Source organism: Pseudobutyrivibrio xylanivorans (assembly GCF_008935055.1).
Taxonomy (GTDB): domain Bacteria; phylum Bacillota; class Clostridia; order Lachnospirales; family Lachnospiraceae; genus Pseudobutyrivibrio; species Pseudobutyrivibrio xylanivorans_A.
This window is the reverse complement of the sequence record NZ_CP043028.1, coordinates 1,930,729-2,392,101: the sequence shown is the minus strand read 5'-3', so window position 1 is coordinate 2,392,101 and position 461,373 is coordinate 1,930,729. Positions and strand designations below refer to the sequence as shown.

Genomic DNA, 461,373 nt, shown 5'->3' with positions numbered 1-461,373 from the left:
CCATACCATCACATCTAAAGTGATGTTTCCACTCCAAATGATCCAATACATCTGCAAATAAAGCCATGAAGATATATGCTGAAGGCAATGCTCCAATGTTCTTAATAAACTGACCTCCAAGGACTACAGGAAGACTCTTTGGTGCAATAAAACAAATCAAACTTCCAAAGGCCATAAGAATAAAGCCTGCCACAGTGGTATTCTTCTTACCAAACTTCTTTGCTATAGGCCACACAGCAAATAGTCCGATTCCCATAGGTAATCCCCCTAAAATCGATACCAGTGATTGAGTATATCCATCGTTATAGGTACCAAGCACATAATTGCAGTAATAAACGAGAGATGTGTTTTTCAACTGAGCTGCAACTAGATTTATCGCAAAATAGGCAAAAATAATAAGGCAGTATTTATCTGAAAAGATTGCTTTTAACTGCTGTCTTCCTGTAGGCTGTTGCTTTTCTAAATCCTCTGCCTTTCCTGCATCCTCTAAAGTAATTCTCTCTCTTGTGAAGTAGTACTCTAAAACTATTAGCGGAAATGCGATAATCGAAAGTGTCGATATAGTAATTAACCACAACTTTTGATTAGCACCAATGACAGGAAGTATCACTGCTGGGAAAAATAATGCACCTAAGATTCCTGTCATCATAGTGTTGGCGATATTGTTTAATACTGAAAGGTTCCCTCGTTGTTCAATTTTTCTAGTAGATAATGGAACCATAAGATTGTGGCTCATATTAAACAGATTAAATGCCAACCCATAAAACAGATTAAAGGAAACTACTACCCATACAGATTGAACAGTCACGTTGCTACTTGGTACTATACAAAGCAATATTCCGCTAAACATTATCAGCGGTGCCGAAAGTAATAACCAAGGTCTGGCTTTCCCTTCTTTAGTCTTTGTCTTATCAATCCATCTTCCAATTACAATATTTATGAATGCGCCTAACATTCTTGATACAATTGGAAAAATCGCCAAAAACAAACCCGCCCCGACCACAGTCAGATTTAGGACATCCGTATAAAATACATTTAAATATGAGGCTAAGACCCCATTCAGAAGCAGAGCTCCTGTGGGGCCTAGTAGATAGCCTAAATATTTTTCTTTTTTAGTTGTGTCTTCCGAGCTAATTCTTGAAGCCAAAAAATGGCTGTCAAAAATCTTATTTACTTTAGTAACCAAAGATTATTCTCCTCGCATTGAAATAGAATTTACTTTCTTATCCATGATGTCTTTGCAAAGTTTCATAGAATCAGCAATAGCGCCTTCAATATCATCTGGCTGAACGCCAAGCTTTTCAGCGCCTTCTTCTTTATCTATAAAAAGGTTACTACATTGAAGTGCTGCAAACTTCACCATATGAAGTCCCCCCTGAATATTATTTTTCTTTTGCTCCTTCATAAGCTGTGCTCCACCAAGTTTGTAAAGAAAATCTGGAATAGTGGTCACCTTCTTGTATGGATAACCAAGTGCTTTGCTTGCAATTCCAAGAAGCTCAATCCAAGTTTTGTTGTAATAGCCAATTGGATAACAGTTACCGCCCTTATTAAGCTCGATTGCTCCAGCAATTGCCTGACCAACCTGCTTTACAGTAACCATGGTTGAACCACCCTTTGGGTAAAGGATGCTATTCTTTGAGCCTTCAATCTGCTCAGCTAAAAACATCCATACTGGCTTTCTACCTGGCTGAGTTCCAAAAATATATGGAAGCTCAAGTACAGCAACATCAAAGCTATCATCAGCAAAAGACATAGCCGCATTTTCCTGATCGATTCTCGAACGAATATAAGGATGATGCTTAGTAAGATCTAACTCTTTTCTAGTCTTTGCAAAATAAGCAAAGTAAGAACCGCAAATAGCTACATGCTTTACTCCAACTCGTTTTGCAATAGCGAGCAATCTGTTGATTGGATCGATGTTGTACTTCTTGTACAAATCATAGATTGGCGCTGGACCTTCTACTCTTTCATCTACACCTGCTGCAAATACAAAACCTTCGCAACCTGTCATGTACTTTTCGATTTCCTCATCAGTCATCTCAAGATAATTACCATATTCAATTTTCATTTCTGGCGGAAGAACTGCTCCCTCTGGAAGTGGAGGAAGTGCCACTGACAATACCTCATGTCCTCTTGAAATCAATTCTCTTGCTGCCTCAGAACCAAGTAATCCTGTACCGCCAATCATAAATATTTTCATTCCATTACACCTCTAATTCATTAACAATTTTGGGATATTCCCTAAGTTCATCCTCGTCATGAAGTGGATTCCATACCTGTGCAAAGAACTTATCCTTTTTAGCACGTTTTCCATAATTCCATGACTTGCGCTCACATTCATCACACCAGTGACCGCCCTCGAGAATAAGCCTTGGGCTACCTGTAAAGTAATGTCCAAACTGGCAAGTAAATTGCAGTGGAGTTTTCCAATCTCCTGTTGTCATGCTAGCGGAATCACAAGTACCTCCTCTAAATTCTGCTGCATACTTCATATCTTCTAGTGTAAGTTCCGCCTCTGGCTTTGTCTCATCATATCCATGATCTATATGTACTACTGATGACCAGTCTTTAAATCCACTTACATCACTAATCTTTTCAGGAATCATTTCCCAGGCTTTCTTGCCACCCCAGTATGCATCGATGTGAGCTTCATCATTTTCATTTATCCAGCGACGAGTTCCATGCTCACCTAGCTGATATTTCATGAATGTTTTTCTGATAATCCAGCCCATAAATTTCTGTCCACCAGGAAGCTTGTTTATTGCTTTTGCAAATGGCTTTGCAGCGCCAAGCTCCTTTAAGTATGCATCATAGAAATACTGCATTGAATCGCTTCTAAAATGTAAGTAACTTTCCAGCTTATCTGAATCCAAATAATACTGCCCATGGAAATTTCTTGTGGCATTGTACTTTGGCTCGATAACCGTATCTAATGAAGTAAATCCCATTTCACCATACATTTTTCTGTACATATCAATTGTGGCAACTCTACATTCTTCACCGCCGCCAATATTGTAAATATGGCACCAGAAATCCTCTGGTAAGCTTCCCTTACTATCAAAGGCTGCAAGATTTTTCATTGCTCTTCCACTGTCTCTATCAGAAACATACTCAAGTACATTATCAAGACAATTATGAAACTGGATGTCATCTCTAATTTTTGCCATTGCCGGTCCAATAATTCCAGTCTGTCTAAGGCTCACCCAATACTTAAGGCCTGATTCTACGACAAGTCTCTCTGCTGCGACCTTTGAAACTGCATAATAGTCATACATACTAGGTTTGATTGGATCACCTACGCGGCCCCAGTGAATTGGTGGCATTCTGTCACCAGTTTCTGCAACAGTTCCAATTGAAACATACTTTGTAGTGTCCTGTTGACCTAACTCATAGATTGCATTTATAAAATTCTTTGTGCTGCCATAATTGACTTCCATGGCCTTCTTTGGAAAATAATCTGCAGCTGGTGAAACGAAAGCTGCTATATGAATAATGAGGTCACATCCCTTAACCGCATTTTTTACAACCGCGTAATCAGTCAAGTCTCCCATCATAACTGTCACTCTCTCATTTGCTTTAAAAGGTAACAATTTCTCTTTTGTCTTATTGTTTGGTAAATCAAGTGCAACAATCTCATAATTGCCATTATCCTCTACCATCTGTTTAAGTGACTCTAAGCCCATACCTCCAGCGGCACCTGTTAATAAAACTTTCTTTCTATTACTCATGTTGTAAACTCCTTATAATTTGATTCTTGCACAAGAGTTTTGTTTTCATTTATCTGTCTATGTCGTATAATATAGACACAGTGTACGGTTTACAACTTGCAATATTTTTTAGAACGTATTGTTTAATACACTTTCGAATAATGTGTAGTGTTAAGAACATAAGTATCCAAATGCGAATTGTTTAAAATCTTAAAAATTTGTTAAATGTCTTAAGGAGAAATAAAATGGCAGTAAAAAACAATCGAAGAACTTTGGTAACCAAAAGAATTCTCAAGGAATCTCTTCTCCAATTGATGGAAGAAAAGCCTATTTCAAAGATATCTATAAAGGAAATCTGTGAGATTTCAGAAATGAGTCGCTCAACCTTCTACCTGCATTATCAAGATCAGTTTGAGTTATTAAAGGATATTGAAAATGAAGTTTTAGAAAAATCATTTGAAGCTCTTAAAGATGTAGGAAGCGACTTCAATACAATTGAATCTATTGAAGCCTTCCTTAACTATGTTAAATCAAATAAAGAAACTTTCGGCGTATTATTCTGCCAGGCAGACACCGAAGATTTCCAAAATGCTATTATTAAAAAGGTCGAAGCCCATGTAATGGAATCTATTCCTGATATTGAACAGACACCACACGATCGCTATATTTTTACATTTATCATGCAAGGCTCCATGAGTGTGCTTCGTTCATGGATAAAAACTGACTTTGATATGCCACTACCTGAATTGGCAAATCTTATCTTCAATTGCTGCCATAATATCAATACCACTGCAATGTAGAGTGAGCGATTTCATGAATCAGCGTCTTTAATGTCTATTATAATAATCTTTCAATGCAGGTTGCAGTTCGACATCAGTTGGCACAATTCGCCCTGATGAAACATATTCCTCAGTAAGCTGTGTAATTCTCATATCAATAAATACATCTAATTCTGAAGCAGTAAGCTTCTTATATATGATTTTCATTCGCCCCCCTCACAATCCTAAAGATTATCTATTTCTTTTATAATTATAGCGAATCTATTTCATGCATAAAAGACCACATCTCAGCAGATAGTACCAACACTCTCTCAGGCAGTTCTAGATGCATTTTTCTTCCTAGTACTGCCCAAAACTCTTCACCAAGGCAGTACCACATGCAAAATCTCTTCTAGTACTGCCCAAAACTCTCCACCCAGGCAGTACCACATGCAAAAATTCTTCTAGTACTGCCCAAAACTCTTCACCCAGGCAGTACCACATGCAAAAATTCTTCTAGTACTGCCCAAAACTCTCCACCCAGGCAGTACCATATGCAAAATCTCTTCTAGTACTGCCCAAAACTCTCCACCCAGGCAGTACCACATGCAAAAATTCTTCTAGCACTGCCCATACACACAATATACTCCCTACAAAAAAATCCAGGTCTTCCAAAAACGGAAAACCTGGATTAAAAATCTAATTATGTTAGTTCTACAAATTATCGCCAATTACTTATTAGCGATAGCTGCCTGTGCTGTTATGCAAAACTACGACACTTTTTGCAATCCCTAAAAAGTCTCTATCACCTAATGGGATTTCGCATTCAGCTGTACAAATCATCTAATGTTAGCAATGATACCTTCTCAGCATCAGCGTTCTCAACAACCCACTTAGAAAAACCTGACAAAGAAAAATACATATACTGAACTTCCTCGAATTTTCTATCAATGAGCCCCTTTCTGTTCATCAGGTCTTCATAAACTGGCTTATCTATCTGTTCATTTTTGAACTTGCACTCTCCAAGAATTGCCTTCTTTCCAATTTCATCAATTACAACAACATCAATATCCGTTGGAATACGATCATGTCCCATCCCCCACCATTTTCCTACATTTGTAGTTATAGATTTTATAACTAAGTCTCATAAAGTCTCATTTATGCATGAGACTCAGTGAGACTATGGTGAGACTGCAATGAGACTTTCCTATATAAATCCCACCATTCAGCATTTTTCAATTAATACATAGTCTCATTTTGATGAGACTGATATGAGACTCAGTATTATAATTTCCACACAGATTCATTTTTATCATAAACAGCACCTGTGATTTTCTTTATCTTAGCATAGTCTCTAAATACTGTTGCCCCTGAAATATCAAACTCAGCCATAACCTGCTCTACAGTCAAATGTTTATTCTCACAGATTAAATTATAAATAGCCTGCTCTCTATCTGATAACTTCTTTTGATCGCTAGCCTCTTTAGCCGCTTCCTTATTTGAAGAAATAGATATGAAAGCATTGCTGATTATATGCTTCCCCCAATATACTCATTTCATGTTCTCTTCCTATGAAAATACTTCTCTCTACTACAAAAAATCACTCTACTAAAATGTCTTTTACTAAAATATATTTTAGCATAATTTTTCAGCGCATAATCTTTAAATGTCAATGTAGAATTCTACCCCTTATATCAATAATAGAGGGAAACACTCCCTCAAATACAAAAATCCCCAGTCCCCAGAAAAACGCCCAATCGTAATGATTAGACGTTACTAAATAATTCTAGGGCAAAAACATTAGAATCACTGTAGTTATCGGTTGAAAAATTTGCACGAAAAAAGCAGCAGACATAAGTCCACTGCTTTACTGTGCTTTGTAGCTATAATTAAGTTTTTACTTCTGGAGCTGCTTTGCTATGATTGCACGCTCTTTACCTTGTATACCACTAGCTGTAAGAGCCTGATCCAACGTCCATTTCATATTTTTCATCAAGGACTTAACAATATCAACTTTAGTCTGCTCAGCTCGTTCATCTGCAACTTTATCAGCTAACTTTGTAAATGATTCACACATAGCATCACGTCCTTTCTCAGTTTCTTTAAAATGTCTGACTCCATCTGCAAGCGGTTTAAAATAAATGTTATCAGCCTTCTTGCAATTAAAGTCATGTGCTAACTTACCGAAATCATCTTCGCCCCTATACTTACCATTAACGTAAATAATGTGAGCTCCATCATCAAAAGCTTTACCTGTTTCTCTGATAATCTTATCTACATGATATATCGGCCTGTTTTCTTTGAATTTGTCATGTTGACAAATGAAAATAACATAAGTGTCTTTCAGTTCCTTAAAATCTTGATTCTTCTTTAAAAGCCTTGAATCCATCATACTTTGATGAAATCTTGGTCTTCTAATATGGGAACCCTTTGTATTACGCTGAACCTCTACATCAAACTCTACACCATTTTCATCTACAGCATCAATATCAAGCTTGATATTTCTTCCACCTGGATATGGGCTCTTAAGTTCAACCTGACCTTTAACTCTGACAACCTTGACATCCTTACGTTCAAGAATAATCTGCAATAAAAGTTCTGTGGCTTCAATGTTTCCATCAAAAACCTTGCTCATAAGGTCATCATCGAATAAAGTTAAATCATCAATCGCTTTATCAAGCTCAGCGTTAATTTGGGCACTGAGCTCATTTCTAGAGGATTCATCCTCTGTAACCTTTTTCTTAGCCATACCTACTCCTCACATTAATAATAGCATCATACCACACCCAAAACAATTAGCAAAGGGCCGATTTAATGCAAACTTAATATGTGTAAAATGCACATCTACACTATAAAAAAGCGCAATTACCTGTCAAGATAACTATGCGTTCTTGTCTGCTGTATTTTAAGATGTCGTTCAAGTGCACTATGTTCATTTGCTCGCTCACGTTCTTCATTGCTTCTTCATCATCGTACCTTCATTCGTAAGTAGCTTCTCCCGAATTTTCCTTTCTTGAAAATGAATTGATAGTTACGCTCATGTCCATTCCTTGCGCTAAAAATGGACATAATAATAGACCAGTACGAATTTGATATGTACCCAGAGGTACTGGTCTATGTAAGGTTCGTTATTATTTCTTAATCTTCGTCACTTTTTTTCATTATAAATTGTGTTTCGAAAATCCTTCTATCATCTTTTGGATATAAAACACCTATAATCGTGGCATTTCCTAAACCATTTTCAAAACGAACTTCCTTTGAATGAACCATATAATAAAAATACTCGTTATCGTGATAAATCTTATACAACCAACCATCGCTTACTGTAGCCTTTATATTATTATGAGCTATCGTAGTTTCTTGTAGAAACTTGCCTTCTATATCACTTAACTCTGTTGATATTTCCTCTTTATTTATTTCATTAATTTTACCTCTGAATCCATAATATATTCCCTTATTAATTGCCTCTCGAATTAAGTACATTTTCTCATATAGTTCCTTTTCCTCTTCGGGCAATTCTTTATTATCATGAATCATCGAAATTGCTTCTTTAGTAAACGGTAAAAAACGACACTTTTCTCGCATATCTAAATATTTCTTTGCAGCATCAGTACTAATGAATCCCCTTTTCTTAGCATTATATAAATCAAAGTATTTTCCCATAAGAGTTCTTTTAACTGCAAGTTGAATATCTGAAATTGAATTTCTCATTCTAAATTTCCATTCTTTAGGAAGCATTTGATCCATATCTTGTCCAGATAGAGCTCCTGAAGAAACAACTTGAAAAACGTTTTCTAGTTCTATTGATGCCTCTGCTAACTTCTTGAAATCCTCATCATTATTTACAAGCTCAGCTGTTCGAATAAACATCTCCCTATCTTCAAATGTTTCATCCTCTAATATTCCACGATATGTATCATAAGCCATCGCCCATGCGGCAAAATAAAACTTCGTTTCTTGGTTGTTAACTAGCTGAGTAAACAAACTATATATAACTTCCTCGCCATATCTTTCCTCTATTCTATTTTGTATTTCTATAAAGTTTCGCCCCTCATTTGTTTTTCTCAGTAAACGACCAACCTTTATCGAATAATCTAATACGTTCATTTATCATTCCTTAGTTTTCTCTATAATTTTATATATCAACACTCTTGAAGTAATTCCACACAATCTTTTTACGTCTAATGTGGAAATGTAACACATTTCACGACCATGTATTAATTTATTTCTTGCATCCCTCGCATTTATCAATAGTTGCTTTTCTTCTTCTGAAATTGGAATATCCAATCGTCTTATCAACATATCTAACTTTGAATTAAAGCTATACTCCGATAGTTTTGCTTTTACCATTTTAGAAATACTATCATTCAAATCTTTAATGCCCTCCGGAGAAATGCCCTCGATAATCTCAAAACCAATTTTATTTACTAAATCATCAATAAGACTATTTTTCTCTTTCTTAGTAAACTCCTTCCTTTTCTCTTTCAACGCATACTCATTAAAAATATTGTATCCTTTTTCTCCATTAATAATAAACTCCAACGCTGTTGAGCAATATATTAATCTGTCGTACTTATCCTTTGCCCGCCAAGCTCGAACTATCCACTTAATTGCATGTTGCAACCTAAGTATTTTCTCATCTGAATCGTGTATTTTTCGAAAGAAAAGTTCTATCCAATCCTCATCAAATAAATATCCCGTATGATCATCTAACTGCACTGCATTTGGCGTTAACATATTATTATCTCTAAAGGTTATTGCATCACCTGAACTGCAGTTTTCAACATAGAATAGTGTGTCAACAAATATATTGGGCGTATGACTTTTTATATCCCAAACAGTTTTCTCTTTTTCACTTGTACCATACCAGTCAATAAATACATCATTTTTCAAGGCCAATGTAATAAAGTCACATGCAGAGTTTAGCAGTTGTTTTCCCTTTTCAAAGGCTTTAAACAATGATTCTTCTTTTACATTCACCCAAACCAAAGTTTTATCCCCTATAACCTTGGAATAATCTTTCATAAAATTATCAGATGTATTTATCTCTTCACCAAATCGCACCGCACCAATCACTAGATTTTTAGTGTTAGCATCTAAATAGTACAAAACAAAATGAGATATTCCCTTCAAGTATTGTATAATCAACAAATGGAGGAACTCATTATGTCACGTCAAAGAAAACAACACAGCAAGCAATTCAAGTTGGATGCCATCAACTATCGTAAGGAGCATCCTGATCTCACTCAATCAGAGTGTGCCAAGAACCTAGGAATAGGTGTCAGCACCTTGGCCCGTTGGGAATCTCAGTACAGAGACCACGATGGCGATATTCCTGTTCGTGGTTCGGGTAATTACGAATCAGATGAAGCGAAGGAAATCGCTAGATTGAAACGTGAGTTACGCGATGCTCAGGATGCACTTGATGTGTTAAAAAAAGCCATCAGCATTCTGGGGAAAAATTAACGGAAGCTATCTATACTGAAGTTTCCGCAAAGGTAGAGGCATCTAAAGTTACTGGACACCGTGTTTCTACTTCTGGAATGCTGAAATTTTTAGGTGTTTCTCGCTCTGGATATCGCTCTTTTCTTAATCGCAAGGTTTCTGCTACTAAGCAACGTAAAGAAGCGGTTAAAAAGAAAATCCAGACCATCTATGATGATTCTAAACAGAACTACGGAGCCCCTAAAATAGCACAGACTCTTCGCAATTCTGGAGAAACTATATCCGACCGCACTGTAGGTTTATACATGCGTGAAATGGGCATTAAAGCCCAGTGGGTGAAGCCTTGGACTACCACAACCAGAGACTCTGATTTTAGCAAAGAGCTTCACAACATCCTTGATGAACAATTCAATCCAGATAGACCAAATGCTGTTTGGTGTACTGATATCACATATATTTGGACTCAGAACGGATTTGTTTATCTGAACTGCGTCATGGACTTATTTGCCAGGAAAATCATTGCCTGGACCCTCGCAGAAACCATGGAGGTTTCTACTGTTATTGAAACTATTGAAAAAGCTAAGGCTAATCGAGACACTGATTTACCTTTGATTATCCACTCTGACCGTGGTAGTCAGTATGTTTCAAAGGCCTGGCAAGAAGCTACTGCAAAGATGCAGCGTAGCTACTCTCATAGTGGCTATCCTTATGATAACGCCTGCATCGAATCCTTCCATTCACTAATAAAAAGAGAATGGCTTAACAGATTTACCATTACCGATTACAGGCATGCATACATGCTTGTTTTTGAATACATTGAAGCATTCTATAACACCGTCAGGATTCATAGTCATTGTAACTATATGTCTCCTGATGAATATGAAAGGTTGTATGAAAGGGTGAAGTCTCCGTCAGTTGCTTAACTGGCAGAACCTCTCATTTTAATTTGTACTAAATCTTGACACAGGACCATTTCTATATTGACTTGCAAATTCCTAATTATGCCAACTATTAAATAATCTTCTATTTTCTTATTATCTATTCCCGGATATCTCAGTCCGTTGACATCACTATCCGCATTATTAACTAAAAAATCTACTAATTTAAATGGATGCACCCCCTTCTCACAAGTAAGAGCTCCCATATATGTTGATTGCATTATTTCCATTGGGTATGGCTGAATAAACAAAAGTGCCCCCTCTTCTAACGCAATAAATCGAACTATATTTCCGTTGTATTTAGCAATTTCATTTCTTAATTCAACTTCAAGTGAGCACTGTGTATACAAACTCATTTTCGTAATTAATTCCATATTCTCATCTTCGCCTATATACACAATCATTCCATCGCCGTTACGGCCAACACAAACACAATAATTCAATAATTTACACTTAATATCGCTCACATAAAATGCAGCTTTCACAGTAGATATCTCACATTCTGTAAGGACATTAATTGCATTTAAATAATCTTTCTCATTAAAACTCTCTTTATATATTATCTTATTTGAAGAATCAGTATTCTTTAGTCTTTGCCACAGTATTCTTTCAAGACTTCTAAACGCCGAATGTTGGTTTTGTGTGATTCCAATAGTATTTTTTGATAAATAATCTACAGTATAATAGCTAATATTCTTTCTTTTTTTGCATTGGAGCTCAACAATGCTATGTTCTGCATTTCCTACGAGCATCGCCGCATCGATAGTACAGTTCTCGTTACCAATAGTTATAGTGTCGCAGACAAACAACATTTCATGAATTGATTTAATATGTTTTTCCAAAATAAGCCCTCGCAAAACATTCTTTTATATATGAAAGCCCCTGAAATTTTAATTTCAGAGGCTTTGACATACCTTGTAATTCTTAATTGTACAAATACAATATTCCTACCCCAACCGTAGATTTATTATACATCATTTAGCTCTATAATAAGCTATTAAATTCACTTAAACCCTCACCACATCAAACATTTCTCCACTTTTCACCTTAATCCCTTGATGCAAAAACCGTTGTATATCCAACTTATTCCTCTCATCATACTCGCCAGTCTCCTTATAAAGTGGATGCTGGGTGACATCATATTTGTCCGACAAAAATGGACGTACACCTCGAAGCTGCAGGATGCACTTGTCACCATCCATTACTGCGATTTCATCCACGGTCATGAGGTCCTTTCCACTCTTCTGATAGTTCATGGAGTAGGAAGGATTGTTACCCCTACTTGCGCCGGTGTTATACATGTCGATGGTTTCCTTTCCAAGGAACTGAGATAAATCCTTCAGCGTTGTTGGCTCTGTACTTCCCAGGAACAACTGGGAATCCATATTCGGGCTGCATAGCGTTAAATACAGAATCCTGAATCATCACAGAATAAAAATCCCGATATTTTCGTGGCACTGATACAGTATTTTTATCAATCATACAGTTATATTTTCATTTCTAAAAAAATAACTGTACGTTTACAATCTCGCGTTTCGGTAATGCCACATATCAGCTTTTCAATCAGTGCCAGATACATTTTTTCTCTCTAGCGCCGTCCAGCTTATCACTTTTAAAGAAACATTATTATTTATTTCGTATTTTAAGAGAATATTAATACATAAAAAGCCCAGTCTCCAAAAGGGACTGGGCAAATTTTCATATTATGCAACGCATTCAAATAATCTCAGATTACTTGTTAGCGATTGCAGCCTGTGCTGGGACAGGCCTGTAACGTACATTTATCACTTAAAGATTGCAGATGCTGTTTTTTTTTCCAATCGGAAGCGTCTTGCTTATATACCTCATTACCGAATACTGGATTCAAATACCAGATAAATGCTCCGTGATCAAAAACAATCTGATCAACGAAATTATCAATCACAGTATCAGGTATCTTAGCCCTGGCATCAAAGGCAGTCATCTTGATAAACTCAGAAAGGCTATCAATGCGTCTGTCCTTTGCGCCATTATCTTCCAATTCTAAAACCCGTTGTCTGCATTCATCATTTAATTTCTCTAAGTTTGAAATCTGATCTTCTAATTTCTTTTTCTTACTGCGGAAGACCTCTCTGGAAATATCTCCATCTGCACACATATCAACCAGATTCGCCAGCTGTCTATTCAACTTCTCGATCTGACGATTGTTTGCTTCAAGCCTTTCTTTATCGTTTCTCTCAGGAGCCTTTACTTCAGCAACATCCTGTGCCATAGCCATAGCTTCCTTATAGATTGCTTCTTTATTACCAAGAAGCTTCTTGAAAACGAAATCCGCCTGAACCTCTAATTTCCATTCCATAAATGATGAGTTATCACAAATACCTTCGATATCAAGACCTTTTTTCAGTCTTCCTGCAGGAGTTCCTGTTCGTAACTGACCGTAGCACTGATAGATATAGCTAAGTGTTCCATCATTAGCCTTATGAGCAATCCTTCGATTCATTGCATGACCACAAGTACAAACAAGTTTATTGCCCCACAGATGCTTGCAAGGCGACTGCCCAATTGCTTTGCCATTCTTGTCTGTTTTCACGGACTTGTGTTTTTCTCTTAACTCCTGTGCTCTGTCAAAATCTTCCGGCGAAACCAGCTTCTCATGCGAACCTTCTACATATACCTTATCAACTGCCCCATGATTATTGATTTTCTTTTGAACCAGATAATCCGGAACGTATTGCTTACGGTATACGATTCTGCCGCAATAAAAAGGATTTCTAAGAACTCTGTTGATATTGCCAGACTGCCATCTGGTAAGGCCTGTGGCTGTCTTACGCCCTTCCTGCTCCATGATGTCCTGAATCTTACGAACACCATTACCTGCCAGGTAAAGTTCAAAGATTCTTTTTACAGTGTCAGCTTGTTCCTTATTTACAACAAGCTTATCACCAACTCTGTCATACCCAAGAATATTGCCATTGCCATATAGGACTCCATTCTTAAACGAAATCATCTGACCGGCTTTTACTCTCTGAGAAATCTTCTTGCTTTCATTCTGGGCCAAGGTAGCCATGATAGAAAGTCTAAGCTCTCCATCCTCATCATTCATTGTCCAGATATTATCTTCTGTGAACCACACCTCCACACCATATGTTTTGAGGGTTCTGGTCTGCTGCAGTGTATCCACTGTGTTTCTTGCAAACCTAGATACCTCTCTGGTAACAATTAGATCAAACTTCTTTTCTTTTGCATCCTTGAGCATTCGCATAAAAGACTCACGCTTATGAATAGATGTACCGGTAATACCTTCATCAATATATCTATCTACTAACGTCCAGTCTGCATGCCTGCTCAAAATATCATCATAGTACTGCACCTGATTTTCCAATGCAGATATCTGCGCCTCATGCTCTGTAGAAACACGGGCGTAGATGGCAACTTTTCTCGCCATATCGCACCTCGCATTCCTCAATCAAGCTGTACTAGATGAGATCTAGACACAGCTTAATTATATAATTATTATCTTGTTTACTCAACGGGTATATTGCGTTTTTTCGCGATATACCGCAGTTCTTCGTCAGTTATCTTTCCTTCTTTGTTAAGCTGCTTCATAATGTCAAAAGCAGCATATTTAATAGCCATTTCCTCAGCTTCCGGAGGAAATGTAAGCTCTTTTAACTCTTTCATGGTCACTCCTCCTATAGCTTTTCAACGAAATAGTTTTCCATATAAGAAATCAGCTCACAATGAATACGGCTTGCCTTTCTTCTGACAACCGGAACAGATACACCAGCTTCCTCTGCCAGTGTGTAGTAGTCCTTCTCCTGCTTAAGAAGCGGAATGATAAGTTCCTGTTCCTTCACACTAAGTGCATGCAGGTGTCTTCTGAAAGAAGCGTATTCATCAGCCATCATCACAATGACATACTCTCTTCTTTTGAATTCCTGTACCAGAGCCGGATCTGATAAAGCATCCTCTGCTGAATTCAGTCCTTTGATAGCTCCCTCAAGCATTACATCAAGAACCGCTTCATCCGCTGTAGGATTACTATAGTTACCCAAATTCTGAATACGGACTCCAAGTTCATCTTTGTGATTGCTACGCTTCCTTTCCTTCTCTGCCTTGATTTCGTAGATCAGTCTCATCTTGCAATCCTCGATGATTCCCTGGAAGGAAGAGTAATTGGAATATATCAGCTCGGCCCTCTCCCTCGCTGACTTGTCACCGTAGCTTTCATAGATATTAACCATAGTGGCCATATACACCTCCTATATTCAGTTGTGCTTATGTCACTAGGCTGCGCGCCGCTTCGTAACTCTTTACAATAAACATGATAAAAGATGAACTATTATCTTTCGTCTGCATAATGAACACTTAAAGTGTGCAATTTGACAAAACAAAAAACGTCTGAGTTCTTCAGACGTTTCAGATTTTAATTAAATATCTCGGATTATAATTCGATTCTTTGGTGAATAAAGCTTTGTATATTTATCTCACAAACAAAAACAACAAATTAAGTTTTCTTCAACAAGGAGGGTACAAATCATGTTTGGAGACAAGAAGAAGCACAGTTGGAACTCATACGACGATGGTTATGAAGATGCATTTGAGGATGGTGACTTTGACGATGTTAGGTACAGTAAGGATTCACTGTATGCTGATGGCGTAGAAGATGGGTTTGATGATGCATACGAAGATGGTGGTGGCGATTGGGATTAATCGCCACCCAACCCACACACATTAGACAGGAGGTGATCCTATGGCAGGAACATTATTATCAGTAATTGGACATGCAGTTGTAGATGTTATCGTTGTAATCATTACAAAGAAGTGATTACCCAATATGTAAAGGAGGCTTTTTATGGCTGGAAAGAAGGATAATGTAGTTGTAGCAGTCATCGGAGATCTTACACCGAATCAGGCTGCCGAATTACAGAAGCAGATTGTAGTCGCAAAGAGTAAGTACGCACCACATGGTCGTGGAACTATCGCAACAGGAACTCGTGAAAATGTGGGTGTTCTTATTCAGTCAAATTCAACAGCAAATAAGCGCATCGCAAGACATGCGTAGGAAGTGAGGAAATATGAATTACGAATTATTAAACTTAGGTGACCGTGTTATAAATATCAATTCTGATTTTATCGCAATTGAACGTGATGATGGTTCAGTTGACCTTTTCAAGGTTACGGTTGAACCTGACGGAATCCATTTGGATATTAACAATCCTACTACTATTGGATATACCCCCGAAACAGAAACTCCTGTCATTGAAAGTTATGACACCGAGTCTGGCGTTCACATCGTAAATTTCTAGGAGGTATAGCCATGGCAAAGCGTGATAGTTCACACACACAGATTCAGCGGCTTGGCAAGATCCGCGACATGAATATTTGCCAGGCCTGCGGAAGTACTGTCTCTCCCGAGGGGCATCACATCATCAATTTTCAGTATGGAGGTAATGCCCATATCGACAACATTGTTACCCTTTGTCATAACTGTCATAAGCAGGTGCACAGAGGTAATATCGACATTATTAAGTTTTAAGGAGGTGTTCACATGAGTGGAATCGTAGCACAGTTTAAGAGGTGTCCAAAATGTAAGCAGATTTACGATGCAAATAGCGGAATGGGTTTATTTACATGCCCTTATTGCTTAATGTTACCAAAACATATTCCTACACCTGGAAAGAAAAGACCACCCCATTGGCCATTCTAAATCCATCTAATCAAATTGACAGAATATAGAATTAAACCGATAATTAGTACATGATACTAGAAAGGAGGCATATCATGGAAAGCCTTCCAAGTGAAGCTCTTACCCATAATGGGCGGTTTCATACAGATGATGTTTTTTCAGCAGCATTGTTGAAAATTTTGAATCCAGAGATTTCAATAAAAAGAATGCCCGCTGTTCCACCTCATTATAAGGGTCTCGTATTTGATTTATCAGATGGCGAATATGACCATCATTCTACAAATTTGAAATATCGTGAAAACGGAGTTCCGTATGCATCTTTTGGCTTATTATGGAAAAAGTTTGGTCCATCTTTAGTCGGAGAAAATGCAGCTCGCACCTTTGATGAATCTTTCATTCAGCCGCTCGACACACAAGATAACTACGGTGGAAATAATATGCTCTGTCGTGCTATAACACAGGCTAATCCCAAGTGGGACAGTTCTGATGATCCAGATAAGTGCTTTTTTAAGGCTGTAGACATGGCTAAATTCATCCTTCAGAACGAAATTGAAAGTATGAAAAGCACTGACCATGCAGCCAAAATCGTCAAAGACGCCCTATCAAAACAGCATAACGGAATTGTAACTCTTTCCATTGGTGTTCCATGGAAGTCAATTTTGATTCCCGAACCAGTATACTTTGTCATTTACCCTTCAACCAGAGGCGGTTTTAATGCTCAGGCTGTCCCTATAAGCATTGAGTCAAATGAATGCAAAATCTACTTTCCGGAAACCTGGCGAGGACAAACAGAATCATTATCAAGTATTACCGGTATTCCCGATTTAACCTTCTGCCATTCAAGTGGTTATTTAGTAGCAACAAAATCTATCGACGCAGCTATCAAAGCTTGTGAAACTGCAATAAAGAACGCCCCATAACACATTGGCTAGGAGCGTTCTTTTTATTTAATCTTCATCGTCATTAAAATCTGTGTTGATTCCTGAAATCTTAATTTCACTATCAGTGTTATACCCTGAAATATATACCAGTAACGCATACATAAAGTCTGGAATAAAATCATACCCACCTTTGTTGGTTATTTCCAATTTTAAGAACGAATATAATTTTGTATGATTACTAATCATAATTTCTAAGTATCTATACAACTTTAATAAATTCGTATTATTTAACGACAAATATTTTTTGTTAAGTGTTTCATTCTCTAAGGCTCTCAACCGTAGAATTCCAAGAATATATTCTAAGCAATATCTAATATCACTCAAGTCATCCTTATTTAACCTATCATATTCCACATCCTCTAGGCATGTACCTATAAACTCTACTGCATAATCAAAGAAATCCAACAATAGTTCAGAGTCATATTCGTAAAAGTTGAATACAAACTGTTCGTCATGCCATAGCGCCTTAGCAAGTATACCTATGACGATTTTTTTATCAGTAATTCTTTCTACCATTACCTTAAGAAAGGACTTCTGCATATCTGTCGTCATATTTCCAAGAGCACATCCAATTTCATACTCCAAGCGTATTTCACCATTAAAGTACATTCTTAGATATTCAGCTGCAATAGGGAAATACTCTTTTCCTACATTTGTTGCTGCTAATGAATAATCAATAAAGGCCTTGTTCTTATCCTTTGGATCATCATATTCATGGAATAAAGACAACCACGCTTCTTGATTACTCAAGAACGCCCTTCTAAACTCATCTGGGCAACCGTCCTCCGCAAGTGATCTATTATTAGCAAATAACACTCGCATCCAACGATTATAGAAGGAATTCACAAAATGCTTTGGTGGAGTGCCTGCTATATGAATTCTCTTAGCCACCTTATACTTTTTAGGCCTATACGGACCATAGTCCTCATTATGAATGTTTATCGCAGACAATTTTCCCGTTTTCTTATTTCTGATGACCTCAAAAGATATAGAATCAAGATTCTCATCAAATTCATCTGGATTATCAAACTTATCTGCTAATACGGCAATTGTTGTTTCTTCACCCTCATACTCAAACTCCAAAACTGCCATTACCGATCCTTGATTATTTGTAAACCATACACTGTCGCGTGTTCTTGCTGCCCAAACATCATCTATTTTGTATCGTGTAACTTGTTGATCTGTAGAATCCTCTAACAGAAAAGAAATTCCATCCCAATAACGAGGTTTTTGAGATCCTTTTTCCCAATCCCATTCACTCCATCTAACTAAAACCTTCTCCCCTTCATTGGTTACATGATAAAACTCACCGCACTTCTGCCCTTTCCAATTACTTTCTACCTTCTCATTGGTCAAATCATGAGTTTCATATCCTTTGCCAATCAGTTCGAATTTTTCAGTTAATATATTTATCACGTCAATATTTTCGTTGTTTCTTCCAATGTATGTTCTAAGTTCTTCCCATGACAATTTACGTGGAAACGCCGGAACTGGATTATTCATCCACTCATATTCCTCAAAATTCTTCCATTCTACTTTTGCCTCCGCAAACTTAGCCATTATAGGATCGATCGGCCTAAATATAAGTGTAAATGGTTCCTCTGCACCATAATGATATACCATATCCAACACGCATTCTGCATCCTGTTCTAGAGGAAACTTTGAATTCTTAACAACCGCTTCATATTGCATCTTTCTTGCACTATCTTCCTGTACAAGTCTGAAGTGGTATTCTGCTTCTCCCTTAGGCAAAACGAATGTATTGGATATTTCAATTTTTTGTGGTTCAAATATAGGTAGAACAGTAGCATCCTTGATTAAGTCGAATTTATCATACAAAAGTTTAATCGAAAGATTTGGCAAGTGATCGTGCCATAACGATACATCCGTATCCAACTTTAGACTTTCGTAAATACTCACGCCATACAAAGCACTACACTTATCAATATACTGGATAAAATTATCCTTTCCAGTTAAATTATCAACTAAAGAAAGAATATGTATCTGCGCATCTCCAATAATTCCTTGCTGCTTACTTAAAAACAAACTAATCTCATCATCTATATTAAAGATCATGTTTTGAAGTATTTCCGATAATTCTTCACTAACAGTGAACCATGAGGAATCATCAATCAATACAGATAACATTCTAGTTTCTGAGATTAAACCTTCAAGTCCAAAAAGCTGATATAATTTTCGTGCTTTATCACAACCAGCCTTTTCAAGGCAATCGATTATTTTGTCACTGATCTTACTTTTAACGGAAATGGTTGCGGTTGGATGTCTTTCCCATACGACACCTTTATATTCAGGAATATCATATGATAATTTCTCATCATATTCACCCTTAATCAAAGTCATAGTAAGTTCATCATCTAACAAATTCACTATTAACAAGAAATCATCGGGTTCGAAATATTCAGCAAAATCATCGGTTACCATGTAGTCAAAAGCTACACCTATGCTCATTGGCATACTACTAACATTTCTATATGCCATTCTAGCAGCCTTATATATTTTACTAAGCTGAAATTCATTATATACATCCGGAAAAACATATGAAAACTGTTTTGCAGAGATATAGCCCTCCATCATATGCATCAATCGTTGCAATTGATCAAATGATTCACTGTCCACCGCATAAGGAATAGTATATGTTTGTGTCACACCATGCATCATACTAATAGCCCTTGTGGTATCGCATGGCAAGTAAAATTTTCTCTTATCCCCGTAGATATCCTCAGTATAGTATGTTTGCTGTAATACTCGTTCCTCTAAATATCTTAGTTCTTCTCCATCCACTAAATAATTAGGATGTAAAGCAAACAGATCAATTACAACATTATCACATTTCTCATTGGTCACAGTTTGTTCTAGCGAAGCACCTTCTTTTGGCAATCCAATTTTCGACGCATACAATAATGTGTATTTATATATATTACCTACATTTACTGAAAAACTATTTCCTTTGTCCTCACCAGCTACAAAAATCGCAATTCTACCATCTTTTATTTCAGCCAAAACTTCTTTAGTATCGACAGTCATCGTTATGGTTTGTCCAGATATAGCTATACTATATGCCTTACCCTTGGAATCTAAAAATTTTACCTTTTCACTTCCATAGTGAATTAGATAATTATCGTAATCAATTTCCAAAGGCATTTGCACAATTTTTACACGCCCCTGTATTTGAGTCAAAAACTCAAAATAAAAGATTGTCGCAAGGCGCGCATCAGCATTTTGACTATCTGCAAGAATCAACTCATCTAGTGATTTTAAAGAATTCCAGGCAGTCCATATCTTTTTGTAATTCTGATCCGACAAAAGAGTGTTATTTGGTGGCAAATTTTCCCATCTACGAATCTCTTTTAAGTCGGTTCTATACAAAAATGAAGCCAATTCATTACATATATCCTTCTCTCCTACTGGTCTGTTAGCCTCCGGAATATATTTCAACTTTACTGTCAGAATTTCCAATAATTCCCTAACAAACTCTACAAAAAGTCGATTTTCACCCGTATCATAGCTCATTCTACGTTGAACAGCTAACACATTATTTCCAGCTGATGAAACCTTCTGTTTTATATTTCTTCCAGATTGTCTACTTAACCAATTTAATCCTTGACTATTAATTTCCTTTACTTTATATGAGGGCATCATAACATTCTCACGTATTATTCTTTCCCTCATATTTTTTGAAATTATCCTAAAAGCATCTATTGCACTATCGACTATATTTGATAGCGCATCTTCTCGTGACTCTTCTCTTCTCTGCTTATATAAGTTATCCTCAATAAATTGACTAAGACTATAATCTGTGAATTCCTTTTCAGTATTACTTTGCAACTTTATTATCCAATTTTGAATATAAAGCATAAGCAAAGCCTCTGCCTTGGCTCCACTGTTTGTATCATCAGTAAAGGACTTACAATATTTTTCGTAGCTATCTATTTCCTTCACTATAGGATCCCCCTTTGATACATATTATTACAAACTACTCTTCAGAGTTATTTTCAGTGTCTTTCTCAGCGTTATCATCTGAAGATAAAATGTCCTCATCGTCACCGAGATATTTTGCACTGCTCCATACGAACTGACCATAACCCTGTTCACATGCAATTTCAAAGTCATCTTTAAGATTCTCGAAGCCTTCCTCGGCCAAAAGATCTTCTATGTTCTGTAAGCTTTGACGACCTTTGCCACGAGTTTCAATACCTCTAAGTTTTGGCATTACTTTTTGAACAAGCTGATCCTCAAAGGCTGTCCTCATTTCAGCTTTTAACTCCTCGGTTACTTCTCCTTGAGAATTTTTCAAGGCATTTATTACTGTAGGGTAATTAGCAATATAGTATTCTATTGACTGCCATACTCTATGACCAAGAGCTCTTCCTACTTCCTCTAAACAATCATTGATCTTTTCGATAATTCTTTTATATTCCTTAAAGATCTCTCTTTGTTCACTTGTAAAATCACTTTCCAAATCAACAGTAATCCAAGATCTCCATGTATCATATAATAATTTCTTCTCTGTTTTCTTGAGCTTCTCCATCTTAGTTCTTTCAGCAAGATGCTTAGGTCTAGGGAAATTTATTACCATACTTCTATCAATTACTTTATCGGAAAGAGACTTCGTAGTTTCATCCTGATTCATAGTACCAGTCCATAATACGTTTCTTACAAGAGGTAACTCGTAAGGTGCGACACCTGCGCCAAGGTTAACCTTAACCTCCGGCAGGTCTTTCTTTGTCTTTCCTCTTCGCTCTTCAAGCTTACTCAAAAATTCAGCGAAATAATGTTCAACATATGCAAGGTTCATTTCATCCAAAAGGACAACACTTGGATACAGCTTAAAACCACTGTCTTTATCAGAGCACTGTACTAGAAAGCTCAGCAAATCCTCTGGCTGGAATTGATTATCAATTGAGTTGAAAAATCCAAGCATAGATTCCTGACTATCCCAGTTTGGCTGCACTGCAACCGAAATAAAATTCAATCCACCAAAAAAAGAATACAATTTTGGGAGTTCAGATTTACCAGTACCACTAACACCAGCAAGCACAGTAATAATCGACCAGTCATTAATCTTTAATGCTGTATGGAAAGCATATAAAATCCTTCTCTGGAACTTAATGCCGTAGTTATCACATTGCTTTTTTATATCCTCGAGCCAATCAATTTCATTCATATCAACAGGATGTGTTTCCCACTCAAGTTCTTCAGGGGACATAATCTCTCGTTTTATAGATGCAATTCTTGCTTCTCTATCAAGTTCTCTTTCTGCCGGAGTAGATAATCTTAATAGCTCATTCTGCAGTGACTTCTGAATATTTCTAGCTTCTTCCGCCTCAACTTTAAGATTTTCATTTGTTGACTCAAGTCTTCGTATTTCTGACCTTAAAGTCTGCACTTCACCATCAGTTACTGAAATACGTCTTATTTCCTCCTGGGCCTGTGCAAACTTTGTTTCCAGTGCTCTCTTCTCACTACTAACACGGTCATACTCAATCCTTGTCGTACTATTAGCAGCTTCATCTAAAAGAGCTTTATTTCTAGCTTCCAGGTCAGCAATTCTCGCTTTTATTTTCTCAGGGTCCATTCCGTAAGCGGCTCTTAAGCTTTGTATTGACTCACTAGTTGCCATCAAAGAAGCTAGTTCCGATCTCAATCTCTCTAGCTCATCATCTTTACTGTCAAGTTTTCGCTCATACGAATCAATTCTATCAGAGAAACGTTCTTGAATCTCTTGTTCCAAATTATCGCTTGCCCCGTTAATTCTTTGCTTTTCTCGATCCAATCGTCTTCTTTCTCGAATATTATCGCTTTTATCATCATTTACCTGAGCCTCTCGCGCTTCTAATTCGATTTCAAGCTGCTGAAGCTTCTTATCCAATTCAGCAAGTCGACCAGCTTCACGCTCTGTTCTCTTTTCTGCCTCGGTGAGTTCGCGAGTTCTCTGCTCAATTTCAATTTCAGCAGCTTTTATTGATTCTTGTTTTGCTGCGATAATCTCTTTTTTGCTATCAGCCTGAGCCTTATCTATCTCTTTCTGCGCTTCAGATTTCATCACCTGTATTTCTTTTGCAGCCAATGAACGGGCTTCATCCAACTCCTTACTAACTTGAGAGCGAAGAGCATCCATCTCCTTTTGAGTTTGGGTACGCATTCCCTCAAGTTCTTTCTTTAATGCTATAATTTGAGCCTCTTTTTCCTTTTCAAACTTACTCCATTCACCTGCAATCATAGCAATTGTTTCAGCGTCTTTCTTTGCTCTTATCGAAGCTAAATCGGCCTCAAACTTCTGGCGCTCTTCTTGTAAAGCTGCCTGCTGTTCAGAACTAGCAATTCTCTTCTGTTGTTCAAGCTCACCCATTTGCTGAAATGTTGATGTTCTATAAGCCTCTAACTTTGCTTGCTCGTCAGCCAATTTCATCTGCCACTTAAGAAGTTCCTCAACTCTTGCTTTATAGCTCTTTTCTTCTGTAACCCCACCATCATTTAAGCCATTTTCGTCAGTCATAGCACTTGTCTCTGTAGATGCATTCAAATCCACCGGGGTATCTGTTATTTCTTTAGATTCCGTTGATTCTTCAATAATCTTTTTTTCGTCCATTTTATATGCCCCCTATCACCTTGGTTACATTAATCACTTTATCTCTAAGTTCTTCTAAATCTCTTGTATCAAGTTGCAAAGCTACATTATTCCCGTGTTCACGATATTTAGTCACAAGAGATACAACTTCATCAAATTTATATTCTCTAAGTTTCAATAGTTTTTCATCCGGACAAAAGCAAAGATACACCAATGCTTGAGCACCCAGTGTAGTACTCTTGCTTCCCAAAGTGTCCTTAACATAGTCTTTATGAACACCTGTTAATCCACGTTCAAGTTCTTTCCCCCAACGATTTCTAGCCAATTCTACTATCTGTTCCTTAGGAAGTTGCTTCTTCTTCATATAGAATACTTGCTCATAAATTGTTTCTTGTAAAATTCTGTACAATGTATTCACATACTCATATGGTGCCGGATAGTCTGTTTTCCCTGGTGCTACCAATTTCCACTCGTTTTTTAGAGATTCATCCATCACATTATAATAGTACATAGGGCCAAACACTTCTGCTAAATTAACATCAACTAGCAGCCTCTGATTTTGCTTTACATCTGAAGGAATGGTATTAACATCTCCCTTTCCACTGTAAATAAAATCTGGCAAAAGGCATTCTATAAGCAATGTTGTAAAGTAGTATATCTGGTCTACGTAATCTACATTGATATCATCAGCATATGTCTTATGTCTCAAGTCTTTACATTTATTGTGCAACTTATTAATTGTATGTATAACCCCAGGATACTTTTCAATCATCACTCTAAATAAGCTGCTTTTATTGTCAAAAGCTTCTATCAAAACCAGCGGCAAAACAATATACATATTGGGAGTTTTAGAATTATACATTTTAGTGATATTACTTCTACTTACGATTCCAAATAAATAATCATATTGTCTAATATATTCCAGCCCTAATTGCTCAGACAGCGTTAAAATCAATTCCTGATTCAAATACGTATCCTGTCGATAAAGTAACTTCAGACGATTTTGCCCCAGTGGGCTACCCAACAAGTAATTATAAAGAGTATGTTCTATTACCGCATAACAGTTAAGCAGAAACTGCTTTTGATCATACTGCTCTTCAACATATTCATCCTGGGATGAACCAGACTCTTCTGCCATAATCTTTTCATATGCAGAATTTATACTATACATAGGCTGATATAGACTTCTATAACGTCCTTCATTAGCTTTTGCAAAATCAAAATTGGATTCCTCATCTGGTTCTTGAGAATTAACCCGAACAGCCTGAGTCTTAACTTCACTAATAATTTCTGGATGTTCTTTCTTAAGATATCTCGCTAAAAAATCATTATTGGCAACAAATCCATCCGATACAATCAACTCATCTGCACTTCCCTCTTGGATAGCAGCTTTAACATGCAGCAAGCAATCCTCTGACGAAGTGTTTTCAATAGCATAATTACTAAAAATCTCAATCGGGGCAAATCTAGTTGAATTTGAGGATATCTTATTGTATAAATACAAAGTTTCCTTAATATCATTGGACTTCAGCATTTTTCCGCCCAATGCACCTTGTAGAGATTTAGCCCAAATGTTTTCCCCAGTAATAGTTGAAGGTCTTCCAGCAGATCCATATTCTATAGTGGTGAAATTTTTGGAAGTCTTTTTTATATTTGCAAATTCTAATTCTCCGTAATGTACATAAGGCAAAATCTCTCCTGTATCTTTAATGACAAAAAGCTTTGCCTGCCTATAAACAACACTTTTATTGCTACTAGTTAATCCACTTAAATAGTTCTTTCCCAATTCACTTACAGTAAATTCATCTTTTTCTAGTAGTCCAAGTTCTTTCAACCTAATCTTAATAAAGCTAATAATATCCTTAGGTAAGCAAAGTGTATCTGCCAACTCCTCCTTGGTATAAGGTTTATATTCTAATAGCTTTAATACTGCATCTTCAAACATATCCAAACGTTGTTCCGTTGCAGCCTGTGAAGGAACCAATACTTCATAAGTATTACATTGAATGAAATAATCCACCGGATTGCCAAGGAGTCGAACATTAGGAAACAATTCTTCATATCTTGAATCCTCAAATAAACTAAAGGCATTTTCAAGTGCCATCTACAACAACCCCCTCTCTTTCACAGAGTCTTAGCAATTTCCACATCCCCGGAACACATACTTCTGCAAGCTTGTCCCATTTGCCTTCGCAAAAGATATTACGGTCTCCAACTACAATTAATAATTTTTTCTGTCTACTCAAAGATACACATAATCTATTCTCTGAAATCAAAAAACCATAGTTTTGTAGTCCAACCTGTTCTTTGTAGTCTCTGTATATTTTTAAAGCTTTCTTATCTTTTTCTAATTCAATCTCGTCTTGACTTAATATAGAAAAATCTACCGGTTCCTGTTTTCTTGTTTCTAAATCGGTATACATCGGATCTTTTTTATTTGTTCTTACGACAGACAAATAAATGACATCAAACTCCATACCTTGAAATGCGTCAACACTTCCCACTCTAATTTCTTTTACTTTATCTTGATATTCTTTCAGTTCATCATCAGCCTTTAGAAGACGTTTTATGAGTCTAACTTGTTCACTGTAGAATGATATAACTCCATATGATAAAGCTTTTCCCTCGGAGGACTTTATATGTTTTTTTATAAGTTCAACAATGCATCTTGCTTCACAATCTCTAGCTCTACTGGTCCCCTCTTTTCTTTCAGGGCCTTTATCATTAGGCATATTTACCCACATCACAGGCTTTTTATATAGGCCTTGCCTATAAAAAGACTCCTCTAAGGGTGACGTAAAACTTTCGTTATGTGGTGCATAAAATGTTTCATTAATAAAGTTACCAAGCATAGGATGCATTCTATACTGAGCATCTAAAACTATCGTTCTTGGAATATGGTCTTGTTCTTCTAACTTCTTTGCTTTACCTAGAAGGTACTCAAACATACTTTTCTTAATGTTATCCATTTCCAAATTCTCTAATTTGGAAACATCAATACTTTCAAGAACCTCTTCATTATAGATATGTGGTAGTTGTCGATGATCCCCCACCAAAATAATTCTTCGTTTGCCCTGTGCTAAAGGAATCATTAGGTCTATAGGACTTACTCTGGCTGCCTCATCAACAATTACAGTTTCGTATTCAGGATGTTCCCACAATTCAACTCCTTTAGCGTCTTTTATTTCACTTCCTTCACTCTGCTGGGTCGTAGCAGAATACACGTATAGATAATTATTTAATGTACGCTCTACCTCATCACTGTTACCTTCAACTTCTTTTAGAAGTTCTGACAATATCTCAATTTCTTTATTTTCTCGTTTTTTCAAATGTTCCTGCAAAGCCAAATAGATATCAGTAATTTCATGGTTAGCTTTTTTCTCAGAGTATGTGATTCTAGGCATACACTTGCCTAACAAGAATTTCTTAACTTTGACAAGTTCATTAAGCAGTTCGTCATTGGGTTCATTATCAAAGCAATCTGATGCTTCTTCTAAAACAGAAAGAAGCCACTCAATATCTCTCTTTTTTCTGTCCAAACCTAAAGACTCTAATTCTTGCAACAAATCATACGCATTGTCAGCTCCATCATCTGAAAATCCTTCCTTTGTTACTCTAAGTCTTCTCACAAAATCAATGAAATCATTTTTATCATTAGAAACATTTTGAGAATACTCTTCAAGAAGCCTTTCTATTATTTCATTCAATGCTTGTTCATTGTTAAGACGTTTTGCACACTCAAGGAACTCTACCGCTTTAGAATCGCTTGGGTATGCTTGATAAAAGTTATACGCTTTAGCCAAATCTCTCATGTCTTTTGACTGAATTAAATCTGGATTGGAATTTTTTAAGGCTTCAGCGTAATTGGTACACCATTTTTCTATGATAACTTCTTTTGTTCGGTCTTCTTCCCCATCCTTCTCCTGTTTTCCAAACTTCACAGTAGGTAAAGAATTGACACTCAACCTTTCAATTACATTGCGGACCGCATCATGTTGGAAACTAGTTATCAAAACTTGACCATTGTTCACTGTCTTTTTATTGCTTATCTCATTGAGTCTTTCAATTATAGCGGTAATTACAGTTGTTTTTCCGGTTCCAGGAGGTCCTTGAATAATAGCAATATCTGGTGTGTTTAATGCTATATCAATTGCATTTTTCTGGGTTTCAGTTGGGGGGTTTTTGAATATTTTTTCAGCCACAAAAGATGAAAGTGGATCTACTTTCACTCTATTTTTAGTATCCTCAAAAACATCAGGCAACTCGCCCTCAAGAATTAATCCTAAAGATCTATTAGCCGACTCACCGCTGGCAATTCTACGTCTGGCATCTTTCCTTCTCTGAATCTGTTTCTCATCTCCATATATAGACAAATATACATACCTAGAATCAGGAAGTGAAAGTTGAGAAAGATCTAATACAAATCCTCCATTCTTTTTTCTTAATAACTTGACTACTGTTCCATGTTCAGGCTTTATTCTTAATCTGCGCCTTTCTTCCTGGTAATCATCATATTCCTTCCAGGTCATATCAGGGTCTTCTAAATATACTGGCTTCTCATCAGCAAACACCAAATAGGAATTATCGCTAATTAATTTGCACAACCTCTCATAATCGCTGACACCCACATATACTCCACCTGCGGTTTCAAAAGATAAACTCTTTTTGCTAAGTGTGATTAGTCCTACAGCTCTAGCGTTAGCTAATATGAAATTACCTTCTTTTTCTGAATATTCATTCCAAAGATCAAGATATCCTTTATTTTCATCATAAAACTTCTTGGCATTTAAGGATAAAACAGCACCCGTATCAGTAAATTCCAGAGAACCTATTCCAAGCATTAGATTCGCTGGTTTTCTATTACTATTTTTTATAACACGCTCCACATACAGTTTCTCTTCAAAAGCCTTTCCGCGAAGAGTTACATACAACTTAATGGATTTTCCATGAAGAACCAACACCCTACTTTTCTCGCCAGATGTGTCCTCATCATCTTCTTCGTCAGCATCATTTTCCGTTTGTTCGACATTTGAAAAGGCTTTTATATTTTTCTCGCTACTCTCAAAAGCAAAACAAGACTCTAAACCATTTGTCAACTCAAACTGCTCTTGCAGATGCGCATATACCTTATCTACTTTGTTATCAACTTTCCAAAACTTAAAAAGATATTGCAAAGCATTTTCACTCAATATCAAAGGCATCCTTCCCATCCTCTTGCAATTGCAAAAAAATACAAAATGCAGAAAAATAACCCCAGATTCCTTATTACTCGATGTAGAAGTGATTTCTGCCAAGCAATAATAATGCCTATTAATAAAATCTGTTACCATTTTGCAATCACTTAAATCATCAATTGAAAAAGGTATGGCATTATCCTTTGTGACAAGCTCAAATGAATTTTCACCCAAATAAGCAACATGCCCACTTTTAGACACTATATCCCTGGCCCCAAGAACATGGCATGAAACATCTTTTAATTCGCTTTGTCCATCTATTTTGATTTCTGATATTTTCATATAATCAACCTTTCAATACATAATCAACAAGATATTTCTCACCAGTTGATTTATCCGTAACTTTTATCTGAGTATCTCTGTCAATCACGCATTTACCAAATATTCTCTGAAATATGCCATCATAACTGCATTCAAAGTCAAAATGGTTATTAAAGCTACGAATAACCACTTCCTTCTTTGACGATTCAATTTCAAAAAGGACATCATCTAATTCTGAAACACTAAATCCATTAATAAGTCTTAGTGGCACTTTAATTACAGTTCCAATTTCTTGCATATGTGTGACCACAGGATTTTCTCCGTTAACTCCCTTACAAGAAAGAGAGACATAAGTGTTTTTTTCATCACACCACGGACATGTATCACTTATCGTAGGATTATATTCCATTTCGCACTTATGGCATTTAATTGAATTATCTAATTCATAAGCTAGAGCTTCTCCCCATTCAATCATTGTAGGTCTAGTCAATCTCTTATGACGTCCAGCTCTAGAAAAGGTTCTTTTGAAACAATTATTCAACTTTTCGCCAACTAAAAGATCATAAGGTATAGGTGTTTCCGAATAGTTTGAATCATCTTCATCATCTCTTATCCATTCAACATCACATCCACATGCAAATGTTTCTTCTGTCTCTGAAAGAAAATCTTCCTCCTCCAGCTTGTCCTCTAATTGCGGCCCCACATACGGATGCTGCCCTGTCAAATTCCAGAACAATGCTATTGCAAAAGAAAAAATATCAGAATAGAAAGTATTCCCTTTCCCTTTTAATATTTCCGGAGCTACATATCCTGGCGAAAATATACCATCTCTTTTGCTTGTAACAGTTATAAAGTTAATGTTATCCACATCTATCATCCAGACAACATCTCTATCCTGTGCGCTCGATATGTACATATTCTTATCAGACAAATCGCAATATACTAAACCTCTTGCATGTATAGTAGACAAAATTCCTGCAACTTTTAAAAATGCTGCTATTCTTCTTCTTTTTCCACCAGTGCTTATATAATTTCCAAAACCTTTTACAAATTCAGGATTGCTGTCTCCAAAGCTTTCTAGCCAAGCATTTCTATACTCTATATCACCATATCTAAATGCTTCCTCGAATGAAATCATATCATCCAACATTCGCATCGAATATCCAACACAATCCTTTAACACGGATTGAGGAAGCGTAATATTTGTATTGCTAGGAATTGGTAACAGACGAATTGCATCAAACTTTTCATTTGCAACAACATCAAGATTTATCCTTTTTGTTTGCGGATTCCACTCTATTTTCAAAAGTACATTCGGCTCTTTGGTCTTATATACAATTCCTTGGCCTCCACTACTTAACTCTTTATCAAGACTAAAGACATTACCATATATATCTTCATACTGTTGATTCACTAAGCATCAACCTCCTCAATCATGTAGGCGATAGTTTTATCATCCATCCCTGGCCATGACGAAACCCATCCCTCTATATCCTTTTTACCGTCATTTGCAGAAATTTTAGAATACTCGCCTATGAAATCTTTTGTAAATAAGCGAATTTCTTCTTCCTTCATTACACCAATTTCTATTCCGTCAGAACATGCCACTGCCCCCAATAATCTTTCAAAATTTAATTCCAATACTTCAAGGCATGCCTCATCAAACTCAGCCATCAAACAATCAGTTTCATTAGCAAAATAATCCTCTTTCTGGTCCATTAATATGTAGTCTGCATCATCAACTAAAATTGAAAGAAAGCCATCTCCTAATCGAGCAGCTTTCAAATGTTTATCCTGTACCAGAAGAACCAGCATTGTACTATAGCATTGTGTGATATCATATTCCTTAAGACTTTCCAACCATTTTTCATGGCAATTCTTAAGATACACAAGCCAATCTAGTTCTTCTAAAGGCACGCTTATAATTTCAAACTCATGTAATAAAATCTCGCAAATAGCTCTTGAGCCAAACTGTGAAAATTTCTTACTACCCATTCCATCAGAAATCACCAAAATATACCCATTTTTTACAGGTTTGCATACAAAACAGTCTTGATTAATCTCGTGATAGCTACCTCTGCAAGACACTCCATCTGTTATCAATATTTACACCTCATCAGCATGCTGACATCGCAGCAATAATATCCTCTGCCAAATATGCCCTGTTATTTTTTGAGCAATGCTGTAGATTGCTTTGCATTGCATCTTCACCTATTGCCACACATACAACCTTATCTCTGTGTTTAGATATAGCTCTTTCTGTATCAACATCAAAGCAACCATCACTAATCAAAAGAGTTTTTCCTTCTACAACTTCCCGAAAGTACTCATTTACGGCATTTACAGATATTTGACCTGCATAAGCAATTTTCAATCCATCTATAGCGTCTGCTTTTTCACACTTCCCGCCAACTAAATAATAGTTTTTAACATTTACAGCAGTATATGACGCTATCGTGTTTAACAGGTATTTAACAGCAGCATTCTTGCAATCTTCAGCCATACTTCCGGATGTGTCAATTAAAACATTAATGTCTTTGGCCATATATTTTATGCCTCCATTTTACCAATCGTCTCCGTCATCATCATCCTGCTTAACTGGTGTTGGTGCAGGAGCCTTATCATCAGTAACAGTTTTCGGAGCATCTGGTTTGGTTGCTGTTGAGGTAACCGACATACTCACGGTCTTAAAACAATCTGCCAAATCAGATGCATTTGCAGCAAAAAATACATTATCAGGATTTTCAGTAAATGTTTCCAATACTGTACGATCTGCCTGATCGCCAATAGCAACAGCAAAACGCTGACACTTTGCAGATCTTCCATCGTTAATAAACATTGCCATTGGTCCTCTCCATTCATCGTTTGGTTCTCCATCAGAAACCAATACAACTGCCGGACGATAAATTCTGGAAGGCGTAACACTCTTATCATCAATCATATCTTTAGCCATCTGAATAGCAGTGCCCATTGGTGTCATACCCTCTGCTTTAAACTGTTCAAGACCTTTGTCCTGAAGTTCCTTGACAGGCGTGTATGGAGTATGAAGCTTAATTTCATTTCCAAAAGTGATAATAGCGACATCAATACTCTGTTCCTTAAGCTGCGCTCCAACAAAAGTATCAATCATATCACATGTAGCGTTATATAAACTATCAATTTTAGCCCCCTGCATACTACCGCTTACATCTAAGAGCAAAATCACAGGTAACTTCTTAACTTCAGGTGCCTTGTAGTTATTAGGATTAAATGCCATTTCTTTTTTCCTCCATTGTAATAATGCATATAGCAATCCCTTGCTATTATATTGTTATTATGCGACATATATTGTCATTCTTTCGTTAAAGCATTAGTTTTTCCATTATTGCAGCTAAATTCATTCCTGATCTCGCATCACTAGATGTTTTCGCTGCTGTCACAACATATCTATTATCACCAAAATATGACCATTTATAGTGTTTGCCATCGCTTGTGATTTCAAGTCCTAGTGATTCCAGTTCATTCTTCAATGATCCATTCAAGCTTCGATATCCTTTAAGAGCTTTTTTTAGGACCTCTCGTTTCTTTTCGGGCAAATGTTTATATTCATTGCATTGGAGAATATCGTCAATAATATGTTGTCTTCTACTTCCTTCATGGCAGCTCTTTCTATACTCTTCAAGTATTTCAAGAACAATTTCCCTTATTTCTCCTTCGTATAAATCTTGCTCTGCTCCAGCCATGATAATTGGTGTTTGAGAATTACCGGAAAATTTCATTCTTAATCCCTGAACCTCTGCCGTCAATCTTTGAATTTCATTATTTAATTTTGCATTGGTGTCTTCCATTTTCTTTAACTGATCACCAAATTCCTCGTAAAGATAATCATTTTCTTCCTCTACTGATTCTTTACTTTTTAAAAGATCGAGATTCTTCAGGTGCAATTGTTCACCCAGCACACCTTCCCAAGTATCCATGTTCATTCGGATACGCTGAATCATATAACTATAAACGCTATTTATTATTCTGCTTTCAACAAAGTCTTTGCTCTTTTCTTCGAAGCATATGACATCTGCTTTTTTCTGTGTGCTCGGATAAAAAATAATTGCTCGATTATCATGATTACCCTCATCTGGCAAATTTAAAATATTCTTTTCACAACTTCCAGCTTCGTATATTACATGAGCAACGCCTTGTAACCTAAAAGCTAAATCATCTACATTAATTTCAGAATCTGCACCTTTCAGACTTGTTATATACACGATAGGAAGAGAGGTTCTGGCCGTGTTTACACATACCTTTTGAAGCAATTCTTCACACTCAGAAACTTTATGTGCTTTCTGAGATACTTGTAGCCCTAAATCTTCTCCTGAGTAACCACTATAAACAATGAGCTTAACAAAATATGGTGGGTAATATGTCGGTTCGAAATCTGTTGTAAATTCTGTTGTCACCAATCCTACAGAAACTGATAAGCATTTCTTCTCGGTATTAAGTATAAAATCCGTAGTCCAAAGACCATGCTCGTCTTCCTTTTGTAAACGAGACGCTATTATTTCATCTGTTTTAACCTCTTGGAACTCAAGCGAGATTTTATCTTGGCTCCACCTTAAATCAGATGATTCACCATCCCATTCAACACCTTCAATCTTGTCATGTTGACTTCCTTGATTCCATTTAATTACAGTTTTAATGAATTCTTCTTTGGTTAGTGATCCATTAACAGGAAATTTGGTTGTGTATGTAATCATAAATTTTCACCTCGGCATTTTATGTATTTACCACTCTTAATTCTGGCATCTGCAGGTTTTTCACTATTTTCTGGAATAGCCCATGTATTTCCAAATTTTACAGCGCCTTCTATCCTACCATTGAGGCAAAGCTCATTAATTCGTCTCTCGCCAATTTCCCATTTTTTAGCAGCTTCTTTAATTTGAATGTAACCTTCCAATGCAATCCCTCCTTGCGCCAAAATAGATAACCTCTACACCTAAGCATAGTATTCCAATCTATCTTTGATTATAGCCCATCATTCGAACAATATCAAACGCAATTTGTGCATTATGGACAATTTTGTTAATGTTTACCAATATCTTTTGTTAATAATAGTCATCCTAATCATCAGGATCTAACCCTGCTTCTTCGAGAGCCTCTCTCCTCTCGTCTTCGTCCATCATATCGAGTTCGTCTCTATCCAAGCCATACAGTTCAAGGTCATCCTCATCTTCATCTTCCAGAGAATCTGTTCCAAGATAAAAAGTATCATCTCCTGTTAAGTCAATAGCTTCCTGCCTGCTGCTCGCAGTCATCTGCATTCCAATTGACCACTCCATAAAGTCGGTCTGTCCATCTCCATTAAAATCAAATAAAGGTCTGTCAAAAAATCCCATCTTTTTCCCTCACATTCTTTTTAAAATCGTTCTGTTACGCACTCTTTTGAAAATCTAACTTTAAGTTTCCTTTGACAATCAAGTCTTCGCACGGCTTGTAACCGTGCCTTATCATATGACTCATATTTGTAGAAAATAAATCCTTTGCAGAATATAAATCTGGATAACTTACTCCATATTTCTCAAACAATTCCTTCATTAAACGAGTAATCGCTGCTGATTCAAATGCCACCCCACATATTGCACTTACTGGAATGTATCTATAAATCAACACCTCAGCCTGATCATCCGTTGGACAGCGATCAAGCATTAACGGGCTCCTATGTCTATAACCAACAACACTATCAAATGACTTACTTAAGTTCTCTGCCTGGTTCCCAATATAACGTCCCTTGGAAGATGCTGAGTTAATTGGACAAAACAATGTACTTTCTTCTCTACAAATATTTGCATCAATAAAAATTACAGCCCAAGTATTAACCTTAGGATTGACATCCTTTTTAGCGTTGTAGTACCACACATTAGGATATTCAATAGAGGTTGAAATATAATCTGTACATCCATCACGTCTTTCCGGATCATTTTTATACAGACCTGTTCCCTCATAAAAATCAGTAGCCCAGATACCTGTACCGCCGTATAAAATCGAAAAGAGCTTATCGAGCTGTGTCATATGACAAAGTCTTCTAATATTATGTTCAGCTAATACAGTTTCAATGTTCTGCTTCATATAATCACCCCAAAGTAAAATTATGCCGCTGGATACAAGTAACTTCTAGCAGGTGTAGGCAAAACTGTCAGCATAGTCTTGTTATTAAAGATATACAGCTTATCTCCAAACAGAACGTATTCATCTCGCTCATTACTATATTCATACTTTGTAATTACCCAGTTCTTAAGATATCCCTTTATCTGCTCAGGCCTCAGTCCATTAACATATACTTTAGGAATCATACGATCTGATGCTTTCTTGTTCCAGCCATTGCGCTCCTTTAAACGCGAATACGCATGCTTTGTAATTACAACTTCACTTCCATAAGAACTCATATCTTACCTCCACTTTCCTACTTATGTTTTTAAGCCACTTCTTTAAGGATGTAACCACCTTTACTTTTGTCATACACAACCATATCTGTAACTGTACCGTCTAAGACTTTTCTATCAGCCAGATAACACCTTATCTCATTCAGGTCTCTCTGTATCGTTCTTCTATCAACATCAAACATGTTAATAGCGTCAGTAGTCACAACAACCTTACCAGCCTTCATCTGGTCATACATATAAAGAACCCGAAAATACTTCTTTCCCTTCATACGTGTACCTCCTCGCTAGTATCCATGAAGCCTTGCATTATCAGCGCGCTCATTAAATTCCTTTGCCTTTTCATATGCCTTTTTTGCATATCCGTAATGATATCCATCATTCGAATTCTTCGCATATGCATATTCACGATCAGCCTTCTTCTTCCAATATGCTGCTGTCTTTTCCATCTGTGAAATGTATGCTTCCTGTGTTCTCTTTGCCATATCAAAACCTCCAATTAATCTTCCTTAATAACTGCTACAATAATATCTACAATTCCGTGTCCAATAATCGAAATAATAGGTCCTACCATTAATGATCACCTCTTTCCTTTGATGATTCCACAGCATTCACAACAGCTCCTGCTCCTGCACCAGTTACAGTTCCAATTGCTCCGCCAAGTTCTGCTGCGGTTAATGTTGTTCCAACAGCTACAGCACTACCTACAAACAATGCTGGAATTGAAACTGGGGCTGTTAATGCAACAACTGCTGTTGTCGTAACTCCTCCAACGAGAGTTCCAATTGCTGATCCGAGAACTCCACCAATTCCTGCACCTTCTGCCATTCTTGTAAATAACATAATTCTTACCTCCATTGTTCTTTTGTTTTCTTTTGATATATAAATCTTACCATTGCTTATTCACTGCATTTTCGAATTATACTATTATTGATTTAAGCCCACCAAAAGAGACCACCCACGAAATCGGAAATACCTTCTCCAATGCTGGAAACAGCATCGCCAATTCCATATGCGATATTTTCAACAGTATCGCCAATCCCTGAAGCCACATCATCAAAAAAACCATCTGTAACTTCGCCTACCGCACTACCTACAAGCACTGCTGCTCCAATACCTGCAATAACCGGACCAGCCACAGGAATAGCAGAAGTTGCTAATAATCCTCCAACTGCACCTGCTGTTACTTCACCAGCAACTGTTGCAACAGCTGCACTAATTGCACTTTCGGTACCCTTTGCAACTACATGACTAGTACATTCACCAATTGAATCTCCATTTACAATTGACTTTCCAACCTCAATTGCTGTAGTGATTCCGACTGCAGCTACAGTTGATCCCTTTACTGCATCTCCTAAGCTTGCAACCTTGATTGGCTGCTTAGTAAACTTATCTCCAATACGCTGTGTAGTGTCATGAGAGATTCCTGTTGATTTCATTGTCTTTGTCACCCCACTCGTTTTTGCTGCTGCATTATACTTCTCAGCAGCTTCGACAGTCCCACGAAGCTGGGCCTGCTGGTACTTTCCTGCCTTAACCTGATTGAGAGTCTTCTGTACACCAGCAGGACTAACTGTGTCCTTATACTGAATACGTTCTACAACCTTGCCCGCCTTAGTTGTTACTGCATCAACCTGAGTAGCCGTTGATGACTTCGTCAACTTAGTCACAGTATCTGGTTTTAAGATATTAGAAAGATTCGACTTATCATTTGCCATAATTTCAAGTGCATTTCCCGGAGCTCCTTTAGGACTATAGGCGCCCGCTCTACCTGCCATCCTGCCCATCACAGACCCTTCATATCCTTCTCTCGCAACCACCGCTGTAATTCCTAACTGATTTCCGTTATTTTTACTACTTGCCATAACATTTACCTCCGAAATTGTTTGTTGTTTTCTTTTGATAGGTTTATACTATAACTATAAGTTCAGTTAATTTTCGAATTATATAACAGGAGATTTTTTATGAACAAGAAGAATAATGCTAAAGAACTATTGATAAACTACTTACTTTCCAACAAAGGATCCGATATTTTAAGAGAATCAATAATCAAAGATACTGGCATATCAAAATCTCGCCTAAGCGAATTAATCAATGAACTTCGCTCGGACGGTTATGAAATATCCACACCCAATAGGAGTGGTATTGTTCGGCTTGAAAGCAGTGACATTCTTATAGATAGCTTTACTAACAAACACATACGTCAGTGGCTGATTCTTCTTATTTTATCCAAAAATTTACAAGCCACTTTTTCCGAAATTATAGGTAAACTTTTGTCTTTAGCTGATAGTAGCTACATGTATGAGAATATCAATTTTGACGAAAATTATTCCGACATGGATATCATTGAATACTTAAATAGTAATAACAGGACTCTTATTGAAGATATTAATCAATACCTTTCAATACCAACACTAAGAAAGGATCTTTCAGAATTATGTGGATTAGATCTAATAGAAAGAAAAAGAGTTCAATATAAGGACGGAATTCACGTTGTATATAGCCTCACAGAGAAGGCGCCGCGTATTCTTTTTGAAAGCGAAGATGAATTATACGATTTTATGATATTCTATGATAACTGCAAAGATTCTACTCTAGAATCAATTCAAACCAAAGCTTCTAAAATATATGATTGGGATACATACGATACCGCTACTCATATTTATGGTAAATCAACACATATAGATAAGGCTCAGTTATCTGCCCTTAACAGGTTCACATCATATAAGTATAAAGAAAAAGCTCTAATTATTGAATATACAGGGATAAATGGTCCTATTTCCATACAAATCAATTCTGGACTCATTTTTTATAGTATGGAAACCTCTTGTTTCTATTTATTATGTCTCAACATTACAGAGAATATGATTGCGCAGCTTCGATTAGATAGAATAGACCATATTGCAGAACTACCGGAAAAGAATCCTTCATATCGTTCTCTAGAGATAATGAGGATATATACTGAGATGTTCTCAGCATCATACTCACCTACATTGTCTCATGTGAAAGTCATCTTTCAGGAATTTGGTAATATCCCAGAAAGGGTTAAATCCCTTCATAAGAGACGAAAGAATTCCAAGCTATATACGCTTGAATCTCCAATAGAAGGTATACCACATACTCTTGTTTACGAAGACGATGTTAGAGGTCTATCAGCCTTTTCCAGATACGTTAGAAGTTTTGGAAGTAGTGCATTAGTGATCGAGCCAAAGGAGCTACAAGATAACCTAATAAATTCATTCTCACATGTATTAGCAAATTACGAAAGGGGTATCCAATGAAAATAGATAACAGATTAGACATTATTGCATATATGTTTTCACTGATTATTTCTGAAAAGTATGATGCCACTATAAACAGCTTATCCGATTCATGTAATCTACCCATACAGCAGACAAGAAAATGTATTTCTGCACTGTTTCAGAATCCAATTTTACTTAGCCACCTATCTTCAACTTTGGAAATATCTGATGAAGATGATGATCCATTAGAAAGCGCTAGGTTTTTTTTAGATAAACTAGTAAATGGAGAATGTGATGACGCTGTCATTTACTTGACAGATATGGATTCATTTACAGAAGAATATTTACTACTCCCTGTAAATCCAATAGAGATAAGCACATTGAGGACAGCATACCCAAATCTTCTCAAAAACCACATGACAAGCTTATTTGAAACTAAAGACTCCATTGATGCGATTCCCCCTCAAATTCTTGAAAGACAAGACACCATTCAAGATGCCATAATGCGTAATAAACAAATTGAATTCATGTATAAAACGCTTCGTGATGGGACCTTTAAAATAAAGTGTAGTCCTGTTGAAGTGATACAGAATATTACTTCACATACTCTTTATATAAAGGATACGCAGAATAACTACTACCGGCTTGATAGGGTAAAAGATTCTATCAAAATACTAAAGGATTCTTCAGATATTAATACGTACGTTGCTGACAAATATCACAAATATTTCTGGGGAACAGAGTACAAGGATCATGGGGAACCAGTTCATGTAAAGATTAGAATATCCAATGAGACCAGTAATATATTAGAGAAAATAAAGCGAGACACCGCTCTACGCAGCCAAACAAGCGCCCTATATCAGGAAGGTAAATACTATTTTTACGAAGATGATATTCTAGGAATACAAGATTTTAGAAGATGGCTTAGAAGCTATGGCTCATCAATAACAGTAATCGAACCACATGAGCTAATTCAAGATATCGTAGGCAGTGCTCAGAAAGCATTAAGTTACTATAAAATACTAAATTAACAAAGCGACAAAGCATGACAGCCACATAAATGGCTGTCATGCTACAGAGTGCAGACAAAGTCCGCGGCGATTGCCGCGGATTTTTCTCATATCAGGATATATTTTTACAAAAAGGAGTTAGATAAGGCCTATCTCAGGCCATCTCTAGCCTCCATTCATGCTTAATTTTTGCTAACTTCTTGAGATTCATACACGCAAAAGTAAGCGCCGCCTTCATTTTCATCCGCGCCTTACCGTACATCTGCGTGTATCTGAATCCGTGGTTCTCCTTGGCTGTTCCAAAGATTCTTTCTATCGTTTCCTTTCTATGAGAATATAGGTCTTTCATCCCAAGGGTACATCTGATGTCTTCACACTGTTCCATGTAGTCTTCCCATATATGCCGGGTGATTATCTTTACATGATTCTTGCTGAGTGTACACCGCTCAAGATATGGACAGCTCTCACAAGTGGTCCCACAGCTCTTATATTCCCTGTATCCTTCACGATTGGTTGTTGAATACTTCAAGACCTGATTGTTAGGACATATGTAGCAGTCATTGTATTCATCATATGCATACTCGTACTTTCTGAAAAATCCTTTTTTGGTCATTGGCCTTTTGTAAGGAAGAAGCGGTGTTATGCCATCGTCCATGAGCATCTTTGCTATGGCTGGTGTCTTGTATCCTGCGTCGGCAACGATTGTTTTTACACCGATATCTTTAATCTTATCGTAAAGTCCTTTGAATGTACGGCTGTCATGTTCATTGCCTGGATTGACAGTAAAATCTAAAATCCATCCGTTTTTATCACAGACTGTTTCAATACCATATGCGAATACATGCTTATGCTCACCTTTTCTGAACCATCCGCTTTCGGGATCAGTCGTGCTACATCTTATCTTCTTGGTGTCTTTGGGAACGTCATCCGTGAAATCACTGAAATCATCATGACCACCGGCCCCTTTATCATCGTCATCATCCTTGTCTTTTAGCGGCTTCTTTCCGTGCTCAACCCGGTCTTCGTTTAATTCTTTCTTTAGCATATCTTCATAGAAAAGAGTTTCTTGTTTTGCAATCCGGTGCTGCATTTTTCTGTTATTGGCTCTGGCTTTAACATGGGTCGCATCAACAAACACTTCTGAAACGTCTGAGTTCTTCAGACGTTTTAATAAGTACATAAGCTATTTGATTACTATTAATATGTTGGCTTTGGTGGTTGCCATCCTTCTTCGTAATGAATAGAATTTAAAAATGTTTTTCCTGTACCAAGTATCATATATGTAACACCATCTCGTACAACAAAAGCCCCTTTCTTTTCCTCCTCTGTAAGTTCCAATTCTATGGTTCTACGCGTTCTAACATCACAAGCATGCGTTTTATTTACTTCTATAATACCCTGTGTTTCATATTGTCTTAATATATTTTCTGCATCATTTATAACTATCGAATAATCACAATTATAAAGAAGCATAATAGCCGCAAGATGATATTCCTCACCATTTTGAGATCTGCCAATGATATTATCATTACATCCAATTGTAATTTGATAACAGCCTGTCGTAAAATCCTTGAATATTTTAAGAGCAATTCTGTGCTCCATATTCTTTGCATCCACGTCAAAAGCTTGCCCTTTCGCTGTATTGTATGCCTTCTTCAAAAATTCAAGATTTGATATTCTACAATCCTCATGATTATTGTTCATGTGGTCAACAACATATCCCTTTTCTGTCATATCATCGAGTACATCTTGTCCATACCATTTTGCAACAATATATCTATGTAGTAATCCCAAAGAACCATTTTTTAAGTAACCTTTATCTTCGGAATCACTATTCGGATTTGTGAGACTCCACGTCCTTGAAGTTAATTCCTCATAATAATCTTCACGATATGTAGTAAGAGCAACAAAAGGCCACCCCTCTCTCATAATGTGCACATCACCATTTACTATTTCAAATTTATTTTTACTCTCTCTAGGCACTGTTTATCCTCTCCTTCTAAAAACTAAGCATACCTACTGGCTCAAAGCTTCTTATACCTTTCAGTACCAACAGAATCCTTACCATCATGTATAACGTTTTTTACTTCGCCACTGTCAACATTCTGATACAGCCAACGACCAATAAGCGCAGGAGGTGCATCAATCAAATCTCGAATAATAAAGGTTGTTCCTGGTTCTAGTTTTTCAATTCTTTCTATTAGCTGTTTGTATAGTGATGCATACGAGCGATCACCACACGCTCTAGCCTTACATAGCTCTGATATATTAGGATAACCGTCTTTTCTCATATCTTCTTCAAGCTTAATTTTCTGCTCATCAGATATCGTGAACTGTACTCTATAGCTCATATTTCAACCTCCATTTCTATATACAGACGATTGTTCATTCGTCTGTATATAAGATACCATGGGATTGAACAATCGTCAAGACTATTCTTCCATTTCAGCAACGATTTTTATATGTTCAAGAGCTATACTTCTTCTTTTATCCGTTTTCATCCCTTTCATCAATGAAACAACAGCGGATATATACGGGTCCTCGTCAGCTGGAGATTCTCCATTCATGATATATTCTGGGGTAGAATGTAATAACTTAGCAAGGTCAACAAGAATATCACCACTTATTCCTCTTCTATTTGATTCATACCCATAGATAACACTTTTCCCCTCCATGTGAAGAGCAAATCCTAATTCCTCTTGGCTCATTCCCATTTCAGTACGTAACTTCTTAATTCTTCCCCCAACTGTTGTTACATCAATTGCTCTATTATTTCTGTTTACTTTCTTCATAATCTACACCCTTTCCGGTGCCTTCCAAAACAGAAGCAAACCGAAAAAGAGCGCAAAAATAAAAAGAGCACTGCAAAACAACTACTAAATCTCTTAGTATGTAAAAACATACTTCAAGTTAGCTTCTGTTTTGCAGGCCCTTTTTAATCTGAATAGATGTCTTACGCCCTTGCTGCATCTATCCGTAGTAAATACGACTCTCTTCACAAACTCTTGGATGCCAGACGTCACTCATTTGTAAGTCCTTTAATGCCATACTGACGACCAATCCAGCAATCTCCCTGGCATCCTCATAAATATTTAATTGTAAATCTAATTGCTACTTGCCTAACTTGTTAAGCTTCGCAGCATATCCGGTTAATCGAGCATGTCTCTTCTTAGCAAGCTCCTCCTCAGATCTAGTATCATTAAATACGGATACCTTGCCTTTCTTCACGCACACAACAAGGCGGGCACCGCATTCCGGGCAAACCATATACGAAGTTGTACTAGCTGACTCCATAAGAAATGCCCCACATCTGTGGCAACATACCACACATTCCCCAGTTTTTTCCTCCTCAAAACTCACCAACATCACGCCTCCTTTGACTATCAAGGTTGATATCTCTCATTCGGAAAAGGGAAAGAAACCGATATGATGAGTGTACATAATTCTCCCGACAATGACCTTTCCGTAAGTGTAGTCAACACTGCCATTATCAACTGCAATGACTATTCTGATCTTTTAAACTGTTTAGCGCACATTATTCAAGGTTCTTAATGACCTTGACGGCTACACCCTGAATCTTACAGTCCGAAACAATGATGTCCTTCATGGTCTTATTCTCAGGATGAAGTCTGATCTTCTGATTCTCTTTGTCTACAAAATAGCGCTTCAGCGTGTTCTCATTCGCTACCAGGGCAACAACAATATCGCCATCCTTGGCTTCTGACTGCTTTCTGACAAGTACCAGATCTCCCGGAGATATTCCGGCTTCAATCATAGACTCGCCTTTTGCTCTAAGTAAGAAAAAAGTCCCTTTGCCAAACATCGAAGCAGGCAATGACACGTATTCCTCTATATACTCTTCCTCCAGCGTAGGAACGCCGCAGGAAACAGTACCAAGTAGTGCCACACTTGTAAACTCTGTCTGAACCTTCTCGGTCTGTTCAGTAGAAATCTGCTGGCCATCATATCTGATCATGCCATTCTCATTCATGGCTACCAGGTATTTATATGCAGTTCCTCTGGCAATACCGACCGCATTGGCAATCTCTGTTGTAGACGGTGAGTGGCGATAATTCTTGTAGTATTCTTCTACAAATGCCTTAATAGTACCCATAAGCTCTGTAGATTTGTGTCTCATACGCCGCTCCTTTCTAAAGGAAGCAATCTGCTTTTGTTACTTCCTGATTAAAAGTATAATACTTCGAACGTGCGTTTGCAATAACAATCTACAAAAATTTTGAAATGACCGATAAGCCGCGAAAATCGTGCACTCCCCCTTTTATGATACCTATGGTAACAAAAAGCCTGTCCCAATATAGGGACAGGCAAACATAACCATTTCAAATATTGACTATTTGAGCACTATTTGAATATCTATAATCTGTACTTATCTAAATTGAACCCCTGTTCTATGGCCTGTTGTACTATCTCTGCATCAGATAAAGAATCTATGCTCATCATATCCGAGAAACCTAACACACCAGAAAATGTAACCATTTCAGAACCATAATGGATTTCTAAATCTCTACGAAGCTCGTTCATGTCTATATTATAATCCATATTATCAAAGCTCCTTCTACTCATTTATCTTTTTTCAATATAATCAATATATCTTCTAAGTGCATATCGAAGCTGTGAGATATTAGTTACAACATTCTTGGAACCAAGGTTTAATTCTTTAGGTGGTAACAAACCTTTATCCTGATCCTTCTTCCCATACGATACTTTTTTAAGCAACGATACACATTTGTCTTTCTTATATGCCTTCTCAATGTCAACATCGAATGCTTTTTCTATCCTTTTACATCTAGATGCTGTGTCACTTATAGCTCGATGCTGAAGATTAGAATTATTTTCTAACCACTCTTTAAACTCAACTTTCTTCATTACATTCCCCTCCCATAAACCTATGTTCTAACTTTTTTTATATTATATCATATCATTTTTTGATATAATATAGCGTAAATAGCAACAATACGGAGGTGTATCATGGGTAATTTAATCATGCCTAAACAGACAGCTGCTCTTGATCGTTTTTTTTACTCCTTGGAAATATTCTATAAAGCTTATCAGAATAATGACCCAGACGTAACAAACGAAGACTTCAAAAGACAAATCACAAATCATTTTGAAGATTTACGCGAAAGAAACGACGGTGCAAAAATAGTAAAACAGTCAGAGATGACTAGATATTTTGGTTTTGCATATCACAGCTATGCCAACAACACAACAACCATAACTGATCGCGGAATTGATTTTTATCTTGCAAATAAAGATTCCGACACAAACAAATGTATGGATTTAATAATTGAATCATTAGAAAACGATACATTTGGAAGAAATAACACTGCGATAAAAACAAGTGATTCCTACATAGATCCACCTAAGCTTTTAACAAAGGCTGTTGTCGATTTTGATGGAATAAGTAGAAAGGATTTAGCTTTACTCCTCTATTTAACGCATGATATGGAGCTTTCATATGATGATGCAGGTGTAGAATTAAATCGATATAGAGCCAAAAGTGACGACATTTCAATTATTATCACTCCTGAAAAAGTGAACAAATACAGTGACACAAAATTTGCTTCATTTTTACAGAACATAGGCTTTTTAGTTCAAGATGACGAACGTAAATATCGTCTTTCTGCATATGTTGAGCGAATGTACAAGGATAGGATTAAAAATCTAAATATCTATAATGAAGAACCACCAGTTATAAAAAGTTCTAATCCTATTTTGTTTGATGATACATCAACAGATACAAAAGATACAGATTGTAACGCAAACTATAAAGAAAATGTATCGAAAACAGTAGCATACGATATTCATAGTTTAACATTTAAATCACAAAACGAACGTATTCCGGCAGCAAATCCTGAGGGAAAGAGTAATTATCGATACCCAACCGATACAAGATTGGCCAAGACCGCTTTAATGCTTTCAGGCTATTTATGTGAATTTGATGCAAGCCATAAAACCTTCACCGGTAAAAATGAGGAACAGTTTATGGAGGGACATCATCTAATTCCTATGACAGCTCAAAAAGATTTTGACATTAATCTTGATCGTATTGAAAATATAGTATCACTATGCCCAAATTGCCATAGTGCTATTCACTATGGTAATGATACCGATCGTAAAAAAGTTTTATTAAAACTCTATAATGAGCGTCAGGAAGAGTTATCTAGTGTAGGATTAAACATTTCATTTAATGATTTATTTAACAAATACTATCAGTGAAACTAAAACGGCAGCCTCTTATCTGAGGCTGCCATTCTTTTATACATTATCAACTAACGATTTAACGATATTTTTAACTAATACTGGAGGAATTCCCTCTCCGATAACCGATCTTATAAGCTTCTCAGTCGCCCATTCAGGAATGTTCCAATCCTTAGGCAAAGAAGTAACTAACATTAGTTCATAAATCGAAAAACATCTAGCATCTGAATAGATTCTTTTTGTATCATCATCACTTTCAACAATAGGTTTCCCAGGATGAACACAACATAATGAGGAAATAACTCCACTATTCTGAGTAATAGTCCTACAAGGTTTATCCCAAGCATGTCTTCTGTATGTATTGTAATGTCCGTTTACCTTTGTTCCATCCTTTTTCTTTGGATAGTAGAAATCATTATCAAAGGCTGTACATCCACTTGGTGTATGCATCATTGTTACTACAAGTTTTTTTGAATGTCTTGGCGGATAATGCCATTTAGATACTTTCAGGCCCTCTTCTTTTTTCTTTAAGTAATCAGGGAAAAGCTTTAGTGTTTCTTCTTCTCCCTCCATAAGAAAAGGATCAAGAGATGGAACATCCCAAAGAATATCACGCAATGTTATTTCCTTTTCAAAAGGCTTTGGCATTTCCCATCTATATTTTTGATCGTATCTAGTTAATAAAACGATATTTCGCTTGCGCATCTGCGGTACACCGTAATCTCTTGCGCTAACTAAACTCTCTTTTGCAAAAAAATAATCATCTGCAAACTCTCTATGTAAATATTCCGGAATTAATACATCCTCACCATCAATATTTACTATAGTTCTCAGCTGCTGCGGAACATTTTCAAGTAAAACATACTTTGGCTTTAGCTCTTTTATAGCCTTAACCGCATAATAGATTAGTTGATTTCTAACATCTTTCGGATCCATCTTTCCAGCTAAGCTCATTCCTTGACAAGGTGGTGTAGCAATCAAAAAATCAACTCCAGCAGCCTTCGATTTTTCCATTACCGTATTAAAAACTTCTTCATCCGTAATATCACCTATTACCATATCCGTATCTGGATAAAGATGTTTATAAAATTCGGCCCTTTCTTCTATTAATTCGTTCGCAACAACAATATCTATCCCAACATCTTTGAGATAGGTCTCTGCTATTCCAACATTAGAAAACAGAGATAATCCTTTAAATTTCATTTGGTAATGCCTCCATTATTTTTTTTACAAGCAATGGCGGAATACCTTCTCCAATTACAGAACGAATAAAATTATCACTATACCCAATCGGAATATCCCAGTTATCAGGCAATGACATAATTCTCATTAATTCAAAAATAGTAAGAACTCTTGGATCTGAATATAACTCAAAACCATCTTCATCCCTTCCAATCATCCTACCAGGATGAACGTTATTTTGAGAACCAATTGTTCTATTATACATAGTTACTGTAAATGCAGGTTTATCCCATTCTTGTCTTTTATAAGTATTCTTATATCCTCTTACTATATTGCCATCCTGCTTTTTAGGTTTAAATTCATCTATATTTTCAAATGCACTCTTTCCAGTTGGAGTATGCATCATAGCATATACCTGTCTATAAACATGCACTGGTGGAGTATGCCATTTTGAAATTGCGGCAGCTTCAGCTTTTCGTTTTTCATATTCCGGAAAAATTTCCAATTGTTTTTCAAATGGTACGTCTTTTATCAAAGGATCAAGAATTGGCAAATCGCCAATTGCATCCCTCATGGTTAATTGATTCTCCTCTTTATTTGGAAAATGCCATTTGACCTCATGGTCTTTTCTCGTCATCAAAAAAATTGCACGTTCCCTTGTTTGTGGTACACCGTAATCAGCAGCATTTACTACCTCATAATCGATATAATAATCTTGCCCAAGTTCGTTGCAGATATAATCAGGTATTAGAACTTCCTTTTCATCAATTAAAAGCCATGTTTTAAGTTGTTCTGGAACGTTTTCAAGCATGATAAATGAAGGTTTTATATTCTTAATTACTTCTAATGCATCGCATATTAATGCATTACGTGGATCTAATACGTCTTTTTTCCCAGCAGTACTCATTCCTTGGCAAGGAGGTGTCGCGATTATTAAATCTACTTTTTTTTCCTTTGCTTTTGATATTACCAATTCTTTATTCTTTTTATCTGTAATATCTCCTACAATCATCTCTGATTGAGGATACAAGTGCTGGTAAAAACTCGCTCTATCTGGTTCAAGTTCATTAGCTAAGACAACTTTTATACCAATCTCATCCAAATATGTTTCAGCTATACCAACATTTGCAAACAATGATAATGCTTTAATGTCCTTTGGCATTATTTTGTTCCTCTTCTTCAATTATTCTTCTGATGTATTCCACAAGAATCTGATTCATATTAGTTTTTCTCTTAATTGCTATAATCTTCAGTTTCTCATGCATTTCAGGTGTTAGTCTCACACTTACTCTTACATCTTCCATTTTTTAGATCTCCTTTATTATACTTTGTATTATTACCACAGTCAACGCCAAAACGCCAAAACGCTTTTTTACTTATCTTCTTTATCCAAGAAATATTCAAACGCAGTCTTTAATGCCAAAAAATGCTTCGGTGTATATTTTATTGTCTGTTTTAGGCCCTGCATTTCTATTTCTAGTCCAATTAATTCATCATCACCCTCTTCAATTTCAATATCCTCAATTTGCTTTGCAAGAGTTGATAAGTCAATTGAACAAAACTTGTACTCAGCTGCGTGATTTGGGCAAAAACATATGGAATTCCAGCCTGTTGTTAACGTTCTCTTTAATTTATCATCAAGTGTACTAGTATTTAATAGATTAATTCCTTCAAAATACTTTTGCCCATTCCATTTTGTTATTGTAGAATCACATATCTGACATCGACCATGATATTGACTATATAGGAATTCCCTTTCGCTAGGCTCTGCTTTCTGTCTGCTTATGATTGCTAGCTTTTTTAGCCCCTTCGGACGTTTAACTCCTTCTTCAAGTTCTTCAATGATCTTTCCTTTTCTTCTGGTGACATTTTTCACACTTCCGGAAATTAATGCCTCATCATCAACCTCATCCATCTGACTTTTATTCTGAGCAGATAGTGCTTCACTTAAGTCATATTTTTTTTCTTCTTCATTGACCATCTTCAGGATACCTGCAGCAACCTGCGGATTAGTTAATAATGCACGCAATGCCTTAGCCTGTTCCGAATCCTCAGATACTCCCCATTCCGAAATCAGTTTTTCACTTTGAATTTTTATACGATTTTTGTTTGTACCAAAAAGAACAAGTTTTAAAAATAAACTATTATCTTCCCAAATAAAGCCTTCCGGAAGCTGTTCTTTAGAAATATCTGCAGGCTTGTAAAAGGAACCATCTTCATTACTTGGAATCCACTCGTTATCTCTTAGTAATAGAATTAATGTCGAATCACACTTTCTAGAAGGACTTGTTCTATTAGGTGAAAAAGTAGCCTTGCAATACCTTGGCAATGATTTTAAACCTATCATATAATTCCATATGGTTTTTGAAGTGTATTCACTTGGACTCATTACAATTTCTTCCAATCCTGCAATTGTATAATCTTCACTTGTTGAGTGACTCGTCACATTATCACTATAATTATATAATGCAGTTTGATATAATGGATTTTTCTTTACATCTGCTTTAATTATGGATAACTCATAATTAATTCCTAATCTTTTCACGAAATCACAAAACTCTTCAAGTTTATTATTTTTAGAAAAGAAATCATAATAATCATCCGATAATCCATATATACCTTGAAGGGAACAAGCAATTGCTTCATATCCAGTTTGCTCGTACGGCTCATCAAGATATAGTTCATTTATACTAACTTTTTGTCTTTCTGTACTTGTAAACCATATTTTTTCATCCTTAGCCCAAGAAAAGTCCGATTCCTGTAAAGTTCCGACCAATTGGAAAATAGATTTTAAATACTCACTCGAAACTTCTTTATACGCTTTTATTGCTTTAATTAATAATTTTGCACTTGCGGCATCGTTAAAAGGCTGTATTTTTAACAAGTGCCATAACACCTGTAAATTGTCTTGCCTCACGAAATCAGAGTTTAAATAATTTATGTTTTCTAAAATACTATCTCCCGGCAAATACATGTTTTTAGGTTCTATATAATCTCCTTTATTAGACAACAAAATTTTTGTTTCACGTAAATTACTAATTACTTCATCTAAGTGTAATGTCATCCTAGGTTCTTGAAACGAATTGCAATAATCAATTAAAAACATATAGAAATTATTTAGCCAATCAGGAGTGCTCTTTTTAATATATGATTCGATCATGTACCTTTTTTCACTAATGAACAATCCCGTTAATGACTTGTACGATGCTTTAAAAAAAGGTAGCGAATCAAAAAGATTAATACAATTCTTCTTACGCAAAGGAGCCATGCATAACCAATCCTTTTGATCTAACCCCAATGCTTCCTTCAGTAATTTAAAATCAAATAATCCTTGGATGTTAGGTGTTGTTCTAACCAACTCTGAGACAGAGTAATAATCCCCATTGGCACCCAGTAGCCATTTATGTTGATCAAATTCTTCTATTAGCTTGTCTCTAAGAAGCGCATATCTTCCTTCTAATTCATCTATGTTATTAGGAAGCATATTATAAACGGAAATATCTAGAAGACCTTTTTCCTTGATAACATCGATAGATTCTACCATCAATTCAAAAATTTTTTCAAACAGGAGATCATTCTCTTCACAATCTCGAACACTATCTCTAGCAACTGTAGATGCGAAAGGCCCATTAATAATAAATCTCAAATTAGAATGCTCTTTTACTGCTGGAAAGAAAATATTAACAGACCCCTTAACAGAAGAAACCTCATATCTATCACCATAATTGTTCAAAAAATAAGCAACATTAACACGAAGCTTGTTTTTTTCTGCTTTTAATTCGTCTACTCCTTTACCAAAAATCATCCAATAATTATCTGTAGACTTGCTAGACGAAACAATTCTATATATATAGTCTTCCACTTTTTCTTTGGTAATTGTACCGCTTTCACTATCATCGATATCATATGATATTTGATGAATATTATTTAAAAACATAATTGTGCTGTCTGAAAGACTTTTTAATTCTTCTGATATCTGCTCGTAATACTTTTTCTGTTCATTTTGTTCACCTTTAAAAGGAAAGACAAAAACGGTATCGCCTGCTTTTCGCTCATTTAAATTCTCAATCCTTCGAGGCATGAGCATATCAACTATCTCAAAATTATAATCCTGTGAATACACTCGCGGCGCATCAGTAAATGAGAACACAGACTTAAAGCCAACGCCAAACTTCCCCACACTTGTAGAATCATTTTTCTTTGTGCTATTACCAATATTTGTAATTCCCTTTACATCATTTAAAGTAAATATTTTACTTCCATCATGTGACATAATTAAACAATCACTTTTTAAATAAAAGCTGACATTTCTGGCACAAGCATCCTCCGAGTTTTGCAATAGCTCATATATAAAATGTGCATTATCTGGATATAGCTCCGTTAAAAGTCGCTTGGTCCCTTCAAAAGAATTACTCTTTTTGGCAGCAACTACATACATTTGCATTAGATTTGCATATTCCTCAAAATCAGCCTCTTCTACACTAGGTAAATCATCTATAAAATTTCTAAAATCGCTCATTCACTCACCTCTATACTTCCGGCACAAACGAACTTGGATAGAAGATCAACTTTCATTTTTTTATTTTCTTGCTCATCTAACCTTGCTTCGAGATCTCGCATAACATTTTCATATTCTTTCTTTTTCATTCTTGTAATGTTTGCATTGTCTGCCAGAAGTTCTTGTCTTTTTATGGTTTCCAGTCTATGTTGATAACTAATCTTCAAGCTCTCTTCTCGTCTATTAAAAATTTCTTTTTGCTTTTCAATAAACTCTTGTCGTTCTTCACTCCATAATGCTTGCTGACGTTCATAAAACTTGTCAATCTCTACAGGAATTCCTCCCGTTATAACAGAGCTCTCCAAAATTAATTTTTCAATAACATCGGAGTATTCTTCATCAGCAATTATTTTTAATTGACTATTATTGTGCTCACCAATATATCTCCATTCGTAAATCGCAAAATCAATTTTTTTATCTAAATGCATATCTGGTCTAGCTTTTAATCTAATAAATTTTTTATCAGATTCAACCAAATCATAACTGGCCATAATCGTCATCGGATGTGTTAAGCCAACGTAATTAACCTCAATTCTTTTTGCCAGCTCTGCATCAAAAGAAAAAACATACTTATCTTCTGTTCCTTTAAGGTAATTTACCCACTCTTTATCATAGAACGAAAGTTTATATTTCATTTTTTTATATTTTGAAAGCAATTCAGTTCTTTCTATCTTAGACAAAGAAACAAATATACTTTCATTTTTTCTGACTAGTTCTTTTGAATAATTCTTCTTTAACCATTCATTGATAAGGTTTTCTACTTTTTCTACTGTCATCCAATTGCCAGTATTATTTCTGATATTTTCTTTATCATCATCAAAAGGCATTCTAATACTAAGAAAATCATATTGATTCTCTTCCATAATTCTATTTTCATTAAGCAGACGAATCTTATTATCAGAAAGCTGAACTAACTTATCTTTCTTTTCTTCTTCTGTAAGTTTATAATCAACCGCTATATTCTGGATTTCTTTTGTCAATTCACCAAGTATAAGTTCCCCGCAACCTAATGACTCATTAAATACACCAATTCGTGTTAAGCATCTGTCATAAATATCAGCATCGATTGTACCGTCAGTTATCATATTGTAAATAAGTACTGAATCGCTTTTTTGACCGTTACGATCAATTCTTCCTATACGTTGTTCTATACGCATCGGATTCCACGGAAGATCATAATTTATCATACAATCGCAAAACTGATAATCAAGGCCTTCACACCCTACTTCAGAAAACAATAAAATATCCAAAGACATTTCATCTTCTTTTTTCTTCATAAACCGCTCTCTTTGCAGAATTCGGTCCTCATCCTTAGTACTACCAGTTACCAGGCCTACTCTATAACCTTCTTCTTTCAAATGCTCATACAAGTAATTTAATGTATGTCTAAATGCACTAAAAATCATTATTTTGTTGTTTTCAAATGTATTTTTTTCACGAATAATTTTAATCAGTGCATCTAATTTATTATCCTTAACATCAATAGTTCTAGCATCATTAACTACTTGGATTATTTCTTTCTTTATTTCATCAGAAACAGTTATTTTAAACCCATCTTCCGACTCGAAATTATCAAAATTTTCTTCTATCCCCTCCAAAGAAATATGTCTTGTCAAAATGTCTTCTATACTTGGCGCCAATCCAAAAATACAGCTTGCTGCTTGCCTAAATAAAGTAGACATTAAAAACTTAATCATTGAGTCCTTATAATATGTAGATAAAATTTTAGACTGCACTTCAATTAATTCATCATACAGTTTTTGCTGTTGCGGTGTGAAATCACAGCGAACTGTAATTGGTTTTCTAGTTGTAAAATTTCCAATATCTCTTTTACGTGTTCGATTAATAATATTGCTAAATGTGTGTAACTTCTCAAGCCTTGATATAATCTCCACTCTATCTTTGGAATCATCAGAAGCACAACTTATTTTTTCGCAAAGTTCAACTAACTGTTGTCCTAATGCCGTTCTATTACTCCACTCTAGTGCTTGAGCTGAAGTAAGAATAGAAATAGCATTATCTCTCCATTCAGCTTGTCGTCCCCTAACGATATCAATCGCTTTATTAATATACGGATTAGGTTCTGCCATTGATTTATATGTATCTTCATCAATAATATAATCCGGTCTCAAAAGGTTAAGTAAAACGAATAAATCTCTATCACCAAGCTGAATAGGAGTAGCAGTAAGAAAAACTACTGCTTCAGCATGCATGCAAAAATATTGTATTACTTGATAAGCTTGAGTATTCTGATTTCTAATATGATGTGCCTCATCAACAATTACCAAATCAAATTTAGGAGAAGGATTTAAATCTAAAAGACCTAATTCCTTCCTTTTTCCTGGTTCATCCATACCACCAAGAAGTTGCTCATCCAAAATAGAATACGGAATAATACATCTTCCGTATTCATCTGGCCATTCTCCATCATAATCACATTCTTTAATAGCCGCCCTAAGCTTGCTTCTATCAATGTGAGTAAACTTTTCTCCAAATTTATTTTTCATTTCATTTTGCCATTTACCTTCTGCGACCAAAGGTCTTGGGCAAAAAATCATTATATTCTTCATTGATTGTCTTGCGGTCAATTCCTTAACAATTAATCCAGCCTCTATTGTCTTACCCACACCAACATCATCTGCAATAAGGATACGTGGCTGATCTGATTTAATCATTTTTAAAACAGGTCTATATTGATAAGGAATAAAATCTATATTAGCCGACTTGATTGAATACAAATCTTTACCAGGATTGCTAATGGCTAACGAAGATAAATATGCATCAAATTCTTTTCTTGAATCAAAGCTTTTATTATTGCTATCTGCTTTAACTAACTGTGTAACATCTAAAATCAGTTTTTCTCCATTAACCAAAACCTCATATGCATATGAGTTTGTTGTTCTTGAATTTCTCAAGATATTTATAACAGCACCAATGGCATTATTTGAAACAACTTTAACAACATCTCCAACATTTATTTCATTCATATTATGAGCTCCTCTCATAAAAAAATCGTCATTTTATATGCTAACGCCAATGCACAAAAGCGTCAATTTATATATAATAGTTTTTTCCTCTTTCCGCTCTTCGCGCGGCACCATCTTCGATGGTGTTAGGGCGCGTCTTCGCAAAGTGGCGAGCAGTGCTTTTTTGTACAAAAAGCTATTATCCGCTCGTTGGTGGCACATCCCCAATCCCCTTGAACAAGCTAAACGCTTGGCTACGCAATTCTTACGAATCACTATTTTCTTCCGTTGGAATTTTCTTCAGAAATGAAAAAAGAGGGGAATCCATAAGTATTAAACCTACAGATTCCCCAAATAGAATTATCGAGTAATATTGTGTTTTCTGACACGTTCCTTCTTCTGCTCTTCATCGCTTTTAAGGAACTGGTCGATATCGTATTTTGCTCTTTGAATCTCCTGCATATCTTTCTTAACCTGACGATATTCACCGTACAGCTTTTTCTTTTCTGCAAGGATTTCGGCATACTCTGCACTGAGATCTTTTACCTTAGGAAGCTTCTTCAAATGAAGCTCATCAAAAGCACTCTTGGCTGCCTTATGAATCAGGATTTCCTGTCTATGCTCTTCTAAGAACTTCTTGCTGTATCCGCATTTACGATAATCCGCATATACGTCTTTGGTCTTGAAGTAATCAAAGATATATTTCTTCAAAACCTGAATCTCAGCAAGCCGCTTCTCCTTTTCTTTAATGGAAGCTGAAATTTTCGTAAATCGCTCTGTTGCTGTTTTCACATTTTTCTCCAGATCATCGTAGCTTCGGATGTCATGCTGCTTCAGATATAAAACTGCCTTGGCCACCTGCTTTGTATTAAAGTTCTTGGCAAAGCGGACATAATAATTTCCTTTGCCCTGAGCCAGCTTCTTTTGAATATCGATAAGAAGGTCAAACTCATGATCTTCCTTTTTTCGCTGGTAAGTCTTTGGCTGTTTCTCAGCTTTTTCATTATCTTCAAATGCATGCTCCATCTCACCAGCAAGAATCTTCTTAAGGTCATCTTCTGTATAACCATCACCCAGGGAACGTAGCCGTATGAAGCGTTTCTGATCTTTTCCTTTTAGAGAAGTATGCTTTCCACGCTTAATCTCGTATCCGGCATCTTCCAGTTTATAAAGCAGCTCATCAAAATCTTTTGCGCTGCCCTCCTTAAGAACCTGATCAATCGCATCTCTGATATCATCGCGGAAAGATTTCTTCTCAGGATAAGTCGTTCGTTTAACACGCTCACTTGGCTTCTTCTTTTCTATGACAGACAAGCCATGCTCTAAGCAGATGATATCTGATAATCTCTGCAAAGCAAGACCAACAAAAAAGAAATCTCTAAACTTATGGGTGCAGTCAAGACTCGTAGAATTAAAGATAATGTGATTATGAATATGCGCCTTATCCGTATGAGTTGCTACGATAAAAGCATGATTGCCTTTGGTAAATCGCATGGCGGTTTCATAGCCTACCTGATTCGCTTCCTCCGGTGTGATTTCTCCCGGCTTAAAGGATTGCCTGATCTGATAAGCGATAATATTGCCCCGGGGATGTCTTCCTGTCAGGCGCTCATATTCTCTTTTTGATAGCATGAATTCTTCATCAACGCTCTCAGCCTGGCAAGCGTAGGAACTGATATATTGACCATGGTCCGTCTTCTCTCCATTCTTGGCATAATCTGTTCTGTCGCTAAGAGACTTCGCTACGCTTTTACCTTTATTCTGATGCATCGTGATAAGTCTTGTAGCCGCCATACGCATTCACCTCCTTCCCTAAATCGTAGACAGGCGCTTTAGTATTTCTTTCATCACTTTCCAAAGTTCTTCCTGATGAAGTCTGATATCATCGATATCTTCTTTGTAGATACTTCCGGTTTCATTTGCTTTCTTTGCATACTGATTCATATTGGAAGATGTGATGCCAAGAAGCCTTACAGCCTCTTTAACATCACTTAAATCCATCTGGATGAGATAACCATCAATCGCCATTTTGCGAAGATAAGCACTCTCATTTAAGATGCCGATTTCTTTCTCCCTGTCACGAATCAGTTTAGCTTCCTCAGGAGTTGCAAAGAAATGAAACTGCTCCGTTCTGTTATTCATGATTACATCTCCCTGCAGGGACAAATCACAGGAGTCTTCTTCTCAGGTTCCGGTATTGGAGCCAGCTTCACTTTTTCCTGCTGCTCTTTTATCTTTTCCATCACGGAAGCTTTGGTATCAGCAATAATATCCTCCTGATCTGCTTTCTCATTGATTTCAGCAAAATTAGGAACAGGAGCTGCTGGCACATTATTGATGATTCCATCAAAGGAATTATCATTCTGCTCCACCATATCTTCGATACCGCGCATATGATTTCTGCTGATAGATGGGCCAGCTCCCACATCTTCGATTGGATCAATGGACTCAGGAATCTGTTCCTCTACTGCATTACCTGTGACTTCATCCCATTTTCTGATTTTTTTCATCTTTGCCATCTGGACGCTCCTTTCTTCGGATACTTTTTATACTGTTTGTACTGACGAGGTGGAAAGAGTTTATCTGCACCCTTTACAGGCTCATAGGTCTCGATCAGATCAACAATCATATCCTTGATTTCCGCCATAAAGTCTTCCGATGCAATATCCTGTTTTTCCACTTCCAGAAGTTTCTGCTCCCACTCAGCTGTCATAGATGCCGACTGAATCTGTTCCGGCATGACAGTAATAAGAGAAGTTCCCTTATCAGTTGGAACTAGATATTTGGTCTTCTTATTTCCCTGTCGTTCTACAAAACCGATACGAACCAGCTTTTCAATTACACCAGCGCGTGTTGCAGGAGTACCAAGACCTTTACGCTCTACTTCGTCAGGTGTTTTCTTTGCTCCTGCTGATTCCATAGCAGAAAGTAAAGAGTCCTCTGTAAAACGTTTCTTAGGAGTTGTCTTTCCTTCCTTTACCTTAGGATCTCTGGCCGGAAGCTCACGCCCTTCAGATAAAAGAGAAGCATCCGCTTCCAAGATTTCCAAAATGCCATGTGAACCACCATCATCTTTTTTACCAGAGTCTTCTTCCTCATCGTCCTGCTTTTTTCCAAGGATCCAGTCTTCCAATAGATGCCAGCCAGGACTTGTGATGCACTTACTCTTTGCCTTAAAAACTTCACCGGCACATTCCACTTCCAGGGCATACTCTGTAATCTCAGCCGGATCTCCAACAGAAGAAAGAAGCCTTGCAGTTACAAGACCAAGAATCTTTTGTTCACCGGATGGGATTTCTGAGTAATCAGCATCCGAAACATTTTCTGTAGGAATAATCGCGTGGTGATCTGATACTTTTCTGCTGTTTAGAACCTGCTTTGTAGAAATAGGAACCATCTTCGTATAACCGTATTTATCTTTCATCAGGCAGCAAAGACGAGCTGTACTGTCATCCATATCATCTGTCAGATATCTGCTGTCTGTTCTTGGATAAGTAACAAGCTTCTTCTCATATAAACTCTGGGTATAGTCGAGAGTCTGCTGAGCGGTAAAGCCATAATACTTATTGGCATCCCTCTGAAGACTTGTAAGGTCATAAAGAAGTGGTGGCTTCTCAGTTTTCGTAGTGGTCTCCATTTTAGAAATTTTCGCCTTATCAGCTGCATTGATTTTCTCTACAAGTTCCTCAGCCTCCTGCTTTGTTTTAAAGCGCTTTGAGGTAACAACAACACCGGAAACCATCATCTGAACGGTATAGAAGTTTTCAGGCTTAAAGCCTTTAATCTCAGCTTCACGCTCTACAATCATTGCAAGTGTAGGAGTCATAACACGTCCAACATTTAAGGTCTGACCATAAACTGCAGAAAAGAATCTTGTAGCATTTATACCTACAAGCCAGTCCGCACGTTCACGACAAAGAGCAGCTTCATAAAGATCATCATAGTCAGCACTTGGGCTCAAATTCTCAAAGCCTTCCTTGATTGCTTTATCTTCCATGGATGAAATCCAAAGTCTCTCAAAAGGCTTTTTACATCCTGCCTGCTTATAAACAAGACGAAAGATAAGTTCTCCTTCACGCCCTGCATCGGTTGCTTCCACAAGACTGTCTACATCAGAACGCTTCATGAGATCCTTTAAAACCTGATACTGCTTTTTCGTGGAAGCTGTTACCTGATATGAAAAAGGCGCAGGGAAAATCGGTAAATCTTCCTTGCGCCACTTCTTATATTTCTCATCGTAATATTCCGGGTTTGCCAGCTCGATCAGATGCCCTACGCACCAGCTGACAATATAACCATTGCCTTCAAGATAGCCATCTTTCTTTTGATTTGCTCCAATGACCTTCGCCAGAGACTGAGCTACCGAAGGCTTTTCTGCAATCACTAACTTCATATAGCAACTTCCTCCTTCTTCTTTGATGTTTTGGCTTTCTTAGACCTTGCAGTCTTCGCCTTTTCCTTAATCTTTTTGGATACAGATTCTTCTTTTTCAGTTCCATTAAGTTCAGGTAAAAGCTTTGTGATTTCATCAGCTGCTTTCACAACAAGAGGATGTGCTGCCAGATCAGGAAGTATATCTTTCATCTCCTGCATATTCAATCTGTTGCCAACAACCAGATCATATTCATTAGCAAGAAGCTGATCATCTTTGATGACAAAACCAATTGTCTTTACACCATTCATCCTGTCAGACGGAATCGACTTATAAATATCTACTACCTGCTGCAAGGTTAGGTTCTCATGGAACTCGCCCATGGAATGAAACTCACCACATTCTGCAACATAAAAACTGATAGGTTCTTTCTCTGCAGTAAGCTCCTGCACCTTCTCATCAATCTTCGTAATGAGATCAGCTGCTGCCTCACGAATCGTATTAAGTGATTCTTTTAACTCAGGCATCTCTTTTCCCTGAGACCAGGTCGCCACATAGGCGAAACTGTAATCAGAAGTATCAATGCCATAATGCTGACACACGGTATAGGCAACACTCTCCGCTTCAACCTCTTTACTGTTTTTGGACTGCTTGTTATCTTTCTGGGCTTCCAGATTATGAAGCTTGGCGTGAGCCATTTCATGAATTGCAGTCTTTATTGTCTGAATCTCACTCATGCCTTTATTGATAGCAATGCGATTATCTTCAACATGAAAATATCCCTTGGCACCGGAATTGATATCCTCAAATCCGATAGATACAGGACTTGCTGCCTTGATTGCTTCAAAGAATGTCTGATATCCTTCCACACTTCCGGTAAGCTCATCTACACCGATGGATGGAAGTGGTTCACCTTCTGTCTGAGAGATATCAAAAGTACTTACAGGCTTAAATGCAGTAAGATTGATTTCCACCTTTTCCTTTACAGCTTCGCCATCTTTATCAAGAATGACTTTGCCGGTCTCATCTAGTTTTTCCTGTTCTTTTTCCAACTTAAAAGGAGCCGGAGCAAGGATACGGATTCCCTTCTCACCCTTCTTTACAAAGCGTCCCATCTTCTTCCATCCGGTATAGGATTGAACTAGAGTCGCATCCGGCTTTTGCATCATAATCAGGATGTTGTTATTCACCGAGTAATGCGGAAACTTTGCCATGGTATCCAGTAGGTTTTGAAACTGCTCTGAACCAAAGACATCCTGCACACCCTTTTCCAGCTTTTCTGTAATATCCTTCATTTCAGCTTTTCGCTGCTCAGCTGCCTTCTCAGGATCAAAATTTGTGGTTTTACCCATTCTCCCTCACCTCCTTCTTGTACTGATTCAGTTTCCTGGTAAGAGACTTTTCCATTTCGATTTTTCTGCGCTTCTCATGCTTGGCTTTCAGCTGTTCCAAGCCTTCCACGTATCCCATATATCTTGATTTTCTTGCCATAACTTGTCCTCCAAAACAAACCAGGGCAGCCCTTATGGACTGCCCCTTAGAATCAATTATTCAATTACTCATCCTCTTCAGAATCAGGTTCTTCCGATATATCTTCCTCAGCCTCAGGAACTTCTTCATCAGGTTCCTCTTCTGCATCTTCAAGATAATCGTCCTCTTCATCCTCTAAGTAATCTTCATCAGGATCAGGTGATGTCGATACTTTCTTAGGCTTCTTTTCCTTCAAATACTTAAAGCCCATGTATCCACCTGCACCGAGGAAAATAATAAGTGCCACAATAGCTGCAGGACCAACAGAAGGTTTCTTCTTTTCTTCCTTTACCTCAGGCTCCGGTTCAGTCGAAGGCTCCTCTATCGTCTCCTTAGCAGCATCTTCCTTTTCTGCACTCTCCAATGATTCCTGAAGCGCTTTCTGCTCATCCTCATCCATTAGTGACAAGAGATCAGCTTCATCCACCATATTCAAGAAATGAACGGTTTCTGTGCCGTTATCATCACGATCAATGATGATATAGAAGTAATTCCCTTTCTTGGTAACAACAGTGATAAACTGCTTGCCACCGGCTTCTACCGAACCATAATCATCTACCAGAGTAAGATTTCCATCCGGTGTAAGAGGCCCCATCTTCTCATCTTCCTTTTCCTCTGGTTCTGCAGGCTTTTCTTCACCCTGACAGATAGAAATGTCCTCTTTGCATACAGGGCAATCTTCATTTACAGAGTCTTCACTGCATTTCGTTTCGCAGGTACATTCTGCTTCAGGACCTGTATGCGCAAAAGCTGTCATGGGAGTCATCCCAATAAAAAGAGCTGCAGCACATGCCACAGCTCCAGTAAGTCGCTTATTTAATTTAGTAATCTTCATCCTCTGATTCCTCCTTATTATCATCACTGTCATCATCTCCATAGATGGATGACGTTGCTTCAGTAGTTGTAGGTTCCGTCTTATTCTCTGCTGTTGGAACAGAAAGCTGTCCGGATGCTGCAAGCTGTAAAAGCTTTGCCACCTCTTCCGGAGAAAGTTTAAGTGCACCAACATCAGACAAAATCTGACTGGCCTCTGCATCCTTTAATTTTGCCTGAGCTGCTTTTAATCGCTCATTGGCTTCATCTCTACGCTTTTCACAGCGCCTGACTTCTTCACGAAGCTTATCTAATTTCTCAAACATGCCGTTTTCCTCCTAGTTCTTAATTCTTCCAAATGTATAAAAATGATTTTGCCAATAGTTGGTATTGATGGATGTGTACTGAATCGGGTTGCCGCAATGAATCATCATGCCATTACCAACATAGATTCCTACATGACTGGCCCCTGCCGTATCATAGGTTCCCTGGAAGAAAATAAGATCTCCAGGTTTTGCATCCTGTTTTGAAACCCTAGTACAGCAGTTATTGAGAAGTCCATCAGCAGTCTGTCTACCATAGCTCCATCCATTACCACAGTGGTTGATGACGTAGCTTACAAAACCTGAACAGTCGAAGCTGGTACTAGGACTGCTTCCTCCCCACACATACGGATAACCAAGATACTTTTCTGCCTCACGAATCATATTGGCGAATCTGGTATCTGTAAGAGCTTCAGGTGGAATATCATAATCCTGATACTCACCTGGATCAGGATTGGAATAAGGATCACCCTCAAAGAGATAAGCCTTGTTGCCTCTAGTCTCTAACAGAAGCTCATAACGGCTCATCTGATCCTCAGTCAGTCCCATATTTCTTACAACAGAATCCATAGTGTTGTTGGTAAGAGTTGTCACAAGAACATGCCAGTCATACTCAACTTCCACCGTATAGATATAGGAATGCACGTGTCCCTCCTCATCTGTATAATGACCGGTTCTTCTTTCTGTTCTGGTTTTCTTTTCAATGACTTCCCTGGTCGTAAGCTTATACTGTGCATTGAAGATTTCTGTAAGCTTAGCTTCCGCTTCTGCCTGCGTATAATCCTCATATAGTACTGTCAAAAGAGCTGCCAGCTGATAAGGATTATGATTGATTTCAGCCAGGTTATAACGATACTCATCATAGCCGGGATACGTTGTAGGGATATTATTTACCTGCGTCTGTAAGTCAGACTCCTTACTCTTATAATCCTGCTCTACAGCCTTAATATCATTGTCATCCGCTGTATAGGAAGTAGCTACTGTAGTATCACTAAAGGAACCAAGCATTCCTCCTGCAAGACCGGCACTGCCGGAAAGCATCAAAATCAGAATAAGAATCACAAGTGCCATGATAATTACTAATGGATTATCCATAATCTTCTCGCGAATCCATTCTGCGAATCTTCCAACCAAGTCTTCTGCCTGATCGACAAATTTCTTTGATATGCTTCCAACCTGATTGGCTGCTTCCTTCTGTGATTTCTTATAAGCAGCTCTCTGGAATTCCTTTTTCATATAATTCTTTTGAACTGCCTTTGTGGATGTGGTCTCCTCAGCACCCTTTTTGACATCCTTCTGAAGCTTCTTAGAATACCGGCTCTGATGAAGTGTTCTTGCGGTATTTTCAGCAGTCGCTGTAGTCTTATTCAAAGCCTCTGTACCCACATTCCGATCTTCATTTGTTCTGTCAATCTGACGATGAACAGATACGTTTTCAGCTACCTCACGGCGGATTTTATGCCGCCCCTGTACCTGAAGCTTTTTAATTTTTTTCTTTTCTTCTGCAGTAAGCTCAAGGTTCTTTTTGCCATGACGGAACTTCTTTCCATATGCCTTCTTAGCAGCGGTTTCACTTTTCAGCTTCTCACCCTGGCTTTTTTGTCTGTACTTGCCGGAGGTTCTCTTCCGTGACTTTTCCTTCGAAAACTTCTTATCTTCATTCATTTACATCTCCTCCTGAGGCTGTGCCACCTCATCAAGCTTGGTGGTCATGATACGATAAAGTTCCAGATCCTTAGGGAAACGATCCACAAACGGAAGGATGACATTGCCATAAAATAAAAGCCCTTCACCTTCTCCCGAATGTGTTACATACGAGAGCTGATGAGGGCTGATATTCAGCTGCTTGGCAAGGATAGCTCGATCTCCTACTGCCTGATTCAACATATAGATAAAATCTGAGTTTTCAAAGATATTCTCAACTTCCTTAGAAGCAAGTAAGTCCTTTACGTTCTGAGTGATACCGGTAGGAATACCGCCCCACTTTCTAAAACGCTTCCAGATTTCTACGGTATAAGCTGCTGTCTGCTCCTCACGAAGAAGAAGGTGCATCTCATCCATGTAGTATCTAGTGGATTTTCCCTGGCTTCTATTCTCTGTAACTCTGCCCCAGACCTGATCCTGAACAACCAACATTCCGATTTTCTTCAGCTGCTTTCCGAGGTCTTTGATGTCATAGCATACAAGTCTGTTTGTGATATCCACGTTAGTTCTGTGATTAAACACATTCAGAGAACCTGTGACATAGATTTCAAGGGCTGTTGCCACATTCTTTGCTTCCGGCTCATCCTGCTTCAAGAGTGCATTGTAAAGGTCCTCAAGAAGCGGCATATTCTCAGGCACAGGATTCAGGAAGTACTGCTGATAAATCTGATGAATACAACGGTCAATGACAGTCTTCTCAACAGGCTTAAGTCCTTCCTTTCCACCGACAATAAGCTCACACAAAGACAGGATAAAATCTGCCTTTAAGGCAATCGGATTATCATCATCGGAATAGTTCATATTGATATCCATCGGATTGATGTACTGACTGCTGGTAGGGCTAATCTTAATAACCTGACCGCCAAACCTTTTTACCAAAGCGCTGTACTCTGACTCAGGATCTGAGATGATAACATCATCATCCGTAACAAGAAACGCATTTGCGATTTCTCTTTTTGCCGAGAACGATTTACCGGCACCAGGTGTACCAAGGATAAGACCGTTAGGGTTCTTAAGCTTCTTTCTGTCCACCATAATCAGGTTATTGGAAAGAGCATTCAAGCCATAGTACAAAGCCTCATCTCCTGCCTGGAATAATTCCTGCGTTGTAAATGGAACAAAAATAGCTGTGGAGCTTGTAGTCATTCCACGCTGGATTTCGATCTCGTTGTAAGCAAGCGGAAGGGAGCTCATAAGCCCCTGCTCCTGCTGAAAATTAAGTCTTACCAGATTGCAGTTATGCTTCTGAGCAATGGAATTTGCCTGAAAGACATTATTCTCAAGCTCCTGCTCTGTCTTACCGGTATTGAGCACTAGGAAAGTCAGAAGAAACATACGCTCATTCTGGCTCTGTAACTCCTTTAAGAGAGCCTTCGCATCCTTTCCATAGGTAGCGAGGTCTGAAGGAATAATATCCATATCGTAACCGGCTCTAACAGCCTTCTTCTGCTCCTCAATCTTGCTTCGATCAAGTTCTGTAATGGTGTGTTTTACCGTCTTAATTGCCTCTGTCTGATCTACAGACTGAACATGCATTGTAACAATCTGACTGGACTCCATACCAAGGAAGTCTGCCAGCATTCTGTCTGAGATATCAGAAGCTGTGATACTAAGGAAGCTCATAGCTCCATACAGATTACCCATCTGGAATAATCTGCCATTCTTAAAATTGAGTCCTGCAGGTGCTACAAAGTCCTTTACTGAAAGTCCGCTTCCTACAAGCCATTTCCAGTCGAAGAAGAACTTCTCATCATCTCCCATATGAAACTGCTGGTGAATCAGCTCTAAGCGTTCTGCGCCGTTTAGCGTATTTGCCTGAACACCAAGTCTCTTGAAGTTGTTAAGAAGATCCATCTCGATATGAATAAGTCTCGGTTTTGCTGCTTTCATGGACTCTGCATGAATACCAAAGGATAAATACTTGGTCTTGGTTAGACCATTGTTTCCAGCTTCCATCTGACGCTTTAACATACCGGTATACTCATCCCTAACTTCATTGAAACCATCATTCTGATGTGGTATGGCAATGGACTTTTCAAACTTCTCAGCATCCGTAGCCATGTTCATGAAGCTGAGTTCAAAGTGAACCGAGCTGTCAAAGAAATTCAGGAAGCTGCACCATTCCTCGAAAATCTCTGTCTGATCTTCCTGCTGTGCCAGCTGATAATTGATATCCTGAAACTGAATCGTCTTTGTATAATAATCGCTGCCTATTCTGCAAATGCCATCCTTAAACATCCTGTCAAAAGGAATGCTCTGCTGAGCTGTTCTGGGAACACCATCATTTTTCTGAGCTTCTTTGATGACGGCTCTTACTCTTTTCTGGTCTGCTCTCGATAACCCTGCCGGCATTGCGATGTCTCTTTTTTTCGCTTTCAGAAACAATTTTTTCTACCTCCTTCTCTGCTTTCTCCTGCCTCATCAGGGCAGCGTAATAATTATCTGTTTTGTAAGGCCTTATCTTCGGCCTGATAAATGTTGCCTGAATAAAGTGATGCAAGAATACCTCAAGCGGCTGTCCGTTCTTTTCATACATTGCAAAGAAAAACAGCGGCATCATTACAATCATCATGCCCATAGCTGCAAAGGTTGAGTCTCCGATCTTTTTCAAAAGGAAAAAGGTAGGAACACCAATAGCTGCAGCTATACAGAAGCAGATGAGCTGACGCTTGGTGAGGTTGAATGCCACTTTACTCTTTACCTTCGTGAGATCACGAGGCACCGGAATATAAGATGCCATTTCTTTTCCTCCTTAATGTGCGTGGAATACAGATCTTGCAATAGAACCTGTCTTAAACAAGGTAAATGCAAGAAGTAATGTGATACCAAGGACATTCCACAAAGAGCCCATGATATCTGATGAAAATGAAACTGTCTGAACCAGGGCTGCATAGATTGCTACGCATACCATAATTAAGAATCCCTGGAAGCCAAGTGCAAAAAGGGATCTAAGGTAGTTCTGTCCAATCATGCTCTGTTCTCTATTGCCAAAAGTCGCAAAAGGAATCGGAGCAAGGCTGATGGTCAAATAGATCTCTATCATTCGTCCATAGACAATAGCCCAGATCAGAATCGATAAAATCTCGAATAAGAACTTCACGGCAAAGGACTGCAGGAATATACCAAACAGCGGCCCTACATCCATTGCTTCCAAAGTGCTTTGCATAGTTGCCAGAGTTGAACCGTCCACTGCGGTACTTCCGGCAATAAGTGATCCTGATTGACTGACCACATGTTGTGCTACATCAAAGACTGCCATGGTGATATTAAAGGTATTTGTAATCAGCGTTACTGCTACAAAGGTCTTGAATACCCACTTGAAAAAGATCCAGGTTTCAAAGTTTGCCAGGTTATTGTGAGCGATGACCAGCTGTATCAGTTCATAGCAGGCAATAAACGTAAGGATGATTCCTGCTATGGGTAAAATCACATTCTCCGACAGATTCCTGATAAGGTTATAAACCGTAGGCTGGAACTGGTCCGGAGTCTGTGCTACCTGTGCTGTTACTTCTCCAATCTTCTGATTCAAGGTTGAAAATGTAGATGTGAGGTTATCCATAATCCCACCTACCAGCATGTCTTTGAGCCAATCAGTCAGTTTTTCTAACAAACTTTCCAACGATTGCCTCCTTTCTCAGGGAAGGGCAGCTTGTTACACTGCCCCTCCTGATTTTTTGTTGGTGATAGGCCGGATTAGAAAAGTCCGGAAAGAAGTGGAACAAGAGTAGTACCGATGAGGGCAACTCCACCACCGGCCATGAGCTGCTTCATGCCCTGTGACTTAGCTCCAGGGTTGTCATTGCCATATCCCTCCATGAGGTTTACAACACCCCAAATTCCAAGACCTGCACCAAGTGCGATAACGAGTGTCTGAAGTACGCCTACTGCTGAGTTGAAAAATGCCATAATAAAATCCTCCTTGTGATTTAAAAAATTGATTGTTTGTAGTTGCGGGCATTAAAAAAGAGCCATGGCTGATCAGGCCGTGACTCTCGTTAATTACCCTTGAAAAAAGTTCCATATTCAGTTGTAAGCCGGATGTCTTCTGCAGTGACTTTTCCGGCACAGCGCTGCATTAATTAACGCGGAATCTTCCGCTATACTCCTCTACAGGAGTAAATACGGCGGCAGGTTATGACTCCTGCTTTTCAATCGCCCTTTGGCTACGCCGCAATTTTTTATAAAATAGTTACCATTGAATCAATTGGATTTCTTTTTTTATCGCTAGATACACCTTTGAAATCGCTAGCGCGAAATCCCAAATCCAGGAAACAAATAGGATAGATGTTTTCTGGCAAATCAAAAACATTCTGTGTTTTAAGAACATCATTCACTCCAGCCCAACATGTATCCAATCCTATATCTGTTGCTGCCAGCATCATATGTGTTGCTGCAATAACACCATCTGTCAAATAGCTATTTCCACCCTGAAAATTACTTGCAGCATTTTTATCGGAACATACTAGAATTACCATCGGTGCTCCATAACGGCATGGATGAACACTGTCCATCTTCTGAAGAGCTTCTCCACTTTTTAGTATATACACTCGTTGTGGTTGTTTATTAAAAGCTGTTGGTGCTAAGCGCCCTGCTTCCAGAATATATTTCACTTGATCTTCTGTTGGCTTTGTATCGCTATACTTACGAACAGACTCTCTTTTCTGAATAACTTTATTAAATTCCATATCTATAATCTCCTTTGCTACATTGATTCTGTTATTTAAAAGATATGGTAGTTACTCAAAAAATCCAAAACTCCACAGTAACATAGCAAATTTCATGAATCTCATTCCTCCAGCGAATATATTAAATATAAGTTAAATAACTCATCCTCAATTATACGGGATGAATTTTAAAAATGTCAGTGAAAAATTTCTTCTCTTATACTCCATTAGCCTAGGCATCGTTAAATACTTCGTATTCATCATTTGGATGTAGGACAAGCTTTCTGTTAAGATATTTCTCAATGTCAAACCAGTTCTTCTTGTCATAATCTGCAGTCAGCGGATAGTTTGGATGCTTTGTCAGGTCATACTTATCTGAAAGAAAAGGTCTCACACCTCTCACCTGCACGATACATTTACTGCCATCCATAACAGCAAGCTCATCCATGCTCATCAGCTCTTTGCCAAGCTTCTGATAATTCATGTTGTAGGACTCCTGGGAGCCCTTGGTGTTTCCTGTGGTGTACATATCAATGGTTTCCTTGCCAAGAATCTCTGTAAGATCCTTAAGCGTTGTCTTCTCAGTTCCACCAAGGAAGATCTGTGAATCCATGTTACCGATAATGGTATCAGCATTATCTTTGTAGATTGCCTTAAGCTGTGATTTAGCCTGAAGTACCAGGCAGGCACTAATCTCACGGGATCTGATAGTTGCCACAAGTTTTTCTAGGTTAGGAATCTGTCCGATATTGGCGCACTCATCTACAAGGCACCTTACATGGACCGGAAGCCTTCCACCGTAAACATCATCAGCCTTCTCACAAAGTAGATTAAACAGCTGCGTATACACCATAGATATTAGGAAATTAAAAGTGGCGTCTGTATCTGACATAATCAGAAACAACGCCGTTTTCTTATCACCGATAGTATCCAGTTGTAATTCATCATAAGCTGTAATCTCTCGAAGCTCCTTGATATCAAACGGAGCCAATCTGGCACCACAGCTTACAAGGATTGATTTTGCTGTCTTTCCAGCCGCCAATTTGTATTTCTTATATTGGCGAACTGCAAAATGATTTGGATCTTTTTCTTCCAGATCATCAAAGAGCATATCTACTGCGTTTTTGAACTCCTCATCATCTTCTCTAACCTCCATTGCATTGATCATTTCAAGAAGAGTTGTGAAGTTCTGCTCCTCAAGCGGAGCCTCATAATGGATATAGCCTATAAGCGCTGAATACAGCAATTTCTCAGCCTTCTCCCAGAACTCATCCCCGCCTTTTCCTTCACCTTTGGTATTGGCAATCAGTGTAGTTACAAGCTTTAAGATGTCCTTCTCACTATGAATATAAGCGAAAGGATTGTAATGCATGCTCTTGTTGAAGTTGATGGTATTGAAAATCTTGATTCGATACCCCTTCTTCACAAGCGCATTACCACATTCCAGAACCACACTTCCCTTAGGATCTGTTACTACAAAAGAACAGGGATAATCCTTACTGTCACACTGTAGCAAGTTCGGCTTAATAAAAAACCTAGTTTTACCTGAGCCGGAACCACCTACAACCAGCACATTCTTATTTCTTGCGTACTTTGGCTGTGATGGTCTGGAACTTAGTGTAATCTGCTCCGTCTGGGATAGAATCACATTATTCTTCGGATCAGGATCTTTGAATGGTTCTATGTCGGAGGGCTTCCCCCATCTAGCCGAACCATATTCTTCGCCATGCCGATACTTCTTAGCGTTCTTACCCTTGAGATAAACTGCAAGTCTTAGTGCTGCACCGCAGACAAAACCAATAAGTAAATCAAAAGGATGTAAGCTCGGCAATGGATTAGAAAATGCCTCCTGAAATCCTCCTCCAAGGATCAAGCCCTGGAGCTTTTCTGAAGCATTCATCCCTTCTGCTATTCGCCAGGCTTCACCGAAATTCGTAGCAAATAAGCCAATGGCTACATACGGGATGTTTAGAATAATCTTCTTTTTTACTTTGTTGTTCATCGTGTCTGCTCCTTCCTCTTCTCAGCAACCTTTCGAGGTAGAGAAGCCACAATCTCCTTAAACTTCTGAAGCTTACCAAGTACACTTGCCTTTTCACCCTTTTCTTTTCCAAGGGTTCTTCTGGTGTAATCAGCCACCAGATCAGAGATAGCATCTGCATCCTGAGCCTTGAAAAAGATCTTATAAGTGCCAGCCTCCTTATCTTTCACCACGGCATAATCCACACCATACTTCCTGGCAAGGCGATTAAACAGATGAATATCTTCACCATCCAGCTCAATCTTCTGAGCACCTTTGCCTTGCTTAATGAGCTTTTTCACAGGCATCTTACCTGTTTTAACTTTTTCCTTTTGCTTTTGATTCTGTGCTTTAAGTTGAAGACAAATTTTTTCCAATGACTTTACAATCTCTCTAGCTGCAGGCTTGGCAACATAATCAACTACAAAGTGAAGCGACTTGGATGATAGTTCTTCATTTACCATGAATTATCGCCTCCTCTCATAACTTCATAAACCAACAACTCCATCAAGCGTTGTTACAATTACCTTTGCTTTCCTAGCAATTGCAATATCATCCTTAACCTCTTCGTTCTGCTTATTACCACAGATAACAAGGAATCTTGCTCTACGAAGCAGATCCTCAGACATCTCCTTGAATCTCTTATGAGCTTCCGTATCCTCAGCTGAAAAGATTCCATCAAAAGCAAGAATAGGACAAAGGGGAAGGTATCCTTCCTTTACCAGTTCCTGACAGTATTTCTTGGCATCTTCTTTTGCCACAACCGGATTCTTATTCCATGCTGCAGTAACATATGCTCTCGGTATTGTTCTACTCATGATATTTCCTCCTTAATCAACACGCATTGCAGAAAAGCAAGCATCTCCTGCCTTCAAAGTATCCATCTGTGCCATAGCAACCTCTAAGAGATCACCAATCTCATCATCAGGAATAGCCTTGAGCACATTCCCTGCTCTTTGAAAAATGAGAACACTGCCTACCAGGTACTCCTCACCTTCAGCCTTAAAAAGCTTATCTTTGTTGTAAACAGCAATATAATCTGACTTTCCAAGGTGAGTCCCTGCCCCACAAGTAGCCATCTGATCAAGGATTGTCTCTGCTTCCTTCATAGAAATCTGTCTGATTTTGCCGTTGGTCCCAAGAATCACAGCATGAGCATCAGGCCTAGATACATCTGTCTCCGGTACTTTAATTCCATCCTTCATAGGATCAAGCTGAATATCAATTGTAATCTGTTCCATTGTCATTCCTCCTTAGATTTTTCCTGTCGCCATGTCATGCTGGACCAGCGACTGATAATAGTTGTTAATCGTAATTGGCGCATTATAAAGTGCTGCCACTATGTATTTCTTTACATTGCGAACCTTTGTAGTCTTGTCCTTCATACTATCCATTACAAACTGGATATGGCTGCTATCCAGCTTCATGAATCTGCTTTTCACTACATTAATAGGCTTTTTATCCCCGGATATAGTGATAAACTTCTGATTGCTACACAGCACATCCAGGATTATGTCAAAAATCTCATCTATCTCTTCTACTCCATAGGGGTAGCGCTCTTTGAGTATCTCTATATCCAGTGACTGGTATAAATATTGTCTGTATAGCTCCCTCTCATCTTCTCTGCTCTTAGATAAGATAAGATTAGTATTACTACACTCAGTATTATTTAACTCAGTATTATTAGGTGGTGATTCTCGACATTCCGGGCTGGTGATTTTCACTACACCGGTATGGTGATTTTCACCACTCCGGACTGGTGATTCCTGAAGCAGGATAAAGTTCTTCACATAGATCCTGTCAGGTTTACAAAGTCCCTGCTTAACTTTTTCGATAAGTCCATAGCTCTCAAGTTCCTTTAAAAGCTTTAATGCCTTCTGACTTGCACAATGCAAATCCTCCTGAATACTGACAAGTGTGTAATAAACATACACTCTGCCCTCGTCATCAATCCAATGATTCTTTTTGGAAAGGGATACCCGATTCAGAAATAGTCCATACAGAACCTTGGCATCCGTAGAAAGCTTTGCAAACTTTTCATCCTTAAAGAACACCTGGGGAATCCTATAGAAGGCAAACTGCTCAGACTCTTCTTCATAAAAATAGCCAAAGTCCATACCACACCTCTTTAGGCATTACCTGTAGCAACACTGTTACTTCTGCTGTCAGCAACAAGCTTCTGATAGCAGGGAAAGCAAAACGTCCTTCCATTGCCATAAGGGCAAGGATGACTGCAATTGCAAGGTGTAACTGGACCAAGCTTAGGTGCAACACTGTGTGGCACCCTTGAAATGCCATTTTTGTTAAAGTTTTTCTGAACTCTCATATATTTCTTACTCATCTTAGATATCTCCTTTCACCATTGAAAAAGGCCTCCCTAAAATAGGGAAGCCTCTCTCTTACTTATTGATGAAGCTTATAAAGAAGTCTCATGCTTCTTGGTTGCAGCCTTTGTTGCTGCATCCTTAGCCGGATCTTTCTTTGCAATCTCCTGTTTCTTTTCTTTTAGATCTCCAAGGACGGAATCTTTATCAACAGCCTCGTGTTCAGCCTCACGCTGACGTTCCTCATACTTATCAGCCAGCTCAAAAATATGATTCTGACTGTCGTAATGATAAACGTGATCTGTAAGCTGATCTGCAGGTTCAACCTGAGTAGCATTGACTTCCTTAACCATGTTTTCCAGCTCTTTGGCTGTCATCTGGCCATTGTCCTTTACAAGCAACACCTCATGGATACTGCTTGGAAGAACGAAGAAGTCACCGCCCATCTTTTCAGCTGCATCCTCCATGAAATTCGGATATGCGATAACACCAGCTCCATGGATCTTATCCGGAACTGTAGCAACAAACATCTGCTCATCTTCCGGTGCAACCTCAGGAATCATGCCAGGTGCAAGCTCACTCATTACTTCAGACATACCTCTGATCTCAGATGGTCTGATCTCTGGTGCATTCTCCATGGCATCAGCACGAAGCTGCTCTTTGGTAATGCCATACTGATCAAGCAACTGATTGGTAACAAGGATTGTTCCATTGCCGGAATCTGTCTGATCAAGCACAAAGCGATAAACAACAGCCATATCCTCCATTCTTTCATGAGGTACGCTCTCAAGAAGTTCCGCATTCTTCTCTGCAGAAACCACTTCCATAGAAAGCTTGCTCTTCATCTGCTCATAATCAGAGAGCGACTCCAGATCCACCTGAGGCGATTCACGGAATCCTTTCTCCACTGCATCAGCAAAATGTTCTGCAATCTCAGGGATTGGTGTACCATTCTCATAAGCAGCAAACGCCTTTTCAACGCTGATGTTCACTCCAATAGAACTGTCCGTAGGTCTTACTGTGATAGCATCATAGCTTTCATTCATCTTATCTACTCTTCGAGCAGTAAGTTCAACATCAGCTCCTCTAACAGCAAGTTCAGCCTTTAACGCATCCTGGAAACCTTCTTTGAAACGTTCATAATCCATATTCAATTTTCTCCTTTTCTTTGACAGTTTTAATAGAAACACCGGCGCGCGCTTTCCGGTTTCGGATAACAAAAAAAGCGCCGCACACGACCTTGAGGGTTTGGTCATGTGGACGCTTAAATCTGCTTCCTATTCTTCTGCAAAAGAAAAACAAGTGAGTGGCTTTTGTTTACCTCTCACTTGTCTATGATAATAATAGCACCGTTAAATCTATAAGAAAAGTGCTAATGTCGGTCGAGACGAGACAAAACGAGTCAAAACGAGACAAAATCGGTCATGAGACTAAATTCTTGCTAAAAGCTCCTTAAATCTAATTAGTCCTGCTTCACCCCAAATCGTAAGAGCCTGTGGAACAGCTACTATAATGACTGCAACTATGATTCCCTGCCAGCCTAGAGAAGCAGAACCTGTTTTACTGATAAACTGACACAGGCCTCCAAGGAGAAATAATGCACCGATTATTCTGAATGCCAAAATAGCCCATCCACTTAAAAAATCTATTGCCAATACTAAAAGAGTAAGAACTGCCTGTACTGGTAATAAAGCAATTCTAAGGATAAATCTCAACACTGTCATCATAGGGTCCCCCTTTCCTTCTCCCACATTACTTTATAAGCAATTAATCGAAGCACATATTCTGGAGCCTGGGTATTACCAAGTTCCCAGTCCTGTAACGTTCTATATGGAATTCCAAGGTATTCTGCAAACTCCTTCTTATTCATTCCTGTCTGATTTCTAATATAAGCAAAGGCGCTTGCATACATTCTTTTTTTCTTGTCCGCATCAGCTTTTTTCTTATCAGTTTGTTCAACTAATACGCCATTAGCGATACCATCAAGCTTAAAATCTAAATCTGCCATAACGCACCTCCTATGCACGGTCTCCGTATATCTATCTACTTTCATTATATATACGGTCTCCGTATATGTCAATACAAAAAAATACCCGCAAAGCAGGTGTAATCTGCAATGCGGGCATCCTGAGTCTTATTCAGTTTTTAGAGCAATCCTTCAACCTTACGCTTTATTACCCAATAAACATCTTCAATATCACGATCAGATAATTTCTCAAGTAATTTAAAGAAAGAACTGTACTTAGCTGCAAGTCTCTGCTCTTCACCGGCTTCTGTGAATTCCAGGAACAGTAATTCTCTTACATCAACTTCATAGATACGAGAGAACTGTGCAAGTTCATCAGCAGATAAATTTCTCTGTGCCGCTTCAATCTGGCTGATAGCTCTCTTATTCAACTTCATAAGATTAGCTGCTTCATCCTGAGACAATCCTGCTCTCACACGTGCCTCTTTAAGCTTCTTAGCTGTAAATTCCGACATTTTTAAACCTCCTTCAAAGTTTCGATTTTCGAAACAAAATCAAAAATGGGCTATTTTTCGTGTTACGATTTTCGAAACAAATGCTTCGAATTTCTGTCGAATGCAGTCAACAATTTCTTGTGTCTAGCTCTCATTACAGCTTGGTTGAAATTATTCTTAAGTAAAAAAATATAGGGTGTCTAAGCAGACACCCTATACTAGGAATAGCTTTATTTCAAGCTTTTCTGGGTAATGGAAAGTATTTTCCGGATGATAAATCCTCATACTTTGTCTCATGAAATCTTTGGAGATTTCAAAAGTTCCCAAAAAACAGCTTGCATCTTTTACTGACGTGACTCGGCGATAGCTGCCTGTGCTGCAGCAAGTCTAGCGATTGGTACTCTGAATGGAGAGCATGATACATAGTCAAGACCAATCTTGTGGCAGAACTCTACTGAAGATGGATCTCCACCGTGCTCACCGCAGATACCTACGTGAAGGTTTGGATTTACTGGCTTACCAAGCTTAATAGCTGTCTCCATAAGCTTACCAACACCTGTCTGGTCAAGCTTAGCAAATGGATCGTTCTCGAAGATCTTTGTATCATAGTAAGCATTTAAGAACTTACCAGCATCATCACGAGAGAAACCAAATGTCATCTGTGTAAGGTCGTTTGTACCGAAGCAGAAGAAGTCAGCTTCCTTAGCGATCTCATCAGCTGTAAGAGCTGCACGTGGGATCTCGATCATTGTACCAACTTCGTACTCAAGCTTTGCACCTGCTGCAGCGATTTCAGCATCAGCTGTCTCTACAACAACGTCCTTAACATACTTAAGCTCCTTAACCTCACATACAAGTGGGATCATGATTTCAGGCTTAACATTCCAATCTGGATGAGCCTTCTGTACTTCAAGTGCTGCACGGATAACAGCCTTTGTCTGCATCTTAGCAATTGAAGGATATGTAACTGCAAGACGGCATCCTCTGTGACCCATCATTGGGTTGAACTCGTGGAGTGACTCGCAGATGTTTCTGATTTCCTCTACTGACTTGTTCTTAGCCTTTGCAAGCTTCTCGATATCAGCATCCTCTGTAGGAACGAATTCGTGAAGAGGTGGATCAAGGAATCTGATTGTAACTGGGCAACCCTCAAGTGCTTCGTAAAGAGCCTTGAAGTCTCCCTGCTGGTAAGGAAGAATCTTATCAAGAGCAACTTCTCTCTCTTCCTCTGTATCTGAGCAGATCATCTCACGGAAAGCTGCAATTCTGTCAGCCTCGAAGAACATGTGCTCTGTACGGCAAAGACCGATACCTTCTGCACCGAGCTCTCTAGCCTTCTTAGCATCAGCTGGAGTATCTGCATTTGTACGAACCTTAAGTGTTCTGAACTGATCAGCCCAAGCCATAACACGACCGAACTCACCAGCGATTGTAGCATCAACAGTTGGGATGATACCTGCATAGATGTTACCTGTTGTACCATCGATAGAGATCTCTGATCCCTCTGTGAATGTCTGGCCTGCGAGTGTGAACTTCTTGTTCTCCTCGTCCATAGCGATGTCGCCGCAACCAGAAACGCAGCATGTACCCATACCACGAGCAACTACTGCAGCGTGTGATGTCATACCACCACGAACTGTAAGGATACCCTGAGCAGCCTTCATACCTGTGATATCTTCTGGAGATGTCTCAAGACGTACAAGAACTACCTTCTCTCCTCTTGCAGCCCATGCCTCAGCATCGTCTGCTGTAAATACAACCTTACCACATGCAGCACCTGGAGAAGCACCAAGACCCTTTCCAAGTGGAGTTGCAGCCTTAAGAGCAGCAGCTTCGAACTGTGGGTGAAGAAGTGTATCAAGGTTACGTGGGTCGATCATTGCTACAGCCTCTTCTGGAGTCTTGTGTCCCTCATCAACGAGGTCGCAAGCGATCTTAAGTGCAGCTGGAGCTGTTCTCTTACCGTTACGGCACTGGAGCATGTAAAGCTTCTTGTTCTCTACTGTGAACTCCATATCCTGCATATCATGGTAGTGATTCTCAAGAGTCTCACAAACCTTGATGAACTCTGCGTATGCCTCTGGGAACTCCTTCTCCATCTGAGCGATTGGCATTGGTGTACGAACACCAGCAACTACGTCCTCGCCCTGTGCGTTGATAAGGAACTCACCCATAAGCTTGTTCTCGCCTGTAGCTGGATCACGAGTAAATGCAACACCAGTACCAGACTCGTTATTTAAGTTACCGAATACCATAGGCATTACGTTAACTGCTGTACCCCATGAATAAGGGATATCATTATCTCTTCTATATACGTTTGCACGAGGATTATCCCATGAACGGAAAACAGCCTCGATAGCAAGCTTTAACTGCTCTACTGGATCTGAAGGGAAGTCTGAACCAAGCTGATTCTTGTACTCAGCCTTGAACTGCTCAGCAAGCTCCTTAAGATCAGCTGCTGTAAGATCTACGTCGAACTGAACACCCTTCTTTTCCTTCATCTCATCGATGAGCTGCTCAAAGTACTTCTTACCAACTTCCATAACAACGTCTGAGAACATCTGAATGAAACGTCTGTAAGAATCATATACGAAACGCTCAAAAGCTGGATCTGGGTTACCAGCGATCATTGCTGCAACTACTTCGTCGTTAAGACCAAGGTTAAGGATTGTATCCATCATACCTGGCATTGAAGCACGAGCACCTGAACGAACTGAAACGAGAAGTGGATTCTTGAGGTCGCCGAACTTCTTGCCGTTGATCTCCTCCATCTTCTTAACACCTTCCATAGCCTGAGCCATGATTTCATCATTAATCTTGCGACCATCCTCATAGTACTGTGTACAAGCCTCTGTTGTGATTGTGAAGCCCTGTGGTACTGGAAGACCGATGCTTGTCATCTCAGCAAGGTTAGCACCCTTACCACCGAGAAGATTACGCATTGTCATGTCGCCTTCGCTAAACATATACACCCATTTGTTAGCCATTTTGATAATCCTCCTAAATATATAAATAACATTATTCATTGAGTCATCCGGTTTACGGGGTTCGGACGACCCTTAACTATTTAATCACAAATTGTACACATATTCAAACAATACGTGGTTGTAATTATAACAAAAAAACAGCGGCTATTTTTGTGCAATTTTTTCGCACATAATAGCCGCATGTTATAAATAATCAGACCATTCAAGCTCTTTCTAAAAATTATAATCGGTTTCCGTAACAGTCAACCCTGCCGCAAGCTGCTGAGATACTGCATTTTTCAGCGTTTCCTTATCTGCCAACAGTTCTTTCAATCTGTGTATAAGATTTTCATAGCAATTTATACCAAAAACGTTCTCTGAAGCTGTGCATTCTGCACCATGCTTTGTTTCCTCGAAAGCAAGAATTAGCAATTGGTGTATAAATGCCCTTCTGGTAGCCTCACAAATCTCTCCCTCATGATTGATATCCAGATAGAAATCGCACTGCATAAAAAGCCTGTCTAAGGTTGCAGCTTTTACATTCGGATACATGATCACATTCTCGTATTTCTCATGTGCCAGCAGCTTTCCAGACATCTCGGTTATGGCCGTCACATGAATCTTGAGTTCTGGCAGAGCCTCCGCTATTTCCTTCAGCTTCTCCACGTTCTCTGTGTTGGTACAAATAAGGGCTTCCTTTCTGCCTCGATTCTGCTTCTTGAAGGAATAGATAAATCCAAGCTCTGAAAGCCTATTACTATCAACCCCAAGCTCCAATAGCTTTAGATAAGATGGATGATTTTGAACAATTATCCTGCCACACCTTTTTGCCTTTCCCTGCAAAATAACCTGCATATTTCCTGGTATTTCTTCTCCGGTTTTCTCCTGCCAGAAAAGAATGTCCTGCTTGCCATTTTCACCATCAAGAGCAGGCAATCCATTTGAAACAAAGAATGGAACAGACAGCGAATTGAAGAACAATCGATTAGTGTCCCATCCCATCAGCTTTATGAAAAAGCACACAAACTCCGTCCTGCCCTTGAAAATTTGGCGTCTACCCTCGTACTCAAGAATGATATCGTTTGTCACATAGTTCTCAACAACTATCTCCTGCCCCTTGGCATTGAAATAGGATTTGGTAACCTTTTGGGATTTTTTGTTGAAGCTAGTTCTCGCATATAAAGCGCCGAATTTATTGTAGTGCTCCGAACATCGGACATTGCCTTCCTCATCCAGGTAATCCACCACCTTCACCAGACGATTGTGGGCTGGATGTGCAAAGAAAATTCGCCCGCGCTCCTTTGATTTATCATGTATACTTCCGTTTGTATTATTAGCGCTTATTTCCCAATAATCAGGCACCGGAATCTGATTAAAATATCTGGCCTCACCTTGAAATTCTCCGAGAAAATGCTCAAAAACATTAGTCACGCCCTCAGGAAGAAAGCCATCATCATTTATAACTATGGCATGAAACACCTTGCCAGCATTTTTGAATGACTCAAAAAGATCCTGACTGCCCCTGTTCCAATAATCAAATAATAGAATTATCGCGTCCCTATCAGCTTTCTCCATCTAAGTTCAACCTCATTTGTCAAATATTCCTTTGCCTTCTCGTAGGAATGCATGCTAAAGGCCTCTATATCATCCTCCAGGCAAAGCTTTTTGATTGCCTCCACCATTTTTGCCTGCCGCCTGCTACGCTCCATTCCTACAGCATACGGCAGCTTGTAGCCATTCTTTCCCTGATCAATAAAATTCTGATTGCCATATCTTACATCAAAGCCAATGATTGGAAGTCCCGAGCCTATAGCCTCCATAAGCGTTAGTCCAAATCCCTCGCTTGTTGATGCCGAAAGATATACTTCGTATTTACGATAAACATCTGTCAGGTCATGCTGCCCCATAAGTCGTATATAGGAATCAGCTCCCAGCTTTTCTATCTGCTGCTTAAGCTCCTTTTCGGCGCCACCCTTTCCGTAGATATCAAGGGTAATGTCCGATATATCCTTATGAGCCTCCACCACAGCTGCCACCAGCCAATCCACATGCTTTTCCGTTGCAAGGCGCGATGCAGTGATAAAGGCGTGCTTCTTACGAGGTTCAGATGGAACCACAAGTCTTGGCAAGCTCCCCACTGGTATCGTATATACGGTAGGAGTCACTCCCAGGTATTTTTCAAACTGCTCTATGAGAAGCTTCCTCTGGTCCTCAGTGGCTGTAATATAAAAATCAATATGCCGATTCATTGCAAAGCTGTATTCATAATAATTATTCCAAAGAATATGCTTTTCGTCTGTTGCTCCTTCACTAAAATGATCTGCATGTATCACAATTCCCACTTTAGCTTCACCTGCATTTTCCAATATTGCCTGCCCCTGTCCTGTAGAACGGTCAATGATGATAATGTCATCTGCTGTAGGCTCAAGGCATGCTGTCATATAACCTATAAGCTCTTCCTTGGAGCAAATGAGCTTATCAGGAAATTTATACATCACTGCCTCATCATCAATTATTTCCTGATATGCTATCGAGCCATCCTTGTTGAAAAATCGCCTTTCATAAAGATGCGCCTTGCCGTCAAGCGGCGCATAGTACTCAGAGAATATCCTGCGGCTCATGTAATAATCTTTGCGGATTAGACAGCCTCTTGATACCATCTCCACTCTATGTACAAACTCTGTATCCGTATTTACGAAGTATACTCTGTAGAAATTGTTCTCTCCCTCAAAAAGGATTCTGCCTATCTTTCCATCCCTCTCAAAGGTAAATCTCTGCCCTTCCAAAGTAGCCTTCAAATCAGAAAGAGTATAACTTACTGGCTCAGGCTTAAAATCCGTGAAGAAGGTGTAAAGCCATATGATTTCCTCATCCTCAAAGCCTATGTTTCTTGTCATATCAGTGAGGTTATCCCTTGGAAACATATCCGTAAATACGAATTTTGCAGGTGCACCTATGCTGCGCAAGACTTTAGCTCTGTAGCTTTGGGCATACTCCACCCCTGAAGACGCCCACCCTATGCCTAAGTTAAAGTTATAGATCATACCGATACACCTCTTTCCACCTCATCCACCGCAAGCTGACTGATGAGGTGTCCTTTAAGGCAAGATTATATGTAACTTGCTCTTCTTATCCATACTCACTTCCGACAACAACACATTCCTGATAATATTCTGCTTAATTCGCACTTCCATCTTCCTGAAGGATTCTAGTGCCTCCCCCTGGTACTCGTAGATGATATTTCTCTGAGCGGAGCTTCTTCCAGACACAGCTCCCTGAAGCTGTTGAAGGTAATCTACCTGCTCAATCCAGGCTTCATCGATTGCCGACAGCGCGGCCACACGGATGAAATCATTCATGCCGTTTTTCGAGCCAATCATCTCAAGCTTTTCCTCCAATGACTGCTGGACCTTCGCCTTCACATAAGCCTTCACCCTTGCCTTGTTTTGGAGATTGATGGTCTTCACCTCGTTATCCATTCGGTAGGATATATTATCCAAAAGATAACGGTTTAAGTCCGACCATACCAAAGTCTTGCTGCTCTTGAGAAATCTATCCAAATTTTCCATGGATATATCAATAAGCTTCTCCCACGGAATTGTGCCACCATCCAAAAGCTTATCGCGGGTTTCATACATCAGCTTTCTCTCCAGCTGAAGCACAACATCGTAGTCCTTGGAATTCTTTCTATTGGTAACGCCCATCTCCTCGTTGGTTCGCTGGGCTCCATTTACAATTTTTTTTATTCTCCTGCTGCTGATTCGACGCTTGCCATCTATATATTTTTTCAGCTTCTCCGGGTCGGTGCCCTTCTCCACAATATCATCCTCCAGAGAGACGATAAATCTACTGTATCCCGGGTCTCCCTGCCTGCCAGCACGACCTCTTGCCTGTCTCTCATCGCGAATGTTCAGCATTCGGCCAACACCGATAACAGCAAGCCCACCAAGCTCCTTCACACCAGGTCCAAGCTTGATATCAGTTCCACGTCCTGCCATGGATGTAGCCACCGTCATAGCTCCCATCTGGCCAGCCTCCTTGATGATATCGGCTTCCCAAAAAGCATTATTAGCATTCAATACTGAATGTGGAATTCCCTCCCTAACAAGCAGATGTGAAAGAATCTCCGTATCGGAAATCATTGTTGTAACAATAAGCACCGGCTGCCCCGTCTCGTGCTTTTTCACCGCCAGCCTGATTGCAGCCTCAAACTGCTTTTTGGAATCACTGAAAAACCAGTCAGGACAGTCCACACGTTGAATCGGATTGTTGGTTGGGATAACCACAACCTTCTTTCCATACACATCGTAAAGCTCGTCCTTGGCATCGTAAATTGTTCCACTCATGCCCGCCATCTTTGGGAACATGGAGAAGAAATTCTGATAGGTGATAGATGCCATGGAACGATTCTCCTGCGTAATCTCTACCTTTTCCTTGCACTCCAAAGCCTGATGCTGACCGCCACGAAGCTTTACCCCCTTTAACATTCGACCTGAGCTGGCATCGATAAGCGCTACCTCTCCAGACTCAGAAATCATGTACTCTGTGCCCTTCTCAATAATTTTGTTGGCACGAAGCGCAAGCACCAGATGGCGATATATCTCAAAATACTTTGGGTCAAAAATATTATCTATTCCAAAATAGCTTTCCGCATATTCAAGTCCCTTCTCTGTAAACCAGACATTTTTCTCTTCCACCTCATAGTCCAAATTCTCCTGAAGCGTTCTCACGAAGAAATCAGCCATATCATACAAATTCGACTGAACACGTGGTGCACCAGAAATAACCAACGGCGTGCTGGCACTGTCCAAAAGCACCGAATCAGCCTCATCTATGATGATGAAATAGAAATCTCTCATAAATCTGTCATTGGCAGACTTTACAAGATTATTTATCAAATAGTCAAAGCCCAGAGCTGAGTGCGTCGTATATACGATATCGCAGTTGTAAATCTTCTTCTTTTCCTCATTTTCAAATTTGTCATCAGTATCACGCTTTACGCCTGCCGCCACCTTAAGACCCATAAATCTGTAGGCCGGGCCCATTTCCTCAGCATCTCTTAAGGCAAGATACTCGTTATTTGTTACAAGTATTGCCCCTTTACCAGTGAGGCCGTTCAAATACATCGGACAAGTGGCAGTAAGTGTCTTACCCTCACCCGTGTTCATCTCTGCAAGATAACCGTGGTGCATGGCAATCCCAGCCAAAATCTGCACATCAAAAGGGAACATGCCAAGGACTCTCTTATCAGCCTCGCACATTGCAGCAAAAGCCTCCGGCAAAAGATGGTCCAAATCCTCACCATCGTGATAGCGCTTTCTGAATTCGGTAGTCTTAAACTTCAGCTCCTCATCGGAAAGCGCAGCCATCTCCTCTCCATACCTCTTAACCTGCTTCAGCTCTTTATAAAGTTTTTTTACTATCCCCTTAGTCTTTTTGATTTTCATTTTAGATTTCTTCAATTATGACTGAATGGAAAATAAACTCCTTCATACCAGCGTTTATCAGCTGCATTCTATAGCTGTAGGTTTTAAGTGGGCAGGAAAACTCAGCCTCTTTTCCTCGAACTGTGAAATCCCCTGCTTCACGCTCATATCTGTCCAGGAATACCAAACGAATCAGATAACCTCTTTCGTCTGGCGTTTCCACATTGACCTTTATTCTATATTTGCTTTCTCCATCGATAATTGGAAGTGATGGCTCAATTCGCTGTGCCTGATAATTAGTCAGCGAATACCACTGCTTTATGATGGTTCCTGGTGGCATCAGCTCATTCTTGAAATGAACATTATTCTTTGCCTCATAATCGATTTGAGAACCATACAAATAAGTGTCTGAGCTATATTCATTCCAAAAGACGGTCCACGATGCTCTGCTCATTACATTTCCTCTCTACTATTCCATATACTCCTGAACTATTTTCCACTTCTCAAGCAATTTCTTCGTAGTAAAATTCTGGGCTATGTCGTAAGAATAAACCTTCGCCTGATTCCAGTTTGCAAGTGACCCCAAAAAGTAATCCAGAGCTGCCGGAATCTGCTCAAATTCCCTCACTACGAAGCCGTTGTACATATTCTTCATGTAATGAGTCTCTCGGCGTACAATCTGTGGAATTGCGGCACTGATACAGTTTATCTGTAAATACAAATCCGGATTGTGGCTCATATCTACCATGATTCTCTGCTCACGAATGCACCTGCTGACAGAAAGCTCATCCACACACTGCTCCACGAAAAATCTCACTGGGATTTCTTCCTTGTCTTCGCCCTCAATTTCATTTTCAGCTGTGGAATCCTCTACATCCTCCGGAATTACAATTCGACGGTCATATCCTATCTGCTCCACAATATCTGCCACTCGGTTAAGAAGCCTCTCTGGCAGGTCATAGTCTGCATTTCTTGTAAACAAATGCACCATGGCATTTTCATTGGTCTGAATGTAAGTTGCCAACTGTTTAATCAGCGCATTGAATCGCTCATCCGGCAAATGATCAACCGGAACTAAAATCTTTTGAACCATAAGCTCAGAGCTGATACCAAAATCCATTCGTGAATCATAAGGAGAGATATCAATAATATTTTCTATGGCATCCCCAAACTCTCTCATGAGATACCTGCTGGTGGCCTCAGAATCCGTCACAATATAGCTGGCATGCTTTACCAGATGAAAAGCCTCAGGATAATTCTTCAGCCTGTAACGATCCTCGTAGAAGGACAAAATACACTTCTTCCTTCCCACCAGCTCATTGGCTACAAACACATTCTTCTGATGCATGGCAATACAGAAAGTATCGTCAGCTTTGTCATTGGTCAAAATATGAGAGTAAAATACCTCTCGAATCACCTCCAAAATATTGCGGTAATGCAAGGAATTGAAGGTAGCAGTCTCCACTTCATTCCCATCAAAAATCAGGAAATTATTCGCATTGGGATTAATATCCACACGTCCATCGTCGGCGTATTCTCGCATCTTTACTACACCAAGCTCTGTCAGATAATCGGTGTAAATAATATGCCCCTCAGAGTATACCTCCATGGCAGACACAAAGCCCCTATCGTCGTATATGTTCTTGCGGCTGACTAGCCCGTCCTTGTACATGGCAACCTCAATTGGATTGCCTGCCTCGCCGAACTCTATCTGTGCGTATTTTTTATTATCAAGATATGCCACCACCACAAATGGCGTATAAATGAACTCAATCCCCTGAGGCCAGTCAAAATTGTGGAAAGAAAAAACCACTGGCTTCTTCCTGCGCACCTCCTGAATGGCATCAAAACAAGACCAGTAGTTGGCGTGTATTACGCCCTGGCGATGGAGGAAATGTCTAAAGTTTGGTGTGTGGCTCAAAAGAAGAATTTTGAAATCTCGCATTCCGCTTCGATGAAACATCTGCACCTGCTTTACCGTATCATCGAATTCGGTGTGCATTCTTCGTGTGTGCCAGTTCTGCTCCAGCTCTTTCCATTTATTCTGTTGATACCAGGCAGGAATAAAATACAGCATGGCGCCTCCTATATGAACGGCACATAAGCATCATAATCTACCACAGCCTTAAACTCCCTATACAAATTGCAATTTATACTAGCCATTGCAATCATGATGGAAGGAAGGCTCATTACAGATGCAGGCACCTGGCCTCGCATCTGCAGGTAAAGTGGCATTGCAATAAAAATGCTCATTACACTCGCTGAAAAAACCGCTATTACAAAAAGCCTTTTGGCTATAAAAATCTTGGTTTTTCGTCCAGCCCTCAGGCCTGTAATACTATCTCCTGCCTTTTGAAGCGACTCCGTCAAATTCTTCGGGCTGATAAAAATAAAGGAAAAAATCACGGTAATGAAATATAACGTAATTACGTATACTATTATGCCAAGCATGTGTGAAGTATCCATGTTTTCCTTAGCCCATGCGAAATCCGGATTATCAGGAAATAGCATGGTTAAAAGCTGGGTGCCATAAACCGGCAGCATAAAGAATGCTGATGAAAACATGACCGGCATCATTCCAATTGGATTTAGTTTGATTGGAATATAGTTCTTGTCGGAGAAAATACTGTGAATAGAAATCCTCTGCATTGGAATTCTGTATTCCGTATTTTCGAATATGATAGTTCCCAAAAGTGCCAGCACCGAAAGCGCTCCAATGAACTTAAGCTCCTTAAAGGGTACGCTTCTTACAGTGTTGACTACACTATCCAAAATATTTACATAAATTAAAATGGTCTGTCCTCCCACTCCATATTTTCCGTTTCTGGTTGCCATCCAAAGAATTAGGAATGAACCTGTAACCATTTCAACGCCTGAAACCAGCTTTGCAACAAAAAGCTTCATTCCTCCGTCATAAATATAAAGTGTGGATTGTGTTGTGAAATAGGCCTGAACACTGGCCCAAATAAGCATAAGAATAAGAGTCGCCCGATTTATCTTCTTTGGCGAGGTATGAGACTTGCTGTCTGCGCGTTTAACTGAAACTATCATCTGCACAAACAGTGTAGAAAACATAAATGGAGATATACCAAGAGCAAGCAGACTTGTCTTGTATCTATCTCCACCAATTGTTTGCATTATTAAATCTGTCGAATGATTTCTGAAAGCATCGTAAGCCGCTAAATCCACACCGAAAAGAGGCAGCTCTCTTCCGATCAAATAGGCTGCCATGATAAACAGAGTGTAGATCAGCTTTTCAACTAATGTTTTAGGAAAAAAATGTTTTTTCAAACTCCTGCCCCGATTATCATTTGAAACAATTCTTCACTAAAAAACTTCCAATATTCTGTGTAAAAGCATCTCCAGGCTCACTGCCCAAAGAAGAACTGCACCTGCCACATAGGCAATGGTCTTATTCTCAAAGCCAAAGTGAAGGCCAGTGTAAAGTCCAAGGACAACCATGATTATCGAGATAACAATAATCATAATGATTAACTGCCAGATTGTAATTCCAACAAGTCCGCAAACGCAACCAGCAGCTGCTGTATAGATGCTGGACATAACGATTGTCCTTGCATATTCAAAGACCTTAAGAGATTCCTTTAAACGCTCCTGAATAAACTCTCTTTTGATGGCCTTTGCAATAAGTCTGATTCCAAGAAGCGCAAGCACCGCTGCCGCGATGGCCTCGCCGTGATACCAAGGATTGTCGATGTAGCCGTTGCTAGACAAAAGCCAGCATGCAAAATACCCTGCAAAGTAAAAAGCCAGCTCAATTCCTGCAACAACAGCACAGGCAATCACAAGGGTGCGCTTTTTTATGTGTGATATCATTGCGCCCTGGATTTCCATGGCAGCAAAGACATCCAGCAAGATTCCTGCTATAATTAGCAGATTTTCTAACCAAGTCATAAAATTATTATACTCCAATCAACAAAAATAAAATCTAAAATTCTTAAATTTCTCACATTTTTAATAATAAATCAAAGAATCCCCTATACTAATATTCAATCATTAAAAACTGTGTTAACACAAGCTACAATGTAGCTTTTTTGTATGACTTTTAAAAAGACTTATTTCAGGCTGGTGACAACCTCAATGATTGGGCTATGGAAAATCTTGATATAGACGTCAGTCAGCTCCTCAACAGGCACCTTCATGCCCTTCTTAATCCATTCGATGGTAACCCAGCTGATGGAATGAGCTAAAAATTCTGCAACCAAATCCTCTTTGAGCCAAGGATAATTAGCCACCTTTGCAAGACTTTCCAAATCGATATAGTGAGCTACTGCATCCTGAACGCATCTTGTAAAAATCTCGTTGAAGGAATTCTGGCCCTCTAGTGCTACCGCTCTCTTGTAGAAATCCTTTTCCTTTTCCATTGCAGTGAGAATAAATGTAACACCCTCTTTGAGCATTCCATTTTCAAGCAATGGTTCCACAGGATTGAACAATTCGTTGAAAGTTATCCACTCTAAAAGCTCGTACTTATCCTGAAAGTGATTGTAGAAGGTAGGTCTGATAACACCCGCCTTGTCAGTAATTTCTTTGATTGTAATCTTTTCAATTGGTTTAGTGGCAGCAAGAGACTTCAAGCTGTTTGCAAGTACTATATCAATTGGATTTTGTGTCTGATTATTCATTCTAGCTCCTTAAGAATCCTTATATTCCACTGTAACGTAGAATCCTTTAGGGGTCTCCTTTACGTCAACCACCGTACCCTCTTTTGCTGAAATGCGTTGGAGAGTTGTGTAATTGCCAGACATGGCGTAAGAACGGCCAAGCACATAATAATATGAGTTTGGCAGTTCGTATTCTGTGATAGATAAAACATCACCGATCTCAAGGAGACCGGTGCGTTCCATCTTAAATTCCATTTGTCCCATTTTAGACATTTTCCTCTTTTATAATAGTAGAATCAACCACTGTGGTAGTAGCCTTTCTAACCTTGTGGACAATTCCGATATCGGAAATGCCATCATAGATAAGCATTATACCGATAAGTCGTGTAGCAAGCTTTACAACATTGAATGCACCTGCGATACATACTGCACCAAGAACAATGTTCAATATCGCAAATACGAATGGCAGCCAGCCTCTTGGCGCATGTGCCTTTACACCCTCAATGGCAAGTCCCAAATCCTGCAAGCCGTGAACCACTAAAAGTACACCGATTGCGATAGGGATGATTGAAACAATTGAGCCTGGTGCAAGAAAAAGCCAGATACCGATGACTGCAAGCACTCCACCAACAACAATTCCCATGGCATTGAAGCCATATTCATAAATCTGGCTAATAATAATAAACAGACCTGCCAGAATAATGATTGCCGCAATCACACGACTGATTGTAGCAAGGCTCTCCGCTGGGTAAATCAAAAGTAGTGCACCAATGACTATGCTAAATAGTGCTGAGATTGTGATGTTGAGTCGTAAGCTTTTGATTTTTTCTTTCATGTTAGTTTCCCCCTTTTAACACCTCATCAGTCAGCTATCGCTGACAGCTTTTCTCGGCTACCGCCTCGGTCGGTGCTAAACAGATGCCACTGGCATCTAGCACCCCTCAAGGGGAAGCCTATTAAAAAAATCCCCCGCAGGGGAGACTTTTAATGTTCCTTATCTCCACCCCAGAATCCGATGGCTACTGTGCCTGGGCCTGTGTGGGAACCAATTGTAGGTCCAATATCAAAAATACGGATTTTCTCCTTCATGTTTGGGAAAGCTTCTTCAAGCATATCTGCCATCTCTCTGGCATCTTCCATACAAACTGAGTGAGTGATGAAAATCTTTCCATCGTAATCTGTTCCATTTTCAATGCGCTCTTTGATAGCTGCAAGAGCTGCCTTTTTAACCAGCTTCTTACCACGACATTTCTGACGAGGAATAAGCTTTCCTTCATCATTGATATTCAGAAGCGGACAAATATTGAGGGCTGTGCCGAACCATCCAGAAATCTTTGAGATTCGACCACCTCTGATAAAGAATGTAAGATCTGTGGTAAAGAACCAGGTATTCTGCTTCTGCACATTATTGTCTGCCCATGCAACAAGCTTATCAAAATCAAAACCTGAGTCTCTAAGCTCTGCAAGCTTGTCCATGAAAAGTCCATAGCCAGATGAAGCTGTAAGACTGTCGATAACAACTACTCTTCTGTCTGGGAACTCATCCTTCAGTTCGTTTGCAGCAATGCGGGCTGAATTGATAACACCGGAAATACCGCTTGAAAGTGTAATGTGAAGCACATCCTTTCCTTCTTTTAAAAATCCTCTGAAGTACTCAGTGAACTCCTCCGCATTGACCTGAGAAGTTCTGGTCATTGCTCCGTCTAACATTGCCTGATAAAACTCAGCTGGTGACATTGATTTAAAAAGATCATCCACATATGGCTTGTCATCCATGTAATAATGGAAGCAAATATGCTCTATATTTTTTTCCTTAAGAAATTCTTCAGTCACATCTGCTGTCGAACAGCAACTAATAACGTATTTTTCCATTTTTCTACCCTAACTCTTCAAATAACATTATAACCTGTAAAAGTATACCCCAAACAGCTAGAAGAATGCAACCTTTACACGCTTGCTAACCATAGCTGAAATTATACCAATTACCACTCCAGAAATAGTACCAATTACAATCAAAAATGGCAGGTAATATACCAATTGCTTTGTTTCAAGGACAAACATCGCCACGATAATCTGTCCCACATTATGGAAAACTCCTCCAAGAACACTGACACCTGTAATTGAAAGCTTCTTTGTTCGCTTTCCAATATACATCATAGCAAAGGAAAGAACCGCTCCTGCCGCACTGTACATCATCATTGCAAGGTTTCCAAATGTAAGTCCTACAAGAATCACACGTACAATAGAAAGCATAAATGCATTCTTGGAACCGATAGTGTAAAGCGCTACCACAATTGCAATATTTGCAAGTCCAACCTTTGCTCCAGGTATTCCAATATTAAGCGGAAGCAAAACCTCTATATAAGATAGAACAAATGCCAGTGCAATCAAAAGACCTAAATATGCAATTTTCTTAGTGTTCATTTTCATAAGACTATGCTCCTATTATCGTTAATTAGCTATAGAATCAATATCGTTATCGCCATCTGCATCGTCATTTCCTTGTACAGTGATAATCACCTCGTTAGGAAGACAGACAATCGGATCATAGGAAGAATGAATTGCAGGATGATTCACACAGATTTTGTCTGGGCAGGAAGCCTCTATCATAGTTACCTCTCCATCTTTAATAGAAAAGATATTATAGCTTCCATCCTCGAGCTCAATCCTCTCCTCACGGTCAACAGACAGAGGATATACACCATAAACCTCACCACAAACCTGCACAACAGCCACTGGAACCGCCTCGTTATTCTCGTTATTATTTTTGTTCAAAAGTCGCTGTCCCGCAAATATCGTAAATGCGATAATCAAAACAACAGCTATCAGAATAAAATCATTTTTCTTCATAACTATTTATTAATCACCTTTAAATCAAAATCCGCATATTCCTGAGAGAGCTGAAACTTTTCAGCCACCCCCTCAGTAATATATACCTGCTCGTCATCTGTAACAAAAATCGCATCAAAATCCTGATGCTCTCTCCAATAATCAGACGCTGCATCAAGCCCCTTAACAAAAAGTGAGGTAGACAATCCATCACCCTTAAGGCCATCAGTTCCAATAATGGAAACTGAAACCAGTCCATTCTTTGCAGGATGGCCTGTGGCAGGGTCCAAAATGTGCCAGTACATTTGGCCATCCTCTTCGAAATAGCGCTCGTAGCCACCTGATGTAATAATGGAAACATCCTCAGCTTCAAGCACTCCTAGGATGCCAGTTTTTGAATCAGTAAATGGACTCTTAATTGCAATTTTCCAAGGATTTCCATTAGTCTTTCTTCCGATGCACTGGACATTTCCTCCCAGATTTATGAGAGCCGAATCCACTCCATTTTCTGCAAAATAGTCGGCAAGCATCTGGCTGGTATAACCCTTAACCACACTTCCCAAGTCAATTTCCATATTCTCAGGAATCACCACATCTGCCTGACCATCATCTCTGACAGCCACCTGAACCTGTGAATAGTCCACATCAGAGAGCAAATCCTCTATAGTCTCCTCATCCGGCACCTTATATTCACCAGTAGTAAAGCCCCACTCTTTAAGCACAGGATAGATGGAAATATCAAGAGCTCCGTCAGTATCTGTACAAACCTGAAGGGCACCTGTTAGAATCTCCGTAGAATCCTCTGAAAATCTGCAAATCTTTGCGCTGTTAAGCTTGCTAACCTCACTGCCATCCTTAGTAACAGACAATCTGTTCTCTAGATCCATAACCTGCTGCTGCGCTTCTGTCAAAAGAGTCTCATCACCGTCAATCTGAATTTCCATAACAGTATCCATAGCAAAAAAAGTGGTAGAACTGTAGTCCTGAGAAACGTCATTCTTCTGGCAGGCACAAAAAATAGGGGCACAACTAACAAGCGCCCCCATGTAAACTATTCTTTTTATATCATTCATCTTTACAGATTTCATTATTTTCCCCTAACAATGCTTTTGATATTTTGTATTGTAACACAAAAGAGCCCAGCGACCAACAACCGCCGAGCCCTTTCATAATTTTTATCGATAGGAAGTTAATGAAAAGAAAAAGTAACTGTATCTTATTTTTTAATTCTGATGCTTACAACTGAGCAAGCTGGAAGCTTGACAGTAAGACCATCAGCAGTCTTTGCATAATCCTTGAACTCTGCTTCCTTTACAACCTCAGGAGCCTCGAAAGTATTGTGAGCGTTCATTGCGCCAGACACGTAAACTGCCTCGCAAACATTGAATGCACCGCCATCCTTTGTAAGCTGAATCTCTACATCCTCAGCTGACTCAAGAGAGTTATTTGTAAGTGTAATTGTGATTACACCGTTCTCGTCCTCAGAAACAGATTCAAATACCTTTGGAAGCTCGTTCTTGTCCTTGCCAACTGTACCATTATTAAGAAGGCTTGAATCAAGAAGCTTTGCTCCCTGATGATGACGGAACATCTTGAAGACATAATAAGTTGGGGTCTTAATCATCTTCTCGCCGTCTGTAAGCATAACTGACTGAAGAACATTGATAAGCTGTGCAATACAAGCCATCTTAACTCTGTCAGAGTGCTTGTTGAAAATATTAAGGTTCATACCAGCAACAAGTGCATCACGCATTGTGTTCTGCTGATATAAGAAGCCTGGATTTGTACCTGGCTCAACATCTGTCCAGATACCCCACTCATCAATCATGAGGCCAATCTTCTTGTCTGGGTCGTACTGATCCATGATTGCGCCATGCTTGTTGATAAGCTCTTCCATAAAGTAGCTTCTCTTAAGAGTCTGGTAGAATACCTCCTCTGTGAAATCTGTAGCACTTCCCTTGAAATTCCAGTCATCCTCTGTCTCTGGGAGGGTATAATAATGAAGAGAAAGACCGTCCATATGTCCGTGTAAGTGCTCTGGAGTATGGTCAAAGCAAGTATCAAGAACTTCCTTTGTCCAATGATAATCATCTACGTTTGCACCACAGCAAATCTTTGTGATTGGCTTGTTGCCATTGTAGTTTCTAACATAAGTCTGGTAGCGTCTGTACTCATCAGCATAGTGCTGCGGGCGCATGTTTCCGCCACAACCCCAGTTCTCATTTCCAACACCAAGGTAATCAACTACCCATGGCTCCTCATGACCGTTTTCCTTACGAAGGTCAGCCATTGGAGAAACGCCATTGAAGGTCATATACTCAACCCACTCGCTCATCTCACGAACTGTGCCTGAGCCTAAATTCGCATTTACGTATGTCTTGCATCCAAGCTGACGGCAAAGCTCGAAGAACTCATGTGTACCGAAGCTGTTATCCTCAACTACACCACCCCAGTGAGTGTTAATCATCTTCTTACGCTTTTCCTTTGGACCGATTCCGTCCATCCAGTGATACTCGTCTGCGAAGCAACCGCCTGGCCAGCGAAGTACAGGAATCTTCATTTCCTTAAGCGCTTCCACTACGTCAGTACGCATACCATTTACGTTTGGAATGTCACTGTTTTCGCCTACATAAAGTCCCTCATAAATACAACGACCAAGGTGCTCTGAGAAGTGTCCATAAATTTCTGGAGCAATTGTAGATTTCTTATTCTCGTTGTTTATAACTAGTTTAGCCATTATTCTTCTCCTCGTATTTTGATATTATCCTTTTACCGCACCTGCAGTCATTCCGTCAATAATGTATCGATTAAAGATTAAGAAAATGACCAATATAGGTAAAATTCCAAACATTGAACCAGCGATGAGCACATCGTAGTTGTTTCCGTATGGTGTCAACAGTGTGTTAAGACCAATTGGAAGTGTAAACTTCTCTGCTCCCTTAAGTACAAGCAGTGGCCAAAGGATTGCATTCCAGCTACCCATTGCACAAAGGATACCCATTGATGCAAAGGCTGGCTTTGCCAGTGGCAAAATAATTCTTACAGAAATGCTGTACTCATTACATCCATCAATACGGGCTGCATCCAACAAATCCTTAGGAAGACCTGAAAGATACTGTTTGAAGAAGAAAATCGTGGATGCACCGCAAAGACCGATAATAATTACACCTGTATAAGTGTCGATAAGCTTGAATGCAATTATTTCCTTATAAAGTGGAAGCATAAGGATCTCAAATGGCACCATCATTGTTGCAAGAACGATTGTAAATAAGAGATTCTTAAATTTGAAATCGTACATAGTCAGACCATACGCAACAAAGTAACAAATCAAAAGTGTCAGTGTTACAGAAACAATAGTGATAACAAGAGAGTTCTTATACCACATGAAATATTTCTGGCTGTCTGCATTACCACTGAACAGGTAAGTATAATTGTCAAGATTCATAGTAGAAATATCTAAATCAATTGCGAGACCTCTACGTATAAGCTGTGTTCCTGGTCTGAAGGATGCAAGCAAACCTGCAAAAACCGGAAATACGATAATTAATGAAAGAATCAGGAAAAAGCCTGTTCCTAAAATTGTTCCTACTCTTCTTTGAGGAGTACCTGACATTGTTTTTTGCTTTGCCATATTACTGCTCCTCCTTCTTAAATGTTCCGTTAAATATCAACTGAACGAAATTTATAATAAGTGCTACTACAAGTAGTACTACACCAACTGCACATGCATAACCCATGTCGTTCTTTTCAATACCACGCTTGTACAGGTAACCTACAATTGTAAGGCCAATGTTGTTTGGTGATGAGTTTCCTGCCCATAACATGTATGACTCAAGGAACATTGAAAGACCTGCATAAACTGAAATTGTAAGTACGTAAACTGTAGTTGGTTTTAAAAGTGGCAATGTGACATATCTAAACTTCTGCCATCCTGAAGCTCCATCGATATCTGCTGCTTCATATAAAGCAGTATCAATAGATTTTAGACCAGATAAGAAGTAAAGCATGTTTACACCTGTCCATCTCCAGCAGGCTACAATCAAAAGGGCAAGCATACCTGACCAGCCCATCTTCAACCATTTATAGGTTCCAAGTCCAAGGAATGATGAAATGATATTCATCTGACCTGTTGTGTACTCTGTAAACATAAGGCGGAAAAGTGTACCAGAAATAACTACTGAAGTTAATGCTGGCATGTATAGAATTGCCTTCCACACACCTTTAGCCTTAACTAGATGACTATCCATAAGCACTGCAAAAAGCATTGGGAATGGAATAAGAAGAACCAGAGTAAAGAACATGTACTTCACGCTGTTCATAACAGCGATGTGGAATACATTATCCTTTAAAAGCTTTGTGTAATTTGCAAAGCCAATCCATTCTGAGGTGATAGCGCCAATATCCTGGAAGCTCATTGTGAATGCAGTGATAAGTGGGTACACCCAGAAGAAAAAGAAACTAAGAATAAAAGGCACAACAAAAACATATGGTGCAACCTTTTGTGAATAAAAGATTTTTCTAAATTTCATAACGCCTTCTACTCCTTCTGATTTTTTAAAAGAGGATGCCTGCCCCTCGGCAGGCACCCTTGTATTTGAAATATCCATAATTCTACTCCTGTTAACGGGAAAGCTTACTGCTCCATATCAACAGCATCCTGAGCCTCTTTCAAAGCGTCAGCTACTGAGTAATCTGGATCCTCAAGAACTTCATTAAGTGTTGTTGTGCAGATGTACTCGTTAATTGTTGGGCTGATTGAAACAACTGAAATCTTTCCAATGTTGTCCATTCCAATATCATTTAATACATCATATGGATAGTTGATGAAGAACTTGTTGTACTGGTTGTTGTCATCATGTGCGAATGCATCATCACCCCAAAGAGCTGAGTTACATACATCAAATCCAAGTGTATCCCAGATATGCTGCTCGCCCTCTGCTGACATCTTTGCCCAGCATGTAAACTCTGCTGCAAGCTCTTTATTTGCTGACTGCTGTGTTACAACTGTACCTGTACCACCGATACCAACTGAGCACTTCTGACCAGCCTTGAATACAGGACACTTAGCGATGTACCAGTTGCCTGACTCCTCTGGCATGTAGTTTGTGAAACGTGACATGTACCACATTGCCTTAGGGAATGAAACGATGTTGTGATCCATGATGTTCTGGAAACCAGCCTCAAGATCAACATGTCCATCTGGAGAAATCTCTGCAAGACCTGACTTTAACCAGCTCTGCTGCATCTCAAGCATTGTCTTAACTGAGTCAAGCTCTACGTTTGCAGGATTATCAAATCCACCTGTCCAGTCATCACCGTTCTCAGCCATTGCAAGCCAGAGCCAATCTGTTCCGCCTGTATCAACTGATGTCCAGTACTTGCCCTCTTCGTTAACTGCTCCAACATACTCTTCACCAAGCTTTGCGTAATCATCCCAAGTCTTAACTGCATCAATCTTTGCGATTACATCCTCCTGGCTAAGTCCCATAGCCTCGCTCATTGCAGCTACGTTGTAGTACATTACTGTAGCACCTACGTGGTATGGAGCGCCATAGTAGTTTCCATCTTCACCCTGATATGTTTCCATTCTTGATGTAACCATTGTATCAAGGTAATCCTTAGCGTAATCATTGAGAGGTACTAACCACTGGTCAAGACCTTCAACTACGTTAGGGAACTGACCTACCTCTACATCACAGATATCAGGAGCACCTGTACCTGCCTCTAAAGCTGTAAGAAGCTTTGTGTGCATATCACCATATGGATATGTTGTACATGTAATTTCGATTGTGTTGTCTGGATGCTGCTTGTTCCACTCCTCAGCCATAACACCGTAGTGCTGTCCGTGAAGTTCAACGAATGTCCACATCTCAAGATGTGTTCCGTTTGGATCACCAAATGTGTTTGTTACTGCCTCTGCCTCAGCAGTCTCCTCTGCAGCTTCCTCTTCTGTAGCTTCAGCAGCGTCAGGATCAACTCCTCCCTCTGAAGCAGCGCCCCCGCAACCTACGAATAAGCTTGCTGCCATTGATGTGCAAAGTAATGCACTAAGCAATTTCTTCTTCATTCTTCTCCTCCTTTTAATCAAAAAGAAATTTTCTTTCGTTTAGTTTTGCAACTTCATTCATTAATGACTGAGGCTTGATAGTCATTTAATGTTGTTCTGCAAAACTCATTAACGATTATGTAATTATCATACGGCTCGTATTTCACTAAGTCAATAATTATTTTAGATATTTCTAAACTATTTTGGATATTCTTTTATTATACACAAATTCGTCACAGAGTTTTTGGACAATTTTACTATAACGGTTGAAGTTAATGGTCTTCAACTAGATAAAGTGATGGCATTTTTACTTTTAATTAAAATAATCGATATGATTTAGAGGTCTTTTATTGACATAATAATCGTTTATTTTTATAATATGTATAATACTTTATCTTGCTAAAGTATTTTTAGTGGGAATGAAGTATAAAAGCAAAGGAGTATAAATAAAATGATTCACATCACTTCACTAGACGAAGGACTGGAATTGTTTAAAGCCTTAGGCTCAGACGTGCGTATCCAGATATTAAACATACTATTGGAAAATGATCACATGAGCATGAACCAGTTAGCCACAGAGCTGAAGCTTTCCAACGGTGCCCTCACAGGTCACATCAAAAAGCTTGAGGAGTGCGGACTTATCTCCACCTCCAATGAATCTGCTGCTCACGGCAATTCGAAGATATGCTCAGTTATTCAGGATAAAATCGTTGTAGAAATTGAAAAGCCTGTTGATTTGGCTAATGTATTCACCACCGATATCAAGGTGGGCCAGTTCTCAAAATACGAGGTTTGCCCTACCTGTGGTATTGCAAACAGTAGCTCAGTTATCGGCGAGATCGACGACGCCCGCTACTTCAGCCATCCTGATCGTTTCAATGCAGACATCATCTGGTTCACAAAGGGATTTGTGGAATATTCACTTCCAAACCTTATCCCTAGCAACAATAAAATCACTCAGATTTCAATCTCCTTCGAGATTTCCTCTGAGGCACCAGGCATAGACAATAATTGGCCTTCGGACATTTCATTTTCACTTAACGGAACCAAGCTTGGCATGTGGACAAGCCCTGGAGATTTCGGTGGAGACATTCTTGGAATGTTCACGCCTGACTGGTGGCCACCAAACTGGAACCAGTATGGCCTGCTGAAGCTTCTTGTTATCAACCGCCACGGCACCTTCATCGATGGTCTTCAAATTTCGGATGTGACTATCGACTCGCTCAACCTGAAGCAGGGTGCACCAATGGATTTCCGCATCGCAGTCGAAGACGATGCAGAGCATGTAGGCGGCATCACGCTCTTCGGAAAGACCTTCGGAAACTACGGACAAGATATCCGCGTATCGATGAACTATATGCCTAATAATTAAAGTAACGAATAAGCCTCCAGTAGGCATCAAGCTCTGAGGTTTCTGGCGCGAGACATGTAGTCGAGCAAAGAAACTCTCAGGCTTGTAGCCGTAACTGGAGGCTTTTGTATTACCATCTCTTATTTGGACACCTAGATATCTTGGCCGTTGCGCGAAGCTCGACGTAGCATCCGCAGGACATGCACGTGCCTGCGTTGAGCTTTTCGCATTCCTTGCAGATACCAAGGCGTCTCTCATATTCTGCTTCCGAAGCCATATCCTCCGGCTTCAGTGCAGCCTTATATTTTTCAATCATAGCAGTGTCTGCATCGATCATATCTCGAAGCAGACACCGTGTACAAACTCTGTTATCTATCATAGTCAAATACTGGTCTTCCATCCTTAAATTCAAACTTCATAAGCATGGCATGGCGGTTTGGATTGTAGAGAGGGTCACCCACGATTTCCGTCTCTGTCCTTGCATGATAAACCAGAATATCATTGCCTTCCTCATCCACAGTGAATGAATTATGACCTGGGCCGTATACCACATGCTCAGTAGATGAAGCAAGCACTGGATAGCGCTCCTTCTTCCATGAAAGTGGGTCCAGCAAATCACTGTCCTCATCTGCAGTCAGCATTCCCATGCAATAATTGATTCCTGTATCGCTGGCAGAATAGGTCATGAAAATCTTGCCGTCACGCTTAATCACAGCAGGGCCTTCATTTACCCAATAGCCGTGGCGCTCCCAGTCATAGTCTGGTGTTGTAAGAAGCACCTGGTCTGTCTCTAACGTATATCCGTTTTTCATGCGGGCAATGTAGAGATTTGAAATCTGCTTGCCAACTCCCACCTTTTCAGCCCAGATATAGTACCACTGACCCTTATTCTCAAAAACAGTGGCATCAAGAGAAAAGGCTTCAAAAGAAAACTCGTCAGAGTCTGCTCTTGTGATTTTACCCTTTTCAATCCAGGCATCCTTCATAGGGTCGTCGCCCTGACACTCCAAAACATAAGGGCGAAGCGCCCAAATATCATCAACATCACTTCCAGCAAAATAGATGTACCATTTGCCGAAAAGATAATGAATCTCCGGTGCCCAAATATGCTTAGACATAGGGCCCTTGTCGTGCTTATGCCATACCTCAAGCTCTGCAGCATCCTTTAGCCCCTCAAGACTGTCGCTGCATCTGAGTACAATCTTATCATATTCAGGCACAGATGCGGTGAAATAATATTTCCCATCAGTGTGTCTGTAGACATAGGGATCTGCGCGTTGCAGAATCCACGGTTTGTTAAACTTAAAATCCTTGTCCATTTTCATATAATCTCCCTTACTAATTATTCATACTTAACTCCCCAAACTGACTGATTCTCGCCTACTGCCGAGAATGTCATCACGTCAGTGCCTGCCTCATCCCTCATCTGGCAGAACACGCCGCTGTAGTCAATTCCATCGATAGTGACACTCATATAATAAGTGCCATCCTTCATCTCCCAGGTGCCTGTGGAATCCTTGCCCTCGCAGCTGCCATCCTTGTTTAGATAAATGATAACTGGATTTGCAATATCACTTGAAATATCTGTGCCCTGATTAATCACATAATAGCGACCAACCACATCTTCCTTGCTGTAGCCTGTATCAGAAACAGTCTCCCCCTGTGTCTGATAAGGAAGCTCGCATGGCCAGCCCTCCTCATTCATAATAAGCTGATGAACTCTTGGCGAATGTCCCTCACCGCCATCGTTGAATCTGGTGTGGTACACAATATATTTCTTTCCATCACTATCAACAAATGCTGAGTTATGACCTGTTGCCATGTATGCCCTGTCCAGGCTTGGCAGCTTATAGTTTCCAGAAAGCTTCAGCCCAAAGTTTTGATGCATTGCACTCTTTTCTGGGAAGCTGTCATTCATATCCACATAATCTCCGTCCACGGTCTTTGAGCGGAAAACTCGCATCTGGTAGCCACCAGTGCTTGTGAGCCCACCGTAGGATACAAACAGATAATAATAATCTGTATCGCTGTCGTACATTATGTATGGCCCCTCGATTGAGATGTGTCCACCGCCAATCAGCTTCTTGCCAAAGTAGGCATCAACACCATTTGCCTCATCACCCTCTGGATGAATCACAAGACCTGTTTTAGGATCAAGCTCTAAAAGATAAATACCGCCTGACCATGAACCGTAGGTCATCCACATGCGACCATCCTTGTCATAAAAAACTGTTGGATCGATTGCATTAGGATAATCCTCGTAGTTATAGGCGCCTGCCTTTATATAATGCTTCTTTGCATATTCCTCATCAACATATTCGAGAACATCCGTATATGCGATATTTTTATTGGTAAATCCGGAATAGATTAGTGCTCCCTGCCATTCAAATGGTCCCTCCGGAGTATCACTGATACCGAAGCAAAGATTAGATGCATTCCAGGTACTGGTGGTGCAATAATACATCACGTATTTTCCCATGGTCTCGTTGTAAATCACATCCGGTGCCCACACATGGGTCTTCTTGTCATCAGTTTTAATAATGCTGTCCTTACTACCAGAGTATGCAAAGGCCTCATCAGCCACCTCATAAATCTGTCCGTAGACAGGATTTGTCTTGTTGTAGCCGTCTGCCACCTTTTTCCAGTTTAAAAGATCATCACTTTTGGCCGCAGTCATATGCGAGCCGTAAATATAATAGGTTCCATCTACTTCTAATATGGATGGGTCATGGACTGAAACGCCCGAAGAAACGTCGCCTGTGGCAATGCCATCGTAGCTAACTGTATAGTTTTTCACTTCAGATTCAGAGCCTGAACAAGCCACTAGACCACCTGCCATAGAAATAGCCAGAACACATGAAAGCAAACGCTTCATGCATCTTACCTCCTGATAATTATTGGTTTGGTCCAAAGCATCAAGCCCCTTTATATGCTTTGAATTGGCTTCCCCTTGAGGGGAAGCTGTCAGCTTTGCTGACTGATGAGGTGTAACACTTCATCATTAATTTATTTTACTATATCATCATTACTTTAAAATAACAATAATTATTTTAAAATTAATTAAAACAAAAAAAAACAACCGATGCAGGCTAACCTCCCTTTTTGGGGGAGGCGCCTACACCGGTTGGGGGTGTTAGTTTAAATTATTAGCTTTTGGTTCTAGTCCTCTCATCTATCAGATTTCTTGAACAGTATGAAGAACAGGAATATTGCCATAGCTGCTGCAAGTATTCCAAGCCATGCGAAGTAGCTAAGGCCAAATAACAATCCGTTATTTGTATCTTCCACTACAGTATCAACTGTTGCAACTGCTGCTCTCTCCTCATACATAAGTGCATATGTTGAGAACTCACCTGTTGAAATAGTAACTGTATCTGGATCATTGTCCTGATCCTCAAGGAGTGTAGTCTTACCCTGATGTGCTCTCATGATGAAATATCTATCAGACAAGCCCTTATAGCTGTCTGGAATATCAATCACGATATCGATAGGGTCAGTATCAGTAATCTGACTCCATTCACTATCATCAATTCTGAAGTATAAGCTGATATCGATATAATCTGCCATTGCCAGATTTGGAATTGACTCTGCGTATTCTGTCACTCCGTCTTCGATAATCTGCTTATCTGCTGCAGGTATTGTAGCATCATCAAGAGGTGTTACCTCTACTCTGATTTCAAGGACACTACCTGCTGCAACTGCTGCTCTCTGCTCATCTGTAAGAATTGACTTTGCAACTGCTGCTGCATCAACAAGACCTGCATTTGTTCTTGTAGTGTCTGTAGATTCGATTGTAACGATAACCGAACCTTCGCCTATTACAAAGGCAATTGGTCTATCCTTTACAGCGACAGCTTCCATGTTTTCAAGGTCTTCTGCCAGGATAATCTCGCCGCCTGATGCATCAAGCTTATCAAGTAACTTCTGCTTTGTCTCGTTACTCATATCGCCCCAGATGTCGCCACGGTCGATGATGTTACCCTTGCCAAGTCCCACTTCTTCGATTATTTCCGTAATTGCTTCTCTTGTACGTGCAGGTGTAGTCTCATCAGCATCTTCCTGCGTTAATTCTGGCAAAATCTCCTCGAGTACTTCTTCATTAGGAATTACAGGATAGTGTACTTCTTCATCTCCACCGCGTGGTGTTGGAGTTGGCGTTGGCGTAGGTGTAGGAGTTACCTCTGGTGTTGGTGTTACTTCTGGTGTTGGAATTATCTCTGGTGTTGGCTCTGGGCGGGTTGGAACGCTAAGTGACTTAAATTCGTACTTTCCATTAATCTGGATTTCCAAATCCTGACCTTCGAAATTGTACGCATCCCCATTGTAATCTTCACCGCTTAGAGCAAATCCACCATTTGCATCTGTCTTAAGATAGAATATCTTATCTCCAACAAAAACATCGTACTCTGTATTAGGCTTTAAGCCTTCAATTCTGTCAGTATCGTAATTTACTGTTGGCTCATAAGAGACATCTGTCTTAATCTTCAGACCTGTATCTACAGGAAGTGTAGCTAATTCCTTGCTTGTAGCTGGTTTTCTAGCCTTTACCGTATATACGGTATCACTTGGTAAGTCAGTAAATAACAGTAGTCCGTCTGATGCCTTCACCCATTCCATTCCAGGGATTTCATTTCCATCAGCGTCATACAAACGATATTCATAATCTGACTTAGCGCCTGTTAATCCGTTAATAAAGATTACAGACTCTGAAAGAGTAACCTGCTCAGTATCTTCAGTGATTAACTCTGTTGATGTCTCGCTGCCTTCTTCTACAAACTTAATAGGAGCTAGACGAGTTGGAATCTTAAGTTCATCAGATGGATAATCATCTGCTGAACCTGACTTCTTTACAACTACATCCTTTCCAACGAGACTAAAGTCCTTGCCATCCTTGTCCTTACCTTCAAGAATGAGATTTCCATCCGCATCAGACTTTACCTTGTAAACTGTAGATGTATCTCCATCCTTAACAGTAATATCATATACTGTATTTGGCTTGCAGCCGTCGATTACCTCTTTGATAACATCTATCTCTGGGTAAACAACAGGATCTGTCTTTACTTTGACAACGATAACTGCATCAGAAGCAGGAGAGCCTTCTGTAGCTGGTGTATCGCCGTCAGCTGGTTTACTCTCTACCTTTGGCTTTCTAGCCTTGATGATATATTCTGTTTCACCAAGAAGCATCTTATCAAGCTGGAGCTTGCCATCCTTATCAGTCTTGCTGTATAAGTGAAGAGTTCCATCTTCGTCAGGCTTAACCCAGTCAAACTCTTTCAGCTCTTCACCGTCAGGACCGTATACACGATACTCAAGTTCCTTCTCTTCTTCTGAAAGACCTGTAATTCTGATTTCCTTCTGATAAATCTTAATCTTCTCAGTATCAGTTTCTAAGGTTTCATCATGTTTGCCCCACTCCTCTTCACTAAATGTAGGAGCTTCTGGACGAGTATCCGTTACATCGATAATTGTATCTTTGTCCTTAGAGCCTTTCTTTCTAACCTTAATCTTCTTGCCATAGAGTGAGAAGTGCTTATCTTCCTCATCGTCACCATCTACCTTGATTATTCCATCTTTGTCAGATTTCACTACAATCTTCTTATCTGGAGTAGTTGGATCACCATCGTCATCGTAGCTTACTTCATATTCTGTATTAGGCTTGAATCCACCGATTTCATCCTTCTCATTTGGCTCACCTTCAAGTACAGTCTCGTCGCCTTCTGCACCTTCCTTAGGAGTTAAGCCTATACCATCGTTTGTCGTAACAGTCAGGATTGTACCTGTTGGCTTAGAAGCTGGCTTCTTTTCTGTTGCAGGCTTTCTAGCCTTGATTGTATATTTCTTTCCTTTCTCTAATCCCTTGAATTTGACATTTCCATTCTTGTCAGGCTTAACCCAATCCTGACCGTCGATTTCATTGCCATATTCATCGTAAATACGATATTCAAGTTCCTTATTCTTCTTGTTGAGATCAAGTATTTCGATAGACTCCTGGTAGATGTTAATAGTATCAATATCATCTACTATTGGCTTGTCAGATGTACCTGCTCCTGTTGTGCCATAAATGTCTGTACCGTCTGGTGTAGGAGCTGATGGACGTGAGCCTAATGTGATAGGGTCAGACACTGCTCCTTCGCCTTCACCTTCCTTCTTCTTTTCCTTTACCTTGATTGTCTTGCCTTCAAGGTCATAGCCCTTACCATCTTTGTCCTTACCTTCAATATCAAACTTTCCGTCTTTGTCAGTCTTTACAATAATTGGTTCGGTGCTATCGCCTACATAGATTTCGTATGTTGTATCAGGCTTAAATCCACCAATTTCATCATCCACGTAATCTACTACAGGATCATCCATATCCTTGGTAGTTACAGTTACTACATCATCAGATGGTAATGAAGCTGGCTTTTCGCTTGTTGGAGCGATTCGAGTCTTTACAATATATTCTGTACCAAAGTCTAAGTCTGTAAATACAACCTTGCCACCTGTTGGCTTAGTCCAGTCTTGACCTGCAACTTCTACAAGCTTGTCATCAACCTTCTTGTATACGCGGTATTCCTGAGTTGGCTCTGCTGGATTGATGGTTATAGTTGTACCCTTAGGTGTAGTATCACCAGAAGTAGGTGGTGTAAAGTTCTTATGCTCGCCATCTTTTATAATCTCAGGGCGTTCGCCTATGTCTTTACCTATAGGGTCTTTGTCTGAACCAGATTCTGAAATCTCAATATCTTTATCTAACAAATCATACTCTGGTCTTGGTGTACCACCTGTTCCACCTGTTCCGCCTGTTCCAACTTCTGTACCCTTAAATGGGATACGTCCATGCTTATCAGTTTTTACTTTAATCTTCTTACGTGGAGTCGTAGGGTCATTGTCGTCATCTATGCCTATCTCATATTCTGTTTCAGGCTTGAGACCTTCAATCTCCTCATCCTCGTAATCGATAATAACATCATCTGGTTTTACATCATCAGTCTTTACTTCCTTAACATCCTTAGGCTCTGAACCTGGTGTGTCATCTGTAGGCGCAATTCTAGCCCTAATGATGTAATCTGTGTCGTAATCCAAATCATCAAAGATTACTACAAGGTCCTTATCAGGCTTAACCCAATCACGGCCCTCAAGCTCATTTCCATCCTTGTCGTAAATTCTGTACTCTAAAGCTTCATCAGCTGGTCTGATTGTGATTGACTTGCCCTTTGTCTTTAATTCATCGTCAGCAACTTTGTCAATATCATCAGTTGATGGACGGTCTTCTATATGAGTTTTGATAATAGGCTCAGAATCTTCTCCATCTGGTGAATCAGGGTCATCTGACTTATCTTCACTAATGGTAATTGGTTCACCTGCTAAATCGTATGGTTCACCGTCTTCATCTGTACCCTCAAATGGAATACGTCCATGTCTATCTGATTTAACTTTGCGCTTTCTCGTCTTTCTCTCATGAGTTGTAGGATCTTCATATGTCTCTGTTATCTCGTACTCTGTATCTGGCTTGAGACCTTCGATTACCTCATCCTCATAATCGATTTCAACATCTGTTCCATCTGATTCATCCTTGGTTGTTACTTCAATACCCTCTGATGGCTCAGAACCTGGTGTTCCACCTGTTGTATCTGTTCCGCCTGTTGTTCCTTCTGTCTTCTTAGGTACCTTTCTAGCTCTTACGATGTAACGCTTGTTGTAGTCAAGGTCCTTAAATATTACTGTGCCATCGTCATTAGGCTTAGTCCAACCGCGACCTGGAATCTCGTTTCCTTCTTCATCGTATATACGATATTCCTGATCTGGATCTGCATCATAAATGGTTACAGATGTACCCTTAGACTCAATATCTTCCTCTTTTGGTTCCTTTACCTCAGTACTATCTGGACGATCTGGAATGTCCTCTCTGATACCAGTTGTATCTTCTTTGCCTGGCTCAACGATTTCAAGCTTCTTACCTGTGAAATCATATTCCTTACCGTCTTCATCCTTACCTTCAAATGGAAGCTTTCCTCTAGAATCAGTCTTTACTCTGTGTCTTCTTCCTCTTCCGCCAGTTCCACTTGTGCCTTCTTCACCTTCTTCAATCTCGTAAACATCGTATTCGGTGTTAGGCTTAAGGCCTTCGATGTTCTCGTCTTCATAGTCAACATCTACATCTTCATCAGTAACATCATCAGTCTTAACTGGCACACCTGCTGTAGGCTCTGAGCCTGGCTTACCTGATGTAGGTGCCTTCCTTGTCTTAACTGTGTATTCCTTGTCATAATCTAAGTCTTCGAATACTACTTTATATTTTCCATCAGTATCCTTTGTTGGCTTAACCCAGCCGTAACCTGAGATTTCGTTACCTTCCTTATCGTATATACGATATTCCTGATCTTTTTCTGCAGGCTTGATTGTGATAGTTCTACCTGTAGCGTCAACAACACCTGGCTTTGTTGGGTCATCTGTATCACCTGTGCCTATATATATTGGTGTAACAGGGTCATCTGATGTTGGACGACCTTCAATATCCTTTGTTATAGGTTCACTATCAGTCTTCTTTGGATACTTATAGAACTTGACTGGCTTTTTGCCTGTCAGGTCATAAGGCTTTCCTGTTCTGTCTTTGCCTTCAATTGGAAGCTTTCCTTCCTCATCTGTCTTTACTCTGATTTCTTTATCAGGGGTCTCAGGATCATCGTCATCATCGTACTCAACTACATAGTCAGTATTAGGTAAGAGACCTCCAATAGTTTCATCTTCATAATCAACATCTACGTCATCACTTTCAGTACCAGTAGTTTCCTCTATACCCTCATCAGGATCTGATGCAGGCTTATCATCTGTAGCTGCAAGTCTAGTCTTGATGACATATTTTGTTTCTGGCTCAAGGCCGTCAAATACCACGACTGGGACGTCACCTTCTAAAGTAGGCTTAACCCAATCTCTTCCTTCAATTTCATTTCCGTCTTCATCGTATATACGATATTCCTGCTTCATGTTTGCAGGCTTAACTACAATATATGTACCTCTTGTTTCAACCTCGCTGCCGGTTCCAGATGGAGATCCCGTGTCTATAGGATCAATTCCAGTTGGGGCTGGACGGCCTGATATAGGCAAGCGAGGAATAACAGGTTCAGGGTCATCTTCACCACCATCTGTATCTGGTTCGCCTATAGTAATATCATCGCCAGTAAAATCGTATGGGTCGCCATCTTCATCTGTACCCTCAAATGGAATACGTCCATTTCTATCAGATTTAACCCTGCGCTTTCTCTTCTTCCTCTCATGAGTTGTAGGATCTTCATAAGTCTCAGTTATCTCATACTCTGTATCTGGCTTGAGGCCTTCGATTACCTCGTCATCATAATTAACATCAACATCTTCTTCATCTGTCTCATCATCAGTTTTAACTTCCGTGCCGCCTGTTGGCTCAGAAGCTGGCTTGCCATCTGTTGCTGCCTTTCTTGTCTTAACTATATATTCCTTGTCATATTCAAGGTCTGTAAATACAACCTTGTAATTTTTATCTGTATCCTTTTCTGGTGTAACCCAGCCATGACCAGGAAGTTCATTTCCTGCGCTATCGTATATACGATATTCCTGATCTCGCTCTGCAGGCTTAATTGTGATAGTTCTACCTGTAGCTGCAACAACGCCTGGCTTCGTTGGGTCGTCAGGATCACCTGTATCTATTGGCGTAACATCATCAGCCTTTGGACGTCCGTCGATTTTCTTCTTAATAATCTCCTCAGGTGAATCATCATCGCCATCATCATCTGAGCCTGGCTCTCTTATAATGATTTCTTCGCCAGTAAAATCGTATGGGTCGCCATCTTCATCTGTACCCTCAAATGGAATACGTCCATTTCTATCAGATTTAACCCTGCGCTTTCTATTCTTCCTCTCATGAGTTGTAGGATCTTCATAAGTCTCAGTTATCTCATACTCTTTATCTGGCTTAAGGCCTTCGATTACCTCATCATCATAATCAACAGTTACATCGTTTTCTGTAGTAGTCAAAGTTATACCATCAGAAATCTTGGATTCAGGTGTTGAAGCACTTGCTTTCACATGAGCCTTGATAGTATAGCTGGTATTCTTCTTTAATCCAGTAAGTGTTAGCTTATTGCCAGTAGGAGATGTCCAATCCTGTCCTGTAATCTCCTTTCCTCTTGCAGTATAAACACGATATTCCTGATTTTCTTTACTACTATCTAATGTAATCTTTATTGACTCAGCGCCAATATCAATATCATCCTCATCCTCGTTTAAATCCAATGCAACTGGACGTGGATTTACATCAAAATACTGAATACCTGATTCTTCACTTAATTCAAGAACTCTAATAGATTTTCCAAATAAGCTGTAGTCATTACCATTGTTGTCCTTGTCTTCAATCATGATACTTCCCTTAGAATCTGAATCTACTCTGAAGTATTTTCCTTTGGAATCTCTATATACTGTAATTAAATATGTTGTGCTTGGTGTAAAACCATCAATAGTTTCACCATTGTAGTTAATTTTACCGTTAAGCTTATTGAAAGTATTTGCTACATCAGGGTCCAAGCTTGAATAATATTCAAGAGTTGTAGACTCGCCATTTTCAAGCTCACCAAGATTAAATGTTAAAGCTATACCAACATCATCATTATTATATCCATCAGTGCCTGTGTAGTTTTCTTCAAGAACTTCTGTAGGCATGCTGTCATCATCTTTCCACAATCTTGAATCATAAGCCGAACTAGGTGAAAGACTTCCTAAAATAGAAGCTCTTGCTCTGTCATCAAATGCCGCAAAGAAGAACGCCTCCTGATTTGTTCCACCCTTTGCAACTACCATTGCGCATGCATTTTCAGAAGGTTTCGATGAATTAGGATTACTAATAACCTTGTTATAGGTTGAATACGTTCCACCCGTAATTTGAGCGTTTTGGTCTGGATCAAACGAACGAACCCATCGCAAATCTGTTATTTTCTTTCCAGTATTGTTTGTAAGTGTAACTTTTGTTAAGAAGCTATAATCTTCCTCGTTGAAGGAAACGGTTGTAACCATCTTAACACCTTCACGAGTAATACCTGTTGTTGTAGCCTGTAATTCACCTTTTTCTATCACTGACTCATCTACTGTAGTAGGAGCCTGCTTAGGAGTAGGCCAACCAACTCTATTTCTTTCTGCATTAGGATTTTCATAAGTAGTTCCATCAATTTTATAGGCTACATTGTATCGCTCTTCTGGACTACCCGGAAGGAAGAAATCACATGTTGTAGGAGCATTTCCCTCACCAAATCCATCTTTATCTACACTAAGACCTATTAAATTTCCACTGTAAACAGGATGGAATCCAGCATCAGTATTAGGAGAACCTGCTGTACCAAAAGAACCTGTCTTTGCAATACCTACTTCAATAAAACGACCACCTAAGAATACATCACCACTAGTATTTGTATCCTTATGAGCGCCAACTACACCTGCACTATCTGTTACCTCTATCTCATAATGAGAGCCATCCTCCATATCTAAAGTAAGAAGCTCCTGAGTATCAAATGCCTGGCATGATACCAGATACCACTGACCATCTGGACTTTCTTCCATCCATGGCTTAGGATGCCCCTGTGTCGATTCATTAAAGATGTACTTTCTAACATAAAATAGTGACTCATTAGAGCTTGTAGCAGCAACTACTGTTCCTTCAATCTCCAATGCTTCTAAAATCTCAGAAAGCGCAATTGTAGTACCACCAATAAGCACATATTGGAATCCACCATAAGTAAACTCTACTGTATAGAATGAGAATCCTGTGGTCTCAGCCTCTACTGTAGAAGCGTAATTATCAGTATCAAGCTTTTCTGCTGTTGGAGCTGCTGGATTTTCATCAGTAATATGATAAATATCAGCCTCCAAATTGTCGTTCTTAGCCTCTTCAAGAGTAAATGCAACCTTTACTCTTCCCTTAGAAGTATCAGGCTGAAGCTCGTTACCATCTTTGTCCAAAATTGTAATATCAAATGTATAAGATGCAGCTACCTTATCAGAAGCTTCTCTTTCACCTTCAACAGCTTCCTCTGCTACTGCTTCTTCAGCTGCTGTGGCTCTTCTTGCGTTCAAAGTCGCATCCTTAGGGAATACGCCCTTGTCTGCCTTTACAGTAATTACAACACCGTCAACTGTTACAGACTGCTCAAATTCGAACTGAGTCTTAACAATAACTACAGTGATTGTAGGAAGCTCTGACTCTACAATATATTTAGGACTAATGACAGGTGTATAAACATATGTTGCACCCTCAACTGTTCCATCAAAACTAGGCGCAGAACTCTTCTCGGCGTCTAATTTCCATGTAACATCCTTAATTGTAATCTCTTCCTTTGTTATGACAGTCTTCACCTTAAGGTCCGCAGCTTCTGCCTCTGCCGCTTCTGATGTAGCTTCATCTTCAGCTGGCTCAGCATTTTCCTCTGATGCTTCAGCTGTTGATGCTTCTTCAGATTCTTCTGCAGGAGAAATAATATCTGCTGTAGTATGTGAAACCTCAGCAATTACACCTCCATCTGCAGCCTTAGCTGTAATAGCAGGGAAAACTAAATCAATAATAAATGCAACCGGATCAACTAACGCCTCTGGCTCAGCCTCTTCCACTGGAGCTGCTTCAGGAGCTGGCTCAGGAACTGCTTCAAATACAGGCACTTCCACTGGAATTTCCTCTGGAACTGACTCAATTGTTGGTTCCGGCTCTATAGCTGGTTCTGACTCTGCAACTGGCTCTGGTGCCTCTGTTATTTCAGGCTCCACTTTCGGTTCTGATTCTACTGCTGGAGCTTCTTCTTTAACTGACTCTGCAGTCTCCTCTTCCGGAGTCTCCTCTGCAACAGACTCTGCACCTTCCGTCTCAGGATTTGCAATTTCAGTGTTTTCTTCTGAAACTGCATCTTCTATTGCATCCTCTTCCTCAGACTCTTCAACTAAGACTTCCTCGGAATGCTCAATTATTCCCGTCAACGTACTTGGGAATACTATGTCACTTTCGGATGAACCAACCTCCAGGCGCTGCTCTTTTACATCGCCCTCGAGGTCAGCTATGCCAGTGAGGACATAGCTTTCGCCTCCTTCTTCTGCCATAACTAATGTGGGATCAAATCCCATTGTAAAAACCATAGCTATGGACAGAACCATTGATACGAATCGGCTAAAATAACCTCTCTTCATATTCAATTCCTCCAATTTTTAACCCACCAACGTTACTTCTATAAAAAAACAAGCTCAAAGGGAAGGCTTGGAAAAAGTCCAAACTTTACCTTTGAGCTTATTGGATTCAATATTATTTTCTTCTGGCTTTGGGCCGCACTTCACCTGAAGTATAACCATTTCTATTCTGCTTTGGATCAAAATTACTCTATCCATAGCAACAAAACCTTTCAAATACTGCATTCGGCCCGAACATCATTCGTACACCGACATAATATGTATCGTATTAATTGTACCTTCGGGCAATGGTTATACTGCGTATAAATTTTAAAATTTTTGTGATTTCCGTAACTCTTTTTCTAATTTTGTGGTATTTGAAACAAAAATTATTTTATTCAACACACTCTTTAGTTTTGATTCTATTGACTAATCCAGTACTGATGTCACAAGGAAAGTTGCAGAAGCCTTATCCTTGCCATCACTTAAGGAAACTATACCTCCTGTTAGTGTCAAGTATTTTCCTGGCTGAGCTACACTTTCAAAGCTTACGCCTTTTTTATCTGACAATCCTTCAACGGTTTTAAAAGACTGATTTGCTGCAGATTTTTCAGTGGCCTTTGTGTCCTGACATAGGGTAACTGTGCCATCAGAATTTGCTGTGATATAAAGACCTGGTTTGTTTTCAGATTCAATGGAAACGTAGGAAGCATTTTCTGCATCAGCTTTACCTGGTCGAATCACCCACTGCTCGTCCTTGGTGTTTACAGGTGATTCTTCCGATGAAATTAGCTTCACATCCTTGTATGGATAATCACTGTCCATTGAGGAATTAAGGAATGCCTCATGAGCAATGTACTGACTGCCATCCATGGTGGTGATTGCAGACTTCATGCCATCAATTCCTGCTGCACTCTCCTCAAACATATCTATGGTGTAATCCGTATTTACGATAATTTCCTCTATGCAAGCTGTTCGCCTGAATCCACTTCCCGCTGGCAAAGAACCATTGTGATATACAAAGTAGGTCTTGCCCTTGAAATCAAAAACCGCCATGTGATTTGTGTTAGAGGTGGCGGTTGGAGTCATAATCATCTGCGTCTTACTCCACTTTCCAGAAATCAAATCATCTGTGGTAGCGTAGGCCATGCACTCTCTCCACTGATGAGCGAAGAACAAATAATATGGGCCATCGTAATTTCCATGGCCATCACTATGGCGATAAATCCATGGTGCCTCCGTGTAGCTGTCGAGCCCTGCTGTGCGAGTAATAATATCATCCTCTCCCGGCGTCTTTCCATTGGTAATCTTGCCGTCACCGTTAACATCCTTTATAGAAATCATATCTTCATTAAGCTCGCAGACAAAAAACATTCCATTGCCCCAGGCGAGATAGCGATGCTCCTCACCACTCTCATCTGTCTCAATCCATGCTGTTGGATCGATGTCGTTGTAGGTGCTGGTGTTTGGCTTTGTGACAGAGCTTTTCACCAGCGGCTCACCAATATCTTCAAACTTTCCTGTTGGCGAATCTGAAACTGCCACACCGATACACTGCTTTCCCGTCTTGTCCCAACTGCAGTAATAGAGATAATATTTGTCCTTGCCATCTGTAGGATCCTTGTGCTTCATCACCTGTGATGCCCATGCAGAAGTATCACCACTATCCCAGCTCACATCCTCCATGGACATTACCACGCCTTCCGCATTCCAGTTCTTCAAATCCGTAGATGAATAGCAAAGATACTCTGGAATGTTGTAAATAGATTTTGCAACCTCCTCGTCTGTGGACGCATCATGCCCAGTGTAAAGATAAACCATGTCACCATCCACCAACACCGATGGGTCTCCCCCATAGACAATATTCTGATTGTCTGCAACCATCGGATTTCCTGTGGTGCATTTTTCAATCGTAATTTCCTTCGGCGCTCCGCAAGCTGTGAGCACACCCGCGCCCACCATCGCAAGCGCTAACATTCTTCTCCTCAATGTGTAATCCCCCTTCGCGTAATTAGCATTTAGTTTGCATATATATAAACTATTTTAACTATATGTATAACATTATTTTTCGTAAAACGCAAGTGGAGAAAAAGGCCCCTAGTAGCCATCAAGCTCATGGGTAACTCAAGTGAAACATGTGTTGAACGGAGTTAACCATGGCTTGTAGGCGTAACTAGGGGCCTCATACAATGGTCGCTATATAATGTTTTTTATTTATTTGAGCGTCTCCAGATATGCATCTTCTCAGCCTCTGCGATGAGCTCATCGCGGAAGTCAGGATGTGCGATTGAAATAATCTTCTCTGCACGTTCCCATGCTGAAAGTCCCTTGAGACAAACCTTGCCGTACTCAGTAACAAGATAATGTGTGTTAGCACGTGTATCAGTTACGATTGAGCCCTCTGCAAGTGTAGGACGAATACGGCTCTTTACTGTGCCATCCTTTGTTGTGAATGTAGATGAAAGACAAACAAAGCTCTTTCCACCCTTTGAAAGGTAAGCACCGAGCACGAAGTCAAGCTGTCCGCCTGCACCAGAAATGTGCTTTGTTCCAGCAGACTCTGCATTAATCTGTCCGAATAAATCAACATCAACTGCATTGTTGATAGAAATGAAATTATCAAGAGCCGAAATCTGGCGGATATCATTTGTATAATCAACAGGTGCACTCATAAGCTCTGGATTCTCATCCATGTAATCGTACATCTTCTTTGTACCAGCACCGAAAGCATATGTCTGACGGAATCTATCGATATTCTTCTTTGCACCAGTAATCTTTCCCGCGCGAGCAATATCAACAAAAGCGTCAACATACATCTCTGTATGAACACCAAGATCCTTAAGGTCCGACTCGGCAATCATTGCACCAACTGTGTTTGGCATTCCACCAATACCAAGCTGTAAGCAGGCACCGTTTGGAATCTCCTCAACGATAAGCTTAGCAACAGCCTTATCAACCTCTGTTGGAGCTCCGCCGCCACCCATCTCAAGGATAGCTGGGTTCTCACCCTCAACAATAGCATCAACCTTTGAAATGTGGATGCCTTCCTCAAAACCACCAAGGCAACGAGGCATGTTCTCATTAACCTCTACGATGATGTGCTTTGACTTCTCAACTGCAGCCATAAGGTGTGACGCATTTGGTCCGAAGTTGAAATAGCCATGGTTGTCCATTGGAGTTGTCACAATCATAAGAACATCGTTTGGCTCAATGTGATCACGATAGTATCTTGGAAGCTCAGAATATCTGATTGGGGCATAGAAAGAGCATCCTCTGCTGATAAGCTTTCTCTCGATGCCACCCATGTGCCATGAGTTCCATGTGAAATGCTCTGCTGCATCCTCTCTATCAAAAATAGCTGGCTGCTTCATAAGAATACCGCCACGAACCTTTACGTCTGTAAGCTCATCAGTGCGTGCTGCAAGTGCCTTATCCAATGCATCAGGTGTGCCAGTGCACCAACCGTAGTCTACCCAGTCACCGCTCTTTACTACCTTTACAGCCTCTGCTGCGGTAGTGAGCTTTTTCTTGTACTCAGCTTGAAAATCCATAATAACCTCCGCTCGTTAAAAATTTATCAATTAGCTAAATTTTACCACTTCTGGGGAGCGGCTTCAATAAATACATTGTGTTTTTTGGAAAAATCACTCTAGTTCTTTTTAGTTCTACTGCAAGGCCTATCATATTTTCTGTCTTGGTCCATACAACCAGTTGCGTACCCCAACAATCCTGTCTTTTTCAGATTGAGAGGTACAATTAGCCTTCAACGGTACCCCAAGAATCCTGCAAATTAGCTAGCTTGTGGCGCCACAGTACCCCAAGCTTCAATTTTTCCATTATTACGGTGGTATCAAATCCACTTTCCGTACCTCAAGCTATTCAGCTTTTCCCCGTCTTGTGGTACCAGCGTACCTCAAGATTACAAAAGTCCACATTCCTTGTGGTACCAAAAACCTCTCTGGGTACCCCAATTTTCAAAAAATCTGCTTTCTTGTTGCACTGAAGAACAACAATCCCCTCATTTCATCCAAAAACAAAGGGCCCTCGTATTTGATTATTCCGATTTAATATAAGAAATAGCCCCAGCTTAAACCTGCCAGGGCTATTATACGTCAACGATTCTTAATTATTTTTCCTCAGTCTTTTCGAAACCATAGGTACCTATGTAAGCAAACTCATTGTCCTCATTGTATATACCCACAGTTACATTAACATTGCCGTCCTCATTTTCCTTAATTTCCATGCCAACGTTGTATGTTGTATCTTTATTACCATTAGGATCCTGAACTTGAGAATACTTATACTCTTCATCAGGAATATGCACATACCCTGAAGATGTAGTAGCCTCACTAGGATATTCCTTAGCCATCTTGGCCTTATAATTGGTCTCATAATCAGCTAAATACTGTTGCTTTTCTTCCTCGCTAGCAAATGGATGCTTTGTATAATTCTCATCAGAATAATAACCTGCCAATGTACCAGTCGTCTTCCATATATTAGTGCCTTCCTGCTCTACTTCCTTTGCTTCTTTATATCCTTCTCCTGAATATGCATACTGGTACACATCGACTCTGTTACCTTTCTCAGATACTTCTCCTTCATCCTCATACTCGTAATATTCGTCACCCGTTGGATCATATTCCTCACTCGAACCTGATGAACTTGAAGTTCCTTTTTCTCTAGGAGCTACTATTATTTCGCCAAACCAAGATACGTTTTCAGCAGTTGATGCATCATATCCATCAGTGTAATAAACAGGTTTAAATTCGTTTATTGTATCTATTGTAAAGTACTTATTCTCATCTTCATTATTTCTATATGCTGCATATGCAGAGTCAGCTTTAACAATGTAAAGTTTCAACTCCTGATATTTTGACGAAGCTGTTTCTGTACCTGTAGATGAAGAATCAACAAATGCATTAGTACCTACTGTTCCAACAAAAGTTAAACCTGCTGCTTTAGCAATTAATTCATCTACTTTACTTGTTGTTGCTACAATAGTTACTCCGCCACCAGAATTATTTTGCGCTGCAATCTCAGCAGCTCTATTAACAGCATTCTGTACTACTGAAAAATCAGTTGTACCAAGCTTTAATGCAATCTGATAAGCTGCAGGTGTAATCTTAACAGTATCTACAGCAAGAGACTCAACTGTGATACCTTTTTCTGCACAAGCTGCAATTGTAGTAATAGTTCTATCTTCCTTAGCTGCAAAAGCTACATAATGCTCATAGTACTTGATGATATCTGTACCAAACTGTGCCTTTAAATCAGAATATGCTGAAGCATAAGCTGATGGGTCAAAGTTTGCATTACATGTACGTCCTTCAAAGATTCCACATAAACAGAAGTGTTCAAATAATTTATCATAATCACTGCCTAGCTTTTCAACAAGCTCTGGGTTCTGAGCCTTATAAAACTCAACATCAAAAATAGATGCCAAAACCTTCTTCTCGGCAGCGGTTAATTTTCCATACTTAACCTGATCTGGTGCTGTTGCCTGAGTAAGGCCAGCTGCATCAGCTGTAATAGCAGGCGTTGCTACTGAAGCAACCATTGCAAAAGCCATCATAAATGCCAATACCTTTTTTCTTCTCATATAGAATACCTCCACATAAAAATAGTCAGCTCAACACTTCTCCCTTTAGAGTCTGACTATTTGGAATTCTACACTCAAAAAAAGAAAAAGCAAGTATATACTCCAATAATACATACATTATTCACAGACAATTCTCCATTTAGTCACAACTTCTCACATCAAAAATTCCGCTATTTTATCTTCAACATTTTTCAAATCAATAACATCATTCTCTGTCTCCATTGTGATGATCAAGTCTCTTCCAAGGAGAAAACCATGTTTTTCATATGACAATATCTTCTTAAAATTCTTACTGCTATATCCTTCATCATCTACCAACCCCAGATGCTCCCAAATATATGTCTTTCTGTTCCTTACATTTAAGACTAAGAAATCAGGATAATAAATGTTATCTCGCCCCAAAACTAGTTGCGGCTCATACTGGTAAGGTATCCCTTTTGCATAAAGCATATCTGCAATAAACTTCTCAGATTTGGATCTTACTATTTCCCCTCGCTTTGTTTTAATTGGCTTTGAAATTGGATAATTATTCTTTCCACCAGAATGCTTCTCTAACCAATCAGCCACATACTCATCAGTTGGAGTAACTAATGGCTTAACCAATCCTTTTCTTCCTTCACCAAGCTTTTCATATAATTGCTCTATGTCTGAATCCTCATAGTTCCGTATCATTTTTTCTAGACAATTCTTACGCTGCTTTAAAGTTTTGTTGGCCTTCATTTCATAATCCAGCTGCGCGATTTTCTGAATCAGATTTTTTCTTGATGTGCTAATATATTTTTCGCAATCTGTTCCATTTGATTTAAAATAATACTGGTATGATTCCTTCTTTTTTCTGACTCTAAGACTCCCCTCCGGAACCCCCTCCAAGCTTTTCATATTAGCCTCATTAATCACAAGCAAATCTTTCACTGCATTCAGCTCATTTTCAAAGTATTCTTTCATCTCTTCAGCACTCTTTTGTTTCTTCATAAATCCTCCTTGTGCAAAATAAAAATATTGTTGTTGGAAATCCTCATGTTTCCAAACAAAAGTATACGGTCCTTGCATGTTCTTCCTTGCTTGGAAGACGCTAGGCCAGATTTTTTGCCCTACAGCTAGTTTTAGCAATTTGGTACCCCAAGATTTTTAGCTTTTTAATCCTAGTGGTACTATAAGCTTCCAATGGTACCCCAAGGAAACAGCGAATCTCTATTCTTGAGGTAGTGTAGTACCCCAATCTGCAAGATTTCACCAATCCCGGTGGTGCCGAATCAGCTCATGGTACCTCAAGAAATTACACTTTTCCAAGTCTTGTGGTACCAGCACACCCCAAGATTAGTAAAGTCCACATTCCTTGTGGTACCAAAAACCACTACGGGTACCCCAATTCTCAAAAAACCTGCTTATCTTGTTGCACTCAAGAATAGCAATGCCCCGCTTCCTCAAAAACAAAGAATGCGGTGGTACCACCCAACAAACTGTACATGGACCACGATATTTAGTTAAGCCGCCAATGGATTTTTAATACTCGAATGAGTATGATTAATGAATTGTATCACGGAATTCAATAATAATAAAGCATTATTTCAAAAATCCCCAGTAGACAGCGCTAGCCATCCACTGAGGATTCAAATCAAAATCGGCCATTGACCATTTCTTTCTTAACAACAGCCTAATTCATATTCTATTTCTCTAGCCCGCCCATGCTGTAATCACTCTTGGAGTTCCAGAGAATCCACTCCTCGTAGCCGGCTGCGTAAACTGCTTCAATCTGCTGGCGGATTTCTGGGCCACCATAATTGATGTAGCCATCCACCCAGCTGGCGGTGAAGGCCTGAAGCCAAGGTCTAACCACTGCTCCATTAGCACCCTGACCACCAGCAGCATTTCCACTGGAAGCTCCATCACCAGAACGCAATGATTCCAGTGCTTCATTTGAGCCTTCAAGCGCAGCATAAATTGTGTCATAAGGAGCTGCGTCCGGCACGTCCAATCCGAACTCGCCTGCAGCGTAATGTGATGGGTAAATCATTGGGCAAATGACATCCAGATTAGAAACCAGTGTTACGTAGTCCTGGCCTACATGCTTTGCATCCGCAGTGCTTTTGATAATTGTTCCAAAGACATCTGCCGCAACAGGGACATTATACTTATGTGCCTCATCACAAACTCTGCCAAGGAACTGTGTGATGTAGCTCTGACGATTGTCATCATCAGATACTGCGCCATACAAAGCTTCCTCTGCATTCTGTCCAATTGGAAAACGAACATAATCCAGCTGGATTTCATCAAAACCAAGCTCACAGCAGCTGTCCACAAGACTTAAAATGTAATCCCAAACCTCTTCCTTGGTTGGATTAACCCAAGCATTTCCATTTGCATCGGTAACAGGTGAGCCGTCTGAAGCAGTCAACGCCAATTCCGGATGTGTGGCTGCCAAAATTGGATCCTTAAAGCATGGGATTCTTGCAATCACATAGATATCATTTTTCTTAAGTTCAGCCAAAAGCTTTTCTATATCCTTAATGTAAGCAACACCGGCATCCATGCTGATTACATTTTCATTATTCATTTTGAAGGTGACATTTCCCGCATCATCCTTAACATCAATTACCACAGCATTCAGCTCTGTTTCATTCACGAGACTGATGATGTCATCCATCCTCTCAGAGCCGGCTGTTGGGCCTGTCACATATATTCCCTTGACCTTCAGATGATTATCTCTCCAGTCAGCCATTGAAGTAGGCACTTCTTCCTCGGCTATAACCTCAGCCTGAGCCATAGCCTCTATATCATCCTGCGTTTCCTGAATCTCACCAGACTGCAACACAGCCGCAACTCCACAAAAAACAATCAATCCTAGAACTGCTGCAGCACTTATATACTTCTTCATAATTCTCCCTCATTAAAAACATACTAAGCAGTATTGTATCACAAGGATACTATTCATGGTATATCTTAAAATTCACAAAACCTGCTTTTGACTTTTACTTGGTGAATGTAACATGAACACAATTATCCTAAATCTTGTTTGGTAAGGTCATTTGTAGTCTATGACAGTGTCTGTGTATATCAAACAGTTGCTTCAAAGTGCAAAATCAATAAAAATACACCCACTAAAAGCTACATCAGTAGCATTAAGAGAATCTATTATTTTGCTCCAATTCACCTATACAGACCTGCAAGGTGGTGGGGACCATGTCCAATCTATCCCTATATTAAAAGATATACCATGAATAGTATCATCACATGCTGGTAGCAACCGTCATCGACAAATGCTGACTATGGAAAAATAATGTTTAGTGTTATAATTTAATTATCCAATTTCATTAGGAGGTAAGACGATGGCAAAACAAGAAATTGAAGTTGCTGGTGCTAAGAGGCAGATAAAGATTACCCCTTTTGAGCATCACACAAAATATCATGAGACAGATCAGCAGGGAATCATCCATCCTTCCAACTATACCAACTGGATGGAGGATGCCTGGATGAATTTGATGGAACAGATGGGCCTTGGTTTCAAGCAGATGCTTGATATGGAAATCAGCTCGCCTGTAGTTTCCCAGAGCATTGAGCATAGAAGCTCAATCAAATTTGATGAGACGGTAATTGTCGACACAAAGCTACTGTCCTACGATGGTCATGAGATGGAAATTGCATATCGTATATACGATAAAGCAACTGGTGAGGACCGTGCTGTTGCTCGCAGTGTTCACTGCTTTGTAAACAAAGCAGGAATCCCTATTTCCATGAAGCGTGCTTATCCAGAATTAGATACCAAATTCTTTGAATTTAAATAGCGGGAATTTGCACAATAAACTCCAACATAAAATAATCCCTGATGGTTATTATACCACCAGGGATTTTTTATGGATTACTTGGATGGTAACTCTGGGCGCTCGCCCTCACTAAATCCCTCTGGTGGTTCACCATCTGGCTTCTGACCACCATTTCCACCTGGGCCTCCATTACCTCCGAAGCCGCCACCTGGACCACCTCCAGTGGAGGTTTCTCCAGTGATATTGTTTTCACCTCCGTTTTCAATAATTGGACTGTTACAGCCGCCTGAAGCTGTAACCTTTCCACCGTTGATGATTACCGATGCCTCATCTGCATCAAGTGCTCCTTCAGGAACCTGTGCACCTGTAGCATTCACTTCACCACCATTAATAGTGATGCATCCATCATAATTTCCATTGCAATCAATGGCGTCACCATTTGTGCTTGTCACAGTAATTTTTCCATCATTTATCTCAATGTAATAGCCTGCGTTGATTGCATCATCCACAGTTGTGATATCGATTTCACCACCATAGATATAAATTGAGCCCTTTGCCTCCAGACCCTCATCATCACTTGAGCCAGTGATTGTTCCACCATTAATCACAAAGAGGTCTTCACTTTCCATCATGTCGCTGGCCGCTTCAATATTAATGCTTCCTCCGTCGATAGAAATCAAATCATTGGCATGAATTCCATCTGTGCCCTTTGAAACAATATTGATATTTCCCGACTCAATATAAAGCTTGTCGTCAGAGACTATACCGTGCTTGTGATTTGCAGTGATGTTAAGAGTGCCATCACCAAGGATGATAATATCGTCCTCGCAGGAAATAACTCCCTTTCCAATCTCCTCACCTGATGAAGAATCAGTTGCATAATCGGAGCTGTCCTCAAGAGTATTTGTTGTGCCACTAGCAAGCTCAATGTAAAGATTCTTCACCTGTGCGCCATAAATAACAGGTCCATTTGTGCTTGTAAGCTCCACCCCGTTCAGGATAAGCTTCACATTTTCCTCAGTGTTAATCACAATAGATGTGGCGCTTGAACTACCTGTCAGAGTGTATGCGCCCCCCTCAGTGATGCACAAGACACCATCTTCATTTGTCGCACCAGCTCCATCTATTGTCATTCCTGATTCTGTAAATGTAACTGATGCTTTTTCCTCCCAATCCGTATTTACGGTAAGAGCTTTATAGTCATCAATAGTCGATGTAGCATTCTCTGAGTTTGCCACCTTCGTAGAGGTTACCTCCGCCGTGGTGGCACTCCCAGAATCTCCTGTATTTGAAGCTGATGTGATTGCTCCACATCCAGCCAATGTTCCTATTATCATAAGCCCCATAAGAGCCAATACTATTCTTCTTTTCATAATTACAATTCCTCTGCTTCATTTGCATCACAACGTCCACAAACAACTGTAAGATTTCCGTTTCTCATTCGGATTTCATCCAGGAAATTCTTCTCCTGTTTTTCATCGTTGAGTCGGATACGATAATTAATTTCGTACATTGAGCCCATGTTTGTTGTTCTAACTGCCACCTGCTTTGCAGTCTTTGTGTACTTGGCAAAAAGATCGTCGAATATATCGCTATAATCCAGGTTCTCTGGGATTGTCACACGTAAATCCTTTTCATCACCATCATGGTTCGCATAGCCTGTGAAAAATAATCCGAAGTGAATTGCACAAACGAGAGCTGTCACGAGTGCTGCCAGTGGCAACTCGCCGATTGCACAAACGATACCAATCGCCATTGCAAAGAAAATGAATCCGATGTCGCGTGAGCTTCCCTGCAATGATCTGAATCGTACCAGTGAAAACGCTCCAACTACCGCCAAGCTTGTTCCAAAGTTTCCATTAACTGCCAGCATTACTATGCAAACCAGTATCGGTAAAATGATAAGTGTCCTTGCAAAATTCTTTGATGTCTTGCCAGTTTTGATATATGTAAGTGAGATTATAAGTCCTAAAATTCCTGACGCTAATGCGTCGATAATCGCGTCAACTATTGTGAATGTTGTCTCAACGCTTGATGCCTGAAGTGCTGCTAAAATTGATTCCATTTTTTACTCCTTTATACTGCTAACGAATGTTCTGCTGCTTCCTTAAGCTGTTTCTTGTAGAAATTTCCATACTTGGAAAATGATGTTGGATAACCCCTGTATTTAGACAGAAGCCTTGCAAACCAAAGTGGCATTGCATCTGATATTTTAACCTCCATCAGCCGCTGTCCTGGTTCCAAAAGATATTCGTTATCCTCATCACTGTACAGTGTCAGGTTCCAGGTACGACTTCTGATGTTCTGATCAAAGGTAACTCTGAACTCTGAATCCTCCTTACCATACATTGCCAACCGGTCATATGCGATGTAGCGCTTCGGCTCGATTGGATAATGTGAGAAGAAATAATCTATCTCTTTGAAAATCTGATTTGGATGACTTGGCATTTTTCCATCTATCAGATAGGTTTCTGCCTCCTCCATTGGAATTGCCACTCGCCTTTTATTGACCAGTCCCTTGTACTTCTTCTTTATCTCAAGAAAACACATGCTATCGTAGGTCGGCTTGCCGTAGCATCTGACTCGAAACTTCTCTTTGTATTTTGGTCCCTCAATGGAGGTTCGAATCAGCTCATCATCTGGTGTATCGTAGTATATATTTCGAATTGTGTGCAGTCCGTACTCATCTTCTAACATGTACTCATCCAGCTCCTTCTTGAATGCCAGATATGTCTGCTCATCCAGTAAAAATTTCTTTTCGTATCGATTAAAAACTTTTTGAATTTGTCCCATAGGAATTCTCCTTCCTGCGAATTTGTGAATCTCTATGCTGCTACTTTACTGTACGAATGTGACGGACAGGTGAGCGCAGTCGGAAGAATTGCGGAAGACTGACGGAAGATTTCAAAAATCCACCAATACATCAAAAGCCCCAGTTACGGCTACAAGCCTTAGAGTCTCTCTGTTCGACTACATGTCTCACTGAGAGACCTAAGAGCTTGATGCCTACTGGGGCTCTCCTAGTTCTCGCAATATTCCAATACGCAAATACGAATTAGCCTTTCATGCCCATCTCCGTCAATAGACGAATGAGTTCCAGGTCGCTTTCCTGGATTCGAAGGTTGGTCTCGATGCGCTCTCCGGTTGAATCAGTGACTGCGATTTCAATGACTGAACCTGGAGTCATTGCACGTCCCTTCACCGCATTAAAAAATGGAAGCAGCTTTGGGTGATTTGAATTGAATGTCTCTGCTGCACTTCTAACTTTAAATAAATCTGCTGGATTAAATCCCATAAAATTCTCCTAATCCGCTGGTTATCTACTCCGCTGGTTGCATTTTCAATATACTCTTAGCTGTTACACTTACAAGCCTGATGATTTCTCAGTTCGACTAACGGGATACTCGCCCATGCAAATTGCTAAAGCAATGGGCTCGTCATGTTCTCGATTTGCTTTGCAAATCAAGAAATTTCTCACTTAAGAAATATCAGAGCTTGTCAGCTACAGCTATCTATAGGTACTGAGCAACCAGCTCATTATATACTCATATGTTTTTTAACCAGCTCACGTAATACTTCACATCAAATTATATATTTACGGATGATCTTTCGCAACTCTTCTTCCTTAATAGGCTTGGCGATGTAGTCGGTGAAGCCAAGGCGCTCATACTCTTCCTTGGCGCCAACAACTGCATTGGCCGTCTGCATCACAATTGGAGTCTCCTTGTTTGGATTATCAGGAAGATTATCAATGAGAGTCTTAAGCTCCAATCCATCCATGCCAGGCATCAGATGATCAAGGAAGATGATATCGTATTTGTTTCTCTTAATCTTCTCAATGGCCTCCGGACCGCTAAGAGCTGTATCCACAGATATATCAGTATTGTTTAAAAGCACCGAGAATACTCGAAGATTAATTGCCACATCATCAACCACAAGAATCTTGCCAAACACATCAAAGTTTTCGTGACGATCCATGACACGTCGATCTCCGTTAGGTCCCATGGAGAATGTTCCACAAGGCTCAACCGAACGGATTTCCTGAGGAATCATTACTGTAAATGTAGAGCCTTTTCCGAGCTCAGACTCTACCGTAATTGTTCCGTCCATCAAATCAACCAACTGCTTCGTAATGGTAAGACCAAGTCCCGTACCTTCTATTCGTTTACTGTTAAACTCACCAACACGCCTGAAGGATTCAAAGAGGAATGGCATATTTTCCTCAGCCACACCAATTCCCGTATCAGTAACCGTCACAATCAGCATCAGCTTTCCATCATTAATCTTGCCCTGAACCGATAATGTAACGCGGCCCTCAGGAGTATATTTAATGGCATTTGTCAAAAGGTTTGTAATTATCTGAATGATTCGCTCCTTGTCACCGCGAAGTGTTGAAGGAAGCACATCACTCATGTCCACCTCAAATGACAAACGATTTGCCTTTGCCCTTGGACGAACCAGTGCGTAACATTCGCGAATCATGTCCATCAAATCATAGTCCTCAGGGGAAATCTCAAATTTTCCTGCAGTAACCTTCGCTAAATCAAGGACCTCATCAACTATCGAAAGGAGATAATTACCTGCGCCATTAACATCTCTGGCATAATCAAGGATATTTTCTTCCTTACTCTCGCGAAGAATCATCTTGTTCATACCAAGTATGGCATTGATTGGTGTTCGCATCTCGTGGGACATACGTGTCATAAATGCAGTGCTGGCATCATGAGCCTGAACAGCAGCATACATTTCTCTCTCAGTATCTCTAATATCCCTCAATGCTCTGATGTAAGCCATTACCATCAGGAAAACAAGGCCACACATTAGATAAAACGGGTTCATGATAATCGGATGCTTTGTCTGATAGTAATACATCTGAAAAGCGCCCATAAACATAGCGCCAAGGACACCAATAAACTCTGGCCAGTATGCCTTCACACGGCCCGCTAGCAAATCAGGAATAGAAGTAAGAATATATGCAACCACAGTAAGGGCGAATGCAATAAATGAAATTTGAAGCAAATTGCTTAAATCAGTATCATTGTAGAACTGAAGAATAATAGCTACAAATACAGAGAATTCTTCCAGTACCGCCAGGCACATATAAATCATTCGATAGCGTCCCTGCTGCAGTCTGTCGAAGTAAAGACTCATTGCAATCGGAATCATTCCAATTGCTGTGTAGGTTAAATATGACAATAATGAATAGTTTGGCACGAACAGTTGTCGGCAGCTTGACTCAGCAAGCGCCCACATGCTAGCACAGATTACGCTCCAACCTGCAAAGAACAGCGAAATCGCCCTGTTGTACGCAATTTTTACGCTGACACCAATAATGAAAGCAATAACACCCAAAGTCAAAGACACTAATATCATAAGTAGTGTGTATCGCTCCTCTTCGTAAATGTGTTTTACTATGCCAAGCTGTGTTCCAATAATAAATCCGTCTATAACGCCTGAGTAATTATTATTTCCCTTTAATACAATCTTAATAGTTGACCCATTATCTGCTGGTGTGAGGGGAACAAAGACCATAATGCTCGGACTATGATCACCGAAAAGGCGGGTCTTAGCTGTAGAATAGGTATATCGCAATTTCTCGCCAACGTACACCTCCACGTCCTGCTTATTTGAATTGAAGCCCAAATAGCAGTCCTTGTCCTGCCATGCTTTCACCTTATTTCGCATGACAAATTCATGAGACCCCTCCGCCTCATAGTTTCCAGGAACGCTAATCTCCTCAACTATTCCATTCCAATGAATTCTCTTCCATCCCTCATTGAAATCCTCTATCGTCATGTCCGTGTAACTTCTCTCGTCTGAAAGCGAATATTCTCCCACGAAGGTCATAATGATAATAAAGAAAAATAAAAGGAGTCCACCAATTAATGTCAAGTTGTAAACAAAACTATTAGTACTTTTCATATCTCATCCCCATTTTGCAATCGTTGAGTAACACACAATTAGTCATCTTCTAGTATAAATTGTTGACAGTGATTAAACAACAAGTTACGAAAATAGTCACAAAATTATTATAGAATTATCATATTAAATTGTGGTCAATTGTGTTTAGGAGGGCAAAACATGGCAAGTTCTGAGCAAATTGCAAAGGAATATTACGACAAGGGAATTAATCTGATTCATGCCAACAGCGCTGAGCTGGGCATTGATAATCTGAATATGGCAAAAACAATCTATGAGGAGCTTAATGACACCAAAAACTACATCATGACTCTTCGTGGACTGGCCATTGCATACGGAATTCTGGGTTACGATTCGAAAATGCTCTACAAATGCCTTGATGCCTTTAATTACATTGATAAAAACAAGATTCAGGGCGCCAAGCATTACTTTTACACCACAATCTGCAACCGCTACATGCTCTTGGGCGATTATGACAGCGCTGTAAATTATGGAAAAATGGCGATGCAGGATTTGGAGGATTACGGAACAAACTTTGAGAATGAACCTCATTCCTATCTTGTTGCATGCCTGAACCTTGCCTATTCATATCTGCATATTCACAGATTTTCCGAGGCAGAGACCTACATAAAGCGTGCCACAGAAATTGCCAGAAAGAACGATATTCACTATCACGATTTCACCCTGGCTATTTTACATGCAAGCTTCCATCATCAGACTGGGGACGATGAATTTGTATATCAGCATCTTGAGGAATTTGCCGGATTTATGAAGAGCACTGAAATCACAATTCAGGATTATCTTGAGGATATAAAGCTTCTGATTGAAACCTTCTGCAACATGAATGAGTATGCCCGTGCTGAAGCTGTTGCCCAAAATTTGGACTCTACAGCAACCATTTCCAACAACTACCTGTTAAAGCTGGAAACTGCCAGACTGTATATGTACATCTACAAGCAAAGCGGCGAGGATGAGAAATATCATCAGGCCTGCGTTCGCTATGCAGAGGATTCAATCGCATATAAAGATGCCACGGCAGCAGAACATCTGTTGGAGATGGACACATCAATCGCATTGTCTATTGCAGATACTCCTACAGAATTAATATAATTGTCATTATGAAAAAGAAGAAGTTATGGATAATAATAGGTGTGGTTTTGGCTCTCGCCATACTTACAAAAGTAGAGCTGGAATTTAATCCATCATTCAGAGTTTTGGCATCGGTTGTGGACTTCTCCGAATCCACTCTGAACAGTCCCGATTATCTTGCCTACAATATCGACCTGAAGGATTTGTTCCGAAATTACACAAACGCAGATATCCGTTATTCAGGAAGCGCTTATATCAAGAAACTTAAAGGGTTCCCATATTCTATCAGCGGTAGCATCAAAGGTGAACGTTCCTGCGAGCAGCGCAAATTCTCCTGCAAATCCGATTTGAACGTGCTGGTTCTCAATGTGGGAGAAATGGAAGCCTATGCCGACAATGAAACAGTATATCTTGTTGCCCCACTTTTAGGTGACATTTCCTACGGTTTCAATACAGGCGAGAATCTCTTCCTTAAGGCGCCAGATCTTAATAACGATATCAATCAGGAATGGTTCCACAATAACAAACGAAACATTTTCAACTTTGTCCGAAACATTGGAATTGAAAAGACTGAGGAAAAATATATTGATGATGGTACCGAATGCAGCGAATTTAAGCTGACTATTCCACAGGGACAGGGTGATTTCATTTGGGAGCTGCTTGGCACAGATGCACCTGATCACGATATCACATGCTTCATGTATTTAGACAAGCGTAATCACACCCACAAGATTACCTTCGATTTGTCTCATAAGACCAAGGGTGCCTACATTTCAATCTTCGGAAAGAATTTTAGCACTATGGAGATATACGCTCCTCTTCCGGATGAAGAGAAAGTTGTTGCTACTATAAAGCGAAATGGTAACACCAACTATACCAATTCCTTCACCGACAACATTACCTACACTACCAACAAGGGCAAGGTCTTTTCAATCGATACAAATGTCCTTTTGAACTATGTTGATGATGGAATCAAAATCGAAGCAACTGATTTCTCAGTCACAGAAGACAATGTCGTTCTCGCACAGGGATATCTGAAGGGTCGCATTAAAAAGGTTGATGACATGGGCGACGTATTTAAAAATGCAGGTGTCGATTTATCAAATGTCACCGTCATCGATTGGGACACAATAAAAAATGACACCGCCTCTTTCGTAGACGATGTCATTTCACAAGCTCGTAAGAATGTTGATTTGTTCAACTTCTTTGATTAATCAGCCATCTCATCCATTGATGGTGCCAGGCTGAGAAGCTTATATAACAAATCATAAAGGGTTCTTGTTTCATCTGGCGACAGATTAACGCATTTGCCCATCTTAGCAGGTATGTTACATGCCTGCTTTTTTAATTCCTCTCCCTCTTTGGTCAAAGAAATAATAAGGTTTCGCTCATCATCCTTTGAACGCTTTCTAGTCACATATCCCTTCTGCTCAAGCTTCTTAAGAACAGGTGTAAGTGTGCCGGAATCCAAAAACAATTTGTCACCGAGAGCCTTGACAGTAAGCTCCTTCTCCTCCCACACTACCATCATTGTAATGTACTGGGTATAGGTCAAATCCAATGGATCCAGGTATGGCTTATATCTTTTAACAATCTCTTTTGAGCAAGCATATAGTGGAAAGCATAATTGATTAGAAATTTTTAAGCAATCGTATTTATCGCCCATGTCCATTCTCCTTGATATTAAAGATTCTTTGATACGAATTCCTTTAAATTATCCTTTGGAACAAAGCCAATATTCATATCAACCTTCTGTCCATCCTTTAAAATGATGACAGCAGGTATGTTCATTATACCATATTCCTTAGCTAAATCAGGATTTTCATCAGTATCAATGCTATAAAACTTTGCCTGATCTGCAAGCTCCTCAGAAACCTCTTCCAAAACAGGTGCAAGCATCTTGCAAGGGCCACACCATGTAGCATTGAAATCAAGAACTGAAACACCTGACTTATCCATAGAATTAAACTCTGCTGTTGTAATCTTCTTTACCATAATAATCTCCTTTCAAAAAAAACATTGAAACTATTTCACTTGGTTTAAATATGAAACTGCCGACAGTGCTGCCACGTTGCCTTCACCTGCGGCCTTTATGTACTGATATGGGGTGCCTGTGATATCACCACATGCAAACAATCCCTTGATGTTGGTAGCCATTGATCGGTCTACCATTACGTGGTTTCCATCCATCTGAAGTCCAGGAACTAGCTGTGATGGTGCAATCTGCTCACGCAGTATGAAAATACCATCTGCCTTGAAATCCTCTGAATCAGTATGAAGAACTGCCTGACCATCAATCATTTCGATAGCTTGTGGCTTCACATCTTTTGAAACCTTTATGTTATTTTCAAGCTTACCATTATAATCATATTGTGGCAAGTAATAGACCGTCTCAGCCCTCTCTGCAAGGAAACTTGCCTCTGCTTCATCCTCGCTGCTATAGGCAAGAATAATCGCTGTCTTTCCCTTGTACAAAGCTGCATCACAGGTTGCACAATAGCTTACGCCTCTGCCGAGATTTTCCATCTCACCGGCAAATGGCTTCATAGCTGTCATACCTGCCGCTACAATAACTGAAGTTGCTTCATAATCGCCACCGTGACACTGGATAGCAAAATACTGTCCCATTGAATAAACAGCATTTACCTTGTCCTCAGTAATTTCCACGCCCATAGACTTGGCATGGTCTAAAAATGCCTTTGCCATATCCTCGCCAGAAACATTTGGAAGGCCCAAATAGTTCTGGATAGTATGAGCTTTTGAAACCTTGTCTGATGAGCCCTTGCCTCCAAGTAGAAGCACTGACTTATTTCGAACCTTTGCTGTAATGGCTGCTTCAAGGCCTGCAGGGCCTGTGCCAATTACTGCGATGTCATATCTTTCCATATTGTGTACCTCCATATCTTAATTGAATTGTACACAATCTAATTGCATATGTCAACCCCCTACTCAATCAAGGGAACCTTCCCTCCCGGTGTAGGCCCCTCCCTTGACTGGCATGGGGCCTTCCTGCTCGCGCTTTCCATGGTTGTGTGAACACAAAAAGAGCCAGTGTACTAGGCACTGACTCTTTGAAACTGAAATATGCAATTAGTTCTTCTTACGTACAAATACGAAGACGCCTGCTCCTGCGAAAGCTGCAGCAACAGCTACAACTAGCCATACCCAAATTGGTGTGTGTGATTTTTCAATTGCTACTGGAGTTTCCTCGTCCTGGATTGTTGTCTCATCAGCCTCTTCTTCCTCTTCCTGAAGAGATGACTCCTGAACGATTTCTTTCTCTGCTTCCTCGACTACCTCTTCCTCAGCCTCTGTCTCGACGGCAGCAACACGTGTGATTTTTGTCTTAACTGGCTTTGCTGCGGTATCATCAGATGTGTTAAGGTCCTCTGTTCCAGCTGTGCTTGTGAGAACTGTTACAACTCTCTCAAAGTTTGCTGGTGTAGAAGTAGCTGAGCCTGAAGAACTGCTTGAGCTCTTTGAAGTGCTCTGAGACTTTATTTCCTCTGTCTGAGCTGGCTTAGTCTCCTCTGTCTTTGCTTTCTTACCGAAAAGCTTTGAAACATCGAAGCTCTTAACTGCTTCGTTGATTGTATTTACAAGCTTCTTTCCTGTAACATAAGTCATCTGACCAATGTAACCTGGAAGAGCTGCCATTGACTTGATTGAGTTCTTTACAAGCATTGGGAAATCAAATTTACCAATCTGTGTCTCATAGCTTGCATGTACATAGTACTCTGTCTTAACAGCAGCACCATTTTCATCTTTTACTATCTGGCCATTCTCGTCTCTTTCATAGCCATAAGTGTCGTTCCAAGCTGTTGAACCTACTGTTGAACAGTTATGAGTGAAAAGATTAAAATAGCTGTTTGCTGCAAATGAACTAAGCATTACATTAAGATCAGCTGCTGTGGCTTCTCTCTCGATAACCTCGTTTGGTCCCTGATCATAAGCATACTTCTGATTGAAGAGCTCACGGTTAATCCAAACACCGCCATCTGTAGTGCCATTCACAACATAGTCAACAAAGAGCATTCCATCCTTCTGAAGGATTGCTAAAATCTCAGCCTGATGCTCGCGAACATATTCCTCGTCAGCATTCTTGCCTGTTGCAGCATTCCAAAAATCAGCAAGCTTCTGATAATCATTTCCGAATATTTTCATAGCAGCTGGAATGTAGTTCTGCTCGAGACGCTCCTGTATAGAAGCCATTCCGTAGTTACCAATTGAGATATAATCGCCTCTGTTTAAGACAACTGTGCCAGATGTTAACTTTTCATGATTCTGCTCGATGTATAATTCCTGAGCAGCAGCTGCTCTCTCTGGCTCGTTTGCCTCAGTGATTTCATCAGCTGTACTTCTCCAAGAAACCACGCTGCCATCTGGATTATCACATGCTGCATCAAGGATTTCCTTGTAGTCAGGATTGGCAACATAATATCCGTAAAGCTTATCGATAGTAATCTCAAGATTATTAACATAGCTGGTGTAAACGATATACACATGACCGTGAGTTGGGTCACCTGTAGAATCGTCATGACGTGCAACAAGTCTTACTGAACCTAAAACTCCGCCCTCAAGACCGCGCTCCCATGGAGCTGTATCATCTGCATCATAGATGCCATCGCCGTCTGTATCAAGCTTGCATGGGTCAGACTTTAAAACTGCGTACTCTGTGTCGCCATCCTTTTCGATAACTACCTCAGCACCGTTTAATAATCCGTCGCCATCCAAGTCATCCTTGCTCTGAACTTCCTCGTATGAAAGATTTCCAAAAGCCCTCTTGCCATCTCTTGTGAGAATTGTTCCATCGCAAAGAAGCTTTGTCTTTAAATCTGAAAGACCATCCTCGTTGAAGTCCTCATCATCCTTTGCCTCAAGAAGCTCAAGCTCCTCGTCCTCAAGTAATCCTTCCTCAGATGTTTCCTCTGCTGGAAGCTCTACCTCAGGAACTACAAGCTCAGATTCACCTTCCAATTTAATTGCTTCTGCATTCTCTGGAATTACAACAGTTTCAGTAATTCCGCTCTCAACAGGAGCTTCCTCTGCAGGTTCTTCTGAAGATACTGTCTCTTTAGACTCTGAATCTGTAGCCTCTGTAACTGTCTCAGTTGATTCCTCTGCTGTATTTTCTTCTGTCTTATTCTCATCTTCTATCTCTGCGTCAGCAACTTCAATATCAGCCTTCTCAGAGTTGTCCTCTTTGCCAGTTTCTGTTTCAGGCTCTGCCGCTTCCTCTGAACCAGTTTCAATTGTTCTGGTTTGAAGAGTATTATCAGCAGCCGCCTCTGCATCAGCAGTATCCTGTCCAGCCTCTGCCTCTAATAAACTCTCAGCCTGAGTTGCTTCAGCTACAACATCATCCTCAGCATGAACCGAGAAAGACGCAAAAGAAGAAGCTACCAGGGCACCAGCAAGCGCTAAAGATACCACTTTGTAACTCTTTTTCACTATTTATATATCCTCCCTTTTATTGATACTAAGAAGCATTATATCATATAACAAAACTAATAGAAAACTAAAATTTAAAAATCAGTTCCCTTATGTAGAATAAACCACAAAACTCTATCCAAACTGTTCATGCCACAAAAAAACCAAGCCGAAATCGACTTGGTTTTTCTATCTCTGATTAATAATTTAACCCTCAAAAAGCTTGTTTACAAGATTCTCCTGACTCTGCATCTGATTCTTCATTGCCATGTTCTGAGCTGCGCCAACAACTCCACTGCTCTTATATCTTGTCACTGCATCTGCCATGTCAGCATCTTCTTTTCTAGACTGGGCAGCTGTAAGATTTTCCTCTGTATTGTAGTTTGAACGATAGCTGTGCTCAAGGCCATTTGTCTCAGCACCCACCTGGCTTCTCATCTTATTCAAAGATGCGTAGGTCTTATCAAGAGCCTCTGTTGAAATCTGATCTGGATTTCCTGAGATATCGAAATTCTCAAGGTCTGCCAAAACATTGCTAACATTAGTATCGCTCAGGTTTGTGGTGGCCGTTCCGGTATGAATATTCATATCACCGTTGCTGCCATCCAAAAGATTCTTTTCATTGTATTTCGCCTGGTTAATTGTCTGCTTGATTGTTGCAACAGACTCCTCATTTGCCTTCTGCAAAATCTGTCTGTCACTTGAAGAATACAGGCCATTCATCGCTCTGACTGTATTCTGTGTAATGTCCCCTAGAGAATCAGAAATGTTTGCCATCGCACCATCCTTAATATTAAGGGCATCGATTCCATAGGAGATGTTGCTTCTGCCAACCTTCAGTGAAGAAGTCTGCTTCATTAACTGTTTACTAATTGAAAGAGCCACTGCATCGTCAGCTGCTGTATTAACTCTCTTGCCAGATGCAAGCTCTTTTCCAGCCTTATTATGCTTAGCCTCTGTAGCTTTCATGTGATTCTGATTCTTCTGAAATTGCGCTGTGTTTACATTAGATTGAACTCTCATAATACCACCTCAATCCTAATATATTGTTACATAACTACATATTTCCTCATTCTGTAAGTTGATTATAACATCCATTTTCAGGAATGTCTCGTGAACAATTTTTGAACCTCTAACCAATATAAATCATCTGTTGCATACGCCCTATTTACCGGTAATAATCTTGTTGTATCAGACCCTAAATTCCTTTAAAATATTGGATTGTACGGAGGATAATAATAATGAGAAGTTTTTTAAAAAGAAAGAACATCGAGATATCGGTGAAGCGTTATTTGATCGACGCACTGGGTGCCATGGCACAGGGACTTTTTTGTTCCCTCTTAATCGGCACAATCATTAATACAATCGGAACACAGTTTAACATCGCCTATCTAACCACGCCTGTTGCCACAGTATCAGGTATTGAATACACAGTTGGCGGTCTTGCTGTTGCAATGAGCGGTCCAGCAATGGCTGTTGCAATTGGACACGCACTTCAGGCGCCACCACTTGTTTTATTTTCACTAATAAGTGTAGGCTTTGCCTCAAATGCACTTGGCGGAGCTGGCGGCCCACTTGCAGTACTTTTCGTTGCAATCATTTCTGCTGAAGTTGGTAAGCTCATTTCAAAAGAGACCAAAATTGACATTCTTGTTACACCACTTGTAACTATCGGTGTAGGTATTGCTCTTTCAGCATGGTGGGCTCCTGCCCTTGGCCGTGCCGCAAGCTCTGTTGGCACCCTTATCATGTGGGCTACAACCAAACAGCCATTTTTGATGGGTATCCTTGTTTCAGTAATCGTAGGAATAGCTCTTACACTTCCTATTTCATCTGCAGCAATCTGCGCTGCTCTATCGCTTACAGGCCTCGCCGGCGGCGCTGCAGTAGCAGGCTGCTGTGCACAGATGGTAGGCTTTGCAGTTATGAGCTTCAAAGAAAATAAATGGGGCGGCCTCATCTCTCAGGGAATCGGAACCTCAATGCTTCAGATGCCAAACATCATCAAGAATCCACGCATTTGGATTGCGCCAATCCTTTGCTCTGCTGTCACTGGTCCTATTGCCACCTGCATTTTCAAAATGGAAATGAATGGCGCTGCCGTTTCATCAGGCATGGGAACCTGCGGTCTTGTTGGTCAAATTGGCGTTTACACTGGCTGGCTCAACGACATCGCAGCTGGCACAAAAGCATCAATCACTACAATGGATTGGGTTGGACTCGTCCTCATCTGCTTCATTATCCCAGCAGTACTTTGCCCAATCATCAATAATCGTCTCATCGCAATGGGATGGGTTAAGCGCGGCGATATGAAGCTGCAGTAATTTTAAATTTTCATAAGAATACAAAAAGAACTGTATCTTGCAGCGATATCCAATTTTTTAGATTTTTAAATCTAACTTATTGGCATCAAACCAAGATACAGTTCTTTTCTTTTATTCTCTTATGCTACATATTCTGTTTTCCATTTGATAATGATTCCTCAACCCAGGAACTTTTTTATCAATTAGGTATCTAAAAACCCTATATACTCATTGCTAAATTGATAAAAATCCCTTAGCCTAGAGATTTTTTATCAATTGACCATCTAGAAACCCAATATATTCATTTCCTGATTGATAAAAATACTCCAAACAATGGAAAATTTATCAATTCAGTATCTATCATCCCTATATATTCATTCCCTGATTGATAAAAATACTCCAAACAATGGAAAATTTATCAATTCAGTATCTATCATCCCTATATATTCATTCCCTGATTGATAAAAATACTCCAAACAATGGAAAATTTATCAATTCAGTATCTATCATCCCTATATATTCATTCCCTGATTGATAAAAATCCTCCAAACAATGGAAAATTTATCAATTCAGTATCTATCATCCCTATATATTCATTCCCTAATTGATAAAAATACTCCAAACAATGGAAAATTTATCAATTCAGTATCTATCATCCCTATATATTCATTCCCTGATTGATAAAAATACTCCAAACAATGGAAAATTTATCAATTCAGTATCTATCATCCCTATATATTCATTCCCTGATTGATAAAAATCCTTCAACCACAAGTATTTTTATCAATTGAATTTCTAGAACCCCTATATACTCATTGCTAATTTGATAAATTCATTTCAAACCAAGAATCATTTATCAATAGCTATAGATAGTAAAAAAGTGGGTTCCTAAAGGAACCCACATGAATTTATAAGTTTTTGTGGGCTACTTAAGGAAAAAGCTCACAAAAGTCCTGCTTTGCATGATCTATATATCTGAAAAATCCTCCACCAGGACTTCGTCACGTTCTCTACTCTGGTGTGATTTCCTGTTAGCGTCTCGACTGGATTTTCTGCCAGCATCTCGGCCATATTCTCCACGAGAATCTCTGCGTGATTCGTGGCGTCTTCCACACTCTCTGCCAACAGCGCTCTTCACCACTGCGTAAACCACAAAATGAGTCACAAACATAGCAACTATGATAAACAGATGGGTGAAGAAAATGTTTGTAATTACTCCATTGTGCTTGAGTAGGTAGTCATTGGAGTAACCATAGAGGCACATAATTCCAAGATAAGCAAGGGCCATAAGCATCATCGGAATATTCGCTGCTGCCCTTTTTATGCAGTTCAAAAAATCTGTGAAACTGGCATCGAAGTACACGAATCGTCCAATCATTAAAGTCAAGAAATATGCAATAAACATATCGTAATTATTATCATCATAAATAAACTTGATATAAGCAAAGATGATTATCATATAAAGCATTCCAGTCAGACGGATAGATGCCATAGCCTCATCATCCAAATGCTCCGTTCTGAGTACCACATGATCAAGGAATGAATTTATCAGAATGGAAATTATCATAAACACCAGCAATATATAATCCTTGTAACTGTCCCAAAAAACCTTGAAGCTTCCACCTGTAACAAAGCGATTTATCAAATAATAGGCAGCCATGAATCCAATGATGGTTCCGCCTGAAAAAATCAGCTCATAGAACCTCTCAGACAAATAGTAAAACTCATGCTCCAACTTTGAGCCTGTCTTGTTTGTCTTCTTCGCATATACGTAAAAGACCAAAAATACAACAAGCATTAATACTATTGCAAGTAACAAAAAAATCAAAAACTGTGGCATTTGGAAATAATGTCGCACGTAATCCATATAAGTCATAGTCATCATTCTCCTACTATTAGTATTAGTCATAGTCATTCTTTACCTTTTCTATAGGTTCGACTATGCTGTTTAAGATACTGTGGATTGGTTTCATTCTCCTACCGCATAGACGGTTTTCGAAAGGCTCCAACCACAGTCTCTTTGTTTATTTGTTAATCAGTTAGTTACCGCATGACGGTTTATCAAGAAGTAGGTTACGATTGCAAGGAGCCCTGTGGATTTGAAACAGTATCAATACTATTATTAGGGAGGTCCTATATGATCTATGTAGGAATTGATGTCGCTAAAGACAAACACGATTGCATTATCAAAAACACTGTTGGGGAAGTTGTTTTCAAAACATTCACCATCAAAAACAATCTTGATGGGTTCAATGATCTTTATCAGAGAATAGAATCCGTAATGGAAGATGTATCAAAAGTAAAAGTAGGACTAGAAGCCACCGGACACTATAGTTACAATCTTCTTGGATATCTCTTTGATAAAGGTTTGCCCACCTTCGTTATCAATCCGTTACATACCAATCTGTACAGAAAAAGTCTAAGCCTTAGACAGACGAAAACGGATAAAGTAGATGCCAGTACGATTGCTTCTATGCTTATGTCAGATGTGAACTTAAAGTCCTACTCTGACACATCGTACCACAACGAAGAACTCAAGTCACTAACCCGCTATCGCTTTGATAAAGTAAAAGAACGGGCAAAGCTTAAAACTTCCATATCTCGTCTGGTCTGTATTCTTTTTCCTGAATTAGAAAAGCTTGTTCCTACTCTGCATATGAATTCTGTTTATTCATTGCTATACGAATTTCCAGGTGCCAAGCAAGTAGCAAGCGCTCATCTCACAAGACTTTCAAATCTACTGGCAGAAGCTTCTAACGGCCATTACGACAAGGATGTTGCCATAACATTTCGAGAAGCAGCAAGGGCCTCTATCGGTTCAACTATGCCAGCTAAATCCCTTGAATTAAAGCACACCATCAAACTGATACGTGAGCTTGATTCCGAGATTAATGAAATCGAAGAAGAAATTAAAGCTATCATGAATACCATCAATTCTCCAATTCTTAGCATTCCTGGAATAAGCTATCGTATGGGAGCTATGATCATAGCAGAGATTGGTGATTTTGACAGATTTGATTCTGCAGATAAAATTCTGGCATATGCTGGTTTATCACCATCGACATATCAATCCGGGCAATTAGATAACTGCCATCCTCGAATGGAAAAGCGAGGCTCCAGATATCTACGATATGCTCTGTTTAACGCCACTATCTTTGTCTGCCATTGGGATCCGACGTTCAATGCTTACCTTGCCAGAAAGCGTGCTGAAGGAAAGCATTATTATGTTGCCGTATCTCATGCCACGAAGAAGCTCGTGCGACTGATATATCAGCTTGAGAAAACTCGTCAGTCATACAACAAAGCCGTTTAACTAATTCCATACAAATCTTTTTTAATGAGCATCTCAGATGATGCTCTATTTGTCATGCAGTTTTCAAGGTACTGATTACGATGAAAAGCCATCGTCGCTTTATTTAAAACATTTCTGTTTCAAATCATTTTTTATTGACAATCTTTAATAGTTAGTCTTTTTAATTGTTCTAGCAGAACATCACCGATTATTTATCATAGCAGTTTTAACTCTTCAGATGTACATAAAAATAAAAAAATAATCCCAGTCCTGCGAAACCATTTGCGCATCAAAGGCCTTTTACAAAAGTATATTGGAGAAAATTGGGAACATCTCTCATCCTTCAGAAAATTGCAATTTCTGGAGTGCAGTTATCAATAGATCAATGTTTAATTACGGAAAAATTTTAGACAGACCTGTAGTAGGAAATGTTCCTTCTGGCTACGCACTTTGGACTCTTGCCAACGGAATCGAATACAACCAGGCTGTTTATTCTGTGACTGTTCCAACTGATATTACATCCTAATCTTTCTGGCAAACTCCAATCCTTCTTCGCTTCTTGAAGCAATCAAAAGTGGTCGTGAGCCCTGAATTGTCATAATGTGCCCCAGCACCTTCTCACGAAGTGCATCATCCATACCAAGGAATGGCTCGTCCAAAACAATGAAGTCAGCTGGCACGAAAAAAGCTCTTACGATTTCCACCAAACGGCGCTCAACATCTGTAAGCTCTGAAACGGGGATGTCCATTCGTTCCTCTAGCAGGAATCTCTTCAATTCCTCGATTGCTCTTCCCTTGCTTGCCCATCTGTGGGCCTTTTTAACGTTCCATATTGCATTCTTTCTCAAATTCAGCTGTCCAGCCTGAGAAACATAGGCACTGTGCAACGTAGGATATTTGTAATCTCCCATTCGTGCCACATGCCCGGAATCAGGCTGCTCCAGACCCATAAAAATCTTTAGCGCTGTGGTCTTGCCTGCGCCCTCAGGTCCTACAAATGCATAGCATCTGCCATCTTCAATTTCTACATTCAGGTCATCAATCACCTTGCGACCATCATAGGATTTTGTAATATGATCAAGTATTATAGTCATTTTTCAAGTCTCTTATTCTGTAATTCTTTTAAGCTGATTTGTGCCAAGGAATTCGCTGTATGGTAATTCTACCTCAATAAATCCTGCTGCATAGCTGCCTAAGTCATATGGATAAAAATAATAAACCGCATGGTCCTCGTACCAAATAATATTTCCAGAATCAATATGTACTGATTCGTATGCACTTGAGTATGCATCATCTGCATTCTCTGCAAAGTATTTATCTGAGCTCTTCTGGTAATCTTCCTTTACCTTACCTGCAACAAAGGTCTTGAACTCCTCCTCTGTTCCGCTATAGAAGTCGGAAATACCAAGCTCCTCACCAGTGGTTAAATCGAATATTTTTTCTTCACGATCTGGCATTCCGTGAGCACCACCGCCATACCAATAACCAGCCATACGAACCTCGAGGAATCTGTCATTAATTATTGATATATCAGAAACTGTAGTCTCATTTGTTTCGCAGCCCTGCTCTTCGTAGTCCTTATGCCACTCACAATCATCTGCATAAGCATCTGTAACAACCTCACCATTTTTAGCATCTGCATATTCAAGCTGCTTATTGATTTCATCCGCATGTGCAGAATATTTTGCATCTAAGACAAAGTTCTCACCATAGTTTTTTGAAACTGTCACACCGCAAGCTGAGCACTTTTCAGTATATGAGTAATAGTTTATTGTTCCATAATTAAGTGAAGAATATTCCTGCACAGTTAAGCCTAAATCCTCAAAAGTCCCACTGTACTCATTAAATCTAGCCCACTTCTCTTCGTTACCAAAGAATTGCAGCGCATAAATTTGACCATCAAATAGCCTGAATCCATCGACACCAAATCTGTCATTACCTGTGCCTGGGATTTTTGATGTGGCATAAAGCTTATCGTTCTGGTCTTTGCGACAATCGTATCGATACACAGTGTATTCATTTACACCATACTGCTTTTCAGTGGTCATCTGATAATAAACAATGCCATCCTCGTAATCCAAGTACCCATCCGAGTAGTTCTCACCATTGATTATATGAGTACTTCCATCCTCGAGACTGTAGCAAATCATTAGCAATCCATCACTATCATATTCGTTCAGGTAAAGATAATTCTTGCTGTAGCCCAAAAGATAATTATCACCCTTTTGGAAATCTTCAAAAGGAGTTTCACCCTCATGGGTAAGCTTGCTAAAACTATACTTCGTGTATTCCCCCTCTTCGTACCTTTCCTGCACTACAAGATAGCCAGCCTCATCATAGGTACGCTTTAAGCACTGATAGTACTTTGCAGGCTCTATGAGCTTTCCCTTATGTGCCTGCAAAATATCATTTATATCTGAAGCCTCCTCGGTGAAAGTCAATGTTTCAGGCTCAACACTGAAGACATGCTCCTCCTGACTGGCAATATCTTCGTATGTACGGATGTCCACATAGACCTTTCCCTTGTAGTAATCAAAAGCCATAGGAGACCAGATGTCAGCAGCGGAAAAATAGATAACCCATTTCTTTGAAGCTGCATCAATCGCATAGTAATTAAGCGTAGATTTCTCTCCAGAATAATTAGAGTAATGGAAATAGATTATTCCATCATACATTCCATCTATGGAAACGCCATACTCATAGTCCACACCGATTTCCTCGAATACATCCTTAAAATCTTCAAAGGTGTACTTGCTAATTTCCTTGCCATCAGTGTCTACCGTATATCCGATATTATTGTCGTAGGTTAAATAATACTGCTCGTCAGAAGAGCTTATAGCTTCAGTAACTGTCTCTTCCACACTCTCCTTAACATCAGTGATTGCAGTTGTAATATCATCTTTTTTACAGCCGCAGCTTCCAACTGCAAGTGCAGCGCACAAAAGGATTACTATAGATTTCTTCACTTGTATTCTCCTTAAAATTCTGTCCTTATTTCTCGTCACAAACCTGGAAAGTTAAAAACTTCAGATAATAGCTCTCGTCTGCAGCCCAAAGAATTGGGTGATCTGGAGCCTGTGTTCTAAACTCTACCTGACGTAAGCGCTTGTGGGCAGCCTGAGCGGCCTGGCCAATAACCTTTATAAATAAATCCTGAGTCATGAAGTGTGAGCATGAGCATGTGGCAAGATAGCCTCCATCCTTCACAAGCTTCAAGCCCTTCATATTAATCTCGCGGTAGCCCTTTATAGCATTCTTTGTAGCCTCACGTGACTTTGTAAAAGCAGGTGGGTCAAGGATAACTACATCAAACTTCTCTCCTGCCTCAGCAAGCTTTGGAAGCTCATCAAGTACGTTAGCCTGACGGAATTTTACTGTAGAATCAAGACCGTTTAACTTCGCATTTGCGGTAGCCTGCGCCACTGCAAAATCAGAAATATCAAGTCCTGTAACCTCAGCTGCTCCGCCGAGTCCAGCATTAAGAGCAAATGTACCCATATGAGTGAAGCAATCAAGAACTCGTTTATCCTTGCAAAGGCGCTGAATAGAAAGACGATTGTACTTCTGGTCAAGGAAGAAGCCAGTCTTCTGACCGTTAACAACATCCACCATATAGTGAACACCGTTCTCTACTATCTCTACATTTGTATCAAACTCTGCGCCAATAAAGCCCTTATAAGGAGCAAGTCCTTCCTTAACGCGAACCTTAGCATCACTTCTCTCGTAAACACCACGGATGTGATATCCATCAGCCTCCATGATTTCCTTTAACATATCCACAATCTTAAGCTTTAGCTTGTCGATACCCAGTGCAAGTGATTCAACCACAAGCACATCGTCATACTTATCAATAACAAGTCCTGGTATAAAATCAGCCTCTCCAAATATAACTCGACAGCAGTTCATATCTACAGGAAGCAATACGGATTTACGATATTCCCACGCTGCCTTCACTCTCATGCGAAGAAAATCATCATCAATAAGCTGATCCTTCTTACGAGTCATCATACGAATTCTAATCTTTGAATTTGTATTAATGAAGCCTCGGCCCATCATATATCCATCAAAATCATGAACAATTACAATGTCCCCATTTTCAAAAGAGCCCATTACACTATCAATTTCGTTATCAAAAATCCAGGCTCCGCCAGCTTTGATTGTACGACCCTCTCCCTTTTTTAATGTGACAATTGCCTCTGCCATATTTAATCCTCCATAATATCAATCAAACAAAAAGGTGAACCTGCAGCCAAGTAAGCCTCAGTTCACCTTGGTGTCACAGATGATTATACACTACTTTCCCGAAATAGTAATGTCATCTGCCATAATATATGGAATTACCCAGTCACCACTACAAAGAGTTTCCTTTGAAATAGCGATAATATTGTGTAAAACAGTAATAAGATTAAAGCTAATCATTGTTTCGGTAACAGCATGCTTAATCTCACCATTTTCGATGTAAAATGCATTTTTTGCAACGCCGGCCAACTCGCCGTTTACTCCTGGTGCGCCGCAGGAAATGAAGCCAACAATTAGTCCCTTTTCGATACCTTTTATCATATCTTCTAAAGCTGTATCACCAGGCTCAACTACGTATGCACTGCTTGAGTTTGGTGCAACCTTTCCGTTTGTTTTGTTAGCACCATAAAGTGTTGTGCAAAAATTTTTGAGCACACCATTTTCAATAACAGTGAAATCCTCACTTCTGAATCCATCAACGGTGTGAACCTCGTGTTCGATAATTCTAGAATCCCATGGCTTCAAAGAGAATGTAAATAAATCTGATGCAACCTTGCTGCCCATCTTATCAGCCCAAGGACTTGATTTATCAATGAGTACGCCATCACTAAGCGCATTTTCCCTAAATGTTCTCAATGCACTCATAAAGCACTCCGGTGTGAAAATAATCTTTCCTACGAACTTGCCCTCCACTGGAGTTGGCTTTGCTGACATCTCAGCCTCTTCAAGATCTCGTCTGATTCTGCCTAGCTCGATAAATGGAGTATCCAAATTATCAATTTTTATGTAAGAACCAGAGATACCTGATACTGCGTCCCCTTCTTTGCCAGCAAATTCAAGGCTAACGCCATAGCTACCCTTGTGGGTGACATCCTCTGTGCCATTGGAATTTCTGTAAACTGCATCTGTTCTTATATGCTCAAGAATTACCTGTGAAAGAAGAATCTTTGGATATTCATTTTTGATTGCTTCAATAAGCTCCTTTGCGCGTTCCATCAGCTTATCAATATCTGGTTCAAGGACGCCCATAGTGAATTCGCCGCCCTCAATCTCTGGAGCAAGACCAAAGCAATCGTCCGCCATACCTGATTTTGTAGTCTCAAGTAAATTATCCAGTGTCTCCTTAATTGTTTCCTTGTTCAAAGAATTAGTGCTTGTTTTGCCAGGCTTTTTATCAACGATAATTCCTACACCAACATTGCTGTCAAACAAAGTTCTAAAAAGAGAAAACTCGTCATCGATATAAGAAATCTCACGTGTAACTGTTTCTGAAACCGAGTACTGTGCAGTAACATCCCCCTGCTTTTCAAAATAATCCTTTATAAAATCACTGGTCTCAAAGAGCTTTTCCATATTATTCATATCTGCCATGTTAGCGTCCTCCTATGTTGATTTTGCACTTGATTGCCGGACCGCCCATAGAAACAGCCATTGGCTGCTTCTTGCCGCAGGTTCCAAATGGAGACCAGCTAACTTCATCAGAAACCATGTCAACTGTATTAAGCATATCGAAAGCAATGCCTGAAACTGTAGTATCAAGAATCGCTCTTCCAAGCTTACCCTTCTTAATTTCGTAGCCAGCAGTTATTCCAAACATAAACTCACCAGTGAGATCTGCCTGACCGTTTCCAGTATCAATCAGATAATAACCATCCTCAACTGAAGCAATCATATCCTCCAGCTTATCCTGACCTGGAAGGACAGTGGTGTTTCTCATTCTAATAAGAGGTTCATCCGAAAATGCGTAGCCCCTTGCATTTCCCTGTGGCTTTACACCGTACTTAAGGGCAGTCTCTCTATTGTGCATAAAACCAGTCAAAACGCCCTTGTCAACAAGCACTGCATCCTCTGCCGGAACACCCTCATCATCAATATAAACTGGAAGTGGTGTCTGTCCATCCTGATACGTATATGCGTAATCTACAATGCTGATTTTGTCAGATGCAACCTTCTTTCCAAGGTTTGGACCAGCCACAGAACCGCCCATAACAAGATCAGCCTCAACAGTGTGGCCAATGGCCTCGTGAGCAATCATTCCTGCCACTCTTGGGTCAAGAATAACAGTCTTGTAGCCAGCCTCAGCATAAACGCCCTCAGCCTTGTCGCAAAGAGCCTTGTAAATATGATCGACCTTTTCATAAACCTTGTCCAAGGACTTGAAATGGTCCTCAATATTTCCAAAGCCTCCCACAAGTTCAAATAGCTCCACAGTGCTTCCATCCTTTGCTGGCATCTTCAAACATACTGCAATTCTGCATCTTGGATATGCCACATGACCATCACAGGCATCAGAAGTATAGATGTACTTTTCCATTGTGTCCTCGCGGTAGTTCACTGTTCTTGATGTAATCTTTGGACAGTGTGCCACAACATAGTCATCCACCTGCTTTAATAAATCAATTATTCTCTTTTGCTCAAAATCAATAATGAATCTCTTAGAATTGATTAACTGAGAATTAATAGGAGGAAGTGCCACCTTTTCACTGCTGGCATACTTCCTAAGATAGTTAGCATTTTCAGTGGCTGCCTTGATAACCTTCTCTGCAGCCTCTTCACTGAACTCTGCCATTGAAGAAAAACCTTTAACCCCATTTTTGTAAACGATAGCGCACACGCCATTCTCCTCAGAGCGCTGATTTGTTGTCAGTATTCCCTGATGAAGAACTGCGAGGCGAAGTCTGTTTTCCTGCCCCCTGAGGACAGACTGAACCCCTGTTTCGAAACAGGACTTTTTTGATCCTAAAATGTCGCTAATCATAATGCCTCCATAACAATATTCTTCCTTGCGAATCAAGTGCACTTTTCCGCTTTAACACTTTAATTCACAAATATCCCAATAAGTTGATTTTACACAAAGAAATAACGCTTTTCAATAAAAAAGACCACTGGATTCATCAATCAAAAATCCAGTGGCCACTATAAAGAAGAGAATTGTTTTCTATTATGGAGCAGCCTCTATAACTCCATAAAAGCTTTTATGTTAAGCTGCTTTTTTCTTTCTGATAATCATTGTAATTCCAATGATAACGATAACTGCAGCAATAACATCACCAAGTATTATGCACTTCTGCCATGTAGCAAGCTTGTAGCTTACTGTTGAACCAGGAACGATGCCCTGCATAGCATTAGAATTTGCAACCATGTATAAAGTATTATGAGCAGCCTTTCTCATTGCAGCTACACCTGTAGCTGAAGTCTGATCTGTAACACTTCCATCAGCGAATGTGTTAAGCATAAGGTCATTTCCAGCTCTTACACCTGAATCAGGATCCATGTAAGCTGAACCACCAAAGTAATCTGACTCAACTGCTCCGTTAAAGCCCCACTCGTCGCGAAGGATAGTAGTCATGAGACCATATCTTGCGCCTGACCATGTGCAACCAATTCTGTTGTATGAACTCATGATGGCTGTAGCAGCACCAATTGTAGAAGTCTGAAGCTCACCATTTTCGTCATAGTAATTTACATCAGCCTTAGCTTCCTTAACTGTAATCTCGAAAGGTCTAAGGTAAATTTCACGGATTGCCTGCTCATTAGCCCATGTAGCAATACCATTTCGTCCGTCTTCCTTGTCATTAAGTGCGAAATGCTTGAGGTAGCAATATGAACCATACTTCATAACTCCACTAACCTCTGAAGCTGCAATCTTACCTGCAAGAAGTCCATCCTCTGAATAGTATTCGTAGTTACGTCCTGCAAAAGCATTACGATGTGTATTCATAGCTGGTGCATACCAACCGTTGAAACCATTAAATAATCCCTGCTCACCAACAATCTGACCCATCTCATTTGCAAGGTCTACATTCCAAGTAGCTGCAAGCACTTCCTCTGCTGGGAATCCAATGCAGATTGCATCCTTACCAGAAGCTGATACCCAAGTTGACCATCCCATAGGGCCATCATAATCAAGAGTAGCTGGCTTGCCGATATTTAAAAGCTCTGCTGTGTTGTAACCTGCATTAGCAAGCATGTTTGCAACCTCAGACATATCGAGCTCATCAAGTAAAAGCTCCCACTGCTCATCGTCATATGAAAGACCTCTTAAGTTAATAAGCTGAATTCCATTATCTGCCTTTGTTGTAGGCATCTTGTCAGCGTATACTAAACTGCCTTCAACATTACCTGTTAATGCATTTGTATTCTCGTCGTAAACTGTCTCGTGGGCAGTCTTGATGTAATCCTCTGCCTCGGCATCCTTTTCAGTAGGAGCTGTTGGATAAGTACCTGCAAAATCAGCTCTGCTGAAGTTAAGTGGCTTGCCATCTGTAGCAGTATCAACAAACTCAGCTGAAACATCATCAAACTGGTTTGTAGCTGTAATCAAATCACTTTCGCGCTTGTTGTCCCCTGAGAATACCTTTTCCTCAGCGTCGCGTGAATAATACTTTGTAGAATCAGCTGTGTCGATGCTTGCCCAGCTGTGAGCATTTTCGCTTAAGTAGAAACCGTATGTACCTGCATCAAGGACATATGCCTTATTATTCTTGTAATCGTATGATGCTAAATCATCCTCAGCAACTGTGATAGTAACTGTCTGAGACTGACCTGCCTCGATAACACCTGTTTTTGCAAAACCAGCAAGAACAACCTTGCTCTTTTCAATGCCACCCTTGATGTATGGGCTTTCTGCATAGATTTCAACTACATCCTTACCTGCTACATCGCCTGTGTTAGTAACCTTTACTTCGAAAGTATATGTGCCATCATTGTAATTTGCAGCAACATATTTCTTATCGAATGTTGTATAAGACAAGCCATATCCAAATGGATAAACTACAGCCTTGTCATAATCGAAACCTGCATAGTTGCCATCCATAGCCTCCGCTGCAGCTGTTTCGTAATATCTGTAACCAACGTAAATACCTTCTTCATACTCATTAAAGCGACCAGACTCATATCCACCAATTGAACCATCCACGTTTGAGTAGAATGTATCATCAAAATTTACATAAGTAGGGTCTGCTGTTAGGTCGCTGACAAAAGTGTCAACTGTACGACCTGATGGATTAACAGTACCATTTAATACCTTTGCTACTGCATTGGCACCCTGATCACCGATACATCCAACCCAGATAGCAGCATCAATACCATACTGCTCCTCATTTAAGAAACCAAGCTCCATTGCATTTGCTGTATTAAGAACTACAACAATCTTGCCGAATGCTCCTGCATCCTTCTGAGCCTTTACGTATGCAAGCATATCCTGCTCTCTGCTATCAAGCTCAAGATAGCTCTTGTCCTTATCTGCGTCTGTTGTAGCAAACTCAGACATATCTGTAGGAAGATCACAACCCTCACCACCAACACGGCCGATAAATACGATTGCTGCATCGCCGTATGTTGTAAAGCTGTCCTTAAGACTTTCTGGATAATCTGCAAGTGGAACCTCTGCGATGATGTCGCCCATAAACTTTGCTGTACCCATTGATGAAACGAAGCCACGGCCTGTATACTCAACGTCCATCTCGCCCATGCCTGTCATCATCTTTTCCTTTACAACCTCAGTTGAAATAGGATGCTTTGCATAGAAATCAAATAAATCATTATTAACCTTGAAGCCATTTGCCTCAAATGCTGTCTTGTAATCTACTGGTGAGCTTTCTGTAGCAGCACTTCCTGCACCTGTGTAAATAGGATCTACAGATGTTCTACCGAATAGTGAAACCTCGTTTTCATCTGTAGCAAGTGGAAGTGCCTGGTTATCATTCTTGAGAAGAACAATACCCTCCTGCTCAACCTCCTCAGCCTTCTGCTGACTTGCTGTAAGCAGGCTGTCAGCATCAGCATGCTCTGCCTTGTAATAATCTCCGTCCAATGAGCTTGCAAACTCATTCTGTTTAATAACTGCGTCACCCTTACCAAAGTACATATTCATTACTGTGTAAAGTGGACCTGTAAGGACAATGCTAACTATAATTGCAAGAAGTGCAACGATAGCAATAACAACTGTCCAAATTCTTGTGAATTTCTTCACGCTCATCTCTTCATCCTCCTTAACCTTATCAGGTTTATTTGTTGAGTCCAATCTATCACAAAAAATGTGGATTTCTCATTGTCGGTACGAAATGCAAAAATAGAGAACGAAATGTGCTATACTCTGGTTAGATTTTCTTTGAGGAGGTTATGATGTATCAGGCAGTAATCGTGGATGATGAAAAGGAAATATTAGATTCGACAAAGGCTATGCTTGCTGATTCCTTCAACAATCACAATGTTCAGGTAGCCTTTGATTTCTTTACCAACAGTGAGGATTTTCTCGCTATGCTTGAGCAGCATTTCCATTATGATATTCTTTTTTTAGATATTGAGATGCCCGGTTTGGATGGTATTTCACTATGTAAAGAAATCCGAAAGATTTCCCCTGATGCCCTTGTAGTTTTCATTTCAAACAAAGAAGAGCTTGTATTCCAAACCTTCGAAGTTCAACCATTCAGATTTATTCGTAAAAGCGAATTAAGGGAACTGACAGACCATCTTGTTACCTCCGTGATTTCCGAACTACAAAAAAGAAAACCCAAAACAATCAAATTCACAGAGACCAACGGAGATATCATTTCCTTCGATGCCAGAACAATCATCTACGCAGAGGCTCAACGAAAGGAATGCCGAATCGTCACCACCGGCAGAGATGAAATTATCAAGTTCAAATTCATGGATTTGGAAAATGCACTGAAGGATTTACATTTCATAAAAATTCATCGCAGCTATATTGTTAACATGGATTTCATTTCCAAAATAACCAAGAATTCTGTGATTCTTACAAACGGGGAAGAATTGCCAATCAGCAGAGGTTCAAGTGAAGAGCTTAAGCAACAGTTTATTACCTACTCTATGTAGATTTTGCTTATTATTTTCAGGAAAGGATTATTATGATTTATCAGCTATACCGCACTACAGAACTGGAAGGTGTTATTCACTTTGCGCTACTGCTATACATTCTTCATCAGGTTTTTCCAAAATACCGCAAAGGATTTAACAATATTTCTTTCTTCGGACTTAGCATGGGCACATTTCTAATTTTTAAATATGCCCCTTATTTCATTCCACAAATTCACTATAACCGCCCTTATTGGTATTTCTACTTTATCGCACTTCCAATATCACTTTTCTTTGCTCATCTATGTTTGGACGGCATTTTCTTTTTAAAGACAATTTATATATCATTTTTCATCGCATTTATTGAATTAAGTAAAATGATTTGCTCGCCTTTATACTCAATGGAAAATACCATGAACCCAACCACCTATGCCATGATAGACATTATTTCTGGTCTACTACTGTTTATCTTTTTGGTGCTTCTTGGCAAACTATTCAAGTACTCTGCCATTCACGTGGATGCTTCCTTCATAAAGCCCAGATTTTTCTTTGTATTATATCTGCCAATTAGTCTGCTTGTTTTTTACTGGTCAGGGCTTTTTGATATTCCATGGTTCAAGCGCTATCAGGATGCAATTTTGGCACTAATAATTTTGCCAATTATTCCAATGTTTTATGATTTCTTCTCCACCTTTTTGAAAGCATCCGAGGAACAGCGCCGTCTGGACCTGGCATTAACAGACACCAGGGCTCAGGTTTTCAGATACCGTTATTCTCTTGAATTGGAGGAACGCATAAAGAAGGAAAGACATGAATTAAAGAATAATTACCTATATATTCAAACTCTTTTGAATGAGGGGAAAGTAGACAAGCTTCAGGACTATTTAGATAACACAATTGGAGAAAAGCTATCACAGCTATCAGCCATCTCCACTGGAAACACAATGATTGACTACATCCTGAATCGAAAAATAGCCGAGGCTCAACGACATGGGATAAAGGTTTACTCTGAAATTCTCTTGCCTGCTGAACTTCCAATTAATGATGATGAATTCTGCACCATTTTCCTAAACCTATTTAACAACGCTTTTGAAGCGTGTAGCCAGGTGGATAATCCAGATATCCATATCACCATCAAATGCATTAAAAGCTACCTTACACTTGAAGTTTCTAACAAAATTAATTCCGAGCTATTAAGTAATAACCCAGAATTAAAAACAACCAAGACCGACAAAGAAAATCACGGTCTTGGTTTAAAAATAATCAAGGATGTTGTTTCCCGCAATGATGGCATATTCCAAACCACAATTGAGGGTAATTATTTTCATGGAAAGGTTATGCTTGCATTGGAGAAATAGTTCATATGTTTACTTGAAAAGATTTTTTAAATCCATAAGTGTGTCAAGTCTCTTGTAAAGGATTTTGCTCAGTTCTTCGTCAGGCTCAGTAAGGTCTGGAATCATCACCACATTACAGCCTGCTCCGTGTGCACTCCTGCAACCGTTTGGCGAATCCTCCACTGCAATTGTCTGCTCAGGTGGAAGGTTCAGCTCCCTGCAAGCATAGGCGTAAATATCTGGCGCTGGCTTGCCAAATTCTACCATGTCGGCGCAAATGATTGCATCAAAATATTCATACAGTCCAACTCGCTTAGTATAGCGCTCCGCCCTGTCCTTATCGTTTGCTGTGACAAGGGCTGTGAAAATCCTCTGTTCCCTAAGCCACTGGAGAATCTCCTTTGCTCCAGGCTTAAGTGGAATTCCATTTTCTGCAAGCATTTCTTCCACAAGCTGCTTGCGATAATTTCTCACTTTCCAATAATCAAAATCCTCGCCATACCATTCCTTAAATTGCTGTACCGCAAATGGCCTTCCAAGTGATCGAAGAATCAAAGGCTTCTCTTCCGACATCTCATAACCAAAATGCTCCAGTGTCTGTGGCCATGCGGTCTGATATAGCTTTTCTGTATCTGTAAGTGTTCCGTCCATATCAAAAAGGACGGCTTTAATTTCTTTTTCCATATTATTTCCCATAGCTTTCGCTCTCCAAAATTAGGTTTTAATCTTTGAAAATACTATCATTTCACAGTGATTAATACAAACCATATTCCGTAACAAATATGTAACACTATTGAAATATTTGTCCATAAATGGTATAGTGCTAATAATTATTTGTTATTATTTGTGGGCAGATAAATGGAAAAGCCCACAATAGCTTACACACCTGTTGCTTGCTAAAAGGAGAATGCTTATGAAAAAGGGACTTGTTATGGAAGGTGGTGCTATGCGCGGCATGTTCACCTGCGGTGTTATAGATGTTATGCTAGAAAATGGCATTGAATTCGATATTGCCGTTGGCGTTTCAGCGGGGGCAACCTTTGGTTTGAATTTCAAATCAAAGCAAATAGGAAGACCTCTCCGCTACAATAAGGTCTATTGCAACGACAAGCGATATGCCAGCTTCAAATCCCTGATTGAAACAGGCGATTTATACAATGTTCCATTTTGCTACGGCACCTTGCCATATGAGCTGGATGTTTGGGACACTGAAACCTTTTATAACAATCCAATGGATTTCTATTGCGTTGCCACAGACCTTCAATCCGGAAATGCGGTATATCATAAATGTGATAATCCTGACAGTACCCCTGAGGGAGTTGATATCAAATGGATTCGTGCTTCTGCATCCATGCCTGTTGTCTCCCGCCCTGTTAAAATAAATGGTCGAGCTTATCTTGATGGAGGCATGTCTGATTCCATTCCACTAAAATTTATGGAGAGCCAGAATTGTGACAGGATTCTTGTGATTGAGACTCAGCCAATTGATTACGTAAAGCAACCACAGAAGTATATGTGGCTCATCAAGATGGTACTCAGAAATTATCCAAAGATGATTGAAACCATGGCAAAGCGCCATGAAATGTATAACGAGGAAAAGGCATACATTCGCGCCCAGGAAGCAGCCGGAAAGGTATTCGTCATCCGCCCTGCTGCTCCGCTTAAAATTGGAGCCACTGAAAAGAAGCCTGAAGAACTGCAACGTGTATACGAATTAGGGCGCGCAGCCGCGATATCCCAGCTTGCTGCCCTGAAGGCGTATTTAGGCTAGATGCTGGTTTATCAATAATACTCACCCCCAGCCTATATATTTTCTTTTGGCAATGATAAAATAAAGCCTAAACTCAATGCTTTTATCAATAGATAGCTTGCCTGCCCCATACTATCGTTTTGGATTGATAAAAATATTTCAAAATCTGAATTTTTTATCAATCTCGAACGTAGTTATGATGAATTATGGATGACACATTGATAAATATTTCTATTTAAGAGAGCAATTTATAAATACATATCCCTCCATCCCTATTATTTCCATTTTCATTGATAAAAATCTCGTTTTAATAAATATTATTATCAATAAAAAACATAGATATAACGGCTAAAAGGCTACCTATTGATAATTTATCCAAACACTAAAAGCCATAGTTAGCTTGCTTATACAAAAATATAACTAATACTACAAAACGGCGCGCCTTTGCTCGTTATATTTTATCAATCCAGCTCACCATTTCTCCGTTTGATAATTTTGCATTGACAATTCCAGATTCACATGCTAGAGTAAATAAGTCTTTTTTCTAAAAATTATCCGGTTGTTCCCGTTTCTGGGGCAGTATTCCATTTTCATATTCAGAAAATAAATTAATAAAGAGGTACAAAAAAATAAAAGAAAAATATATCTATCAAAATAAAAGTATCACAAAGGAATTATTATCAATTGATTCTGAACTAAAGAAACTCCCTGATGGCGAGCTTAGAGTTTACTCAAATAACGGCTCTTATAAATGGTATAATTACCATAATAATCAACTGGCATATCTATCCCGTAAAAATAATTTAGCTTTGGCGCAAAAACTTGCACAGAAGAAATATCTTCTTCTAAAGAAGCAATATCTTACTGAAAAACTGCACACTCTAGATTATGAGAATGAGCTCCTTGAACCATTAGAAAATGCAATAGATTCTTTTCTTAAAAATCCAGGCTATTGTCAACTGATGACATCCAACTCTTTCGAGTCTAATTCTTCAATTGAGCAATGGATAAATGAAAGCTACAATTGCAACCCACATTATCCTGAACAACTATCTATACCATGCCCATCTGGGAAAAAAGTAAGATCTAAATCTGAATCCTATATAGATATGGCGCTTTTCCAAAAAGGAATCCCTTACAAATATGAATGTGAATTAATAATTCAGGGAAGAACTTTTTATCCTGATTTCACTCTACTCAATCCAATCACAGGAAATCTAATATATTGGGAACACTTTGGAATAATGGACGATTCCTCCTACGCTAAAAAAGCCTTCAATAAGATGCAGCTTTATCATTCGAATGGAATCGTACCAGGCAAGAATCTTATAACAACTTTTGAGACAAAGGAGAATCCTTTTTCTTATTCTGACGCAGTTAGTGCATTGTCTATGATGAGGCTATAGAAATTACTTTCACAACTAGGCATTATTACATTGTGGATTGATAAAATCTTCTTGGAGTGCACTGGTTTTATCAATTGCCACCACTCAATCATGCATTTTTGTATTTGGCGTTGATAAATTTCTCCTTGAAATCATTGATTTTATCAATAGCTACTACTCAATCCAGCTTTATTGCATTATGTATTGATAAAGTCTCCTCAGAAATCATTGATTTTATCAATAGCTACTACTCAATCTGGCTTTATTGCATTATGTATTGATAAAGTCTCCTGCGAAATCATTGATTTTATCAATAGCTACTACTCAATCCAGCTTTATTGCATTATGTATTGATAAAGTCTCCTTAGAAATCATTGATTTTATCAATAGCTACTACTCAATCCAGCTTTATTGCATTATGTATTGATAAAGTCTCCTCAGAAATCATTGATTTTATCAATAGCTACTACTCAATCCAGCTTTATTGCATTATGTATTGATAAAGTCCCCTTAGAAATCATTGATTTTATCAATAGCTACTACTCAATCCAGCTTTATTGCATTATGTATTGATAAAGTCCCCTTAGAAATCATTGATTTTATCAATTACCTGCTCCCTAAGTGGCATAGTATCGTTTTGAATTGATAAGTTTTTGAGAAATATGAAGATTTTTATCAATGTCATACAATAGTATGCTAGTTTGAAACTTGTCTATTGATAAAATCCACCGATATGACAGATATTTTATCAAAGCATGTCCTCAAAACCTTATTTCTCCATTTAAAATTGATAAGAGTGGACATAGCCATAGGACATAGCCATAGGACATAGTACTAAAGAAAGGACTGCATCATATGATGCAGTCCTAATTTGATTATCGCAATAAAACTTCTTGCAAATTGCCTATGCGAATTCCCACATGAATCATTATTTATACTTGCGGAACACAGCTACACTTGTGGCGCCTATTGCTGCGGCGGCAGCGACTAAGATTGCGACCACCACTGCTGGGTTAACGCCTTTTTCTTCGATAGCCTGAGGTGTTTCCTCATCCTCGATTGTAACAGTCTGAGACTGCTCTACTGAATCGTCCTTAGCAGGTTCTTCTGCTGGTTCCTCAGCTACTGGAGCCTCTTCCGGAACTGCTTCCTCAGAAGCAACCTCTTCAGATTCGTCCTCTGCTGTCTCGTCCTGAGCCTCTTCTGCGCTGGCAGAATTGCTTGCCTTTGCAACCTTCTTTGAAGTAGCTTTCTTTGCAACAGTCTTTGTGTCATTGCTTGCTACCTGAACATCAACTACAGCCTCAGGTGCCTTGGTCTCTGCAACAACTGCTGGAGATGTAGCAGGTGCAGCAGATGATGTTGTATTTGAAACAGTCTGCTGTGGTGCTTTTGAAGGAGTCTGAGTTGGAACTGGGGTAGGCTCAACTGTTGTAGTTGGCTCTGGTGTTGGGGTTTTCTCAGATGCCTCCTGGGCTGGTGCAGGAGCAGGTGCTGGGGCTGGAGCAGGAGCTGGTGCAGGTTCTGGATTAGGGGTTGGCTCTACAGCCTCTCCGCCCTGTGCAAGAGCTTCAGCACTTGGTCTTACCACTGTAAACAATGCCTGTACATCATTATCCTGGTCGCCATTGCCATTATTTGTAATAAGGTGAAGTCCATCAATAAATGTATGATGCTCTGCAGCCTTAACCTGTGGCATTGGGTTAAAAGCAGATGTCAAAACATCGATGAATGAAGTTATCGCATCTACTATCTCATCCAAGAGATTTTCCTCGTCGACTTCTTCTGCCTGCTCCTCAGCTGCCTCATCAGCCATAGTAGACTCTTCTGTATCCTCTGTTCTGCCATCATCAGCCACAGCCTCTACTACAGCATCTGCTGACTGCTCGACATCACTATTCTCTTCAACAACAAAATCCTCTGCCTTTTCGTCAGAAGCTACTGAATTCTCATCCCTCTCAGACTCTTCCTGCTTCTCAGAATACATAATCTCATTTGGAACATTTACTGAATACCAGTTGTTTCCAATATGAGTCATTGGCTTTCCTGGCCAGCCACCAAAATACTCGTGGTTCTCGCCATCTGTCCATGCATAGAGGTTTGCTCCATCAAAGTAATATTCCTGATCAAGCTTGATGTAGACTCTTGTCTCATTTTCTCCAAGTGGCTTTTCTTCTTCGATAACACGATACTTAGGTGACTCTGGCTCTGATGGTTCATCAGACTCAGCTTCCCTTGGTGGTTCCTTCTCTACTGCTGCCTCAGGTCTTTCAGAAATCAATTCAACATTATCAATCTGTGTGCCATCGCCATCATTAACAATAAGGTGAAGTCCATCATGGCTAAGAGCTGCTTCAGAAACACTTACTGAATACCAGCCACCACCAATGTGCTGCATAGCCTTTCCTGGCCAGCCGCCGAAGTATTCTTTGTTTGCGCCGTCTGTCCATGCATACATGTTGATTGCATCCCAGTCAGCTGTGTTGTAATAATAAATCTTTACCTCTCCAGTCTTGAGTGCTGTCTCTGTTTCAACTGGTCTATCTGTTAATTCCTTAGGAGGATCAAGCTCTGGATGGAGATTCTTCTCAAGCTTGAGATTATCGTTTTCAAGTGCCTCAAGTGCAGCTGCCTTTGAAGCATACTTGTATTTAGCACCGATGAAGTATACCTTCTTCAAGCTGTCAACCTTCATATCCTCTGTCTGACGCTTGCCATCATCTCCCTGAACATAGTTGTTGAAAATGATGTTGAGGTTTGAGCTTGGAGATGCAGCGATTGTCTTCTTCCACCAGCCATCGCCCTCGTACTCGCATTGCTGTCCTGGCCAGCCACCTAAATCAATATCGCCCCAGGTGTAGACACCTACGTTGTCCCAACCTGCTGCATTGTAATAATAAACTGTAATGGAATCAGCGCTGATGCCTGTAGCCTCTTCTGCTGCCTGACGTGATGTATATCTTGTAACCTCAAAGTTACCGTTTCCATTCTTGTCCTCTGGAACGATGTAGACATCCTCTGCATCCTTCGCGATTGAAATATCTACTGTCTGTCCACCGTCGCCATTAAAGATAATTGAAAAATCATCCTGTCCAAGCATCTTTACTGTAGCACGAACCCAATAACCTTCGTCACTGTCGCAAGCCTTTCCTGGCCAACCACCAAAGAGCTGCTCACTGCTATGCTTCCATGCATACGCATTTACGGATTTCCACTCATCAGTGTTGAGGAAATATACTGTCTTTGTAAATATTCCAAGAGCATCCTCTGCCTCAGTCTTTGAGCTGTAAAGCTTGTCAGACTTCGCTGTCATGTATTTTCCAGAAGTCTCAGAAATTGAAAACTCTGCTGACTCATTGCCATCGCCTGTAAATCTTACTTTGAATTCCTTGGCTGGAATGGTAACCTTCCACCAGTTATAGCCCTGATTATCACAGCTATAAACAGTATCGCCAACAACAGCGCTAACACTGCTCCAACCGTCGGTGTTATGAAAGAACAGCGTGGAATAGTCACCGTCTGCCAGCTTGTCCAATACAACAACTGACTTGGCAGGAACGGTTCCTGTAAGCTGACCATCTGCTACTGTGTAGAGTGATTCGTCTCTGCCTTCAACTGAATCTACATAAGTTCCAGAAGAAAGATTAGTCTCCGAATCAAGTGCAAAATCATTTTCACTAGCATTTACAATTACAACTCCTTTACTTCCTCTTTCAATCATAAGAATTGAAGAGTTATTACCAGGATTGCGAAGATTCTCAGCCTCGCCCTCCATTGCGGTTCTGAATTTGTTAACCGCTACAACCTCAGGTGCCTTGTAGATGTCGCTACCTGCTACACCAATCTGATTTGTTCCCCAAGGATTTTCTTTTGAGCTTCCATCAGGTCTGCTGAAGAAAAGTGGTGTGCCATCAGCGCGGGCTGCGATAATTGCCCAGCCAAGGATAACCTCCTTGTCATCAACCTCATTGTAGCTCTTGTCATTGATGTAGTTATCATGAGACTCTACCCATGTAACGAGCTTGTTTGAATCTGCCGTGTATGTCTTTCCTGTAGAAGTGTCATCGCTAATCTTGTAGTTCTGAAGCTTCTTTACAGAAACGTTACCTGAAGATGCAGCATTTCTGATTGCTCCACCATAGTTGCTGGCAACTGTTCCACCGAGCATATCCTGATATGCAGCCACACGAGAAGCATCTCCATCAAGAACCTCACCGTATACAAAAAGATCTGCATAATTCTTTGAACCATAAGCGTCGATAGCGGCCTTCATATTAGGATAGAAATTGTTCCTGTCCTCCTGGCCTGCGTACTCCTCTGCCACCTCGTCATCTGGAAGTGCGATGTGCTTTGCAGTATCAATTCTGAAGCCGTCTGCACCACATTCGATACAATCCTCAAGGAAATCATAGAAGTACTTCTGGAATCCAGGATTTTCTGTATCAACATCTGGAAGTCCACCCATTGCATCGTAAGTTACAGATACACGCTTGTCGTACTGCATACCACCATCGTCGCCATTTTCAACCTTTGCACCGATGTGATAAAGGGCATCCTCTCCACCTGCAGCTGCCTTTAAATCCTCAGAAACCTGATCATATAAAGGTGTTGTATGGTTTGGAGCGATATCTACGATGATACCAATGCCATACTTGTCAGCCTCTTCGCACATTGCCTTAAACTCATCACGTGAGCCAAGCTGATAGTTACCAATCTTCCAGTCTGTTGGCTGATAGTGATAGTACCAGCGACCTTCGTCTTCTGTCTCTCCGTAGAGAGCCATTCCATTATGAATAGAAAGACAATCGTTGATTGGTGATGTCTGAACTGCTGTGTATCCTGCTGCTGCAATCTCTGGCAGCTTCTCCCTGATAGTATTAAAATTCCAACAAAATGCGTGTAAAATTGTGCCATCGTGAATCGATGACCTTGTGACAGCAGATGCTGCCTGAACATTGTGCAATCCGCTTCCAGAAAGCGCAGCAATATTAGCTGCTGGCATACCTGCAAGCAATGCAAGACTCAATCCAGCCGAAGCAACGCGCTTCGCCCATAGTCCCACTCTTCTCATTAAATAAACCTCCCTAAAAATAAAAATATCGATGCCGGCCTAAGACATCTGCGCAATTAGTTGCGCTATGCATTTTTAGAGATTTCCTTCCCCCGATACATAAAAATATAAGGCTTTGCCGCCAAAAGGTCAATAGCATTATTTTGTCATATAGTGCGCAACCAAGCGCAACAAAATTCCTTGTTACAGCTACAAGCCCTAAAATCTCTCTGCTTGACTAGATGTCCTGCTAGAGAGATTTAGGAGCTTGCAGCTTACAAGGAATTACCCCTTAACTGATCCAGATAATCCTTCTACGTAGAATTTCTGCAACCATATAAATAAAATTACAATAGGTATTGCTACTATCACTGCACCCGCAGCGAACTGTGTATAGTATCTGTCGATACGTCTGAAATCTGTCAGCCAGTATAAACCTACTGCAACTGTATATGAGCTCTGCTTATCTCCGAACAGCATACTTGGGAAAATATAATCTGACCAAGCTGCAAGGAAATTTACAAGTGCCGTATATACGATAATTGACTTTGAAAGAGGCAATGTAATGTGAGTAAAAATCTGCAAGCGTGATGCCCCATCAATTATTGCCGCTTCATCAACAGCTCTTGGGATAGTATCGAAAAAGCCTTTGCTAACGTGATATCCCATTGCTGCTCCAGCTGCACTTACGATGATAAGTGCCACAAGCGACTGATTAAGTCCTATTCCCTTAAGGATGTTATAAACTGCAATCAGTGACATAAATCCTGGGAACAAACCAATAATCATAAGCACATTCATAAATGCTTTTCTTCCTGCGAACCTTGTACGGCTCAAGGTAAATGATGTAGCAAGAATAATCAGTGTGTTTAATACACATCCACAGATAGCTACTATGAATGTGTTTAACCACCATTTTCCAAATGGTATTACACTGTCTTTTGCAAACAGTTTAGTGAAATTAGAAAGTGTAAGTCCCTTAGGGAAGAAATAACCAACATAATATCCCTGCTCTGCACGAAGTGCTGTAAGTAAAATCCAGAGAATTGGAAACATCCAGATTATTCCCATTATGGTAAGGATAATGTAGCCAGTGTTGGTTTCATTCACCTTCATAACAAAGATTAATGTCAAAAAGGCAAAAATCAAACCACCAAAATAGCCTGCTCCAAGGTCTCTGTTTAAAAATCCTGATGCCAGCCCAGCCTTTTCGACTATTGTTTTTGTTGAAAACAATAAGATTGTGATTGCCACTGTGTTAACTGCCTGAATGTACTGCCATATCTGTACTTTCACCTTTGATTTTGAGATTAAATTCAAAATAACAAATGCAAAAGATAATATCGTAAATACGATAGTTCCATAGACCACTACATTGAGTCTGCTTGCCTTCTCTGCGTCAGCTAACAGTCCTGCTATCTTAAAAAAGCTAAACTTATCTCCATTTAGATTCACATAAGGCAAGAATAAACAGATAAACTGCAATACACCAAACAAAACTGCCCTTGTGAAATATTTTATATTTAGTCCAATAACCGCCTTTTTCATCAGCTGAATCCCTCCTCATTCTTAAGTGAATTCGACCTTGAAAATGAAATCAGGGTGAAAATCGCTGAAATAACAAAGATAATAATTCCAATTGTTGCCGCCAGATTAAAGTCGTTACTATCCTTAGTCAGCTTGTACAACCAGGTAACTAAAAGGTCTGTCTTTCCTGCACCCTTGTAGTAATCAAGTGTGTGTGGTTCACCTGCTGTCAGGAAGTAAATAGTGTTGAAATTATTAAAGTTGCTAATCAGGTTTGAAATCAGATATGGAGTAGTTACAAACCACATATATGGGAAGGTAATCTTCCTAAACATGGTCACAGGTCCTGCTCCATCGATTCTAGCTGCCTCATATAATTCCCCTGGAATATTCATTAAAATGCCGCTTACCATCAGCATTGTTACCGGAACACCAATCCAGAAATTAACAATGATTACTGAGAATCTAGCCCAGGTAGCATTTGATAAAAATGGAAGTGATGTACTTGTAAATCCCCACTGCTGAAGAAGCACATTGAATATTCCCTTTTCACCTAGCATAGTAGCTACTACTCTAAGTGAAATAAAACCTGGTATTGCCATTGTGAAAACAAATATCGTTCTCCAAAACTTTTTAAATTTAATACCCTTTGAATTAATAATCATTGCCAAAATCATTCCACCAAAATAGCAGGTGAATGTAGCTGCAAATCCCCAGATAAGGGTCCAGCCAAGAACAGGCCAGAATGTAGATGCCAGTCTGTCTCCTGTTGAAAGCAATGTTATAAAATTCTTTATTCCTACCCAGTCAAAAAGATTTCCTGGTGGCTGATGATTCTGATCGTAATTTGTAAATGCCATCAAAATCATATACAGAAGTGGCATTACCGTAAATACGATAAGACCAACCACTGGAACACTGAGTAATAGAAATCTAATGTTATTATTTGTAAGACTTCTTAAATCCTCTAAAAAATTATTGTTATGCTTGCCAGCCATTGCTCTATCTCTGGCAGCCTTTCCAGATGAAACTGAAAAGAATCCAATTGATAAAGCTACAATTGAAATGACTATTGTTATTACTCCGTACAGGAGAATAAGCATGGAGTTATCTCCAGCTGTCATTTCGTATATTCCAATTTCCTCATTGAAATTCATACCCTGCAGTTTATCACCGAGAGTTATTAGCTGGGCGAGATTTCTCGCCCCACTAATAATCATGAAGAGTATGTATGAAATTTCTAATGAAAGAAAAATCAAACCTTTAACTATCTGTCCGTGAATAATATTTAAAAGTCCCCAGACAACATAAGATAGCTTTGTATATAATTCTTTAATCATAATCGCTTCTTCTATTCTGTAAGAGTTCCTGTAATGCTATCAACTAATGAATCAAGCTGAGCCTGAAGATTAGCTGATGTGATATCGCCATAGTATATTCCTTCTCCAAGAGCCTTCATAGGATCCCAGTAATCACCCATCTTTGGAATGCTTGGCTGATTTGTCGCGTAGGATGCCTGCTGGTTAAGTGCCTTAGCTACGAAATCAGATGAGATTGCTTCGCTTGAAGCTAATGACTCAAGTACTGGAATATCGCCCTGATTCTCATATCTTGTAAGGCTGTTTTCTGGATTTCCCATAAATACTGCAAGCTGCTGTGCTGCAAGTGGATACTGTGTATTTGACTTAACAGTGATTGTCTTGAAATCTACGAAGTTTGAAAGCTGAACCTTGTTGCCTCCGATTGTAGCTGTAGGAAGTGCAACTGCTCCAAGCTTGTCTCCAAGTGCCTCTCTAAATTCTGGTGCTGACCAAGCTCCCGATGTGATAGCGCCAAGGTTTCCTGCCTTGAATTCAGAACCACCTGCTCCATCTAAATCTTCGATGTACTTAGGATTCTCTACAAGGTCAACAATGTACTGTCCGGCTGCAAGACCAGCCTCGTTGTTGAATGTGCAATCTGTTGCATCCTTACCGTCATCACCGAATAATGTACATCCATTTCCAAGGAAGAACATCTCTGAGTACCATGAATCAGTGATGTGTGTACTGAAGTTGTACTTTCCATCTCCTAAATCCTTAGCCATGATAGTATCCAGATCCTTCACCTCTTCTTCTGTAAGAAGATCTTTGTTGTAATACATAAAGAATGTGTTTGGTGAAAATGGAACTGCATAAGTGATGTCATCAACTGTAACTGCATTTAAAGCACTCTCTGGAAGCTCATCCTTGATTGTCTCGTAATCCTTTGTGATAGGAAGAAGAAGTCCTTTTCCTGCAAGATCAGCTACACCGCCTGATGGTGTATAGAAAATATCTGCTGCAGTATCAGCATCTGTATCAAGTGCCTGTGGCGCCTCGTCAATACCAACTACTGCAATCTCATAAGTGATATTGAATTCATCGTGAATCTCATCAAACTTTTTTACCATTGCATCTGTAATCTCTACCTCTTCCTCAGGTACCCAGATCTTAAGTGTGACATCCTGTGTCTCTCCTTCCTGAGCTGTAGAAGTTGCAGCGCTACCCTCGCTACTTCCGCTGTTGGCTCCACAGCCTGTCACTGTGCCTGCTACCATTGCTACTGAAAGCATAGTAGCTACTAATCTTTTCATTTTCATTCTTTGTTCCCTCCATACCTTTTGTGGTTTTGCGTTTAACTCCTTTTGGAGAGTTAAACATTTCTCTTCATTTGTTTCTTTGGGTTTGTTTTAGGTTAATCGCTTAACTAAAATATAGTCATCGAACCCTAAATCGTCAAGGGGGATTTTAGTACCATAAAAGTGTAGTAGTTAGAGAGTAATTAACTCTAACTTCTGCACTTATTTTTTTATAATAAGGGGAGTAATTGGTCTGACGTGGGGCTTTTTGGATTAATCATCCGCAATAAAAACCGTTAACCAACCCCTTATTATAAGCATTCGATTAGGCAGGTAGGGAGCGACACCCGCGTAACCAACTAAACTGAATGGTAATAAGTGCGGTTGGAACAATTACTAAATTTTATGTAGAGGGAGGTTTAGAATGATAAGCGTAGGTGTTGATGTTTCTAAAGGTAAAAGTACTGTATGCGTTATGAAGCCATACGGAGAAATTGTATTAAAACCGTTTGAAGTACAGCATACAGAAAGTGAGCTCAGCGAACTTGAGAAGATGTTAAGGAAGCTGGATGGCGAAGTAAGATTGGTTATGGAAGCCACAGGTGTATACCATTTGCCATTGCTAACTTTTTTTCTTGAGCGTGGGTATTTTGTGTCGGTAATAAATCCATATGCCATGAGAAAATATGCTAAAGATAACAGCATTCGTGGCGCTAAAACAGACAAATTGGACTCAATTGTCATAGCAAACTATGGTATTGAAAAATGGTATAAGCTTCAAAACTATGACAAAGATGAGGCTATATATGCTGAGCTTAAGTTGCTTGGGAGACGTTACAGATTCTATATGGAACTACACATTAAAGCGCTTCAAGAATTAACTCATATGTTAGATTACACAATGCCAGGCTTAAAAACTAAATTTAATAGTTGGGATGAAAAGAATAATAAAGATAAACTTAGTGATTTTGTAGAACGCTTCTGGCATTATGACCTGATTATCGGAATGAGTCGTGATGATTTTGTGGTGGCCTATTGTGAGTGGGCTAAAGAAAAGAAATACCAAAAGAGCCAATCAAAAGCTGAAGAAATATATGAATTGGCATCTAATGGTATTCCTACGTTATCTTCAAGTACTCCATCTACAAAAATGTTAGTACAAGAAGCTATATCTGTGTTGAGAGCAATTGATGATACCCTCAATACAATTCTAACACGAATGAAGGAACTTGCTAAGAGTTTACCTGAATATTCTACTGTTAGAGCAATGGGTGGGGTTGGTGATGTATTGGCACCTAAGTTGATTGCTGAAATTGGAGATATAAGAAAACTTCATAGCGCAAAAGCACTTATTGCTGTTGCGGGAATAGATCCTCCTCCATATGAATCAGGACAATTTGTAGGTTCAAACCGGCGCATAACGAAAAGAGGTTCATCAACGCTACGAAAAGTAGGGTATGAAGTTATGCGAGTGTTGAAGAGTCACCCTGAACCAGAGGATAATGCTGTATACAATTACATCCTGAAAAAGGAAGCTGAAGGTAAAACAAAGAAACATGCAAAAATAGCAGGTTTAAACAAGTTTTTAAGGATATATTATGCAAGAGTAAGTGAAGTGTATAAATAGAAAAATATAGTTAAAGGCTGGTCTACCGCCAGCCTTATTGTGATGCAATTAATTATTTAAAAAGTATATTTGAAATTCATGCTTGATTTTTGTTAGCAGGTTTTTATTTTGTGATTAATTGACAAAAAGAGCCCAATTTAATTTGGCTAAAAAACACAAAAAAGGCTTCCCCAAAAATGGGAAGCCTTAAACCTCATCCGTCAGCTACGCTGACACTTCTATTCACTTATATCCTTGACTGACTGGCGTTCTATCAGCTGCACTGGCAGATGCAGATCCTCGCCACCATCCTTTTCTCCCTCAAGAATCCTAAACATTCCTTCCACAGCTGCCTTAGCCTTGGCAGCGAAATCCTGAGAGATTGTAGTAAGCTTAGGTGTCATAAATTCACACTCCGGTAAATTATCAAAACCTACCACGGAAATATCCTCCGGCACCTTAAGACCACACTGCTTTATTCCTTCCATTACACCAAAGGCAACCACGTCAGACATAGTGGCTACCGCAGTGTATTTCTTCTTTGCCAGCATTACATCCAAGCCTACGCTTACTGCATTTTTGTAAATAGTATCTACCTTGAAAATATCATCCTCAGTAAAATCTATATCAAGCTCCTTCAGGGCTGCAGTAAAGCCCAGATATCGCTCTCTTACTACTCCTGCCTCATGATAGTCAGGGCAGACTAACGCTATATTTCTATGCCCCTTTCCAGCCAGATATCTGGCAGAAAGATATCCACCTCTATAGTCATCCAGACCAACATTAACTGTATCCTTGATGTCTGAATATGTATCAAGAAATACTACAGGCGCACCCAGAGCGTCCTGTATTTCTGCCACATCCTTTTCCATTACACCAAGGAAAAATGCTCCATCCACATTCCATGAAGAAAGCAGAGGTATTACCGTCCTGCAATCTGGAACACATCTTAACATCAGATAATAATCCCTGTTTCTTACAAAACGCTCGATGGCAGCCACCATGCGGGCATAGTATGGGTTCATGAGGAAATCATCCTCAGCCCCGATATATGGAACCACAAGGCCCAGAATCTTACTCTCCTTTTTAGCCAGAGAGCGGGCCATGGCATTTGGCTTATAGTCTACTTCTTTGATGATTTTTTCTATTTTTTCTCTGGTTTCCTGAGAAACCTTGCTATTGTTACCATTTAGAACATTTGACACTGTAGCGGTACTAACCCCGGCAAGTGCCGCAATATCTTTTAAATTCATCTTTATTTCCCATCCTTAGATTAAACGATTAACCACTTATAACTATAAGCCTTTTACTAATTAAATGTCAATTAATTCACCTACATTAACTCAAGCAAAGCATCCTTAACCATCAGGCTAATATTTGCCCCTGAAATCCACTGCTTTAACTCATCCATAGACTTACAGCTTCTGACAGCATCAAAGGTTCTCTCCTTTTCCAAGATATCCATCCAGCCATTCTCAAGGATAGAAAAAGCTGCCTGCTCAATATCATTCTCCACTTTAAGCTTTCCTTCAATTTCCCAGATATAGTCCTGCTGAACTGGAATCTCAGGAGTAACATGGTTCTCCACTTTTCCTTCCAAACCAATAACCTGTATTTCGTATATACGTTTTTCTGGAATAAGTGCAAGATTTCCCTCTGCCCCATGGATTACTACTCTTGTCACACCCTTTTCAGGTATATATTCTGTAGTGAATTTCGTGGTGACAAAATCTCCATTCTCAAAATTCTTACTACAACCATCATCCTCAAACATGATAAACTCACCATTTTCTCCAGCACCGATAAGAAGCTTCATACTAGCTGGATTACTTACATCATTTCCTACGTTCAGTGATAATGGCACAATTCCACCAGCCTTAATAAGAACTGGAATAGAATCAATAGTCCTGTAGAGATTTCTTCTGCCCTCTGTATATCTGTAACCTGTAAAAATGTCGTACCAGACGCCCTCTGGAATAAGCATATTTGCCTTTGACATACGAAGATTCTCATCTGTCTTTTCAGTAATTGCTCCTACCAAGAGATTATCTCCGAAGAAATATTCATTGCCCACTTCATATGCATCCCTCTTATCGTTTATACGATAATACATTGGCTCCAAAAGCATCTGACCATCAGTGTACATCTTGTAATTCATGGAATAGATGTATGGAATCAGCTGATGACGAAGGCGCATAAACTCACCCATAACTCTTCTATAAGGCTCAGAAACATTCCATGGTTCCTTATTGAAGAATGGGCTGCAGCTGCTGTGAAGTCTCATAATTGGTGAGAATACACCAAACTGAATCCATCTGATAAGACGCTCCTCATCCTTTGTGCCCATCATGTGGCCTCCGATATCATGGCTCCACCAGCCGTATCCAATGTTTGAGGACAACGCTGTGAAATAAGGCTGAAAATCCAGACTCTTCCATGTGGCTACAGTATCTCCTGAAAATCCCACTGGATATCTGTGACTTCCCACACCGCCATAGCGTGAAAAAATCATGCCACGTCGATTGTCTCTGTTTGAATCCTCATAGTGATAATGGTTCAGAAGGAATAATGGATCTACAGCATTTTCCTCGCCAGTACCCTGCTGCCAGTCAATCCACCAGAAATCCACACCATCATCCTCATAAGGATTCATTACTATATCAAAATAAGCTTTTCTAAATTCAGCATCTGAAAAATCGAATTCAATTGGTCTTTTGCTGGCCGGATCCACTCCCAGTCTCTTTGCCATCTTTTCATACATAGACTCAAATGCTCTGATTCCATCAGCCGGATGTAAATTAAGTGTTGTTGCAAGTCCCCTATTTTTTAGTCCCTTCAAAAATCCCTTATGATCTGGAAATAAATCCTTATTCCAGGTATAGCCTGTCCATCCCGTTCCGTACTTTGGATCAACATTTGTAACATGCCAGTCCATATCCAAAACTGCCACTGAAACAGGGATATTCTCCTGCTCCATTTTATCTAAAAGCTGATTGTATTCCTCTGCTGAATAGGCATAATAACGGCTCCACCAGTTACCAAGAGCATATCTTGGAAGCATAGGTGTCTTTCCACATAGTGTAAAGAAATCCTTCAATCCTCCTCTGTAATCTTTTCCATATCCAAAGAAATAAAGATCATGCCCTTTATTTTCTCTTGCTACAAATTCTCCATCAATCAGCAATGCACTGTCACTGTCATCAAGGACAGCAAAACCCTTTTCTCCGAAAATACCATATTCAAGACAGACACCACCATCTGCGTTATCAAGTGTACGAGCAGTGCCGTAAAGATTTCTGTCAGAATTACCATATACGATGCTATAATGCCAAACCTCACCACTTTCCTTTAGCTCTATCGTCAATCCATCTGGTGAGAATTCTTTGCCATCGTATCTAAAAATCAAATCATCTGTCTCTAAAATAAGGAGCCCATCCTTGTGAAGGGTTGTGTACTCCACCTTTGGAAATGATCTGTTCACCACCATCTGAGTTGGGGCATCAACAAAATCATAATCAGCCTGGTACTCCATTCGAATAAGTCTGCTGGTAAGCACAGTTATCCTATATTTATTTCCAATTGTCATCGTCGACCTCTCTCTACTACATAAAACTATAATTACAGAGCTCGAACCTTTTGTTGGGATAAAAAAAGATAAAAAAGAATTTTAGACAACAAAAGGTTTTCGCCATAATAAGCGAAAACCTTTTAACCCATGTCCGTATTATACGTTGCACCAAATCTAATTGCAACTATTATTTTACAGAGATGTAAATTTCTGCGTTGTATCGTTAAGCTGTTCAGTAACCTCTGTGTTCCTGTCCATTGCCTTGAAAATGTTCTTTATACCAGTAACAATCTCGGCGGAATTCTCGGCACTCATTGTAATTGCTGTAGAGCTTTCCTGTACTGAATTTGTAATTGTATCAACAGAATCTACCATGTCTTTCATGATTACATTCAAGCTTTCTGCCTTCTCCGTAAATTCTGTAAGCATATCATTCATAACCTCAGCTGTGTGACCATACTTTTCACCAGTATCTACGAATTCATCGTAATCTCCTATTACGGTTCCATTGATGAATTCAAGAACCTCTTCTGCATTGGATGCCAATGTCTTTACAGCTGCTGTTACTTCACATGCAATTTCTTGAATTGTGGCTGCTGTCTGCCTTGAATTTGCTGCCAGCTTACTGATTTCATCAGCGACAACTGCAAAGCCCTTTCCTGCCTCACCAGCGCGAGCCGCCTCAATAGAAGCATTAAGAGCAAGAAGATTTGTCTGACTGGCAATGTCCAAAATGTCATCTGTAAGGTCACTAATCTGACTAACCTTCTCAGAATCCTTAACTGATTTTTCAAGAGTAGCTGAAAGCACCGACATTTTCTCGCCTACATCTGCCTTCTTTGTATTTACCTTAACCTGAAGGTCATCAGCTTCAATCTTAATTTCATTTGCTGTCTGTGCGCCTTCCTCAGCCTGATTTGTAATCTTTTCTGCTGCTACCTTTACGTCCTCAACGCTCTCATTAATCGATGCAAGAATGCCAACAACTGACTCCATATTGGCTGAAAGCTCTTCAAGTGCGGCTGAAGAGCTGGTCACATTATCATCTGCAATCTGGAGCTGAGAATTAACCTCCTCAGAGCTTTCCGTAAGAACAACAGTGCCGTCCTTAACATCCTTCATGATTCCCTGAAGGGTTTCGATAAAATGATTAATACCATTTTTGATATATAAAAGCTCTGACTTTGTTTTTGTATTTACTCTTGCTGTTAAATCACCCTGTCCCTTCTGGATATTATCAATAATATCATTTACTTCTGCGCTCATGGACTTAATGCGTACAACTACTGTCCTATAAGTCATAAAGAAATTGAAGATGATAAGTATAATAAAAATACCAATACCTATGGCAGCAACTACATTGCCCCGCTTAAGAAGATAATTCATATTTGCCTTGGTATCTGTGGAATTTTTCTCGATTGCCTCATCCAAAACCTTTGTGGAATGGATAATAGCAACCTTCTGTATCTCCGCCTTATCAAAAAGTATCGTATATGCGTTTTCCTGATCACCAGCATCACACTTTTCAATAGCCTTATCGATAAAAGCACACATTCTGTCATATTGAGATGATATTTCCTGAAGCTGCGCTGCTGCCTCCTCATTATTATATGCTGCAAAATCTGTATTAAGCTGCGAAATATCTTCAGCTATTGTTGACTTTGCAACCTCAATCTGAGGTAAGAGTGCTTCCTGAGTTTCAGCAGAGCCTGAGGCTATATAACCTGTAACCTGGTCGTATAAGGACATGATATCCGTTTTTAGATTTGCATCATGTCTTGTCAGGTTCATCATGGAATCAAACATCTCAACACTGGTGCTGGTAGAAGTGTTCATAGAACTCATAATAAGACCCATGACAATCAGAAATGCTACCAGCATTCCCACATTTAAGAGAGATATCTGTACGATTATTGAATGAATGCCACCTACTTTTACGTCTCCGTTATTCTTACTCACAACAAACACCCCCTTTCTATAATTTAGCGTACCATTCTTCAATGGTTCGATTGAATTCATCCTTGAAGCCATTAGCATCAAGCTCTCCACTGGCATATCTGTAATAGCTATAGCAGAAGCCTCCTTCTGAGTTTCCAATGCCTTCAGGAAGCTGCATCCAATGCCAATTAGAGGTCTTTCCCGCTGCTATGTAATCTGATATGGTCTGCGCAAAAGGATCCGATGCCACATACTTGCAATCGGTAAATGGACTTACGCAACCTGCAGACTCTACCAAAATCTTCTGTCCAGCATCCTCAGAGCACCACTCCAAAAATGCAACTGCTGCCTCCACATTTCCTTCTTTGAATACTCCCCACCATGAAGGTGCGGCGGTAAGGATTGTATCCATTCCATCCTCGAAAGCGTATGGAACCATTCCCACCTTAAAGCTTCCTGCTGCAGCATAAGCATCTGATGAGGTAAGGGATGCGCCAATCCATGAACCCTGCGTGATAAAAGCATATTTTCCTGCTGCAAAATCTGCAACCTGATCATCATATATACCTGCTGTTAAAAGTTCAGGATCTGAATACTGATTAAACAAACCAATCATCTGTGCAAAATCAGCAAATCTGGTATCATCCACCTTCTTATCATTTGCAATCATATCGATGTAGGTAGTATCATCCCGGGCGAGTCCTGAATCAATATATACTCCAGTAAGATGATTTCCTGCTGACCAGCCAAGATTTACTGGTTCTGCGGAATATCCAACTACTGCTTTTAGACCTAATTCATCTTTTTTTGCAGCTACCGCTTCAAAAGCCGAGCGCATAGCAGACGGTCCTGTTATTGATGCTGGGTCCACACCGCATTTTTCCAAAATATCTGCATTATATGCTAGACCAATCGCTTCCGTTGTATACGGGAATCCAATTGTTCCGTATGTACTATCAACATAAGCAGCCTCTGTTCGCTTTGCCCAGTCCTGGTCGCTCATATCTACAAGAAGCCCTTCCCAGTTAGAGAAGCCAGACGCTTCGCAGGCAATGATATCTGGCATCTGGTCTGAAAGATAATAGCCCTTCAAGGTTGCCTGAGCATCTACACCTGCAGGCACATTCATTATCTTCACCTCAACACCGGTCTCAGCTTGATAAGCCTTCGCCAAGGTCTCCATCTGTTCGTTTATCTCACTTTTGATGTTTAAAAGAGTGATGGTACCACCTGCCGCCTCCTCTTCCTCTGTAACTTCTGCCACCTGGCTACTGCAGCCTGTAAAAAGCATTCCCCCTGTAATTACAAGGCAAAGCATCCATCTGCTTAAATTTTTCATATCCCTCTCCTCCTGCTTAATTGCATGGCATAAATATACATAGTTTAGTATACGAGGCAAAAATTAAAAAACTGTGAATTATGTATCAACAAATTGTTTCGCTATATAAATCAAAACCACCGGCTTAGCCGGTGGTTTGTTCTAGCCCTATAAGGGCTTGTTACCGGCACTGGAGTCTAAAGACTCATCGAAAGGTTCGCCAGCCGCAACATCATTTACCTACCGAGCCCCTTGGGCTCTACTTATCTGTTTTTGACTACTGGCTCACCCGTGAACGGGTCAATATACTCTTTGAGTGTCATTTGATCGTACTCTAAGTCTTCTTTTAATTGATTCCTTATGTACTCTTCAATTTTCTTTGCATTCTTGCCTACCGTATCTACATAATATCCTCGGCACCAAAAATGTCTATTTCCATACTTGTACTTTAAATTTGCATGTTTCTCGAATATCATAAGTGTACTTTTACCTTTAAGATATCCTACAAAACTCGATACACTCATGCTAGGTGGTATTCTAACTAACATATGTACATGATCTGGGCATATTTCTGCTTCAATTATCTCTACACCTTTTCTTTTACATAAAGTACTGAGAATATTTGCTATATCAGCCTTTAGCTGACCATAAGCAACCTTTCTTCTGTACTTTGGTGCAAAAACTATGTGATACTTACACTCCCACTTTGTGTGTGATAAACTATTCATGTCCATTGGGGACTGCCTCCTTTGCTTTTTACTTGGCTGACGAACCATAGTAATTCTAGCATTGGAGGTATTTTTCTGTAAGCTGAAGCAACATCCCACCACCTGCATAGCAGGTGGATTTTATCTTTTTTCAAAATCGTCACTCCAATAAAATGTCCAACTTAATGATTTGAAAAAAGAGGGCCTTGCCCTACATTAAAGCCCCACGACAATGCATTTGCATTGCCGCAGGGCTCTATCAATGAAGGGGTAGTAAACTTATTTTAATAAGCTGCGAAATCAGCCTCTTCGATTATGAATTTTTCTTCCTTCAACATATCTCTTTCAGCTCTTGAGATAGTGTAGAAAATCTTTCCTGTAGCCTTATCTGTAATCTTGAAAACAACTCTTCCAGATACGCTTGGAGAATACCAGGCAATACCTTCATCCTGCCAACCGTTGGCCATGTACTGGTTTCTAAGCTCTATATTTGTGGTGTAGATATGTCCGCCCTTACCAGTGATATCGAAAAGACGATATACTGGCTTGTCGCCTTCTGAGCGAACCTGCCATGCAATACCCTCATCTGTCCATCCCTTAGTTGTCTCATTCTTGAGGATTGCATCTCGTTCTGCCTTCACCATAGTATAGAAATGATCACCAGTTAAAGTATTATAAAGTCGGTAAACTGGTACTGTCTTCAGCTCTTGCTTTTCAGTTGTTCCTGTAGTCTTTGCAGAAACGTCCTCATTAACAATTGCATAAGTTGAGAATCCGCTTGCATATAAGAACAAATACTTTGTAATCTTATCTAAGAAGAAGGTTCCGTCACTGTATGTTGCAGAATCAGTATTCTTCGCCGCTAATTTCTCTAACTTCTCAGCTTCACTTCCATGATAACGAAGGATAGAAAGGCCATTGACAATTACATCCTCAAGTGGAATAGCAATCTGAAGTACCTTATCGTTTGTACCACCGATATCCTCTGACTTTGAACTTGCTGCAACAACATTTCCAAGGTCGTCCCTTACGGTAGTGTTCTTGAACAGATTCAAATTGAGAAGCTTATCAATTCTCTGACCTGGATCGAGAAGCTCTTTAATCTTCTCTACCGCTTCCTTTTCTGCAGCTGTTTTCTCTGTGTTGTTCTCAACCTCAAGCTTAACCTCCACATCAGTATTTCCTGTTGCAGCTGCCTTGTCTTCAGCACTAAGGATATCACCAAGACCTTCTACTGCAACCTTTGGTGCATCACCCTTAACCTCAACCACTGATGATAGATTTCCTGCGAGAACAACAAACTCTGCACTTTCAGAACTTCCATTAATAACTGAAAGCATCTTAGTCTCTGTGAATTTCTCATCTTGTGTGCAGCAAACTACATTGTAGATACCATCTGGCAATCCCTCGAAATTAGCCTCTAATGCTGTAGCTCCGAGAGCCCCTAGATTCTTTGATGCTATAGTATCGTTACCTCTATCAACTCTTACAATAACTATACGCGTATCAGTAGTAGCTTCACGACTTACAGTAACAAAAATCCTACCTTCATCTGGCATTTCGCCCTTGTCACTGTGGAAGGTTGATGTACTCTCGTTTGCCTTAGTTTCTCCATTGGCGAGTATCATGTAAGATGAAAACTCATAGTCTGTGTCTGCATCAAGACCACTAATTAAAGCTGTGAAAATTCCACTAGACAACCATGTAGCTGGTACTGTTGTCCAGGTAGACTCTCCCGCCTTGCGATACTTGAAGCCCACCTCACTGATTAGTGTACTATTTGCATACTTTGCAGGTGTTACTGTTCCTGTAAGGACAACGCTTGATGTGCTAATATCTGAAACCTGAGCTTTTGACAGCTCAAAATTAGCCTCTTCAGCGTCTACAATTATTTCTCGTGCAGGGCTTGGCTTCTCAGATAAATTCTCCTTGTATCTAATCTGGTATTTTCCAGGTGCAAGTTCTGTAAGTGGATTTTCTTCGACTGGTATCCAGGTTTCTCCACCATCGGCTGAATATTCCATAGCTGTTGTTACACCTGAGATTTCACCATTGTTCATACCTGGCTCTGCCGCCTTGGCGGTAAGCACCTCTGAAGGTGGGTCAGTTGGTGTAGTTTTTTCAATGATTGTCAGTTTTCCCTGAGTATACGAATCATATACATAGTTTTCATTTTTAACTGTGCAAAGATCTACCTTGATTGGTACTTCTGTACCTGTTGGTGTAGTTTCATCTGCTTCACAGACAAAAGTTACATCAAAAACAGAAGCTGGTGTGTCATCACCAACAAGACCTTCTACATCGTACTCAAAGGTTGGATTTGGTGTACCCGGTGCTCGTGAAGCATCCTTTATCTTAATCTTGAACGGCTTCTTTGGTACTGTGATTTCTACATCAACTTCACAGCCAATGTAATTATCGCCATCTGGTACAAACTTAGCTTTATATGCGTGGGTTCCTGCAGTTGGTACTGTACTTTCATCAGTCTCCCAGATGTAATGTCCACTAACTACAGTGTCACCACATTTTATGGTTCCTGAAATTGTAGCCTCTGAAAGAGCCTGACCATAGGTAATGCCTGATGCGGTGATTGTTCCTGCTGGAGCCACATTGGCCTGTATTCGGACAGATACTGATTCACTAGGATTTGTATCCGCATCACCTTTATACCTGATATCATACATACCAGATGCAAGGCCTGTAAGTGGATTTGTTGTAACCAATGTCCAAGTTTTACCACCATCTGCTGAATATTCCATAGCTGTGGTAACACCGCTGATTTGACCGTTGTTTTCACCACCAGTTGTATTTGTAACTGTAAATGCACTTGCTGATGGTGAGGCTGGTGCTGGAGCTTTTGTTCCAACTGTAACAGTTGCCGTCTTACTTGCAAAGGTTGTATCTGTTGCCTTTGTTCTAACAGCATATGTTCCAGCTCCAACTGATGTAGAGTCATTTATGCAATCAACCCAGCTTGTGGCACCATCTTTCTTATACTCTAAAGCAACTGTCGTATTTTTAATCTTACCATCAGTTGCTTCGGCACTTGATGTCTTTTCTACCTCAAGATCAGTAGGAGCAGCTGGTCTGCCAGGAAGCTTAACTGCCTGCCATTCACTTGCCTGAGTTTCATCAGTTGCTTTCCTTCTGACATATATTACTCTTTCATTCTCGTCGTCCCTATCAATTATGCAAGAAATATCAAGTTCAGCTACACCTTCAGTAGCTGTACTACTTGTAGCAAATTCAAAATCACCATAAGGTGTCACCTTCTCGGTAGCATAACCAATTCCTGTAGCATCTCTAGCCTGATCACCTGTAATTGTGCCGCCTGATTTCTTAACAACCGCTGATGTTGCTGCGCTTGGTACCTCAACGTCACTTGTTGGATTACCTGTGCCACCTACATTTGCTTTCTGAATTGCTTTTACAGTGATTGCCTTTCCTACATCTGCTGCTGTAACTGTATATGTAGCTTCTGTTGCTCCTTTGATTGCAACATCATCCGCATACCACTGATAAGTCAAATACGATGCTGAACATTCAGCTGTCAGTTCATCTCCTACAACTGGAGCTTCCGAAATAGCACTTGTACCTTTTTTGATAGTTACTGTTGTGCTGTCGGTTAAGGTGACAAAGTTTATGAGCTTCAAATAACCAGTATCGTCATCTTTACTAACAGCATACTTTGCATCATCTGACTTGAAGTAGCTTGCATCACTTATATCACTTGTAAAGACTCCTGGATTTCTCATTTTAATACCAATATTTGAGCCTTCAGTTAAGCCTGATGCTGAAAGAGTAGCACCATCTGTAAGAAAAACATTTCTATTATCTCGATTATTTGTAATAACACATTGACCAGCAAGTGTTAAAGTACACTCCGGTTTAATTACAACCACGCCTCTAGTATAGTCATCGTTTTTATTTGAATAAGTTAAATTTTCATTACTGTAATTATCAATGATTTGTACATTTTTAAGGTTAATGCTACCTTTATTACCGTATATTCCACCATTGCCAGTATATGATGAACCAGAGGTATTATATTTTATAACAACGTTTTCAAGTGTTGCGGTACCATTTTGATCCACATACAATGCTGCACCAGAAGAGGACTTATTTCCGATTATTGCTCCACCTGTCATATTGAGTGTACGTGAGCCAGATGCGCTACTACTGATATAGATGCCATGCCCATCATTTCCAATAATTGTTCCTGCTTCAATATTTACCGTACCAACTTCTATGACGATGGCGTTTCCACCACCAGTAATATATCCTCCATTAAATTCTTGATAAGAATATCTAGCAGCATCATCAACAACTGCTTGGCTGGCATAATTTCTCTGCGTATATTTATGTTCTCTAGTAGTGTCACTATCCTTTATTGTTAGAGCTCCGCCATTTATTCCAATGACCTTTTTTTCTGTTCCCGTTGTTCCTCGTATAAATCCATGACCATTCAAATCAAGCGTCTTCGTTTCTGAAATTGTTACAGGGGCCGATGTAGTAACATCCTTGACAAGCTTTAAAGTAGTACCAGCTGTCCAATTAGTCAACGCTTGCTCTATGGTAGTATAACCATTAGTTCCTACCATAGCCACAAAATTAGCTGGATCTATATAAGGGAAAATCAAGTTCTTATAATCATATGTTGTTCCTGTAGCGTTTGGAGTTAAAGATTTCTTCGAAGAAGACGTAGTCCAACCCTGTCCATCAACAGCATTTACTACTGTTCCTTCTACAGCCTTTGTACGTCCATAAATTTTGATGTCAGAAACATCTGCTCCAATAGAAAGTTTCTTTCCACTTCCTTTTAAATTAACACCATTCTTTGCATCCCAATCATAACCATTATCCGAATGGTCACCAATTTTTGCCTTTACTGTACCACCTATAGTTACATTTCCTGTTGACCATATACCATCGGCATTACGACTTCCGGATGATGAATCTGCTGAAATCACGACATCACTTGTACCATTAATTAATACATCACCATCACTATAGATTCCATAGCCATATGTTCCAGCAACATCAGCAAGTGCTTTAACTTTAGCATTAGTGATAGTCACATTCTTTCCTTTTATAGCTGCCGATTCTTGACCATCCCCCATTGTTGTAGAATCTGATTTAACTTCAATAGTACAATCTGTAATAGTAATATCACCACCGCTATAGATTGAATAACAACTAATGTTACAATCTGGTCCTTCAGCAATCAGTTTGCCCGTACCACTGAAATTTATACCCGCATTGGAATATATAATTGTACCTATATCTGCTGAAGCACCATAGTTTAACTTTATTGTAGTTGTATCAGTAAGTTTAATATTTAAAGGCTTTGAACCACCATAGTATATGTACCCTGAATATGAACCTGATACATGTCCATTGGTTTGATAACCACTACCATAATTAGGATGATTATAAAGAAAGCCATTTAATTCAAGTGTATTTGTGTCAGGTGTATAAACCCAGGCTGATAATGTCTTAGGCCCAGAAAGCTTCTCAGATGTAACCTGTATATCTCCAATCCACAAGTCATATGTCACAGCATCCGTAACCTTAATCACATACTCCACACCATCAAGCTTAACCTTCAAGCTCTCCTCTGATGTGAACGCCTGCTTTGCAGTTACCATCCAAGCGTCCCCCTGCTTCTCTACTGCAAAAAGCTCAGGATTGCTAGACTCTACTGCTTCTACATTACCAGAAAGTCCCACTGTGCTAAGGATATCAGCAAGAGCTACAGTTGTGTCACCATCCATTACATACTGTAAATCATTGTAGGTGAACTCTACTGTGTAATAAGAGAAGCCATCAGTTGTAGCCTCAACTGTTGTAGCGCCAACCTCTGTTGACTCAAGCTCCTCAGCTTCAAGTGTGCCCACTTCACCCTTTACATGATATACATCTGTTTCGAGGTTTGTGTTTGCAACCTCTTCCAATGAGAAGGAAACCTTCACTTCACCATTTGAGGTGTCAGGCTCGATTTCATTACCGTCCTTATCAAGAACTTTTATGTCAAATGTGTAGGATTCTACTACATTCTTGTCATCAGCACGAGCTTCCTCAACAGCAGCCTCAACTGCCTGCTCCTCAGATGCACTTACCTTTGCGACTGAAAGAGTTGCTCCCTCTGGGAATACACCTTCTGCTGCCTTTACAGAAACGCGAACACCATCAACAACCTTTGACTGATCAAAGGCTGGTTTTGAATCCGTATTTACGATATTAACTGTGATAGTAGGAAGGGATGTGTCAATCAGATATTCTGTGGTAAATACAGGAATAAATACATAGCTTCCCTCTGTGTTGAAATCGTACTTGTTGCCATCCTCAGTACGCCATACAACATTTTCAAGAGTAATCTCTTTAAGGGTTGTATGCTTCTCAACAACTATCTCATATTCATCCTCTGATTTTGGCACTGCCACATCAAATACACCTGCCACTGGAGACTCGGCAGCTTCAACCACCGCGTCTGCCTCAGCTGCCTGTGCAACTATAGCTGGGAAAAGCACATCAATTAAACCTGTATCTACAGGTTCTGTCTCAGACTCACTTTCCTCTACAGGAGCTGGTGCTTCCTCTGATACTGGCTCTGCTTCAGGAATATCAGTAGCTTCCTCTGTTGTCTGTACTGCCTCTGGCTCTGACTCTGTAGAAGCCTCTGCATCATCTTCTGAAGCTTCTGTCTTTGACTCAGCCTCAAACTTCTCTTCCTCAGTCTGAGCTTCTTCAGCATCCTGTTTTTCTTCTACAGGAGCTGACATATCCTCAGACTCTTCAGGCTTTTCTATCTTCTGCTTCGACTGTACCTCTTCTACAATCTCCACTGTAGCCTTTAAAGTATCTGGGAACTGTACATCCTCAAGACTTGCTCCAACGGGCAAAGTCTGAGTTGCCACTTCCTCATCCAGAGGGTTGAATCCAATGATTCTTGTCTGATCTGCATCAGTAGCATTCGCTATCAGCGTGAAATTCATGCTACTAACCACCATCAGCAAGGACATCAGAACGGCCCCTACTCTGTGCACGTATTTTCTCTCCATAGTGCCTCCTTTTCATATTCGTCTCCACATCCGCTCCAAAATAAAAACCTGCTAACAAAAATCAAGCATGAATTTCAAATATACTTTTTAAATAATTAATTGCATCACAATAAGGCTGGCGGTAGACCAGCCTTTAACTATATTTTTCTATTTATACACTTCACTTACTCTTGCATAATATATCCTTAAAAACTTGTTTAAACCTGCTATTTTTGCATGTTTCTTTGTTTTACCTTCAGCTTCCTTTTTCAGGATGTAATTGTATACAGCATTATCCTCTGGTTCAGGGTGACTCTTCAACACTCGCATAACTTCATACCCTACTTTTCGTAGCGTTGATGAACCTCTTTTCGTTATGCGCCGGTTTGAACCTACAAATTGTCCTGATTCATATGGAGGAGGATCTATTCCCGCAACAGCAATAAGTGCTTTTGCGCTATGAAGTTTTCTTATATCTCCAATTTCAGCAATCAACTTAGGTGCCAATACATCACCAACCCCACCCATTGCTCTAACAGTAGAATATTCAGGTAAACTCTTAGCAAGTTCCTTCATTCGTGTTAGAATTGTATTGAGGGTATCATCAATTGCTCTCAACACAGATATAGCTTCTTGTACTAACATTTTTGTAGATGGAGTACTTGAAGATAACGTAGGAATACCATTAGATGCCAATTCATATATTTCTTCAGCTTTTGATTGGCTCTTTTGGTATTTCTTTTCTTTAGCCCACTCACAATAGGCCACCACAAAATCATCACGACTCATTCCGATAATCAGGTCATAATGCCAGAAGCGTTCTACAAAATCACTAAGTTTATCTTTATTATTCTTTTCATCCCAACTATTAAATTTAGTTTTTAAGCCTGGCATTGTGTAATCTAACATATGAGTTAATTCTTGAAGCGCTTTAATGTGTAGTTCCATATAGAATCTGTAACGTCTCCCAAGCAACTTAAGCTCAGCATATATAGCCTCATCTTTGTCATAGTTTTGAAGCTTATACCATTTTTCAATACCATAGTTTGCTATGACAATTGAGTCCAATTTGTCTGTTTTAGCGCCACGAATGCTGTTATCTTTAGCATATTTTCTCATGGCATATGGATTTATTACCGACACAAAATACCCACGCTCAAGAAAAAAAGTTAGCAATGGCAAATGGTATACACCTGTGGCTTCCATAACCAATCTTACTTCGCCATCCAGCTTCCTTAACATCTTCTCAAGTTCGCTGAGCTCACTTTCTGTATGCTGTACTTCAAACGGTTTTAATACAATTTCTCCGTATGGCTTCATAACGCATACAGTACTTTTACCTTTAGAAACATCAACACCTACGCTTATCATTCTAAACCTCCCTCTACATAAAATTTAGTAATTGTTCCAACCGCACTTATTACCATTCAGTTTAGTTGGTTACGCGGGTGTCGCTCCCTACCTGCCTAATCGAATGCTTATAATAAGGGGTTGGTTAACGGTTTTTATTGCGGATGATTAATCCAAAAAGCCCCACGTCAGACCAATTACTCCCCTTATTATAAAAAAATAAGTGCAGAAGTTAGAGTTAATTACTCTCTAACTACTACACTTTTATGGTACTAAAAGCTCACAGAAACAAACCTAATAAATTAGGCTTGCTCCTGTGAGCTCATTGCAATCATTACCCGTATTATAAACCAGGACTCTAGCCTCTGGTCTGGTCTGGTCTGGTCTGGTCTGGTCTGGTCTGGTCTGGTCTGGTCTGGTCTGGTCTGGTCTGGTCTGGTCTGGTCTGGTCTGGTCTGGTCTGGTCTGGTCTGACAAGTTTGCTTTATCTGTGCCATACTGTCAACCCTTTTCTAAAACTTTTTTACGAAGTTACTATGCCATAGTACCTTAAATTCTTTTCCATTCTGTGAACATAATGTTATATTTGCCCTATAAACCTCATGTGAATAGTTTTACAAATAACAAAATAGCCCACCTGACAAAAAATCAGGTGAGCTTCTCGTTTATTCCTTTACACCACCAAGTGCAACACCGGCGATAATAAATTTAGAAAGGAAGAGATATGCAATTATGATTGGCACAATAGCCACTGTAATCATCATGTAAATCTTGCCCATATCAAAGTTCATGTAATCAGCACCACGAAGAGTAGCAATCAGAATTGGCACTGTTGACTTTTCCTTTGACTGAAGCACAAGGGCTGGAACGAAGTAGTTATTCCATGAACCTACGAAGGTGAAGATTGCCTGAACAGCAACCGCTGGCTTCATAATTGGGAAGATGATTCTGTTGAAGGTAATAAACTCACCACAACCGTCAATTCTTGCAGCCTCAACAAGTGAAAGCTGAAGGTTTGACTGAAGGTAGCTGTACATGAAATAGAATACAGCCGGACTTGCAATAGCTGGCAAGATAAGTGGAATCAAAGTATCATATAATCCCATATTTGTAACAAGACGAAGGAAACCAAGCGCGGTAACCTGTGTAGGCATTACAAGGATAATCATGATAAATGTGAAAGCCACCTTCTTGAGCTTGAAATCATATACATAAAGTCCATAAGCTGTAAGAGCTGAGAAATATGTACAGATTGCAGCACACAAGCTGGATACGATGATACTGTTTACGATTCCTCTTCTCATTGGGAATGTACCATCATTTGCAACGTTCTTAAAGTTTGTAACAAAATTGCTCTTTGGCAATGCTGAGAAGCCCTTCTGGAGCTCAGCATGTGAGCAGGTCGAATTAATAATCAAAATATAGAAGAAGAATAAACACATAAACGCAAGAACGATTAATACAAAATGTGCAATGAAGCTTCTTGCTATACCACTAAAATCTTTTCTTGCCATTTACTTCACCTTCCTCTTTTCTGCTTTCTGTAATTTCTTAATTCTCTTCTCCTCATCATCATTGTTAATCATCTTATAAACAACGAGGCAAAGAATACCACTGACGATGAACAGATAAACTGACAATGCACCTGCACGTCCATAATCTGGTGCACGAAGCAAGTTGTTCAGCCACATGATAAGTGTGTAGCTTGTACGGTTTGGATTTCCCTGGCCGTTTGTCAAAATCTGTGGTACGTCGAACATCTGTAAACCACCAATAAGTGATGTGATAAGTGAGTATGTTAGGATTGGCTTAATAAGTGGCAAAGTGATGTGGAAGAATGACTGTCTAGGGGTACAGCCATCGATTGAAGCAGCCTCGAAAATGTCAGGGCTGATTCCCATGATTGCCGCCATAAGCATAATTGTTGTGTTACCAAACCACATAAGGAAATTCATCAATGCAATGAGAAGTCGTGTTCCAAGTGGGGTTCCCATGAAATCAATTGGACCACTTACAATACCAATACTCTGAAGGATATTGTTTACTGGACCTGAAGTTGAAAACAGGGTGAAGAACAGCATTGCGAAAGCTGATGCCATAATTAGATTTGGTAAATATATCACCACCTTGAAGAACTGTTCACAACGGATTTTAAGTCGAACATCTACAAACCATGAGGCAAGTAAAAGTGCGATAACAATCTGTGGAATAAATCCAATAATCCAAAGGATGAAGGTGTTTCCCATGTACTGGAAGAAGTCCTTACCCATTACATTGATATAGTTATCAAATCCCACGAAATTAGGTCCTACGATACGAAGACCTGAGCGGTAGTATTCAAAAAAGCTATACCTGATCGTGTCCAAAAGTGGTATCAATGAAAAAATGAAATAAGTCACGAAGAATGGAAGTATAAAGAAATAGCCATACTTTGCGCGGCTTATACTCTTTGATTTTTTCATAATTTTATCTCCTTAATACACTGATTACAGACTAAAGTCCACTGGTTACGGCTACAAGCCTGATGATTTCTCTGCTCGACTACATGTCTCGCTTGAGAAATATCAGAGCTTGCTGCCTACCAGTTCACTTAAGCCTGATATTCTACCAGTTTGTCTATTATCTTAACTACGTTATTACTCAGGCCAGTTCACAGCTGTGATATCTGGATATCTCTCCATGATAGCCTTTTCGAAGTTAGCCTTAGCTGTGTCGTAGTCAACCTGACCCTGGAAGTAGTCACCAAATGAGCTCTGGATAAGCTCTACGCAACCCTGATCATATGGTGAAAGTGTTGTCATAGAAATTGAAGCAGCTGCTGGCTGGAAGTACTTGAATGGGTTCTCACCACCAAGGAACTCCGCTGAGAATGTCTCATCCTCTGCAATCTCCTTCATGCCTGACTGTGTGTTTGTGAAATCAAGATAATCCTTTGTAATCTTCATAAGGTTATCCTTGTTTGCTGTTACAGCAAGGATGATTTCCTTAACGTGCTCTGGGTTATCTGTACCAGCGCAACCGTGAACGAAAGAACCACCCCAGTTGAATGCCTGAGGACCATCTGTTACAGCCCAAGCGCCTGCTTCGCCATCCCAGTTTGGATTAAGGACGAAATCGATACCCCATGCTGGAAGTAAGAAACCAAATACCTTTGACTCTGAACCCATTGACTTGTTCCAGTCATCTGTCCACTGACCCTTGATGTTCTTGTCAAGAAGACCAGCATCGAGCCATTCCTTAGAATCGTTAATCCAGTTGATGATCTGTGGATCTACGTTAATCTCTGTTGAACCTTCCTCAACCCATGGCTTTGAAATGCTGTTGCCATAAGCACGGAATGTATCTGCATAACCTGCAAGTGTGTAGTAACCCTTTGCCTTAAGCTCCTCGCCTGATGCCTTCATTGTTGCCCAATCAGCAACCTTTGCGTGAATCTCATCTGGATCATCTGTTCCAAATGCATCCTGTGCAATATCACGACGATAAACGAAAAGACATGGGCAAGCCTGCCATGTAGAGCCTCTCTGTACGCCATTAGCGTCAGAAGCTACTGTCTTTGTGAAATCATACTGATCAGCTAAATCTGTAGCTGGGTCAATACCAAGGTCTGTAAGTGGAATTGCTACATCAGCTGCTGCATCAGTATACTTAACAACATAATCTGTCTCTGAAAGGAACATATCAACCTTGTCATCATCAGCTGCTGAACCCTGGTTCAAAAGTGCCTCGTCAAGCTTTGACTGATATACACCATCCTGGTTAGGGTTTACTGTCCAATGAATCTCTGTGCCGTCTGTAAGGTATGTGATTGTACCATCATCTGATGTGTGATCAACCTTGTCATAAACAGCCTCAACTCTTGTTCTAAACTCGTCGTTCCAGCAATAGATGTTGATAACCTTTCCTTCCTCGCCTTCTGCTACGTAAGCGCTGCTCTCCGCAGAAGCTGCGCTGTCTGAAGATGAGTTTGCTGCGTCTCCCCCGCAAGCTGTAAGTCCTGCTACCATAGAAAGGGCAAGCATGAGACTAACTACTCTCTTTTTCATTACCTTTTTCCTCCTTAAGAAATCTAACATTTTCGAGATATATTTATATCTCCCTTAAACGTTTACTATATTAATATTTCAGGGTTTTTCTCTATATCAAATTCGTTGCTAAAATAACAAAATCGTGCTATTCTTTTATCAATTTAACTCCGCTGGTTACGGCTACAAGCCTTTATGGCTGTTACGCTTACAAGCCTGAGAGTCTCTTTCTAGATGTAAGCTAAAGCTTACTAGACCACAAAAGTTGATTGCTAAAGCAATCATCCTTTTGGGATCATATTTCGGCTAAATGCCTCATCCAGAGACCTCAGAGCTTGCAGCCTACCAGCTCATTTAGATTTATAGAGGTACCATAATGAACAGATTAAAGAATTACGCGATTGACGAAGACGACGAGATTGTCCACAGACACCAGAATGCTGAGCTGTTGTTTTATCAGCAGGTTGCGAAGGGGGATGTTGATGCAATCAGGGAGAACTGCGAGAAGCATGAGTTTTTGAATCAGGCGGGTGTTGGACAACTGTCCAAGGATCCACTGCAGAACCTGAAATATCATTTTGTTGTTTCGGTGGCAATTATCTCCCGTCTTTGTGTTGATAATGGAATGGAAATGGAAAAGTCTTATCGACTTTCAGATTATTATATCCAGAGTCTGGATGATATTAATACTATAGAAAAGATGGAGCAGCTCCATGACCGCATGGTCACAGACTACACTGGAAAAATGAAAATCATTCGCCAGAACGCAGGTCTTTCAAGACCAATGACTGAATGTATGAATTACATCTATTCTCATTTGAAGGAACGCATCACTGTAAAGGACCTGGCGGAATATACCAGCAACTCAGCCAGCTACATTTCAAGACTTTTCAAGGATGAGCTTGGCGTTTCTACCAGTGACTACATCAGAACAGCAAAACTTGAAGCCTCAAAAAATCTTCTTCGCTACAGTGATTATTCATTAGTAGAGATTGCGAATTATTTTTCGTTTACTTCACAGAGTCATTTCTGTCAGTTGTTCCAGAAAGAAACTGGGCTGACACCAAAAAAGTACCGCGAGAAATTCTACGGTACTCATTGGAAAGGGACTGAAAAAGACATTATGAACTTTGAATCCTAAGCTCCGCTGGTTACGGCTACAAGCCTTTTGCCTGTTACGCTTACAAGCCTGATAATTTCTCCGCTCGACTACATGTCTCGCTTGAGAAATATCAGAGCTTGATAGCTACAGTCAAGGCTTGATGCCTACCAGCTCATCTAAAATTCTACGTTTATTTCGTTACTATCATCTAAAGTTTCAATTATTTCTCTTGCGATTACGACGCGCGCGCCATCGAGTGCGATTTCTTTGCCGTTTAGTGTTGCATTCTTTATAGAATACTCTCCCACCTCGGAATTTGATGAATTCGTAAATACGATAGTAAAGCGCTTGCCTGCGAAGTTGAGGGCGATGCTTGCTTTGCCTTCCTCATCGAACTGCTCTTTCATAAGAGCTGGTTCAATCACAAGATTTCCCGCTTCACCCTTCACACCAAACACCTCAGTAATCATAGTGAGCAAATACCAAGATGCAGCGCCAGTAAGGTATGGATATTTGCCACGGCCCTTTGCATCGAAGTACTCAGGAATTCCTGGATACATGTGGCTGACATTGAAGTTCATTGAAGCATCAGATAATGCCTTAAGTGCCTTATGGCCTTCCTTCGCAAAACCTCTATGATACAATGCGTTGGCATACATTACAGCCATGTGTGAGAATACCGCACCATTTTCCTTTTCGCCGTAGGCAAATCCAAACATTCTTCCAAAGTCCATCTTGACCTCGTTGAAGTTAGTGTTAAGTCTGTATCCACCGATGGCCTCTTTGTAAAGATATCTGTCGGCAGCCTCTGCGATGCTCTTAACCTGTTCATCTGTTGCAACATTTCCCATGATTGCAAATACCTGGCCAGTAAGCATCATGCGTGTCTTTGCATCATCTGCATCGAAGCACTCAACTCTGCGGCAGCTGTCATCGTAATAGCTGTTGAACCAGCCCTGATTCTTCTCGCCTGAAATCCACTCCTGAGAATTCAAATGGTTTGTGAACCAATCTGACATCTCCATAAGCTTTGTAACAAGTGTTGAAACTGGAATTGCTGTCTGCTTTCCTGAAATGTTTCCTTCAACAAGCTTGCAATATTTTTCAAGAAGCTCCTTCTTCTGGCTTACTGAATCGTAAAGCTGTACGTATGAATCCAAAAGTGTGTTAAGTTCTGAAGCAATGGAAATAGTGTCGATTCCAAGGCTCACTGAGAACTGCTTAATGAGCATTGAAAGCTCCTTGAGGCTTCCTGCGTATGCATAAGAAAATGCTACCGACTCACCATTTTTTGAAGCCATATCAAGAGCATCATTCCAATCAGCTCCGCGAAGCCTAAGTGTGTTGTGCTCGCCCACCTCGTAAAAAGCACAAAGGTTTTGAACAAGTAAATGCTCAATGATTGAGCCCTTGTAAACCTCACCATCCTCAGCATACTGATAATTACCCTTTGTCTCAAAGCTCTTGTCCACAAGATTTCCTCTGTGAACGATTGAATCCTTGAAATATGGAACCTTTTCCTTCAGGATTTCATAATCGCCTGACTGATGGATGTAAAGGAGAAGTGTCTTCAGTGGCCAATAAGCGTGATCCATCCAAACTCTCGCAATGCCATTTCTATCAGCGATGAAGTTGCCTAGGCCATCGCCAATGATTGTTGCGTTGGTTCCATCCATGCGGACACCACCGAAGTTTGCAACAAGCATCTTTCTTACATCATCTGGCTCCATGAAAAGAAGTGCCAGACAATCCTGCCAAAGGTCTCTCCAACCTCTGCCGCCTCTTCCGTAATCATGATATGGAAGGAATGAACATCCGTAAACTCTACGAAGGAATGGCTGGAATGCAACCCATTCCATGAATTCGTCGAACTCTTTATTTCCTGTATGGACATCAACATTTACCTTGTTTGTCCAATACTTCTTTGTATTTTCAAGTTCAGCATCAACTGCTGATTTAGTGCTAAGTCTTTCAGCAACAGCCTTAATTTCTGCTTCATCGTCTGTAACACCGATTAAAACTGTGTAGGAAACGCTCTCACCTGGTGCCAAATTCGTCTTTGCGAATTTTAATCCGCCAACTGCCTCAACACCGTCAAACTTCTCTCCAGCAGAAACTCCCTTTTCCTGTCTGTAAACGCTTCTTGGCTTTGAGAAGCTTCCTCCCTCGCCGATGAATGACTCGACTGTTGGGAAGAATGATTCTGGCTTGCCGCCATTTTCATCGAAACCCAAAACAAAATATGTATTATTGTTAAGTCTGTGTCCCTTTTCGTCAAAAGACATAGTTGGCTTAACAAGAACGCCCTCTTCTATAGTAGAAATTCGATGGAGCATCGATGTGACATTACGATGGTCGCGAAGGTTATCCGCAGAACGTCCAAAAACTGGAATTGCTGCGATAGGGGCAACAACCTTTGCTTCAGCTGAAATGTTTTTAATGGTCACCGACATGACTTCAGCGTTCAAGTCTACCGGCACAAAGGAGGTGATTTCAGCCATTACACCATACTGGTTAGAGGTTCTTGTAGCTGTATGCCACATGAATCCTGCGGACACAAGACTCTCATCCTGCTCCATTGTGAATTTCTTACTCTCCTGCTCTGCAGAAGTGCCAACAGCTGACCATACATCACCGTTGTCCATGTACAGCCAGAAGTTACGGCCATTTTTATTGTTGTGGAGATTTTCTACACTGACTGGCTCCAAAAGGAAGGTCTCCTGATTGACCATAGCATCGCCACCCAAATTAGGTGTAACCGAGCACTTCAATCCCTTCTCTGAAGCAACTGGGAAATATAGATAGCTTGTATCCTCAGCCTTGCTGATTCTAAAGCTTCCTTTATCATCTAAAAATTCGTATTTACCTGAAGTTATATTCTTATACATTGAAATTCCCTTTCTGATTTGAATTAGGTTTTCTCTAGGTTGAATATATTATAGACCCAGTGTATGATTTTTGGTTATCATATTCGTTTCAAAAAAGTCATATTCATATACTCATAACAAAAAATACACATTTTTATTATAATGAGTTGTGATATACTACTTCTATGAGGAAGGTACTAGTGAATATTATTTGGTTTTAATAACAAAGGGGGTTATTATGCTAAAAGATTATACAAAGATTCCTGCACCACTTAATTCTGAGGTTGCGCTGAAAATTATTCCTGGTCACTTTGCAACCAACCATTCCCATATCACAAACTATATGGAAATCGGCACAATGAAAACCCGTTGCAACGAGGCTCAGGGCGTGGCACAGCTTCTTGCTATGCACTACTCAGTTCAGACTCCTGTTGACACAATCGTATGTGCCGACGACATGGAGGTTATCGGAACCTTCTTAGCTCAGGAGCTGACAAAAGCTGGTGTAGCAAATTACAATCAGCACAAAACAATCTACGTTACTTCACCAGAGCTTACCTCCACAGGTCAGAGCATCTTCCGCGATAACATGCAGATGGCTGTTCGCGACAAGCACGTGCTTTTGCTCTTCGGTTCTCTCACCACTGGACGAACAGTTGCGAGCTTGGCTGAATGCGTAAAATATTATGGTGCTGAAATTAGTGGCGCCTGCGCTATCTTCTCTGCAGTCCGCAATGTTGCAGGCATCGATATTATCTCCGTATTCAAAGAAGATGATATTCCTAACTACCAGTCGTATCCACTTCACGACTGCCCACTGTGTAAACAGGGCGTAAAGATTGACGCCATCGTAAATTCATTTGGATATTCAGAATTGCGATAATAATAGAAACCAGGAGCCCCAGTTAATAGTAACTGGGGCTCCTATTTTGTAGTTTACTTCTCTATTCAGATTTTTTCTTTGTTGGTAGTAATCATACTACTGTTTTTACTTTCTTAACTGTGAACATAACCACAGAAAGTAAAATTATTCGTGTTTTTACTTTCCCAAATTTCAATAACTACACAGGCAGTAAAATCAATTCTATTTTTACTCTCTCAATTGTGAACATCATAGCAGATAGTAAAATAGTCTCCATTTTTACTTTCCATTAGGCAGCATATAATATAGGTAGTAAAAAGCCAACTTATTTTACTGTCTATACGCAAAGATATAACACAGGCAGTACATCAAAGTTTTCAATATCTCGTGTTTGCTATAAGATGTTTTTAATTCATGAAAAATGAATACACAGCCTCGGATAATTCATCCAAATGTCCCTCGAAGCAATGATCGGCTCCATGAATTGGAACAAGCTTTGCATTTTTATATAGCTTTTCAGCCTTCTCAGCGTACGAGAATGGAACTGTTGCATCCTCATCCCCATGGATAATCAAAACTTCTCCGTCATATCTCTCAATTTCATCCTCAACATGAATAGTCTGAGCCACGCGGATATAATCTCCATTCAGGCCCCAGCCCCAATCCTCAGAAAAAATCCTATCTGGAATATGCTTAGCATCAAAAGTTGTGCCTAAAACCATTCCCTCTCTACATATTTCTGGAATCATCCATGCTGGTGACATAGGAATTATGGCTTTAAAATCATCAGCGCACATTCCGCCCACAAGCATTGTAAGCAAACCGCCCTGAGAGTGACCACATAAATACAAATCCGTAACAAAGTCCAGTGACTTAGCATACTCTACAACAGAAAGAGCATTTGTCACCCACTTATACAATGTGTGCTTTTCAAATTCTCCTTCACTCTGTCCATGACCATACATTTCAACACGAAGTACAGACACATTTGCCTTAAGCATTGCATCCTTAACCAAAATAATATGCTCTTCCTCCATGTGCCCCGTAAACCCATGTATCAAAATGCAAAGCGGCCCCTTACCAGCACCTTCTGGCCTATCCAGCTTTGCGTGTAATTTAATCCCATCACTGTTAATAAAAAATTCTTCCATATTAGCTTCTCCCTTTTTTCACAATTTGGTTTTCTATTCTTCGCCCATTCTTGCAAACAGCATCCTGAACTCTTCCTCTCTTGATTTTGTCAGGGAAATTCTGATGTTCTTAATCTCCATTCCATCCTGTGCAAAATAAAGCTTTAGGAAGAATGTCATGGCACAACCAATAAGTGGTACCTCAATTGTCTGCCAATCCTTATCCTCTCCGGTAAGAGTAACCATCTTCAGAAGATCCTTATCCTTGAAGATGCTAAGCGGAATCTGAGCAAGGTCGCTGAGGTTTTGGCCTGCACGTACTGTCAGCTCCAGCTTGTAATCTCCTCTCTCCTTGAATGAAACCGAAATAATATTGTTGCTGTTTCGAGAAGTCTTGATTTCGGCCAAATCAACTTCCGCAACTCCATCTTCGTCTATACGAAGATCAATAATCTTATCAAACTCAAGCTCATCATCGTCAGCTTCCTCTGCAAGCTGAAGGTCAAGCTCATTTCCTTTTTCAATGAGGCGTGCAAACACTGGCTTTCCCATGATGAACTGGCAGATATTTCTTGCACAAGTCTGAAGCTCTGCTCTTGAAAGTGTTCCTGCGGCAAGCTCCTCCTCAAGATTATCCTTGTTTGTATTATCAATTGCAGAGCTTGTAACCATGTAAATGTCGTTCTGCGCGCGGACAATTGATGCCATATCAGCGTTGTTGCCCTTGTAAGAACGGCCACCCTTAGCCCACCAGTCAGTCATTACGATGCCCTTGAAGCCCCACTCATTTCTGAGAATTCTAGTAACCAAATCGTAGCTTGATGATGTGTAGTAGCCATTTACAGAACCATAAGTTGTCATAACTGCATGAGCGCCTGCTTCCTTAACCGTGATTTCAAAGCCCTTGAGATAAATCTCACGGATAGCACGCTCTGAAGCAACATGCTCAACTGTGTGACGTCCTGTTTCCTGTGTGTTAAGTGCAAAATGCTTGATTGTACCTGTAACTCCGTATTTGTGCATTCCCTTAAGCTGTGCAGCTGCATTCTTTCCAGTCACAAGTGGGTCCTCACTGAAATACTCAAAGTTACGTCCGTTAAGAGGGTTTCTGTGAATATTCATACCAGGTCCAAGAAGCACATCTACCTTATTCTTACGAAGCTCAAGACCTTCCCAGTTATAAAGCTCCTCAGTAAGATCAAGATTCCATGCACAAGCAAGGCAGGTTCCATTTGGCATTGCAAAGGCTCTCTTGCCTGAATCCATACGAATTCCTGAAGGTCCATCTGTACAGCATGACACTGGAATACCCTTCTCTAGAAGTGAATCTGTCACACCGCCATAAGCGCCACCACAACCAGGTGTAACCTTAGGTGAGCTCATGCCCTCACCTCTTACGATGCAGCAAAGATCCTCGTCCGAAAGTTGTGCTATAAAATCATCCATAGATGCTTTGCCAGCATCAACGTCAGCAAGCTTGATTCCCTTGTCGCCAGTCTGTTTGATTTCAGGCTTGAGTGCCTCAACGCGAAGCTCGTTAGAATCAACTGTTGAAACAGGTGCCTTTTCATAAGAAACTTCAAACTCTCCTGCACCATTTACGATTGGCTTCATGCGCTCAAATTCTACAACAGGTGCCATAGCCTCTGAGAGCTGCTCTACAACCTCAAGCTCCTCCTGCTCAAAGCTAGCCACAAGTGTAGCTTCTCTAACATTCTCACCAATATAGAAGCTGTACTCACCCTCAAGGAGCACGTATGCGCTCTTGTGTCCTGTAACACCGCTATCATCATAGCTTGAAATCTGGTAATTCGTAATTACGATACTAAGAGTCTCCTGCTCTCCTGGCTGAAGCTCCTTTGTCTTTGCAAATCCAACAAGCTCACGAGCAGGATTTCCAAGAGCCCCCTGTGGCTTTGAAACATAAACCTGAACAACCTGCTGTCCTTTAACCGAGCCAGTGTTTGTAACTTGAACCTCAAACTCTGTTTCCTCAACACCATAATAGAAGGCAGTAGGAACTATGCTAAATGAAGTATAAGACAATCCGAAGCCAAATGGATAGAGAACCTTATCCTTTGCAAAAGTCTCGAAATATCTGTAGCCAACATAGATATCCTCCTGCTGGATGTTGTACTTATTTCCACCGAAATTGGCTGTAGAAGAATAATCCTCAATGTCACGGGCAACTGTATCTGTAAGACGTCCAGAAGGATTTACATCACCTGAAAGCACATCAACTGCTCCAAGGCCACCTTCCTGACCACCCTGCCAAATATAAAGTACGGCTGATGGATTGTATTTCTCAACCCATTTCATATCGATAATGTTACCAACGTTAAGAAGAACAACCACCTTCTCAAAAGCAGCTGTAACATTCTTAAGCATCTCGTGCTCATCATCTGTAAGAAGGTAGCTTCCTTGAGAGTTGCTATTATCCTGATCCTCTCCTGCTGTACGGCCAATGAGAACAACAGCCACATCAGAAGAGTCTGCTGCCTGCTTTGCAAGCTCAGAGGTCACTGGCATTTCCTTTTGGAACCAAGGCTCTGAAGCCCAGCCTATGCCTGCATCAAATGGATTATCCTTAATCCACTCATCATATATAGCCTTAAGCTCCTCATCAAGAGTGAACCTTTCATCAGCCTCAAGTGCCTCACGCACACCGATGACATACTTGGCATTTACCATTCCACCAGAGCCTGTGCCACTCTTGTAATAATTGAACTGGCTTCGACCAAAAAGCGCGATTTTTGAACCCGCTTCAAGTGGCAATACACCATCATCATTCTTTAGTAATACTATTCCCTCAGCAACTGCGCGTCGGGCAACTGCTGCAAATTTCTCAACATCAAATATCTTTGAACTCATAAAAATATATTCCTCCATAGAGATTTCATTATAATCAATTATAGTGAAAAAAAGTGAGTATTTATATCAAATACCCACTTTTTTTATCATATTCACTTAAACAAATGACTTAATTTATTCAAATGTCACAGCTTACTCTACAGAGTTGATAAGAGCAAAGATTTCCTCTTTAATCTGAGCGTTAACCTCAAGAGCCTTCTCTCTGCTGTTCTGATTTGAGTAGAAGTAGAACTTAATCTTTGGCTCTGTACCTGATGGTCTGATTGCAAACCAAGAACCATTCTGAAGGAAGATTCTGATTGCATTCTGAGCTGGAATATCGTCATAGCCATTGATGTAATCGATGACCTTATCTACCTTTGAACCAGCAACCTCTGTTGGAATATTCTCACGGAACCACTTCATCATACGCTGGATGCGCTGTGCACCTGGAATTCCCTCAAGAATAATGTTTGGCTCATCCTCTGCAAAGAAGCCATACTTAGCATAAATCTCCTGAAGAACATCCCAAAGAGTCTTGCCCTGCTTGCGATAGTATGCAGCTGCCTCGGCAACCATCATACCTGCTGAGATACCGTCCTTATCACGGATATCCTCACAAATTGCATAGCCAACTGACTCTTCATAGCCAAATAAATACGTATATCCGTTATCGTGAAGATAAGGGATTTTTCCACAAATATTCTTGAAACCTGTAAGAGTTTCAAACATTTCCACACCATAAGCCTTAGCCATGATTGTTGAAAGTGTAGATGTAACGATAGACTTAACCATAGCTCCCTTTGCAGGAAGTGTACCAGCATCCTTGTGCCCCTCGAGAACATAGTTTACAAGAAGATATCCTGTCTGGTTTCCGTTAAGAGGTACATAGTTTCCCTCGCTATCGCGAATTTCGATTGCAAAACGATCTGCATCTGGGTCTGTAGCCATAAGAAGCTCTGCGCCAAACTTGCGACCATACTCCTCAGAAAGCTTGAATGCCTTTGGATCCTCTGGGTTTGGATAACCAACTGTTGTGAAATCTGGGTCTGGATTCTCCTGCTCTGGAACGATTGTCCAGTTCGAGAAGCCTCTGTCGTTAAGCATCTGACGGAATGGAATAGAACCGCAGCCGTTAAGTGGTGTATATACAAGTGGAATTGTAAGATCAAGCTCGTCGCCCTCATGAATTGCAAGAGACTCAATCTTGTTAAGATACTGTCTGTCGTACTCCTCTCCAAGAACAATAATCTTGCCAGACTTAACGCCCTCTTCGAAATCAGACTTCTTAACGCCTGTCCACATATCAACTGCATTGATGCACTCTGTCATGCCATCTGCGATTTCAGAAGAAACCTGACATCCATCATCCCAATAAGCCTTGTAACCATTGTACTCCTTTGGGTTGTGGCTGGCCGTAATATTGATACCAGAAACTGTACCAAGACGGCGAATCATAAATGCAAGCTCTGGTGTAGGGCGAAGATCTGGGAAGCAATAAACCTTGATTCCGTTTGCCGCAAAAATACCAGCTGCAAGCTGTGAGAATTCCTTTGAGAAATGACGTGGGTCATGTGCAATAACAACACCCTTCTCGCAGGCCTCCTTGCCCTTTGAAACGATGAAATCAGCAACACCCTGTGTAGCCTTGCCAACTGTAAAGAAGTTCATGCGATTTGTTCCAGCGCCAACCTTACCACGAAGACCTGCTGTACCAAATGCCAAATCCTGATAAAATCTATCCTCAATATCCTTATCGTCATCCTTTATAGAAAGTAGCTCTGCCTTGAGAGGATCATTATCCTCCAGCTTCTCTAGCCATTCGTTATATCTTGCTTTGTAGTCCATATTATTTATTCCTCCTCTGATTTCCTGTAAACATTAATTAATACTTACAATAGAAAATAGCACTAGGTGTAATCACACCTAATGCTATTCTAACATACTATTAAATTGTTTTCATCTAGCCCTTTTGTTGTTATTTTAAAGTTACCATAATCTCCTTCTAACAATAATAACGCCCGCTCCGCTTGCTATAGCAATAGCTGCTATTATTCCAAGAACAATTGGTAATGCACTTCCATTTGATTCACTTTCATTTACGCTTTCGGCAGCTGCTGGAACCTGCTCATTTTCAATAACTGTTTCCAATTTTTCTTCTGTAGTATCATCAATAATTTCTTCCTGATCTGCTGTCAGTTCATCCTCGTCCTTTACCTCAGGAATCTTATTGTTATCTGAAGTTGTTGTTTTCACCTGCTGCTTGTTATTCACATTTGAATTAGTCTGCGCAGATGAATTATTTGCAACCTGCTTTGTCTCAGTTGGCTGAACAACCTCTTTTACTGTTGGTGCCGATTGACTAGCACTAGTGCTTGGCTGAGACTGCTGCGTTCCGGAAGACTTGCTTTCACTAGCGTTAGACTGCTCAGGCTTTTGTTCTACTTTGCCTTCTTGACTCTTGCTTTCCTCGGATTTTGGCTCATCCTGTTTTGGCTCCTGAGCTTTTTGTCCATTTGATGTACCACCATCAGACTTATTATTATCTTCAGACTGAGTTTTCTTAACAACTGCTCTACTTGTTCCTACAAGTACAAATTCTTCTAGTGTTTCTGGCGAAGCAGGAGTTGTTGGCTCATAATCCTCAGACATTTCCTCGCTTTCTTCTTCAACGGTTTCCTTATTTATCTCGATATCATTTCCTAAGTAACCTAAATGAAAATCATCAATGTTAGCCCATTTGCCTGCTGACATATTTCCAGCGATTCCAATAGTAAGCTGTCCATCTGTCACTTTAACCTTTAATGCAATCAACTCATAAGATGATGCACCAGCTGGTATAACAACCTTTGATGTATCATCTGAACTTCTACCGTAAAGATATAAGGAATCATTGGATGTGTAATCTGCTTGAGCGTAGCAAGAAAGAACATAATATCCATCTTCCAAATCACTGATTGTCTGATATGTATCTACCGTAAAATCATCGTTTGCCCAAGGAGCCAAATCATAGGTTCCATGGCTGTTTTTCTTTCCATTACGATATCCAGCTTTATCACCACCGTTCTCCCATCCATCGAGATTCTTTCCATCAAATGTAGGATTAGTGATTTTTGATGTTACGTCATCACCCATCCTTAGAGAAATATAAATGCTCTCTGAACCAGAGACCTTAACTTTTCCAGCACAAGCAGGAACAGAATCGTATTGCATATTTGGGGTTGTAGTTGCCATGATGGTATATTCACCTCCCGGCAAACTATCAAATTGAAATTCTCCGTCTTCATCTGCCCTAGCAATGTAATAATCCGTAGAACCATCTGTTGCTTTTGCTATTATTAATGCATTACTTCCATTTTCAACAGAACCAGCTACTTTTCCCTGCACTTTTCCCATCTTGGTATCAGCTTTTACAGTGGTAAAACCAGCTGCCACTTTTGTTTCAGATTCAACATCATTAGCCACAGCATATTCCTTTAAAGAATATTCAATTGAATAACTTCCCTGCTTGATATCTTTGAATTCATATTCACCACTTTCGTTTGTAGTCTGTGTATGCTCTTCATCGTTACCTTTTAATGTAACTTCAACTCCACTTAATGGTAATCCTGTCTTTGTGACAACACGGCCTTTCACGCTTCCTGTTGTATTTACTGCATGAATATCAGCAATGGAATTATCCTTTGAGCTTTCTTCATCCATCTTTATTGCTACTCCATCACCCTCTACAGTAATACCATAGGTACCTTCTGGCAAATGAGCTATTTCATATTGTGTCTCTCCTGAAGTAATGGCAACTTCTTTTGAATAGTACTTTCCGTCTTCACTCTTTGCCTTGACAACGACTTTTTTACCTATTGTCTCATCCTCACCTGAAATATTTCCTTTTAATGTGCCTGTAGTGTAGCTTTCCTCATCACTTTTTATAAAGGTCAAATCATCAACTATAGCTTTACCGCCATTTCCATCAGCATATATTCCAAGCTCTACCTGATTGTTTTCAACAACTACATTTTTCAATGTTACAACTGAAAACTCTTCATTGACTTCTGTAATATCCAAGCCATACTCAGTACCTCCACTTATTGCATACAGAGCCAATTCGTTGAAACCATCAGTATTCTTTATCTTTGCTGAAAAATCATACAAACCATTATCCAGTGCAAATCCTGCTGATGATATATTCTGGGAAATTTTTTCTTTATACTCACCTGTTCCAGACATGAGCAACGCATATTTTCCAGTGACGCAGTCCTTCGTATTTGTAATTGAACCAGAGCCATTAAGTATCTCCTCATTCCAGCCCACGAAATCAGTAACTGATATTCTGTCTGCGTCAAAGCTACCATTCTTTACAAAATTATTATTGCTATCTGTCTTCCATTCTCCTGTTTTCGGGTTTAATTTCCAATCACTCAAAGAATTAAAATAAGGAATTCCATTCTCATCAAATGAAAGCGGACACCACACATTATATCCATCTCCATTATCTGCAAAATCTGACCATCTATCACCACAGAAAATTACGGTATCCTGCTTTGTTCCATTTACCTTATAGAAAAAACCAGTCTGACTTACGTGGCAATAATCATCTGAACAACCATTCATCAAATACATATCTTTCGTAACTGGACGAGTCTGAAGATATTCATCATCTAAACTATCCAACACAAGATAATAGCAGTGTGAAGCATTCCAACCATATAAATCAGAAGCGCAAACATAATACTTTCCGTTGTATTCAAACATGCAATTGCCTTCACGACCGGCACCAGAATATATCATCCTTGATTCAGTCAGTGTAACAAGTCCATCATCACCCTTTACAATTTGTGAAAGATACATTCTTCCTCTTCCGCTTCCATAGGAATATAAAAGGTATCCTTTGCCTGTTGCAGGATCTATAAACACAGTCTGATCACCTGTATTTGTAGTTCCTATATAGCTTTTCATATTAATACGATTGTTCCATTTAAAATGACCTGTTGGTGAATCAGATGTCATAATCAACACCTGCTTACTCCATCCATCTGTCTCTGGATTTGTATCTCCACGATTCGCATTATCTATACTATTGTCTGCATCATCACATTCATGCTGTACCAGCAGTGCATAGGTTCCATCGTCCAATTTGGTCACACCTAATCTGCCTACCCAAGCAGCTGGCTGTCCCTCCATCACATCTGCATCAAATACATCCTCAGGCGTTGCAATCAACCCCTCATCAGTCCAATTAACCAAATCTTTTGAAGAATAGCAGGTGATTCCAACAAAATTATTTACTGAAGATGGTGTTCTGGTTTCTGCATATGACACTGCCTCAGCATATTTCACACCATACCAATAATAAGTTCCATTAAATTCAAAAATGCCGCCTCCCTGAGAATAAAGATTATTTCCATCCTTATCCTTAAAAAAAGTGTCATTTGAGATTTTCAGAAACTTATCAGGACTTTTCACCGACGTTCTTTCGGCTGCATTAACAACAACTCCTTCATTGTAGCATGGTTGTCCCAAAACCATAGATGCTGCAATGATCATGGCAATAGCCATCTTTTTCTTCATTCTAAAATTCCCCCTTTTTAGTAAAATAATATCCCTTTACTAAAATATTAGCCATTTTAGTAAAATTTTACAATTTATCATTTTAACTAAAAATAAAGAATCAAATGTAGTAAAAATCCCGTTTCATTTACTTTAACTAAATGAAACGGGATAAAAAATTTATAAGGCCTTTGTGCTGTCTCTATGTGTTATCGACGTAGGAACTAATATTTTAAGCGGTATACCACTCTCTTGTCGCATCTTCCTATCCAAAAAGAATACAGCCGCATTCGCCATTTCAGTCATAGGAATATGAATTCCAGTGAGCTGTGGCTGTGTCATAACCGCTAGAACAGTATCATTATAGCTTAGGACACTTATATCATCTGGGACACGTTTTCCCTTACTCTCCAATCCACGCAATACGCCAATAGCAGTTGGCTCATTAAATGCAAAAACTGCAGTTACATTTTTATCAATGAAAATTTCGTCATAATGCTTTAACACCGCCTCAGCTGTTCCGCTTGAACCACTTGGGGTATCAATGTGAGCTGCTATCACATCTGGATATTCCTTTATAATGTTATCAAAAAGCACCCTTCTACTCTCTGTTATTTTCCCTAATTTTGAATCGAGGGTATACTTAACCCCCGCAAAAGCTATATTTCTATGACCATTTTCATAGAGATAATCTAATCCCTGACGAATTCCAGTTTCGTAATTAGGAACAACTGAAAAGTATTTTTCAGGTGAAGGTGAAGAATCAATAAATACAATGTTTTCCGTCCATTGTTCCATAGCCCTAACCTGTATTTCAGAAAATTGGCCAATTGCTACTATTCCATCCACATCACCGGATATATTTTCATATTCGTTTGATTCAGCGTTAAATCTAAAAGGCACTGTTTCAATTTTAAGATTAAAGCAGGCAGACTCCACACTATTTCTCATATAAATATAGTATGAATCCTTAAGGTGAAAAGAATCATATTCCATCTCCACAATACCAACTTTAAAACTTCTAGAAGAATTCTTCCGTTTTATAGTTTTATTGCCTTTACATTTATAATTAAGCTTTTCAGCTGCAGCAAATATCGAGCACCTGGTCGCCTCAGAAACGCTGAATGTTTCATCCTCGCTAAGTACTCTGGATACTGTTGTAACAGAAAAGCCCGTATACTCAGATATCTCCTTTAAAGTGGCCATTTTTCACCTCTGTTGATAATTGTTTTAATTCTTTATTTATACAAGAATCACTAAGAATACTATGGCAAAATTAGAATTTAAAGGCAATAGTTTAAGTACTTTTTAGTAAAAATATTTAAAATAGCATTACTAATTATTCGCTATAAACAATACAGTTTTATCTTTTCCTCCACTAACAGTGTGTTAATTGGCACATTTTCTGTTTCCATAGTAATAATCAAATCCCGTCCTAAGAACAAACCTCCTTCTTCATAATCATTAATCTTATTAAAATTCTTTTTGGCATAGTCGTATTCACTTAATAGACCTAAATGTTCCCAATATAAAGTTTTTCTCTTTCTTACATTTAGAATCATAAAGTCAGGATACACTATATGCCTTCCCCTTAGTTCAAGTCTAGGTTCATATCTGTATGGCACATGATACTTATCTAATAAATCAGCTATAATTCTTTCCGACTTAGATCTTACATAGCCTCCATCAGCAGTAGCTATATTTCCTTCACCATAATATTCATTCTGATGTTCTGGGTTCTCTTCAATCCAACGTTGAATATAGGCTTCACTGGATTCTATGATTGGAAGTAAGAGTTCCTTTCTAGCAGGGGACAATTTCTCATATACTTCAGTAATCTCATCAACATCATACTTTGATAAGAATTTCTCTAATACATTCTTTAATGAAACTATCTTTTTATTCACTGCAGTTTCATAATCCCTTTGAACCAATTTCTTAACTAGTTTTTGACTTTTCTTATTAGCATATTTAAGTGTTCCTGATTCTCTATCTACAAGGTACATTTGGTTGCATCCATTACTCTTGGATACTTTGATTCTATAGTTAGGTAAATTATTTAGCTTAGCCAGGTTTTTGTTTGACTGCACCAATAACTTCTCCAGTTCTAACAATTGTTGCTCCAATAAACTTTTGTAATTTATCAATTACTAATCCTCCCATTAATTATCCTGTTATGACTACGTGACATTTGTTGATTATTCTCATATGGAACGTATCAAGAAAATTGTAATTCTGAACCACCCATTCCTTTTTTTATAAACACACAAAAGTCACGTAGTCATATGAATATATTTATGTCAAATCTAATAAAGCATCCATTCCAAATACCATTTTTTTCTTTTTACCACGTATAATCCATTCTTTAATGCATACAAATAACTTCTCCACTACGTGCTATTCTTTTATTTTCCATAATTGGCACGTAGTCATAAAAAACTCGAAAAAATCTTTACGTGACAAATAGTAAGTTTCACAAATTATCACGTAATCCAACACATAATACCCCTGTAAAACACGATAAATATTTTTAAAATGAGCTATAAATAAGGGAATGAAAAAATGATTTAAGTTTGCTTTGCGAAAAAGTTATATTTAACGAATAAATAGTAGAAGATGATTAATAATATAACTTTCAAATAACTATTTGTCAACAACTATACTCATATAGGCCAAACCAAGATTTAAAGAGAAATAAAAGAGGGCTGGTTACTTACGTAACCAGCCCAACCTATTATCACAACCTATTTAAATTAAAAGAAGAAGTAATGAAAAAAAAGTATTATTCAATCCTACCAAATTCGATAATTTCCACTTAATGCCAGCATTGCGAACAAATACAGGCAGTTGTCGAAGTATCTTCTCTCTCCAGTTCTAAGAGGAGTATTCCAGAACTCCTCTACTGCAGTGAGGGCATGTGCTCCATCCGCTGCAAGTGACGCCTGAGCGATTGTTGCAGTCAAGCCTACCGGATGAAGTGCCTTGCCTTCAAGAACTGTTCCGTCGATTTCGTAGATGCCTCGCTTGTCTTCACTTGGGAGGTTTGCGAAGAACTCCTGCAAATTGTTTGCTGTGGCACGGCACCAAGTGCCGAACTCAGTATCCTTGTCGGCCCATTCATAGCATAGGCCGATGTTTGCGATGGTTCTGTAAGCATCGCTGTAGAACCAATCGTGACGACCACCAAAATGCTCGTGGTCTGGATAAGGTCTGCCATCATAGTAGCTGTACTCTGGGGAAAGTCCAGTCTTTGGATGACAAGCTTTTTTCAAATATTCACGACTTGCAGCTGCACATTTTTTCCAAGCTGTCTCGTCTTCTGGGTCACAATTCTCAGCAAACAAGTCGTAGAAATGTGGAAGGTGATATGATGGGTCCGTAAATTCAAGTCCTGGAACAAACTTAATCAGTCCGTCCTCATTCCACATATTGTGGCCACCATACATTTCTTCATGATGGAGGCACACTTTCAAAAGCTCTTTAGCTTTTTGACTATAGTTGTAGATGCCCTCGCCATCTCCCCAACGGTGACTTGCAAAGATAAGTGCCATTGCAAAGAATTCCTCGCCATCTGGAGCTGGTCCGTATGCATTCTTTGTACCATCAGTGGCTACTGACCAAGCAAAATAGCCTTTGTTATCGCCATCCTCAAGGTACATATTTGTCATGGCCCAATTCCACAGCTGATCAAATTCCTTTTTCTTATTCATTTGAACAGCCATCATCATGCCATAGGAAATACCCTCTGTACGAGTATCAATATTTCCAGTATCTACAAGATATCCCATGGAGCCATCCTCAGTTGTTTCATAAAACTTGTTGACTCCATAAAAAATCTCATCAAATGTCTCGTTAAGTCTAGTCTCAATTTCTTCCTGAGACTTACCAATTTCTAAAAAAATATTTCTATAACTTTTCATCAATAAACTCCAGCTTGTTAGTTACAAGCTTCACTTAAAGCCTTTAAATCTAGTAATTTACAGTGAGTCTAATACCGTATATACGTTATTCCTTTACGCCACCAAGTGTTAATCCAGTTACGAAGTACTTCTGTAAGAATGGATAGATACAAATAATTGGAAGCATTGTAATGATTGTTGCAGCTGCTCTAACGGATGTAGGGGTTACAGTTCCGTTAGAGTTTTTCATTGACTCAGCAGATGAGCTCTGGTTTGTTACTGAGGAAAGGAGTTTCATAAGCTCATACTGCAATGTAGTTAAGTCGCTGCTCATTCTGTTATAAAGCATTGCATCGAACCATGAGTTCCACTGACCAACAGCTACGAAAAGAGCAACTGTTGCGTATACTGGCTTGCATAATGGAGAAATAATCTTTAGGAAAATAGTTGTATAGCCAGCACCATCCAGCTGTGCAGATTCCTCTAAGCTGTCTGGAATACCTCTCATGTATGTTCTGATGACAAGCATGTTAAAGGCAGATAGCATTCCTGGTATTACATATACTGCGAAACTGTTTGTAAGTCCAAGGGATTTAAAAAGGAGGAATGTTGGAATCAATCCGCCGTTAACATACATTGTTACTACCCAGAAAAGTGATACCTGCTTTGCGAACATAAAGTTCTTTCGGCTTACGATGAAGGCAAGTATCGCATTTGATACAAGTGCAAGAAGTGTACCAATGAGCGTTCTTGCAACTGTTACGAAGGCACCTGTAATCAGGTTATCCTTCTGAAGAACTGTTACATAGTTCTTCATTGTGAATACTCTAGGAACAAGGTAAATACCACCTCTAAGAGCATCTGTACCATCGTTTAATGATACAGCAAGTGTATTAAGTACAGGATAAAGTGTAACGACTACGAAGATAATCATGAAAAGTCCGTTACAAATTCTAAATGCTAAATCAGCGCCCGAAATTCTCTTTCTCTTTCTTGCTTTTTCCACTGTGGCAACCTCCCTGGTTTTCTTTGCAGAAAAGGCAACGTTTTCTAAAATATTACTAGTCTGATCCATTTTCGCGCCTCCTTAGAATAATCTCTCTTCACCGTGTCTCTTTGCCATCTGGTTACAGATAACAATAAGAACGATAGAAACAACACTCTTGAAGATACCAGCTGCTGTACCAAGTGAGTAGTCACCCTGGCTGATACCCCATTTCAAAACGTAGATATCAATTGTCTGAGATACGTTCTGAACAAGTCCGTTACCGAGTAAGTACTGAATTTCGAAACCTGCATTAAGTACGTTACCAACGTTCATAAGAAGAAGAATCATGATAGTTGGCTTAATGCCAGGAAGTGTTACGTGCTTAATCTTTGCCCATCTGCCTGCACCATCGATAGCTGCTGCCTCGTAAAGTGATGGGTCAATAGATGTAATTGCTGCTAAATATATAATTGCATTCCAGCCTGTCTCCTTCCAAACGTTTGCGAAGGCAACGATTGGCCAGAAATATTTTTCATGTGCAAAGAAGTTGATTGGTTGATCAATGCAACCGAAGTTTACTAAAAGTGTGTTAATGATACCTGTTCCTGAAAGAGCATCGTGAAGAATACCTGTAACGATGATCCATGAAAGGAAGTGAGGTAAGTAAGAAATAGTCTGAACTACTTTCTTGCCGCCCTTTGAAGCCATTTCATTTAAGAGTATCGCAAATACGATAGCCATAATGAAAGTAACTGCAAGGTTGATAACACCCATTGCTAATGTGTTTCGGATAACTCGAATGAATGATGCATCTGAGAATAATCCTCTGAATTTATCAAATCCGATAAACTGTGAATGTAAAAGACCTGTGACTGGCTTGTAGTTCTGGAAAGCCATAAGCCAACCGCAAAGTGGTAAATAATGAAAGATAATACCGTATACTGTGATGATTGCTGCCCAAATTAAAAGAACTCTTTGGCGCTTAACTTCAACCCAGGTGATTGCTTTTTTATTCATGATTTCCTCCCAATTGTGGCATTTTGTGGCTAAAAATGCCTGATTTTAGGTAAAATTATAGCAGGGCACCTCAAGAATGCCCTGCTATAAGGGTATTTCAATAATTAACTTTGATTAGTTCTTAGCTACTGAGCCGTTATCGTACTTAGCTGCCTCAGAGATTCTTCTCTCAAGCTCTGTCTGCATCTCAGCTACGAAATCTTCTGGCTTACACTCTTCATAAACCTTCATGTACTCATCCCAGCCCTTTTCGAAATCATCAGCCATAACTACCTTTGGAAGGTACTGGTGCTTGATTTCTGTCATCTTTGTCCAAGCTGTACCACCTGGTGTAGATGTTGTCATTGTGCTTGAGTATGTGTACATTGGATACCAAGGACCTGGAGCTGGTGAAGTACCAAGCATTTCAACGTATGTCTTAGCTCCATAAGCATCGAAGCACTCCTTAACTGTATCAGCAAGTCCATCGTAGAACTCTGCTTCCTGTCCAGCTGGCTTCATAGCGTTCTTGCCATCGCGGCTTGTTCCATCCCACTGTGGGAAGTATGAGTAACCACATGCGTGTGATGCCTTGTAAGCTGTATCAGCTGACTGAGCTCTCTGCTCTGGTGTTCTGTAGAACATTCCGTCATCATCTACAAGGTAATCAACACCTTCAACACCCCACATTCTGAGGTTGTGGATGTCCTGATCAAGAAGATCGTTTACAAACTGAAGTGCACCCTCAACATCCTTACATGATGTTGTGATAGCAAGACCAGATGAAACGTTTACAACTCCGCCTGAGTTGTGCCACTGATTCTTCATGCCCTTCTCAATTGTAATTGGAAGTGGAACATACTTGCAGCCCTGATCCTCAAGTCCTGCTGTCTTGATAGCATCCTCAGCTGTGTATGCGAAATCCCACCACTGATCAACCATACCAAGTACACGTCCTGAAGAAAGCTTTGCAATGTACTCATCATATGTCTGTGTGAATGACTCTGGATCAACAATACCCTTCTTGTACTCTTCGTTTAACTTCTGGAAGTACTTCTTTGTAGTAGGTGTTGTGTTGTAATCGATGATTTGCTTCTTGTCTGGGTCAACGATAACTGATCCATCGTTTGGATATCCATCAAGGAACTCACCTGCGTTCTCAAGACAGAAGTATCTCCAATCCTCGCAAAGGATTGTGTAAGGGATGTTCTCTGTGCCATCCTCCATTGTAGGATTAGCCTCGTTGTAAGCTTCGATTAAGTCGAAGTACTCATCCATTGTCTCGATCTTTGGATAGTTAGCCCACTTAAGAACACGTGTCTGAATCCAGAATGCCTCATCGTTGTGTGTACATGTTCTTTCCTCACCATAGATGTTAGAGAACTGTGGAATCCAATAGATGTGTCCGTCGCTCTGACGAAGGCTATCCCATTCCTGCTCTGTGAAGAACTCTTTGATGTTTGGATACTTGTCAATATAATCATCAAGTGCTACAAGAGCGCCTGCTTCATACATCTGAACTGAACCATTACCAGCTTCGATAAAGTCTGGATACTCGCCACCAGCGATAAGTGTACCGATTGCTTCCTCAGCTGACTGACCTGTAAGCCATGTCTCCTTAACCTTGCAACCAGTCTTCTCAGCGATGAGCTGCTGAACCTCATTGTCATCGTTGATTTCAGAACCAGGTACAGCGAAGAATGCTGTGAATTCCTTGATTCCATCCTCGTTAACTGCTCCACCGCTTGCTGCCTGCTTTCCACAGCCTGCAAACATTGAAGAGAGCATTGCAGCGCAAAGAACAGCGCTTACAACTTTCTTTTTCATAATAAAACCCTCCTAATATTTTTGGACTCCTTTAAGTCCCTTTGCTATGTTAATATATTATGTCTTTTCTGTGATTAAAACATCGGATAAAGTATAGAAAAAGGGGGGAGAAATTTTAATAGTTTCTCCCCCCTATAATTTAACACCTCATCCGGCCTTTCAGGCCACCTTTCCCTCAAGGGGAAGGCTTAATCTAGATGTTCTTCTTATATTTTGTAGGTGTGCAGCCCATGGCCTCGATGAACTTGTTTACAAAGTAATCAGAGTCCTTGTAGCCCACGGCTTCAGCCACCTCATAGATTTTCATATCGGTTTTACGAAGCAGGCGTGCTGCCTCTTCGATACGTTTCTTGTTCAGGTAATCCTTGAAGGAGCATCCATACTTTTTCCGGAAAAGCTGTCCTAAGTATGCCGAATTTACGAAGTACTTTTCACTGAGATCCTTCAGGGTAAGATTTGAAGCATAATTCTTTTTGATTTCCTCTTCCACATCACCAAGCACGCCTCGTGATACGTTTTTACGAAGCTGAGAAATGTATTCTCCGTATGCGTAAGCCATACGACAAAGGTGAGTTTTGCCTCCTCGGCTGATGCCCTCTTCAGAAGTACTCTCAGAAATTATACGAAGGATTTCCTCCTGGTTAACCTCGCTGTCAAGCTCGCTGGCAAGATGAATCAGCTGGAACAAAAGATAATTAATATTAAGGTTCATTGTTGAGCCTGTAACACCGGTCTTTTGCATTTCCTCATAGAAGTCATCTACGCATTTACGAATTTCTACATGCTCCCCTCGCTCAATTGCTGCAATAAGAGCATCAAGCTCCTTCTTACAAATAATAAGACCGGTCTCGCCAACCTTGTACTCCTCTTCATAGAAATAAATATTCTTCTTCTCGCGGAAGCCCTGAAGAGAATGAAGCATGTTCGCCGTACCATAGGACTTAGAAATATTTCGAATTCCACTAACATTCTTTCCAATGAGCATAGTCAATGGAAGATTTGTATTTGCAATCAGATAATCAAGGAAATCGTTGAGATATTCCTTTGAAGTCATCTGTAGGCGTTTGCCCATGCTCTCGCTGTATATAAAGCCAATATCAAATACCTGCTCGCTGTCAGAAATATCTCTGATGCAAAAGATTGCATCGTCCTTCAGATAATCAAGAGCTGCTGAGTAAACCTTGGCAAGCTGTGCCTTCTTGTCCTCGTCAAGGGTTTCGTCAGTAACCATCAAATCATCCAACTGAATTTCAACATAGCATTTCTCATCATCCATGCTAGTTTTATCAGATATATATTCAATGTCATTCACATCGTATTTGCCGCTCAAAAGGCGCATAAGCACACGTTCCATGTATGCTTTTTCCTTTTTCAGGACATCCTGCCTGTGGTGAGTCTTCTCAGAATTCAAAGCTGAAACCTTGCTAAGAATCTCCATAAGCTGATCCTTTTCAACAGGCTTTAAAATATAATCCGTACAATCGTACCTCAAAGCCTCCTGTGCATAACTGAACTCAGCAAAACCGCTTAGAATGACAAAATAAGTGTCACTCTTTAAATCAGACCTGAGTGCCTTCAAAAGCTCAAGGCCTGTCATAACAGGCATCTTGATGTCTGCAATGATTAAATCAACTGGACGCTCCTTAATTATCTCAAGCGCCTCGCCGCCATTGCTGGCAGTGGTAATGTGATAGCCTTCCTTCTCCCAATCAATAAGAAGCTGCAAGCCTTGGAGAATGAATGGCTCATCATCAACTAACAAAACTTCTAACATTAATATAACCCCTTTAAATATTTCACCGGAACCTTTATCTGTACCAATGTTCCAGTTCCTGGCTCAGAATCCAAATCAAAGGTAGTTTCCTCCTCTGAAATCATCTTCAGTCTGAGACATGCATTAACAATACCAACTCTGCCCTTTTCTTTTAACATCTCGATATTTGCAAATCTCATCTTGCGAAGAAGCGTTTTGCTTTCCTCATCTTCCATTCCGTTTCCAGTATCCTCAATCTCGAGAGTAAGAAACTCGCCATCTGAAGAAATCCTTACGAAAATCCAGCCAGGTGTAATTTTACTTTCGATGCCGTGAACGCATGCGTTTTCCACGAACGTTACTATAGTAAGCTTTGGTATCAACAAATTCAAGCATTCATCATCGACATCAATCTCAAATGACAGTCTATCACCGAAGCGATATTTCTGCAATTCCAGATACGCTTTTACGAACTCAATTTCCTTCTCAATGGAAACCTCATCCTCATTCCATTCGGTGTACTGGCGCTGAAGTTTGGCAAGTCTTTCCACCATTTCTGAGGTCTCAGTTTCCTGCTTCAAAAGAGAATGCATACGAATGCTCTCAAGCGCATTGAAAAGAAAATGTGGATTAATCTGGCTGTGAAGAGCAAGGAGCTCAGCATTCTTTCTTGCAACAACAGTCTCCTGCTCCTTAAGCTTGTTCTTGTAAGCTGTGCTCATCAGACTACTTACAAAAAGTGGCAGGCTTAAGTTTACAAGAATCAACAATAAAAACTGATACCATCTTCCCTTCATCACATTTATCATTGGATTATTTTTGTTGATAATATCAATTGTAAGCTCCTGTCCGTACACCTCAAAATTCTGAGTGTAGGCTATCTCCAATGTATCTGTCTTCTCATCGAAATTCTTATTAACATTACTGTATTTTGTATTGCTTAAAAGAATTTTCTCTCCATCGCATATATAAGCGCGATTCTCGTAATTGAGGTTTGCAAGACTGTCTGCACACTTGGCATAATCAATAATTACAAGCACAAGATTGTTAGAAGCGTTATTGTAATAATTCAATTTTTGGAAATAATAAATTGTTCTCTGAGTCTTTCCATCAGCAGCCTTTCTGCGACCAAAAAACAACCCCTTATTTCTATCAGACGCTCTCATGTATTTGAACCAGTCTGTGCCATACGCCTGAGAGATTTTATGAAATTCTCCACCGTTTGTAATTGTATCGTTATCTAAATAAATCGAAAATTTCAGACCTGACTGACCCTCTACCAGTTTCAAAAGGGTATCATCAAAGAATTTCTGATATGCATTATAATACTCAAGATTTGAATCGTATTTACGATTTAAGAAATTATCTACATAAAGGCTGCTATATAGGGCATTTCCCAATTTAGCAGCCTGATCAACCTGATTAAAAAAGGTGTAATTGATGGCGTTGGCCTCATTCTCCATCATATGCTCCTGAGATGCTCTCTCAGCACGATAAACACCCGAGATTACAAGAGTATCTATCACAAGAATCGGAATGATAACAAAGGCAATATAGAATAAAATCATCTTTCGCTTAGTATTTGCCTTTTCGATAATTCTGCCAAAATTAAATGAATGCTTCACCATCAATTCCACCTTAATATATTACATTTTTTCCATTGTAAGCCATGCAAAATCACAATGGTTGTCGCTTGGCTTGCCATTTGAAGAGGTGTACATTCCTACTGTGCAGCCCACGAAGCCGCCTGCCTCTTCTGTTGTGTATGGCAACAAATCAATATCTGCCTCCAAAAGTGTGTGCTTATTGTTCTCAACAAGGTAAGCCTCAGCCTTCTGATTCTTAACCTTCAATTCTAATGTAACTACCTGACCTGTCACCGCTGTGCTTGCACTAACCTGCTCTTCGCCCTTGATTGTCTTTCTAACCTGAAGCTGCTTCTTGCCGCCACGGCTAACAATTTCAAGAGTAAGATGATTTGCATGATTCTGGAATAATACGATTCCACCGCACTCATCTTCGTTTGCAGGAGTGAAATCAACACCTGCATTTACTTTAAAGGAATAATCCTTCTGACGCAATCCTAAAAATGAAGGATAGCAGGTTTCTTCTGCGCGCTCAGGTCTTGTGAAAAGTCTAAGGAACCCTGGACGGTCTGTAAGAGAATAGATTTCTTCGTTTCTCTTTTCGATGCCAACGAGGCGCTGGTCTAGCTCATTTGTGTAGAAATGAAGCTGGTCGCTCCACTCATTTTCTGTAGCAAATGGATTCTCCTCAAATGGAAGCTCCACATCATCTTCAAGCTTGCCGATGCCTGGATTAATTACAGGCCATCCCTCTTCCCAAACAACCTTTGCAAGGAATGTCTCACGACCAATGCTGCAGTGCTTTTCGCATGGACGAGATGCAAGCATAACAATATACCAGTTGCCATCCTTATCATCAATCAAATCACCGTGTCCAGCATAGATAATTGGATAATCCTTACCAAGATTTCTGTGTGAGAAAATAGGATTTCTTGGGCAGCCCTCAAACCACTTGAACAATTCCTTTGAACGAGCCACTGAAATCGCATGCTCTGGGCCTGTGCCGCCCTCTGCATGAAGGAGATAATAATAGCCATCCTTCTTATAGAGATGTGGACCTTCTGGCCAAATAACATCCTTAACAGCCCCCTTCCAGATTGCCATAGACTCACCAACAAGCTGCATTGTCTCAAGGTCTAATTCCTGTACCCAAATCTCCCAGTCACCGTTGTAGCGAACTCCCTCTGGATTTGGACGAGTGCCAACATAATAGCACTTGTCGTCATCATCAAAGAAAAGTGATGGGTCGATACCCGGTGCAGCCTCGCCCAGATAATATGGCTCTGACCATGGACCTGCTGGGTCCTTCGCTGTCACTACGAAGTTGCCTCCATGGCTAACATTTGTAGTAATCATATAGAATGTTCCCTTGTGCTCTCTGATTGTAGGAGCAAAGATACCTCTTGAAATTTCGCCACTTACAGGGAGCTGGCTTTCTCTGTCAAGTACATGTCCTATCTGCTCCCAGTGTGCCAGGTCTTTGCTGTGAAAAATTGGGACGCCTGGGGCGTACACGAAGCTTGAACATACAATATAGTAGTCGTCGCCCACTCGGCAAGCCGAAGGGTCAGGGTAAAAACCCTTAAGTATTGGGTTATGTGCAATTGTCATGATTAAAATTCCTTTCTCGCTAGTTACAGTCTCAATCCTTGGTATTGCTCTTTTAATGTAAGCTTCGCTTACTAGACCACAAAAGTTGATTGCTAAAGCAATCATCATTTTGGGATCATTTGTCGCTAGATTGGCTCCTTGAGCAACACCAAGAGATTGATACTTACAGGCTATTTATACTTACTTTACTAATCCAAATCCTAATATTGTAAACTTGTTACGTACGTCGTCCTTGTCTACCACTACTTTTACGTGATGACGAGCGCTTACAGCCTCATCGATTACGATGAGTGGGTTGCAATGGCACCAGCGGTTTACGTATGGATCAAGGTCGCGTACGAATTTATCATCAACATAAACCTTTGCTGTGGCTGCATCAACCTCTCCTGAATCCTTCATAACAATTACCAGTGCTTTGCACTCTACGTCCATTTCGAAAGGTTCTGTGCTGCCCTTGCTACCATCATACATCCAGTTGTATGGGAACTCTCCTGTGAGGGATAAATCCATATCCATCTCAACTGACTGGAGAACTTCATCCGTATATACGAATCCGCCAGGATTTACACTGACAAGATTTGCATTATCCTTCTTATCCACAAGAATTACATCGTCAAAGGTATTTCCAATAGCTGGAGCTTCCTCGTATCTTGGATCGTAAGACTCATCTGCGCCCTTTTCGATAGCAAGCTTCATGATGTTAATCAGGCAATCTGCCATAATTGTATGTCCAAGGTTTGTTGGATGGAACATATCGTAGAAATACTGATGCTTTGTAAGGATACGCTTATCTCTGTCATAGAACTGTGGTGTCACGGCATCCTTCACACTTGCCATTGGAAGGTCGTATCTGAAGCCTACAGGAGCGAGTCTGTCCTGAAGATTGTAATCATCTGCAAATACAGAAAACATAAGCATTACAGCCGGCTGACTAGGCAGCTTAAGTGCACGTCTCACCAAGCTCTCATAGCAGTTTCCCTTTGTCTCATCGCCTTCATCATTTACAGCGAATTCGATAACCACAATGTCTGGCTCAACTGTGCCATCGCGAAGCACATCTCTATCAAAGCGAATCATTCCAAGCTCTGAAGGTGTTCCGCCAACACCAGCCTTTACATAATGGATGTTATTGCCATCACCCATAAGCTTTTTGAAGCCCTCGAAGGACTTGCGAGCATAACACTCAGAGTTGATTGGAGTTGCACCAGCGCCCTGTGTAATAGAACCACCAATGTAGCAAATGTTTACATCCTCTCCTGCCTTTGCCTTATTAACCACTTCAACAAGTCTCTTTGTATTACCGAGATTTACAAGGGAGCGGTCAATCATTTCCTTGTACTCAGGTGATGCTGTGTCAACTGGCTTTTCTTCAAGCTGAGGTGGTGCATCATACCCGTCATTCAAGAAAAAGCGAACTGAGAGGAAAGCCTTCTCCTCTGGAGCATCTGTGTGTACACGAATCTGTCCTGGTACATCATCGTCATCTGTCCAATCGATATCATCGAGATAGATACGCTCTTCCTGTGAATTCGTATTTACGTTAGCAATGAGATTTGCTCCACCGCCATACAAATCCTTCTTTCCATACATTTGGAAAACAAACTCTGCCTGCTTATCCTTATCCTCCATCTCCACTGAAACGCCAATAGAGTGAACCAGCTTTTTGAAGCCATCAACTGTCTCCATAAGCTTAAGCTCTGTCTCATCTGTAACATTTCCGGTAAAGGTAGCAGAGCTGATTAATCTTCCATCGCTCTGATAAAGGAAAGAAACTCCTTTTCCATCCTCATCAGACTGAGTGAAAAGCTCTTTGTCTTTGATAATGTAGAAATAAGGACGATTCTTTTCTGGGTCTGTTGGTGCCTTTGCGATTTGCATTTCCATTACATTATTCCTCCTGTTTACACCTCATCAGTCACCTTCCCTCAAGGGGAAGCCTATTTAATATTCTACTTCTGTAACATTTCCCATTAAATTAACTGTAAACTCATCACATTTTCTTCCTGTAAGCTCCTCACTTCTTGCATCTGGCTGCTGGCCGCCTACAAAAATCTTGAACTCACCTGGTTCTACAATGCACTTTCCTTTTTCATCTATGATTGCAAAATCACGTGCATTGAGCTCAAAGCTAACTTCCTTTGACTCTCCTGGAAGGAGTGCTACATTTGCTATTCTGCGGAGGCTAAAGTTTGCAACTCTTGTGCTCGCTTCAACATCCTTCACATAAAGCTCTACTGCTTCGTGTCCGCAGAATTCTCCTGCATTCTTTACGGTAACCTTTACAGTATATTTATCTCCAATTGCTCCTTCGGTTTTATCGATAGAAGCATTGCTATATTCAAACTTTGTGTAGCTAAGACCATAGCCAAATGGGTAAAGTGGCTGACCCTTGAAATATCTGTAGGTACGACCTTCCATTGAATAATCGCTGAAATCTGGTAAATCAGCATCTGATTTGTAGAAGGTAAGTGGAAGCTTTCCTGATGGAGTATCCTCTCCAAAAAGAACCTCAGCGATTGCCTTTCCACCTCTAGCTCCTGGATACCAGCACTGCATTATCGCATTTACGTTTTCATCTGCATAGCTCAAATCCATTGCTGAGCCTGCAAGAATGAGGAGAATTACTGGCTTTCCTGTTGCTGTAACTGCCTCAACTAAATCCTGCTGAACTCCTGGAAGCTTAAGCCCCTTCTTATCACCACTTCCGAATTCGTTTCCGGCATCACCTTCCTCGCCTTCGATTGTGGCATCAAGTCCCATACAAAGAACTACAACATCTGAATGCTCCGCAACTGTAAGTGCCTCTGCAAAGCAATCCTTCTCCTCGCAAAGTCCCTGAAGTCTGTCCTTCCAAAGATGTGAGCCTTCTGAATATAAAACTCTTACATCCTCGCCAACCTGTCTTTGAATTCCTTCCAAAACAGTGATGTATTCTGAAGAAGTTCCCTCGTAATTTCCTACGAGAGCAATTCTTGAATTTGCATTTGGTCCGATTACACCGATTGTCTTGATTTCATCAGCCTTAAGTGGAAGAAGTCCATCATTCTTAAGAAGAACAAGGCTTCGCTTTGCAGCCTCGATAGAAAGCTCCTTATGTTCCTTGCACTCTACCATCTCGTATGGAATATCATCATATTTGCTGCCTCGCTCTGGAAGAGTTCCAAGTCGAAGTCTAAGCTCGATTAATCTCTCTACTGCTGCTGTGATTGTCTCCTCTGAAACAAGGTTTGCCTTGTAAGCGTATATAAGCTTTTCAAATACGCAACCGCAGTTCAAATCGCAGCCATTGTTTACTGCAAGTGCTGCTGACTCAACCTCGCAGCCTGTAACCTTGTGATTTTCATGGAAATCCTTGATTGCCCAGCAGTCAGATACTACATGGCCTTCAAATCCCCAATCGTCTCTCAAAATATCCTTAAGAAGTCGCTTGCTACCGCAGGCTGGCTCACCGTTTACGCGGTTGTAAGCGCCCATTACTGATTCAACCTTGGCATCCTTTACAAGTCGCTTGAAGGCATAAAGATAAGTATCATATAAATCCTGATCGTTTACTCTTGCATCAAAGTGATGTCTGTCTGCCTCAGGTCCTGAATGTACTGCAAAATGCTTAGCGCAGGCTGCTGCCTTAGGGTTGTCCAAATCATCACCCTGAAGACCATGTACATAAGCCATTCCAAGCTGACCTGTAAGATATGGATCCTCGCCATAGGTCTCATGACCTCTACCCCATCTTGGGTCACGGAAAATATTTACATTTGGTGCCCAGAATGTAAGTCCTTTATAGATATCTCTATCACCATGCTTTACTGACTCGTTGAACTTGGCGCGGCCCTCTGTTGAAGTTACATCACCTATCCCCTGAACTAAATTCTCGTCGAAGGTTGCTCCAAGGCCAATTGCCTGTGGGAATACTGTAGCAACTCCTGCTCTTGCCACTCCGTGAAGTGCCTCATTCCACCAGCAGTACTTTGGTATTCCAAGTCTGTCGATTGCTGCTGCGTGGTGAAGCATCTGGGAGCATTTTTCCTCTATTGTCATCTGCGATACTAATTCCTTAGCACGCTTCATCGTCTCCTGATTCATTATTAACCTTATCCTCCTTGTTTAGCATTTCTAACTGTTTATTGAACTCGCGACTTACGTAGTAAAGTGTAACTGTTGTGCAAAGAAGCCAAATTGCAAGACCCCACTGAATATACCAGGCACAAATCAAATATGGTAAGAAAGTCACGATGAATATAAGCACCATTCTTGGGATGTTTAAAAGTGCCATAACCATAGAAGCCTTAAAAAGTTCCTTGAGAGTTACCTTGTATCTGGCTTCAAATGGAAACATGCAATATGCCACCGACCAAACCACAAAAGTAAGGACTCCAAGAGCAGCCTTGCCAATAAATGGCATGCTCATTCCTCTGCCGTAAATCACGTTGTACCAGTCAAATGCCAGTACCAGACCAACTGCAAGAATTATCATCCAGGCACCTGTCACCTGTGAGAAATTCTCCCTGAAGGATTTAAAATAACTCTTCACAGCACTAGGCTCCTCGCCCCTTGCGATTTTCATTGCTGTATAAAATTTTGCAGTGTGAGCTGCTCCTATTGTGATAATTGGAATTGAAAGAAGCAGTGTCAAAAGATTGATAATGATATAATCTGTGACTTTACTTAAGAACTCCATAACTTCGCTATCTGGTCGTAATAATTCCATAGCTAATTCTCCTTGTAACCTATTATGAAATTATTCTAAAAAAATATCCCACTAGCATCCACAGATAAACTGTAGATATTAGTGGGATAAAATATAGTCTATATAAGACCGTTCGCTACGGTTATATTTAAGTTATTCCTATTCTACTGATGTAGAAGAACCGTACTTAGCCTCGAACTTCTCTGTTCTCTCATCCATGATAGCCTGTCCGCCAGATGCAAGGTAATCCTCGATAGCTGAATCCCAAACCTTATCGAAATCAGCTTCCTTAGCTGCAAGAGCTGTATCATAAACAACATCTCTCTTTGAACCAAGAGCCTCGCCCATACCGTTTTCTGCAACGATTTCTGGAACCTTTACGTTCTTAGCGATCTTGTTATCTGTAGCAGCAATGTCAAGTGCCTTCTGAACATCCTCTGGATCACATGCTGGGTAGCTGTGTGCCATTGAAAGAAGTGTAAGCTTGTCATCTGCAAGGTGAAGACCATTACAAGTAATTGTGTAGTCAATGTTGTTACCTGAGTTCATGATTGGGTCGCCTGTTGCTGGGATCAACTCGATAGCGCCATCCTCAAGAACGTTGTGTGTAACCCCCTCATCACCAATCTGTAAGTACTGGATGTGCTCTGGAGCAGAAATCCAGTCAAGGTAAAGAAGTGATGCAAGTGGCTCTGTGTTTGTAGTTGGGAAGAAGATCTTTCTATCACCAGCTGTTGAGTCAACATACTTAAGGTGCTTGCCCTCTGAGTTCTCGAAGCAATCAACTGCTACATACTTAGCATCATCGCCAATGATTCTCTGAAGGTTAGCCTGGATTGAATCATCTCCACCACGGAAAGGATAATCCCAGTTGTGCTGGAATGCTCCAACATAGCCAGCCTTCATCATGTCATCCTCTGTAGAATCACCAGCTGTGTAAAGTGCGAAGTCGTTCCAAAGAAGACCTTCGTTGTACCACTTGTTAAGTGTCTTCATAGCAGCCTTTGTGCCGTTCTGTGTAAGCTTTCTGTCATCAAATCCATTGATGTAGAATTCCTTATCTGTAATCTTTGGATCCATCTCTGACTCGATAAGAAGTGCTGCTCTCCAGCCTACATCGAATGAAACTGAGAATGGAACCATCTTGTCTGCATCCTTGCCAAGAAGCTCCTTAGCGTTGTCGCGGAATGCACAAATTACATTGTAAAATTCTTCTTTTGTTGTTGGCTCTTCAAGTCCAAGCTTATCAAGCCAGTCTTTTCTAATGAATGTGTTGATACGTCTGTTGTTAGCACGCTTTCCTTCGATTGCCCAAAGTGTACCCTTCTCATCATCTAAATCCCAGTAGATGTTTGTGTCGCCAAGCCAATTCTGAAGGTTTGTAAGCTCGCTGCCATACTGATCCATAAGTGGCTTTAAATCTGTAACACCGCCCATGTTAGCGTATGTCTGAATTGTTGGATAAGAATATGTAAGGCAGATATCTGGAGCTCCGCCTGAAGCAAGAAGGTTGTTGATTTCTTCTGTCTCTGTCCAACGTGGAACTGAAACGAACTCAACCTCTACGTTGTGATCCTCAAGCATTCCCTTCTTGATGTACTCTGTGTACATGTTGTTTGTTGGGTCTGTACCACCATCGTTTCCACGGTCATAGACCTCAACTGTTATGTGTCTTGTCTCTGCGAATTTTCCGTCTACAAGCTCTGATGAGCCTGCCTCTTCACTGCTGGCACTTGAATCTGTTGTTGAAGCGCTGGCGCTTGAGCTGCTGCTTGAGCCGCCACAGCCAACCATTCCAAGGCCCATAGTGCATGCAAGCACTAATGCTACGATTTTTTTCTTCATCGTAATCCTCCCAATAATGTTTTTAATTTATTTTTATTCCCTTAATAAGGGGTTAAACTGCAGTCAAGGAAACTGCAGTTTAATCTGCTTTCAGCAGACAGCAATTTTAAATGAATTACATTCATTCAAAATTACTGCCGTTTACGAAATGAGTTTTTTTGATAAAAACTCATTTCTACTCCTTAACTGCCCCAAGTGTTACACCATGAATGAAGTACTTCTGTAAGAATGGGTATATGCAAAGGATTGGAATCGTTGAGAACATAACGATTGCCGCCTTAAGGGATTCTGAAAGACCTGGTGTTGAGAAGCCTTCCTGTGTTGCTACCTCTACTGAATTCATGTTGTTCAAAATGTTGTAAAGCAATAACTGAAGTGGATAGAAATCCTTGTTCTTCATATACATCAAAGCATCTGAGTAACCATTCCATCTTCCTACTGCATAGAAAAGTGCAAGTGTTGCAATTACTGGCTTTGAAAGTGGAAGGTAAATGCTCCAAAGAATTCTAAAGAATGATGCACCATCGATTTCTGCTGACTCTCTAAGGGAATCTGGAATTCCATAGAAGAAGCTTCGCATGATAATCATGTTGTATACGCTCAAGCATCCTGGAACAATAAGTACCAATGGATTATCAAGGAGGTTCAATTCCTTCATAAGTAAGTAGTTTGGAATTGTACCTGCGTTAAAGAACATTGTTATCGTAATTACGATATTAAAGAATGAACGTCCCTTAAGCTTGCTGAAAATCAATGGGTATGCACAAAGCACTGTCATTGTCAGCGAAAGGAAGGTACAAATCACTGTAAGGAATACTGTCCAAACGAATGCTTTAATATACTTTGGATCTCCCAAAACTGTTGTGTAAGCATCCAAATTGATGCCCTTTGGAATCAGATAAACCTCTCTCTTTACAAGGAAGTCTGAAGCTGAAAGTGAACGAGCTAAAAGGTTTATCATTGGTATGATACAAATCAGACCGATGATTACGCAGATGATAATGAATACCAGGTCACCTGCTTTTGTTCCATCTGATTTAACCATTCTTGTAATTGATGAATCTTCGTCTGCTTCTTTTTTCTTAGAAAGTGCGAAGCCCTTTGTGTTAAATTTTCTAGTCATAGCTAATCCTCTTGCCATCTTCACACCTCCTACCAAATTCCGCGCTCGCCAAGCTTACGAGACAACCAGTTTGCAAATAGAAGGAAAAATACACCAACTACTGATTGGAACAGACCAACTGCAGTTGTAAGTGAGAACTGCAATCCCTTGATACCGTTTTTGTAAACGAAGGTTGAAATAACCTCAGCGTTTTGCATTACCAGATTGTTCTGCAATGCGAATGGTCTATCAAAGGCTGAACCTAAAATATTACCAAGTGCCATGATAAGAAGAACTACGATTGTGCTCTTGATTCCTGGCAATGTGATGTGCCACATCTTTTTGAAGCGTCCTGCTCCATCAACTGAAGCTGCTTCGTAAAGCTCTGGTGATATTCCTGCGATTGCTGCCAGGTAAATAATTGAGTTCCAACCAAAGCTCTGCCAAATTCCAAGGAAGATGTAAGTTCCTACCCATTTTCCTGGATCATTAAGGAATGGAACCGTCTCGCCTCCAAGCTTTGTGATGAACATATTTACAAGTCCGTTGCTTGGTGCAAAAAGCTGAATTGCCAAACCGTAAATGATAACCCATGAAAGGAAGTGTGGCATGTAAGCGATTGTCTGAATTGTTTTCTTGAACCACTTAACATTCAACTCATTCAAAATCAAAGCAAAAATAATAGGAATTGGAAAACCGATTACCAAATCCAAAAGGTTAAGTCCAACAGTATTTCTCAAAGCATTTAAGAAATCCCTATTATGAAAGGCCTGAATAAAATACTGAAATCCGTGATTGTCAGCCCAAGGCATCTCTCCAACCTTTTGTACGATACTGTACTTCTTAAAAGCTATCAGTACGTATTTCATTGGAATGTACTTGAAAACCAGGAAATAGATCATTGGCAAAATTAATAACACGTACAGCTGCCAATATCTTTTCAAATAGGCTTTCCAGTTGGTTTTTTCAGCTGTAGCTGCAACTGAATTTCCCGCTGTCATAACTTTCATTTTTCTCCTCCATCTCTAACTTCTGTAAACTAGTATACAAGTATATTAGTTTGAAATGAGCTGAAAGTCTATTCTAAAAAAACAACCAAATTGCCAATTGCAATTTGGTTGTTTTACACGAATTTTTCATATTGTCTATTAATTCTTGCTATGTTGTTTCGAAATATTGCGCGCAGCTCTTCATAAGCTCTTCCTGATCCACTCTGTAGCGGTTCAAATGCTTCTCAACAATCTCTGTTGCCTTAACCTTATCCTTCTCCTGAATAGCTTCAAGCATGAGACGATGATCTCCAACTATCTTTTTATCCTTTACAGTAAGCATAGACAGGGTTCGTACACGGTCAAAATGTATCATGATTGTGCGACGCATGGTGTGGAGAGTCTCCTTCTTTGCTGCCACATAAATCATTCTATGGAACTCATTGTCTAACTCAAAAATCTTTGCGGTATTATCCTTTTCAAGATAAAATTCCTGAAGCGCCACATTGTCTGCCATCTGCCTGATGTCCTCTTCAGTGGCTAGCTCGCAGGCTTCTTCTATAACTGCGGTATCAAGAATCTTTCTTAAGAACACTGCCTCCTCAACGAACTGAGAATTAATCAGCGAAACATAGCTTCCTCGCTGAGGATAAATCTCTATAAGAGAAGCCTTGTGCAACTCCTGAATCGCCTCCCTGACTGGCGTGCGGCTAACCCCAAGAAATGCCGCTACCTCATTTTCGCTGATAGCCTGCCCCGGCTCCAAATCAATCGAGGTAATGTTTTCAGTAATTGCTCGCAATGCATACTCTCTTGCTGTTTCAGAACTAAATCGTTCAATTTTTTTCATTTGCTCATCCTCGCATTTGCTTATATAGGTGTAACCCCCAACTAGTTTACAGTGCTTATAATATCAAAAACTAGTATACAACACAAACTTGTATACTAGTCAAGGGTTTTTCTTCTTAATTGTCACTATCCACAAATATATTGTTAATTCTTTGTCATTTTCCTCTAGTTATCTGCTGGTTATTATTCCAAAAAAGGACTCCCACCAGGGAGTCCTTTGACTGTTACTATTCAATGATTATTCTTTTACAAGCAAGCTTGACAAGAATACATCCTTGAATATTTATAACTGTGAATAGTAACCTTTGACTTTCATATAAATTATGCAGCTTTCTTAGCTTCTACCGAAACATTCTTTGAGAATCTCGTTACGAAGAATCCAAACACATTTCTTACAAATGGGCCAGCGAAGAAAATCTGCCAGCAAAGTGCCATTGGGAAATTGAAGGCTGTAGTCTGAAGCCATACTGCGATGAACTGGCTGCCTGCATCCTTGAAAAGGATTGTTGCTGCAAGGCTCATAAGTGGGCACATAAGGCAAACAGACATTGCAGAGATTCCAAGAATCATCATAATCATTGGGTCCTTGCCTGGAGTAACAAATCTAAAGGCAAGAATCTGTGCAAGCTTTCCTACAAATGCAAGCTCAAGCACAACAGCGATTGGCCACATGATAATGAGCTCTTTGAAAGCAGCAAGAAATACATAATTCTGAAGGCCGCCAACATTGAGAGCAATATTGTAGCAAATCATTGCGTAGACCATAACAAAGGCCATAAAAAGTGTAAAAATAACATCCTGAAACTTATTCTGTGGTAACATACTAAATTTTCTCCTTTCATTTACCAAGAGAAGATTTAAGTGTGTTGTTCGTTATCACCACAGGTGGTGTGCGTTTCCAATGATACCTACTTTTATCTTCATTTTTCGTAACTTCTCAGGATTATATCATGATTATTCAAATCATGTAAGCACTTTTTATGCCAGCTTTCAATTTTATAATAATTGTTGCTGTTCATGATCTACTCTAATGAGCATGGCTACCCTGCCTTGGCCCTGCTGGTATAGGTTCAATCACAAAATATGGATTCTCTAAATGCTGCATGTAGCTTCTTTGATTGATGGGTGTTCTTTCAATTCTTTGCACTTATAGCAGATTTGTTTTTACTACACAGACTCATCTGGTATAACAGAAAGCTTCAAAGCATACTTAGAAATAATTGTGTGATTTTGAAATGAACCTAGTAAAATCTCCAAAACCTGCTTTTGATTTTACTTGGTGAATGTAATATGAACACAATTATTCTAAGTATGTTTGAAGCTTTATATTTTTCTTATGTCTGTGTAGTAAAAACAAATCATTATAAGTGCAAAATCAACAAAAGGACACCCACTTGAAGCTACATTAGCAGCATTAAGAGAATCACTTATTTTGCTCAAATTCACCTATACCAGCAGGGCCAAGGCAGGGTAGCCATGCTAACTAAAAATCCATGAACAGCAACATTTATTTTATGCCATTTTCCAAGAATCTGTTTCCATCTGCATATTTATCATATGAGAATAGATTCCCTTAACACCGTGTAATTCTGAAGGTGCGCCCTGCTCTGCTACTACGCCATCCTTAAGAACTACAATCTTGTCAGCACCATCAACGGTACGCATTCTATGGGCAATTACAAGAACTGTCTTATCCTTAATCAAATCTGAGATTGCCTCCTGAATAAGTGATTCATTATCAACGTCAAGTGATGCTGTTGCCTCATCCATCAGAATTATTGGTGCGTCCTTTAGAAATGCTCTGGCAATTGAAATACGCTGACGCTCTCCACCAGAAAGCTCTGAACCATTTTCACCAATCATTGTGTTATAGCCCTCTGGGAGCTTATCAACAAATTCATCGCAACGGGCAAGCTTTGCTGCTGCAATAACCTCTTCATCGGTCGCATCCTTCTTGCCAATTCGGATATTTTCCATAACAGTGTTGTTGAACAGCGTAACATCCTGGAACACAATTGAATACATTGAAAGAAGTGTCTCCGGATCCACCTTGCTTATATCCATTCCGCCAACTGTAACAAGTCCTGAATCAATATCCCAAAATCTGGCAGCAAGTCTTGATACAGTAGTCTTTCCACCGCCTGATGGGCCAATAAGTGCTGTAACCTCGCCCTGCTTTGCTGTGAAGCTGACCCCATTTAAAACTGCCTCACCATCTTCATAGGCGAATTTAACATCCTTAAATTCAATGTCATATCCATTGTTTGTAAGCTTCTCGACACCTGTCTGCTCTGGATGAGAAAGGATTTCATCCATTCGCTCACACTGAGTATCGGTAGCAATAAGGGCTGCAAGGTTCTGTAATGAAACCTGAAGCGGTTCGTACATTCTGGAAACTACAAGCAGATACATAAAAAACGTAATTACGTTAATTTCGCCTGAAATCAAAAGGCCTGAACCAACCACTGCCACTGTGCCTATTCCAAGTTTCAACATCATCTGAGCGCTACAAACAAATGCAGCATTGGTATACTCAGACACAATGTTATGATTTTCAACTGCCTTTATCTTTTTCTTAAGGCCCACCATGTATTCCTCTTGGGCGTTGTAGGCTCTTAAATCTCTTACTGTTTCAAGTGCTTCCTGTATTCCATCAAGGCATGCAACTCTATATTTGCTGCCCCTTCTATTTAGCTTATGCATCATGCTTCTTGAGTAAATAACAACAAAGAAAGCAATTGGAACTACCCATACAGCTGCAAATGCCATTCTCCAATCAAAGAAGAATAAACTGATTACAATAACGCCTGTTGAAATCATTGCTCCAATCAACTCTGGAAGCCAGTGTGAGGAAGCAGTTTCAATCACTGCGCAATCCATCATGATAGTATTTGTTAAGTCAGCTAAATCCTTTTTGCTAAAGAATGATAATGGAATTCTGCGAAGCTTTTCTGCAAGACTACGTCTTCTAACACCACTTTCAATGTAGGTAGAATAAAACGTAGCACCGTACTGATAATACTGGCTGGCGAAAACAACTGCTAGACATATTAATATTCCGCCTAGATAAAACAATGGTCTTTCCGCAGGTGTCCTGCCATTAAATAAATCCGTTGTAAAAGCAACCAGAACTCCCACAGGTAACATCTGGGCAAGGTTTCCAACTGTACACGCCACAAATGCAGTAACCATATCCTTAGCACCTTTTTCGGAAAGTGCATATTTGTGCTGTAACTTTTCTTCTAAACTCATGCGCTCTTACCTACCTTCCAATTGATTGACTTGTTATACTCGGACCACATATGACTATATGTGCCAGACTGCTTAATAAGGTCCTCGTGTTTACCTTCCTCGATGACCTTTCCATCTGAAAGAACCAGTATCCTGTCAGCATCCACAACTGTAGAAAGTCTGTGGGCAATCATGATTACTGTCTTGTCTTTTGACAGATTTGCGAAGGCCTGCTGCACCTTTGCTTCATTGTCCGTATCCGCAAATGCGGTAGCCTCATCCAAAATCAAAATTGGAGAATTCTTCAGGAAGGCTCTTGCAATAGAAAGACGCTGAGCCTCTCCACCAGATACATATACCCCCTCTGAACCAATCATTGTGTGAATTCCTTCTGGGAACTTCTCGATTATATCCATGCACTGGGCATCCTTCAAAGCCTGCATTACTTCTGCCTCGGTAGCATCCGGATTTCCCATTCGAACATTGTCCAAAATTGACATCTTTAAAAGCTTACTATCTTGGAAAACATAGGAAACCTGATTCATTAATTCTGATGTTGCAATATCTTTTACATCTACACCACCTATTTTTATAGAACCATTTTTCACGTCCCAAAATCTTGCAACTAACGATGCAAGAGTCGTCTTTCCTCCACCAGAAGGTCCAACTAATGCAATATGCTGGCCTGGCTTTATTGAAAGATTTATACCTTCAATAGCATTCCTCTTATCTTCGCTATAAGAGAAGGTGACATCCTTAAGCTCTATGCTTGAATCGGCTGGCTTCTTTGGATTAGCTGCCTCACTCAAAGGCTCTACATTAAGAATGCTGTACATTCTCTGTAACGCATCTCTCACTATCATCTCGCTTTCACCGGAATAAGCCACTTTCAAAAGAGTAACTGTAAGGATTGGTGTGATGATGATATAGAAAAGAATGTTAAATAAGAAGGGATTTGTGATGCTATCTCTTGCAAATATAAATGCGCAAGCCACAAGCGCAGCAAACACTGCGTTGGCAAGAGTGACAAATGCAGTCATTGGAATACGAACCGAGGTGGTGTAACTCACTGTCCAATTCTCGTATTTATCTATAGCCTCTTTGAATCTTTTAAATGAAAATACCGACTGGCCAAAGGTTTTAACCACAGGAATTCCTCGCACATACTCTACTGCTTCTGCACTCATTTCATCCAAAGCATCCTGATACTCTGACATTGCCTTTACCATTTTTGGTCCCATCATAAATCCCATTGAAAGAAATGCAAGCACAGCTGGAATCAGACAAATTAATCCGATTTTCCAATCGAAAAACAAAAGCATTCCAAGAAGTCCAACAGGAGTAACATAGCTTACTGCCTTATCTGGCAAACTATGGGCCAGATATGTTTCTGTAGCCGCAGTGGAATCTGCAACAATTTTTCTAATCTTGCCGCTTCCTTCAGATTCAATGTATCCCATTGGAAGCTTCATAATATGTTCCATCAAAGCGACTCTCATATTTACCTGAACTCTGAATGCCGCTAAATGAGAGCACATTAATGCAGCAATATAAATGAGGAAGGATAACACAGCCATTCCCACAGCCCACCAGCCATAGGTTTTAATATGTGTGGCCTGACTGAAGTCTGGGCGTACCTCTATAACCTCCCTAATGATGCACCAAATAAAATAAAATGGTGCCAGCGCAAGCAGAGCGCTAATCCCCGCAAGTATCCAAGAAGCAATCGTGAGATACTTGTGCTTCCCAGCATAGACAAAAAGCTGAGGTAATACACTTTTCTTTTTCTCTTTCATGATTATTTCCTCTTTATACTTTCTAGTTAGATTTTCCTAACCATGCTTAGTCTAGCATTACCCCTCAGCAATTACAATACAAATAATTATATTTGTCTAATATTTGTTAGTTTAGTCTAATTGTCCTACATAGAAAACGACCCTGTAAATAGCTGCTACAACAGCAGCTTCCTCTGGAATTGCAAAACCCAGCTGTCCATGTCTGGAAATTTAAAGAATATGCAACTGTTTTCTATTAAATCCCCTCAATTTCTTTCATCCAGAGATTTACTGCTGCATCACTTGGCATTCTAAAATCTCCTCTTGGAGATAATGTGACTGTACCAACCTTTGGGCCATCTGACATACAGCTTCTCTTGAACTGCTGAGAGAAGAATCGCCAGTAGAACTTCTTTAACCATTTGAGAATTTCTTCACGACTGTAGTCACCCTCAAAAGATTTTTGCGCCAGTCTGAAAATCTTTGATGGAGAAAAGCCAAAGCGGAGCATATAGTACAGGAAGTAATCATGAAGCTCGTATGGTCCCACCAGGTCTTCTGTCTTCTGTGAAATCTCTCCATCCTCATCTGGTGGCAAAAGCTCTGGGCTGACTGGTGTATCAAAAATATCTTTCAGTGTGCTGCTGAGAATTCCATCTGTTCTGTTTGCCTCATATTCCACAAGCCATCTTACGAGTGTCTTTGGAATCGATGAATTAACCGCGTACATTGACATATGGTCCCCATTATAGGTAGCCCACCCCAAAGCAAGCTCCGACAAATCACCTGTACCAATTACAATTCCACCAAGCATGTTTGCCTTGTCCATAAGAATCTGGGTGCGCTCTCTTGCCTGACCATTCTCGTAGGTAACATCATGATTGCTACTATCCTGACCAATATCTTCAAAGTGCTGGCTGACGCTGGCTTTAATATTTATTTCTTCAAGTGTCGTACCGTATGCTTCTGCTAATCTGCAGGCATTGGTGTAGGTTCTGTCTGTGGTGCCAAAGCATGGCATTGTAATGCAATGGATTCCCTTTTTATCAAGTCCTAACCTGTCATAGGCATGAACTATAACAATCAGAGCAAGGGTGGAATCGAGGCCTCCAGATAATCCTAAGACTACATTTTTACAACCAATATGTCTGATTCTTGTCATGAGACCTACTGCCTGCATGGTAAGAATCTCCTCACAGCGACTTTCCAAATCATATTTTACTGTAGGTACGAATGGTGTCTTTGATGGAGCAAATTTTATATTTGTCTCTTCAAGCTTTAATGAAAATACTGACTCATGGCCTTCATAATCCGTATTTACGTTAAATGTATTCATACGTCTACGTTCGTGTACTAATCTGTCCACATCCACGTCAGCTATCATCATCTCATTTTCAAAAATTTTTGATTCCGCATATACGGTACCATTTTCTGCAATAATATTATGACCTGCAAAAACCATATCCTGTGTGGACTCTCCCACACCTGCATCTGCATAGGCGTATACACAAAGAAGGCTTCCTGATTTTGCCTTAATAAGATTTCTTCTGTAATCAGCCTTTCCAATCACCTCATCACTGGCTGACAGATTGAAAATAATAGTGGCACCGCTTTTTGCCAATTTTACTGATGGCGTATCTGCCACCCAAAGATCCTCGCAAATCTCGATTCCAAATTTTAGATTGCTTATTTCTTTACAGGTGAAAATATGGTTACTGCAAAGGACTGCGGAGCCTGCTGCACCAAAGCTAATCTCTTCCATCAGACTGTCATCAGCTGGCGTAAAATGTCTCAGCTCATAAAATTCACTGTAGTTTGGAATATTCTTTTTAGCTGTGGCACCGATAACCTTTCCACCTTTAATCACTGCTGCAATATTATAAAGCTTGCCTTTTACCTGATATGGCAGTCCAACTATTGTCACAATATCCAGCTCTGCTGTGGCACACGCGATATCTTCCGCGGCCTTCACTGCACCCTTCAGCAATGTGTCCTGCAAAAATAAATCTCCACAGGTATATCCAGTTATACATAATTCTGGAAAGCAAATAATCTTTACTCCCTGCTCATATGCTTCATTTGCTAATCTAACTATCTCAGCTGCATTATGCTCAGTATCAGCCACCTTAATATCAGGTGTAGCACATGCAATTTTTATAAATCCATCTTTCACTTTAGTATTCCTTCCCGAAAAAAATAAAAGACGCCCGCTAAAAAGCAGACGTCTTTGTCTTTTATGATTTTAAATCTATTTATCCTATTTGACAACTCATAAACCTTTTGATATTTAATTCTTGTTAAATTCTACAACCGCCTTAAACAGATCTCCATCAATGGAAAGCTTCAATGTTCCACCCATTGCCTCAGTAAGACTTCTGGCAATTGAAAGACCAAGACCATTGCCATCTGTGTAACGGGATTTATCACCTCTAACAAATCTTTCCATAAGCTCATCTGCCGAAATATTCAGCTCTTCCTTAGAGGTGTTTCTAAAAACAAACCTAAGCTTATTTTCGTCCTGCTCCAAATCAATGTAGGCTCTGGTATTAGGCTGGGCATACTTCACGATATTGCTCATAAGATTATCAAATACGCGCCATAAATATCTGTTGTCAGCCTGCAGGTATACATCTTTTTCTGGCAAGCTGGTGACCACAGATATCTTGTTAGCTTCCAGTCTGTCGGTAAATTCTCCGATGGACTGATTTAAAAGAGTTACCGCATTTACGTTTTCTATGTTGAACTTTATATTCCCAGTAGAAACCTTTGATGCCTCAATCAAATCCTCGATGAGCTTCTTTAATCTCTTTGACTGTCTGTCTAAAACCTCAAGATATTCTGTTGCTTTCTCATTTTCAATTTTTTCCTTCGAAAGTAAGTCAACATAATTGATTATTGAGGTAAGAGGAGTCTTAATGTCGTGAGAAACATTTGTGATAAGCTCTGTCTTCATGCGCTCACTCTTGGTTCGCTCTTCAAGTGCCACTGAAATACCAGACTGAATGTCATTCATTGCCTTTGCATGCTCTTCTAAGAAAAGTGGCATTCCATTTAAGTCAACCTGGGATGTAGTGTCTCCCTCTGCAAGAGCCAGTGCCGTTCCTTTTATTTTTGCATAGCTCATCAGTAGTCTGTGTAATATTATCGCAAATGCGATTTTTTCTAGTGACCAGAATAAGAGAATATTTACTGACTCTGTCACATTTATGCAAATAAATTCAATAAAAGCTATTAGAATAAATATCCCCCAAATTCTATTTGTCCACTTTACTGTTGAACGAATCTGTTTTGTTTCTCCATCAATAATCCAAAACCATTTATTAATAAGTCTAAAAAATCTGCATATTAAGCTGTTTCCCCAAAGATGATGAAGCTTAATATTTACGGCTATGTTTGAGCTCCACAAGAAACCAATAAGCATTGCTAGTATACCTGTGACCGCTATAATCATTCCAATTAGGCCAAAGGCTGAGGAGCTTAATTCGTCTACGAGTGATACTGCAACAGCTAGTATTATGGATTCAGCAATTATAGTTATTACTAGTGCTAAATCTGCAGGTATCTTTTCAATTGGCCCTTCAACGATTCCTTCTACACCCTTTTTGTGTCCTGCTGCACATAAGAACATTACCCAACAGCCCAATGCAATTGCAAATGAAAGAATCGTTGCCAGTGGAAGTAATATTTTCAAGGTTGGTGCTAGAGCAACAATAGCCTTTGCCTGAACATAAAAATCATTTGTGTAAGTGTTAGCTGCAAGCTTTGTCTCATTAGGGAAGCATACCACTGTGTAGTAGGTTAAATCAGGATTATCCTGGTATAAACCAAAGAATGAAATGTTTTCTATTGAAACCTGATGCTTTAATTTTGCAAGTTCTCCATGAATATCTGATAAATCAGCGACGTTCTCTAAACTAAGCTTGCCTGTAGCGCCATCATCAGCATTTAATTTTAAAACATATCCATTTACTGAGCTTGATAGTGGCTTATAGCCCTTACCGTCAATATAAAGCACTCTTTCGCCCAGTGCTCCATTTTCAATAACTGTCTCTTCGGGAAGATAATCTGTTGTGACTTCTGATTTTTCTGCTTCTTCTGTCTCCTCAGAATCCTCAACTACATAATATGTTTCCTCTTCCTGAGCCTTCTCTGTGCTGGCAGTACTGTTGTAGTCAACATATTCTCTTCCAGCTTCTATATCAGCCTGGCGATTCTCCCAGATTTTTGAATAAATATTATTAGTATTAGGTGTTCCTTCAGGGTGTTCACTGGTTACATAAGCATAATAATAATCCTGAATTGGATAAAAACGTCCATTTCCAAACACGTAAGCCTTCTGACCAATCAAATCATAGCCTATTCCATCAATACTAACGCTTGTATATATTCTGCTATAATCTGTTCTAACATAGTTCGGATACCAAGGATCCAATAGCTTCTCATTTAGTGTGATTTCTGTATCATCACCGATTCCATAATAATCTTTAAAAGCGTCTTTTGGAACCTCAATATCCTTGAAATTTCTATACAGGTAAGAGCTATCCTTGTTGAAATCAATATTTTCAATATCTTTTCCTTCGATAACTCCGTAGTAGCAATTCATTCCTTCCAGTCTTCCAGAAGTAAAGCCATCCTCTTTGCTATCTAAAATCCACGCAGCATAGTCACTGCCTGCCATTTTATTCAGTTCGTTTTTAAATTCATTGCTATTGCTTGAAAACAGGCCCCAGTTTCCAAAAATACCGCATGCGAAAATACTAAAAGCAAAAATAAACGTAAATACGGTACAGGTTATTCCTAAAAATATCTTTCCTGCTCTATTGTAGAATCGTTTCATAATTCATCCTCCTAAAACGGACTATGACTATTAAAGATTTTCCACCTTATATCCGTGCCCCCATACTGCCTTTATGTAGCGTGGGTTGGCACTATCATATTCCAGCTTTTCTCTGAGATGTCTGATATGGACAGCCACGGTACTTTCTGCACCAATAACTGACTCCTTCCAGACGTTTTCATAAATGTCCCGTGGAGAGAGAACTTCACCCTTATGTGTAATAAGGAGCTTTAAAATATCATATTCTAATGGAGTAAGTGAAACAGGATTTCCATCTAATGTAACTTCCTTTGATTTATCATTCAGCTCAATACCGCCTACAGAAATGATATCCGCATTTACGATATTTGTATTTGTGTTCTGAGCGCCAAGCAATGTGTATCGTCTCAGCTGAGACTTCACTCTTGCCATAAGCTCCACTGGATTGAATGGCTTTGTAACATAATCATCTGCCCCTACTGTGAGTCCGATAACCTTGTCCGCATCCTCACTCTTTGCAGTTAGCATGATGATAGGCACATTTGAATCCTTCCGAATCTCAGCCATAGCAGCAATTCCGTCCATCTCTGGCATCATCACATCAAGTAAGATGAGCTGCATACTTTTTCCTGCTGGGCTTTTCATAATCTCCACTGCTTCTCTTCCATTTGAGGCCGAGGTCACATTCATTCCCTCGCTCTCAAGATAAATTCGAAGTGCTGATACGATATCCTGTTCATCATCGCAAATTAGAATATTGTTCATTTTTTCTCCCACGTTTCTCTCTTATGATTAATCACAAAACCATTGTATTGTTTATTATTTTAAGTTCCAAGTATCTAAATCTTTAAGAATTGTTTAAGATTCTACAAATACATCTGCCAATGCACCGGATGGTATTTCAAACATGATGCTGGCCGCATGAAAAATGCTTTCCGCAAATCCTATTTCTACTGTACTAAAGCCTCTTGCCGCCAAAAGTGCCACCCACGAAGCACCACCTATCATGAGCCCACCAAGACTGTCTATTAAATATAATTTCTTAATCTGATTTCTAGCTTTATTTTTAGTCATATTAAATTCCAAGTTTACTTGTTATTAATCTACTAGTCAACCAGAATAGTGGTATATCCCACATAAATCTTTTCCATATATGATTCTAGCTACAAAGCTTTTTCTATTTTTGTTGGCATGCTAACCTGAAGTACCACAATATAATAGAGTATATACAGATTTGTGGTACCTAAGGTTCCAAATGGTACCCCAAGCAATTTACTTTTCAGCAATCTTGAGGTTCTCTAATACCTCAAGATGCTCATTTCCTTTATTTATGGTGGTATCACATGAGCTAATCATACCCCAGTAATAAAGTAAAAATATAGTATTGAGGTACTGCAGTACATCAATCATGTTAAAAACTTCATTTCTTGTGGTACCTATTATACATAAAAGTACCCCCGCAACAACAAAACTGTTATTGCGGGGGGTACCTTTAAATATCTATTATCTGTTAGTTCTTTTTCTTCTAATTTCTTTTCACCAGACTCATCTTCTGAAGACTTTTCTTTCTCTAAGCTCTGCTCAGAACTACTTTTCTCATCTTCCTTTTTAGCTTCTGACTTGTCTCCTATTTCTTCATTTACCTCTTCCTTAGATTCTTTCAAATCCTCCTGGATAGAGGTTTCCTACGCAGCCATTGCTAAAAAGCTGGCAGAAGGTGATGTGACAGCCAGGGCCACAGCCAATGTACCGGCTAATAGCCTGCCACAAACTAACTTGTTTTTCATACAAAATTCTCCTCTCGATTACACGGTGCTAATTATAGTTATATACCTCTAACCGTGCATTTGTTAGATTAACATAAGTTAGTTATATCTACAATATTTTTTCACAGAATAACATCAAAAAGGACTCTCGATACCGAGAGTCCTTGCCCCAAAACTAATCCAAAAACTAGAAATAAGCTTTTTAATACATAACCATTGCAACAAGGCAAGCTACGAATGCGCCAACCATTGGAGCAACTACAGATGTTACAAATACATACTTGTAACCATCCTTTAAAGAAATCTTCATCCAGTTGAGCTGAGCAACCATACCACCAGCGTTTGGTAATGTATTCATACCTGTAACGGCTGCTGGAGCGATACGGTGAAGTGCTGCTGGAGAAGCACCCTTCTGAACAAGTGTTGTTGTGAAGAACTGGAAGAATGTCTGAACAGCTGCTGTTCCACTTCCCATGATACCAGCCAAAATGTTAAGTCCTAAGAACTCAGTGATGTATGGGTTCATGTTGAAGTTAAGTACCCAGTTCTTGATAGCCTCGAAACCGATGCTTGTCTGTAAAACTGTTGAAAAACCGATGATAGCTGCAGCCATAACAGTTGCACCAACACCATTCTGAACACCCTTGCCGATTGTGTCCTTAAGCTTGTCGCCAATCTGCTTGCGGCAAAGAAGAACAAGTAATAAGCTACCTACGAACATAGCTACGACTACTACTGCGTTTGCGTTATCAATCTTAATTGCTTCGATGTTTGATAATGCAAGAACTAATGCGATAACCACTACGAAAGGAATAAGAGCAATACCAACTGATGGAAGGTCATCTCTTGTAGGAACAATCTTTACTGGAGTGGTTGTATCAACAACTGTACCCTCAGCAACAGCTGCCTTCTTTGCAGCGTATACCATGTAACCGTAACCTACAGCTGTAGAAACAACGAATGCGATAATACCTAAAACTGGAGCGCTTCCTAATGAAACTGACTCGCCTGGAAGCTGCTCAGCGATGATTGATGCAGGGATTGTGTTTGTAACGTTGATTGCGTATGGTAACATAGCTGAGCATGTAGCTCCGATGAAGATGATACCAGGAATCATTCTGTATGGATAACCTGCTCTCTTCATCATAACTGTCGCGATTGGAGCAATAACGAAAAGAACTACGAAACCAGAAATACCTACATAAACGAATACTGTTGTGATAACAGTGATTGAAAGAATTACATTCTTTACACCAAGCTTTTCAGTGATGATATTTGCAAGTGACTCAGCAGCACCAGATGCAGCCATAAGCTCACCAAATACAGCACCGATTACAAGTACGAATATCTGACTTCCGATAAAGCCCGTATATCCAGCCGCGTAGCTTGTAAGTGAATCCCACCAGTTCATCCAGCTTGTAAGGATGATAATAAATGAAACTAAAATTGTTGATGTGAAAACATCAAGTCCCTTCCAGATAACAACGATAAACAGAATCGCTGCAACAAGAAGGCCAATAACCGAAAGTGTTGTTGCCATATACTTTTCCCTCTCTATTTTCCCTAAAAAATTAATTCTCCTGTGGAAGGATTACGATATCCTTCAATGGTCCTCTGTATGGATTCTTTCCATCCCAGAAAATTTCGTCAAGCCAGTCAATACAGTGAGTGATGTTCTCGTCTGCCTTAATAACCTGGCTTCCGTGAGGCTCGCCCTCGAATAAATCAAGCTGAGCTCTGCCCTCTCCGCAAATTTCATCAATCTTATCCTTCATATAAATTGACTGACGTGGATCGATGACCATATCGTTTGTTCCGTGCTGAAGAAGAATTGGAGGACAATCCTCTGTTACGAAGGTGATTGGACTTGCCTTCATAGTTCTGTCTGGATAAAGAACTGGGTTGTAGCCCAAAAGCTCTCCAAACATTGAATTGTTGCCCTTTCCGTCACCAGGCATCATTCCCTTTCCTGCGCCTGTAGCGTTTCTCTTTTCTGCAATATCGAAACCAAACTGCTCAGCACTCATAAGCTCGCTTGTTGTGTACCATGCAATAGCGGCCTGAACCTTGCTTGATGCCTCGACACCAATGCTAAGGTCATCCATCTCCATATTGTCGCCTGTAACAGCAAGAAGCTGGGTAACATTACCACCAGCTGAGTTGCCCCAAACTACAAATTTGTTTGGATCAAGGTTGTATTTCTCAGCGTTTGCTCTAAGGAAACGGATTGCAGCCTTTCCATCATATAACTGTGCAGGCCATTTTGCCTCTGAATATAATCTGTACTCAACTGTTGCAATTGCATAACCCTGTGAAATTGGCTTGCACATGCTCTTGATGTAATGTGTACGCTTGTGACCTGCCGCGAAAGCACCGCCGTGGAACACGATTACAACTGGATAAGGACCTTCGCCTTGGTCTGGATACCAGATATCCAAAATCTGATTAACCGATTCTTCTGCGTACTGAATATCAAGCTCTACCTTACTGAACTGGTTGACATCGATTTCAGGCTCATTCTTTATCCAAATACTTCTGTTAGTTGGAAAATTCTTGTCCATGTATAATTCCTTTCTTTATATATTGTTAAATATTTAACCAATCTTTATACACTAAGTATATTTCATCCCCATTTCTATGTCTAATACACATTTTGCTATCTATTCATAACATATTTGTTATTGAGTATTATCTTCTGATAGCTTTTTCGGTAATATTTGATAAAATAAAGACAAAGAAATTAGTAACATTATCATTTCCAAAGGATTGCCTGTCTGCAAATCAGGGACTTTAAGGCAGAAATTCAAAGCTATAGGAGAAATAGATGAACACTACACAAATAGATTACTTTAGAAAAATTGCCGAGGTTGGCAATATGACAAAGGCTGCTGAGGAGCTTCATGTTTCTCAGCCTGCCCTGAGTCGAATCATAAAATCCATGGAGGATGAACTGGATATGAGGCTTTTCGACCGAATCGGCCGCTCCATGGTTTTGAGCAAAGCAGGACACGCTTTCTATGAGTCCTGCGACCAATTTCTCACCCAGCTTGGAAGAATCCAACTTTCCGCCAAGACCAATTCTGACACCGAAGGCTCACTCTCTCTTGTCACCTGCGTGGAAAGTATCTATGTAGCGAAGCTCATCTCCGAGTTTTCGTTGCTTTATCCAAAGATTCTTCTCTGTGAAAAGACATCCTATGCCTATGACAACTACGTGGACTGGAACGATTGTGACTTCGCCATCCGAGCCACCTCAAGCGATTTTGAGGCCAATTTTGCAGACGGATATGTTGGAAACAGAAATCATCTTCTGGCTGAAAACTTTGACGATACAAACAACAGAGACATCAACGATTCCTTCAGCTTCCTGACCAACATCATGAACGAGCCATATTCTCTGGTAGTGAATAAGGATATGAAAATCGCTTCAAAGGATGTAGTTTCTCTCGGCGAAGCTGCTGATTTGCCATTCATCCTGCCTACAGCTGAACACTCACACCGCTCGAGAATTTTGGATTTCTGCCAGATATATAATTTCACACCAAAATGCCGTCTGGAAACCACCCACTACAGCATCGTTCTTGAAATGATTTCAAAGAGTGAGTGCGTTGCCCTGATTCCAAAGGATGCCCCTGGCCTTGGTGGCTTCACTCAGGCAAAGATGCTAAAGCTTGATAACCCTAGCATTTGTCGAAACATCAACCTTTATCAAAACAAGACAAAGCCTGAGTCTGCCGCAGCAGCTGCCTTCAGACAGTTCATCACTGCTGAGCTTGCTCTCAACAGATTGAATTAAACTAAAAATGGACTCTCAAAAAATGAGAGTCCATTCTTTTATTCATCACTTGAAAATAATTTCTACTGCTCCTTTGAGAGCTCAAGATACAAAGCTGCATCAGTGCTTGACATATATGGGGCTGTCCAAAGAACATATACAAGTCCTACTGTGATAACACCAAGTATAATCCATCCGATAAATGAAAGATCAAGAAGGAATGCTCTCCACTTATTTCCGTTCATCATCTCGCGAGACTTTGTAATAACCTCTGTTGCTGAAAGCTCAGGATTATCCTTGATAATATATGGCACCATTCTATAAGAATAGCATTTGATAATTCCTGGAATCAAAAACAGGCAGAACCAAAGGAAAAGGAAAATGTCTCTTAACAAAAGGGTAACAAAAATATGACCGAAATCACTGAAGCCCTCTTTAAGTATTCCAAGCTCAGCACCAGGCTGCTGTACATTTGCTTTGAAGAAACGATAGCAACCAACCTGAAGTGGATTGCGAAGGAAAATATGAATAAGAATACCGATTATAAATGCTACACTGAATACTCCAAGGAATAAACCGCCCAAAGCCAACTGCTCAGGAGCTGTCAAAGCCTCAAATGCATTTGTTACTGATGATGTATCGCCTGAATTATTGTTTGCAGAAGAACTTGCAGAACCTGCTGTAAGAATTGACAAGATAAATGCCACCAACACGCAGCGCCAATAATTTGCCCTAAAGGCAACTTTACCTTGATTTTTAATTTCACCAATTGTCCACATACATTTTCTCCTTTCAATGGATACTCAAAAATAATACGTTAACTAAATAGCTTAAATTAGATTTTACTCTATTTATCATTCTTATACCATTTATTCACAGATTTTTTAAAAAATCTATTATTTCCTATTATTTAGTGGTTGCCTTTGGTATAGTTTAATTATAATCTTTTTATCAGAAGGGAGGATTTTGATATGGATGGATTATTAGCGTTCATTACCGCTGTCTGCGGTAAAATTCAGGTAATCTCAGATTTATTTTGGGATTTTCCAACAAACTTTGAATGGTACGCCAACATCCCTATTCTGGGAAATTTCACTTTGGCTATTATTCTTCTTATTGGTTCTGGTATTTATTTCACCATCAGACTACGTTTCATACAGATTAGAAAGTTCAAACATGGCATAGAGGTTTTGAAAAACAGCAAGGCGAAGACAGGTATCTCGCCACTGGCTTCATTCTTCCTTTCCACTGCCATGCGCGTAGGCCCTGGAAACATCCTTGGCGTAACTGGAGCCGTCTCTGTTGGCGGACCTGGTGCACTTCTTTGGATGTGGATTTCAGCGTTTTTCGGAATGGCCACAGCCTTTGTAGAGTCTACACTTTCTCAGATTTTCAAAGAGAAAAAGGATGATGAATATATCGGTGGTATGGCCTTCTATGGCAGAAAGCTTCTTAAGAATTCAGCAATTGTCGGTGTAATTCTTTCACTCATGTACATCATTTACGCAATCCTTTGCTTCCCAGCTCAGGGCTTCAACACAGTTTCTGCAATGGGACAGATTGCAAGCATCATCAGTGGAACAGAGCTTCCAACCACCCACGCAATCTACTGGATTGGATTTGTAATCGTCATCATCGCAACCTGCGCTGTTTCCTTTGGCGGAACAAGAAAGATTGCAAAGGTCACCGACGTGCTTGTTCCTATCATGGCAATCGTTTATGTACTTACAGTTATCATTCTTATTCTAATCAACTTTACAAGAATTCCTTGGTTCTTCTATGCTGTATTCACAGAGGCCTTCAAGCCTGAAGCTGTTTTCGGCGGAGCCTTCGGAATCGCATTGATGCAGGGTGTTAAGCGTGGACTTATGTCTAATGAAGCTGGTCAAGGTACCATCACAATGCCAGCCGCTGCTTCAGATGCTGCACATCCTTGTGATCAGGGTTGTGTTCAGGCCATCGGCGTATTCCTTGATACAATCGTTATCTGTACACTTACAGGCTTCGTTGTTATCATGGGTCGCGTATGGCTCACAGATGCAGGCGATGTATGGTTCGAGCTTGGAAAGCTTCCAAAGTATCTCGCCTCTGTTGAAGAGCTCACTCCTGGCACAGCCTTCAACAGCGTAGTTACACTACTTGTTTCGCTTTGCTTTGGCTTGTTTGCATTTACCTGCTTACTTGGCTTTATGTCATTCTCAGAAATCTGCGCAAACAGAATTAGCCGCAGCAAAATCTTCATCAACGTAATTCGTATAATCGATATTGCAGTTATCTGCTTCGGTATGCTTACTTCAATCGTTGGTATGGATTTGGGCGCACTTTGGGATCTTTCAGATTTTGCAAACATCCTCATTGCCTACTGCAACATTCCACTGCTCTACGTCGGCTTCAAATACGTAAAGAAAGCCCAGGAGCACTTTGAGCGTGAAGACGGCACAGCCTTCACCTCCGACGTGGTCGGCATCGACGTACCAGTCTGGGACGAAAAAGCATCAAAATAATACAAACATCCCGCGGCTCTACACCACACGGTGTGGGGCCGTTTTTTCTGCCCATTTTATAGTATCAAGCCTCCCAACCCACGCCTTCCCAATATCAAACCCTGGGCCCCAGCCCTCCGCCAACCACCCATCCCAGTTCTCATGTAGCATTTGAGCCAAATGTTAGATTTTCTTAAGCTGCTAATGGAGCTTTACATGGGTGTTCTTCTATTGATTTTGCACTTCAACGCCACTGTATGCTTCTACACAGACACTTGTAGTATTCAAATAGCTTTTCCAAACAAGGTTTAGGATAATTGTGCTCATACTCCATTTGCTAAGTAAAATCAAAAGCAGGTTTTGTAGATTTAAGTACCGGCTTCAAGTTCAGTCCGTTTCACTATCAGCCTTGGGCTGCCGTCCGTGGCAGCCCATACTTAAATACTGCAAAACCTGCTTTAAGATTTTACTAAGCTCATTCCAAAATCGCACAATTATTCCTAAACTTGCTTTGGAAGGCTATTCTAAAGGTAATGTGTGTCTGTGTAGAAGCATACTGTGGCAGCAGAAGTGCAAAGAATGAGAAGAACACCCACCAATAAAGAAAGCGACATGCAGCTTTTAGAAAATCAACATTTGGCGATTGTGCAGGAGAATGGGATGGGTGGCTGGCGACAGGTTGGGGCCCAGGGGATAGCGTGGCACTAGGCGTGGGTCTCGGGTGCTAGACATTATTACAGGGCAAAAAAAAGGCCCCTGAAATATATCAGGGGCCGCGGGAATTTTATTAGTTTTTAAATGAGTGGATTGGTGCTGGAATACGTCCTTTGCGGTTTACGAAGTCTGCGCAAGAGAACTTATTCACAGGCATAATTGGTGCATAACCGAATAATCCACCAAACTCTACGGTGTCGCCAACGCCCTTTCCAATGACTGGAATAAGACGAGCAGCTGTTGTCTTCTGGTTTACCATACCAAGAGCCATTTCATCGGCAATCATTCCTGCGATGGTTGTGGCTGGCGTATCACCAGGGATGGCAATCATATCGAGACCTACGGAACATACGCAAGTCATAGCCTCAAGCTTCTCAAGTGTGATTGCTCCTGCCTCAACAGAATTAATCATTCCCTGATCCTCAGATACAGGGATGAAAGCACCTGAAAGACCACCTACATAAGAGCTTGCCATTACGCCGCCCTTCTTAACCTGGTCATTGAGCATCGCAAGAGCGGCTGTAGTACCTGGTGCGCCTGCATACTCAAGTCCAATTTCACAAAGAATATCGGCAACTGAATCGCCAATTGCTGGAGTTGGGGCAAGTGATAGGTCGATGATTCCAAATGGAATACCAAGACGCTTTGATGCTTCCTGTGCAACAAGCTGACCAACACGTGTAACCTTGAAGGCTGTCTTCTTGATGGTCTCGCAGAGAATCTCGAAGCTCTCTCCACGCACCTGCTCAAGAGCCTTCTTTACAACACCTGGTCCAGAAACACCTACGTTGATAATAGCGTCTGCCTCAGTAACACCGTGGAAAGCACCTGCCATGAATGGGTTGTCATCTGGAGCGTTGCAGAATACAACAAGCTTCATACAATCAACTGAATCTCTATCCTTTGAACGGTCTGCCACCTGAAGAAGAATATCTCCCATGAGGCGAACAGCATCCATATTAATACCAGTTTTTGTGGAAGCCAAATTCACTGAACTACATACTCTCTGTGTCTCGCAAAGAGCCTGTGGAATTGAACGAATAAGCATCTCATCTGCTGTGGTCATTCCCTTTGAAACGAGAGCTGAATATCCACCGATGAGGTTCGCTCCGACATCCTCTGCTGCCTTATCTAATGTGTGTGCCAATGATACGAAATCAGCTGGGCACTTGCAAGCTGCTGCACCAATAAGTGCAATAGGTGTAACAGAAATACGGCGGTTTACAATTGGGATGCCGTAATCTCTCTCAATTTCCTTTGCCACCTTATCCAAATCCTTAGCAACAGTTGTGATTCTATTATAAACCTTTTCATTAACTAACTTTAAATCTGCATCGATGCACTCAAGAAGGCTGATGCCGATGGTGATTGTGCGGACATCAAGAGTCTGCTCCTCCACCATTTTGTTTGTTTCTAATACTTCCTGTAAATTTACCATGAGTGCCTCCTAGAGTCTGTGCATAGCGTTGAAAATATCTTCTTTTTGTGCCTTAATCTGAACTCCAATTTCTTCGCCGAGAACTTCAAGATCCTTCTGCACATCATCAAAAGACTTTGTAGCGGCATTAATGTCTACAATCATCATCATATTGAAGAATCCTTGAACTATAGTCTGTGTAATATCTAAGACATTCACTCCGCTGCCTGCTAAATAAGTGCAGATTCGAGCAATGATACCAACAGTATCTTTTCCTACAACGGTAATAATAACTTTGTTTTCCATAAGAATTCTCCTTTTCCTAACCCGCTGGTTACGGCTACAAACAAAAACCTTTCGTCTGTTATGCTATCAAGCCTTGATATTGCTTACAGTCACTTTGGAATGTTCCTTTCAGCAATATCAAGAGCTAGATAGCTACAGACTAGTTTTCCTATAAGCCTACCTGCTCATTAAATAAATATCCATTTATAATACGACACGTTCTGACACGTCACTACGCGACGCGACAGTTATATTGAAATCACTCGCATTGTATGGAGTGTTTTCGTCCATTGTGACCTCCAGGCGAACTGTTTCATAGGCCAGGTCTGGGTAGTTGTTCTCATGAGACAAGTGTCCTAAAAAGACGTGCTTAATATCATCATTGAGAACCTTGCTTAGCAGCTTGCCGCTGGCCTCATTTGAAAGATGTCCATGGTCGCCAAGAATACGCTGCTTAAGAGGGTATGGATATGAACCAACCTCCAGCATGTGGATATCGTGGTTCGCCTCTAAAAGCATGGCATCCAAGCCTGTTAAATTTTCCACAATATAGCCATCATAATAACCTAAGTCAGTGCAGACTGCAACCTTATATTTGGCATTTTCAATACGATATGCAACTGGGTCTGCCGCATCATGGCTAATACGAAATGGGTGAATATTTAGACTACCAATAGAGAAATCCTCATCAGGCTTGATAACATGAAAAAGTGTATCATCGATAGCACCGAGGCTTTTCATAGAACGTATCGCTCTGATGGTAGCTGCGGTTCCGTAAATTGGGATGTGATACTTTCTAGAAATAACTCCAAGTCCAGATACATGATCTGAATGCTCGTGAGTCACCAGAAGTCCTGCCATATCTGCGGTGGTGTAATCATATTTGTTCATCCCCGCCTCTATGCGCTTTCCTGAAATACCTGCATCAATCATAACATGCGTGGTGTCATCGCCTACGCAGATGCAGTTGCCGCTGCTACCACTTGCAATACTAAAAAAATCCATTACAAAAAAATCTTCCTTAAAACATTAGTAAATCTTCAGTTACGCCCACAAGCCTCAGTATTGCTTTCGGTCACTGGAATGTTCCCTGCAGCAACACCGAGAGCTTGTTCGCTACTGAAGATTTTTTAATAATTTACGCTTACGATTACGCTTCCTGCCAATAAACTTCCACTTCATCATTGTCGTGGAGTTCGTCGGAGTAACCACACTTTTCGCCATTTATCTTGATGATAAGTGGACGTCCGTTGCTCTCGCTAGGATCGAAATTAATCAAATTGTAAACATCAACAAAGATGTAATCCTTCTTTCCTGAGAGGGTCATCTTCTTTCCATTGATGGTGATAGGCATGTCCACAGAATCGATCTTCATGCGCGTATGAACATCGGAAACTGTCTCTGGAACATTTGGAACAGGGACATAATTCTCTGGAAGTCCCTCTTCATCATCCACTACATAATCACCAGCGTAAGCCACTGGTGAAGTAGTTGTCCAATCAATAACGAAATTCTCATACACAAGAGAATCACGGCTGGATGGGCGGTTATTTACAAGGATTTCGTATCTGTCATCGATAGTCACATCCATAAACTCTGCCAGCTGTCCAACTGTATAGAATGGGCGAGTCTCAATAACATCCCCTTCCTTAACTGTGTATGATGGAAGCTCAAGAGAGCCATTAACCTCCACGAACTTAGGACACTTTACACGATGTCCACAGACAGTGAAGTAAATATACTCTGTTGTAAACTCTGCCAAATCAGCGATTGTGCCAGTGCCGCCAGCACCAACAGTAGAAGGTGTAAGCTCAACATCACAGTTGAACTCAAGTGGAGTATTGATTCCCACCTGCTTACCATTCATGGTGACGATTGCAGACTCACCCTCTGTTCCACGAAGCATTCTGGCAACGCCATTGACAGTGAAATTAACCTCACGTCCACGACGTGGGAATAACTGATCAGCAGAAAAGCCTGCCTGCATAGCAGCATCAACAATTGTCAGCTGACCATTATCGTAAAGCTTCATCATCTCGCCATTGAAGTGAATCATGATGAAGTTGTTCTTTGTCTCATAATAATTCAAGCAGATACCGATTGGAGTAACAAGAAGTGAATCCTTCTTAATGTCCTCCTGTTCGAAGGTGATATTCTTCATGACTTCCTCGCCACGAAGTGCAACACGCTCCTCAACAATCTTTAAATCCTTTGCGAGAGCCTCTGTAAAGCCATGAATCTTTCCGCCACCACCAACAACAAAAGCAGCAGATACTGACTTGTCGCCGTTGAGCTCTTTAATCTTTGAAGAAACCTCACTTGCGATTTTCTCCATAATTGGGTCTGTGAGTTTCCAAACCTCCTCGGACTTGATTGTATGGCTGATTCCCATAATATCTTCGTAGGTGATGTCGCCGCCCTCAGTTGAAGAACGCTTGATATGCTCTGCAGTTGCGAAGTCAACAAGATACTCGTGAACCAACACCTCTGTAAGCTCATCACCGGCCATAGGAATCATACCATAGGCGATGATACTGCCATCTCTTGTAACACAGATATCCGAAGTGCCTGCGCCCACGTCGATAAGGGCGATGTTCAGCATTCTGAAATTCTGAGGAATGGCAACGTTGATAGCTGCGATAGGCTCCAATGTAAGGTTGGCAACTGTAAGACCAGCCTTACCAACAGCTGCGTATAGGCCATCAACAACATCCTCTGGGAGGAAGGTAACAATGATATCCTCTCCTATCACATCAGCCTTGTGGTCCTCAAGAGACTGGAAAACATCTCCATTCAGGTAATACTTAACTGTGGAGTATCCAACGCAGAAAAACTTGTATTTCTTGTCCTCGTCGCCTTTGATTTCCTTGCCAGCCTGTTCGATACCCATCATATCAAGGGTATGCAAATCCTCTCCGGTAACAACTGTCTCCTCAGGATATTCAAGCTCCACATGAGTGGTAACTGTACGAAGCACACGACCAGCGGCAGCTATGCAAACCTCTGTAAGCGTAAGGCCTGTCAGCTTTTCGAGCTCCAGCTTTACCTCTTCGCAGGTCGCGCCAACACGACCGATGTCGTGAATTTGTCCATCTAGCATGGCGCGTGTGTCGTGCTCTCTCAGAGTCTGCGCCATAACATGAAACTCATTGCCATCAAGGTATCCAACTGTACCGATAACATTGCGGGTTCCAATATCTAAGCCAAAAACTATGTCCTTTTTTTCCATGAATACTTCCCCTTTTTATTTTAATAGAAAACGTAGTTGAGTCAGCGTTTCCTCTTTACTTCCACTATTATCAATGACATGGTCACAGTGCTCTCTGAAGCTCTCATCTGAGCGCTGAACCTGAAAGGTGTTTTCAATTCGTTCTCTGGTATATCCTCTGGATTCCATAAGCCTTTCGGTGCGAACCTCAGGGCTCGCGTATATATACCACATCTCATCCACAAGTTTACCATATCCACATTCTATGAGCAATGCAGCTTCCAAGAAAAAATACTCTATATTGTGTTTTTCTTTTTCCAATTCTACCTGATTTAGTACTTCTTGCTCCACTGCCGGATGCACTGTGGCATTAACCTTCAAACGCAAATCATCGTCGGCAAACATATACTTAGCCATGAGTGGTCGATCGATTTGTCCATTGTCATCTAAAATTGAAGTAGGCCATGGCAAACTGACCACTTCATCAAAACATTTGTGTCCTGGTGTCATCAGTTCTGCTGCCACCTCATCTGCAAGTACAACCCTGCAATTAAAATTTTCTTTTAGCAAAGAGAGCACCGTGCTTTTGCCAGCGCCGATGCCCCCTGTAATTCCGATAAATTTCATAGCTGCTCTATTAATGGGCCTCATCCCAGGTTTTTCCAGAATTCATGTCAATTTCAAGCTGAACTGAAAGGGCTGCTGCGCCTTCCATCTCCTCTGCAATGAGCTTTTCAACCACCTGTCGCTCATCATCGTAGGTTTCCACCAAAAGTTCATCATGAACCTGAAGAAGAAGCTTTGATTTCAAGCCCTCTCGAAGCAATCGGTCGTGAACATTTACCATAGCGATTTTGATGATATCCGCTGCCGTTCCCTGAATTGGAGAATTCATTGCCACACGCTCACCAAACTGCTTTGTCATAAAGTTTGATGAAGCAAGCTCCGGCACTGGTCGACGTCTGCCGTACATTGTAGTGGCATAGCCAGTCTCCTTGGCTGACGACTTCAAATCTTCCAGGAAGGTATGCATAGCAGGATAAGCCTTGAAATAATTGTCGATGTATTCCTGAGCCTCCTTGCGGCCAACTCCTATATCCTTTGCAAGTCCAAATGCACTGATGCCGTAAACAATTCCAAAGTTTACAGCCTTGGCACGACGACGCTGCAAATCAGTAACCTCGTCAAAAGGAGTGTCAAAAACAAGTGATGCAGTTGAACGGTGAATATCCTGACCGGCCTTGAAGGCATTAATCAGATTCTCGTCTCCTGACATGTGTGCAAGTACTCTCAACTCGATCTGCGAATAGTCGGCGTCAAGGAAGGTGCAGCCTTCCTTTGCGAAGAATACCTTTCGAATCTCACGGCCAAGCTCCATACGAATAGGAATGTTCTGAAGATTTGGCTCAGTAGAGCTGATTCGACCTGTAGCCGTAACTGTCTGCATAAAGGTTGAACGAATGCGGCCATCCTCGTCAAGGCATGCTGCAAGTCCTTCTACATAAGTGCTTCTAAGCTTTGCCAGCTGTCTGTACTCCAAAATATCACTGATGATAGGATTTGTTGCTGACAGTTCCTCTAAAACGTCTGCGGCTGTAGAATAACCAGTCTTTGTCTTCTTCCCGCCTTCAATTCCAAGCTTCTCAAAAAGAATAACACCAAGCTGCTTTGGAGAATTAATATTAAATTCCTCTCCCGCCTGCTTGTAAATGCATTGCTCCAATTCGTTTATACGAACTGAAAGCTTATCACCAAATTCCGAAAGAGCCTTTGCATCCATAGCGATGCCCTGAAGCTCCATATCAAACAATGTATATGTAAGTGGAAGCTCAATATCTTTATAAATATCAAGCATGCCCTCTTTTTCTATTTCTGCAATGACCTTCTCATAGGAAGCGTAGGCAACATAAGCATTATAGCAGGCATAAGTAGTAACAGCCTCAAGGAAGCTGTCATCCTCAAGCGCAGCCGATAGCTTTTTCTTGCCGAACAAATCTGCCGGTGCTGGAATTATAATACCAAGAATTTCCTGAGCCACATCATCTGCCGTGTATTCGTTTTTGATAGGGTTGTGAAGGTAAGCTGCCACAGCCACATCATCAGCATTAGGGAAAAGCTCAGCCTTACCGCCCTTTTCAAGAACCGCTGCCTTCTCATCCTCATTCAAAAGATTAAAGATAAGATGCATTGTATCCTTCAAATTCCAGAAACAAAGCTTCACACCAGCCTTGCTGATTTCTATTAGCTTGTGAGCCAAATAATCTGAGGTGATAAATCCAGTGCAATCCACATAGATTGTAGAATCCCCTACTGAAAGAGCAACCCCCTTTATACGCTTATCATCTCCAGCCATAATGCTGGCACCGACAAAATCCTTGCCAGACTTTTTAAGCATGTCAAAAAATTCTTCAACATCAGCCAATTCGTATATACGTTTAAAGGTCTCAGATGTAGTGTCCTGAACCTTCGCAGTCTCTGTTGCCTCAAATCTTGGAAGAAGCTTTTTCAACTCATACTGCTTACAAAGAAGATATGCCTCTTCAGTGAAAAGATTTCCAAGCTTTGTGCTGCCCTCCTCAAGTTCGATTGGAGCATTAACATTGATAGTAGCAAGCTCCTTTGAAAGCACTGCCATATCCCACTGATCGATGAAGTTCTGAAGGACCTTGCCTTTTTTCATCTCATCAACATGTGCATGGCACTCCTCGATTGAGCCGTACTCTGCAATCCACTTCTGAGCAGTCTTTGGACCAATTCCCTCTACACCAGGAATATTATCTGAGGCATCGCCCTGTAATGCCTTCACGTCAATAAACTGCTTTGGCGTAACATCATAAGCTGCCTTAACATCAGCAGCATAATAATTCTCAATTTCAGTTCCAGTCTTCTTTGTCTTTGGGATGGAAATCTTGACCTTTTCTGTGGCAAGCTGGAGCAAATCGCGGTCTCCAGAAACGATTGTCACATCAAAGCCCTTTTCCTCGCCAATTCTAGCCAAAGTTCCAAGGATATCGTCAGCCTCCCAGCCTTCCTTTGTAACAACTGGTACGCCCATTGCCTTAAGCATTTCCTGAATACGTGGGATCTGCTCTTTAAGTTCAGGAAGCATAGGCTTTCTAGTACCTTTGTAGGCTTCAAACATTTTGTGTCTGAAGGTTGGTGCACTAAGATCGAAGGCGACTGCAAAGTTATCTGGCTGCTCATCCTCAATGAATTTGAGCATCATATTCATGAAGCCAAAGATTGCGCCGGTGTGCTGGCCCTGACTATTAGTAAGATCTGGCACGCCATAGAATGCACGGTTTGCAATGCTATGGCCATCTATAAGTAATAATTTGCTCATCTAATCCTCCGCTGGTTACGCCTACAAGCTATTTTTTATAAAAACGATTATTCCTAAATATCACGAGTTTCCTTCTCAAGCCAAGCATATTCTTCTTCGCTGAGATATGGCTTGAGTGTTTCGCGAACCATTGCATGATATTCGTTAAGAGTCTTCTTCTCTGCTTCAGTCATCATCTCTGGAATAACTGGATCAAGGTCGATTGGGCAGTATGTAATTGCCTCAAAGTGGCGGAAGTCGCCGTACTCTGTTGTCTCTCCTGCTACACAGAGAAGCTCGTTTTCGATACGAATACCGAAGCCATCCTCGATGTAAAGACCTGGCTCGTCTGTTGTAATCATACCTGGCTGAATCTCTGCAGAATTCTGCCCCTTTAATACTCTCCAGTGGAAGCGGTTTGGTCCCTCGTGAACGTTGAGGATATGGCCAACGCCGTGTCCTGTACCGCAACGATAATCAAGTCCCATATCCCAAACTGGGCCACGTGAAAGTACATCAAGGTTTGCCCCTGTAACTCCCTTAGGGAAGTTAGCTGCAAGAAGTCTCAAATGGCAACGAAGAACTACTGTGTAATACTCCTTCATCTGCTGTGTGAGAGATCCGAGTGCAATTGTACGTGTAATATCTGTTGTGCCCTCAAGGAAGTGAGCACCAGAATCTACAAGCAAGAAGCCCTCTGGCTTAAGTGTAGCCTCTGAACCTGGCTTTGCGCTGTAGTGCATCATTGCTGCGTTTGGTCCATAAGCTGAAATTGTATCGAAGGAAAGGTCTACAAAATTCTCCTGTTCCTTGCGGCGAGCCTCATAATAGTCAGAAACTGTAATTTCTGTCATTGGCTCCTTACCGATGTTTTCCTTAACCCACTTGATAGCCTTTGTGCAGGCAACACCATCCTTGATGTGAGCAAGCTTTGTATTCTTGATTTCTGTCTCGTTCTTGATTGCACGCATAAGCTCTGATGGGTTCTTGTCATCGATAATCTTTGCAGAGCCCTTCAGTGCCTTGATCATGTTATAGTTGACAATTGACTGATCAAGAAGCACGCGTCTGTCAGCCATGTCCGCACTCTGGAGATAATGATAAATCATATCGTAAGGATAAAGCTTTACAGCATTATCGTTAAGATAGCTCATAACCTCTTCTGGCCAGTTTGTAGTGTCAGTAAAGAGAATAATGCTATCATCTGTGATCAAAAGGAATGAAAGGAAAACAGGTACATTTGCAATGTCGTTTCCACGAATATTCATGATATAAGCAATATCGTAAAGGCTTGTAAGAAGGTGTGCATCTGCCTTTTTGCTCTTCATTTCCTCACGGATTCTGTTAATCTTTGACTGCATAGTCTCTCCTGAGAACTGATCCTCAAGAACCCATGTAGTAGCCTTTGGAAGAGCTGGTCTGTCCTCCCAAATCATATCAACCAAATCCTCTGTTGTAACAAGCTCTCCACCCTTGCTCTGAGCGATATCGAAATACTTTGCAGCATTCTTTCCAGAAACGCAACGTCCATCAAAGCCAAGGCAACCGCCATCCTTAAAATTCTGCTCGATAAACTCATTTACCTCTGGAACTCCTGGCTCACCCATGCGCTCCAAAATAACCTCTGAGTCAGCAATCTGCTTTGCAGCCTGAACAAAATAACGTCCATCGGCCCAAAGATGTGCCTCCTCAAGTGTAATAATCGCTGTTCCAGCAGAGCCTGTAAAGCCTGTCATGAAGCTGCGGGCTTTAAAGTGTTCTCCTACATATTCTGATGAGTGAAAATCGTCTGTAGGAATAAGGTACATGTCGATACCTCTTTCTCTCATTAAATTACGCAATGCTGCGATTTTCTCATTTGTTGTCATCTTTTCTTTGTCTCCTTACTATCTATTATTTCTTTTATGTCATCCTTTTCAGGGATTTCAGCTTTTTTTCTGTTATCGGAAAGTTTATCAAAGAAATACTTTCCCTGCTCTGACAAATCATCATACTCGAAATCATAATATTTGTCACATGACTGATTAATTAATGCAGCGCCCTCATCGCTATTTGATAAGTTCCAAATGCATGAAGAAAGATTATAATCATCCATCAAATCATTCCATCTGGTAGCTTCGCGCTCATCTAATTCACCAACACCATCAACTGGATAGTAGCTATACTGTGAAACAAAAACTGGAAGGCCTTCTTCCACAGCATTAATGAGAACATTTCTTTGGCTGGACTTCTGTGTACCAGCATTGAAATGATAAGTATACATAATATTATTGAAATCAAGCGGATCGTCCAAAACCGAATCTAAATCTGTACATCCTTCAGGTGTTCCAACAAGGATAAGTGCATCTCTGTCGATTCGTCTGATTACAGGTATGACCTCCTTTGCATAAGACTTGACGTCTTCCCATGTTGTATCACCACTTGGTTCATTGCAGATTTCATAAATTACATTATCGTTCGATTCGTATTTACGAACCATCTCACCAAAGAACTGAATAGCATCTGACTTATATTCATTCGGATTACTGTCATTAGAAATGTGCCAGTCAATGATAACATACATCTCGTTATCTGCGGCTGCCTTGACAATATCATCGATAATATCCTTAACATAGTCCTGATTCTCTGCACCACCTACACAATAACCATTGTAATCACTGGTGTACATTGCAAGACGGAAAACATTGATACCCCAGTTATCTCTGAGTGATTTGATAGCATCCGCAGTGATAAATTGTGGATACCAGGTAAGTCCATTAGAGCTAACTCCTGAAAGTCTCACCTCATTACCGACTTCATCATAAAGCTTTCCATCCTCAACATGAAGTGCGCCATAATAGTCAAGCTTCTGACCTGTTTTTGCGATATTCTCAGTGCTCTCTTCTGTTATCTCCTCTTCTGAAACTGTCTTTGAATCCTCCTCAGACTTGGTATCCTCGACCTTTGTCTCTTCCTTTTTCTCAGTCTTTGACGCTTCCTTTACCACAAGCTTCGGCTCAGTCTTCGACTCCTCATGTGTCTCAGCTTGGGCTGTGTCCTGCTGTTCCCGAATGCCTGTTACCTGCCATGGGAAGGTAACACCAACTTTAAAATAACTAATTGCAAACACGCCACCAACAATCGCTGCGGCAAGTATGATAACTAAAATAATTGTACGAACACGTTGTTTTCTGCTAACCATAAGCTCCCTCCAAAAAGGCTACATCTGTAACCATCCATTTGAAGTCTATTATAGTACAATCTCCCCCTATAAAAAAGGATGACTTTATTGTGAAATCTATTGTATTATGTTATCATATATGATAACTTTTAAGCATGAGGTAATGACATGAAAAATCGATACTCCGATGGAATTGTCACACCGCAAGCTTTAGCGACACGCCATTCCATCGCTAGGGAGCTTCGTGACACTCGCCATGAATTGCAGCTGACCCAGCAGACTCTTGCTGAGCGTGTCGGCACTCAAAAATCAAACATATCCAGAATGGAAAGCGGCAAGTATAATCCCTCTCTGGATTTCCTTGTAAAGGTTGCCGAATCTATGGGGAAAACCCTTGATATCCATCTAAACTGAAAGGCTATATGAAATGAAAAAGAAACCAAAGTTATCCAAGAATATAAACAAAGACGTTGTACTTTGTGAAACCACTAATCGCATCGTCTCCAATCACACTGCAGACTTACTCTTAGAGCAATCCGTATCCTTTGTCCGCTCGAGACATCGCGTACCTTTATTCCGCCGCCACATCTATAACGGCGCCGACAAAGTCTACGTTATCTCCATCAATCGTACTCAGTACTCTTACGCACGCCGCGTCCTCGACCTCCTGGAAGAACGCGACTACAACCGACTCCTCCTGAACATAATCTAGTATGAATAACGTATATCCGGCGGCTCTCCACTATCCAGTGTGGGGCCACTATTATTGTGCCCACTCACCCCAGCCTGCCCCTGCCCCGCCAGCCCGCCACCACCATGCTCCGCCAGCCACCCGGGGTCCCAGTCCATTCTCATTGCACAGTCGCGAAATTGTGATTATCTAAAGCTACATTTCGCTTTCTTTATTTGTGGGTGTCCGTTTCATTCTTTGCACTTCTAACGCCACAGTATACACAACACAGACACTAATAAAATTTGTATTAAGCTTCTCTGCAGCAAACTTAGGAGTAATTGCGTGATTTTGGAATGAGCATAGTGGAATAAAAATGAGTTTTGCAATGTATATGCATGTGCCGCCATGGACGGCGGCAATGTCATTTAGATAAGAACTTTAGGTTCTAATCCTAAAATCTATATTTTAGATCTTCTTTAAATCAGAGGTGAAATACCCTCTGATTTTTTTTGCTTTTTTCAAAAAAACACTTGACAAGATAGTCAAAAAATGTCGCCGCCCTTGATAATAAAACTTTTTTATGGAGGTGCTATCATGTCATTTACTGTTGCAGAAATTCATCAAAACTTATTCTCGATTATTTCGTCCTTGCTTGATCGTCGGGATGAATTCCTAAAAAATCCATCCTCTGATTTTACCAGAAAAAAGAAAATCTCATTTGAACAAACTATATTATTTCCTATGATTGCTGGAGCTGATAATGTGGCTTCAGAATTATTAAATATGTTCGGTGAAGAAGATTTACCCCTGCCTTCTGCTATGATTCAACGTCGCAATCAGATTAAAAAAGAAGCTTTTCAGGAACTGTTTTCTCTTTTTACCCAAAGTATTCCTAAAGATAAAAATTTTCATGGATATCAGCTCGTTGCCTGTGATGGCACTCGACTTAATCTTCCTTATAATCCAACGGATTTTGATACTTTAGTTGATAATGTAAAAGGACGAAAAAGTTTTAATCAAATTCATTTAAATGCTCTTTATGACATCATGAATGACATTTTTCTTGATATTGAAATTCAAGGGATGAAAGGAATGAATGAAAGAGATGCTTTCTGTAAATTTTTAGATAAGTGCTCACTATCAGAACAAAAAAGGATCTTCATTGCAGATCGAGGTTATGCAACTTTTAATATTTTTGCGCATGCAATTAACAATAATCAACTATTTTTGATTCGCATTAAGGAAAATGATGCTCTCGCCCTTTGCTGTAAAGACAAGCATGTGGTTGAGGATTGTCTTTTTGACGGGAATTTTACTATAAATATCGGACGTATACGCCATGGAAAAAATTGTAAATATGAAAACTATCATTTAATAAGAAAAGAATACCGTTATGATTTTATCGAGTATGGCGAAGATAAAGTGGATTTATTAAGACTTCGTGTTTTAAAATTTCCTCTTTCGTCTGGGGTGTCTGAATATATCGTAACTAATCTTCCTAGGGATGTATTTTCATTAGACACAATAAAAGAACTTTATAACTTAAGATGGGGTGAAGAAACGGCCTTTCGGTACTTAAAATATGCGGGAAATATGGTTCATATTCATTCGTTAAAATCAGATTTCTTAATCCAGGAAATATATGGGAAATTGACGCTATATAATTTTTCATCATGTATCGCAAATTCCATAACAAAAAGAGAAAGTGCAAGCAACACTTATACATACAACTTCAATCACTCACAGATACAGAAGTTTGTACGTCTTTACATAATTGGAGTAGTGAAGGATTTAGAGAAATTAATAAACAGATTCTTAGTACCAGTCCGACCGGGACGTAAATTCAAAAGAATAATACGTCGCCAGTCAGCTGTACCGTTATCCTACCGATAACTCAAAACAATTAAATACCTTTCAGTAGGCAGTCTCCCCAGACTGTCTGTTTGCCTTTTTCAAAAATAATATTTTTGACCGTAAACCCGAGAACTGGCTGTATTATGTTTTGAATCATCATGATTTTTATGATACTAAATTTTTTGTATTTTTGCTATCTAAATGACATTGGGACGGCGGCACAAGTGCGACAGCAACACGATGTTGCATAAAGCACGGTGCATATACATACAAAACTCATTTTTTTCAATTCCACTTAGCGAATGTAGTATGAACGCAATTATCCTAAGCTTTGTGCAGAGAAGCTTATATAAACTACAATGTGTCTGTGTAGTGTAATACAGTGGCTTCGAAGTGCAAAATCAATAAAAGGACACCCACAGAAAGCTCAACTTGTAGCTTAAGAGAATCTACAATTTTGCTCCAATGATGCAATTGAGAATGGACTGGGGCCCCGGGTGGCTGGCGGAGCAGGGGCATCCAAGAACAAAAAGGGTACAAAAATAGCGGCCCCATGAGGTTATCAAGGGGCCGCCGGTACACGTTATTCATACTATTTCTTGTTCTTCAGGTTCTTTACGTAGGTTGTGAGTTCGTCCTTTGTTTTGGCGTTGAGCTTTTCCATCTTCTTAACGACGGCGTACTCTGCAGTGCCTTCGCTGGAGATTACGAAATCCACGCTGCCTGCGCCCTTTGATGGGATTGTATCCTGAAGTAAATCGAATGGTGAAACATCAAGTACGTCACAGATGGTCATAATTTTGTCAGCCGAAGGATTTGTCTTCTTGCGCTTCCAGTCGCTGATTGTGCTCTGCGCAATACCAGTTTTAGCCGAAAATTCAAGCTGTGTCATCCTCTTCTCTTCCATTAATTTGAAAAGTCTTTCGCTTATCAGCATAATTTCCCTCCCCACTACGCATATGCGATTATTGTATATACGTATTATACTCCAAGGGATTTTTACCCACAATAAGAATTCTGTAAATTTATAAAAATGTCACACAGTTTGCGAATGATGTATCTGCTTTTCCTTGTACATCTGCTTGTCTATGCTTTCTGCAAATTCCTTTGCTGACTTATACTTATTCGAATTATAAATGGCATAGCCAAAGCTTACATCTACACTGCGGTCCCAACCATGTCGCTTCCTCTGATTTTGAAGCTTTTCCCTTACATTATCCAGCCGTTCCTCAAGTTTGTCTATTCCTTCATTGTCAACGACTACACAAAATTCATCTCCACCAAATCTTCCAATGAATGCATTTCTTCCAAATGTATCCTGCAAAATTCCTGCGATAATTTTTATGGCTTTGTCACCTTCGTCGTGACCAAAATTGTCATTGATGGTCTTGAAATTATCCACGTCAAGCATTACTGCCACAAACTCCTTACCTGAGGTCTGGCAGATACGAACCTTCTCCTCAATCTTAATATCTATTGCACGTCTGTTTAAGACACCTGTCAGATAATCAATATTTACATCGCGACTTTGCAGGCAGAAGAACAGTACAAGACAACCTAAAGAAATGCCTGCATAGGTCAGCTCCAGATTTGCCAAGAATACCTGAAAAACTGCGCCTAAAAATGCAAATACTGGCAAGCACAAAATTACGTTCTTGTATTCACTCATAAAATCTTTACGGAAAACAATAGAATAGACCACAAGCAGTGTAATGAAAAGCATCATTGAAAGGGCTCTAATAAGGAAAAATGGTCCACGATAGTAGACACCATTTTCAAAATAGAAAAACCACCTCAAGTCAAAGACACTTGAGATTGTAACAAGCACGATATTCAAAAGCGCAAAAATGCGAAAAGCCTGACGAAAGGCAGCCCTTGTCCTGACATTTCCACTGTCCATCCAGCAGTCAACATAGCTCACTGCAAAGAGAATATCTGCCGGATCCAGCAAAAAGATTATAAAATAACCCACCTTAGCCAATATCAAATATTTGTCAGGATAAGTTTCGCCGACTCGACCTACGGCTTCAGATATCAGCAAAACAAGTGTACAAACCAGGATTGCAGAATATTTCTTGCCCTTCTGCAACCTGGATGTCTTGTTCTGAAAAATCAAAAGAAGAATCAGCAGTATCGATGTGAAAAAGCTAAGTACTATCCAACCAGGAACCTCAATCATCTATACTTACCTCTGTTCGTCGATTCTCCCCAATCGGCTATAGTATTATAGCACCATTTATTTACAAAATTGTGTCCTAGATTTTTAAGCTGCTTTGGCTGAAATCCCATACATCAGTAGCCAATCCTTCGTAGAACTCAGGCTCGTGGCAAACCATAAGGATACTTCCGTTGTACTCCTTAAGAGCGCGCTTTAATTCCTCCTTAGCCTCCACGTCAAGGTGGTTTGTAGGCTCGTCAAGAAGAAGAAGGTTTGTCTCACGGTTCAATAGCTTGCAGAGTCTGACCTTAGCCTGCTCTCCTCCGGAAAGAACACGGCATAGGCTTTCGATATGCTTTGTAGTAAGGCCACATTTTGCAAGAGCTGAACGAACCTCATTCTGATTGTAGGATGGGAACTCGTTCCAGATTTCCTCAATACAGGTTGTGGAAATATGCTGGTCCATCTCCTGCTCAAAATATCCAATTTCAAGGAATTCTCCCTGATAAACAGTTCCCTCGAGAGGTGGAATCAGACCCAAGATACTCTTTAAAAGTGTAGTCTTTCCAATTCCGTTGGCACCTACAAGTGCAATCTTCTGCTTACGCTGCATTTCAAGATTAAGAGGCTTTGTAAGTGGCTCGTTCTTGTCGTAGCCGATGACAAGATTCTTTGTAGAAAAAATTACTCGGCTAGGAGTTCTTGCTTCCTTGAAATAGAACTCTGGCTTTGGCTTTGCGCTGGCAAGCTCGATAACATCCATCTTATCCAGCTTCTTCTGACGTGACATTGCCATATTTCTAGTGGCCACATTCGCCTTGTTTCTGGCAACAAAATCCTTCAGTTCAGCAATTTCCTTCTGCTGTCTGTTGTAGGCCGCCTCAAGCTGGCTCTGCTTCATAGCGTAAACTTCCTGGAACTTATCGTAGTCGCCAACATAACGGTTCAACTGTCTGTTATCCATGTGGTAAATCAAATTGATAACGGAATTCAAGAATGGCACATCATGAGAAATCAGGATAAACGCATTCTCATAGTCGTTCAAATATCTCTTAAGCCACTCAATATGCTCGACATCAAGATAGTTGGTAGGCTCGTCCAAAAGGAGAATGTCAGGCTTCTCTAAAAGAAGCTTTGCCATAAGGACCTTGGTACGCTGTCCACCTGAGAGCTCAGTAACATCACGATCAAGTCCAAGCTCGAGGACACCAAGAGCTCTGGCAACCTCCTCAACCTTGGCATCAATCATATAGAAATCGTGCATGGTCAGCAAATCAGCAATTGTACCTGCCTCCTCCATGCGCTTTGTCATCTCATCATCGTCAGTCACATCACCAAGACTTGCATAGATATCGTTCATCTCCTGCTCCATATCGTAGAGGAAATCAAATGCGCTGTGTAAAACTGAGCCGATAGTCATGCCCTTCTCAAGAACAGTGTGCTGATCCAAATATCCAACGCGTACCTTCTTGCTCCACTCAACCTTACCCTCGTCAGGCTGAAGCTTTCCTGTGATGATGTTCATAAATGTGGATTTTCCTTCGCCATTGGCTCCCACAAGTCCGATGTGCTCGCCCTTTAAAAGTCTGAAGGAAACATCTTCGAAAATCGCTCTATCTCCAAATCCATGTGACAAATGCTCAACATTCAAAATGCTCATAAATTGCTAAACTCCATTTCTATAACACTTTTATAATCCGCGATGCGGTTTGCTTTTCTAATTTTCTTTACTGATTTCTCTGAATCTGGGAAAAGATTCTGCCAGTAAACCCAGAATTCCTTCATGCGGTGAAGCACAGGCTTTTCTCCTGAGAGAATTTCGATGTACTGTTCCAACAAATCATTATTAAAGCTGTGGAACTTGTCGTAGTCAAATTTCTGAATCTCAAAATCCTCACGCGCAGCATCATATTCCAAAGCCAGCTGAGGGTTTGCTATAAGACCTCGTCCAAGCATTATCGCATTTACGTTATTATATTTCTCTGCGATTGCTTCTATGTCAGACACGGTCTTTATCTCTCCATTAAAAACAAGTGGTGCCCTACTATGCTCTACTGCGTAATCAAAAAACTCGTATCTAACAGGCTCCCTGTAAAAATCAGCCTGAATCCTTGGATGAACCGTCAGTTCTGAGATTGGATATTTATTGTAAATATCAAGAATATCGTAGAACTCCTCAGGGTCGTTTTTGCCAATTCTTGTCTTTACGGAAATCTGAGGCACCAATGCACCCTTATCTGCGCATACTGACTCAAGACCATCAAAAATCTCATAAAGAATCCTGTCCAAATCCTCAGGATAATAAATCAATCCTGAGCCCTTTTTCTTTGCAACCACAGTTCCTGAAGGGCATCCCAAATTAAAATTGATTTCATTAAAACCAAGTGCTGCAATCTCACCTACTGCCCACAGGAAGTGCTCAGCATTATTTGTAAGAAGCTGAGGTACTGTGTAGCTCACATCATTCTTTTCAGGATTAATATCCTTGAACTCTCTGGTGGTGAAACTTTTAGTAGAATTTGGCGATAAGAAGGGAGTGAACACCTTGGTCACTCCCCCGTAATAATCCATAAATGTGTTTCGGTAAATACTGTCTGTCACCCCTTCAAGTGGGGCCAAATAAATATTTTTCTTCATAAATCTATTTCGTTACTTTATTTTGAAGGACTTCAAATACTCCTTTTGTTCTGGTGAAATACGATAGCTTTCCACAGATTTTTGAATTGCCTTGTTATTTGTCCACTTTTCCAAACGATGTTCCACAATATAAGGCACCGTTGCATCCCACTGCTTTGCAAGAGCAGTGGCAAAATACCAGGCAATCATCATGTTTATGTAGTACTCGTCAGATTTAACTGACGCAACCATCTCATGATACTTGGGATTAAAGTCCTCGTCAAGGAAATGCTGCATCAACATCCCGATTCCAAATCTAATTGTGTAGGTTTCACTGGAATCAACCCAGCCAGATATCTCTTTCAGAAGCTCCTCTTTGTGCTTCTTAAACACTTTTGGTGACATCTGATCACAGGTAGCCCAATTGTCCACATAAGGTAGGAACTTGTTAACTTCAACTATACAACTGTCATAATCCTTAATCTCAGAAATAATAAAAGCATGCAGCTGATTTTCATCAAAATACTTATGTGGAAGGATGTCCAAAAAAACTTCGATATCCGTCTGTTTTGCCAGCTTCTTCGCATATTTTCTAAGTTCAGGCGTCCTCACACCAATCACCGAATCTGTATCAATCCCCGGAATCAGCTTGCTCTGAAAATCTCTGTATTTAATATCCTGAAGTTTAAACAATTCTTCCCTTATTTCATCTGCCTGTACGCTCAATTTTTGTCCCTCCCAATGAATTGGTATCCACATATCCAGCTACAAGCTGATACATAGTTATTCTATCATTAATTTATTTCAAAAGCGTTGTTTCACATAAGTTTCATCATTTACCTCAAGACTAGAATGCTATAATTAGGCTATGAGTAAAGAATTTAATGAAGCCCTGGGAAACTTCATAACTGATTTTGCTGGCGGCGGTGCTGTGCGCCATCTCGCTGACAGCGGATTGTCTGTGTCAGAAATAGTTTCCAGGCTGGACTATCCTCTTCCAAAGGAAAAGGTTGCTTCAATGGTCTGGGAACACTACGTGAACACGGGGGTAATCTGCCTTTCTGAGCCAAAATCCACCGTAGAAAAGATTTCCTATGTAAAGGAGCAGGACTCCTTTGGTAAGACCAGCATGCGACGTGTAGTAGAAATAATTGATATATCAGATGTGAAATATGTAAAGCTTGATTTTGGTAAGCGCATTTACCAAAACAAGGCTGAATTTGAAAAATCTCTAGCAGAACTATCTGCTAGAGATCGTGATTACATCCTTGACATGCCTTGGCCACTTACTGATGTTTACCATATTCTTGATGAAAGAATGAAGAGGATTAAGCGCTCTCTTCCTGAGCTTTGCTGAGCGCTTCCTTTTCCTTAAGCTCCTGCTCGTGAAGTGCCTGAATGTCCTCAAGCGCAGAAAGCATAGGCTTAACATCCCTGCCTAAAATCTTTCTTTCTACATAGTTATGAGTGATTTTCATAACTGTTCCGCTTAGAGCAATTACACCGATAAGGTTAGGAATTGCCATCATACCGTTTAAGGTATCTGAAATATCCCATGCCAAAGTCAAATCCATTGTTGCTCCAACAACAATAAAGGCAACGAAAATAATCTGGTAGAATTTCACCTTTCCACGTCCGAAAAGATATTCAAATGCCTTGGAGCCGTACTGACTCCATCCGAGAGTTGTAGAAAAGGCAAAGAGCAATATCGCAATTGCGATAAACGCATATCCGAATCTTCCGAACACTGTAGAGAAAGCCTCTGCAACAAGTGCTGTTGATACCTGCTCAGAAATAACCTCTCCTGTTTCCAAATCAACAATACCACTTGATAAAACCGTAAATGCGGTAATTGAGCAAACAATGATTGTGTCAGCAAACACCTCAAAGATTCCCCACATACCCTGAATAACAGGCTCTCTTACATTTGAGCTTGAGTGAACCATTACAGATGAACCTAGACCAGCCTCATTGGAGAAAACGCCTCGCTTCATTCCCCACTGAACTGCCATTGCAACACCGCTACCAACGATTCCGCCGCCAACTGCGCGCATACCAAAGGCGCCCTTGATAATCGATGTAAATACTGCGCCAGCCTGATCAATATGAACAATACAAACGATAAGTGCGCAAATCAAATAGATAACTGCCATAAATGGCACAAGCTTTTCTGTAACTGATGCAATTCTCTTTAAGCCACCCACAATTACCAGACCGCCAAGAATCATCAGAAATACGCCTGTGAAAATCGCTGGGATTCCAAATGCAGACTTTACATTAACAGCAATGGAATTCACCTGTCCCATGTTTCCAATACCAAAGGAAGCAATGACACAGAAAATACTAAAGAGAGAAGCCAGCGCCGCGCCTGTATGTCTGAAACCTTTCTTGGAACCAAGACCATCTCTCAGATAGTACATAGCGCCACCGCACCACTCATTTTTTTCATTTCTTCTACGATAATAGATTCCAAGAACATTCTCGGAAAAGTTTGTCATCATTCCGAAGAAAGCTACGATCCACATCCAGAAAATTGCGCCTGGACCACCTGATGCAATAGCTGCTGCAACACCTGCGATGTTACCTGTTCCGATTGTTGCTGCAAGTGCTGTACAAAGACTCTGGAACTGAGAAATCTGAGTATCCTCTTTATCAGTGTGAGCTGTAACATGTGAGTCCTTGAAAATACCACCGATGGTATTTGATATCCAGTGCTTGATGTGAGTTATCTGGAAAAATTTAGTGAGGAATGTCATTAAAATACCTGTGCCAACGAGAAGAATGAGCATTGGCAGACCCCAAACAAATCCATTAACTGCATTGTTTATGTTTTCAACTGTAGATAAAAACTTTTCCATAGATGTCCCCTTTTTCTACTCAGAACCTAAATATTAACCTTTGTCTTTCCGCCTAAGAATGTAGGAAGTGGATCAATAACATTAGTCTCCCTATTTTTTATTTGCCATACGCGATACAAAGACATTTGTCTGCCTATGCAAGACACTTATGGGTAATATTTTACCGCTTTACTCTAATAAAGTAAAGCGGTATTTTTTCTAATTTCTATTATTCTTATTTACGCTTCTGCAACCGTTCTCTTATCTCTCCTGCGTACTTAATTATCTTTTCCTTCCACTCAGGATCTTCCTCCTCCAGACGATAAGCGTAATATCCATATTGCTTAGCCTGCTGGCATATTACCTTCTCATCATCAACGTGAAGACTTATGTGATAGTAGGTAGGCATTTTCTGTGGCAATAAATTCTTGCTGTCTCTTTGCACCTCCGCTAAATGCCTTGTAGCATTAATAATTCCATCAAATCGTACCCCGTACAATCTAAAAAGAGTCTTGATATAATGCACAGTTCTGAATGACGAAGTGTAAACCCAAACCTCGTAACCCTGCCTTTGCAACTCATTTATAAGGTCTGGTGTACCTAATCTCAGTCTCTCCTTAAATATTAAATTAAATGGAAAAATTGGTGATTTCTCCGTCTTGTGAGTCTGAGGATATACGAATAATACCTCATCAAGATCGAAGGACACCCTCATTTTGTCGCTAGTCATCTTTTGCATTTTCTTCCATTTCCCCTATTATGTTCTTGATTGTAGTGGACCAATTTGAATCCTCCAAATCAAATACTTTTGAAACCTTTGCAGCTCTATCCACCCAATACAATTTGTCATTATAAATATGTAGCGTGAGCGTGTATTTATTATTGAACATATCATCAATACTCTTAGCCACTGCTGGATTAAACTCTGGTATTCTCTTAAAACCAGTAATAATACCCGTGATTTCTGCATGATAAAGCTTAAACAGATTTTTCATATATTCAAGAGAATGCAAACGATCTGTAAAAAGCCATATATCATAGCCTGCACTAATAAAAAAGTGAAACAGCGCAGGAATACCCTTTCGGATTCTCTCGGAATAAATCCTATTGAGTGGAAACATTAATTCATTTTCCATTTCACCGGATTCCCTAAAAATCACCTGATCAAAATCAATAAGAACTCTCTTATTATGATTTGATGCCTTCAGCAATCGCTCCAAATCCTCCTGGCTGGTCAGATTCACAAGCTTTATAGGCACATATTTCCTGCCCAGCTTATAATAAGCAGCCCACCTATGATGACCATTTAGAATCTTGTACCCCTCCGGATGAATCTTCTCAACTATGATTGATTCACGAGCTGGATCAGTTTTCAAGAAGGTTCCGTCATTTCCAATTCGGTAAATATAATCGGAAATCTTGGAATAATTTGGTCCCACATTTGGCTTACAAAACTCATCATCTGGATTAGGATGCACTTTTGTAATTCGCGCCCGCCTAATTATGGCACGCTCTAACAGATTGGCCTTCACAGGGAAGGACAATCTATTATAGTTCTTCACTTCTTCTGCTAGAATTTTCTCAAAATCAGCCATTTATTTTTCCCTTATATAATTAGTAGTTATTTTTCTGCTCCCTATTTCTATTTTCCATTTCTCTTAAGATTAAAGCAAGTACAAATGTAAAAAAATTTGAGAGCCAAAGAAATGAATCTTTGGCTCTCGGTATCATTGCTTTGTTATCCTACAATGGTATACTGCATTAATTCATATTTAAGACTTGTGCCTTCTTCAATATCTGAAGGAAGAAGTGCTCTTGCCACAAGCTTAAGCTCGTCTGATTCAATATCTGTTCTTTTAAGATTTGCATAGTCTCCATCTATGCTTACAACTGTGTAATACCATGTTTCCATTTTATTATCTCCTTCACATACATTTAAAAACATATAGAGTAGTTTTTTGACCTAAGAATAATACTTCTATCTTTGAATAGCTCTTCGCATATACGAAGTTCCAGTTCCTGCCTATGCTTAAAATGCTTAAGCAAAGCATCATAACCCTTCACGTTTTTTTCAAGTGCATAAGGTGAATTGTCGAAGTATCCCATCATAAGTGGAAACCACATTTCGTTCCCCTGATCATCGGATCTTTCTTTTCTTATGACATCAATATTTGCTTTAATATCATCAGACGCAAGATACATTATCACACCTGGCTTATCAGCAATAACTTCTTTTATCTGCTTATAAAAATCCATAATTTCCTCATCGCTACATTTTTGAAAGAGAATCATATCTTCAATAATATTTTGAAAGATTGAGCATTCAAAGATATTGTTATCTCCGTCCCATTTTTTTAATCTTTCAAGAATGACCTCTTTAAATGTTTCAGGTGACAAATTACCGTTGTATATTTCATATTTCTCTAGGTCTTTGTGGAATCCCGGAATATCCGTAAGAATCTTGGTGTAGCAGATAATCATACGGTCGCCTTCTGCGAAAGATTTCTTTTCTATCTCTTCACGAATATCCTTATACTTTTCAAGAATATCACCATATGTTTTCTTATCCACATAAGCACACCAAGCCAATTCCACCGGAGAATAATCTCCCTCGTGTATAGCAGTATAATTTGGATGCTTTTCTGAAAGTTTTTTTACAAGTGTGCTCTTACCACTGCCCTGCAGTCCTTCTACAAAGTAGTTCACTATAATCCCCCTCATTATGTCTCTTATATTTTCTTCTACTTATCATCTGGTCCGTGGCCACTGTTTCCATAAGGTTCTATTGCATCAATTGTTCTCATGTCCTCAGCATTGAGTTCAAAATCAAATACCTTAGAATTCTCTATTATTCGTGAAGGTGTAGTAGATTTTGGAAGTGGAACAATATCATGCTGTATCTCCCAGCGCAATATAATCTGAGCGACAGTCTTATTATACTTAGCTGCCAATTTTTCCATCGTAGGATGATTCAGTGACTTTCCTCGTCCCAGTGGACTCCATGCCTCCACCAAAATACCTTTTTCCTGACAATAGTCCACGGTTTCCTTTTGAAGAAATCCAGGATTAATTTCTATCTGATTTACAGCAGGCATTACCTCCATATCAATAATGGTGTCAAGATGATGTGTCAGGAAATTTGACACACCTATAGCCTTAACCCTGCCAGACTTATAGATTTCCATCATGGCCTTCCATGTAGCACGATTAGTATTCTCCCAGTCATCATCAAAAGCATAGGAAGCAGGCCAATGAACAAGATACAAATCCAGATAATCTAATTCGATTTCTTCCATTGTCTTTTCAAAAGCCTTTAATGTCTTCTCATATCCAAGCTCTGTCTTCCAGGCCTTGCTGGTAACAAAAATATCTTCACGCTTTAGGCCATGAGAATTTATATAATCATTTATCGCCTTTCCCACTGGTTTCTCATTCTCATAAAATGCAGCCGTATCGATATGACGATATCCTGCATCAAGAGCTGATATTACTGAATTATACGCCTCATCTGCATCCTTGATTTTGTATGTTCCGTAACCTAAGCAAGGAATGGCCGTGTTGTTATTAAGCTTTATTCTGCTATCTAAACTGTTCATAAAAACCCCTTTCTCTAATACCTCTAGGTGTACCACAAATTAGTATACTAAATCCTTACTTTGTTGCATAGCAAAGGCATTTAATTTGCTATTATCCATTTAGACATATATAATAATTTGAGTATAAAATTTTACGGGGAGGCAAACAATTAAAATGAACAAAAAATTACTTACTTGCATGATGCTAGCACTAGCATTGACAGCCTGTGGTAAGGCAGAAGCACCTGCAACTACATCCACTGAGGAAACAGCTGAGCCTGAAGTCACTGAGACAGCTGAAACCACTGTAGACCTGGAACAATTCAGAACCGATTTTATTGGTGACAATTCAAATGTGGTTGGTATTGCTTCAAACCAAAAGTACCCAGAAGGATACAGCTATGATAGTGTTGAGCTTCAAACAACAGATTATCCTTATGAACTAAAAGTATTTTTGAAAAAGGATGATAGCGTTAAGCCACTTTATAACGAGTTGGATGAGAACGCAAACCAGGCTTTTGATCTAATCGGAAACATGGATATGCTCACGTATATGCTTGGGGATGACTACATCGTTGCCCAGTACACAAAGGATGAAAGTGGTCAAGTACAACCTTCACCTTACAACTATAGTTCAGTTATTGATAGAATAGTTGAGCAGTATGCAGATGAAAATAAGGAGCCGCTTGATTGGAGCAGCACTGCTGAACTTAAAGAAAATGCTGATGCCATAATTAAAATGGCAGAGGATTCTACAGGAAGATACAAAGTATATGGTGTCATAAGCAAAGAAGAAGGTACCTACGGCCTGATTTTAAATGACAATCTGTATAGTGACGACAACAATATGAATCACGCTTATGTGCGTTGGTATCACTCTGAGGACCCTTCCATCACACCATCTCTTGAATGGAAAGGTGAAACTCTTTACCTAAACTATCAGGAACCAGATGGAGACAGCTACAAGGATGTGACAGCAGAAGTTCTCTGCGGATTTGAAACAGGTACCATGGACCTTATGTTTGAAGAATAACTGAATATATATAAAAGCCTACTTCCTCAAGTATTTGAGGAGTAGGCTTTTTTGTTGCTAATTATTTACTCTATTTACAATATAAATTCCAAGGCTTACAAGTACAAGCGCCACCAGATACTGAGCTGTAATTGTCTTCCACTCTGACAAAAGTATAGCTGAAAGCAATGCACCAAAAATCGGATTCGTAAATCCGTATATTGTAACTGACGATACTGGATTGTACTTTAAAAGCATGCCCCAAATTGAATATGCTACAGATGAAATCAACGCCATGTAAATGATAAGTGGAATGCCTGCAAGTGATGTCATGTAAAGCCTTCCACCTGCCAAAAATCCAACCAGCATCATAACAATTCCTCCTATGATGAACTGATAACCGCTTAAGGTTACTGGATTTTCTTTGATGGAATACTCCTTGATAAGCACTGATGAGATGGCATAGGACACCGATGCCACAAGGATGAATCCTTCGCCATTGATTGCAAAGCCCTCACCTATGCTCCCACCAGCAAGGCTTACTATTATTACTCCCACAGCACCAAGCACGCAGCCTACCACCTTGTTAGTAGTTAATCGCTCCTGCTTTCGTACAAGACAAGCTAGAAGGATTGCGAAGAAGGTGCTCATACCATTGATAATAGATGACTTCACACCTGATGCATGAGCCAGGCCCATGTAAAAAAAGAAATACTGTAGAATGGTCTGGAACAGACTGAGTGTACATACCATGCGCCATGATTCCTTCTTTGGATACAAAACCTTTTTCTGAAGAAGACTGCCAAAAATAATAGCAAGTATTCCCGCTAGAAAAAATCTGATTCCGGCAAAAAGAATCTGTGACATGCTATCGCTGGCATCGATTTCAAAAAGCCTGTAACCAATTTTTATACTTGGAAAGGCACTGCCCCAAAGCAGGCAACAAACAATTGCCAAGAGGCATACCACTATTTTGTTTTTAAGTAGGTTCTTATTTTCCATTTACTTCTCTTCTGGGATATAGTCGGCTACATCAAACTTTCTATCTTTATAATAAAAATCCCTGTCAGCTTCTGTGATTTTCCTAACCACCTTACAAGGGTTCCCAACTGCAATAACATTATCTGGAAGATCTTTGTTTACAACACTTCCACCACCAATAACCACGTTATTTCCTATGGTCACACCTGGCATGATGCAGGTATTTCCTCCAATCCAAACATTATCGCCTATAGTGACATCTATACCATATTCATAACCTGAATTTCTAGAGTCTGGATGAATTGGATGGCCTGCCGTATATATGGCTACATTTGGCGCTATCTGAGCGTTATCCCCAATTTTGACTTTTCCCACATCAAGGACCACCAGGTTGTAATTGGCAAAGAAGTTTTCTCCAACCTCGATATTGTAGCCATAGTCGCAGTGAAAAGGAGCTTCTACATTTATGCATTCTCCTGTCTTGCCCAGAATTTCTTTTATAAGCTTATCCCTTTCACCCTGCTTATCAGGCTCCATGTTGTTGTACTTATATATCTTCTTTTTATTTTCCATGCGATCTTCACTAAGGCCATCAAGCCATGCCTTATATGGAAGATTCGCAAGCATTCTTTCTTTTTGGTTCATATTTTCCCCTGTTCATAAATAATACAGTGTTTCTGTTAGTTTTTCTCAAAAACACTGTATGAAAAATTTTTTGAAATCAATATCATACAGTGTTTTTCATAAAAATTGAAATAACACTGTATAAGTCCTCATAATTGTATTAAACCACTGTTCAAATAGACAACACATTCTACTAATAGTGAATTACTCAAAGAAGCTTTACAGTTATTTTGGAAAAAAACCTAAAAACACTGTATGGTCTTTATTTTCAAATTCAAAACATACAGTGTTATTTCAAAAAATCTCAAAAAAAACTGTAAGTTGACTGTATAAATCATAACAAGCTCTTAATTACCTGCTCATAATCCCCATCAATCAAGATTACTTTCTCCCCAGCGTTCTGATATTCCGAAATCACTTGTCTATTATCAGCTTTTAGTCTTTCAACCGTGCAATCACTATCATCTAGCCTAGTCTCAATATCTAATGCATGATTCAATATCTCATCAAAATGAGAATCAATGTACTCATCTGTCATGGCTAAGCAGATAAATGCAATCTCCTGTAAATACTGCTCATCAAAATCCTTTCTCCAATCAAAAGGAACATAACATCCTTCAATGATTAGATTCTGCTGGTTCTCTATGGCAGTCTTAATCATCTCCCTGACAATAGGCCATAGATATCCTACAAGCTGTTCATCATCCTCTGGTGTTAGCTCTGTGTTCCCGCTTCTAATCAATCCCATTTTCAAATGGTCGATTGATACATAGGGATATTTATATTTTTCCAGCATCCTCTGTGACAAAACAGTTTTTCCCACATGAGATGCACCTGTAATTATTATAACCATTAATACTCCTAACGCTTTATAAAAAGCTGCATGTCATATTCGTCAGTACCATTTTCTACAAATCCAATTGATTTCCAAAATCTGATGGAATCTTCTTTTTCACTATTGATTTCATAGTATGAAGCACCATCTGCTTTAGTATATTTTTCAAGTGCCTCAAAGCATTTATGGCCCATACCATTTCCTCTATGTTCTGGGAATACCCAAAAATCCATTACAAAACACTTACCATCTTCACTCTGATAAGTATTATACTGGGCAGCTCCAATTCGATTCTTATCTTCTTTGAAATATACCATATGATGTTTATCGCATTTACGAATCATATGCTCTTTGATAATATCTCTATATTCATCTCCTGAGAAATATTCTATATCCTCTGGATCGTCTATAATTCCATCATCCACTAAATACTTTAAATGGATGGACCAGAATTCGTTTATATTTTCTACTGGAATTTCTTCGATTAATATCATTATATTACCCTTTTCTATATTGAATAAGTCTTATAATTTCTTAACTTCATAAACTAAAATCAATAGAAATATCACTTCACATAAGCATACTGATAATGCTACTACTGTAGAGGTAAAAAGCACACCAAGTATCAGTGAAATCACTGGTATAGCCACTGCAAAAATAATATATGCCTTAGAAATATACAGCCATGAATATGGTAGTAAATGTGCGCCAAAAACCATTGCAAATACCATAACCATTTTTTCTGGAACAGCGCTAAATACCCACATAACAATTAAGATATATAGCATTTGATTCATTGTAAACAATAACCCCGCATTGCTAAGTGGATTCTTTTTTGAAAACAAATCCACCTTGACTATTTTTCCAAATATTATGGCTAGCGGCATCAATGGGCACGAACAACAAAATACTAAAATATTCATAGATTTAATAGGAATCTGAAGTATAGTAACTATCGCAATCAGTCCCCAAAGAATAATAGATGCTGCTATAAAAGGAATTCCCTTTTTCTGTTCTTTTGCAATATCAAGTCTTAATTCATCAAGTGTCATTTTTTCCTTCAAGTCCCCTATAACTCTTTTTTTCTAGCTCTGGCTGAAAGGTATAGCGCCAACCTTTAAGCTTTTCACAATACTCTCATAAATTCTTTTATTCTATTTCATCCAATGCCTTTAAAGCTTCATACTCTCTGCGGTAAAGTCCATAAAGCTCAATCGCAGTATGATGATACTTCTCATACTCTCCAAAAATCTGCTTAGCCTCATCTATAGGAAGCCACACATGCTTATAGTTTGCATTCTTTTCAGCCTCTGTAAGATTAAGTACTCCTATATCTTCTACAAACTCACAGGTAAAGTAGTGATTAAAATGCTGCCATACATCGAATAATTCTTCTATTTCCAGGTAATATTCTGTTGGCCTTACCACAATACCGGTTTCTTCAAGAAGCTCACGTGCACAGCATTCCTCTAAAGACTCATCCCCCTCTACGCCTCCACCTGGAAGCATATAGTTATCATATTTCTCTACATAACTTAAAAGAATTTTACCATCCCTTATGACAATGCCTCTGCAGGCATGTCTCATTATATCCACATGACCTTGATAGTCCTCATTGATTAGTTTTAACTTCTTCATGTGTCCTATTCTCCTGTTACTTTATAAATTTACAGCGAAATAAACGCTGCCTGTCCTCCGCGATTAGCTCCCATCACTCTATGTGAGAAGAATAAATCAGGATGACATCTGGTGCAATAATCGGTAACTTCTATGTGTGCCTCTAGAACACCTGCCTCTATAAGTGCGATTTTGCATGCTGCCCATAAATCAAGCATATATTTATTATTGTCTGTTGGATTAAATAAAGACTTACTAAGGATTTTAGATTTTTGCTCTTCTCCAAACGCTTCAATACACGCCTCTGCCACATCAGCACTAACTTCATAACAGTTTTTGCAGATGCTTGGTCCGATTCCACACAAGATATCCTCTGGATTTGAATCAAAAGCTTCTGTCATTTTTTCTACAGTGACTTTGCCAATTTTTCCAACGGTTCCTTTCCAGCCCGAATGTGAAAGGCCAACTACCCGCTTTACTGGGTCGTAGAAAAACAGTGGCACACAATCAGCATGAGCTGTGACTAGTGGCATGTCCTTAACATTTGTGACGATTCCATCCACGTCCTTATAGGGAAGAGGTTTTGTGATTCCATTTCCTGCATCCTTTTCATCTACTACAATTACATTTGCTGTATGAGTCTGCATTGAAAAGCACATGCTATCATAATTCATATCAAGTGCTTTGCACATTATCTTATAATTCTCATGTATATTATCAACATTATCTTCACTGTTAGTGCGCAAGTTCAGAGATTCAAATACACCTTTGCTTACCCCTCCAAGTCTGGTTGAAAAAGCATGCTTCACTCCAGCATTTTTAAGTGAATCAAATGTCATGTAAGTAACACCATTTTTTTCTTCTTTATTCATAACATTTCCTCTATGTTCAGGGAATACCCAAAAATCCAGTTATTAGCACCATGTATGTCCTCTGCAGCTTTTATAGCAGCACTGGCATAACCCTTATTTCTATATTCTGACATAATCCAAATAGTTTGCATATCGGATTTATTTGCCTTTATCAATGAAACATCTGCCATAGTTTCCCCCTATAACTCTATCCAATACCTCTCTAAATTAACCTTCTCATTTGGCTCGAAGACTGTTGATTCATAGACTCCACCTGCTCTATCCAGTCCTGTGAATTTTCAAATCTTCTAAGACCACCACAGCCATCCACGGAATCTCCAGATTCTAGGAAGGCCTGTCTGTATTCTTGTATTTCCTTTGCATATTCCATTGTTGGTTCAATTAGTTTCATAATAAACCTCCCGTAGATATAGGATTATATATAAACAAAAACTCCCTATTTTACAGTGTTTTTGTTAAATTTCAAGAAAACACTGTAGAAATATTTTTTCCAGATTCTACATATACAGTGTTTTTTTGTAAAAACCCAAATAACACTGTATTACATTGCTTGGCTACATTATTCAGCATCTTAAATATGCCACATATATAATTTATAGAGTATAATAATAAATTCTACTACAGTTTTATTTTCAAAAAACTCAAAAACACTGTAGTAATTCTAAATAAGAAAATTTTCTATACCAAAACATACAGTGTTATTTAAGAAAATTCTAAAAAAAACTGTATCTTTGTCTTCTACCATCTCTTTTCAAAAGCAATTCTTGCATCAGCGATAAATCCAACTATTGTCACAATGGACATGACACATTTTTCAAACATGGTTCCAAGGAACTGCTCAATAATCCCAAAGAACGACAATGGTAATGTAACAATCAGGAAAACTGATATCACGATTCCCCAAAACTTATTAAATTTGATTGGGATAATCTGACTTGCTATTATCGTAATTACGATACTTACAAGAATGATTATAATTGATGAAAAAGAGGTCTGTTTAGCAGCTTCAAATGATTCCGAACGACCTCCATTTATCCAAAGATAAGGTAGCACCCCTGTGATTACCAGCACATGAACAAGTATAGTAAGCAGTCCTATTGCAACTGATATGAAACCAGCCGTCTTTAAGCTGGATTTTCTAATCCACTCCAACATCTTATTCTTCTCCCTAGTATAAATTATTATTCTACTATATATGTTTTCTGGGCAAAAAAATAGCCTAAAACCAATATTTTCCTAATCAAAACCACCGGCTTAGCCGGTGGTTTGTTCTAGCCCTATAAGGGCTTGTTACCGGCACTGGAGTCTAAAGACTCATCGAAAGGTTCGCCAGCCGCAACATCATTTACCTACCGAGCCCCTTGGGCTCTACTTATCTGTTTTTGACTACTGGCTCACCCGTGAACGGGTCAATATACTCTTTGAGTGTCATTTGATCGTACTCTAAGTCTTCTTTTAATTGATTCCTTATGTACTCTTCAATTTTCTTTGCATTCTTGCCTACCGTATCTACATAATATCCTCGGCACCAAAAATGTCTATTCCCATACTTGTACTTTAAATTTGCATGTTTCTCGAATATCATAAGTGTACTTTTACCTTTAAGATATCCTACAAAACTCGATACACTCATGCTAGGTGGTATTCTAACTAACATATGTACATGATCTGGGCATATTTCTGCTTCAATTATCTCTACACCTTTTCTTTTACATAAAGTACTGAGAATATTTGCTATATCAGCCTTTAGCTGACCATAAGCAACCTTTCTTCTGTACTTTGGTGCAAAAACTATGTGATACTTACACTCCCACTTTGTGTGTGATAAACTATTCATGTCCATTGGGGACTGCCTCCTTTGCTTTTTACTTGGCTGACGAACCATAGTAATTCTAGCATTGGAGGTATTTTTCTGTAAGCTTAAGCAACATCCCACCACCTGCATAGCAGGTGGATTTTATCTTTTTTCAAAATCGTCACTCCAATAAAATGTCCAACTTAATGATTTGAAAAAAGAGGGCCTTGCCCTACATAAAAAATGGAGCCACCTATGTGGCTCCATGAATCTTACTTACAATATGCTTTTATGGCTTCGAAAGCGAAGGCTCCTGTGCCTGCTCCGCCAGCCTTATCAATGTTTTCTGTAAACTCTCCTCCGCTGGCGTATGCCTGCCCAAGTCCAAGAAGAATCTTGTTATCACACATATAGAAGTGCTCAGAAATGTAATTCTGAATCTCCTTAACAATACTCTGTGCTGCGGCTGAATCTGGCGAATCATTTTTTACCTCTCCAAGCTTTGCAAACAGCTGCATGAAATCTGACCAAAGCTGCTTCTCATCTTCCTTTGTTCTGCCAGCAGACTTCTTCTCAAAATCCTTATAAGCTGCTGTATTGCCCCACTCTTCCTTTGCTTTCTTTGCATATTCCTCAATTTTACTATTATCAAATACTGAAAAGTCCATTTTCCTTCCTCCTGTTGTTTTGATTTCACGGGCGAAAGCTATCAGGTTTTCCAAGTGCTCCTTCTTTAAGGTCAAAAGCTCTATCTGTTGGTCTAGTGCTTTTTCCCTGTCAAAGTCAGGATTATCCACTATATCCTTAATCTCTTTCAGTGGAAACTCCAGCTCTCTGAACAATAAAATCTGCTGCAATCTCTCCATCGCTGTATCGTCATACAGTCTATAACCAGATTCTGTATACTCTGCCGGCTTCAAAAGACCAATCTGATCATAGTATTGCAGGGTGCGTATACTCACTCCCGCTATTTTGCTAACTTCATTTACTGTCATCATTGCTGTCTGTCCCTCCGTGTGATTTTAATATAAAGTATGACGTAACGTTAGAGTCAAGAAAAAATTTAAGAGGTTTTTCAACCTCTTAAAACCAGCTTTTCACTGTTGCTATTTCTTCGATATATCCGGCATCATCATTTGGTGTTTCAAGAATAAATGGAAGATTTTGGGTAACTGGATGCTGCGCGATTCGTTTCATAGCCTCCATGCCAATGCAGCCCTGTCCAAGCTTCTCATGTCTATCCTTTGCAGCACCGCATTCATTCTTACTATCATTGAAATGAATGGCCTTAAGCCTGTCCAAACCAATCACCTTATCAAACTTTGTCAGCACTCCATCAAAATCATTTACTATGTCATAGCCACCATCCCAGATGTGGCAGGTATCGAGACATACTCCAAGCTTTTCATTTAACTCTACGCGGTCAATAATCTCTCGAAGTTCTTCAAAAGTCTTACCCACTTCAGAACCTTTTCCAGCCATAGTTTCGAGAAGCACTGTAGTATTCATATCAGCCCAGAGCGATTGGTTCAATCCATCTGCAATCTGCTGAATTCCTACCTCAGCACCCTGACCTGTATGAGAACCTGGATGGAAATTGTAATACTGATTTGGAACCTGCTCCATCCTCTGCAAATCCTGCTTAAGCATATCAAGACCATTGGCCCTAGTTTCTGGCTTTGCTGAGCAAAGATTCATAGTGTAGCTGGCATGGGCTACAAGTGTTCCAAACTTCTCTTTTTCAAGAATCGCTTGTAGCTTTTCAACATCGGAGGCTTCAATATCCTTTGCTTTTCCACCTCTTGGATTTCTTGTAAACCATGCAAAGGTGCTGCCGCCAAATTCAGTCATCTGACGTCCCATTGCTTCATATCCATTAGTCACTGATAAGTGACAGCCTATATATATCATTAATTTACCTCTCTTAAAATCAATGAAGTAAGTCCCTCTATTCCCTCTTCATTGAATATTTTTTTGTAATATGCTACCTCATCAGAAATCAACTCATCTATAACTTTCATTCCAAGGAGCTCCACCGGAGCCTTATCGTCAGTCATAATGAGATTTCCTGGATTATATTTTTGCATGCCCACCTGTGCTAAAGACATCATGTAATACAAGTCTGCATCAGTTTCTTTATCAATGGCATTAGCCAGATTTTCTTCCGTCTGTGGATTGAAGCTGGCATATAAAATCCTGTTAGTGCAGCCCAGTACCTCGGCTGTATAGATATTCGGAAATACTGCCCCTATGGTATCCGCCAGATAATCATTGATGTTTCCTGGTGAGTTGCTACGCATATTCAAATTCACAACCATCACTCCATCTTCATCTAAATGATCTGCCACCAATTGAAAGAATTCTTTGGAAGACATCTGAAATGGGATGGTTATATCCTGATATGCATCAACCATAATCACATCATATTTATCCTTTGAGGCATTCAGATAAGCTCGACCATCATAGGTGATTACTGGTACATCCTCAGGAAGCTCGAAATAATCCCTTGCAAGCTGCGTAATCTTTTCGTCAATCTCTACACCAGTAATATCAAGGTTATCGTAATATCTCTCACACTGAGTTGCAAAAGTTCCACTGCCATTTCCCAATATTAAAATGCGAAGAGGGTCATCTGATGGACGGGATGCGGCTTTGGCATCTGTCATATAAAGAGCTGCCATAGCATAATCGTAGTAGAGACCTGTGGGACCTTTGTCCTTTTGATACACCGACTGGACGCCAAAAAGAACATTGGTGGAAAGGATGACCTGATTGCCCTCCTCGTGAACCTGAAGATAATTGTAAATTGATTCACCTTCATATGTTAGATTAGTCTGCCAAAATGCAAAGCTATTGCTATGACCAAGAAGGCAGCAGACTAAAAATATCACAATGCTAGCAGGAACCCTCTTGGCCTGAGAAAAATTTATTTTAGAACTAACAAAATACACTATACAAAGCGCAAGCAAAATTCCTGCAAATATCAGAAATGTGATGGCAGTACCAACTGCAGGAATGCTGATAAAAGTAGGAACAAAGGTGCCTATAATGCTTCCGATGGTATTGCTTGCGTTGAGCTTACCAACCACACTTCCGCTATCATCAAGACTGTCCACAGAAAACTTCACCAGTGATGGAGTCACTGTGCCTAAAAGGAATAACGGAAATACGAATATAATCATGCAGGCTGCAAATCCTGCAATGACAAGAAAATTCGTATTTACGGTAAAGATTATAAACGCAGATATAGCTAAAATAACATATTTTCCCACAACTGGTATAGCAGCTATCCATATGGCAGCAATGATAATGCGCTTATATAACTTATCAGGATTTGGGTCCTTATCCGCCATACGGCCTCCATAAAGATTTCCCAGTGCCATAGCAATCATTATCGTACCAATGATAATAGTCCACACAATTTGTGATGCGCTGAAATATGGCGCCAGTAACCTACTAGCGCCTAATTCTACTGCCATTACTGACATCCCCGCAAAAAACTCCGTCAAATAGAGATACAATTTATTTCTAAGTATCGGTCTGTCCATTTTATTCTCCTAAGAAAAAATCCATCCAAAAACAGGTGACAAAATAATCATTATAACGGAAAAGGTGAATGAATTGATTGACATAAGCGTTGCTCTCTGGCTGGAGGGAATCATATTGTTTAATACAACATCTGAGCGTACTTCTATAAAGCTGTCGGCAAAGCCTCCTACGAAAGCACCAAGCATCGTCAGGGCAATACTGCCTGTGAAGATTGAGCCGAAGGCTATGGCGATTCCTATGACGGCAAATAGGCTGGCATATTTGTATCGTAAATACGTACAGTATTCTATTGCCTTTGCGCCAATGACAGAACCTAGACCTACTGAAAATAATGCTGGCCCAAGCCAGATAGTTTTGATTCCAAGCTGTGGCAATTTTGCCTGTAAGAAGAAAACTATAAGTGTCGCCACAGCGCCTATAAATGCATTGAATATGATGATTAGTATTGCCTTACGATTCTCTTTGATGAATCTGACACTCTCTAGAGCCACCTCTTTAAAACGGGCGCTGACACTGGTGTGATGGCTTAACTCACTCTTTGGTTCCATCAATGTGATTCCAATTAGAATTGCTGCTATGGCCATAAGGATGTCCAAGGCATTCGCCTTCTTATATCCAAGCATTAGAGCTATTCCAGCCATAAGGGTGCCTAATGAACTAGTTAGGCGATAAATCACCATGTCGTTAGAAGCGAACTTGCTGTACTCATTTTCAATGCCTGCTTCCTTTAGGCTGTCGTAAGCAAGCGCCTCTCTTGTACCTGATGCCAAGTTATAGCTTAGGGCGGAAAATACCATAGCAACTGATATACCGGCGAAGGTGTTTGTGAATATCATCAGGATGGATGAAATAATAGCCATTACGCTGGCTGTAATCATAACCTTCTTACGGCCAAATACGTCTGCCACTGCCCCTGAAGGCACCTCAAAGATCATGCTCGTGACATGAAATATGCTTTCAAATAATCCAATCTCAACTGTGGAAAATCCTCTTGCGGCAAGTAATGCCACCCAAGAGGCTCCAGCAATCATCAATCCCCCAATTCCATCAATAAAATATAGTTTAGTAATCTGATTTCTAGCTTTATTTGTATTCATTTTGATCTCCTTAATCTTTGCTAATTTATAAAGAATAAGGAGATAAAACATTTCCTTTCATTAAATGTAAATTAACTGTTTTCCAAGTCATTTTGTTTCTCCTTTAGTTTTCTCAATTTCCATATTCTCCCCTTCAGCTAAGCCTAGCTTTTTCCTAAAACTCCTCTTCTATCTCAGCTATGGCGCACTTGCCACAAAGCTGACCAACAAATTCTTCCATATAAAAGAACTCGCCATCAAAATAGGAATCAAACTCCTTTATTGCGCCAGATAAAGTAAATGCCTTTCCACAATCCTTGCATTTTCGCATAACAGACATGGCGACATCATCATCCTCAACTTCGTAATCATCATGCTCCATGTCGCCATCTTCATAGCCTTCCAGTGTATGGTTTGCCAAATAATCATCGGATGGTTTTAATTCTCCATCAATCTCTGAAAAAAATCCCATTAATTTACTCCTAACAATTAACCAATTTCAACCAATCTTCCTTTGTCATCAGATTCATGATATTTGTTCTAACTTCATCTAAAAGCTGAAGCTTCACCTTCTCCTGAGTATCATGATACTTGAAGCCAAGCTTTTCCTGAACTCTCTTAGATTTTTCATTTCCTTGATAGTAGCCACACCATACCTTTTCAACATATAAGTCTTCAAATGCTCTACGGAGAAGCTCTGTACAGGCCTCAGGCATAAGCCCCTGTCCCCAGTATTCTTTTCCAAGCCAATAACCCAACTCACACTCAGTATCATTATCAAAGTGGAACATTAAATCCGCTGTACCAACTGGCTTTCCTGTCTCCTTCAGACACAAGCAATAATTTTCTGCATTAGTGAAAACATTATTTATTACATTAACACTTTCTTCTATGTTTGTATGTGCAGGCCAACCACAAGGAAGTCCTACCTCTGGCTCCTTTGCCATACTAAAAAGGACCTCTGCATCATCCTCATTCCAATGGCGAAATCCTAATCTCTCTGTTTCAAATAAATACTTTTTGTCGCTGCTCATGGTGTCCTCCCTATTTCTTACTCATAACAAAAATTCTTCGAGTCTCCTCGTCTTCCCCATCCCAGGCGAAATATGTTATTTCTTCAACATTAAAGAACTGGCTAAAAATCTCCGACCATTCCTCATCTGTTCTTGAAATCATTCTGAGAATTCCATTTACATACATTTCATTCTCATTTTTGAATTCTATTTTTTTCTCCGGCTTACTGACAGGCTCAGCATAAAAATTCATAGAAATAACAAGCTTGGCATCCTTGGTAGTTATTCTTGCAAAATTCTTTATGATATCCAAAGCTACATCAGCTGGCAAAACATCTACAACATTACTGCAAAAGATGCCATCATATGATTCTGCAGGTTCATTCTTTAGCCAGTCAGTTGAAACACATTCTGCTCTAAGGCCTTTTTCTATGTTGAAATGATTCATAAAGCATTTGCAAAGCTCAATTGCATTTTCACCAACATCAACACAGGTTACATCCTTACAGCCTGACTTATTTATAGTTATTCCAGCCCAGCCTTCGCCACATCCATAATCCAAAACTCTATTCTGATCCGCAAGCTGCTCAATAATAACTTTTTGCAGTTTAGCTGATGTACATAATTCTTTCCAACCATCCACAGGATCATACTCCTGCTTATATTCATTCTTTGCATCATCATCCATTTCAAATGCATTATTCCAAAATTCTAGTGCTTCTTTGTAAGTGTTATTCATTATTCTGCCCTCTACTTTTAGTAATTCGTTAAATTAACTTCTTGATAATATCAACTGCTTCATCTACAAAACTGTCATATCTTTCTTTTGAGAGATATTTGTAGTCTCTATAAAGGTCACCATGGTCATCACTACGATAGTAGCCGCATATATATTCACGTCTATTTTCAAAAGCATCCTTTGCAAATATATCCATATAAACATTTGTTATATCATCTGCATTTTCGTATATACGAAATGTTCTAAACTCTGGATTGTCCGCCAAATAACGGAAATCAAGATCATACCAGTCTTCCTTATTTTTCCAGATGAAATCCTGATAAGACATGCCTTCCTTTGCAGCGTTCTCTTCAGTTACTCCCTCTTCCCTAACCATTTTTGACCACTCAATATCAGTCAAAAGATGAGTATAGTAGCCAAGGAAAAATGAATATTCCTTTTGGGTATAACCATTTATTGCCTCTGACGAGAAATATTCTGTAATAAATTTATCTATGTCAATAAAGGTTCTCTCCTCTGGCTTTGTCTTGAAATGAGTTACATTTGTAGGTGGTGTAAATACCGACCAATCCTCATTTGGAACACCACTGTCCGGCGCAATATTTCCCAATACAAAAGCAGTCTCATCCAAATCATCAATTCTGTTCAACAGTTCATCTGCTATCCTAAGGTGTACCATCCATGATGCCATATCATTATTATCCTTCTAGTCTCTCTAATATTATTTGATTATTTTCTTATAAATGACTCATCTCTATCAGGCATAGTATCATCCGAAACATATCTCTCCACTGTCATGTGAAGGTCGTATTTTTCTCTGAGCTCCATTATCTTGCCCATCATAGGAGATGCGTGATGAATGTCTATTGATTCCTGATTCTTCCAACTATCAATCAAAAGAACAGTCTCTGGATCATCCAAAGCAATGTAATATTCATAGCGGAGATTTCCACTTTCATTTCTAATGGCATCAACAGTTCCACTTCTAATTAGTGTTAGCATCTAAATAGTACAAAACAAAATGAGATATCCCCTTCAAGTATTGTATAATCAACAAATGGAGGAACTCATTATGTCACGTCAAAGAAAACAACACAGCAAGCAATTCAAGTTGGATGCTATCAACTATCGTAGAGAACATCCTGATTTAACCCAAGCTGAATGCGCCAAGAATCTAGGAATAGGTGTTAGCACCTTAGCTCGCTGGGAAGCCCAGTATAGAGACCATGACGGTGATATTCCCGTCAGAGGATCTGGCAATTATGAATCAGACGAAGCTAAAGAAATTGCTCGTCTCAAACGAGAGTTGCGTGATGCTCAGGATGCACTTGATGTGTTAAAAAAAGCCATCAGCATTCTGGGGAAAGACTAACAGAAGCTATCTATACAGAAGTTTCTGCAAAGGTAGAGGCATCTAAAGTTACAGGACACCGTGTTTCTACTTCTGGAATGCTGAAATTTTTAGGTGTGTCTCGCTCTGGATATCGTTCTTTTCTTAATCGTAAAGTTTCAACTACAAAACAACGAAAAGATTCGATAAAAAAGAAAATCCAGAAGATTTATGATGATTCTAAACAGAACTACGGAGCCCCTAAAATAGCTAAGAAACTTCGTGATTCTGGCGAAACCATATCTACCCGCACTGTAGGTTTATACATGCGCGAAATGGGCATTAAAGCCCAGTGGGTGAAGCCTTGGACTACTACAACCAGAGACTCTGATTTTAGTAAAGAGCTTCACAACATACTTGATGAACAATTCAATCCAGACCGCCCAAACGCTGTTTGGTGCACTGATATTACATATATTTGGACTCAGAACGGATTCGTATATCTGAACTGTGTCATGGACTTATTTGCCAGGAAAATCATTGCCTGGACTCTTGCAGAAACCATGGAGGTTTCTACAGTCATTGAAACTATTGAAAAAGCTAAGGCTAGACGCAATACCGATTTACCTTTAATTATCCACTCTGACCGTGGTAGTCAGTATGTTTCAAAGGCCTGGCAAGAAGCTACGAAAAAGATGCAGCGCAGCTACTCGCATAGCGGCTATCCTTATGACAACGCCTGCATCGAATCCTTCCATTCTTTAATCAAAAGAGAATGGCTTAATAGATTTAACATCACCGATTACAGGCATGCTTATATGCTTGTATTTGAATATATAGAAGCATTCTATAACACCGTCAGGATTCATAGTCACTGCGACTACTTGTCTCCTGATGAATATGAAAAATTGTATGAAAGGGTGAAGTCTCTGTCAGTTGCTTAACTGACAGAACCGCTCATTTTAATTTGTACTAAATCTTGACGCAGGACCAAATCATCTCCTCAGCAAATTTCTTCGCTGCACCATTTACACCTTTGTATCTTAAATTTACTGTAATACTCATTGTTTTATCCCTCTGTCACTCCACACATGAACTTCTATATATCTCTCTGGTCCAAATTCACCATCAGGATTCCAATCCTGAGGTAATCCATACTTATCTATTAATTTAAGAATCTCATCATATGTATAGAGCTTCTTTCTATATTCTTTTCCATCATTTACCTTATCACTGAAGGTGGGATGGGAATCCCCATAAGTAAATGACACTGTATTCAGGTCCAAATCAGTTGTGTCGATTTCTATGTAATCACAGTCCTCATACCAACTCTCCTCCAGGTATTTTATTCTAAAGGCAACCAATCTAGAACCTTCTTAATCTGACTATCCCAAAAATCCCAGTCATGACCGTAATCATCTTCATCCCAGGTTACCTCAATACCTTTCTCCTGTAAATAATTTCTGAAAGAAATGGCAGCGTAAATTTGTACTCGGAAATCACAGAAAAGACTATCCCTGTGTTTTTGTGACAAGAATTAGATTTGTGATTATCTTACTATTTTTCTATTCTAAAAGGAAGCCCTGCTCCGCAGGCCTCTGATTTTGGTTTAAAAGCCGTACTTTTTTGTACGACAATTAATCCTTCGTTTGCTTGTTGATATTTTATCTGCCTTGAAATGGGTGTCAAGGACTTCAGCCTTAGGTGCGTAGCATCCTTGACTCCCATTTCTGGGCAGATACACTGTAAATCAAGCAAATGAAAGATTAGGTTTGTGCGAAGCACGTTTATTAAAGGCAACACCGTCAGGTGTTGTTCCCTTTTTACAGCTTTCCATTCAACATAAACAATAGCTGCTTACTATTTTGAACACTCATGCTTGAATGAATTGCCTCTGAATATTTACCGTATTCTCGCAATAGCTGACTTCTCTTGTTTTTTTCTGATGCCAGGACATCATTAGCAGTCAATATAACTTCTTTTGCCCCCGCTGCCATCGGCAGTTCTTCTTTTTGGAATTTTGCAAGTTCAAGCATGTCTTCATCGTTATAATAATACTCACGCAGACGAGCCATCTGATTTGCTCCATGTTTACTCCAACCCATCGCTTGCGTACTCATTCTACTAGATAACACATGATATACATGCCCTTCTGCCGAACAAGCCAACACTCCTTCATGTTTTCTTAAGCGATATTTAGCTGCCATCCAATTTGAACTTATGTAATCAGCTGATGCCGATATTTTTGCAAGTATATTTTCTGAGGAAGTGTATTCTTTTAATCTATCAACCAGTTTTAGAAAATCAGCATTTGTTTTGCTTCTTATCGTTTTATATATTTCAATCCTTACATCATCTTTAGAATCCTTCATGTGTGAAATCATTCTAGAAACATGCTCTGATATATGAAATTCATCTAATACAAATGTTACATTGGCTAAACCTCTATATCCAGTTTTTATCCATGCTCCTCCGTCAGCATTTATATATATTTTCTTTATTTTTTCTACATCATATGTTGCCTCTACATAATCAAAAACTTCCTTCCATAACTCTTTATTGTCCTGTTCATCTCCACGACAAAAATAGTGTGTTCCAACAAGTCTATTTCGTTTACTTCTGGGTGCTTCGGGCTCTATTCCTTCAAATACGTAGATAATCCTATTAATAGAACCATTTAGCTTTCTGCCATAATCGTTGTACTCCAAATCACCACGCACATCCTTAAACTGGAGATGATAGTGATCCTCATCTGCATCTATATATAAATAATCCACTTCCTTTTTAATTTCGGGAATCTGGAAATTCTTTGGGAATTTTGTTTTATGAAGCAGATTTTTTACAGTTGTTTTAGTAACCCCTTCAGGAATAGATGCTACCTCACCAGCCTTCCGATATGAAGTCTGAACAGCTTCACTATAAATGTTCGCCATAACGTCTTCTGTCATCTGCTGATTATCGCCTAGACCAATCAACTTATCTAACAGATAGCATAATTCTTCCTTCTCATCTGAATTAGTGTTCTTTGAAACGTATAGTGCTCTTGTAAAAGTAACTCTTCCAAGAGTTGTAAGAACCTGTCTGGCATCTGCCTTATGCTCTACATTCCATAAGCGTTTTCTCTTAGGTAATTCCTTTAAAAGTGTATCCATTTCCTGCAGCACAGACTGAATGAACAATCGTCCCAACTCATCTGTTTCCTTCTTAGTTGCAATGACCAGTTCAGCTAACGATTGTGGATTCTTATAAAAATCAATCTTAGCATCATATAAATTTGTGATGAAAACATCTGCGAAATACTTTATAATTTCTTCCATAAAAGAACATCCTCCCTTGTTAGTATTGTTTCGCAAACCAATATCTTATCACAAAGAAGGATGTTCTTTTTATTTGTTTAATTTTCCGATAAAAATTTTACTCTAGCGAAAGAAATATTTGCAGGCATTAAGTCATCCTTTGTTCCACATGCCATGTAAAACATTGGAATAGGACGCTTTTCAGAAAGCATTTCTTCTACAGCCACCCAAGGGTTCTTGTTGGTCTTTGAAGCTTCTTCTATGTTATCAAACAGTCCAATATTTGCTTCCTCTGAGGTATCCTCGAAAATATGCACTGCCGAAGATAATCCTGCAACATGACTAAAATTCTTCGAATATACGATACCATTTCGAAGTGCACCAAATCCTCCCATAGAAAGACCTGCAATAAAGGTATCCTCACGCTTATCCGAGAGCGGAAACATTCTTCTGGTTACTTCCACCAATTCTTCTCCGATGAATGTTCCATAATCATTCCAAGGTGTTCTGGAATTGAAATAAAAAGCATTATCACCAGATGGCATTACTACCGCCAGATTCTTTTCTTCTGCCCACTTTTGGATTCTGGTCTGACTAATCCAATCAGTATAATTTCCTAAAAGACCATGCAGGAGATAAAGTGTTTTGTACTTACGATCTTTTCCATTTAGATATCTATTAGTGTCTGCATCAAAACGATCCACCGGAAGTATCACATTCACAGGCACCTCTCTGAATAAAGCTTTTGATAAGTAGTTTACTTGTATTAACGCCATTTTTATCCCCCTTTTCTATATCACTTTATTATTTTTTGTATCTGCTTCTCTGTAGCTATAGGGTAAATATCTCTTATATGATTAGCTATAGCTTCTTTTGAATCAGACGGATTCTCTTTATATCTACTCCTTACATAATCATAGCCAAAGAGATTTTCTGGTGTTGCATATATAGCAATTGGCCAACCATAGGCTTCTCCCTGTTTGTTCTTGCGCTGACGGAAATCTTTTACCGTAAGATATGTCTTCATCTGAAGGTCGGTGATTGTACCATCAAAGCCCTTCTCTCCACCTTTACCAAAACCTGCCAGTTTTTTGATTTCGTTAGAATATAGCTCATCATTCTCTTCAAATAAATCCATTATCTTTTTCTGTCTGCGAGAAGCTTTGCCATCCTCCCAAAGAGAATCAAAATCATAGCCATCACGTCTATAATTTGCAAAATATGGGAGCCATTCTTTAGAAATAAAGCCTGCCTTCTTGTCAAAGAATTTGCCATAAGCAACTTCTCCACGGCGGGCAATTATCTCTCGCCACTCCCACGGATCCACCTCTGTATCTCCACTCCACCAATACTCAGGAACAGTACGCTCCTCCAGCGAAAAGCCAGGAATCTCGTTCTTGAATAAAGGCAAGAATCCAATCTCATTAATATATGCAATTGCATCATCCACAGTATGAAGGCACTCTGGGTCATCCCACTCTACCCCATACATTATCCAGGTTCCGTTTTCGTTTGGCATAATCTCTTCTCCTGTTTGTTGCCCTTCAGTTTTAGTAATTCGTTAAACTGTTATTTCGATTTGATTTCCCTCAATTCCCACAATACAGCTTTCATAATATCCATCGCCGGTAGTGCGAGGTCCGCTGACAACTTCGAAGCCATCTTCTTTTAATATGTTTGTCAGCTCATCCACCTTTTCTTTACTTCCAACCGAAAATGCGATATGAATCAGCCCAGTTCTATTTAATTGCTTATCCATATCAACCATATCTGGCTTATTCATTATTTCAAGCCTTGCACCATCCTCAAAAGAAATAAAATAAGAACGGAAATCTGTATTCTTATTGTGGTAGCCATCATTAGATTTTCCACCTAGATATTTGACGAAGAAATCTCTGGCAGCCTCAAGATTATTTACGTACATTGCTATGTGTTCTATTTTCATATTAAGCCTCTATATGCTTCTTTCAATTATAATGTCTTATGAAACTTCCAGAAATCTATAGTTTCCTGCGCTGTAACAGGCTTTCCATCCATAGTCGCAAATACTAATTCACGACCACTATACTGAAGGAAATAATTCGTAATTACGATTTCATAAATACAACATGTCTCATAAAGTAATACAACTGTTTTCAATTACTTTCTCCCTTACTTCGCACTCCAGCCAGCTTCGTGCCAGCATTTTCCAGTTCCAATCTCATCAACAGATGAGTAATATGGCATCGGAAGTGTTCCTGATGTGCTAGCTTCCCCAGTTAGCACATCTGCCACTGCGTAACCACCTTCCGAACCTGGGAGGTAGCACATAATACACGAATCCCAGTCAGAAAGAATGAAGCCTTCGAATCCCAACTCATTTTTTAGATAGCTAAGGTATTTTTCATTTTCATGCATCTTTGTGCCCATAAGAGATGAGTGAGAAACCATAATGGACTGCACGCCAGCATTTACGAGACTTTCATAAACTGATAGCTGTGCATCTATCTCCTCCTGGGACATATCTGCATCCCCGCGGTCGATTAATCTTTCTGTGTTACCTGAATACTCTCCTGTTCCATAGGCTGTATATCCACCACCGAAGAAATGCTTGGCACATACCACCACGCCCTCAGACAACAGTCCTTCCGCATAGGCTGTGGAAAGATTCTTGATAATCTCGTTGTCATCAGAAAAGCACTCATAAGTCCTGCCCCATCTAGGGTCTTGAGCTGCATCCACGCATGGTGAAAAATTCAAAAGCATGCCTGTGTGCACAATATCTGAGCCAACAAGTGCTCCATACTCTTTGGTGAGCTCTGGGTCATTTGCTGCGCCAATATTAATATTCTGTGGAAAGATTACAGAACCGTATGCGAAGTTCACTCCATGGACGCTATCCTGCCCATAGATATATGGAATCCCTGCCTCAGAAGAAAGTGCACTGCTCTGATACTGGCTGACGATTTCATACCATTCTTCTGCTGTAGGATTAGGAAGATCCTCGAACTTTGAAAGAACTGAACCATAGTCATGTTCTTTCATGTCGTCGTAATCAACATTGTAAAAAGCCCCCTGTACCATCTGAGCAGCCTTCTGCTCCAGTGTAAGTGATGCCACTATCTCTTCTGCGGACATATCCTTGTATTTATCAAGGGCGCTTGTGTCTGTTTTTTCTGCTGATTCCTGCTGCGTAGTGTTTGTCTGTGAAGCATTACCACAAGATGTCAGTAGCATGGTTGCCACAAATAGTAATGCAACAATTCTCTTTTTCATTAGTGTTAATCCCCCGTATAACCATATTTCTTTAAATCAACTCTCCCATCAATAACTTCTATTCCATCTGCTTTTAGCAGCTCCCTTTGTGCCCAGGCTCCACCAAAAACATACTCACCTGCTAGCTCCCCCTTGGAATTCACTACTCTATAGCAAGGTATATTCTCAAAGTCTGGATTTTTATGAAGAGCATTTCCAACTGCTCTACACATCTTTGGATTTCCTGCCATTGCAGCTACCTGAGCATAGGTTGCCACTTTGCCCTTTGGAATTCTTTTAACTGCTTCGTATATACGTTTTGTAGGAGAATCAGTCACAAGGTCATAACTTTCAGCTATCATCCTCTTGATATCCTCATCTGGTATTGAGCCATCCAAAATAACTGTATTCCAATGTTCTTTGTTTTGATGATACCCAGGCTGAACCGCAGCATAGGTATTTCTCCAAAAATCCCTCCATTCAGGGTCACATTTTAAATTTAGGCAAATGTATCCATCCTTTTCATATGTCCACAAAAAGCTTTCTTACTAGGTTTTACTCTAATAAGCTGCCAGTTTGGATCATGAAAAGGAGCTTCCTGATACGTATATGCGAATGTTAAGCCGTAGACCAATGCCTCTTCTCGTGTTTTCATGTTATCCCCTTTGTACACTAATCCAGTATTTATTCCACTATTTTTTTATCTCCATAAAATTGCATTAACATTAAAATCAAGGTACTTCCTGAAAGGATTCCATCCATAATACCTGCTGGTAATAAAAACATCATTAATGTAATAGTAATTGTGGAAATTATTACTGATAAAACTAACCCCCACATTCGATTTTTAAGCAGACCTATTGCTCCAATTAATCTAATGACTCCATATAATGCCCCCATAACCATCATCATATAAAGATTATCTTGAAAATATGGAAGCTTAAATTCAAAATACTGGCCAATATCAAACTGATCAGCTCCTAATAACAAAGCTGGTATCATACATAGAACTCCACCAAGTTCCATAAAGCCACCATGTATTATCATTATAACTGCAGCTACCTTATACTTTTTCATATAATATTTTCCTCTTAATTCATTTATGCTCATCTACATACTTTAAAAAATCTAGAGTTTTTGACCAATATTTAATCCCCCAATTTTCAAAATTCCACTCTTCCATATAGTCATTACACTCATAATCGATATAAAAAATCTCGCCATTGTTAACTACAAAATTGGTTGGGAAATAATCGATATTTGTATTTGCTGGATATAGCAGTTTACACATGGATTCTACCTGAGCAATGTAATCCTGCTGCATATTATCTTCTAGAACAAGATCATAAATTGTTTTTCCATCTATGAACTCTTTTACGATGCGCTCATTATCCACATCCACATCAATCATTACAGGCATCTTGATGCCAATACCCGACAATCTTTTGTAGTCATTTATTTCAGACTGAATTTTATTTCCAAACTGATAATAAGAACATGGCTCATGATGAATCTGTTTCACTACATATTCTTTGCCATCTTTTTCTGCTAAATATGAATATCCACCCTTGCCCTTTCCTAAGAGCTTTTTGATTTCATATTCAATTCCATTTACACTTAGTTTTTCCATTCCAGTAATTTCCTTTGAAGTCATTACTACTTACACCCAACATTCCCTAAAAGTAGATCCAGTGCTTTCTCAACATCATTTTCTGTAAGGCCAACCTCTGCGTCTGTCTTAACCTGATGGCTTGTAATCTCACTATTATGGAGATCTAGGTCATCAATAACCAACCAATTATCAGTGGGATTATCTTTAAGCCACTGAAGAATTTCGTCAGCCTTAACAAGACTGAATTTCTTAGCTTTTCGAATTTCTTCTGTAGTTAAATCTGGAGTTACTCCAGATATTAATATCCCTTCTTTCTCCAAGACATCTGTAAAGAATCTTGCTTCCGCCCTATTAGGTTTCATTTTATCATCGAACCAAAATCTCCACCCAGAATGGAGAATGACCTTTGCATCAGTCTTTTTAACAAGCTTTGAAAATAGCTTAACCGAGTCTACATCCACGTATTTCCCCTCACTTATTTCACGCTGATGCTCATTATCCCAAAACTTTGAATTCAAAACCCCATCTACATCAAGGAAAATAACATTGCTCATGTTGTTTTACCCTCTCCTATTTTGTCTGCCCGTCATTATCTCAATCTACCGGCACTATTTCCGCATGTCCAACTTTATAACGCACTTCCTTGTTGGTATATTGAAATCCCTCTTCTATACATTTGATAATATTAATCGCTCCAGCCACCCAGTCTTGTATTATCATCTTCTCCATGTCGCATTAAAAATATCATCACTAAAGTCTACCTTTACAAATTAATCCCAACTAACACAATTCCAGAAACTGCCAAAAGAACTATAACCAACTTTTTTACAATTCTTTCGTCCAGTATCTGTGCGCTCTTAATGCCAATAAACAGTCTCGACTCTTTGGCTTTTCTCCCTCCTATTATTAAGCTATTTAGCAATTTTACCTAGCTACGCTACATCCAATCATAATCTCCACCAGTCACGGCCAACGAAAGCAAGGCATCCATTCGCTCTACCTCTTCCTCGCCTTGTACTACTGAAAGTAACTTTGCTGTCTCAGTTGCTACTGGCATTTCTTCATCTGGTCCAATTTCCATATTTGGTTGCTCACCGCAATATGGGCAAACAAGGCTTGGCCCTACCTGTATAGATAAAAATCTGTTTGCACACTCTTTGCATTCATAAAAACCTGCAAGAGTAGTTCCATCTGGTACGTAATACATATTTAATTCCTTCCTTAATGCTTAATATTTATCTTCAAAAATATATCCGTATACATAATAAAAATTTGAATACCACAAATTCCGCCTTGTATTTGTCTATTATAGTAATTCTAAGGTGTTGAATGCAACAGAATTACGAATATTGAGGATATATGAATTGTACAAAAATCAGACATAAAAAAACAAGCCATAGCGTATCTGCTATAGCTTGTATATATAAGCTACTAGTTCATCATTTCCAATCATCCTGAAGGGGGATTTCCTCCATCTGAAGTTCTTCTTTTCCATTATCATTACTAATATTCTTTACTCTAATTATTTCTATACCGAATAATACAACTATCACAACTACAACTACCAGCATGGCTATCCCTCCTTAGACTAATAAGCAAAAGGCTATCGCCATATTTAACAGTGATAGCCCTTTACTGTACTCAGTATCTCTACTGATTTATTATGGTACTTTCTATATCGGGATTCTTCGTCTAATGATAAGATGATAATCTGCACAAAATAATATAGTAAAATTTCTACTTGCAATTTCAGATGTACTATATTATCCCTACTACTTCACCAATATACATATCATGCTGTGCTTCTTTTCCATAGAACTGCTCTGCAATATCTGGATTCATATTTGAAGGCTCAAGTGGCTGGCACATAAGCTTTCTACAAACAAGAGTCACCTCTGCTTCAGCAAAAGTCATACCATGCTCAACTTCTTTAGGATTAAGACCTGATTCATTCATCTTATCCATATCACGACCTGACTTAGAGCCAAGAACACCTAATGTTTTCTTATATTCTTCTGGATAGAAACTTACTGTGAAGTATTCATTATTATCCATGAATTCGTGTGTATAGCGAGATGTTCTTACATAAACTGTAGCTACCGGCTTGTTCCAAATGGTTCCAAGACCGCCCCAGCTAATTGTCATAGTGTTAAAGTTGCTTTTATCACCTGCGGTAAGCAAAGCCCACTTCTTATCATATTGGTCAAAAATATTAGTGTTAAATTCCATAAATTCACCCTCCTAAAATTATGCTAAAAATATTTCTTCAACTAGTTTTCTCTTTTCATACAAAACGCATCCACCATCATGGTCATCCATAAGCACTCCTTCTGACTGCAACGCTTTGAATAGTTTTGAGTTCATAGCTTCCCTAAGAGAAGTATCCTTTACATTGATATCCGAATATGGTGAAAATGGACATGGTTCTGCGCCACCATGTGAGTTGATATGGAAAAATCCGCGCCCTGCAGCAATGCATCCTCCTGAGCTCTTCTCATCTCCAGGGAAAGATACAAATACCATCTCAGGATGCTCCTGTCTCAGTCTCATAATCTCATTTTTAAGATATTCCCTATCATCATCACCAGGTGCAAGATGTTTTGAATCATCAGTCACTGGAACAAACTCAACAAATATAACAGCCTTGCATCCCTTATCAGACAGGCTACCTATAAAGCTTTCAGATGAAACATCATTAAGATTTTCCGTTGTCACAGTCACTGAAGCTCCATAAATAAGTCCGCGACTTTGAAGTTCATCCATATTTGAGATGAGCTTATCATAAACACCATCACCGCGTCTATTATCTGTAGCTTTTTTCTCTCCCTCGATACTCATTATTGGAATAAGATTCCTATTTTTATCAAACAGCTCAAAATACTTATCTGTCATGAAGGTTCCATTCGTAAAAATCGGAAAAAGTATATTCTGCTTCTTGCCAGCAGACTCTATAACACCTTTTCTAAGAAGTGGCTCACCTCCTGCAAGAAGAATGAAGCTAACACCAAGCTCATCTGCTTCATCAAAAATCTTAAGCCACTCATCGTCTGTAAGCTGATGAACAGGTTCAGTATCATTAGTCGCATTATTACATCTGGAATAGCAACCAGCACAGTGAAGATTACAACTGCTTGTTATACTAGCAATTAAAAATGGAGGAATATGCTCACCCTCTGCTTCCAGTTTTGCCCTTTTCTTCGAAGCAGCTTTTGTAGCCATTGCAAATCTAGCCATGTAAGCACTTTCTTTAGGGTTCTTAAGAGTTGCTTTTATAGCATCTGAAACTACCCTTTCAACACCTCGTGTCATATACTCCTGAATATTAAATTCCTTGTTCATGATAAAAACCTCTTATTATTATTTCCTTTTATTCTCTACTTACTAAATTATGTCAATTTAGCGCAATTGTATTTTACAAAATCTATTGTTATCATATCACAAATGTTATTAACTTCAAGATGTATTTTTTTCATTGTAACTCAATTATCTCAGCTAAAAAAGAGAGTCGACATCATGATATGCTCCCCCTTAAGTAGACATGGTAAATAACCAAATCTACTTAAGGGGGTTTTTTATGTCTAAATATTCTACAGAATTAAAGATTGCCGCGTGTAGAGACTATCTCGAAGGAAATTTATCACGCCAAGAAATATATGATAAGTATGGCATTAATCATGGCGAAAGTAGTCATTATAAAATGCTCGAAAGATGGGTTCGTAAATATCTTGCATTTGGCGAAAATGCATTTATTCAATCTAGTGGTAATAGATGCTATTCTGCCTCGGAAAAACTACAAATAATTGAAGAGTATCTTGAAGGACAAGGGTCGCTAGAGGATATTGCCATTAAACATGGTATACCTTCGTCTTCAACTCTACATCATTGGATTTTATTATATAATGCTAATAGAGAACTCAAGGATTATAATCCTATGCGGGAGGTCTATATGGCAGAAGCAAGAAGAAAAACCACTATTGAAGAGCGCAAAGAAATCGTTGAATACTGTTTATCGCATGACAGAGCTTATAAAGACACGGCTAGCTTGTATAATGTCTCATATAGTCAAGTGTATTCATGGGTTAGAAAATATGATGCTACTGGTGAAGAAGGATTGTCTGATAAACGTGGTCGTCATAAAACTGATGATGAAGTAGATGAATTAGAACGTCTTCGAAGAGAAAACAAACGACTTAAGCGTCAGTTAGAAGAAAATGACATGTTGGTACAATTATTAAAAAAAGTGAAAGAATTCGAAGGGATGTGAGGCTCGGCAAACAACGCTATGAATCAAAGTATATGGCAATTAAATACTTTTATGAAAACAAAGGCTGGAGTATTAACTGGATGTGTAAGCAGTTATCTGTTTCAAGAGCTGCTTATTATAAATGGTTGCATAGAGAAATACCTATTCAAGAACAGGAAAATATTGAACTAGCAAATCTTATTAAAGAGTATGATGCGCGTTTTAATCATATCTTAGGCTATCGAAGAATGACCTCTTGGATCAATCATTTTAATCACACGAATTATAGTAAAAAACGTGTTCACAGGATAATGAAGAAGTTAAATGTTCATTCTGTTATCAGAAAGAAAAAGAAAAAATATATATCTTCAACACCACAGGCTGTAGCTGAAAACATTCTTCAAAGAGATTTCTATGCAACTGCACCAAATCAAAAATGGGCAACAGATGTAACCGAATTTAAAATACCTGGTGAAAAGAAAAAACTATATTTAAGTGCCATTATCGATTTATATGATAGATATCCTGTTTCGTACATTATTAGTTCTAGAAATGATAATAGATTGGTATTTAAAACATTTGACAAACCGACTCTCCAAATTGTGTTTTATATTATTTATGTTATTATATGACTTTTGAATACAGAATATCCAATCTCCTCCGTAATAATTCTTTAATCTTCCCCAACCAAGTGAACAGTCCTATAATCATGTCCCACTGCTGGCAGAAACTTCTGAATCACATCTTCCGTGAGTAATTTCATACTTGATGTATTCACACACGGATGACATCCGATGTAATCATCTTTAAGAACATCCTCGTCAATCAGGAGCTGCACAGCATTGTCCTTGTCATTCATAAGTCCCATAATGCTTACAGAACCCGGCTCGATGTCTAGGTATTTCAACATATCCTCCGGTTCTGCAAATGAAAGTCTGGAAGAGCCTATCTGTGATGATAATTCCTTTGTCTTAAACTTCTTATCTCCTGGCATCATCAGCAGATAAAATGACGTCTTCTGACGATTGCATAGAAATAGATTCTTACAAATCACTACGCCCAAAATCTCATCGACCTTGTTACAGGCCTCCATGGTATCCGTCCTTTCGTGGTCTGTTCTCTCATATTCGATTCCAAGCGAATCTAAAAAATCGTAAGTACGAACCTCCCTTGGCAAACGTCCCTCTATATTATCTGGTCTTCCCTTTATTAGTTCCATAGTCACCTCTATTAATATCCAGATACCTGATTATGATATCTGTAAGAATAAAAAACTATGACTTCTTGTGGGCTACTTAAGGAAAAAGCCCACAAGAACTTGGCTTTGCCAAGCAATATTTTCTTTCAGAAAATATTGGTCCATGTCCGGTTCTTGATTTTCTGAGGAAAATCAAAAACCTATAATTTACTGGCAGGCAAATGTTCCATATTCCTTAGGCAAATCAATTGCACCATTCTCAAAATGAGTTGAAAGAATCTCTCTAATTTTCTCAACTGGTAAATCTAAAATTGCCTTAAAAGATGCAAGACTCTGAAGATACTCTACAAGATGCTCCATTTCAGTGATATGAAGAGAATCCTCAAAGACAATTACTTTCGCTTCCTTGAATTCCTTTTGGAGCTTCTCTCCGCCATTTTGTAATGTAAAATTGTGATTAGGGTGGAACTCCTCACCGCCTAATTCAAACCACTCAGCAAGCTTATCTGTGAAATTGTTCTCTCCAAAAGTAGCGCAGTAAAATACTCCACCATCCTTTAATACTCTTCTAACTTCACTCAGTGCTTTTTCCAAATCCGGCACGTGATAAAGCATTCCATTTGCAATTACCACATCAAATTCGTCATCTTCAAAATCAAGATTCTGAATATCAGCCACTCTGAATTCTATATTATCGCGCTCACCTAAATTCTTTTTAGCTGTCTCAAGCATTCCCTCAGAAAAATCCGTAAATACGAACTTGCTGCATCTTGCTATAATGTCTTCTCTTCCTACCCACAAGCCGCCTGGTCCTCCGCCAAGCTCAAGAACTTTCATGCCTTCACGGATATCATAGTTGGAAACAAGCCAGTCGCTATATCCTTGCTTGTTTGTTGAATACATGTCGTGAAAATTAACCCTAACATCGTATCTCTTTGATGTTGCATACTGTGCCTTTACAGCCGCTGTATCATTTGAACTTCCAATTTGCATTTTTGTCTTCTCCCTTTATTTCTCCCTTTGTAATAGTTTTCATAACACCTTTCTCCACTACTCCGTCGTTCTACATCACGCAGCTGGAACCACGAGTCTCCATATCGTTGTCCTTAACATATCTGGCATTGAATTCCATATTTATATCTCTGAGTTCCTTCTTACCATCAATGTAATCCTGATACATCTCAGCCAAACCTGCCATACAGCCGTCACAGTTTGCCTCAATATTTCCAAGAGACTCCTTAACAATCTGCTCACGCTCTTCTTTTGTTGTATCCTTAATTAAATATGACATAATAATTCCTCTCTTTAATGTCTTTCATCCATGTTTTCATATCTTTCGCAAAATCTTGCCGAAAATGATGGCTCCTCATTTCCGATTCGTAAATGCGATATATCTCCTGCACGGAGAGTTCTAAATGTAGCAATTCCCTTTTCTCTCTCCTCGGATGCCACCTCTGTAACAGAAGTTGGAGCCAAGGCCGTAAACTGCCACACCACAAAAGGTGATACATTCCACAGATATGAGAGTAACAAGGATGTAAGTCCATAGTGGCAATAGAATGCGATTACTTTATCGTTATTTTGCGATACCCTGTATGCCATTCCCTCTTTCTCGTAGCCATTAGCCTTCAAAAACTTCTCAAACTCGCCAGTTACTTCATCATAAAGAGCCGGCATATTGCTAGCCTTTACCAGACTGGATTCCCTCCAACCATTTCTATCAAAAAGCTCTGGATGGTCAATATAATATGATGGCAACACATCCCAAAGAATATGAGACTTGTATTCACCAGTTGTCTCATCTTTCTGAAGCTCATTAGCATATGCTCTACGAACATCCTCGGAAATATTAGGGTCGGCCTGAGCAGGAAACTCCTTCAGCCAATCTAAAGTAACCGGTTCAATACCTAATTTCTTGCAGCTGTAGGCCGCTGTGTCTTTTGCTCTACCAAGAGGCGACTGATACACTTCGTCTATACGATATTGCTCAATAATATCTGCGAGAAGCTGTGCCTCACGATGTCCTTTCTCTGTAAGCGTATCATTTTCATAGTCTGGGTCCCCGTGTCTAATAAATATAAGTTGCATTTCTAATTCCTAACCTTATTACTTAATCTTTTATATCAGCTTATCAACCAACTCCATTACTGTTTGAAGGTTGGCAATATCCACCATCACATCCCCCGTTTCAAGAGAATGATTTGCATTTGGTATTACCACATAAGTAAGTGATAATTCATCGCAAAGCTGTGTACACATATCTGTGTCGCAGAGTGGATCAGCATCACCGTGGAATACAAAGCCTTCACAAGGGTTAACAAACGCAAAGGTTGTTTCTATAGGTGTAAAAATGATTTGATCTGCCTCTAACTCATAGGTCATGTTGTATCTTGCTGCTAAGGCTGTACCGATACTTTTTCCAATGAAAACCACCTTTTCATAATCCGTAAATACGATATCTTTTAACTGTTCTGTCACCTGCTCAAAGGCTGTGTCAAAAGCCTGCTGGCGCTTTTCGGCATCTGCTTTTATCACCGTTCCTGCCTCAGGCAATTCGTATTTAATTTCAATAGTCTCGTATTCTTTATTCTTGGCAAGCTTTTTTGAATAATAAAGAAGTGGCTTGTCTGCATGGTAACCCACTCCTGGGAATATAACTGCAAGTTTTTTACTCATGTTTTCCTCCAAAATAACTACACCTCAAAGTCTAGGCAACTTCTAATTTTTGTGTAAGGTCTGACCTTTCCGTCAGCAACTGCAACATGCTCTGGATGCACTGCGTACCCTTTAAGAGCTTCCTCACTTTCAAAAGAAGAATCCAGCATCAAATCTGCATTTGAACTGGCAAGTCCATTGATATTAACTTTTATATCAATCATTCCTGGAATTTTTCCAGCCAACCCCTCAAGTCCTTCTTTGATTCCCTTCTTTACCTGCTCTTTTTCCTCTGCTGAAAGCTCATCCTTCAGTGTCCATAAAATAATGTGTTTTACCATGTTTATCTCTCCTTCCAAGGACGGCGTTTCTCCAACCATCCTTTTTCTTTCCAATATTCCATATCCTTTGGGTTATATCCACTCTTTTGAATCAAACGACATATTCCAAAGAAACCTTTTGTTTTTAACCCCGGTTTTACCTTACCATTATTTGCTATGATTTGCTTAGCAAGCGTATCAGTTTCTTTATGAATCTTCTCCATCTTCTTTGGTGAAATCTTCTCCCAACTTATCGCCGCAACAGCCATTCCAATTTTATATATCTTTGGTATTCCCCAATAATGTAGGCTATCTGCCATATCTTTATTGGTTGATTTCATTCCCCCGCCTGCTGCAGTGCTGATAACCACGCCCTGCTTTTTAAACATCTTCTCCTCAGGTCGATGTACCATCCATCGGAAACCGTAGTGGTCAAGCAGCGCTTTCATAGCACCCGTAGCGTGGTAAACATAAACTGGACTGGTTAGAATAATAACATCCGCTTCATCCATAGCATCTGTGATTGGTTTAAGTTTATTGGCATGTGGGCAGGTATCTTCGCCATTTAAGAAGCAACTGGTACAGCCAACGCAAAACTCACCAAAATCTCTTGGTAGAAAAAACTCTGTAATTTCCCCGCCTATTTTTTCAGCAAGTTCAATTCCAATGTGATAGGTAGAGCCCTTGTGGTTCTGCCCATTGATTACTACAGTTTTCATTGTTATTCTCCTCTTTTGTCTGTAAATACCGGGTGTCTCTAATATATGAAAGGAATAATTCTATAGCGTACCTTTTCACAATAATCGCTGTAACCTTCAAGTCCTTCCTTCAAAACCTGCTCCTCATTTTTTATTCTTTTTACAATAATAGGAATATAGATAAGCATAATTATAAAAGAAATTGGGGAGCCCAAAATCCAAGGCATTGCTCCAAATAACAACAGGGTAACTGAATACATTGGGTGTCTCACGATTCCATAAAGCCCTGTATCTACAACCTTTTGGTTTTCCTGAACCTCTACAGTTCTTGAAAGGAATTCATTCTCTCTAATTACCTCTGCATATAAAATGTAAGCTATTAAGAAAATGATGGTAGCAACTATAATTGCCCATTGAGGCAAAACAATCCACTTAAATCTGAAATTTAGTCCCGCTACACCAAAGGCTGCGATAAACATTATTCCACTAAAGAGCACTACCAGCTTCTGTTCCCCTTGCTCTTCCTTGGCATTTAATCTCTTTTTGAGAAGCTCTTGATTTTTAAACATCATAATGATGCCTGCTATAAACATTGGAATAAAGAGAACTGCCAGAAACAGCCAGCCATTCCAATAATTAAAGGTACCTGCAGGTATAAATAATAATGCCCCAAGTATAACAATCCCTGCAACAAGCTTTATAATTGCCTGAAAGAATAATTCCTTTGTCATAACTCCCCCTATTATCTTAATGCGGATTTCATAGTTCTGAATTAACTCTATTTTTTTACCTATGCCGATATCCAAAACTTCCTGCCCATCTTTGCAAAGATTTAGGCCGAGAATTTTCTGATAGTATTCGTCTCCCTATTATGTTGGTATATGTCCCAGGCTTTTATCCGAGTAATCCATTCTCTTCCCTGTTGCCTCTAGTCTACTTAAGCACCTCTGTCCATTCAGCCTCTTTAAATCCAAGAAGCACTGCATCATCTGTAATAACAAGTGGTCGTTTTACAAGCATTCCGTCTGATGCCAAAAGCTTAAACTTTTCATCATCAGACATCTCTGGTAATTTCTTTGTAAGCTCCATCTGTCTGTAAAGCTGTCCACTTGTATTAAAAAACTTCTTCAGCTCGACACCACTCTTTTTGTGAGCAGCCCTAAGAGTCTTCTCATCAGGATGGTCTCCCTTTATATCCATTAGTTGGTACTTAATCCCATTATCATCTAACCACTTTAATGCCTTCTTACAAGTTGTACATCGTTCGTAACAGTATACCTTCATATTAGTTTCCTCCTATGATTTGGTTTTACTCTTCTACAGGTTTGAAATGTTCTTTCTCGACTAAACAAACTGGGCATACAAAATCCTCTGGCAAATCCTCAAATTTTGTTCCTGGTTCAACGTCCCAATCTGGCTCTCCCAGCTCTTCATCAAAAACATACCCGCATACATCACATACATACTTCATAGCTCACCCCTCCATTATTTTATGGGTTCAAGTCCCTCTGGGGTCGTTCAAATTCAATATTTACTGTGGGATCTTAGCTCAGCTGGGAGAGCATCTGCCTTACAAGCAGAGGGTCACAGGTTCGAGCCCTGTAGGTCCCATTCAATTGAATATAGTTTGTAAATATGGGCGGTTTCCCGAGTGGCCAAAGGGGACAGACTGTAAATCTGCTGCAAATTGCTTCGGTGGTTCGAATCCACCACCGCCCATCTTTTTAACATCGCGGGATGGAGCAGTCTGGAAGCTCGCCGGGCTCATAACCCGGAGGTCGGTGGTTCAAATCCATCTCCCGCAACTCGTGCCCAGATAGCTCAGTTGGTAGAGCAGAGGACTGAAAATCCTCGTGTCGTTGGTTCGATTCCGACTCTGGGCACTTTTATTATGTAAAAAACCTTCAGATAAATTCTGAAGGTTTTTTCATTATACTATTAATTTTTAATCGGTAGACCGCTGATATAGCTTAAATCACTTAAATTGGCTAGAAGCTGATTTCTATAGTGAAGATAGCGATCTGTTTCTATTATAGAATCTAATTCATCATTAATATTATCTAAATTGCCGCAGGAAAGCATATAGAGCTTAATTCGGTCTAGATACTGTGGCATGGTTTTATTAATCAAGTCTATTACACTTTCAGTACGAGGAATAATCGGATTCCAAGGGTTATGCCAAGTGTTGTGTAACGTATTACAAGGGTCTACGTATTTTATTATTGTGTCACTTGGAATCATGGCAGATATTACACAGCATTTAAAAATAAATTGTTCTATATTTCTAATGCATTTTTTCTTCTTACCTTTTGGGTCATGCATCATTTTGTTAAGCTTTATAAATGAATTTATAGCGCCTTTGATTGTACAAAGACGTACTTTATTGTTTGGAAAAGTATTGTTTATAGCAGAATGTAATAGGTTAGCAATTATTATTTTCTGATCTTTAGTTGGACGTACTGCGGCAGCGTAGTCGAATTGGTTTGGACGAATGTGGAAGTAGTGATCTAGCAGAATGTGATCAATATCAGTCTCTAATGAAACGTGTTTGCCAAAATCGTAGGCGTGACCTCGTTTAAGGTTATTAAAATGATCGCTTTTATAATATATATATGGATGACAAGCTACGTCTAATGAGTAATGTCCTATAAACCCAATTATATAAGCATCACATACAGCTCGATCTTTTTCGTTGTCCATGAAGTTTCTGGCGTTGATTAGATTATCAAAGAATAGCATTACATTTTGCCTGTGCATGATATTACCAATATTCAGTTTATATAAAAGATATGACGGAATATGATAGAAAAATATGTCAGGCCCCTGTAGGCCCAGGCCAAAACAGGTGGAATGAGTGTCTAAAATAGAGATTGTTTCTTTTGAATCTATGAATGATAAGGTTTGTTCTCCAAAGGTTAGATGAGTGATAAATCCAGGCATATGCACGTCCTCACAATTCATTCAACAAATAAAAAGGGTATATAAGAATTATAACATACTTAAAAGAATAGATATCTCAGGTCTTTTTTTCGCCCTTAAAAGGTAAAAAAAGAGAACGATTTATTGCATAATTTAGTAGATAATGCTAAAGTAAACAATAGTTATTACAAGTATTGCTAAAATAGTTTAGAAATATAAAAACAAAATCGTAATATTTGGATAATATTGCAGTAATAGTTGAAACGTGATACCATAGATTTGCACGCGCGTACTGCGTGTAAAGGAGAGGTGTTATGTTTATAGGAAGAAAAAATGAAATCGAGAAATTAAATGGGTTTTATGAGGGAGAAACTGTTTCTGTTGCAGTAGTATCTGGTTCCATTGGTGTTGGCAAAACTTCGCTTTTACAGGAGTTTGCACAGGAAAAGAATGCTATATTCTTTGAGGCATATGAAACTACGGGAAAGCATCAGCTTGAACGCTTAGGGCAGCTGATGGGAATGGAAGCACTGGATGCTGCCAGTTTCTGTAAAGAGATTAGTGAGAGAGCATCAAAGGAAAAGCAGCTCATTATAATCGATCAATATCCAAACTTCGTAAAGGCAGATTCCGAATTTGATAGACTTCTACACGACTATGTAGTTGGTGAATGGAAGGACCTTCCGGTTAAATTGATATTCTGCTCAGATGCTTTTGTGCTGATTGACAAGCATGTTAATGGTAAGAAAGCTATATGGTCTAAGGATATCAGCTTGGATTTAGAGGTTAAACCCTTAGGATTTTATGATTCCTGCCAATTCTTTGGGGATGCTAGTCCAAAAGAGGCAGCATATTTATATGGAATCACAGGTGGTATACCATATAATCTTGTCAGAGTAGCAAATCTTTTGGGAATTGGTGGATTTAAAGGCTATGGTCTTTCTCCAATTACTAGAGATGATAAACTTAAAGAAATTACAGTAAAACTATTTTTAGATAAAAACACAAATTTTGGCCTTAATCCAGAAAAGGTTATGGCGACGGAGCTTAGAGAGCTTGCATATTATAATTATATGTTGGCAACCTTGGCAAAGGGGCTGAATCGTGTTAATCAGATTTCTGCAGAGGTTGAGAAGCCAAAGGATGTTGTTGTTCCATATTTGAATTCCTTAATGGCAATTGGTATCTGTACAAAGGATACAGCTATTACTGAGATTACAAATAGAAAGAAAACACGTTATTCAATCGTAAACACGAGCACATTGTTTTGGTACAAGTTTGTTGTACCAAATGTTGATGATTACAATTGTGGAAATGTTGAAAAGCTATGGGCAGCCGTTGAGGAATCTTTGGATGACTACATGAAGACCGTATTCATCAAGATTTGTGGTGAGTATCTGGCAGACCAAAGCGAGAAGAATCAGTTACCATTTACTGTTGAAGAAATAGGAAACTGGTGGGTAAATGATGACGAGGCAGGCACAACAGATGGATTTGATTTGGTTTCATTAGGAAAGTGTGATGGCAAATCTGCTACTATTTTTGCTCAGTGCTATTACAATCACGAACCAATTGAGGTTGCGCAGCTGAAGTTGCTTATTGAGAAGACTAAGCAGCTTCATAGGCAGGGGGATGCATTTTATCTTGTGTTCTCGAACGCAGGATTTCATGAAAACGCTGTTACCATTTCATCAGCGATTAAAAATATTATGCTGATTACGCTTGATGAGATGAGATAATTATATGATTATTCATAGCCAATAAAGGCGTTGGATATTAAGTATTAGGAGGAGAAAAATGACTAATCAAGAGCTTAAGAAAACAGCTACTGAGGTCCGCAAGGGCATCATTGAGGGTGTTCATGCAGCTAAGGCTGGACATCCAGGTGGATCATTATCAGCGACAGAGGTATTTACATACCTTTATTTTGAAGAGATGAATATTGATCCAAAGAATCCAAAGAAGGCAGATCGTGACAGATTTGTGCTTTCTAAGGGACACACTGCACCAGGTCTTTATTCTACACTTGCACAGAGAGGATTTTTCCCAGTTGAGGATTTAAAGACTCTTCGTAGTATTGGTTCACATCTTCAGGGACATCCATGTGTACAGCACACACCAGGTATCGATGCATCATCTGGCTCACTTGGACAGGGTATTTCTGTAGCCGTTGGTATGGCTCTTTCTGCAAAGCTTTCAAATGAAAGCTATCGTGTATATACACTTCTTGGAGATGGTGAGATTCAGGAAGGTCAGGTTTGGGAAGCATCAATGTTTGCAGCTGCAAAGAAGCTTGATAATCTTTGTGTAATCGTTGATAACAACGGTCTTCAGATAGATGGTCGCATTGAGGATGTTAACAGCCCATATCCAATTCCAGACAAGTTCAGAGCATTCAACTTCCATGTTGTAGAGGTCGCTGATGGAAATGATTTTGATCAGCTTCGCGCTGCTTTCAAAGAGGCTAGAGAGACAAAGGGACAGCCTACTGCAATTGTTATGAAGACAGTTAAGGGCAAGGGCGTTTCATTCATGGAGAACCAGGTAGGATGGCACGGAAAGGCTCCTAACGATGAAGAATATGCAATTGCTATGGAAGAATTAAAGAAAGCAGGTGAAGAGTAATGGCAGATGTTAAGAAAATCGCAACTCGTGAGAGCTACGGTAACGCTCTCGTTGCTTTAGGTGAGAAATATGATAATGTTGTAGTTCTTGATGCAGATCTCGCTGAGGCTACAAAGACAGGTATTTTTAAGAAGGCGTTCCCAGAGCGTCACATTGACTGTGGAATCGCAGAGGCAAACATGGTTGGTATTGCTGCTGGTATCGCTAGCACAGGAAAGGTTCCATTCTGCTCATCATTTGCTATGTTCGCAGCAGGTAGAGCTTTTGAACAGGTTCGTAACTCAGTTGGTTACCCACATCTTAATGTTAAGATTGGTGCTACACATGCTGGTATTTCAGTAGGTGAGGACGGCGCTTCTCATCAGTGTAACGAGGATATCGCTCTTATGCGTACAATCCCAGGAATGACAATCATCAATCCTTCAGATGATGTAGAAGCTAAGGCTGCTGTAGAGGCTGCTTACAAGATGGATGGCCCAGTTTACCTTAGATTTGGACGTCTTGCAGTACCTGTAATCAACGACAATGCAGATTACAAGTTTGAAATCGGCAAGGGTGTTGTTCTTAAGGAAGGCAAGGACCTTACAATCATTGCTACAGGTCTTGAGGTTAATGAGTCTCTTGAGGCTGCTAAGAAGCTTGCAGAGGACGGAATTGATGCAGAGGTTATCAATATCCATACAATTAAGCCTATCGATGCAGATCTTATCGTAAAGAGCGCTTCAAAGACAGGTAAGGTTGTTACTGTTGAAGAGCATTCAGTTATTGGGGGTCTTGGTGGAGCCGTTGCAGAGGTTCTTTCTGAGAAGTGCCCTACAAAGATGCTTCGCATCGGTGTAAAGGATACATTCGGAGAGTCAGGCCCAGCTGTAAAGCTTCTTGCTAAGTATGAGCTCGACGCTGAAGGAATCTACAAGCAGATTAAAGCATTTTTATAATAGCGGCATCCAAGGTTTACATGCTCCCGCAGGCCACCTTCCATACTCGGGCAAGGGAACTCCCCTAAAGGGGCACCCTCCTTCCCCGGCATGGAGCCTTCCTGCTCGCGCTTGCCTGGATTATGAGCCGCATTAAAAAAGCCAACTCGCTATGAGTTGGCTCTTTTTATATCTATGTACTTTATACGAATTTATAAATTGTAGTTGAGTGAGCTTTTACGCCTGCTTTGGCGATAGGCTGTGCAAAGCTTGGTACGTTGAGTGCATTTGGGAAGTACTGAGACTCGAAGCACACGCCATAACGCTTATCGTAGGTAACGCCACCCTTACCAATATGTGATGTATCAAGGTAATTGCCAGCATATAGTTGAACGCCAGGTAAATCAGTATAAACTTCCATTTTTCTGCCGCTCTCAGGATCTTCAAGAGTGCAAGATGGCTTAGTAAGTGATGGATTATTTAAGCAGTAGTTGTGGTCGAAGCCGCCTGCCCAGTTGAGCTGGTCATAATCTGCATCAGTATCCTTGCTAAGAGGCTTTGGAGTTGTAAAATCCATCGGAGTTCCCTTAACGTCGCGGAGCTCGCCGTGTGGGATAGAAGCTTCATCTGTGTGAGTATACTTATCAGCATCTACCCAAACAATGTGATTCATAACGGAACCAGTGTCGTGACCGTTAAGATTGAAGTAGCTGTGGTTAGTTGGGTTGAAAACTGTATCAACATCTGAGATTCCACTATATTCAAGCTTTAAAGAGTTGTCATCTCCAAGAGTATAAGTGATAGTGATATCCATCTCTCCTGGGAATCCGCACTCGCCATCAGCCTTGTGGCATGTGAAAGTGATATGGCTGTCATCAACAGATTCGACATCCCAAATGCGCTTATGCATAGGATTGAAGCCAGAGTGAAGATTGTTCTTACCATCGTTTACATCAAGCTTATATTCAACACCATTGAGAGTGAATTTTGCATCACCGATACGATTACCATTTGGACAGATGCAGCAGCCAAAACCAGGACCGTTTACGAAATAGTCCTCAATTTTGTCATATCCAAGTACAACATCTGAAAGTATACCCTCTGAATCTGGAACCCAAAGTTCCAAAAGGTTACAGCCATAATTCATGATTTTAGCCTGCATACCATTTTTGTTTACAAGTGTATAGGCGATAATATCTTCGTTATTTTTTGTTACGCCAAGTTTTTCTTTTTCCACGTTAAACCTCCCTAATATTATCATTAAATTTCACCCCAAAAGCATAGATTTTGGGATATAAACCAAACTAATACTATCATAATTGTCCAGTGCCTTAAATACAAGGGATATAAGGGAACTAAACAAATTTTAAAATCGAATATGTCAAAGAAGAACCATTATGAATATTTGAACAATCTGTGGAGAAAAAGTGGCTTGTATTGTGGATAAACAGGCAAATGTTTACAATTGAGGTATGAGTGGAAGTGCGCATGCAATTAGGGCAAGGGATAAAAAAATCCTGAGGCTAATAAAAGTTCAAATCCTGCTACTACTCCTGGTTGTGGCCGGTGTTGGTTACTATTATGTGAGTGGTTATGCGTCTATTGTTTCCGATTTGAAGTCGGAGGCTGTAGGTATTGTGCGCCGTTCCAGCCCAGAAACCTTTAGACAGATTGAGACGAGCGAAGTGTATGCAGCTAATGGAGATACAATATCGGTGCTGAAAGGTGAGAAGGATGTCTATTATATTTCATTCGAGCAGATTCCGACTTATGTTACACAGGCCATTATCTCAATTGAAGATAAGAAATTCTATCAACATGATGGTGTGGATTATAAAGCTATTGCAAGAGCACTTATTGCGGTGTTGCGAGATAAGGAGATTACTCAGGGAGGAAGTACTATTACCCAGCAGCTGGCAAGGACAATATTCTTAAGTAGTGAAAAGACCTGGCAGCGAAAGGTGGAGGAGATTTATATTGCCTCTGAAATGGAAAAAAAGTACTCCAAAGATCAGATTTTAGAGTTTTACCTAAACAATGTGTATTTTGCCAACGGCTATTATGGAATTCAGGCAGCAGCAAAAGGTTATTTCAGTAAGGATATTAGTGAACTGACACTGTCGGAGATATGTTATTTGCTGGCGATACCAAACAGTCCTACCTATTATGACCCTATTGTTAATCCAGAAAATACACTGACTAGAAGGAACTTGATACTTAATTCTATGTATTCGGATGGAGTGATAGGTGAGAGTACCTATAATAAGGCAAGGCAGGAGCAGATAATTCTTAGTCGAACTAATGGTACAAAGAATAATTATGTGGAAACGTATATATATTACTGTGCTACACGGGCTTTGATGGAAGTGAATGGGTTCGAATTCCAAAATGATTTTAAAACAACGCAAAGTAGAGAGAATTACGAAGCCGTTTACGATGAGATGTATAACACCTGGAATAAGAGTTTGTTTACATCAGGGTATAGAATTTATACGAGCATAAATATTGATATGCAGCAGCAGCTCCAGGAGGTCATTGATACAGAACTAGAAGAATTCACTGATGTGAATGAGGAGGGTATTTATGCACTACAGGGAGCAGCTGTAACAATTGATAATAAAACAGGAATGGCGGTGGCAATAGTTGGGGGAAGAAGCCAGGATGTTAGCGGATATACGCTGAATAGAGCATATCAGAGCTTCAGGCAACCAGGAAGTTCAATAAAGCCATTGCTTGTATATACGCCTGTTTTAGAGAGAGGATATACGCCTGATACGATTGTGATAGATGAAGAAATTGAGGATGGACCGGAAAATGCAGGTGGCACATATGCAGGTGAGATAACCTTGCGTGAAGCAGTAGCAAAGTCAAAGAATACCATAGCCTGGAAGCTTTATGAGGAACTAACACCACAGGTTGGTATACAATATTTAAAGAAATTAGGCTTTTCACACATTGAAAAGGATGATTATGGAATGGCAGCATGTCTTGGGGGATTGACAGTAGGGGTGAGCCCTCTTGAGATGGCAAAGGGATATGCCACCATCTTTAATGATGGATACATGCGCAATCCATCATGCATTTTGAAGATAACAGATGCAAAGGGAAATATTATATACGAAAAAGACGAGGAAGAAGTTGAAGTTTATAAAGAAAATGCTGCACGAACGATGACAGATATGCTACAATCGGTAGTGACTGACGGAACGGCTAAGGGAATTAACCTTAGTGAAATGCCGGTTGCTGGTAAGACAGGTACAACAAATAGCAATAGAGATGGCTGGTTTGTTGGTTATTCATATTATTACACGACTAGCGTTTGGGTGGGTTACGACCTTCCAAAGCAGGTTCCGGGATTGAAGGGTTCTACTTATCCGGCCAAGATATGGCAGGATTACATGGCTAAAATCCACGAAGGACTACAGCCAATAGGCTTTAAGAGACCAGTGGAGTTCATCGGCACGGAGGAGCAGATGGAGGAGCCTGAGTTTGATGAAAATGAATTCAGCGAATTTGATGAGGAAGAGCCTTATGGAGTTTTTGATGAGGAGCATCCCGGAGAGGACCAGCAGGAAGAAGCAGATCAACCGTCGTATCGTATAATTACACAAACATTTGAAGGAACGGAAGTTCCAGAGGGATCGATACCTGACAATGCTACAGATATCGAGATTACGACGGTAACAGAATAAGGTATGAAAGGGAGAAATGAAATGGCAAAGTATGGTTTTGGCCTTGATTTAGGCGGAACAACATGCAAGTGTGGTTTGTTTACCACAGAGGGTGAGCTTCTCGAGAAGTGGGAGGTTCCAACAGATACAACTAACGGAGGAGTTAATATTCTTAAGAATTTAGCTCAGACAGTAATTAAGAAAATGGAAGAGAAGGGTATCTCTTCTGACGATATTTCAGGTGTTGGTATTGGAATTCCAGGACCTGTTTCAGCAGACGGCGTTGTAAATCGCTGTGTAAACCTTGGATGGGGCGTATTTAATGTAGAGAAGGAATTCTCAGAGTGTCTTGGTGGTCTTAAGGTAAAGGCTGGTAATGATGCGAATGTTGCAGCTCTCGGCGAGGCTTGGATGGGGGCAGCTAAAGAATATTCAAGCTCCGTAATGGTTACACTTGGTACTGGTGTAGGCGGCGGTGTTATCATCAATGATGATATTATCAGTGGTGCAGCAGGTGCAGCAGGTGAGATTGGACATATCAGAGTCAATTATACAGAGGAAAATGCTTGCGGATGTGGTAATAAGGGTTGTCTTGAGCAGTATTGTTCAGCTACAGGTATTGCACGTCTTGCAAAGATTCGTTTAGCTATGAATGACGATGCAAGTTCACTCAGAGGAGTTGAGCCACTTGACGCAAAGGCTGTATTTGATGAGGCTAAGAAGGGCGATGTTGTTGCAAAGGAAATTGCAAAGCGTGCATGTGAGTACTTAGCTCAGGGTCTTCAGGTAATATCTTGTGTTGTTAATCCAGAAGCTTTCGTTATTGGTGGTGGAGTGTCTAAGGCTGGACAATACCTTATTGATGAAGTAGAGTACAGATTTAACCAGATTGCATTCCATGGATGTAAGAGTACCAAGATTACATTGGCTACACTTGGAAATGATGCCGGAATTTATGGAGCTATGAAGCTCATTCTGTAACAATAAGAAAGCACACCCATCTAGGATTGCCTAGCGGCAAGGGGGTGTGCTGTGGCAAGCTAAAAGTCAAGCATTAGCTTGACTTTTAACATGCGTATTACGGGGTGTGGCTCAGTTGGTAGAGCACCGCGTTCGGGACGCGGGGGCCGTGGGTTCGAATCCCGTCACTCCGATTAATATTTGATTTTCGAGGTTCCAGTTATTTAGCTGGAATCTTTCCTTTTGATATGCCCGCATAACCATTTTCGATGATTTTGCTGGTCTGAGTTGTAAGAGTATCAAATGGAATCTGCTTTCCATTTTTGAGCCAGTCACGATAAATATATGTGATGGCAATTGTGTAAGAACGCACAATAGAAGGATAATCTGTGCGTTCAAAGAATTTTGCAAAAGGTGCACTACGAAGAACGCCCTCTGTTACTGACTCATAGAAGAATGAGTAGTGATCATCACAGAGAAGTTTCTGTTGTACTTCGTTACATGACTCAAGGTAAAGATAGAAGTTTGTGATACATCCAGGTAAATCAAACTCCTCAGCGTTCTTTCCAATATGGTCTAAGATATCACTGACAATCTCTTCCTCAATCTCAGCTACAAAATCATCAAGTGATGAAAAATGTAAATAGAAAGTTTTTCTATTAATACCAGCTCTTTCTGTAAGCTCGGTAATCGAAATCTCATTATAGTTCTTTTCCAATACCAGTTCAAAAAACGCACGTCTTATAGAATTAATAGTTCTTCTAACTCTTAAATCCTTGCTTCTTTCTCTCATATAGTTTTACTCCTTTAATTAATTATTTGCCCCTCGAAAATTATATACAAACAGTACAATTGAGTCCTATCTTGTTCATTGTCTACTATACCACGGAAAAAAACGCTCGTGGAATTTTTAACCGAAGTTTAACATTTTTTTTGTTGCTTGGACACAATTTAGGGTTTATAATACATTTTAGTTCGGAATCGGAATATTCGGAAGCGAACATTCCGGGGGCGAACAAACGGCGTTTTTTACTTAATATGCTAGGAAACTAAGCTATAAATAAGCTAGAAAGGAGAACTATGATAAAAAAAGAATTCGACAGCAGAGTTCATTTGGGATTCATTATGGATTGTGCGTCACGTGAAATCAGGAATGCTGTCAGTCGTGGTGTCATAGAGACTAGCGAAGGCCAGTGCAATATGAAGCACACTTGGTTACTTGGTTATTTGGAGCGCCAGGAGGAACCGATTTTCCAAAAGGATTTGGAAAAGATTTTTCATTTTCCAAAATCAACCCTGGCTGATATGCTGCAGTATCTTGAGAAGAGTGGCTACATAGCAAAGGCACCGGTGGATGGCGATGGCAGGAAGAAGCAAATCGTGGTGACTGAAGCAGGACGGAAGTTTACAAGTCTGGCGGAGGCACAGATTATGGATGTTGATGACTACATCACCAGAGATATTCCGCAGGAGCAGATCGATATGATGGTCGAGGTTATGGAAAAATTAAGAAAGAATGCTGAGGATTATAAATCCTACATAGAGCTAAAAAAGGAGGAATAGAACTTGGTTAAGAGAATTTTGCAGGAAATTAAAGAATACAAGGCATCAGCTTTGCTCACTCCTGTATTTATGATTCTCGAGGTTGCAATGGAAATGTTTATTCCACTTCTAATTGCCGACCTTGTGGATACTGGTGTTAATTCAGGAAATATGAGTGAAATCTACCGAATCGGTGCAATGATGCTTGGATGCGCAGTAGTTGGCCTTTTTGGCGGTATTATGGGTGCTATCTTAGGAAGTAAGGCATCTGCTGGACTTGCTAAAAATCTTAGAAAGGCAATGTTTGAAAATATTCAGTCCTTCTCTTTTGAGAATATTGATAAGTTTTCAACAGCCGGTCTTGTAACACGTCTTACAACAGACGTTACAAACGTACAGAACGCATTTATCATGATTTTGAGAATGGGATTTAGAGCACCAGTTACAGTTGCGGTAGCTATGATTCTTTCGTTCAGAATTAACGCGCGCTTGGCTTCAATCTATCTGATTGCCATGATTGTGCTTCTTACAGTTATGGGATTTGTAATGGTAAAGGCACGCCCATTGTTTGATACATTATTTAAGAAGTATGATGCGCTAAATGCATCTGTTCAGGAAAATATCACAGGTATGCGCGTTGTAAAGGCATATGTACGTGAGCAGTTTGAAAAGAAAAAATTCACAGATGGCAGCCATGGTATTTACAAGGCAGCCACATCTGCTGAGAAGATGGTGGCGTTTACAATGCCATTCATGAATGTGGTGGTTTATACCTGTATTATCCTTATAAGCTGGCTTGGTGCAAAGTACATCGTTTTAGATGGCACACTTACAACTGGTGAGCTTCTTTCACTTTTCAGCTACTGTATGAACATTCTTTTCTCACTTATGTTCTTTGCTATGATTTTCATTATGATTACAATGTCAATCGCCAGCATGCAGCGTATTTACGAGGTACTTGAGGAGAAGAGTACAATCACAAATCCTGAGAACCCAGTTTATGAGGTAAAGGATGGTTCTATCCAGTTTAAGGATGTAGTGTTTGGCTATAATAAGACAGCAGACAGACCAGTACTTGACCATATAAGCCTTGAGATTGCCTCAGGCGAAACAATCGGTGTGTTGGGTGGAACTGGTTCTGCTAAGTCTACTCTGGTTTCAATGATTTCACGTCTTTACGATGTAAACGAAGGTGAGGTTTTTGTTGGTGGCGTTAATGTAAAGGATTATGATGTTGAGACTATCAGAAATCAGGTTTCTGTAGTTCTACAGAATAACGTACTTTTCTCAGGAACAATTGCTGAGAATCTTCGTTGGGGCGATAAGAACGCTAGTGATGATGAGGTTAAGCATGCAGCAAAGCTCGCTTGTGCTGATGAGTTTATAGAGAAGTTCCCAGATGGATATAACACTCACATAGAGCAGGGCGGAACCAACGTATCTGGTGGACAGCGCCAGAGACTTTGTATCGCCAGAGCTCTTCTTAAGAAGCCAAAGATTCTTATCTTAGATGATTCAACTTCAGCTGTAGATACAGCTACAGACGCTAAGATTAGAAAGGCTTTCCGTGAGGAAATTCCAAATACAACAAAGCTTATCATTGCTCAGCGTATATCATCAGTAATGGATGCTGACAGAATCATCGTTATGGATGATGGTAAGATTGACGATTTTGGTACACACGAGGAATTGTTGGCCAGAAATCAGATTTACCGCGAGATTTTCGAGCAGCAGACAGGTGCTGGAAGCGGTGACTTTGACAAAGTAGATGAGGAAGGAGGTAAGGACAATGCCTAGAGGACCACAACCAGGAGCAGTTCCTAAATTAACTGCAGAGCAGAAGGCTAAAAGACGCGGAGTCCTTGGCCGCCTATTCAAATATATTGGAAGCAAATATTGGCTTCATTTGATAGTAGTTGTTATAGGTATTTTTATAGCAGTTATATGTAATGCAAAGGGAACTGCATTTATGCAGACTCTTATTGATAGTTACATCGTGCCAATGCTTGAAAGCGGAAGTAAGGACTTCGGTCCACTTGCAGATGCCATTAAGGAGCTGATTGCTTATTATGCACTTGGTGCAATTGCGACATACGTGTACAACTACACAATGATTTTTGTTGGACAGGGTACACTTCGTTCTCTTAGAGATGATATGTTTGAGAAGATGGAGGATTTGCCAATTCGCTACTTCGATACACATGCTCACGGCGATGTGATGTCTATCTACACCAATGATATCGATACAATGCGTCAGATGATTTCACAGAGTTTCCCACAGATTCTCAATAGTGCAATCACTATCGTCACAGTATTTATATACATGGTGATGACATCTTGGCCACTTACAATCGTTACTATTGTCATGATTGTCCTAATTACATTTACCACTGCAGCAGTGGCTGGACGTTCAGGTAGTTATTTCCGCAAGCAGCAGAAGGCTCTCGGTGCCGTAAATGGTAACATCGAAGAGATTATGAAGGGCCAGAAGGTTGTAAAGGTATTCTGCCATGAAGAAGAAGTAATGGAGAAGTTTAATGAGCTTAACGAGGAGCTTTACAACAATGCTTACAGGGCTAATCGACTTGCAAACTGCATCGGTCCTGTAAATATGCAGATGGGTAATATCAGTTATGTTGCCTGTGCTGTAGTAGGTGGAACACTTGCTATCAACGGCTGGACAGGTCTTACACTTGGTGGCTTGGCTGCATTCCTTCAGTTTAACCGTGCGTTTAACATGCCGGTAAACCAGATTTCACAGCAGTTCCAGTCAATCGTACTTGCTATGGCAGGTGCTGAGCGAGTATTTGATCTTATTGACGAGCAGCCTGAGGTTGATGATGGTTATGTAATGCTTGTAAATGCCAAGGAGGTTAACGGCGAAATCGTTGAGTGTGAAGAGCGTACAGGTATGTGGGCTTGGAAACACTACCACAAGGCAGAGGGCACAACCACTTATGTGAAGCTCACTGGTGATATTGTATTTGACGATGTTGACTTTAGTTACAACCCAGACAAACCAGTACTTCACAACATCAAGCTTTTTGCTACTCCAGGCCAGAAGATTGCCTTTGTAGGTGCTACAGGTGCTGGTAAGACTACTATTACTAACCTGATTAACAGATTCTACGATATTGCTGATGGAAAGATTCGTTACGACGGCATTAACATCAACAAGATTAAGAAGGCTGATTTGCGTAAGTCTCTTGGTATCGTACTTCAGGATACACATCTTTTCACAGGTACTATTGCAGACAATATCCGCTATGGTAAGCTGGATGCCACTGATGAAGAGGTAATTGCAGCAGCAAAGCTTGCTAATGCAGACAGCTTCATTCACCGACTACCACAGGGATACGACACAGTAATCAGTGGAGATGGTGGAAACCTTTCACAGGGACAGCGACAGCTGCTTGCCATCGCAAGAGCTGCAATCGCAGATCCACCAGTGCTTATCCTTGATGAGGCTACATCATCTATCGATACACGTACTGAGAAGATTGTACAGGATGGTATGGATAAGCTGATGCATGGTCGTACCACATTTGTAATCGCCCACAGACTTTCTACCATTAGGAACTCTGACTGTATCATGGTTCTTGATCAGGGACGCATTATTGAGAGAGGCTCACACGAGGAGCTCATAGGTGAAGGCGGTAAATACTACCAGCTTTATACTGGAAAAATTCAAAATGCATAAATAACCACGCTAGCCGGTTACGCCTACAAGCCTTGGTATTACTCCGCTCAACGTAGAATGTTTCGCTTGAGTAATACCAAGAGCTTGAGGTCTACCGGCTAGCTGTTTTTTTAGGATTCGAAATGTGATATAATGAAACATAGTTATATGGTGTAACGCGTTACGAAAGATGGGGAGTGCGTTCAGTTTTATGAAGTTTACGACGATAAATAAGGAGAGACTAATGTCTACAGACGAGAAAATCGCTAGCATCAAAGCTTCATTTGCGATGGAGGATATGATTCTCACTCCAGAGGAGATTGAGCGTGGGAGAATGATAATTGAAAAGAAAATCGATGTTGAGGATGTAGTTCGAGAGATTACATCTAGGTATGTTTCGGTAGGTTAAGCCTATGATGGATGAGTATTATCGATATGAGTACGAGGATAATGGCCAGTACTGTTATCCACACACCCATGTCCTAAAGAACAAACTTAACATCACGGATAAGGATGAGCTTTTCAAGGTGGAACAGGAGCTTTCTTCTGCCCGCTATTTTGAAATCAGCCAGCGTCCAATTCCGGGAGATTTTTCATTAGACCATCTTTGCGCAATTCACAGGTATATGTTCCAGGATATCTATGAGTGGGCAGGTCAAATCCGCACTGTGGATATTTCTAAAGGCACCATTTTCTGCCTAACCCAGTTTATTGAGATTGAATTTAAAAAGGTGCAGGATTGGATTATTACCAATAATTATCTACTGGATGTCACGGACAAAGAGGAGATGGCAAAGAAGCTGGCCTATCTGATTGGTGAGATTAATATGATTCATCCATTCAGAGAGGGTAACGGACGCGCCCAGCGAGTATTTATCGAGTATATCTGTAAGAACAGTAATCACTTCGATATAGATTTTTCTAAGACAACTAAAAATGACATGATACTGGCCAGCAAGGAGAGCTCGATATTGAATTACGAACCTTTCGAGGAGCTGTTGTATAAGTGTCTGGTGGAAATATAATACATTTAAAATTATAAGCCCCTGCTAGGGGCTTTTAGTACCATAAAAGTGTAGTAGTTAGAGAGTAATTAACTCTAACTTCTGCACTTATTTTTTTATAATAAGGGGAGTAATTGGTCTGACGTGGGGCTTTTTGGATTAATCATCCGCAATAAAAACCGTTAACCAACCCCTTATTATAAGCATTCGATTAGGCAGGTAGGGAGCGACACCCGCGTAACCAACTAAACTGAATGGTAATAAGTGCGGTTGGAACAATTACTAAATTTTATGTAGAGGGAGGTTTAGAATGATAAGCGTAGGTGTTGATGTTTCTAAAGGTAAAAGTACTGTATGCGTTATGAAGCCATACGGAGAAATTGTATTAAAACCGTTTGAAGTACAGCATACAGAAAGTGAGCTCAGCGAACTTGAGAAGATGTTAAGGAAGCTGGATGGCGAAGTAAGATTGGTTATGGAAGCCACAGGTGTATACCATTTGCCATTGCTAACTTATTTTCTTGAGCGTGGATATTTTGTGTCGGTAATAAATCCATATGCCATGAGAAAATATGCTAAAGATAACAGCATTCGTGGCGCTAAAACAGACAAATTGGACTCAATTGTCATAGCAAACTATGGTATTGAAAAATGGTATAAGCTTCAAAACTATGACAAAGATGAGGCTATATATGCTGAGCTTAAGTTGCTTGGGAGACGTTACAGATTCTATATGGAACTACACATTAAAGCGCTTCAAGAATTAACTCATATGTTAGATTACACAATGCCAGGCTTAAAAACTAAATTTAATAGTTGGGATGAAAAGAATAATAAAGATAAACTTAGTGATTTTGTAGAACGCTTCTGGCATTATGACCTGATTATCGGAATGAGTCGTGATGATTTTGTGGTGGCCTATTGTGAGTGGGCTAAAGAAAAGAAATACCAAAAGAGCCAATCAAAAGCTGAAGAAATATATGAATTGGCATCTAATGGTATTCCTACGTTATCTTCAAGTACTCCATCTACAAAAATGTTAGTACAAGAAGCTATATCTGTGTTGAGAGCAATTGATGATACCCTCAATACAATTCTAACACGAATGAAGGAACTTGCTAAGAGTTTACCTGAATATTCTACTGTTAGAGCAATGGGTGGGGTTGGTGATGTATTGGCACCTAAGTTGATTGCTGAAATTGGAGATATAAGAAAACTTCATAGCGCAAAAGCCCTTATTGCTGTTGCGGGAATAGATCCTCCTCCATATGAATCAGGACAATTTGTAGGTTCAAACCGGCGCATAACGAAAAGAGGTTCATCAACGCTACGAAAAGTAGGGTATGAAGTTATGCGAGTGTTGAAGAGTCACCCTGAACCAGAGGATAATGCTGTATACAATTACATCCTGAAAAAGGAAGCTGAAGGTAAAACAAAGAAACATGCAAAAATAGCAGGTTTAAACAAGTTTTTAAGGATATATTATGCAAGAGTAAGTGAAGTGTATAAATAGAAAAATATAGTTAAAGGCTGGTCTACCGCCAGCCTTATTGTGATGCAATTAATTATTTAAAAAGTATATTTGAAATTCCTGCTTGATTTTTGTTAGCAGGTTTTTATTAATGTTACTATCAACAGTAACATATTCTTTTCACAGTTATTTCATAATTAATACCCCTAAGCATTATAAAATTAATAATAATTAGAGCCGATAAATAAATTGTAGCACTATACTTGTGCTTACTTTTGGTATGCAAAAATAGTGTAGGGCTACAAAAATAGGGAAAGTTACAGTTAATGGGGATTACTGTAAAAGGGGAATTGGCCTATGAGAGAAAACCTGAATGCAATCAAAAGATTAGTGGCGTTCTTTTTGACAGTGTTCTTGATAGGAACTACTGTTGGAAATGATGTGTTTGTAATAGCCACAGAAGAGAATCGATGTCCAGAGTTTGTGGATGAGCAGACCTATGCAGCAAACGTGCTTCAGCCAATTGGTGAGGGAGACGGATACTGCGATAGATGTGGTCAGGTTGAGGAAGCTCATATACAGTTTGATGATGAGCTTGAGGAAGATAACCTGGCTGACGAGGAATATCTCGAAGAAGGCGAAGAAAATATTGAAGATATAGATAATACAACAGACACCCAGGAAACACAGGTGTCTTCAGGTGATGCTCAGGCAACAGATTCCCCAGAATACATAGATGAAACAGATGAGACAAGCGAAGAGAATAAAGAAGATGCAGCAGTTGATACTGATAATTCAGAAACTGGCGAAGAAGAGATAAAAGAGGATGAAGAAACTACCACAATAGATGAAGAGGATATAGATAAGGAGAAGGATACAGAAGAAATAGAATCAGAGGAGAATAAGGACGAGGAAGAAAAGGATAAGGAAGATCTAGAGGAAGATAAGGAAAAAGAGGAAGAGTGCGAGCATCAGTGGGAGTACATTGCAAATGGTGATGGTACTCATATGAAGAGATGCGAAAGGTGTGAGGAAGAGGAACGAGAAGCATGCGACTATGGTGATGATGGTCTGTGCAAATACTGTGGTGCTCCAAATATGGAGCTTGAGTATCAGTCTTATTCCAAGACATTTGGAAGCACAACTGTTACTGTAGCTGGAAATATGCCTTCTCATTCGACCGTTACAATTTACAGAGTATCCCCTAAATCCTTTGAAAACTTAGTTAATAGAAACCTTGAGGATGAGACCTTTATAGCATACGAGGCCTTTGATATTGATATTTGGGACGCTAGTGGAAACAAATACCAACCAAATGACAATGGAGAGAGCGTACAAGTTAGTTTTAAGGGTGTTGATGAACTTCAGGCAACAAACGAAGAGGATGTAACGGTATTTAGACTGGAAGATGATAATACAGTTACAGAAGTTGAGAAGGATGTAGTAGGTGAGGATGTTTATTTTGAAGCTGACCACTTTACAATTTATGGAACAGGTACAGTAGCACCAGGCAGCTTCTTAATTCTTTATCCAACCATGATTGATGGATTTGGATATGCAAAGGTCAATAACACTAATGCGGACAAGCCATACTTAAAGGTTAATTCTGCTAGATTTAAGCTTTATGTTGATATGGTAGGTCAATATACATTCAGTGCGACAACATACAAGAATCTTACTGATGCAAGTGTTTTGGATTCAGGAACAGCTGTGGCTACGACAGGGGATATTTATGTAGTTAATGCCGACACAATAGGTTGGATGGACATTGAAATCCCGCTAAGTGGTATAAGTGGACAGGATAGATTTGTAACATATGGCAATACATATTCGGTAGTAGTTATACCAATGGCAACACCTAGCGGATATGTGAATATTGGTTATGGTACAGGTACTATAGAATCATATGTTAAGTCTGGAACATGGGAACAACAGCAGGCTGGTATCTTTATTGAGACAGATTCCAATATCGAGCTTTCTGCTACAGCAAGTGATACATATACAATTACATCAATCAGTGGTCCAGACCCATCAAGTGCATTAGGAGCAGGCTCTGGATTGAATCCTTATAAGCTTGATCCTACAGCAGATAAATATCTCTATAGCAAGGGTGATAGCGGAACATTTAAGGCTACGCTGTCTAATACTGCAGCAGACCGAAATATTACTTGGACCTCCAGCGATTCAAATGTCATAGAGGTAAATGCATCCACGGGTGCATTTAAGGTTAAGGCAGGTGGAATAGCTACAGTAACAGCTAGGTATCAGAATTCCAGCACAACTTCAACAAAGGCAATAGATATCAAGGCTATTCAGTTTACAATTGGTGGTGTGGATCCAGATGATTCACAGGCACCGTATAAAGCACCTTATTCTGGTGTTGAACAGTCTCCGACTGTAAGAGGATATGTAGGATCTACAGCCAGTGATGGCAATGAAGTTGAAGTAAAGCATACATTTGGTAACAATCTTAATGTTACAACAGAGGCGCAGGCGCTTATTTCATATACCGTTGAAGAAAAGACATTTACCTTTAACAGATACTTTACAATTAATCCGATTGAGTTAAAGGCAAGTGCATTTACAAATGATACTACGCTAACTGTGGCTAATGGAGCGGTCACAGCAATAGATAATGTTGATCCTGATAATACTGAATACACTGCAAAGACAAGACCTAAGTTTGGAACAGATTTTACCGCTAGCATTGTGTCAACAGACACAAGCATTAATGGAAAAGTTTATGTAGTTGATTTGGTAGGTAAAGGAAACTTTACGAATCCGGTTAATTCTGAAGGACAAACAGAGGCTGTAAGATGGACGAAGACAACAACATCAGAAGCAGAGGTGGGTATTACAGTTGAACTGACCGATAATTCTAAGCTAAATGCTTGCTATTATACTGGTGAGGAGATAGGTCTTTCAGATGACTGGAGCACTGATGTTGTATTCAAGGATTCTGAAGGAAACACAATAGACTTTATTAACAAGAGCAATGCAACCTATCTTATAACAGATAAGGGAGGCTCAACAAAGAGCAATGTAACCGCAGGAGAGAAAACCCTTACGTTCACTGTTAACAGCAATGTTGGTGGACTGGCAGGTGCAAAGTTCTCTGTTGATTTCTGGGTATTAAAAGCAGATATCAGTAAGGCTGAGATAGTTTGGACTAATGGCAATGAGTTCTCATATGATGGGAATGATAAGAAGCCAGAAAAAGGTACACATTTTACTGTTAAGTTTGGTACAAAGGAATTAAGTACATCTGAATATGATGTGACCTATACAGGTGATACGAAAAATGTAACGGGCACAACAAATATTCCTACACTTGTGGTAAAAGGAGCAGGAACTAATTTTGATGCAAAGACGCAGATAAGTGCCCAGTATAAGATTGTTGCAGACTATGACTACAACCTGATAGTTCGTATACAGGTTGGTAATAGCTCTTACGATGGAACTAAGGAAAATAATTATGTAATTCCATACGAAAAGATTTATAACGGTGTGGCAACATCTCCTAATATCATCGTATATATGGATGGAACAATATACGAAGAAGGAGCAGCCAAGGATTATACTGTATCAGTATCTGATGAAGGGGAAAGCGGAGATGCAACAGCAAATGTGGGAACGAAGGTTATTACAATTACCCCAACAGCAACTGGCGCATTCAAAGGAAAGTTGCCAGTTACAGCCACATATAAGGTAGTTCAGAGATCTCTGACTACAAATATGGTTGATATTTCTAAGGTTACTGCTAAGACTTATAGGGGATCAGCTATTGATATGGTTACAGCTGAGCCAAAGGCAAGCAATCCTAAGGAAGCTACAAGTGATTCCTATGATGTGAAAGTTACCTATGATGGAAATATCCTCAAGAGAGGCACAGATTATACACTTACCTGTGAAGACAATACAAATGCTGGAACAGCTACATTCTATATTGAGGGAACTGGAAACTTTAAGGGGAAACTCAGTAGTGGAAATTACAAATTTACAATTAACCCAGCAGAGCTTTCAAAAACAGATACCGGAAAAGCATATGTAACACTTGATAAGGATAGTGTTGTGTACAATGGAAGTTCACAGGAGCCAACCGTTACAGTTAAGGTCAATGGAAAAGAGATTAACAGAGTTGATGCGACTGACTCTACTAAGGTTAACTATACCATCGATTATGCTGACAATCTTTCTGTTGGTACAGCTAGCGTAACAGTAAAGGGTTCAAACAATCTGAAGGGTACAGTAGTCCTAAACTTTACTATTACCAGTGATAAATCTGAGTTCTCTAAGATTACAATTAAGTCGGATTATAAGGCGGAAAAGGTAAAGATTTCTGGAGAATATGAGTCCACTGCAGAGGATGGCACTATTACCAGATACTATACCTGTAATGTGCCTATCACTTATTCTGGCACAGCCTTTGACGGTAGTGTTGGCGTATATGTAGACGGAAACAATAAGAAACTTGAATTTGGTAAGGACTACAGGTATGCCTATGTAAATGTTATAAATGCAAAGAATTGCGATATCACATCTGAATCAGGACGTAATGAATCACCTAAGTTGATTATTTATGGTCAGGGAAGTTACAAGAACAACAATGCAGAGATTTATCTGAATGTTTCCCCGATTGATATTTCTACTGATAACACAAGCATAAAATTTGATCCTACAGAGGATGATAATTTTGAAAAGCAATGGAATGGTTCAGAAAAATTACTTAGTAATCTTGTAATTAAGATAGATGGAAAGACTCTTACAGCAGGTGAAGCAGCAGGAACCACAGGGGATTACTATATCACTTATCTCGATGACAAAAAATCTGCAGGAACACAAAGGGTTAAAGTAACAGGTCGAGGAAATTATGGTGGAGCAAGAGAACTGACCTACCAGATAGGCCAGGATATTTCTAGCGCCATCGTTACAATTGTTGGACCACACTTGGAATCAGACGAGATGTTGAAAAAATCAACAAATACATCACTTTTGAGTCTGAGTGAGAATCATGGTACAGAGGAGACCCCTCTTACTGACATTGTAAATTGGCGCGGTAATAATGAGGCACCTAGAATAAGATTGTATGGAAAATTGGCAGACAGTACACTTACACTTTTGACAGCAAAGTCTGGTGGATTGACTGTATATGATTACACCATAGAAATGTCCACAGAGTTCAGCGATTATCGTTCAAGACAAGCTGGTGATGAGACTGGCACTAATTTCAATACTGTACACGTTAAAATTGATGCTGATGCTGGTACATCAGGCTACTATGGCAAGGCTGAATTCTACTTTGATATTTACCCTCAGTCTATAAAAGTGCTGGGCAGCCAAGATAATTTAGATTCTACTATAGGTATTATTTCAACCGGTACAGTGCGACATCCATATACCGGAAACGTACAGACTATTACACCAGAGCTCAAATTCTATAATGGTGGAGGAGTAGCCTTTAGCTATGCACTTAATATAGAAAAGGATGCTAACGGCAATGATGTGTCTGTTAGCAGAGATTATGAGCCTGTAACCTACGATATTGGACCAAGTATCTCGGACACTATCCAGACAGCTGTAACTGGTAAGGGAAACTTTACTGATAGACTTACACTTTCTAACATTATTTCGAAAGGTAATGTAAAGATTTATCGTACAGAAAATAAGTTGTCAGAGCACAAGACAGAGCTGGTAGGTACTACTGCGATTACAGATGATACAGCGGTTGAACAGCGTACAACAACCTACAATTTATCAGATGAAAATCCAAAGAAGGACTACTACTTGAGATATACTTATACAGGTCAGCCTCAGTTCCCTACAATTACGCTTACTTCTATTGAGTCAGATGCCACGAATGACCCTGTAACACTTAATGCTGGTGTGGATTATATTATCCAAATGACAAATGATGACCCGAACAATCCTGAAGATTTGGCATGCGTGGGAACAAAAACTATAACGATTGTTTTAACTGAAACAAAAAATAAGAATTATCAGGCACAGACCATAAAGCTAAAGTATGAGATAGTTACTAATACTATCAAGAACTATGATGCCTCATTAACAAGGATGAAGTATACGGGCAAGGCATTTAATATCGTTGATATTAATAATGCCATTGAAAGCGGAGAGCTTAAGTTGAATGTATGGTCAACTGAAGCAGAGTTGGTTCGCGGACAGGATTATGTTGTAGTTACTGATAAGGACAAGGATTTAGCAAAGATTAATGCCCAGTTTGGAACATCCTATGAAGATATTGTAGTAGCTGGTAAAGGAAACTTTGAGCCTTGCTATGAGACAAATTATATCTTTGTAAAGGCAGACACAGAAAGTACTCCTAATAGTACTTATAGCGGTTATTGTAGAGTTCCATTCACAATTTACCTGGATATATCTTCAACAGATGGAGATAACGAGCTGGCAAAGGTTTATTTCGAGCAGCAGAAATATCTGCTTTCAAATGAAAGCACAATTACACCTAAGATTGTTTACAAAAAGTCAGAAACTGCCACTGAATATGAGGGCGTTTTGCCGCTTCAAACTACTATAGGTGGCAAAGCTGAGAACAACTATACTGTATCCAGAGCTAATGTAGGCAAGCCAGGTCCTGATGCAGAGATTACTGTTGAGGGTCAGAACTTAGCATATGGTGTTGCTACTGGAGTGAAGTATGGCGCAGACGAAGCAACAAGTAAGACAGTGTGCTTCTTAGCAGATTTAAATAATTATTCTGGATTGATTTGGGATAATACGACGGTATTCGAATGCGATGGAACATCGTATATGCCAAAGCCTGACGGATTGCTTGGAAATCCTGGTTCATCAACAACCAGCACAGATACTTATGGTGATTACACAATTCAGTATAAGTACAAGGAGCACAAATCTGAGACAGACACCGTCAATAAGGACAAAGCAAAAGATGCAGGATATTATATTCTTTATGTAGCAGCTACCGCCAATAGTGATTATTATACTTCGAATACGGGAACAAAATTCTACTTCTATATCAAGTATAATTTGGCTAATGCTACCATGATATTCAAGAATGATCAGGGTAAGGAAATAACAAGGACAAATTATACAGGTCAGCCATTCTCAATCCTTGACAGTGTAATTATTACACCAAAGGGTGGAGGCCCTAATGACAAGCTTTATCACAAGGCATCTGGACTAATATCTCTTGTAACGGTTACACCTGATACTGTTACACAGGTAAATATTAATCCAGGCTATACTATCACAGCGACGGCTAAGGATAAGGAGCTTGTATATGGCAAGCTGAATGGAACCTTTTTAGTTGATGGAGTAAGCTTGAAAACTGCGGAATTTAAGCTTTATGACCCATGGGCTACTACAAAGACCGAGAATTACCAATATACCTATAACGGTGCAGCAATTGAGCCAATAGTAGAGGCTACCATTAAGGTTAGCGGTATCACAAGAGAGCTTACAAAGGGTACGGACTTCGACGTAATCTACCATGATAACAAGAAGGCAGGTACTGGTTATATTTCAATTGTGGGACTTGGCTCATACGAGTGCGATGATTTTAAGCCTGATGAGAATAGCGAGTTCACAATTAGTAAGCTTGATTTTACGACAGCATCAGATTCAAGCCATAAGAATATCGAAGTTGTAGTAGAAGAGGCTACCTATGGAGGATATTACCTTGATTACAAGGATAAGACTAAGGGCTTTGTTGAGCAGAAGCCTGCAGTTGAAGTATTTTATGTGGATGAAGTAAAGGGCATTAGAAATAAGCTTCAGCAACAGACAGACAGGGTATCTGGTGATTACAAGATTCAGCTGTATGATAATAATACTTTGGCCAAATCTAGCAATGATGCCAATGCTCCATATGTAATTATTGAGGCGGGTACTAACGGAAACACAACTGGTTCGACCAGTCAGAATCCAAAGAAGTTTACAATCAATAAGCTTAATTTAAGCAAAGGCAGTGTTGAAATAGCACAGCAGTCAGCACAGTTTACAGGTGCCAAGATTAATGTTTACGATGTTGTGAAGCTCACATCGGGAACAACCTATACTGTTGGTGATGTGGAGTATCCAGTATATCTGGTTCAGAAGGGTGCAGATGCCAGCCTTGATGCAGCAAATCTCTATGATTACGAGATTACTGTAACAAAAGACGGACAAACCTATGAGGATGGCCAGATTACGGAGATGGGTACTTACAATATCACCATCGAAGGTAAGAATAACTGCTCATCACAGATAGTGACCTACTTTAACATTACTGAGCGTTCATTACCTGATAACTTCCACTATTACTATAGTTCATCAAAGAGTAGTTTTGTTGGTACAGTAGCTGAGATTAAAGAGAATGGTAAGATTGTAGGCTATAAGTATACAGGTGGATTGGCAGATACTGCAGGAAAAGTAACAGATACATTAACTATCAATGTCTATGATGTTGAGACTGTTGGAGCAGAGGATAATCCAAATAATATACCTAGGGTTGAGATTATCGATAGTGGTGTTAAAGAGGCTAATAACACTGACCATGAATTAGACCCAGCGAAGGAGTTTACATTATCAGTAAAGAACAACACAACTGCTGGTACAGGTAGCTGGGATAAGACAGTTACTGCTGACAATCATGCACCGGTTACGGCGGGTACGCCTACAGTTACTATTTCTGGTGCGGGAAATTACACAGGTAATCTTGTTCTGCCATACAATATTGGTAAGAATATCAACAATATTGTCAACGATTTGCAGGTAGTCTATACAGTTAAGGATACATTCGAAGGCTATACAACAGTTAGCTATGACGGTACAGATAATGTTGCATGGCATTACACCTTCAATGGTGCAGAGCAGACACCTAAGGCTAACACAATTAAATATGGTACCCAGATACTTAAACTTGGAACAGATTATACATTGACCTTTACAGACAACACTGGAACTACAGATAAATGTATTAACGCAGGTTATAAGTATGCTGTTATCACAGGTAAGAACACATACTGTGGAACACTTAAGACAAAGTTTGCTATCAGCAAGAAAGAGATTGTAAGTCCAACAAAGACATTTACTAATGAGAGTACTATGTCTACAACGGATGGCGCACTCACATTTGCAGTTAGTGGTGGATTAGTTAAGAGACTGTCAGCAGAAAAGGCTGCAGAGCTTCTCCCAGATGTGACCAACAATGATAACTTCAAGAATTACTACTATGCAATTTATGACGGAATTGATATTAAGCCAACTGTCACTGTAAAGGATAATACTCTTTCTAAGCTGGCTAAGACCAATGTTGTTTCAGATGCGGACTTAGAGGTTACATGGCCAAGACCTGCGACAGTATCGACCTTTAATAAGTCTTTAGGAACGCTCAACAATGGTAGCTACATAGAGATTTCATTCATGAAGAGTACAAAGGATGATTTCTCTACAGGAAGTAACTACTTTGTTGCAGATGGTGCTGCTACATATAGAATTGTTTACCTGATTCTTGAACATAATCTTGGTGATGACTTCTATATCCAGTTTGCTGAGGAAGGCATCGAAGGCAATGGCGAGGATTGGGATGGAAACAAGCATGAGCCAGAAATACTCGTTAAGAATGGTAGCCGTACACTTGTAAAGAGCGAGGACGACGGTGAAACAGGAGATTACCTGATTAAGTATACAAACAACATTGTACCTGGAATAGCAACGGTAACAGTAACTGGTGTAAACAATTACAAGGGAACAAAATCTGCTACCTTCAATATTTGGGGTGATTTGGCGAAGACCAAGATATTCTTCAAGAATGAAGATGGTGAGTGGATTAACACAGAATATGAGGCTCTTCCAATACAGACCTATACAGGTGGAGCAATAGTTCCAGACGTTAAGCTTGTATTGGTAGCTGAGTCAAATATGGATCAGACTGCTGATGTAGAACTTACACTTGGAAAGGAATATATCGTCGGAAAGAATGAATCTTCAGATGGCACGTTCTTTTCGGATGGTAAAGTAACCTTTACAGGAACAGCAAAACGTGACCAGGTTGATGAGGGACAGAGCATATTCTGGACAGGTAATAAGGAGCTTGAATACTTTATCGAGTATGATGAGAATAAGGTAACTTTGAGCATTGATAAGAAGACATATAAGTTTACTGGATATCCGATTAAGCCAAGTAAGGATGAGATTGATGTAAGCATTGTTACAGCAATCAAGAAGGATATAACCTACTATCGCGATTTGAATGGTGATGGTGAGATTTCCGAAAGCGAAAAGATTACAGATGATAATGACTTTATTTCACTAGGCGATATTAGGGTTGTTATGACCTATAAGGTTGGAAACTCTGATGAGAAGACAGCAGAAGGAACCTATACAATTGTTACAAGACCGATTTCTGATTGTACAGTAGTATTATCTTCACCACAGAGATATACCAGCCGTAAGATTGAACCACCATATACGATTTATCTTGAGGAAGATGGTAAGATTTACAACCTGACAGAGTATGATGACAGTACAAAGACTGGTGATTACTCAGTTGATTTTGGCAATTATATTTACGGTGATGCAACGGCAGTATTCACTGGTAAATCTGCAGAAATCACCGGAACAAAGGAAGTACCTTACACCATCAAGCTTCAGAGCGTGGTTAATCTTAACGCGCCAGATGAGACCAATACAGGCGACAGTCTGACTGTAAACTGGGTAAAGGATCTGTATTCAGATGGAACAGAGCTGGAGATTCAGACGAAGAATTCAGACGGTGGTTATGATACCCATGCCATTACAAAGGTAGTGGGCAAGAAGCAGAGTACAGTATTTGAAAATCTGAAGAGCAGTACTGAGTATAAGATTATTGCAAGGGCTTACGCAGTAACTAAAGATGGCACTGTTATCTTCAGCGACCCGAGTGTTATCTACAAGACCACAGATATAGCTAAGAGTGATATAACGGCGGTAAGTAACTCTTCAGGAAAGGCAACAATCAGTTGGAACCCTGATGGAACTGTTAAGCTGTACTATATTTACAGAGCTGGCAACGATACGGATGAGGGCACATTGATTGCGATTATTCCTGCAAGCTCAGGTTCATACACAAATTCTAACTTGGTTAGTGGTGTAACCTATTACTACCATACTGAAGGCTATGGACTTGTAAATGGCAAGCTGGACAAGGTTAACACATCTTCAGTTGTAAAGGTAACGGTAAAGTAAGCTTTAAAGAAGCTGTTAAAGGGTTAAGGGTAGTCACTATTGGCTACCCTTAATTTAATGCAAAATTAAATCTGTTGTGATAGACTTAGGTTAATAACATGGGCATAACGGGGAGGCTACATGTCGGGGAAGAACAGGTTTATCATAGGCGGGTTTGAGTTTGAGACCTACTATGAGTACAGAGCAGCACAGGAAGATGTTAAGAAGATAGAGTGCATCAACGAGGAGCTTGACATTCAGGATCCTGAGGTTGCTTTGCGCCTTTATAATGACATTCGTGACGGCATCATCGTCTTCAATAGCCCAATAGGAAAGCAGTATGCAGAGCATGTGGCAGATATTGTGGCAAACAAGTCTGCAGGTATGCTTGATGACAGAGAAATAATAGAGGAAGCAGCGGGTAAGGCCAAGAGTTCTAGGAGACTGGGCCTTATTTTTGTGTCTTTGGCTGTGGTGCTGGTTGTGGTATTTGCAGGAGTAGAAATCAAGGATGTTGTTCAGACCAGAAAAATAGCCAAACAGATGGAATCTGCCCAAAAAACCTCGGACACTAATAATTCACAAAATAACGTTAATATTAATAATAAAATTGACGATATAGGTTCTGTAGAGGATTCAAATGGGGGTGAAAGTGTAACCAATTCAGCCTCAGCAAATGTTATCGAAGAGGATTTGATTAACAGTCCTTGGGATACAAATTATGCAGAGGATGATAGAGCAATTCTCCCAGAGCTGACGGATTTATATGCGCAGAATCAGGATTTAGTAGGGGTTTTGACAGTGGTGGATACAGATATAAACTACCCTGTTGTACAGACTCCAAATGATCCAGAGTACTATCTCAGAAGAGATTTTAACGGAAACGATAGCACGGCGGGTACATTGTTTGTGGACTATCGCTGCGACATAGTAAATCCAACCACTAACACTATTATTTACGGACATAATATGCGCTCGGGAGCAATGTTTGGTGGCCTTAAGAGATACCTTAAATACGATTATTATCAGTCACACAAGACAATTATATTTAAAACTCTGTATGAAGAGCAGGAATATGAAGTAGTGGGAGTGGGCTTGTCACAGGTGGGTTATGACGATGATGATGCCTACAAGTACTACAATTTTATAGACGCAGTGACAGGCGCTGAGCTTCAGGAGTTTTTAAATAATATTCAGAGTTTATCGGCATTTGATGAGACTATCGATATTTCAAGCACTGACAAAATATTGACTCTCAGCACGTGTAATACTTACAAGGAAGACGGAAGAATGTTCATCGTAGCAAAGAGAGTCAAATAATGACACTTTAAATTCTCTTAGGTTTTAGGGATGGGGATGCTATGGTGAAAAAAGGATTTTTAAAAAGAACAGGATGTATTCTAATTAGCGCATCTATTATTCTGGCGGGCTGGACCTTTGCGGGAAGCTCAGTTTCTGAGGCAGAGCTGGAAAGGGAAACCATAGAGGCTACGGTTGAGACACCGGCAGAAGATTCAAATATTACCCTTTCGGAAGGTACAACTGAAGAAAGTGAAGCTCAGACTGAGACTTCGGATAATGCTGGGCAGCAGGATGCTGTGGCAGAGGAAACAGTTGAGGTTCCTGCAACAATGATGTTAAGATCTGTTTCTCCATCATTACTTACAACATCTCTTGCAGCAACATCATCTACTGACAGTGAAGATGAGGAGTACTCTGGCACAACACTTGTAAAGGTTCCAGCATCAGCATCTTCATACACTGTAAAGGCTGGAACAACAGCTATTGCAACAAACGCACTTAAGGGAAGTAATGTAAGTACATTAACATTTGCAGCAGGTAACTCTATTACAAGTATTGGCGACCAGGGTGGTTGGCCAGCAGATGGAACCGAGATTTACTGTCCAGGATGTACTAAGAATTCTTATGTTGTTAAGCATTTTACAGAGAACTTTTACGATAGAGATATTTATGTATATTTCTATGACGAGCCAGTAGTTACTGAATATACGATAACAATTGAATATCAGTTGATCTCTACTACTGGGGATATTACAACTTATTCCTATAAAAATGATTCCAGCATGAGATTTACAGTCTCTGAGGGACAGACTCCTAAGTGGGATGCACCTGAAGCAAAGACTATCAATGGTATTATTTACAATAAACTTTTGGGGCCTACTCCAGATTTTGTGGCTGCTGCTGAGGATGCGACCTATACATATAGCTATCAGGCAACATCAGATACACCAGTGTATTACACGGCGACAATTAATTATCTTTTACAGGATTCATCAGGAAATACTGTTGATACAGTAAAAGCTGATTCAAAGACATATTTAGCTGGAAATATACCTTCTCATTCTGCACCAAGTACATATACAAGTGGTGGAACAGCATATGGATTGATTTCTGGTCCAAGCCCAGCATTTTCAGCATTACTCAAGGATACAACCTATACGTATACATATAAAGCAGGGGCTACGCCTACAGTTACCCCAACACCTACACCGACTCCAACTCCAACTGTTACACCAACACCAGGCACAAAGATTTATACAGTAACAGTTTATGATGAGTTCTACAAGGCTAATAAGAGCACAATGATTAAGAGTGTTACCCGTTCAACAAATAAGTATACAGAGGGTAGTGCATATTCATTTAATGCAAAATCATACTCAGGATATACTCATTGGGGACAGAGGAATGAGACTGGTATAGTTACAGGAGATACTAAGGTTTACTTCTTCTATGCTGAGACAGGAAAGTCTGATAGTACATCAGGAAGCACTGGCACGAAGAATTCTTCTAACACAAAGGGAATAGATACGACACTTCAGGGCATCTATCAGATTACTGAGGGCGCAAACCAGTCTGTTGGTTCAAATGGTGGCCCTGTTAAAATCACATGTAATGGTCCTATGGATAAGCTTCGCAGAACAATGGTGGATGGCGTGGATATTCCACAGGGCAAATATACACTTGAATCAGGCTCAACTATTCTTACAATGACACATGGCTTTATTCAGAGCTTGTCAGCTGGAGAGCATGTGGTAAGATTTGAGTATACAGATGGTTATGCAGAGACCAAGCTTACAATCACTGGTAAGACAACAACTACGGTTACTTACAAGGTTGCAGCAGATGGCACTATTTCATCAGGACATAAGAAGGATTCAACTCCAAAGACGGCGGATGGATTTGATCCTAGATATTTGCTTTGCATAGCAATCTTCCTGCTTGGTGCAGGTGCAATTCTCATGGGAAATCAGAGAAGGCTTGAGTCTATTCTAGCAGGACGTGAGGAAGAATAATAAGAGAATAAAGGATGGAGAAAAATGGTTGTTGAGACATTAATTTACGTGGCATTAATAGTAGCATTGTTTTTCGTATGTGATAACAGTTTATCCAGGAGGTACTATGTCCCTTTAAAGGTGGTATGTAGTGCCTCCTTTTTAGTGATTCTATGGATAAATCAGGTGTTCTCACAAAAGCTGTGGACAATGTTTTGGGCACTTCTGGCCTGCTTCGTAGGTGATTTGCTAATGGGCTGCTATAACACCTTTTCAAGCAAGCAATTTATGGCGGTGGCAATCATTGCATTTATGTTTGGCCATGTAGGACTTTTGAACTATATGTGCAGGATTACAGATAAGACCAGCGTGCTGGTGTATACGCTTCCGGTGCTTTTCTGTGGATTGATGGTGACAATGAGAAAACTGTTTCACCTGCATATGGGAGTGCTTTTTGTACCATCGTTGATTTATACATATTTTGTTTCCACTATGACTATGAAGGCTTTGGAATGTGGTTTAAATGGAATGGTGTTGACGGGGATTGCCGGAGTGCTGTTCTTGCTGAGTGACTTTAGTATATTGTTTTTGTATTTTTATCATTTTAGAGGGGTAAAAAATAAGCGCATAGTACATTACATAAATCTTGCAACATACTATGCGGCTATTCTTTTGTTTATTTTTAGTTTAAATAGCTGACGAATACGTTTCCGAAGGAACCAAAGTATTCTGAAGCTTCGGAGAGGGACAGCTTTTTGTTAGTGCTGGTTTCTGGGTCAAAGCAAGTGATTGAGCTTGAGTCGTAGCCAATGATAAGTAAGGCTGTATCGTCACCTGTGTAAGCGTAAACTGGGCTGCCCAGGCTGACATAGTAAAGCACTTCATCAAGGGTTGCGCCAGTTAAATCAAGGATTGTGTAATCCTTAAGTGTTTTTGAAAGAATTGAAATAGGCGTTTCGCCAGATTCCAACAGTGTGTGGACCTGAACATTTTCACCTGCCTGAACTAGCATTGCTGAAAGAGCTTTAGCTGCGCCAGTGGCTTCTGAATCGCTTGAGCCAACGGCGATGCCTGTGATGGCATTCTGGTAGGATTTTCTTCCACGTTTCCAAATGTATTTAGGCTCATTATCAAGAACGATACCCATGTTTTCATCTGCTTCGGTGATGGCAGCTATCAGGCTGTCAGTTGCCAGAGTGACCTTATTTCCTACATATACAAAGTACTGTGTTGAACTTGTACTTGTAGCAACGGAAATATTGCGGCTCTCATCAGCAAGGACCAGGTTTGTTACCTTGTATTTGATTTTGCCCAGCTTTTCGTCCTCTTCAAGGGGGGGCATGTTGAGCACAACCACCTGCTGTTTCACATCATCCATCTCTGTTGTGATAGGAACGGCTTTATTTTGCTCACCAGCGCTATTCTTGATGGTGTCCTCATCTGCAGGGAGGATATTTCCCTCTGCATCCACTTGAATACGGTCAAGGTAGATGGTGTAGGACTCAAGTCTGACGCCTGTGATATAGTAGCCACTTTTTGTATAGGTTTTAAGCTCACGCTCAGAGCCAGCAGAGATATCAGAAATAGTCAGCGAGTACATTGGATAAATCTTGGTGCCGGCGCCGTCATTGGTGATATCTTTTTCGTAGATACGTCCGTAAATAAGATCGTCATCAATAAAAGCAAGAGGCTTCAACAGCTGGCCAGAGCCTGCAGAAATATCAAAGTTATTACCGGTTTCCAAATCCATGATGTGGATGGCTTCTGACACAGTGGATTCATCCATCCAGGCAAGATAACGGCGAGAGCTTGATGAAGCATACTGGGAATCATCAAGCCCAGTTAAAAGCTCTTTGGTGGTCAAATCGTTAAGGTTCATATATAGAAGAGTTCCATTGACCATAATGTAGAACTCGTTGTCAGCAGTCTCATAAAGTAAATCCGAGAAGTTGGCATTCAGAATTTGGAAAGAGCTTGTTGAGGTGATAAATACCTGCTCAGTTGAGATGCTGCTAATTGCATCGTAGTGGAACAGGTTGATACCACACTGGCCCTCGTGAGGGCCTGAGTTCATATAGCCATATACAACAAAGTCCATGGTACCAGACTCATCGATGTTTAGAATAAGAATTTCATGCTGATTGTAGGTTGAACGTGAGTCTGTAGGGTTGTCTACAAAGCTAAAGATTTCCTTCACCTGACGGTCTGTCTGGTTGTATTCAAAAAGGCTACCGTTCTGAACGAATGAAACAATGGTACCAGTTTCGTTTGAAAGATACTGAACATCAGCATCTGTGATGCCGATATTTACAAGGTTACTTGAAATAGCAACTGAATTCTCATCAAGAAGCTGTTCCATGGTGCGGTCGTAAGCTAAAAGATAGATTCTGTCAGAGGTATAACGAATACGATAATCCTCTGAGCAGGTGTAATATTCGGACTTGCCATTATTGTCCAGATTGAGCATATAATTCAAAGTGAGACTAATATAGTTAGTGCTGATATCAGTGAGGGAAATATTGGTATTTCCAAGTTGCTTGCCCTTAAAAGTACCATAATTAATCTGCGAAAGATTTGAATTGATGGTAACGTGGCTAAGGTCCTGATTATTACCAGATGACTTTGGCTCAATGTAGGTTGCTAAATCAGTGGCATCCTCAGATAGAGCAGTATTATGGAAATACTGAGCGAAATCAATGATTTCTTCCTCGTTACAGCCTTCAGGCTGCATTATTCTGGTGTAGTAGTTAACATCCTTACCGTTACAGGCAAGAGTGATTACCAGGAGGTACTCTTCGTTTTTATCGATGAGGTTTTCTGCCTGGAAGCTTGTAGTAATGAATCCATCTGAACTTTTGAAGTTCAAATCATTTTTTGAAATATTACGCTGGGTATCCAGAGAACGAATCTCGTAGGAGATGTTTGAAATCTGGTTGTCCTTGCTGTCTATAGATAAGGAAATATTTCTCTTTGAATCCAGTGGAATGATGGCGTCGCGCATATAGGCAGGGTCCATTTCCGACACGTAGCCATGAAGCTCTGTGGTGGCATCATTTAGATAATTGATTGAAACCACAGGAAGTGTTGGTGAGGATTGGCTAGATATCTCCGCTTTTTCAGATATATTTGTGACAATTTCAAAGAAAATTAGTGATACTATAAAAACCGCCACTAAAAGAACGATACGTCTGATGGTTTTGGTGGGAATACCCTTTTTGTAAAACTGTAATTTCATAAGGGGCTCGCTTTCTTGCTTAATAAAAAATAAAGTGTTATAATCCGTGGGATTATTGTAGCACTAATCATTTGATTAATCTATTACTACTATATTATAGATATTTATGGCTTATCGGAGGTTTCATGAAAAAGCTATTAGGTAAAATCAAATCGGGTTTTCACTGGCTTGGAGATAATATAAAAAAGCCTTTTATAAAGCTCGCAAACTCAAAGGCTGTTCAGGGTTATCTGAATGGAAAATTCCATAAGAAATGGATGCAGCTTTGGGACAAGAGTGCATTCTGGATGCAGATTCCGCTTTCCCTTCTGATTATATTTATTATGGAATGGCTATCTAGACATTCATTTGCGGCAGCTTGCGGTTTTGTAGTTCATCATACAGGTCCATATCTTTTTAATTCATACTGTGTATTTGTAGCACTTTCAATTGTGTTCCTTAGCCGCAGACGTGGATGGTGGAGAGTTTTCATCAGTATGTTCTTCATTATCCTTGGAATTATAAACTGTGTGATTCTGTTGAATCGTGTATCACCATTTGGATACACTGACCTTTATATGATTGGAGACCTGCTGACAATGCAGGATTCCAACTACTTCTCAGCACAGCAGGCTATGTTAGCTATTGTTGCTCTCATTATTTTTATAATATTGATGGTGCTGTATGCGATAAAAGGTCCAAAGAAGCAGGATGTAAAACCATTCTGGCAGAGACTGATACTTGTGGTTGCACTTTTTGTTTCTCTTTACCCATCAACAATATTGCTTAGAAATTCCGGTGTCATGACATCATATTTCGGAAATCTTGCTCAGGGATATTTGGATTACGGTTATTTATATGGTTTCTCTACCTCAGTATTAGACAGAGGTATGAACAGACCATTTGGTTATTCAGAGTCAAAAATTAATTCGATTGTTGAGAAGGATGGAGCCTACATCCAAACATTACAGACTGCTGATGGAACACGTCCTAACATCGTAGTTATTCTTTTGGAATCCTTCTATGATGTAAGCGAGTGCAAGTTCCTTGAGACCAGCGAAGACCCAATTCCTTTCATTCACTCACTGGAACAGAACTATTCTACGGGACACTGCATTGTTCCTGTAGTTGGTGCAGGTACTTGTAATTCAGAGTTTGAGGTGCTTACAGGTCTCAGTTGTGGCTTCTTTGGCCCAGGTGAGTATCCACAGAAGACAATTCTTAAGCAGGTTGATGTTGAGAGCTACGCAGATGTTCTTTCTGAGCTTGGCTATGGCACTCATGTTGTTCACAACAATGGTGGTAACTTCTACTCAAGAAAGAATGCCTTCTCCCAGATGGGATTTGATACCTTTACATCAAAGGAGCTTTTGGATATTACAGAATATACTCCACTTGGCAACTGGCCAACAGATGATATCCTTCTTCAGGCTACTATGGACGCCATGGATACCACAGAGGGCAGCGATTTTGTATACACTATCACTGTTGAGGGGCACGGTTCATATCCAGAGTATGAGGTTGAGAAGGACCCAGAGATCAAGGTAAAGGCTCAGGGAAAGACTGAAGGTCAGAATTATGCGTGGTCATATTATGTAAACAGAATTCACAACGTTGATGACTTCATAAAGCAGTATATCCAGGCTTTTGATGAGCGTGGCGAAGACACAATCGTTATCATGTTTGGCGATCATCTTCCAACTATGGGTCTTACAGCTGACGAGATTGCTACAGGAGATTTATACAAGACAAAGTATTTTACCTGGAATAATTTCGGAATGGAAAAACAGGACCAGGATTTGACCACATATCAGCTTGTTTCAGAGTATTTAAACAGACTTGGAATCCACAATGGAAACATCAATGGATACCATCAGACAGCGATGGCTGAAGGCAAGCAGTATGGAACTAACGACTACATGAGTGACTTGAGAATGCTCCAGTATGACATCATGTACGGCAACCGTTATACTTATCAGGCAGGCACAGAATACAAGCCTAGCGACATTATCATGGGCGTAAACGAGGTAACAATAGATAAAGCATACTTCTTCAATGGAAAGCTTCATATCTATGGTGATGAGTTTACCAAGTGGTCAAAGGTATATGTAAACGATGAGCAGGTTTCTACCAAATATGAATCTGGTCAGGTGCTTACAATAAAGGCCTCAGATGTAAAGAACGGAGACAAAATAAAAGTCTGCCAGGTTGGTAGCTCGAATACAATCTTCCGTGAGTCCAACGAATATGTAGTTTACGATCCAAACTACGTAGAGGAAGAAGAAAACGAAATCGAAGAAGCTGACAGCGCAGACGACGGCGAATAAACTATGCAAATATTAGGCGGCTTTCCACTATTTTTGTGGGGCCGCTATTTAGTACCATAAAAGTGTAGTTGTTAGAGAGTAATTAACTCTGACATCTGCACTTATTTTTTTATAATAAGGGGAGTAATTGGTATGGCGAGCCGCTTTTTGGATTATCACATCCGGCAACAAAAACTGTCAACCAACCCCTTATTATAAGGGCAGCGTAAATTTGTACTCGGAAATCACAGAAAAGACTATCCCTGTGTTTTTGTGACAAGAATTAGATTTGTGATTATCTTACTATTTTTCTATTCTAAAAGGAAGCCCTGCTCCGCAGCCCTCTGATTTTGGTTTAAAAGCCGTACTTTTTTGTACGACAATTAATCCTTCGTTTGCTTGTTGATATTTTATCTGCCTTGAAATGGGTGTCAAGGACTTCAGCCTTCGGTGCGTAGCATCCTTGACTCCCATTTCTGGGCAGATACACTGTAAATCAAGCAAATGAAAGATTAGGTTTGTGCGAAGCACGTTTATTAAAGGCAACACCGTCAGGTGTTGTTTCCTTTTTACAGCTTTCCATTCAACATAAACAATAGCTGCTTACTATTTTGAACACTCATGCTTGAATGAATTGCCTCTGAATATTTACCGTATTCTCGCAATAGCTGACTTCTCTTGTTTTTTTCTGATGCCAGGACATCATTAGCAGTCAATATAACTTCTTTTGCCCCCGCTGCCATCGGCAGTTCTTCTTTTTGGAATTTTGCAAGTTCAAGCATGTCTTCATCGTTATAATAATACTCACGCAGACGAGCCATCTGATTTGCTCCATGTTTACTCCAACCCATCGCTTGCGTACTCATTCTACTAGATAACACATGATATACATGCCCTTCTGCCGAACAAGCCAACACTCCTTCATGTTTTCTTAAGCGATATTTAGCTGCCATCCAATTTGAACTTATGTAATCAGCTGATGCCGATATTTTTGCAAGTATATTTTCTGAGGAAGTGTATTCTTTTAATCTATCAACCAGTTTTAGAAAATCAGCATTTGTTTTGCTTCTTATCGTTTTATATATTTCAATCCTTACATCATCTTTAGAATCCTTCATGTGTGAAATCATTCTAGAAACATGCTCTGATATATGAAATTCATCTAATACAAATGTTACATTGGCTAAACCTCTATATCCAGTTTTTATCCATGCTCCTCCGTCAGCATTTATATATATTTTCTTTATTTTTTCTACATCATATGTTGCCTCTACATAATCAAAAACTTCCTTCCATAACTCTTTATTGTCCTGTTCATCTCCACGACAAAAATAGTGTGTTCCAACAAGTCTATTTCGTTTACTTCTCGGTGCTTCAGGCTCTATTCCTTCAAATACGTAGATAATCTTATTAATAGAACCATTTAGCTTTCTGCCATAATCGTTGTACTCCAAATCACCACGCACATCCTTAAACTGGAGATGATAGTGATCCTCATCTGCATCTATATATAAATAATCCACTTCCTTTTTAATTTCGGGAATCTGGAAATTCTTTGGGAATTTTGTTTTATGAAGCAGATTTTTTACAGTTGTTTTAGTAACCCCTTCAGGAATAGATGCTACCTCACCAGCCTTCCGATATGAAGTCTGAACAGCTTCACTATAAATGTTCGCCATAACGTCTTCTGTCATCTGCTGATTATCGCCTAGACCAATCAACTTATCTAACAGATAGCATAATTCTTCCTTCTCATCTGAATTAGTGTTCTTTGAAACGTATAGTGCTCTTGTAAAAGTAACTCTTCCAAGAGTTGTAAGAACCTGTCTCGCATCAGCTTTATGTTCAACATTCCATAGGCGTTTTCTCTTTGGTAATTCCTTTAGAAGTATATCCATTTCCTGCAACACAGATTGAATAAATAATCGTCCTAACTCATCTGTTTCCTTCTTAGTTGCAATGACCAATTCAGCTAAAGACTGTGGATTCTTATAAAAATCAATCTTAGCATCATATAAATTTGTGATGAAAACATCTGCGAAATACTTTATAATTTCTTCCATAAAAAGAACATCCTCCCTTGTTTTATTGTTTTCGCAAATCAATAATTTATCACAAAAGAGGATGTTCTTTTTTTATTTGTTTAATTTTCCGATAAAAATTTTACTCTAGCCTTATTATAAGTATTCGCTTAAGCAGGTAGGGATAAGCTCCCGTGTAACCAACTAAAATGAATGGTAATAAGTGTGGGTGGTAAACAATTACTAATTCAAGTATAGGAGGTTATGTATGATCAGCGTAGGTATTGATGTTTCAAAGGAGAAAAGTACAGTGTGTATACTGAAACCTTATGGAGAGATTGTCGCAAGCCCATTTGAGGTAATGCACACAGAGAGTGAGTTGAAGAATCTGATTCAAATGATTCAGCGGCTGGATGGAGAAATTCGTATAGTTATGGAGGCAACCGGCATATATCATTTGCCAATGTTGTCAGCGCTTCAAGACCAGAACTTTTTTGTGACTGTGATCAATCCTTTTGAAATGAAGGAGTATGCATCCAGAGGGCTTAGAAGAGTAAAGACCGATAAGCAGGATTCAATCACTATCGCGAACTATGGAATTGATAACTGGTATCGCTTGGAAAACCATCAAGGAAGTGATGATGTGTACTCAGAACTAAAGCTTTTGGGAAGGCAGTATTGCCATTACATGGAGCTTCACGTAAAGGCACTGCTTGAATTAACGCATATGCTGGATTATACAATGCCAGGAGTAAAGAAGGAGTTTCACAGTTGGAATGAGAGCAGCGGGAAGGACAAACTAAGTGATTTCGTAGAGAGGTACTGGCATTTCGATAATATAACGGCGATGACCAAAGAAGATTTTATTGAGGATTATATTTCCTGGGCTGCCGAAAAGAAATACCACCAGAACCGATCAAAAGCAGCTACGCTTTATGATCTTGCATCTGATGGTATCCCGACATTGCCTGCCAATACCCCATCGACCAAAATGCTGGTATTGGAAGCAGTAAGGGTACTTCGAGAAATCGACAGTACCTTACTGAAGATAATAACACGAATGAAAGAACTGGCAAAGACACTTCCTGAATATGAAACTGTACGAGCGATGGGAGGTGTTGGGGATGTCTTGGCACCTAAACTGATTGCGGAGATAGGCGATATAAGAAGATTTCATAGTGGTAAGGCGCTTATTGCATTTGCAGGTATAGATGCACCGCCATATGAGTCCGGCCAATTTGTGGGAACTAATCGAAAGATTAGCAAACGTGGTTCAAAGCTACTGCGCAAGATTGGTTATGAGACAATGAGAGTTTTAAAAACGCACAAAGCTCCAGAGGATGATGCGGTATACCGGTTTATTCTAAAGAAAGAGGCCGAAGGGAAATCTAAACGTCAGGCTAAGATAGCAGGACTAAATAAGTTTCTGCGAATTTACTACGCTCGTGTAAGCGAAGTTTACAAAGCATAAAAAGTAGAAAATACAGCTTATTATTGGCTGATGAAAGTCAGCCTTTTTAGTGTGCACAAAAATAATAAGAATAGGGCAAAAAGAAAATCTGCTGGGAAAAGCAATTTACGCTTGACTTTTCTTAGCAGGTTTTTCTGCCCTTGCAACCTAGTGTTACAGGGCAGAAAAATAGCGGCCCCTGATACACAGGAAGCCGCCAAGTATTCGTAAATTAATATTCGCCGTTTTTGTATTTGTTGATGAGCTTTTCGATACGTCCGTATGGGTTGAGGAGCTCTGAGATTGAGCACTCGTGATTGAGAGTATCGATGATGTAAGCGATGTATTTTGACATATCGCACTTGATGAAGTATGGCTTGTTAAGTACTTCGTCTGTGAGGTATGTGAGGTTTGTAGTAACAACCTTGTAGATGATGCCTTCCTCAACGGCCTTGTCAAATTTGTCCATGCCGTTTGTGAAAAGACCGAATGTAGCAACTACGAAGATGCGCTTTGCATTGCGCTTTTTAAGCTCTGTAGCTACATCTATCATTGACTCGCCTGAAGAAATCATATCATCTACGATGATAACGTCCTTGCCAGCAACGTCATTACCAAGGAATTCGTGAGCGACAATTGGATTACGTCCATCAACGATGCGGCTGTAATCACGACGCTTGTAGAACATACCAACATTAACACCCAAAACAGAAGCCATGTATACGGCACGCTTTGTACCACCTTCATCAGGTGAGATAATCATGAGATTATCATTGTCGAGCTTTAAGTCCTTGCAGTTCTTGAGGATGCCCTTGAGGAACTGGTAAGTAGGAGATACTGTCTCGAAGCTGTGAAGTGGAATAGCATTCTGAACACGTGGGTCGTGAGCATCAAATGTGATGATGTTATCAACGCCCATGTTAACAAGCTCCTGAAGTGCCATAGCGCAATCGAGTGATTCACGACCACTTCTGCGGTGCTGACGTCCTTCGTAAAGGAATGGGATAATAACGGTGATGCGCTTTGCCTTGCCCATGGCAGCAGCAATAATGCGCTTTAAGTCACAGAAAATATCATCTGGACTCATGTGGTTTTCATGGCCACAAACAGTGTAAGTAAGGCTGTAATTTGTAACATCAACTAGGATGTATAAATCAAGACCTCTGACAGACTGCTTAATTTCCCCCTTAGCCTCTCCTGAACCAAAACGTGGACAATCTGCTTCAACGATGTAGGAATCACTACGATAGCCTGCAAGTGTGATGATAGACTGGTCGCTTTTGCGTTCCTGTCTCCACTGAAGAAGATAGTCATTAACTCTCTCCGCGATGGCTGTACAGCTCTTGTGTGGTATTAAACCAAGCTCAGCCATAGGTGGTGTGTTTTCCAACACGATTTCATTATTTGGCATTGTTTGCTCCTTGAAAGATATTTATTTATTCATCATTACTTTTTTAATACGAATATCGTCTCCGATAAGCCTGATGGCATCGTAATATGAAAATACTCGTGAAGTAATGCGTTCGCTGTAGGTATCTCTCATTTCCTCGAGAGAAAGATTTGTGGAAATAACCGTCGATTTGCTTCTAAGTAGTCTTTCGTTTAAGCACTGGAATAGTTTGGTAATAGTGAAATTATTAGGAAATTCAGTGCCAAGGTCATCAATGATTAATAAATCACAATCAAATATCGAATCATGAAGATCTGCCATATCGGCATTCTTCTTGAAGGTTTGTTCTTCAAAAACTTTAAAAAGCTCAGATGCTGTGAAGTAAATAACAGATATGCCTTCGTCTAAAAGAGCTTTTGCGATGCAATTGGAAAGAAAAGTCTTACCGCAACCTGTCTGTCCAAGCAACAATAAATTACCACCTTTTGCCTTAAAATTCTGCACAAAGTTTTGTGCTCTTTCTAGGGCTATTTGTGCAGTGGCACGAGCGCTAACGCCGGAATTACCCTCAAAATAATTTTCGTCGTATACATTTAAATCAAAGAAGTTGAAATTCTCCTTTGAAAGGATGTTGTTAAGGTTGGACTGTTTGTAAACAATATTAAGTGCAGCCTGCTTGAAACAGTGGCAGCGTTTGCCATTTATGTAGCCTGTATCCTTGCAGTCTGGGCAGTCATATGGTGGCTCAAGGTAATCAGCTGGAAAGCCTGCAGCTTCCATAAGCTTAATGCGGCGATCCTTTAATTCAGAAAGTCTGCGACGACTTGCAGCTGCAGCGCTTTCGATATTTTCGCCGTTGAAAATTGCAGTGATAGAAGATACAGAAACCTTTGAGACTTCTGCATCAAGCTCTGAAAGTGTTGGGATGGCAGAATACACCTCATCAGTGCGGTAAGCAACGATTTGGTTGTTTCGTGCCTGTTTATGGTTATATTGACGCATAAGTGCATCGTATTGTTCGTTTGATAAAGCCATATTCTCCCCCTTATTAACTAATTACCTAATATCCTCTTTTCGAGTTCATTAAAGTCATAATCTCGCTGTGAGAAATTGTGGAACTTTGAGCTGGTCTTGGTACGCGAAGCAGTGGCAGTGTTTGCGGCAGCTGTACGCATGCGATTTGCAGATGAAATCTTTGCGACGGTGGCAGCTGTATGCTTCTGATCAAGTGCTGCAATGTCCTCAAGTGATTTTACGTTATCTTTGTTCCAACTTTCAAGAATAGAATCTGCATATTTGAAGCTTGGTTTGTTAGTCTGAAGAATAGTGCGCTTGCATGCTTCACAGATGATATCTAAATCGAAGCCTAAAGCTTTTGTCCACTTTTCAACATAATCAAGCTCAGATTCAACTAAATCACGTCCGCTGATACCGAAAGCTCTCATGATTGAGTAAACAGTGTTGTTTCTGGTGCTGGAAGCCTTAACTGCATCTTCAACGCAAGTGATGCCTTCCTCAGCCCAGTTGATAGCAACAGTGTTCATGTAGTGGAAGCTCTTGTGTCCATTGTCGATGCAGGTACCAATGAGATATTCGATAAGGTCCATTGGCATATGCAAATCTGTGTGCCAGAAGTAAATCTTGTTTGCCTCTGTGCGGGATAATGGACGTCCCAAGTAGCTTTCTGTAGAAAACTTAAGGTCGTTTACTTCGGAATCAGAGAAGAAGCTTGTAATCTGATCTGAAGTGTAATCCTGGTCGGTATTTACCATATTTGGTTTAACAGCAGGGGCTCCAGCAGATGTAGCTACGCTAGAAGCAGCCGTATAGTGTACTGAATTAAGATGTGATGTGATGTTGGAGATGACAGGCCCGCCAGCCTTGTCATATCCATTCACATCTACTAAGTAGATTCCAGAAAGCTCATTATCTGGTGAATACTCAAGGCGAAGCAAACCCACTTTCTCCCAATAAGTAAAAGCTCGCATTACGTCTTTTTCTGTGTGGTCTAAACAGTCCGCCAACTGCTCGATGGAAAAATCAAATCCATCGTTATTGAGACAACGCAACAGATAAAGGTAAACCTTTACATATTCCCCATTAGCATCCTTCATGAAATCCTCTATGAAAGTATTAGAAACACAAGTAAAGCCTGTGTTTGTGCTAGTGTGCAACATGATGTCAGCCATATATTATTCATCTCCCTCATTAACTTGAGGCAAATTATAGCAAAGTAAAATCAAAAAGAAAAGGGCTGAGGAGCCGCAAAGCCTTGTAAATAAAGGGTTTGTGGCGCTTGTGGATAATGTGGAAAAGTGTCCTCAGAATAGTAAAAAAGGGCTAAAAAAATCCACATTTTTTTGTGGGGAAAATCCCTTCGAAAAATGTGGATAATGTGGATAATTATTCGTCAAGTAGATTTTCGCCTACTAAATACACGTCTCCAGCACCCATAGTTATCAACAGGTCATTGTTTAAAAGATTTTTTTTCAAAAATTTTTCACATTCTTCAAATGTGACTAAATAATGGGCCTCAACACCCAGCTTTTCAAGTCGATCTGTGATGTCTTTTGAGCTGACACCGTAGATGTCTGGCTCACGGGCTGGGTAAATGTCTGGCATAATAACGATATCAGCAGTGCTGAGAGCCTCTGCAAAGTCGTCAAGAAAGCTGAGCGTACGTGTATATGTGTGAGATTGGAAGCAAACAATCAGACGGTTGTGTGGATAGTTTGCAGCTGCAGCAAGGCTGGCCTTAATCTCTGTTGGATGATGTGCATAGTCGTCGATAACGGTTGCACCATTGTAAGTGCCCTTGTACTCAAAACGACGATGAGCACCTCCGAACTTGGAAAGCCCAGCGATAATGTGGTCGTAGCTAATACCCATTTCCATGCAAAGAGCAATGGCAGCAAGGGAGTTGCTTATGTTGTGGTCACCAGGAACATTAAGCGTTACACGTTCTAACTTCTTTCCAGCAAAAACTGGCACGTAGCTAGCGCAGCCTTTCTCATTGTAAGTAATTTCTGAGGGCACAATATCAGCATCACCGTGAAGAGCGTAGGTAATAACCTTGCACTTTAAATCATCAGTGAAGTATTTAACATTATCAATCTCGTTATTGATGATAAGAAGACCATCATCGGCTGTATTGCCCGCAAACTTCTTAAAAGATGCACGGACATTTTCAAGGTTCTTAAAGAAATCAAGATGGTCAGCTTCCACGTTAAGAATAATGTTGTACTTAGGGAAGAATGAGTGGTAGCTATTGGTGTACTCACAGGCCTCAGTGATGAAAATATCACTGTCTCCAACGTGAACATTGCTGTGGATTGCATCAAGGATACCGCCAACGGAAATAGTAGGTTCGTCAGCTGTCTCAAGAAGAATCTGGCTAATCATCGAAGTAGTAGTGGTCTTGCCATGTGTACCAGAAACAGTGATTGAACGAGTGTAATTCTCCATGATTTCACCAAGAAGTTCGGCTCTTGTAAGCATTGGCTTGCCGCTTGCTTTTGCAGCCTGGAATTCTGGATTGTCCTCACGAATTGCAGCAGTGTAAACAATAAGGTCGATATCATCAGTGATATTTGCTGCAGCCTGTGGATAATTAACTCTGGCTCCAAGTGCTACCAGATGTTTTGTCAAATCCGATTCATCGCGGTCAGAACCAGAGATGGTGAAGCCTGCGCCTAAAAGAATTTCTGCAAGGCCACTCATACTGATTCCACCGATGCCGATGAAATGGATATGGATTGGTTTTGTGAAGTCTATTTTGTACATGAATTTTCCTTCTTTATTATTTGTAGTTTTACCATGATTTACGATACCCCCAATTGGTGATACTTTCAAGGCTAAAGTACGAAAAAATTGTTAACGGATTTAGTGATTTTTACGGGGAGTTGTCAAATAATTAACAAATTCATGGTAAAAATAAGAATAATATTGCGTGTAAATTGCCACTTTGTTATACTAATTGTATAAGTTTGCGAATTCTGTCGTGAATTAGCGGGCTTTTAGAAGGGGAGTGCAATGGGGTTCTATATGCACATTCCTTGACTGACACCATGAGAAAGGCAGATGATAGGGATGATTAGAAAAGAAATGATCGCAATGCTTTTGGCTGGTGGGCAAGGAAGTCGCTTGGGCGTATTGACGTCTGACGTGGCAAAGCCAGCCGTTTCTTTCGGAGGCAAGTATCGTATTATCGATTTTCCTCTGTCAAATTGTATCAATTCAGGAATTGATACCGTTGGCGTACTAACTCAGTATCAGCCACTTGTTTTAAATTCGCATATTGGAATTGGTATTCCATGGGATTTGGACAGAAATAATGGCGGTGTTACAGTTCTTCCACCATATGAGAAGAGTGACACATCTGAGTGGTATTCTGGTACAGCTAACGCAATTTTCCAAAACCTTAAGTACATGGAGAGCTATAATCCGGAGTATGTGCTTATCCTTTCAGGAGACCATATTTATAAGATGGATTATGAAGCCATGTTGGATTTTCATAAGGCAAAGGGCGCAGATGTTACAATCGCTGTAATACCTGTTCCAATTGAGGAAGCATCGCGATTTGGAGTTGTTATTGCTGATGATGAAAAACGAATCAGCGAGTTTGAGGAGAAGCCACCTCAGCCACGTAGTAACCTGGCTTCAATGGGTATTTACATTTTCAGTTGGAAAGCACTTAGAGAGTCACTTGTGGCTCTTAAAGACCAGAGCAATTGCGATTTTGGTAAGCACGTGCTTCCATACCTTCACGAGAAGGGTTCTCCAATGTATGCTTACGAGTTCAACAGCTATTGGAAGGACGTTGGAACACTTGGTTCATATTGGGAAGCCAATATGGAGCTTATAGATTTAATACCAGAGTTCAACTTATATGAAGAATTCTGGAAGATTTACACTAATCAGAACATCATCGAGCCACAGTTTGTAGCAAGCACAGCTGTCGTAGAAAAGGCGATTGTGGGTGCGGGTGCTCAGATATATGGAGAAGTATATAATTCAGTACTAGGCGCTGGCGTAGTGGTTGAAGAAGGAGCGATTATCCGCGATTCAATCATTATGGAAGGCGTTACGATAGGAAAGAATTGCATAGTTGATAAATCGATTATTGCTGAGAATACAGTCATTGGTGAAGGTGCCAAGATTGGTCAGGGCGAAGAGGCAGAGAGTAAGCTGAATGCCAGCATCTATTCATTTGGATTAGCAGTTATCGGCGAGAATTCTACCATCCCAGCAAATGTGACAATAGGTAAAAATACAGCTATCAAGGGCGAGACTAGCGATGCGGATTATCCTGACGGACAGTTAGCTAGTGGCGGCTATATTATCAAGGCAGGTGATCGATTATGAAAGCATTAGGAATTATACTAGCAGGTGGAAACAGCAGCAGAATGCAGAATTTGACGGACAAGAGAGCAATTGCTGCAATGCCAATCGGAGGAAGCTACAGATGTATTGATTTTGTCCTTTCAAACATGACAAATTCACACATCCAGACAGTAGCAGTACTTTCACAGTACAACGCACGTTCATTGAACGAGCATCTTAATTCATCAAAATGGTGGAACTTTGGTAGAAAGCAGGGAGGTCTCTTCCTCTTCACACCAACAGTTACTACTAATAATAGCTGGTGGTACAGAGGTACTGCCGATGCTATTTGGCAAAATATTGATTTCTTAAAGAAAAGACACGAGCCATATGTTATAATTGCCAGCGGTGATGGTGTTTACAAACTGGACTTCAACAAAGTCCTTGATTACCACATTGCAAAGCAGGCTGATATTACAGTGGTTTGTGCTAAGCTTCCTGAGGGTGACGACATCAACAGATATGGTGTTGTATCCATGGACAGAGACGGCAGAATTACAGAATTTGAAGAGAAGCCAATGGTGGCCAATTCAGATCTTGTTTCAGCTGGTGTCTATGTCATCAGAAGGCGTGCTCTCATCGATTTATTGGAGGAGTGTAATCGAGAGGGCAGATACAATTTTGTTACAGACATTCTCATAAGATACAAGAGCATGAAGAAAATCTACGGCTATAAGATGGAAGGCTATTGGGCTAACATCGCTGACGTGGACAGCTACTTCAAGGCAAACATGGATTTCTTACGCAAGGATGTTAGAGATAATTTCTTCCACACAGAGCCAGGAGTCTTCTCAAAGACTCATGACCTTCCACCTGCAAAGTACAACACAGGTTCAAAGGTTACAAACTCACTTATCTCGGGAGGATGTATCATCAACAGTACTGTGGAGAATTCTGTATTGTTCAAGAAGGCTTTTGTTGGCAACAACTCAGTTGTTAAGAATTGCGTTATTTTGAACGGAGCATACATAGGTGACAACGTGCACGTTGAGAATTGCATTGTTGAGAGCCATGAGACATTGCTTAGCGGATCAACGTATATAGGGGAAAATGGTATCCGCATTGTTACCGGTAACAAGAACAGATATGATATGCCAATTGGGGAGGTATAGCACAATGCAAATTACAGACATCAGAATTCGCAAGATCGAAAAAGAAGGCAAAATGAAAGCTGTTGTTTCAGTCACAATTGATGAGGAGTTTGTAATTCACGACATTAAGATTATTGAAGGAGATAAGGGACTATTTATCGCCATGCCATCAAGAAGGGGATCTGAAGGCGGCTATAAGGATATTGCGCATCCTATTCGCTCAACCACAAGAGAGCAGATGCAGACAATGATTCTTAATAAATATAAGGAAGAGTTCCCAGAATAAGATAAGCTATGTATTTAATTGTAGGTCTAGGTAATCCAGAGAGAAAGTATGATGGAACCAGACATAATGTAGGATTTGAGGCTATTGATGCTATCTCGAAGAAGTTTGGCATCGAGGTTAATCACAAGGAGCACAAGGGGCTCGTTGGAAAGGGGCTGATAAATGGCCACAAGGTTATTTTACTGAAACCTCAAACTTACATGAATCTTAGCGGAGAATCCGTTTATCCTATGACTGAATATTACGAGATTGACCCTACAGCGGAGATGATAGTAATCTCTGACGATGTGTCACTTTCAACAGGTAATATTCGCGTTAGAAAGAAGGGAAGCGCAGGGGGCCACAATGGCCTGAAGAATATCATTTCACTGCTTGGCACAAATGAATTTCCACGAATAAGAGTGGGAGTTGGAGAGTGTGAGCATGGTGATATGGTGAACCATGTGCTTGGCCATTATGACGCCGAGGATAGAGAGCGGGTAGACGCTTCCATGGAAAAGGTGATAGGCGCCTTAGAGCTGTTCTTGGAGGGTGATTTGGACGCTGCAATGAATAAGTATAACGTTAAGGAAATAAAGTAAACTAGATGGGCACACTTATTAGTGTGCCCGTTTTTATAACAGAATTATTTACAATAACGCTTAAAAAAATTATACTATGTAATGTAACTACGAATAGTAACAAAAAGGGATGTATAATGATGAATCAAACAATTATTATCAAAGCAAGAATGTTAGGCAATGTTGAGGTTTCATATGAGGGAAAGCCATTTACTATTGAGAGAAACAATACTACAAAGGTAAATCAGCTTTTTCAGATGCTCCTTTACTATCCAAACGGATTGGCACGTGAGCAGGTAATGTACAACCTTTTCCACAATGAAGATATTGCAGACGAGTCTAACAGCTTGAGAGCACTTGTATTCAGACTTAGGAAGGCACTTCCAAAGGTTGGATTACCTGATGAAGATTATGTACATGTAAAACGTGGTACCTATAAAATCAGCCCAAATGTGACTGTTGAGTGCGATGCGATTGAGTTTGAGAATATTGCAAAGCAGGCTTTGGCTGCTGAGGATATTAATGAGCAGCAGAAGCTATTAGAGCAGGCCTGTGAATTATATGGAGGAGATTTCCTTCCAGGACTTAGTGGCGTTGAATGGGTAGTTTCTGTTCAGGTTAAGCTCAAGAAGCTCTATGACAGATGCTTAAAGCAGCTGTTTGAGATGTACGTGCTTCAGCAGAAGTTTGATAAGCTTTACAAGGCTAGCCACAAAGCGGACAATCTTTATCCATACGACAACTGGCAGACATACGAGATGCAGGCACTTATTGAGCTTGGCAAATCAAAGGAGGCTCTCAAGTTATATGAGGATACAGAGGCTCTTATGTTTGAGGAGCTTGGTGTATCAGTTTCAGCAAGCATGACAGAACAGCTTGATAAGCTTGGTTCTCAGATTAAACATAATACAGATGTTATCAGCGAGGTAAAGAAGAATCTTGATACTTCTAAGGAGGATATCGAGGGTGCATTTAGCTGCACCTATCCTATCTTCGTTGAAAGCTACAGATATATAAAGCGAGTTATCCGCCGCTCAGGTCAGTCAGCATGGCTTATGCTTTGCACAATCACTGATGGTAAGGGCTTCGCTCTTAATGATTCGGATCGTCTCAGCCTACTTTCAGATGAGCTTTCTGAGGCTATCAGAACTTCAGCCCGTGGCGGAGATATGTATGCAAGATATTCAAACAACCAGTTTGTAGTACTTCTTCTTGATATTACTCAGGAGGATTGCGTGCTTGTTCAGGCCAGAATTAATGAAAACCTTAGCAAGGAATCAAGAAAGCGCTACATTAAATATCATCTTGCACCAGTTAATCTTGCAAGTGCAGGAACAGATAACGATACTGATGAGCTTCAGGACATTGTAAGGGGTGAGGAATAATGCCAGTTTCAGACAGAATGAAAAGAACCCCTAATTGTGTTGGGGTATGTATCGACGAGGTGAAGAAGGGCTTCAGGGGCAGAGTTTACAACTGCTTTTCCAAGGAGCCTCAGGAATTCAATGATGTTCCACAGCTGTTTTACATAGTAGACAGTATTATGGATGCCTTGAATTTCCCAGCACTCAAGACTAAAAACAGACAGTTCAAGAAAACTGCCAGAGCTTTTGAAACAGTGGATATAGATGTTGAGAATCAGCTTCAGGATGCGGAAAGTCTCATACCTGAGGATGAGGAAGAAGGCTTTGTGCTTATGGTTACAGGCCGCGACAATGCCACCTGGCAGGGACTATTATATGATAAAAAGAAAGACGTTGAATCTAAATTCAACAGTGAGGTAGAGCTTATAAATCTATTGAAATAAAAGGGACAGTGGAGGAAGCAAGTGAACAAATACAAGTATTTGCTTTCACTGATTGTTCTGAGTATAAGCCTTTTGGCCTGTGGAGCCAGTTCTAATAACACAGAGGTTGCCTTTGAGAAGAGCAGTGCTGCTAAAACTACCACTAGCGCAAGTACAAGCACTAGTGAGTCAGGTGGAGGCGGTGCTCGCGATAACTCTATAAAGGTGCTGAAGCCGGAAGCCAGCGGAACCAAGGTGGATGGAAATGATGATGCCACCATTGATTCCAGCAATGCAGCTGACGGCTACGTAATGGTAAAGTATACCGGTTCTGCGGCTAAGGTTAGAATGCTAATAGAGACACCAGCAGGGAATACATACAATTATCTGATGGCACTAGATGGCAATTATGATGTCTATCCGCTATCGGAAGGAAGCGGCACTTACAAAATTGGTGTTTACGAGAACCTACACGACGACCAGTATGCAGCAGCATTTACTCAGTCAGTGAATGTAACCCTGAAAGATGAATATAGTATGTTCCTTTATCCGAATGCATATGTGGATTTTAATTCAGGCTCTAATGCGGTGAAAAAGGGGCAGGAGCTGGCGAGCAGTGCAACTACGGATCTTGAGGTGGTGCAAAATGTTTACCACTACATAATCGAGAATGTTGAGTACGATTATGACAAGGCGGAGACGGTGCAATCTGGCTACATTCCAACTGTGGATGAGACCTTATCCACAGGAAAGGGAATTTGTTTTGATTACGCATCACTGATGGGCGCAATGCTTAGGAGCCAGGGCATACCAACCAGACTTGAGATTGGTTATGCAGGCACGGAGTATCATGCGTGGATTTCTGTGTACATCAAGGATCAGGGCTGGATTGATGATGTGATTCAGTTTGATGGTTCAAAGTGGACGCTAATGGATCCGACACTAGGATCCTATGCTAAGACCAGCATAATAAAGAAATATCGTGAAGATGCAGGTTACTATCAATTGAAGTATAAATACTGATTATGTACTAAAAAAGGTGGAACTATGAGCGATAAATCTAGAAAAAAACTTACGGCAGAAGAGCTATATGCTTTTTCTGACGAAATGGGAATGATGATTACCAGTGGTGTTTCTGCGATTCAGGGCCTTACCATGATGATAGATGAATCTGAGGGTGGCGAGGAAAAAGAGCTTCTCACAGAGATGGAAAGGGTTGTTGGAGAAACTGGTTCTCTTTCAAAAGCAATAGACACAGCAGGAGTATTTCCTGATTATTTTGTTGAAATGGCAAAAATGGGTGAGCAGACCGGTAAAATGGATGCTGTTCTTACTAATCTTGCGGCTCATTATTCAAGAGAAATGGCCATTAGCAACGCAATTCGAAGTGCGGTAACATATCCTTTGATGATGGTTGCAATGATGTTTGTAATTATCATCGTATTGGTTACCGAAATTATGCCTGTTTTCGACAGGGTCTTTAAACAGCTTGGAGGCACGATGGACGGCCTTTCTGCTGGATTTCTTTCAGTGGGCAAATTCATGAAGTCAAACGGTGTGATTTTGCTTATTATACTTTTTGCACTTGTTATTTATCTCATTATTTTAAACAAAAGTACATGGGGCAAGAACCACAGAAATGTGCTCTTATACAAGAGCCCAAGGTTTAAGTCTATTCATTCAAAGATTGCTACAAGTCGTTTTGCATCTGCAATGGCAATGACTCTTTCAAGTGGTATGGATGTAATGCAGTCCCTTGATGTAAGTGGACGAATAGTTGAAGCGCCAGAGTTTGAGCAGAAGGTGGAGAAATGTAAGGATTCCTTCGCAGAGACGATGGATATAGGAAAGGCATTTTCTATGTCAGGAATCTTTGGTGGTTTGTATGGAAAGATGGCTATTCTTGGAGCAAAAACCGGTAATATGGAAAACGTACTGGAGAAGGTGGCAACAACCTATCAGGAGGAGGCCGATGAAGAGATTAACGACCTTATTGCTATTGTGGAGCCAACACTTGTAATTATTCTGTCGGTTGTTGTTGGAATTATCCTTCTTTCAGTTATGTTACCGTTGTTAAACATTATGTCGGGGATGATTTAGTATGGCGAAAACTCGATTTGGAAGTCTGGATGGCATCCATGAGATTAGAAAAAAAACGGTTGGTTCCACAACGTTAATATCAGTGGGACTGTTTACAATCGTATTTATATTGTTTTTGCTTGCTGTTTCAAAGACTACCTCAGGAACTGTAAATGAGCAGAGCGATAACCTGAGGGAAGCTGTGGACAGAGCTATTGTCCAGTGTTATGTAACAGAGGGCAGATATCCTGAAAGCTTTGAATACCTTAAAAAGAATTATGGAATTATCTATGATGACGAGCTTTTCAGGGTGGATTATGTGATTTATGGCTCGAATATGAAGCCGGATGTAACGATTATCAGGCTGAAATAATTAGGTGTGACTTTTAGGAGTTGGATTGTAAGGAGCCAGTGGCTTCGGGGGATGTAAGAGTGAGTATAAACAAGGGGCGAGTTAGAAAACATAATATTGATATCATGTTTCTAATGGTATTGTTCTTGATATTCACATTTTCAGCTGTGAGTGTTCTTTTGATGGCTGTAAATTCCTATAAATCGGTGGTACACGCAAATGAAGAAAATGCAAATGCCAGAACGGCTATAGCATACGTGCGAGAGAAGGTAAGACAGCATGACTCAGCTTCAGCTGTTGGCCTTACTGTGCTGGATGGATGCGATGCTATAAAGCTTTCGGAGGAGAACGACACAGCTCTTTATATCTATTGGTATGAGGGCTATCTGATGGAACTGACGGTGAAGGAAGGCGCCAGTGTTACCGCAGATTTTGGAAATAAGATAATGGAAATCAGTGAAATGGAAATTAGTTGCGAGAACAATCAACTAATCAGAATTAACGTTGAGGATTCCTCAGGAAACAGCGAGCATGTGCTGATTGGTGTGAAGTCAGGAGGTGGCCTATGAAACAGAGAAACAATGGGTCACGTATATTCATGACCGAGCTTATGTTTTCGATTCTGTTCTTTATATTGGTTTCTGCGGTGTGTGTGCAGTGTTTTGCAACGGCGTATGCCAGAAGCAAGGATGCAAAGGAACTGACACAGGCGGTAAATATAGCAACAAACGCAGCAGAGGAATATACTGTATCAAGCTATTTTGAAGGCTTTACAGACTATTATGACGAGGACTGGGAGCAGGTTACAGAAAATGGAGTTTATAAGGCCACTGCTGTGGTGACGGAACCTGAAAAGAAAGGCGATTGCCAGTCTATGAGAGTGGTTGTATCCACAATGGAAGATGAGGAAATATATTCTCTTGTGGTGGAAAAGGCGTTGCACTAGGAGTGACAGATGGTAGCAATTAACGAAGAAAGCATGAATCGACCTAAGCGTGAGTCGAGAACAATTGTAAATATTGGAACGTCCCTTATGGTTGTAATCCTGATAGGGCTTGCTTTTGCTGTCATTGCGGCATTATCTGTATCTTCCAGCCACAACAATTTCAGTCTAAGCTCTAAGCTTGCTGACCATACCAGCGAGTATTATGTAGCATCAAATCAGGCTTATGAGATTATTGCAGAATCAGATTGGAAGGATCAGGAATTCACTGTAGATGTCAATGAAAATCAGATTTTAAATGTGAAAGTGAAGGATAGAGAAATTGTCTGTTGGAAGGTTGAAAATATAAGCAATTGGGAGGCAGAAAGTACACAGCCTGTTATTACTTTAGATGATTAGACATAGGGGAGTTTCAGATTGAGAGTTGACTGAAAAAGGAGGAGTTATGGCTACAGACATCGTAAGTTATTTGACAGATGCAGTTAAGAAATATAAGGCTTCAGATGTGTTTATTATCACAGGTCGTGAGGTCTCTTTCCGCGTAAATGATTTGGTTATGACCAGATCTGAGTTGGAGGCTACTTATGGTGAAGGTGAAAGATCGGAGCCTGACGATGGCCCTGTTATGCCAGCAAAAGCTGAGGAACTGGTAAAGCAGATATATGAGTTGGCTCATCGTAATATTGAGCATTACCATGAGAGCGGTGATGATGATTTCTCCTTTGCAATAAAAGATGTATCCCGCTTCAGAGTAAATGCCTTTAAACAAAGAGGTACTTATGCAGCAGTTGTACGTATTATTACATTTTCTCTTCCAGATTACAGGCAGCTTGGCATACCTGAGTCTGTTATCAATTTGGCAGGGGAATCAAAGGGTCTGGTGCTTGTTACAGGACCTGCTGGAAGTGGAAAGTCTACTACTTTGTCCTGCGTAGTAGATAAAATTAATAAGAATTATAACAAACATATTATTACGCTTGAGGATCCTGTGGAGTATCTTCATAGGCACAGCAAATCAATTGTGTCACAGCGTGAAATTCATTTGGATACAGAAAATTATGTAACTGCCCTTCGTGCATCGCTTCGTCAAAGCCCTGATGTAATTCTTTTGGGAGAAATGCGTGATGCGGAGACAATTTCGGTTGCTATGACAGCAGCAGAGACAGGACATCTTATTTTATCAACACTTCATACTATTGGTGCGGCCAATACAATCGACCGTATTATCGATGTGTTCCCATCAGAGCAGCAGCATCAGATTGCGCTGCAGCTTTCTATGGTAATAAAGGCTGTAGTTTCACAGCAGCTTGTTCCTGCAATCGATGGTACTTTGGTGCCAGCATTTGAGGTGATGACGGTCACACCTGCTATCAGAAATATGATTAGAGAAAACAAAGTGCCACAAATTGAGGGCGTAATCTACTCAAGTGACACAGAAGATATGGTTTCTATGGATTCTAGTCTTTACAAATTGGTACAATCGGGTAAAATTACCAAGGACACTGCATTGGAATATGCAGTTAATGCAGAGATGTTAGGAAGAAGATTAGGAGTGTAGACTAAAATGGAACAATTTAAACCTATGCTGTTCTCCTGTATGAAAAAATACAGTAAAGAACAGTTTGTAAAAGATGTGGTTTCAGGAATTATTGTGGCAATCATTGCATTGCCACTTTCTATTGCCTTGGCTTTGGCATCAGGCGTAGGCCCAGAGCCAGGACTTTACACAGCAATCGTTGCTGGATTTCTGATTTCATTCTTTGGTGGTAGTACAGTTCAGATTGCCGGACCAACAGCGGCATTTGCTACAATCGTTGCCGGAATCATTGCAAAAGACGGCATGGATGGACTTATTATCGCAACTATTATGGCTGGTATTATCCTTATTATTTTAGGACTCGTTAAGGCTGGTGCACTTATCAAGTTCATCCCTTACACTATTACAACAGGATTTACAGCCGGTATCGCAGTTACAATTCTCATTGGACAGTTTAAGGATTTCTTTGGAATGGACTTTCACGGCGAGAAGCCAATTGAGACAATGGATAAGCTAAAGCTTTTCTTTGTAAATATCGATACAATCAACTGGCAAGCAGTACTTGTTGGTGTGGTTTGTCTTGCAGTACTTATTATTTGGCCTAAGTTTTTCTCAAAGGTTCCTGCTTCTATTATTGCAGTTTTTGTTGGAATTCTTATGGTTCAGGGACTTAAGCTTAATGTAAACACAATCGGAACTCTTTACCCAGATTTGAAGGCAGGTTTGCCAAGTATTTCGGTTCCTCATTTTTCACTTAAGGTGATTAGAAATGAAATGCCAAATGCATTTACAATCGCAATTTTGGCTGCTATTGAGTCGTTGCTTTCAGCCGTAGTTGCTGATGGTATGGTAAACAGCAAGCACAGAAGTAATCAGGAGCTTATTGGTCAGGGTATCGGAAATATCGGTTCTGTTCTTTTCGGCGGTATTCCAGCAACTGGAGCTATCGCAAGAACAGCTGCAAATATTAAGAATGGTGGTCGTACACCAATCGCAGGCATGGTTCATTCAATTACATTACTTGTTATTCTTGTAGTGCTTATGCCTTATGCTAAGTTCATACCAATGCCATGTATTGCAGCTATTCTTTTCCAGGTTGCTTACAACATGTGCCAGTGGAGACCTTTCGTAAGACTAGTTAAGTATGCGCCAAAGTCTGATATAATCGTACTTGTGCTTACATTCGTACTCACAGTAGTATTTGATCTTGTTGTAGCTATTGAGTGGGGTATGATTGTTGCATGTATCCTCTTCATCAAGAGAATGAGCGAAGAGACACATGTCAGTGGTTGGACATACCAGAGTGACGAGGAGGAGTTCGTAGATGATCTTCGCCCTGTTGCAAAGGAAATTCGAGTATTCGAGATTACAGGACCGCTTTTCTTTGGTGTATCTGATGCTCTTGCAGAAAGTATTGATGTAAAGGATTATACAAAAGTACTTATCATGAGAATGCGTTCTGTACCTGCAATTGATGTTACAGCTCTTCGTGCACTTAGAGATTTAGTAGAGCGTGCACAGAAGAAGGGTGTTACTGTGGTATTCTCGCACGTTAATGAGCAGCCTAGACACATGATGGAGAAGGCTGACTTTATTAAAATCGTAGGCGAAGAAAACTTCCAGCCAAACATTGACGCTGCAATCGAAAGAGCAGAAGCAATCGCATGGTTGAAATAAAATTCCAAGAAATTAAAGTTAGGTTCAATTTTTATGAAAGCATTTTTAGAGCCATTTGAATCACTTACAGCAGTAGAGTCTCTTAGAGAGGCTCTACTTAAATATGGAAAGATATATGATATTACAGGGTGCGCTGATAAGGCGCACCTTATTTATGGTATTGGTCATGATGTGAAATATAAACTGATTGTCACAAGTGATGAGCTTAAGGCACGAGAGCTATACGAAGAGTACCGTTTCTTTGACAATGATGTTGTGTATTTCCCTGCAAAGGATTTCCTGTTTTATCAGTCTGATATAAGAGGAAATGCTTTGACTCGTGAGCGAATGCAGGCAATTGAGGCAGTTATCAGCAACAGTGCCTGCACAGTTATCACAACCATAGATGCGCTGATGAATAAGCTTCCAGCACTTTCATATTTTGAGGAAGGTGTGGTTGCCGTTTCAGATACTGATACGGTGGAGCTAGAAGCTCTGCGCAGGAAGCTTGTGGCAATGGGCTATGAAAATGTGGGAACTTGCGAGCATCCGGGTGAGTTTGCAGTGCGAGGCGGCATTATAGATGTATATCCACTGACAGCTGAATTACCAGTTCGAATAGAGCTTTGGGGTGATGAGGTGGACAGCATTCGCTCCTATGATCCGACGAATCAGAAGTCTATAGAAAATATAAATTCAGTTTTAATTTTTCCGGCAGTTGAGCTTATATTAAGTGCTGAAGAGATTGATGCAGGTCTGGCAAAAATCGAAAAGGAGCGAGATCTGCGCTATGAGGCATATAGAAAGGAGATGAAAACCGAAGAGGCTTATCATCTCAAAACTTATGCTGACAGGGTAATCGAGGAGACAAGAGAGTGGGGATTAAGTCAGGAGCTTGAGACCAACCTTACCTATTTTTGTGATAAGCTGGGTTCTTTTGCTGATTTTATGCCAAAGGGCACCTATGTATTTATTGATGAGGTTCAAAAGGTAATTAATAAGGCAGAGGTCACAGAGACTGAGTTCGCTGATGCCATGACAAGACGTGTAGAGGCTGGCTATATGCTGAAGGGGCAGATGGAAATGCTCTATGGCGTAGCAGAAGTCTTTGGAAAGTTGGAGAGATTTCCTATTACACTGATGTCCGTACTTGATGCCAAGAATAAGCTGCTTAAGTCGGCAGATCATTTCAGTATAGCTGTTCAGGGGGTGAATGCGTATAATGGCAGCTTCGAGCTTTTGACCAAGGAGCTTCTCCAGTATAAGAAGCGTAAATATAAGGTACTTTTGGTAACAAGCTCTGCAACAAAGGGACAGAGACTTGCAGAGGACCTTTTGGATGAGGGCTTGAATGCATATTTCACGACCGATTTGGATCACAGGATTAATCCTGGTGAGACAATGATATGCCAGGGAAATATTAAAAGAGGCTTTGATTATCCTGATTCTGCCTTTGTAATGCTGTCTGACGGTGATATATTCGGTCATGTAAGAAAGAAGAAAAAGCGTGTCAAAAAGTATGAGGGTGAGAGTATATCTTCCTTCTCAGATTTACATGTCGGAGATTATGTGGTTCATGAGAATTACGGCTTGGGTGTCTATAAGGGTACCGAGCAGATGGAGCTAGACCGTGTAATTCGAGATTATATTAAGATTGAGTACGCAAAGGGCAGTAATCTCTATGTGCTTACTAGTCAGCTTGATCAGATTCAGAAATACTCAGGACCTGATGGAAAGAAGCCAAAGCTAAATTCCTTGGGGGCAGGAACTCAGGAGTGGGCAAGAACAAAACAGAAGGTTCAGTCGGCAGTTGGTGTAGTTGCAAAGGAGTTAGTTGATTTATATGCCCTCCGACAGAACACTGATGGATTTGTATATGGGCCTGACACAATATGGCAGAAGGAATTCGAAGAAAGCTTCCCTTATGAGGAAACAGAGGGGCAACTTTCTGCAATTGATGCGGTAAAATCAGACATGCAGTCCACTAAGATAATGGATAGACTTATCTGCGGAGATGTTGGATTTGGCAAGACTGAGGTGGCTATGAGGGCTGCTTTTAAGGCTGTTCAGGAGGGAAAACAGGTAGCATATCTGGTTCCAACCACCATATTAGCTCAGCAGCATTACAATAATTTCGTTCAGAGAATGGGTGGCTATCCAGTAAATATTGGTCTTTTATGTCGTTTTAGAAGTGCCGCAGAGCAGAAAAAGACAATCCAGGATTTGAAAAATGGTATGTGTGATATCGTAATCGGTACTCACAGATTGCTTTCAAAAGACGTGGAATTCAAGGATTTAGGCCTACTTATTATAGATGAAGAGCAGCGATTTGGTGTAAATCATAAGGAACGTATCAAGCAGATGAAGAAGACAGTTGATGTCCTTTCGCTATCTGCTACCCCTATTCCTCGAACTCTTCATATGTCACTGGTTGGAATACGTGATATGAGTGTGTTGGACGAGGCTCCAATGGAGAGAACCCCTATTCAAACATTTGTATTTGAATACAACTCAGAGATGGTTAGAGAGGCAATTGTACGCGAAATGGCACGTGATGGGCAGGTTTATTACGTGTTTAACAGGGTGCGTGGTATTCAGGATATGGCGGCAGAGATTGAGAAGTTGGTTCCCAAATCAACTGTTGGCTATATTCATGGCCAAATGACTGAGGCAAAGGTTGAGGATGTGATGATGCAATTCATCAATCACGAAATCGATGTTCTTGTAGCGACGACTATCATAGAGATTGGACTGGACATTTCAAATGTTAATACTATTATCATCCATGATTCGGATAACATGGGACTTTCTCAGCTGTATCAGCTGAGGGGACGAGTTGGCCGAAGCAACAGAACAGCCTATGCTTTTCTTATGTATAAGCAGGATAAAATGCTTAAGGAGGTGGCTGAGAAGCGCCTGGCTGCCATAAAGGAATTTACTGATTTGGGTAGCGGCTTTAAGATTGCTATGCGAGATTTGGAAATACGAGGAGCGGGCAATCTGCTTGGTGTTGAGCAACATGGAAACATGACTGCGGTAGGCTACGATCTATACTGCAAGATGCTTAATGAGGCGGTAAAGAAGGAGAAGGGTGAAATAAAAGAAGATACCTTCAATACTTCTGTGGATATCAATATAGAGGCTTATCTTCCTGATACCTATGTATCAAATGAGGAGCAGCGAATCGATATTTACAAGCGAATTGCAGCTATTGATTCTGAGGAAGCAAGGGATGATATGCTTGACGAGCTTGTTGATAGATTTGGTGAGCCTAAGCGATGTGTTCAGAATCTTCTTTGGGTGGCAATGCTTAGGGTTAAGGCACATGATGCTTATGTTTCGGCAATCGAGCAGAAGGGTGATATCATCAGGATTGTGATGTTTGAGAAGGCAAAGATTGATGTGGCACAGATTCCAGCATTATTAGAGCGGAATAATCCACATATTACCTTTGCTGCGGACCCTAAAAATCCTGCGTTTGTCTTTAACACTAAGGCTAATACTAGGATAAAACCTAATGAGGTTTATGAGTATTTAGAAGATTTTCTTTTAGACTTGAAGAGTCTCAAAGTTGAATAACAGCGAATAATTAACTATAATTAAAAGGCTTGAAAAAATATGGGGTGGGTTGCTACCCAGGAGGAAGTAGATAAATAATGAAAAATGCAAAATTAAGAGCCGCAGGCCTTGCAGCACTTTCAGCTGCAGTTATATTTACAGGTTGCGGAAAAGTGAATCCTAATGAGACATTAGTAAAAATTAAGAATGGAGATGCTTCTGAGACAATTAGCCTTGGATATGCTAATTTTGCTGCAAGATATCAGCAGTCCATGTATGACCAGTATCTTCTTTCATATTACGGAGAAGGAATGTGGCAGTCTGATATGACTGGTTCAGGCTCAACACTTGAGCAGGAGACAAAGGATGAGGTTCTTAATCAGCTTGAGGAGTATTATTTAGCAAAGGCTCACGCATCTGATTACAGCATCAGTCTCACAGACGAGCAGACAAAGGCAATTGAGGAAGCAGCTGCTAAGTTTATGACAGACAATTCACAGGAAACTCTTGACCAGATGGGTGCAACAGAGGCGATTGTAAAGCAGTACCTTGAGGATAGAACCTACTATTCACTTGTTAGTGCTGCAGCAAAGGAAGCTGCCGGTGCAGATATTAAAGATGATGATTGTTGGATGCGTTCTTTCACATATGTACTATTTGATACAAATGGCAAGAAGGATGATGATGGAAACTTAGTTGAATATACAGACGAGGAGCTTACAAATCTCAAGGCACAGGCAAAGAGTCTTTCTACATCAGAAGACTTTGATGGTGATGTTGAGAAGCTTGGATTATCAACATCTTCATACTCATATCTCAAAGGTGAGACAGAAGACAGCACAATGGATATGAGCATTATCAATGCTGCTGAGGCACTTAAGGAAGGTGAGATTTCATCTGTTATTCAGGTTGATGGTGCAGGTTATTATGTACTCAGACTTGATAAGGATCACGATACAGATGCTTCTGATAACAAGAAGGAATCCCTTGAGTCAGATGCTTTCAACACATTGATGGATTCTTGGAAGGAAGCTATCACATGGACTGTTGATGAGAAGGTTTGGGAAAAGGTTAAGTTTGATTCATTATTTAAGGCTGTAGAGAAGGAAGAAGCTTCAGAGGAAACTGAGTCTACTACAGAAGAGACTGAAAGCACTGAGGAATCAGCTGAGGACTCAGACCAGGATTAATTTATGAGTTTTATAATTGGATATGTAAAGAAATACAGATTCAGAGCAATATTAGCCCCACTATTCAAAATGTTAGAGGCGATATTTGAGCTTTTGGTTCCCCTTGTTATGGCAGCAATCATCAACAAGGGAATCGGAAATTCAGATACCCACTACATCATTAGGATGAGTGGGGTTTTGTTGTTCTTGGCGGTGGTTGGGCTTGTGTTTTCCATCACAGCTCAGTTTTTTAGTGCCTATGTGGCTGTTTATTCTGCAGCTGAAATTAGACGAGATTTATTTGCAAAGATTTTATCGCTGTCTCATGGCATGAAAGAAAAGGTTGGTGAGGAGGTGCTTACCACTCGAATCACCAACGATATTAACCAGATACAAAATGGAATAAATATGGTGCTGAGGCTATTCTTGCGCTCTCCTTTTATCGTTGTTGGTGCAACAATTATGGCATTTATTGTAGATATTAAATCTGCATTAACTTTTATAATTGTAGTAGCATTGCTGTCAATTATTGTGTATGTAATCATGAAATACACTCTTCCAAGATATAAAACCATTGCAGCAAAGCTTGAAAGAGTGCTACATGCAACTTCAGAAAACCTTGAAGGTGCAAGAGTCTTGAGAGCATTTTGTCAGGTTGAAAACGAAAAGACAGAATTTGATGAAAAAACAGGTGAACTGGCGAGAATGCAAATCGGTACCGGAAGGGTATCTGCACTGCTTAATCCAGTGACCTATGTGGTTGTAAATATCGGTATTGTAAGCCTGATTTATGTTGCAATGAGAAGAGTGGATGAAGGTTTTATTCTTCAGGGTGATGTGGTGGCTCTTGTAAATTATATGGGTCAGATACTTATAGAACTCATAAAACTTGCTAATCTTATTGTGCTTTTATTGAAGGCCTATCCATCTGCAATCCGTGTTCAGGAAATAATGGAGATGAAATCTGACGAAAGATGTCAGGAGAAGCTTGCTGAGGGAGAGCTAATTATTGGTGGTTCCCATCAGCTTGGAGCCCTTTCAGTTAAGAATGTTTCATTCAGCTATAATGGCGGCAGTGAATATGACCTGGAGGATATTAGTCTTGAAATACCTGCAGGCTCAACACTTGGAGTTATTGGTGGTACAGGTTCAGGAAAGAGCACTTTGATTAAGCTTTTAAATCATACGTATGATGTTACTAAGGGCGTAATCGAACTGGATGGTCAGGATATAAGTAAGCTTGAAGATGGGCATTTGGCATGGAAGTTTGGTATTGTTCCACAGCATGCGTCACTATTTCATGGCACAGTACGAAGTAATCTTTCGATGAAGCAAAGGGAAGCAACAGATGATGAAATTAAATCTGCGTTAAAGAGCGCTCAAGCGCTGGATTTTGTAGAGGCAAAGGAAGGCGGTATTGATGCAGAGGTTGTTGGAAAGGGAAGCAATTTTTCCGGCGGTCAGCGTCAAAGACTTACTATAGCAAGAGCTCTAATGGGAAAACCTGAAATCCTCATGTTGGATGATTCAGCTTCAGCGTTGGATCTTGCTACAGAATCAAAACTTCGCAAAGCATTAAACGAGCTAGATTGGAATCCAACTACTATCATAGTGTCCCAGAGAGCGTCGTCTGTTAAAGATGCAGATCAGATTATAGTTTTGGACGATGGAAAATGCGTAGGACTTGGAACTCATGAGGAACTCCTTGATACTTGCGAAACATATCAGGAAATATATTACTGCCAGTTTCCTAGAGAGGAGGCTAACTAATGAAAAACAAGCCTCAATCTAAAGTGTTAAATCGTATTTTAATAGAATTAAGAGCATATAAAATACAGATCATTGCGTCTGTTTTATGTGCTCTAGCTACCGTGATTCTTACCTTAAGAATTCCTATTCTTACAGGTCAGGCGGTAGATTGTATTGTTAGTAAAGGGGTTATAGATTACACAAGACTTTTATCAGTCCTTAAAGAGATATCTATCACTGTTGTAGCTACATTCTTTACCCAGTGGATAATGAACAGGGTAAATAATCGAATTACCTATACTATTACCAAGGATTTGCGTGATAGATCATTTTCAAAGCTTCAGCACATAAAACTTGCTGAAATTGACAGCCATCCACACGGAGATTTTGTCAGCCGAATAGTTTCGGATGCTGATACATTTTCAGACGGATTGTTGATGGGATTTACACAGTTATTTACAGGAGTGCTTACTATCCTCGGAACTATCTATTTCATGATGATTATTTCATGGAAGATAGCGCTAATTGTCATAATTGCTACACCATTTTCATTGCTTTTGGCCAAGTTCATTTCAGAGAGAACATACAAATTTTTTGGAGAACAGGCAAAGCTTAGAGGTGCTGAAACTTCATATATTGAAGAAATTATTGTAAACAAGAATATCGTTAGAAATAATGATTTTGATACATATGCCCTGGACAATTTCGAAACAATGAATGATAGGCTTGCAGATGCTTCTATGAAGGCAACCTTTTATTCGTCAACGGTCAATCCAAGCACGAGACTTGTTAACAATATTATCTATGCTGCTGTAGGTGTGTTTGGTGCTTTAATGGCGCTTTCTGGTGGAATTACAGTTGGTGGACTTACAAGCTTTTTGTCATACGCAAGTTCATATGGTAAGCCTTTTAACGAAATTTCTGGAGTTGTTACTGAATTTCAGAATGCTATTGCTTGTGCGGCAAGATTATTCGAAATAATTGATGCTGAGGTAGAAGTAGACGATGGTAATGCTGTTATCGATGGTGCTAGGGGAGCTATCGAGTTCAAGGATGTTTTTTTCTCCTATGATAAGGAAAAGAAGCTTATTGAACATTTGAATTTGAAGGTTGAGCCTGGACAGCGAGTTGCCATTGTTGGTCCTACAGGTGCTGGAAAGAGTACAATTATCAATCTTTTGATGAGATTTTATGATGTAGATGCCGGACAGATTTTGATTGATGGAACAGATATCAGGGATATTGATATCAGCAATTTGAGAAGCAATTTCGGCATGGTGCTTCAGGAGACCTGGTTGAAAAATGCCTCTGTTAAAGACAATCTAAGAATGGCAAGCCCTAATGCTACTGATGAGGAAATAATTGCTGCGGCTAAGGCTACACGAGCTCACAGCTTTATAAAGAGAATGCCATATGGCTATGATACAATTCTTTCTACAGATAACGGGGCAATATCTCAGGGACAGATGCAGTTGCTTTGCATTACAAGAGTTATGCTGAATATACCTCCAATGTTGATTTTGGATGAGGCTACATCTTCTATTGATACTAGAACTGAACAGAAGATTCAGGCAGCCTTTAACAAAATGATGGAAGGAAGAACTACATTTGTTGTTGCTCACAGACTATCAACAATTCGCGAAGCTGACGTGATTTTGTTCGTCAAAGATGGTCAGATTGTGGAGCAGGGTAATCACAGAGAATTGTTGCAGAAAGACGGCTTTTATGCTAAATTATATCGGAGTCAAATCGAATAGGGATTACTGCGCCTTTTTTACGATTTTGATATGATTCAGAATTCAGAAATTATAGAGATAGAGAATTGTAGGAGACAAAATGGAACAGTATGTAATAAAAGGTGGCACTGCGCTTGAAGGCGAAGTTGAAATCAGCGGCGCTAAAAATGCAGCACTTGGTATTTTGGCCGGTGCCATAATGACAGACGAGACTGTTACAATTGAAAATCTGCCAAATGTAAAAGATATAAATGTACTTATCGGAGCAATCGAGGATATCGGAGCTTCAGTTAATCGAATCGATGAGCACACAGTTAAGATTAATGGCTCAAGCATTTCCAGACTTTCAGTAGATTATGAATACATTAAGAAGATTCGAGCTTCATATTATTTGATGGGAGCACTTCTCGGAAAGTATAAGAGCGCTGAGGTTGCTCTTCCTGGTGGATGTCTTATCGGTTCACGTCCAATCGATTTACATGTAAAGGGACTCAAGGCCCTTGGAGCAAATGTTGATGTCAGCTATGGCCTTTGGTCAGCACGCGCAGATAGACTTGCTGGAAACCACATTTATCTTGATAAGGTTTCAGTTGGTGCTACAATCAACATCATGCTTGCAGCTGTTCTTGCCGAGGGTAAGACAACAATCGAGAATGCTGCTAAGGAGCCACATGTTGTTGATGTTGCTTCATTCCTTAACAGTATGGGAGCAAACATCCGCGGCGCTGGTACAGATGTGATTCGTATCGTAGGTGTTTCAGCACTTCATGGCACTACTTATGCAGTTATTCCAGATCAGATTGAGGCTGGTACATATATGTGTGCAGCAGCAGCAACACACGGCGATGTTCTTGTAAAGAATGTTATTCCTAAGCACTTGGAGGCTACTTCAGCCAAGCTTATGGAGGCTGGATGTGTGATTGAGGAATATGACGATGCTGTAAGAGTCATTGCAAAGGGAAGAAAGCTCACAAAGACACATGTTACTACACTTCCTTATCCAGGCTTTCCTACAGATATGCAGCCTGAGATGACAGCAGTGCTTGCTATAGCTGATGGAACTAGCACTGTTACAGAGTCAATCTTTGAAAACCGTTTTAAGTATGTTGATGAGCTTGCCCGCATGGGAGCAAACATCAAGGTTGAAAGCACTGTAGCAATTGTTACTGGTGTTGAGAGATATACAGGTGCTCAGGTTTGTGCACCAGACCTTCGTGCAGGCGCAGCACTTATTATTGCTGGACTTGCAGCTGATGGATTTACAGTGATTGATGATATCAAGTATATTCAGCGTGGATACGAGGACATTGTTGGAAAGTTTGCAAAGCTTGGTGCTGATATTGCGGAAGTAGATTCAGAGCATGATTTGCAGAAATTTAAATTAAAGGTAAGCTAAGATGGATATTACAGAAAAAATAGAGATTCATGACTGCCCAATCTGTGCAGGAGCAGGATTGCTTGAGGAAGAAGACCACGGATATTATGTGGCATGTCTTGATTGTGGAAGCTATACAGGAACTGTAAGCTTCAAAGATGAAGATGGCAGAGTTGCTGCTGCTGAGAAGGCAGCAATGCTTTGGAACACTGGAAAAGTAATAAATTCAGCTCCAGGTGAATAATAAGCACACGTGGTGAAAATTTTGTGAAAATTCTGCCAAAAATTTTAAAATGTCTGAAAAACTTGCTATACTTAACCTACTAAGGTATAAGTATAGCTTTTTTTGGAGGACAAATAGTATGCCAGAAAATGATAACAATATGGATATCAAAACCAAGCAGATGCTTGAGAAAAACAGGCTCGCAAGATACTGTGGAACCATCACTTGTATTGCGCTTATTTTCTGTACAATCCGTTCCCTTGTGCTTGACGGACAGAATGTGCTTGATTCAATCAGATTAATTGTGGCAGTGATTGATATTATACTGTTCCAGGTGTGCTACAAAAGTTTTGGAACAGAGTACAGATACAAATATGTAGTTACACTATCAATGGTTGTACTGTTTATACTAAATATTTACAATCCTACTGATACGAATATGTACATCTTCATGTACACAATAATCCTTATTGTTATGATTTATGGTGAGGCTGGAACAGTTCGTATTGGTTGCTTCATAGCTAATTTCTGTTTGGTTACTTCAGGAATTATAGAGCTGCGAAAGGGCAATATTTCAGGAAGAGAACTTGTTACTGAGCTTGTATTTTCGATTATAGCATGTACAATCTCTGTAATCGTATGTAAGCAGCAGCGTCGCCAGACCACAGAGGTTTTGGATACAATAAAGGATCATGCCGAAGAGATTAAGGAAACCTCTGATACTATTGTAAATTTGGCTGAACAGCTTAATGTGAAATTTGAGGAAGCAAATGAGGTTTCAACAAAGCTTAATGAGTCTATGGACTTAACTCATACATCAGTTAATGAAATCGTGGAAGGCACAAAGAATACAGCTGAAGCTATTGAGAATCAGACTAACAAGACAGCTATTATTCAGGAAAGCATTCAGACTGTAGGTGAAGAGGCTACAAACATTGATGATGTTTCAAGTCGAGTTGAGGAATCGGTTAACGAAGGTGTTAGCCTTATAAATCAGTTGAAGAGTCAGGCTGAGGAGGTTGCCAAGATTAATATCGAGACAAGTACAACCACTCAGGCATTAAATGACAGTATTCAGGATGTTCAGGCAATTACAGAGACCATCCTTGGTATTTCAAGTCAGACAAACCTGCTTGCTCTTAATGCATCAATTGAGGCAGCAAGAGCTGGTGAAGCTGGTAAGGGTTTTGCAGTTGTTGCTGATGAAATCAGAGCCCTTTCTGAAAGTACAAGAGAGGCGACAGAAGAGATATCTCGAATTATTGAGCGCCTTACAAATGATGCAAAATCAGCTTCTTCGGCAATGTCAAAGTCTGCTGAGTATGCTACAAAACAGAATGGCCTTATTGCTGAGACAGGCACCAAGCTTGATGCGATTAAGGAAGGTACCGATGAGCTGAGACACGGAGTTGTTCAGGTCAAGGGTTCTGTGGATCAGGTTATAACAGCAAACTCAGAGATTATGGATAATATCACCAATCTTTCTGCTACATCTGAAGAGGTTGCAGCAGCAGCCGATACAGTTGGTTCAGTAAGTGATGATGCTATGGAAGCATTGAAGAACATGAATGAAACTCTTGAGGTTATCAATAAGATTGCCAGAGAAATGGAAGAAATGGCACTAAAATAGCAAAAAATAAACTACCCACACTAAATACTACGGGGTCTGTTACGCTCTCAAGCCATAGTATTACTCAGTCAAGCATAGAAAGCTTTCCTTTAGTAATACTATGGGCTAGATAGCTACAGAACCCCGTTATTTTTTGCACATTTTTATCGTATAGAGTAGAATTATCTTATTGATTCATTAATGGTCATATTACGAAGACGTGTTGGGAGGAAACGAGATGGCGGATAGACCTGTATCGAGAAAGAAAAATGTGACTGGCTCGGGGAAAGTTAATCTCAGAGGAGACGGACTAGGCGGTGGTCCAGTGGGCTCAGGTGCTGGGAAGGTGCCTGGAGGAGGGACTGGAACTCCAGGTGGTGGAAATCGAGCAGGAGGTTACGGCGGAGGTGGCCTTGGAAAAATCATTATTATTGCATTGGTTTTGCTACTTGGTGGCGGAGGTGGCCTTGGCGCATTTCTTGGTGGAGACTCAGGAAGTACTGGCTCTGGAAGTGGAGTGGGAACAGGCTCAGTATCAAGTAACACATCAGCCAGTACTATAAATACCATTGGTTCGATGGCATCGCTCCTTTTGGGCAGCGGATATACAAGCACTGCTCAAAGTGGAAATGCAAGGTGGAGCAGCAAGGCAAACACTGGAATTCTTGATGAAACAGTGGCTAGTGGTGCCAGAGAAAAATATACGGTTATCAAAGGCGGTGGACAGGATACAGTAACTATCATGGTCTACATGTGCGGTACCGACCTCGAATCCAGAGGCGCCATGGCGTCAAAGGATTTACAGGAAATGCTGAATGCGACAGTAGGCGAAAAGATAAACCTATTGGTATATACCGGTGGTTGCGCAGGTTGGCAGAATAATTTTGTAAGCAACAAGACCAACCAGATTTATCAGATTAGAAATGGTAAGATGGCTCTGGTGAAGGATAATCTTGGTGATTTGCCAATGACAGATCTAAGCACCTTAACATCCTTTATTAAGTTCTGCGGACAGAATTATAAAGCAGACAGATATGACCTGATTTTCTGGGATCATGGTGGTGGTTCAGTAACTGGCTACGGCTATGATGAAAAGCATAAAAATGCTGGCTCTATGGATTTAGCAGAGATCAATAAGGCTCTCTCAGAAAGTGGCTTGAAGTATGATTTTGTAGGATTTGATGCCTGTCTTATGGCTACTGTTGAAACAGGACTTATGCTTGATGCTCACAGCGACTATATGGTGGCATCTGAGGAGACGGAGCCTGGCATTGGTTGGTATTACACCAACTGGCTTACTAAGCTTAATAGCGATACTTCAATGTCAACTCTTGAAATTGGCAAGAACATTGTAGATGATTTTGTGAGCCAGTGCGGAAGCAATTGTCCAGGTCAGAAGACCACACTTTCACTTGTGGATTTGGCTGAGCTTTCTGCCACAGTTCCAGAGGATTTAAAGAGCTTTGCAGATTCTACCACAAGTCTTATCGACAAGAAGGAATATAAGACAGTATCTACAGCTCGTTCCAGCACAAGAGAGTTTGCAACATCTTCGAAAATTGACCAGATTGACCTGATTGATTTTGCGATCAAGATGAACAATGAGGCAGGAAATGAGCTGGCTGAGTCACTGAAGGGTGCGGTTAAGTACAATAAGACTTCAAGCAATATGACAAATGCATATGGTCTTTCAATCTACTTCCCATATCGTCAAACTGGTAAGGTAGATACTATGTCTGATACTTATGATGAAATTGGAATGGACGAAAGCTACAAGAATTGCATTCAGAAGTTTGCCTCTATGGCATACTATGGACAGCAGGCCGGACAAAGTGCAGGAAATACAAATCCAGTCAGCATCTTGCTTGGCACAGGTGGAGGAAGTGGTGCAAGCCTTGATAGTGCACAAGCTATTATGCAGATTTTAAATGCAGCTATGCAGGCTGGTTCATCATCAGCAAGATTTTTGGAAAATGGTGTCAGTGCTGAGGATGCAGCGGAGTATATTGCAGAGAATAATCTGGATTTAAGTGATTTGAATTGGACAATGAACGCAAATGGAGATAATGTGATTGCTCTTAATGAAGGCCAGTGGGAAAATGTCCAGGATATAGAGTTTTCAACCTTTGTGGATAATGGTGACGGATATATTGATCTTGGCCTTGATAATGTATTTGAATGGGATGAGGATGGAAATCTGATTGCCAACACAGATAGAAGCTGGCTTGCAATCGACGACCAGATTGTAGCTTATTATCATATTGATACAACAGGTGATGCAGATAATTATACAATCACCGGTTATGTTCCAGTTTGGTTGAATGATGACAGGGCTGACCTTATCATTGTGTTTGACTCTGAACATGAGGATGGCTATGTGGCTGGAGCGAACTTTGATTATCAGTATACCGAGGAAGATACTGAGGTTGTAGCAAAGAACCTTACAGAGCTTCAGCCTGGAGATACGTTGGATTTTGTTTGCGATTTTTATGATTACGATGGAAGCTTTAAGCAAAATTATCATCTTGGAGAGCAGATGACAATCAGCACCTCAATGGATGAAATGAAAATATCAAATTTAGTAATTGAGGACAAACCTATATTGATTTCTTATGTGTTTACCGATATATATGGTAACAACTATTACACACAGGGACTAGAACAGTAAGACAGAAGAGCAGCTATTCAACCCCAAAGCCATTTCTTGATTGAAAAGCGAATGGGAGTTGAATAGTTGCAATTATCGTGTTACAATTCAGTTGCTGTTAAAAATTTAACGCTTGTACATTGTTTAGTAAGGAGGAGACCCGCCTAAGGGCTTCTACCAAAAGGAGGAACAAATGCAAAGCAACAATTCTAAGACCTATGAGCTTGTGCTCACAGCGTTATTCGTAGCCATTATTGTAGTTATGGCTTCAACACCACTCGGATATATTCCACTCGTAGTTATTAATGCAACCACACTTCATATTCCAGTTATCATTGGTTCTTTATTCTTAGGACCAAAGAAGGGCGGATTCCTTGGAGGAGTATTTGGTATCACAAGCTTTATCAAGAGCTCACTTACACCAACTCCATCAGCGTTCGCATTCTCGCCAGTGGCAGCTCTTACAATGCTTCCACATGATACTGTAGGCGAGGCAATTGCGCTTGTATTCAAGAGCACATTTATTGCAATCGTGCCTAGAATCCTTATTGGCGTAGTTCCATATTTCGTTTATGTTGGAATCAAGAAGGCAATAAGCTCTGAGAAGAAATTCGTTTATGGTTCAATCATCAACGCAGTTATTTCTTTCATCATGGGCTTTGGTGTATTCGCATTCTTCAACAAGATGATTTCTGAGGGCAAGGTTGGCTTTTCAGTTACAGTTGCACAGATTATCGGTGTAGTTGTTGGAATCGCAGCATTCACAGCTATCGAGTATTTATTTATGAATAAAGATGCAAAGGCACTTGGATTTATCACAGCAGGTATTTCTGGTGCCATGACAAACACACTTCTTGTTATGGGAAGCATCTATATATTTTATAAGGACCCATATGCAGAGGTGCTTCAGATTGACCCAAGCGCGCTTATGGCAGTTATCGGCGGAATTATCAGCTTCAACGGTGTAATCGAGGCTATCGTCGGAGCAGTAATCGTTTATCTTGTGGGAATCGTTCTCGACAAGATCAAGCCAGCAGGCGTTTATGCTGGGAAAAGTGCCAAAATCAAGGCAGTAGAGGTTGAGACTTCTACTCAGAAGATGGCAAATTAATTTATTTCTAACAAGCGATAATAGAAAATAAACAGCAATACAAAGAGGTAATAGTTGATTATGTTAAAGGGAAAATGTGTAGTTCTTGGGGTGACTGGCTCCATTGCAGCATATAAAATTGCAAATCTGGCATCAGCACTGGTGAAGCTTGGGGCAGATGTTAATGTCATAATGACAAAGAATGCTACCAACTTTATCAACCCTATCACATTTGAGACACTGACATCCAATAAATGTCTGGTGGATACCTTTGACAGGGATTTTAAATTCAATGTTGAACATGTGGCATTAGCAAAGCGTGCAGACATTTTTATGGTGGCACCTGCCAGCGCAAATGTCATTGGAAAGATGGCTCATGGCATAGCGGATGATATGCTTACAACTACTATTCTTGCGGCAAAGTGCAAGAAGCTTGTGAGCCCAGCCATGAATACCAATATGTTCACTAATCCTATAGTTCAGGATAACCTTGAGATTTTAAAAAAATATGGCTTTGAGATTATTGAGCCTGCCTGCGGATATTTGGCATGCGGCGATACTGGTGCAGGAAAGATGCCTGAGCCAGAGGTGCTTTTACAGTACATTTTAAGGGAGCTTGCACACGACCATGACATGGTGGGCAAGAAGGTGCTGGTCACAGCGGGGCCTACGGCGGAGGCGATTGATCCAGTTCGCTATATCACAAATCACAGCACTGGAAAGATGGGCTATGCCATCGCAAGAGCAGCTATGGAGCGAGGCGCCCAGGTAACACTTGTCAGCGGACCAGTTGCAATCCAACCACCGATGTTTGTGGACGTGGTTAATGTTCGAAGCGCTGCTGAGATGGCAGAGGCAGTAAAATCCAAGGCCAGGGAGTGCGATATAATTATAAAGAGTGCAGCAGTGGCTGATTACAGGCCAAAGACTGTTGCAGCGGAGAAGATAAAGAAAAAGGATGGAGAAGATTCTGTCATAGAACTTGAGCACACAGAGGATATCTTAAGCTTCTTGGGTGCTAACAAAAGGGAAGGACAGTTTATCTGCGGATTTTCCATGGAAACGGAAAATATGCTGGAGAATTCTCAGGCCAAGCTGAAAAAGAAAAATGTAGATATGATAGTTGCCAATAACCTTCGCACGGCGGGTGCAGGCTTTGGCACAGATACCAATGTGGTAACACTGATTACTGCAGAGGGGGCTAGGGAGCTTCCGATAATGAGCAAGGATGAGGTGGCACAGGCCATATTGGATGAGATAATTAGAAAATAGAATGAAAACTTTGGGGAAACCGCAATATTCACAGAATATTGCGGTTTTTTTTACACAAATAGAGTAGAATGGTATAAGGAGCATTGTATAAAAAGGGGAGTAGAAATTGAGAAAATACCAATTTAAACAGATTGAAAAATATATAGAGCTTTTTAGGAAGATAGCAGAAGGCGTTTATATGGAGCTTTCCGCTAAAAATGGAAATTTGGAGAGAGTGAATGAATATCTCCAAACCTGTCAACAAAAAGCAATTGAGTTAGGGGAGTTTATTGAAAAGGAGGAAGGATTGGGACATCCTACAGTATCTTGCTTGGAGGATTTCTGTGAGCTTCTCTTTGAAATAAATGAGGAGATTTTGAGTGAAAAAGGATTAGCGGCGGAATCAGCGAAGCTTCGATTGGATAGTGCTATTAATAAAATAGAGAAAAGCGCAGGGACTGATATTACATTACAGAAATTAGTAATTTTTTTGCCGTATAAGGCCAGTATGTGGGACTCTTTGGAATCTGTTTGGAAAAGTTGTAAGGATGAGCCAGACACTACAGCACTGGTAATTCCGATTCCATATTATGATAAAAATCCAGATGGTAGTATGAAGGAAATGCATTATGAATTGGAGGAATATCCTGAGGATGTGCCAGTAATAAGCTGTGATGGATTTGACTTTGAGGCGGAGCATCCTGATGAGGTATATATACATAATCCTTATGATGATATGAATTACGTTACCTCGGTGCATCCATATTTTTACAGCGAAAATATAAAAAAATGGACGGAGAAGCTGATATATATTCCATATTTTGTGCTGAGCGAGCCAGATGTAAGTAATGAATCTGTATTGGAACAGATTTCACATTATGCTATTGCAAAGGGTGTGATTAATGCTGATGAGGTGATTGTTCAATCAGACAAAATGAAGGAGGCTTATGTAGAGGTTCTAAGCCGAAGGTTTGGTGAACAAACTAGAGAAACCTGGGAGAGCAAAATCAAGGGCTCAGGTTCACCAAAGATAGAAAGACTAAAGGCTCTAAATAAACAGGGAGTAGAAATACCTGAGGAATGGCAGCATATAGTAAACAAGCCAGACGGAACGCGAAAGAAGATTGTTTTATATAATACCAGTGTGGTTGCTTTTTTGAATACTGAAGAGAAGATGATAAAGAAAATAGCAGATACTCTTCAGGTATTCCAGGAGAATAAGGATGATGTAGCTCTTTTGTGGAGGCCTCATCCATTGACGGTTGCGACCTTGGAAAGTATGATGCCAGAGCTCTATGAAGCGTATAAGGCAATTGTAGAAGATTATAAGAAAGCAGGCTGGGGGATTTTTGATGAGTCCTCGGATTTGGATAGGGCCCTGATAGTCAGTGATGCTTATTATGGAGATGGAAGTAGCTTGGTTCAGTTATATGAGCAGCTGGAAAAGCCGATAATGATACAGAATGCGGACGTTCTATGCGGTGAGGAGGAGTAGATGGGAGAGCAGTTTGACTTTGAATTGAACGCTTCTATGATGTGCGCCAATTATGGTCATCTTGCGAGAGAGGTGACTGAGTTGGAGGAGGGAGGAATTGATTCCTTCCATATCGATATCATGGATGGTCGATATGTGCCTAACTATGCCATGTCGCTTAATGATTTGAGCTATATTGCTGGTACAACATTTAAGCCCCTTGATGTTCATCTGATGATTGAGCACCCTAGTAGTAATATTGAGTTATTTATCAAAAATCTGCGCAAAGGGGACACAATCTATATTCATCCAGAGGCTGAATATCATCCCTCTACTACATTGCAGAAGATAATAGATGCTGGAATGACACCGGGAATTGCCATCAATCCAGGAACCAGTGTGGAAACAGTTATGGAAATGCTTAGAATTGTTGATAAGGTGCTGGTAATGTCAGTGAATCCGGGAAATGCTGGTCAGATGTATCTTCCTTATGTGGGTAAGAAGGTGGAACGATTGATTGAATTAAAAGAGCAGATGGGTTTCAAGCTATACTGGGATGGTGCATGCTCAGCAAATAAAATTCAGACCTATGGCCCGATGGGAGTTGATGGTTTCGTACTTGGTACAACACTGCTTTTTGGAAGAGGCAGAGCATATAAAGATATTTTGAGAGACATTAGAGAAATGAGGTTTTAGCGTGACAATAGCTATTGTGCTTGCAGGTGGAATAGGCTCCAGACTTGGGGCAGAAATACCTAAGGCTTACGTGGAAGTATGTGGTAAGCCTTTGATTATCTATTGTCTTGAAACCCTTGCGGAAAGCACATTTATTAATGGGTACCAGATCGTCGCTGATGATAAGTGGATTCCAGAAATTGAGGAGTGGATTCGCAAATACGAATTAAGAGAGAAGCTGACAGGATTTTCCAAACCAGGGACCAATCGACAGGGGTCGATTTATAACGGACTGATGGATTTGAGGGGAAAGCTTAAGGATGAGGATTACGTATTTGTTCATGATAGCGCAAGACCTCTTTTGACGACAAAACTTGTGCGGGAAAGTATAGATGGTATGGACGGATACGATGGGGTGCTGCCTGTTTTGCCTATGAAGGACACAGTGTACATGAGCAAGGACGGAAAGCAGATAGATTCGCTTGTGAATAGGGCGGAAATTTATGCTGGGCAGGCACCTGAGACATTTGTATATGGAAAATATCTTGCTGCAAATCAGTGTTTGGTGGAAGCAGGTGAGATTGAGACTATCAACGGCTCAAGCGAGGTGGCAGTAAAGGCAGGAATGCGGATGCGCCTTATTCCTGGTGATGAGATGAATTTTAAGATTACTACTATGGCAGATTTGGACCGATTTGAGGAAATATTGAAGGGATAATATAGGGTATGAAGGCACTTGTATTGCATGATGTAGGAAAAATAAGTGTAGAGGAAGTAGACAAGCCATTTCCAAAGGCAGGCGAAGTCCTGTTAAAGGTAATGGCTTGTGGTATTTGTGGGTCTGATATACCAAGGGCTTACAAGGATGGCGCGCACGCTATGCCAATGATTATCGGACATGAATTCGCAGGTGTGGTTGAAGAGTGCGGAGAAAGTGTGGATAAGTCTTGGATGGGAAAGCGCGTCGGTGTATTTCCATTGATACCATGTAAGGAATGTGAGTGCTGTAAAAATAATAAATACGAAATGTGCAAGGACTATTCATATTTGGGAAGCCGCAGAGATGGTGGGTTTGCTGAGTATGTGACAGTGCCAGAGTGGAATTTGATAGAGCTCCCAGAAAGGGTGAGCTTTGAGCAGGCTGCGATGCTGGAGCCTATGGCTGTGGCAGTGCATGCAATTAGAAGAGTTCGCCCTACTTCGGAGGATTCTGTAGTGATTATGGGCTTGGGCACAATAGGGCTACTAGTGACAATGCTGTTACTTGATATGGGGATTAGCAACGTTTTTACCATAGGAAATAAGGAGTCACAAAAGAGATTTGTTATGGAGCTGGGAGTGCCGGAGGCGCACTATTTTGATGGTAGTAAGGATAATGCAGCAGAATGGATTATCGCAAAGACGAACTTCCTTGGAGCGGATACATTCTTTGAATGTATAGGAAAGAATGAGTCTCTTAAAGTGGGAATAAATGCAGCAGCACCTTCTGGAAAGATATGCACAGTGGGAAACCCACACACAGATATGGAGCTGACTAGAGATGAATACTGGAAGATTCTTAGAAACCAGCTGACAGTCACCGGAACCTGGAACTCTTCTTTTATGCATGACATAGCCGACGACTGGAGCTATGTGATTTCAAGACTTCAAGGAGGAACAATCCAGCCGGAGAAGTTTATTACTCATAAGTTTGGGCTGGAGGAGATAGTGGAAGGATTTGAGATTATGCGGGATAAGAAGGAGGAGTATGTGAAGGTGATGGGGGAAAATAGAAGTTTTATTGGGCGGTGAATGGTGTGAAAATTTTATAGGGACTAGGTATGAGTAGATAGTGTAGAAGAGGAGAAATGAAAAACATGAATTTATTAGTTCACAATCTGGATTCACTTAGAAAAATCATCCGTCAGTTATTAGCAGAAAATAAAGAATTAAAAGCAAAATTGGAATCCGCTGGTATCCCTTATGATACAGCGGATTTTTTCAATGAGCCAAGTTATAGTGTAGAAGAATATGATTTGGATCAAGGTTCGCGAATTCAGAGTAAATATATAACAGAGGAGGATGCCAAAGATTTTTTTAGAATGTTTTGGGGGAGGCACGATGTGTATGCTAAAAGGTCAGCAAAGGGGCAATATTATCCGCAGTGCAAGAATCGTTGGACGGCGAATTTATGTCCGTGGCAAAGAGGGGAGAAACATAATTGTGCAGAGTGTGAAAATCAGGATTATGAACCGTTATCTCTAGAGATAATAAAGCGACACCTGATAGGATATAGGGATGACTGCACTGATGCGATAGGTGTTTATCCTTTACTTAAGGATGGAACTTGCAGATTTTTGGTATTTGATTTTGATAATCACAATGAACAGGAGGAAATGGAAAACGTCATGGGCTCAGATGATGAGCAAACAGCGAATAGTAACAAAGATGATTGGCGAGATGAAGTAGAGGCACTAAGACTGATTTGTATGCAAAATGGCATAAAGCCATTGGTTGAAAGGTCTCGTTCGGGCAATGGAGCACATGTGTGGATTTTTTTTAAAACTCCAATCGCCGCTTATAAGGCTAGAAAATTTGGATTTTTGCTTTTAGATAAAGGTTCAATGTCTGTAAATCTTACTTCATTTAAATATTATGACAGAATGTTTCCAGCGCAGGATTATTCAAATGGAATAGGTAATCTTATAGCTTTACCATTACAAGGCAAAGCGATAAAAAATGGAAATAGTGCTTTTGTAGATGAAAACTGGAATGCATATCCGAACCAATGGAAAGTACTACTAGAGGAAACTCCTAAGTTGGATGAGACATTAATAGATGAGTTCATTATAAAATGGCAATCAGATATTTCGGGATTTTTTGCTCAGAAGACGGATTTGAATTCAGAACAAAAAATGATGCCATGGCGTAGGAAGAACCGGCTTGATGTAAGAGATGTAGAAGGAAAAATGAATATAGTCCTAGCTGATGGAGTATATGTGGATACTTTGAATATTACGCCACATATAACAAATCAACTGAGGTGTATGGCTACTTTTGACAATCCAATATATTACAAGAATCAAAGAGCAGGGCGCTCAAATTATAACAATTCAAAGATAGTATATATGGCTGAAAATATTTATGGGTATATAAAAATCCCGAGAGGAATACTTCCTGAACTTATTGAGCAGACTGATAAAGCAGGCATTGAGCATGAAGTAAAAAATGAGCGTGAGATGGGAAGACCCATCCGAGTGACGTTCGCTGGAGATTTAAGACTTCAGCAGGAACTGGCTGCAGAGAGACTATTAGCAAATGAGGATGGAGTTTTAGCAGCTTCAACAGCATTTGGAAAAACAGTTGTAAGTGCATATTTAATTGGTAAGCGTAGAGTTAATACTCTTATATTGCTTCAAAGCAAGGATTTAATGGAACAATGGGTTTTAGAGTTGGAACGGTTTTTGAAGATTGATGAGGAACCTCCAGAGTATTCTACCAAAACTGGAAGGGTGAAACGGCGAGATAGTGCTATAGGTGTACTTCATGGAAACAAGAACACACTTACAGGGATAATTGATGTTGCTATGATTGGATCAGTATACTCAAAAGGAAATGTTTTGGATAGTCTGGATAAATACGGTATGGTAATAGTAGACGAATGTCATCATGCAGCGTCTTCAACTTGGAGGGCTGTTTTGAGTAAAGTAAATGCACGATATTTATATGGCGTGTCGGCTACTCCTATTAGGGGCGATGATTTGGATAAACTAATATTCATGTTGATAGGACCAATGCGTCATAGATATACGGCTGCGGAAAGAGCTGTGGCTCAGGGAATAGGTCACTATTTTATTCCAAGATACACAAGAGCCGTTGATAAATGCGGAAGCAGGGATGATATTAATAAAGCATATGAAGTTATAGTAAATAATAAACTAAGAAATGAGCAGATAATAGAGGATGTTAAAGAATGTGTTAATAACGGACTTACACCGGTCATTCTTACAAGAACAAAGGAGCATGCTAAGAGCTTATTTGGTAGTCTTTGTGGAGCCGCGAAAAATATATATCTGTATTATGGAGATAATTCTGACAAGGAGAATAGAGTAATTAGAGAACAGATGAGAGCCGTCCCACAAGGCGAATCTATGATTTTGGTTGCAACTTGAGCGAAGATTGGAGAGGGCTTTGATTTACCAAGGTTGGATACACTAATGCTTGTAGCCCCAGTATCATTTGAAGGCCGATTGGAGCAGTATGTGGGACGCCTTAATCGTGACTATGAAGGCAAAAAAGCCGTATACGTGTATGATTATGTGGATTTCCACATGCGATATTTTGACAGAATGTTTGGAAAGAGATTAAGAACATATAAGAAGATGGGATTTTCTATGATGGAAAGCACTTTTGCAAATATGCTCAATGGTTCAGTAATGGTAGACGAATGTGAAGAAGTAAATTCTATTTATGATTCAACAAATTATGTATTTCAATTTGAGAAAGATATTGTTAACGCGAATAAAAGTATCATTATCTCTAGTCCTAATTTGCGTGCTGGTAAAGTGGAGCGTTTCATTAGATTGATAAAAGAAAAGCAGGAAAAGGGAGTATATGTTTCGATTGTAACTGAAGACCCAGACAGTTACAAATTTGAGGGGCAAAGTACTATTGAAAGTCTTATTGTTGAGCTAAAGTCTGTAGCAATAGAGGTAATAGCAAAGGAAATCGTGGATGAGTGTTTTGCTGTCATAGATGATAAATTGGTTTGGCATGGTGGAATGAATCTTCTAGGGAAAGCAGATGTGTGGGATAATTTGATTAGGATAGAGGATGAAAAGGTTGCTGCGGAGTTGATGGAGAAGATGGATAGTGGAAACGATGATATATGCAGTTTTTAGGGATGAGTTATGAGTTATGAATCAGCAGCAAGAAGAAATCCTTAAGTTGATAGGCACGAATAAAAGTGTCAATATTACTCAAATAAAAGTGCAGAAAATGCAGGAATGGAAAATCTGGTGGCGTTATAGAATATCACAGACTATAAATATTTACAAAACATCTAACAGATGCTATAATCATCCCCGAATTTCAAATAGGCATTAAGGCATCACCGACTTTTCGGTCAAAATACCCACCAATTTTGATGACATATGCAGCTTTTAGGGATGAGTTATGAGCTATGAATCAGCAGCTAGTAGTTCTTTGCACTCTTTTATTTGTGTATCTTTTTTCCGTAAGTCTTTTTTGCGTATTTGAAAATATATACGTAAGGAGGATAAGGATTGAAAAATCAGAATAGTACGTAGGATTTCTCCTTGATGAAGTAAAAGATAGATTTTATAATTAAGGAGAGATAATAAATGAGTGAGTCGAATACTAATAGACTTTATAAAGACAGACTATTTAAGAGAGTCTTTGAAACAAAAGAGGATTTGCTAAGCCTGTATAATGCCGTTAATAATACGGATTATGATAATCCTGACGATGTGGAGATTAATACTGTAGAGGATTTCATTTATATGGGAATGAAAAATGATGTCTCATTTCTAATTTATGATGTCTTAAATCTTTATGAGCATCAAAGTACCGATAATCCAAATATGGCGCTAAGAGGTTTCATGTACATGGCGGAGTTATATAAAGGATTGTTTAAAGAACATAAGGATTTATATAGTAGTAAACGAATTCCTTTGCCAACGCCACAATTCATAGTGTTTTACAACGGCGGAGATAATGATCCCGATGAATCTCTTATAAAAATGAGTGATGCATATGCTGGAGAAATTTCAGGTAGTCCTGCACTAGAATGTATAGCTAGAGTGTTAAATATAAACTATGGGCACAATAAGCAATTAATGGATAAATGCAAAAAACTCCATGAGTATTCCATTTTGGTTCAGAAGATAAAATTATATTTGAATCAGGGGATGACTAGAAAAGATGCCATAGCGAAGGCTGTTGATGAAGCTATTAAGGAAGGAATTCTTGCAGAATTGCTAGAAAAACATAGGTTGGAGGTGACGGACATGTTACTAACAGAATATGATGAATTAGAGCATATTAGCAATGAGAAGAGTATTTCTTTTGCAGAAGGAAAAGCAGAAGGAAGAGAAGAAGGAAGAGAAGAAGGGGAGTTGAGACACCTTGTTACACAAGTATCTCGAAAGGTAGCTAAAGGAAAGTCCGTGGAGAAAATAGCTGATGAAGTGGAAGAGAGTATAAATGTTGTGCAACGTATATACGATGTCGTAGTTCGACATACAACAGAAGACGATGTAGATTCAATCATTGATGAATTGAATAAGTAGAGTATAGATTCTGATTAGTAAAGTAGCATTTGACTTAGCCGTACGGCTCATTATATAATCAAAGCAAGATTATATAGCCGTACGGCTAATTTTATGCAAAGTTGAATAGAATAAAGCCGTACGGCGAAGAAGTGTTTATGAAAGTAACAGATTCAAGTTCATTTGGAACAGCAATAAAAAATAAAAGAAAAAAACTAGGGTATACACAGAAGTATATTTCGGAATTTACTGGTATCAGTGTGAGTTTTTTATCAGATTTGGAAAATGGTAAAAAGACAATAGAATTAGATAAGGCACTGAAGATTGCAAATCTATTAGGGCTAGATGTAGAGATGAATGAGAGAGGATAGCTATGCGAGAGTTAAGTGTATTTATTGAGTTAAATGGAGAGCAGACTCTTGTAGGATTTATAAGAGGTGAAAGCTATATTGATGCCCGTTTTTCATATGACAAAAATTACTTGCTAGGTAAGAATGCTGCACCTATATCAATATCACTTCCATTACAGGAGGATACTTTTTCTGAATCCCAAACAAAGAACTTTTTTGAAAGTCTTTTGCCAGAGGGCTTTTCAAGAAGAGCTGTGGCAAATTGGATGAAAGCAGATGAAAATGACTACAGTTCAATTCTGGCTGAGTTAGGCAAGGAATGCTTAGGTGCTATAAAAATAATAGAAGGCAAGGATGAAGAGCCATCAGGCTATGAATTGCTTTCCGATGAACGAGTAAAAGCCCTTGCAGCAGAAGGTGCAACTAAATCGACAGAGATTTTGCTAGAGACACATTTGTCATTAACAGGTGCATCAGGAAAAGTTGGTCTATATTATAGTGCTGCAGATAAAAAATGGTACCTGCCTAAAGGAGATGCTCCAAGTACGCATATAGTAAAACAGAGTCATGTAAGACATAAGCAAATAGTTTTAAATGAGCAGTTATGTATTCAAACAGCAAAGCGAATAGGTATCAACGTACCGGAAAGTTTTATTGTATCCCAGGGTTCGCAGGCTGATGAGGATATATTGTACGCAACGGCAAGATACGATAGACAATTATCGGAAGATAAAGAGCTGAACGGGTTGAAATGCCCATATAGATTACATCAAGAGGACTTTGCACAGGCTTTAGGGATTTTTGCGGCTGACAAATATGAGAAAATACCATCGTGGTACATGGCTAGAATGTTTGAGCTATTAAGAAACAATTCGGCTAACCCTATTGAGGATCAAATAGCATTGTTAAGAATTATCATTTTTAATTACTTGATTGGTAACACGGACTGTCATGTGAAGAACTTTTCTCTCCTATATAGTGAGGATTTAAAATCGAAACGATTGGCACCAGCCTATGATTTGGTCGCCACAAGAGTGTATAGAACCACATCTGATATGTCGTTTTATATTGGTGGCGAACTGGACATTACAAAGATTAATAGGAATAACTTTGAACAAGCCGCTTCTGAAATCGGCTTATCAAGAAATCTAGTAATAAAAAATTTTGATGATATAGCAAACAAACTGGAAAAAGCGATGGCTGATGCAGCAGAGAGCTTAGCTGAAAAAGGGTTTGAGAATGCATTATCGTTAAAAGAAGAGATACTGAAGAGTGGCGGATATGGGATGATACTGAGTTAACAGATTCATAAATGAGGATAAATATGGGATAATCAAAGTACCTACATGGGGAGTTTTTGTATACTTAGAAAAATGCTTAGATAATTAGTAATAGCATCATTTATTTTTTGTGAAAATTTATTGCATGAAAAATAAATGATGCTATAATTGTATATACAAATAACAAGTTGTTTGGAGGTTGGAAGATGATTATAGAGGTGCGAGCAAAGAATTGTTTTGCATTTGATGAGCAGATTTGTTTCTCAATGAAGGCGGATATGCGAAATAAGAAATTTGCTTCTAATGTACATAGAGAGAATAATTTTAATGTTTTAAAGACCGTAGGTATCTATGGTCCTAATAATGCTGGAAAAACCTGTTTGATTCGATGCATTAGAGCTATTAAAGATGTTCTGTTAAATAAAAACAATAGTCTTATGTCTAATATTTTTACTGATAACAGTGTGTGTGAATTGGGAATTACATTTTTATCATCTGGCAGGAAATTCGCGTATGATTTCAAATATGATTCCATTAAGAATGAATATGTATATGAGTCATTTGTGGAGGTGTTAAAAGACCAATATAACAACGAGAAGGAAGTCTGTTGGTTATATAGAGATACATTGAAAAATATCTATGATTGTATTGATAAAGAATTAAAGGCGATGATACCTGTTGTTTCCAAGAACAATGTTCTTTTTCATTTGATAGATACAACTACATTTAAAAATATCGATGAGATGAAGAATATCTTAATATCATTTGCTGAAAAAATTGATATTATCAACATGAATAATATCCCTATGGAACACACTATCGAGCTTATGAAGAATAAAAATAATCTTCAAGAAAAAATAGTTGAATTCATTAAAAATGCGGATTTATACATGGACGATTTTAAATATGTGGATATTTCCAAAACGTCGCTAAATATTGATGTGAATAGTGATAGACCAGAAGAAAAAGTATTAGATATACCAGAATCTTTAATGGATCAAATAAGTCTAGTTTCAACATATAAGGGAATTTCGGTTCCAAGTATGTTATATGATTCTACAGGAACAAAGAAGATTGCGGCTATGGCAAGCTACGTAATTGAAGCTCTTGAACAAGGACGAATTCTTGTCATTGATGAACTTGATAGCAGTATTCATTTTAAGCTAACAAGAGCAACGGTTGCTATGTTCAATAATGAACTAAACAATGATGCACAGATGATTTTTACTGTTCATGATGTAAATCTTATGGATTGTAAGAGGCTTTTCAGAAAAGAGCAGATATGGTTTGTTGATAAAGACAATGATGGAGTTTATGTATACTCTCTAGCAGATTTTACAGCTGAAGATGGTGTAAGAGATACGTCAGATATTATTGAAAAATATCGTAGAGGCGCGTTCGCTGCTTTGCCTGAGCCAGATTTGATTAATTCATTGCTGAGCATAAAGGGAAATGGTGGGGAGGATTAATCTAATGGAAAAGCGTCTGCCAATTATTTCCAACAAGCATAAGATATGTATTATTTGCGAAGGCAATGAGGAATATAAATATCTTGAAAGACTAAATGAATTAGAAGTATGGAATCCTATTTATGATGTTTCGTTAGTTAATGCAGCGGGAAATGGAAATATTCCTGCTAGATATCAAGACAGATACCAAAATGGGTCTTATGAAGTAGTATTAGTGTTTTGTGATACCGAGAAAAAGCCATACGAACAATTTGAGGATATAAAACGTAAAATCAATGAATTTCACGGAGTTGATAATGCCTCTGATGAGGTGGTTTTCTTTGCAAATCCTTGTACTATGCAGATTGTATCAAAGCATTGGACGGATGAAATTATAAAATCACCAGCAAAACCGGTTAATGCGCCTATGATAGAAAGATATACGGGGGTCAAGAACTATAAGGGTAAGGCGAGCCAGATAGACGAGGTCATGAAATTTGTGACAAGTGAGAATTACGATGTAATGAGGGAACATCTTGATGAAATGACTAGCGATGAAAGAGAGGTTGGAAGCACTAATTTCGACAAGTTGTTAGTCAATCTTCATGATGATAATACAAAATGGATGGAAAAACTGAATCAATTGTTAGAAATATAAGTTGATTTATGAGCCGATAGTATTATTTATTTTGTGACTTAGCCATACTTAAAGAGTGAAGAAAAAGATAAAAAATAGAGACTTTTTAGAGACGGAAATAAGAGATTATAGCAGTATAATTACAAATAATAGTAATAAAGAGTTGGCAACAAAAATAGAGTTGAGAAATTGGAGGGCGTAAAAATGACATTTAATTATTTAAAGAATAGCTACATTGGGACAATACAAATTGGACTGGCTATGGGGACTGGATATGAAGAAATGAAGCGAGGTAATGAGACGCTTTGTAAAATTTGTGAGGCTATGGTTGAAAATAGCTGTTGCACATTCGAGGCAAAACATATGATGAAATCTGATTTGAAGAGGATTAAAGAAATAATGTCGTTTGAACTAAGGTGCTTGTTTTATTGAAATAATGGATTGCATTTATAACTAGAGGTTTGAAAGAAAGGATGGCAAGTATGATTAGCGACATAAAGCTTGAAATACTAAAAGGAATAAAAAAAGGGGATGTTTTGGCAGAGGAGTTTTCGTTGGATAGCGACCAGTTTTTAAAATTAGTGTCTGAACTGGTATGTGATGGGCATGTTGAAGGTGTAATATTCCCAAAAGATAAGTTTGGCAAACAAGTTCTGGCTAATATGACTCGTGCTCACTTAACAGAAAAAGGTGAGACTATTTTGAATCAACAAATTTAAATAATATGTACAAACAGTTGCTAATCATAATCAGCAAAAATATAAGCGTTTTTTTATAGGTTGCACACTAAACACATATTGAATCTTCTTCAAAGGGAGGACCTGAACAATTGAACATATACAAGAAGATGAATTTAAAAGATAATCAGGATGTGTAATTACAAGAATGAAACTTTTATAAAATCGTAAAATATACAGGTTTCAGCCTGATACAAGAAATCCTACTTTAGTAAAATAATGGGAATTATGTTGTACATAATAAAAGGAGATTTGACTGGAACATTCATGAAGATAAGCGAAAAAGGTTGGATGGATTGAAGCGATACCATGGAAGAATTAGAAAGGATTTAATGTATATTTATGGTGATACAAGACTGTGGTACGTGAAAAAAGATATTATAAATAATTCACATATTATACAAAGGAATTCAATAACACTAATATTTGCGGTTATGCATTGGCTTAGTGAGTTAGTTCGATATAATCCTGAAAAATTTGAAAAATTAATGAGGACAAATCAAAACTGGCTTATTCATGAATTTATAGATAATGCTTTAAATCAATTTATAGATGAAATTAGTTGTGAAATAACCGGTGTTGATATTATGGAGGTTGGTAATAGAAAATAATAGCTAAATTGAAAAAAGATATATACATAGCAAATAAATTGCAAAACCATCAAAATGATGGTAGAATTAGCGAAAATAACAATTAAAATGATGGTTTGGACTATGGATAATTATATTACAGGTGAAGATTTAAAAAGATTAAGAACTAAATTAGGAGTTACTCAGAAGGAATTTGCTGAGTTGATTTGCGTTTCAAAGCCTACGGTTGAAAGATGGGAAAGAGATTCTAAGAAATCCATAACTGGCCCAGCTGTTGCACTAGTACGAATTTTGGAGAATAGGCCGGGTTTAGCCGAGGACTATTTGGTTATACCTGACCGAGTTTATCCGATACGACTATGGTATATGCATAAAAACCGTCCATGTACCTTAATAGATGTTGATGATGCAACTGGAGTAATAAGAGTGAAAAATTATGTGGATGATGTAATGTATCGCGCATTTGGAACCAATAATCAGCCTAATTATTCGGATTATCTATCTTTTTTGGAGGAACGCTGTTTTCCACAGGGAAGGGATAAATCAAAGATAATACTAGAGGAACTTGGGTTACCATTCTATGATCCATTTGAAATAATAAAGAAGACAAAAGGAAGAATGGCTGAAGATGATTTTTGGATTGAAATTGAGGAGTAATATATATGGCTGAATTATTTGAAAATCAATTGAAGGATTTTAGCCGTCAGTCATCAAAAGGTAATCAGCTCAAGTGGGAAAACGATGGTATATGGTATAAGGCTGATTATACAGGATACGAAGGATTGGCTGAATTTATAGTAAGTCAGCTGTTAAAAAAGTCTTCATTAAGTGATGAGGAGTATATTACATATGAGTTAGAAAAAATACAGTATAAAAGAAGTGTTTATAATGGGGTACGTAGTGACAACTTTATTAAGAACGGAGAACAGCTAATTACACTTGAGAGATTATATAAATTAAAAAAGGGGACTAGTCTTTTACAAGCTGTTTGGCATTTTCCAGAAGTAGAAGATAGATTAGATTTCTTTGTAAATGAGGTTGTTAAATTAACGGGCCTAGAGGACTTTGGAATATACCTAAGCAAGATGCTGACAATTGATGCATTCTTTTTGAACGAGGACAGACATATGCATAATATTGCTGTCCTAATGAAAGATGATTCATCATACAGACTTTGTCCAATATTTGATAACGGAGCATCGCTGCTATCAGATACAAAAATGGATTATCCTTTGAATGGGGATGTATTTGAAATGGTGGACGAGGTTAAGGCTAAGACAGTATGCTCTGATTTTGATGAACAACTTGATGCAGTGGAAAAGAAATTCGGTTACAACATCAAATTTAGTTTTACAAAGAAGGATGTGGATGCTTTACTAGCGCAGGCAGATATGTATCCCGAAGAGGTAATAGAAAGAGTAAGGATAATAATTTACCAGAGGATACGGAAGTATGGGTATTTGTTTGGGTAAAGAAATTGAATACTTAGGCACTGTATAAATCTTAGTAATGCAATAATAAGAGGTATGAAAAATTATGGATATAGGAATAAGACCAGATTTGAAAAATCAATATGATGGATATTTATTAATTAAGTTTTTTAGTGAAAAAAAGTATTTAGACGAATTTTTAAAAGGGACATTGTTTTTTAATAGAAGTGATTATTATGTGTGGTCAGATGAAAAAGGAAGAGGTGATGGAAATGAAGGAATGCAATTTATAGCGCTGGATAATAATGAGTCTAGACTATCGATAGGTGTCAGATGTGGTGATGGATTATCTGTAAAAGAAATGAACACTATTACAGGATATTCGCCTAGTATTAACAGAAAGAGAAAAATAGCATGTTTTAGTGCTATATATGTTAATTTAAAGACGAAAACTATAGCATATCCAGATGATAGAATGATAGCGGAATTTGGCGAATATGCGGTTTTGATAGTAAATAGAGAAAAATTTTATGAATGTGTTGAAAAAGCATTAAGTAAGGAAAAAGATATACAGAACGCGAAAATAGGTTTTGTGGATTATATAGAGGACGATGAGATTAAAAATGGAATACAATGGGATGTATTTAAAAAGCGGGAAAGATACTCATATCAAAATGAGTTACGTATAACTTTTACAGATGATAATAATGAGACAAGAAAAATAGATATCGGTGAAGCTATTATAGCTGATGCAATGATAATACCAATTAAAGCAAGCAAATTAAAAAGTATGAAGTTTGAAAACGATGAAATATGGTTTGATGACTAAGTATTTTAGCTATAGAACTATAGAGTAAAAATTCGTGTATGCTGTATTTACTTGTTCTGATTTAGAGGATTTTTAGATGGAAATGGGAGAAAAGGAATTAGAGTTCACAATATTTGTTATACATGCTTTAGCAGATGTTGATTGTCAAGTAAATTTGACCAGCTTTTTCGTATAGTTCTGACCCACCAGAGATGATTTCGCTGGATGGTGTAAATGATACTATTTAAATGTCCTATTTAAAGCGAAAAACCGTGACTAAAGTATATAAGTTTATATACAATATGCGAGGCGATATATGAAAATTTTAGATTTGGATATGGATTATTTCATGGAAAAAGTAGCACATACACCATTAAAGAATTCAAAACGATTAGATGATGAGTATTATGTAAAATCAGTATGGACTGAAAAAAGAGTTCGTGATTTTTTGGAAAAGAATCTGGGCTTGTCTAAAGAAAACAAAATAAAAGGAAGAATTGTTAAGGGGCATGATGAGGCTTTATATTTTTGGGAAGAATTGATTAAAAATGACCAATTGGTTGATCCATTTGAGGTAGTACATGTGGATTCTCATGCAGATCTTGGATTGGGATGTTTTTCGGATGATTTTATACAGGAAAAACTAATTATGATGCCAGTAGAAAAACGTCGTAAAACAAGAACATATGAGTTTAATGGAAAAATAGAGAGAATAAACATTGGTGACTATTTACTATGGGCAATTGCCTATAGAATGATATCTAGGCTTACTTATTGTGCAAATCCTAATGATGATAAAAATGATTATAGTTGGGACATAATGAAAGATTTTCATGAAGAGTTAATTTTCGACAAAAAAGTCACTAATATCATTCAGCTTAAGTGTAACAGTAAAATGGAAATGCCAAATTACAACTCAGAAGATTCTTATAAGAAAAAATATCTTGAAGGAGCGATAAAAGAACCAGAGGTCGAGTTCATAATTATTCCAACTATAGAGGACGTTAGCTACAAAGGCGATTTTGATTTTGCTGTATTGGCTCAGTCGCCTAATTACACCCCAGCAAATGCGGATTATATCATGGATATTTTTAGAGAATATATAATTGAAATATAGTATGTAAATGTTAATAAATGAAAAAATTGCTTAAGGTGAGCATATAAGCAAGTGAAAGATTTTATTTGATAAATAAGTGCTAGAAGATAACATCAGAATCTTGTAACATAATTTATTGATTTTTTCCATGGTATTATTGATCCTCGTTAAACAAAAGGACTTGAGAAAAGGTAATATTGTGACAATTCTGCGATATAACATCTATTTGATTAAATATAGCTATCGCAAAAGCTATATTTAATACATAATTATAGCTTTGTGGCGTAAGTAACTCAGTAACACCAAAAGCTAGGGGAGAACTACAACTGAATGTTTGGTGGGGAGTGAAAAGAAATAGTGGTCTATAAAAGGGCTTCGCACCAGGTGGTGCGAGGCCTTTTTTACTTAAGAACAACATATTTAAGAATAAAATATATTTAGTAAAGTAAATATCTTTTTATTAACAATAGAAGCCACCGGGTTAATAGCAAAATAATCATTTGGTCTTTAAATATAGAAGAATCTGCACGGGGGGGTAATCCACATTCAGATATGCACTTGGATAGGGATATTTATTGGAAGATACTTCGCAGCCTGCTGACGCTGGTTGATACATGGAATTTGTCGTTTGCACATGAAAAAGATGACGATTGGCACCAGCCTATGATTTGGTCGCCACAAGAGTGTATAGAACCACATCTGATATGTCGTTTTATATTGGTGGAGAACTGGACATTACAAAGATTAATCGGAATAACTTTGAACAAGCCGCTTCTGAAATCGGCTTATCAAGAAATCTAGTATTAAAAAATTTTGATGATATAGCAAGCAAACTGGAAAAAGCGATGACAGATGCAGCAGAGAGCTTAGCTGAAAAAGGGTTTGAAAATACATTATCGTTAAAAGATGAGATATTGAAGAGTGGCGGATATGGGGTCTAAGGATAGAAGTGTGACAATTCTGTGATATAACACCTAATTAATTGAATATAGCTAACGCAAAAGCTATAATTAGTACATAATTATAGCTTTGTGGAATAAGTAACTCTAAGAAACCAAAAGCTAGAGCAATAATTTAACTTAATGCTTGGTGGGGAGTGAAAGAAATAGTGGTTTATAGAAGGGCTTCGCACCGGGTGGTGCGAGGCCCTTTTTATATTTATGCTATGAGATAGGTTAAAAGATGCTAAATATAGAAATATGTGTCTGAAATAATGGAGCGCTGAAAAGATGAAAAAAGTAATGGTTGTATTTGGGACAAGACCAGAAGCTATAAAAATGTGCCCTGTAATAATTGAATTAAAAAAGGTTAAGTCCATAAACACAATCGTTACAGTTACAGGACAGCATCGTGAAATGCTAAACCAGGTATTAGAGATATTCGGAGTAACCCCTGATTATGATTTGGAAATAATGGAAAATGGGCAAACATTATTTGATATTACAGAAAAAGTAATGGGGGGCATGCGTAGCATACTAAAAAAAGAAATGCCTGATCTTGTGATGGTTCATGGTGATACGACCACATCTTTTGCAGCGGCTTTATCGGCATTCTATATGAATATAAAAATAGCGCATGTTGAAGCAGGGCTAAGAACGTATGATACAACGTCACCTTATCCAGAAGAGTTCAATCGTCATGCAGTAGGAATAATAGCTGATTATAACTTCGCACCAACAGAAAGGGCTAAACAAAACTTAATTAATGAAGGCAGAAAAGAGGATACTATTTGGGTGACAGGAAATACAGTTATTGATGCCCTGAAGACTACAGTTCAAAAAGATTATGTTCACCCGGAATTAGAATGGTGTAAAGGATATCGACTGGTTCTTATAACTGCTCATCGTAGAGAGAATCTTGGCGAGCCAATGAGGGATATTTTTAAAGGAATAAAAAGAGTTTTAGATGAACATGACGATGTAAGAGCAATATATCCAGTTCATTTAAATCCAAAGGTTAAAAAGATTAGTAAAGAAGTATTTGGTAACGATAAGAGAATTCATTTAATTGAACCACTCGATGTTATAGAGTTTCATAATTTAATGAATGCTGCTTATATAATACTGACAGATTCTGGTGGGATACAAGAAGAAGCTCCAAGTCTTGGAAAACCTGTCTTAGTTCTTAGGGCAATCACAGAAAGACCGGAAGGTGTAGAGGCTGGAACAGTAAAACTTATTGGAACCAGAGAAGAGCAAGTATACAGAGACTTTAAGCTATTGCTTGATGATGAAAAAGAGTATCAAAAAATGTCGAAGGCTATTAATCCTTATGGTGATGGTCATGCGTCGGAGAGAATAGCTAAGATAGTTTTGGATTATTTTAAATACTAATACTAGAATTTTAAAAATGGGGAATAACATATGAGTAAGAATATGTGGTGTTCTGATTTTTGTGTGGAAAATAATGATATCTGGATGGTACATGGAGCCATGAACAGTTTGATTCACTATGATATTATTTCAAAAAAAACTGACGTACTGGCTGTTATTCCGGGCGAGCCATTAATTAAAGATTTTTTATTCATAAGACTATTCAAGTATTTAGGATTCTTGTATCTAATACCTTGTAATGCAAGTTCCATATATATATATGATATTGAAAAAAAAGAATTAGTCTATAAATATAAGCTAAGTGAGAACAAATTTGAAGAAAGATTGTTTTCTGATGCCTGTATTATAGGTAAAAAAATTTATTGTGTACCAAATACAACTGGAAAGGATATAGTTTGCATTAATCTTGTTGAGCCATTTAATATTAGTAGAATTGAATTTGATTGTGGAGCATATAATAAAATGATAATCAATCATTGTGTTGGCGACGATAGGTTCATTTACGCTGTGTGCCCGTCAAGTAATAATATAATGATGATTGATGTAAAAGAAAAAATTACTGATAAGCTAGAGGTTAGCAGACTCACTGGCATAAGTGGAATCGCAATAAATGAGGGAAAACTATTTCTTAGTTCAGCTATGGACAAAAAAATAGTAATAATTAATAAAGATAACAAAAAGATTGTACGTGAACAGATTTTAGAACCTGTTTCTGGCGCGATAACGGCTTTAGACGGAAATAAACTTTGGGTAGACTCTGGAGATATAGTAGCTTATATATTGGATATACAAACAGGAGAGATAGTAAAAATAAACAAATTATTTGGTGAGGAAATGGAGAAAGTGGCATATTACATCTCAGGGCCGGCTTATTTCAATGGTGGTAATTTAGTGTATTTTGATAGGTGTATATCAGCGATTACAGTTTTTAACGGGGCTGATTGGAAAATATATCCGGTAGAAATAGATATTACATTTAATAGAGAAGATTTTTTGAACAATCATGAAATAATTCTTGAAAACAATTGTTTCAAAATAAAAAAATGGATTGATCTGATTAACTAAGAGTTTGATAGTGTCAAATGATCTATGAAAAAACTGGGTCAAAAAAATAGGCTCAGATTGAACCTTGAAAATGTAGATATGTAGGTTGTGGTAACCTGACGCCACCCTTGACAGCACAAAAAATAACTGCTGTAGGTTAATCACCGACGGCGAAGAACTCAAGAACAATTAGATTTTCTCCGTCGATTTCAGCAGTGTAGCAGTTATTTTTTGTGCCATCAAGGGCAAGCCGCTGAAGCGGTGGCTGGGTTATTACCTCAGGCTCAGAATCTAAGAACAATCAGCTGGCTGCCTGAAGTTCCATGATTTTTTGCTGACCAAAGTAAATCATGAGCTGCCACTTGGCAGGCATGTTCTCAGCTTTGGATAGTATGTCATCAACTACTGGTGGTTTGAAGTCATTGAACTTATGAGGCCTCAGGAAGTTATAGTAGGCAACCCACAAAGTCAGATCATAGTTAGCGCCATCGTAGTTATCAAACCCATTAGTGATTCGATAAGATGCCTTATAGGTGCGGTTAAGACGCTCAATCATCTGTTTAAAAGGGCGGTATTCTTTGGACACTTCATCGTTGTTCTGGAGACCGATGACCTGTGTGATCTCAAACTTGAATCTGTCACCGAACTGCCTAAAGAACTGTTGGGCTGCAAGCGGATACGCACTATACCCATCAGCGATAAACTTGAAATTTTTGGGAAGCTCAGACATACCTTTGAATGCCATTCTCATTGCAAGGATGCATGGACCTACGCCACGGTTGTCAGATACCTGATAACCGATGATGGCTCTGGTAGCAGCATTCAGAATAAGCCAGACATAACCTTTGATGCCGCGCACCTTTATGTACGTTTCATCCGCAGCAAAGACATTGCCTTTCTCATAAGGGTAATTGTCAACAAAAGGTTTTATACAGATGGCAGCTGTCTTACAGTAGTTAGCAACCTGCTGATGAGATATAGATATCCCATACAAATCAGATAATGCCTGTCTTGTTTTTCTCAAAGACAGTCCGAGATTGACATGGAACGTAAGGCACAGGGACATGATGTGGGCGTTGTGCTTGCTGAATTTAAGTGAGGATGCATTCTTTGGAAGAGAGTTCAGATCCATCTTAAAAAAATCTATCGAGAATTCGCGATAGATGTAGTGAAGCTTGTATTTATACTTGCCATTCTCTTCGGATAGATCCTCTTTATCGACTTTTTTAAGGTTGCTGAGATAGTAAGGACATTTGGGATTAACACACTTATGGATGGCGAAGTGCTTACGGTCTTTTATACGTACAAGAGTATGCTGGCAGTGAGGACATTTTAAAGATAACTGTTTATCAAAGCGATTGTCCTCAGGCGTAAAAGTAGTCTGGCAGATCTTACACATGAGCTGTCCAGCTTTACCATTGTTCTTGTAGAGATATGGCTGTGGTGCATGACATGATGGACAAGAACATTCCTCCGGGATATCGCATTCTGAACGTCTTTTGATTGGTTTAACGGGTTTGCCATAGCGCTGAGTATAGTAGTTGTTAAGGTCCTTCCAGTCCCAGTCCTGATGATAATAGACAATCTTAGGAAGTTCATCCACTTTGAACTTTTGATATTTGGGAGAATGTGAGTCATCGAAAGCCCACTGTTTGAGCGGTATATATCTGCAGATGAAGTTAATAAGCCAGCAATTCTGTTGATAGAGTTGGTGGATGATTTCAAGTAAATAAAGTATAATGTTCATGAGCATTGAGTCCTTTTCGGAGATGTTGATTTGGTCGTTGACATTATACCAAAAAGGGAGGTCAATGCTCTTTTTATTTTGAACTCCCGATAAATCAAGGTTTTAGAACTAAAAATGGGTAGTGAATTTGACACTACCAAGAGTTTATAGAGAGGAAAAATATGTCAAATCCTTCAGTATATTTATTGGGCGAAACTAAGATAAATAATAGTATAGTCAGGATAGAGGACAATTTAGGTGAGGCTATTCACGTCCATATAGGCGCGCTAAGGCTATCAATGACAGTGGCCGAGTTTATGTTAATGTCGGAACAGTTTCAGCTAGCAGCAGAAGAATTACTAAAATTAGAAGGATTATCATTAGGCATGTTCGATGTAAATTCTTTTGATTGGGATTGGATCCATAGATATGAAGAAATAGAAAAGATAGAGTTTTGTAATATAAAAATTGGAGATTTATTGACGGTAACGGAGTCTAAAAAGTTTCCAGATATACAGGAGATAGTAAAAGTTTCTAGAGGAAGGCAGTACGAAGCATTATGTGGTAATTATGAATTTTTAAGACATTATAAAGAAAAGAATAAATATAAGGTAACAAATGAAGAGAGATTGGATTCAATATTGAAGACAATAAAAAATAAAGGGTATCCGTATGATAATAAGTATATATTAGTTAACCAGTATAATCAGATATATGACGGAGACCATAGGGCAGCATGTCTGCTCTTATTACGTGGTGAAGATGCAGTGATTCCGGTAATAAAAATGTGGATGAAGAATGATAAAACAATTGAAGAACAAGAGGCGTCATTAAAAAAAAGAATCGAAGATCGAATTTTGTTGGAAAAGAACAAAAAGAATCCAATAAGAATGTGGCCGGAGGAATTAAATGTCTTAAATTACGATTTTGAAACATTTAGTCATATATTATTGGATAAAGGCTATAAATACTATCATATCGATTATCCAATTAGTGGTGGAGAAACAATAGTAGCAGATAAACTAGTTGTTATAGAAGAGGGACGTATTATAGATTTTTGCAAAGAGCTTGGAGTGTCATATTACGGTAAAAGTGTTTATCGATACTATACTTTTCTTTATTCGATGCAAAGAGTTGTATATATAGAGTTAAATGACATAAAGATTGTAGTAGCCGACTGTATTTGCATTAAAAGTAAATTTCAGAATTCATTAATGCCTTTAGACAAAGTAGTGCAGAAGTATGCTTGGGAGACTAGCGCTGAAAACAGATGTGATTCAAGGGTAAAACAATTATTCATAATATGTGATGCTATGCTTAACAGTGAAGGGTTTTCGGAAAAAGCAATTAAAGTGTTGGAAGATAATAATTTATATACAGATGGTGTATTTGAAAAGCTTTTAGAAACAGTTTTTTTTAAATATACAAACAATTTAGTTGAAGCTTTAAAAAAAGGAGATTATGAGAAAGCCTATAAAGAATATATGACTTATATAGATTATTAATTATGGAGGAAGTATGGTTGTTATATTTGGAGCGGGTAAAAAAGGTGAGGAATTAGTAAATAAATATTATAAGGAAAAAGATGTTGTATTTTATGATAATGATAGGCGGAAATGGAACCATTATGTAAATGATATACAGGTGGTTACATTGAACAAGCTACAGGAATTAGTCAGTAAAAAGGAAAATAAGTTCGTTATTTCAGTAAAAAATGATTCGATGTTAGCTTTTGTTAAAGAATTAGATATAAAAGGCGAGACATACTTGTATGAAAATAATGAATTACAGCCAATTGATTTGAGTGAAATATTATTTAATTATGATAATGCACTCATAGTCGGAGAAACTAATCTAGAGAAATATAAAACAAGGATGAATGAGTTTAAAGAACAGGGGAAAATAAAGGCGTATGAACATGCAAAAGAATTCATTGAGTTCAAAAAGAATAATATATGTACTCCAGATATCTCGTCTATAGAACTAACGAATAATTGTAATTTAAAATGTCCCAATTGCCCTAATTCAGTTTTATCCTTCCATAAAGGATATATAAGTGATGATGTATTTGAAGAAGCGCTAAAGTATATACCTCCATATAAAGATGACACCATAGCAGTACATTGTATGGGAGAACCTCTATTACATCCAAAGTTATTATGTTATTTAGAGAGGTTAGCGGAAATAGGGGCAAATATATGTATTTCAACAAACGGTTTACTTTTAGATAATAAAGTTGGGAAGGAATTGTTGGAATGTCTATCTAAAGTAGATAAATCGATTATATATATTTCATTTCATACTAAAGAATCAGTTCAAAAGTGGTTTCAATTCTTAGAATTATTTAATAGTTTTCAGAGAAAAAATGGAATAGTATTCTATGGACAAGTATTAGAGCATAATATTGAAGACGCATACGAATGGCTTAAAGAATTGGGAATTAATAATCCTAAAACGCATCCTTATATAAGACATATTACATCACATTCTTGGGGAGGAAATGTAGAAAGTAGAAGAACAGAATATTCTGAAATTGAGGTTAATAATAGGATTAGAAATTGTTATTATTTGCGAAAAAGAAAAATTGCAGTGATGTGGGACGGTTCATTACGAGGGTGCTGTTTTGATAGTAACGCTACACAAAAATGTGGAAATATTTTTAATTTTAGTGAATCAACAATCAATCCGCATGGATATGAATTGTGTAAATATTGTGATCCGGATTGGATAACAGGTTATCAATAAAAAGCATATGTGGGATACAGTTAATCAATTTATCGAAGAATTAAATAAAATTGAATATGTAATATTAAGGGGACCTTTTCGCATAGATGGAATACATGAAGGTGAAGATTTAGATATATTGTGCAGAGACGAAAAAGTCATAGCAAAGAAAATTAATCTTTCGCCGCTTAATAATAATACTCGTTGCTTTAATTATTTTACTGTTATTAATCATAAAAGAATCTTAATAGATGTTCGTGTAATAGGTGATGGATATTATGATAATAAATGGGCAAACACTATGCTTATGGAGCGTAAACTAAAAAATGGGTTGTATAGATTAGATGAATTAAATTATAAATATGCGACATTATATCATTGTCTAATGCACAAAAAATATGATAATTGCAAGAAATATAAAGAATTTATTATAAGTGAGTTTGGTACCTTTGATGAAAAGACCAATTTAACCCAGTTGGTGGAATATTTAAAAAAAAATAATTACGTCGTTACAGAACCTATAGATAAGGGGGTTTTTATCAATAAAGAAAATCAGATATATATACAGGAGAAGATATATGGGGGAAAAAATTAGGGATATTGGTGAGTTTAATATTTCTGGAGAAAGGATTCAAATTGAGTTAAATGATGGGTATTCTAAACAACACTCGAAGTATGATATTCATATACAAAGCAATAGTGTTCAGTATAATTTAACAAATAGTGATTTTATTAAACTTGCTGCAACCATTATCAATGCTCGTGAACATTTAATTGCACTTAAAAAGATGGGTGAGGAAGATAATGAAAGATAATATAACCGGATATACAGAGTATGTCGATAAATGGTTAAGTGGAATAGAAGATGAAATTGAGTTTTGGGATAATTATATGAGAACTGAAGGAGGGGTGTCTTTCTATGGTTTTAATGAGACTATTTCTCCCCAAAAAAAATTTACTTTAGAAAATGATATTCCAGAGAATCTATGTGGAAAAGAAATTAAATTTATAGATGTGGGGAGCGGGCCATTTTCAAGATGTGGATTAGTATCAGAAAAAGCCAAATTAAAGGCTACCTATGTGGATCCTCTTGCAGAAGTATACGAATATTTGAAGAGAGCTAATGAAATAGATAACGGAATAACTGTAGAAACATGCTTTGTAGAATTATTAGATAAAAAATATACTGCAAATTCATTTGATATTGTGCATATGAGTAATTCCTTAGATCATTGTTTTTCAGCAATTGATGGAATTTATCAGCTTCTATATATATGTAAAGTAGGCGGAAAGGTTATATTAAGACATCATGAAAATGAAGCTGAGAACGAACATTATAGGGGATTACATCAATGGAATTTATCTCTAAATAACAATGAAAAAACTTTTTTAATATGGAGAAAAGACATAAAAATTGATGTTTGTAAATTACTTGAAGATTATGTGGACTTTGAACTGTATCCAAACCAGAGAGAGAATAATGGTTATTGGGTATTTAATAAGGTTGTAATGAAAAAAAAGAGAGAGATAAATATTGGAAAAAATAATTATAGCGAAGAACTTTTATTTAGGATTTATCATTACTTTATAAAAATAATGATAGAGAAACAGAAGAATGGAAAAGATAATACTTATGAATTACAAATGAATCCATTAATTGCAAGTATACGAGATACATACCATAGTTGCGCTAATAAAAAGATTAAGACAAGTATAAAAAATGCCGCTGTATATGGAATGGGCTATGTTGGAAGAAATGTATGTTTTCTTTTAGAATCAATAGGAATTGAAGTGCCGATAAAAATGGATACAAGAGGGGTTGGATGTGGTTGTATTTATGCTCGTCCGATGGAAGAGGTTGATGATTTTGAAGATATAGATATTGCAGTAGTGACAGCGGGTGGAGAAGACGTTTATAAAAAATTGATTGAAAAAGGATTTAAGAAAGTAACTTTGATAGAAGATTTCTTGCAATATTTAAACGAGCTGTAGAAGTGTACAAATCAAGTGGTGTTATCAAGAAACAATTGAGGAAGATTGTATGGGTTATGTATTGTTTGGAGCTGGGGTTTGTGGACAGGAAGCGATTAAGTTTCTAGGAAAAGAAAATATTGAATGCTTTTTGGATAACAATCCATCCTGTAATGATATCGAAGGGATTCCTGTTTATAGATTTGATGATGCAAAGAATAATTATTACGGAAGGCAGATTGTTATAAGTGTAAAAGAAAAGTATTTTGATGTAATCAAAGATCAGCTATTAAATAATGGGTTTGATTATACTTCATATGAAAAACTTCGTTTTGAGATTATTCGAGAAAAGCTTTTAAACAGGCCGGATTACATTTCAATCTATAAGAAAACAATTAATTGGATTAAGAACAATTCCATCTTTAATCAGGGGATAAGAGTTACCTCTGATTGTCTTGTGAGTTACCCAGAAGTGACGGGATATTATATTCCTACATTGTTAAGATGGGGATATAGAGAGTTAGCAATTTCATATGCTAATTGGTTAATATCAATACAGAAAGAAGACGGCTCTTGGTATGATGCGTATGATAAAAATCCATATATTTTTGACACCGCTCAAATATTAAAGGGTTTAATTGCTATACGTGAGATTATTCCTAGTGTAGATAGAAACATTATACGTGGATGTGAATGGATATTATCATGTATGACTAATGAAGGACGTCTTGTAACGCCTTCAAAAGAAGCATGGGGTGATGATAAAAACATTTGCGATGAAGTAATACATATTTATTGTATTTCACCAATAATAGAGGCAGGACGAGTTTTAAATAGACCAGAGTTTATTGAGAAAGCTAATGAAATATGGGGCTTTTATAGGAAGAATTATTACGATAAAATAATGAACTTTAGTTTATTGTCACATTTTTATGCGTATCTAATGGAAGCACTATTTGATATTGGTGAAATTGATATGTGCGAGCAGGCAATGAATAGTATTTCTAAATTTCAGAAAGAATCAGGCGCTATACCTGCGCTTAATAATGTAGATTGGGTGTGTTCGACTGGCGTATTTCAGTTGGCTTTAGTTTGGTTTAAATTAGGGAAGATAGAAAATGGTGATAAAGCGTTTGAATACGCTTGTAAACTCCAAAATGAAAGTGGAGGCTGGTTTGGAAGTTATTTATCTGAGAACAATTTAGATGAAAAAAATTCCTATTTTCCTTCAAGAGAAATAAGTTGGGCATGTAAATATTTTTTAGATGCTTTATATTATAAAAATTTTGCTGAGTTTAATATGGATAGTGATACGTTTATAGATGAAATTTCAAAGAATGACGATAGATATAAAAATGTGTTAGAAGCAGTAAAATCGATAGGAAAGGGTAAAGCGAAAGTATTAGATATAGGTTGTGGGAAAGGACGTTATCTAAAAAGAATCATAGAAGATTTACCACTTAATAATTACTATGCTGTTGATATATCCCCTTATGTAATGAAATATATAAATGATGAGAGGATAGAATGTAAACAGGGAACTCTAACAAATATACAATTTCCAGATGATTATTTTGATTGTGTATATACTTGTGAAGCTTTAGAGCATTCTATTGATATAGATAGTGCCATTCGAGAGATGAGTAGGGTGACAAGAGCTGGTGGATTAATAGTAGTTGTTGATAAAAATAAGAAAAAGCTAGGACAATTGGACATTGGTGAATGGGAGCAATGGTTTGATATAAATGAGTTAAGAAGCATAATGGAAAAATATTGCTCTGAGGTTAAAGTTAACAATGATATTAGTTACGAAAATAAAAAGGCAGACGGTTTGTTTGTAGCTTGGATTGGTACAGTAAAGTGATATGAGTGGAGGATAATATGCCGAGAGTATCAATTGTATTACCAACATATAATGGCTCAAAATTTATTGGTGATTCAATAAAAAGTATAATCGCGCAATCCTTTAAAGATTGGGAATTAATTATTGTCAATGATAGTTCAACTGATGAAACAGGCAAGATAATCGAGATATTTGCTAATAAAGATAATAGAATTCATATAGTCAATAATGAAACAAACCTAAAGATACCCATATCACTTAATAAGGGATTTAGAATAGCAACAGGCGAATATTTAACCTGGACATCCGATGATAATATCTATCATATTGATGCTCTTGAGAAAATGTATACTTTCCTAGAAAACAATAAAACTGAAATGATGGTCTGCGCAAAGATGAAATTTATTTCTGAAACGGGGGCACTTCAAGGAGAAAGTAGACTCTACCAAAATGAAAATATGCTGGTAAATAATGCTGTAGGAGCATGTTTTTTATATAGGCGTGAAATTCTCAAAGAAGTGGGAGAATACGATAAGGAAATGTTTTTGGTGGAGGATTATGACTATTGGTTGCGAGTGTATTTTAGATACGGAAGTATAGGCTATATAAATGATGTTTTATATGATTATCGTATGCATAGTAATAGTTTGTCAAAAACAAGATATTATGATGTGCAGAAAAGCAATGCTCAAATGAAACTAAAATACCTTGATAAGATACTTGAATTATTGGGCGATAAACCGGAAAAGTTATGCAGAATATATTTTCATATATTGCATTTCAGTGAAATGTCTGAGGAGAATAAAAGAATACTAAAAGAGAAAATAGATGTATTAAAAATGGTAGAGGAAAAAGAATTTACTGAAAAGAGCGTGGTATACGGGGCAGGCAAAATAGGTAAATTATATTATGAAAGTCATTCGCAAAATGTACAGTTTTTCGCCGATAGAGATATAAATAAAGTAGATAATTATTATTGTGGAATAAAAGTGATTTCACTTGAAAAAATGGTAAAACTGTCGGATGAGTACAATATTGTGATTGCTGTGGGAATAGAAAAAGTATATGAAGTATTGGAAACTCTAAAGGAATATAAAATAAAAAAATGTATTGTTTATACAGATGCATGGTGGTAAGAGGAGGTCTATTTATGGCGGGAGGTATTTCTTCTATAGGTGAAAAAAATCTTTCCACATTGTTACTTAGATTCCTTCAATGCAATAGAAGCGATATTATATATGCAAATGATGAAGTTGAATTTATAAAAGATAAATATTTAAAAACAAGGGTGAAGAATCTTTCTAAAGCACAACCTGCGAATGCTGTTGTATATTTGAATAAAATGGTGGGGGATAAGACTGAGTTAAATCATATTATAGAATTATTGAAAGAAAACAATATTATTTTGACAATAGATAATAGTGTAGAAGCTAGCGGTTATTGTCTTTCAGAATTAGACAAGGATATAAAAGTTAATTTTTATGGGCCGTGTTTTAGTTTTTGTTATCGCAAGGTACCTGATGAATTTAAAGTGCTGGCCATAATACATGTTTATAATGAGGAGGATGTAATAGAACAGACGACAATGTATCTTTTGTCACAGGGCATAGATGTATATCTTATAGACAACTGGTCGACTGATGGAACGTATGAAATTATAAAAAAATTAGTTAATAATTTTCCTCAAAGGGTTTTTGGAAGAAGGTATCCTGAAAATGAAAGAAAAGATTATTATGATTGGTATAATCAACTGATGCTTTCTGAAAATATAAGCAAAAAACTAAATTATAATTGGTATATTCATTATGACGCTGATGAATACAGAGTTGCTCCGTGGAAAGGTGTGACGTTAAAAGAGGCGATATATTATATTGATTCTTTGGGATATAACCTGATAGAAAACACCGTGATAGATTTTAAGGTGACAAAGCGTGATGATAGCTCTATTTTTATGAAAGATACTTGGTTTGATTTCGGTCATAGAAAAGCTCATTTTGAACAGACAAAAACATGGAAGAAATGTGAGAATATTGATTTAAAACAATCAGGTGGGCATTTAGCGAAAATTGATGATCCGAAAGTCTTTCCGTTGAAAATATTAAATAGGCACTATCCACTACGATCATATGAGCATGCCAATAAAAAGATTTTTAATGATAGAAAACCAAGATATATGGTTGAAAATAAAACAAGGGGATGGCATGGGCATTATAACAATATATTAAATGGCAACGATATCATCGTACCTCAGCAAGGTCTTATAAAGTGGACAGAAAAGACATTTGATGAATTATATATTCAATTGTTTACTGGATGTGGTATTGAGGTTGAAACAGAGAATTTAAGAGATAGCATATATAAATTGCAAGAGAAGATAGATAAAGGATGTCTAGTATCTATTTATGGTGCAGGAAAAATAGGAAAACTTATATATGATGAATTGAGTTCAGAATATACAATTGAGCACTGGGTGGATAAAAACTATAAACGAATACAACCAATGTTTGGAAGATGCATAGAGTCACCTAGTGAAATAATTAATTCTGAAAGTAGAGTTATTATAGCCATAGAAGATGAGAGTATAGCAAAATCTGTAGAAGAGAATTTAATCAATATGGGTGTAGATTATAGGAGAATGCTATGGGAAAAATGGTAAATTCAGTTGGAGGTGTTCTTATAGATTATGAATTCTATCCTGGAGAGGATCTGTATTCAGATGGGAGCATTGAGAATACGATTTATGATGCCATAGTCATGAATGAGGAGAGTAAGATTCTACATAGTAGCAACGAGTGGGCTGTTTTATATCATTTATCAGATATAAGAGAGAATATAATTGAATGGTGTAATATAGATAGAAATAGTAAAGTGCTTGAAATTGGATCGGGATGTGGGGCAGTAACAAGTGTTTTATCTAATAAAGCAAAGTCAGTGGATTGTGTAGAATTATCTCAGAGAAGGACACTTATTAATGCGGAAAGAAATAAGAATAAGAACAATATAAAGATATACTTAGGTAATTTTCAAGATGTGGAGAAGAAGCTAGGTCAATATGATGTTATTACATTGATTGGAGTATTGGAGTATGCAGGCCTTTATATTCATGGAAAACACCCTTACACGAATCTACTTAGAATTGTGAAAAAGCATTTATCAAATAAGGGGAAAATAATAATTGCAATTGAAAACAAGATTGGGCTGAAATATTTGAATGGAGCACCTGAAGACCATATGGGGCAACCATATGTTGGAATAAATGATTATGTGGGATGTCATGATGTTAGAACATTCTCTGGAAATGAGCTTAGGGAAATGCTAAAAGAAGTGGGGCTTTTAAAATGCAATTTTTACTATCCAGTTCCTGATTATAAGCTGCCTATGAAGATATATTCTCAGGATATATTACCGAAACCAGGAGATATACGGACATATAAAACCAATTATTCTAAGACGCGTATATATAATTTTATGGAGGATGTGGCAAATGATCAGATTTCTTCGGATGGAATGTTTGAATATATGTCTAATTCATTTTTAATAATAGCGGGGAAAGAATTTGAAGAAGATGTCTTATTTGCTAAGTATAATAGAGAAAGAAAATGTGAGTATCGTATTTCGACAAAGATAACAAATACGGAAGATGGTGTTAGAGTTGTTAAATCGGCACTAACAGAGGAGGCTTTTTCTCATATAAAAAGAATAAAAGAGAATGAAGAAAACTGGGTTCCTGCGAATAATATGTTAAAAAAAGGTTGTGGATTCATTAAAGAAGGGAAGTATTATTCGGGCTATATCAAAGGTAAAACACTTGTTGAAATATTATATAAGTATCGAAATGATTCAGATGAATTTATAAAAAGTGTTGATGAATTGATAAATAAATATTATCAACCTGATAAGGATAATTTAATTCAATTTGAAAAGACGACAAGCTTTACAGAAGTATTTGGTGACATTTATGTCGAGAATTCAATGAGTTACAGAATAACTAATATAGATTTACTTTTCTCAAACATTATCATAGACGATACAGGTAATGCATATGCGATAGATTTTGAGTGGGTATTTGATTTTCCAATACCATATCGTTTCGTTTCTTGGCGAGCATGTAAGGAATTATACTGTGTATATATGGCATATTATAAGAATTTCTTATCAATTGACGAATACTATGCAAAACTCGGATTTAAAGATTTTGAAGTCATTGCTTTTAAACAAATGGAAAAAAACTTTGGTGATTATGTATGCGGTTTTAACAGAAATGAGGAGTATTTACATAACTATGTGAAACCTTTTATTACACCTAAAATGATTATTGGATAGATCTAATATAAGGATTACTATGTCGGGGTAAATGATTATGTTAAAAGTAATATCAATGTATCTCCCTCAGTTTCATGAGATAAAAGAGAATAATGAATGGTGGGGGGAAGGATACACTGAATGGACAGCAGTAAAGGGGGCAAAACAGTATTTTGATGGTCATTATCAGCCTCATGTACCATTAAACAAGAATTATTATAATTTACTAGACAAAAAGACAATGAGTTGGCAGGCTGAGTTGATGAAAAAATATAATGTTTATGGTCAGAGTTTTTATCATTACTATTTTGAAGATGGAAGAAAAATATTGGAAAAACCAGCAGAAAATTTATTGCAGTGGAAGGATATTGATATGCCATTTTGCTTTACATGGGCTAATGAAAGTTGGATTAGAACTTGGAGTGCTATAAATGGAGTTTGCTGGAATTCAAATATTGAAGAACGTCCTAAGGGTGATGGAATATTATTGAAACAAAACTACGGGGAAAAGAAAGAGTGGATAGATCATTTTAATTATCTTTTAGATTTTTTTAAAGATGAAAGATATATAAAAATAGATAATAAACCATTGTTTATTGTCTATAAACCATTGGATATATATTGTATAGATGAAATGTCATTAGTTTGGGAAAAATTAGCGGTAGAAAATGGTTTTAGTGGCATTTATTTTGTTGGAGTTAATGCCTCGTTCAAAGCAGCATCTGCTATATTACTTCTCGAATCAAATAATGTTGGATTATATTTGGATAAAATCACTCAATATGAGCAAGTTTGTGAACAGATAGTTACAAGTGCAGCGATTGCTGAAGAAAAAGTATTATTTTGTGGAACACCAGGATATGATGATAGCCCACGTAGAGGTAAAAGAGGTTCTATATTTAAGGATAGTACGCCAGAATTATTCTATGAGCAAATGAAAAATCTATCATACATTAGTAAACTAAAGAATAATGAGTTTTTGTTTGTTAATGCATGGAATGAATGGGGGGAAGGAATGTATCTTGAACCTGATGAAATATATGAATATCAGTATCTAGATGCATTAAAAAGAGGAGTTATTGATGGTAATAATCTAGATAATGAAGGAATAGAAAAATGCAAAAGAATAGTAGAAAAAGGTAAGAGCATTAGAATAAAAAAACAAGATGACAGAATTAAACAATTAAAATTCTATGAAGGTATATATGAGAAATTATTGAAAGGATATGAGAAAAATCACACATTTGCAACTATACTAATGGATTTAAATGTAAAAAGTGCTGCGATATACGGTCTAGGGAATATCGGAAGACATATAATAGCAGAATTAAAAGGCACAGAAATCGAAATAGCATATGGAATAGATAAAGATGCAACAGAAATTAATACTGGATTCTTTGTATACACAATTGATGATGTTTTACCGGAAGTTGATATAGTTATAGTAACAACTCCCAAGGCAGATTTTGAAAAATTGAAGAAAAAAAAGTGTAAGTATATGACGATAGAAGAACTGATGAATGTTGTTTAATATTGGTGAGAAGGTCATGCGGGAAATAGTATTTGACTCAGACAATTTAATATATAACAGATTGGATTTGATATATATTGATGATGTAAATGATACATATATTATTCATGAAGGTATAAAATACAAATTTCAATACCATATTGATGGCGCGGTTGCAGAAATAAATGTGTGGGGAAAATATTTTCCGCAAAGTGTTTTTGAAAAGTTTATTGAGACTATTTTTGATGCAGAAAAAAATATATCCTCAATAGATGTAAGATCTGCATTGAATGACTATCATAATCAGCTTATTTTACATGGCGATATGATGATAAGATTGCCAAGTTCGTCAGATGAATTATTGAATAGATTAGGAAGTAAAGGAAAACATACATTAAAAAGGAAGAGAAGAATTTTAAAGGAGTGTTTTAAAGAATTTTGTATTAAAAATGTAGATAAAATAGAGCCGTCAGATGTGGAGACATATTTTCTTTGGAAGAAGTGTACACATGGTACCGAATACAATTTATCTCCAGATGAATATTTAAAAAAATATCACGTAACAAATGCAATCAAATTATTGGGAGATAATGAATTAGTAGCAATTCTATTTTATTGTAAATATAAAGACGTGGTGTATTTTGAAAATTTTAGTTACAACACGGAATACAAGAAGTGCTCGCCAGGATTTTTAGTATATTCATATTTCCTTGAGGAAATGACCAATGATGGTGTAAAGTATGTTTTCTTGGGAAAAAGTGGATTGGATTATAAGAGGAGATTTTATGCGGAGGAGAGGAATTGCTATTCTGGTAAAATATATAGAGATAGTTTTTTTGATAGTGTAAAAACTTTTTTTGATACTAATAGAGTTAAAAATATAGTAATTTACGGCTTTGGGGTATGCGGGAAGGAGTTTTTACAAGCAAATAAACATATTGGTGTAAATATTATTTGCGCAATTGATAGAGCACTCAATGGGGATGGTTCGGTCAAAGTGATTTCACCAGATGATGTTTGGCCGAATGTTGATGCAATAATAGTTACTATGAATTCATACAATAAGGATATAGAAAATATCTTAGACAAAAAGGGTACGAAATACTTTTATTGGATAGATATAAAACAAAAAGTATTGGAAAAAATGGGAGAGAAATATGAAGAGAACACAACGTCATAAACACATATTGAACGATTTATATTTGTATATTGAAGAACTAAAACAAAAAGCAATTAAAGAGAAAAAAGAGTTTATTATATGGGGGTATGCAAAGGGCGGAGCTTTTATAAAATGGTTACTGGAAGCAGAGGATAATAACGCTAATGTTGCATATATCATAGACGATAGATGTGATTTAGTTATTGGTGGTAGTCCATCAATGTACAGATCGACATTATTTAACTATATAGATAATAAAAAATATATAGTTTTATCGACTATATTAGATTTTTCTCTTGTACAAAAAACTTTAGATATGTATGGATACAAGAAAAATGATAACCTATATGATATTAGACATGAAATAGGAGTAAGCTATATAGATTTCTTACAGATTAATAATATGGAAATTGATTTTGGTAACACAACAGCTAATGATAGACCAGATATTTATGTTGGAACTGATAACAGCATAAGCACTCCTTTTGATACAATTTCGGTAGACGAAGTATTTCAGACTATAAAGAACTTAGATAAAAATGTAAATCTATTTGATTATGGCTGCGGGAAAGGGCAAATTCTTTTTGATGCCTATATTAATGGAATTGATAATTTGGCTGGAATAGAATTAGTTGAGGAAATAGTAATTAAGGCTAGAAAAAACATGGAGATACTTGGTATTCCTGCGGTCATATATAATGAGGATGCTACTATATTTTCTGATATAGACAATTATAATGTGTTTTTTCTAAATAATCCATTTGTGGGAAATGTATTTAAATCTGTAATCAGTCAGATTGAAGATAGTGTAACTAGATGCCCAAGGAATACATTTATAGTTTACCTAAACCCAAGATGTCATACGGAAATAATTAAAAATGGAGTTTTTAAGATGTATGAACAGAAATATATTGCTTGTGGGGATCCAATTATGAATATCTACGTAGCGAATGGTAAGAGCTGATTGGATGTTTTTAGGGGGAGTATGAAAGAACTAGTCATAGATAAACAAGATAAAATCCTAATAATCGCTCCACATCCAGATGATGAAAGTATAGGATGTGGCGGATTGTTATTAAAATATGGAAACCAATGTGATGTAGTTTGTCTAACCGATGGTAGACAAGGCCAAGGGGATGTTACGCCTTGTAGGCTTGCGAAGATTCGTAAATACGAATTTGTGGAAGCAATGAAGAATGTTGGTTTAAAGAATTATAAAATGCTAAATATTGAAGATGGGACTTTGTGCGCCCATCTTTTTTGTTTAAATGATATTGATATATCAATTTACACAAAGATTTTTGTAACAGGTAGAAGCGATAATCATCCAGATCATACAGCTTCATTAGTGTGTCTTATGAATGCAATTGAAATGCAAAATATCGAACAAAAAGAGATTTACGAATATGAGGTGCATCATAGCGTTAGCGGAGCTACGCATTACCTAGATATTACTGATGTGATAGAGAAAAAGTCGATATTAATAGGTATTTACAAGAGCCAAATTAAAAATTTTCCATTTGATAAAAAGATTTTGGAAATGAATTTAAAAAACGGTAATGAAGAGTATTATTTCGAAAACTATAAAAGAATCAATATAAAAACAGTTGATGCGAATATATGTATTGAGCGTGAATTGGAAAAATCTAGAGAATTTTATTGGATTTACACTAGATGGATGAATTTAATACAAAACGGAAGATGTATAAAAGAATATTTTAAGGAGGATAACAAGCTAGAAATAATTATATATGGGTATAAAGAAATAGGAAAATTGCTTGAGCGCGAGATGATAAATGAAGGGTGTACCATTAATTATGTAATTGATAATAGCAAGAAAGTAAAAGATGATTATCCACAAAAAGAAATAATATCTGCGGAAGAATCAACAAAATATAAGTGCTTTGACAACGCCGTAATTGTAACTGCAACTTTTTATTACAAGGATATTGAAGAGACTCTTGAAAAATTAGGGTATACAAATATTCATTCGTTGAAAAGAATATTAGAGGAATTAGAGAGTGGTGAAATATGAATAAACCGATAGATATAGTTATTCCTTGGGTAGATGAAAAAGATAAAAAATGGCAGAGCGAAAAAAACAAGTACGCAAAACAGGATGGAATAGAGTTCTCAAATGTAAGATTTCAAAGTTGGGATAATTTGCATTTGTGGTTTAGAGCAATTGAAAAGTGTATGCCATGGGTAAATAAGGTCTTTTTAATTACATGTGGACAAACTCCAGAATTTCTTAATACCGAGAATAATAAGATTCGATTAGTAAGACATGATGAGTATATTCCATCAGAGTATTTGCCAACTTTTAATTCTAATACAATAGAGATGAATATACATCGCATAGAGGATCTATCTGAGAATTTTATTTTATTCAGTGATGATGTTTTTCCACTTAAGGAGATTGATGAAGAATATTACTTCAAGAATGATTTGGTATGTGATGAAGCAGTTGAAAATATAATCACAACAACATCCTTTGGTGCGGTATCTCGTGCTACTCGCTATGCACAAGTTAATAACATGTTTATCATTAATAAATATTTTCATAAGAGAGAGGTTCAAGAAAAAAACTGGGAAAAGTGGTATTGCGAGGATTATGGAGATAGATTGGAACGCACAAAAGCTTGTGCTTATTGGTATGATTTTCCAGGATTTTATGATCCACATATGGCCAATGCAATGAAAAAGTCTACCTTAAAAAAATTGTGGGGACTCGAACCTGAAGCGCTAGATGCTGGCTCTAAAGATAGATTTAGGGGTTCGGCAGATGTGACACAATATTTAATCAGATATTGGCAGCTATGTGAGGGAAATTTTATGCCTAGAAGAACTCAAGGCAAGGTTTTTTTCCCGACTATAGAAACATACAATGAAGTAATTGATGCAATTAATAATAGGTTGTATCCGATGATTAGTTTCAATGAAAATTGTACGCCTGAAGAGTTCGAAATAATAAAAAGAGACATTAATGCTACTTTAGAAAAAAAGTTTCCGCTAAAATCTGCTTTTGAAAAATAAGGAGCAAAATGATTGTGCTAGATGACATTAAGAACAAAACAATAGCTTTATATGGTTTAGGCACTGAAACAGAAAGGCTCATTTCCAGGTGGGGAAGTGGGCCTAAAATAGTTGGCCTTTTAGACGGATTTAAGGAGTCCGGGGAAGCCTTTGGATATCCGATAATTAGTTTACAACAAGCGATTGATTTAAGTGTAGAGGCAATTATAGTAGTGGCACGGCCAGGCTCGTGTAAAGTGATTGCTAAAAGAATAAAGGAAGTATGTGTAAACAATGGAATACTTGTATATGATATTCGAGGAAATGACTTATTAACTGAAACAAAGGCCGTATATGATTTTAAAGGTTTTAACGTATATACGAAGGAGAGATTATATAAGGAAATTGATCAAGCGGATGTTATAAGTTTTGATTTGTTTGATACATTATTTGCAAGAAAAACTCTATATTACACTGATGTATTTGAAATGGTTCAAGCAAAGCTAGAAGAACAAGGAGTTTTTATTCCAGATTTTTTAAATCTTCGATTAGCAGCTGAAAAAGAACTATCTAGTGATGAAGCACCAAAGATTAAACAGATATATAATTGGGTGATTAATCAGCAGAAAGATATTAAGGTAACAGCGGATGAGTTGGCTGATTTAGAGTGGAATTTGGATAAGTCAGTTATGTATCCTCGAGATGGAATGTCTCAATTAATAGGTAAAATAGCATCTCTGGGTAAGACTATTATAGTTACCACAGATACATACTATAGTCTAGAGCAAATAGAGGAAGTTTTACTACTAATGGGATTTTCGTATATAGATAAAGTGTATGTCTCTAGTGAGTTTAACGTTGCTAAAGCTTCTGGATTATTTGAGATAGTGAAGAAAGACTATCATAATCTAAAAATTTTACATATAGGTGATGATGAATATGTAGATGCTGAAAAGGCAACTGAGTATGGTATAAATCATTATCGTTTATACAATGCAAAAGAATTATTTGATAATGTAGGTGAACTAAGCCTTGAAAAAAATGTAAAAACGTTTTCCGATAGGGTTAAGGTTGGACTTGCTCTTTCTAGAATATTTTCTGATCCATTCTTGTTTGAAAATAAAGATTTAAGATTGTCTATAAAAGACGCGAAAGATATAGGATATTTTATCTGTGGTCCAATGGTTTTAGATTTTGCACTATGGTTTAAAGATAAGCTAAAAGAAATTGGAGCAGAAAATGTTCTATTATGTGCGCGTGATGGATATTTAATAAATGAAATACTTCATAGAATTGATTCGAAATCATTATCGGTATATTTCTTGACTTCGCGTACATCTGCTATACGTGCAGGCATAAAAAATGAAGATGACATAGCTTATGTCGACAGCATGAAGTTTTTTGGAAGCCAAGAAGAAAGTTTACTTGCACGATTTGGCATAAGTTTAAATGAAGGTGAGGATAGAAATGCAGCAATTATTAATAAGGCAAAATTCCAAAGATTGAATTATCAAAAATATATATCAAAGCTAAATCTTAGCGATGGCACAACTGCTGTGTTTGACTTTGTCGCAAAAGGAACAACTCAATTGTTCCTCCAAAAGATAATGAAACAACAACTTAAGGGGCTATATTTCCTACAGCTAGAGCCGGAATTTATGGCTGATAAAGGAGTGGAAATTGAGTCATTTTATACGGAGGAGGAGCGAGATAAGAGTGTAATATTTGATAATTATTACATCTTAGAAACAATACTCACATCACCAATGCCATCGGTGGATGAATTTGACGAGTGTGGTAATCCTGTATATGCAAAAGAAACTAGAAGCCCTGAGAATATTAAATGTGTCCAGAAAATGCAGCAGGGCATAATAGAATATGTAGAAGATTATCTTGAAATTGTACCAAAAGAGTTGCGTATAATTAATAAGCAATTAGACGAAGGGTTATTATCTCTAATAGGAAAATTACAAATAGATGATGAAGATTTTAAAAGACTTGTTGTTGAAGACACATTTTTTGGAAGGATGACAGATATTAAGGATGTGCTATAGTTTATTGAAGTCGAAGACGTACATATTGACGGGTCCTCAAAAGGCGTTTATAAAATAAAAACAAAATTTCAACCCATTCAACTCCGCTTAATCTCCACGTATAACGAGATTAAGCGGAGTTGAAGTGCATTTTCGGTTGAAGTGGATAAAAAATGGTGCTAGAATTAGCTTAAAGACATTAAAATAATGAGATTAAGCGGAGTTGAACGATATGATAATTGGAAGAAAACAAGAAATCGATATTCTAAACAGTACAATTCAGGATGATTATTCTCATTTTGTAGCCATTTACGGACGTAGAAGAATAGGAAAGACTTTCCTTATAAGAGAAGTCTTTAATTATAGGTTTACATTTCAGCATTCAGGATTATCTGAGGGTGGATTGAAGGAACAACTCTTTGCATTTGAGGCTTCAATAAGGGATGCTGGAGGAAATCCAACAAAAAAACGCAAGAATTGGCTAGAAGCATTTGAAGATTTAAAGGATGTAATTCGTTCGTCATCTGAGAAAAAGAAGATTATCTTTATTGATGAGCTATCATGGATGGATACGCAGAACAGTGATTTGATGGTGGCTTTGGAAAATTTCTGGAATGGATGGGCGTCAGCGCGAAGAGATGTTGTTCTTATTGTGTGCGCATCCGCTACTTCTTGGATGTTATCAAAGGTAGTGCACAACAAAGGTGGGCTTTATAACAGATTGACGGAGCAGATACATCTGGAAAGCTTTTCTTTGGCTGAGTGCGAAGAATATGTCAAGTCAAAAGGAATGGCTTTTACGAGAAACCAGATTTTACATTATTACATGGTTTTTGGAGGAATACCTTTTTATTGGGGATTTCTCGAGAAAGGCTTAAGTATCCAGCAGAATATTGATAAGATTCTTTTTGCTAAAAATGCACCCTTGGCGGATGAATTCAAATATTTATATGCGTCTATTTTTAAAAATCCCGAAAACTACATCAAAATAATCAGTACACTGGCAACTAAGAAGGTTGGTATGACCCGTGAGGAAATAATAGGGAATTCTGGTCTTGCAAATTCGGGAGAATTGACGACTAGACTCGAAGAGTTGGAAAGCTGTGGATTCATAAGAAAATATGATGCATACGGTATGAAGAAGAAAAATGCTGTATATCAGCTCATTGATAACTATACATTGTTTTATTATCAGTTTCTTTTTGACAAACCAACAGATGAGCATTTCTGGACAAATCTAATAAATACGCCTTTAATAAATACTTGGCAAGGATTAGCTTTTGAAAGAGTTTGCTTGGAGCATGTAAATCAGATGAAGCAAAAGCTTGGAATTTCAGGTGTCCAGACAGAAGTGAATTCTTGGTATTGCAAGGCAGATGAAGCTAAAGGAATTAAAGGTTCACAGATTGATTTACTGATTGTAAGGAAAGATCAGGTAATTAATTTATGCGAAATGAAGTATTCAAATTCCGATTACACTGTATCAGCAGATGTGGATTCTGACATAAGGGGAAAAATTCAAGATTTTCAGAAGGCAACAAAGACTAAATATGCGATTTATCCTACATTGGTTACTACTTATGGGATGGTAAATAATAGCTATTCAGGAAATATTCAAGCTGTGATTACTTTAGATGATTTGTTTATCTAATTCCTTTTGCGGAAAGTCCCAGGGGGCAGCTCAAATTTCATTCAGTATGTCAACTAATTAAAATATTGACAGAGTGCTTGCTATTTAACATAATAACCATATGGAGGATTCATTATGTCAAATGAACGAAACGCAGGGCGCAAACCAAAAATTTCAGATGAGCAGTTTGATGCAATCATTTCTCGCCATGAATTAGGTGAGAGTATTGCGAGCCTTGCAGCAGAATATGGTGTGTCTAGGCAGGCGCTTCACAAACGAATAAAAGAATCGAATCAACAACCTCTTAAAATAGACTGGTGTGTAAATGATGAGAATGTCTCTTCCATAACAGTTGACTTACAACATAGAGCTGTTGTGTTAGCAAATTATGCTGTTCAAATATCAAAGCTTCCATTTGGATTTAATATGAATCCAACGTGGCAGGATATGATCAAGATGCTTGAAGAGAAGTATTTAATTCAGGTAGGAGTAGATGAACCTGGCGTGTATCTTTTTACAGATGGTGAGAAAACATTCAATCCATCAGTAATACCAGAATTACAAATCAAATCAAATGATGAACTTCCAGAATTCGCATTTACGAAGAAAGATATTCTTCTAACCAGAACTGACACAGATGGATTCCAGATGAAAGCCCTGACCTATGGACGTTCACTTTTTGTGAAATCACAGGCTATAATGGCTAGTATTGCAATGAGAGATTGGGCGGTGGAGATTATTGCTAGTGATATTGCTAACCAGTTAGGTATTCCTTGTGTTCAGCAAAAACACTGCATTTTTGCATATGGCGGCAGGAAGTTTGATGCAGTGTATTCTTCGAATTTTGAATTAGATGGATATACGTTTTTATCATTTGAATCATTACTGGAAGAAAAACATATATCTACTAAGGACGACTTCTTTTTAAAAATGAATTCCATTGAAAAGCTAAAATGGTGTGCCAAGCAGTTATCAGAAATGGGGAATATCCCATATGAGGAATCCGAAAAGTATATGCTGAATCTATCGGTATTAGATTGCTTGGTTGGTAATGTGGATAGGCATACACGAAACTTCGGTTTATTTTTTAATTCAATAAATGGAGAATACCAGATACCACTAATTTTTGATAATGGAATGGGCCTATTTGAACACGATTATTATCGCGATAATTATCATACGTTCGAAGAAGCCATGAACAATGTGTATGTATCGCCATATGGCGAGGATCCTTTTGACTTTTTAGAAATATTGAATAGAGAATATAAGGTTAAAGAGATATATAAGGGAGTGAATGAAATCAAATATATTGATATTTTAAACACCCCATTTGCTAAAGAATATGAAAGGAGGATGTCGGAATTATGGCAGAAGTTAGATTAATAAATAATCTAAAAGGAGTTTTATATTTTTTGGACACCCCTCTTATGGATTTTGAAATAAAAGATCGTGAGCTAATAAAAGCTACAGACTTAAACAATGGCAAGCTTTACCCATGGGAACTGGCAAAGCTTGGCATATCATATGGGAGCTTCGTTAAATTCTTCCAGCGCCGGACTATGCGAGAAGGATGCATGTTTTATCAGGAGCATCTTAGAGCACTAGGCATGGATAAAATGGATTTTGATCTTTATATAAAGAAAAACAATGGAAACAACCACTTAGATAATTACTGGGTGAAGTTTGAAGATTTTGGAGCGAAGAAATTTGTTGAGCTCTAACTAATCATGCCCCACATTTTGGTGCAGCACGCCAAGCAGCGAAATAAAGCACTGTATGAAGTACCAGCCCCAGAAAGGAATATGAATTTGTTGTGAAATTGTGAAAAACCTTTCCCATTCCTTGAAAACCGCCCTTATTTAGTATAAACTTTTCACTGAAATCGTTTTCGTTGATTTTTTGTTTATATACAAAGGAGTAATAACAATGGTAGCATGGAAGAATTTTGATCAGCTCGAAGCTTATGGCAAGCTTCAGGGCCTCAAGAATCAGGTTGAGCTTAAGTCTGTTATGGCTGGAGCAAACGGAGCAAAGAGAGTTGCAGAGTATTCAGTGCCTATGTCAAACGGCATGTCTTACAACTTCGCTGCAAAGCAGGTTGATGATACAGTTCTTGACGCACTTCAGGAGCTTGCTGATGAGGCACAGCTCACAGACAAGTACTCAGCACTTTTCAACGGGGAAGTTATCAACACTGGAGAGAAGAGATTAGTTCTTCACCAGCTTACACGTGGTCAGCTTGGCAGTGATGTTATGGCTGATGGGGTTAATAAGAGAGAGTTTTATGTAAAGCAGCAGGAGCGTATCGCTGAGTTTGCAAACAAGGTTCACGCAGGTGAAATCGTAAACGAAAAGGGCGAGAAGTTCACAACAGCTGTTCAGATTGGTATTGGTGGTTCAGACCTTGGCCCTCGTGCTATGTATCTTGCACTTGAGAACTGGGCAAAGGTTAATAATACTTTCAAGATGGAGGCTCGCTTCATTTCAAACGTTGACCCAGACGATGCTGCTTCAGTTCTTGCTGGCGTTGATGTTGCTCATTCTATATTCATTCTCGTTTCTAAGTCAGGTACAACACTTGAGACACTTACAAACGAGTCATTTGTTAAGGATGCCCTTGCAAAGGCAGGCCTCGATGCTAGTAAGCACATGATTGCTGTTACATCTGAGACATCACCTCTTGCAAAGTCAGCTGATTACCTTGACGCATTCTTCATGGATGATTACATCGGTGGCCGTTACTCATCTACATCTTCAGTAGGTGGCGCAGTTCTTTCACTTGCATTTGGTCCAGATGTATTTGCTCGTTTCCTTAATGGTGCTGCAGATGAGGATAAGCTTTCTCGCAACGTTGATGTTCGCAAGAACCCAGCTATGCTTGATGCCCTTATCGGTGTATATGAGCGCAATGTTCTCGGCTTCGAGACAACAGCTGTTCTTCCATACTCACAGGGCCTTAGCCGTTTCCCTGCTCATTTACAGCAGCTTGATATGGAGTCAAACGGCAAGAGCGTTAACCGTTTTGGTGAGCCTGTTGACTATGTTACAGGCCCAGTTATCTTTGGTGAGCCAGGAACAAACGGACAGCACAGCTTCTACCAGCTCCTTCACCAGGGAACAAACATCATTCCACTTCAGTTTGTTGGCTTCAAGAAGAGTCAGATGGCAACAGATGTTGTTATTGAGGATAGCACTTCACAGCAGAAGCTTTGCGCAAACGTAGCAGCTCAGATTATGGCTTTCGCTTGCGGTAAGGATGATGATAATAGAAACAAGTACTTCGAGGGTAACCGCCCATCATCAATCATCGTTGGTGAGCAGCTCACACCTGAGACACTTGGTGCACTTCTTGCACACTTTGAGAACAAGGTTATGTTCCAGGGCTTTGTATGGAACCTTAACTCATTCGATCAGGAAGGTGTTCAGCTTGGTAAGACACTTGCAAAGAAGGTACTTTCTGGCGATACTTCGGATGCTCTTGCAGCATACGCAAAGTTGCTCGCAATCTAGGCGTACGATACTTATAAAATGTTTATAAATTTTGGCTACTTCATATTGAAGTAGCCTTTTTTTTTCATGTAGGATTATTCATAGTTTGAAAATAGCTGTAGCCTACAATTTCTAAGTGCTCTTTGTAAGCACATATAGTGCGACAAAGAGTATCTTAGGATTGTAGGTGTAACAGCGGGAGATGCATGATGGAAAAATATATAGATAATGAACAAGAATCAGTAAACAAGACTTTTAAAGGGGAAAAGAAAAAGCTCTCCCAGATGACATTTGGGCAGAAGCTGGAATACATCTTTGAGTACTATAAGGTGCATATGATAATTGCATTGATAGTGTTAATTGTCCTCGGCTGGTGCATCCACCATGCCATGACCTACGTTCAGTACAAGTTCTACGGAATGGTCATTAATTCGGACCAGTACAGTACCGAGGTTGAGGCACAGATGCACGATATTCTTGGTATGGAAAAGCATGACGGATTTAGCATCACTGCGGATCTTTACACAGACGACACTGCAAACATGGGTGGCTATGGCAACAAGCTTGATATCTATGTAATGGCAGGACAGATGGATTTTGCATTTGCTGATGAAGAAGGCGTGGAGCACATGGTGCAGCTTGGCGCCATCAGGGATATCAAGGACACCGCTCCTGCAGATATTTTGAAATTATGGCAGGACCAGGGCAGACTTTACAACATGGAGGTCACTGACGATGACGGAGTGACCGGAAGCTATGATGTTGCAGTGGATATCAGTGATAGCCCTATACATGAATATTTTGGGTTGGATGAGAACACCAAATATTTGATGGTGGCTGACTTGAGTGGAAGCGAAGAATACTTAGAGAGATTTTATGAATTATTATATAAGTTGGAGATAGGAGAATAGTTTTGGGAAGATTTTTTAACAGCAGATTTTTTGAAGGAATTACAAAGGTTACAGATATCCTTATCATAGGATTTTATTTCATGATATGCTCGATACCTTTGGTTACAATTGGCGCCAGTGCAACAGCGCTGTATTATGCTACAAATAAGTGTATTTTCAAGGGCCGTGGATATACTACAGCATTCTTTCATTCCTTCAAGGAAAATTTCAAGCAGTCTACATTGTCATGGCTGATTTTCATAATTATTTTTGGAATATTGAGCGGCGATATCTATATCACTAGAACTATGGTTAGTCCTGATAGCCCATTTGCAGCAGCATCAATTTTCTTTATGGTGCTCTTTGTGCTCACAATTGTTTGGGCAATTTATCATTTTGCTTATATTGCCCGCTTCTCAAATGGATTCAAGGCATCCTTTAAGATTTCAGCAATGTTCATGATATTGAATTTTGGCTGGAGCATTGTACTTTTGGGAGAAGTAGTTGTGCTTCTGTTACTCATTTACCGCTTCCCAATCTTCCTTTTGTTCTCACCTGGAATGATTTCATGCGCAATACATCCAGTTCTTGAGCGAGTATTTCGCAAGTATATGAGTCCAGAGGATATAAAGAAGGATCAGGAGCAGTACTAATACGAAAAATACCATGTAAGACAGTCAAAGTAAGAGTATAATAGTCTCATGGATAATTATAAGTTTTTTCAAAACAAAGAATGTGAATATTTCCCATGCCACAAGACTGCACATCCAGAGGATTTCAATTGCCTGTTTTGCTACTGCCCACTATATCATTTAGAGGATAAATGCGGCGGCAATTTTACCTATACTGAATCAGGAGTCAAGTCTTGTGTGAATTGCTTGCGCCCACATGTCAGGGGCAATTACGATGATATTATTAAAGCCATTAAGGAAAGCAGAACAAAAGACAATTAATTGAGAGGTGGCTGTATGAAAAATAGAAATATGAACGTGGCGGACGCGGTGGAGAACCGTGACAAGGTTATTATTCAAACAAGTGTAATTGGAATAATTGCAAATTTATTTTTAGCGGGCTTCAAGGCTTTGGTTGGCATAATGTCAAATTCCATCGCTATTATTTTGGATGCGGTAAACAATTTGTCAGATGCGCTTTCGTCGGTTATCACTATTGTGGGCACAAAGCTTGCAGGTAAGATGCCGGACAAAAAACATCCATTGGGCCATGGTCGTGTGGAATATTTGAGTGCACTGCTTGTTGCGGCAATCATTATTTATGCAGGTCTCACATCACTGAATGAATCGATTCTGAAAATCATTCATCCAGAAAAAGCTGAGTATACAAGCCTGACTCTTATTGTGCTGGTTGTGGCTATCATCGTGAAATTTTTCCTTGGAAGATTTGTGAAGTCCACAGGTGAAAAGGTTAATTCTAGTGCGCTTATAGCATCTGGTGCAGATGCCAGCTTTGATGCTATTATTTCTATTTCTGTTCTAGCGTCAGCAATTATTTATATTGTGTTTGGAATCTCCCTTGAAGCATGGGTTGGAATTGCTATTTCAATCTACATTGTGAAGGCTGGTTGGGAGATGATGTCCGATACTCTGGACGATATTTTGGGACGTCGTCCAGACAGGGAGCTTTCTATTGGAATCAAGAGACTGATTTGTGAGGAGCCAGAAGTTCGCGGCGCCTATGACCTGGTGCTTAATAACTATGGACCAAACAAGTATCTTGGTTCAGTTCATGTGGAGCTTCCGGATGTGATGACAGTAGAGGATGTTGACAATCTTACCAGACGCATCCAGCAAAAGGTCTTCCAGGAGACAGGAGTCGTGCTAACAGGAGTTGGCGTATACTCCTACAACACTAAGAATGACGAGGCTGCACAGATTCGAAACAGAGTATTGGAACTTGTGAAGGCACACGAGTGGGCTCTTCAGCTTCATGGCTTCTACGTAGATACACAGAAGAAAGAGATGCGCTTCGACGTAGTCTTCAGCTTCGATATCTCTCACGTGGAAGGCACGGAAATAATCTATCGCGAAGTTTTAAACGAATATCCGGAGTATACGATTCAGATTGCTGCGGATGTGGATATCACAGATTAATTCGTGAAAATAAAGACATGCCAGTAGATAGACTAAATTGGCTAGTAGCTATCTAGCTCTTGGTATTACTCAAGCGAAACATTCTAAGTTGAGCGGAGTAATACCAAGGCTTGAGAGCGTAACTAGCCTCTCAGCCTATAGTACTGGCAAGGAGGATATATGAAACAGACGCAAGATAAAGCCAGAAATTTGACTATGATGATGGACGAGTATGAGCTTACAATGGCGAATGCTTACTTCAACGATCCTACAATTGACCCAAAGACCAGGGTCAGCTTTGATGTATTCTATAGAGTTAACCCAGATGGCGGTGGCTTTGCCATCTTTGCTGGTCTTCAGCAGATAAAGGATTATCTTTTGAATATGCACTTCACAGATGAGGATATTGAGTATCTCAGAAGTGTAGGTCATTTCACAGAGGATTTTTTAGAGTATTTGAAGAACTTTAAGTTCACAGGTGATGTGGATGCTTTCCCAGAGGGAACAATTATGTATCCAAACGAGCCAATCATCACAGTGACAGCCCCAATCATCGAGGCTCAGCTAGTGGAGACAGAGATTTTGGCACAGGTAAATCATCAGTCACTTATTGCTACAAAGGCAAGCCGAATCGTAAGAGCAGCCCAGGGTCGAGCAGTATCTGATTTTGGTGCACGTCGCGCTCACAACAATGATGCTGCGATTTATGGTGCGAGAGCAGCCTACATTGGAGGTGCAGCTGGCACTGCTACAGTTTCTGCAGGTCAGTACTTCAACATTCCAATCGGTGGAACAATGGCCCACAGCTATGTTATGTACTTCACAAGCGATGACAATGATTATCGTACTTCTGAGCTTACAGCCTTCAGAAGCTTTGCAAAGAGCTATCCAAACAATTGCATCCTTTTGGTTGACACCTACAACGTTCTCAAATCAGGTGTTCCAAATGCGATTAAGGTTTTCCAGGAGATGAAGGATGCGGGCATCCAGTCAAAGAGTTTTGGTATCCGAATCGACTCAGGTGACTTGGCATATCTTACGAAGAAAGCTAGAAAGATGCTTGATGATGCAGGCTTCACAGAAGCAAAAATCATCGTAAGCAATTCACTGGATGAATATACCATCACCTCTATTCTTCAGCAGGGTGGGCAGGTTAATTCATTTGGTGTTGGCGAGCGTCTCATTACAGCAAAGTCTGAGCCGGTTTTTGGCGCAGTTTACAAGCTTTGCGCAGTAACTGATGCAAAGACTGGTGAGACAATTCCAAAAATCAAGATTTCTGAGACTGTTGAAAAGATTACCAACCCAGGTCTCAAGGATGTATACCGTATCAAGGATGAAAACGGAAGAGCCGTTGCAGATATGCTTGCAATTAAGGGTGAAAAGGTGGATATGTCTGTAGAAGGCGGCTATCGTTTCGTAGACCCAGAACAGCCATGGAAGAGCACTCATATCTTCGAAAATTGTACTGCTGAGCTTTTGCAGCAGCCACTCATTAGAGATGGAAAAGCAGCAACTCCAGACGAGGATATGCAGACAATCAGAGCCAGAGTTCAGGAGCAGCTTACTACAAGCGTATGGCTTGAGGAGCAGCGTTTTGAAAATCCACACAAGCACTATCTTGATATGACACCTGATTATTACAACATGAAGATGGAACTCCTTCGCAAAGAGGATAAATAATTGATATCAGAATCGAAAATTAATGAATATAATACAAAGCTTGCAAAGTTAGAACTAGCCCTTGAGTCAACAGACCAAGGGCTTTGTCTTACTGATGGGAAGCTTCAAATAATGGCAGATTTCAGGGAGATGCTGCCTCGCTTAAAGCAGAGCAATCTTCAAAGGGAAATGCTTGTGAAGGCGGCCCGTATCAAGGGGCAGGAAATGCCTCAGACTCTTGTTGATGCTACGGCGGGTTTTGGTGAGGATTCTTTAATTCTTGCAGCAGCAGGTTTTGAAGTTCGTCTATACGAATTCGACGAGATTATTGCAGTATTGCTTCAGGATTGTCTGGATCGAGCAAAAGATATTCCGGAACTGAAGGATGCAGTTTCAAGGATGACCCTATGCTGTCAGGACAGTGTAGAGGCAATGAAGAAGCTTGATTTCAAACCGGACATTGTGTTGCTAGACCCAATGTTCCCAGCAAGGCAGAAGAGCGCCTTGATTAAAAAGAAATTCCAACTGATTCAAAGATTGGAAAGCCCATGCTCCACTGAGGAGGAGCTTTTAGATGCTGCAATAGCAGCCGACCCAAAGAGAATTGTTATCAAGCGTCCATTAAAGGGACCTTATTTGGCGGAACGTAAACCTAGCTATAGCTTAGAGGGCAAGGCTATACGGTATGACTGCTTTGTTTTCGCTAGAAAATAATAGTTTTTTCACAGAATTCTCCAATTTATGTATTAGTATATGATTAATATAATGTCTATTAATACCTTGGAGGGAATTCAATGGGTTTTAATTCTTGGAACTCGATAAGGCATAAGGTGTCCAGGAGGGTTGTAGTAGCCCTGTTGGTTACTGTGTTTGCTCTATCTGTGGTTAATTTGATATATATGACCAGACGTGTCCAAAATGAGCAGGAGGTTGAGCTGAATCTAGTGGCCTATGTTAGTGCTCATCAGATTGACGAATGGGTTGTGGAGCTGGAAGGCGTCACGAATGGTATTGCAGACAGCCTGTCAGGAATGGAAAGTCTGGATGAGCAGGTAATTCGTAAAATAATCAACAAGGTGGCTGAACGCAGACCAGACCTGTATTTCGTATATGTGGGTACCGAAGAGGGCAATATGTACATGGCAAGAGGTGTGCGGTTCGCAGAAGGTGTAGATGTTCGTGAACGTGGTTGGTACAAGCAGGCTAAGGCAGCAGGCCATACTATTGTTACAGACCCATATGTAAGTGCCACCAGAAACGATGTTATGATGGCCACTGTTTCGACCCCGATTTATTTTGGGTCGAAGATGGTTGGCGTAGTTGGTGTAGATGCTGATGTTTCAACTATCGGTGAGGTGGTTAAAGAGCTGGACTTCAAAGATGGCGCGTATGGTTTTTTGACAGACTCCGCAGGCAATATTGTTGCCCACAAAAACGATGAGTACAATCCAACTGTTAATGGATTGACAAATATAGTAGAGACAATCCCAGAAATTAAGAAGATTATTGATGCACCTGGAAGTAGCCTCGTTTCTGCACCAGATTATACGGGTTCAACAATGATTTATAGTACTGCAAGACTTGATGCCTGCAACTGGGTTGTAGGAGTTGCTTATCCAGCAAAGGTTGTTGCCAGAATAGTTGATCGTGGAATTCGTATCTGTCTTTTTACTGCATTTATATGCATTTTCTTAGCAGCAGGCGACATGACAGTGGCAATAAAGAAAATCCTTCTTCCAATCGACAATATTAACCCAGTTCTGGATAGATTAATGGTGGGAGATTTATCTAAGGGAATCGCTATTACAGACCAGGATGATGAGCTTGGATTGCTTCAACAGAAGATGTCATTGCTGGTAAGAAGGCTTCAGGAAATTATTGGAGAACAGAAATATGTTCTCGGTGAAATGGAAAAAGGAAATCTTGTTGTAGAAGATATTGAACAGCTCCCAGGTGATTTGGCTGAGATTTCAAATTCAGTTAATTCTATCAAGGCAACCTTTAATGATATTATTGCGGATATTCAATTTTCTGCTATCAATCTCCAAAGCTTTGCTATGGGCGCAGATGAGACTACAGATATTGAACAGATGAGAATGCTGTTCGAGGAGCTTTCTGCTGAGGCTAATGCCTTAATGGAAAAAACATCAAAATTTATCACAAAATAAGTAATATGGGAATTAAAGAGTCTCCACAAAATATGGAGGCTCTTTTTGTATGCTTTTCACGAAATGAGCGCAACCGATTGCAAAGCGCAACTGGTTGTGCTAATTTTTTTATGAATGAGAAACCACCTGTTGGTGGGTGAGGTGAAAAATGGCACATACATTAGATTCAATTGCACAAGAGTTAGGTCTGAGTAAGACCACAGTTAGCCGAGCTATATCTGGTAAGGGACGTATCTCTGAAGAAACCAGAAGGAAGGTTAATGATTATATAAAGAAAATTAACTACAGACCAAGCGCTGTAGCTCGTTCTTTAGCTGCAAATCGCACATTTAACGTGGGGCTTGTTGTTCCAGCAGATTCTGCTCTTGGAGAGATGCCTTATTTCCAGACTCTTATGACAGGAGTCTGCGATCGCGCTATGGATTATGATTATGATGTGCTTATTATCCTTGCGGATAATGATGGTATAACACCTCTTAAGCATGCGGTACAAAACCGCAAAATTGATGCGGTTATCGTCAGCCGCTGCGAACGTGATTCAAAAGTTAATGCGTTCCTGAAGCAGGCAAATATTCCATACGTAATCATGGGAAATCCTCAGGATGAAGGGGTTTTGTTTGTGGACAATGACAATGAGGGCGCTGCAACCAGAATGATTGAGACCCTCATTGATAAGGGAATTCATAAGATGGCCCTTATTGGCGGTGGCGAGAATATTAATGTAACAATCAGCCGATTGGAAGGCTACAGAAAAGGCTTTAAAAATCGCGGTATGACTGCTGATGAAAGCCTTATATTCTTAAACATGCATAAAAGTGAGCGATTGGATACTGTTATCAAAAATGTAATGGAGGACGAAGTGGAGTGTATTGTCTGTATGGATGATATGCTTTGCAACTCTGTGCTCAATTGCTTACATAATCAGGGGGTTTCAGTGCCTGGAGATGTAAAGCTTTGCTCATTTTATGACTCAAATCTTTTATTAAATTCCAAGCCATCTATAACCAGCCTTTATTTTGACGCTAAAAAGCTGGGAGCAAGTGGTTTGGAGCTCTTAATGCGCAACTTAGACGGTGAAAACGTCGCAAGTCAGACACTTACAGACTTTAATATTCAAATGCGAGACAGCACAACTTAGCAAATATTTATAAAAAGAGTAGACAATACTTGTTAAAATTGATTAGTTGACTTAAAACGGACACAAGTATAGGATTATGTATGTAGAACAACCGGTTGCACAGGGAAGCAACCTGGGAGTATAAATATCACATGAAAAAATGGAGGATTTATCATGAAGAGAAAGTTAGTTTCAGCGCTTCTTGTTTCTACAATGGCAGTTTCAGCTTTCGTAGGATGTGGCGCAGCAGCTGAGGACACAGCAGCAGACACAACAACAGAGACAGTATCTGAGGATGCTACAGCAAGTGATACAGCATCTACAGAGGATGCAATTGCAAATCTTATCGCTGCAACAGAGGGTACAGTAAACATCGATCTTTGGTGCTCAGAGACAGAAGAGTATCAGACAGTTATGAAGAAGCTTTGCGATGATTTCGCAGCTCAGTATCCAGATGTAGATTTCAACATCACACTTGGTGCTGTTTCAGAAGCTGATATGAAGGACAGAGTGCTTGAGGATGTTGAGGCAGCAGCTGATGTATTCGTATTCCCAGATGATCAGCTCGAAGCACTTGTTAAGGCAGGCGCTCTTAACGAGGTAGCAGCTCAGTATACATACGATATGAACGAGACAGATACTCCAGCAACAGTTGAGGCTGCTCAGTATGATGGAAAGCAGTATGGCTACCCATTCACAGCTTCTAACGGATATTTCTTATACTATGATAAGAATCAGTTATCAGATGAGGATGTAGCTTCTTGGGAAGCTCTTACAGCTAAGGCTGATGAGCTTGGCAAGGAAGTTGGTTGCGAAGTCGCAAACGGCTGGTACTTATACGGATGGTTCAAAGGTGCAGGATGTGACCTTTCAGAGAACGAAGATACATCAAACAACTGTGACTGGAACTCAGAGACAGGTCTTGCAGCAGCTGAGTCAATTCAGTCAATTGCTTCTGCTAAGTCATTCAAGAGCTATGGTAACGATGACCTTCTTGCAAACCTTGCAGATGGTAAGGTAGTAGCTTATGTATCTGGTACATGGAATGTTAACGCATTCTCAGATGCTTACGGTGATGGATATGCAGCAACAAAGCTTCCTACATTCCAGGTTAACGGCGAAGACAAGCAGATGGCTTCTTACTCAGGATACAAGTTCGTAGGTGTTAACGCATACGCTGAGAACACAGGTTGGTCAATGCTTCTTGCTGAGTACCTCACAAACGCAACTTCTCAGGAAGCTGTATACGAGGCAACAGGTGAGGGTCCTTCAAACACAGAGGCACTTGCAAAGGCTTCTTCTCCAGCACTTGATGCTCTTGCAGCTCAGTCAGCATTCGCAGAGCTTCAGAGAGTTGGCGGAAAGTACTGGGATCCAGCTTCTTCACTTGGAAAGAACATTCTTGAGGGCAAGGTAAGCCAGGCTGTTCTTGACGATGCAGTAGCAGGTATTACACAGGCTCCAGACGCTGAATAAGCAAGTTTTAACCCCCTAATAAATAACTCACTAACACTCGTCTCACGGGCTGAAGAGATTTAGTCCGTGAGACTTTTTAAAGGAAAACTCTATGGGAAATTTGTTGAAAAAAATTGGAAACAGTTTTAAAGACTTTGGACATGCAGTAGCCTATGGTGATATCTGGGTGAAGCTATCACTTGTAATCATGGGTGCAGGATATTTTGGACGTAAGCAGTTTGTCCGCGGTATCCTCATGACTCTTTTGGAGGGAGGAATTCTCGCTTCAATTTTTGGTGTATTCGCACCATATATGGCAAAGCTTAATACTCTCGGTACAGTGCAGAGAGAAGAAGTTTTTGACATAGTAACTATGAAAAAAACTGTAAACAATTATGATAACTCTCTTTTGATTCTCTTATATGGAATTATCGGAGTTCTTGTAATTCTTGCATTTATCGCTTTATATATCAGCAATATCAAGGCCGTTTACCGAATCCAGAAGATGAAGGAGGAAGGTGAACATATCAATACCTTCTTAGATGATGTTGCTTCATTCAAGAATGAAAGATTTCACATTACACTTCTTACTCTTCCAAGTATCGGTGTAATTCTTATCAATATCATTCCAATTCTTTTCATGGTTTGTATCGCATTTACGAATTATGACGAGAATCACCAGCCACCTACATACCTCTTTACATGGGTTGGAATCAAGAACTTTGTGAACCTCTTCACTACCAGCCAGACAATCACCTTTGGCTATGCATTCGTGAGAGTACTTGCATGGACACTTATCTGGGCAGTGCTTGCTACAGCAACTACATTCCTTGGTGGTATTCTTCTTGCACAGTTTATCAATCATGAGCATACATACTTCAAGGGTATGTGGAGAACATTGTTCGTAATTACGATTGGTATTCCACAGTTCGTAACACTTCTTCTTATCAGTAAGATGTTTGGTGATTACGGTATCGTAAATACCTGGTGTGCAAATATCGGACTTTTGGACTTCTTTAAGAACATTGGTCTTTTAGGACAGGGAGCTCAGTGCATTCCATTCCTTTCACAGCCTGGTTGGGCACATGTAACTATCATACTTGTAAACATCTGGGTAGGTATTCCATATCAGATGCTTGTTGCAACAGGTATCCTTATGAATATCCCTTCAGATCAGATAGAATCAGCAAAGATAGATGGTGCCAACAAGTTCCAGATTTTCTGGAAAATTACAATGCCTTATGTAATGTTTATTACAGGACCATCACTTATTCAGTCAGTAATCGGAAATATCAATAACTTTAACGTTATTTACTTGCTTACTTACAACTACACAACCACAAATATGGCAATGGCAAACTCAAACGCCAAGGAGGTTGATCTTCTTATTACCTGGTTGTTCAGACTTACAAATGAGTACAGTAACTTCAAGATGGCATCTGTTATCGGTATCGTAACATTTATCATCTGTGCAGCCCTTTCACTTCTTACTTTCTCAAGAATGATTGGTGGAGATAAAGAGGGGGTATATAGATAATGAAGAAAACATGGAAAATCGTCGTAAGACACTTAGTTTTAGCATTTTTAGCTTTCGTTTGGCTTATCCCAATTTTCTGGTTGATAGTTACAACCTTCAGTGTTCAGAAGGGAATTAATACTAACCATTTCTTCCCAGAGCAGTGGACACTTGCAAACTATCATCAGTTGTTCTTCGAACCAGATGCTGCAGCTAACTTCCCAGCTTGGTTCAAGAATTCTATGATTATTGGTACATTCAGCTGTCTTGTTTCATCAATCTTTGTAATTATGACAGCGTATGCGTTTTCATTCATTGATTTTAAGGGAAGAAAGCAGCTTATGAGCTTTTCTCTCATCTTGGGAATGTTCCCAGGAGTACTTTCAATGATTGCTATGTACTTCATCTTAAAGATGATTGGACTAACAGATAGTGTTGTTGGACTTATTATCCTTTATTCCGGAGCATCTGGACTTGGATACTTAATTCTTAAGGGATTCTTTGATACAGTTCCTACATCACTTCATGAGGCTGCCAAGCTTGAAGGTGCTTCAGAGGCTACGATTTTTGCAAAAATTGTAGTACCACTTTCAAAGCCAATGATCGTATATACGGTAATCAATTCATTCCTGAATCCTTGGATGGATTTCGTAATGGTTCGCCTTATGATTAAGTCAAAGGATGCATCAGACTGGACAATGGCTTTAGGACTTTTCAATCTGTTACAGAGAGCACTTGTTAACCAGTACTTCGCATACTTCTGCTGCGGTGGATTGATGATTGCGGTTCCGATTTCAATACTGTTCATCGTGATGCAGAAATTCTATGTAGAAGGAGTTACTGGTGGGGCGGTAAAGGGCTAATAATTTAACTGCCGAGAAAACAGCAAATTATGGGCATTATGTGAATTGCGCCCCACTGCTGTAAGTGATTCTATTTTATTTCATAAATTTTGCTTACTCTTTACACAATTATGCTGTAATATACTAGTTACAAAACGGGGAAAGTTATGCTAAGGAGGAACCCGCGATGAGTAATGAATTCAAAGAGTATATTACATTCGTTGTTAGCACTAAAGATGGCGACGAGGTTGAGATGGCAGTTATAGACCAATTCGAATTCGAAAATAAAGGTTATGTAGCTGCAGCGCTTGTGGAAGGAGATACAGTCAGTGATGAGGGATGCTTCATCTACCGAGTAAAGGTTGGTGAGGATGACTTCAAGGTTGAGAAAATCACTAATCAGATTGACTATAACAGAATTGCAGAAGCATACATGGAAATGAATTAAGAAAGGGGCTAGCCAAAAATATTGGCTAGCCTTTATTTTATGCTATACTAGAACTATCAGTAATAGAAAGGATTCTCAACAACAAATACAATGACAAAAAAGCTTACTAAAAGAAAATTATTCACATGGATAATCAGTATATTCTTAGTTGTAGTTATTTTTGTGAAAATTTCATTATATTCGCAGGACTATTATCGAGCATCAGCCAGTGCTATGGACTACATCAACAATCCTGCCCCAGGCGTAACTGTAGAGGATAAAAGAGATACAATTGTCTTCACTCCTGAGAATGTGGAGGCGGGATTTATCTTTTACCCTGGTGGCATGGTAGAACCAGAGGCCTATGCACCGCTTATGGAGCAATTAGCAGAAAATGGAGTAGAATGCATAGTTATAAAGATGCCACATTATCTGGCTTTCTTTGATGCCAATGGAGCCCGTGGGATTCAGCAAAAGTACCCTGAAATTGACAAATGGTACATCGGTGGTCACAGCCTTGGTGGTGCAATGGCTTCAATGTATGGAAATTTACACGCGAAGGAATATGAAGGAGTTATTTTCCTTGCCGCCTATGCAACAAACGATATGACAGATAAGGATATCAAAGCTCTCCTGATTCGTGGCGATCAGGATGGTGTATTAAATATGGACCGATACAATGAAAGCTTTGCAAATCTTCCAAAAGAGACAAAAGAAGTAGTAATTAAAGGTGGTTGCCATGCATACTTTGGAGATTACGGTCCTCAGTTTAATGATGGAACTCCAAACATTACTGTGGAGGAGCAAACCCAGCAGACTCTTGCTGAAATTGTAGATTTTATTAAGGAATAAAGAACTTTCTGTGAAACAGATTGTGTGATGCTAAACATGGTTGTATTGTAAGCTTGTAGGATTGTTTTCTAGAATCAGGAGGCACTATGGATTTACGAGAACAACATGTTTATGAACGAAATAAATTAGCTTTCAAATTGGGAAGTATTATTCAGCTATTTCAGTTGGTTGCTACGGTAGCATATGCAGACCAAAGAGTAGGTTTTATGAATACCACCATAATGGTGGTGCTGCAGGTTATTTGCGGAGCATTCTTTGTATACAGTTATTTGAGGTATAGTCACAGGAATCGTGGAAAATATTTCATGATGTTGGCTGGGCTTTTCAGCTATCTGGTTGTTATGCTTGGTTCCGTACATATCACCTATATGTGGGCGTTCGGAGCTGGTCTTTTGATACTAGTACTGCTTTTTGCGGATAACACGTTAACATTTGCCACGTCAATAGCAGTGATGACAATAAATGTTCTATATGTGCCACTTTTCTACAAGTATTCAATAGAAGTGGCGGATAGGCATTGGGCGGTTATAACAGATGTAGTATTTGCCCTGTTGCTTGGATTGATGGCTATTTTCTATGTGCGCTTGAATAGTAGACATAATAGAGAGTCAGTTGAGGAAATAGAGGAAGCATCAAGACAGCAGCAGGAAAGTGCAAAGCATATTGAAGAGATAGGAATTCAGATAGCCGATAGGTTGGAAAATGCAAACGATGCCATGGAGGCTTTGGCAGATAAGGTTTCTGCATCAGCTGAGAGTGCTCAGCAAATCTCATCCTCAGTCACATTAACTGCTGAAGCAATTCAGACCCAGACGGAGATGAATTCAAGCATCACAGAAGCTCTTGATAATATTGCTCATCAGTCAAGGGCGATGAGGCGAAACTCTGATGAGGTTACCGAGAACATTACAGATGGAAATTCTCTTGTAAAGGAGCTTAGAAAAAAATCTGAAGAAGCTTCGGCAATCAATGCAGAGACAGCAGAAATGACCTTGGCACTTCAGTCATCAGCTGATACGGTAAAGGATATTGTTAGCACAATCCTTGATATTAGTGGACAGACCAATTTGCTGGCTCTAAATGCATCAATAGAGGCAGCAAGAGCTGGCGAAGCAGGCAAGGGCTTTGCGGTGGTCGCAGATGAAATCAGAGCTCTTTCAGAGCACACTAAGGAATCGGCGGAGGAAATTGCCAAGACTATAGAAGACCTTATTAAAAGAGTGCAGATTGCTTCGGAGAATATGCAGAAGTCTGTTGATTCCGCAAATCAGCAGGGTGAGATGATTGTGGAAACAGGAGATAAGTTCAAGGAAATACTTGATAAAGTTACTGATCTGACCCGCCGTGCGGCAACCATTTCAGAGAATGTTGATGAGTGTGTTGATGCCAATGCAAAGGTAATGGATGCTATCAGCAATCTTTCAGCTACTTCAGAAGAGGTTGCAGCTTCTGCTGAATCAAGCATCACAATTAGCCAGGAGTGCGAGGATGATATGAAGGCGACAGAAGATATTCTCCATGAAATTTTGAAAATCAGCCGTAACAAATAAATACAAATGAACTTTGGAGACCTGTAGATTTTCTGCAGGTCTCTTTTAAATAGGCTTCCCCTTGAGGGGAAGCTGTCAGCAGAGCTGACTGATGAGGTGTATTTTAGAACAAATGTTTGACAACGGCATCCTCTGTGTTATAATTCTTTTATAACATTGTACACAATCAATTTAGGTGAAATTATGGATTTCAAATTACATTCTGAATACAAACCAACTGGTGACCAGCCCCAGGCAATAGAGGCCCTTGTCCAAGGCTTTAAAGAGGGCAATCAGATGCAGACACTCCTTGGTGTTACTGGCTCAGGAAAGACTTTCACCATGGCAAATGTCATTGAGCAGCTGAACAAACCCACACTTATTATTGCCCATAATAAGACTCTTGCTGGTCAGCTTTATTCAGAGTTCAAGGAATTTTTCCCAGAGAACGCAGTTGAATATTTTGTGTCCTACTACGATTATTATCAGCCTGAGGCCTACGTGCCTAGCACTGATACCTATATCGCCAAGGATTCTTCTATAAATGATGAGATTGATAAATTACGTCTTTCGGCTACAGCATCGCTTTCGGAGCGTAGGGACGTAATCATCGTGTCATCTGTTTCATGTATCTATGGTATCGGTGAGCCAGACGATTTCCAGAACATGATGGTTAGTCTTCGCCCGGGTGATATGAAGGACAGGGATGATGTTATTCACGAGCTTATCAATATCCAGTACATGCGAAATGACATGGATTTTGCTCGTGGAACCTTCAGAGTTCGTGGAGATACGCTAGAGGTTATTCCAGCAAACACCAGTGACTATGGAATCCGCATCGAATTCTTTGGAGATGAGATAGATCGTATTTGTGAAACGGATATTATGACAGGGCAGGTGAAACGCACTTTGGAGCATTGCGCGATTTTCCCTGCCAGCCATTATGTTATTCCTCAGGATAAAATTAATGCAGCCTGTGCCAGCATTGAGGCTGAGCTTGACGAGCGGGTGAAATACTTCAAATCCGAAGATAAGCTGATAGAGGCGCAGCGAATAGCTGAACGAACCAATTTTGATATAGAAATGCTTCGTGAAACAGGCTTCTGTTCAGGAATCGAAAACTATAGCCGTCACATGACAAATCAGCAGCCGGGAGAGCCACCGAAGTGCCTTATAGACTATTTTGGAGATGATTTCCTAATAATTGTGGATGAGAGCCATATTACACTTCCTCAGGTTAGAGGTATGTTTGCAGGTGATCAGGCCAGAAAGCGTACCCTTGTGGAGTACGGGTTCAGACTACCTTCAGCTCTTGATAATCGTCCTCTGAATTTTGGTGAGTTCGAGTCAAAGCTTGACCAGATTATGTTCGTAAGTGCCACACCAGGTGACTACGAGGAGGAGCATGAGATGCTTCGCACCGAGCAAGTCATCAGACCTACTGGACTGCTTGACCCAGAGGTGGAGGTTCGCCCAGTGGAGGGACAGATTGATGATTTGTTTGCAGAGATTAAAAAGGAAACAGCAAACAAGAATAAAGTGATGATAACCACTCTTACCAAGCGAATGGCTGAGGATTTGACAGATTATCTTGCCGAGCTTGGTGTGCGTGTGAAATATATGCATTCGGATATTGATACCATGGAGCGAGCGGAGATTATTCGTGACCTGCGTTTGGATGTATTCGATGTTCTTGTCGGAATCAATCTTCTTCGCGAGGGCTTGGACATTCCAGAGATTACATTGGTTGCAATCCTTGATGCCGATAAGGAAGGCTTCCTTCGAAGTGAGCGCTCACTGATTCAGACTATTGGTCGTGCGGCTCGAAACTCTGAAGGTCACGTTATTATGTACGCTGACACCATAACAGAATCAATGGAAAAGGCTATCTCAGAAACTGAGCGCCGTCGTGAGATTCAAAAGGCATATAATGAGGCCCATGGCATAACTCCAAAGACTATCCAGAAATCAGTTCGCGAGCTCATTTCTATCTCCAAGGATATTGCAAAGAAGGAAATGCAGTTCAAGAAGGACCCTGAAGAAATGGACAAGCAGGAGCTTGAAAAGCTTATTGCAGATATTCAGAAGAAGATGCAGAAGGCTGCAGCAGAGTTGAACTTCGAAGCAGCTGCAGAATATCGTGACAAGATGGTAGAACTTAAGAATATGATGATAAAAATGTCTGAAGAGTAATTTATTTTCTTGCTTGCAAGAAGAATAAATTCTCTTGAGACATCTAACAACATGAGGAATTTGGAACAAATTCCGAATGCTTGTTAGACTTGTGAAACAAGTCATTTTTATGAGGTGTAAATGTGAAAGAAAGAAAATATATAAAGATTAAAGGCGCAAATGAGCATAACCTAAAAAATATTAGTATTGATATCCCAAGAGACGAATTCGTTGTCCTCACAGGACTTTCCGGCTCGGGAAAATCTTCCTTAGCCTTCGATACAATCTTTGCCGAGGGACAGCGTCGCTACATGGAGTCATTATCATCCTATGCACGTCAGTTCTTGGGCCAGATGGAAAAGCCAAACGTGGAGCATATGGAAGGAATGCCTCCGGCTATCTCGATTGACCAGAAGAGCACAAACCACAATCCACGTTCTACAGTGGGTACAGTTACAGAAATTTATGACTACATGAGACTGCTTTATGCCCGTTGCGGAGTGCCACACTGCCCTAACTGTGGTAAGCCAATCAGCAAGCAGACTGTAGACCAGATGGTAGATGCTATTATGGCTCTTCCAGAGCGTACTAAGATTCAGCTTCTTGCACCAGTTGTAAGAGGTCGCAAGGGTACCCATGAGAAGCTATTTGAAAAGGCAAAGAAGTCGGGCTATGTTCGTGTTAATGTAGATGGAAACGTATATGACCTTTCAGAGGAAATAAAGCTTGATAAAAATATAAAGCACAACATTGAAATCGTTGTAGACCGTCTTGTAATAAAGGAAGGCATTGAGAAGCGTCTTACAGATTCCATCGAGGCTGTTTTAAAACTGGCTGATGGACTGATGATTGTAGATGTAATCGATGGAGAACCAATCAGATTTTCTGAGGGATTCTCATGCCCAGATTGTGGAATCAGTATCGACGAGGTAGAGCCACGTAGCTTCTCCTTCAACAATCCATTTGGTGCCTGCCCAGAGTGCTTTGGTTTGGGATATAAGATGGAATTCGATGAGGATCTTATGATTCCTGACAAGAGCCTGTCTTTCAACGAAGGTTGCGTCCAGGTTATGGGATGGCAGTCTTCTAATAAAAAGGGCAGCTTCGCTCACGCGCTGTTAGAAGCATTGGCTTCTGAATACGATTTCTCATTGGATACACCTTACAAGGAGCTTCCAGAAAAGATTCGTGACATGTTCCTTCATGGCTTTGACCGTTCAGTAGATGTGCATTATGAAGGACAGCGTGGACGAGGAGTTTATCCTACAGTATTCGAGGGACTAATAGAAAATGTTAACAGACGCTATAAAGAGACCTTCTCTGAATCAGCAAAGCGTGAATATGAGGAATTCATGTTTTATAGTGAATGTCCTTGCTGTCATGGTCAGCGTCTGAAGAAGGAAAGCCTTGCTGTTACAATTGCAGATAAAAATATCTTTGAGATGACCCAGTACCCTGTTCACGAGCTATACGATTTGATTGAAAATCTTAAGCTTACAGAACAGCAGATGAAGATTGGTGCTGTGGTTCTTAAAGAAATCAGAAATAGATTGAAATTCATGGTGGATGTGGGATTGGATTATCTCACCCTTGCCAGAGCTACAGCTTCTCTTTCAGGTGGAGAGGCTCAGCGAATCCGTCTTGCCACACAGATTGGTTCGGGTCTGGTTGGCGTAGCCTACATTTTGGATGAGCCATCTATTGGCCTTCACCAAAAGGATAATGACAAGTTATTAGCATCCCTTAAGGGATTGAGAGATCTTGGAAATACGCTAATTGTTGTTGAACACGATGCGGATACCATGAAGGCTGCGGATTATCTTGTGGATATCGGACCTCGCGCAGGCAAGGATGGTGGAGAAGTGGTTGCTGCGGGTACTCCAGAGGAGATTATGGCGAACCCTAATTCCATCACAGGTCAGTACCTCAGTGGAAAGCTTTGCATCCCTGTCCCATCGGAGCGCAGAGAACCAAAGGGATGGCTTACTATAAAGGGTGCAAGGGAGCACAACCTTAAGAATATAGATGTAGATATTCCGACAGGAATCATGACTGTTGTTACAGGTGTATCTGGTTCAGGAAAGAGCTCACTTATCAACGAGATTTTATATAAGGATCTGGCAAAGCGCCTTAATCGCGCAAGAAAGATTTCTGGAAAGCATGATGATATTCTTGGTGTGGAGGTTCTTGATAAAGTAATTGATATCGACCAGTCACCTATCGGACGTACACCTCGTTCAAATCCTGCTACCTATACAGGCGTATTCGATTTGATTCGTGATTTATTCGCCGGTACTACAGAAGCAAAGGAACGCGGTTACAATAAGGGGCGCTTCTCCTTCAACGTAAAGGGCGGTCGCTGTGAAGCCTGCTCTGGAGATGGAATCATCAAAATCGAAATGCATTTCCTTCCCGACGTATATGTGCCTTGTGAGGTATGCGGTGGAAAACGTTACAACCGCGAGACCTTAGAGGTCCACTATAAAGGTAAGACCATCTATGATGTGCTTGATATGACTGTTGAGGAGGCTTGCGAGTTTTTCAAAAACGTACCAAGTATTTACAACAAGATACAGTGTCTGTATGACGTTGGACTTGGCTATATCAAGCTTGGACAGCCATCTACAACCTTGTCCGGTGGAGAGGCACAGAGAATCAAGCTTGCCACAGAGCTTTCGCGTCGAGCTACTGGAAAGACTATTTATATTCTTGATGAGCCTACCACAGGTTTGCATTTTGATGATGTGAATAAGCTTGTTGAGATTATGAGAAAGCTTTCTGATTCTGGAAACACTGTTGTGGTAATCGAGCATAATCTGGACGTAATCAAGTGTGCAGATTACATCATCGACATGGGACCTGATGGTGGAGACCGCGGCGGCACTGTGATTGCTAAAGGAACACCTGAGGAAATCGTAAAAGTAAAGCGTAGTTATACGGGCCAGTATCTTAAAGATTATCTATAGCCAGTAGCAATCAATTTCTTAGTGTTACTGAAAGGAACATGTAGTGACTGAAAGTGACACTAAGGATTAATAGTGTAACTGGTTAAGAAGGACTTGAAACCTTAAATATTTCGTATATAATAGAAAAGTAAAAATGCGTTATTGTGTCCAATTGGGCAATTCTATTATATACAGAAATAAGAAAGGAATAAGAAAATGGCAGGATCAGATATCGGAATCGATTTAGGTACAGCGAGCGTCCTTGTTTATGCAAAGGGCAAGGGTGTTGTTTTAAAAGAGCCTTCAGTAGTGGCTTTTGATAGAGATACAAACAAGATTAAAGAAATCGGCGAGGAGGCACGTCTTATGATTGGACGTACTCCTGGAAATATCGTAGCTGTTCGTCCACTTCGTCAGGGTGTTATCTCTGATTACACAGTTACTGAGAAGATGATTAAGTACTTCGTTCAGAAGGCAATGGGCAAGAAGAGCTATCGTAAGCCACGTATTGCAGTTTGTGTTCCTTCTGGTGCTACAGAAGTAGAGAAGCGTGCCGTAGAGGACGCTGCATTTGCAGCAGGTGCCCGTGAGGTTTCTATCATTGAAGAGCCTATCGCAGCAGCCATCGGTGCTGGTATCGATATTTCACTTCCTATGGGAAATATGATTGTAGATATCGGTGGTGGTACAGCAGATATCGCTGTTATCTCACTTGGTAGCTCAGTTGTCAGCACATCTATCAAGGTTGCTGGTGATGATTTCGATGAGGCTATCGTTCGTTACATGAGAAAGAAGCACAATCTTCTTATCGGTGAGCGTACTGCCGAGGATATCAAGATTAAGATTGGTCGTTGCTTCCCACTTGGCGAGGCTGAGACTATGGATGTTAGAGGAAGAAACCTTGTTTCAGGTCTTCCAAAGACTATTACAGTTTCATCAGAGGAGACAGAGGAAGCTCTCAAGGAATCTACAATGCAGATTGTTGAGGCTATCCACTCAGTTCTCGAGAGAACTCCACCAGAGCTTGCAGCAGACGTTGCCGACAGAGGTATCGTTCTTACAGGTGGTGGTGCACTCCTTCGTGGTCTTGAGGAGCTTATCGAGGACCGCACAGGTATCAACACTATGACAGCTGACGAGGCTATGACTTGCGTAGCCATCGGAACAGGTCGTTACGTAGAACTTTTATCAGATTAATATAGGCTTTCATATGAGGTAATAACCCCTTTTGTTATATTTTTTAACAGAAGGGGTTAATTTTATTTATAAGAGTCCGATAACCTAGATGTAGAATAGTGTAAACGTTGCAAAATACGTAGGGGGCATACATGGTAAAAGGACTCTATACAGCCTTCACAGGCATGGTCAATGAGCAGAAAAGAATGGATGTTATGACCAACAACTTGGCAAACTCTGCGACCACTGGATACAAGAAAGAGGCAATGGTTGCTCAGGCCTTCGATGAAAAGCTTGCAATCAAGATAAAGGACACCTCACATTGGCATAATATGCCAGAGAAGATAGGTTCTATTTCACTAGGTGCGAAGGTTGGTGAGACTTACACTAATTGGGACCAGGGAGCATTTCAGGTTACTGACAAGGATTCTGATGTAGCTCTTGGTGGAAGAGGTTTCTTCGCAATTGAATTTACTAATAAAGCAGGAGAGACTTCTATCAAGTATACGAGAGATGGTGCATTTACCGTGGATGTTGATGGATATTTAAGAACCTCTGACGGCGACTATGTACTGAATTCTGATGGAGCTTTATCCTCACAATATGGTGATGGCTACCGAGTTCAGATTGACCCTGTGCTGAAGTATACTATAGCTAGTGATGGAACAATCTATCAGAACAATGAAGAAGTGGATACCATCGGAGTTATTGACATTGATAACTACGATTACATCAATAAATATGGCGAGAATCTTTATGACCTGATTCCTGGCGGCAATATTGTAGAAAGCGAAGCCATCGTTGAGCAGGGAATGCTTGAGGCATCAAACGTCAATGTAGTTGACGAGATGGTTAGTATGATAACCATCGCCCGCGCCTACGAAGCAGGCCAAAAAATGATTCAAACCGAAGACTCTACACTCGAAAAAACCGTAAACACAATAGGTAGAGTTTAATCGAAAACCAATAATGATTAGCTAGCAAATGTAAATAACTTATAGTTATCTAGAATTTAGACCTATAGAGTAAAAATAGCTGGTAGGCAACAAGCTCTTAGGTCTCTGAATGAGGCGTGTAGCCGAAGAAAGAGACACTAAGGCTTGAGAGCGTAACCAGCGAGAGATAACCTTGGGGGGTATTCAAGTATGGTAAGATCTTTGTGGTCAGCAGCTTCAGGTATGAAGGGCCAGCAAACTCAAGTTGATACAATTGCAAATAACTTGGCAAATGTAAACACTACAGCATATAAGACTCAGTCAGCTCAGTTCAAGACCCTGCTGTATCAAACATTGGAGGCAACCTCCACAAATGCAAATGGTGATAGTAAACCTACAAGTGCTCAGGTGGGTCTTGGTACAAGAGTGGCATCTTTGAATGCAAACTTTGCTCAAGGTAATCAGATAGCCACAGAGAGCCAGACAGCAATGTGCATTGTAGGAGAGGGCTTCTTTGCAGTTCAGGATAGTGATGAAACCCACTACACCAGAAATGGTAACTTTACCTGGGCTATTAATGAACAGGGAAACAAGGTACTTACCACAGCAGAGGGCTATCAGGTACTTGATCAGGCAGGAAATATTATCGCCATTCCAAACACAGCAGGCGATTTGAACTTTGCAGTAGATCCAGAGACTGGCGCAACTTCTTATAAGAATGCTCAGGGACAGGTTGTTCAGACGGGACAGAGAATTGCACTTTATCAATTCACCAATAGAGTTGGCTTAGATAAGATAGGCGAGAATCTTTATGATGAGTCTGCAGCATCTGGAGAGCCTCTTTCAGAGTGGAATACACAGGGAGTTACAAGAAGCCAGATATTCCAGAATTACCTAGAAGGCTCGAATGTAAATGTTGCTGATGAAATGGTAAATCTTATCATTGCACAGCGTGCATATGAAATGAACTCAAAGGCTATAACAACTTCTGACACAATGTTAGAACAAGCTAATAACCTTAAGAGATAAAAGTAATTAAAGTGAAAATGGTTCTTTTTTAACACAGGGGGATACGAAAATGATGGATGTAACAGGAATGAGCACGTACCTGCAGACGCAGTACGCAAACCAAAACAAGGCGCTTGCCGAGACAACTTCAAAATCTATCAGTGGAATTTCAAAGGATTCCAGCGAAGAGGAAATCACCAAGGCGGTGAAGGACTTTGAAACCTACATGATGGAAAAGGTCATCAAGCAAATGAAGGAAACTGTCACCATGGAGGAAAAGGACAACGATACCATGAGCATGTACAAGGACCTTTATCTCGATCAGGCAATCACACAGATTGCTTCACAGCTTGTGGATGAAATTGGTGGTGATATCACCGATGATTTTGTACAGCAGATTATGCGAAATTATGGAATCACCGGAAACTCAAATCTGCCAACAGAAAACGCAGGTCTAGGTAATGATGTTGTTTCCGAAAACATTGCAAACACAACAGGTTCTACAGTAACCGGCGTCCAAGCCTAATTTAAGTAAATCAAATGCCACCCAGAGTTAAAACTCCTGGGTGGTATTTTTAATGTTAATGAAAAAGAGGACTTCTATTATCAAATTGCAGGCAGTTTATGATAATATATACCCTATGGAAGAATTAACAGGATATGTAGAAAATATAATATTTAGAAACGCAGATAATGGCTACACAGTGCTGGATTTCGTATATGATGAGATGCTAATCACCTGTACGGGACTGTTTCCTACCCTGGGAGAGGGTGAGAACCTGTTGTTGAGAGGTGATTTCGTGGATCACCCAACCTATGGCAAGCAGTTCAAGGTGGCAAGCCACGAGGTGGTGGAGCCAGCGGATGAGCTTTCAATGGAGCGATATTTAGGCTCAGGAGCTATAAGAGGTATAGGTCCAAAGTTGGCAGCAAGAATCATAAAGCAGTTTGGCGCAGATACCTTTAGGTTAATCGAAGAGGAACCTGAACGTCTGGCAGAGGTAAAGGGAATCTCATTGAATAAGGCTATGGAGATTTCCGACCAGATTGTTGGAGCTAAGGATATCCGAAACGCTATGATGTTCCTTGATAAATATGGACTTCACGGCAATACTGCCATCAAGATATACAATCGCTTTGGAAATGATATTTATAATGTCATTCAAAGCAATCCATATAGGCTTGCGGATGAGGTGGCAGGTATCGGCTTTAAAACAGCCGACGAGATAGCAGGCCAGGTTGGAATCAAGGTGGATTCTGAGTTTAGAATCAAGGGCGGAATACAGTATATTCTCAGCCAGGGTGCTGGAATGGGACACACATATCTTCCTATTGAAAAGCTGACTGAGATGTCCGTGGAGCTTTTGAGGGTTGATGCTGATTCTGTGGAGGCTCAGATTATGAACCTTGCCATGGATAAAAAGCTGATTATTAAGCGTGACGAGGATGACAATAAGCAGGTTTATTCCAGAGCTTTTTATCGAATGGAAGAATCAATTGCAGGAATGCTGAAGGAATTGAATCTGACCTACAAGGTTGATAAATCCGACCTGGAAAAAGTCATTCGAAGAATCGAAAAAGATGAGAATTTCCAATTGGATGAGCTCCAAAAGGAAGCTGTTATAAGTGCTGCGGAGCGTGGACTCTTCATTCTTACAGGTGGTCCTGGTACTGGAAAAACTACCACAATCACCACTATGATTCATATTTTTGAGGAAGAGGGCTACAGCATCTTTCTTGGAGCCCCAACAGGCCGTGCTGCAAAGCGAATGAGTGAAGCAACTGGCTACGAGGCACGTACAATTCATAGAATGCTTGAGGTTTCGGGCAGGCCAAGTGAAGAGGACGATGTAGCAAGCTTTGCAAAGTTCGAGCGAAATGAGGAGAATCCTCTTGAGTGTGATGTAATTATTATTGATGAGATGTCAATGGTGGATGTTTCTCTGATGTATGCTCTTTTAAAGGCCATAACTCCAGGGACAAGGTTAATTCTGGTTGGCGACGAGCACCAGCTTCCAAGTGTTGGCCCTGGAAATGTTTTAAAGGATATTCTGGCGTCAAACCAATTTACATCTGTCACTTTGGAAAAGATTTTCCGTCAGGCTCAGGAGAGTGATATTGTCATGAACGCCCATAAGATTCACAAGGGCGAGCACATGGAGCTTGATAATAAATCAAAGGATTTCTTTTTCCTTAAGAGGAATGATGCAGACACGATTATCAATGTAATGCTCACTCTCGTAAAGGATAAGATGCCCAAATATGTAGATGCCAATATTAGCGATATTCAGGTTCTCACACCAACCCGCAAGGGCTTGATTGGTGTGGAGCGACTAAATGGAATTCTTCAGCAATATCTTAACCCTCCATCAATGAAGAAAAATGAGTGGAAGGGTGAGACTAGAATATTCCGTGAGGGTGATAAGGTTATGCAAATTCGCAACGATTATCAGCTTGAGTGGGAAGTGAAGGGTAACTACAACATCACTATTGATAAAGGATTGGGTGTATTCAATGGCGATGTGGGAATTATTAAGGAGATTAACGATTGGTCCAAGTCGGTTGTAGTTGAATTTGAAGAGGGAAGAACAGTTAGCTATCCGTTTGCCAGCTTAGACGAGCTGGAGTTAGCCTATGCAATCACTATTCACAAGTCACAGGGTTCGGAGTATCCAGCTGTTGTAATGCCTATTATGGAGGGACCAAAGATGCTTATGAATAGGAACCTTCTTTATACTGCTATTACCAGAGCAAAAAAATGCGTCACCATGGTAGGCGACGCAAATGTCTATTATTCAATGATAGATAATGTCTCTCAGGCAAAGCGCTATTCAGGTCTTAAGGCCAGAATAGAGGAAGCCTTTAGAGAATCGATTTAATATAAAGGTCATTAAAGGCACTGTCAGCAAGATTTATTATATCACCAGTGTCCATTTGAACAACAGGTCGTGAAAGGTTTGATTTATTAATGTAAACCACGCGGCCTGTTTTTGCATTGTTAAGCATAATTCGGCTGTTGTTATAGGTGTTGGCAATATGCTCCAAGAAGGTGAGGATATATTTGGTGTTAAATTTCTTCAATCCTTCCTGTTCGAATTGGTTGATGACCTGGAAGGAGCAGAGTGGGTCGCGATGAGCACGGGCAGAAGTCATGGCATCGTACACATCAGCTATAGCCACAATGCTGGCAAAATCGTCAATCTCATCCTCCTCTAAACCTCTAGGATAACCACTGCCATCACTTCGTTCGTGATGCTGGAGTGCAGCATAGAGAATTCTTGGGTCGAAACCTTTATCATTTAACAGTTTTTTGCCAAGAACAGGGTGGGATTTCATGGTTGCATATTCTTCATCGGTGTATTTCCCTGGTTTATTCAAAATGCTTTCAGGAATTTGAGTCTTTCCAATATCATGTAAAAGGCCTGCAAGGGTTAGAATGTTTAAGTCCTCTCTTGGCATCTGAAGCCACTTTCCTATACAGCGAGAGATGAGAGCTACATTAAGTGAGTGACAGTAAAGTGGATCCTCGAGGTTTCGCATATTACCTAGCATATCTAGAAGTTCAAGAGCAGTTTTTGACTTGAAAAGTGCCTCGCAATTTTTAAGCATAGAATCGATACACTCTGCACCGCCTCCTGCAATGATGATTTTGAAATCTTCCTTCAGAGTAGTGAGATTAAGTGCGTAATCCGATTGGAATTTTTGAAACTTAGGTGAGGCCTTGAGCCTCTGGGTATAGGTAATCTGATTACTTACATAAGCTTCTTTGCTTGGAGACTCTTTTTTTTCAGGCTTAGTTTCGGTCTCAACTTCTTGCTCAGGCTCAGGAATTTCCTCAGGTTCAGGTTCCTCAACATTTGCAGATTCTATCTTATAAAAAGTGAGCTTGGCAATCATTTGCGGAGTCAGTTTATCGCCAGCTTTGATAAGAACCTGACCGCGCTTTGTGACCACAGGCTCAGCTACAATCATATTAGGTTCTAGTGCATCTACAGTCAGTGTAATCATATTCAACCTCACGTATTGTCTATACAAATAAATTATAGGGAAGAAAAAATCTAAATACAATACACTTCACAGTAGTTACAAAAAATAGTATTTTTTGTGAAATGGTTGTGAATTAAGACAAAAGCAACAATATGCCTATTGCTAAAGGGACATTAGGGGTATATACTTAGTCTACCTAAGTATGGTCTTAGGCAAATTTCATTTTTTATTTTTATAGAAAGAGAGTCGAAAATGGAAAAGTTACTTTTTACTTCAGAGTCAGTAACAGAAGGCCATCCTGATAAGGTTTGTGATGCCGTATCGGATGCCATCCTCGATGCTTGCTTAGCTGAAGACCCAATGAGTAGAGTAGCTTGTGAGACTGCTTCATGTACAGGTTTCGTACTTGTTACAGGAGAAATCACAACAAAGGCTCAGCTCGACGTTCCAGCTATTGTTCGCAAGACTCTTCTTGAAATCGGTTATGACGATGGAAAGAAAGGCATTGATGGAAACTCTTGCGCTGTTATGGTCGCTCTTGATCAACAATCCGCAGACATTGCAATGGGTGTTGACAAGGCTCTTGAGGCAAAGGAAGGCTCACTTACAGATGACCTGGATACAGGCGCTGGTGACCAGGGTATGATGTTCGGTTTCGCTACAAACGAGACAGAAGAGCTCATGCCTTATCCTATTTCTCTTGCTCATAGACTTGCTCTACAGCTCGCAAATGTCCGCAAAGACGGTACACTTAAGTACCTCCGTCCAGACGGAAAGACACAGGTTTCTGTAGAGTATGACGAAGCTGGCAAGCCAGTTAGACTTGAAGCTGTAGTTTTATCTACACAGCATGATGAAGATGTTACTCAGGAACAGATTCACGCAGACATTAAGAAGTATGTCTTCGATCCAGTCCTTCCAAAGGACATGATTGATGCTAAGACAAAGTTCTACATCAATCCAACAGGCCGCTTTGTTATCGGTGGCCCACACGGTGATGCTGGCCTCACAGGCCGTAAGATCATCGTTGATACATACGGCGGATACGCTCGTCACGGCGGCGGTGCATTCTCAGGTAAGGATTGCACAAAGGTTGACCGCTCAGGTGCTTATGCAGCTCGCTACGTTGCAAAGAATATCGTTGCCGCAGGCCTTGCAGCTAAGTGCGAGATTCAGCTTTCATACGCTATCGGCGTTGCAGAGCCAACATCTATCATGGTAGATACCTTCGGAACAGGTAAGCTTTCAGATGAGAAGCTTGTTGAGATTGTTCGCGAGAACTTCGATCTTCGTCCAGCAGGTATCATCAAGATGCTCGACTTACGTCGTCCAATCTACCGTCCAACAGCTGCTTATGGTCACTTTGGCCGTACAGATGTTAAGCTTCCTTGGGAGCAGACAGACAAGGTAGATGCTTTAAAGAAATATCTTTAAAATTATCAATATGATATAATAAAAGCAGTCCATATGGACTGCTTTTATTATATCTGGAGACTGTTTTATGAAACTAAAAAACCGCTTAATAATATCATTTTTTATAATAACCATTGTCCCAGTTTTAATTTTCAGCACGTTGATGCTTACCATAAGAAGCTTGGTACAAGATGCGGCTGAAAGACAGATAATAACAAACGAGTTTGTCCATGCAGTTAAGAACTATATGGATGATAGTGGTAAATTTAATGAGCTGGTAGTTAGTTTTTGTATTGCTGAATTGATTATCTTGATACTGACTGCCGTAATTATGATAGTCTGGATATACCGCGGTATCGCACCACAACTGAAAACTCTAAAAGCGGCTGCCAACAATGTAAAAGAAGGCAATCTTGATTTTAGTGTAGCCAGTACAGGAAAGGACGAAATGTCGGAGCTTTGCAATGCTTTTGAGGATATGAGAGTCCGACTTAAGAATAATGCTAAGGACAGGTTGGAGGATGAGGCAGAACAACGAGCTCTCATTTCAAATATTGCCCATGACCTGAAGACTCCAATTACTGCAATCAAGGGATACGCAGAGGGAATGCTTGATGGTGTGGCAGACACCCCTGAAAAGCGTGAGAAATACATCCGCACCATTTACAACAAGGCCAATGAGATGAATACGCTCATCAATGAGTTGACCCTGTATTCAAACATCGATACAAACAAAATTCCATATAATTTCCAGAAGCTTAATCTTCATGCTTATTTTTCTGACTGCATCGAGGAGTTGGGAATGGATTTGGAAAATCAGCATATTCGCCTTGATTATGCGAATTTTGTTGACCCAGATGTGCTTATAATTGCCGACCCAGAGCAGCTTGGACGAATTATTCATAATATCGTCAGCAATTCTGTGAAGTATATGCGAGCAGATGTTGCAAGTAAAATCGCCATCACGATTAAGGATGTGGGAGATTTCGTACAGGTTGAGATAGCGGATAATGGCAAGGGAATCGCCACACGGGATTTGCCTTATGTTTTTGATAGATTTTATCGAGCAGACACTTCCAGAAATTCTGCAGCAGGTGGAAGTGGAATCGGTCTTTCTATTGTTAAAAAGATTGTTGAGGACCACGGCGGAAAGATTTGGGTTACCAGCAAGGAAAATGAAGGTACGACAATGTACTTTGTAATCAGAAAGTATACGGAGGTAGCGTATGAGTAGAATTCTTATAATCGAGGATGAGGAAGCAATAGCGGAGCTTGAAAAGGATTACTTGGAGCTTTCTAACTTCGAGGTGGATATAGAAGCAGATGGCGAGAAGGGTCTGCAGAAGGCCTTGGCTGGTAACTATGACATGTACATTCTGGATTTGATGCTTCCTGGAGTGGATGGTTTCGAGCTTTGCAAACGAATCCGAGAGGTGAAAAATGTGCCAATTCTTATGGTTACAGCAAAGAAAGAAGAAATCGATAAAATCAGAGGTCTTGGCCTTGGCGCAGATGACTATATTACAAAGCCATTTTCACCAAGCGAGCTGGTTGCCCGTGTAAAGGCACACCTTTCCCGCTATGAACGCTTGGTTCAGTCACCTGCAATCAAGAAAAATGAAATCAGTATAAGAGGCCTTCGAATTGATAAGGCCAGCCGTAGAGTCTGGATAAATGGCGAGGAGAAAATCTTTACAGCGAAAGAGTTTGATTTACTCACATTTTTAGCTGAAAATCCAAATGTTATTTACTCAAAGGAACAGCTTTTTGAGACCCTTTGGGGAGAGGAGTCCATTGGCGATATCTCAACTGTGACAGTGCACGTAAATAAAATTCGTGAGAAAATAGAACTTAACACTTCAAAGCCTCAGTATATCGAGACAATTTGGGGCGTAGGTTATCGCTTTAAGGTTTAGGAGATTGGAACCTGAAAATGTGACTAATGTGTGAAAAATACACAAAACACAGAATTTAGCACTTTAAAAGTGTTAAGATAAATTAAAGTTTTACAGGGGGAAATGTAATGGTAGACGTAATTTTTGAAGATGCCAGTATATTGGTGTGTTATAAGCCTGCGGGGGTAGCAACACAGACAAGAAATATTGGCGAAAAGGACATGGAAAGTGAGATTTCCAACTATTTAAAGGGCAAGGGGGAAAGCCCTGAGATTCATGTGGTTCACAGACTTGATCAGCCTGTTGAGGGCGTGATGGTTTTTGCTAAGACTAAAGAGGCAGCAAATAATCTTACAAAGCAGATAGCGGAGCATAGCTTCAAGAAGCGCTACTACGCTATTATAACCAGGGAATCCTTCCCAGAGGAGGGGCAGCTGGTTGATTATCTTGTTAAGGACAATCGCACCAATTTATCAAAGGTAGTTAAGGCGTCTGATCCTAGAGCAAAGCGTGCCGAGCTTGAGTACCACACAATAGACCAGTGGGACGATAGAAAGCTATTGGACATCGAGCTCCACACAGGCAGACATCATCAAATCAGAATACAGCTTGCAAGCCGTACCGCACCAATTCTTGGTGATGTAAAATACGGTGGCGCAGCAACAGGAAGAAATCTTTCACTTTGCTCTTGGTTTATAGGCTTTACACATCCGACCACGGGCGAATCAATGAGTTTTAAGTGCACTCCTAGAGGCGAAGACTTCAAGGATAGCAAAGTTGCCAGCTAAGGGGGATATCATTTGATTAAGCTATACGTACTATTTTTTCTGCTTACCGTATTTATCATGCTGGCTTGCGTGGTTTATATTGCAACCAGGCATATCATTAAAAAGAACAAGCTGAATATTTCAATCATTCAGCTGTTAATTGTGGGTATAGTCACAACTTTGGCCTATTGCCTTGCGATAACTGCCAGGGAAGAGCTTTATGCAGAGCTTGGATATGCCACGTATTTTGCTGGTATTGACTGGATCTTGATAACCTTTATGTTTTATGCCCGGCATTATACTAAAATTTGGCAAGATACATACGCAGCACCGCTGATAACCACAACGATTGCGGTAATCGACAATATCAGCATTTTTCACAACTTCAAATGGCATCATGCTTTTATGCTTAAGCAGGTTACGATTGGTGAAGACTGGTTCTATTCCTTCGCTATCAACGATTATTATGTGGTCCACTTGGTGTTCTGCTATATCCTGGTGGCTCTAATAGTGTTGATGTTTGCCCAGAAAACACTGCAGACAAGCGGATTTCACCGAAATCGATATCTATCGATTTTGGTGATGTTTACTGGAATTATTTTGTTGAATGTGCTTTATCTGTTCTTCGATTATCCGGTGGATGTATCAATTTGTCTGTATTCAGTGGCATCAATTTTTGTAAGTTATTACACATTGATGTACAATCCGAAGACGTTTGTGGAGTTCATGCTCAGCACCATTACCGAGCGAATGGAATGTGCCTTGATTTCCTTTGATGAGAATGATTCCTATATCTATTCTAATCAGGTTGCCAATAGAATGTTTTGCCAAAGTGGTGATAAGAAGCTGCTTGAGGAGCGTTTCAGAAAATGGCGAGAGGGTAAGGATGCAAATTCAATCTCCAATGCTAATTGGAATGATATTTACAACATAAATGGTGATGAATACCGTTTCGATGTACACTTCAATAAGGTGTACGATAAGAAGGGATTTTACTGCGGTTGTTACTTTTCTTTCTATGATGTAACAGGAGATTTCCTGGCATACGAGGAGGAAAAATATCGCAACAGTCACGACAGTCTGACCGGTGCTCTGAAGCGTGAGAGCTTCTACGAGGAGGTTAGACGCATTCTGGATGAAAACCCTCACACAGAGTATGTAATGGTTTGCACCAATATTAAGGGTTTCAAGCTTATTAATGATATGTACGGTGTGGATGAGGGCGATAAGCTTCTTATCAGATGTTCGGATTTGATTCGCGAGAAGATTTCTAGTGCATCGGCATTTGCCAGACTTGAATCCGACAGATTTGCAATTCTTATGCCAAAGAATCGCTACAGCGAGGAACTGTTCATGACTGGTATGAACCAGGTAAGCCATTTTATGAACAACTCTCAGTATAGAATGGTAATTTTGGTAGGTGTCTATGATATTTTCGACAGACATGCTACTGTTGTTTCCATGTGTGACGGTGCATTCCTTGCAATAGATTCAATAAAGGATAGCTTTAAGAATAGCATCGCATACTATGGTGATATGCTCCGCAGGGAATATATGAGTGAACAGAAAATCCTTGGTGAGTTCGAGGAGGCCTTGCAGACAGGGCAGTTTGCCATGTTCCTGCAGCCGGTTGTTACAACTGACGGCAGAATGACACTTTGCGAAGCGCTTGTTAGATGGATTCATCCAAGCCGTGGAATTATTGCACCGGTGTCATTCATTCCACTTTTGGAGCGAACAGGATATATCTACAAGCTGGATCAGTACATTTGGGAACAGGCTGCAAAGCGTTTGGCATACTGGACCTCTTTAGGTCATGACGAGCTTTCAATATCTGTAAATGTTTCCGTGAAGGATTTTTACTACATGGATATCTACGATACCCTTGTTTCGTTGGTTGAAAAGTATCACATTGATCCTTCAAGACTGAAAATCGAAATCACCGAATCGATTTTCATGACCGAAAAGGAGCGTCAGATAGAAATAATCACATCTCTGAAGGAATACGGATTCCTCATTGAAATTGATGATTTTGGAAGCGGTTATTCTTCACTTAACATGCTGAAGGAGGTGCCGGCCGATATATTGAAGATGGATATGGCCTTCCTTTCTGTGGATAAGAATCAGAACAGAGGCCGCAAGATTGTAAATACAATCATAACTCTTGCAAAGGCTCTTGGAATGATGGTTATTATCGAAGGTGTAGAAACAGAGGAGCAGCTTGATTACCTTAAGGGCACAGGAGCTGACTACCTGCAGGGATACTATTTCAATAAGCCACTTCCGGTGAAGAAGTTCGAGGACATATATTTATAGTGATTTTACACAGGTCCACCCTATCAAAGGGGTGGACTTGTTTTTACTTTTGGTATAAAATAGTGAAGCTTATATAGATTTTATAAATAAAAAGTAAGGAGAAAAAAATGGCACAGGAAAAAAAGCTGGTAGAAGCGATTACCTCTATGTCAGAGGATTTCGCTCAATGGTATACCGATGTTGTTGTTAAGGCTGATTTGATTGCATATTCATCAGTAAAAGGATGCATGATTATCAAGCCCGATGGGTACGCTATTTGGGAAAACATCCAGCACGAGTTAGACAGAAGATTCAAGGAGACAGGCGTTCAGAACGTATACATGCCTATGTTTATCCCGGAGAGTCTTCTTCAGGTTGAGAAGGATCATGTTGAGGGGTTTGCACCAGAGGTAGCTTGGGTTACACACGGTGGTCTTAACCCGCTTCAGGAGCGTCTTTGCGTTCGTCCTACATCTGAAACTCTTTTCTGTGATTTCTATAAGGATATTATTCACTCTCACAGAGATTTACCAAAGGTTTACAACCAGTGGTGCTCAGTAGTTCGTTGGGAGAAGGAGACACGTCCATTCCTTCGTTCTAGAGAGTTCTTATGGCAGGAAGGCCACACAGCTCATGCTACAGCAGAGGAAGCAGAGGCTCGTACAGTTCAGATGCTTAATCTCTATGCAGACTTCTGTGAGGAAGTGCTTGCTATGCCTGTAGTTCGCGGACAGAAGACTGAAAAGGAGAAGTTCGCAGGTGCTGAGGCTACATATACAATCGAGGCGCTCATGCACGATGGTAAGGCTTTACAGTCTGGTACATCACACAATTTTGGCCAGAACTTCTCAAAGCCATTTGGTATTCAGTACTCTGACAAGAATAATCAGCTTCAGTATGTACATCAGACATCATGGGGCATGACTACACGTCTTATCGGTGCTATCATTATGGTACATGGAGATGATTCAGGTCTTGTACTTCCACCACGTATTGCACCTACACAGGTTATCGTTATTCCTATTCAGCAGAAGAAGGAAGGCGTACTTGAGAAGGCTGCAGAGGTTTGTGAGAAGCTTGGCAAGACTATGCGTGCTAAGCTTGATGATTCAGACAAGTCACCAGGTTGGAAGTTCTCTGAGGCAGAGATGCGCGGTATCCCTGTTCGTGTAGAGCTTGGACCAAAGGATATTGAAGCAGGCAAGTGTGTACTTGTTCGCCGTGATACACGCGAGAAGATTGAGTGTCCACTTGATCAGGTAGAGGCAAAGGTTGCAGAGCTTCTTGAGACAATCCAGAAGGATATGTTTGAAAGAGCAAAGGCACACCGTGACAGCCACATCTGGGATGCTCACAACTATGCTGAGTTTACAGAGATTGCAAACAACAAGCCAGGTTTCATTCGTGCTATGTGGTGCGAGGACGAGGCTTGTGAGAACAAGATAAAAGAAGATTTAGCTGTTACTTCACGTTGTATGCCATTCAACGATCAGGAGCAGATTTCTGACGTATGTGCATGCTGCGGTAAGCCAGCTAAGAAGTTAGTATATTGGGGTAAAGCTTATTAATATGAATTTACCAGCAGACGTTCAAAATATTATATCGATATTAGAATCTAACGGACACGAAGCCTATGCAGTAGGCGGCTGTGTCCGTGACTGCATTCTAGGGAAAAATCCTCACGATTGGGATATTACCACCTCGGCTTTGCCTGAACAGGTCAAAGCCTTATTTAAGCGCACTTTTGACACTGGCATTGAGCATGGTACTGTTACTGTACTTATGCACGGTGTGGGCTACGAGGTTACTACCTATCGTGTTGATGGTAAGTATGAGGATGGTCGTCATCCTAAGGAGGTTACCTTCACAGCTTCTCTTGAGGAGGATCTAAAGCGTCGCGATTTCACTATTAATGCGATGGCTTATAACGATACCAAGGGACTTGTTGATTTATTTGGTGGAGAGGCTGATTTAGAGGCTGGAATTATTAGAGCTGTTGGAAATCCTATCGAGCGTTTCACTGAGGATGCTCTTCGTATGCTTAGAGCTCTCAGATTTTCCGCACAGCTTGGGTTCGAGATTGAGGCTGATACTTATCAGGCGGTATGCGACTTGGCACAAACCTTGGAGCGTATCAGTGCGGAGCGTATTCAAGTGGAGATGGTGAAGCTTGTGACATCTGAACATCCAGAGAGGATTCGTCAGGTGTATGAGACTGGACTTACCAAGATATTTTTCCCAGAGTTTGACGCAATGATGCAGTGCGATCAAGTGAACAAGCATCATATGTATTCAGTTGGTGAGCATACTATTGTTTCAATGGGATTAGTGGCGCCGGAAAAGGTGCTTAGACTCGCTATGATGCTTCACGATATTGCGAAGCCTGTTTGCAAGACTACTGATGACAATGGACAGAATCACTTTAAGATGCACCCAGTAAAGGGGGCTGATATGGCACGGACTGTGCTTCGCCGTCTGAAATTTGATAATGATACAACGGACAGAGTCTGCAATTTGGTTAAAAATCACGATGACAGGCCGGAGATAAATGAGCGGAATGTCCGCAGAATGATTATTCGTGTTGGGCAGGAAAATTTCCAGGATTTATTAGCTGTGAAACGGGCAGATTTACTGGCTCAGTCCATGTATCATCGAGAGGAAAAGCTTGCTTATGTGGATGAGCTGGAACAGGTATTTAACAGTATTATTGCAGCAGGGGATTGCCTGAGAATCAAGGATTTAAAGATTAACGGCAAGGACTTGATAGAGATGGGTGTTCCTCAAGGACAGCGCATCGGAGAGGTTTTAAAGGCTATATTTGATGAAGTTGTGGATAATCCACAATTAAATGACAGACAAATTCTGTTGGATATGGCGAAAAATATGATAAAATAATCCCATGAGAGGGATTTTCACGAAAAAATGGTTCAATTTCATATTGATAGTATCCACTAGCGGAGTGGTTTTGACTGGTTGCAGTAATCATCCTAACAACGCAACGGTCCAAAACTATACCGGCTCAGCCATCCTCAATAATCAGGAGCAGGCTGAAGTAGTGGAGGCTGATTCACAGACAGAGAGCGAGGAAGAGCCGGAGTACGAGAACCACGATTTGTATATTGTGGAAAATCTTGATATGACTGAGGAGACCATTGCTCTCTATTCAGTTTCAGAAGACAAATTACTTCGCTATAACTACAATATGACTACAAAATTCTTAGATAAATATGGCGGCAGCAGCTCCTGGGCTGAGTTTACCACAGGAACAGTTGTTAATATTGGTGATTTGCTGCCAGCTTCTGGTGCTCTAAGTCAGATTCAAAAATCCGATGATGTTTGGTATTTTGAAGATATCAAGAAATATACCATAGACGAAGGGCGAAATCTTATTAATATCGACAATAGAAATTACAAGCTGACAGACTCAACGAAGGTTTATTCAGATTCAGAAAAGGTCCTTATTTCTAGCATAAGCAAGGGTGATAAGATTACAGTAATTGGAAAGGACAAAGAGGTTATATCTATAGCTGTAACCACAGGACATGGCTATTTGAACATAGCAAATACCTCTCTTTTTGATGGAAGCCTGATATTTATTGGAAACAAGATTGTCTCTATGGTAAACGGAAATGAGACAATTGAGGTGCCTGAGGGAACCTATAAAATTACAGTAGCAAATAATGGTTGGGGAGGTTCAAGAGAATATACTGTAAAACGTGATGAAAATATTCTGGTAGACCTTGATTCCATGAAGGGGGATGGACCATCTTATTGTATGATTACCTTCCTTGTAACTGTGCCGGAGACCTATGTATATATTGATGGAACCATGATAGATACAAATGAGCCTCAATATGTGCAATATGGAAACCACAAGCTGGTGGTGAGATGTAGTGGGTATGAACCTTGGAACAAGACTTTGGTGGTAAATTCTGAAAGTGCAGAGATAACTCTTGCCATGGAAGCAGAGGATAATTCTGTGACTGAAAATGTGGCAAATACGACAGAGAATTCAGAGCAGTCAGAAACATCAGGGGAGACCACTGAAAATGTACGAGAGGAGGAGACTGCAGGCAGCGCAATTAAGAACGATTATGATTACGAAGTTGACTATTTATCAACGATTTCTGACCTGATAAGTAACCTCATGAACTAAGGAAAATCTGATTATTTGACAAATCACCGATAAATGTGTGAAAAAAATGTGAAATCCTAGGAAAATCAAGGGTTTGTAAATGGTAATAGTGCTTAAAAATTACGCAAAAAATTTGTAATAATCCATAAAAACCTTATAAAATGGGGATTTTTGGGGTCAATGTGTTGACACTGCTATTTAAAACAATTATAAAGAATATTGTAGTTATTAAGGATTTCGGTCCCAAAATAAAAATAACAAATTCTCGAGGAGGAATAAGTAATGAACAAGACAGAATTAGTAGCAGCTATCGCTAGCAAGGCTAACATTTCTAAGAAGGACGCTGAGGCTTCTGTAAAGGCTTTCACAGAGGTTGTAGCTGAAGAGCTTAAGAAGGGGGAGAAGATCCAGCTCGTAGGCTTCGGTACATTCGAAGTTTCTGAGAGAGCAGCTCGTACAGGTAGAAATCCACAGACAGGCGCTGAGATGAAGATCCCTGCATCTAAGGCTCCTAAGTTCAAGGCTGGTAAGGCATTAAAGGATTCTATCAACTAATAACTTTTGGAATCATCTAGGGTTCGGCAGTGCCGGACCCTTTTTTTAAGGCCGGCGCATGTTACGGCTACAATCCTTAGATACTCTTTGTCGGACTAAATGTCCTTACAAAGAGCACTAAGAGATTGATGCCTACATGCTTGGGTTGAGAAAAGAGGTAGGTACATGAGATTAGATAAATACTTAAAAGTAAGTAGACTGATAAAACGACGCACTGTGGCAAACGAAGCTTGTGACAGCGGGCGTGTACAAATTAATGGAAAAATTGCGAAAGCATCCACTGATGTTAAAATTGGTGATATAATAGAAATAGCATTTGGAAACAAAAATGTTAAAGTTGAGGTCCTGGATATACAGGACACTACTAAAAAGGATGCAGCTGCAGACCTTTTCAAGTATCTTTAATTATGGGTTATGGCGAAGAAAAAGAGAAATAATGTTAGAAGACGAAAGAAAACCTCTACAGGTAGAATATATGTTGCAGTAATCATGCTTTTCATGATAGGCGTGATGATGGTGCAGGTTGTGCGTCTCTACGACAAGAATGAGGAGCTCAAGAAAAAGGAAGAGTCTCTTCAGCTTGAACTTGATGCAGCCAATGAAAAGGGCCAGCAGTTAAAGGAACAGGAAGAATACGTCGGCAGCGACGAATATATAGAAAATGAGGCTTCACAGAAGCTTGGACTGACACATGACAATTGGATCATTTTTAAAGAAAACAAGATTAGGGAGTACATCGACAAAAATGATATGTTATCTAAAGGCGACAGAGTGGTCTTGGGTTTATCCGGAGGACCTGATTCTGTGTGCCTTTTTTTTGTACTCTTAGGACTGAGGGATGAATATGACCTGACAATTTATGCCCTCCATGTAAATCATTGCATAAGAGGCGAGGATGCAGATGGCGATCAGGCCTATGTGGAGGAGCTTTGCAGGCAATTCGAGGTGCCTGTTAGAACTCTTAAAATCGATGTACCAGCATTGGCAAGAGAATCCGGCAGAGGCCTTGAGGAAGAGGCACGCCTAGCAAGATATCAGGCATTTGAGGATTATGCTAAGGAATTGGACAATGACGGACATGAAACAAAAATCGTCATTGCTCACAATGCAGACGATAATGCTGAGACTGTTCTTTTCCACATGGTAAGAGGTTCGGGACTTGATGGTATGTGCGGAATTGCACCTAAACGAGGCAGAATTATTCGTCCTCTTCTTGAGGTTCCAAAGAAAGAAATTATGGAGCTCTTGGAAGAGAATCAGATTGATTACTGCATAGATGAGACTAATTCAGATGTAAATTATGACAGAAATAAAATCCGACACAATATAATTCCAGAATTTCAGGACATCAACCCTAAAGCTTTGACACATATTACCGAAATGACTAATAGACTGACTGAGGTAGCTGAGTATATTTCTATCGAGGCGCATGGTCTTCTTCAAATTGCAAAGGAGGATGGCGATAAGCTGCGAAAGCGAACCATTGCCACTGCGCCAAGGGTTATTGCAAGTCAGGCACTGAAGGACTATTTGAGCAGATTTATGCCTCAGCAAAAGGATGTTAGTGCAACTCATATAGAGACAATTCTTGGCCTTTTAAACGAGGACGGAGAGCGTCAGGTGAAGCTTCCATATAAAAAGACTTTGATTATATCTTATGAGACTATATATGTGGTGGAAGATGAAGGGGGTGAAGCGGAGAGTGGAGAACCCTTAGAATCGGATTTTTCCTTTAGAGAATTCGATTATGAACAGGGCGTGAAATACCCTACAGATACCTATACTAAATGGTTTGATTGTGATAGAATAACGGATAATGTTGTTATAAGAACCCGTGCTGAAGGGGATTATCTGACTATAGATGCAGTAGGAAATCATAAATCCATTCAGGATTATTTTGTGGATGCAAAAATCCCTCGTCACCTTCGTGACACGATTCCTCTTGTTTGCGATGGAAGCCACGTTATGTGGGTTGTCGGATATAGAATCAGCGAATTTTACAAAATCTCTAATGATACCACTCGCGTCTTAGAGATAGTATATGGAGGAACACAGAATGAGTGAGAACATCAGAGTCCTTTTACCAGAGGATGAATTAGCTGCCCGTATTGCGGAGCTTGGAGCACAAATCAGCAAGGATTACGAAGGTGAGACAGTATTTTTGGTTTGTATCCTTAAGGGTGCTTCATTTTTTGCCTGCGAGCTTGCTAAGAGAATTACAGTGCCAGTTATCATTGATTTCATGGCTACATCAAGCTACGATGGAGGCACCGTATCATCGGGCGTGGTAAAGGTAAAGAAGGACCTTGATTTAGATCCAACAGGTCAGAACGTTATCATCGTGGAGGATATCATCGACAGTGGAAACACTCTTAATTACCTTGGCCAGCTTTTCAAGGAGCGTGGCGCTAAGTCAGTTCGCATGGTGACAATGCTTGATAAGCCGGATCGTCGTGAGGTTGATGTTCACGTTGATTATACAGGCTTTACAATCCCAGATCAGTTTGTTGTTGGTTACGGTTTGGATTATGATCAGAAGTATCGTAATCTCCCATATATTGGCGTAGTTGAGCTAGACTAGGAGGCCATTTTGAAGAAAAATAGAGCTTCAGGAATGATTATTTATGCCTTGTTTGTGACTGTAGTCCTGGTGATTCTCTATACAAGCATGGGCAATAAATCTACAGCTTATTCCATGAAACAGTTTAAAAAGGCTATTTCAAAGGATGAGGTCGTATCTGTAGTTATCTCTCAGAACGAACAGGTGCCTACAGGTAGTGCCACTATCAAGCTGAAGGGGGACGAGACCGCCACCCTTTATGTATCTGATGTAAACAGCCTTCAGGAAATGCTGGATGAGAGCGAAGTTTCATATACTTTGAATGATGTCCCTCATGACAGCTGGATTTCTGAACTTTTGCCGATGCTTATTGTCCTTGGTGCGGTTTTCATTCTTTTTATGATTATGATGAATGCCCAGGGAGCAGGCGGCGGTGGGGCCAATGCCAAGATGATGAATTTTGGCAAGAGCCGTGCAAAAATGACCAGCAAAGAGGACATCAATACCCGATTTGATGATGTTGCCGGTCTCAAAGAAGAAAAGGAAGAGGTTGAGGAGCTGGTAGATTTCCTCAAGGATCCTAAGAAATATACAAGACTCGGCGCCAGAATTCCTAAGGGCGTTATTCTTGTGGGCCCTCCTGGAACAGGTAAGACTCTTCTTGCAAAGGCAATTGCTGGAGAGGCAGGAGTACCATTCTTCTCAATCTCTGGTTCTGATTTTGTGGAGATGTTCGTAGGTGTTGGTGCTTCACGTGTCCGCGACCTTTTTGCAGAAGCAAAGCAGAATTCTCCATGTATTGTTTTCATTGATGAGATAGATGCTGTTGCAAGACGCCGTGGTACTGGAATGGGCGGTGGTCATGATGAGCGAGAGCAGACATTGAACCAGCTCCTTGTTGAGATGGATGGCTTCGGTGTGAACGAAGGCATCATTGTTATGGCTGCTACTAACCGTGTGGATATTCTTGACCAGGCTATCATGCGTCCAGGACGTTTTGACAGAAAGGTTTATGTAGGTCGTCCAGATGTTAAGGGTCGTGAGGAAATCCTCAAGGTCCATGCTTCAAATAAATCACTTGGTGATGATGTTGATTTGCACCAGATTGCCCAGACTACAGTTGGCTTCACAGGCGCAGATTTGGAGAATTTATTAAACGAGGCAGCTATTCTTGCGGCAGGTGAGAATCGCCAGTACATCATCAATGATGATATTAAAAAATCCTTTATTAAGGTTGGCATCGGCAAGGAAAAGAAGAGCCGTGTCGTTGCTGAAAAGGAAAAGAAGATTACTGCATATCATGAGGCTGGACATGCAATTTTGTTCCATGTGCTTCCTGATGTAGGGCCTGTATATTCTGTTTCCATTATTCCTACAGGTGCTAGCGCTGCTGGTTATACAATGCCTATTAATGAAAATGACGATATGTTCCTGACTAAGGGGAAGATGGTTCAG

The 461,373-nt window shown here is 39.5% G+C and carries 384 protein-coding genes, 5 tRNA genes and 4 pseudogenes (2 of these 393 cut by a window edge); 155 read left to right on the top strand and 238 right to left on the bottom strand.

All coding sequences use genetic code 11. The features are described from left to right. The 3 genes in view from FXF36_RS10740 to FXF36_RS10730 are tightly spaced (at most 42 nt apart) and all read right to left on the bottom strand, a layout consistent with a single transcriptional unit that may run on beyond the window. Window positions 1–1,147, bottom strand: the 5' portion of a protein-coding gene (locus tag FXF36_RS10740) for an MFS transporter (RefSeq protein ID WP_243143613.1). It extends 299 nt beyond the left edge of the window; 1,147 of the gene's 1,446 nt are visible here — the first part of the coding sequence; the start codon lies at window positions 1,145–1,147; the stop codon falls past the left edge of the window. A gap of 42 nt (window positions 1,148–1,189) precedes the next feature. Continuing rightward, a complete protein-coding gene (locus FXF36_RS10735) occupies window positions 1,190–2,203 on the bottom strand; it encodes an NAD-dependent epimerase/dehydratase family protein (protein ID WP_151623939.1) in 1,014 nt (337 codons plus the stop codon). A 4-nt stretch (window positions 2,204–2,207) separates the two neighbouring features. Then, the gene (locus FXF36_RS10730) at window positions 2,208–3,731 is read right to left on the bottom strand and encodes an NAD-dependent epimerase/dehydratase family protein (RefSeq protein ID WP_151623937.1); all 1,524 of its coding nucleotides are present in this window, start codon (window positions 3,729–3,731) and stop codon (window positions 2,208–2,210) included. Window positions 3,732–3,955: 224 nt separating this feature from the next. On the opposite strand from FXF36_RS10730, the gene FXF36_RS10725 reads away from it, so the two are divergent. After that, window positions 3,956–4,510: a TetR/AcrR family transcriptional regulator gene (locus tag FXF36_RS10725; RefSeq protein WP_151623935.1), complete on the top strand. Its 555-nt coding sequence runs from the start codon at window positions 3,956–3,958 to the stop codon at window positions 4,508–4,510. 27 nt (window positions 4,511–4,537) lie between these two features. Here the strand turns inward: FXF36_RS10725 and FXF36_RS10720 are convergent, their stop codons facing one another. From FXF36_RS10720 to FXF36_RS10695, 6 genes are all read right to left on the bottom strand, one after another. After that, a complete protein-coding gene (locus FXF36_RS10720; protein WP_243143500.1) occupies window positions 4,538–4,696 on the bottom strand; it encodes a hypothetical protein in 159 nt (52 codons plus the stop codon). A 598-nt stretch (window positions 4,697–5,294) separates the two neighbouring features. Beyond that, window positions 5,295–5,594, bottom strand: coding sequence for a DUF234 domain-containing protein (locus tag FXF36_RS10715; RefSeq protein WP_263008663.1), 300 nt, complete (start codon window positions 5,592–5,594; stop codon window positions 5,295–5,297). A gap of 158 nt (window positions 5,595–5,752) precedes the next feature. Next, complete coding sequence (locus FXF36_RS16620) at window positions 5,753–5,908, bottom strand: DeoR family transcriptional regulator (protein ID WP_263008662.1); 156 nt, start codon at window positions 5,906–5,908, stop codon at window positions 5,753–5,755. Between the two features lie 457 nt (window positions 5,909–6,365). Then, window positions 6,366–7,217, bottom strand: coding sequence for a PD-(D/E)XK nuclease family transposase (locus tag FXF36_RS10705; protein WP_151623931.1), 852 nt, complete (start codon window positions 7,215–7,217; stop codon window positions 6,366–6,368). A 389-nt stretch (window positions 7,218–7,606) separates the two neighbouring features. Continuing rightward, window positions 7,607–8,575: a hypothetical protein gene (locus tag FXF36_RS10700; protein WP_151623929.1), complete on the bottom strand. Its 969-nt coding sequence runs from the start codon at window positions 8,573–8,575 to the stop codon at window positions 7,607–7,609. Window positions 8,576–8,578: 3 nt separating this feature from the next. Then, window positions 8,579–9,577, bottom strand: a complete 999-nt coding sequence (locus tag FXF36_RS10695; RefSeq protein WP_151623927.1) for a hypothetical protein — start codon at window positions 9,575–9,577, stop codon at window positions 8,579–8,581. Between the two features lie 57 nt (window positions 9,578–9,634). Between FXF36_RS10695 and FXF36_RS10690 the strand changes: the two genes are divergently transcribed. Together FXF36_RS10690 and FXF36_RS10685 are read left to right on the top strand one after the other, a co-directional pair. Further along, window positions 9,635–9,934: a transposase gene (locus FXF36_RS10690; protein WP_151622876.1), complete on the top strand. Its 300-nt coding sequence runs from the start codon at window positions 9,635–9,637 to the stop codon at window positions 9,932–9,934. An 8-nt stretch (window positions 9,935–9,942) separates the two neighbouring features. After that, a complete protein-coding gene (locus FXF36_RS10685) occupies window positions 9,943–10,836 on the top strand; it encodes an IS3 family transposase (protein ID WP_151622877.1) in 894 nt (297 codons plus the stop codon). Here FXF36_RS10685 and FXF36_RS10680 read toward each other — a convergent pair. The 5 genes and pseudogenes from FXF36_RS10680 to FXF36_RS10665 form a co-directional block, all read right to left on the bottom strand. Beyond that, window positions 10,833–11,693: a hypothetical protein gene (locus FXF36_RS10680; protein WP_151623924.1), complete on the bottom strand. Its 861-nt coding sequence runs from the start codon at window positions 11,691–11,693 to the stop codon at window positions 10,833–10,835. The two genes, FXF36_RS10685 and FXF36_RS10680, sit on opposite strands and share 4 nt — an antisense overlap. A gap of 165 nt (window positions 11,694–11,858) precedes the next feature. Further along, window positions 11,859–12,239, bottom strand: a pseudogene (locus tag FXF36_RS10675) (TraM recognition domain-containing protein); the annotation flags it as partial. A 350-nt stretch (window positions 12,240–12,589) separates the two neighbouring features. Next, window positions 12,590–14,278, bottom strand: coding sequence for a recombinase family protein (locus FXF36_RS10670; RefSeq protein ID WP_151623921.1), 1,689 nt, complete (start codon window positions 14,276–14,278; stop codon window positions 12,590–12,592). Between the two features lie 77 nt (window positions 14,279–14,355). Continuing rightward, window positions 14,356–14,514 (bottom strand): hypothetical protein, encoded by a 159-nt coding sequence (locus FXF36_RS16365; protein ID WP_167511365.1) that lies wholly within the window; start codon window positions 14,512–14,514, stop codon window positions 14,356–14,358. Window positions 14,515–14,525: 11 nt separating this feature from the next. Continuing rightward, complete coding sequence (locus FXF36_RS10665) at window positions 14,526–15,086, bottom strand: hypothetical protein (RefSeq protein ID WP_151623919.1); 561 nt, start codon at window positions 15,084–15,086, stop codon at window positions 14,526–14,528. Window positions 15,087–15,372: 286 nt separating this feature from the next. Between FXF36_RS10665 and FXF36_RS16360 the strand changes: the two genes are divergently transcribed. From FXF36_RS16360 to FXF36_RS10645, 6 genes are all read left to right on the top strand, one after another. Then, the gene (locus FXF36_RS16360; RefSeq protein WP_167511364.1) at window positions 15,373–15,546 is read left to right on the top strand and encodes a hypothetical protein; all 174 of its coding nucleotides are present in this window, start codon (window positions 15,373–15,375) and stop codon (window positions 15,544–15,546) included. A 142-nt stretch (window positions 15,547–15,688) separates the two neighbouring features. Then, window positions 15,689–15,898 (top strand): hypothetical protein, encoded by a 210-nt coding sequence (locus tag FXF36_RS10660; protein ID WP_151623917.1) that lies wholly within the window; start codon window positions 15,689–15,691, stop codon window positions 15,896–15,898. 13 nt (window positions 15,899–15,911) lie between these two features. After that, window positions 15,912–16,142, top strand: coding sequence for a hypothetical protein (locus tag FXF36_RS10655; RefSeq protein ID WP_151623915.1), 231 nt, complete (start codon window positions 15,912–15,914; stop codon window positions 16,140–16,142). An 11-nt stretch (window positions 16,143–16,153) separates the two neighbouring features. Further along, on the top strand, window positions 16,154–16,372 hold the full coding sequence (locus FXF36_RS10650; RefSeq protein ID WP_151623913.1) for an HNH endonuclease: 219 nt from the start codon (window positions 16,154–16,156) through the stop codon (window positions 16,370–16,372). 12 nt (window positions 16,373–16,384) lie between these two features. Continuing rightward, window positions 16,385–16,543 (top strand): hypothetical protein, encoded by a 159-nt coding sequence (locus FXF36_RS16355; RefSeq protein ID WP_167511363.1) that lies wholly within the window; start codon window positions 16,385–16,387, stop codon window positions 16,541–16,543. 74 nt (window positions 16,544–16,617) lie between these two features. After that, a complete protein-coding gene (locus FXF36_RS10645; protein WP_151623911.1) occupies window positions 16,618–17,442 on the top strand; it encodes an MYG1 family protein in 825 nt (274 codons plus the stop codon). 27 nt (window positions 17,443–17,469) lie between these two features. On the opposite strand, the gene FXF36_RS10640 is transcribed toward FXF36_RS10645, so the two are convergent. The 17 genes from FXF36_RS10640 to FXF36_RS10560 all read right to left on the bottom strand — a co-directional run bounded on the left by FXF36_RS10640 (window position 17,470) and on the right by FXF36_RS10560 (window position 37,822). Next, on the bottom strand, window positions 17,470–21,423 hold the full coding sequence (locus tag FXF36_RS10640) for a DUF2357 domain-containing protein (protein ID WP_151623909.1): 3,954 nt from the start codon (window positions 21,421–21,423) through the stop codon (window positions 17,470–17,472). Between the two features lie 34 nt (window positions 21,424–21,457). Beyond that, window positions 21,458–24,073: a DUF8727 domain-containing protein gene (locus FXF36_RS10635; RefSeq protein ID WP_151623907.1), complete on the bottom strand. Its 2,616-nt coding sequence runs from the start codon at window positions 24,071–24,073 to the stop codon at window positions 21,458–21,460. A gap of 1 nt (window position 24,074) precedes the next feature. After that, complete coding sequence (locus FXF36_RS10630; RefSeq protein ID WP_151623905.1) at window positions 24,075–26,156, bottom strand: hypothetical protein; 2,082 nt, start codon at window positions 26,154–26,156, stop codon at window positions 24,075–24,077. Continuing rightward, on the bottom strand, window positions 26,146–29,568 hold the full coding sequence (locus tag FXF36_RS10625; RefSeq protein WP_151623903.1) for a DEAD/DEAH box helicase: 3,423 nt from the start codon (window positions 29,566–29,568) through the stop codon (window positions 26,146–26,148). Before FXF36_RS10625 ends, FXF36_RS10630 begins: the two co-directional genes overlap by 11 nt. 4 nt (window positions 29,569–29,572) lie before the next feature. Further along, window positions 29,573–30,961 (bottom strand): protein kinase domain-containing protein, encoded by a 1,389-nt coding sequence (locus FXF36_RS10620; protein WP_151623901.1) that lies wholly within the window; start codon window positions 30,959–30,961, stop codon window positions 29,573–29,575. Further along, window positions 30,961–31,650 (bottom strand): protein phosphatase 2C domain-containing protein, encoded by a 690-nt coding sequence (locus FXF36_RS10615; protein ID WP_151623899.1) that lies wholly within the window; start codon window positions 31,648–31,650, stop codon window positions 30,961–30,963. Before FXF36_RS10615 ends, FXF36_RS10620 begins: the two co-directional genes overlap by 1 nt. Before the next feature lie 13 nt (window positions 31,651–31,663). Then, window positions 31,664–32,092: a vWA domain-containing protein gene (locus FXF36_RS10610; protein WP_151623897.1), complete on the bottom strand. Its 429-nt coding sequence runs from the start codon at window positions 32,090–32,092 to the stop codon at window positions 31,664–31,666. An 18-nt stretch (window positions 32,093–32,110) separates the two neighbouring features. Continuing rightward, window positions 32,111–32,803: a vWA domain-containing protein gene (locus tag FXF36_RS10605; protein WP_151623895.1), complete on the bottom strand. Its 693-nt coding sequence runs from the start codon at window positions 32,801–32,803 to the stop codon at window positions 32,111–32,113. Window positions 32,804–32,888: 85 nt separating this feature from the next. Continuing rightward, a complete protein-coding gene (locus tag FXF36_RS10600; protein ID WP_151623893.1) occupies window positions 32,889–34,277 on the bottom strand; it encodes a hypothetical protein in 1,389 nt (462 codons plus the stop codon). Further along, on the bottom strand, window positions 34,274–34,477 hold the full coding sequence (locus FXF36_RS10595; RefSeq protein WP_151623891.1) for a DNA-binding protein: 204 nt from the start codon (window positions 34,475–34,477) through the stop codon (window positions 34,274–34,276). Before FXF36_RS10595 ends, FXF36_RS10600 begins: the two co-directional genes overlap by 4 nt. A 163-nt stretch (window positions 34,478–34,640) precedes the next feature. After that, window positions 34,641–34,916 (bottom strand): hypothetical protein, encoded by a 276-nt coding sequence (locus FXF36_RS10590; RefSeq protein ID WP_151623889.1) that lies wholly within the window; start codon window positions 34,914–34,916, stop codon window positions 34,641–34,643. 34 nt (window positions 34,917–34,950) lie between these two features. Next, the gene (locus tag FXF36_RS10585) at window positions 34,951–35,646 is read right to left on the bottom strand and encodes a DarT ssDNA thymidine ADP-ribosyltransferase family protein (protein ID WP_151623887.1); all 696 of its coding nucleotides are present in this window, start codon (window positions 35,644–35,646) and stop codon (window positions 34,951–34,953) included. A gap of 20 nt (window positions 35,647–35,666) precedes the next feature. Then, window positions 35,667–35,963, bottom strand: a complete 297-nt coding sequence (locus FXF36_RS10580; RefSeq protein ID WP_151623885.1) for a hypothetical protein — start codon at window positions 35,961–35,963, stop codon at window positions 35,667–35,669. A 29-nt stretch (window positions 35,964–35,992) separates the two neighbouring features. Continuing rightward, on the bottom strand, window positions 35,993–36,229 hold the full coding sequence (locus FXF36_RS10575) for a hypothetical protein (RefSeq protein WP_151623884.1): 237 nt from the start codon (window positions 36,227–36,229) through the stop codon (window positions 35,993–35,995). Window positions 36,230–36,244: 15 nt separating this feature from the next. Next, window positions 36,245–36,442: a hypothetical protein gene (locus FXF36_RS10570; RefSeq protein WP_151623882.1), complete on the bottom strand. Its 198-nt coding sequence runs from the start codon at window positions 36,440–36,442 to the stop codon at window positions 36,245–36,247. An 88-nt stretch (window positions 36,443–36,530) separates the two neighbouring features. Next, window positions 36,531–36,800 carry a hypothetical protein gene (locus FXF36_RS10565; RefSeq protein WP_151623880.1) on the bottom strand — a complete coding sequence of 90 codons (270 nt, stop codon included), beginning with the start codon at window positions 36,798–36,800 and terminating at the stop codon, window positions 36,531–36,533. A gap of 92 nt (window positions 36,801–36,892) precedes the next feature. After that, on the bottom strand, window positions 36,893–37,822 hold the full coding sequence (locus FXF36_RS10560; RefSeq protein WP_151623878.1) for a hypothetical protein: 930 nt from the start codon (window positions 37,820–37,822) through the stop codon (window positions 36,893–36,895). A 99-nt stretch (window positions 37,823–37,921) separates the two neighbouring features. Here FXF36_RS10560 and FXF36_RS10555 point away from each other — a divergent pair, with 99 nt between their 5' ends. Both FXF36_RS10555 and FXF36_RS10550 read left to right on the top strand, forming a co-directional pair. Then, entirely contained in the window at window positions 37,922–39,238 is a 1,317-nt protein-coding gene (locus FXF36_RS10555) for a WYL domain-containing protein (protein WP_151623876.1), read from the top strand. Then, complete coding sequence (locus FXF36_RS10550; protein ID WP_151623874.1) at window positions 39,235–40,230, top strand: WYL domain-containing protein; 996 nt, start codon at window positions 39,235–39,237, stop codon at window positions 40,228–40,230. The genes FXF36_RS10555 and FXF36_RS10550 overlap by 4 nt, the downstream gene beginning before the upstream one ends. 151 nt (window positions 40,231–40,381) lie before the next feature. Here FXF36_RS10550 and FXF36_RS10545 read toward each other — a convergent pair. The 8 genes and pseudogenes from FXF36_RS10545 to FXF36_RS10510 all read right to left on the bottom strand — a co-directional run. Continuing rightward, window positions 40,382–41,359: pseudogene (locus FXF36_RS10545) on the bottom strand (IS1182 family transposase); the annotation flags it as partial. A gap of 47 nt (window positions 41,360–41,406) precedes the next feature. Continuing rightward, entirely contained in the window at window positions 41,407–42,192 is a 786-nt protein-coding gene (locus tag FXF36_RS10540) for an HNH endonuclease (protein ID WP_151623872.1), read from the bottom strand. 41 nt (window positions 42,193–42,233) lie between these two features. After that, on the bottom strand, window positions 42,234–42,560 hold the full coding sequence (locus tag FXF36_RS10535) for a hypothetical protein (RefSeq protein ID WP_151623870.1): 327 nt from the start codon (window positions 42,558–42,560) through the stop codon (window positions 42,234–42,236). 81 nt (window positions 42,561–42,641) lie between these two features. Next, on the bottom strand, window positions 42,642–43,001 hold the full coding sequence (locus FXF36_RS10530) for a helix-turn-helix domain-containing protein (RefSeq protein ID WP_151623868.1): 360 nt from the start codon (window positions 42,999–43,001) through the stop codon (window positions 42,642–42,644). A gap of 319 nt (window positions 43,002–43,320) precedes the next feature. Then, window positions 43,321–43,569 (bottom strand): hypothetical protein, encoded by a 249-nt coding sequence (locus tag FXF36_RS10525; protein WP_151623866.1) that lies wholly within the window; start codon window positions 43,567–43,569, stop codon window positions 43,321–43,323. Window positions 43,570–43,744: 175 nt separating this feature from the next. Next, the gene (gene lexA, locus FXF36_RS10520; RefSeq protein ID WP_151623864.1) at window positions 43,745–44,347 is read right to left on the bottom strand and encodes a transcriptional repressor LexA; all 603 of its coding nucleotides are present in this window, start codon (window positions 44,345–44,347) and stop codon (window positions 43,745–43,747) included. 236 nt (window positions 44,348–44,583) lie between these two features. Next, window positions 44,584–44,769 (bottom strand): hypothetical protein, encoded by a 186-nt coding sequence (locus tag FXF36_RS10515; protein ID WP_151623862.1) that lies wholly within the window; start codon window positions 44,767–44,769, stop codon window positions 44,584–44,586. A 24-nt stretch (window positions 44,770–44,793) separates the two neighbouring features. Further along, window positions 44,794–45,096, bottom strand: coding sequence for a hypothetical protein (locus FXF36_RS10510; protein WP_151623860.1), 303 nt, complete (start codon window positions 45,094–45,096; stop codon window positions 44,794–44,796). Window positions 45,097–45,198: 102 nt separating this feature from the next. Here FXF36_RS10510 and FXF36_RS10505 point away from each other — a divergent pair, with 102 nt between their 5' ends. Beyond that, on the top strand, window positions 45,199–46,449 hold the full coding sequence (locus tag FXF36_RS10505; RefSeq protein WP_151623858.1) for an HNH endonuclease: 1,251 nt from the start codon (window positions 45,199–45,201) through the stop codon (window positions 46,447–46,449). A gap of 39 nt (window positions 46,450–46,488) precedes the next feature. Here FXF36_RS10505 and FXF36_RS10500 read toward each other — a convergent pair whose 3' ends face one another. The 48 genes from FXF36_RS10500 to FXF36_RS10275 form a co-directional block, all read right to left on the bottom strand. Then, entirely contained in the window at window positions 46,489–47,634 is a 1,146-nt protein-coding gene (locus FXF36_RS10500) for a DNA cytosine methyltransferase (RefSeq protein ID WP_151623856.1), read from the bottom strand. Further along, a complete protein-coding gene (locus FXF36_RS10495; protein ID WP_151623854.1) occupies window positions 47,624–48,775 on the bottom strand; it encodes a DNA cytosine methyltransferase in 1,152 nt (383 codons plus the stop codon). The genes FXF36_RS10500 and FXF36_RS10495 overlap by 11 nt, the downstream gene beginning before the upstream one ends. Beyond that, the gene (locus FXF36_RS16350; protein ID WP_167511362.1) at window positions 48,759–48,917 is read right to left on the bottom strand and encodes a hypothetical protein; all 159 of its coding nucleotides are present in this window, start codon (window positions 48,915–48,917) and stop codon (window positions 48,759–48,761) included. Before FXF36_RS16350 ends, FXF36_RS10495 begins: the two co-directional genes overlap by 17 nt. A gap of 68 nt (window positions 48,918–48,985) precedes the next feature. Beyond that, on the bottom strand, window positions 48,986–52,132 hold the full coding sequence (locus FXF36_RS10490) for a sacsin N-terminal ATP-binding-like domain-containing protein (RefSeq protein ID WP_151623852.1): 3,147 nt from the start codon (window positions 52,130–52,132) through the stop codon (window positions 48,986–48,988). Continuing rightward, window positions 52,129–55,158, bottom strand: coding sequence for a DEAD/DEAH box helicase (locus FXF36_RS10485; protein WP_167511361.1), 3,030 nt, complete (start codon window positions 55,156–55,158; stop codon window positions 52,129–52,131). The genes FXF36_RS10490 and FXF36_RS10485 overlap by 4 nt, the downstream gene beginning before the upstream one ends. Window positions 55,159–55,497: 339 nt before the next feature. Then, entirely contained in the window at window positions 55,498–56,931 is a 1,434-nt protein-coding gene (locus FXF36_RS10480; protein ID WP_151623848.1) for a relaxase/mobilization nuclease domain-containing protein, read from the bottom strand. Window positions 56,932–56,949: 18 nt separating this feature from the next. Further along, window positions 56,950–57,279: a plasmid mobilization protein gene (locus FXF36_RS10475; protein ID WP_004602770.1), complete on the bottom strand. Its 330-nt coding sequence runs from the start codon at window positions 57,277–57,279 to the stop codon at window positions 56,950–56,952. A gap of 2 nt (window positions 57,280–57,281) precedes the next feature. Next, complete coding sequence (locus FXF36_RS10470) at window positions 57,282–57,656, bottom strand: DUF4316 domain-containing protein (RefSeq protein WP_151623846.1); 375 nt, start codon at window positions 57,654–57,656, stop codon at window positions 57,282–57,284. Continuing rightward, the gene (locus FXF36_RS10465; protein WP_151623844.1) at window positions 57,644–59,530 is read right to left on the bottom strand and encodes a DNA topoisomerase 3; all 1,887 of its coding nucleotides are present in this window, start codon (window positions 59,528–59,530) and stop codon (window positions 57,644–57,646) included. Before FXF36_RS10465 ends, FXF36_RS10470 begins: the two co-directional genes overlap by 13 nt. Continuing rightward, the gene (locus tag FXF36_RS10460) at window positions 59,527–60,861 is read right to left on the bottom strand and encodes an ArdC family protein (protein WP_151623842.1); all 1,335 of its coding nucleotides are present in this window, start codon (window positions 60,859–60,861) and stop codon (window positions 59,527–59,529) included. Before FXF36_RS10460 ends, FXF36_RS10465 begins: the two co-directional genes overlap by 4 nt. Further along, entirely contained in the window at window positions 60,854–61,000 is a 147-nt protein-coding gene (locus FXF36_RS16345; RefSeq protein WP_167511359.1) for a hypothetical protein, read from the bottom strand. Before FXF36_RS16345 ends, FXF36_RS10460 begins: the two co-directional genes overlap by 8 nt. 64 nt (window positions 61,001–61,064) lie before the next feature. Continuing rightward, window positions 61,065–61,874: a DUF4366 domain-containing protein gene (locus FXF36_RS10455; RefSeq protein ID WP_167511358.1), complete on the bottom strand. Its 810-nt coding sequence runs from the start codon at window positions 61,872–61,874 to the stop codon at window positions 61,065–61,067. Further along, entirely contained in the window at window positions 61,861–62,178 is a 318-nt protein-coding gene (locus FXF36_RS10450; protein ID WP_074758310.1) for a DUF4315 family protein, read from the bottom strand. The genes FXF36_RS10455 and FXF36_RS10450 overlap by 14 nt, the downstream gene beginning before the upstream one ends. 12 nt (window positions 62,179–62,190) lie before the next feature. Beyond that, on the bottom strand, window positions 62,191–63,840 hold the full coding sequence (locus FXF36_RS10445; RefSeq protein WP_151623838.1) for a C40 family peptidase: 1,650 nt from the start codon (window positions 63,838–63,840) through the stop codon (window positions 62,191–62,193). Then, window positions 63,841–66,231, bottom strand: coding sequence for a VirB4-like conjugal transfer ATPase, CD1110 family (locus FXF36_RS10440; RefSeq protein ID WP_151623835.1), 2,391 nt, complete (start codon window positions 66,229–66,231; stop codon window positions 63,841–63,843). Next, the gene (locus FXF36_RS10435) at window positions 66,161–66,619 is read right to left on the bottom strand and encodes a PrgI family protein (protein ID WP_026508817.1); all 459 of its coding nucleotides are present in this window, start codon (window positions 66,617–66,619) and stop codon (window positions 66,161–66,163) included. Before FXF36_RS10435 ends, FXF36_RS10440 begins: the two co-directional genes overlap by 71 nt. Before the next feature lie 12 nt (window positions 66,620–66,631). Further along, window positions 66,632–67,498 (bottom strand): VirB6/TrbL-like conjugal transfer protein, CD1112 family, encoded by an 867-nt coding sequence (locus tag FXF36_RS10430; RefSeq protein WP_026508818.1) that lies wholly within the window; start codon window positions 67,496–67,498, stop codon window positions 66,632–66,634. A gap of 74 nt (window positions 67,499–67,572) precedes the next feature. Continuing rightward, window positions 67,573–67,785 (bottom strand): Maff2 family mobile element protein, encoded by a 213-nt coding sequence (locus FXF36_RS10425; protein WP_004602781.1) that lies wholly within the window; start codon window positions 67,783–67,785, stop codon window positions 67,573–67,575. A gap of 272 nt (window positions 67,786–68,057) precedes the next feature. Then, window positions 68,058–68,564 carry a nitroreductase family protein gene (locus FXF36_RS10420; protein ID WP_004602782.1) on the bottom strand — a complete coding sequence of 169 codons (507 nt, stop codon included), beginning with the start codon at window positions 68,562–68,564 and terminating at the stop codon, window positions 68,058–68,060. 211 nt (window positions 68,565–68,775) lie between these two features. Then, the gene (locus tag FXF36_RS10415; RefSeq protein ID WP_151623833.1) at window positions 68,776–70,545 is read right to left on the bottom strand and encodes a VirD4-like conjugal transfer protein, CD1115 family; all 1,770 of its coding nucleotides are present in this window, start codon (window positions 70,543–70,545) and stop codon (window positions 68,776–68,778) included. After that, window positions 70,542–71,027, bottom strand: a complete 486-nt coding sequence (locus FXF36_RS10410; protein WP_151623831.1) for a PcfB family protein — start codon at window positions 71,025–71,027, stop codon at window positions 70,542–70,544. The genes FXF36_RS10415 and FXF36_RS10410 overlap by 4 nt, the downstream gene beginning before the upstream one ends. A 24-nt stretch (window positions 71,028–71,051) precedes the next feature. After that, complete coding sequence (locus FXF36_RS10405) at window positions 71,052–71,381, bottom strand: DUF7768 domain-containing protein (protein WP_151623829.1); 330 nt, start codon at window positions 71,379–71,381, stop codon at window positions 71,052–71,054. A gap of 12 nt (window positions 71,382–71,393) precedes the next feature. Continuing rightward, entirely contained in the window at window positions 71,394–71,804 is a 411-nt protein-coding gene (locus FXF36_RS10400; protein ID WP_074758297.1) for a hypothetical protein, read from the bottom strand. A 12-nt stretch (window positions 71,805–71,816) separates the two neighbouring features. After that, window positions 71,817–72,680, bottom strand: coding sequence for a DUF6017 domain-containing protein (locus tag FXF36_RS10395; protein WP_151623827.1), 864 nt, complete (start codon window positions 72,678–72,680; stop codon window positions 71,817–71,819). Between the two features lie 11 nt (window positions 72,681–72,691). Continuing rightward, complete coding sequence (locus tag FXF36_RS10390; protein ID WP_026508829.1) at window positions 72,692–72,904, bottom strand: hypothetical protein; 213 nt, start codon at window positions 72,902–72,904, stop codon at window positions 72,692–72,694. A 75-nt stretch (window positions 72,905–72,979) separates the two neighbouring features. Continuing rightward, entirely contained in the window at window positions 72,980–74,035 is a 1,056-nt protein-coding gene (locus FXF36_RS10385) for a DUF5688 family protein (RefSeq protein WP_151623825.1), read from the bottom strand. 282 nt (window positions 74,036–74,317) lie between these two features. Continuing rightward, the gene (locus FXF36_RS10380; RefSeq protein WP_151623823.1) at window positions 74,318–74,614 is read right to left on the bottom strand and encodes a hypothetical protein; all 297 of its coding nucleotides are present in this window, start codon (window positions 74,612–74,614) and stop codon (window positions 74,318–74,320) included. Then, window positions 74,611–74,895 carry a helix-turn-helix domain-containing protein gene (locus FXF36_RS10375; protein ID WP_317617403.1) on the bottom strand — a complete coding sequence of 95 codons (285 nt, stop codon included), beginning with the start codon at window positions 74,893–74,895 and terminating at the stop codon, window positions 74,611–74,613. The genes FXF36_RS10380 and FXF36_RS10375 overlap by 4 nt, the downstream gene beginning before the upstream one ends. A gap of 137 nt (window positions 74,896–75,032) precedes the next feature. Next, complete coding sequence (locus FXF36_RS10370; RefSeq protein ID WP_151623821.1) at window positions 75,033–75,368, bottom strand: helix-turn-helix transcriptional regulator; 336 nt, start codon at window positions 75,366–75,368, stop codon at window positions 75,033–75,035. Between the two features lie 323 nt (window positions 75,369–75,691). Beyond that, on the bottom strand, window positions 75,692–78,334 hold the full coding sequence (gene ppdK, locus FXF36_RS10365; protein ID WP_151623819.1) for a pyruvate, phosphate dikinase: 2,643 nt from the start codon (window positions 78,332–78,334) through the stop codon (window positions 75,692–75,694). 213 nt (window positions 78,335–78,547) lie between these two features. Then, window positions 78,548–79,888 (bottom strand): accessory Sec system glycosylation chaperone GtfB, encoded by a 1,341-nt coding sequence (gtfB, locus tag FXF36_RS10360; protein ID WP_151623817.1) that lies wholly within the window; start codon window positions 79,886–79,888, stop codon window positions 78,548–78,550. Continuing rightward, window positions 79,861–81,357: an accessory Sec system glycosyltransferase GtfA gene (gene gtfA / locus FXF36_RS10355; RefSeq protein ID WP_151623815.1), complete on the bottom strand. Its 1,497-nt coding sequence runs from the start codon at window positions 81,355–81,357 to the stop codon at window positions 79,861–79,863. Before gtfA ends, gtfB begins: the two co-directional genes overlap by 28 nt. Window positions 81,358–81,411: 54 nt before the next feature. Continuing rightward, complete coding sequence (gene secA2 / locus FXF36_RS10350; RefSeq protein WP_151623813.1) at window positions 81,412–83,760, bottom strand: accessory Sec system translocase SecA2; 2,349 nt, start codon at window positions 83,758–83,760, stop codon at window positions 81,412–81,414. 1 nt (window position 83,761) lies between these two features. Beyond that, on the bottom strand, window positions 83,762–84,193 hold the full coding sequence (asp3, locus tag FXF36_RS10345; protein WP_151623811.1) for an accessory Sec system protein Asp3: 432 nt from the start codon (window positions 84,191–84,193) through the stop codon (window positions 83,762–83,764). A gap of 15 nt (window positions 84,194–84,208) precedes the next feature. Further along, a complete protein-coding gene (gene asp1, locus FXF36_RS10340; protein WP_151623809.1) occupies window positions 84,209–85,816 on the bottom strand; it encodes an accessory Sec system protein Asp1 in 1,608 nt (535 codons plus the stop codon). Window positions 85,817–85,824: 8 nt separating this feature from the next. Further along, on the bottom strand, window positions 85,825–86,970 hold the full coding sequence (locus FXF36_RS10335; RefSeq protein ID WP_151623807.1) for a preprotein translocase subunit SecY: 1,146 nt from the start codon (window positions 86,968–86,970) through the stop codon (window positions 85,825–85,827). A gap of 96 nt (window positions 86,971–87,066) precedes the next feature. Beyond that, window positions 87,067–87,651 (bottom strand): manganese efflux pump, encoded by a 585-nt coding sequence (locus FXF36_RS10330; RefSeq protein WP_151623805.1) that lies wholly within the window; start codon window positions 87,649–87,651, stop codon window positions 87,067–87,069. 161 nt (window positions 87,652–87,812) lie between these two features. Further along, entirely contained in the window at window positions 87,813–88,382 is a 570-nt protein-coding gene (locus tag FXF36_RS10325) for a TetR/AcrR family transcriptional regulator C-terminal domain-containing protein (RefSeq protein WP_151623803.1), read from the bottom strand. A 9-nt stretch (window positions 88,383–88,391) separates the two neighbouring features. Further along, window positions 88,392–88,625 (bottom strand): hypothetical protein, encoded by a 234-nt coding sequence (locus FXF36_RS10320; RefSeq protein ID WP_151623801.1) that lies wholly within the window; start codon window positions 88,623–88,625, stop codon window positions 88,392–88,394. A 1-nt stretch (window position 88,626) separates the two neighbouring features. Beyond that, entirely contained in the window at window positions 88,627–89,196 is a 570-nt protein-coding gene (locus FXF36_RS10315; RefSeq protein ID WP_151623799.1) for an HdeD family acid-resistance protein, read from the bottom strand. A gap of 149 nt (window positions 89,197–89,345) precedes the next feature. Next, a complete protein-coding gene (locus FXF36_RS10310) occupies window positions 89,346–90,233 on the bottom strand; it encodes a DegV family protein (RefSeq protein WP_151623797.1) in 888 nt (295 codons plus the stop codon). Window positions 90,234–90,290: 57 nt separating this feature from the next. Then, complete coding sequence (locus FXF36_RS10305; RefSeq protein WP_317617402.1) at window positions 90,291–90,791, bottom strand: Gx transporter family protein; 501 nt, start codon at window positions 90,789–90,791, stop codon at window positions 90,291–90,293. Between the two features lie 21 nt (window positions 90,792–90,812). After that, the gene (locus FXF36_RS10300) at window positions 90,813–91,211 is read right to left on the bottom strand and encodes a NusG domain II-containing protein (RefSeq protein ID WP_151623795.1); all 399 of its coding nucleotides are present in this window, start codon (window positions 91,209–91,211) and stop codon (window positions 90,813–90,815) included. A 2-nt stretch (window positions 91,212–91,213) separates the two neighbouring features. Continuing rightward, the gene (locus FXF36_RS10295; RefSeq protein ID WP_243143496.1) at window positions 91,214–92,278 is read right to left on the bottom strand and encodes an FAD:protein FMN transferase; all 1,065 of its coding nucleotides are present in this window, start codon (window positions 92,276–92,278) and stop codon (window positions 91,214–91,216) included. A gap of 128 nt (window positions 92,279–92,406) precedes the next feature. Beyond that, the gene (locus tag FXF36_RS10290; protein ID WP_151623793.1) at window positions 92,407–93,927 is read right to left on the bottom strand and encodes an alpha-N-arabinofuranosidase; all 1,521 of its coding nucleotides are present in this window, start codon (window positions 93,925–93,927) and stop codon (window positions 92,407–92,409) included. Between the two features lie 24 nt (window positions 93,928–93,951). Then, the gene (locus tag FXF36_RS10285) at window positions 93,952–94,821 is read right to left on the bottom strand and encodes a carbohydrate ABC transporter permease (RefSeq protein ID WP_243143495.1); all 870 of its coding nucleotides are present in this window, start codon (window positions 94,819–94,821) and stop codon (window positions 93,952–93,954) included. Between the two features lies 1 nt (window position 94,822). Further along, window positions 94,823–95,797 carry an ABC transporter permease subunit gene (locus tag FXF36_RS10280; RefSeq protein WP_330583181.1) on the bottom strand — a complete coding sequence of 325 codons (975 nt, stop codon included), beginning with the start codon at window positions 95,795–95,797 and terminating at the stop codon, window positions 94,823–94,825. A gap of 26 nt (window positions 95,798–95,823) precedes the next feature. After that, the gene (locus FXF36_RS10275; protein ID WP_151623791.1) at window positions 95,824–97,257 is read right to left on the bottom strand and encodes an ABC transporter substrate-binding protein; all 1,434 of its coding nucleotides are present in this window, start codon (window positions 97,255–97,257) and stop codon (window positions 95,824–95,826) included. 430 nt (window positions 97,258–97,687) lie between these two features. Here FXF36_RS10275 and FXF36_RS10270 point away from each other — a divergent pair, with 430 nt between their 5' ends. Continuing rightward, a complete protein-coding gene (locus FXF36_RS10270; RefSeq protein ID WP_151623789.1) occupies window positions 97,688–98,608 on the top strand; it encodes an ArsR/SmtB family transcription factor in 921 nt (306 codons plus the stop codon). A 109-nt stretch (window positions 98,609–98,717) separates the two neighbouring features. On the opposite strand, the gene FXF36_RS10265 is transcribed toward FXF36_RS10270, so the two are convergent. From FXF36_RS10265 to FXF36_RS10225, 9 genes are all read right to left on the bottom strand, one after another. Continuing rightward, window positions 98,718–98,966, bottom strand: a complete 249-nt coding sequence (locus FXF36_RS10265) for a DUF6171 family protein (RefSeq protein ID WP_151625755.1) — start codon at window positions 98,964–98,966, stop codon at window positions 98,718–98,720. Continuing rightward, complete coding sequence (locus FXF36_RS10260; protein ID WP_151623787.1) at window positions 98,956–99,912, bottom strand: glycoside hydrolase family 43 protein; 957 nt, start codon at window positions 99,910–99,912, stop codon at window positions 98,956–98,958. The genes FXF36_RS10265 and FXF36_RS10260 overlap by 11 nt, the downstream gene beginning before the upstream one ends. A gap of 17 nt (window positions 99,913–99,929) precedes the next feature. Continuing rightward, window positions 99,930–101,462: a glycoside hydrolase family 43 protein gene (locus FXF36_RS10255; RefSeq protein ID WP_151623785.1), complete on the bottom strand. Its 1,533-nt coding sequence runs from the start codon at window positions 101,460–101,462 to the stop codon at window positions 99,930–99,932. A 293-nt stretch (window positions 101,463–101,755) separates the two neighbouring features. Continuing rightward, a complete protein-coding gene (locus FXF36_RS10250) occupies window positions 101,756–111,760 on the bottom strand; it encodes a hypothetical protein (protein WP_151623783.1) in 10,005 nt (3,334 codons plus the stop codon). 405 nt (window positions 111,761–112,165) lie between these two features. Next, a complete protein-coding gene (locus FXF36_RS10245) occupies window positions 112,166–113,713 on the bottom strand; it encodes a family 43 glycosylhydrolase (protein WP_151623781.1) in 1,548 nt (515 codons plus the stop codon). Between the two features lie 233 nt (window positions 113,714–113,946). Further along, window positions 113,947–115,287 carry a butyryl-CoA:acetate CoA-transferase gene (locus tag FXF36_RS10240; RefSeq protein WP_151623779.1) on the bottom strand — a complete coding sequence of 447 codons (1,341 nt, stop codon included), beginning with the start codon at window positions 115,285–115,287 and terminating at the stop codon, window positions 113,947–113,949. A 575-nt stretch (window positions 115,288–115,862) separates the two neighbouring features. Beyond that, entirely contained in the window at window positions 115,863–117,335 is a 1,473-nt protein-coding gene (locus tag FXF36_RS10235; protein WP_151623777.1) for a hypothetical protein, read from the bottom strand. 153 nt (window positions 117,336–117,488) lie between these two features. Next, entirely contained in the window at window positions 117,489–118,307 is an 819-nt protein-coding gene (locus tag FXF36_RS10230; protein WP_151623776.1) for a hypothetical protein, read from the bottom strand. Between the two features lie 694 nt (window positions 118,308–119,001). Continuing rightward, on the bottom strand, window positions 119,002–120,210 hold the full coding sequence (locus tag FXF36_RS10225) for a putative glycoside hydrolase (RefSeq protein ID WP_151623774.1): 1,209 nt from the start codon (window positions 120,208–120,210) through the stop codon (window positions 119,002–119,004). Window positions 120,211–120,661: 451 nt separating this feature from the next. Here FXF36_RS10225 and FXF36_RS10220 point away from each other — a divergent pair, with 451 nt between their 5' ends. Further along, window positions 120,662–121,117, top strand: a complete 456-nt coding sequence (locus tag FXF36_RS10220; protein ID WP_151623772.1) for an acyl-CoA thioesterase — start codon at window positions 120,662–120,664, stop codon at window positions 121,115–121,117. A gap of 74 nt (window positions 121,118–121,191) precedes the next feature. Here FXF36_RS10220 and FXF36_RS10215 read toward each other — a convergent pair whose 3' ends face one another. From FXF36_RS10215 to FXF36_RS10195, 5 genes are all read right to left on the bottom strand, one after another. Next, entirely contained in the window at window positions 121,192–122,469 is a 1,278-nt protein-coding gene (locus tag FXF36_RS10215; protein WP_151623770.1) for a carbohydrate-binding domain-containing protein, read from the bottom strand. 2 nt (window positions 122,470–122,471) lie between these two features. After that, window positions 122,472–123,161: a DUF4956 domain-containing protein gene (locus tag FXF36_RS10210; protein ID WP_151623769.1), complete on the bottom strand. Its 690-nt coding sequence runs from the start codon at window positions 123,159–123,161 to the stop codon at window positions 122,472–122,474. A gap of 11 nt (window positions 123,162–123,172) precedes the next feature. Next, window positions 123,173–123,889, bottom strand: a complete 717-nt coding sequence (locus FXF36_RS10205; RefSeq protein WP_151623767.1) for a polyphosphate polymerase domain-containing protein — start codon at window positions 123,887–123,889, stop codon at window positions 123,173–123,175. A gap of 262 nt (window positions 123,890–124,151) precedes the next feature. Next, complete coding sequence (locus tag FXF36_RS10200; protein WP_151623765.1) at window positions 124,152–124,391, bottom strand: hypothetical protein; 240 nt, start codon at window positions 124,389–124,391, stop codon at window positions 124,152–124,154. A gap of 287 nt (window positions 124,392–124,678) precedes the next feature. Beyond that, window positions 124,679–127,018, bottom strand: coding sequence for an ATP-binding response regulator (locus FXF36_RS10195; RefSeq protein ID WP_151623764.1), 2,340 nt, complete (start codon window positions 127,016–127,018; stop codon window positions 124,679–124,681). A gap of 159 nt (window positions 127,019–127,177) precedes the next feature. Here FXF36_RS10195 and FXF36_RS10190 point away from each other — a divergent pair, with 159 nt between their 5' ends. Both FXF36_RS10190 and FXF36_RS10185 read left to right on the top strand, forming a co-directional pair. Further along, window positions 127,178–128,125, top strand: a complete 948-nt coding sequence (locus FXF36_RS10190; protein ID WP_151623761.1) for a hypothetical protein — start codon at window positions 127,178–127,180, stop codon at window positions 128,123–128,125. Window positions 128,126–128,133: 8 nt separating this feature from the next. Continuing rightward, window positions 128,134–129,318 (top strand): hypothetical protein, encoded by a 1,185-nt coding sequence (locus FXF36_RS10185; protein WP_151623759.1) that lies wholly within the window; start codon window positions 128,134–128,136, stop codon window positions 129,316–129,318. Here the strand turns inward: FXF36_RS10185 and FXF36_RS10180 are convergent. From FXF36_RS10180 to FXF36_RS10160, 5 genes are all read right to left on the bottom strand, one after another. Beyond that, window positions 129,315–129,770: a MarR family winged helix-turn-helix transcriptional regulator gene (locus FXF36_RS10180; RefSeq protein WP_151623757.1), complete on the bottom strand. Its 456-nt coding sequence runs from the start codon at window positions 129,768–129,770 to the stop codon at window positions 129,315–129,317. The genes FXF36_RS10185 and FXF36_RS10180 overlap by 4 nt on opposite strands. A 17-nt stretch (window positions 129,771–129,787) precedes the next feature. Further along, window positions 129,788–130,099 carry a thioredoxin gene (gene trxA, locus FXF36_RS10175; RefSeq protein WP_243143494.1) on the bottom strand — a complete coding sequence of 104 codons (312 nt, stop codon included), beginning with the start codon at window positions 130,097–130,099 and terminating at the stop codon, window positions 129,788–129,790. Between the two features lie 30 nt (window positions 130,100–130,129). Continuing rightward, window positions 130,130–130,990 carry an NAD(P)/FAD-dependent oxidoreductase gene (locus FXF36_RS10170; protein ID WP_151623753.1) on the bottom strand — a complete coding sequence of 287 codons (861 nt, stop codon included), beginning with the start codon at window positions 130,988–130,990 and terminating at the stop codon, window positions 130,130–130,132. Between the two features lie 204 nt (window positions 130,991–131,194). Further along, on the bottom strand, window positions 131,195–133,555 hold the full coding sequence (locus FXF36_RS10165) for a hypothetical protein (protein ID WP_151623751.1): 2,361 nt from the start codon (window positions 133,553–133,555) through the stop codon (window positions 131,195–131,197). Window positions 133,556–133,741: 186 nt separating this feature from the next. After that, window positions 133,742–134,557, bottom strand: coding sequence for a flagellin (locus FXF36_RS10160; RefSeq protein ID WP_151623749.1), 816 nt, complete (start codon window positions 134,555–134,557; stop codon window positions 133,742–133,744). 218 nt (window positions 134,558–134,775) lie between these two features. Between FXF36_RS10160 and FXF36_RS10155 the strand changes: the two genes are divergently transcribed. Beyond that, window positions 134,776–135,858 (top strand): PTS sugar transporter subunit IIC, encoded by a 1,083-nt coding sequence (locus tag FXF36_RS10155; protein WP_330583180.1) that lies wholly within the window; start codon window positions 134,776–134,778, stop codon window positions 135,856–135,858. A 946-nt stretch (window positions 135,859–136,804) separates the two neighbouring features. Here the strand turns inward: FXF36_RS10155 and FXF36_RS10150 are convergent. Further along, entirely contained in the window at window positions 136,805–137,746 is a 942-nt protein-coding gene (locus tag FXF36_RS10150) for an APC family permease (RefSeq protein WP_151623745.1), read from the bottom strand. 228 nt (window positions 137,747–137,974) lie between these two features. Here FXF36_RS10150 and FXF36_RS10145 point away from each other — a divergent pair, with 228 nt between their 5' ends. Beyond that, window positions 137,975–139,150: an IS110 family RNA-guided transposase gene (locus FXF36_RS10145; protein ID WP_151622512.1), complete on the top strand. Its 1,176-nt coding sequence runs from the start codon at window positions 137,975–137,977 to the stop codon at window positions 139,148–139,150. A 364-nt stretch (window positions 139,151–139,514) separates the two neighbouring features. Then, window positions 139,515–139,655, top strand: a complete 141-nt coding sequence (locus FXF36_RS16340) for a hypothetical protein (protein WP_167511357.1) — start codon at window positions 139,515–139,517, stop codon at window positions 139,653–139,655. Here FXF36_RS16340 and FXF36_RS10140 read toward each other — a convergent pair. The 6 genes from FXF36_RS10140 to FXF36_RS10115 all read right to left on the bottom strand — a co-directional run bounded on the left by FXF36_RS10140 (window position 139,645) and on the right by FXF36_RS10115 (window position 149,348). Beyond that, window positions 139,645–140,223, bottom strand: a complete 579-nt coding sequence (locus tag FXF36_RS10140) for an ABC transporter ATP-binding protein (RefSeq protein WP_151623743.1) — start codon at window positions 140,221–140,223, stop codon at window positions 139,645–139,647. The genes FXF36_RS16340 and FXF36_RS10140 overlap by 11 nt on opposite strands. A 12-nt stretch (window positions 140,224–140,235) precedes the next feature. Continuing rightward, window positions 140,236–142,095 (bottom strand): RsiV family protein, encoded by a 1,860-nt coding sequence (locus FXF36_RS10135; protein ID WP_151623741.1) that lies wholly within the window; start codon window positions 142,093–142,095, stop codon window positions 140,236–140,238. A 25-nt stretch (window positions 142,096–142,120) separates the two neighbouring features. Continuing rightward, a complete protein-coding gene (locus FXF36_RS10130; RefSeq protein ID WP_151623739.1) occupies window positions 142,121–143,332 on the bottom strand; it encodes a class I SAM-dependent rRNA methyltransferase in 1,212 nt (403 codons plus the stop codon). Between the two features lie 90 nt (window positions 143,333–143,422). Next, window positions 143,423–144,739 carry a TldD/PmbA family protein gene (locus FXF36_RS10125; RefSeq protein ID WP_151623737.1) on the bottom strand — a complete coding sequence of 439 codons (1,317 nt, stop codon included), beginning with the start codon at window positions 144,737–144,739 and terminating at the stop codon, window positions 143,423–143,425. A gap of 1 nt (window position 144,740) precedes the next feature. Further along, window positions 144,741–146,126 carry a TldD/PmbA family protein gene (locus tag FXF36_RS10120; RefSeq protein ID WP_151623735.1) on the bottom strand — a complete coding sequence of 462 codons (1,386 nt, stop codon included), beginning with the start codon at window positions 146,124–146,126 and terminating at the stop codon, window positions 144,741–144,743. 222 nt (window positions 146,127–146,348) lie between these two features. Beyond that, window positions 146,349–149,348, bottom strand: coding sequence for a glycoside hydrolase family 3 protein (locus FXF36_RS10115; RefSeq protein ID WP_151623733.1), 3,000 nt, complete (start codon window positions 149,346–149,348; stop codon window positions 146,349–146,351). 143 nt (window positions 149,349–149,491) lie between these two features. Between FXF36_RS10115 and FXF36_RS10110 the strand changes: the two genes are divergently transcribed. Together FXF36_RS10110 and FXF36_RS10105 are read left to right on the top strand one after the other, a co-directional pair. After that, window positions 149,492–150,205, top strand: a complete 714-nt coding sequence (locus FXF36_RS10110) for a LytR/AlgR family response regulator transcription factor (RefSeq protein ID WP_151623731.1) — start codon at window positions 149,492–149,494, stop codon at window positions 150,203–150,205. 32 nt (window positions 150,206–150,237) lie between these two features. Continuing rightward, window positions 150,238–151,542, top strand: a complete 1,305-nt coding sequence (locus tag FXF36_RS10105) for a sensor histidine kinase (RefSeq protein WP_151623729.1) — start codon at window positions 150,238–150,240, stop codon at window positions 151,540–151,542. A gap of 9 nt (window positions 151,543–151,551) precedes the next feature. On the opposite strand, the gene FXF36_RS10100 is transcribed toward FXF36_RS10105, so the two are convergent. Next, window positions 151,552–152,217, bottom strand: coding sequence for an HAD family hydrolase (locus tag FXF36_RS10100; protein ID WP_243143493.1), 666 nt, complete (start codon window positions 152,215–152,217; stop codon window positions 151,552–151,554). Between the two features lie 217 nt (window positions 152,218–152,434). Here FXF36_RS10100 and FXF36_RS10095 point away from each other — a divergent pair, with 217 nt between their 5' ends. Together FXF36_RS10095 and FXF36_RS10090 are read left to right on the top strand one after the other, a co-directional pair. Continuing rightward, complete coding sequence (locus FXF36_RS10095) at window positions 152,435–153,292, top strand: patatin-like phospholipase family protein (RefSeq protein WP_151623727.1); 858 nt, start codon at window positions 152,435–152,437, stop codon at window positions 153,290–153,292. A 788-nt stretch (window positions 153,293–154,080) separates the two neighbouring features. Further along, a complete protein-coding gene (locus FXF36_RS10090; protein WP_151623725.1) occupies window positions 154,081–154,677 on the top strand; it encodes a hypothetical protein in 597 nt (198 codons plus the stop codon). Between the two features lie 907 nt (window positions 154,678–155,584). Here the strand turns inward: FXF36_RS10090 and FXF36_RS16335 are convergent. The 4 genes from FXF36_RS16335 to FXF36_RS10055 form a co-directional block, all read right to left on the bottom strand. Continuing rightward, window positions 155,585–159,727, bottom strand: coding sequence for a starch-binding protein (locus FXF36_RS16335; RefSeq protein ID WP_167511356.1), 4,143 nt, complete (start codon window positions 159,725–159,727; stop codon window positions 155,585–155,587). 264 nt (window positions 159,728–159,991) lie between these two features. After that, complete coding sequence (locus FXF36_RS10065; protein ID WP_202880047.1) at window positions 159,992–161,254, bottom strand: sugar ABC transporter permease; 1,263 nt, start codon at window positions 161,252–161,254, stop codon at window positions 159,992–159,994. After that, window positions 161,254–162,573: a carbohydrate ABC transporter permease gene (locus FXF36_RS10060; RefSeq protein WP_151623723.1), complete on the bottom strand. Its 1,320-nt coding sequence runs from the start codon at window positions 162,571–162,573 to the stop codon at window positions 161,254–161,256. Before FXF36_RS10060 ends, FXF36_RS10065 begins: the two co-directional genes overlap by 1 nt. A gap of 11 nt (window positions 162,574–162,584) precedes the next feature. Continuing rightward, entirely contained in the window at window positions 162,585–163,853 is a 1,269-nt protein-coding gene (locus FXF36_RS10055; protein WP_151623721.1) for an extracellular solute-binding protein, read from the bottom strand. A gap of 403 nt (window positions 163,854–164,256) precedes the next feature. Here FXF36_RS10055 and FXF36_RS10050 point away from each other — a divergent pair, with 403 nt between their 5' ends. Beyond that, on the top strand, window positions 164,257–165,459 hold the full coding sequence (locus FXF36_RS10050; protein WP_151622368.1) for an IS110 family RNA-guided transposase: 1,203 nt from the start codon (window positions 164,257–164,259) through the stop codon (window positions 165,457–165,459). Window positions 165,460–165,677: 218 nt separating this feature from the next. On the opposite strand, the gene FXF36_RS10045 is transcribed toward FXF36_RS10050, so the two are convergent. The 11 genes from FXF36_RS10045 to FXF36_RS09995 form a co-directional block, all read right to left on the bottom strand. Then, window positions 165,678–166,691 carry a LacI family DNA-binding transcriptional regulator gene (locus FXF36_RS10045; protein WP_151623719.1) on the bottom strand — a complete coding sequence of 338 codons (1,014 nt, stop codon included), beginning with the start codon at window positions 166,689–166,691 and terminating at the stop codon, window positions 165,678–165,680. An 80-nt stretch (window positions 166,692–166,771) separates the two neighbouring features. Further along, entirely contained in the window at window positions 166,772–169,024 is a 2,253-nt protein-coding gene (locus FXF36_RS10040) for a glycoside hydrolase family 31 protein (RefSeq protein WP_151623717.1), read from the bottom strand. A gap of 174 nt (window positions 169,025–169,198) precedes the next feature. Further along, window positions 169,199–170,965 (bottom strand): methyl-accepting chemotaxis protein, encoded by a 1,767-nt coding sequence (locus tag FXF36_RS10035; protein WP_167511355.1) that lies wholly within the window; start codon window positions 170,963–170,965, stop codon window positions 169,199–169,201. Window positions 170,966–170,981: 16 nt separating this feature from the next. After that, complete coding sequence (locus FXF36_RS10030; protein ID WP_151623713.1) at window positions 170,982–172,283, bottom strand: ABC transporter substrate-binding protein; 1,302 nt, start codon at window positions 172,281–172,283, stop codon at window positions 170,982–170,984. 242 nt (window positions 172,284–172,525) lie between these two features. Then, complete coding sequence (gene tnpA, locus FXF36_RS10025; RefSeq protein WP_151622340.1) at window positions 172,526–172,996, bottom strand: IS200/IS605 family transposase; 471 nt, start codon at window positions 172,994–172,996, stop codon at window positions 172,526–172,528. 257 nt (window positions 172,997–173,253) lie between these two features. Further along, complete coding sequence (locus tag FXF36_RS10020; RefSeq protein WP_151623710.1) at window positions 173,254–180,030, bottom strand: MBG domain-containing protein; 6,777 nt, start codon at window positions 180,028–180,030, stop codon at window positions 173,254–173,256. A gap of 147 nt (window positions 180,031–180,177) precedes the next feature. Continuing rightward, window positions 180,178–181,380 carry an IS110 family RNA-guided transposase gene (locus tag FXF36_RS10015; RefSeq protein WP_151622368.1) on the bottom strand — a complete coding sequence of 401 codons (1,203 nt, stop codon included), beginning with the start codon at window positions 181,378–181,380 and terminating at the stop codon, window positions 180,178–180,180. Between the two features lie 281 nt (window positions 181,381–181,661). Then, window positions 181,662–181,856, bottom strand: a complete 195-nt coding sequence (locus FXF36_RS10010; protein WP_151623708.1) for a hypothetical protein — start codon at window positions 181,854–181,856, stop codon at window positions 181,662–181,664. A 168-nt stretch (window positions 181,857–182,024) separates the two neighbouring features. Next, window positions 182,025–182,873: a carbohydrate ABC transporter permease gene (locus FXF36_RS10005; RefSeq protein ID WP_151623706.1), complete on the bottom strand. Its 849-nt coding sequence runs from the start codon at window positions 182,871–182,873 to the stop codon at window positions 182,025–182,027. Then, window positions 182,874–183,824, bottom strand: coding sequence for a carbohydrate ABC transporter permease (locus tag FXF36_RS10000; RefSeq protein ID WP_151623704.1), 951 nt, complete (start codon window positions 183,822–183,824; stop codon window positions 182,874–182,876). 171 nt (window positions 183,825–183,995) lie between these two features. Further along, window positions 183,996–185,405 carry a carbohydrate ABC transporter substrate-binding protein gene (locus FXF36_RS09995; RefSeq protein WP_151623702.1) on the bottom strand — a complete coding sequence of 470 codons (1,410 nt, stop codon included), beginning with the start codon at window positions 185,403–185,405 and terminating at the stop codon, window positions 183,996–183,998. 355 nt (window positions 185,406–185,760) lie between these two features. On the opposite strand from FXF36_RS09995, the gene FXF36_RS09990 reads away from it, so the two are divergent. Continuing rightward, window positions 185,761–186,525, top strand: a complete 765-nt coding sequence (locus FXF36_RS09990) for a helix-turn-helix domain-containing protein (protein ID WP_151623700.1) — start codon at window positions 185,761–185,763, stop codon at window positions 186,523–186,525. A 137-nt stretch (window positions 186,526–186,662) separates the two neighbouring features. On the opposite strand, the gene FXF36_RS09985 is transcribed toward FXF36_RS09990, so the two are convergent. Continuing rightward, window positions 186,663–189,374 (bottom strand): GH36-type glycosyl hydrolase domain-containing protein, encoded by a 2,712-nt coding sequence (locus FXF36_RS09985; RefSeq protein WP_151623698.1) that lies wholly within the window; start codon window positions 189,372–189,374, stop codon window positions 186,663–186,665. Window positions 189,375–189,591: 217 nt separating this feature from the next. Between FXF36_RS09985 and FXF36_RS09980 the strand changes: the two genes are divergently transcribed. After that, window positions 189,592–190,236, top strand: a complete 645-nt coding sequence (locus FXF36_RS09980) for a type I phosphoribosyltransferase (protein WP_151623697.1) — start codon at window positions 189,592–189,594, stop codon at window positions 190,234–190,236. A 386-nt stretch (window positions 190,237–190,622) separates the two neighbouring features. On the opposite strand, the gene FXF36_RS09975 is transcribed toward FXF36_RS09980, so the two are convergent. The 31 genes from FXF36_RS09975 to FXF36_RS09830 all read right to left on the bottom strand — a co-directional run bounded on the left by FXF36_RS09975 (window position 190,623) and on the right by FXF36_RS09830 (window position 236,020). Further along, a complete protein-coding gene (locus FXF36_RS09975; RefSeq protein ID WP_151623695.1) occupies window positions 190,623–191,366 on the bottom strand; it encodes an alpha/beta hydrolase family protein in 744 nt (247 codons plus the stop codon). 33 nt (window positions 191,367–191,399) lie between these two features. Beyond that, window positions 191,400–194,216, bottom strand: coding sequence for a glycoside hydrolase family 3 protein (locus FXF36_RS09970; protein ID WP_151623693.1), 2,817 nt, complete (start codon window positions 194,214–194,216; stop codon window positions 191,400–191,402). A 132-nt stretch (window positions 194,217–194,348) separates the two neighbouring features. Then, window positions 194,349–196,043, bottom strand: a complete 1,695-nt coding sequence (locus tag FXF36_RS09965) for a phospho-sugar mutase (RefSeq protein ID WP_151623691.1) — start codon at window positions 196,041–196,043, stop codon at window positions 194,349–194,351. Window positions 196,044–196,184: 141 nt separating this feature from the next. After that, window positions 196,185–199,760: a carboxypeptidase regulatory-like domain-containing protein gene (locus FXF36_RS09960; protein ID WP_151623689.1), complete on the bottom strand. Its 3,576-nt coding sequence runs from the start codon at window positions 199,758–199,760 to the stop codon at window positions 196,185–196,187. 159 nt (window positions 199,761–199,919) lie between these two features. Continuing rightward, window positions 199,920–200,945, bottom strand: a complete 1,026-nt coding sequence (locus tag FXF36_RS09955) for a LacI family DNA-binding transcriptional regulator (protein ID WP_151623687.1) — start codon at window positions 200,943–200,945, stop codon at window positions 199,920–199,922. A gap of 140 nt (window positions 200,946–201,085) precedes the next feature. Continuing rightward, a complete protein-coding gene (locus tag FXF36_RS09950) occupies window positions 201,086–201,886 on the bottom strand; it encodes a hypothetical protein (RefSeq protein ID WP_151623685.1) in 801 nt (266 codons plus the stop codon). Between the two features lie 645 nt (window positions 201,887–202,531). Continuing rightward, window positions 202,532–203,659, bottom strand: a complete 1,128-nt coding sequence (locus FXF36_RS09945; protein WP_151623683.1) for a family 8 glycosyl hydrolase — start codon at window positions 203,657–203,659, stop codon at window positions 202,532–202,534. Window positions 203,660–203,744: 85 nt separating this feature from the next. After that, on the bottom strand, window positions 203,745–204,713 hold the full coding sequence (locus FXF36_RS09940) for a carbohydrate ABC transporter permease (RefSeq protein ID WP_151623681.1): 969 nt from the start codon (window positions 204,711–204,713) through the stop codon (window positions 203,745–203,747). Between the two features lie 12 nt (window positions 204,714–204,725). Beyond that, window positions 204,726–205,643 (bottom strand): ABC transporter permease, encoded by a 918-nt coding sequence (locus FXF36_RS09935; RefSeq protein ID WP_151623679.1) that lies wholly within the window; start codon window positions 205,641–205,643, stop codon window positions 204,726–204,728. 114 nt (window positions 205,644–205,757) lie between these two features. Then, entirely contained in the window at window positions 205,758–207,449 is a 1,692-nt protein-coding gene (locus FXF36_RS09930) for an extracellular solute-binding protein (protein WP_330583178.1), read from the bottom strand. Between the two features lie 193 nt (window positions 207,450–207,642). Then, the gene (locus FXF36_RS09925; protein WP_151623675.1) at window positions 207,643–209,223 is read right to left on the bottom strand and encodes a response regulator transcription factor; all 1,581 of its coding nucleotides are present in this window, start codon (window positions 209,221–209,223) and stop codon (window positions 207,643–207,645) included. Continuing rightward, on the bottom strand, window positions 209,223–210,830 hold the full coding sequence (locus FXF36_RS09920) for a sensor histidine kinase (protein ID WP_151623673.1): 1,608 nt from the start codon (window positions 210,828–210,830) through the stop codon (window positions 209,223–209,225). Before FXF36_RS09920 ends, FXF36_RS09925 begins: the two co-directional genes overlap by 1 nt. Before the next feature lie 18 nt (window positions 210,831–210,848). Further along, window positions 210,849–212,399, bottom strand: a complete 1,551-nt coding sequence (locus FXF36_RS09915) for a glycoside hydrolase family 43 protein (RefSeq protein ID WP_151625749.1) — start codon at window positions 212,397–212,399, stop codon at window positions 210,849–210,851. A gap of 180 nt (window positions 212,400–212,579) precedes the next feature. Continuing rightward, window positions 212,580–214,283 carry an SGNH/GDSL hydrolase family protein gene (locus FXF36_RS09910; RefSeq protein WP_243143492.1) on the bottom strand — a complete coding sequence of 568 codons (1,704 nt, stop codon included), beginning with the start codon at window positions 214,281–214,283 and terminating at the stop codon, window positions 212,580–212,582. A gap of 57 nt (window positions 214,284–214,340) precedes the next feature. Next, window positions 214,341–216,482 (bottom strand): glycoside hydrolase family 3 C-terminal domain-containing protein, encoded by a 2,142-nt coding sequence (locus FXF36_RS09905; RefSeq protein ID WP_151623671.1) that lies wholly within the window; start codon window positions 216,480–216,482, stop codon window positions 214,341–214,343. Further along, window positions 216,454–217,107, bottom strand: a complete 654-nt coding sequence (locus FXF36_RS09900; RefSeq protein ID WP_151623669.1) for a DUF624 domain-containing protein — start codon at window positions 217,105–217,107, stop codon at window positions 216,454–216,456. Before FXF36_RS09900 ends, FXF36_RS09905 begins: the two co-directional genes overlap by 29 nt. A gap of 138 nt (window positions 217,108–217,245) precedes the next feature. After that, window positions 217,246–218,931, bottom strand: coding sequence for a type 2 periplasmic-binding domain-containing protein (locus tag FXF36_RS09895; protein WP_151623666.1), 1,686 nt, complete (start codon window positions 218,929–218,931; stop codon window positions 217,246–217,248). 175 nt (window positions 218,932–219,106) lie between these two features. Further along, a complete protein-coding gene (locus FXF36_RS09890) occupies window positions 219,107–220,072 on the bottom strand; it encodes a carbohydrate ABC transporter permease (RefSeq protein WP_243143491.1) in 966 nt (321 codons plus the stop codon). Between the two features lie 11 nt (window positions 220,073–220,083). Beyond that, on the bottom strand, window positions 220,084–221,043 hold the full coding sequence (locus FXF36_RS09885; protein ID WP_151623664.1) for an ABC transporter permease: 960 nt from the start codon (window positions 221,041–221,043) through the stop codon (window positions 220,084–220,086). A gap of 148 nt (window positions 221,044–221,191) precedes the next feature. Next, on the bottom strand, window positions 221,192–221,872 hold the full coding sequence (locus FXF36_RS09880; RefSeq protein ID WP_151623662.1) for a GntR family transcriptional regulator: 681 nt from the start codon (window positions 221,870–221,872) through the stop codon (window positions 221,192–221,194). A 320-nt stretch (window positions 221,873–222,192) separates the two neighbouring features. Continuing rightward, window positions 222,193–222,693, bottom strand: a complete 501-nt coding sequence (locus tag FXF36_RS09875; RefSeq protein ID WP_151623660.1) for a DUF2798 domain-containing protein — start codon at window positions 222,691–222,693, stop codon at window positions 222,193–222,195. A gap of 690 nt (window positions 222,694–223,383) precedes the next feature. Further along, on the bottom strand, window positions 223,384–225,123 hold the full coding sequence (locus tag FXF36_RS09870) for an ABC transporter ATP-binding protein (RefSeq protein WP_151623658.1): 1,740 nt from the start codon (window positions 225,121–225,123) through the stop codon (window positions 223,384–223,386). Next, on the bottom strand, window positions 225,120–226,898 hold the full coding sequence (locus FXF36_RS09865; RefSeq protein WP_151623656.1) for an ABC transporter ATP-binding protein: 1,779 nt from the start codon (window positions 226,896–226,898) through the stop codon (window positions 225,120–225,122). The genes FXF36_RS09870 and FXF36_RS09865 overlap by 4 nt, the downstream gene beginning before the upstream one ends. Window positions 226,899–227,133: 235 nt before the next feature. Beyond that, window positions 227,134–229,050: an NAD(+) synthase gene (locus tag FXF36_RS09860; RefSeq protein WP_151623654.1), complete on the bottom strand. Its 1,917-nt coding sequence runs from the start codon at window positions 229,048–229,050 to the stop codon at window positions 227,134–227,136. A 114-nt stretch (window positions 229,051–229,164) separates the two neighbouring features. Next, on the bottom strand, window positions 229,165–231,714 hold the full coding sequence (locus tag FXF36_RS09855) for a sensor histidine kinase (protein ID WP_151623652.1): 2,550 nt from the start codon (window positions 231,712–231,714) through the stop codon (window positions 229,165–229,167). A 30-nt stretch (window positions 231,715–231,744) separates the two neighbouring features. After that, a complete protein-coding gene (locus FXF36_RS09850; protein ID WP_151623650.1) occupies window positions 231,745–232,458 on the bottom strand; it encodes a response regulator transcription factor in 714 nt (237 codons plus the stop codon). A gap of 93 nt (window positions 232,459–232,551) precedes the next feature. Continuing rightward, a complete protein-coding gene (locus FXF36_RS09845) occupies window positions 232,552–232,767 on the bottom strand; it encodes a hypothetical protein (protein WP_151623648.1) in 216 nt (71 codons plus the stop codon). 198 nt (window positions 232,768–232,965) lie between these two features. Continuing rightward, the gene (locus tag FXF36_RS16330; protein WP_167511354.1) at window positions 232,966–233,103 is read right to left on the bottom strand and encodes a hypothetical protein; all 138 of its coding nucleotides are present in this window, start codon (window positions 233,101–233,103) and stop codon (window positions 232,966–232,968) included. A gap of 29 nt (window positions 233,104–233,132) precedes the next feature. Continuing rightward, a complete protein-coding gene (locus FXF36_RS09840) occupies window positions 233,133–233,357 on the bottom strand; it encodes a hypothetical protein (RefSeq protein ID WP_151623646.1) in 225 nt (74 codons plus the stop codon). A 304-nt stretch (window positions 233,358–233,661) separates the two neighbouring features. After that, complete coding sequence (locus FXF36_RS09835; RefSeq protein WP_151623643.1) at window positions 233,662–234,999, bottom strand: GntP family permease; 1,338 nt, start codon at window positions 234,997–234,999, stop codon at window positions 233,662–233,664. Between the two features lie 31 nt (window positions 235,000–235,030). After that, entirely contained in the window at window positions 235,031–236,020 is a 990-nt protein-coding gene (locus tag FXF36_RS09830; protein ID WP_151623641.1) for an alpha/beta hydrolase, read from the bottom strand. A 263-nt stretch (window positions 236,021–236,283) separates the two neighbouring features. Here FXF36_RS09830 and FXF36_RS09825 point away from each other — a divergent pair, with 263 nt between their 5' ends. Continuing rightward, window positions 236,284–237,255 carry a LysR family transcriptional regulator gene (locus FXF36_RS09825; RefSeq protein WP_151623639.1) on the top strand — a complete coding sequence of 324 codons (972 nt, stop codon included), beginning with the start codon at window positions 236,284–236,286 and terminating at the stop codon, window positions 237,253–237,255. Window positions 237,256–237,317: 62 nt separating this feature from the next. On the opposite strand, the gene FXF36_RS09820 is transcribed toward FXF36_RS09825, so the two are convergent. Beyond that, window positions 237,318–238,013 (bottom strand): DUF975 family protein, encoded by a 696-nt coding sequence (locus FXF36_RS09820; protein WP_151623637.1) that lies wholly within the window; start codon window positions 238,011–238,013, stop codon window positions 237,318–237,320. Window positions 238,014–238,205: 192 nt separating this feature from the next. Here FXF36_RS09820 and FXF36_RS09815 point away from each other — a divergent pair, with 192 nt between their 5' ends. Continuing rightward, window positions 238,206–239,738, top strand: a complete 1,533-nt coding sequence (locus tag FXF36_RS09815) for an alanine/glycine:cation symporter family protein (protein ID WP_151623635.1) — start codon at window positions 238,206–238,208, stop codon at window positions 239,736–239,738. Window positions 239,739–240,504: 766 nt separating this feature from the next. On the opposite strand, the gene FXF36_RS09810 is transcribed toward FXF36_RS09815, so the two are convergent. The 8 genes from FXF36_RS09810 to FXF36_RS09775 all read right to left on the bottom strand — a co-directional run bounded on the left by FXF36_RS09810 (window position 240,505) and on the right by FXF36_RS09775 (window position 251,844). Next, window positions 240,505–241,869 (bottom strand): PFL family protein, encoded by a 1,365-nt coding sequence (locus FXF36_RS09810; protein ID WP_151623633.1) that lies wholly within the window; start codon window positions 241,867–241,869, stop codon window positions 240,505–240,507. Window positions 241,870–241,878: 9 nt separating this feature from the next. Then, the gene (locus FXF36_RS09805; RefSeq protein WP_151623631.1) at window positions 241,879–242,154 is read right to left on the bottom strand and encodes an ACT domain-containing protein; all 276 of its coding nucleotides are present in this window, start codon (window positions 242,152–242,154) and stop codon (window positions 241,879–241,881) included. A 183-nt stretch (window positions 242,155–242,337) separates the two neighbouring features. Next, the gene (locus FXF36_RS09800) at window positions 242,338–243,138 is read right to left on the bottom strand and encodes an MBL fold metallo-hydrolase (protein ID WP_151623629.1); all 801 of its coding nucleotides are present in this window, start codon (window positions 243,136–243,138) and stop codon (window positions 242,338–242,340) included. 145 nt (window positions 243,139–243,283) lie between these two features. Then, window positions 243,284–245,362: a cell division FtsA domain-containing protein gene (locus tag FXF36_RS09795; RefSeq protein WP_151623617.1), complete on the bottom strand. Its 2,079-nt coding sequence runs from the start codon at window positions 245,360–245,362 to the stop codon at window positions 243,284–243,286. A 15-nt stretch (window positions 245,363–245,377) separates the two neighbouring features. Beyond that, window positions 245,378–245,968, bottom strand: coding sequence for a dephospho-CoA kinase (gene coaE / locus FXF36_RS09790; protein WP_151623615.1), 591 nt, complete (start codon window positions 245,966–245,968; stop codon window positions 245,378–245,380). A gap of 10 nt (window positions 245,969–245,978) precedes the next feature. Continuing rightward, a complete protein-coding gene (gene polA / locus FXF36_RS09785; protein WP_151623613.1) occupies window positions 245,979–248,684 on the bottom strand; it encodes a DNA polymerase I in 2,706 nt (901 codons plus the stop codon). 53 nt (window positions 248,685–248,737) lie between these two features. Next, a complete protein-coding gene (locus FXF36_RS09780) occupies window positions 248,738–250,531 on the bottom strand; it encodes an aminopeptidase P family protein (RefSeq protein WP_151623611.1) in 1,794 nt (597 codons plus the stop codon). Then, window positions 250,528–251,844, bottom strand: a complete 1,317-nt coding sequence (locus FXF36_RS09775) for a glycoside hydrolase family 5 protein (protein WP_151623609.1) — start codon at window positions 251,842–251,844, stop codon at window positions 250,528–250,530. The genes FXF36_RS09780 and FXF36_RS09775 overlap by 4 nt, the downstream gene beginning before the upstream one ends. Window positions 251,845–251,991: 147 nt before the next feature. On the opposite strand from FXF36_RS09775, the gene relB reads away from it, so the two are divergent. Both relB and FXF36_RS09765 read left to right on the top strand, forming a co-directional pair. After that, on the top strand, window positions 251,992–252,237 hold the full coding sequence (gene relB / locus FXF36_RS09770) for a type II toxin-antitoxin system RelB family anti-toxin (RefSeq protein ID WP_151623607.1): 246 nt from the start codon (window positions 251,992–251,994) through the stop codon (window positions 252,235–252,237). Between the two features lie 853 nt (window positions 252,238–253,090). Next, entirely contained in the window at window positions 253,091–254,389 is a 1,299-nt protein-coding gene (locus FXF36_RS09765) for an IS4 family transposase (protein WP_167511314.1), read from the top strand. 553 nt (window positions 254,390–254,942) lie between these two features. On the opposite strand, the gene FXF36_RS09760 is transcribed toward FXF36_RS09765, so the two are convergent. The 5 genes from FXF36_RS09760 to FXF36_RS09740 form a co-directional block, all read right to left on the bottom strand. Beyond that, complete coding sequence (locus FXF36_RS09760; protein ID WP_151623605.1) at window positions 254,943–255,287, bottom strand: helix-turn-helix domain-containing protein; 345 nt, start codon at window positions 255,285–255,287, stop codon at window positions 254,943–254,945. A gap of 99 nt (window positions 255,288–255,386) precedes the next feature. Next, window positions 255,387–256,529: a GGDEF domain-containing protein gene (locus FXF36_RS09755; protein WP_151623603.1), complete on the bottom strand. Its 1,143-nt coding sequence runs from the start codon at window positions 256,527–256,529 to the stop codon at window positions 255,387–255,389. Between the two features lie 76 nt (window positions 256,530–256,605). Next, window positions 256,606–258,168 (bottom strand): ABC-F family ATP-binding cassette domain-containing protein, encoded by a 1,563-nt coding sequence (locus tag FXF36_RS09750; RefSeq protein WP_151623601.1) that lies wholly within the window; start codon window positions 258,166–258,168, stop codon window positions 256,606–256,608. Then, window positions 258,165–259,145 carry a tRNA dihydrouridine synthase gene (locus FXF36_RS09745; RefSeq protein WP_151623599.1) on the bottom strand — a complete coding sequence of 327 codons (981 nt, stop codon included), beginning with the start codon at window positions 259,143–259,145 and terminating at the stop codon, window positions 258,165–258,167. Before FXF36_RS09745 ends, FXF36_RS09750 begins: the two co-directional genes overlap by 4 nt. 12 nt (window positions 259,146–259,157) lie before the next feature. After that, window positions 259,158–259,850 carry a DNA alkylation repair protein gene (locus FXF36_RS09740; protein WP_243143490.1) on the bottom strand — a complete coding sequence of 231 codons (693 nt, stop codon included), beginning with the start codon at window positions 259,848–259,850 and terminating at the stop codon, window positions 259,158–259,160. Window positions 259,851–259,992: 142 nt separating this feature from the next. Between FXF36_RS09740 and FXF36_RS09735 the strand changes: the two genes are divergently transcribed. Beyond that, the gene (locus FXF36_RS09735; RefSeq protein ID WP_151623595.1) at window positions 259,993–260,481 is read left to right on the top strand and encodes a hypothetical protein; all 489 of its coding nucleotides are present in this window, start codon (window positions 259,993–259,995) and stop codon (window positions 260,479–260,481) included. Here FXF36_RS09735 and FXF36_RS09730 read toward each other — a convergent pair. The 6 genes from FXF36_RS09730 to FXF36_RS09705 all read right to left on the bottom strand — a co-directional run bounded on the left by FXF36_RS09730 (window position 260,453) and on the right by FXF36_RS09705 (window position 265,557). Continuing rightward, on the bottom strand, window positions 260,453–261,982 hold the full coding sequence (locus tag FXF36_RS09730) for an alanine/glycine:cation symporter family protein (protein ID WP_151623592.1): 1,530 nt from the start codon (window positions 261,980–261,982) through the stop codon (window positions 260,453–260,455). The two genes, FXF36_RS09735 and FXF36_RS09730, sit on opposite strands and share 29 nt — an antisense overlap. A 214-nt stretch (window positions 261,983–262,196) precedes the next feature. Then, the gene (locus FXF36_RS09725) at window positions 262,197–262,691 is read right to left on the bottom strand and encodes an HAD family hydrolase (RefSeq protein WP_243143489.1); all 495 of its coding nucleotides are present in this window, start codon (window positions 262,689–262,691) and stop codon (window positions 262,197–262,199) included. Further along, window positions 262,684–263,556 (bottom strand): ParB/RepB/Spo0J family partition protein, encoded by an 873-nt coding sequence (locus FXF36_RS09720; protein ID WP_151623588.1) that lies wholly within the window; start codon window positions 263,554–263,556, stop codon window positions 262,684–262,686. The genes FXF36_RS09725 and FXF36_RS09720 overlap by 8 nt, the downstream gene beginning before the upstream one ends. A 143-nt stretch (window positions 263,557–263,699) precedes the next feature. Further along, the gene (locus tag FXF36_RS09715) at window positions 263,700–263,873 is read right to left on the bottom strand and encodes a chorismate--pyruvate lyase (protein WP_151623586.1); all 174 of its coding nucleotides are present in this window, start codon (window positions 263,871–263,873) and stop codon (window positions 263,700–263,702) included. Between the two features lie 23 nt (window positions 263,874–263,896). Then, complete coding sequence (locus FXF36_RS09710) at window positions 263,897–264,667, bottom strand: P-loop NTPase family protein (RefSeq protein WP_167511353.1); 771 nt, start codon at window positions 264,665–264,667, stop codon at window positions 263,897–263,899. 35 nt (window positions 264,668–264,702) lie between these two features. Then, complete coding sequence (locus FXF36_RS09705; protein ID WP_151623582.1) at window positions 264,703–265,557, bottom strand: aldo/keto reductase; 855 nt, start codon at window positions 265,555–265,557, stop codon at window positions 264,703–264,705. A 154-nt stretch (window positions 265,558–265,711) separates the two neighbouring features. Between FXF36_RS09705 and FXF36_RS09700 the strand changes: the two genes are divergently transcribed. Then, complete coding sequence (locus FXF36_RS09700; protein ID WP_151623580.1) at window positions 265,712–266,569, top strand: DUF4825 domain-containing protein; 858 nt, start codon at window positions 265,712–265,714, stop codon at window positions 266,567–266,569. Between the two features lie 57 nt (window positions 266,570–266,626). Here FXF36_RS09700 and FXF36_RS09695 read toward each other — a convergent pair whose 3' ends face one another. The 20 genes from FXF36_RS09695 to FXF36_RS09600 form a co-directional block, all read right to left on the bottom strand. Further along, on the bottom strand, window positions 266,627–267,550 hold the full coding sequence (locus FXF36_RS09695) for a DMT family transporter (protein WP_151623578.1): 924 nt from the start codon (window positions 267,548–267,550) through the stop codon (window positions 266,627–266,629). Next, window positions 267,551–268,174 (bottom strand): sugar O-acetyltransferase, encoded by a 624-nt coding sequence (locus FXF36_RS09690; RefSeq protein ID WP_151623576.1) that lies wholly within the window; start codon window positions 268,172–268,174, stop codon window positions 267,551–267,553. 313 nt (window positions 268,175–268,487) lie between these two features. Then, entirely contained in the window at window positions 268,488–269,006 is a 519-nt protein-coding gene (locus tag FXF36_RS09685) for a P-loop NTPase family protein (RefSeq protein ID WP_151623574.1), read from the bottom strand. Window positions 269,007–269,014: 8 nt separating this feature from the next. Then, window positions 269,015–269,482: a GNAT family N-acetyltransferase gene (locus FXF36_RS09680; RefSeq protein WP_151623572.1), complete on the bottom strand. Its 468-nt coding sequence runs from the start codon at window positions 269,480–269,482 to the stop codon at window positions 269,015–269,017. A 30-nt stretch (window positions 269,483–269,512) separates the two neighbouring features. Continuing rightward, entirely contained in the window at window positions 269,513–270,040 is a 528-nt protein-coding gene (locus FXF36_RS09675; RefSeq protein ID WP_151623570.1) for a DUF7010 family protein, read from the bottom strand. Window positions 270,041–270,137: 97 nt separating this feature from the next. Continuing rightward, window positions 270,138–270,626, bottom strand: coding sequence for an NUDIX hydrolase (locus FXF36_RS09670; RefSeq protein WP_151623568.1), 489 nt, complete (start codon window positions 270,624–270,626; stop codon window positions 270,138–270,140). 29 nt (window positions 270,627–270,655) lie between these two features. Next, window positions 270,656–271,477 (bottom strand): peptidoglycan editing factor PgeF, encoded by an 822-nt coding sequence (gene pgeF, locus FXF36_RS09665; RefSeq protein WP_151623566.1) that lies wholly within the window; start codon window positions 271,475–271,477, stop codon window positions 270,656–270,658. Next, the gene (locus tag FXF36_RS16480; RefSeq protein ID WP_174819741.1) at window positions 271,474–271,647 is read right to left on the bottom strand and encodes a GNAT family N-acetyltransferase; all 174 of its coding nucleotides are present in this window, start codon (window positions 271,645–271,647) and stop codon (window positions 271,474–271,476) included. The genes pgeF and FXF36_RS16480 overlap by 4 nt, the downstream gene beginning before the upstream one ends. Window positions 271,648–271,679: 32 nt before the next feature. Beyond that, on the bottom strand, window positions 271,680–271,868 hold the full coding sequence (locus tag FXF36_RS09655; protein ID WP_151623564.1) for a hypothetical protein: 189 nt from the start codon (window positions 271,866–271,868) through the stop codon (window positions 271,680–271,682). Between the two features lie 347 nt (window positions 271,869–272,215). After that, window positions 272,216–272,632, bottom strand: a complete 417-nt coding sequence (locus FXF36_RS09650; RefSeq protein WP_151623562.1) for a hypothetical protein — start codon at window positions 272,630–272,632, stop codon at window positions 272,216–272,218. Between the two features lie 217 nt (window positions 272,633–272,849). Next, window positions 272,850–273,320, bottom strand: coding sequence for an IS200/IS605 family transposase (gene tnpA / locus FXF36_RS09645; protein WP_151622340.1), 471 nt, complete (start codon window positions 273,318–273,320; stop codon window positions 272,850–272,852). A 224-nt stretch (window positions 273,321–273,544) separates the two neighbouring features. Then, on the bottom strand, window positions 273,545–274,270 hold the full coding sequence (locus tag FXF36_RS09640; RefSeq protein WP_151623560.1) for a MerR family transcriptional regulator: 726 nt from the start codon (window positions 274,268–274,270) through the stop codon (window positions 273,545–273,547). Window positions 274,271–274,355: 85 nt separating this feature from the next. Next, on the bottom strand, window positions 274,356–275,183 hold the full coding sequence (locus FXF36_RS09635) for a deoxyribonuclease IV (protein ID WP_151623558.1): 828 nt from the start codon (window positions 275,181–275,183) through the stop codon (window positions 274,356–274,358). Beyond that, window positions 275,183–276,820, bottom strand: coding sequence for a spermidine synthase (locus tag FXF36_RS09630; protein ID WP_151623555.1), 1,638 nt, complete (start codon window positions 276,818–276,820; stop codon window positions 275,183–275,185). Before FXF36_RS09630 ends, FXF36_RS09635 begins: the two co-directional genes overlap by 1 nt. A gap of 9 nt (window positions 276,821–276,829) precedes the next feature. Continuing rightward, window positions 276,830–277,918: an MFS transporter gene (locus tag FXF36_RS09625; protein WP_151623553.1), complete on the bottom strand. Its 1,089-nt coding sequence runs from the start codon at window positions 277,916–277,918 to the stop codon at window positions 276,830–276,832. 154 nt (window positions 277,919–278,072) lie between these two features. Then, window positions 278,073–278,369, bottom strand: a complete 297-nt coding sequence (locus FXF36_RS09620) for a hypothetical protein (protein WP_072916218.1) — start codon at window positions 278,367–278,369, stop codon at window positions 278,073–278,075. Window positions 278,370–278,379: 10 nt separating this feature from the next. Then, window positions 278,380–278,931 (bottom strand): GNAT family N-acetyltransferase, encoded by a 552-nt coding sequence (locus FXF36_RS09615; protein ID WP_151623551.1) that lies wholly within the window; start codon window positions 278,929–278,931, stop codon window positions 278,380–278,382. A gap of 10 nt (window positions 278,932–278,941) precedes the next feature. Further along, complete coding sequence (locus FXF36_RS09610; protein WP_151623549.1) at window positions 278,942–279,649, bottom strand: class I SAM-dependent methyltransferase; 708 nt, start codon at window positions 279,647–279,649, stop codon at window positions 278,942–278,944. Between the two features lie 28 nt (window positions 279,650–279,677). Then, entirely contained in the window at window positions 279,678–280,340 is a 663-nt protein-coding gene (locus tag FXF36_RS09605) for a zinc dependent phospholipase C family protein (RefSeq protein WP_151623547.1), read from the bottom strand. Between the two features lie 38 nt (window positions 280,341–280,378). Beyond that, on the bottom strand, window positions 280,379–280,651 hold the full coding sequence (locus FXF36_RS09600; RefSeq protein ID WP_151623545.1) for a putative quinol monooxygenase: 273 nt from the start codon (window positions 280,649–280,651) through the stop codon (window positions 280,379–280,381). A 70-nt stretch (window positions 280,652–280,721) separates the two neighbouring features. On the opposite strand from FXF36_RS09600, the gene FXF36_RS09595 reads away from it, so the two are divergent. Then, the gene (locus FXF36_RS09595; RefSeq protein ID WP_151623543.1) at window positions 280,722–281,021 is read left to right on the top strand and encodes a transposase; all 300 of its coding nucleotides are present in this window, start codon (window positions 280,722–280,724) and stop codon (window positions 281,019–281,021) included. 8 nt (window positions 281,022–281,029) lie between these two features. Next, window positions 281,030–281,923: an IS3 family transposase gene (locus tag FXF36_RS09590; RefSeq protein ID WP_151623541.1), complete on the top strand. Its 894-nt coding sequence runs from the start codon at window positions 281,030–281,032 to the stop codon at window positions 281,921–281,923. A gap of 117 nt (window positions 281,924–282,040) precedes the next feature. Here FXF36_RS09590 and FXF36_RS09580 read toward each other — a convergent pair whose 3' ends face one another. From FXF36_RS09580 to FXF36_RS09515, 15 genes and pseudogenes are all read right to left on the bottom strand, one after another. After that, on the bottom strand, window positions 282,041–282,343 hold the full coding sequence (locus tag FXF36_RS09580; protein WP_174819739.1) for a hypothetical protein: 303 nt from the start codon (window positions 282,341–282,343) through the stop codon (window positions 282,041–282,043). Between the two features lie 459 nt (window positions 282,344–282,802). After that, window positions 282,803–284,296: an ISLre2 family transposase gene (locus FXF36_RS09570; protein WP_151623539.1), complete on the bottom strand. Its 1,494-nt coding sequence runs from the start codon at window positions 284,294–284,296 to the stop codon at window positions 282,803–282,805. Window positions 284,297–284,373: 77 nt separating this feature from the next. After that, on the bottom strand, window positions 284,374–285,051 hold the full coding sequence (locus FXF36_RS09565) for an alpha/beta hydrolase (protein WP_243143487.1): 678 nt from the start codon (window positions 285,049–285,051) through the stop codon (window positions 284,374–284,376). 20 nt (window positions 285,052–285,071) lie between these two features. Next, the gene (locus FXF36_RS09560; RefSeq protein ID WP_151623537.1) at window positions 285,072–285,794 is read right to left on the bottom strand and encodes an AlkZ-related protein; all 723 of its coding nucleotides are present in this window, start codon (window positions 285,792–285,794) and stop codon (window positions 285,072–285,074) included. A 42-nt stretch (window positions 285,795–285,836) separates the two neighbouring features. Then, the gene (locus FXF36_RS09555; RefSeq protein ID WP_151623535.1) at window positions 285,837–286,220 is read right to left on the bottom strand and encodes a VOC family protein; all 384 of its coding nucleotides are present in this window, start codon (window positions 286,218–286,220) and stop codon (window positions 285,837–285,839) included. Between the two features lie 26 nt (window positions 286,221–286,246). After that, the gene (locus FXF36_RS16325) at window positions 286,247–286,414 is read right to left on the bottom strand and encodes a hypothetical protein (protein ID WP_167511352.1); all 168 of its coding nucleotides are present in this window, start codon (window positions 286,412–286,414) and stop codon (window positions 286,247–286,249) included. A gap of 12 nt (window positions 286,415–286,426) precedes the next feature. After that, complete coding sequence (locus FXF36_RS09550; RefSeq protein ID WP_151623533.1) at window positions 286,427–287,530, bottom strand: glycoside hydrolase family 3 protein; 1,104 nt, start codon at window positions 287,528–287,530, stop codon at window positions 286,427–286,429. Window positions 287,531–287,535: 5 nt separating this feature from the next. Then, window positions 287,536–288,164: pseudogene (locus FXF36_RS16935) on the bottom strand (MGMT family protein). Between the two features lie 29 nt (window positions 288,165–288,193). Continuing rightward, the gene (locus FXF36_RS09540) at window positions 288,194–288,586 is read right to left on the bottom strand and encodes a DUF2127 domain-containing protein (RefSeq protein WP_167511351.1); all 393 of its coding nucleotides are present in this window, start codon (window positions 288,584–288,586) and stop codon (window positions 288,194–288,196) included. Window positions 288,587–288,605: 19 nt separating this feature from the next. After that, window positions 288,606–289,139 carry a BUD32 family EKC/KEOPS complex subunit gene (locus FXF36_RS09535; RefSeq protein ID WP_151623531.1) on the bottom strand — a complete coding sequence of 178 codons (534 nt, stop codon included), beginning with the start codon at window positions 289,137–289,139 and terminating at the stop codon, window positions 288,606–288,608. A 26-nt stretch (window positions 289,140–289,165) separates the two neighbouring features. Continuing rightward, window positions 289,166–289,675 (bottom strand): HAD domain-containing protein, encoded by a 510-nt coding sequence (locus FXF36_RS09530; RefSeq protein ID WP_151623530.1) that lies wholly within the window; start codon window positions 289,673–289,675, stop codon window positions 289,166–289,168. 383 nt (window positions 289,676–290,058) lie between these two features. Next, window positions 290,059–290,328, bottom strand: a complete 270-nt coding sequence (locus FXF36_RS09525) for a hypothetical protein (protein ID WP_151623529.1) — start codon at window positions 290,326–290,328, stop codon at window positions 290,059–290,061. A gap of 232 nt (window positions 290,329–290,560) precedes the next feature. Then, entirely contained in the window at window positions 290,561–290,692 is a 132-nt protein-coding gene (locus tag FXF36_RS16740; protein WP_263008647.1) for a hypothetical protein, read from the bottom strand. A 187-nt stretch (window positions 290,693–290,879) separates the two neighbouring features. After that, window positions 290,880–291,350, bottom strand: a complete 471-nt coding sequence (locus FXF36_RS09520) for a flavin reductase (protein ID WP_151623528.1) — start codon at window positions 291,348–291,350, stop codon at window positions 290,880–290,882. 18 nt (window positions 291,351–291,368) lie between these two features. After that, window positions 291,369–292,460 (bottom strand): radical SAM/SPASM domain-containing protein, encoded by a 1,092-nt coding sequence (locus FXF36_RS09515; protein WP_151623527.1) that lies wholly within the window; start codon window positions 292,458–292,460, stop codon window positions 291,369–291,371. Window positions 292,461–292,695: 235 nt separating this feature from the next. Between FXF36_RS09515 and FXF36_RS09510 the strand changes: the two genes are divergently transcribed. Both FXF36_RS09510 and FXF36_RS09505 read left to right on the top strand, forming a co-directional pair. Beyond that, window positions 292,696–293,385 (top strand): helix-turn-helix domain-containing protein, encoded by a 690-nt coding sequence (locus FXF36_RS09510; protein WP_151621986.1) that lies wholly within the window; start codon window positions 292,696–292,698, stop codon window positions 293,383–293,385. Window positions 293,386–293,417: 32 nt separating this feature from the next. Next, window positions 293,418–293,996, top strand: coding sequence for an IS3 family transposase (locus tag FXF36_RS09505; RefSeq protein WP_151623526.1), 579 nt, complete (start codon window positions 293,418–293,420; stop codon window positions 293,994–293,996). Between the two features lie 41 nt (window positions 293,997–294,037). Here the strand turns inward: FXF36_RS09505 and FXF36_RS09500 are convergent, their stop codons facing one another. The 10 genes from FXF36_RS09500 to FXF36_RS09455 form a co-directional block, all read right to left on the bottom strand. Then, the gene (locus tag FXF36_RS09500; RefSeq protein WP_151623525.1) at window positions 294,038–294,583 is read right to left on the bottom strand and encodes a prolyl-tRNA synthetase associated domain-containing protein; all 546 of its coding nucleotides are present in this window, start codon (window positions 294,581–294,583) and stop codon (window positions 294,038–294,040) included. Between the two features lie 186 nt (window positions 294,584–294,769). Then, the gene (locus FXF36_RS09495) at window positions 294,770–295,555 is read right to left on the bottom strand and encodes a class I SAM-dependent methyltransferase (RefSeq protein WP_151623524.1); all 786 of its coding nucleotides are present in this window, start codon (window positions 295,553–295,555) and stop codon (window positions 294,770–294,772) included. Window positions 295,556–295,625: 70 nt separating this feature from the next. Then, the gene (locus FXF36_RS09490; protein WP_151623523.1) at window positions 295,626–295,853 is read right to left on the bottom strand and encodes a purine biosynthesis protein PurH; all 228 of its coding nucleotides are present in this window, start codon (window positions 295,851–295,853) and stop codon (window positions 295,626–295,628) included. A 14-nt stretch (window positions 295,854–295,867) separates the two neighbouring features. Continuing rightward, complete coding sequence (locus FXF36_RS09485) at window positions 295,868–296,650, bottom strand: histidine phosphatase family protein (RefSeq protein ID WP_151623522.1); 783 nt, start codon at window positions 296,648–296,650, stop codon at window positions 295,868–295,870. A 30-nt stretch (window positions 296,651–296,680) separates the two neighbouring features. After that, window positions 296,681–297,238 (bottom strand): alpha/beta hydrolase, encoded by a 558-nt coding sequence (locus tag FXF36_RS09480; protein WP_151623521.1) that lies wholly within the window; start codon window positions 297,236–297,238, stop codon window positions 296,681–296,683. Between the two features lie 17 nt (window positions 297,239–297,255). Continuing rightward, window positions 297,256–297,558: a Dabb family protein gene (locus FXF36_RS09475; RefSeq protein WP_151623520.1), complete on the bottom strand. Its 303-nt coding sequence runs from the start codon at window positions 297,556–297,558 to the stop codon at window positions 297,256–297,258. Window positions 297,559–297,560: 2 nt separating this feature from the next. Next, entirely contained in the window at window positions 297,561–298,256 is a 696-nt protein-coding gene (locus FXF36_RS09470) for a flavodoxin family protein (RefSeq protein WP_151623519.1), read from the bottom strand. A gap of 38 nt (window positions 298,257–298,294) precedes the next feature. Then, window positions 298,295–298,966 (bottom strand): methyltransferase family protein, encoded by a 672-nt coding sequence (locus FXF36_RS09465; protein ID WP_151623518.1) that lies wholly within the window; start codon window positions 298,964–298,966, stop codon window positions 298,295–298,297. 202 nt (window positions 298,967–299,168) lie between these two features. Continuing rightward, on the bottom strand, window positions 299,169–299,519 hold the full coding sequence (locus FXF36_RS09460; protein WP_151623517.1) for an arsenate reductase family protein: 351 nt from the start codon (window positions 299,517–299,519) through the stop codon (window positions 299,169–299,171). A gap of 25 nt (window positions 299,520–299,544) precedes the next feature. Then, entirely contained in the window at window positions 299,545–299,706 is a 162-nt protein-coding gene (locus FXF36_RS09455) for a rubredoxin (protein WP_151623516.1), read from the bottom strand. A gap of 67 nt (window positions 299,707–299,773) precedes the next feature. On the opposite strand from FXF36_RS09455, the gene FXF36_RS09450 reads away from it, so the two are divergent. The 4 genes from FXF36_RS09450 to FXF36_RS09435 all read left to right on the top strand — a co-directional run bounded on the left by FXF36_RS09450 (window position 299,774) and on the right by FXF36_RS09435 (window position 300,118). Beyond that, window positions 299,774–299,846, top strand: a tRNA-Val gene (locus tag FXF36_RS09450). Between the two features lie 26 nt (window positions 299,847–299,872). Continuing rightward, a tRNA-Tyr gene (locus tag FXF36_RS09445) sits at window positions 299,873–299,954 on the top strand. 12 nt (window positions 299,955–299,966) lie between these two features. Continuing rightward, window positions 299,967–300,040: transfer RNA gene (locus FXF36_RS09440), tRNA-Met, on the top strand. Between the two features lie 5 nt (window positions 300,041–300,045). Beyond that, a tRNA-Phe gene (locus tag FXF36_RS09435) sits at window positions 300,046–300,118 on the top strand. Window positions 300,119–300,173: 55 nt separating this feature from the next. Here the strand turns inward: FXF36_RS09435 and FXF36_RS09430 are convergent. Beyond that, window positions 300,174–301,175, bottom strand: coding sequence for a zinc dependent phospholipase C family protein (locus tag FXF36_RS09430; RefSeq protein ID WP_167511350.1), 1,002 nt, complete (start codon window positions 301,173–301,175; stop codon window positions 300,174–300,176). A 293-nt stretch (window positions 301,176–301,468) separates the two neighbouring features. On the opposite strand from FXF36_RS09430, the gene FXF36_RS09425 reads away from it, so the two are divergent. Genes FXF36_RS09425 through FXF36_RS09415 form a run of 3 tightly spaced genes read left to right on the top strand, consistent with a single transcriptional unit; the run spans window position 301,469 to window position 304,717 of the window. After that, window positions 301,469–302,893, top strand: coding sequence for an ATP-binding protein (locus FXF36_RS09425; protein WP_151623514.1), 1,425 nt, complete (start codon window positions 301,469–301,471; stop codon window positions 302,891–302,893). A 58-nt stretch (window positions 302,894–302,951) separates the two neighbouring features. Next, complete coding sequence (locus FXF36_RS09420) at window positions 302,952–303,779, top strand: transketolase (protein WP_151623513.1); 828 nt, start codon at window positions 302,952–302,954, stop codon at window positions 303,777–303,779. After that, on the top strand, window positions 303,779–304,717 hold the full coding sequence (locus tag FXF36_RS09415; protein ID WP_151623512.1) for a transketolase family protein: 939 nt from the start codon (window positions 303,779–303,781) through the stop codon (window positions 304,715–304,717). Before FXF36_RS09420 ends, FXF36_RS09415 begins: the two co-directional genes overlap by 1 nt. A 181-nt stretch (window positions 304,718–304,898) precedes the next feature. Here FXF36_RS09415 and FXF36_RS09410 read toward each other — a convergent pair whose 3' ends face one another. Beyond that, a complete protein-coding gene (locus FXF36_RS09410; protein WP_243143486.1) occupies window positions 304,899–305,933 on the bottom strand; it encodes an aldose epimerase family protein in 1,035 nt (344 codons plus the stop codon). A 235-nt stretch (window positions 305,934–306,168) separates the two neighbouring features. Between FXF36_RS09410 and FXF36_RS09405 the strand changes: the two genes are divergently transcribed. The 3 genes from FXF36_RS09405 (at window position 306,169) to FXF36_RS09395 (ending at window position 309,521) form a co-directional block, all read left to right on the top strand. Next, window positions 306,169–308,388, top strand: coding sequence for a transglycosylase domain-containing protein (locus FXF36_RS09405; RefSeq protein WP_151623510.1), 2,220 nt, complete (start codon window positions 306,169–306,171; stop codon window positions 308,386–308,388). A 21-nt stretch (window positions 308,389–308,409) separates the two neighbouring features. Further along, window positions 308,410–309,348: an ROK family glucokinase gene (locus tag FXF36_RS09400; protein ID WP_151623509.1), complete on the top strand. Its 939-nt coding sequence runs from the start codon at window positions 308,410–308,412 to the stop codon at window positions 309,346–309,348. Window positions 309,349–309,448: 100 nt separating this feature from the next. Continuing rightward, window positions 309,449–309,521 (top strand) — tRNA-Pro (locus FXF36_RS09395). 26 nt (window positions 309,522–309,547) lie between these two features. On the opposite strand, the gene FXF36_RS09390 is transcribed toward FXF36_RS09395, so the two are convergent. Continuing rightward, window positions 309,548–310,120: a TetR/AcrR family transcriptional regulator gene (locus FXF36_RS09390; RefSeq protein WP_151623508.1), complete on the bottom strand. Its 573-nt coding sequence runs from the start codon at window positions 310,118–310,120 to the stop codon at window positions 309,548–309,550. Between the two features lie 287 nt (window positions 310,121–310,407). Here FXF36_RS09390 and FXF36_RS09385 point away from each other — a divergent pair, with 287 nt between their 5' ends. From FXF36_RS09385 to FXF36_RS09345, 10 genes are all read left to right on the top strand, one after another. Beyond that, a complete protein-coding gene (locus FXF36_RS09385) occupies window positions 310,408–310,890 on the top strand; it encodes a MarR family winged helix-turn-helix transcriptional regulator (protein WP_151623507.1) in 483 nt (160 codons plus the stop codon). A gap of 3 nt (window positions 310,891–310,893) precedes the next feature. Continuing rightward, on the top strand, window positions 310,894–312,666 hold the full coding sequence (locus FXF36_RS09380) for an ABC transporter ATP-binding protein (RefSeq protein ID WP_151623506.1): 1,773 nt from the start codon (window positions 310,894–310,896) through the stop codon (window positions 312,664–312,666). Next, entirely contained in the window at window positions 312,659–314,569 is a 1,911-nt protein-coding gene (locus FXF36_RS09375) for an ABC transporter ATP-binding protein (protein ID WP_151623505.1), read from the top strand. Before FXF36_RS09380 ends, FXF36_RS09375 begins: the two co-directional genes overlap by 8 nt. A 223-nt stretch (window positions 314,570–314,792) precedes the next feature. Then, a complete protein-coding gene (locus FXF36_RS16320; protein ID WP_167511349.1) occupies window positions 314,793–314,957 on the top strand; it encodes an antitoxin VbhA family protein in 165 nt (54 codons plus the stop codon). Window positions 314,958–314,961: 4 nt separating this feature from the next. Continuing rightward, entirely contained in the window at window positions 314,962–315,573 is a 612-nt protein-coding gene (locus FXF36_RS09370; RefSeq protein ID WP_151623504.1) for a Fic/DOC family protein, read from the top strand. A 289-nt stretch (window positions 315,574–315,862) separates the two neighbouring features. After that, entirely contained in the window at window positions 315,863–317,065 is a 1,203-nt protein-coding gene (locus tag FXF36_RS09365) for an IS110 family RNA-guided transposase (RefSeq protein ID WP_151623503.1), read from the top strand. A gap of 315 nt (window positions 317,066–317,380) precedes the next feature. Then, window positions 317,381–328,225 (top strand): Ig-like domain-containing protein, encoded by a 10,845-nt coding sequence (locus FXF36_RS09360; protein WP_151623502.1) that lies wholly within the window; start codon window positions 317,381–317,383, stop codon window positions 328,223–328,225. 120 nt (window positions 328,226–328,345) lie between these two features. Next, the gene (gene srtB, locus FXF36_RS09355; protein WP_151623501.1) at window positions 328,346–329,524 is read left to right on the top strand and encodes a class B sortase; all 1,179 of its coding nucleotides are present in this window, start codon (window positions 328,346–328,348) and stop codon (window positions 329,522–329,524) included. 41 nt (window positions 329,525–329,565) lie between these two features. Next, window positions 329,566–331,518 (top strand): hypothetical protein, encoded by a 1,953-nt coding sequence (locus FXF36_RS09350; RefSeq protein WP_151623500.1) that lies wholly within the window; start codon window positions 329,566–329,568, stop codon window positions 331,516–331,518. A gap of 24 nt (window positions 331,519–331,542) precedes the next feature. Continuing rightward, window positions 331,543–332,196, top strand: coding sequence for a lysoplasmalogenase family protein (locus FXF36_RS09345; protein ID WP_330583174.1), 654 nt, complete (start codon window positions 331,543–331,545; stop codon window positions 332,194–332,196). Here FXF36_RS09345 and FXF36_RS09340 read toward each other — a convergent pair. Further along, window positions 332,180–334,732 carry a hypothetical protein gene (locus tag FXF36_RS09340; protein WP_151623498.1) on the bottom strand — a complete coding sequence of 851 codons (2,553 nt, stop codon included), beginning with the start codon at window positions 334,730–334,732 and terminating at the stop codon, window positions 332,180–332,182. The two genes, FXF36_RS09345 and FXF36_RS09340, sit on opposite strands and share 17 nt — an antisense overlap. Before the next feature lie 125 nt (window positions 334,733–334,857). On the opposite strand from FXF36_RS09340, the gene FXF36_RS09335 reads away from it, so the two are divergent. Next, window positions 334,858–337,038 carry an LTA synthase family protein gene (locus tag FXF36_RS09335; RefSeq protein WP_151623497.1) on the top strand — a complete coding sequence of 727 codons (2,181 nt, stop codon included), beginning with the start codon at window positions 334,858–334,860 and terminating at the stop codon, window positions 337,036–337,038. Between the two features lie 548 nt (window positions 337,039–337,586). On the opposite strand, the gene FXF36_RS09330 is transcribed toward FXF36_RS09335, so the two are convergent. After that, a complete protein-coding gene (locus FXF36_RS09330; protein WP_151622274.1) occupies window positions 337,587–339,080 on the bottom strand; it encodes an ISLre2 family transposase in 1,494 nt (497 codons plus the stop codon). 226 nt (window positions 339,081–339,306) lie between these two features. On the opposite strand from FXF36_RS09330, the gene FXF36_RS09325 reads away from it, so the two are divergent. Further along, entirely contained in the window at window positions 339,307–340,509 is a 1,203-nt protein-coding gene (locus tag FXF36_RS09325) for an IS110 family RNA-guided transposase (protein ID WP_151623496.1), read from the top strand. Window positions 340,510–340,720: 211 nt separating this feature from the next. Here the strand turns inward: FXF36_RS09325 and prs are convergent, their stop codons facing one another. From prs to murC, 4 genes are all read right to left on the bottom strand, one after another. Further along, complete coding sequence (gene prs / locus FXF36_RS09320; protein WP_151623495.1) at window positions 340,721–341,899, bottom strand: ribose-phosphate pyrophosphokinase; 1,179 nt, start codon at window positions 341,897–341,899, stop codon at window positions 340,721–340,723. A 21-nt stretch (window positions 341,900–341,920) separates the two neighbouring features. After that, window positions 341,921–342,913, bottom strand: coding sequence for an ATP-binding protein (locus FXF36_RS09315; protein ID WP_151623494.1), 993 nt, complete (start codon window positions 342,911–342,913; stop codon window positions 341,921–341,923). Between the two features lie 17 nt (window positions 342,914–342,930). Next, window positions 342,931–344,067 (bottom strand): DnaD domain protein, encoded by a 1,137-nt coding sequence (locus FXF36_RS09310; RefSeq protein ID WP_151623493.1) that lies wholly within the window; start codon window positions 344,065–344,067, stop codon window positions 342,931–342,933. 214 nt (window positions 344,068–344,281) lie between these two features. Continuing rightward, window positions 344,282–345,661 (bottom strand): UDP-N-acetylmuramate--L-alanine ligase, encoded by a 1,380-nt coding sequence (murC, locus tag FXF36_RS09305; protein ID WP_151623492.1) that lies wholly within the window; start codon window positions 345,659–345,661, stop codon window positions 344,282–344,284. Between the two features lie 306 nt (window positions 345,662–345,967). On the opposite strand from murC, the gene FXF36_RS09300 reads away from it, so the two are divergent. The 44 genes and pseudogenes from FXF36_RS09300 (at window position 345,968) to FXF36_RS09090 (ending at window position 394,149) form a co-directional block, all read left to right on the top strand. After that, complete coding sequence (locus FXF36_RS09300; RefSeq protein WP_174819737.1) at window positions 345,968–347,242, top strand: glucose-1-phosphate adenylyltransferase; 1,275 nt, start codon at window positions 345,968–345,970, stop codon at window positions 347,240–347,242. Then, window positions 347,239–348,372, top strand: coding sequence for a glucose-1-phosphate adenylyltransferase subunit GlgD (gene glgD / locus FXF36_RS09295; RefSeq protein ID WP_151623490.1), 1,134 nt, complete (start codon window positions 347,239–347,241; stop codon window positions 348,370–348,372). The genes FXF36_RS09300 and glgD overlap by 4 nt, the downstream gene beginning before the upstream one ends. A gap of 4 nt (window positions 348,373–348,376) precedes the next feature. After that, the gene (gene spoVG, locus FXF36_RS09290) at window positions 348,377–348,637 is read left to right on the top strand and encodes a septation regulator SpoVG (protein WP_028235339.1); all 261 of its coding nucleotides are present in this window, start codon (window positions 348,377–348,379) and stop codon (window positions 348,635–348,637) included. A gap of 8 nt (window positions 348,638–348,645) precedes the next feature. After that, window positions 348,646–349,218 carry an aminoacyl-tRNA hydrolase gene (gene pth, locus FXF36_RS09285; protein ID WP_151623489.1) on the top strand — a complete coding sequence of 191 codons (573 nt, stop codon included), beginning with the start codon at window positions 348,646–348,648 and terminating at the stop codon, window positions 349,216–349,218. 116 nt (window positions 349,219–349,334) lie between these two features. After that, the gene (locus tag FXF36_RS09280) at window positions 349,335–350,582 is read left to right on the top strand and encodes an AfsR/SARP family transcriptional regulator (RefSeq protein WP_167511348.1); all 1,248 of its coding nucleotides are present in this window, start codon (window positions 349,335–349,337) and stop codon (window positions 350,580–350,582) included. Further along, window positions 350,582–351,004 carry a hypothetical protein gene (locus FXF36_RS09275; protein ID WP_151623487.1) on the top strand — a complete coding sequence of 141 codons (423 nt, stop codon included), beginning with the start codon at window positions 350,582–350,584 and terminating at the stop codon, window positions 351,002–351,004. The genes FXF36_RS09280 and FXF36_RS09275 overlap by 1 nt, the downstream gene beginning before the upstream one ends. A 21-nt stretch (window positions 351,005–351,025) precedes the next feature. Beyond that, on the top strand, window positions 351,026–352,006 hold the full coding sequence (locus tag FXF36_RS09270) for a transglutaminase-like domain-containing protein (protein ID WP_151623486.1): 981 nt from the start codon (window positions 351,026–351,028) through the stop codon (window positions 352,004–352,006). Between the two features lie 24 nt (window positions 352,007–352,030). Then, window positions 352,031–353,083: a type II secretion system F family protein gene (locus FXF36_RS09265; RefSeq protein ID WP_151623485.1), complete on the top strand. Its 1,053-nt coding sequence runs from the start codon at window positions 352,031–352,033 to the stop codon at window positions 353,081–353,083. Between the two features lies 1 nt (window position 353,084). Next, window positions 353,085–353,435, top strand: a complete 351-nt coding sequence (locus tag FXF36_RS09260) for a hypothetical protein (RefSeq protein WP_151623484.1) — start codon at window positions 353,085–353,087, stop codon at window positions 353,433–353,435. A 59-nt stretch (window positions 353,436–353,494) separates the two neighbouring features. Then, window positions 353,495–353,983 carry a DUF4860 domain-containing protein gene (locus tag FXF36_RS09255; RefSeq protein WP_151623483.1) on the top strand — a complete coding sequence of 163 codons (489 nt, stop codon included), beginning with the start codon at window positions 353,495–353,497 and terminating at the stop codon, window positions 353,981–353,983. Beyond that, a complete protein-coding gene (locus tag FXF36_RS09250) occupies window positions 353,980–354,360 on the top strand; it encodes a hypothetical protein (RefSeq protein WP_151623482.1) in 381 nt (126 codons plus the stop codon). The genes FXF36_RS09255 and FXF36_RS09250 overlap by 4 nt, the downstream gene beginning before the upstream one ends. A 9-nt stretch (window positions 354,361–354,369) precedes the next feature. Beyond that, window positions 354,370–354,756 (top strand): hypothetical protein, encoded by a 387-nt coding sequence (locus FXF36_RS09245; RefSeq protein ID WP_151623481.1) that lies wholly within the window; start codon window positions 354,370–354,372, stop codon window positions 354,754–354,756. 46 nt (window positions 354,757–354,802) lie between these two features. Continuing rightward, window positions 354,803–355,915, top strand: coding sequence for a type IV pilus twitching motility protein PilT (locus FXF36_RS09240; protein WP_151623480.1), 1,113 nt, complete (start codon window positions 354,803–354,805; stop codon window positions 355,913–355,915). Between the two features lie 6 nt (window positions 355,916–355,921). Beyond that, the gene (locus FXF36_RS09235; protein ID WP_151623479.1) at window positions 355,922–357,571 is read left to right on the top strand and encodes a SulP family inorganic anion transporter; all 1,650 of its coding nucleotides are present in this window, start codon (window positions 355,922–355,924) and stop codon (window positions 357,569–357,571) included. Between the two features lie 33 nt (window positions 357,572–357,604). After that, window positions 357,605–361,129: a transcription-repair coupling factor gene (gene mfd, locus FXF36_RS09230; protein ID WP_151623478.1), complete on the top strand. Its 3,525-nt coding sequence runs from the start codon at window positions 357,605–357,607 to the stop codon at window positions 361,127–361,129. A gap of 77 nt (window positions 361,130–361,206) precedes the next feature. Continuing rightward, window positions 361,207–362,298, top strand: a complete 1,092-nt coding sequence (locus tag FXF36_RS09225; protein ID WP_151623477.1) for a peptidyl-prolyl cis-trans isomerase — start codon at window positions 361,207–361,209, stop codon at window positions 362,296–362,298. A gap of 3 nt (window positions 362,299–362,301) precedes the next feature. Next, a complete protein-coding gene (locus FXF36_RS09220) occupies window positions 362,302–364,047 on the top strand; it encodes an ABC transporter ATP-binding protein (RefSeq protein ID WP_151623476.1) in 1,746 nt (581 codons plus the stop codon). Next, window positions 364,047–365,783 (top strand): ABC transporter ATP-binding protein, encoded by a 1,737-nt coding sequence (locus tag FXF36_RS09215; protein WP_151623475.1) that lies wholly within the window; start codon window positions 364,047–364,049, stop codon window positions 365,781–365,783. Before FXF36_RS09220 ends, FXF36_RS09215 begins: the two co-directional genes overlap by 1 nt. 79 nt (window positions 365,784–365,862) lie before the next feature. After that, the gene (gene murA, locus FXF36_RS09210) at window positions 365,863–367,158 is read left to right on the top strand and encodes a UDP-N-acetylglucosamine 1-carboxyvinyltransferase (RefSeq protein ID WP_151623474.1); all 1,296 of its coding nucleotides are present in this window, start codon (window positions 365,863–365,865) and stop codon (window positions 367,156–367,158) included. Window position 367,159: 1 nt separating this feature from the next. After that, window positions 367,160–367,381, top strand: a complete 222-nt coding sequence (locus tag FXF36_RS09205) for a Lar family restriction alleviation protein (protein WP_151623473.1) — start codon at window positions 367,160–367,162, stop codon at window positions 367,379–367,381. A 118-nt stretch (window positions 367,382–367,499) separates the two neighbouring features. Then, on the top strand, window positions 367,500–368,990 hold the full coding sequence (locus FXF36_RS09200) for a methyl-accepting chemotaxis protein (RefSeq protein ID WP_167511347.1): 1,491 nt from the start codon (window positions 367,500–367,502) through the stop codon (window positions 368,988–368,990). Window positions 368,991–369,207: 217 nt separating this feature from the next. Further along, window positions 369,208–371,637: a clostripain-related cysteine peptidase gene (locus tag FXF36_RS09195; RefSeq protein ID WP_151623471.1), complete on the top strand. Its 2,430-nt coding sequence runs from the start codon at window positions 369,208–369,210 to the stop codon at window positions 371,635–371,637. A gap of 172 nt (window positions 371,638–371,809) precedes the next feature. Continuing rightward, window positions 371,810–372,727, top strand: coding sequence for an ECF transporter S component (locus FXF36_RS09190; protein ID WP_151623470.1), 918 nt, complete (start codon window positions 371,810–371,812; stop codon window positions 372,725–372,727). 60 nt (window positions 372,728–372,787) lie between these two features. Then, complete coding sequence (gene coaBC, locus FXF36_RS09185; RefSeq protein ID WP_151623469.1) at window positions 372,788–373,978, top strand: bifunctional phosphopantothenoylcysteine decarboxylase/phosphopantothenate--cysteine ligase CoaBC; 1,191 nt, start codon at window positions 372,788–372,790, stop codon at window positions 373,976–373,978. Between the two features lie 106 nt (window positions 373,979–374,084). Further along, window positions 374,085–375,452 carry a hypothetical protein gene (locus FXF36_RS09180; RefSeq protein ID WP_151623468.1) on the top strand — a complete coding sequence of 456 codons (1,368 nt, stop codon included), beginning with the start codon at window positions 374,085–374,087 and terminating at the stop codon, window positions 375,450–375,452. Then, entirely contained in the window at window positions 375,453–376,127 is a 675-nt protein-coding gene (locus FXF36_RS09175; protein WP_151623467.1) for a ribulose-phosphate 3-epimerase, read from the top strand. Between the two features lies 1 nt (window position 376,128). Further along, the gene (locus tag FXF36_RS09170) at window positions 376,129–376,824 is read left to right on the top strand and encodes an IspD/TarI family cytidylyltransferase (RefSeq protein WP_151623466.1); all 696 of its coding nucleotides are present in this window, start codon (window positions 376,129–376,131) and stop codon (window positions 376,822–376,824) included. Window positions 376,825–376,832: 8 nt separating this feature from the next. After that, window positions 376,833–377,897 carry a galactitol-1-phosphate 5-dehydrogenase gene (locus FXF36_RS09165; RefSeq protein WP_151623465.1) on the top strand — a complete coding sequence of 355 codons (1,065 nt, stop codon included), beginning with the start codon at window positions 376,833–376,835 and terminating at the stop codon, window positions 377,895–377,897. A 65-nt stretch (window positions 377,898–377,962) separates the two neighbouring features. Further along, window positions 377,963–380,257: a TOTE conflict system archaeo-eukaryotic primase domain-containing protein gene (locus FXF36_RS09160; protein ID WP_243143485.1), complete on the top strand. Its 2,295-nt coding sequence runs from the start codon at window positions 377,963–377,965 to the stop codon at window positions 380,255–380,257. Between the two features lie 45 nt (window positions 380,258–380,302). Further along, complete coding sequence (locus FXF36_RS16615) at window positions 380,303–380,986, top strand: phospholipase D-like domain-containing protein (protein ID WP_243143484.1); 684 nt, start codon at window positions 380,303–380,305, stop codon at window positions 380,984–380,986. 462 nt (window positions 380,987–381,448) lie between these two features. Continuing rightward, on the top strand, window positions 381,449–382,396 hold the full coding sequence (locus FXF36_RS09155; RefSeq protein WP_174819735.1) for a hypothetical protein: 948 nt from the start codon (window positions 381,449–381,451) through the stop codon (window positions 382,394–382,396). A gap of 137 nt (window positions 382,397–382,533) precedes the next feature. Then, window positions 382,534–382,746, top strand: coding sequence for a helix-turn-helix domain-containing protein (locus tag FXF36_RS09150; protein ID WP_151623464.1), 213 nt, complete (start codon window positions 382,534–382,536; stop codon window positions 382,744–382,746). 2 nt (window positions 382,747–382,748) lie between these two features. Then, complete coding sequence (locus FXF36_RS09145) at window positions 382,749–384,026, top strand: type II toxin-antitoxin system HipA family toxin (RefSeq protein ID WP_151623463.1); 1,278 nt, start codon at window positions 382,749–382,751, stop codon at window positions 384,024–384,026. 185 nt (window positions 384,027–384,211) lie between these two features. Next, window positions 384,212–385,474: an AAA family ATPase gene (locus FXF36_RS09140; RefSeq protein WP_151623462.1), complete on the top strand. Its 1,263-nt coding sequence runs from the start codon at window positions 384,212–384,214 to the stop codon at window positions 385,472–385,474. Between the two features lie 4 nt (window positions 385,475–385,478). Continuing rightward, window positions 385,479–386,111: a hypothetical protein gene (locus FXF36_RS09135; protein WP_151623461.1), complete on the top strand. Its 633-nt coding sequence runs from the start codon at window positions 385,479–385,481 to the stop codon at window positions 386,109–386,111. 461 nt (window positions 386,112–386,572) lie between these two features. Next, window positions 386,573–386,809 (top strand): YjcQ family protein, encoded by a 237-nt coding sequence (locus tag FXF36_RS09130; protein WP_167511346.1) that lies wholly within the window; start codon window positions 386,573–386,575, stop codon window positions 386,807–386,809. 275 nt (window positions 386,810–387,084) lie between these two features. Further along, a pseudogene (locus FXF36_RS09125) lies at window positions 387,085–387,438 on the top strand (YaaC family protein); the annotation flags it as partial. A 54-nt stretch (window positions 387,439–387,492) separates the two neighbouring features. Further along, window positions 387,493–388,074, top strand: coding sequence for a helix-turn-helix domain-containing protein (locus tag FXF36_RS09120; RefSeq protein ID WP_317617401.1), 582 nt, complete (start codon window positions 387,493–387,495; stop codon window positions 388,072–388,074). 5 nt (window positions 388,075–388,079) lie between these two features. Continuing rightward, window positions 388,080–388,889: a hypothetical protein gene (locus FXF36_RS09115; protein ID WP_151623458.1), complete on the top strand. Its 810-nt coding sequence runs from the start codon at window positions 388,080–388,082 to the stop codon at window positions 388,887–388,889. A gap of 64 nt (window positions 388,890–388,953) precedes the next feature. Then, window positions 388,954–389,676: a hypothetical protein gene (locus FXF36_RS09110; RefSeq protein ID WP_151623457.1), complete on the top strand. Its 723-nt coding sequence runs from the start codon at window positions 388,954–388,956 to the stop codon at window positions 389,674–389,676. A 295-nt stretch (window positions 389,677–389,971) separates the two neighbouring features. After that, on the top strand, window positions 389,972–390,772 hold the full coding sequence (locus tag FXF36_RS09105; protein ID WP_151623456.1) for a peptide arginase family protein: 801 nt from the start codon (window positions 389,972–389,974) through the stop codon (window positions 390,770–390,772). A 683-nt stretch (window positions 390,773–391,455) separates the two neighbouring features. After that, on the top strand, window positions 391,456–391,692 hold the full coding sequence (locus tag FXF36_RS09100; protein WP_167511344.1) for a type II toxin-antitoxin system HipA family toxin: 237 nt from the start codon (window positions 391,456–391,458) through the stop codon (window positions 391,690–391,692). A gap of 288 nt (window positions 391,693–391,980) precedes the next feature. Then, window positions 391,981–393,084: a non-hydrolyzing UDP-N-acetylglucosamine 2-epimerase gene (wecB, locus tag FXF36_RS09095; protein WP_151623454.1), complete on the top strand. Its 1,104-nt coding sequence runs from the start codon at window positions 391,981–391,983 to the stop codon at window positions 393,082–393,084. A gap of 30 nt (window positions 393,085–393,114) precedes the next feature. Next, window positions 393,115–394,149 carry a YncE family protein gene (locus FXF36_RS09090; RefSeq protein WP_151623453.1) on the top strand — a complete coding sequence of 345 codons (1,035 nt, stop codon included), beginning with the start codon at window positions 393,115–393,117 and terminating at the stop codon, window positions 394,147–394,149. 136 nt (window positions 394,150–394,285) lie between these two features. Here the strand turns inward: FXF36_RS09090 and FXF36_RS16315 are convergent, their stop codons facing one another. Both FXF36_RS16315 and FXF36_RS09085 read right to left on the bottom strand, forming a co-directional pair. After that, complete coding sequence (locus FXF36_RS16315) at window positions 394,286–394,429, bottom strand: hypothetical protein (protein ID WP_155829907.1); 144 nt, start codon at window positions 394,427–394,429, stop codon at window positions 394,286–394,288. Beyond that, the gene (locus FXF36_RS09085; RefSeq protein WP_151622149.1) at window positions 394,430–395,875 is read right to left on the bottom strand and encodes a DDE-type integrase/transposase/recombinase; all 1,446 of its coding nucleotides are present in this window, start codon (window positions 395,873–395,875) and stop codon (window positions 394,430–394,432) included. 161 nt (window positions 395,876–396,036) lie between these two features. On the opposite strand from FXF36_RS09085, the gene FXF36_RS09080 reads away from it, so the two are divergent. The 40 genes from FXF36_RS09080 to recD2 all read left to right on the top strand — a co-directional run bounded on the left by FXF36_RS09080 (window position 396,037) and on the right by recD2 (window position 445,190). Continuing rightward, entirely contained in the window at window positions 396,037–397,359 is a 1,323-nt protein-coding gene (locus FXF36_RS09080) for a hypothetical protein (protein WP_151623452.1), read from the top strand. Between the two features lie 13 nt (window positions 397,360–397,372). Next, window positions 397,373–398,599 (top strand): radical SAM protein, encoded by a 1,227-nt coding sequence (locus FXF36_RS09075; RefSeq protein WP_151623451.1) that lies wholly within the window; start codon window positions 397,373–397,375, stop codon window positions 398,597–398,599. Between the two features lie 7 nt (window positions 398,600–398,606). Further along, on the top strand, window positions 398,607–399,173 hold the full coding sequence (locus FXF36_RS09070; RefSeq protein ID WP_151623450.1) for a hypothetical protein: 567 nt from the start codon (window positions 398,607–398,609) through the stop codon (window positions 399,171–399,173). Then, window positions 399,157–399,393, top strand: coding sequence for a hypothetical protein (locus FXF36_RS09065; RefSeq protein WP_151623449.1), 237 nt, complete (start codon window positions 399,157–399,159; stop codon window positions 399,391–399,393). Before FXF36_RS09070 ends, FXF36_RS09065 begins: the two co-directional genes overlap by 17 nt. Beyond that, window positions 399,383–400,570 carry a class I SAM-dependent methyltransferase gene (locus FXF36_RS09060; protein WP_151623448.1) on the top strand — a complete coding sequence of 396 codons (1,188 nt, stop codon included), beginning with the start codon at window positions 399,383–399,385 and terminating at the stop codon, window positions 400,568–400,570. Before FXF36_RS09065 ends, FXF36_RS09060 begins: the two co-directional genes overlap by 11 nt. 49 nt (window positions 400,571–400,619) lie before the next feature. Further along, window positions 400,620–402,413 carry a methyltransferase domain-containing protein gene (locus tag FXF36_RS09055; protein ID WP_151623447.1) on the top strand — a complete coding sequence of 598 codons (1,794 nt, stop codon included), beginning with the start codon at window positions 400,620–400,622 and terminating at the stop codon, window positions 402,411–402,413. Between the two features lie 17 nt (window positions 402,414–402,430). Beyond that, window positions 402,431–403,528 (top strand): glycosyltransferase family 2 protein, encoded by a 1,098-nt coding sequence (locus FXF36_RS09050; RefSeq protein WP_151623446.1) that lies wholly within the window; start codon window positions 402,431–402,433, stop codon window positions 403,526–403,528. Window positions 403,529–403,542: 14 nt separating this feature from the next. Then, window positions 403,543–405,048: a glycosyltransferase family 2 protein gene (locus FXF36_RS09045; RefSeq protein WP_167511343.1), complete on the top strand. Its 1,506-nt coding sequence runs from the start codon at window positions 403,543–403,545 to the stop codon at window positions 405,046–405,048. After that, the gene (locus FXF36_RS09040; protein ID WP_151623444.1) at window positions 405,033–406,715 is read left to right on the top strand and encodes a class I SAM-dependent methyltransferase; all 1,683 of its coding nucleotides are present in this window, start codon (window positions 405,033–405,035) and stop codon (window positions 406,713–406,715) included. The genes FXF36_RS09045 and FXF36_RS09040 overlap by 16 nt, the downstream gene beginning before the upstream one ends. 37 nt (window positions 406,716–406,752) lie before the next feature. Continuing rightward, the gene (locus FXF36_RS09035; protein ID WP_151623443.1) at window positions 406,753–408,225 is read left to right on the top strand and encodes a glycoside hydrolase family 99-like domain-containing protein; all 1,473 of its coding nucleotides are present in this window, start codon (window positions 406,753–406,755) and stop codon (window positions 408,223–408,225) included. Further along, complete coding sequence (locus FXF36_RS09030; protein ID WP_151623442.1) at window positions 408,215–409,384, top strand: GNAT family N-acetyltransferase; 1,170 nt, start codon at window positions 408,215–408,217, stop codon at window positions 409,382–409,384. The genes FXF36_RS09035 and FXF36_RS09030 overlap by 11 nt, the downstream gene beginning before the upstream one ends. Continuing rightward, the gene (locus tag FXF36_RS09025; RefSeq protein WP_151623441.1) at window positions 409,362–410,327 is read left to right on the top strand and encodes a hypothetical protein; all 966 of its coding nucleotides are present in this window, start codon (window positions 409,362–409,364) and stop codon (window positions 410,325–410,327) included. Before FXF36_RS09030 ends, FXF36_RS09025 begins: the two co-directional genes overlap by 23 nt. Before the next feature lie 21 nt (window positions 410,328–410,348). Beyond that, window positions 410,349–411,398 (top strand): PIG-L deacetylase family protein, encoded by a 1,050-nt coding sequence (locus FXF36_RS09020; protein ID WP_151623440.1) that lies wholly within the window; start codon window positions 410,349–410,351, stop codon window positions 411,396–411,398. Continuing rightward, entirely contained in the window at window positions 411,395–412,399 is a 1,005-nt protein-coding gene (locus FXF36_RS09015) for a stealth family protein (RefSeq protein ID WP_151623439.1), read from the top strand. Before FXF36_RS09020 ends, FXF36_RS09015 begins: the two co-directional genes overlap by 4 nt. 14 nt (window positions 412,400–412,413) lie before the next feature. Further along, a complete protein-coding gene (locus FXF36_RS09010) occupies window positions 412,414–414,432 on the top strand; it encodes a hypothetical protein (RefSeq protein ID WP_167511342.1) in 2,019 nt (672 codons plus the stop codon). Between the two features lie 211 nt (window positions 414,433–414,643). Further along, the gene (locus tag FXF36_RS09005) at window positions 414,644–416,062 is read left to right on the top strand and encodes an AAA family ATPase (protein ID WP_151623437.1); all 1,419 of its coding nucleotides are present in this window, start codon (window positions 414,644–414,646) and stop codon (window positions 416,060–416,062) included. A gap of 114 nt (window positions 416,063–416,176) precedes the next feature. Next, the gene (locus tag FXF36_RS09000; protein ID WP_151623436.1) at window positions 416,177–417,424 is read left to right on the top strand and encodes a helix-turn-helix domain-containing protein; all 1,248 of its coding nucleotides are present in this window, start codon (window positions 416,177–416,179) and stop codon (window positions 417,422–417,424) included. Then, a complete protein-coding gene (locus FXF36_RS08995; protein ID WP_151623435.1) occupies window positions 417,406–417,762 on the top strand; it encodes a hypothetical protein in 357 nt (118 codons plus the stop codon). The genes FXF36_RS09000 and FXF36_RS08995 overlap by 19 nt, the downstream gene beginning before the upstream one ends. Window positions 417,763–417,967: 205 nt before the next feature. Continuing rightward, window positions 417,968–419,551, top strand: a complete 1,584-nt coding sequence (locus FXF36_RS08990; protein ID WP_151623434.1) for a glucose-6-phosphate isomerase — start codon at window positions 417,968–417,970, stop codon at window positions 419,549–419,551. 185 nt (window positions 419,552–419,736) lie between these two features. Continuing rightward, window positions 419,737–420,441: a hypothetical protein gene (locus FXF36_RS08985; protein WP_151623433.1), complete on the top strand. Its 705-nt coding sequence runs from the start codon at window positions 419,737–419,739 to the stop codon at window positions 420,439–420,441. Window positions 420,442–420,443: 2 nt separating this feature from the next. Next, complete coding sequence (locus tag FXF36_RS08980; protein ID WP_151623432.1) at window positions 420,444–421,073, top strand: DUF624 domain-containing protein; 630 nt, start codon at window positions 420,444–420,446, stop codon at window positions 421,071–421,073. Window positions 421,074–421,121: 48 nt separating this feature from the next. Further along, entirely contained in the window at window positions 421,122–421,373 is a 252-nt protein-coding gene (locus FXF36_RS16930) for a cysteine-rich small domain-containing protein (protein ID WP_151623431.1), read from the top strand. Window positions 421,374–421,388: 15 nt separating this feature from the next. Next, a complete protein-coding gene (locus tag FXF36_RS08970) occupies window positions 421,389–422,528 on the top strand; it encodes a cation diffusion facilitator family transporter (RefSeq protein ID WP_151623430.1) in 1,140 nt (379 codons plus the stop codon). Window positions 422,529–422,687: 159 nt separating this feature from the next. Further along, on the top strand, window positions 422,688–424,190 hold the full coding sequence (locus FXF36_RS08965; protein WP_151623429.1) for a nicotinate phosphoribosyltransferase: 1,503 nt from the start codon (window positions 422,688–422,690) through the stop codon (window positions 424,188–424,190). Next, window positions 424,191–424,883, top strand: coding sequence for a class I SAM-dependent methyltransferase (locus FXF36_RS08960; protein ID WP_151623428.1), 693 nt, complete (start codon window positions 424,191–424,193; stop codon window positions 424,881–424,883). A gap of 80 nt (window positions 424,884–424,963) precedes the next feature. Continuing rightward, window positions 424,964–426,337 carry a PDC sensor domain-containing protein gene (locus FXF36_RS08955; protein WP_151623427.1) on the top strand — a complete coding sequence of 458 codons (1,374 nt, stop codon included), beginning with the start codon at window positions 424,964–424,966 and terminating at the stop codon, window positions 426,335–426,337. 148 nt (window positions 426,338–426,485) lie between these two features. Continuing rightward, window positions 426,486–427,475, top strand: coding sequence for a LacI family DNA-binding transcriptional regulator (locus FXF36_RS08950; RefSeq protein ID WP_151623426.1), 990 nt, complete (start codon window positions 426,486–426,488; stop codon window positions 427,473–427,475). 153 nt (window positions 427,476–427,628) lie between these two features. Next, window positions 427,629–428,930, top strand: coding sequence for an extracellular solute-binding protein (locus FXF36_RS08945; RefSeq protein ID WP_151623425.1), 1,302 nt, complete (start codon window positions 427,629–427,631; stop codon window positions 428,928–428,930). 91 nt (window positions 428,931–429,021) lie between these two features. Further along, window positions 429,022–430,446, top strand: coding sequence for a carbohydrate ABC transporter permease (locus FXF36_RS08940; RefSeq protein ID WP_151623424.1), 1,425 nt, complete (start codon window positions 429,022–429,024; stop codon window positions 430,444–430,446). Further along, window positions 430,446–431,288, top strand: a complete 843-nt coding sequence (locus FXF36_RS08935) for a sugar ABC transporter permease (RefSeq protein WP_167511341.1) — start codon at window positions 430,446–430,448, stop codon at window positions 431,286–431,288. Before FXF36_RS08940 ends, FXF36_RS08935 begins: the two co-directional genes overlap by 1 nt. A 166-nt stretch (window positions 431,289–431,454) precedes the next feature. Beyond that, a complete protein-coding gene (locus tag FXF36_RS08930; protein ID WP_151623422.1) occupies window positions 431,455–431,715 on the top strand; it encodes a DUF1292 domain-containing protein in 261 nt (86 codons plus the stop codon). A gap of 162 nt (window positions 431,716–431,877) precedes the next feature. Then, complete coding sequence (locus tag FXF36_RS08925; RefSeq protein WP_167511340.1) at window positions 431,878–432,546, top strand: alpha/beta hydrolase; 669 nt, start codon at window positions 431,878–431,880, stop codon at window positions 432,544–432,546. An 86-nt stretch (window positions 432,547–432,632) separates the two neighbouring features. Beyond that, on the top strand, window positions 432,633–434,096 hold the full coding sequence (locus FXF36_RS08920; RefSeq protein WP_151623420.1) for a methyl-accepting chemotaxis protein: 1,464 nt from the start codon (window positions 432,633–432,635) through the stop codon (window positions 434,094–434,096). A 183-nt stretch (window positions 434,097–434,279) separates the two neighbouring features. Next, window positions 434,280–436,268 carry an excinuclease ABC subunit UvrB gene (gene uvrB / locus FXF36_RS08915; RefSeq protein ID WP_151623419.1) on the top strand — a complete coding sequence of 663 codons (1,989 nt, stop codon included), beginning with the start codon at window positions 434,280–434,282 and terminating at the stop codon, window positions 436,266–436,268. A gap of 122 nt (window positions 436,269–436,390) precedes the next feature. Next, window positions 436,391–439,213: an excinuclease ABC subunit UvrA gene (gene uvrA, locus FXF36_RS08910; protein ID WP_151623418.1), complete on the top strand. Its 2,823-nt coding sequence runs from the start codon at window positions 436,391–436,393 to the stop codon at window positions 439,211–439,213. Between the two features lie 195 nt (window positions 439,214–439,408). Beyond that, window positions 439,409–440,389: a rod shape-determining protein gene (locus FXF36_RS08905; RefSeq protein ID WP_151623417.1), complete on the top strand. Its 981-nt coding sequence runs from the start codon at window positions 439,409–439,411 to the stop codon at window positions 440,387–440,389. A 131-nt stretch (window positions 440,390–440,520) separates the two neighbouring features. After that, window positions 440,521–441,324, top strand: a complete 804-nt coding sequence (locus FXF36_RS08900; protein WP_151623416.1) for a flagellar hook-basal body protein — start codon at window positions 440,521–440,523, stop codon at window positions 441,322–441,324. 189 nt (window positions 441,325–441,513) lie between these two features. Next, window positions 441,514–442,332: a flagellar hook-basal body protein gene (locus FXF36_RS08895; RefSeq protein ID WP_151623415.1), complete on the top strand. Its 819-nt coding sequence runs from the start codon at window positions 441,514–441,516 to the stop codon at window positions 442,330–442,332. Window positions 442,333–442,381: 49 nt separating this feature from the next. Next, entirely contained in the window at window positions 442,382–442,837 is a 456-nt protein-coding gene (locus FXF36_RS08890) for a hypothetical protein (protein WP_151623414.1), read from the top strand. A 115-nt stretch (window positions 442,838–442,952) separates the two neighbouring features. Further along, window positions 442,953–445,190: an SF1B family DNA helicase RecD2 gene (gene recD2 / locus FXF36_RS08885; RefSeq protein ID WP_151625741.1), complete on the top strand. Its 2,238-nt coding sequence runs from the start codon at window positions 442,953–442,955 to the stop codon at window positions 445,188–445,190. On the opposite strand, the gene FXF36_RS08880 is transcribed toward recD2, so the two are convergent. Next, window positions 445,174–446,319 carry an HD-GYP domain-containing protein gene (locus FXF36_RS08880; RefSeq protein ID WP_151623413.1) on the bottom strand — a complete coding sequence of 382 codons (1,146 nt, stop codon included), beginning with the start codon at window positions 446,317–446,319 and terminating at the stop codon, window positions 445,174–445,176. The genes recD2 and FXF36_RS08880 overlap by 17 nt on opposite strands. A 231-nt stretch (window positions 446,320–446,550) precedes the next feature. On the opposite strand from FXF36_RS08880, the gene metK reads away from it, so the two are divergent. The 13 genes from metK to ftsH form a co-directional block, all read left to right on the top strand. Further along, window positions 446,551–447,732 (top strand): methionine adenosyltransferase, encoded by a 1,182-nt coding sequence (gene metK / locus FXF36_RS08875; protein WP_151623412.1) that lies wholly within the window; start codon window positions 446,551–446,553, stop codon window positions 447,730–447,732. Between the two features lie 67 nt (window positions 447,733–447,799). Further along, complete coding sequence (locus FXF36_RS08870) at window positions 447,800–448,945, top strand: sensor histidine kinase (protein WP_174819733.1); 1,146 nt, start codon at window positions 447,800–447,802, stop codon at window positions 448,943–448,945. Beyond that, window positions 448,938–449,627, top strand: coding sequence for a response regulator transcription factor (locus FXF36_RS08865; RefSeq protein ID WP_151623411.1), 690 nt, complete (start codon window positions 448,938–448,940; stop codon window positions 449,625–449,627). Before FXF36_RS08870 ends, FXF36_RS08865 begins: the two co-directional genes overlap by 8 nt. 107 nt (window positions 449,628–449,734) lie before the next feature. Further along, entirely contained in the window at window positions 449,735–450,394 is a 660-nt protein-coding gene (locus FXF36_RS08860) for an RluA family pseudouridine synthase (protein WP_151623410.1), read from the top strand. Window positions 450,395–450,406: 12 nt separating this feature from the next. After that, a complete protein-coding gene (locus FXF36_RS08855; RefSeq protein ID WP_151623409.1) occupies window positions 450,407–452,689 on the top strand; it encodes a GGDEF domain-containing protein in 2,283 nt (760 codons plus the stop codon). A gap of 107 nt (window positions 452,690–452,796) precedes the next feature. Beyond that, window positions 452,797–454,236: a proline--tRNA ligase gene (proS, locus tag FXF36_RS08850; protein WP_151623408.1), complete on the top strand. Its 1,440-nt coding sequence runs from the start codon at window positions 452,797–452,799 to the stop codon at window positions 454,234–454,236. Next, window positions 454,232–455,563 carry a CCA tRNA nucleotidyltransferase gene (locus tag FXF36_RS08845; RefSeq protein ID WP_151623407.1) on the top strand — a complete coding sequence of 444 codons (1,332 nt, stop codon included), beginning with the start codon at window positions 454,232–454,234 and terminating at the stop codon, window positions 455,561–455,563. Before proS ends, FXF36_RS08845 begins: the two co-directional genes overlap by 5 nt. Window positions 455,564–455,633: 70 nt before the next feature. Next, a complete protein-coding gene (locus FXF36_RS08840; protein WP_167511339.1) occupies window positions 455,634–456,824 on the top strand; it encodes a hypothetical protein in 1,191 nt (396 codons plus the stop codon). 261 nt (window positions 456,825–457,085) lie between these two features. Further along, on the top strand, window positions 457,086–457,358 hold the full coding sequence (hbs, locus tag FXF36_RS08835) for a non-specific DNA-binding protein Hbs (protein ID WP_028234604.1): 273 nt from the start codon (window positions 457,086–457,088) through the stop codon (window positions 457,356–457,358). Between the two features lie 165 nt (window positions 457,359–457,523). Next, window positions 457,524–457,763, top strand: coding sequence for an RNA-binding S4 domain-containing protein (locus FXF36_RS08830; RefSeq protein ID WP_090155384.1), 240 nt, complete (start codon window positions 457,524–457,526; stop codon window positions 457,761–457,763). Between the two features lie 9 nt (window positions 457,764–457,772). Continuing rightward, window positions 457,773–459,422: a tRNA lysidine(34) synthetase TilS gene (gene tilS, locus FXF36_RS08825; protein WP_151623405.1), complete on the top strand. Its 1,650-nt coding sequence runs from the start codon at window positions 457,773–457,775 to the stop codon at window positions 459,420–459,422. Then, window positions 459,415–459,939 carry a hypoxanthine phosphoribosyltransferase gene (gene hpt, locus FXF36_RS08820; RefSeq protein ID WP_151623404.1) on the top strand — a complete coding sequence of 175 codons (525 nt, stop codon included), beginning with the start codon at window positions 459,415–459,417 and terminating at the stop codon, window positions 459,937–459,939. The genes tilS and hpt overlap by 8 nt, the downstream gene beginning before the upstream one ends. A 33-nt stretch (window positions 459,940–459,972) precedes the next feature. Then, window positions 459,973–461,373 carry the 5' portion of an ATP-dependent zinc metalloprotease FtsH gene (gene ftsH, locus FXF36_RS08815; RefSeq protein WP_263008661.1) on the top strand. The gene runs 459 nt beyond the window's last position, so 1,401 of the gene's 1,860 nt are visible here — the first part of the coding sequence; it begins with the start codon at window positions 459,973–459,975; the stop codon falls past the right edge of the window.

Coding starts and splice junctions, on each gene's coding strand:
- FXF36_RS10735 (WP_151623939.1), bottom strand. CDS start 2,203: ATGAAAATATTTATGATTGGCGGTACAGGATTACTTGGTTCTGAGGCA.
- FXF36_RS10730 (WP_151623937.1), bottom strand. CDS start 3,731: ATGAGTAATAGAAAGAAAGTTTTATTAACAGGTGCCGCTGGAGGTATG.
- FXF36_RS10725 (WP_151623935.1), top strand. CDS start 3,956: ATGGCAGTAAAAAACAATCGAAGAACTTTGGTAACCAAAAGAATTCTC.
- FXF36_RS10720 (WP_243143500.1), bottom strand. CDS start 4,696: ATGAAAATCATATATAAGAAGCTTACTGCTTCAGAATTAGATGTATTT.
- FXF36_RS10705 (WP_151623931.1), bottom strand. CDS start 7,217: ATGGCTAAGAAAAAGGTTACAGAGGATGAATCCTCTAGAAATGAGCTC.
- FXF36_RS10700 (WP_151623929.1), bottom strand. CDS start 8,575: ATGAACGTATTAGATTATTCGATAAAGGTTGGTCGTTTACTGAGAAAA.
- FXF36_RS10690 (WP_151622876.1), top strand. CDS start 9,635: ATGTCACGTCAAAGAAAACAACACAGCAAGCAATTCAAGTTGGATGCC.
- FXF36_RS10670 (WP_151623921.1), bottom strand. CDS start 14,278: ATGGCGAGAAAAGTTGCCATCTACGCCCGTGTTTCTACAGAGCATGAG.
- FXF36_RS16365 (WP_167511365.1), bottom strand. CDS start 14,514: ATGAAAGAGTTAAAAGAGCTTACATTTCCTCCGGAAGCTGAGGAAATG.
- FXF36_RS10665 (WP_151623919.1), bottom strand. CDS start 15,086: ATGGCCACTATGGTTAATATCTATGAAAGCTACGGTGACAAGTCAGCG.
- FXF36_RS16360 (WP_167511364.1), top strand. CDS start 15,373: ATGTTTGGAGACAAGAAGAAGCACAGTTGGAACTCATACGACGATGGT.
- FXF36_RS10660 (WP_151623917.1), top strand. CDS start 15,689: ATGGCTGGAAAGAAGGATAATGTAGTTGTAGCAGTCATCGGAGATCTT.
- FXF36_RS10655 (WP_151623915.1), top strand. CDS start 15,912: ATGAATTACGAATTATTAAACTTAGGTGACCGTGTTATAAATATCAAT.
- FXF36_RS10650 (WP_151623913.1), top strand. CDS start 16,154: ATGGCAAAGCGTGATAGTTCACACACACAGATTCAGCGGCTTGGCAAG.
- FXF36_RS16355 (WP_167511363.1), top strand. CDS start 16,385: ATGAGTGGAATCGTAGCACAGTTTAAGAGGTGTCCAAAATGTAAGCAG.
- FXF36_RS10645 (WP_151623911.1), top strand. CDS start 16,618: ATGGAAAGCCTTCCAAGTGAAGCTCTTACCCATAATGGGCGGTTTCAT.
- FXF36_RS10635 (WP_151623907.1), bottom strand. CDS start 24,073: ATGGACGAAAAAAAGATTATTGAAGAATCAACGGAATCTAAAGAAATA.
- FXF36_RS10630 (WP_151623905.1), bottom strand. CDS start 26,156: ATGGCACTTGAAAATGCCTTTAGTTTATTTGAGGATTCAAGATATGAA.
- FXF36_RS10625 (WP_151623903.1), bottom strand. CDS start 29,568: ATGAAAATATCAGAAATCAAAATAGATGGACAAAGCGAATTAAAAGAT.
- FXF36_RS10610 (WP_151623897.1), bottom strand. CDS start 32,092: ATGGCCAAAGACATTAATGTTTTAATTGACACATCCGGAAGTATGGCT.
- FXF36_RS10605 (WP_151623895.1), bottom strand. CDS start 32,803: ATGGCATTTAATCCTAATAACTACAAGGCACCTGAAGTTAAGAAGTTA.
- FXF36_RS10600 (WP_151623893.1), bottom strand. CDS start 34,277: ATGATTACATACACAACCAAATTTCCTGTTAATGGATCACTAACCAAA.
- FXF36_RS10590 (WP_151623889.1), bottom strand. CDS start 34,916: ATGGGATTTTTTGACAGACCTTTATTTGATTTTAATGGAGATGGACAG.
- FXF36_RS10585 (WP_151623887.1), bottom strand. CDS start 35,646: ATGAAGCAGAACATTGAAACTGTATTAGCTGAACATAATATTAGAAGA.
- FXF36_RS10580 (WP_151623885.1), bottom strand. CDS start 35,963: ATGAGTTCTTATGGAAGTGAAGTTGTAATTACAAAGCATGCGTATTCG.
- FXF36_RS10575 (WP_151623884.1), bottom strand. CDS start 36,229: ATGAAGGGAAAGAAGTATTTTCGGGTTCTTTATATGTATGACCAGATG.
- FXF36_RS10570 (WP_151623882.1), bottom strand. CDS start 36,442: ATGGCAAAGAGAACACAGGAAGCATACATTTCACAGATGGAAAAGACA.
- FXF36_RS10565 (WP_151623880.1), bottom strand. CDS start 36,800: ATGTTATTTACAAGAATGGCAGAAGGTGCAGGAATTGGTGGAGTTCTC.
- FXF36_RS10560 (WP_151623878.1), bottom strand. CDS start 37,822: ATGGCAAGTAGTAAAAATAACGGAAATCAGTTAGGAATTACAGCGGTG.
- FXF36_RS10555 (WP_151623876.1), top strand. CDS start 37,922: ATGAACAAGAAGAATAATGCTAAAGAACTATTGATAAACTACTTACTT.
- FXF36_RS10550 (WP_151623874.1), top strand. CDS start 39,235: ATGAAAATAGATAACAGATTAGACATTATTGCATATATGTTTTCACTG.
- FXF36_RS10535 (WP_151623870.1), bottom strand. CDS start 42,560: ATGAGCTATAGAGTACAGTTCACGATATCTGATGAGCAGAAAATTAAG.
- FXF36_RS10530 (WP_151623868.1), bottom strand. CDS start 43,001: ATGAAGAAAGTAAACAGAAATAATAGAGCAATTGATGTAACAACAGTT.
- lexA (WP_151623864.1), bottom strand. CDS start 44,347: ATGAGACACAAATCTACAGAGCTTATGGGTACTATTAAGGCATTTGTA.
- FXF36_RS10515 (WP_151623862.1), bottom strand. CDS start 44,769: ATGGATTATAATATAGACATGAACGAGCTTCGTAGAGATTTAGAAATC.
- FXF36_RS10510 (WP_151623860.1), bottom strand. CDS start 45,096: ATGAAGAAAGTTGAGTTTAAAGAGTGGTTAGAAAATAATTCTAATCTT.
- FXF36_RS10505 (WP_151623858.1), top strand. CDS start 45,199: ATGGGTAATTTAATCATGCCTAAACAGACAGCTGCTCTTGATCGTTTT.
- FXF36_RS10500 (WP_151623856.1), bottom strand. CDS start 47,634: ATGAAATTTAAAGGATTATCTCTGTTTTCTAATGTTGGAATAGCAGAG.
- FXF36_RS10495 (WP_151623854.1), bottom strand. CDS start 48,775: ATGCCAAAGGACATTAAAGCATTATCATTGTTTGCAAATGTTGGTATA.
- FXF36_RS16350 (WP_167511362.1), bottom strand. CDS start 48,917: ATGGAAGATGTAAGAGTAAGTGTGAGACTAACACCTGAAATGCATGAG.
- FXF36_RS10490 (WP_151623852.1), bottom strand. CDS start 52,132: ATGAGCGATTTTAGAAATTTTATAGATGATTTACCTAGTGTAGAAGAG.
- FXF36_RS10485 (WP_167511361.1), bottom strand. CDS start 55,158: ATGAATGAAATAAATGTTGGAGATGTTGTTAAAGTTGTTTCAAATAAT.
- FXF36_RS10480 (WP_151623848.1), bottom strand. CDS start 56,931: ATGGCGGCTACAAGACTTATCACGATGCATCAGAATAAAGGTAAAAGC.
- FXF36_RS10475 (WP_004602770.1), bottom strand. CDS start 57,279: ATGAATAACAGAACGGAGCAGTTTCATTTCTTTGCAACTCCTGAGGAA.
- FXF36_RS10470 (WP_151623846.1), bottom strand. CDS start 57,656: ATGGCAAAGATGAAAAAAATCAGAAAATGGGATGAAGTCACAGGTAAT.
- FXF36_RS10465 (WP_151623844.1), bottom strand. CDS start 59,530: ATGAAGTTAGTGATTGCAGAAAAGCCTTCGGTAGCTCAGTCTCTGGCG.
- FXF36_RS10460 (WP_151623842.1), bottom strand. CDS start 60,861: ATGGGTAAAACCACAAATTTTGATCCTGAGAAGGCAGCTGAGCAGCGA.
- FXF36_RS16345 (WP_167511359.1), bottom strand. CDS start 61,000: ATGGCAAGAAAATCAAGATATATGGGATACGTGGAAGGCTTGGAACAG.
- FXF36_RS10455 (WP_167511358.1), bottom strand. CDS start 61,874: ATGAAGATTACTAAATTAAATAAGCGACTTACTGGAGCTGTGGCATGT.
- FXF36_RS10450 (WP_074758310.1), bottom strand. CDS start 62,178: ATGTTTGAGAAATTAGATAAGCTTCGTGAAGAAGTCAGGCGCTGTGAA.
- FXF36_RS10445 (WP_151623838.1), bottom strand. CDS start 63,840: ATGAATGAAGATAAGAAGTTTTCGAAGGAAAAGTCACGGAAGAGAACC.
- FXF36_RS10440 (WP_151623835.1), bottom strand. CDS start 66,231: ATGCCGGCAGGGTTATCGAGAGCAGACCAGAAAAGAGTAAGAGCCGTC.
- FXF36_RS10435 (WP_026508817.1), bottom strand. CDS start 66,619: ATGGCATCTTATATTCCGGTGCCTCGTGATCTCACGAAGGTAAAGAGT.
- FXF36_RS10425 (WP_004602781.1), bottom strand. CDS start 67,785: ATGGCATTTTTCAACTCAGCAGTAGGCGTACTTCAGACACTCGTTATC.
- FXF36_RS10420 (WP_004602782.1), bottom strand. CDS start 68,564: ATGGAATTTAATAAAGTTATTCAGAAAAGAGAGTCTGTTCGTAAGTAT.
- FXF36_RS10415 (WP_151623833.1), bottom strand. CDS start 70,545: ATGAACAACAAAGTAAAAAAGAAGATTATTCTAAACATCCCGTATGTA.
- FXF36_RS10410 (WP_151623831.1), bottom strand. CDS start 71,027: ATGGTAAATGAAGAACTATCATCCAAGTCGCTTCACTTTGTAGTTGAT.
- FXF36_RS10405 (WP_151623829.1), bottom strand. CDS start 71,381: ATGAGTAGAACAATACCGAGAGCATATGTTACTGCAGCATGGAATAAG.
- FXF36_RS10400 (WP_074758297.1), bottom strand. CDS start 71,804: ATGGAACAGATTACAATTGATATTCAGCTTGATCCTATGAAGGATGGA.
- FXF36_RS10395 (WP_151623827.1), bottom strand. CDS start 72,680: ATGGACTTTGGCTATTTTTATGAAGAAGAGTCTGAGCAGTTTGCCTTC.
- FXF36_RS10390 (WP_026508829.1), bottom strand. CDS start 72,904: ATGAGTAAGAAATATATGAGAGTTCAGAAAAACTTTAACAAAAATGGC.
- FXF36_RS10385 (WP_151623825.1), bottom strand. CDS start 74,035: ATGGATTATGAACGTTTCAAAGAAGGTTTCCAGGATGCGTTAAAGGCT.
- FXF36_RS10380 (WP_151623823.1), bottom strand. CDS start 74,614: ATGATGACAGTGTTGAGATTTATCCTTAGAATTGCTTTATTACCAGTA.
- FXF36_RS10375 (WP_317617403.1), bottom strand. CDS start 74,895: ATGGCAGATTTAGATTTTAAGCTTGATGGTATCGCTAATGGCGTATTA.
- FXF36_RS10370 (WP_151623821.1), bottom strand. CDS start 75,368: ATGTCGGAATTTACAGCTAAGAAGCTTAAAGAGGCACGTGTGAGAGCA.
- ppdK (WP_151623819.1), bottom strand. CDS start 78,334: ATGGCTAACAAATGGGTGTATATGTTTAGCGAAGGCGACATGACAATG.
- gtfB (WP_151623817.1), bottom strand. CDS start 79,888: ATGGAGAAAGCTGATAGGGACGCGATAATTCTATTATTTGATTATTGG.
- gtfA (WP_151623815.1), bottom strand. CDS start 81,357: ATGATCTATAACTTTAACTTAGGCATAGGGTGGGCGTCTTCAGGGGTG.
- secA2 (WP_151623813.1), bottom strand. CDS start 83,760: ATGAAAATCAAAAAGACTAAGGGGATAGTAAAAAAACTTTATAAAGAG.
- asp3 (WP_151623811.1), bottom strand. CDS start 84,193: ATGAGCAGAGCATCGTGGACCGTCTTTTGGAATGAATATAGCTCAGAC.
- asp1 (WP_151623809.1), bottom strand. CDS start 85,816: ATGCTGTATTTTATTCCTGCCTGGTATCAACAGAATAAATGGAAAGAG.
- FXF36_RS10335 (WP_151623807.1), bottom strand. CDS start 86,970: ATGGCAGCCTATTTGATCGGAAGAGAGCTGCCTCTTTTCGGTGTGGAT.
- FXF36_RS10330 (WP_151623805.1), bottom strand. CDS start 87,651: ATGACTTGGTTAGAAAATCTGCTAATTATAGCAGGAATCTTGCTGGAT.
- FXF36_RS10325 (WP_151623803.1), bottom strand. CDS start 88,382: ATGAATAATCAGACACAAAATCCAATTGATATAGTACTTGCAAACAGC.
- FXF36_RS10320 (WP_151623801.1), bottom strand. CDS start 88,625: ATGGGACAAATGGAATTTAAGATGGAACGCACCGGTCTCCTTGAGATC.
- FXF36_RS10315 (WP_151623799.1), bottom strand. CDS start 89,196: ATGAAAGAAAAAATCAAAAGCTTACGACTCAACATCACAATCTCAGCA.
- FXF36_RS10310 (WP_151623797.1), bottom strand. CDS start 90,233: ATGGAAAAATACGTTATTAGTTGCTGTTCGACAGCAGATGTGACTGAA.
- FXF36_RS10305 (WP_317617402.1), bottom strand. CDS start 90,791: ATGAAAATGAACACTAAGAAAATTGCATATTTAGGTCTTTTGATTGCA.
- FXF36_RS10300 (WP_151623795.1), bottom strand. CDS start 91,211: ATGAAGAAAAATGATTTTATTCTGATAGCTGTTGTTTTGATTATCGCA.
- FXF36_RS10295 (WP_243143496.1), bottom strand. CDS start 92,278: ATGAAATCTGTAAAGATGAATGATATAAAAAGAATAGTTTACATGGGG.
- FXF36_RS10290 (WP_151623793.1), bottom strand. CDS start 93,927: ATGGCTAAACTAGTTATAAACAACGAGAATAAGAAATCTACAATTGCT.
- FXF36_RS10285 (WP_243143495.1), bottom strand. CDS start 94,821: ATGGCAAAGCAAAAAACAATGTCAGGTACTCCTCAAAGAAGAGTAGGA.
- FXF36_RS10280 (WP_330583181.1), bottom strand. CDS start 95,797: ATGGATATTTCAAATACAAGGGTGCCTGCCGAGGGGCAGGCATCCTCT.
- FXF36_RS10275 (WP_151623791.1), bottom strand. CDS start 97,257: ATGAAGAAGAAATTGCTTAGTGCATTACTTTGCACATCAATGGCAGCA.
- FXF36_RS10270 (WP_151623789.1), top strand. CDS start 97,688: ATGATTCACATCACTTCACTAGACGAAGGACTGGAATTGTTTAAAGCC.
- FXF36_RS10265 (WP_151625755.1), bottom strand. CDS start 98,966: ATGATAGATAACAGAGTTTGTACACGGTGTCTGCTTCGAGATATGATC.
- FXF36_RS10260 (WP_151623787.1), bottom strand. CDS start 99,912: ATGAAAATGGACAAGGATTTTAAGTTTAACAAACCGTGGATTCTGCAA.
- FXF36_RS10255 (WP_151623785.1), bottom strand. CDS start 101,462: ATGAAGCGTTTGCTTTCATGTGTTCTGGCTATTTCTATGGCAGGTGGT.
- FXF36_RS10250 (WP_151623783.1), bottom strand. CDS start 111,760: ATGAAGAGAGGTTATTTTAGCCGATTCGTATCAATGGTTCTGTCCATA.
- FXF36_RS10245 (WP_151623781.1), bottom strand. CDS start 113,713: ATGTTAGCGCTTGCGATGGTGGGCGCGGGTGTGCTCACAGCTTGCGGA.
- FXF36_RS10240 (WP_151623779.1), bottom strand. CDS start 115,287: ATGGATTTTCAAGCTGAGTACAAGAAAAAGCTCACTACCGCAGCAGAG.
- FXF36_RS10235 (WP_151623777.1), bottom strand. CDS start 117,335: ATGAGAAGAAAAAAGGTATTGGCATTTATGATGGCTTTTGCAATGGTT.
- FXF36_RS10230 (WP_151623776.1), bottom strand. CDS start 118,307: ATGAAGAAACAAAAGAGTGCTGAAGAGATGAAAGAATACTTTGAAAAT.
- FXF36_RS10225 (WP_151623774.1), bottom strand. CDS start 120,210: ATGAAGAAGTATATAAGTGCTGCAGCAGTTCTAGGATTGATTGTTTTT.
- FXF36_RS10220 (WP_151623772.1), top strand. CDS start 120,662: ATGGCAAAACAAGAAATTGAAGTTGCTGGTGCTAAGAGGCAGATAAAG.
- FXF36_RS10215 (WP_151623770.1), bottom strand. CDS start 122,469: ATGAAAAGAAGAATAGTATTGGCTCTTATGGGGCTTATGATAATAGGA.
- FXF36_RS10210 (WP_151623769.1), bottom strand. CDS start 123,161: ATGGAATCAATTTTAGCAGCACTTCAGGCATCAAGCGTTGAGACAACA.
- FXF36_RS10205 (WP_151623767.1), bottom strand. CDS start 123,889: ATGGGACAAATTCAAAAAGTTTTTAATCGATACGAAAAGAAATTTTTA.
- FXF36_RS10200 (WP_151623765.1), bottom strand. CDS start 124,391: ATGGGATTTAATCCAGCAGATTTATTTAAAGTTAGAAGTGCAGCAGAG.
- FXF36_RS10195 (WP_151623764.1), bottom strand. CDS start 127,018: ATGAAAAGTACTAATAGTTTTGTTTACAACTTGACATTAATTGGTGGA.
- FXF36_RS10190 (WP_151623761.1), top strand. CDS start 127,178: ATGGCAAGTTCTGAGCAAATTGCAAAGGAATATTACGACAAGGGAATT.
- FXF36_RS10185 (WP_151623759.1), top strand. CDS start 128,134: ATGAAAAAGAAGAAGTTATGGATAATAATAGGTGTGGTTTTGGCTCTC.
- FXF36_RS10180 (WP_151623757.1), bottom strand. CDS start 129,770: ATGGGCGATAAATACGATTGCTTAAAAATTTCTAATCAATTATGCTTT.
- trxA (WP_243143494.1), bottom strand. CDS start 130,099: ATGGTAAAGAAGATTACAACAGCAGAGTTTAATTCTATGGATAAGTCA.
- FXF36_RS10170 (WP_151623753.1), bottom strand. CDS start 130,990: ATGGAAAGATATGACATCGCAGTAATTGGCACAGGCCCTGCAGGCCTT.
- FXF36_RS10160 (WP_151623749.1), bottom strand. CDS start 134,557: ATGAGAGTTCAATCTAATGTAAACACAGCGCAATTTCAGAAGAATCAG.
- FXF36_RS10155 (WP_330583180.1), top strand. CDS start 134,776: ATGAGAAGTTTTTTAAAAAGAAAGAACATCGAGATATCGGTGAAGCGT.
- FXF36_RS10150 (WP_151623745.1), bottom strand. CDS start 137,746: ATGACTAATACTAATAGTAGGAGAATGATGACTATGACTTATATGGAT.
- FXF36_RS10145 (WP_151622512.1), top strand. CDS start 137,975: ATGATCTATGTAGGAATTGATGTCGCTAAAGACAAACACGATTGCATT.
- FXF36_RS16340 (WP_167511357.1), top strand. CDS start 139,515: ATGTTTAATTACGGAAAAATTTTAGACAGACCTGTAGTAGGAAATGTT.
- FXF36_RS10140 (WP_151623743.1), bottom strand. CDS start 140,223: ATGACTATAATACTTGATCATATTACAAAATCCTATGATGGTCGCAAG.
- FXF36_RS10130 (WP_151623739.1), bottom strand. CDS start 143,332: ATGGCAGAGGCAATTGTCACATTAAAAAAGGGAGAGGGTCGTACAATC.
- FXF36_RS10125 (WP_151623737.1), bottom strand. CDS start 144,739: ATGGCAGATATGAATAATATGGAAAAGCTCTTTGAGACCAGTGATTTT.
- FXF36_RS10120 (WP_151623735.1), bottom strand. CDS start 146,126: ATGATTAGCGACATTTTAGGATCAAAAAAGTCCTGTTTCGAAACAGGG.
- FXF36_RS10115 (WP_151623733.1), bottom strand. CDS start 149,348: ATGAGCGTGAAGAAATTCACAAGAATTTGGACAGTTGTTATTGCTATC.
- FXF36_RS10110 (WP_151623731.1), top strand. CDS start 149,492: ATGATGTATCAGGCAGTAATCGTGGATGATGAAAAGGAAATATTAGAT.
- FXF36_RS10105 (WP_151623729.1), top strand. CDS start 150,238: ATGATTTATCAGCTATACCGCACTACAGAACTGGAAGGTGTTATTCAC.
- FXF36_RS10100 (WP_243143493.1), bottom strand. CDS start 152,217: ATGGGAAATAATATGGAAAAAGAAATTAAAGCCGTCCTTTTTGATATG.
- FXF36_RS10095 (WP_151623727.1), top strand. CDS start 152,435: ATGAAAAAGGGACTTGTTATGGAAGGTGGTGCTATGCGCGGCATGTTC.
- FXF36_RS16335 (WP_167511356.1), bottom strand. CDS start 159,727: ATGAGAAGAGTGGGACTATGGGCGAAGCGCGTTGCTTCGGCTGGATTG.
- FXF36_RS10065 (WP_202880047.1), bottom strand. CDS start 161,254: ATGAAAAAGGCGGTTATTGGACTAAATATAAAATATTTCACAAGGGCA.
- FXF36_RS10060 (WP_151623723.1), bottom strand. CDS start 162,573: ATGATTAAAGAATTATATACAAAGCTATCTTATGTTGTCTGGGGACTT.
- FXF36_RS10055 (WP_151623721.1), bottom strand. CDS start 163,853: ATGAAAATGAAAAGATTAGTAGCTACTATGCTTTCAGTAGCAATGGTA.
- FXF36_RS10050 (WP_151622368.1), top strand. CDS start 164,257: ATGATAAGCGTAGGTGTTGATGTTTCTAAAGGTAAAAGTACTGTATGC.
- FXF36_RS10045 (WP_151623719.1), bottom strand. CDS start 166,691: ATGAATTTAAAAGATATTGCGGCACTTGCCGGGGTTAGTACCGCTACA.
- FXF36_RS10040 (WP_151623717.1), bottom strand. CDS start 169,024: ATGACAATTGGAAATAAATATAGGATAACTGTGCTTACCAGCAGACTT.
- FXF36_RS10030 (WP_151623713.1), bottom strand. CDS start 172,283: ATGAAAAATTTAAGCAGATGGATGCTTTGCCTTGTAATTACAGGGGGA.
- tnpA (WP_151622340.1), bottom strand. CDS start 172,996: ATGGACATGAATAGTTTATCACACACAAAGTGGGAGTGTAAGTATCAC.
- FXF36_RS10020 (WP_151623710.1), bottom strand. CDS start 180,030: ATGGAGAGAAAATACGTGCACAGAGTAGGGGCCGTTCTGATGTCCTTG.
- FXF36_RS10015 (WP_151622368.1), bottom strand. CDS start 181,380: ATGATAAGCGTAGGTGTTGATGTTTCTAAAGGTAAAAGTACTGTATGC.
- FXF36_RS10010 (WP_151623708.1), bottom strand. CDS start 181,856: ATGGCACAGATAAAGCAAACTTGTCAGACCAGACCAGACCAGACCAGA.
- FXF36_RS10005 (WP_151623706.1), bottom strand. CDS start 182,873: ATGGCAAGAAAAGATTTTAGTGGTATAGCAAGAAGCTTCATTGCACAT.
- FXF36_RS09995 (WP_151623702.1), bottom strand. CDS start 185,405: ATGAAAAAGAGAGTAGTTAGTCTCATGCTTGCCCTTTCTATGGTAGCA.
- FXF36_RS09990 (WP_151623700.1), top strand. CDS start 185,761: ATGAACAGATTAAAGAATTACGCGATTGACGAAGACGACGAGATTGTC.
- FXF36_RS09985 (WP_151623698.1), bottom strand. CDS start 189,374: ATGTATAAGAATATAACTTCAGGTAAATACGAATTTTTAGATGATAAA.
- FXF36_RS09980 (WP_151623697.1), top strand. CDS start 189,592: ATGCTAAAAGATTATACAAAGATTCCTGCACCACTTAATTCTGAGGTT.
- FXF36_RS09975 (WP_151623695.1), bottom strand. CDS start 191,366: ATGGAAGAATTTTTTATTAACAGTGATGGGATTAAATTACACGCAAAG.
- FXF36_RS09970 (WP_151623693.1), bottom strand. CDS start 194,216: ATGAGTTCAAAGATATTTGATGTTGAGAAATTTGCAGCAGTTGCCCGA.
- FXF36_RS09965 (WP_151623691.1), bottom strand. CDS start 196,043: ATGGACTACAAAGCAAGATATAACGAATGGCTAGAGAAGCTGGAGGAT.
- FXF36_RS09960 (WP_151623689.1), bottom strand. CDS start 199,760: ATGAAGAAAAAGATGGCTATTGCCATGATCATTGCAGCATCTATGGTT.
- FXF36_RS09955 (WP_151623687.1), bottom strand. CDS start 200,945: ATGGCCACTTTAAAGGAGATATCTGAGTATACGGGCTTTTCTGTTACA.
- FXF36_RS09945 (WP_151623683.1), bottom strand. CDS start 203,659: ATGAAAAGTTATAGAAATATTTTTTTAGAAATTGGTAAGTCTCAGGAA.
- FXF36_RS09940 (WP_151623681.1), bottom strand. CDS start 204,713: ATGGATCAGACTAGTAATATTTTAGAAAACGTTGCCTTTTCTGCAAAG.
- FXF36_RS09935 (WP_151623679.1), bottom strand. CDS start 205,643: ATGAATAAAAAAGCAATCACCTGGGTTGAAGTTAAGCGCCAAAGAGTT.
- FXF36_RS09930 (WP_330583178.1), bottom strand. CDS start 207,449: ATGAAAAAGAAAGTTGTAAGCGCTGTTCTTTGCGCTGCAATGCTCTCT.
- FXF36_RS09925 (WP_151623675.1), bottom strand. CDS start 209,223: ATGTTAGAAGTTTTGTTAGTTGATGATGAGCCATTCATTCTCCAAGGC.
- FXF36_RS09920 (WP_151623673.1), bottom strand. CDS start 210,830: ATGGTGAAGCATTCATTTAATTTTGGCAGAATTATCGAAAAGGCAAAT.
- FXF36_RS09915 (WP_151625749.1), bottom strand. CDS start 212,399: ATGACAATTGCACATAACCCAATACTTAAGGGTTTTTACCCTGACCCT.
- FXF36_RS09910 (WP_243143492.1), bottom strand. CDS start 214,283: ATGGAAATGCAAATCGCAAAGGCACCAACAGACCCAGAAAAGAATCGT.
- FXF36_RS09905 (WP_151623671.1), bottom strand. CDS start 216,482: ATGAATCAGGAGACGATGAAGCGTGCTAAGGAATTAGTATCGCAGATG.
- FXF36_RS09900 (WP_151623669.1), bottom strand. CDS start 217,107: ATGGAATTATTACGACCAGATAGCGAAGTTATGGAGTTCTTAAGTAAA.
- FXF36_RS09895 (WP_151623666.1), bottom strand. CDS start 218,931: ATGAAGAAAAAAATCGTAGCATTAGTGCTTGCATGCACTATGGGCCTT.
- FXF36_RS09890 (WP_243143491.1), bottom strand. CDS start 220,072: ATGGCAAGAGGATTAGCTATGACTAGAAAATTTAACACAAAGGGCTTC.
- FXF36_RS09885 (WP_151623664.1), bottom strand. CDS start 221,043: ATGAAAGTTATGACAGCGGGAAATTCAGTTGCAGCTACAGCTGAAAAA.
- FXF36_RS09880 (WP_151623662.1), bottom strand. CDS start 221,872: ATGAAAAAAATTGAACGATTTAGTTCTGAAACAGCAAGAGAGTATGCA.
- FXF36_RS09875 (WP_151623660.1), bottom strand. CDS start 222,693: ATGTTACCACAGAATAAGTTTCAGGATGTTATTTTTACACTTTTTATG.
- FXF36_RS09870 (WP_151623658.1), bottom strand. CDS start 225,123: ATGAGTTTAGAAGAAAAGTTACAGCACAAATATGCACTTTCCGAAAAA.
- FXF36_RS09865 (WP_151623656.1), bottom strand. CDS start 226,898: ATGAAAGAGAAAAAGAAAAGTGTATTACCTCAGCTTTTTGTCTATGCT.
- FXF36_RS09855 (WP_151623652.1), bottom strand. CDS start 231,714: ATGAAACGATTCTACAATAGAGCAGGAAAGATATTTTTAGGAATAACC.
- FXF36_RS09850 (WP_151623650.1), bottom strand. CDS start 232,458: ATGAACAATATTCTAATTTGCGATGATGAACAGGATATCGTATCAGCA.
- FXF36_RS09845 (WP_151623648.1), bottom strand. CDS start 232,767: ATGACTAAAAATAAAGCTAGAAATCAGATTAAGAAATTATATTTAATA.
- FXF36_RS16330 (WP_167511354.1), bottom strand. CDS start 233,103: ATGATTGATGTACTGCAGTACCTCAATACTATATTTTTACTTTATTAC.
- FXF36_RS09835 (WP_151623643.1), bottom strand. CDS start 234,999: ATGGCAACAACACTTTCGGTTATTGGCCTTCTTGTTGCAGCGATTCTG.
- FXF36_RS09830 (WP_151623641.1), bottom strand. CDS start 236,020: ATGGACAAGAATTTTCCAACTAACAGAAGTATTTGGATAAAGAATGAG.
- FXF36_RS09825 (WP_151623639.1), top strand. CDS start 236,284: ATGAACACTACACAAATAGATTACTTTAGAAAAATTGCCGAGGTTGGC.
- FXF36_RS09820 (WP_151623637.1), bottom strand. CDS start 238,013: ATGTGGACAATTGGTGAAATTAAAAATCAAGGTAAAGTTGCCTTTAGG.
- FXF36_RS09815 (WP_151623635.1), top strand. CDS start 238,206: ATGGATGGATTATTAGCGTTCATTACCGCTGTCTGCGGTAAAATTCAG.
- FXF36_RS09810 (WP_151623633.1), bottom strand. CDS start 241,869: ATGGTAAATTTACAGGAAGTATTAGAAACAAACAAAATGGTGGAGGAG.
- FXF36_RS09805 (WP_151623631.1), bottom strand. CDS start 242,154: ATGGAAAACAAAGTTATTATTACCGTTGTAGGAAAAGATACTGTTGGT.
- FXF36_RS09800 (WP_151623629.1), bottom strand. CDS start 243,138: ATGGATTTTTTTAGTATTGCAAGTGGTAGCAGCGGCAACTGCATCTGC.
- FXF36_RS09795 (WP_151623617.1), bottom strand. CDS start 245,362: ATGGAAAAAAAGGACATAGTTTTTGGCTTAGATATTGGAACCCGCAAT.
- coaE (WP_151623615.1), bottom strand. CDS start 245,968: ATGAAATTTATCGGAATTACAGGGGGCATCGGCGCTGGCAAAAGCACG.
- polA (WP_151623613.1), bottom strand. CDS start 248,684: ATGAGCAAATTATTACTTATAGATGGCCATAGCATTGCAAACCGTGCA.
- FXF36_RS09780 (WP_151623611.1), bottom strand. CDS start 250,531: ATGACAACAAATGAGAAAATCGCAGCATTGCGTAATTTAATGAGAGAA.
- FXF36_RS09775 (WP_151623609.1), bottom strand. CDS start 251,844: ATGGTTAGCAGAAAACAACGTGTTCGTACAATTATTTTAGTTATCATA.
- relB (WP_151623607.1), top strand. CDS start 251,992: ATGAAAAATCGATACTCCGATGGAATTGTCACACCGCAAGCTTTAGCG.
- FXF36_RS09765 (WP_167511314.1), top strand. CDS start 253,091: ATGTCATTTACTGTTGCAGAAATTCATCAAAACTTATTCTCGATTATT.
- FXF36_RS09760 (WP_151623605.1), bottom strand. CDS start 255,287: ATGCTGATAAGCGAAAGACTTTTCAAATTAATGGAAGAGAAGAGGATG.
- FXF36_RS09755 (WP_151623603.1), bottom strand. CDS start 256,529: ATGATTGAGGTTCCTGGTTGGATAGTACTTAGCTTTTTCACATCGATA.
- FXF36_RS09750 (WP_151623601.1), bottom strand. CDS start 258,168: ATGAGCATTTTGAATGTTGAGCATTTGTCACATGGATTTGGAGATAGA.
- FXF36_RS09745 (WP_151623599.1), bottom strand. CDS start 259,145: ATGAAGAAAAATATTTATTTGGCCCCACTTGAAGGGGTGACAGACAGT.
- FXF36_RS09735 (WP_151623595.1), top strand. CDS start 259,993: ATGAGTAAAGAATTTAATGAAGCCCTGGGAAACTTCATAACTGATTTT.
- FXF36_RS09730 (WP_151623592.1), bottom strand. CDS start 261,982: ATGGAAAAGTTTTTATCTACAGTTGAAAACATAAACAATGCAGTTAAT.
- FXF36_RS09725 (WP_243143489.1), bottom strand. CDS start 262,691: ATGACTAGCGACAAAATGAGGGTGTCCTTCGATCTTGATGAGGTATTA.
- FXF36_RS09720 (WP_151623588.1), bottom strand. CDS start 263,556: ATGGCTGATTTTGAGAAAATTCTAGCAGAAGAAGTGAAGAACTATAAT.
- FXF36_RS09715 (WP_151623586.1), bottom strand. CDS start 263,873: ATGGAAACATGGTATTACACAGTTGTAAGCATAGATGGAGACTATGCA.
- FXF36_RS09705 (WP_151623582.1), bottom strand. CDS start 265,557: ATGAACAGTTTAGATAGCAGAATAAAGCTTAATAACAACACGGCCATT.
- FXF36_RS09700 (WP_151623580.1), top strand. CDS start 265,712: ATGAACAAAAAATTACTTACTTGCATGATGCTAGCACTAGCATTGACA.
- FXF36_RS09695 (WP_151623578.1), bottom strand. CDS start 267,550: ATGGAAAATAAGAACCTACTTAAAAACAAAATAGTGGTATGCCTCTTG.
- FXF36_RS09690 (WP_151623576.1), bottom strand. CDS start 268,174: ATGAACCAAAAAGAAAGAATGCTTGCGAATCTTCCATATAAGGCATGG.
- FXF36_RS09685 (WP_151623574.1), bottom strand. CDS start 269,006: ATGGTTATAATAATTACAGGTGCATCTCATGTGGGAAAAACTGTTTTG.
- FXF36_RS09680 (WP_151623572.1), bottom strand. CDS start 269,482: ATGATATTAATCGAAGAAATTCCAGTAGAAAATATAAACGAATTCTGG.
- FXF36_RS09675 (WP_151623570.1), bottom strand. CDS start 270,040: ATGACACTTGATGAATTAAGACTTGATATTGCAAAAGAACAGAAAAAG.
- FXF36_RS09670 (WP_151623568.1), bottom strand. CDS start 270,626: ATGAAGAAGTTAAAACTAATCAATGAGGACTATCAAGGTCATGTGGAT.
- pgeF (WP_151623566.1), bottom strand. CDS start 271,477: ATGAATAAAGAAGAAAAAAATGGTGTTACTTACATGACATTTGATTCA.
- FXF36_RS16480 (WP_174819741.1), bottom strand. CDS start 271,647: ATGGCAGATGTTTCATTGATAAAGGCAAATAAATCCGATATGCAAACT.
- FXF36_RS09655 (WP_151623564.1), bottom strand. CDS start 271,868: ATGAAACTAATTGAACCAACAATGGAATATGCAAAGGAAATACAAGAA.
- FXF36_RS09650 (WP_151623562.1), bottom strand. CDS start 272,632: ATGTTGGAGTGGATTAGAAAATCCAGCTTAAAGACGGCTGGTTTCATA.
- tnpA (WP_151622340.1), bottom strand. CDS start 273,320: ATGGACATGAATAGTTTATCACACACAAAGTGGGAGTGTAAGTATCAC.
- FXF36_RS09640 (WP_151623560.1), bottom strand. CDS start 274,270: ATGATGACAGTAAATGAAGTTAGCAAAATAGCGGGAGTGAGTATACGC.
- FXF36_RS09635 (WP_151623558.1), bottom strand. CDS start 275,183: ATGATATATATAGGCTGTCACTTATCAGTGACTAATGGATATGAAGCA.
- FXF36_RS09630 (WP_151623555.1), bottom strand. CDS start 276,820: ATGGACAGACCGATACTTAGAAATAAATTGTATCTCTATTTGACGGAG.
- FXF36_RS09625 (WP_151623553.1), bottom strand. CDS start 277,918: ATGAATACAAATAAAGCTAGAAATCAGATTACTAAACTATATTTTATT.
- FXF36_RS09620 (WP_072916218.1), bottom strand. CDS start 278,369: ATGGGATTTTTTTCAGAGATTGATGGAGAATTAAAACCATCCGATGAT.
- FXF36_RS09615 (WP_151623551.1), bottom strand. CDS start 278,931: ATGAGCAGCGACAAAAAGTATTTATTTGAAACAGAGAGATTAGGATTT.
- FXF36_RS09610 (WP_151623549.1), bottom strand. CDS start 279,649: ATGAATAACACTTACAAAGAAGCACTAGAATTTTGGAATAATGCATTT.
- FXF36_RS09605 (WP_151623547.1), bottom strand. CDS start 280,340: ATGGCATCATGGATGGTACACCTTAGGATAGCAGATGAACTGTTGAAC.
- FXF36_RS09600 (WP_151623545.1), bottom strand. CDS start 280,651: ATGCTAACACTAATTAGAAGTGGAACTGTTGATGCCATTAGAAATGAA.
- FXF36_RS09595 (WP_151623543.1), top strand. CDS start 280,722: ATGTCACGTCAAAGAAAACAACACAGCAAGCAATTCAAGTTGGATGCT.
- FXF36_RS09570 (WP_151623539.1), bottom strand. CDS start 284,296: ATGGAAGAAATTATAAAGTATTTCGCAGATGTTTTCATCACAAATTTA.
- FXF36_RS09565 (WP_243143487.1), bottom strand. CDS start 285,051: ATGGCGTTAATACAAGTAAACTACTTATCAAAAGCTTTATTCAGAGAG.
- FXF36_RS09560 (WP_151623537.1), bottom strand. CDS start 285,794: ATGCCAAACGAAAACGGAACCTGGATAATGTATGGGGTAGAGTGGGAT.
- FXF36_RS09555 (WP_151623535.1), bottom strand. CDS start 286,220: ATGAAAATAGAACACATAGCAATGTACGTAAATAATCTTGAGGCTGCC.
- FXF36_RS09550 (WP_151623533.1), bottom strand. CDS start 287,530: ATGAAAAAGAGAATTGTTGCATTACTATTTGTGGCAACCATGCTACTG.
- FXF36_RS09540 (WP_167511351.1), bottom strand. CDS start 288,586: ATGAAAAAGTATAAGGTAGCTGCAGTTATAATGATAATACATGGTGGC.
- FXF36_RS09535 (WP_151623531.1), bottom strand. CDS start 289,139: ATGGAAAAACTAAGTGTAAATGGAATTGAATATGAAATCAAAAAGCTC.
- FXF36_RS09530 (WP_151623530.1), bottom strand. CDS start 289,675: ATGAGCAATGTTATTTTCCTTGATGTAGATGGGGTTTTGAATTCAAAG.
- FXF36_RS09525 (WP_151623529.1), bottom strand. CDS start 290,328: ATGTATTACGTACCAGATGGAACTACTCTTGCAGGTTTTTATGAATGC.
- FXF36_RS16740 (WP_263008647.1), bottom strand. CDS start 290,692: ATGCTGGTAGTTGTAGTTGTGATAGTTGTATTATTCGGTATAGAAATA.
- FXF36_RS09520 (WP_151623528.1), bottom strand. CDS start 291,350: ATGGAATTTAACACTAATATTTTTGACCAATATGATAAGAAGTGGGCT.
- FXF36_RS09515 (WP_151623527.1), bottom strand. CDS start 292,460: ATGAACAAGGAATTTAATATTCAGGAGTATATGACACGAGGTGTTGAA.
- FXF36_RS09510 (WP_151621986.1), top strand. CDS start 292,696: ATGTCTAAATATTCTACAGAATTAAAGATTGCCGCGTGTAGAGACTAT.
- FXF36_RS09505 (WP_151623526.1), top strand. CDS start 293,418: ATGGCAATTAAATACTTTTATGAAAACAAAGGCTGGAGTATTAACTGG.
- FXF36_RS09500 (WP_151623525.1), bottom strand. CDS start 294,583: ATGGAACTAATAAAGGGAAGACCAGATAATATAGAGGGACGTTTGCCA.
- FXF36_RS09495 (WP_151623524.1), bottom strand. CDS start 295,555: ATGCAAATTGGAAGTTCAAATGATACAGCGGCTGTAAAGGCACAGTAT.
- FXF36_RS09490 (WP_151623523.1), bottom strand. CDS start 295,853: ATGTCATATTTAATTAAGGATACAACAAAAGAAGAGCGTGAGCAGATT.
- FXF36_RS09485 (WP_151623522.1), bottom strand. CDS start 296,650: ATGCAACTTATATTTATTAGACACGGGGACCCAGACTATGAAAATGAT.
- FXF36_RS09480 (WP_151623521.1), bottom strand. CDS start 297,238: ATGAGTAAAAAACTTGCAGTTATATTCCCAGGAGTGGGTTACCATGCA.
- FXF36_RS09475 (WP_151623520.1), bottom strand. CDS start 297,558: ATGGTAAAACACATTATTTTATGGACACTGAAGGATGAGCTTTCAGCA.
- FXF36_RS09470 (WP_151623519.1), bottom strand. CDS start 298,256: ATGAAAACTGTAGTAATCAATGGGCAGAACCACAAGGGCTCTACCTAT.
- FXF36_RS09465 (WP_151623518.1), bottom strand. CDS start 298,966: ATGACAAAGGAATTATTCTTTCAGGCAATTATAAAGCTTGTTGCAGGG.
- FXF36_RS09460 (WP_151623517.1), bottom strand. CDS start 299,519: ATGAAGGTATACTGTTACGAACGATGTACAACTTGTAAGAAGGCATTA.
- FXF36_RS09455 (WP_151623516.1), bottom strand. CDS start 299,706: ATGAAGTATGTATGTGATGTATGCGGGTATGTTTTTGATGAAGAGCTG.
- FXF36_RS09430 (WP_167511350.1), bottom strand. CDS start 301,175: ATGCCTGGATTTATCACTCATCTAACCTTTGGAGAACAAACCTTATCA.
- FXF36_RS09425 (WP_151623514.1), top strand. CDS start 301,469: ATGTTTATAGGAAGAAAAAATGAAATCGAGAAATTAAATGGGTTTTAT.
- FXF36_RS09420 (WP_151623513.1), top strand. CDS start 302,952: ATGACTAATCAAGAGCTTAAGAAAACAGCTACTGAGGTCCGCAAGGGC.
- FXF36_RS09415 (WP_151623512.1), top strand. CDS start 303,779: ATGGCAGATGTTAAGAAAATCGCAACTCGTGAGAGCTACGGTAACGCT.
- FXF36_RS09405 (WP_151623510.1), top strand. CDS start 306,169: ATGAGTGGAAGTGCGCATGCAATTAGGGCAAGGGATAAAAAAATCCTG.
- FXF36_RS09400 (WP_151623509.1), top strand. CDS start 308,410: ATGGCAAAGTATGGTTTTGGCCTTGATTTAGGCGGAACAACATGCAAG.
- FXF36_RS09390 (WP_151623508.1), bottom strand. CDS start 310,120: ATGAGAGAAAGAAGCAAGGATTTAAGAGTTAGAAGAACTATTAATTCT.
- FXF36_RS09385 (WP_151623507.1), top strand. CDS start 310,408: ATGATAAAAAAAGAATTCGACAGCAGAGTTCATTTGGGATTCATTATG.
- FXF36_RS09375 (WP_151623505.1), top strand. CDS start 312,659: ATGCCTAGAGGACCACAACCAGGAGCAGTTCCTAAATTAACTGCAGAG.
- FXF36_RS16320 (WP_167511349.1), top strand. CDS start 314,793: ATGTCTACAGACGAGAAAATCGCTAGCATCAAAGCTTCATTTGCGATG.
- FXF36_RS09370 (WP_151623504.1), top strand. CDS start 314,962: ATGATGGATGAGTATTATCGATATGAGTACGAGGATAATGGCCAGTAC.
- FXF36_RS09365 (WP_151623503.1), top strand. CDS start 315,863: ATGATAAGCGTAGGTGTTGATGTTTCTAAAGGTAAAAGTACTGTATGC.
- FXF36_RS09360 (WP_151623502.1), top strand. CDS start 317,381: ATGAGAGAAAACCTGAATGCAATCAAAAGATTAGTGGCGTTCTTTTTG.
- srtB (WP_151623501.1), top strand. CDS start 328,346: ATGTCGGGGAAGAACAGGTTTATCATAGGCGGGTTTGAGTTTGAGACC.
- FXF36_RS09350 (WP_151623500.1), top strand. CDS start 329,566: ATGGTGAAAAAAGGATTTTTAAAAAGAACAGGATGTATTCTAATTAGC.
- FXF36_RS09345 (WP_330583174.1), top strand. CDS start 331,543: ATGGTTGTTGAGACATTAATTTACGTGGCATTAATAGTAGCATTGTTT.
- FXF36_RS09340 (WP_151623498.1), bottom strand. CDS start 334,732: ATGAAATTACAGTTTTACAAAAAGGGTATTCCCACCAAAACCATCAGA.
- FXF36_RS09335 (WP_151623497.1), top strand. CDS start 334,858: ATGAAAAAGCTATTAGGTAAAATCAAATCGGGTTTTCACTGGCTTGGA.
- FXF36_RS09330 (WP_151622274.1), bottom strand. CDS start 339,080: ATGGAAGAAATTATAAAGTATTTCGCAGATGTTTTCATCACAAATTTA.
- FXF36_RS09325 (WP_151623496.1), top strand. CDS start 339,307: ATGATCAGCGTAGGTATTGATGTTTCAAAGGAGAAAAGTACAGTGTGT.
- prs (WP_151623495.1), bottom strand. CDS start 341,899: ATGCCAAATAATGAAATCGTGTTGGAAAACACACCACCTATGGCTGAG.
- FXF36_RS09315 (WP_151623494.1), bottom strand. CDS start 342,913: ATGGCTTTATCAAACGAACAATACGATGCACTTATGCGTCAATATAAC.
- FXF36_RS09310 (WP_151623493.1), bottom strand. CDS start 344,067: ATGGCTGACATCATGTTGCACACTAGCACAAACACAGGCTTTACTTGT.
- murC (WP_151623492.1), bottom strand. CDS start 345,661: ATGTACAAAATAGACTTCACAAAACCAATCCATATCCATTTCATCGGC.
- FXF36_RS09300 (WP_174819737.1), top strand. CDS start 345,968: ATGATTAGAAAAGAAATGATCGCAATGCTTTTGGCTGGTGGGCAAGGA.
- glgD (WP_151623490.1), top strand. CDS start 347,239: ATGAAAGCATTAGGAATTATACTAGCAGGTGGAAACAGCAGCAGAATG.
- spoVG (WP_028235339.1), top strand. CDS start 348,377: ATGCAAATTACAGACATCAGAATTCGCAAGATCGAAAAAGAAGGCAAA.
- pth (WP_151623489.1), top strand. CDS start 348,646: ATGTATTTAATTGTAGGTCTAGGTAATCCAGAGAGAAAGTATGATGGA.
- FXF36_RS09280 (WP_167511348.1), top strand. CDS start 349,335: ATGATGAATCAAACAATTATTATCAAAGCAAGAATGTTAGGCAATGTT.
- FXF36_RS09275 (WP_151623487.1), top strand. CDS start 350,582: ATGCCAGTTTCAGACAGAATGAAAAGAACCCCTAATTGTGTTGGGGTA.
- FXF36_RS09265 (WP_151623485.1), top strand. CDS start 352,031: ATGAGCGATAAATCTAGAAAAAAACTTACGGCAGAAGAGCTATATGCT.
- FXF36_RS09260 (WP_151623484.1), top strand. CDS start 353,085: ATGGCGAAAACTCGATTTGGAAGTCTGGATGGCATCCATGAGATTAGA.
- FXF36_RS09250 (WP_151623482.1), top strand. CDS start 353,980: ATGAAACAGAGAAACAATGGGTCACGTATATTCATGACCGAGCTTATG.
- FXF36_RS09245 (WP_151623481.1), top strand. CDS start 354,370: ATGGTAGCAATTAACGAAGAAAGCATGAATCGACCTAAGCGTGAGTCG.
- FXF36_RS09240 (WP_151623480.1), top strand. CDS start 354,803: ATGGCTACAGACATCGTAAGTTATTTGACAGATGCAGTTAAGAAATAT.
- FXF36_RS09235 (WP_151623479.1), top strand. CDS start 355,922: ATGGAACAATTTAAACCTATGCTGTTCTCCTGTATGAAAAAATACAGT.
- mfd (WP_151623478.1), top strand. CDS start 357,605: ATGAAAGCATTTTTAGAGCCATTTGAATCACTTACAGCAGTAGAGTCT.
- FXF36_RS09225 (WP_151623477.1), top strand. CDS start 361,207: ATGAAAAATGCAAAATTAAGAGCCGCAGGCCTTGCAGCACTTTCAGCT.
- FXF36_RS09220 (WP_151623476.1), top strand. CDS start 362,302: ATGAGTTTTATAATTGGATATGTAAAGAAATACAGATTCAGAGCAATA.
- FXF36_RS09215 (WP_151623475.1), top strand. CDS start 364,047: ATGAAAAACAAGCCTCAATCTAAAGTGTTAAATCGTATTTTAATAGAA.
- murA (WP_151623474.1), top strand. CDS start 365,863: ATGGAACAGTATGTAATAAAAGGTGGCACTGCGCTTGAAGGCGAAGTT.
- FXF36_RS09205 (WP_151623473.1), top strand. CDS start 367,160: ATGGATATTACAGAAAAAATAGAGATTCATGACTGCCCAATCTGTGCA.
- FXF36_RS09200 (WP_167511347.1), top strand. CDS start 367,500: ATGCCAGAAAATGATAACAATATGGATATCAAAACCAAGCAGATGCTT.
- FXF36_RS09195 (WP_151623471.1), top strand. CDS start 369,208: ATGGCGGATAGACCTGTATCGAGAAAGAAAAATGTGACTGGCTCGGGG.
- FXF36_RS09190 (WP_151623470.1), top strand. CDS start 371,810: ATGCAAAGCAACAATTCTAAGACCTATGAGCTTGTGCTCACAGCGTTA.
- coaBC (WP_151623469.1), top strand. CDS start 372,788: ATGTTAAAGGGAAAATGTGTAGTTCTTGGGGTGACTGGCTCCATTGCA.
- FXF36_RS09175 (WP_151623467.1), top strand. CDS start 375,453: ATGGGAGAGCAGTTTGACTTTGAATTGAACGCTTCTATGATGTGCGCC.
- FXF36_RS09165 (WP_151623465.1), top strand. CDS start 376,833: ATGAAGGCACTTGTATTGCATGATGTAGGAAAAATAAGTGTAGAGGAA.
- FXF36_RS09160 (WP_243143485.1), top strand. CDS start 377,963: ATGAATTTATTAGTTCACAATCTGGATTCACTTAGAAAAATCATCCGT.
- FXF36_RS16615 (WP_243143484.1), top strand. CDS start 380,303: ATGCTTGTAGCCCCAGTATCATTTGAAGGCCGATTGGAGCAGTATGTG.
- FXF36_RS09155 (WP_174819735.1), top strand. CDS start 381,449: ATGAGTGAGTCGAATACTAATAGACTTTATAAAGACAGACTATTTAAG.
- FXF36_RS09150 (WP_151623464.1), top strand. CDS start 382,534: ATGAAAGTAACAGATTCAAGTTCATTTGGAACAGCAATAAAAAATAAA.
- FXF36_RS09145 (WP_151623463.1), top strand. CDS start 382,749: ATGCGAGAGTTAAGTGTATTTATTGAGTTAAATGGAGAGCAGACTCTT.
- FXF36_RS09140 (WP_151623462.1), top strand. CDS start 384,212: ATGATTATAGAGGTGCGAGCAAAGAATTGTTTTGCATTTGATGAGCAG.
- FXF36_RS09135 (WP_151623461.1), top strand. CDS start 385,479: ATGGAAAAGCGTCTGCCAATTATTTCCAACAAGCATAAGATATGTATT.
- FXF36_RS09130 (WP_167511346.1), top strand. CDS start 386,573: ATGATTAGCGACATAAAGCTTGAAATACTAAAAGGAATAAAAAAAGGG.
- FXF36_RS09120 (WP_317617401.1), top strand. CDS start 387,493: ATGATGGTAGAATTAGCGAAAATAACAATTAAAATGATGGTTTGGACT.
- FXF36_RS09115 (WP_151623458.1), top strand. CDS start 388,080: ATGGCTGAATTATTTGAAAATCAATTGAAGGATTTTAGCCGTCAGTCA.
- FXF36_RS09110 (WP_151623457.1), top strand. CDS start 388,954: ATGGATATAGGAATAAGACCAGATTTGAAAAATCAATATGATGGATAT.
- FXF36_RS09105 (WP_151623456.1), top strand. CDS start 389,972: ATGAAAATTTTAGATTTGGATATGGATTATTTCATGGAAAAAGTAGCA.
- FXF36_RS09100 (WP_167511344.1), top strand. CDS start 391,456: ATGTCGTTTTATATTGGTGGAGAACTGGACATTACAAAGATTAATCGG.
- wecB (WP_151623454.1), top strand. CDS start 391,981: ATGAAAAAAGTAATGGTTGTATTTGGGACAAGACCAGAAGCTATAAAA.
- FXF36_RS09090 (WP_151623453.1), top strand. CDS start 393,115: ATGAGTAAGAATATGTGGTGTTCTGATTTTTGTGTGGAAAATAATGAT.
- FXF36_RS09085 (WP_151622149.1), bottom strand. CDS start 395,875: ATGAACATTATACTTTATTTACTTGAAATCATCCACCAACTCTATCAA.
- FXF36_RS09080 (WP_151623452.1), top strand. CDS start 396,037: ATGTCAAATCCTTCAGTATATTTATTGGGCGAAACTAAGATAAATAAT.
- FXF36_RS09075 (WP_151623451.1), top strand. CDS start 397,373: ATGGTTGTTATATTTGGAGCGGGTAAAAAAGGTGAGGAATTAGTAAAT.
- FXF36_RS09070 (WP_151623450.1), top strand. CDS start 398,607: ATGTGGGATACAGTTAATCAATTTATCGAAGAATTAAATAAAATTGAA.
- FXF36_RS09065 (WP_151623449.1), top strand. CDS start 399,157: ATGGGGGAAAAAATTAGGGATATTGGTGAGTTTAATATTTCTGGAGAA.
- FXF36_RS09060 (WP_151623448.1), top strand. CDS start 399,383: ATGAAAGATAATATAACCGGATATACAGAGTATGTCGATAAATGGTTA.
- FXF36_RS09055 (WP_151623447.1), top strand. CDS start 400,620: ATGGGTTATGTATTGTTTGGAGCTGGGGTTTGTGGACAGGAAGCGATT.
- FXF36_RS09050 (WP_151623446.1), top strand. CDS start 402,431: ATGCCGAGAGTATCAATTGTATTACCAACATATAATGGCTCAAAATTT.
- FXF36_RS09045 (WP_167511343.1), top strand. CDS start 403,543: ATGGCGGGAGGTATTTCTTCTATAGGTGAAAAAAATCTTTCCACATTG.
- FXF36_RS09040 (WP_151623444.1), top strand. CDS start 405,033: ATGGGAAAAATGGTAAATTCAGTTGGAGGTGTTCTTATAGATTATGAA.
- FXF36_RS09035 (WP_151623443.1), top strand. CDS start 406,753: ATGTTAAAAGTAATATCAATGTATCTCCCTCAGTTTCATGAGATAAAA.
- FXF36_RS09030 (WP_151623442.1), top strand. CDS start 408,215: ATGTTGTTTAATATTGGTGAGAAGGTCATGCGGGAAATAGTATTTGAC.
- FXF36_RS09025 (WP_151623441.1), top strand. CDS start 409,362: ATGAAGAGAACACAACGTCATAAACACATATTGAACGATTTATATTTG.
- FXF36_RS09020 (WP_151623440.1), top strand. CDS start 410,349: ATGAAAGAACTAGTCATAGATAAACAAGATAAAATCCTAATAATCGCT.
- FXF36_RS09015 (WP_151623439.1), top strand. CDS start 411,395: ATGAATAAACCGATAGATATAGTTATTCCTTGGGTAGATGAAAAAGAT.
- FXF36_RS09005 (WP_151623437.1), top strand. CDS start 414,644: ATGATAATTGGAAGAAAACAAGAAATCGATATTCTAAACAGTACAATT.
- FXF36_RS09000 (WP_151623436.1), top strand. CDS start 416,177: ATGTCAAATGAACGAAACGCAGGGCGCAAACCAAAAATTTCAGATGAG.
- FXF36_RS08995 (WP_151623435.1), top strand. CDS start 417,406: ATGGCAGAAGTTAGATTAATAAATAATCTAAAAGGAGTTTTATATTTT.
- FXF36_RS08990 (WP_151623434.1), top strand. CDS start 417,968: ATGGTAGCATGGAAGAATTTTGATCAGCTCGAAGCTTATGGCAAGCTT.
- FXF36_RS08985 (WP_151623433.1), top strand. CDS start 419,737: ATGATGGAAAAATATATAGATAATGAACAAGAATCAGTAAACAAGACT.
- FXF36_RS16930 (WP_151623431.1), top strand. CDS start 421,122: ATGGATAATTATAAGTTTTTTCAAAACAAAGAATGTGAATATTTCCCA.
- FXF36_RS08970 (WP_151623430.1), top strand. CDS start 421,389: ATGAAAAATAGAAATATGAACGTGGCGGACGCGGTGGAGAACCGTGAC.
- FXF36_RS08965 (WP_151623429.1), top strand. CDS start 422,688: ATGAAACAGACGCAAGATAAAGCCAGAAATTTGACTATGATGATGGAC.
- FXF36_RS08955 (WP_151623427.1), top strand. CDS start 424,964: ATGGGTTTTAATTCTTGGAACTCGATAAGGCATAAGGTGTCCAGGAGG.
- FXF36_RS08950 (WP_151623426.1), top strand. CDS start 426,486: ATGGCACATACATTAGATTCAATTGCACAAGAGTTAGGTCTGAGTAAG.
- FXF36_RS08945 (WP_151623425.1), top strand. CDS start 427,629: ATGAAGAGAAAGTTAGTTTCAGCGCTTCTTGTTTCTACAATGGCAGTT.
- FXF36_RS08940 (WP_151623424.1), top strand. CDS start 429,022: ATGGGAAATTTGTTGAAAAAAATTGGAAACAGTTTTAAAGACTTTGGA.
- FXF36_RS08935 (WP_167511341.1), top strand. CDS start 430,446: ATGAAGAAAACATGGAAAATCGTCGTAAGACACTTAGTTTTAGCATTT.
- FXF36_RS08930 (WP_151623422.1), top strand. CDS start 431,455: ATGAGTAATGAATTCAAAGAGTATATTACATTCGTTGTTAGCACTAAA.
- FXF36_RS08920 (WP_151623420.1), top strand. CDS start 432,633: ATGGATTTACGAGAACAACATGTTTATGAACGAAATAAATTAGCTTTC.
- uvrB (WP_151623419.1), top strand. CDS start 434,280: ATGGATTTCAAATTACATTCTGAATACAAACCAACTGGTGACCAGCCC.
- FXF36_RS08905 (WP_151623417.1), top strand. CDS start 439,409: ATGGCAGGATCAGATATCGGAATCGATTTAGGTACAGCGAGCGTCCTT.
- FXF36_RS08900 (WP_151623416.1), top strand. CDS start 440,521: ATGGTAAAAGGACTCTATACAGCCTTCACAGGCATGGTCAATGAGCAG.
- FXF36_RS08895 (WP_151623415.1), top strand. CDS start 441,514: ATGGTAAGATCTTTGTGGTCAGCAGCTTCAGGTATGAAGGGCCAGCAA.
- FXF36_RS08890 (WP_151623414.1), top strand. CDS start 442,382: ATGATGGATGTAACAGGAATGAGCACGTACCTGCAGACGCAGTACGCA.
- recD2 (WP_151625741.1), top strand. CDS start 442,953: ATGGAAGAATTAACAGGATATGTAGAAAATATAATATTTAGAAACGCA.
- FXF36_RS08880 (WP_151623413.1), bottom strand. CDS start 446,319: ATGATTACACTGACTGTAGATGCACTAGAACCTAATATGATTGTAGCT.
- metK (WP_151623412.1), top strand. CDS start 446,551: ATGGAAAAGTTACTTTTTACTTCAGAGTCAGTAACAGAAGGCCATCCT.
- FXF36_RS08870 (WP_174819733.1), top strand. CDS start 447,800: ATGAAACTAAAAAACCGCTTAATAATATCATTTTTTATAATAACCATT.
- FXF36_RS08865 (WP_151623411.1), top strand. CDS start 448,938: ATGAGTAGAATTCTTATAATCGAGGATGAGGAAGCAATAGCGGAGCTT.
- FXF36_RS08860 (WP_151623410.1), top strand. CDS start 449,735: ATGGTAGACGTAATTTTTGAAGATGCCAGTATATTGGTGTGTTATAAG.
- proS (WP_151623408.1), top strand. CDS start 452,797: ATGGCACAGGAAAAAAAGCTGGTAGAAGCGATTACCTCTATGTCAGAG.
- hbs (WP_028234604.1), top strand. CDS start 457,086: ATGAACAAGACAGAATTAGTAGCAGCTATCGCTAGCAAGGCTAACATT.
- FXF36_RS08830 (WP_090155384.1), top strand. CDS start 457,524: ATGAGATTAGATAAATACTTAAAAGTAAGTAGACTGATAAAACGACGC.
- tilS (WP_151623405.1), top strand. CDS start 457,773: ATGGCGAAGAAAAAGAGAAATAATGTTAGAAGACGAAAGAAAACCTCT.
- hpt (WP_151623404.1), top strand. CDS start 459,415: ATGAGTGAGAACATCAGAGTCCTTTTACCAGAGGATGAATTAGCTGCC.